Consider the following 454,408-nt stretch of genomic DNA (forward strand, 5'->3'; position numbering starts at 1 on the left):
CCCGGGCGTGAGACGGTATGTGACGCAGGATCCTATTGGGTTGGAGGGTGGCACAAATAAATATTTGTATCCTCTTAACCCCCTTACAAGACTTGATCCGCTTGGACTTGTTGATCTAAATCTCTTCAATACCGGAGAAAATATTAGCGGATATGCAGATAAGGTTCCACTAAGCGATACTGTTTATAAAGTAGGGGCACATGGCAATCCTACCATGATTGTCGATCAAGCAGGCAAGAAAATCACAGTCGATGAACTTGCCAAGAAAATCAGAAAAGATCCAAAATACAAGAAAGGAATGCCAATTGAATTACTTTCTTGCAATACAGGAAAGACCAAAGATGGATATGCGCAAAAATTGTCAGACAAAATGAAAGCAGAGGTTAGAGCTCCGGACCAATACTTGTGGTACGACTCACAAGGAAAAACAACTCCAATGGGGTTGAAGGTTGTTGACGGGAAATATGTCATGGATACTTCACAACCTGGAAAAATAAATATATTTACACCCAGAAAATGAATTTACCAAAATTCTATAAAATAATAGTTATGATTATTTTTGCAATCAATAACTTCGGAGTAGTCAAAGCTATGGAAAATTCTAACGCAATCACCGGTGCGTCTTCATTTATTTTAAACGAAGCACAACTAAAATCTCTCACAAGAAAAGTTGCGTCGGGCGACTACGACGCTGCACTAAAAATATCAAGACATTATTCACTAGGCCTCAACAACACGGAAAAAGCACAACATTGGCTGACAGTTGCTGCGACATTGGGCAATGTCGATTCTCAATATGAATTGTCATCGAATTTTTTTGAAGAAAATAATCTATTGGAAGCCGAATATTGGGCACAATTGGCAGCAGCAAAAAACAATTTGAAAGCAAAAAATTTAATTAAAAAAATAAAGCAGGCCAACCTAAAATCTCAGAAACAGCAAGGCGGCGATTAACTTCACCAATAATTTGACAATGTTTTAATTTACCACCAAGATTTCTAGGCAATTCTAAGCATTAGGTATCCAGCAAAAGACTATTTTCTCTATCATCAAAACCTGCGCAGCGATCCTCTCGGAAGCGGACCTTCTGATTGAAGACCAATCTATAGTTGCAACAACCAAAATTCAATTTCTTTAAAATATTGAGAGTACTATTGAGTCCGCCCTGAACAACCCGTAAGCTGCTGATGTGTCTCGAAGTTCTTCGGCTTGCAGGGAGCAGGATTTGCAAGGTATGGTTTAGCAGCCCCTGTTTTCTTGCAAATTCCTCGGGAGAGTTTGATGGGGCCGAAGCCTTCGCAGCCGCAGTCCGGTGAGTTGTTCGTCCAAGGCTGGACGAGCAGATCAACATGCAGCACCCGCTGGTCAAGCTGGCCGCGCTGATCGACTGAACCGAGATCGAGCGCACGTTCGCGGTGCCCTTCACCTCTGGGCGTGGCCGACCCGCCTTGCCTCAGCGCCTGATCGCCGGCTTGCTGTACCTCCAGCACACCTTCGATGCCTCTGATGAAGCCGCAGTGAACACCTGGGTGGAGAACCCGTACTGGCAGTTCTTCTGCGGCGAGACCTACCTGCAGACCGAAGCGCCCATCGACCCGTCCAGCCTGACGCGCTGGAGAAAGCGCGTCGGCGAAGAAGGCGTGCAGACGCTGCTGGTGGCCAGCATCGACGCTGCCCGGAGGGGCGGCGTGATCCAAAAGGCCAGCGTGCAGCAGGTCATCGTGGACACCACCGTCATGCTCAAAGCCATCGCCCATCCCACGGACAGCCGCTTGCTGAACAAGAGCCGCTAGCATCTGGTCAAGGTGGCCGAGGACAACGGACTGCGGCTGCGCCAGAACTAGAACCGCGTGGCTCCACGATTGGCCGCGCAGATCGGGCGTTACGCGCACGCCAAGCAGTTCAGGCGCATGAAGAAGGCCGTGCGCACCCGCGTCGGGCGGGTCCATCGTGAAATCTCCCGCCAGTTGCACGTGCTGCCCGAAGCGGCGAAGGCCAAAGCGCAGGATCTTCTGCAGCGCACCGGCCGCATCCTGACTCAACGTACCAAGGACAAGAACAAGCTGTATGCCCTGCACGCGCCCGAAGTGGAGTGCATCTCCAAGGGCAAGGCCCGAACGCCCTACGAATTTTGCGTGAAAGTCAGCATCGCCACTATGCTCAAGCAAGGCCTGGTGGTGGGCATGCGCTCCATGCCAGGCAAGCCCTATACCGGCCACACGTTGGCCGAAACGTTGGAGCAAGTGGGCATCCTCACCGGCACGGACAGACCGCCCGCCACAGACATCGTGGACAAGGGCTACCGGGGCGTGGAGATCGAGGGCGTGCGCATCCTGCGCTCAGATCAGAAGCGAGGTATTACCGAAACCCTCAAGGCCATGATCAAACGGCGCAGTGCCATCGAGCCGGCCATCGGCCACATGAAGATGGACGGGCGCCTCGCCCCCAATCCGCTCAAGGGGGCGCTGGGCGATGCGCTGCACGCGGTGATGTGTGGCGCGGGGCACAACCTGCGCATGATCGTGGCCGCGCTGCGGCTTGTATGCGCTCGACTCGGGCTGTCGATGAGGGCGGTCATCGCCGCGCTGATCGCTCTTCCGATCCAACACCGACTTGCCCACGACTGAAAACCGAATTGTTCAGGGCGGACCAGCTATTTCGGAATAGTTGCGGATAAGCCGCGTTTGCCAAGGTTCGCACAGTGTCCAACATGCACAGGCCACTTCAGCGTGGTGTCGTCATCGAGTGCTCGCTGCGACAATCACGCGATGCACATCCCGACATCATCGTCCGATCACGCTGCCTCCTCGCCTTCCAGCTGGCTTCACTCCGCCATTGCCCGCATCGAAGCCGACTACCAGCGCAGCGCCGACACCCACCTGATCCCCTTGCGGCTGCCCGCCTTTACGGCACACGGCATTGACCTGTACCTCAAGGACGAATCCACGCACCCGACGGGCAGCCTCAAGCACCGGCTGGCGCGGTCGCTGTTCTTGTACGCGCTGTGCAATGGCTGGATCCACGAAGGTTCGACGGTGGTGGAGTCGTCCAGCGGATCCACCGCCGTCAGCGAGGCTTACTTTGCACGTCTGCTGGGCCTGCCGTTCGTGGCGGTGATGCCGCGCAGTACCTCGCCAGAGAAGATTGCGCAGATCGAATTCCATGGCGGTCGCTGCCATTTCGTGGACCGTGCGGGCGAGGTGTACGAGGCGGCCCGCGCCATTGCCGCCGAGACGGGCGGGCACTACATGGACCAGTTCACCTATGCCGAGCGGGCCACGGACTGGCGCGGCAACAACAATATTGCCGAGAGCATGTTCACGCAGATGGCGCGTGAGCCCCATCCCGTGCCGCGCTGGATCGTGGTGGGTGCAGGCACTGGCGGGACCAGCGCCACCATTGGCCGCTATGTGCGCTACCAGCGCCACGCCACCGAGGTCTGCGTGGCCGACCCGGCGGGCTCGGTCTTCAGTGCTTACCACCGCACGGGCGACGCAACGCTGACGGCGCCGGGCTCGCGCATCGAAGGCATTGGCCGCCCGCGCGTGGAGCCCAGCTTCATCCGCACTTTGGTGGACCGCATGATCGACGTGGCGGACTGCGAGTCCGTCGCGGCCATGCGCGCGCTGTCGCAACTGCTGGGCCGCCGCGTGGGCCCGTCCACCGGCACCAATTTCGTGGCCATGCTCACGCTGGCGGGCGAGATGCGCGAGCGGGGCGAGCAGGGCTCCATCCTGTCGCTGCTGTGCGATGCGGGCGAGCGCTACCTGCCCACGTATTTCGACACGGACTGGGTGGACGAACGTTTTGGCGATTGCTCGGCCGCTCAGCAGCGCATCCATGCGCTGATCGGCTGACGCCCGGCGCGAGCACCCCATTGACCATGCCAGACGGCGTGCCACCCCACGGAGCCCCCAGCGTGCCGCACGTGCCCGGCGCACTGACGCGCAGGCGTTGGCTGGCGCTTGGCAGCAGCCTGCCGCTGGGTGTGGCGGCATGGGGTGGCGGCGCCTTGCCGGCCCATGCCCTGCCGGCGCGCACGCTGGAGTTTCCACGCGACCATGGCAGCCACCCGGATCTGCGCACCGAGTGGTGGTACATCACCGGCCACGCGCAGGCCGAGGGGCGGTTGTGGGGGTTCCAGGTCACGTTCTTCCGCTCGCGGGTGGATGGCACGCAGAGGCTGCAGTCGCGGTTTGCGGCCAGGCAGCTGGTGTTTGCGCATGCGGCGGTGACAGATGTGCAGGGCCGGCGCCTGTACCACGACCAGCGGATTGCGCGCGCGGGCTTTGGCATTGCCGAAGCGGCCGAGGGCGACACGGCCGTGCACCTGCGCGACTGGCACCTGGTGCGCGCTGCCGCGGACGCGCCTGGCGCCAGCCGCTATACCGCGCAGGTGCAAGGCAGTGATTTTGCGCTGGACCTGCGCTTTGACAGCACGCAGCCCGTACTGCTGCAGGGCCGGCAAGGCCTGTCGCGCAAGGGGCCGGAGGCCGCGCAGGCCAGCTACTACTACAGCCAGCCGCAACTGGCCGTAGCAGGCACGCTGACGCTCGGGGGCCGGCGCCGGTTGGTGGAGGCCGGCAGCGGCCGTGCGTGGATGGACCACGAGTGGAGCGAGGCGCTGATGCACCCGGACGCCGTGGGCTGGGACTGGATCGGCATGAACCTGGACGATGGCCGCGCGCTCACGGCCTTTCACCTGCGGCGCCAGGACGGCAGCACGCTGTGGGCCGGCGGCTCGGTGCGCGCGGCGGGTGAGCAGGCGCCCCAGGTCTTTGCGCACGATGCCGTCACCTTCACGGCCACGCGGCACTGGGCCAGCGGGCGCAGCGGTGCGCGCTACCCCGTGCAGTGGCAGGTGCAGACGCCCGCCGGTACCTTCAGCGTACATGCGCTGCTGGACGACCAGGAGCTGGACAGCCAGGGCTCTACCGGCGCGATCTACTGGGAGGGCCTGAGCGAGCTACGCGACGCCGCAGGCCGCGCGGTGGGACGGGGCTACCTGGAGATGACGGGGTATGCGAAGCGGCTACGGCTGGGGTGAAGGCAGCCGCCCGGTGCGTTTTATTATTTTGATAGCAGCTACCGCTGATCGGGCAAGGATATCAAGCCGAAAACTCTTGAAATCCGCGTCCATCCTGCGCTAGCAGCTATCCATTTTGACGAGAGCGGGCGCCCCGCGAATCCTGCCGAGGTGCACCCATCTGCCCCCCCACTGATGGGGGAAGGCTGGCGGCGCTTTTCACCGCAGCGTGTTGCACCGCAGCCTGTTGCACCGCCTGCGCGACGACGACCCAGTCAGCCTGTCAATGCGTACCCGTCGTCGTCGTCTTGCCGCCGCCGCCGCGCCGTCGGTCCATCCACGCGATGATCTCGCCCATGATGCCACGGCGGAAGGCCAGCACGCAGATCACGAAGATCAGGCCTGTGACCATGGTGACGGACTCACCCAGCGTCTTGAACCATTCCACGCTGGTCAGGGCGGCGAGCAGGTTTCCGAATTCGCCGATCTTGTTTTCCAGCAGCACCACCACGGCCGAGCCGATCAGCGGGCCCGACAGCGTGCCCAGGCCGCCCACCAGCGTCATCAGGATGACCTGGCCCGAGGCCGTCCAGTGCACGTCGGACAGCGTGGCAAAGCCCAGCACCAGGGTCTTGAGCGAGCCCGCCAGGCCGGCCAGTGCGGCCGACAGCACGAAGGCCAGCAGCTTGAAGCGGTGCGTGTCGTAGCCCAACGAGATGGCGCGGGGCTCGTTCTCCTTGATGCCCTTGAGCACCTGGCCGAACGGCGAGTGGATGGTGCGCACGATGACGAGGAACGCCAGCACCACGATCACCAAGGCCACGTAGTACATGACCAGGTCGCTCTGCAGGCTGATCAGGCCGAACAGCTTGCCGCGCGGCACGCCCTGCAGGCCGTCTTCGCCGCCGGTGAAGGGCGCTTGCAGGCAGGCAAAAAACAGCATCTGCGCCAGCGCCAGCGTGATCATCGAAAAGTAGATGCCCTGGCGGCGGATGGCCAGCCAGCCGAACAGCAGGCCCAGCAGCGCGCCCCCCGCGGTGCCCAGCAGCAGGCCCACCTCAGGGGTGAGGCCCCAGACCTTGATGGCGTGCCCGGCCACATAGGCCGCGCCGCCCAGGAAGGCCGCGTGGCCGAAGGACAGCAGGCCGGTGAAGCCCAGCAGCAGGTTGAAGGCCGAAGCAAACAGTGCAAAGCACATGAGCTTCATCACGAAGACGGGATAGGCGCCCAGGAAGGGCGCGGCAACCAGGCCCAGCAGCAGCAGGCCGTAACCGATGGGGGCGATGTTCTTGAGGTTCATGCGAGCGGCCCCTGCTTACTTTTCTTTGCCGAACAGGCCGGCGGGGCGGATGAGGAGAACGATGACCATGATGACGAACACCACGGTTGAAGACGCTTCGGGGTAGAACACCTTGGTGAAGCCTTCGATGACGCCCAGGCCCAGCCCCGTGAGGATGGAGCCCATGATGGAGCCCATGCCGCCGATCACCACCACCGCGAACACCACGATGATGAGGTTCTGCCCCATGAGCGGCGTGACCTGGTAGACCGGCGCGGCCAGCACGCCGGCAAAGGCCGCCAGCGCGGCGCCGAAGGCGTACGTCAGCGTCACCATCACCGGCACGTTGATGCCGAAAGCCTCCACCAGGCGGGGGTTCTCGGTGCCGGCGCGCAGGTAGGCGCCGAGCTTGGTCTTTTCGATCACGTACCAGGTGGCCAGGCACACGACCACCGATGCCACGACAACCCAGGCACGGTAGTTGGGCATGATCATGAAGCCGAGGTTGGTGGCGCCTTCCAGCAACTCTGGCGTGTCGTAGCCCAGGCCCGAGACGCCGTAGATGGAGCGGAACACCCCTTCGATCAGCAGCGTGAGCCCCAGGGTCAACAGCAGGCCGTACAGGTGGTCGAGCTTGTAGATCCAGCGCAGCAGCAGCCGCTCGATCAGCACCCCGAACAGGCCCACTACCAACGGCGCCAGCACCAGCATCCACCAGTAGTTGATGCCGAAGTAGTTCATCGCCATCCAGGTGATCAGGGCGCCGGTCATGAACAGCGCACCATGCGCGAAGTTGATGACGTTGAGCATGCCGAAGATGACGGCCAGCCCCAGGCTAAGAATTGCGTAGAACGAACCGTTGACCAGCCCCAGGAGAAGCTGGCTCAACAGGCCGGGCAATGAGACACCAAAGAATTCCATGGGAGGCAACGGCAGGTTCAGAGAGGTTCAGAGCAGACAGCGGAGTGGTCTGGCAGCCCCGCAAGGCCGCCGCAGCAAGCCGAGCGCCGCAATGGCACCCGGGCTTGCTGACGCCGTGTCAGGCGTTTACTTCCAGAGCGCGCACTTCGTTTCCGCTTTGGTCGTGAAGACTTGATCGCCCGGCAGCTTCTTGACGAGCTTGTAGTAGTCCCAGGGCTTGGTGGACTCGGCGGGCTTCTTGACTTGCATCAGGTACATGTCGTGCACATAACGGCCGTCGGCTCGAATCTGTCCCTTGGCGAAGAAGTCGTCGATCTTCATCTTCTTGAGCTCGGCCATCACCTTGTCGGCGTCGGTGGACTTCGCAGCGGCCACGGCCTTCAGGTACGTCGTCGTGGCAGAGTAGTCCGCGGCCTGGACTTCACCGGGCATGCGCTTGGTCTTTTCAAAGTACTTGGCGGCAAACTTGCGGGTGTCATCGTTCAGGTCCCAGTACCAGCTGGTCGTGAACTGCAGGCCCTCGGTATTGCGCAGGCCCATGCTGTGGATGTCGCTGATGAAAATCAGCAGCCCCGCCAGTTTCATGTTCTTGCCGATGCCAAACTCCTTGGCGGCCTTGATGGCGTTGATGGTGTCACCGCCGGCGTTTGCCAAACCGAGAATCTGGGCCTTGGAGTTCTGTGCCTGCAGTAGGAACGACGAGAAGTCCGACGCATTGAGCGGGTGGCGCACGGCGCCCACCACGTTGCCGCCCTTTGCCTTGACCACGGTGGTCGTGTCCGCCTCCAGCGCATGGCCGAAGGCGTAGTCGGCGGTCAGGAAGTACCAGCTCTTGCCCCCTGCATCCACAATGGCAGAGCCCGTGCCCTTGGCCAGCGCGACCGTGTCATAGGCGTAGTGCACGGTGTAGGGGCTGCACTGCTCGTTGGTCAATGCGGAGCTGCCGGCGCCGTTGTTGAAGTACACGCGCTTCTTCTCTTCTGCCACCTTGGCAATCGCCAGGGCCGTGCCGGAGTTGGTGCCGCCGAACAGCATGGTGACGCCTTGGGTGTCCACCCATTCGCGCGCTTTCGACGCGGCAATGTCCGCCTTGTTCTGGTGGTCGGCAGAGATGAGTTCGATCGGCAGGCCCAACACCTTGCCGCCGAAATCGTCGATGGCCATCTGGATGGCCAATGCACCGTTCTTGCCTTCCACGTCGGAATACAGGCTGGACATGTCGGTGATGAAGCCGATCTTGACCTTGTCCTGCGCGTGCGCGGCCGAGGTGGCCAGGCCCGCTGCGGCCAGCACCAATGCCAGCGCGGTGAGTTGGTTCTTCTTCATGGATTGTCTCCTGTGGGTGTGGTTGGTTGAAGAAAAGAAAATGGGGATCGCTGGCGGACCTGTGGTCAGACACCCAGCAGTTCGGTGAGCACGGGCATCTTCTCCGCCAATTCGGACGCGCCGAACTTCTCGACGATGCGGCCGTGCTCCATCACATAGAAACGGTCGGCCAGCGGCGCCGCAAAGCGGAAGTTCTGCTCCACCATGACCACGGTGTAGCCCTTCTCGCGCAGCATGGTGATCATGCGGGCCAGCGCCTGCACGATGACCGGGGCCAGGCCCTCGGAGATCTCGTCGAGCAGCAACAGGTTGGCCCCGGTGCGCAGGATGCGCGCCACGGCCAGCATCTGCTGCTCGCCACCCGACAGGCGCGTGCCCTGGCTGTTCTTGCGCTCGGCCAGGTTGGGGAACATGGCGTAGATCTCTTGCACCGACATGCCGGGCGTGCCGGTCTTGAGCGCTGGCGGCAGCAGCAGGTTTTCTTCGCACGACAGGCTGGAGAAGATGCCGCGCTCTTCCGGGCAGTAGCCCACGCCCAGGTGGGCGATGCGGTGCGTGGGCATGTTCACGGTCTCCACGCCGTTGATCTTGACCGAGCCCTTGCGTGCACCGGTCAAGCCCATGATGGCGCGCATGGTGGTCGTGCGGCCGGCGCCGTTGCGGCCCAGCAGCGTGACGACTTCACCGGGCTGCACGACGATGTCCACGCCATGCAGCACGTGCGACTCGCCGTACCAGGCTTCGAGGCCCTTGATTTCCAGCGCAGGCACGCCGTTCTTGATTGGGGTATTTGCCATTTCAGTTATCCATTGCGCCGCACGCTGTCCGCCGCAACCGTCGCGATCGAAGCCAGCGCCCCCGCGCAAGGGCCGCCCCGCCGCGCTGGGGGCGTCCCCCTCCCGACTCGCGCAGCGAGACGAGAGAGGGGCTGAGGGCCGAGGCTCCAATCCTGCCTGCGCAGGATTGGACGTGCCCGAAGAGACACCGCCTCTGGCGGTGGCACCGAGGCGCGAAGCGACTCAGGGGGAGCTTCATCTAATGCGCTCCCTGAAGTTGGCCGTCGGTGGTGCCCATGTAGGCTTCCATCACCTGCGGGTTGCTCGACACTTCGGCATACGGCCCCTCGGCCAGCACCGCGCCACGCTGCAGCACGGTGATGCGGTCGGCGATGGTGGAGACGACTTTCATGTTGTGTTCGACCATGAGGATGGTGCGCCCCACAGACACCTTCTTGATGAGCTGGGTGACGCGGTCCACGTCCTCGTGGCCCATGCCCTGCGTGGGCTCGTCCAGCAGCATGAGTTCGGGCTCCATGGCCAGCGTGGTGGCGATCTCGAGCGCGCGCTTGCGGCCGTAGGGCAGGTTCACGGTGACTTCGTCGGCCATGTCGGCCAGGCCCACTTCGGCCAGCAGCTGCATCGCGCGGCCATCGAGCTGGTGCAGGCTGCGCTCGCTGCGCCAGAAGTGGAACGACGTGCCCAGCTTGCGCTGCAACCCCAGGCGCACGTTTTCCATCAGCGTGAGGTGCGGGAACACCGCGGAGATCTGGAAAGAGCGGATCACGCCACGGCGCGCGATCTGCGCGGGCTGCTCGCGGGTGATGTCGTGCCCGTTGAACCGGATGGTGCCGGATGTGGGTGTGAGGAACTTCGTCAGCAGGTTGAAGCAGGTGGTCTTGCCTGCGCCATTGGGGCCGATGAGTGCATGGATGGACCCCCGGCGCACGGCCAGGTTCACGTCGCTGACTGCGGTGAATCCCTTGAACTCTTTGGTCAGGCTGTGGGTTTCAAGAATGACGTCGCTCATTGCGCCAGGGTCGCTCCGTAAGGGGGCTGAGGAAGAAAGCCTTGGCCAGCAAGGCTCCCATGCATGCGTTGTGTCGCCGTGCATCGTATGCCTGCCTACCCCGCGGTAGATACTGGGACTAATGCCTATGTATAAACGCCTACGGGTCAGGCTCGCCGGCGGTGCACGGGTTGACGGTCTTCAACGCGCGCGCCGTGCGGGGCCGGCCTGTGCCTTGCCCGGTGCGGGTTGCGGGCACTTGCCGACGCGCGAAAAAGCCCCGCTCGGCCATGCGGTGCGAACCTGGGAGCATGCAGCGCTTGCTTACAACTGCATGACGGCAAGACAAGGGGTGCGCGGGTGGGCAGACTCCGCGGCGCTGAAGATTTCAGGGCCCTGCCCCTTTCCTGCATCAGCGCAGCGCCCGCGGCGGCAGAGCCTGCCCGGTAGCCCGCAGGTGTGCAGGGCCGCCCTGTGGCAGGCCCGTCCGGACAGGCACGTCCGCCTACACTTCGCGCATGGCCACCCTCCCCTCCACGCCCGCGCGCGGCGCACCCCGGTCCCTCAGCGGGCTCTTCCCCTTTCTGCGCCCGTACCGCTCACGCATCGCCCTGTCGGTGGTGTTCCTGGTGCTGGCGGCCCTGGCCACGCTGGCGTTTCCGCTGGCGCTGCGCAACCTGGTGGACTCGGGCCTCGTCAGCGCCGACAAGGGCGCGCAGACCATGGCGCTGCGCAATCACTTCGAAGCGTTGTTCGCGGTGGCCGTGGCGCTGGGGGTGTTCTCGGCGGCGCGCTTTTACATGGTGAGCTGGCTGGGCGAGCGGGTGACGGCCGACCTGCGCAACGCGGTGTACGGCCACGTGCTGCAGCAAAGCCCGCAGTTCTTCGAGACCACGCAGACCGGCGAGGTGCTGTCGCGGCTGACGGCCGACACCACGCTGGTGCAGACGGTGGTGGGCTCATCGTTGTCGATGGGGCTGCGCAACGCCGTGATGGGCATCGGCGCGCTGGCGATGCTGGTCTGGACCAACCCGTACGTCATGTCGATCGTGCTGGTGGCCGTGGTGTTGGTGGTGCTGCCGACCATGTGGATCGGACGGCGCGTACGCCGCCTCTCGCGCGACAGCCAGGACCGGGTGGCGGACTCCAGCGCCATCGCGGCCGAGGTGTTGAATGCCGTGCCGGTGGTGCAAAGCTATACGGCCGAGCCGCGCGAGACGCGCCGCTTCACACAGGCCACCGAAAACGCCTTCCAGGTGGCCGTGACGCGCAGCCGTGCACGCGCCCTGCTGGTGGCCTTCATCATCATCGCCAACGCAGCGCTGCTGCTGTGGGGCCTGTACCGCGGCACCGAGGCTGTGCTGGCGGGCCAGATGACCGCCGGGCACCTGGGGCAGACGGTGGTGTACGTGATGCTGCTGGCAGGCGCCGTGGCCGTGCTGGGCGAGGTGTATGGCGACCTGCTGCGCGCCGCGGGCGCCACCGAACGCCTGATGGAGCTGCTGGCCAGCCGGTCCCCGGTGGCAGACCCTGCCGCCCCCAGGGACTTGCCGCTGTCGGGCCAGGGCCTGGCCGTGGAGTTCGACAACGTGCTGTACCACTACCCCTCGCGGCCCGACCAGCCCGCGTTGCATGACTTCACGCTGCGCCTGTCGCCTGGCGAGACCGTGGCGCTGGTCGGCTCCAGCGGTGCGGGCAAGACCACGGTGTTCCAGCTGCTGCAGCGCTTCTACGACGTGGACACCGGCCCGGATGGGCGGCCGGCGGGCCGGATTCGCCTGAACGGCGTGGACATCCGCGACCTGCCGCTTGCCACGCTGCGCGCCAGCACGGGCACCGTGCCGCAGGACGCCGTGATCTTCTCCGCATCGGCCATGGAGAACATCCGCTACGGCCGCCCGGACGCCACCGACGAGGAAGTGATGGCCGCCACGCGCGCCGCATTCGCGCACGACTTCCTGATGGCGCTGCCGGAGGGCTATGGCACGTTTCTCGGCGAGCGCGGGGTGCGCCTGTCGGGCGGGCAGCGCCAGCGCATCGCGATTGCACGGGCCATGCTCAAGGACCCGCCCTTGCTGCTGCTGGACGAGGCCACCAGCGCCCTGGACGCCGAAAGCGAACGCATGGTGCAGGCCGCGCTGGACACGGCCATGCAGCGCCACACCGGGCGCCGCACCACCCTGGTCATCGCCCACCGGCTGGCCACCGTGCAGAATGCCGACCGCATCGTGGTGCTGGAGCATGGGCGCATCGTGGAGCAAGGCACGCACACGGCGCTGCTCGCGCAAGGCGGGGTCTATGCCCGGCTGGCGGCGCTGCAGTTCACGTCGTGAAGGCGGGCGGGCAGCGACTGCCGGGCGCCTTCCGGTTGCCGCTGCGGGAGCAGTAAAGAGGAAGTGGAGTGCTCAGCGCCGATGCCGTGCAGCAGTTGCTATTAAAAGCATAGCTGCTAGCGCGCTCTGGTAGCGCGGTAGAGCCTTAAAACACTCAAAAACCGCATTCACCGGACTTCGCGGAGGCTTGCCAAGCCCTCCCGCGCCCTGGCCCACGCCCCTCTACTGCAGGGTTTCCTTGGCAGAAGCGGGCAGAGGCAACGGCATCACCGCGATGCCCTCTTCGATCAGTTGCACGGCTTCGTCGGGCGTGGCCTGGCCGCGGATGGCGCGCTCCTCGACTTCGCCATGGTGCATGCGGCGCGCTTCCTGGGCGAAGCGCGATCCCACGTCCTCGGTGTTGGCGACAATCTTGCGCGCCAGGTGCAGCCAGGCGGCTTGCAGGGCGGGTGGCAACACCCCTGCGTCGAGAGCTGCAGTCGTACCAGCAGGGCTGCTCGGCACCACCTGCCCTGCCGAAGGCGACGCCTGCGTTGCAGAGTTTCCCGAAGGCTCCCGCGCACCCAGGTTCAGGCGGGGTGCGCTCAGGCGCTTTTCAATGTGGTCGTCCGCGCACATGGGGCATTGCACCAGGCCGCGCTCGCGCTGGCCCTGGAAATCGTCCTCCGACGCGAACCAGCCTTCAAAGACATGGCCATGGCGGCATTGGAGATCAAGCACCTTCATGGCAACGCTGCAACGGTCGAGAAGGACAAGGCGGCAACCGGTGGCACTGCGGGCGGCGCGTCAGCCGTGGCGGCGCAGCAGGTACCGGTAGACGAAACCCGGAAAGGCCAGGGTCAGGAACAAGGTGCCGGTGATGGCGTAGAACTCCCAGCCCTGGGGAGCGATCTGCCCGGCGCGGCGCTCCAGCAGCAGCGCGAGACCTCCGACCAGAAAGTACAGCACGATCAGCTCCGCCAGCCGCCCCGCCAAAGGCTTGCGGGGCGCAGCGGCCGGGCCCACGGCCAGCCAGCGGTGGTTCACGAACGGCAGGTTCGCGGCGATGAGCGCCGCGATGATGACCAGCCAGACAGATCCGGTGAGAGACACAGTGCGACAGCCGGCGAGGTCAGGTCGCCAGTGCGCGCACCACGGCGTCGGCGCACAGCGCCATCAGCCCGCCGGGCAGCAGGCCCAGCACCAGCAGCAGCGCGCCGTTCAAGGTCAGCACCACACGCACGTCTGCGGGTGCCGACACGCTGGAGGCGGTCAGCGGTGCATCGAAGTACATGACCTTGACCACGCGCAGGTAGTAGAAGGCGCCGATCAGCGACATGATCACCGCGAACACGGCCATGGCGATGTACAGGGTCTGGCCCGAAGCCACCAGGGCCTGCAGCACGGCCAGCTTGGCGTAGAAGCCCACCAGCGGAGGAATGCCGGCCATGGAGAACAGGCACACGGCCATGATGCCGGCATACAGCGGGCTGCGCTGGTTGAGGCCGGCAAAGTCCGAAATCTCTTCGCTCTCGAAACCCTCGCGCGCCAGCAGCAGCATCACGCCGAATGCGGCCAGGGTCGTCAGCACATAGGTCACTACGTAGAACATGGACGCGCTGTAGGCGTTCTCGACCGCGGTGGCATCGACGTTGCCGTTCACCACGCCCGACATCAGGCCCAGCAGCACGAAGCCCATTTGCGAGATCGTGGAGTACGCCAGCATGCGCTTGAGGTTGGTCTGCGCGATGGCAGCCAGGTTACCCACCAGCAGCGAGCCGATGGCCAGCACCGCCAGCATCTGCTGCCAGTCGATGGCCAGCGGCAGCAGGCCGTCCACCAGCAGGCGGATGGTGATGGCAAACGCCGCCAGCTTGGGCGCGCCGCCGATCATCAGCGTGACGGCGGTCGGAGCACCCTGGTACACGTCGGGAATCCACATGTGGAAAGGCACCACACCCAGCTTGAAGGCCAGGCCCGAGACCACGAACACCAGGCCGAACACCAGCACCTGGTGGCGGATCTGGCCGGAATTGACGGCCTTGAACACCTGGCCGATATCGAGCGAGCCGGTGGCGCCGTAGATCATGGACAGGCCATACAGCAGGAAACCGCTGGCCATTGCGCCCAGCACGAAGTACTTCATGGCTGCTTCGGTGGCCGTGGCGTTGTCGCGGCGCAGGGCCACGAGCGCATAGCTCGACAGGGTCAGCAGCTCCAGGCCCAGGTAGATCACGAGGAAGTTGTTGCCCGAGATCATGATGAACATGCCCAGGAGCGCGAACATCGAGAGGGTGAACATCTCGCCGCCGCGCAGCATGCCGCGGTCTGCCGCATAGGGGCGCGCATACACCAGCGTGACCATCATCGCCACCGTGGCAAAGCACTTGAGCCAGTTGCCCATGGCATCGCTCACCACCATATTGCCAAAGCCGTAGAAGGTGTTGCCGCTGCTGGCGTACATCGCCTGCAGGGCCGCCACGACGGCCAGGGTCAGCATGGTCAGCACGTAGGTAGCGGTGCGGCGGGTGCTGTGCACCCCCAGGTCGACCAGCGCTATGACGCAGGCCATGGCCAACAGCACGATTTCAGGGTAGATCGCTAGCCAGCTGATGTTGTCAATCATCTCGTATCTCTCAGTTCAGTCTGGTCAGGTCAGTTCAGCTTGGGCTGCGCGACATGCTTGAGCAGTTCGGCGACCGACGTGTCCATCACGTCCGTGAACGGACGGGGATACAGGCCCATGGCCAGCACCGCGATGCCGAGCACCGCCAGCACCAGGAATTCGCGGCTGTCGATGTCGGTCAGGCCCTTGACGTTGTCATTGCCCACGGGACCCAGGTACACGCGCTTGAACATCCACAGGGTGTAGGCCGCACCGAAGATCAGCGCCGTGGCCGAGGCCAGGCCGATCCAGAAGTTGGCCTTGGTCGCGCCCAGGATCACCATCCACTCGCCCACGAACCCTGCAGTGCCCGGCAGGCCGCAGTTGGCCATGGCGAACAGCAGCGCGAAGGCCGTGAAGTTGGGCATGGTGTTGACCACGCCGCCGTAGGCTGCGATTTCACGCGAGTGCACGCGGTCGTACAGCACGCCGATGGACAGGAACATCGCACCCGACACGAAGCCGTGCGCAATCATCTGCACCAGGCCGCCGGACACGCCCAGGTCGTTGAAGATGAAGAAGCCCAGCGTGACGAAGCCCATGTGAGCGACGGACGAATACGCCACCAGCTTCTTCATGTCCTTCTGGACCATGGCCACCAGGCCCACGTAGATCACGGCGATCAGCGACAGCGCGATCATCAGCCAGGCCCACTCGCGCGATGCGTCGGGGGCGATGGGCATGGAGAAACGCAGGAAGCCGTAGGCACCGAGCTTCAGCATGATCGCGGCCAGCACAGCGGAGCCGCCGGTGGGCGCTTCCACGTGCACGTCGGGCAGCCAGGTGTGGAACGGGAACATCGGCACCTTGACCGCAAAGGCGGCAAAGAATGCGAAGAACAGCATCGTCTGCGCGCGGGCGCTCAGGGGCAGCTGGTGCCACGTGGCGATGTCGAAGCTGCCGCCGGACTGGTTGTACAGGTAGATCAGCGCGATCAGCATGAGCAGCGAGCCGAGCAGCGTGTACAGGAAGAACTTGAACGCCGCGTAGATCTTGTTCGGACCGCCCCAGATACCGATGATGAGGTACATCGGGATCAGCGTGGCTTCGAAGAACACGTAGAACAGCATGCCGTCCAGGGCCGTGAACACGCCGATCATGAGGCCCGAGAGGATCAGGAACGCGCCCATGTACTGGTTCACGCGCTCGGTGATGGACTCCCACGACGCGACCACCACGATCACCGTGATGAAGGCGGTCAACGGCACGAACCAGAACGAGATGCCGTCGACACCCAGGTGGTAATGCACGTTGAAGCGCTCGATCCACGCGGCCTTCTCGACGAACTGCATCGCTGCGGTACCGAGCTGGAAGCCTTCGTACAGCGGCAGCGTCACCAGGAAGCCGATGACGGCGCCCACGAGTGCGAGCCAGCGAACGGCGCGGGCATGTTCATCCCGCCCAATGGCCAGCAGCAGCACACCGAATGCGATCGGTGACCAGATTGCAAGACTCAACAGACCCATTTTGTTGTTTTCCTTATTTGATGAGCTGCAGGAACACGTCGCCCCAGACAAACCAGGTCATCAGCGCGAAGACCCCCAGGATCATCACCAGCGCGTAGTGGAAGATGAAGCCGGACTGCATCCAGCGCACGACGCCGGACACGCTGCGCACGACCTTCCAGGAGCCATTGACGAGCGTGCCGTCGATGATGGCCTGATCGCCACCCTTCCACAGGCCCGTACCCAGGGCACGCGCGCCGCGGGCCAGGATGTTCTCGTTGATCCAGTCGAGGTAGTACTTGTTTTCGAACAGCGTGTAGATCGGCATGCAGGTGCGCTTGATCGCTGCAGGCAAAGCCGGGTTCACCATGTACATGTAGTACGACAGCGCCACGCCCGCCACCGCCAGCCAGAAAGGCGCGGTCTGCAGCCCGTGCAGGGCCATCGCCACCGGGCCGTGGAAGATCTCGGCCAGCTTGGACATCGCAGGGTGCTTGGCTGCGTCGACAAAGATCACGTCCTTGAAGAAGTCGCCGAACAGCATGGGCTGGATGAACATGAAGCCCACCACCACCGAAGGAATGGCCAGCAGCACCAGCGGCACCGTCACGACCCAGGGGGATTCGTGCGGATCATGGCTGTGATGGTCATCATGGCCGTGGCCGTGGCCATGGTCGTCGTGGTGCGCATCATGGTGGGCATCGGGGTTCTGGTCGTAGCGCTCCTTGCCGTGGAAGACCAGGAAGTACATGCGGAACGAATAGAACGCCGTGATGAACACGCCGGCCAGCACCGCGAAGTGCGCGAAGTGCGCCGCTGGCAGGTGGCTGAAGTGCACGGCCTCGATGATGCTGTCCTTGGAGTAGAACCCCGAGAACAGGGGCGTGCCGATCAGTGCGAGCGAACCCAGCAGCGAGGTGATCCAGGTGATGGGCATGTACTTGCGCACGCCGCCCATCCAGCGGATGTCCTGGTTGTGGTGCATGCCCATGATGACCGAGCCTGCGCCGAGGAACAGCAGCGCCTTGAAGAACGCGTGGGTCATCAGGTGGAACACGGCCACCGAGTAGGCGGAGGCACCCAGGGCCACGGTCATGTAGCCGAGCTGCGACAGCGTGGAGTACGCCACCACGCGCTTGATATCGTTCTGGATGATGCCCAGGAAGCCCATGAACAGCGCCGTGATGGAGCCAATGATCAGAATGAAGTTGAGCGCGGTGTCCGACAGCTCGAACAGCGGCGACATGCGCGACACCATGAAGATGCCGGCGGTCACCATGGTGGCCGCGTGGATCAGCGCCGAGATGGGGGTCGGGCCTTCCATCGAATCGGGCAGCCACACGTGCAGCGGGAACTGCGCGGACTTGCCCATCGCGCCGATGAACAGACAGATGCAGATCACGGTGATCAGCATCCAGTCGGTACCGGGGAACGCCAGGCCACCGAGCTCACCCGATTTGGCGAAGATTTCGCTGTAGTTGAGCGTGCCCGTATAGGCAGCAATCAGGCCGATGCCCAGGATGAAGCCGAAGTCACCCACGCGGTTGACCAGGAACGCCTTCATGTTGGCGAAGATCGCCGTGGGCTTGTTGAACCAGAAACCGATGAGCAGGTAGGACACCAGGCCCACGGCTTCCCAGCCGAAGAACAGCTGCAGCAGGTTGTTGCTCATGACCAGCATGAGCATGGAGAACGTGAACAGCGAGATGTAGGCAAAGAACCGGTTGTAGCCGTCGTCCTCTTCCATGTAGCCGATGGTGTAGATGTGCACCATCAGCGACACGAAGGTCACGACCACCATCATCATGGCGGTCAGGCTGTCGATCAGGAAACCGACCTCCATCTTGAGGCCGCCCACCACCATCCAGGTGTAGAGCGTCTCGTTGAAGCGGGCACCGTCCAGCGCCACGCTCTTGAGCGTCATCGCCGACAGCACGAACGCGACCAGCACGCCCAGGATGGTGAGGGTGTGCGAGAGCCGGCGACCGATCCAGTTACCACCGAAGGTCGTGCCGAAAATGCCGGCCAGCAAGGCGCCCGCCAGCGGTGCCAGCGGCACGGCCAGGAGCGTTGAAGCAGAGAGGGTTTGACTCATTCTTGAGAACCTTGGGAATGCTGGTGACCCATCAACCCTTGAGGGTGTTGAGGTCTTCCGCGTTGATGCTGGACTTGTTGCGGAACAGGAGCACCAGGATGGCCAGACCGATGGCCGACTCGGCAGCTGCCACTGTCAGGATGAAGAACACGAACACCTGGCCATGCATGTCGCCCAGGTAGTGCGAGAACGCCACGAAGTTCATGTTGACCGCCAGCAGCATCAGCTCGATCGCCATCAGCAGCACGATCAGGTTCTTGCGGTTCAGGAAGATGCCGATCACGGCCAGCGCGAACAGCATCGCGCCCAGCGAGAGAAAGTGGCCCAATGTCAGCGTCATGCTTTTTTCTCCTCGGTGGCAGCAGCAGGCTCGGCAGGCACTTCAGGCGCTGCCTTCTGGGTGGCGGCCACCTTCACGACTTCGAGGCGATCACCAGCGCGCACGCGGATCTGCTGCGACGGGTTGATGGCCTTGCTGTCCTTGCGCTGGCGCAGGGTCAGCGCAATGGCTGCAATCATGGCGACCAGCAGGATCACGGCCGCGATCTCGACGGGGTACAGGTACTCGGTGTACAGCAGCTTGCCCAATGCCTTGGTGTTGGAGTACTGCACCACATGGCCCGCAGCATCGAGCGCCGTGGCGACGGCCTTGGGTTCGTCCATGCCGCGGAAACCGCCCATCAGCACGGCGGCCATTTCCAGGGCGATCAGCGCACCCACCGTGGCGGCCAGGGGGAAGTGTTTCCAGAACCCCTTGCGCACGGTGTCGATGTGGATGTCCAGCATCATCACCACGAAGAGGAACAGCACCATGACGGCGCCCAGGTACACCAGCACCAGCGCGATGGCCAGGAACTCGGCCTTGAGCAGCAGCCACACGGCAGCGGCCTGCGAGAACGCAAGGATGAGGTACAGCACTGCATGCACGGGGTTGCGGGCAGTGATCACCCGGAAGGCTGCAAACAGCAGCACCACCGAGAAGAGATAGAAGAAACCAGTCTTGGCGTCCATGAATCGGGTCTTTATAGAAAGTCTGGCAAAGAGGCCGCGCTCTGCACCGCTCAGCGGTACTTCGCGTCCGCAGCCTTGGCTGCCGCGATTTCGCCTTCGTACCGGTCACCCACGGCCAGGAGCATGTCTTTCGTGAAGTACAGGTCGCCACGCTTTTCGCCGTGGTATTCCAGGATGTGCGTCTCGACGATGGAGTCCACCGGGCAGCTTTCTTCGCAGAAGCCGCAGAAGATGCACTTGGTCAGGTCGATGTCATAGCGCGTCGTACGGCGCGAGCCATCGGCACGCACATCCGATTCGATGGTGATGGCCATGGCGGGGCATACGGCCTCGCACAGCTTGCAGGCGATGCAGCGCTCTTCGCCGTTTTCATAACGGCGCAGCGCGTGCAGGCCGCGGAAACGCGGCGACAGAGGGGTCTTTTCTTCAGGGAACTGCACTGTCACCTTGCGGCGAAACGCATAGCGACCGGTCAGGGCCATGCCCTTGAGCAGTTCCACGAGCATGAAGCTCTTGAAGAAGTCTTTGAACGAGAAAGGTGCAGCAGCAACAACGGCAGTCATTTTTGTGTCCCGCTTATTTCCAGATGTTCCAGGGCGACAGCAGCCATCCACCCACGAAGAGCAGATACACCAGCGTCACCGGGATGAAGATCTTCCAGCCCAGACGCATGATCTGGTCATAGCGGAAGCGCGGGAAGGTGGCACGGATCCAGATGAACATGGACACCACCAGGAAAGTCTTGATACCCAGCCAGATCCAGCCCGGAATGAACGAGAGGAACTCAACCGGAGGCAGCCAGCCACCCAGGAACATGAGCGCGGCCAGGATGGACACGAGCCACATGCTGGCGTATTCCGCCAGGAAGAAGATGGCAAAGCCCATGCCCGAGTACTCGACCATGTGGCCGGCCACGATTTCGGCTTCGCCTTCGACCACGTCGAAGGGGTGGCGGTTGGTCTCGGCCACGCCGGAGATCAGGTACACCAGGAAGATGGGCAGCAGCGGGAGCCAGTTCCACGACAGGAAGGTCAGGCCCATGTTGGCGGCCATGCCGCGGCTTTGGGACATGACGATCTCGGTCAGGTTCATGCTGCCCGACACCATGATCACCACCAGGAAACAAAAGCCCATGGCGATTTCATAGCTCACCATCTGCGCAGACGCACGCAGCGCCCCCAGGAAGGCGTACTTGGAGTTCGATGCCCAGCCGGCAATGATCACGCCATACACCTCGATGGAGGTGATGGCCATCACCAGCAACAGGCCGGCATTGACATTGGCCAGGGCCACATCGGGGCCGAAGGGGATCGCCACCCATGCGGCCAAGGCCGGCATGATGGCCATGACGGGCCCGAGCACGAACAAACCCTTGCTCGCAGCGGTGGGCTGGATGATTTCCTTGGTCAGCAGCTTGAGCGCATCGGCGATGGGCTGCAGCAGACCCATGGGGCCCACCCGGTTGGGACCGTGGCGGACCTGCATGAAGCCCAGCAGCTTGCGCTCCCACAGCGTGAGGTAGGCCACGGCACCCATCAGCGGCGCCAGAATGCAGACGATCTTGATCAGCACCCAGAGCACAGGCCAGACGGCGCCCGTCCACCAGCCGAAGGCCAGCAGGTTCAGGCCCGCGTTGTAGATCGCGTCGATCATGCGGCGACTCCTTCACGTGCCGTGCGCGCATCGGCGGTGAGCTGCAGCGACGTGGAACGGCGCACGAGGCCGTCGAGTTGATAGATGGAAGCGACCACAGGCTCGCCCGCGGTTGCCGTGGCTGCTGCGGCGGCAGCAGGCACCGCAGTCACCAGGTTCGACAGCTGTTCGGCAGGCACGTGCGTGACGGTGCCGGCCGCGGCATTGGTGGCGCGTGCCAGCACGTCCTGCGAGGTCTCGAAGTCGAAACCGGACACACCCAGCAGGTTGGCCAGCACGCGCAGGACCTTCCACGCGGGGCGGGTATCGCCCAGGGGGCGCACCACCGCATGGAAGCTCTGCAGGCGGCCTTCGGCGTTGATGAAGCTGCCGGAGGTTTCGGTGAAGGGAGCAATTGGCAACAGAACGTCACTGAACTCCAGGTTGGCCTTGAAGGGGCTCAAGGTCACCACCATCTCTGCACCAGACAGCGCAGCAGCAGCGTTGGCACCGGGCGCCGAGTCATGGACCGGCTCGGTGTTGAGCAGCACAGCCGCCTTCAGTCCACCCGAGAGCATCTGGCCCGCATTCAATCCACCGTTCACAGGATGAGCACCCGCAAACTGGGCACCCACCGTATTGGCAGCTTCCGTGAGGTATCCCACCGAGGCACCCGTGTGCTCGCCGATCCAGTTGGCCAGTGCCAGCAGTTGCGTGGCCTGCGCGTGGTGCGCGGCGGCGTTGCCCAGCAGCACGGCTTTGCGCTCACCGCCGAGCAGCGCGCGCGCGATGGCCTGGGTGGCGTCGTTGTGGGCTGCAGCGCCCTGGGGAGCGGTCACGCCCTTTTCCTGTGCGACTGCAGAGGCGATGCCGCCGAGTGTCTGCACCCATTCGCTGGCGCTTTGCGCAACGAACGACGACACCGGCATGGCCCAGTCGTGGGCCACAGCGCCCACAGCCGTGACCTGGCAGCCATCGCGGGCAGCCTGGCGGATGCGCTGCGCGAACAGCGGATGGTCCTTGCGCAGGTTGGAGCCCACCACCAGCACGCGTTGCAGCGTGGACAGCGAAGCGATGGACGTACCGAGCCAGCGAATGCCTTCGGGCGCAGCGAACTCGGCGTTGCGCAGGCGGTAGTCGATGTTGTCGCTGCCCAGGCCACGCACCAGTGCGCCGGCCAGGTACAGCTCTTCGACCGTGCTGTGCGGGCTCACCAGAGCGCCGATGCTTTGGGCACCGTGGTCGTTCTTGATGTTCTTGAGGCCGTTGGCCACGTATTCGAGCGCGGTCTGCCAGTCGACTTCCTTCCACACCCCGCCCTGCTTGAGCATGGGCTGGGTCAAACGGTCGTCGCTGTTGAGCGATTCGTACGAGAAGCGATCGCGGTCGGCGATCCAGCATTCGTTGACGGCTTCGTTCTCGAGCGGCACCACGCGCATCACCTTGTGGTTCTTGACCTGAACGATCAGGTTGGAGCCGGTGGAGTCGTGTGGGCTGACAGAGCGGCGGCGCGAGAGTTCCCAGGTGCGGGCGCTGTAGCGGAACGGCTTGCTCGTGAGCGCGCCCACGGGGCAGATATCGATCATGTTGCCCGACAACTCGGAGTCCACGGTATCGCCCACCACGGTGGTGATCTCGGAGTGCTCGCCGCGGTGGATCATCCCGAGCTCCATCACGCCGGCCACTTCCTGGCCGAAGCGCACGCAGCGGGTGCAGTGGATGCAGCGGCTCATCTCTTCCATGGAGATCAGCGGGCCGACGTCCTTGTGGAAGACCACGCGCTTTTCTTCCTCGTAGCGCGAGGACGAACCGCCGTAGCCGACGGCCAGGTCCTGCAGCTGGCACTCACCGCCCTGGTCGCAGATGGGGCAGTCCAGCGGGTGGTTGATCAGCAGGAACTCCATGACCGACGCCTGGGCCTTGATGGCCTTGTCGCTCTTGGTGCGTACGATCATGCCCTGCGTCACCGGCGTGGCGCAGGCAGGCATGGGCTTGGGAGCCTTCTCGACGTCCACCAGGCACATGCGGCAGTTGGCGGCGATCGAGAGCTTCTTGTGGTAGCAGAAATGCGGAATGTACGTGCCCGCCTTCTCGGCCGCATGCATCACCATGCAGCCTTCGGCGACTTCCACTTTCTGACCGTCCAGTTCAATTTCAACCATATGTCTTCTCGCGATCAGGCGGAGGTCGCGGCCTGGGAGGCGTTGTTCCGGATCAGTGCTTCAAACTCGGGACGGAAATGCTTGATCATGGCGCGCACCGGCATCGCGGCAGCGTCGCCCAGTGCGCAGATCGTGCGGCCCTGGATGTTGTCTGCCACCGAATTGAGCAGGTCCAGGTCGCCCGAGCGGCCCTGGTTGTGCTGGATGCGGTCGATCACGCGCCACATCCAGCCGGTGCCTTCGCGGCAGGGCGTGCACTGGCCGCAGGATTCGTGCGAATAGAAGTACGACAGGCGCAGCAGGCTTTCGACCATGCTGCGGGAGTCGTCCATCACGATCACGGCGCCCGAGCCCAGCATGGAGCCGGCCTTGGCGATGGAGTCGTAGTCCAGCGTGCATTCCATGATGATGGAAGCCGGCAGCACCGGGGAGGACGAGCCGCCCGGGATTACTGCCTTGAGCTGGCGGCCCTTGCGCACGCCACCGGCGAGCTCGAGCAGCTTGGCGAACGGCGTGCCCATGGGCACTTCGTAGTTGCCTGGTTTTTCCACATCGCCCGAGACCGAGAAGATCTTGGTGCCGCCGTTGTTGGGCTTGCCGCACTCGAGGTACGCAGCTCCGCCGTTGCGGATGATCCACGGCACGGCCGCGAATGTCTCGGTGTTGTTGATGGTGGTCGGCTTGCCGTACAGGCCGAAGCTGGCCGGGAACGGCGGCTTGAAGCGCGGCTGGCCCTTCTTGCCTTCCAGCGATTCGAGCAGCGCGGTCTCTTCGCCGCAGATGTAGGCGCCGAAACCGTGCGCTGCGTGCAGCTGGAAGCTGAAGTTGCTGCCCAGGATCTTGTCGCCCAGGTAGCCCGCTGCGCGTGCTTCTTCGAGCGCTTCTTCGAAGCGGTCGTAGGTCTGGAAGATTTCGCCGTGGATGTAGTTGTAGCCCACGGAGATGCCCATCGCGTAGGCCGCGATGATCATGCCTTCGATGACGATGTGCGGGTTGAACTGCAGGATGTCGCGGTCCTTGCAGGTGCCAGGCTCGCCTTCATCGGAGTTGCACACCAGGTACTTCTGGCCGGGGAACGAGCGGGGCATGAAGCTCCACTTGAGGCCGGTGGGAAAGCCCGCGCCGCCGCGACCGCGCAGGCCCGATTCCTTGACGGTGGCGATGACCTGGTCCTGCGTCAGCGGCTCGCCGCCGTCGATGCCCAGGATCTTTCGCAGCGCAGCGTAGCCGCCGCGCGCTTCGTAGTCCTTGATGCTCCAGTTCGTGCCGTCCAGGCCCGCATAGATCTGCGGGTTGATGTGGCGGTCGTGGAAGCAGGTCTGGACGCCGGTGGCCTGGAACTGCGAGAGGATGTGTGCGGCAGTGGTCATGCTTGCCCCTCTGCGGCCTTGAGCCCGTCGACCAGCTGGTCGAGCTTGTCGTTGTCCATGAAGCTGCACATGGTGCGGTCGTTGACCAGCATCACGGGCGCGTCGGCGCAGGCGCCCAGGCACTCGCACTGCTGCAGGGTGAACAGGCCGTCCGGCGTGGTCTCGCCCATGGTCACGCCGAGCTTCTTCTCGAGGTGGTGCAGCGCCTTCTGGCCGTCGCGCAGCTGGCAAGGCAGGTTGGTACAGACGTTGAGCTTGTACTTGCCCGTGGGCTGCTGGTTGTACATGTTGTAGAACGTGGTGACTTCATGCACCGCGATCTGGGCCATGCCCAGGTATTCGGCGATCACGGCCTCGCTCTCGACGCTGACCCAGCCCTGCTCCTGCTGCACGATGGACAGGCAGGCCATCACGGCGGACTGCGCCTGCTCGGGCGGGTACTTGGCCACTTCGCGCGCAAAACGGGCGCGCGTCGCCTCGGTGATGGCGGTGGTGCCCGCCGTGGGGTTCTTCGATTCGGTCGTACTACTCATCGGTCAATCTCCCCGAACACGATATCCATGGTGCCGATGATGGCCACGGCGTCGGCGATCATGTGGCCGCGGGCCATTTCGTCGAGCGTGGCCAGGTGGGCAAAACCCGGCGCGCGGATCTTCAGGCGGTAGGGCTTGTTGGCGCCATCGCTCACGAGATAGATGCCGAACTCGCCCTTGGGATGCTCGACGGCGGCGTAAGCCTCGCCCTCGGGCACATGGAAACCTTCGGTGAACAGCTTGAAGTGGTGGATCAGCTCTTCCATGTTGGACTTCATGGACTCGCGCGACGGTGCAGCCACCTTGTGGTTGTCGGTGATCACCGGGCCGGGATTGGCACGCAGCCAGTCCACGCACTGCTTGATGATGCGGTTGGACTCGCGCATCTCCTGCACGCGCACGAGGTAGCGGTCGTAACAATCGCCCGTCTTGCCCACCGGCACGTCGAAGTCCATGCGGTCGTAGACGTCGTAGGGTTGCGTCTTGCGCAGGTCCCAGGCAATGCCTGAGCCCCGCAGCATGGGGCCGGTCATGCCCAGGTTCAGCGCGCGCTCCGGGGGCACCACGCCGATGCCGACGGTGCGCTGCTTCCAGATGCGGTTGTCGGTCAGCAGGGTTTCGTACTCATCCACACAGGCGGGGAAGCGCTGCGTGAAGTCGTCGATGAAGTCGAGCATGGAACCTTGGCGGTTCTTGTTCATGGCCTCCAGGGCCTTGGCGTTCTTGATCTTGCTGACCTTGTACTGCGGCATGGAATCCGGCAGGTCGCGGTACACGCCGCCCGGACGGAAGTACGCCGCGTGCATGCGCGCGCCGGAGACGGCTTCGTACATGTCGAACAGGTCTTCACGCTCGCGGAAGGTGTAGATCAGGATGGTGGAGCTGCCGCAATCGTTGCCGTGCGAGCCGAGCCACATCAGGTGGTTCAGCAGGCGGGTGATTTCGGAGAACATCACACGGATGTACTGCGCGCGGATGGGCACTTCCAGGCCCATCAGCTTCTCGATGGCCAGGCAGTAGGCGTGCTCGTTGCACATCATCGAGACGTAGTCCAGCCGGTCCATGTAGGGCAGCGACTGGATGTAGGTCTTGTGCTCGGCGAGCTTTTCGGTCGCGCGGTGCAGCAGGCCGATGTGGGGGTCGGCGCGCTGCACGACTTCGCCGTCGAGCTCGAGCACCAGCCGCAGCACGCCGTGTGCTGCCGGGTGCTGCGGACCAAAGTTCAGGGAGTAGTTCTTGATTTCAGCCATGGTGGGTCACGTGGGGCGCAGGGCGCCTTAGTGCAGGCCTCCGTACTTGTCTTCGCGGATGATGCGCGGCGTGATTTCACGCGGCTCGATCGACACGGGCTCGTACACCACGCGGCGCTGCTCGGTGTCATAGCGCATCTCGACGTGGCCCGACAGCGGGAAGTCCTTGCGGAAAGGATGGCCGATGAAGCCGTAGTCCGTCAGGATGCGGCGCAGATCGTTGTGGCCGTCGAACACGATGCCGAACAGATCGAACGCTTCGCGCTCGTACCAGTTGGCAGAGCTCCAGAGGTCGGACACGGACGCCACCACCGGAAAATCGTCGTCCGCGCAGAACACCTTCACGCGCACGCGCTGGTTCAGGCTGACGGACAGCAGGTGCGACACCACGCAATAGCGCGCGCCTTCATGCAACTGGTCGGCGTAGGAGGAGTAGTCCACCCCGCACAGATCCACCAGTTGTTCGAAACGGCAACCTTCGGCATCGCGCAGGACGCGCATTGCTTCGAGGTAGTCGGCCGCAGCGACCACCACGGTCACTTCGTCCAGGGCGATCGAGATCTGGCGCACCTTGGAGCCCAGGGCCGCGGCGATGTGGTCCTTGAGTTTTTCAGGCCGAATGGCAACAGAAGTCATCATCAACCCTTCAGACACGAGCAATGGTGTTGGTGCGGCGGATCTTCTGCTGCAGCTGGATGATGCCGTAGATCAGCGCTTCCGCCGTGGGCGGGCAACCCGGCACGTAGACATCCACAGGCACGATGCGGTCGCAGCCACGCACCACGGAATAGCTGTAGTGGTAGTAGCCGCCGCCGTTGGCGCAAGACCCCATGGAGAGCACCCAGCGGGGCTCGGACATCTGGTCGTACACCTTGCGCAGAGCCGGTGCCATCTTGTTGCACAGCGTACCCGCCACGATCATCAGGTCGGACTGGCGCGGGCTGGCACGGAACACCTCGGCGCCGAAGCGGCCGATGTCGTAGCGCGCTGCCGCCGCATGCATCATCTCCACCGCACAGCAGGCCAGGCCAAATGTCATGGGCCACAGGGAGCCCGTCTTGGCCCAATTCACCACGGAGTCATAGCTCGTGGTGATGAAGCCTTCCTTCATCACGCCTTCAATCATTGCATCATCCTTGCTTGCAGCCGAAGCCACTCATTCCCAATCCAGGGCGCCCTTTTTCCATTCGTAGGCAAAACCCACGACAAGGATGGCCAGGAATATCACGACCGCCACGAAACCAGCGATGCCCACCTCGTGCAAGGTGACGGCCCACGGGAAGAGAAAGGCGATTTCGAGATCGAACAGAATGAACAAGATGGCCACGAGGTAGTAGCGCACATCGAACTTCATGCGCGCGTCCTCGAAGGCCTCAAAGCCGCATTCGTAGGGGGAGTTTTTTGCGGCATCCGGGCGATTGGGGCCCAGTATGTAGCCTAGTACCAAGGGGACAACGCCAACGGCGATGCCAACCAAGATGAACAAAAGGACGGGGAGGTACTGATCGAGGTTCATCTTGAGGATGTGCTCACCGCTGTGGCCTGGCCCGACATGTCCCTTGCCAGGACATGTCGGGGAGGCCTTTGTTTTGGTGCCGTCGGCGAGACTCGAACTCGCACAGCTTTCGCCACTACCCCCTCAAGATAGCGTGTCTACCAATTTCACCACGACGGCTGATGTGTGCATCTGGATGGCATGAGGAACCTTGCGGTTTTGGCTTTCCAGACAATCTGGGATTCTACTCCGGAAAAACCCTGCTTCGGCTTCGCCGAACCAATTTAGCGCAGATTATTTGGTCGGAATCTGGGCAGCGCCCGATGCCGGAACAGCAGGCGCCACGGCAGCACCCGGCGCCGACGCGGCGGGCGTGGAGCCGGCAGGAACTGCTGCAGCCGGGGTCTCCAGCACGCTGCCCGCACCGGCAGGACGTGCATTGCCGAAGTAGGCCAGCGCCAGCGTTGCCACGAAGAACACCGCCGCCAGCACCGCCGTGCTGCGCGACAGGAAGTTGGCACTGCCGCTGGCCCCGAACAGGCTGCCCGACGTACCGCTGCCGAAGGCAGCACCCATGTCGGCACCCTTGCCGTGCTGGACCAGCACCAGTCCGATCATCCCCAGCGCCGACAGCATCTGCACCGCCAAAACCACATTCACGATCACGTTCATTCTCTGTTCACTCCTGATTGAATAGCTCTTGGGACCACCACCTCAACGGGCGGCGGCAATGATTTGTAGAAAGTCGGGGGCCTTCAGGGATGCGCCACCGACCAGCCCGCCATCGATGTCGGGCTGAGACAGCAGCTGCGCCGCGTTGGCGGCATTCATGCTGCCGCCGTACAGCAGGCGGATGCGGTCGGCGTGCTCGCTGGCCGCGGCCAACTGGCCCCGCAGCACTGCATGCACCGCCTGCGCCTGCTCGGGCGAGGCCGTGCGGCCCGTACCGATGGCCCACACCGGCTCGTAGGCCACCACCACTTCACTGATGCAGTGGCCATTGAGATGGATCACGGCAGCGAGCTGGCGCTTGACCACCGACTCGGTCTGGCCCGCTTCGCGCTCCTGCAGGGTTTCACCCACGCAGATGATGGGGGTCACACCCGCCGCCAGTGCACGCTGGGCTTTTTCTGCCACCACCACGTCGGTTTCCCCGTGGTATTGGCGGCGTTCGGAGTGCCCCACCAGGGCATACCGCACGCCAAACTCCTTGAGCATGGCCACCGACACCTCACCAGTGAAAGCACCCGCCTCATGCTGCGACACGTCCTGCGACGCCACAGCCACCCCAGACCCGAAAGTGAGCGACTGCACCTGCGCCAGATAAGGCGCAGGCACTGCCACCGCCACATCGCACGCCGCACCACCGCCATCACCCAGGCCCGCCATGATGGCCTTGAGCAGAGCTTCGTTGGCTGCCAGGCCGCCGTTCATCTTCCAGTTGCCGGCGATGAGTTTCTTCTTGCTGTTCATGATCACCACGTCAAAACGATCTTGCCAATGTGCTGGTTCGACTCCATCAGCGCATGCGCATCGGCCGCACGGGCCGCTTCGAACGTGCTGTGGATGACCGGCCGCACCTTGCCTTGCGCCAGCAAAGGCCACACGCGCTCGCGCAGCGCTTGCGCAATGGCGCCCTTGAAAGCCACGGACCGCGGGCGCAGCGTGGAGCCGGTGATGGTCAGGCGGCGGCGCAGGACCAAACCCGCGTTGAAACCACTCTTCACCCCACCCTGCACAGCGATGATGACGATGCGGCCATCCTCTGCCAGGCACTCCACTTCGCGCGCCACGTAGTCGCCAGCCACCATGTCGAGCACTACGTCGACACCTTTGCCATCGGTGATGCGCTGAGCCTCCGCCACGAAGTCCTGGGACTTGTAGTTGATGGCATGGTGCGCACCCAACTCCAGGCAGGCTGCGCACTTGCTGTCGCTGCCCGCCGTCGCGATCACAGTCGCACCGAACGCACGGCCCAGTTGCACCGCGGTCACGCCGATGCCGCTGGTGCCGCCCTGCACGAGCAGACTCTCGCCCGCCTGCAGCCGCCCCCGGTCGAAGACATTGCTCCAGACAGTGAAGAAGGTTTCAGGCAGCGAGGCCGCCTCGACATCGCTGAACCCTTCGGGCACCGGCAAACACTGCACTACGGGCGCCACGCACCATTGCGCATAACCGCCACCGGCGACCAGCGCACACACGCGGTCACCGACACGGATGCCGGCCGCCGCCATGGCGGCGGCATCACCCGACTCCACCACACCAGCCACTTCCAGACCGGGCAGGTCTGACGTGCCCGGCGGCGGGGCATAGTGCCCCATGCGCTGCAGCACATCCGGGCGGTTGATGCCGCTGGCGGCCACCCGGATCAGCAGTTCACCCGGCCCGGGCTGCGGCACAGGCCGCTCGCCCAGACGCAGCACCTCCGGCCCACCAAAAGCGGAGATCTCCACAGCGTGCATAGTGCGGCTCATCGGACAATGAAGGTATGAGTGATTTTGGCCGCTACCGCTTGATCAACAAGCGGCAGCAGCTACAAAATCAATAGCAAATAGACCCGTCAGCCGGATCAGCCCACCACCTGCTCGGACGCACCGTCCGAAGCCAGGGATTGCTGTTGCTGCTGTTGCTGCTGCTGTTGGTCAGCCGATGGGCGGCCACCGTCGCCACGACCATGGTCGCGGCGGGGTTCGCGGTCACCACGCTCTGCAGGTGCAGGACGATCACTGCCACCGGCAGGACGGTCCGACAACACCTTCATCGACAGCTTGATGCGGCCCTTTTCATCGGTTTCCATGACCTTGACCTTCACGATCTGGCCTTCGGTCAGATAGTCGGACACCTTCTCGACGCGCTCGTGCGCGATCTGGCTGATGTGCAGCAGGCCATCCTTGCCAGGCAGCAGGTTGATCAGCGCGCCGAAGTCCAGGATCTTCGTCACGGGGCCTTCGTAGATCTTGCCGATCTCGACTTCGGCCGTGATCTGCTCGATGCGCTTCTTGGCAACGTCGGCCTTCGCGGCGTCGGTCGCGGCGATGGTGATCGTGCCGTCTTCCTCGATGTTGATCTGGCAGCCGGTTTCCTCGGTCAGCGCACGGATCACCGCACCGCCCTTGCCGATCACGTCACGGATCTTCTCGGGGTTGATCTTCATCGTGTAGAGCTTGGGCGCGAAGTTGGACACCTCGGTCTTGGCTTCACCCATGGCTTCCTGCATCTTGCCCAGGATGTGCATGCGCGCTTCCTTGGCCTGTGCCAATGCGACCTGCATGATTTCCTTGGTGATGCCCTGGATCTTGATGTCCATCTGCAGCGCGGTGATGCCGCTGGTGGTGCCGGCCACCTTGAAGTCCATGTCGCCCAGGTGATCTTCGTCACCCAGGATGTCGGTCAGCACGGCGAAACGGTTGTCTTCCTTGATCAGGCCCATGGCGATACCGGCCACATGGGCCTTCATCGGAACGCCGGCGTCCATCATCGACAGGCAGCCGCCGCAGACCGACGCCATGGACGAAGAACCGTTGGACTCGGTGATTTCCGACACCACGCGGATCGTGTAGGGAAACTCTTCCTTGGTCGGCAGCACGGCGACCAGCGCGCGCTTGGCCAGACGGCCGTGGCCCACTTCGCGGCGCTTGGTGGAGCCCATGCGGCCCACTTCGCCCGTGGCAAAGGGAGGCATGTTGTAGTGGAACATGAAGCGGTCTTCGAACTCGCCAGCCAGCGCGTCGATGCGCTGCGCGTCACGTTCGGTGCCCAGCGTGGAAATCACCAGCGCCTGGGTTTCGCCACGCGTGAACAGTGCCGAACCGTGGGTGCGGGGCAGCACGGAATTGCGGATTTCGATGGGGCGCACGGTGCGCGTATCGCGGCCGTCGATGCGGGGCTCGCCGGCCAGGATCTGGCTGCGCACGATCTTGGCTTCGATGTCGAACAGCAGGCCTTCGACCTTCACGGCGTCGAATTCAGCGCCTTCGGCCTTCAGCGACGACAGCACGGAAGCGGTGGCTTCACGCAGGGCGTGCGTGCGGGCTTGCTTGCTGCGGATCTGGTAGGCAGCGCGCAGCTTTTCTTCGGCCAGTTGCGAGACCTTGGCGATGAAGGGCTCGTCCTTGGCGGGCGGTTGCCAGTCCCACACGGGCTTGCCGGCTTCGCGCACCAGTTCATGGATGGCGTTGATGGCAGCTTTGCCTTGCTCGTGGCCGAACACCACGGCGCCCAGCATCACGTCTTCGGGCAGTTGCTGCGCTTCGGACTCGACCATCAGCACGGCCGCTTCGGTACCGGCGACGACCAGGTCCATCTGCGAGTTCTTGCGGGCGGTCTGGCCGGGGTTCAGCACGTATTCGCCGTTGATGTAGCCCACGCGCGCGGCGCCGATGGGGCCATTGAACGGCAGGCCGGAGATCGACAGAGCGGCGCTCACGGCGATCATGGCGGCGATGTCCGCGTCCACTTCAGGGTTCAGCGAAATGGTGTGGATGACCACATGCACGTCGTTGTGGAAGCCTTCGGGGAACAGCGGGCGGATCGGGCGGTCGATGAGGCGGCTGGTCAGCGTTTCGAGTTCGCTGGGCTTTGCTTCACGCTTGAAGAAGCTGCCGGGGATCTTGCCTGCGGCGTATGTCTTCTCGATGTAGTCGACGGTCAGCGGGAAGAAATCCTGGCCGGCCTTGGCGATCTTGGAGCCCACCACGGTGGCCAGCACCACGGTGTCGTCGATGTTGACCAGCACGGCACCGGAGGCCTGGCGTGCGATTTCACCCGTTTCCATGACGACGGTCTTGTCGCCCCACTGGAAGGACTTGGTCACTTTGTTGAAGATGGTCATGATGACTCCTTTTGCTTCGGTTTATGTAGCTGGCTACGCAGAGCCAGCAAGGGCCGGAGGCAATTCAGAACACGATGCCATTCCAGGGAGCCTGTCACCCGCAACCGGTGCGTCAGGATCCGTGGAATGACACAGCTTCGCTCTGTTTTGCGTCTCCGAAGTAAAAAACGCCTGAGCTAGCGTGCTAACCCAGGCGTTTTGACATGCGAATGCGCTTACTTGCGCAGACCCAGCTTGGCGATCAAAGCCGTGTAACGGTCAGCGTCCTTGGCCTTCAGGTAGTCCAGCAGCTTGCGGCGGCGGCTCACCATGCGCAGCAGGCCGCGGCGACCGTGGTGGTCCTTGGCGTGCGTCTTGAAGTGAGGGGTCAGTTCGTTGATGCGAGCGGTCAGCAGGGCCACTTGCACTTCTGGGCTACCGGTGTCGTTGGCAGCGCGGGCGTTGGCCTTGACGACTTCGGCCTTGATGGAGGATGCGATCATTGGATTTCCTTGGATTGGACCTGCAGGGGACTGCGGGCCGTGGTTTTTACTTGCGCCGACGGCTGGAACGGCCAGCGGCGTGCGTCTTGCACCGTGCAAAACTTGACGAGTATAACGCATGCTCAACGCACTCACAATGGCCATTCCAGAAGACACCAACGATCCAAATCTTCACCGCAGAAAAAACACGTAACAAGATCACAACAAGCACAAAGCATTTTTTGAACGCAACTGAAAAATACAAAAAAAGCCGATTTCTCCGCAGAATCCGGTGACGCCGCCACCCTTCAAGCACATGTCTTCAAAAAAATATCGTTTTCTTATTGTGCTAGCACTGACAGCATCATCATTGAGCGCAACGGCACCCCAGGCCAAGAGCAAATCCAAGGCCTCAACCCCGGCCCACGCCATCGAAAAGCACGCAAAAGCATCAAGACAAACATCTTCGTCAGAGGAAAGTGCCGCGGAACGTGATCGCAGGCTACATAGAGAATGCAAGGGGATGCCCAACGCTGGCGCGTGCCTCGGATATGGCAGGCCGTAAAGCGCAAAAAGAGACGCCTTCAATGCCACCCAGCAGTTCCAACCCTGCCAATCGGGTCTCCAGCACGATCTATTCAACAAAGAATAGGGCGCACCCTGCAAGCAATCTAACGCCCTGATCTCAAGAGCCCACAGCCCTCTCGGCAGCCCACACCCTCGACCACAACGCCGAGCTTAACCGGCCGTCATCCAAGCGATACCATTCATCCCCGCATCATCGCATGCAGCTTTCAGTAGCAATACGATACTTAGATGCGCGCCATTTCCCAATCAAAACCCACTCGCCTTCGAGGCTTCACTGCCATCGAACTGCTGGTCACCATGGCCATCATTGCCGTGCTTGCAGCGCTGGCGGCTCCTAGCTTCACACCAATCATCGAACGCTGGCGAATTCGCAACGCCTCCGAAAATATAGTAACCGCATTATATTTCGCACGCTCTGAAGCGATCAGACTCGGAGGTAACGTCGTGATCATTAAGAATGCAAATGATGGTAATTGCACCTCCACAGGCAATACCGATTGGAGCTGCGGCTGGAAGGTATTCTATGATGTCAACAACAATGGCATTCAAGATACCTGCAACACGGCAAGCACCCCCAATGAATGCGATATAAAAACCGGAACTATTCCAGCGCAAACCAGCATTACACTAAGCGGCAGCACGGGAATAATCTCAATAAACCGCTGGGGCATGCTGGCCAATTCCATCAACTCAACGACTCCTGCAGCCATGGATTTCCTAGCAACTCCTGCCGGCAAAAACTCTACAGCACCCAGCGCAGTTCGCATATGCGCGGGAATCGGAGGAAAAATCGCGCAAAAGGCGGGCAACAGCGCATGTTAAGGCTGTCGCGGCATTTATGCAAAGGAGTCACGTATATCGAGACGGTCGGCGTGGTCGTTGTCATTAGTTTACTGGCATCACTGGCGATACCGAAATTCACAGCCATCAATGACCGATGGCGAGTTCGCGATACAACCGAAGCAATGATTTCTACTCTTTATTTCGCACGCTCCGAAGCATTGAAACGCGGCACAAAAATAGTCATCCAGAAATCGCCCAACAATCCAGGGAGATGCCGTTTGGCCAGCAATAATCAGGAGTGGGGATGCGGCTGGTTTGTCTTTATCGACAGCGATAAAAATGGAAAATACAAAATTGGCGAAGAAATTTTGCGTACAGTGAGCACTCCTATCAACACGGATGTAATTCACAACTCAGGAGGCGCAGCCATTAGCGTAGATCACAACGGAAAGATGGATGGGCTAAATGCAAAAGGCTTCACTATCTCGCCAGCATCCACAGGCATATCGTCACCAGCTACTCGAGGCATATGCATGGCGGCGGGTGGCAGAATCAAAGTAATCGAGGATATTCCATGCACCCCTTAAAAATCAAACGCCATCACTACAATCAGGATGGGTTTAGCCTGATAGAAGCCTTGGTTGCAATAGTTGTGATGACTCTGGGTATTCTGGGCATTCTAGGCGTACAAATGCGTACCCTAGCAGATACGCAGGCCGGGGTCCGACGAGCTCAAGCCATTCGCTTCATAGAAGATTTGAGCGAACGGTTGGAAAACAGCCCCGATGCACTTAACAATCTGAGCAACTACGAAATCGCATTTACCGATGCATTACCCACAGATACAAGCGAGTGCTGCACCAGTGCGGCTTGCATCCCAGCAGATCTAGCTGCATGCGATATTAGACATTGGCGTCTTCGAATAGATCGAGCACTACCAGGGGCACAAGTAGCAGTATTTGCACCACAAGGTGGATCCCGACAGCTTGGTGTGGTCGTCGGCTGGAATGAAAATCGTTACAATCAAAATGGGCAAAGCTTTAGTACGAGCGACCTATCTGCATTGAATGCACCGCTTGCGATTTCAGGCACAGACACAACCGGTGCAACCGTAAGCTGCCCCAACAATTTCACCTGTCATATTCAATATATTCAGCCGACGCAACGCTGCACTCCAGATATTACTTCTGGCAGCCTGCTCTGCCCTAATTGAGTAGCGATTTATGAAACACCTTCCCGTTCGTCGCATAGTCACTGCATCAATTGGTCGCCAAAATGGCGTAACTCTGGTGGAACTCATGGTCGGCATTGCTGTCGGCCTGTTGGTTGTCGCAGTAGCCCTTGGTGCACTTATGGCATCGCGTGGCGTTTCAGGCACTGTGTCGGAGTCCACCGCGTTAGCACAGCAAGCGTCCTATGCATTTCGCGTCATTGGGCAGCAAGTCCGTCAGGCGGGCAGTTTGGAACTAAGCCTTACCCCTTCCATTGCTCCAATTGCATCCGACGCACTCCGATCAATGACGCCGGTTGCTTTTGACCCACCAGACCCCACCGGATTGCGCCCCCCTTTTTCGCGCGCTTCACGCACCGTGGTGGGAGACAGTGATCCGAGCTTTACATTGGGATATCAAAATTACACCGAACAGATAACCCCTCCAGCACCAGCATCCACTCCTGTCTCATCGTCTCTCTTAAGAGATTGCTTAGGACAAAATCCTGCGACGGCAGCTAGCGGAAGCGTTGTGGCCACCCCGGTTTTGAGCAGTAAGTTCCAGAGAAATAACAGCACAAATGAACTTGTCTGCATTGGCGCAAGCGGCGTAGGCCAGCCCATTATAGGAAATGTCACCGACATGCAAATCAGATATCTTCAGCAGGCACCTCTCACCACGAATTTACAGTATATGGGAGCATCTGCGGTGACGGCAAATGCCGCCAGCGATACAGGCGGATGGACTAATATTTACGCCGTTGAAGTATGCCTTGAACTCACAGGAACAGAATCATCCCCAACAGCGGGGGCAAATTACATAAACTGCAGCGGGACTTCTACGCCATACGGCGATCGAATCAGAATGATTTTTCGCAACGTTTATCAAATACGCAGCCAGAGCCAGATTTGATGCAGCTCAGCGACTGAGAAAGCACTTAACATGCTCACGAAATCCAACATGAAATCTTCGCAGGAAGCAAGCTCGCAACGAGGAATGGCATTGTATGTTGTCATTATTTTCGTTCTGCTATCGACGCTTTTAGCTCTTTGGGCTGCGCGTAGCGCATTGTTCAACGAAATTCTTGTCGGCAACGATGCAGACTACAGACGCACCTTCGAAGCTGCACAAGCCATGTTACAAGACGCGGAATTCGATATTCGAGGTGTTCAGCCCACAGGAGCGGCTTGCGCTCGGACAGGAGGAAATAGCGATATGTGCCGGCCTCCTCCAGCTCCTGCGATCCCAGCAAGCGGTGCAACACCAGCGGTACCTGCAACCCTCGGTGCAGACGTATATTTTGATTTCGAAACAAAAGATCTCGCCAATATGCTATCCGTGGTGCAAGGCTTGAGTACAGGAGGAACAAATTGCCATAAAGGAATATGCGCCAAGCGAGACGATCCACAAGATTTTTGGAATGACTCAACAAAGATGACTGCCATGATCGCGTCCAATACTGGCGCTCGATACGGCCAGTATACCGGCGCTAACGCCGCAGCAACTGCGAACCCTATTTTATCGGAGACGGGTGCTGGCAGAGGAGCGTGGTATTGGGTTGAAATACTTCCATATTTAGATCCTAACGTATCACTGCTATCAGGCATGCCTCCTGGCGCCAATGTGGAGCGTTTCGCGCCAATGCGCACAAAGCTATTCATCTACCGTATTACAGCGATAGCACGGGGCAACAAGCCCGGCAGCGAAGTTGTTCTTCAGTCGACATTGACACTGCAAGACTCCAACAACGCTAAGTAATACATTGACCTCCTCAATTTATACCTGGAGTTTGACCATGCGCAATATCCCTCAACCTCAACGCACAGTCATTGCGATCCTTATTGCATCAATTTGGGCGCCCGTAGCAGGTTGGGCTGCCCAAATTCCTTTGGTGCAGTACCCCGCAGGCACTGCTTACAAGGCCCCGGTGCCTAACGTTATCCTTACGGTAGACACATCAGGAAGTATGGCCACCGTTGACGCTGGACAAACGCAGAGTAGGCTTGCGAATGTTATAGATGGCCTCAATGGCACACTGATCAATACCACAAAGTATGATGGTCAGTTTAGGTTGGCATGGCAATCCTTTACATGCAACAACATTCCATCGAATGGTGGAAACTGTGGTGGCAAAAATGCAATGGGAAAGTTTGACACCACCCACAAAACAGACTTTCAAACTTGGGTTTCAAAACTTACCACAGGAACATCTTCCGGCACCACTAACACCCCGTCTCATATGGTGGTGTGGAACGCTGGCGAGTACCTCAAAACCACAGGCACAAGCAGCCCTTGGAATGCGACCCCTGGAACAAGCGATTCGAATCCGCTTGCCTGCCGTCGTGCTTATCACATTTTCTTGACAGATGGCGGCTGGAATTACAACGTGCCTAGAACTTACTACCCAGCCAACCCTCCTAGCAAAGTGGGCGCGGCTGACGGGTTTGCATTCAATACAAAGATACGAGCCACTGACCCCTTAGCGCAGAGCATACAAAATGCTGACGGAAAAGCAGTCACCTTCCCGGATGGGACTGCTTACTCTGCAACAGCAAATCAAACAAAAATTTACAGAGACGGTTTTGGAGCAAATACCATAATTAAGAATAATAGCGATAATATTAATTATGCATATCCCACATTAGCAGACATAGCATTTTATCACTGGGCGACCGATTTACAACCCACCATCAACAATAGCGTCAACTCAAAAATCAAAAAAACAGGACCAGAAACATATAATAATGGCAGTGGAGCCAGTGCCAAGACAGTGACCTTTGATGAATATTGGAACCCGAAGAACGACCCTGCAAACTGGCAGCACTTGGTTCAATATACGATCGGATACGGAACCACTGCAGCCACCTTGGCCAAGGTCAACGCAACCTCACCTCAATGGGCGGGAGGAGTTTTTTCAATGTATAACACTACCGGAACAGGAGTGGGATATGCAAGCTTGGCTACTGGTAATACAACTTGGGATGATGTCACCTCAGCTGCCGCGGACAACGACTATGACAGATACCGCCCTCAAGAAATGTGGCACATGGCAATCAATAGCCGAGGCAAATACTATCCTGTTACCGGTGATTTGACGGCAGTTTTTGCGGATATTTTCGACGACATTATTGTTGATACCACCGCACCAATTTCAGGCTTTACTTCTGCGTCCGGCTCCGTCAGCCGTGTAGGCACTCAATCTTTTCAGACCAACTATATTGCAGCAGATGATGGAAACTCAAATGACAACCGGTGGTATGGCTATGTGACATCGAGCTCTATTGATACTGCTGGCAATTTCACGCCCAATCCAGACTGGGGCCTTGTGACTGGAAGCACGACCAAGGGCCTATCCACTGCGGATAAGCTGGACACAGCCAATATCAACACCCGCCTAGTCCTTTCATACAAAATTGCATCCCCCGCTTCCACCGGCATTTCTTTTAAGTGGGCCAATCTGAGCACATCGGCTACGGCGGCATCTCAGCAAATGTGGCTAAATAATGGAACAGTTGGATCTGCTGCTTCAATTGCAGGTGACGGGAGAGGGCAAGATCGAGTTAATTTTATTCGTGGCGATCGCACTAAAGAAGCCAGCAACGTTAGCGCAACTAATGCCACCGCCAATTTCCGCAATCGAAAAAATCGCCAGGGTGATATTGTCAATTCCGCCATCTGGTATGTCGGCCCGCCAGCTAATGGGAATCCCAGCCTTTCCTATAACGCCTTTGCGTCAGCCAATCGAGGCCGTATGCCCATGTTGTATGTGGGTGGAAATGATGGGATGCTTCACGGATTTTCTGCCAAGGATGGCCAGGAGAAAATTGCATATGTGCCTCATGGCGTGGTGCAGAATATTTCATCCCTCACCAACACTACATATGATCACAGATACTACGTTGATGGATCCCCGGCATCAGGTGATGTTAATGTTGGAACAACCGCCGTTCCAGACTGGCGCACATATCTTGTTGGAACCTTGGGCGCCGGTGGCAGAGGTTTCTTTGTCTTAGATGTAACAAAGCCCGGACCTCTAGATCCATCGTCGTCTATACCCGCCCCGGCTACCAATTTCGCCGAAGCGAATGCAGCCGACTTGGTAGTCATGGATAAGACGGCGGCTCCTGTTACAGATGCGGTTCCACCAGCAAAGCCAGCAGACGCCAATGCTGAGGCCGATATCGGCCATATATTTGGATCACCGACAGTTGCAGAGAGTAATCAGCAATTGGCTCTGCAAATCGCTCGCACCAACGATGGCAGGTGGGCCTATATATCTGGCAATGGCTATAACAGCTCAAATGAACGCCCTGTATTAATAATCCAGTACCTCGATGGAGACAAAGCGCTCAGAAAGATCCCTGCCGCAGCTGTTGGCTCAGCGGAAGCAGTAGGGAATGGGCTGTCCGCACCTCAATTTCTGGATGTAAATGGCGATGGTTCACCTGACTTTGTTTATGCAGGTGATTTGCGTGGGAACATGTGGAAATTTGACATTTCCAACATTGATGCAACACAATGGGGTGTTGCATTTAACGGAAACCCACTCTTTACAGCAACGTATACATCCGGCGGCTCAACCAGTCGACAGCCAATTACGACAGCCCCCGTTCTTAGACCCAATCGCACGGTTGGCGGATTAATGATTGCATTTGGCACGGGTCAAAGCCTGACCGAATCGGATCGTAGCGATACTTCAGTACAAACCGTATATTCAATTTTGGATAATACTAGTTATTTGATTGAATCTACCGGAACGAACATTGGAAAGGTAAAGATCAAGACATCCAACCCAACTCCAGCCACAGTAAGTGATCGTAGTGTCTTGCAATCACAATCCGTGAACAATGGGACAGATAACATTTTGGCGAACACAGGGCTAGGAACAGCGGGTACAGGGGTCAGTACAGGTCGATCTTTTTGGACACTTAATACGCAAGAGGTCGCCTATGCATGCAAACCAACCAATACAGGGTGCACCGTGAAGATGGGATGGTACATGGATTTACCAGTCGCCGGCGAGCGTGTCACTTCCAGCTTCGCCTTCTACAATGGAGGCAATAATTTAGAAATTATTAGTGAAAAACCTGCTTCTGGGAGCGCCACAGCGAGCGGGCAAGAAGTTTGCGCACCACAACCCAGCGCAGCAAAAACATATCGTACAATCGTCAATATCGCGGCTGGTACACCAGCCCCACTTCCAATAATGGATGTAAATGGTGATGGGCTTTATGATAATGCAGACAAAAGCGGCAGCTTAAATTATGCCAGAATGTCGTCTTCCAGCAAAGAACTGCGTTTTACAACTGGCGCAAAACAGGTTCGCAAAGGCAATGACGGCCGAACGGATGCGCTGAAAATTTATCCACAGTTGCTTCTGCGTCCAGGCTGGCGTCAACTGAAGTAAAAACAAGTGAAAATTATTATGAAGAACAAATTATCACCATATAATTCACGAGGCTTTACGCTAATTGAATTGATGGTTACTGTAGCCATAGTTGGCGTGCTCTCGGCAATTGCCTATCCAAGCTACCAAGAATATGTTCGCCGTGGTCACCGTGCAGAAGCGCGTGCTGGCCTCCTTCAGGCGCAGCAGTGGCTTGAGCGAGCGGCAACAGCGACGGGCAGTTATCCCACCGCATCTTTGCCAACTGCGCTGACTTGGGCTTCTGACAGCAACAAGCGCTATGCTATTGCTATAGCAGCTAGTAACACGGCCACTGCCTATACGTTGACTGCAACGCCCAAAAATGGTCCTCAGGCTAGCGACAAGTGTGGCACCTATACTCTGAGCAGTACGGGGCTAAGGGGCGCCGCAAGTAAGACATCAGGCGACGCGGGCTATAATGTTGATTGCTGGGGCAAATAATACACTCTTAATAGGCAATTTATATCTCAAAGCAATTTGGGCGATTTTCCAAAAAATAGCAATAGGTCAATAGAAATCTATTTATCCTATGTAAAATCCCAAGTCTCGCTGCATCAAACATGCTTCAGAAAGAATTTACATTTCCGTGCGCAACGAATTTTCCGATCAAATGGTTCGCAATATTCCTTGGGTACGAATTAAGGTAGCGGCTTCGCTGGACGGAACGACCGCATTGGAAAATGGTGTCAGTCAGTGGATAACTTCGCCCGCCGCTCGCGCAGATGGACATGCTTGGCGTTCACGAGCTTGCGCTGTGTTAACGGGCATTGGCACTGTTCTAGATGACAACCCACGCCTCGACGTGCGGGAGATTGACACAGTGCGACAGCCACATGTGGTCGTTGTGGATAGCAGGCTGCTTACTCCTCTTGACGCAAATCTCTTCATTGAAGGCCGAAACTGCTACATCTACGCGGCAATTGAGAACACCGCCAAGCAGTTCGCCCTGGAAGCCAAAGGCATCCATGTCACCTATCTGCCCAACGCCGAAGGCAAGGTGGACTTGTCTGCCATGCTACAAGACCTGGCGCAAAAAGGCATCAATGAACTCCACATTGAGGCAGGCCACAAACTGAACGGATCCTTCATCCGTGAAGGTCTGGTTGATGAATTGCTGATCTATCTCGCACCTCGGTGGCTAGGTCTCGGTGCTCCCATGGCTGATTTCGGTCCGTTGGCTGCACTTGCTGATGGGCTTTACCTGGAATTCAGATCCGTAGATATGGTGGGCGCCGACCTGCGCATAGTTGCGTCGATAAAAGGACGTAATCACTTTTAGCACCTGGTAAGGTTAGCTGGACCAAAAGAACTCCGCTGCCCCAGCCATGCACAAATCGCTGCCGTAGCTTTAGACCATAGCTAAGCACTTCGCTAGCTAATATTGCAGTTGCACACACAGAGCCCCATGCGGATCGCGCCTCCACTCCTTGTACCGCGTAAGCAACATTAGGCGCGCTTTCCTAACTTCTCCGACCGAAATGGTGCAAATAATACACCATTTAGGCCTGCTTCTTGCTTTGATTTGGTGCGTTTCTGGTCGGCAGACTTGGAGACGCACCAAAGAAGATCAATTCAACGCAAGAGGAAGTTATGGAAGCACTCAAACAGGGCACGGACGCCTTGTTCATTCTCCTGGGCGCCATCATGGTGCTGGCCATGCATGCCGGATTTGCCTTTCTCGAACTGGGCACGGTCCGCAAGAAGAACCAGGTCAATGCGCTGGTCAAGATCCTGGTGGATTTCTCGGTGTCCACCGTGGTGTACTTCGTGGTGGGCTACAGCGTGGCTTACGGAACGCACTTCTTTGTGGGTGCGGAATCGCTGGTCCAGCAAAGCGGCTATTCACTGGTCAAATTCTTCTTCCTGCTGACTTTTGCCGCGGCCATTCCGGCCATCGTGTCGGGTGGCATTGCAGAACGCGCAAAATTCTGGCCTCAACTGATGGCAACGGCGGTGATCGTCGGCTTTGTGTACCCCTTTTTCGAAGGCATCGCCTGGAACCAGCACTTCGGGGTGCAGGCCTGGATCAAGGGCCTGACCGGTGAGGAATTCCATGACTTTGCAGGCTCCATCGTGGTGCATGCCATGGGCGGCTGGATCGCGCTGCCCGCGGTGATCCTGCTGGGCTCGCGCGCCAACCGGTACCGCAAGGACGGGGCGATCTCGGCGCACCCGCCGTCCAACATTCCGTTCCTGGCACTGGGGGCCTGGGTGCTGGTGGTGGGCTGGTTCGGGTTCAACGTGATGAGCGCGCAGACGGTGGACAAGCTTTCGGGCCTGGTCGCTGTGAACTCCCTGATGGCGATGGTGGGAGGTACGCTGGCCGCGTTGGTGTTGGGCAAGAACGACCCCGGCTTCGTGCACAACGGCCCGCTCGCCGGCCTGGTGGCCGTGTGCGCTGGCTCCGACCTGATGCACCCGCTGGGCGCTCTGGTGGTGGGCGCTGTGGCGGGTGCGATCTTTGTGCTGATGTTCACCCTCACGCAGAACAAGTGGAAGATCGACGATGTGCTGGGCGTGTGGCCTTTGCACGGCTTGTGCGGCACCTGGGGCGGGCTGGCCGCGGGCATCTTCGGCACCAAGGCGCTGGGGGGCCTGGGCGGCGTGAGCTTCTCGGCGCAGCTGATCGGCAGCACCCTGGGCGTGGTGTGGGCGCTGGTGGGCGGGTTCGTGGTGTACGGCATCCTGAAGAACACCGTGGGCCTGCGGCTCACCCAGGAAGAGGAGTTCGATGGTGCCGACCTGTCGGTCCACAAGATCAGTTCCACGCCCGATCGGGAAGTGAGCTGGTAATAGTACGGAGGGCGGTGACCGGCCTGGACGGCGGTCGGGCCGCTGAAGCCAGCAACGGCTGAACGCTTGTGTCTGCCGTCCGATGGCGATGGGTGGGTAGGCGCGGCGTCCGACAGGCACGGCACGCGGTGCGCGGTCACAATCGCGCCATGCCGCGCACGCACACAGCCCCCGCCTTTCTGACCGCCACCGCCCGCTATGGATGGCTGGCCCTCCTGGCCGTGCTGCTTGCCGGGGCCATCACGGGTTGCGCCGGTCTGCCCAAGGATGTGGACAGACCGGTCTCGAGCGCGCTGCCCTCTCCTGCGGGTACGGCACTGGGCCAGTTGGTGGACGAGCGGCGTGCCGCCTTGGGCGGCCGCCATCCTTCCGGGTTCCTGCTGCTCAGCGGCCCGCAGGCCGCCTACGGCAGCCGCCTGGCGCTGGTGGATGCCGCGCAGAAGACCCTGGATCTGCAGTACTACGCGATCCATGCCGATGCGAGCAGCGAACGGCTGTTGCTCAGCGTGGTGTCCGCGGCCCAGCGCGGCGTGCGCGTGCGCGTGCTGCTCGACGATTTTCACAGCACTGGCCGCGATGCGCAGGTGATGCGCCTGGCATTCGTGCCGAACATCGAGATGCGCATGTTCAACCCGCTCACCGGCGCGCGGGGCTCACCCATCGGGCGCATGTTCAGCGTGATCGGCGATTTCTCGCGCGTGCAGCAGCGCATGCACAACAAGCTCTTCATTGCTGACAACGCCATGGGTGTGACCGGCGGGCGCAACCTGGGCGATGCGTATTTTGGCAATGCCGATTCGGGCAACTTCGTCGACCTGGACGTGCTGGCCGCGGGGCCCATCGTGCAGGACCTCTCGCGCAGCTTCGACAGCTACTGGAACAACGAGCGTGCCTACCCGGTGCAGTCCCTCATCACCCGCGAAGAGCTGGATGCACTGCGCGAACGCATGCGCACCACCGACGCGGCGCAGCAAGAGCGCATCAAGGGCCAGGGGGGCACGCTGGCGCCGGACAACCAGCCGGCCGCCGACGGACGCCGCGCCACCGCCACCCAGCGCGCGCGCATCTGGGACCAGCAGCCCATGGACCTCGCCCAGGCACAGTTCACCTGGGCGCCCGCGGCGGTGCTGGTGGACAAACCCGCCAAGATCCCGCCAGATGGCGCATCGACCCCCACGCTGCCAGAAAAGGCACCGGCAAAAGCCACGCCCCTATCCATCGCGACTGGGGGAGCGCCAGCGGTCACGGCACGGGCAGGCGCCTCGTCCGCAGCGCCTGCGCCGCCCTCGGCTTCGGCCACCGCACCGGCCAGCACGGCCTTCACAGCCCCCGCGCGCGATGCACCGCCGGCCGACCGCCCCGCGAGCGAGGGCGAGGGTGAACTGCGCGAGGCCCAGACCGACACCGTGGTGGACGGCCTGCTGCAGCTCATGGGGCAGACGAAGCGCGATCTGCTCATCATCTCGCCGTACTTCGTGCCAGGGCCCGACATGAAGCAGGCGTTTGCCGCAGCGCGTGCGCGCGGCGTGCGGGTGCGCGTGCTCACCAATTCGCTGGCCTCCAACGATGCGCCGATTGCCCACGCAGGCTACGCACGCCATCGCACCGAGCTGCTGGCCATGGGCGTGGAGCTGTACGAGATGCGCAGCGAGCTGCCCGGCGTGCTCAGCGGCTCTCTGGGCTCCACCGGCAGCAGCGGTGGCAAGGGCGGCAGCGCGGGCGGCTCGATGGGCAGCTCGCGCGCCATGCTGCATTCCAAGCTGCTCATCATGGACGGGCGCCTGCTGGCCATCGGCTCGATGAACCTTGACATCCGCTCGCAACGGCAGAACACCGAGATCGCACTGCTGATCCGCAGCGGCGATCTCTCGCGCCGGGCCACCGCGCAAATCGACAGCGCGCTGCGGGACGCTGCCTGGCATGTCGAACTGAACGACGGCCGCCTGGTGTGGCGCGCCCCCGAAGGCAGCGGGCTGCCCGACGCGACGTCGGAGCCGGACGCCAGTGCCCCGCTGCGCCTGATGCTGCAGTTGCTGGGACCGCTCGCCCCCGATCACCTGCTCTGACGCGCTCTGACGCGCTCTGACGCACCCGGCCGCACCCGGCCGCAACCAAAGCGGCGGTGCTTGCGCCTACGGCTGCTGGGCCGCCACCCAGGCCGTGATCGCGCGCTGGTCGGTCATCGTGCGCACGTGCTGGTAGGCCACCTCGGCCTCGGGAAAGCGCCGGCGCAGAAGGTTCAGCCATTGCTTGAGGCGCCCTGCCCGCTGGCGGGGCTCGAGGTCATCGCACACCAGCCGCCAGAACGCCGCTATGTGCGGCAACAGTTCCGCCCACGTGACGATGTCCGTGCCTGGCCGGCCTCCGTCGGCCGCACGAATGGCCCGGGCGAGCCCCGGGTCGGCCACGATGCCGCGGCCCAGCATGAGTGCACCGCAGCCCGACACCTCGCGGCAGCGCTGCGCGTCGGCCACCGTCCAGATCTCGCCATTGGCCACCACCGACACGCGCACCGAGGCGCGCAGCGCGGGGATGTGCTCCCAGTAGGCGGGCGGGCGGTAGCCGTCGGCCTTGGTGCGCGCGTGCACCACGATTTCACAGGCGCCACCGGCCTCCATGGCCTGGGCGCATTCGCGCATCAGGCCGGTGTCGTTGAAGCCCAGGCGCATCTTGGCCGACACCGGCAGCTGCGCCGGCACTGCGCGGCGCACGGCAGCGACCACGGCGACGATTCTTTCCGGGTCTTGCAGCAAGGCCGCACCACCGCCATGGCGGTTGACGACCTTGGCGGGGCAGCCGAAGTTCAGGTCGATCCCCTCCGGGCCCAGCGCCGCCAGGCGGGCGGCGTTCTCGGCCATGCTGACCGGGTCGGAGCCCAGCAACTGCGCGCGCACCGGCACCCCCGCCAGGGTGCGGCTGCCGTTGCGCAGCTCGGGCACGTAGCGCAGAAACACTTTGTCTGGCAGCAGCGTGCCCGTGATGCGGATGAATTCCGAGACGCAGCGGTCCACGCCGCCCACGCGGGTCAGCACGTCACGCAGCACAAAGTCGAGAAGCCCCTCCATCGGGGCCAGCAGCAAGGTCATCGCGGTTCGGTTCAGGGGGCCTCGCCGGCCGCCGCCCGTGGCATGCACGGAATGCGAACGGCAAGGCGTTCAGCCAGACTATGAAATAAAAAGGGCTCTACCGCTTATTAGACGGTCGCTAGCATCTATAAAAAATATAGCAATCGCACATCCAGCGGTTTCTGCGGCCATTAAGGCAATCACGGCAGCCCGCCATTGTGCGGCACGGGGTCATCACAGCGTCATCGCCGGGTGATGCAATCGCGGCCATCACCCGTGACAAGGACGCGCCATGCTGCTGCAAAAAACCGACAAAGCCCGCCTGGAGCTGTCCCCCGGCGTGCGCACCCTGAGCCTGCGCGAACGCTCGCTGCTGCTGCTGGCCGATGGCAAGCCGCTGTCGGACCTGCAGGCCATGTACAACGGCATTGGTGCGCAGATCGTGGACAACCTGATGCGGCAGGGCTACCTCACCGGCCCGGCCGACCTGCCGCCGGCGCCAGACACCGCCGCTGGCAAAACCCCGGCCAGCCCGGCCAGCCCGCCCGCATCACCCGCCCCCACCCCTGCAGCCCAGCGCCAGGAGCCCGCGGAAGCCCTGCGTTCGCTGGCGGGCGCGCGGATGTATTTGTTCGACACCTGCGAGCGCCTGTTCGCCCGCCGCGACCCGGTGATGGCGCAGCAGTTTCGCGAAGCCCTGCGCGCAGCCAAGGACCAGGACAGCATGCTCGATGTGGGCGAAGCCATGTTCGACGAAGTGGCCCTGGCCGCAGGCGCGGAGCGCGCCGCCAGCCTGCGCGAGCGGTTCGAACAATTGCTGCCCGCGGCCGCCACGGTGGCTCTCAAGCCTTTCGACAACACCCAGCCCGCGGTACTGACCTGAGCAGCCCCCCCACGACCAACGAAAGTCGATGATGGGGCCAGCCCGCAAGCCCTGCGCTTCAGGCCATCAGCGCATCGACCGGCAGAGGGCCGCCGGTCGATCCGTCAGGCAGCAGAAGCAGAAGCTGAAGCAGAAGTGGAAGCGGACGCAGCAGCGCCCAGCCGCCATAACGACGTGACCTCTGCCGCACGTGCCGCATGCAGTGCATCGCCTGCATCCGCCGCCTTGGCATGGCGCGGCTTCACATCGTGCCGCCCGCGCACCACCAGGCCCGCCTCGGCGATCCAGCCCAGCAGTTGGTCGCGCGGGCGCAGGCCCAGGTGCTCTGCCAAGTCCGACAGGATCAGCCAGCCTTCGCCGCCGGGCTCCAGGTGGTCGGCCAGCCCGGCCAGAAAGCCCCGCAACATGCGGCTGCCTTCGTCGTACACCGCATGCTCGATGGGCGAATTGGCGCGGGCAGGCAGCCAGGGCGGGTTGCACACCACCAGCGGCGCACGGCCGGGTGGGAACAGGTCCGCCTGCAACAGCTCCACGCGGGGCAGCACGCCCAGGCGCTGCAGGTTGTCGCGAGCGCAAGCCAGCGCACGCGGGTCCTGGTCGGTCGCCACCATGCGCTGCACGCCACGGCGGGCCAGCACCGCCGACAGCACGCCGGTCCCGACACCGATGTCGAAAGCCAGCTCTTTGGACGGCAGGGGTGTGTTGGCGATCAGGTCCACATACTCGCCCCGCACGGGCGAGAACACACCGTAGTGCGGGTGGATGCGGTTGAGCGGCGCCGCACCCAGTGCAGGCACTTCCACGCCCTTCTTGCGCCATTCATGCGCGCCCAGCAGGCCCAGCAGCTCGCGCAGCGTGGCCACCGACCGCTCGCCCGTGGCAGGGCCCCAGGCCTCCGTGCAGGCCTGTCGCCAGTCGGGCGCGCGGCGCAGCGCGATGCTGTAGTCACCCTCGAGCGGGATCAGGATGGCCGCGAGCACGCGGGCACGCTGGGCCTGCGCCTGGCGGTGCAGGTGGAAGGCCTCTGCGGGTGTCGCCACCGCCAGCTTCTGCGCCGAACGTGCGGCCGCCTTGCGCGGCTTGCGGTCGGCCCGGCGCATCAGTGCCTGCAGCAGGTGGCGCGCGTTCTGAAAGTCGCCCTCCCACAGCAGGCCCGTGCCCTCGGCCGCCATGCGAAAGGCGGTGTCCGCGGCCAGGGTGTCATCGGCGGTCACGACACGGCGCGGCACGGGAGCGCCGCTTTCGGAGCGCCACTGGGCTTGCCGGGGCTCGCCTTGATGGGTCCACGCGATCAGGGGAAGAGAGGTCGACATGGAATCCTTCACGGCGCTGCGTGTACCACTGACAGGTTGCACCAGCACGGCGTGGGCCATGGGTGCCGGGCCAGAACCGCTGGCTGGCGACAGCGTTCCCGTGCCCGCACCGCGCTGCACAGCGCAAGCGGAGGGAACGCGCCCAGCGGCTCGGGGAGGGGTTTCAAATCATCAGGCGTTGATCGGGCGCTTCAGGCGCACTTCTTCGATCTTGACGCCGCCGATCACGGCGGTCTTGGCGGTGGACAGCTCACGCTTGAAGCCGGCCATCTCGTGAAAACGCAGGGCGCGCTCGTTGCGCAGCGGCACCCACGACGTCACGTTGGTGCAGCCTTCTTCCTGAAGGCCGTCACGGGCGGCGTCCCACAGGGCCAGGCCCACGCCCTGGTTCCAGTGCGTGGGGGCGGCGTAGATGGCCCAGATCTCACCAGTGGTGGGGCGGGACTTTTCATCGCGGGAACGGTCGTAGCCCACGAAACCGACGATCTTTTCGCCGTCGATGGCGACCTGGACCTGCGGTTCGCAATATTCAATGGCCTCGCGCCAGTAGGCCTGGCGCTTTTCGACCGACGACATGGACTTCAACTGCTCGTCTGGCACCAACCCTTTGTAGGCCTCTTGGGCAGAGACGGTATGGATCTGGGCGATGGCTTTTGCATCGCGAAGCGTAGCGGGACGAACCTGGATACTGGACATGGAAAAACCGAACGAAAACGGGGAATGAAAATACGAAAGGACCGGCATTGTCGCCGCAAACGGTTTTTCACCCCGTAGAGGGCCCTGCTTTGCCCTCGTCAAACGTTCAGATTCGCCCCCAGGGGGCCTACTTTGTGGCAGGCAGCGCAGACCCTCCGCGGGGCTGTGGGCGTGTGCAAAGCCGAGTCTCAGGCCATCGCCATCGAGCCGGTGAGCGCCGAGGATGACGATGCCGTAGCGGCTGCGGCAGCCCGCTGCACCAGCGCGCGCTTGTTGCGCGGGCGGGGCACGTGGACAGCGGGCGGTGTGCCGTTGATGGCCGCCAGGCCCAGCACCAGGGTCACGGTGCGCGAGCCGTCTTCACGGTCGTCGCTGGCGTACGCGCGGTAGCTGCCGTTGCCCTGCCCGTGGCTGCGCTGCACGGTGTGGAAGGCCACCCGCACACCACTGACCCGGTGGCCACCAAAAGGCAGCACGCGCAGCCGCGCGTCACGGTCCAGCGCCAGGCCCAGGTTGCCGGGGCGGTTGACGAGATCGGTGCGCACCGGGCGCCAGGTCTGCCCATCGTCGATGGAAAACTGCCAGGTGCCCGCCTGGGCGTCGAGGTGCTCGATCACCACACCTGCCGACGCGAGCATGCCCGGGCAGTTTTCTTCGACGATGAGGTCCACCGAATTACCGCCCAGGCCGTTGGCGCAGGACGCGGCGCCGGGTGCGGGACGCCGATCGGTGCGGGGCTGGCGGCTGGCAGCGGTGGCAGAACCTTGGATGGATGCATTCACAGACATTGGAGTCCCTCTCAAGTGCAGGATGTGAAAAAACAAAGGTGCGCATTGGTTTTCACCCCATCGATGCCTTCCAACAAGATGCTTTTCAATGCTTGACGGAAAGTCTAAAAATTGACCTATCCGGCGTCCATCGCACAAATGGACTAGTCAACAACAGCTTTTTGTGCGTAATACTTGCCGGATGACTGCCCGTCTCTTGCTCGTGGACGACCACAACCTCTTTCGCACCGGGTTGCGCCTGATCGTCCAGGACCATGCCGGCGTGGGAGAGATCGCCGAGGCGGGCTCGATCGCCGAAGCCTGCGCCCTGCAGGCCGTGGACACCGACCTGGTGCTGCTGGACATCCAGCTGCCCGGCATGAATGGCCTCGATGGCCTGCGCCCGCTGCGCCAGGCCTGCCCCCGCGCGCGCATCGTGCTGGTGTCGGCCAGCGTGGCGCCCGATGCGATCCACGAGGCACGCGCGCGGGGTGCGGACGGTTTTCTCTTCAAGTCGGCCAGTGCGCAGGACATCCTCGACGCCATCACCTGTGCGCTGGCAGGCCAGCCCTGCTTTCCGATCCACAACAGGCACGGCGCTGCGGCACGCGCGCCGGACGCGCCGTCGCTCACTGCGCGGCAACTGGAGGTGCTGGCCCTGTTGTGCACCGGCAAGCCCAACAAGGTCATCGCCCGCGACCTGGGCCTGAGCGAGAACACCGTGCGCGTGCACGTGGCCGCCATCTTTGCGCAGCTGGGCGTCAACAGCCGCAGCGCCGCGCTGCTGGCCGCGCAGCGCATGGGGCTGTCCACCCCGCAGCTCCATGACACCCTCTGACGCCGTGCCGGGCCAGCAGGCCGCCACGCCAGCCCCACGCTGGAGCGACTGGGCGGCGCGGGCCGGCTGGCCGGTGTGGGAGCGCGACGAGGTGCTGCGCGAGCAGGCCGCCCTGCTGCGGCAGAACTTCCCGATGACGCTGCTGGCATCGCTGGCCACGGCGCTCGGTACGCTGTGGGTCATGGCCCCCGTGGCCGACACGCAGGCCACCACCATCTGGCTCGTTTTGCACGCCATGGTGGTGCTCGGGGTGTACATCACGCTGCGCAGCATCGCCCCCTTCACCGACCCTGCGCCCCAGGCGGCGCGCAAGCTGATTGCCTGCATGGCAGCGATGGGGCTCAGCTGGGGCAGCCTGGGCTATGTGGTGCTGTACTGGGGCACGCAGGAGAGCGTGATCTATGCCATCGGCATCATCAGCACCGTGTCGTCGGGTGCGCTCGGACTGGGCGCACCGCTGTACCGGGCCTATGTGACCTACCTCACCTGCGCCATGGGCGGCGTGATGATCGCGGTGGCGGCGGAAGGCGGCACGGTGATGTGGCCCGCGCTCTTCCTGACCAGCGTCTACTTCGCATTGACCTGCATGCAGGCGCGCACGGCCGACCGCGCCACGCGGCGCAGCATCGCGCTCAAGCTCGAGAACGACCGGCTGGTGACCGAGCTGCGCGCCGAGTCCCAGCGCGCGCTGGCAGCGCAAGAGGCCGCCGAGCGCGCCGACCGCGACAAGTCCCGCTTTCTGGCGGCTGCCAGCCACGACCTGCGCCAGCCGCTGCACGCCATGGGGCTGTTCCTTGAATCGCTGCAGCGCAGCCCGCTGAGCGACCACCAGCGGACCGTGCTGGGCCATGCGCACGCAGCATCGGGCGCCGCGGCCGAGATGCTCACCACGCTGCTCGACTACTCGCGCCTGGAGGCCGGGGTGGTCAAGGTGCACCCTGCGCCGTTTGCGGTGCAGCCGCTGCTGAGCGCGCTGGAGCAGGAGTTCGGCGTACAGGCCGACACGGCCGGGCTGGTGTACCGCACCCGCGAGACATCGGCCGCCGCGCATGCAGACCGGGCCCTGGTGGGTCTGGTCATGCACAACTTCATCTCCAACGCCCTGCGCTACACCGCGCGCGGCGGCGTGCTGATTGCGTGCCGCACGCGGGGCAAGCGCCTGGCGCTCGAGGTGTGGGACACCGGCGCCGGCATACCGCAGCACCAATGGGAAGACATCTTTCGGGAATTCCACCAGCTGGGCAATCCCGAGCGCGACCGGCGCAAGGGCCTGGGCCTGGGCCTCGCCATCGTGCAGCGGCTCGCGCGCGAGATGGGCACTTCGGTGGAGGTCCTGTCACACCCCGGCCGCGGCTCCGTGTTCCGTCTGTGGCTCGACCGCTGGCAGGGCGCGCTGGAGGACGACAGCGCCGCCACATCCCCGTCTGCGGATGCGCGCAGCCTGAGCGGCCTCAAGGTGCTGGCCATCGACGACGATGAGGCCGTGCGCACCGGCATGCAGTCGCTGCTGCAAAGCTGGGGGTGCCTGTGCATCACGGCCGAGTCGAGCAAGGATGCGCTGGAGTGCCTGGAAGACCCAGCGCTCGACATCGTGCCCGACCTGATCATCACGGACTTCCGCCTGCGCCACGAGGAGACCGGCAAGCAGGTGCTGCAGGCCCTGCGCGCCTACCTGGGCACGCCCGTGCCGGCGATCATCCTCACGGGCGACACATCGCCCCAGCGCCTGCGGGACGCGCAATCCACCTCGGCCCTGCTGCTGCACAAGCCCGTATCCACCACCCAGCTGCGCGACGCCATGGTGCAGCTCATCACGCAGCCGCACCTGCCCACTCCAGCCGCCGCTGCGGCAGACCCCGATGACGACGGCGAAGGCGGCGATGACGTCGCGCGCGCGGCCACCAGCGCTACAGCCAGCGCCGCAGCAGCCCCATGACCTGGTCGAACTTCGCGCCGTAGGGCGGGTAGAACATCGAGCCCATCGACCAGCGCGACTGCACCAGCACCGACTTCTGGTGGCAAAAACGCAAGAAGCCCTGCTCGCCATGGTAGGCACCCCAGCCGCTGTCGCCCACGCCGCCAAACGGCAGGTTGTCGTGGGCGATGTGCATCAGCGTGTCGTTCACCGTCACGCCACCGCTCACCGTGTGGCGCAGCACGTCGTCGCGCACGGCTTCGTTCTGGCCGAACCAGTACAGCGCCAGCGGGCGCGGGCCGGCGTTGATGTGCGCGATGGCGTCGTCCAGCCGCTCGTACGACACCACGGGCAGGATGGGCCCGAAGATCTCTTCCTGCATGAGCTGCATGGCCGACGTGGCGCCGAACACCAGCGTGGGCAGCATCTGGCGGCTCGCGCCGTCGCCCAGCGTGCCCACGGTGGGCACCGCGGGCTTGCCGGCGGCGGGGTCGATGGTCTGCACCTCGGCGCCCTGCGTCTGGGCCTGCTGCAGCATCGTGCGCAGCCGGGCATGGTGGCGCGGCGTGATGATGGAGGCGTAGTCGCCGTTGCCCTCGATGGTGGGGAACAGCCGCGCCACGGCCGTGCGGTAGGCCTGGGCGAACTCGCCCTCGCGCCCGCGCGGCAGCAGCACGTAGTCGGGCGCGATGCAGGTCTGCCCGGCGTTGAGCAGCTTGCCGTGCGCGATCTTGAGCGCCGCGTCCTGCATGTCGCAGTGCCCGTCGATGATGCAGGGCGACTTGCCGCCCAGCTCCAGCGTGGTGGGCGTGAGGTGCTGGGCCGCGGCCTGCGCCACCTTGCGGCCCACGGCGGTGGAGCCGGTGAACACCAGGTGGTCGAACGGCAGCGACGCGAACAGCGCCGACAAATTGGCATCGCCCTGCACCACGCAGAACTCGTCCGGCGTGAAGAACTGCGCCACCAGCGCGGCCAGTTGGGCGGATGTGTGCGGCGTGAGCTCGCTGGGCTTGAGCATCACGCGGTTGCCCGCCGCCAGCGCGGTGATGGCCGGCGCCAGCGCCAGTTGCACGGGGTAGTTCCACGGAGCAATCACACCCACCACGCCCAGCGGCTGGCGCTGGATGTGGGCACTGGCGGGCTGCAGGAAGATGGGCGTGCGCACCTTGCGCGGCTTCATCCACTTGGCCAGATGGCTCAGCGTGTGCGACAGCAGGGTGCGCAGCACGAAGAAATCCGCCACCTCGGTCAGGCGCGGCGACCGCATGCCGAAGTCGGCCTGCACCGCCGCCGCCAGCACCGGTCCGTTCTCGTCCAGCATCTTGGACAGGCGCAGCAGGCGCTCGCGGCGTACCAGCAGGGGCACATCGACGTGCTCGCGGCTCGCCTGGCGTTGAAGATCGAAGTGGGCGTGGATATCGGCTGGTGTCATGGCTGAATGATAAGGAGGTGCCACCGGCCCACCGGGCCCTGCGCTGACGAGCACGCATGCATGCAGGGCCGGCGCCTGCGCGGTGCGGGCGGGAGCATGTCGCAGTATCGGGCCGCAGGGCCCGCGTGCGGTGTCAAAAAGCTCTGTCTAGAGAGCTGCGTCGATGCGGACAGGTGAGGACGGATGGGGAAGGATGCAGGTCCATCCTGCGCCGCGGTCGCCACGACCGCTGCCAGCCCAAGTTGCCAGCGCGCCAGTGCCCCAAAGCACCGATCAGCGCAACTCCCGCGCCTCCACATCGGTCACCTGGGCCGCACCGGGCAGGATGCCGCCCCGACGCGATGCTGCTGGGTCGTCCACACCATCGCCGTGCTCCGACGCATGCTGCGGGCCGGCCGGCGCCCCCGACGACCAGCGCTGGGTGGAGCGGAACGCGGTGCTGAAGCCGGTGCGCGGGTCCATGCGCATGACCCAGGGGGTGACGGGCCTGCCGGTGAGCCGGGCCCAGCCTGCGCGCAATGCCCAGACCAGCGCCAGCACCATGACACCCGCGAGCAGGCTCAAGAACAGCACCAGGCCCAGCGCCACCAACACCAGGCGCACCACAAAACGCAAAACCCCTGCAACAAATTCGTTCAAACGACACCTCTCCTTCACAACTGCGCCAACGCCGCCCGGGCCTCGTGAGAGCCCCGGGCGGCGTGCGCGTTCAACACATCAGCGTGTCAGCCCTGCGCTGCGGCGCCGAACTGAAAGACACCGGGCTCCAGCACCGGGTTCACCGTGACCGGGATCACGCTCTTGGGCGGGAAGCGACCTTCCAGCAGCAGCTTGGACAGCGGGTTCTCCAGCCGCTGCTGGATCGCCCGCTTGAGCGGCCGCGCACCGAACACCGGGTCGAACCCCACCTTGGCCAATTCTGCCAAGGCTGCGTCCGACACCTGCAAGTCCAAATCCATCTTGGCCAGCCGGGATTGCAGCTGCTGCAGCTGGATCTTGGCGATGGCGGCGATGTGCTGCGCGTCCAGGCCATGGAACACCACGGTCTCGTCGATGCGGTTCAGGAACTCGGGGCGGAAGTGGTTCTTGAGCTCGCCCCACACCGCTTCCTTGATGTCCTCGGCGTCCTGCCCCACCATGGCCTGGATCAGGTGCGAGCCGATGTTGCTCGTCATCACGATCACCGTGTTCTTGAAGTCCACGGTACGGCCCTGCCCATCCGTCAGGCGGCCATCGTCCAGTACCTGCAGCAGCACGTTGAACACATCGGGGTGGGCCTTTTCCACCTCGTCGAGCAGCAGCACGCTGTAGGGCTTGCGGCGCACGGCTTCGGTCAGGTAGCCGCCCTCCTCGTAGCCCACGTAGCCGGGCGGCGCGCCGATCAGGCGGGCCACCGAATGCTTCTCCATGAACTCGCTCATGTCGATGCGAATCAGGTGGTCTTCGCTGTCGAACAAGAAGCCCGCCAGCGCCTTGCACAGCTCGGTCTTGCCCACGCCTGTGGGGCCCAGGAACAGGAACGAGCCCGTGGGCCGGTTCGGGTCCGACAAGCCCGAGCGCGAGCGGCGGATGGCGTTGGCCACGGCGGCAATCGCCTCTTCCTGGCCGACCACGCGCTCGTGCAGCTTGTCTTCCATCTGCAGGAGCTTGTCCTTTTCGCCCTGCAGCATCTTGGACACGGGAATGCCCGTGGCGCGGCTCACCACTTCGGCGATCTCTTCGGCGCCCACCTGCGTGCGCAGCAGGCGGCGCGGGGCAGGAGCACCGTCCTTGCCATCCTCTTGCGCCTGCGCTTCTTTCAGCTGGCGCTCCAGGTCCGGCAGCTTGCCGTACTGCAGCTCGGCCACCTTGTTGAAGTCGCCCTTGCGGGTGAACTCCTCGATCTGGAACTTGAGCTTGTCGATGGCTTCGCGCACGTGCGCGCTGCCCTGGGCCTGGGCCTTTTCGGCCTGCCAGATCTCGTCGTAGTCGGCGATCTCCTTTTGCAACTTGGCGATCTCTTCCTCGATCAGCCCAAAGCGCTTGAGCGACGACTCGTCCTTCTCGCGGCGCACGGCCTCGCGCTCGATCTGCAGCTGGATCAGGCGGCGGTCCAGGCGGTCCATGACCTCGGGCTTGGAGTCCATCTCGATCTTGATCTTGGAGGCAGCCTCGTCGATCAGGTCGATGGCCTTGTCGGGCAAAAAGCGGTCGGTGATGTAGCGGTGGCTCAGCTCGGCCGCGGCCACGATGGCCGGGTCGGTGATGTCCACGCCATGGTGCACCTCGTATTTTTCCTGCAGGCCGCGCAGGATGGCGATGGTGGCCTCCACCGTCGGCTCGCCCACCAGGATCTTCTGGAACCGGCGCTCCAGCGCAGCGTCCTTCTCGATGTACTTGCGGTATTCGTCGAGCGTGGTGGCACCCACGCAGTGCAGCTCGCCGCGCGCCAGCGCCGGCTTGAGCATGTTGCCCGCGTCCATCGCTCCCTCGCCCTTGCCGGCGCCCACCATGGTGTGCAGTTCGTCGATGAAGACGATGGTCTGGCCCTCGTCCTTGGCCAGCTCGTTGAGCACGGCCTTGAGGCGCTCTTCGAACTCGCCGCGGTACTTGGCACCGGCCAAGAGGGCGGCCATGTCCAGGCTGAGCACGCGCTTGCCCTTGAGCGATTCGGGCACCTCGCCGGCCACGATGCGCTGGGCCAGGCCTTCGACGATGGCGGTCTTGCCCACGCCGGGCTCGCCGATGAGCACGGGGTTGTTCTTGGTGCGGCGCTGCAGCACCTGGATGGCGCGGCGGATCTCGTCGTCACGGCCGATCACGGGGTCCAGCTTGCCGATGCGGGCGCGCTCGGTCAGGTCCATGCAGTACTTGGCCAGGGCGCCGCGCTGGCCCTCGGCCTCGGCGCTGTCCATCTTCTGGCCGCCGCGCACCGCGTCGATGGCGGTCTCCAGGCTCTTGCGGGTCAGGCCGTTTTCCTTGGCGATGCGCGCCGCCTCGCCCTTGCTGTCGATCACGGCCAGCAGGAACAGCTCGCTCGCGATGAACTGGTCGCCGCGCTTGATGGCTTCCTTCTCGGTGGCCTGCAGCACGCGGCCGAGCTCCGGGCCGCCCTGCACCTGGTCGTTGCCCTGCACCTGGGGCAGGCGCTGCACAGCGGACTCTGCCGCGGCCAGCAAACCTTGCACATTGACGCCAGCGCGCTGCAGCAGCGCCCGCGGGCCGTCGTCCTGGCGCAGCATGGCCACGATGACGTGGACGGGCTCGATGTAGGCGTGGTCACTGCCCAGGGCCAGGGTCTGGGCGTCGCTCAGGGCTTCTTGAAACTTGGTGGTGAATTTGTCGAGACGCATGGGTGAATGTCCTCCGAATTGCAGACCAATTGGGGCGGGAAATGCCCGATTTCAAGACAGTCACCTCGCCCGGGGATGACGTGGATCAGCAAAATCTCCTGAGTGCACCGCATCCCGTTGCTATATTTTTAATAGCTTCCAGCGCTTATCACAAGCGCGGCAGAGGCATTTTTGACCTGAAATACCCTGCTTGCACCCATGCGCCACGTGCACTGCGGCCGGAAGGCGGCCGGAAGGCGGCCTGGGGTAGCGCCGGGCAGCCCTATGCGTTGGGCGCCGTGATGCCCCAGCGTGCCAGCGCCGCGTCGTCGCTCACCCGCGCATCCACCCAGCGGGCGCCCTGCGGGGTTTCTTCCTTCTTCCAGAACGGCGCCTGGGTCTTGAGGTAGTCCATCAGGAATTCGCAGGCCTGAAAGCTCTGGCCGCGGTGCGCGCTGGTCACGGCCACCAGCACGATCTGGTCGAGCGGCTGCAGCAGCCCCACGCGGTGGATGATGCGGGCGCCGAAGATGTCGAAGCGGCGAAGCGCCTCGTCCACCATGGCCTCGATGGATTTTTCGGTCATGCCGGGGTAGTGCTCCAGCTCCATGGACGACACGGCATCGCCTTCATTGCGATCGCGCACCGTGCCGATGAAACTGCAGACGGCCCCCACGCCCTTGTTGTGGCTGCGCAGCGCGGCGATTTCGGTGGACAGGTCGAAGTCCTGCGTCTGGATGGAAACGCGGGGCGACGCCATGGTGACGGCACCCGGGGGCAAGTCGCGCGGCGTGGTCATGGCGAGCGGTGCAGCCGGGGCGCGGCCAGCAGGGCGAGCTCTTCTTCGACCACTTTGTTCAACTGCGCGAGCGCCGGCTTTGGCGGCAGCTGGGCCAGCAGCGCCTGCAGGCGCGTCACGTCGCCCACGGTCGGGGCCACCTTGATCTGGGCGATGGCGGCGTCGATGTTGCCGCCCTGCACCAGCGCCAGGACTTTGCCGGGCCATTCACTTTTGGGTTTTGCCATGGAGGATGTGTGATTGTCTGTACGATGGGCCCGCACTTTACCCCCAGTGCCCGCTCGCAGGGCGCTTCCCCACCTCCATGGCCACGCAAACCATCACCACCGACCTCTACAAGCTCTACCCTTCGCCGCGCAATGCGCACAAGGACGTGTTCGAACACCAGGTCTTCGTGCCCTACCCTTACGCCATCATCGACCTCGATGTGATGGACCTGGCGGGCAAGACCACGCTGTTCGCGGCGTGCCGGCTGTCGGACATGAAGATGGGCCAGGTGGTGAGCTTCGAGCTGCCTGCCGACCAGGCCCGGTTCGAGCGCCTGTTCACGCCCGATTGAGCGAGACGCCCATGGATGACGACAACCAGATCCACGTCCCGCCCTCCTTCATGGCCGTGTACAGCGACACCCGCAACCGGCTGACGGAGAAGCCCGCCGTGGTGCGCACCCGCTACGAGCTGTGCGAGGACCTGGCGGGCCACCTGGTGGAGCATGCGCAGACGCTGTACCACGTGCAGGCGCCGTCGGAGGCCGAGATCTTGCGGCGCATCCACGCCGGGCTGTGCAGCGCCGAATCGGGCGTGTCGGTGGCCGAGGCGACGTGGATCGTCACGCGCCTGGCCGAGATGCTGAACTGGCCCTGCCCGGAGCTGCTGCCACCGCCGCCTGCCGAGGATCCATCGAACCCAGCCGAGGCACCCGCAGCAAGCGGGGGGCCCTGAGGCCTGCTGCGCTCGCTACAGCAAGCCGCGACGAACACCCCAAGGCGCCGCGCTGGCCTTCATCAGCCCGCTGCCTGCCGTGGCGTCCATCAGACAGCTTTTTGCAGGCGCGTCGCTATACTGCGCCCCATGCCCACGCACCGCACTTGTGCCCTGATCACCGCTCCCGCGGTGGCCTTGCAGTGCGTGGTCAAAGCCAAAAAACCAGAGCTCATCTGACCGGAGCTGTGGTTCCGTCCGGATGAGCGACGGAACCACCTGGTAGAGAAATCCCGCTTTCTTTTTCTTCCCTCCCCGGCATTCCGCGCGTTCTTTTTCGGACGGTTCTTCCCTTGGTCGAACCCTGAAAGAACCCTGCGCATGCCCACACTGACGACACCTTCTTCCGCTGCCCTCACCACTACACCCGAGGTCACACTCCCTGCGCCCACCCGCACCATCTTCAGCGGGCTGTGGATCGCCCTGGTCACGCCGTTCAAGGACGGTGCCGTGGACCATCCGGCCCTGGCCGCCCTCACCACCCGACTATGTGCCGACGGTGTTGCGGGCTTCGTGGCCTGCGGCTCGACCGGCGAGGCGGCGGCCCTCGACAAGGCCGAGCAATTGCAGGTGCTGGAGACCGTGCTGGGCGCCGCCCAGGGGTTGCCCGTGGTGATGGGCCTGTCGGGCTACCACCAGGGCCAGATGCTGGAGCAGGTGCGTGCGCTGGCGCACTACCCGGTGGCGGGCCTGCTGGTGTCCGCCCCCCACTACATCCGCCCCTCGCAGGAAGGCCTGCTGCACTGGTTCCGCACGCTGGCCGACGCCAGCGCGGTGCCCGTGCTGATCTATGACATTCCCTACCGCACGGGTGCCACGATCAGCACCGAGACGCTGCTGGCGCTGGCGGCGCATCCGCGCATCCAGGGCATCAAGGACTGCGGTGGCAGCCCCGCCAAGACGCAGGCCCTGATCGCCGATGGCCGGCTGCAGTTGCTGACGGGCGAAGACGCGCAGATCTTCCATACGCTGGCCCTGGGCGGCGCCGGCGCCATCTCGGCCAGCGCGCACTGGCAGACACCCCAGTTTGTGGAGTTGACGGCTTTGCTGCGCTCAGGCGACCTGCCCGCAGCCCGCCCGATGTGGCAAGCCTTGCAACCCTGGGTGGAGGCATGTTTTGCCGAGCCCAACCCGGCCCCGCTCAAGGCGATGCTGGCGCATGCGGGGTGGATGCGCAGCGAACTGCGCGCGCCGATGATGCCGGCCTCGAAGGCGCTGCAAGATCGTTTGCAGGCGCTTTGAGGTGACTGGCCGCGCGCGAGAAAGTGCGCCCGGCTAACCGCCCGTCACCGGCGGAAAGAACGCCACCTCGGCGCCATCGGCCAGGATGGCGGATTCATCGCTCAAGGTCTGATCGAGCGCCATGCGCACGGCCCGGCCGCGCGCCAGGCTGCTGGCGTGGGCCCCGCCGCGTGCAATCAGTTCGTCGCGCAGGGCACCCAGCGTGGCGGCAGAGGTCTCGACCGCCTCGCTGCCGTGCCCAATGGCCTCGCGGATGGAGGCGAAGTAACGCACAGAGATCTTCTTCATCCCAGAAGCTCCGAGAAAGCGATGAACCGCACCGTATCGCCAGCGGCAATCGTCTGGCCCGCCGGGTTGTCCACCACGCCATGGCCCCAAGCGGCCGAGGTGAGCACGCCCGAGCTCTGGTTGGCGAACAGGTCGAGCCCGCCGGCTGCGTTGTGCCGCACGCGCAGGAATTCGCGGCGTTTGTCGGCTTTGGGCCAGTTGAAATCGGCGCGGGCAGCGATGGACCTGGGGGCAACGTCCTGCACGCCCTGCAGGCGCAGCACGAACGGCCGCACCAGCAGTGCAAAGGTCAGAAAGCTCGATACGGGGTTGCCGGGCAGGCCCATGAAGTGCGCAGCGCCCTCTGCCCGCGGGATCTGGCCGTAGGCGAACGGCTTGCCGGGCTTCATGGCGATCTGCCACAGGTCAAGGCGGCCCAGCGACTCGACAGCGGGCTTGATGTGGTCTTCTTCGCCCACCGACACCCCGCCGCTGGTGAGGATGAGGTCGTGGTCTGCGCTGGCGCTGCGCAGCGCCTGTACCGTCGCGTCGCGCCGGTCCGGGACGATGCCCAGGTCGGTCACCTCGCAGCCCAGGCGCTGCAGCATGGCGCGCAGAAAGAACCGGTTGCTGTTGTAGATGGCGCCGGGGCGCATCTGCTCGGGCGGCACCTCGCCGGGCATCACCAGTTCGTCGCCGGTGGAAAACAGCGCCACGCGCGGCCGGCGTGCGACCTGCAGCACGTGCAGGCCGATGCTCGCCGCCAGGCCCAGCTCGGCGGGCGACAGGCGCGTACCCCGCGCCAGCACCACGGCACCGCGGGTGATGTCTTCGCCGGCGCGCCGGATCCACAGGCCGGGCTGGGGCACGGCGTTGATGCGCACGCTGCCCTGGTCCGGCAGGGCTTCGCAGTCTTCCTGCATCAGGATGGCGTCGGCGCCCTCGGGCACCGGCGCGCCGGTGAAGATGCGCGCTGCCGTGCCGCTTTGCAGCGGCTCGCCCGCGCTGCCCGCGGCAATGCGCTGCGAGACCGGCAGCACCGTGCCCGCCGCGGGCACGTCGGCCCGGCGCACCGCGTAGCCGTCCATGGAGCTGTTGTCCTGCGGGGGCACGTGCAGCGCCGAGACGCAGTCCTGCGCCAGCACGCGGCCGTCGGCGTCGAAGGTGGAGACCGCCTGCGTGGCTGTCGGCGGCACGGCGTGCGCCAGCAGCTCGGCCAGCGCGTCGTCCAGGGATTTGAGGGGGCGGTTCATGGTGGTGGTGATTCCCGTCGCTTGAATGGGACTACATCCCCGCCCCGTAGAGCTCTTCGTTGTACTCGAACCGCTGTTCGTTCTGCACCAGCCAGTCCACCACCGCGGACGGGGCGTTGAGGTCGAGCAGGGGCAGTTGCGTGGGCACCGTGAGCGCACCGGGCGCGTCGGTGGCGACAGCCACCACGAAGTCGTCCTCGGGGTAGCGCACGGGCTTGGCCGTCTGGCCGGCTTCGGGCGCGCGCCAGACTTCGATCTTGAGCAGGTCGCTGTCCTTGAAGCCTTCCACCAGCACCCAGTCCACGCCCGCGTACAGCTCGGCGATCAGGTGGTGCACCGAGAGCGTGGCAGGGCGCTCGAACTCGCGCACCAGCATCAGGCGCTTGTCGGACGCCGCCACCACTTCGAACGCACCGGCCTCGCGGTGGCGGTAGGTGTCCTTGCCGGGGTGGTCCACGTCGAAGCTGTGGTGCGCGTGCTTGACCACCGACACCCGCAGCCCGCGCAAGCGCAGCTCGGGGATGAGTTGCTCGACCAGCGTGGTCTTGCCACTGCCGGAGAAGCCTGCAAAACCGATCACCTTCATCCATCGCTCCTTGCGGTCGCTACATTTTCAATAGCTGCTTACGCATGCCTATCAAGCGGTAGCGGCCATTTTTATGCTCAATAACGCTCTGCAGCGCTGCTCTCGGGGCCGTCAAGCCGCGCGGTGGCGGCCAGGCAGCGGTGCCGCGAGGGCCGCGACGGCTGCTTGGCGGCGCCAGCGCGGCGCCGGGCCCTGCCGATCCGCTGAATCCGCCTGCGGTGCCACGGCCAATGCACGCCAGCACCGGGACCCTGCCCCGCTGCGCTGGACTGCTCACTCAGGCGTCATCGCACACCCGCTGGATGTACGCCTTGACCTGGTCCACATCGGCGGGCATCACCTGCACGCGCTTGGGCAGGTCTTCGATGCCCGCGAACTTCTCGGGCCGCTCGGGCGCGTGTCCCAGGGCTTCTTCGATGGTCTCGGCGAACTTGATGGGGAGCGCGGTCTCCAGCACGATCATCGGCACCGACGCGTCGCCACGGTGCTCACGCGCCACCTTCACGCCGTCGGCGGTGTGGGTGTCGATGGTCACGCCATGGCGCTGGTGGGTGTCGCGGATGGTGGCCAGGCGGTCGGCGTGGGTGCTCTTGCCGCTTTCAAAGCCGTACTTGCCCGCCGCATCGGCGAACAGCGGATCGGCGCTCAAATCGAACCGGCCATAGGTCTGCAGCGCAGCGCTGAATAGGGCCTTGGTGCGCTGGCCGTTGCGGCCCAGCAGGTCGAAGATGAACCGCTCGAAGTTGCTGGCCTTGCTGATGTCCATCGAGGGGCTCGACGTCTCGTGTGTGTCGGCCGCCGCGCGCACGCGGTACGAGCCCGTGCGAAAGAACTCGTCGAGCACGTCGTTCTCGTTGGTGGCCACCACCAGCTTGGCGATCGGCAGGCCCATCTGGCGCGCCACATGGCCCGCGCAGACGTTGCCGAAGTTGCCCGACGGCACGGTGAAGCTGACCTTCTGGTCGTTGGTCTCGGTGGCCTGGATGTAGCCCGCGAAGTAGTACACCACCTGCGCCAAGAGGCGCGCCCAGTTGATGGAGTTGACGGTGCCGATCTTGTACTTGCGCTTGAAGTCGAGGTCATTGCTCACGGCCTTGACGATGTCCTGGCAGTCGTCGAACACGCCTTCGATGGCGATGTTGTGGATGTTCTCGTCCTGCAGGCTGAACATCTGTGCCTGCTGGAAGGCGCTCATGCGGCCATGGGGCGAGGTCATGAAGACGCGCACGCCCTCTTTGCCGCGCATGGCGTATTCGGCCGCGCTGCCGGTGTCGCCGCTGGTGGCGCCCAGAATGTTCAGCTCTTCGCCGCGACGCTTGAGTTCATACTCGAACAGGTTGCCCAGCAGCTGCATGGCCATGTCCTTGAAGGCCAGCGTGGGGCCGTTGGACAGGGCTTCGAGCCACAGGCCGTCTTCCAGGTGGCGCAGGGGCACGATCTCGCCGGTGCCGAACACTTCGGCCGTGTACGTCTTGGCGCAGATGGCCTTCAGGTCGGCGGCAGGGATGTCGTCGATGTACAGCGACAGGATCTGGAACGCCAGTTCGGCGTAGCCCTGCTCGTGGTACGCCGTGCGCAGCTTGGTCAGCGTGGCCCCACTGATCTTGGGGTACTGCTCGGGCAGGTACAGGCCGCCGTCGGGCGCCAGGCCTTCGAGCAGGATGTCGCAGAAATGCTTGCGGTCGGCATGGCCGCGGGTGGAGATGTACAGCATCAGTTCAGTTCCTCCTTGCGGATGCGCGTGATGGGCGCCAGCACCGTGGGCAGCGCCTGCATCTGGGCGATGACGGCGTCCATGGTGCCTTCGCGGGTGTCGTGCGTCAGGATGATCAGGTCGGTCTGGGTGGAGCCTTCGCCCCCCACTTCGTCGGCTTCGCGCTGCAGCACCGCGTCGATGCTCACGCCGGCTTCGGCCAGCAGGCCGGTGACCTTGGCCAGCACGCCGGCCTGGTCGGCCACGCGAAGGCGCAGGTAGTAGCTGGTGACCACTTCGCTCATCGGCAGCACCGGCAGCGTGCCCATGGCGTCGGTCAGCGTGTGGGCCTGGAAGGCCAGGTGCGGCACGCGGTGCTCGGGGTCGGCCGTGTGCAGGCGGGCGATGTCCACCAGGTCGGCGATCACGGCGCTGGCAGTGGGCTCGCTGCCCGCGCCCTTGCCGTAGTACAGCGTGGTGCCCACGGCATCGCCCTGCACCACCACGGCGTTCATCGCGCCTTCAACGTTGGCGATCAGCCGCTTGGAGGGCACCAGGCTCGGGTGCACGCGCAGCTCCACGCCCTTGTCGACGCGCTTGGTGATGCCCAAGAGCTTGATGCGGTAGCCCAGCTGCTCGGCGTACTTGATGTCGGCAGCACCCAGCTTGGTGATGCCTTCGACGTAGGCCTTGTCGAACTGCACCGGGATGCCGAAGGCGATCGCGCTCATCAGCGTGACCTTGTGCGCGGCGTCCACGCCTTCGATGTCGAAGGTAGGGTCGGCCTCGGCGTAGCCCAGGCGCTGCGCTTCTTTCAGCACCACGTCGAAGTCCAGGCCCTTGCTGCGCATCTCCGACAGAATGAAGTTGGTGGTGCCGTTGATGATGCCGGCGATCCACTGGATGCGGTTGGCGGTCAGGCCTTCGCGCAGCGCCTTGATGATGGGGATGCCACCGGCCACGGCGGCCTCGAAGGCCACCATCACGCCCTTGGCCGATGCGGCCGCGAAGATCTCGGTCCCGTGCACGGCCAGCAGCGCCTTGTTGGCGGTGACCACGTGCTTGCCGGCGGCGATGGCCTCGAGCACCAGCGCACGGGCGATGCCGTAGCCGCCGATGAGCTCGATGACGATGTCGATGTCGGGGTTGGCGATGATGGCGCGGGCGTCGTTGACCACCTCGATGCCGTCACCCACCGCGGCCCGGGCACGGTCCACGTCGAGGTCGGCCACCATGGTGATCTCGATGCCGCGGCCGGCGCGGCGGCGGATTTCTTCCTGGTTGCGCTGGAGCACGTTGAACACGCCGCTGCCGACGGTGCCGATGCCCAGAAGGCCTACTTGGATGGGTTTCATGGTCATAAATCAGGGTTTCTTGGAAACGGGTGTGGGGGGCAGGACCACCTTGGTGACGTAGGCGGGCAGTTGCCAGGCGCCGCCGGCAAAGCCGCGGCACATGCTGTCGCTGGACTCCTCGGTCAGCACGAAGCCTTTGCCGTCGAAGTGCCATACCTGCAGGGACCAGCAGTCACCGATGCCGCGTCCTTTCATGGAGGCGCGGATCGAGCCGTCTGCCGCATCGAATTCGCCTTCGGCGTCGAGTTGCTGCGGCTGGTAGGGCGGGCGGTCGTTGGCCAGCCAGTTCAGTGCACCGAAATTGTAGGCGCCCATGGCGCAGGGGATGGACAGCAGGACCTTGCGGTCTGTGAGGCGATACACCTGCACGTCGGCGGGCTTGGGCGCATCGCCATTGCAGCGCTCGGACACTTCCTTCGCGTCGATGGCGGACAGCAGTGGCCTGGCCAGCGCAGCGTCGCCCTTGCGTTCGGGCAATGGGCGCACGGCCGTAACCACCGGCACGGGCACGGCGGGCAGCACCGACGACTCGGCCTGGGTGCCGCGCCGCGCCAGCGCACCCGGCGTTCCCACACGGCCCTGGGCCTCGTCCATCTTGAGCAGCACCGCGCTGGCACCGGCCAGCGACAGCGTCCACTGGTCTTTGCCAGACGTGACCGTGGCTTGATCGTTCTTCAGCAGCTCTTGCAGCAGACGCGGCACCTGGCCCGCCGGCACGCGGGCATTGTCATGACCTTCCAGGTCGCGCAGCGAGAGTTTGCCCACCCGCAGCTCCAGCGCTGCCAGCCCGATCTTTTCGCTATAGACCTGCAGGTCCATCTGCACCGGAGTGTTGGGACCCGCCTTTCGCGTCAGGAGGATGGAGACGGGTTCGGAGTCACCGGCTTCCGACTGGTAGCCCGATGCACGGCAGGTGCGGGTGTTGTCGCATTGCAGCGCCCAGTCCTTGTGCTGGAAGCTGACACCGTCTGTCGGGGGTTCTGCGGCGTGTGCGGGCAGCCAGGGTGCGGACAGGGCCAGCGCACACGCCAGCACGCCTCCTGCCCGAACACCGGCAAAGCGTATGCGCATCAAAGCCTCTTCACCCGGCGGCGCGCCACTCAGGCCGCGGCTGAGGCTACCGCAGCAGCAGCAGCCTGCTTGCGCTTGCGGTACTGCTCCAGGAAGCGCGCCACCCGGCCGATGGCGTCGCGCAGGTCGTCCTCGTGGGGCAGGAACACGATGCGGAAGTGGTCGGGAGCCGCCCAGTTGAAGCCGGTGCCCTGCACCAGCATGACCTTGGTTTCCTGCAGCAACTCCAGAAAGAACTGCTGGTCGTCCTCGATGGGGTACACAGCCGGGTCCAGGCGCGGGAACATGTACAGCGCCGCCTGGGGCTTGACGCAGGTCACGCCAGGGATGGCGGTGATGAGCTCGTACGCCAAGTCGCGCTGCTTGCGCAGGCGGCCGCCCTCGCCCACCAGCTCGTTGATGCTCTGGTAGCCGCCCAGCGCCGTCTGCACGGCCCACTGGCCGGGCACGTTGGCGCACAGGCGCATGTTCGAGAGCATGTTCAGGCCCTCGATGTAGTCCTTAGCAGGCTTCTTGTCGCCCGACACCACCAGCCAGCCAGCGCGGTAGCCGCAAGAGCGGTAGCTCTTGGACAGCGAGTTGAACGTGAGCGTGAGCACGTCCTGGCTCAGCGAGCCGATGGCCGTGTGCTTCGTGCCGTCGTACAGCACCTTGTCGTACACCTCGTCCGCAAAGATCACGAGGCCGTGTTCGCGGGCGATGGCGACGATGCCCTTGAGCAGGTCGTCCGAATACAGCGCGCCGGTGGGGTTGTTGGGGTTGATGACCACGATGCCCTTCGTGCGGGGCGTGATCTTGGCGCGGATGTCGGCCAGGTCGGGCATCCAGCCGTTGGCCTCGTCGCACAGGTAGTGCACCGGTGTGCCGCCCGACAGGCTGGCCGCAGCCGTCCACAGCGGGTAGTCGGGCGAGGGCAGCAGCAGTTCGTCGCCGTTGTCCAGCAGCGCGTTGGTGGCCATGACGATGAGTTCGCTGGCGCCGTTGCCCAGGTAGATGTCGTCAAGCGCCACGCCCTTGATGCCCTGCTTTTGCGTCTCGTGCATCACGGCCTTGCGCGCGGCAAAGATGCCCTTGCTGTCCGAATACCCTGCCGAGTTGGGCAGGTTGCGGATCATGTCCAGCTGGATCTCTTCCGGCGCATCGAAACCGAACACCGCCAGGTTGCCGATGTTGAGCTTGATGATCTTGTGCCCGTCTTCCTCCATCTGCTTGGCCGCGTCCATGATGGGCCCCCGGATGTCGTAGCAGACGTTGGCGAGCTTGGCGGATTTCTGGACGGTTTTCATGCGCTGACAGTGGAGGAGTAAGGTCAGGTGGCGGGCCAGAGCGGCGGGCACCTTGGCGAACCTATAATTTGACCACAGATCAGATGCACCACCGGCCCCTTCGCCGGAAGGCCCGCTGCCACACCGCCGCTCGCCACGGCCCCACCCGACACCCATGAAATTCCAGCCCGACCGCTCGAACGCCCAAACCATCAGCGGATACGGCCCCGGCTGGATCGGCGTGGACGCCGAGAAGATCACCCACAGCGTCATCCTGGGCTCCAACGGCCTGCGGCAAGCCTGGCCCTGCACGCGTTTCGAAGACCTTACGGCGGAGCACTTCGCCCAGCTGGCCGGTCTGGACGCAGAACTCGTCATCTTTGGCAGCGGCACGCGCAACCGCTTTCCGCCCCCCGCGTGGCTCGCGCCGCTGATCGCCCGCCGGCTGGGCCTGGAAACCATGGACACCGCGGCCGCCTGCCGCACCTACAACATCCTGGCAAGCGAAGGCCGCAACGTGGTCGCCGCCCTGCTGCTGGAAAGTTGACACTGGCCCCGCCAGATCGGCGCGCGACACGCCGGCCTTTCAGGGCGCCCGGCGGCCCCACCCCTTGCGGGAAAGGGTTGGACACACAGTCTTACATTTGGTTAGCAATCGATTTCGGAGTAAAATCACGGGTTGCGGTCGGGGGCACTCACAAGAGCAATAACACACCCGCTTCCCCCGGCTTATCAACGACTACATCCTGAGAGATTGAAGTGATATGGCGATCGTTGTCAACAAACCCCTCCCCGAATTTGAAGCCAACGCGACCGGTGGACTCAAGGTTTCCAATACCACCCACCTTGGCCAGATCATGGTGCTCTACTTCTATCCCAAGGACAACACGCCGGGCTGCACCACGGAAGCCATGCAGTTCCGCGACAAGTACAAGGACTTCGTGAAGGCCGGCGCCGCCGTGTTCGGCGTGTCGCGCGACAACATGAAGTCGCACGACGACTTCAAGGAAAAGCTGGAGCTGCCCTTCGAGCTCATCGCAGACACCGAAGAGAAGATGTGCCACATGTTCGGCGTGGTCAAGAACAAGATCATGTACGGCAAGAAGGTCAAGGGCATCGAGCGCAGCACCTTCCTCGTCGGCCCGGATGGCATCCTGGTCCAGGAATGGCGCGGCCTGAAGGTCCCCGGCCACGTGGACGAAGTCCTCAAGGCCGTGAAGTCCATCAAGGCCCTGAAAAAAGCCGCCTGACAGCAGATTGCACGGGAACACAGCGCGTCCAAGCCACAGCTCTGCGGTTTTGCCCAAGCCCGACATCCGGAATAGGCATAATGGTTTGATGCTCCTGGTTCCCGCAACGCCTATCACCCCCTCACGCAAAGCCGCCTTGGTCTCCAGGCGGCTTTTTGCTTTCTGAGTTTCCGATATTCCCACCGTCACTGACCGAGGCCCTGTCACCATGCCCCTGCCCCCAGCCCCCAGCCGGCGCGCCGCCCTCCTCGCCCCCGAAGCCTACGATGTGACCGCCCGCCCCGGCAAAGCGGCCTCCACGGCCACCGCCGCAGACGCAGCCGATGCAGTCGGCTCGGCGCCCGAGGTGGCGACACCGGCAGCACGCACCACAACCCGCAAGACAGCTGCCGAACGCACAGCCTCCTTGCAGGTCGTGTCCAGCGCCACACCCGCAACGCCTGCCACCACGGCAGAGCGCACCGGCACGCGCAGCAGTAGCACCAGCCGCACCGAGCCCACCGCCGCGGTGGAGGCCCGCAGCCCCGCCCGCAAGACGCCTGCACGCACCACGGCTGCTTCTGCCGGCGCAGCAGCCCCCGCCGTGGCCGCCCCGGCGGCTGCAGCAGCACCATCGGCCAGCCGCAGCAAGCGCAGCAAGCCCCAGGGCCCGACCAAGCTGTTCGTGCTGGACACCAATGTGCTGCTGCACGACCCCACCAGTCTGTTCCGCTTCGAAGAGCACGACATCTTCCTGCCGATGATCGTGCTGGAAGAGCTCGACGGCCACAAGAAGGGCATGACCGAAGTCGCCCGCAACGGCCGCCAGACCAGCCGCTCGCTGGACGCACTGGCCGGCGTGCAGGGCGCCGACATCGGGCGTGGGCTGAAGCTCGACTCCACCGGGCAGCGCGCTGCCGGCGGCTGCCTGTACTTCCAGACCGCACCACTGGACTACAGCCTGCCCACCAGCCTGCCGCAAGGCAAGGCAGACAACCAGATCCTGGGCGTGGTCGAGGCCCTGCGCAAGGAGCACGCACCGCGCGAAGTGGTGCTGGTGTCCAAGGACATCAACATGCGCGTCAAGGCGCGCGCGCTGGGCCTGAACGCCGAGGACTACCAGAACGACAAGACGCTGGAAGACGGTGACCTGCTGTACGCCGGCGTGCTGGCGCTGCCGCCCGACTTCTGGGCCAAGAGCGGCAAGAACGTCGAGAGCTGGCAGAGCGGCGCGCACACCTACTACCGCATCGGCGGGCCCATCGTGCCCCAGCTGATGATCAACCAGTTCGTGTACTTCGAAGCCCCCGGCGAGCCCAGCCTGTTCGCCCGCGTGAGCGAGATCCGCGAAAAGACGGCCGTGCTGCAGACCCTCAAGGACTACGGCTCGGCCAAGCACGCGGTGTGGGGCGTGACCACGCGCAACCGCGAGCAGAACTACGCCATGAACTTGCTCATGGACCCCGACATCGACTTCGTGACCCTGACCGGCACGGCCGGTACCGGCAAGACCCTGCTGGCCCTGGCCGCGGGCCTGACGCAGGTGCTGGACGACCGCCGCTACACCGAGATCATCATGACCCGCGCCACGGTGAGCGTGGGCGAGGACATCGGCTTCCTGCCCGGCACCGAAGAAGAAAAGATGGGCCCCTGGATGGGTGCGCTGGACGACAACCTGGAGTTTTTGGCCAAGGGCGACGGCGGCAATGCCGGCGAGTGGGGACGCGCCGCCACCAACGAGCTCATCCGCAGCCGCATCAAGATCAAGAGCATGAACTTCATGCGCGGGCGCACCTTCCTGAACAAGTACGTGATCATCGACGAGGCGCAGAACCTGACGCCCAAGCAGATGAAGACCCTGATCACCCGCGCTGGCCCCGGCACCAAGATCATCTGCATGGGCAACCTGGCGCAGATCGACACGCCGTACCTGACCGAAGGCTCCTCGGGCCTGACCTATGCGGTGGACCGCTTCAAGGGCTGGCCGCACAGCGGGCACATCACGCTGGCGCGCGGTGAGCGCTCACGCCTCGCAGACTTCGCCAGCGAGGTACTCTGACGAACTGCACTGCTCCACAATGAAAAGGCCCCTGCCGATGGCAGGGGCCTTTTCATTTCCGACCTGTGAAGTGGGCGCGGCCCCGCCAGCGCTCCCGTGCAAGGGCCGCCCCGCCGCACTGGGAGCGTCCCCCTGGGGGGATGGCGCGAAGCGCCTCAGGGGGTTCAATAATCATCACCGCCGCTGCCCATGGCCAGGTTCTCGAAGCGGGTCTGGTTCTTCTGGAAGAACAGCTTCACGGTGCCGGTGGGGCCGTTACGCTGCTTGCCGATGATGACCTCGGCCACGTTGGGCTCCTTGCTGTCCTTGTTGTAGTAGTCGTCGCGGTAGATGAACATGATGATGTCGGCATCCTGCTCGATGGCGCCGGATTCGCGCAGGTCGGACATCATGGGGCGCTTGTCGGTGCGCTGCTCGACCGAGCGGTTGAGCTGCGACAGCGCGATCACCGGGCACTGCAGCTCCTTGGCCAGCATCTTGAGACCCCGGGAGATTTCGCCCAGCTCGGTGGCGCGGTTGTCGGAGCTGCCGGCACCCGATCCGCTCATGAGTTGCAGGTAGTCGACCACGATGAGCCCGAGCTTGCCGCACTGGCGCGCCAGGCGCCGGGCGTTGGCCCGCAGCTCGCCGGGCGTGAGGCCCGGCGTCTCGTCGATGTGCAGCGACACGGTGCGCAGCTTCTCGATCGCCTCGGTCAGGCGCGGCCATTCGTCGTCGGTGAGCTGGCCGGTGCGCAGATGCCCCTGGTTCACCCGGCCGATGGAACCCACGATACGCACCGCGAGTTGCGCGGCGCCCATTTCCATCGAGAAGATGGCCACGGGCAGGCCTTCGTTGAGCGCCACGTGTTCGGCGATGTTCACCGCGAACGAGGTCTTGCCCATCGAGGGGCGGGCTGCCAGCACGATCATGTCGCCCGCCTGCAGGCCGGACGTCATGCGGTCCAGGTCGGCAAAGCCGGTGGGAATGCCGGTCACATCCACCGGGTTGTCCGCCATCTCCTGCACCTTGTCGAGCAGGTCGATCACCAGGGTGTCGAGCGATTGGAAGCCCTGCTTGGTGCGTGAGCCTTCTTCGCCGATGGCGAAGATCTTGGCCTCGGCCTCGTCCAGGATGCGCTCCACCGTCTTGCCCTGCGGGTTGAAGGCGTTGGTCGATATCTCATCGCTGGCCGTGACCAGCTTGCGCAAAATGGCGCGCTCGCGAACGATCTCTGCGTAGCGGCGGATGTTGCTGGCACTCGGAACGTACTGGGCCAGGTTGTTCAGATAGGCCAGGCCGCCCATGTCCTGCGCCTTGCCCTGGTTCTTCAGGTGCTCGAAGACGGTGATGACGTCGGCTGGCTTGCTGGCATTGATCAGCGCACCGATGGCCGCGTACACCATCTGGTGCTCGTGGCGGTAGAAGTGGCTCTCCACCAGCAGGTCGCCCACGCGGTCCCAGGCGTTGTTGTCCAGCAGCAGGCCGCCCAGCACGCTGGACTCGGCCTCGATGGAATGCGGCGGCACACGCAGCTGCGCCACCTCGCGGTCTGGCTGCGGCACGGGTGGCTCGAAGCCACTCTCCTCGAGCGGGGGGAAGACTGCTGACATGACGGTTCTCCGGGCAAAGGCTGCATGCAGCTCCCGCACTGGCGGGGCATATGCGGGGATAAGCCTGTGGGTAACTCGTGGACTACCCGTGGGCAACCATGTACAAAAAGTGGTGACCCAAAGACAAAAGCCGCCCGGAGGCGGCCTTTGCAACGGTCACTGGGTGACGATCAGGCGGTTTCGCCGTAGACCGACACGGTGACGTCCACCACCACATCGGTGTGCAGAGCCACGCTGACAGTGCTTTCGCTCACGACCTTGATCGGGCCGTTGGGCAGGCGGATTTGCGACTTGGCCACCTTGTAGCCTTGCTTGTTCAGCTCTTCGGCGATGTCGTGGTTGGTCACGGAACCAAACAGACGGCCGTCCACGCCAGCCTTTTGCGTCAGCTTGACGGTGGTGCCGGCCAGCTTCTCGCCTTGGGCCTGGGCTTCTGCCAGCTTGGCAGCTGCGGCCTTTTCGAGTTCGGCGCGCTTGGCTTCGAACTCTGCCTTGGCGGCTTCGGTGGCGCGGCGGGCGCGGCCAGCGGGGATCAGGAAGTTGCGGGCGTAGCCGTCCTTGACCTTGACGATTTCGCCCAGGTTGCCGAGGTTCACAACCTTGTCGAGCAGGATGATTTGCATGGGTTGTGCTCCTTAGATCTTGTGCTGGTCGCTGTAAGGCACCAGGGCCAGGAAGCGCGCGCGCTTGATGGCGGTGTTCAGCTGACGCTGGTAGATGGCGCGCGTGCCGGTCAGGCGTGCGGGGATGATCTTGCCGTTTTCGGCGATGAAATCGCGCAGCGTGTCGACATCCTTGTAGTCGATTTCTTCAACACCGGTCACCGTGAAGCGGCAAAAGCGCTTGCGCTTGAACAGCAGGGACTGGGTGTTGCGCTTTGGGCGCTTGTCTTTGTTGAACTTCTTGAACGTGGCCATTGCGGACCCCTTGAAAATTAATTTTGTTGAATATCCTGGATGTGCAGCACTGCGGTCTTGCCATTGCGCGGGGTTGCCAGAAATCCACTGAAAGTCCAGAGACTTCCGATGTTCTGCCTTGCCAGACGCTCGGCCATCGCACCAAAGGCGACGGCTTTCATGGCAGCCTTGACTTCGCGGGGGTGGCCTGCCTCGGTTTGCCGGGACTCGTGTTCGAGCCGCAGCGTGAGGGCAGGCAATCCGGCGGGTGTGTAGCGCAGGGCTTCAGCCTCTGCGATACATGCAGTCAAGACTACGCGGTTCTCCACTCCAACGGGCTGGATCAGCGCTCGGCGCGTTCAGTGCGCTCGGCGCGCTCTGGACGGTCACCACGCTCGCCACCGGCGGCTGCGTATTCAGCCTGGCTGGCCTTGCGGGCTTCTTCGCGCTCGACGGTCTTCATCATCGAAGATGGGCCCGTGTCGGCCTTCTTCTTCTGAACCGTCAGGTGGCGCAGCACGGCGTCGTTGAACTTGAAGGCGTGCTCCAGTTCAGCCATCACAGCCTGGTCGGCCTCGATGTTCACGCACAGGTAGTGGGCCTTGGCCAGCTTGTTGATCAGGTACGCCAGTTGACGGCGGCCCCAGTCTTCCACGCGGTGCACCTTGCCACCGCCAGCGGTGATCATGCCCTTGTAGCGCTCCAGCATGGCTGGAACTTGTTCGCTTTGATCCGGATGGATCAACAAAATGATTTCGTAATGACGCATGCAGACTCCTTTTGGATGACACCACCCGCTGCGTCTAGAAGCGGTGTGGCAAGGCAAAGCCGGCAATTATAGACCGACCTTCGCCGCTTGTACACTCACGCCTGCTCGAACGCCTGCGAAATCCCGAAATGTGGCCCCGACCGCCACCCAGGGGCTTGCAAATTGGCCGAGCGGGACGACATGCCTTACAACAAAACGCGCCGGGCCTGGGCACGCAGCCACAAGCCCCTGCGCCGGACCTTGAAATGCCCGGACACGGCCCCACATCCCGCGCGTACCGCTGTTTATCCACCTTCAGATCCCAACATGTCAGACACCAGCCAACCCACTGCACAGACTGCCCCCGCCCCCGAAGAAGTTGAAGCCGCCATGGCTGCCCACGCCTCCGACGAGCTGGCGCGGCTGCAGGGCGAGCTGGCCGAACTCAAGGCCAAGAGCGCCGAGCTGGCCGACCAGTTCCTGCGCGCCAAGGCCGAGGCTGAAAACGCCCGCCGCCGCGCCGAGGACGAAGTCTCCAAGGCCCGCAAGTTCGGCATCGAAAGCTTTGCCGAGAGCCTGCTGCCCGTGGCCGACAGCCTGGACGCCGCGCTGGGCATCAAGGAAGCCACGCCCCAGCAGTTGCGCGAAGGCGCAGACGCCACCTTGCGCCAGCTGACCTCGGCGCTGGAGCGCAACAAGGTGCTGGCCATCAACCCGGAAGCGGGCGCCAAGTTCGACCCGCACCAGCACCAGGCCATCAGCGTGGTACCCCTGCCTGCCGACTCCACCCAGGAGCCCAACACGGTGGTCGCCGTGCTGCAAAAGGGCTATGTGATCGCCGAGCGCGTGCTGCGCCCTGCCCTGGTCACCGTCGCCGCCCCGAAATAAATGGGGGATAACGGCTTGAAGCCAGCCGAGTTATCCACAAGTTACTAGCCATCCAAACCATTCCAGCATCACGGAGAAAAATCATGGGAAAAATCATCGGCATTGACCTGGGCACCACCAACAGCTGCGTGTCCATCATGGAAGGCAACACCACCCGCGTGATCGAAAACAGCGAAGGTGCCCGCACCACGCCGTCGATCGTGGCCTACCAGGAAGACGGCGAGATCCTCGTCGGTGCCTCGGCCAAGCGCCAGGCCGTGACGAACCCCAAGAACACGCTGTACGCCGTCAAGCGCCTGATCGGCCGCAAGTTCACCGAAAAAGAAGTGCAAAAGGACATCGACCTGATGCCCTACAAGATCGTGGCCGCCGACAACGGTGACGCCTGGATCGAAGTGCGCGGCAACAAGCTGTCGGCCCAGCAGGTGTCTGCCGACATCCTGCGCAAGATGAAGAAGACCGCCGAGGACTACCTGGGCGAGCCTGTGACGGAAGCCGTCATCACCGTGCCCGCCTACTTCAACGACGCACAGCGCCAGGCCACCAAGGACGCCGGCCGCATCGCGGGCCTGGATGTCAAGCGCATCATCAACGAACCCACCGCTGCTGCCCTGGCCTTTGGCCTCGACAAGCAGGAAAAGGGCGATCGCAAGATCGCCGTGTATGACCTGGGTGGCGGCACGTTCGACGTGTCCATCATCGAAATCGCGGACGTGGACGGTGAAAAGCAGTTCGAAGTGCTGTCGACCAACGGCGACACCTTCCTGGGCGGCGAAGACTTCGACCAGCGCATCATCGATTTCATCATCGACGAGTTCAAGAAGGAATCGGGCGTCAACCTCAAGAACGACGTCCTGGCCCTGCAGCGCCTGAAGGAAGCGGCCGAAAAGGCCAAGATCGAGCTGTCGAACTCGGCCTCGACCGACATCAACCTGCCGTACGTGACCGCCGATGCGTCGGGCCCGAAGCACTTGAACATCAAGCTGACCCGCGCCAAGCTGGAAGCGCTGGTGGACGAGCTGATCGAGCGCACCATCGCCCCGTGCCGCATGGCCATCAAGGACGCCGGCGTGTCGGTGTCGGACATCCATGACGTGATCCTGGTCGGCGGCATGACCCGTATGCCCAAGGTGCAGGAGAAGGTCAAGGAATTCTTCGGCAAGGAACCCCGCAAGGACGTGAACCCTGACGAAGCCGTGGCCGTGGGCGCCGCCATTCAAGGCCAGGTGCTGTCGGGCGACCGCAAGGACGTGCTGCTGCTGGACGTGACCCCCCTGTCCCTGGGTATTGAAACCCTGGGCGGCGTCATGACCAAGATGATCCAGAAGAACACCACCATTCCGACCAAGTTCGCGCAGACCTACTCCACCGCGGACGACAACCAGCCTGCAGTGACCATCAAGGTCTACCAGGGCGAGCGTGAAATGGCGGCGGGCAACAAGCTCTTGGGTGAGTTCAACCTGGAAGGCATCCCGCCGGCAGCGCGCGGTGTTCCGCAGATCGAAGTGTCGTTCGACATCGACGCCAACGGCATCCTGCACGTCGGCGCCAAGGACAAGGGCACGGGCAAGGAAAACAAGATCACCATCAAGGCCAACTCCGGCCTGTCGGAAGAAGAAATCCAGCAGATGGTGAAGGACGCCGAGCTCAACGCCGCCGACGACAAGAAGAAGCTCGAGCTGGTGCAGGCCCGCAACCAGGGCGAAGCGGCCGTGCACAGCGTGAACAAGAGCCTGACCGAGCATGGCGACAAGCTCGACGCGGGTGAGAAGGACGCGATCACGGCCGCCGTGAAGGCCCTGGAAGACGTCCTCAAGGGCGAGGACAAGGCCGCCATCGACGAGAAGACCACCGCGCTGATGGCCGCCAGCCAGAAGCTGGGCGAGAAGATGTACGCCGAATCGCAGGCTGCGCAAGCGGCACAGGGCGCAGCAGGCGGTGCAGACGCTGCCAGTGGCGGCGCCTCGGCCTCGTCTTCCAAGCCTGCGGACGACGACAACGTGGTCGATGCCGAGGTGAAGGAAGTCAAGAAGGGCTGAGCACGCCCCCGTTGACCCGAGCCGCCGCGCAATGCTCCCAGGGAGCTGCGCGGCGTTCCTGTTCCAACCGGGCTCAGAAAGACCATGTCCAAAAGAGACTTTTACGAAATCCTGGGCGTTCCCAAGAACGCTTCGGATGAAGAGATCAAGAAGGCTTATCGCAAGCTGGCGATGAAGCACCACCCTGACCGCAACCAGGGAGATGCCGCCAAGCCTGCCGAAGAGAAGTTCAAGGAGGCCAAGGAGGCCTACGAGATGCTCTCCGACCCGCAAAAGCGGGCCGCCTACGACCAGTACGGCCATGCGGGTGTGGACCCGAACATGCGCGGCCCCGGCGGCGCGGGTGCCGAGGGCTTCGGCGGCTTTGCCGAGGCGTTTGGCGACATCTTCGGCGACATGTTCGGCCAGCAGGGCGGCCGCGGGCGCGGCGCGGGTGGCCGCCAGGTGTACCGGGGCAACGACCTCAGCTACGCCATGGAAGTCGCGCTGGAAGAGGCCGCCCGCGGCAAGGACGCGCAGATCCGCATCCCCTCGTGGGACAGCTGCGACACCTGCCACGGCAGCGGCGCCAAGCCCGGCACCAGCGCCAAGACCTGCGGCACCTGCCAGGGCTCCGGCACGGTGCAGATGCGCCAGGGCTTCTTCAGCGTTCAGCAGACCTGCCCGCACTGCCGCGGCACGGGCAAGATCATTCCCGAGCCGTGCACCACGTGCCATGGCCAGGGCAAGATCAAGAAGCAAAAGACGCTGGAAGTGAAGATCCCCGCGGGCATCGACGACGGCATGCGCATCCGCAGCACCGGCAACGGCGAGCCCGGCACCAACGGTGGGCCTCCGGGCGACCTGTACATCGAGATCCGCCTGAAGAAGCACGACATCTTCGAGCGTGACGGCGACGACCTGCATTGCCAGGTGCCGGTGAGCTTCATCACCGCCGCCCTGGGCGGCGAGATCGAGGTGCCCACGCTGCAAGGCAAGGCGGCCATCGACATCCCCGAAGGCACCCAGGCCGGCAAGCAGTTCCGCCTGCGCGGCAAGGGCATCAAGGGCGTGCGCGCCAGCTACCCGGGCGACCTGTACTGCCACATCGCGGTCGAGACGCCCGTCAAGCTCACCGAGCACCAGCGCAAGCTGCTGCGCGAGCTGGAAGACTCGCTCAAAAAGGGTGGCGCGCGCCACTCGCCCAGCGGCGAGAGCTGGACGGACCGGTTGAAGAACTTCTTCAGCTGATCCCGCCAGGCATCGAGCCCCTGACAAACAGCCGCACGGCGCCCTCGGGCCCGTGCGGCTTTTTTTCTGCCTGCACGGATAAGCGCACAGGCGATGGACGACATCGCGGTACGCGATGGCCAAGACCCTCCATTTATAGGAAAATAGCGCAACGCCTTCTCCAAACGAGAAGCACAAGATACCCACCGATGAAAAGCTCCGAGCGCAGTTTTGCGCGCCGCATTGATCTGACTTCGCTTCAGCTGTTCGTGGCCGTGTGCGAACTCGGCAGCATCGGCCGGGCGGCGGAGCGAGAGTTCATCGCCGCGTCGGCGGTGAGCAAGCGGCTGTCGGACCTGGAAACCGCCGTGGACACCGCGCTGCTGTACCGCCACAGCCGCGGCGTCACGCTGACACCTGCGGGCGAGAGCCTGCTGCACCACGCGCGCACCGTGCTCTTCGGGCTGGAGCGCATGCAGGGCGAGCTCAGCGAATACGCCGACGGCGTGCGCGGCCATGTGCGCATGCACGCCAACATCTCGGCCATCTTCCAGTTCCTGCCCGAAGACCTGGGCGCGTTCGCGCGCGAGCACAGCCAGATCAAGATCGACCTGCAGGAGCACCTCTCCAGCGACGTGCTGCACGCCGTGCAGGAGGGCGCGGCCGACCTGGGCATCTGCAACGTGAACATGGCAGGCAGCAACGGCGCCACGCAATTGCAAAGCCGCCCCTACCGCGCAGACCGCCTGGTGCTCGTCATGCCCGCAGGGCACGTCCTGTCTGCGCAAGCAGCTATTAATTTTGAAGAAGTCCTGGACTGGGACATCGTGGGCCTGCATGCCAACAGCAGCATCAGCCTGGCCATGCGGGCAGCCGCCGCCGCTGCCAGCCGCCCGCTGCGCCAGCGCATCCAGGTCACGGGGCTCGACGCCATGTGCCGCATGATCGACAACGGCCTGGGCGTGGGCCTGTTGCCCGACCGCGCCTTCGAGCTGATGCGCGGTGTGGGCCGCCTGGTAGCCGTTCCGCTGTCCGACGCCTGGGCCCATCGCGAACTGCGTGTGGTGGCCCGCGATTTCGACGCCCTGCCCGTCACCGCCCGCCTGCTGGCAGAACACCTGGCCCCGCGCGCCTTGTCCACCGAGGCGCCAGAGCCTCGCCACGAAAATCAAACCCCCACCGAAAGAAAAGAGCCACCCATGGGACGCACGCTGTACGACAAGATCTGGGACGAGCACGTCGTCCACACGGAGGAGGACGGCACCTCCATCCTCTACATCGACCGCCACCTGGTGCACGAAGTCACCAGCCCCCAGGCCTTCGAAGGCCTGCGCGAGGCGGGGCGCAAGGTGTGGCGGATGAGCTCCATCGTGGGCACGGCCGACCACAACACGCCCACCACGGGCTGGGAGGCCGGCTACGACGGCATCACCGACCCGATCAGCAAGGAACAGATCACCACGCTGAACGACAACATGGCGCAGATCACGCCGGCGGCGTTCTTCCCCTTCATGCACAAGCGCCAGGGCATCGTGCACGTGATCGGCCCTGAAAACGGCGCCACCCTGCCGGGCATGACGGTGGTGTGCGGCGACAGCCACACCAGCACCCACGGCGCGTTCGGCGCACTGGCCCACGGCATCGGCACCAGCGAGGTCGAGCACGTGATGGCCACGCAGACCCTGCTGGCCAAGAAGGCCAAGAACATGCTGGTGCAGGTCGACGGCACCCTGCCGAAGGGCGTGACCGCCAAGGACATCGTGCTGGCCATCATCGGCAAGATCGGCACGGCGGGCGGCACGGGCTACACCATCGAGTTTGCAGGCTCCGCCATCCGCAGCCTGAGCATGGAAGGCCGCATGACCGTGTGCAACATGGCCATCGAAGGCGGCGCGCGCGCGGGCCTGGTTGCCGTGGACGACAAGACCATCGAGTACGTGAAGGGCCGCCCCCTGTCGCCCACCGGAGTCGAATGGGACCAGGCCGTGGCCTACTGGAAGACGCTGCACTCCGATGCGGATGCGCAGTTCGACACCGTGGTCAAGCTCAACGCCGCCGAGATCCAGCCGCAGGTCACCTGGGGCACATCGCCCGAAATGGTGCTGGGCATCGACGCCCGCGTGCCCGACCCCGACAAGGAAAAGGACGCCAACAAGCGCGGCGCCATCGAGCGTGCGCTCACCTACATGGGCCTGCAACCGGGCAAGCCGATCAACGACATCACCATCGACAAGGTGTTCATCGGCTCGTGCACCAACAGCCGCATCGAAGACATGCGTGAAGCCGCCGCCGTGGTGAAGAACCTGGGCCGCAAGGTCGCCAGCAACGTGAAGCTGGCCATGGTGGTGCCCGGCTCCGGCCTGGTCAAGGAACAGGCCGAGCGCGAAGGCCTCGATGCGATCTTCAAGGCCGCGGGCTTCGAGTGGCGCGAACCCGGCTGCTCGATGTGCCTGGCCATGAACGCCGACCGGCTGGAGCCCGGCGAGCGTTGCGCCTCCACCAGCAACCGCAACTTCGAAGGGCGCCAGGGCGCCGGCGGCCGCACGCACCTGGTGAGCCCCGCGATGGCCGCCGCCGCTGCCGTGCACGGCCACTTCGTGGATGTGCGCCAGTTCTCCTGAGCGCTGGCTGCCGCCCTATTCGCCTTTCATCCACCTTTTGTTCCACACCGTCCGTTGACCTCTCCATTGCCTGAAGGAGCCTTGCCATGACAAAGATCGCCGCATTCATCGCCCTCTCGCTGGCCTTCCTGCTGGCGGGCTGCAACACCGTCAAGGGCGTGGGCCAGGACGTCCAACGGGCTGGTGGCGCGCTTGAGCGCGCTGCCAAATAAGCCAGTAAAGCGCACCACACCATGCAGAAATTCACCGTGCACAAGGGCCTCGTGGCCCCCATGGACCGCGAGAACGTCGACACCGACGCGATCATCCCCAAGCAGTTCCTCAAGTCGATCAAGAAGACGGGCTTCGGCCCCAATCTGTTCGACGAGTGGCGCTACCTGGACAAGGGCGAGCCCGGCATCCCCGAGTCCGCCCGCAAGCCCAACCCCGACTTCGTGCTGAACCTGCCGCGCTACAAGGGCGCCAGCGTGCTCATCGCCCGCAAGAACTTCGGCTGCGGCTCCAGCCGCGAACATGCGCCCTGGGCGCTGGACCAATTCGGCTTCCGTGCGGTCATTGCACCGAGCTTTGCCGACATCTTCTTCAACAACTGCTTCAAGAACGGCCTCTTGCCCATCGTGCTGCCCGAGGCCACCGTGGCCCAGCTGTTCGACGAAGTGGCCGCCTTCCCCGGCTACCAGCTCACCATCGACCTGGAACGCCAGGTCGTGGTGCGCCCCCAGGGCGAAGAGATCCCGTTCGACGTCGTCGCCTTTCGCAAATACTGCCTGCTCAACGGCTTTGACGACATCGGCCTCACCTTGCGCAAGTCCGACAAGATCAAGGCCTTCGAGGCCGAGCGGCTGGCGGCCAAGCCCTGGCTGGCGCATTCGATGGTGTCGTGAACACCCGGTTTTTGGCAAAAACAACGGCTACCGCTTGATGGGCAAGCGCTAGCCGCTATCAAAAGAGAAGCAAACAATGAAAATCGCAGTGTTGCCGGGTGACGGCATTGGTACCGAGATCGTCGCCGAGGCCGTCAAGGTCCTGGAAGTGCTGGACCTCCATTTCGAGATGGAATCCGCCCTGGTCGGCGGCGCGGCGTACGAGGCCCACGGCCACCCGCTGCCTGAAGCCACCTTGAAGCTGGCCAAGGAATCCGACGCGATCCTGTTCGGCGCCGTGGGCGACTGGAAGTACGACAAGCTCGACCGCCCCCTGCGCCCCGAGCAGGCCATCCTGGGCCTGCGCAAGAACCTGGGCCTGTTCGCCAACTTCCGCCCGGCCATCTGCTACGAGCAACTGGTGGGTGCATCGAGCCTCAAGCCCGAGCTGATCGCGGGCCTGGACATCCTCATCATCCGCGAGCTGACGGGCGACATCTACTTCGGCCAGCCCCGCGGCCGCCGCACGGCGGTGGACGGCCACTTCCCCGGTGCCGAAGAAGCCTTCGACACCATGCGCTACTCGCGCCCCGAGATCGAACGCATCGCCCGTGTGGCCTTCGAGGCCGCCCGCAAGCGCAGCAAGAAGGTCACAAGCGTGGACAAGGCCAACGTGCTGGAAACCTTCCAGTTCTGGAAGGACGTGGTCATCGACGTGCACAAGGACTATCAAGACGTGGAACTGGAGCACATGTACGTCGACAACGCCGCCATGCAACTGGTGAAGAAGCCCAAGGCCTTCGACGTGATCGTGACCGGCAACATGTTCGGCGACATCCTGTCCGACGAAGCCTCGATGCTGACGGGCTCCATCGGCATGCTGCCATCGGCCAGCCTGAACAGCAGCAACCAGGGCCTGTACGAGCCCAGCCACGGCAGCGCCCCCGACATCGCAGGCAAGGGCGTGGCCAACCCACTGGCCACCATTTTGTCGGCCGCGATGATGCTGCGCTTCTCGCTGAACCAGGACGAAGCCGCCAAGCGCATCGAAGCTGCCGTGCAAAACGTGCTGGAGCAAGGCCTGCGCACGCCGGACATCTACAGCGAAGGAACGACCAAGGTCGGCACGTCGCAAATGGGCGACGCGGTGGTGAAGGCACTGTCGGCGCAATAAGCCGACGGGCACGGCTTGCCGCCCCCCGCCCCCCCCCGAGAAAGCGCCGCACCGCGGCGCTTTTTTGTGGCCGCCGCGTCTTGCGAGCCGTCGGACCTGTCTCCAGAAAGCATCGCCCGCCACGGAAATGCGGCGTTTTCGGGCCAAAAATGCGGCATTCCAGGGCGATCCGCTACAATCTCGCCCATGTTTGCCGCCCGCCCGTTCGACCTGAACACCGCTACTGCCGCCCTGGCAGGCGTGGCTGTGCGCGCAATCACCACCAAAACCACGACCATTAAGGGCTGACCCAGCTCCGGTATCGTCGTGCGCCCTCCCTGGCCCAGACGAGCCGGGGCAAAGGTCAGTCCCGGTCGGGCACTGTTTCTTACACTGAAAAGGGGCGTTGAAATGAGCAAGTTGGTAGGGTTGGTCGGCTGGCGTGGCATGGTCGGCTCGGTCCTGATGGACCGCATGGAACAAGAGAAGGACTTCGATCTGATCGAGCCCATGTTCTTCTCTACCTCGAACGCAGGCGGCAAGGCCCCTGCCCACGCCAAGAACGAGACGGCCCTGCAGGACGCGTTCAACATCGAGGCCCTGAAGCGCTGCGAGATCATCATCACCGCCCAGGGCGGCGACTACACCAACGAGGTCTACCCCAAGCTGCGCGCGGCCGGCTGGAACGGCCACTGGATCGACGCCGCATCCTCCTTGCGCATGGAGAAGAACGCGGTCATCGTGCTCGACCCGGTCAACATGCCGGTCATCAAGAATGCCCTGGCCCACGGCGGCAAGGACTGGATCGGCGGCAACTGCACCGTGAGCTGCATGCTGATGGGCGTGGGCGCGCTGTACAAGGCCGGCCTGGTCGAGTGGATGAGCACCCAGACCTACCAGGCCGCGTCGGGTGGCGGTGCCCAGCACATGCGCGAGTTGCTCACGCAGTACGGCACGCTGAACGCCGAAGTGCGTTCGCTGCTGGACGACCCCAAGAGCGCCATCCTGGAGATCGACCGCAAGGTCATCGCCAAGCAACGCGCCCTGACCGGCGCTGAAACCGCCAACTTCGGCGTGCCCCTGGGCGGCAGCCTGATCCCCTGGATCGACAAGGACCTGGGCCTGGGCAAGAGCCAGGACGATCCCGCCTGGGGCATGTCCAAGGAAGAATGGAAGGGCATGGCCGAGACCAACAAGATCCTGGGCCAGGGCGAAGGCTTCCAATCCGCTGCGGTGCCGGTCGATGGGTTCTGCGTGCGCGTGGGCGCGATGCGCTGCCACAGCCAGGCACTGACCTTCAAGCTCAAGAAGGACGTGCCCCTGGCCGACATCGAAGCCATGATCGCTGCGGACAACGCGTGGGCCAAGGTGGTGCCCAACACCCGTGAAGCCACCATCAAGGACCTGACCCCCGTGGCGGTGACCGGCACCATGACCATCCCCGTGGGCCGCATCCGCAAGCTGGCCATGGGCCCTGAATACGTAGGCGCCTTCACCATCGGCGACCAGTTGCTGTGGGGTGCCGCCGAGCCGCTGCGCCGCATGCTGCGCATCCTGCTCGACGCCTGATTGACCTCCCGCCAAAGCGCGCACAGCCCCCGGTTGTGCGCGCTTTTTCGTGGCTGACAGGTCGAAACACTCAGTTACGCCACGTTGGCAATTGGCAACATTTAGACGCCCCAAGTTGGTGCGCAAACAGCGCTGCCAAAGCTTCGGCGCCACCTCAGCTTGTCAGTGCAAAACATTGATGCTATGGTGCTTTTTACATATTTTCACGCGCCGGGGCGGGACCTGACCATGACAAAAAAAGCACCGCTCGTCCGAGCCGCAAAAAATCCTCATCAGTTGTTGGCAAACATGCATCGTTGGAAATTCTCAGTCCTGGCGGCCGCGGCCGTGGCGTCGGCCGGCTTTTATGCCACTGATGCATCCGCTTTGGCGCTAGGGCGCATCACCGTGCAGTCTGCCCTGGGCGAGCCTCTGCGCGCCGAAATCGATCTGCCCCAGATCACCCCGGCAGAAGCCGAAACGCTGCGCGCCGCCACGGCGTCTCCCGATGTGTTCCGCGCCCAGGGCATGGAATACACGCAGGCCATGAACAACCTGCAGATCCAGCTGCAGCGCCGCCCCGACGGCACCGCCGTCCTGCGCCTGTCCAGCGACCGCCCGGTGAACGAGCCTTTCCTGGACCTGGTGCTGGACGCCAACTGGGGCTCGGGCCGCATCGTGCGCAGCTACACCATGCTGTTCGACCCGCCAGCACTGCGCCGCCCCGCGCCCACCGTGACGGCATCGCCCCAGATTTCGGCCCCGGCAGCCCAGCCTGCACCCGCCGTGCGTGCGCCCGTGACGCCCCGTGCGAGCGAGCCTGCCACGGCAGCGGCTCCGCCCGCCCCGCGCCCAGCGCCCGCACCCCGCGCCACCCCGGCGGACGGTGTCACCGTGCAGTCCGGCGACACCGCCGGCCGCCTTGCCAACGCATACCGCCCCCAAGGCGTGTCGCTCGACCAGATGCTGGTTGCGATGATGCGCGCCAATCCGGATGCCTTCATCCAGGGCAACGTCAATCGGCTCAAGGCCGGCGCCGTTCTGCAGATGCCGAGCGAAAGTGCCGCACAGGCCACGCCCGCCCCCGAGGCGCGCCAGATCCTGGCCGCACAGGCCCGCGACTTCAACGACTTCCGCCGCAAGCTGGCGGGCGCTGCGCCCTCCACCGCCGTTGCCGCCGCCGAACGCTCGGCATCGGGCTCCGTGCAGACGCGGGTCGAAGACAGGAAGCCTGCCACGGCCGCTCCCGACAAGCTCACGCTGTCCAAGGGCTCCGTCAAGGGCCAGAAGGCTGCAGAAGACCAGGTCGCCAAGGACAAGCAGGCCAGCGAAGCCGCCACGCGGATGGCCGAGCTGTCCAAGAACATCACGGACCTGAACAAACTGGGCGCCGCCTCGGCCCCGGCTGGCAGCTCCGCCACGCCCGCAGCGGCGGCACCGGCTGCCACGGCAGCCAGCGCGCCCGCGGCCGTGGCAGTGCAGACCCCGGCCATACCCGCCACGCCGACGGCACCCGCCGCGCCAGAAGCGCCTGCGTCGGCCCCCGTCGATCCCGCCGCCACGGCCAGCGATGCCGCCACGCCTGCAGAGGCCGCGTCCGAGCCCGCATCGGCACCGGCGTCGGCCCCCGCCCCGGTTCGCACCCCGCTTCCCGTCCCCGCCCCAGCGCCCGCTGAAGAGGCCAGCTTCCTCTCCGGCATCATGGACGATCCGATCCTGCCTTGGGCCTTCGGGGGTCTGCTGGCAGTGCTGCTGGGCTACGGCGCCTACCGCGTGGTGCAGCGCCGCCGCCAGAACAACGGCGTGGACAGCTCCTTCCTCGAAAGCCGCATCCAGCCCGATTCGTTCTTCGGCGCCAGCGGTGGTCAGCGTGTCGATACGGCCAACAGCGAGATGACCACGGGCTCGTCCATGGCCTACTCGCCCAGCCAGCTCGATGCCGGCGGCGATGTGGACCCTGTGGCCGAAGCCGATGTGTACCTGGCCTATGGCCGCGACCTGCAGGCCGAGGAAATCCTCAAGGAAGCCATCCGCCACAACCCGGCCCGCGTGTCGGTGCACGTGAAGCTGGGCGAGATCTACGCCAAGCGCCAGGACCGCAAGGCCCTGGAAGCCGTGGCCGGCGACGTGTTCAAGCTCACGCAGGGCGAGGGTCCTGACTGGGCCCGCATTGCCGAACTGGGCCGGGACCTGGACCCTGACAACCGCCTGTACCAGCCCGGTGGCCGCCCAGGCCTCGCCGAAGACGAGTCGCCTTCGCTGCCGCCTGGCGGCTTCCCCAGCACGTTCACGGGCGGCACCGCCGCGGCAGCCACTGCCGCGCTGCCTCCGGACCTGGACTTGGACCTTGACCTGGACCTGCCCGACGATGCGTTGACCGATGCACCGTCGGCAGCACCTGCAGCGCCCGGCGGCTTCGCCGCAGCGGCTGCGGCAGCATCTGCTGGCCGTGCGGCCCCTGCCGCCGAAGAGCCTTCGACGCTGCGCTCGGGTCTGGACATGCCAGACCTGCCGTCCGCCACTGCGCCGGCATGGAACTCCCCCGACACGGCACCCAGCCCCATGACGGCAGCGCCTCCCAGCGCCAACCTGGACTTCCCGAGCGTGGACGACCTGTCGATGGCGCCTTCCGGCCCCATCCCGCTGTCGGCCCAGGCACAGGACTCGGGCCCCATGGAGTTTGACCTTGGCGATCTGTCGCTGGACCTGAACGCGCCCTCCACACCCATGGCCGCTCCGGCGCCCAAGGCCGTTGTGCCCGCTCCAGCCTCGCTGGACGATTTCGCCAGCGCCCAGGACGACCCGCTGGCCACCAAGCTGGCGTTGGCCGAAGAGTTCAACGCCATCGGCGACACCGACGGCGCCCGCACGCTGATCGAAGAAGTGGTGGCCGAATCCAGCGGCGCCCTCAAGACCCGCGCCCAGCGCATGCTGGCTGAACTGGGCTGATGCGGCCGGGTTCCCTCACGGCGCGCTTCCCCCACACCCAGGCCGCCCCATGACGCGGGTGGCGCTGGGCGTCAGCTACAACGGCCAGGCTTACAGCGGCTGGCAAAGCCAGCTGTCTGGCAACACGATCCAGGACAAACTCGAAGCGGCCCTGGGCCGCTTTGCCACGCACCCGGTGAGCACGTTGTGCGCAGGCCGCACCGACGCCGGCGTGCACGGGCTGATGCAGGTCGTGCACTTCGACACCGAGCTCGACCGCACAGCATCGTCGTGGGTGCGCGGCACCAATACCTTTCTTCCGCCCGACATTGCGGTGCAGTGGGCGCAGCCGGTGCCCGACCGGTTTCACGCCCGCGGCAGCGCCGTGGCCCGGCGGTACGCCTACGTGCTGCTGCAGTCGCCGGTGCGCCCCAGCGTGGACGCGGGGCGCGTGGGCTGGGTGTACCACCCGCTCGACCACGACGCCATGCGGCAGGCGGCAGACCGGTTGCTGGGCGAGCACGACTTCACTTCGTTCCGCGCCTCGGCCTGCCAGGCCAAGTCGCCCGTCAAGACGCTGCAGCGCATCGACATCTCGCGCCGCGGGTTGGGCGAGCCCCACCCGGAACTGGGCTGGAGCTCCTGCTACTGGCGCTTCGAGTTCGAAGCCAACGCGTTTTTGCACCACATGATCCGCAACATCATGGGCTGCCTGGTCGCCATTGGCCAAGGCAACCAGCCTGCGGACTGGATCGGACAGGTGCTGGCAGCGCGCTCGCGCGACGCCGCCGCCCCGACGTTTTCGCCGGATGGGCTGTACTTCCAGGGCCCGCGCTACGACGCCGAGTGGGGCCTGCCCCAGCGCACGGCTGCGTATGATTGGCTGCCATGACGACACCGCCCTCGCCCCTCTCGCCGCAAGCCCACCCAGAGCCGGCGCAGCCCGCCGCCCGCACCCGCATCAAGATCTGCGGCCTGACGCGCGAGCAGGATGTGGATGCCGCGGTGGCTGCCGGGGCTGACGCGATCGGTTTCGTGCTGTATGCCCCCAGTCCGCGCGCGGTCACTCCGGAGCGTGCGGCCCAGTTGGCGCGGCGCCTGCCGCCCTTTGTGACGCCGGTGCTGCTGTTCGTCAACGAGACTGCTACCAATGTGATAGCTGCCAGCGCCCTGATAGCGGGCGCTACCATCCAGTTTCATGGCGACGAGACACCTGAGGACTGCCTGGCGGCCACCGGCCAGGGCGCGCGCCCCTACCTGCGGGCAGCGCGGATTCCCCTGGGTGACGGAGCGGCACGCTTCGACCTCGTAAAATACGCCCACGATTACTCTCACGCCCAAGCCATCCTGCTCGACGCCCATGTCGACGGGTACGGCGGCAGCGGCAAGGCATTCAATTGGTCACTCCTTCCACCAAGCGTCAGCTCTCACCTCGTTTTGTCTGGTGGACTCACGCCTGCAAACGTGACCGATGGCATTTTGCAAGTACGCCCGCGTTGCCACACGCTGGCGGTTGATGTCAGCTCCGGCGTCGAGGCCACGGACCCTAACAGCCCCGATGGCAAGCCCCTGAGGGGCATCAAGGACGCCGGAAAGATCCAACGGTTCATCGCCGCCGTGCGCGCGGCCGATGCCCAACTTGCAAAGAACCCTCATGAATTCCTATCAGCAACCTGATGCTTCAGGCCATTTCGGCTCCTACGGCGGCAGCTTCGTCAGCGAAACACTGACCCACGCCATCAAGGAACTGCGCGAGGCCTACGCCCGCTACCAGAACGACCCCGAGTTCCTTGCCGAATTCGCGTACGAGCTCAAGCACTTCGTGGGCCGCCCCTCGCCGGTGTACCACGCCGCCCGCACCAGCCGCGAGCTGGGCGGCGCGCAGATCTACCTCAAGCGCGAAGACCTCAACCACACCGGCGCCCACAAGATCAACAACGTGATCGGGCAGGCCATGCTCGCGCGCCGCATGGGCAAGCCCCGCGTGATCGCGGAGACCGGCGCGGGCCAGCACGGCGTGGCCACGGCCACCATCTGCGCGCGCTACGGCCTTGAATGCGTGGTCTACATGGGCAGCGAAGACGTCAAGCGCCAAAGCCCCAACGTCTTTCGCATGAAGCTGCTGGGCGCCACCGTGGTGCCGGTCGAGTCCGGCAGCAAGACGCTCAAGGACGCACTGAACGAAGCCATGCGCGACTGGGTGGCCAACGTGGACAACACGTTCTACATCATCGGCACCGTGGCAGGCCCGCACCCTTACCCGATGATGGTGCGCGACTTCCAGAGCGTGATCGGCAAGGAATCCATCGAGCAGATGCCCGCCATGCTGGCCGAGCAGAAGATCGCCGCCGAGCAGCCCGACGCCGTGATCGCCTGCGTGGGCGGCGGCAGCAACGCCATGGGCATCTTCCACCCCTACATCCCGTTCGACAAGACACGCCTGATCGGCGTGGAGGCGGCGGGCGAGGGCCTGGACAGCGGCAAGCACTCGGCATCGCTGCAGCGCGGCAGCTCGGGCGTGCTGCACGGCAACCGCACCTTCATCCTGCAGGATGCCAACGGCCAGATCACCGAGACCCACAGCATCAGCGCAGGCCTGGACTACCCCGGTGTGGGCCCGGAGCACGCCTGGTTGCAGGAGATCGGGCGCGCCGAATACGTGGGCATCACCGACCAGGAAGCGCTGTCCGCCTTCCACCACCTGTGCCGCACCGAAGGCATCATCCCGGCGCTGGAATCGAGCCATGCCTTCGCCTACGCCCTCAAGCTCGCGCCCACCATGCGGCCCGACCAGGCCATCCTGGTCAACCTCTCGGGCCGGGGCGACAAGGACATCGGCACCGTGGCCGACCTGTCGGGTGAAGATTTCTACGACCGCCCCTCCATGCGCGGCCTGACCGTCAAGGGCGGCCCCGGAGACTCCAAGCCATGAGCCGCATAGACACCACTTTCGAACAGCTGAAAGCCCAGGGCCGCAAGGCGCTGATCCCGTACGTCACCGCAGGCTTCCCGTTTGCCGACATCACGCCCGCCCTCATGCACGGCATGGTGGAGGCTGGTGCCGATGTGATCGAGCTGGGCGTGCCCTTCTCCGACCCCATGGCCGACGGCCCCGTGATCCAGAAGGCCGGCGAAAAGGCGCTGGGCCTGGGTGTGGGCATGGTGCAGGTGCTCGACCACGTGCGGGAGTTTCGCAAGCGCAACACCACCACGCCCGTGGTGCTGATGGGCTACGCCAACCCGGTGGAACGCTACGACCAGGTGCACAGCCAGGCGGGCGGAGAGAGCGCCTTCGTGCGCGATGCCGCCGAAGCCGGCGTGGACGGCGTGCTCATCGTCGACTACCCGCCCGAGGAATGCGAAGCCTTCGCGGCCGACCTGCGTGCCCACGGCATGGACCTGATCTTCCTGCTGGCCCCCACCAGCACGGACGAGCGCATGGCCCAGGTGGCGCGCGTGGCGAGCGGCTATGTGTACTACGTGTCGCTCAAAGGCGTCACGGGCTCCGGTGCGCTTGATACCGCGGCCGTGGAGCAGATGCTGCCCCGCATCCGCGAGCATGTGCACATCCCTGTCGGCGTGGGTTTCGGCATCCGCGACGCGGCCACGGCCCAGGCCATCGGCAAGGTGGCGGACGCGGTGGTCATCGGCAGCCGCATCATCCAGCTGATCGAAGACCAGGAGCACGCCAAGGTGGTGCCGCTGACCATCGACTTCCTGCGCGGCATCCGCAAGGCGCTAGACGCGTAAAATAAAGAGCATCCCCCTGAGCGGCTTTGCCGCTTCCCCCTTCTCTCGCGCTTTGCGCGGGAAGGGGGACGCTCCCAGCGCGGCGGGGCGGCCCTTGCGCGGGAGCCCTGGCCTTTAGGCCGCGCCAGTTTCAAGGCCGTGCCGCCACTGGCCCATTCACACAGAGGAAAACCATGTCCTGGCTCGAAAAACTTCTGCCCTCCAAGATCCAGCAAACCGACCCCACCGAGCGCCGCCAGGTGCCCGAGGGCCTCTGGATCAAGTGCCCGAGCTGCGAGACGGTGCTCTACAAGTCCGACCTGGAACAAAACCAGAACGTCTGCCCCCACTGCAGCCACCACCACCGCATCGGCGCCCGCCCGCGGCTGAACTCATTCCTGGACGCCGAAGGCCGCTACGAGATCGGCCAGGAAGTGCTGCCCGTGGACGCCCTCAAGTTCAAGGACAGCCGCAAGTACCCCGAGCGCCTGAAAGAAGCCCTGGAGAACACCGGCGAGACCGATGCCCTCATCGTCATCGGTGGCGCGGTCAAGAGCATCAACGTGGTGGTCGCCTGCTTCGAGTTCGACTTCATGGGCGGCTCCATGGGCTCCGTGGTCGGCGAGCGCTTCGTGCGCGGCGTGGAAACTGCCATCGAGCAGAAGGTGCCCTTCATCTGCTTTACCGCCACCGGCGGTGCCCGCATGCAGGAAGGCCTGCTGTCGCTGATGCAGATGGCCAAGACCAATGCAGCCCTCACCCGCTTGGCCAAGAAGGGCCTGCCCTACATCAGCGTGCTGACCGACCCGACCATGGGCGGCGTGAGCGCCGGCTTCGCCTTCGTGGGCGACATCGTGATCGCCGAGCCCAAGGCGCTGATCGGCTTTGCCGGCCCCCGCGTGATCGAATCCACCGTGCGCGTGACCCTGCCCGAGGGCTTCCAGCGCGCCGAATTCCTGCAGACCAAGGGCGCCGTCGATTTCATCTGCGACCGCCGCGAACTGCGCAACACGGTGGCGAGCAGCCTGGCCATGCTGCAGCGACTGCCGGCCGACGCTGTCATGTGATGCTGATGTGATGATGCCGGCGACGGCGTGATGCACGGCTGCGCCGTCGATTCGCAGCACCAGCAAGATCACTATATTTTTAATAGCAAAAAGGCCTCACCGGACAAGCGGTAGAGGCCTTTTTTATGGGTATTTTGTTGTCCAGCGAATGGTCACCGCATGACGCTGGCCTGCAGATGGCCCAGTACGATCATCACCACCTGCAGCAGCACCAGCACGGCCAGCGGCGACAGATCGATGCCGCCCACCAGGGGGATGATGCGGCGAAACGGCCGCAGCACCGGCTCGCACAGCTGGGCGATGACATCCGACAGCGGCGAGCGCGCCTGCACCCACGACATCACCGCGTAGACGATCAACAGGCCGATCAGCCCCGACACCGCCACACGGGCCAGCCCGAACAGCGCGAGCCACGGCAGCCAGGCCCACGCAGACGCAGCCCCGACGGCGCCCAGCAGCAGTGCGAGCAGGAAATATTGCGTGAGCTGCAGCAGCACCGCGGCCACCAGGCTCGACACATCCAGGCGCCCCACCGGCGGGATCACCTTGCGCAGCGGCAGGATGAGCCAGTCCGTGAGGGCAAAGATCAGCCCTCCCACCGGGTTGGCAAACGGAATGCGCTGCCATTGCATGTACAGCCGCAAGAGGCACGCCCCCGTGAGCAGGCCACCGACGACGTCGAGCAGAAAAGAGGCGATCTGGTAGAGCATGGATGAGACAAAAACGGGTGGGCGGCGCCGAAAGAACGCCGTGTCATGGGATGATAGCGACGTAGGGTGTTCCCCCATCAGTTTCAAGGATCGTCCGGCGCTGCGTCCCGGTCAGCCAGGGCTGCCCCCGTACCGGCCCAGGCGGCACGAACGGCCCGGACTTGGCACCAGGGGCCGGGCACCCAGGCGACGCGCAATGCGAAGGTATCCAGGCCTGTTCCCGGGCGCAAGCCAGTGCCTGCCCTTGCCAGGGTGCCAGCGCTTACGCTGCCAGGCATCCGCGAAGGCCCGCGGGCCCCAGGGCCCGGAACGGTCTGCGCCGACCTCGGGCGTTTTTGAAACCGACATGAACATGCTGCACTTCGTCATCTCCGATTCATGACCCAGCCTCTCACACTGTCCTCCCTGCCCCTTTTTCCGCTCGGCTCCGTGCTCTTTCCGGGCGGTGTGCTGGCCTTGCGCGTGTTCGAGGTGCGCTACCTCGACATGGTCCGCAAATGCCAACAGGCGGGCGCACCCTTCGGCGTGGTGGCGCTCACCCAGGGACGGGAGGTGCGGCAGGCCGGCGCACCCGACGAGCAGTTCAGCGACGTCGGCACGCTGGCCGTCATCGAGCAGATCGACACCCCGCAGCCGGGGCTGATCACGCTGGTGTGCCGCGGCAGCCAGCGGTTTCGCATCACGCAGCGCAGCCTGTTGCCGCACGGCCTGTGGATCGCCGATGTCGACCACCTCGACCAGGACATGGCTGTGTCCATTCCGCCCGATTTGCACAAAGCCTCGACCGCCCTGGCCCAGGTGCTGCACACCCTGCAGCAGCGCGACCCCGACGCGCCCACGTCCATCGTCCCCACGGCAGCGCAACTCGACGATTGCGGCTGGGTGGCCAACCGCTGGTGCGAACTGCTGCCGGTGCCCCTGGAGCTCAAGCAGCGATTGATGGAGCTGGACAACCCGCTGGTCCGGCTGGAGCTGGTCGGCGATGTGCTGGCGAAGACAGGGATTGCACAGTAGGCATAGAAATCACTGCACGTTAGGGAACCTCTGCACGAATCTCTTTCGCCCGTGCCACTACGGTGTCTGAGCTAAAAACTGGCCCCCTTTTATCGAATGGTGCGCTTGGCGTCTCCTTCTCGCACTATGCGGGGGGGCCATTTGTCCCCGGTCTTGGGGCATTACGCGCCCAGCACGCGCACCTGTCCCATGCAGGCGAGCAGCTTGTGCCTTGCCATCTACAGGTTAGAGAGCGCAAACAGCGTGACGATCTGTGTGGTGTTCTTCTTGAGCCCCCGGTAGCGCACTTTCACATACCCAAACCGTTGCTTGAGCACGCGGAACGGGTGCTCCACCTTGGCCGGGATGCTGGCCTTGGTGCGCTCCAGTTGGTCGAGCAGCACGTCAAAGGGCGTGTCTTTGTCCAACTCCCGCCGCAATCCTGGATGCATGGCTACGTGCCAGCGCACTGTTGGCTTGGCATCAGGCTGTTTGTGCACGCCTTGGTAGCCCGCATCTCCAAATGCGTCTGTCTCATGCCCTTGCAATAGGCTGTTGGCTTCGATCACGTCACCCAAGTTGCCGCTGGTGCCTCGCACCGTGTGCACCAGGCCCGAGTCCGCATCCACGCCAATGTGGGCTTTCATACCTGTCACATCCCGGATGATTGCATCGATCCAAAACGCTATCCACTCTTCATGGCCCGAGCTGTTTTGAAGGAGTTGATAGAGTCCTTGCAATCCACCCGGGGAGTGAAGCCATGTTGATTGCCCTGCACAAGAACGCTCGCACCACGCCTGCCGTGCGTGCCGAGATTGCGGCCAGCAACGAGACTGCCAGCGTCCTGGCCCAGCGCTTTGGGATCACTGAGCAGACGGTCTACAAGTGGAAGAAGCGCCATGTCTTTGCAGACCGCTCGCACACGGCCCATCGCCTGCAGACGGTGCTCACGCCTGCGCAAGAGACCGTGGTGGTGCACCTTCGGCGTACCCTGCTGCTGCCCCTGGATGACCTGCTGGCGGTCACGCGAGAGTTCTTGAGCCCCGATGTCTCACGCTCAGGTTTGGACAGGTGCCTGCGCCGCCATGGAGTGGGCAACCTCAACGCCCTCAAGCCCCACCAGCCTGCGGTAGCCACAAGGCCTTCAAGAGCTACGAGCCAGGCTACGTGCACATGGACGTGAAGTACCTGCCCCAGATGCAGGACGAGAGCAGCAGGCGCTATCTGTTCGTGGCCATCGACCGGGCCACGCGATGGGTGTTCGTGCAACTCAAGGCCAACAAGACAGCGGCGAGTGCACAGGCCTTCCTCAAGGCATTGCACAAGGCCTGCCCGATCAGGATCAACAAGCTGCTGACCGACAACGGCAAGGAGTTCACGGACCGCCTGTTTGCCAGCAAGGAGCGCGAACCCAGCGGCAACCATGAGTTCGACCAACTGTGCCAGGAGCTGGGCATAGAGCACCGGCTGACCAGGCCCAGGACCCCGAGAACCAACGGCATGGTGGAGCGGTTCAATGGCCGCATAGCGGACGTCCTGAAGACCCACCGATTCAACAGCCGTGAGGACATGGAGCAGACCTTGCAGCGCTATGTGGCCTTGTACAACCACCAGTTGCCACAGCCAGCGCTCAAGAGTAGTACGCCAATGCAGGCCATGAAAGAGTGGTACCAAGAGCACCCGGATCTGTTTCACAAGCGGCCATATGATCGTCCGGGATGTGACACATACCGAAGTACCACTGGTTGCCCTTCTTGCTTTGGTGCATCTCGGGGTCGCGCTCTCCGCTTTGGTTCTTGGTGGAAGTGGGCGCAGCAATCAGCGTGGCATCTACCACCATGCCAACTTTGAGCTGCAACCCTTTAGCTTGCAGCAGGGCATTGGCGGTGGCCAGGATCTGATCGGCCAGCTTGTGGCGTTCCAGAAGGTGTCTAAACCGCAGGATGCTCGACTCGCTGGGGATGTGCTCGTCCCAGTGCGACAGGCCCGCAAAGTCCCGAAAGGCTGGCACGTCGTGAAGCGCTTCTTCCATCGCCGGGTGGCTCAGCTTGAACCATTTCTGCATGAAGTGGATGCGCAGCAGGGTCTGCACTGCAAAGGGCTGCGGACCCCGCCGTCCAGCTTCGGGCGCGTACGGCTCTATGAGCGAGACCAGTTCAGTCCAGGGCACCACCAGTTCCATGGCGTCCAGGAACTCGCCCTTGCGGGTGCGCTTGACTATGTTGCTCAGGCCCAGGCTGCTTTGCTTCATGCTCGTATTGTCTGGGCTTCAGCACTCCACGCAATCGCATCGCTTGGGCATTCGTGCAGAGATTCCTTAGCGTGGCATGTATTCCGGAACGTGGGCCTGTAACCATGTCCGAAGCGCAGACGCTGACGGTTCGACCCCAAGTGCAGCGATGCTCTGACGCAGTGCCTCTGGGTCAATGCTGCCTGAGACATCGATCTTGGCTACATGCAGCTTGGCGTGCGACGTAGGTTCAGTCGTCTCACCATTGGCGAGGAGTTCCTCGTATAACTTCTCACCAGGTCGCAAGCCGGTGAAAACGATAGGTATTTCATGCTCGGTCTTACCAGACAAACGGATCATGATCTTTGCCAATTCCAAAATTTTGACGGGTTCTCCCATTTCCAATACAAATATTTGCTCTGACTGCCCCATCAGACCAGCCTGCAGAACCAGTTGCGCAGCCTCAGGAATCGTCATGAAATAGCGAACGATGTCCGGATGAGTCACTGTGAGCGGGCCGCCGCTTGCAATTTGCTCAGTAAACAGAGGAACCACCGAACCACTAGAGCCCAAAACATTCCCGAATCGCACCGCAACAAAGCGCGTACCACGGTATTCCAAAGCCAACGCCTGCATCACCTGCTCGGCGAGCCTCTTGCTTGCACCCATGACATTTGTAGGATTGACTGCCTTGTCAGTAGATATCAGCACAAAACGCGAGGCTCCAACCAAGCCCGCGACTCGAGCAGCGTTCAGCGTTCCCAAGACGTTGGTATGCAACGCTTCGATCTCGTTGCCTGACTCCATGAGAGGAACATGCTTATAAGCAGCCGCATGAAACACCACCGTTGGCCGATGAAGCCGCGCGATGGCGTGCAGACGGTCAATCTCTCGCACGTTGGCTGTGTAGTAAACGCCCTGCATCTGCGGGTGCGCGTCGCGCAACTCTTGTTCCAAGCGGTACACAGAGAACTCTGAAATATCAACACAAATGAGACGTGCGACGCCGAACCTGGCAATTTGGCGGCACAATTCTGAACCGATGGAGCCACCAGCTCCGGTAACTAGCACGGTTCGACCAGACAACAGATTTGCCAAGCCCTCCACATCAAGCGCTACGGCATCCCGACCAAGCAGGTCCTCCAGGTCTATGCGACGCGGCCCAGCTGACGGGCGCATCCACTCGTCAGGACGGGGCAGTGCCAGCAGGGTAAGGCCGACGCCATTAGAGTGAAGCAACGCATCCCGCCTAGACTGCGAACCAGGAGGGCATGCCATGAGCGCCGTGCTTACCCCAGCAGCACTAGCTACACGGGCAATGTTCTCAGGCGCCCCAAGCACTGTCACGTTCTGTATTGAACGCCCCATTTCAGCCGCCACCGGCGACAGTATGCCAACCGGAACCCAATGACCAAGAACACCCAGGGTACGCAATGCGTTTGAAGACTCTTGCAATGAACCCACGATGAGGAGTGGAGTGCCCTGTAACGCCAAAGTGCGCTGACGCTCAGCCAGTGTGCGCCATCCTGCGCGCAGGGCTCCGAGCAATGTCAATGCAAATACAGGGTGCATAACAAGCACTGAACGAGGCACTGCAGAGTAGCGTAGCATCACAATTGCGGCAACCATGAAAAGAGCACCTAACAGCACACCTGCACCAAGCTGACGCAGTTCTGGCAATCCGGTGAACCGCCATACCTGCCGGTATACACGGCGCAACGCTAAACCACAAAAAAAACACACTGCAGCAATTGCCGATGTACGCCAGACAAGAGGAAGCACTTCCGACGGAATGTCGAAGTTGTAGCGCAGCAGAAATGCGATCCAACAAGCAGCCATCACGACAGCGGCGTCAGCGCCTATCTGCACTGAGCTCTGACTGCCGAGAAACCGGGTAAAACGTGATTGCTTCGACTGCACAGGGGATATCAAGAAATGAGAAATCTAGAGGCGGGCGTCAAGCTCTATCGACCGAATGACGTAAGCTATTGTCTGGCAAACTGCGTCCAGTTCCAGACGAATTCGAAATAGGCCTTTTTCAAAGTATGTTTAGCGGAAAATCTATCCTGATCACAGGAGGTACCGGATCCTTCGGTAAGCAATATGTCAAGACTTTGTTGCAGACCAGCAAGCCAGCGCGCATCGTTGTGTTTTCTCGCGACGAATTGAAGCAGTACGAGATGGCACAGCACTTTACTGATGAGTGCATGCGCTATTTTATTGGCGACGTACGTGACTATGATCGCCTTGCGCAGGCAATGAAGGGTATCGACTACGTGATCCATGCAGCGGCTCTCAAGCAGGTACCTGCCGCCGAGTACAACCCGATGGAGTGCATCAAGACAAACATTCATGGCGCTGAGAACGTCATTCGTGCGGCCATCTCGAACAACGTCGAGAAGGTCATCGCCCTATCCACCGACAAGGCAGCAAATCCAATCAACCTGTACGGAGCCACTAAGCTCGTTTCGGACAAGCTCTTCGTAGCGGCTAACAATCTGGTGGGCAGCGGGCGCTCAAGCTTCGCGGTGGTTCGCTACGGGAACGTAGTCGGCTCACGAGGCTCCGTCGTACCATTTTTTCAGAAACTTCTGGCTGAAGGTGCGGACAGCCTACCCATCACTGACCGCCGAATGACCCGTTTTTGGATCAGCCTACAGCAGGGCGTCGATTTTGTGCTTGACAAATTCGTCCGAATGCAGGGCGGTGAGATTTTTGTACCCAAAATTCCTTCAATCCGCATGGTTGATCTCGCGGATGCCATGGCTCCCGGTATCGTGCAGCGCGAAATCGGCATTCGCCCTGGCGAGAAGCTCCACGAGATCATGTGCCCTGCCGATGATTCGCATCTAACATTGGAGTTCGCAAGCCACTACGTCATACGCCCCACAATTAAGTTCTATGGCGAGACGCTCGACTACGTCACTGACGCCGACGGAGCAACGGGAGTGCCGGTCGCACAGGGTTTCGAGTACCACTCCGGCAACAACACGCATTTTCTATCCATCCCCGAAATCCGCGCCTTCAACGCGCAGGCGATGGAAAGCTGCGTAGGGCTGTGAGCATGATCCCCTATGGCCGCCAGGACATCAGCTGCGAGGACATTGAAGCGGTGGTGCGCGTGCTCCGTTCGGACTACCTGACACAGGGCCCCGAAATCGAAGGTTTCGAGCGTGAAATCGCCGCGTTCTGCAGCGCTCCCCACGCCATCGCTGTCAACAGCGCCACCTCCGCACTGCACATGGCTTGCGCATCGCTCGGCGTCGGGCCAGGCGACGTAGTCTGGACCAGCCCGAACAGCTTTACCGCCTCGGCGAACTGTGCCCGCTACTGCGGGGCCAATGTAGACTTCGTTGACATCGGAGTTGATCTCAATATGGACCCCGCTGCCCTCGCGGCGCGACTCGCGGGCGCTCAAATGGCGGGAAGGCTCCCGAAAGTCGTTATTCCCGTCGACTTCGCTGGCCGGTCTTGTCGCATGCGCGAGATTCGGAAGCTAGCCGACGAGTATGGCTTCGCAATCGTCGAGGACGCTTCGCACGCTATCGGCGGCATGCTCGAGGGCAAGCCGGTGGGTGGGCATGGGCTGGCCGACATTACAGTCTTCAGCTTCCACCCGGTCAAGATCATCACCAGCGGCGAAGGAGGCATAGCGGTGACGCACAACGCAGAACTGGCGCGGCGTATGCACATCTTCCGCACGCATGGCATCACACGCGATCCTGCGGAGATGACGCATCCACCTGACGGTCCTTGGTACTACCAGCAGATCGGCCTAGGCTTCAACTATCGCATCACCGACCTGCAAGCCGCATTGGGCCGCAGCCAGTTGCGCCGCATCGCCAGCTTCGTAGACCGCCGCCATGAAGTCCGCCACGCCTACGATACAGCCCTCGCAGCAAGCGGGCTCGGCCTGCCTCCACCGGACGTAGAGTGCCGCTCGGCATTGCATCTTTACCCCGTCCGCGTTCCGGTCTCTCTCGCCGGAGGACGTGATGCCGTGTTCGCGCGCTTGCGCGCGGCGGGCGTTGGCGTCAATGTTCACTACATCCCCATCCACACACAGCCTTATTACCAAGCGCTCGGCTTCCGTTGGGGCGACTTCCCTCGCGCCGAGGCTTACTACCGTGAGGCTATCTCGCTGCCGATGTACGCAGCGATAACACAGGAGCAATTGGACACAGTAATCGAGACCGTCCTGGCGGCGGTAGCGCAGCAATGACCTCCACCAAGGCCCAGCGCGTGGCGCTGGGAACAGCACAAATCGGGCTTGATTACGGGATCACCAACGCTGGCGGCCGGCTGCGCGATGCCGCCGCGTACGAGGTACTAAGGGAAGCAGCCGCGCATGGCTGGACGATTGTGGACACTGCCGGCGGCTATGGCGACAGCGAGGAACGCCTCGGCGCCCTGCTGCGTGATCAGGCGGGAATGCCTTGGGAAATCATCACCAAGACTCCTGCCGCCCGCAAGGAAATTTTCGGCGAAGCCGACCTTGCACCTTTTCAAACCGCGTGGGCACTTTCGCGGTCGCGGCTTGGCATATCGTCTAGTCAGCCCCATGCGCTTCTCGTCCACCATGCCGACGACCTGCTTGTGCCTGGTGGGGAACGCCTTCACGACTGGCTGCTTTCGCTGCGTGAAGAAGGCGCGGTCACGCGCGTTGGAGTTTCAGTTTACGACGAAGCGCAGGTTGATTCGCTCTTCTCGCGCTATGGTGGACGGGAGCGCCCTTTCGACATAGTACAGTTGCCCGCTAGCATCGCAGACCAGCGACTTGTTCGCGGCCCCGCGGCGGAAGCAATGCGCCACATGGGCGTCGAAGTGCATGCGCGGTCCCTCTTCCTTCAAGGCCTACTCCTCGCAGCGCCGGAATTCGCAGAAGACCGCTTCCCCGGTCGCGGCAAATGGGTTCGCCGGATGCATGCCTGGGCCGCCAGCTACGGCTTGACCCCCGTGCAGGCGTGCATCAGTTTCTTCCGTTCCAACCCCTCGCTGGGCGTGGCCGTCATCGGCGTAACCAGCGCGTTGGAGTTGCGGCAGATCGCACAGGCGTTAGTCGTAGCACCCGTTCTTGACTGGAGCGAATGGGCCGACCAAAATCCTTGCTGGTTGGACCCGCGCCGCTGGGGCAAGCCATGAGCAACACACATGTCCTCGCAATCCTGCAGGCACGTATGAGCTCCAGTCGATTACCTGGAAAGGTGCTCCTGCGCACATGCGGCAAGCCGCTGCTCGCACACCAGATTGAGCGCGTTGGGCGCTGTAAAGCTGTTTCCCGCCTCGTGGTGGCCACAAGCACAGACAGCAGTGACGACGCTATCGAAGAACTCTGCCGGACACTCGGCGTGGCGGTGCACCGCGGCAGCCTGGACGACGTGCTAAACCGCTTCTCTGGTGCTGCGCGGTCGTTCTCGCCCGAATGGATCGTCCGGCTAACCGGCGACTGTCCTTTAACAGACCCCGCACTGATCGATCGCGTAGTTCGCACAGCAGTCGAGGGCGGGTTCGATTACGTCTCGAGTGCGCTGAACCCGACTTTCCCGGATGGCTTGGATGCGGAGTGTTTACGCTACTCTGTGCTGGCCGTCGCAGAGGCCGAGGCCCGCCTGCCGAGCGAACGCGAGCATGTTACCGCTTTCGTCTACAGCCGGCCGAAGCGCTTCCACTTGGGCGAGGTACGCAACGCTGTCGACCTGTCGGCCCTGCGCTGGACAGTCGATGAGCCTCGTGATTTTGTTTTCGTTTCTCAGGTGTTCGAGCGCCTCTATCCATTCAATCCGTGTTTTTCGATGGATGATGTCCTGCAATTGCTGGACAATGAGCCGAGGCTAGCCACGCTCAACGGTGGGATCCTGCGCAACGAGGGCTATCACAAATCCCTGCGAGGTGACTGCGCGGCGGACCTATAGGACACTAAATGAAGCTCTTCAATAAATCGCAGGAAATGCTCGCTCGCGCGGAAAAGGTTATCCCACTCGGCGCGCAGACCTTCAGTAAAAGCCGAACGCAGTACCCATACGGCGTATCGCCCTATTTCATCAGCCACGGCAAGGGAAGCCGCATATGGGATGTAGACGGCAATGAGTACACCGACTACATCAACGCACTAGCCTCCGTCACCTTGGGTTACTGCGACCCTGATGTCACCGCGGCCGTCGAGGTCCAGTTGCGCAAGGGCACGATCTTCACGCTCAGCACGGAAATCGAGATCGAGGTCGCCGAGCGCATCGTGCACATGGTTCCCTGCGCCGAGAAGGTGCGTTTCGGCAAGAATGGCTCCGATGCTACTGCCGGCGCGGTGCGAGTTGCCCGCGCCTTCACGGGTCGCGAGCACATCGCGGTGTGCGGCTATCACGGCTGGCAAGACTGGTACATCGGCTCTACCACGCGCAATCTTGGTGTGCCGCAGGCCGTGCGAGGACTCACTCACAGTTGGACATACAACGATGCATCTTCCCTAGAAGCCGTCTTCATGGCCCATCCGGGAGCAATTGCCGCCGTGGTGATGGAACCGATGAATATCAGCGAGCCGAAGTTTGGTTTTCTGGAGGAGGTGCAAGCGCTGTGCCGCAAGCACGGCGCGCTGCTGGTGTTTGACGAGACGATCACCGGTTTCCGCTACGCCCCCGGAGGCGCGCAAGAAATGCTAGGCATCACGCCCGACCTCGCCTGCTTCGGCAAGGGCCTCGCCAACGGCTACCCCCTCGCCGCTGTTGCCGGCCGTGCCGACGTGATGAAATTGATGGAAGAGGTATTCTTCTCGTTCACCTTCGGCGGCGAGACCCTCTCGCTTGCAGCTTCGGGGGCTACGCTCGACAAAGTCGCGAGCCAAGACGTGACAGGGCACCTCGCAAAGCTAGGCACCGAGCTGATGATTGGAGTACAGGGTCTAATTGACAAGCACGACATGCAAGAGCTAATGACTTCGACGGGGCACCCCAGTTGGTCTTTCCTTGTCCTCAAAGACGTTCCCGGCTGTTCTTCCTTCCACAGCAAGACACTGTTCATGCAGGAAATGTTCCAGCGGGGCATCCTCGCCTATGGGACGCACAACCTTACGTTCGCCCACACTCAAGAGGACATAGCGCGCCTTTTGGTAGTTTACGACGAGGTCTTTCCCATCATGCGTGCTGGCGCGCTTGAAGGGCGCATGGCCGGTTTGCTTCGCTGCAACCCGCTCGAGCCACTTTTCAAGATCCGATGATGCGACGGATCGCGTTTCGCGTCGACGCGTCCCCGGTTGCCGGGCAAGGGCACCTCAGCCGTTGCCTAGCCTTGGCATCGCGTCTTCACGCGCGCGACACGCAATGCCATTTCGTCGGCACGCACGCGTTAGCCCCCTGGGTAGCAGACATAGAGACGGCCGGTCACCGAGTCAGCCTTATCCGTGAAGACCTGGCGGCCAGCGAAGACGCCGTCGAAACAATAAGGGTGCTCGAAGGCCCGGCTGACTGGCTCGTCGTTGACCACTACGGCCTGGACGCATGCTGGCATAAAGCAGTCCGCCCCTCGGCCCCGCGCCTTCTTGTCATCGACGACCTTGCTAACAGACCGCTCGCTGCTGATGCGGTGCTAGACCCATCCCCTTGTGCAGACATGCAGGCATATCGCAAGCTCGCGCCAGCCGCAAAACTACTCCTCGGCCCAAGCTGGTGCCTACTGCGAAAGGAATTCGCCGAAGCGAGGCGACGCGCTCCGCACAAAGAGACACCGGACTTTAGCCCACGCATCCATCTCGCACTGGGTGGAACGGACTATGCCAATGCCACCGTTCCCTTAGCCCGAGGCCTGTTGGAATGGTTCGAAGGAGTGCGCATCATGGCGGTTCTTGGCCATGAGGGCCCGCAAGCGGCTGCGCTCCGGGAACTCGCCACCACTTCCAACGGACGCCTGAAACTGGTTGTGGCTACGCGAGAAGTGGCAGCCACCATGGCAGTTTGCAACTGCGCCGTGGGAGCCCCCGGTGGCACACTTTGGGAACGCTTTTGTATGGGCTTACCGACGGCATGCGTGAGTACGGCGCCTACCCAGCGCCCGGTGATTGAACGCCTGGCGCACGCGGGTTGGCTACTGGATCTAGGAGAAGCTAGTGATTTCGGCAAAGGTACGCGCGAAGCACTCGCGCGCTGGCTGAGTAGCCCCGCCGCGCTGTACGCCCAGCGAGAACGACTGGTGGAGGCGGTGGATGGCCTAGGCGCGGACCGACTGGTTGACTGGCTGGTGGAGCGTGCGCGATGAGTGGCATAGTCACCGGCGTTTGTTTCGTTCCATGGTCTGACGCAAACGATGGCGCAACCGTGCGCTGGCTAAACGATCCGGCTATCCGTGCGAGCTTCGGCATCACTGGCAGTGTCACGTTGGAAAGTCATCGTCAATGGCGTCGCCAGCACACAAGCCTAGCCGCCTGGGCTATAGAGGCGGACTCGATCCACTGTGGCAATTTTCTGCTCGACATTAATCCGCGCCACGCGAGCGCTTACTTGCAGATATACATCGGCGAGACCTACTTGCAGGGTCGTGGCATTGGACGACAGGCCGTGGCGCTGGGTTTGGTGAAAGCATTCGGAACTCTTGCGATGAACCGCGTCTGGCTTCACACGCGACAGGACAACCCGCGCGCACGCCACCTCTACGAAAGCTTGGGTTTCCGCTACGAGGGAACTGAGCGTGAATCCATCCGAGATGGCGACCGCTTCCTCAACCAGGATCGATGGGCACTCCTGCGCGCGGACTGGCGGAGTCCATGAACGTTGCGATCATGCAGCCCACCTACATGCCGTGGGCGGGCTACCTGCGGCTCATCGCGCGCGCCGGCCGCTTCGTGTACCTAGACGACGCGCAGTACGAGCGCGGCACCTGGCACCAGCGCAACCGCGTCCTGCTGGACGGGCAACAGCAATGGCTCACCGTGCCCGTGCGCCGCCAGCGGCTGGGCGAGTCGTTGCTGGCGGTGCAGGTGGACGACGCCGCGCACTGGCGACGCAAGCATCTCGCCCTCGTCACAAATGCATACCGCAGGCACCCGCACGCGGGAGAGGCGCTTGAGCTCATGCGCCGGGCCGCGGACAGCACCGGCATCACCTCGCTCGCCCTTCTGAACATCGCGCTCATCGAGCATTGCTGCAAGGCGCTGGGCCTGGCCACCGAGCGCCTGCGCGCCAGCGAACTGGGCGTAGGTGGAGCGCGCACCCGGCGCGTGCTGGACCTCTGCGCACATCTGGGCGCCACCACCTACATTTCCCCGCCCGGTGCACGCGGCTACCTGGAAGCCGACGGTTTCCGAGACCAGGACGCGATCAAACTAGAATTCGACGAGTTCCACGCCCCCGCTTATCCGCAGGAGGGCGTCTCCGGCTTCGTGAGCCACCTTTCCGTACTCGACGTCGTCGCCAACATCGGCTGGCAGGGCCTTGCGCGGTACATTGCCGAGCCGGACAACGCGAGCCTTGACCCATGAACCACCCGCTGAAAAAAAATCCCCGCTACGGTTTTCTGCAGATCGACCCGACGCCTTCGCCCGAGGAAATCTCGCGCTATTACGCACAGGAGTTCTACGCGGCTAGCTACCAGGGCCTGAACGACTCCGGCCTGCAGGCGATCGACCGCGACCGCGACTTCTACGAAGGCCACTATGACGACCTACTTGAGACCATCGTGGAGCTCTCCGGCCAGCCTTCCGTAGGCCTGAAGCTGCTGGACGTGGGCTGCGGCTGGTGCCAGGCGCTCGCGCGCTGGCAGTCGCGCGGCGTCGTGGGCCACGGCTTCGACCCCGCGCCGGAAGCCATCGCGCACGGCGCGAAGGCCGGCCTCATGGTGAAGCAGGCCGGCATGGACCGCATGGATGTCTTCGGCGAGCGCTTCGATGCCGTCACCCTGCTCAACGTGCTGGAACACCTAGCCGATCCCGAAGCCGTCGTGTGCGAGATCCGCGAGAAGGTCATCCGCCCGGGAGGCGTGCTCGTCATCGACGTGCCCAACGAATTCAACACATTCCAGACCGCCGGCCAGGTGGTGCACGGCCTGCCCGAATGGTGGGTCGCGCCGCCCGCCCACCTCAACTACTTTAGCGGCACCACGCTCACCGCGCTGCTGGAAGGCAACGGCTTCTCCGTGCGCGTGCTTGAGGCTTCCTTCCCGCTGGAGATGTTCCTCCTAATGGGCGACCGCTACGTGGGCGACGCCGAGCTGGGCCGAGCCTGCCACCTCAAGCGTGTGGCGTTCGAAGCGATCCTGCGGGCCCAGGGCAAGACGAAGGAAATGCGCGACTACTACCGCGCGCTGGCGGGGCTGAACCTTGGCCGCCAGGTGGTCGCCTTCGCGGTGGCGCAGTAATCCGGAACAACCAGGGGACGCGGCGCGCATGGAACTCTTCAACTTCGGCGGCGCGACGGCCATCCTTGAGCACCGCGGCGTGCGGCTGCTGATGGACCCGTGGCTGGACGACGGCATCTTCCACGGCTCATGGGTGCATTTCCCGCCGCTCGGCGCGCACGTCGAGGATGTCGGCCGGCTCGATTACATCTACATCTCGCACATCCACGAGGACCACTGCTCGCTCGGCACGCTGGAAAAATTGGACCGCAACGCGACCGTGCTGGTGATGGGCCGCAAGCCCAACTTCGTCGTCGATTTCCTCGTCCGCAACAAACTGGGCTTCAAGGACATCCGTATCATCCCGCCGCGCTCGCCAGTGTTGCTGCGGCCCGGTCTCGTAGCCGATATGGTCGAGCCCGACCCTTCCGACGCGATGGCCAGCGCGATCGACTCCGCACTCGTGCTGCGCTGGGACGGCCACGTGATCTTCAACGCCAACGACTGCCAACCCCACCCGGCGATGATCGAGTACGTGCGTTCCACCTACGGCCGGCCCGACCTCGCCATGCTCCCATACTCCGGCGGCTCGGGCTACCCATCGTGCTACATCAACCTCACCGATGAAGAAAAGTGCGCCGAGCGCGACCGCATCCGCGAGATGCGCAGCGGTGCCTTCATCGACACGGTGAAGGCCCTTGACCCGAAACGCGTGATACCTTTTGCCGACCAGTACGCGATAGCCGGCTCGCGTGCCGCTCTCAATGAATACGTGGCTCACCCGGCGACACCAGCGGCCATGCGCGCGCCCATGGCCCGCGCCGGGCTTGCCGACCGTCTGCTGCTTGTCAACTCCGGCCAGCGCTTCGACCTGGAGACCGGCCGCCACAGCCCCGAAGCGCCCTACCGCGACTACAGCGACGAGGAGCGCCAGGCTTGGCTGGACGGCATTAACGCGAACCACCGCTACGACCACGAGAAGTTCGAGTTCGCCTCGGGCGTGCCGCTTGAGCGCCTCGTGCGCCAGGCGCGCGGCCGCCTCTGGGGCTATCAGGAAGCCAATCACGTTCATCCTGAGTGGATGCTCGTGCTCGACTCCCCGGAGATGGCACAGGTCTTTCTGCTCCCGCTCGGAAGTGCCGAAGTGGCTGCCATGCCGCGTGAGAATGCCGTCGAGGGCCCGTTCCTGCGCATCCGCGCGCCCCGCACGCTGATGATCATGATGCTGCTCGGCCACGTTTCGTGGAACATCGCCGACGCCGCTCTTTTTCTGGACTACGAGCGCGTGCCGAACCGCTACGATCCCGTCGTCTACTTCCTGCTGAACCTCCTACGGGTGTAACCGCATGACTTCCGCCGTACCGCAGACCAGCGTCTTCCTCGACAAGGAAGGCGACGCCTGGTTCGAGCGCAACCGTGGCGCCTACGAGGCGCGCGAGAATCATTTCGAATGCGACCTCCTCGTCTCCGAGCTGGCGCCCTTTCGCGAATCGATCAACGATATTCTCGAGATCGGCTGCGGCGACGGCCACAAGACCGACTGGCTCGCCCGCTTCTTCGACGCGCGGGCCGCGGGCCTCGATCCCTCTGGCAAGGCCATCGCGCACGGCCGCGAGCGCTTTGGCGCCTCGGGCCGAGTCGACCTGCGCACCGGCACCGCCGACAAGCTCCCCTGGGCAAACGCGAGCTTCGATGTCGTGTACTTCGGCTTCTGCCTCTACTTGGTCGGCCGTACCGAGCTGCTGTCCGCCGTCGCCGAAGCCGACCGCGTCCTGAGGCTGGGCGGCTTCCTTGTGATCCTCGATTTCGACCCGCATCTGCCCCACCGGCGGGAATACCACCACCGGCCAGGCCTGTTCTCCTACAAGCAGGACTACTCCACCCTCTTCACAGGCTCGGCGGGCTACCACCTGTTCGCCAAGCGAAGCTTCTCGCACGCGGGCCAGCATTTTGCGACCGACCCGTCCGAGCGCGTCGCGATGTCCTTCCTCTATAAGGAAAAGGACACATACCCGCTCGCCGCGACACCGAAGGAGGCCCCATGAGCATGCAAGCTTTCGAGATCGCCGGGCGCAAGGTCGGCGCCGGCCACGCGCCCTTCATGATTGCAGAGATGTCTGGCAACCACAATCATTCGCTGGACCGCGCGCTTGCCATCGTCGATGCCGCTGCAGCGAGCGGCGCGCATGGCCTGAAGATCCAGACCTACACCGCCGACACGATGACGCTGCCGCTGTCCACCGGCGAGTTCTTCGTTTCCGATCCCGCGAACCTCTGGACGGGCCGCACGCTCTATGAACTGTACCAAGAAGCCCACACGCCCTGGGAATGGCACGAGGCCATCTTCGAGCGCTGCCGATACCACGGCATGGCCGGTTTCTCCACACCGTTCGACGCCACCGCGGTCGACTTCCTCGAGAGCCTAGACGTCCCCTGCTACAAGATCTCGTCCTTCGAAAACACGGACCTGCCGCTGGTGCGAAAGGTTGCAGCCACCTGCAAGCCGCTCATCATCTCCACTGGCATGGCCACGGCCGCCGAGCTCGATGAAACCGTGCGGGCCGCGCGCGGCGCCGGCGCGAAGCACATCGTGCTGCTCAAGTGTACGAGCACCTATCCCGCCACGCCGGACAACACTCATGTGCGCACCATCCCGCACATGCGCGAGCTCTTCGGCTGCGAGGTCGGCCTGTCGGACCACACGATGGGCGTGGGCGCCGCCGTGGCCAGTGTCGCGCTCGGCGCCACCGTGGTCGAGAAGCACTTCACGCTCGCACGCGCCGACGGCGGCGTGGATTCCACGTTCTCGCTGGAGCCGCACGAGTTCCGCTCGCTCGTCGACGAAACGGAACGCGCGTGGCGCAGTCTGGGCGGCGTGCAGTACGGTCCCACGGAAGCGGAACTGAAGTCGCTGCGCTACCGACGCTCGCTCTACGTCGTGGAAGACATCGCAGCCGGCGAGGCCTTCACCGAACGTAATGTGCGCGCCATCCGGCCGGGCCTTGGCCTACCCTCGAAGTACTTGGGCGTGGTCCTGCAGCACAAGGCGCGCGGATATCTGAAGAAAGGCACCGCCGTCTCCTGGGACATCCTCGCCTGAAGTGCGCGGCCGCCCGAAGGGACGCCGCGCTCAGCACCCGGCGAGCGCGATGATTTCCTGTGCAATCCGCGGGCTGGCGGGCCCCGGCTGCATCCGCGCGGAAGGGGCGCCCGGCGCCGAATCGGCCGCCTCGTCAAGGCAGGCCTCGAGCGTCGCGAGGTTCGGCACGCCGCGGCTGATGCCCAGCTTCTCGTAGCTCATCACGCCGTTGGAGCCGGACGATTCCAGCGAGAGCACCGCGGCGCCCGCGCTGGCCGCCTCAACGCCCACCGTGGAGCCGGTGACGAGCACCGTGTGCGCGGCGAGGATCTGCGGATGCAGCGGGTCGCTCAGCGGGCGGGAAAGGTACACGCGTTTCTGGGGCGGCTGCGCCGCGAAATGGTGCGCCTCGTTAGGGTGGTAGCGCACGATGGCAGCGACGTCCTCGCGACGCGCGACCCAGCGGCGCAACACGGCTTCTGTCGCCTCTCCGAACGCGGTGCCCGGGGCGACCGCACCGCCCTCGCTCGGCAGGCGTTCGATGATGCCGGCCCAAAGGAAAATTTTGAGACCTTCCCACCCCAGCGAGCGCCGCAGTTCCTGCGCGGCGCGGCGCTGCGCCGGGTCGAAAAGGCTGTCGAACCCCGGGTTGCCCGTCACCACGATGCGCGAGGCGTCCATGCCGGCCGCGACGAGGTTGTCGCGCACCTGTGGCAACATGGCTGTGACCCGGTCCGCGTGGCGCGGGCGCAGGAGGTACGCGTCGCCCGCCATCGCGAAGAGGTCGATCATCGACACCGTCGGAATACCCGCTTCCATCGCGGCATCGAGCGCCGCCTGCTCACTGCGCGGCGAGTTCGTCGCAACTACAACGTCGGGGGTGAGCTCGCGGATGATGCGCCGGAAGAAATGGATCGGGTAGAAACTGTAGCGGCCCTCGCGCGCGTAGAGCGCGCGGGCACCGTCGGCCCCGTGCTGCTGCGTGAGATCCCAGTAGTTGACACCGATGTACGCCGCAGTCTCGAAGGGGTCCACCGCCGGATGTACATTGCCTTGGGCGAGCCGACCGCCCCACTCCTGCGCGAAACCCGTGTCGGCTAGGTGCACTAGGTCCAAGAACCCGAGCGGCTTCTCGCCGACGGCCTCGGCGGCCGAACGCGCTGTCGTCAGCGCGAGCAGGTCGATGTGGATGCCGGGCTTCGCGGCGCGTAGCGCGCGGATGACGGGCAGCATCATGGCGATGTGCCCGCCACCGTAGGTGACGCAGAGAACCCTCACGCGCCCCGGCTCCACAGCGCCATCGCGGCCAGCGCGCGCAGCTCGCGCGTGAAGTTCGCGCTGCCGTCACGGTGCCTCTCCAGCATGGAGGCGACCACCGCGGGCTCGAACCACTCGCGCAGCAGTTCGCTCTCCTGCAGCGCGTCCTTGATCCACGGGTAACTTTCGCCGCGGAACCAGTCGCCGATGGGCACAGTGAACATCTGCTTCTTGCGGTAAGCGAGGTCCTGCCCGATGAGCGGCGCGGCCGCCTTCTTATACCAGTGTTTCTTGTCGCCGGTGGCAGGGTCAAGCTTGGTGGCGCCGCGCGAGCGGAACGCGAACTCCATCATGCGCCAGTCGAGGAACGGCGTGCGCGCCTCGATCGACACTGCCATGCCCATGCGGTCGGGCTTCACGAGGTTGTTGCCCGAGAGGAGCAGCTGCATGTCGAGGTACAGCGCCTGGTTCACGCGGTCGAAGTGAGCCGCCTCGTCGAACCAGGGCTTCGCGGCCGCGGTGAAGCTGTCGATGCCGCCCAGCCGCTCGCGCAGCGCGGGGCGGTAGAGCGCGTTCTTCGCCGCCGGAGTGAAGAGCGAGATCGAGTCGAAGTAACTCCTCTGAAACGCTTCACTGGACAGTGAGGCCACTTCCGGCCGCGCGAAAAACTGGGCGTACTTGTCGTAGCCGGCGAAGAGCTCGTCGCCGCCGTCGCCGGTGAGCACGACCTTCACGTGTTTCGCCGCGAGCTCGCTCACGCTCAGCGTGGGCATGAACGAGGCGTCGCCGTGAGGCTGGTCGAGGTGGTGCAGCACCTTCGGCCAGCGGTCCAGCATGTTGAGCTCGGCGATCTCGTTCATATGGTCGCAGCCGAAGCGGCGCGCCGCTTCGGCTGCGAACGCCGATTCGTCGTAACGCGGGTCGGCGAAGCCGATGCAGAACGTCTTCACCGGCCGATCCACGTGCCGGGCCATGAGGCCAACGATGGTGCTGGAATCGACGCCGCCGGAGAGGAAGGCGCCCCACGGCACGTCGGCGCGCAAGCGGATGCGCGTCGCGTCTTCCAGAATGGACACGAACTCCTCGGACCAATCACCAAATTCATGATCCTCCTCGCACTGTTCTGCAAGACTCCACCAACGGTGCACCTGCGCCCCTAATGAGCGGGTGAACTTCATCCACGTGCCGGGCATCACGTGCTTCACGCCAGCGTAGACTGTCCAAGGCGCGGGGATGTAGTTGAAGGTGAGGTAGTGATGGATCGCCTCGGGGTCAATGGGAAAGGAGGCGCGCGCCTTCACTGGCCAGAACGCCTTGATCTCCGATCCGAAGAGCACGCGACTGCCGTCGTCGGCCACATACAGCGGTTTGACACCGATGCGGTCGCGCACGAGGTAGAGGGCATCCTGACGGGCATCATCGATAGCAATGGCGAACATGCCATTCAGTTTGCGTAGCCCTTCGATACCTTCGCGCTCATACAGCCGCAGGATGACTTCTGTGTCGGAGTGTGTGCGCAGTTCCACGCCTTCGCGCTGCAGGTCCGCAGCGAGTTCAATGTAGTTGAAAATTTCACCGTTCTGGACAACGGCGATCTTGCCGTCATGGCTAACGAAGGGCTGGCGCCCGCCCCCAATGTCAATGATGGAAAGGCGCGTGTTGCCAATGCCTACGCCACGCTCCGGCTGGTGCCATAAGCCGTTGTCGTCAGGCCCTCGATGGGCGAGACATGCCGACATCGCCGTTAGCTTGTCATCGCCGATCGCTCGCTGCGCCCGATCCCAATAACCGAAAATTCCACACATCTTTGCTAAGCCCTCAGTTCCCGCCCCGGCCCGTAAGTCGCCCGATCGTCCACCACATGATGCGCAGGTCCAGCCGAAGGCTCTGCTCGCGGACGTAGCGCAGATCGGTCGCCTGACGCAGTTCTTCAGTCGCTTCTGATCGCATCAGCGCTTGTGAAAGCCCCGTGATACCAGGACGAACGCTGCAGCGCTCGTTCCAGGCGGCTTCCGTATAGTTCGAGCGCTGCTGCGGAACGTCCGGGCGCGGACCAACGAGGCTCATCTCGCCCTTCAGGACGTTGATGATCTGCGGCAACTCGTCGATGCTCGTGCGGCGGATGAAACGGCCCACTCGGGTAATACGAGGATCACCCACAGCCGTGAAATATGGACCTATAGAGGCTGCATCTTTCACCATACTGCGGAACTTGTACATACCAAATGCTCGCCCCCGCAGGCCAACGCGCGTCTGACGAAGAAGGACTGGCGTGCCACCTTCCAGCACTATGGCTAACGCAGTCACGAAAAGCACCGGCCAAAGCAACGCAAGCGCCACCAACGAAAGCACTATATCGATCAACCGCTTCATGCGGCCCGCGCCTGTCTGGCTGCAATCGCATCAATAGCGGCAGCGACACGAAGGGCGTCTTGCTCCATTTGAGCGGGCGCACGGCGTTCGAGTAGCTCTTCAACTGCGCGCATGGTTGCAATTTCGTCCTCAAACTCAGCCACGCCTTCAGCATTACGGAAAGTTCTCGAGAGAATTACGGAAGAAGAACCCAGACGCAAATGCTCACCGAGGACGTCGCGACCTGGCAATAGCCCCTCATCCAGCCGAGCAATCCCCCCGAACCCAAAACGCAGCCCCTGGGCATGCACCCTGGCGGCGATCCTGTCAAGCACCCCTTGCCCCAAAGGCTCAAACATGAACCGGCAGCCCAGCGAGAGATGCAGATCATTGAGCCCCACGAACACCTCGCACAACTCCGGCGTACCCACCCAATCGTCCAAGGACTGCAGCGCTCCCGCAGTCTCCAACAGCGCCACAATGGGTGCCCGCCCGGCCACGATGCGGCTGAAGGCTTGCAGTTCCTCGGGGGTTTGAAACATAGGCAGCATGACCCAGTCGGCGCCCTGGGCCAGTACAGCGTCCAGTTCGTCCGGGGTGCCTGCATGCAAGGGATTCACGCGAACCATCAACAGCGACCGCTTCAGCTGCGACTTGATGCGACCGACGTCCTCCAGCCGGTGGGTGCTGATAAAGGTGTTGCGTCCGGCCTGACGCTCCGCCTTGCCATTGACTTCCAGATCGACAAACAGGCGCATACCCGGCAAAGCGTCGCAACGGCGTGCGAGCGCAGGGTCATTGGTGATCTGGAGAAGGTCAATCATGGTGTGGCGTGGATTATGACCGCAGGGCTTGGCGCAGTCCGGGGCCGGAGAACCAGCCAGCCGCTACTACAAAGATAGCGGAGAAGGCAATACCAACAAGCGAAAAGCCCTGTTTTAATCCTAAATCACGGACCAGGACAGCCGCAGCACCGGCGCCCCCCCACCAGTGCGCAATCCAAGCAACGACGGCCAGCGCCAACGATGGCGCCAGGAGTGCGCGCAATGGCAGCCAATGCCGCAGGGCTGGGGCACCCAGCGCACTCCCCGCAATCAGGGCGGCCAACACAAACCCAGCATTCAAACCCCACATGAGTGACTCACCGGCCGTCCAGCCCACTGCCCCCACTACCAACAGCAGGGCCAGCGCCAGCAAATAGGCCAGCACGGCGAAACGCATGCGCCCCACCGACGCCAGGACCGTCAGGGCCACCGACAGGAGCGCCTGCGGCAGCAAACCCCACGCCCCCACACGGCTCCAGGCAGCGATCTGCTCCAGAGCTGGGACCTCCATGCGCCCCCAGCCGAATAACAGAGACGCAATCACAGGAGCCCCCACCAGCAGCGCCGCAGCGGCTGCGCAGGCCAGTGTCCAGGCCAGGACCAGCGCGTTGCGCACTGCCGTCGCCATAGCGTCAGCGCTGGTGGGCCCAATGCCAGAAGCCGACGCCGCATGCGTGCGCGCAATCGCAGGGAAGGCCAGCGAGGCCACGAGCTGGATGGCCAGGACCAGCGGCAACTCCACAAGCTTCCAAGCGTAGTTGAAGGTGGCCAAAGCCCCCTCACCCGCCCCGGACGCAAAGGTGCGGGCCACAAAAGGCAGCGTCAAGGGCAGTCCCGCCCCCAAGGCGGCCCACATCCAGATACGCCAGCCGGGCAGCGGCGGCTCCACGCTCGATGATGTCACCGGCAACACGTTCCGGCGCAAGTGCCGCATACGCCACCCCTGCCAGAGCAGGCGCAAAACAACAGCCATCAACAAAAAAACGCCCAGCGTCCGCCCCGCCCCCGGCTCAGCGCCACGAAAACCGAGAAGCAGCAGAGCGGCGATCAGCACGCCATTCACTACAAGATTGGCGCTGTACAAGCCGACAAAATCACGTTCATGCTGCAACCGCGTGGCCCACAGGCCGGCCAGCATGGCCGCGGGCAGGGCAAGGGCGCTCCAGACCACAGCGTCGCGGGCAGTCCCTTGCAACGCAGCGGAGGCTTCAGGCACAAGCAACGCCGCCAAGGAGCCTTGGGCCATACACATCAGGCCCGCCAGCATAAGGCTTCCCCACAACAAACGCCGTGCGACGCGGTTCTGGGTGGCGTTCTGCTGCGCGGCAGACTCTTTGGCCCACTGCGGCAACAGCACATAGGCCAAGGCTCCACTGACGAGCACGCCAGCGAGCCAGTCGGGCAGGGTCAGCATGACTATGGCCACATCGGCCATGCCAGAGCTGCCAAATGCTGCAGCTAATGCCGTTTCGCGCAGTACCCCGAACACACGGCTGGCGAGCAGCAGCAACAGCGAAAGCAGGCCAGCTTTAAGAAACATGCGGCAAATTATCCGGGCTCAGACAGGCGCAAACCCCACACGGCACGGCCAAAAAACTAAAATCACGGGTTTTGATCCGAAACAACGTCTCTGAACGCCTCCATCTGCGGGCGGCCATCCATGTCTGACAACAACATAACCCTACCCCCCCAGGACGACAACCAGCTCATCGCCGAGCGCCGCGAAAAGCTTCGCGCCTTGCGCGAGGTCCAAGCCAACGGCGGCGGCGTAGCCTTCCCCAACAACTTCAAGCCGGCCCACAAGGCAGCGCAGTTGCACCTTGCACACAGCGAGGCCACGAACGAGGCGCTGGAGACGTCGCCCGTGAGCGTCTCGGTGGCCGGCCGCATGATGCTCAAGCGCGTGATGGGCAAGGCCAGCTTTGCCACGGTGCAAGACGGATCGCTGGGCGACGTGGGCGGGCGCATCCAGCTGTACGTGACCCGCGATGCCGTGGGCGAGGAGCTGTACGCCGCCTTCAAGCACTGGGACCTGGGGGACATCGTGGGCGCCGAAGGCACGCTCATGAAGACCAAGACCGGCGAGCTGTCGATCAAGGTCACGGGCCTGCGCCTGCTCACCAAGAGCCTGCGCCCGCTGCCCGACAAGTTCCACGGCATGGCCGACCAGGAGCAGAAGTACCGCCAGCGCTATGTCGACCTGATCACCGACGAGCAGGCCCGCAAGCGCTTCATGGCGCGCAGCAAGGCGGTGAGCGGGCTGCGCGAATTCATGGTGAGCCACGGCTTCCTGGAAGTCGAAACGCCCATGCTGCACCCCATCCCGGGTGGTGCCAACGCCAAGCCGTTCGTCACGCACCACAACGCGCTCGAGCAGGAGATGTACCTGCGCATCGCGCCCGAGCTGTACCTGAAGCGCCTGATCGTGGGCGGCTTCGAGCGGGTGTTCGAGATCAACCGCAGCTACCGCAACGAAGGTATCTCGGTGCGCCACAACCCCGAGTTCACCATGATGGAGTTCTACGCGGCGTACTGGAACTACCTGGACCTGATGGACTTCACCGAGACGCTGATCCGCGAAGTGGCGCTCAAGGCCACGGGCAGCCTGCAGCTGACCTACCAGGGCCGCGCGGTCGACCTGTCGCAGCCGTTCGCGCGCCTGACGATCCGCGAAGCGATCTTCCAGTACACCGAGGCCGGCGCCCATGTGGACGACGCCGCCTGGCTCATCAGCGCCCTCAAGAAGCTGGGCCTGAACGAAGAAAAGAACAAGCTGTCCACGCGCTCGCTGGCCAGCCTGCAGGTGCTGTATTTCGAAGAGACGGTGGAAGACAAGCTGTGGCTGCCCACCTTCATCATGGAGCACCCCACTGAAATCTCGCCGCTGGCCCGTGCCAACGACACCCGCCCCGAGGTGACCGAGCGCTTCGAGCTGTACATCACCGGGCGCGAGTTCGGCAATGGTTTCAGCGAGCTCAATGACGCCGAGGACCAGGCTGCGCGCTTCCATGCCCAGGTGGCCGCCAAGGACGGCGGCGACGACGAAGCCATGTTCTACGACCACGACTTCGTGCGGGCGCTGGAATACGGCATGCCGCCCACGGGGGGTTGCGGGATCGGTATCGATCGCCTCATGATGCTGCTGACCGACAGCCCCAGCATCCGCGACGTGATCCTGTTCCCTGCGTTGCGCCGCGAATCCTGAAAGAGCCCTGGCATCCGGGGCTTCCCGGGTGATTGCGCCCTTGCCGCGTTCAACAGGCCTGAGGAGTCACCGTGCCATTCACATCCAGCAGCACGCCCTATCCCCCCACGCAGCCCCCGCCATCGGGCGGCGGTGGGTTCTCGGTCCTGGTGGTGGAAGACCAGGGTTCCGTGCGCGCTGCGTTGGTGGCTGAGTTGCGGCATGCGGGAGTCACCGACATCTTCGAAGCGCCCGAGGGCGACGCCGCGTTGCAACTGTTCAAGGCCCACCGGCCCGACCTGGTGCTGCTGGACATCCGGCTGCCCGGCAAGGATGGCTACTGGGTGGCGCAGCAGATGCGCGAGAGCGAGGCCGGCGACTGGACGCCGATCATCTTCCTGTCCGGACTGGACAACGAGCTGGACGTATGGCGCGGCATCGAAGTGGGCGGCGACGACTACCTCGTCAAGCCGGTCAAGCCCATCGTGCTCATGGCCAAGCTGCGGGCCATGCGGCGCCTGCTGGACATGCGGCGCCGGCTGGTGTCGATGTCGGCCGAACTGCACCTGGCCAACCAGCGGTTGAACGAAATGGTGGAGGTCGACGCCCTCACCGCGCTGGTCAACCGCCGCGGCTTCGACCGCATCCTGCACAACGAGATTTTGGCGGCGCGCCGTGACGGAACGCCGCTCACGCTGATGCTGTGCGATTTGGACCACTTCAAGCTCTTCAACGACGCCAGCGGCCATGTGCAGGGCGATGCGTGCCTGAAGGAGGTGGGCCGGCTGCTGCGTGAAGTGTGCGTGCGGCCGCGGGACGTGGCCTCGCGCTATGGCGGCGAGGAGTTCGCGCTCATCCTGCCCAACACGCCGCGCTCGGGCGCCATGACCTTTGCGCGCGCGCTGGGCCAGTTGCTCAAGGTGCGCGCCCTGCCCCACCCGGGCTCGCCCCTGGGCAGTACGCTCACCCTGTCTGGCGGCATCACCACCTGCGTGCCCGACGACAGCACCAACGCCGAGAGCATGATCATGCGGGCCGACCAGGCCCTGTACGCCGCCAAGGCACAGGGCCGCAACCGGTTCTTCAGTTTTGAAATGCAGATGGACACCCTGGAGCAATTGCGCAATTGAGTCTCTTTTCCGCCTTCTCGTTTGACGCCACCGAACGCAATGCACGCTCTGCGGTCTCGCGCATGCAGGTTCTGAAGACACGGTTGCCCGACTGGATCCAGGACTGGCTGGAAGTCATCATTCCCGGCGTTCAGATTCTGCTGATCCTGTTGGTCGCCTGGTTGCTGCAGCGCATGCTGCGCCGCATCGTGCGCCGCGCCAGCACCCATTACCAGGTGCCCGACGAACTGGTGGTGCCCATGAACGGGCTGATCCGCTGGGTGGTCGTGGCCAGCGCGGCGCTGCTGGTGCTCGAACGCATGGGCGTGTCGGCCACGGTGCTCTGGACGGCTTTCACCGGCTTTGCCACCGTGGGCGCGGTGGCGTTCTTTGCCGCGTGGAGCGTGCTGTCCAACCTGTTTTGCGCGCTCTTGATTTTCACGGTGCGGCCGTTTCGGATCGGCGACTACATCGAGGTGCTGGACACGGCCGAGAAGCCCGGCGCCAAGGGCCGCGTAGTGGACATCAACCTGCTGTACACCACGCTGGAAGACCATGGCGCCACGTCAGAACACGTGGCGTGGCTGCAGATTCCGAATGCGCTGGTGTTCCAGCGCGTGGTGCGGCGGTTTCAGGGGGTGCCACCTGCGGTGGCGCCGCACCCGTCGGCTGCTCCGGCTGCATCACCGGCATCGGCATCGGGCTCGACGTCCGCGTCAACATCGCCAGCGGAAGCCAGCGGGACGCCTGCCGTGGCAGTCAGCGGCCCTGGACCACAGGTTTAGACAGGCGTCCGCAGCTCTGCGCGGGGTGCGCGCCGTGCCTGTCCATCTGTTCTATCGCCTGATCCCCGCGCATCCGGTGTGCGCCCGCACCGCGTGTGCAGCGGGACTGCAGCGCCACAGAGGTGACAGTCAGCCTCTCGTGCGGCCTCCTGTGCGTCCTCTTCAGGGCAGCAGGTCGAGCGCCTGCATGTACGCTGGCTGGTACATCAGCTCATCCCACGGCTGGGGCAGTGTTTCAGGCAGCAGCGCCAGGCGGCGCGACTCGCTGTCCACGCTCGGCTGCCACAGGCCCTGGGCCTGGGCTTTTTCCAGGCCTTCGATGAGTTCATCCACCGCTTGGCCGTCGCCCACGCTCTGGTTGCACAGCAGCACCAGGTCGCAGCCGGCCTCCAGGGCCGCCACCGCCGCATCGGTGTAGCTGACCACCTGGCCGTCCAGCCGCCGCGCACCTTCCATGCTGAGGTCGTCGCTGAAGATGGCGCCGTCAAAACGCATCTGGCGGCGCAGGATGTCCTGCAGCCAGCGCTGGGAGAAGCCCGCGGGACGGCTGTCCACCTTGGGGTAGATCACGTGCGCCGGCATCACGCTGGTGAGCGTGGTGCTGAGCCAGGGGTACGGCGCGGCGTCGTCGGCCAGGATGGCCTTGAGGCTGCGCTTGTCCACCGGCACTTCGGTGTGCGAGTCGGCTTTGACGAAGCCATGCCCCGGAAAGTGCTTGCCGCAGTTGGCCATGCCGGCCTGCAGCAGGCCGTGCATGAGGCTCTTGGCCAGCAGCGCCACCACGCGAGGGTCGCGGTGAAAGGCCCGGTCGCCGATGACGCCGCTTTCGCCCCAGTCCAGGTCCAGCACCGGCGTGAAGCTGAAATCCACGCCGCAGGCGCGCAGTTCGCTGCCGAGCACATAGCCTGCGGCCGTGGCGGCATTGGTGGCCCGCAGGGCGCCGCTGCCGGCCACGGCCTTGGCGCCCTGTCCATCGTCCATCCATAGCTCTCCCAGGGCGCGCATCGGCGGCACATGCGTGAAGCCATCGGTGCGAAAGCGCTGAACGCGGCCGCCTTCGTGGTCCACGCAGATCAGCAGGTCATCGCGCACGGCCTTGATGGCGCTGGTGAGCTGCAGCAACTGCGTGCGGTCGGTCCAGTTGCGGGCAAACAGGATGACGCCGCCGGTCAGCGGGTGGGCCAGGCGGCGGCGGTCTGCGGCGGTGAGCTCTGTGCCAGCCACGTCGAGGATCAGGGGTGCGTGTTCGGTCATGGGTTCCAGAATGATTTGCTATACAAACAATAGCTGCCAGCGCTTGCCAATCAAGCGGTAGGGGCCGATTTATCTTGCAGTCTCTCGACGACGCAGAAGCTGGCGGCGTAGTCGGTTTCGTCGGTCACGCTCAGGTGCGCCGTCAGGCCCCGTGCTTCGAACCAGTCCTTGAGCGCGCCGTGCAGCACGATCACGGGCTGGCCGGTCGACAGCTTGGCCACTTCGCAGTGGCGCCAGGTCATGGGCATGCGCATCCCGAGGCCAATGGCCTTGCTGAAGGCCTCCTTGGCCGAAAAGCGGGTGGCCAGGTAGCGCAGGCCCCGGTCGGGCCAGCGGCTGCTCCGCTCGCGCCAGGTCGCCAGTTCGCCATCGGCCAGCACCTTCTGGGCGAAGCGCTCGCCGTGGCGCTCCAGGCTGGCGGCGATGCGCCGCACGTCGCAGATGTCGGTACCAATGCCGTAGATCATGGTTGTGAGTCAAAAAGGTGGCTACCGCTTGCCTGGCAATCGCCACCAGCTATCAAATAAGGAGCATCAACGGCTCGCGGCCGCACCCGTGTGGATGCACGCCAGGTAGGCCTGCACCGTGGCCGCGTAGCCCAGCTCCAGCGCGTCGGCGACCAGCGCGTGGCCTATGGAGACTTCCAGCACGCCGGGCACGTCGCGCACGAAGGCGGCCAGGTTGTCGCGGTTCAGATCGTGGCCCGCGTTGACACCCAGGCCCGCATCCAGCGCCGCCTGGGCGGCATCGCGGTAGCGTGCCAGTTGCTCGTCCTGCTGGGGCGTGCCCCAGGCGGCAGCATAGGGCTCGGTGTAGAGCTCGACGCGGTCGGCGCCTGCCGCCTTGGCTGCGGCCATCTGCTCGGGCACCGGGTCCATGAACAGGCTCACGCGCACGCCCAGGGCCTTGCATTCGGCGATCAGGGGTTGCAGGCGCTCGGCATCTTGCGGAAAGCTCCAGCCGTGGTCGCTGGTGAACTGGTCTTCGCTGTCCGGGACGAACGTCGCCTGGTGCGGGCGCACCTGGCGGATGAAGTCCATCAGGTTCTGCGACGGATTGCCCTCGATGTTGTATTCGCGGTCCGGCCAGGCCTTCATCAGCGTGGCCAGCTCGAACACGTCATGGCCGCGGATGTGCCGCTCGTCGGGCCGGGGGTGCACCGTGATGCCCTGCGCGCCCGCCTGGAGGCACAGCTCGGCCGCGCGGGTGACGCTGGGAATGCCCAGATGGCGCGTGTTGCGCAACAGGGCGACCTTGTTGACGTTGACCGACAAGGCGGTGGTCGGGTGCGAAGGACGGCTGGGGCTGGTGTGGAATGGCTGGTTCATAGGGCCTGCAGGTCGATCATGAGCTGGCGGGTGCGCAGCGTCGGGCTGCCGCAATGGTATTGCAGCACGGCGCGCAGCTGGGGTTTGAGTTCGGCCGCCACCGGCGCGCAGGCCCGCAGCGTGGCGGTGTAGCTGGCGGTGCCGTCGTCCAGTGCCCGCTGCAGCGCCTGCCACTGGTGGCCCTGCAAGCTGGCCCGGTCGGCCGACGAGGCTGCGCGCAAGCCGCCCTCGGCCACCAGCGTGTAGCGGGTGGCGGGCTCCAGGGGCGCGAGGGTCATGGTCTGGGCGTCCAGGCTGGGCAGCAGGCCGATCTCGCGCAGCAGCAGCAGCTCGAAGCTGCGCAGCACGGGCTCCAGGGCATCGCCATGCTCACTGGCCAGCACGCGCACCACGCCTGCATAGGCGTCGAACAGGGCTGTGTGCGGGTCGACCCGGGCCAGCAGGCGCAGCAGCAATTCGTTGAGGTACAGCCCCGAGAGCAGCGCGTCGCCCGTGGGCATCACATGGCCGCCCACCCATTCCGCGCCCTTGAGCGTGTGGATATCGGCACTGCCATCACCCGACAAGGTGTACGTGAGCAGCAGGGGCTGCAGCGGCAGCAGCACCGGGCGGAAGTTGGAGGTGGGCTTCTTGGCCCCCTTGGCCACCAGCGCCACGCGGCCCTGCCGGCGGCAGAACACCTCCAGGATCAGGCTGGACTCGCTCCAGTCGTAGCTGTGCAGCACGAAGGCGGGTTCATCGGCGATGCGCTTGGCGGCAGCCACGGTGGTGGGTCTTCGGGTGCAGGTCAGGGACCGTCAAAGGGACGCTGCCGCCCCGGGCAGAGAGCAGCGGGCAGGGCGTTGTGGTTCCACAGGCATCAGAACAGAGCAGGCTGCTACCGAATGTGCCGGCTGTGGCGGCGGCTCATTCGTAGCCGAACGAGCGCACACGCGCCTCGTCGTCGGCCCAGCCCGAGCGCACCTTGACCCAGAGTTCGAGGAACACCTTGGCGTCCATGAGTTTTTCGAGCTCCTGCCGCGCCTCGGTGCCAATGCGCTTCAGGCGCTCGCCCTTGTCGCCGATGACCATCATCTTGTGGTTGTCGCGCTCCACCACGATGGTGGCGGCGATCTTGACCAGGCGCTTGTGCTGCTTGCTCTTTTCCTCTTCGAACTTGTCGATGACGACGGTCGAGGTGTAGGGCAACTCGTCGCCGGTGAAGCGGAACAGCTTTTCGCGCACGGTCTCGGAAGCCAGGAACTTCTCGCTGCGGTCGGTCAGCTCGTCCTCGGCGTACCACCAGCCCTGCTCGGGCAGGTACTTGGCGCAGATGCCGAAGAGGCGCTCGATATCGCCCTTGTTCTTGGCCGACATGGGCACGAACTCGGCAAACGGATGGCGCTCCTGCATGCTCTTGAGCCAGGGCGCGATCTCGGCGCGGCGGTGGATCATGTCGAGCTTGTTGGCCAGCAGCAGCGTGGGGATGCCGGGCTTGAACAGCGACAGCACCTTGGCATCGGCCAGCGTGAAGTTGCCCGCTTCGACCACGAAGAGAATCAGGTCCACATCGCCGATCGCGCCCATCACCGTCTTGTTGAGCGACTTGTTGAGCGCGGTGGCGTGGCGCGTCTGGAAACCGGGCGTATCGACGAAGATGAACTGCGTGAGCTCGCGCGTGCGGATGCCGGTGATGCGGTGGCGCGTGGTCTGGGCCTTGCGCGACGTGATGCTGATCTTCTGGCCCACCAGCGCGTTGAGCAGCGTGGACTTGCCAACGTTGGGCTTGCCCACGATGGCGATCACCCCACAGCGCTGGCCTTGCACCGCTGCGGGAGGACGCGATGCTGCGAGCATGGCCTCCAGATCATTCTGGACACCGGCGCTCGGCACGCTGTCTTCCTCACCGGCCACATCGTGGGTTGCGTCGTTGTTCATAGATTCTTTGCTTTCAATGTGGCCAGCATGGCCGCCGCAGCCGCCTGCTCGCCCGCGCGGCGCGAGCCGCCGATGCCGCGTTCGGTGAGGGACAGTTCGGGGATATCGCACTCGACGTCAAAGGTCTGGCGGTGGGCGGCACCCACCGTCGCCACCACCTTGTACTGCGGCAGCTTCATTTTGCGGCCCTGCAGCCACTCCTGCAACGCGGTTTTGGCGTCCTTGGAGGCCGCCTGCATCTGGGGATTGATCTCCACGCCCTGGAACAGCCGGTGCACCAGTGCCTCGGCCGCGGAATACCCCGCATCGAGGTACACCGCACCAATGAGCGCCTCCAGCGCATCCGCCAGGATGGAGGGCCGCTGCTGGCCGCCGGATTTGGATTCGCCCTCGCCCAGGCGCAGCACCTCGGACACCCTCAGGTGCAGCGCGAGCTGGTGCAGCGTGTCCTGCTTGACGAGATTGGCGCGGACGCGGGAGAGATCACCTTCGGGCAGGTCGGCCAGCCGCTGGTACAGCAGGCTGGCGACGGCCAGGTTCAGGACGGAATCACCGAGAAACTCCAGGCGCTCGTTGTGGTCGGCCGAGAAGCTGCGGTGCGTCGTGGCGCGCTGGAGCAGCGCAGGATTGGAGAAAACATGCTGCAGGCGGGCCTGCAGCGATTGGAGGCCTGGATGCACTAGTTGGTCTGCCCTTCGAAGCGGTAGACAAGATATCCAGGGCCGGCTAGAGGTATTTCTCTCGAGTACTTGAACGACACCACCACTTTGTCACCGCGCTTTGTAACTTGCAGGTCAGAGCCTTTGATTGAACGAATGTCATCAATTGCAGCAGCACGATCAAAAGCTGCTTGTACCCCGGCAACTGTAGTTTCAACCTTGGCTTTTTCAATTGCCTTTTTTGCTGCAAAGTACTCTAAAAAAATTGGAACTGACTGTCCTCCTACGGCAAACACCGCTACGGCGATTACCCCAATAAAAATCAATCCCAGAAAAGACAGACCACGTTGATGCAATCGGCTTGCGGATCTTTGCTTTGCCATAACTCCCCCTATCGTTCGAATCTGCTAGTCAATGAAAGGAACCGATGCGCTTGAGATTACCGAAATTCATCCACACAAAGAAGGCCCGGCCCACGATGTTGCCCTCGGGCACGAATCCCCAGTAGCGTGAATCCAGGGAGTTGTCGCGGTTGTCACCCATCATGAAGTAATGGCCCTCGGGGACCTTGCAGACCACCCCTTCGACACTGTAGCGGCAGTTCTGGCGGTTCGCAAAGTTGGAAGCGCCCTGCACGAACGCAGGCACATCCGGGTTGTTCAACAGGCGGTGCGGCTGCGCGCCAAGCTGCTCCTCGAACTGCTTGAAGTAGCGCATCGAGTCTTCTTCAAAAAAGTCGGGCAGCGCCTTCGTGTCCACGGCCTTTCCATTGATCGTGAGACGCTTGTTCAGATAGGCCACCTCGTCGCCCGGCACGCCCACCACGCGCTTGATGTAGTCGAGCGTCGGCTGGGGCGGGTACCGGAACACAAGCACGTCGCCGCGCTGGGGCTTGCTGCCTTCGATGATCTTGGTGTGGATCACCGGCAGGCGCACGCCGTAGGTGAACTTGTTCACCAGGATCAGGTCGCCCACCAGCAGCGTGGGAATCATCGACCCCGACGGGATCTTGAAGGGCTCGAACAGGAAGGAGCGCAGCAGGAACACCACTACGATGACCGGAAACAGGCCCGCCGTCCAGTCGAGCCACCAGGGCTGCATGAGCAGGCGGCCCTTGGCCTCCTGGACGTCCACGTCGACCTTCTCGATGCCCATGCGGTCCAGCTCGGCCCGGCGCTGGACGGCCGCATCCTCCACCGCCTGCGCGGCGCGGCGCCGCTGGGGCAGGAAGTAAAAGCGCTCCGCGAGCCAATAGGCGCCCGTGACCACGGTCGCCAGGAACAGCAGCAGCGCGAAATTGCCCTCTATGGCACCGAAGTACCAGGCGCCGATATAGCCCGCAAAAATGGCCAGCACGGCCGACGTCAGGATCTGCATGAACTGGAGCATCAATCTTCCACCTGCAAAATGGCCAGGAAAGCCTCTTGAGGCACCTCGACCGAGCCAATCTGTTTCATGCGTTTCTTGCCTGCCTTTTGCTTTTCAAGGAGCTTGCGCTTGCGGCTGACGTCACCGCCATAGCATTTTGCCAGCACGTTCTTGCGCAGCGCCTTGATGGTTTCGCGCGCGATGATGTTCGCGCCGATGGCAGCCTGGATCGCCACGTCGTACATCTGGCGGCTGATGATTTCGCGCATCTTGCCCACCACGGCGCGGCCACGGTACTGCGACTGCGAGCGGTGCACGATGATGGACAAGGCGTCTACCTTCTCGCCATTGAGCAGGATGTCCACCTTGACCACGTCGGAAGCGCGGTACTCCTTGAACTCGTAGTCCATGGAGGCATAGCCGCGCGACACCGACTTGAGCTTGTCGAAGAAGTCGAGAACGATCTCGCCCAGCGGCATGTCGTAGGTGAGCATCACCTGGCGGCCGTGATACGCCATGTTGATCTGCACGCCGCGCTTTTGGTTGGCCAGCGTCATCACCGGGCCGACGTAGTCCTGGGGCATGTACAGATGCACCGTGACGATGGGCTCGCGCACTTCTTCCAGGCGTCCCTGGTCGGGCATCTTGGACGGGTTTTCGACCATGACGATCTCGCCGTCGGCCTTGACCACCTGGTACACCACGCTGGGCGCCGTGGTGATGAGGTCCTGATCGAACTCCCGCTCCAGGCGCTCCTGCACGATCTCCATGTGCAAGAGACCCAAGAAGCCGCAGCGAAAGCCAAAGCCCAACGCTTGGCTCACTTCGGGTTCGTAGTGCAGCGAGGCGTCGTTAAGCTTGAGTTTTTCCAGCGCATCGCGCAGCGAGTCGTACTCGCTCGCTTCGGTGGGGTAGAGCCCCGCGAACACCTGCGGCTGGATTTCCTTGAAGCCGGGCAGCGCCTCGGCAGCGGGGCCAGCGTTGTTGGGCAGCTTCTTTTCCAGCGTGATGGTGTCGCCTACCTTGGCAGCCTGCAGCTCCTTGATGCCGGCAATGATGTAGCCCACCTGGCCGGCATCCAGCGAATTGCGCGGCTCGTTGGCGGGTGTGAAAACGCCCAGGTTGTCCGCGTTGTACACAGCCTCGCTGGCCATCATCTTGATGCGCTCGCCCTTGAGCAGGCGACCGTCGACCACGCGCACCAGCATCACCACACCCACGTAGCTGTCGAACCAGCTGTCGATGATCATCGCGCGCAGCGGGCCGTCCGCGTTGCCGCGCGGTGCGGGCACCTTGGCAACAATGGCTTCCAGAATCTCGTCGATGCCCATGCCGGTCTTGGCCGAGCAGGGAATGGCATCGGTCGCATCGATGCCGATCACGTCTTCGATCTCGGCCTTGGCGTTCTCGGGATCTGCGTTGGGCAGATCCATCTTGTTGAGCACCGGCACCACCTCCACACCGAGGTCGAGCGCGGTGTAGCAGTTGGCCACGGTCTGCGCCTCCACGCCTTGCGATGCATCGACGACGAGCAACGCGCCTTCACATGCGGACAGCGAGCGGCTCACCTCGTACGAGAAGTCGACGTGGCCCGGCGTGTCGATCAGATTGAGGTTGTAGACCTGTCCGTCCTGGGCCTTGTACTGCAGCGCAGCGGTCTGCGCCTTGATGGTTATCCCACGCTCTTTTTCGATGTCCATCGAGTCGAGCACCTGGGCTTCCATGTCGCGCTCGGCAAGACCTCCACAGCGTTGGATCAAGCGATCGGCCAGTGTCGACTTGCCATGGTCGATGTGCGCGATGATGGAAAAATTTCTGATGTGGTTCATCAACGAAAAACGTCAAGTGATTGAATTAAAACGGCGCACACAAGAAAAAAGGGCGCGTCGAATGGCGACGCGCCCTGAACCAACAATCATTGGCAACTGCGATAGTTGGAACTTCATTGTAGGCAAAAAGCCCGCCGAAAAAAGCCCGCCCGACTGCATCTGAGGGGAGTTGTCACGGTGCAACAGGAATTTTATACACAGCTTATTCACAATTGGCCCAACAACAACGCTGGACAACTTGTGGGTGAGCTGTGGATCAGCTGTGCATCGCACACTGGCATCCCGCATCGTGAACCCGACGCCATTCAATATACAGTTAAGGTTTGAACAGGTGCCCGTATTCTATCGAAAACGATTGATAGGCTGGCACGTATGTAAGCGAGAGCTAACTTCAAGCGAGTGCAAAGACTTTTTTCCGCGGCCCAAAAAATAGTGCACCTACCCGCAAAAGGCTTGGCGGCGAAGGGGTCATGACGCTGTCACGGCCCCTTCGAGCGCGCCAGGCCCCAGGTCAGCGGGCGGGGCGGATCAGCGCGTACTGCGCCCATTCGCCGCGGCGGTACAGCACGTTGATCGCCTTGGTCTTGTCGGCCTTCGACAGCACCGCCTCGAACTCCTTCACGCCCGCCACTTCGGTGTTGGCAATCGACAGGATCACATCACCCTCGCGCAGGCCCGCTCGCGCGGCCCCATCGGTGGCAGCGGCCACCACCACGCCGCCCTTGATCTTGAGCTCTTTCTTCTGCGCGTCGGTCAACTCCGTGACCGCCAGGCCCACCTGCTGGGCGGCTGCAGAAGCCTTGGGTTTTTCTTCGCGCTCCGGCGCCTTGGCCACCGGCTTGTCCGGCTCGATCTCGGCGATGGTGATGCCCAGGTCCCGCGAGGCGCCCCGGCGGAACACCGTCACCGTGCTCTTACTGCCGGGCTTGGTGTTGCCCACCAGGCGCGGCAGGTCGGCGACCTTTTCAATCGGCTTGCCGTCAAAGCGCGTGATGATGTCGCCCGCCTCCACGCCGGCCTTGTCGGCAGGGGAGCCCGACTCGACGCCGGTGACCAGTGCGCCCTGCGCTTTGCCCAGGCCGATGGACTCCGCGACATCGCGGGTCACCTGGCCGATCTGCACGCCGATGCGGCCCCGGGTCACACGGCCCGACGCGCGCAACTGCTCGCTCACGCGGATCGCCTCGTCCATCGGAATGGCAAACGAGATGCCCATGAACCCACCCGAGCGCGAATAGATCTGGCTGTTGATGCCGACCACCTCGCCGCGCATGTTGATCAGCGGCCCGCCGGAATTGCCGGGGTTGATCGCCACATCCGTCTGGATGAAGGGCAGGTAGTCGCCCGTATCGCGCTGCTTGGCACTCACGATGCCCGCCGTGACGGTGTTCTCCAGGCCGAAGGGGGAGCCGATGGCCATCACCCATTCGCCCACGCGAAGGCGGCTCAGATCGCCCACCTTGACGGCCGGCAGGCCCGTGGCTTCTATCTTGACCACCGCGACGTCGGTGCGCTTGTCGGCACCGATGATCTTGGCCTTGAATTCACGCTTGTCGGTCAGCGTCACGATGACCTCGTCGGCCCCCTCGACCACGTGGGCATTCGTCATCACGAAGCCGTCGGCCGTCAGGATGAAGCCCGAACCCACGCCGCGCGGCTGCGCCTCTTCGTCCTGCTGCGGCCGCTGAGGGCGCTGCTGCCGCGGCGCATTCGGGATGGGCACGCCGAAACGCTTGAAGAACTCCAGCATTTCCTCGTCCATGCCATTGGCACCAGAACGGCTGGACGCCTTCTCCACGGTACGGATGTTGACCACGGAAGGCCCCACCTGATCCACCAGGTCGGTGAAATCGGGCAGGCCACGCACAGCCGCCGCGGGCTGCGCCAGGGCCGCCAGCGGCAGCAAACCTGCCGTACCAGCCACACCCACCAACACCGAAGCGAGCGCCCACGAGCGCAGCACGGTTCCATCAAACTTCGACATCTTTGACCTTTCGTGAAATGTGACGAATGCCGTCATACAACTGTGTGTAACTGTGAAGAAAGTGCGTGCAAATGGTTCCCCGGCAAAAGAACGATCGCGTGCCGCGCAACGCGGCAGCGGACAGCGGAGCCGCGGCGGGCCCGACGCGCTCAGCGCGTGCGTTCAAGCTGGCCCGCAAAGAGGCGCAGGGTGTGCATGGGGACCTCGCCCACCGCCGTGAGCCACACCTCGGGCGTGATCTTCTGCGCGAGCAATTGCGTGGCGCCCATGCTGGAGACCTGCGGCTGGGCGGGGTGGCGTTGTGCGTCGAACGCCTCCATGAACAGCGACACGGATGCCAGTCCATCGGAATACAGGCACTGCAGCACACCCTGGGCATCGTCGGTCGCAGACACCGCCCGCTTGTGGCAGCTCACGGGCACGAAGCCGGCCACGGGCTGCCGCAGCGACCAGCCCTCGTCCTTGGCGGTCGTCTTGACCACCGCTGGCGCCACCACCTTGTAGCCAGCGGTAGCGTCCATCAGCCGCGACAGCTGATCGGCACGCACCGATGCATTGAGGTCCAGCTCCGAGAAGGCCGACTGCTCGAGCACGCGCCCGTCGGGCGCCAGGGTCTGGAGCTTGACCACCAGGCCCGTCTCTTTTTCGCTCCAGAGCCGGTAGCCAAACCGCAAGCCGTCCAGCGGCTTGAACCAGACCACGTCGGCCACCAGCCCGGCAACCCGCTCCTGGCCCAGAGGCTTGGAGACATAGAACTGGGAAATGGACGCTCCATCGACGGCAGGAACGCGCGGGAAAAGACCCGCCGCCTCCCGCCGGTCCATCCGCACCACCCGCGTCTGCGGCCAGAACGTGCGCACTTCGTCGTTGCGCCTGAAGATGACGCGGGGAGTGCCGCTCAGCACCTCAACCTGCTCCATCTGCTGCTGAGCATCGCATGCCTGCCAGATCCGCGAACTGGCCATGGCACCGGTGGCAGACAGGACCACGAAAGTCCCGACATAAGGCTTGGCACAGGGCGCGCGGTGCATGCGCTCGATCCACTGCACCACAGTGCGCTCGGCTGGGGCCGGTGCAGCGTCGACGGTCGATGAAGGCGCCGAAGCCCCCGCCTGCGGTGCGCCGACTGCGCAAGACGCGCCCAGCATGCACAGCGCCGCCAAGGCAGGCGCCTTGATCCATCGATACAAAGACATGGTGGGGCTGGCTGTGGCTCCTGACGGGTTCATCGCACGACCTCGATGCCGATGGGAACCCGGCGGTCAGCGGCTGGGAGTCTCGAAGGTGGCATTGCGCAAGAAACCTGCGGGCATCTGCAGGGCCGAGGTGCTTCCAAACTGCTTGTGTGCGGCCAACAGCTCGTCCAGGCGCGGGTCGCGGATCATGACCTGCTGACCATCCGCGTCGGCCACAGCCACCACGGGCGCGGCCGCAGCGCCTGCTGCCGGGCGCTCGACCGATTGCTGGGCCAGTTGCGCGCCGGCCGGCGCCTGACCAGGAGTTCCTTGCAGCGTGGACAGCGAGGACCAGCCGATGGCCGCGACTGCCGCCATCGACGCAAATCCAGCAGCCATCTTCCAGCGGAACACCGAAGCGTTCGCAGCGGCCGTCGCGTTGGGGGCCACCACGGCCACCTGCACAGGCTCCTGCGCACGCACCGGCAGTGGCTCCTTGGCCAGCTCCGTGCGCAGACGGGCTATGAAACCCGTGTCCATGGGCTGCGCCAACTCGGGTGAACGCAGCACGTCGCCCACCAGGTGGTACAGCTGCCAGGTCGCCATGGCCTCTTCGTCCTGGCCGGCGTAAGCGAGCGCATCCGCCAGCTCAGCGCCCTGCAACTGCCCGTCCGCCAGCGCAGAAAGTTGTTCTCGTTTGTCCGTACTGTCCGCCATGGAGCGATCCGCCAATTCGATGTTTGCTACAGCCTTGTTCATTTCATCACCTCACCACCGTTTGCCCGTCTGGTTTTCGAGCAAGGGACGCACCCGGGCCGAAATGGCCTCCCGCGCCCTGAAAATCCGCGACCGCACGGTGCCGATGGGGCAACCCATCGCCAGGGCGATCTCGTCGTAACTCAACCCTTCGATCTCGCGCAGCGTCACCGCCTGCCGCAGATCCTCGGGCAACGCCTCCATCGCCGCATTGACGGCTTGCGCGATTTCTCGGGCAGCGAGTACGGTTTCGGGGGTTTCTTCGCTGGTTAGTTCATGTCCGAGGCGGGAAGTTTCATCCTCATCGTCATTCCCTCTCAGTGCATTCTCCGAGATGACCGGGTTGCGCTTCATGTCCATGAGCGCTTTTTTGGCCGTGTTCACCGCAATCCGGTAGAGCCAGGTGTAGAACTGGGCCTCGCCGCGAAACTGGTGCAGGGCACGGTAGGCCCGGATGAAGGTTTCCTGCGCGATGTCCGGGATGATGTCCGTATCTCGAACCATCCGGCCGATCAGCCGCTCGATGCGGCGCTGGTACTTGATGACCAGCAACTCGTAGGCACGCTGATCGCCCGCAACCGTGCGCTCCACCAGTTGGAGATCACTGTCCTCGGAAGGGGAAGGCGTATTTACAGTCATTGATACTCGAAAATCACGCCCCTGGGCTACCAGCCGGGGCGATTGCGTCAGGGTCAACGCCCGGCTTGGCGCGCGAATATACCGCACGGCGCATATCCATCCAACGCTCGTGCTGGCTTGAACGCCCCAGCCACAGCCAGAGATCGCGACGCCCTGCGGGCGAGACATGCACCCACAAGTGCGATTGCATGTCGAGAAAGACTCCCGGCGGGCCGGAAAGTGCCTGGACCTGTGCATCGGCGTGCCCGGCCGCCAAAACGACAGACCAGGACTGACCGTCCCAGCGAAGCATGCCCACTGGATGATGGCGCCAGAAATGAACCGCACAGATGGCGGCAACGAGCCACACACCCACCGCCATCCACACGGACCACGGCACGCCCGCACGGGTGCCCTGCAATGCCCATGCCGCCAATCCACCAGCGCCCCAGGCCACCACGGCGAGCAGAAAACCCGCAAGGACGCTGCTGCGTCCGAAGGGATAGTTCACTGCGGGGGCGTGTCGCGCCAGCGGGGTCATGGGAACGGATGCCTCATCCCGAAGGCTGGCGACTCAGAGAACCGCATGCCAGGCATTGGCGTCAAGCCTCACCCCACAGCGTCTACCGCGAAGCAATGGACACCAGGTTCAGGCGCGCTTGAACACCAGCGTGCCGTTGGTGCCCCCGAAGCCGAAGTTGTTCTTCACGGCCACGTCGATCTTCATGTCACGGGCCGTGTTGGCGCAGTAATCGAGATCGCACTCGGGGTCTTGGTTGAACAGGTTGATCGTGGGCGGCACCTTCTGGTGGTACAGCGCCAGCACGGTGAAAATACTTTCAATGCCGCCCGCTCCACCCAGCAGATGGCCGGTCATGGATTTGGTCGAGCTCACGACGGTCTTGTAGGCATGGTCGCCCAAGGCCGCCTTGATGGCATTCGTTTCGTTCAGGTCGCCCAGCGGCGTGGACGTGCCGTGCGCGTTCAGGTAGTCCACCTGATCGGCATTCATGCCCGCATTGCGCAAGGCGTTGAGCATCGCGCGGCGGGGGCCATCCATGTTGGGTGCCGTCATGTGGCCGGCGTCGGCACTCATGCCGAAGCCGCTCAGTTCGGCGTAGATCTTGGCGCCGCGGGCCTTGGCATGCTCGTACTCCTCGAGCACCATGACCCCGGCGCCCTCGCCCAGCACAAAACCGTCGCGGTCCTTGTCCCAGGGGCGGGATGCTGTCTTGGGATCATCGTTGCGCGTCGACAGCGCACGCATGGCGGCAAAGCCGCCGATGCCCAGCGGGGAGACGGTGGATTCGGTCCCACCGGCCACCACCACGTCGGCATCCCCGTATTCGATCATGCGGCCTGCCTCGCCGATGCAGTGCAGGCCCGTTGTGCAGGCAGTCACCACGGCGAGGTTTGGCCCCTTGAAGCCAAACCGCATGGACACATGCCCCGCCACCATGTTGATGATGGAGGCCGGCACGAAGAACGGCGTGACGCGCCGCGGCCCCCGGCTGGTGAGTTCGGCATGGGTGTTCTCGATCAGCGGCAAGCCACCGATCCCGGAGCCAATCACGCAGGCGATGCGCGTGGCCAATTCTTCACTGAGCGCCTCACCCGTCGGCAGGCCCGCGTCCTGCACGGCTTGTGCAGCAGCGGCAATGCCGAAGTGGATGAAACTGTCCATCGCGCGCGCATCCTTGGCGCTGATGTACGAATCCAGGTCGAAACCTTTGACCTCCCCTGCAATCTTGCAGGCGAAGTTCGACGCATCGAACTTGGTGATGAGGTCAATGCCGGACTGGCCGGCAAGGAGATTGGCCCAGGACTCGGCCACCGTGTTGCCCACGGGGCTGACGCATCCCAGGCCGGTCACGACAACGCGACGACGGCTCATGCGTGAAAAACCTTCTAGCTGATCGCTTGAGTCAGGCGCAGTGCGCCGCTCAGGCCTTCTGGTGGGTGTTGGCGTAGTCGATGGCGTTTTGCACCGTCGTGATCTTCTCCGCGTCTTCGTCGGGGATCTCGATGCCGAATTCGTCTTCCAGGGCCATCACCAGTTCTACCGTGTCCAGCGAATCAGCGCCGAGGTCAGCGACGAACGCCTTTTCGTTCGTGACTTGGGACTCTTCCACTCCGAGTTGCTCGGCAATGATTTTTTTGACGCGTGCTTCGATATCGCTCATGGTTTCCCTCTGGGGGTTGTGAATGAATCCGCGATTCTAGCTGCTTAAGGAGAAGCCCTAAACAGCCCGCCGTCCGGATGAAGCGGCGTTATCTTTCATTAATTACATGTACATGCCGCCATTGACGTGCAACTCCTGCCCCGTCACATAGCCAGCCTCGCGCGAGGCGAGATAAGCGACCGCATGCGCGATGTCCTCGGGCTTGCCCATGTGGCCCAGCGGGATCTGCGCATTGAGCGCTTTTTGCTGCTCTTCGGCCAACACGGACGTCATGTCCGTCTCGATGAAACCGGGTGCCACGCAGTTCACGGTGATGCTGCGGCTGCCCAGCTCACGGGCCAGTGCGCGCGTCATGCCGGCCACGCCCGCCTTCGCCGCGGCGTAGTTGGCCTGTCCCGGATTGCCGGACGCGCCCACCACACTGGTGATGCTGATGATGCGCCCGAAACGCTGCTTCATCATCGGACGAATGGCGGCGCGGCTCATGCGGAAAACGGCCTTGAGATTGGTGTCGAGCACCGCATCCCAGTCATCGTCCTTCATGCGCATGGCCAGGGTGTCGCGGGTGATGCCTGCGTTGTTCACCAGCACGTGCAGGCCGCCCTGCTGCTTGACGATGGTGTCCAGCAGCGCGTCGATGGCTGCCATGTCGTTGACGTTCAGATTCGCGCCGCGGCAGCCCGGGTAGGCCGACAGGGCCTGGCTGATACGCTGTGCGCCTTCGTCCGTAGTGGCAGTGCCCACCACCTGATAGCCGCGCACGGCCAGCTCCAGCGCGATGGCCGCGCCGATGCCGCGCGATGCGCCCGTGACCAGCGCCACCTGCGCTGCCGATGAGGTTTCCGTCATGCCAGCAACTCCCGGGTTTCGGCCAGCGAGGCCGGATCAAAGATGGCACCACCGACCAGCTCAGGGTCGATGCGCTTGGTCAGGCCTGCCAGCACCTTGCCAGGGCCGCTTTCGATGATGTGGGTGATGCCACGCGCCTTCAGGGCGTGCACGCATTCGACCCAGCGCACGGGGCCAAAAGCCTGGCGGTACAGCGCATCGCGGATCGCGTCGGCATCTTGCTGCACGGCCACGTCCACATTGTTGAGCACAGGAATCTGCGGCGCTGCGAGCGCCACATCCGCCAACGCTGCACGCAGCTTCTCGGCCGCGGGCTTCATCAGGCTGGAATGGAAAGGGGCCGACACCGGCAGGGGCAGCGTGCGCTTGGCGCCTGCAGCCTTGAGCACTTCGCAGGCTTTGTCCACACCCGCCTTGGTGCCCGCAATCACGGTCTGGATGGGGTCGTTGAAATTGACCGCCTCGACCACTTCCGAAGTGCCGGGGCCGAACGAAGCCAGTGCTTCGGCACACCCGGCGATGACCTTGGCGGAATCCATGCCCAGGATGGCCGCCATGGCACCTGTACCCACTGGCACGGCTTCCTGCATGGCGGCAGCGCGCAGGCGCACCAGCGGCGCGGCTTGCGCCAGGGTGAGCACGCCTGCAGCCACCAATGCCGAGTACTCGCCCAGCGAATGACCCGCCACCGCAGCCGGCAGCGCACCACCTTCGGCACGCCACACGCGCCAAGCCGCGACACCCGCCACCAGCATCACAGGCTGCGTGTTCGTCGTCAGCGCCAGCACTTCCTTGGGGCCATCCTTGATCAACTGGCCGACGTTCTCGCCCAGCGCATCCGAGGCCTCCTGCAGCGCCTGTACGACCACGGGGTGGTCACCCCAGCCGTCCAGCATGCCCACAGACTGAGAGCCTTGTCCCGGAAAGACAAATGCAAAAGTCTTCATGAAAAATCCAGAAATATGATTGAAATCTTGCCCTACCGCTCGCTCAGCAAGCGCTAGCAGCTATAACTTCAGGAGCACGGCGCCCCAGGTGAAACCGCCGCCCACACCTTCGAGGAGCAGGGTCTGCCCCTTCTGGACCTGGCCGGTGCGCACACCGTGGTCGAGCGCCAGCGGAATGGACGCTGCCGACGTGTTGCCATGCTGGTCCACGGTGACCACCACCTTGTCCATGGGCAGCTTGAGCTTCCTGGCGGTGCTTTGCATGATGCGGATATTGGCCTGGTGAGGAATCAGCCAGTCGATATCTGCTTCGACCAAGCCCGCCTTGGCCAGCACTGCGTGGGCTGCCTTTTCAAGCACCCCGACCGCCAGCTTGAACACGGCCTGTCCGTCCATCTTGAGCAGTGGGTCGCCCAGCACCTGTCCACCCGAAACACCGCCCGGGACGCACAAGATGCCGACATGCTTGCCGTCGGCATGCAGATCACTCGACAAGATGCCGGGCGTGTCCGAAGCCTCAAGCACCACAGCGCCGGCTCCGTCGCCAAACAGCACACAGGTCGTGCGGTCGTTGAAATCCAGGATACGGCTGAACACCTCGGAGCCGACCACGAGTGCGCGGCTGGCTCCGCCGGACTGGATCATGGCGTCGGCCACCGCCAGCGCATACACAAAGCCGCTGCACACGGCCTGCACATCGAAGGCGGGGCAGCCATTGGCACCCAGCTTGTTCTGCAGGATGCAGGCGGTGGAGGGGAACACCATGTCCGGTGTGGACGTGGCCACGATGATGAGATCGATGTCCGTGGGCTGCAGGCCCGCCGCCTGCAAGGCGTTGCGTGCAGCTTCCAGCCCCAGGTCGCTGCTGCCGACATCGGGCGCGGCAAAGTGGCGCGCCCGGATACCGGTGCGTTCCACGATCCATTCGTCCGAAGTTTCGATACCGCGCTGGCCCAATTCAGCTACCAGATCGGCGTTGGTCAACCGGCGCGGGGGCAGATAGCTGCCGGTACCGGTAATGCGGGAGTAGCGTCTCATCAATGTCTCATCGTCGCCGCTACGCCAGGTTGGGTCTGGGCATCTGCGGGCGCGAGGAGCGGGGCCGCATGCGCAATCCGGGTCCGGACGCGGTCGAGCAGGTTGTTGCGGGCTGCATCATACGCCCGGTTCAAAGCCTGCTCGAAAGCCATTGTGTCCGCCGATCCGTGGCTCTTGAAGACCAGTCCGCGCAGCCCCAAAAGCGCCGCGCCGTTGTAGCGGCGGTAGTCCATACGCTTCATCAGCGCTTTTAAGACCGGATAGGCCACGATAGCAGCCATTTTGGTGAAAATGTTGTGCGAAAACTCGGTCTTCAGGGCGCCGATGATCATGGACGCCACACCTTCGCTCGCCTTAAGCGCCACGTTCCCCACAAAACCGTCACATACCACGATGTCGACAGTCCCCTTGAAGATGTCGTTACCCTCGACATTGCCAAAAAAGTTCAGATCACCGGCGTTGCCAGCAGATCGCAGCAGTTCACCGGCTCTTTTGATGACTTCGCTGCCCTTGATGACTTCTTCACCGATGTTCAGCAAGCCGACGGTGGGCTCGCCACCCTCTTGAAGGGCCGACACCAGCGCGGAGCCCATCACCGCGAACTGCAGCAGATGCTCGGCCGAGCAGTCCACATTCGCACCCAGGTCCAGCACCGTGGTGGCACCGCCCAAGGCATTAGGCAGCTGGGTGGCGATCGCAGGGCGGTCGATGCCGTCCAGGGTTTTGAGGAGATAGCGGGCAATCGCCATCAGTGCGCCGGTATTGCCGGCTGACACGGCAGCCGCGGCAGCCCCGTCCTTGACCTGCTGGATGGCCACGCGCATGGAAGAGTCTTTCTTCTTGCGCAGGGCCACTTCCACCGGGTCGTCCATCGCCACCACCTCGGTAGCGACAACGACCGTGGCCCGATCGTGCGAAAACGACTGCAGGCTGTCCGCCAGGCCGACGAGCAGCAGGCGAGCATCCGGATGATTGTCAAGAAACTGACGGCACGCCGCGAGCGTGACGCGGGGGCCATGGTCGCCCCCCATGCAGTCAACAGCCAGTGTGATCATGGGCGACTAGTCTGACTGGCCGTGGGCCAGCGATGAAATGCAATAACCAAAACAAAGGCCCGCGCTACGCTTTCTGTAGCAACGGGCCTATGGATGGTGCGAAGGTCAGGCTTCGGACTTGTTCTTCAGCACTTGGCGGCCACGGTAGAAACCGTTGGGGCTGATGTGGTGACGCAGGTGGGTTTCACCGGTGGTGGGTTCCACTGCAATGCCTGGCACATTCAGGGCATTGTGCGAACGGTGCATACCGCGCTTGGAAGGGGACTTTTTGTTTTGCTGAACGGCCATGATGGCTCCTGGTCTGAATAGGTTGGTAAATACGCGATCAGCCCATTAAGACACGAGGGGATTCGCGTGAAGCCCTCGATTATAACCCAAATGATTTTGGGGGCTGTCTATACCCTTTCGGGCGACTCATCCTGCACGTGTCGGCACAGGGCGACAGCCTGGCCGGCAAGCCCCTTCGCGCGGCTCACTACCCCTTGGTGTCCTTGCGCAAACCCGCCAAGGCCGCGAAGGGATTGGGCTTGTCGGCACTGGCTTCCTCGAAGTCGTCGTCGGTCGATGCCATGGGCACCGAGGTCGGGCATTCGTCGTGCTTGGGCACCACGGGCAGCGCCATCAGGAGCTCGTCTTCGATCAACTCGCGCAGGTCGAACTCGCGGGTCATGGCGAGCAGGTCTTCCTCGCTCTCGTCGTCCAGCGCCTCGGCGGTGGCCTCGTCGGCCACGAAGCGGAACTCGCGGTCGACCTCCAGGGGCACGTCCACCGGCGTCAGGCAGCGCTGGCATTCCATGGGGAAGCTGGCGGTGACCTTGATGCGCAGCCATACCTGCCCCATACCGCCCAGCGCGGTGCGCACCTCGCCCACGGCTTCCCAGTCCACCATCAGGTCCGGGTGCAGGCCTTTGGCCTCCTGGGCCAGGCGCTCGTACTTCAAAAGTGATTCGTGGCCCGACAGCCGCCCGCCCGCCTGTGCAAAGGCTTTCACGTCGAGGCGCTGGGGGGAGAATTCCTTGGTCATGGCGGCAGTGTAAGAGAATCGGCGCATGCTTCAATCCCCTCCCCTGCAACGCCCTCTGGTATTGGGCTCGACCTCGCGCTACCGGCGTGAATTGCTGGAACGGCTGCGCCTGCCGTTCGACGTGGCGGCCCCCCATGTGGACGAAACCCCCGAGCCCGGCGAAGCCCCCCGCACCCTGGCGCTGCGGCTGGCCCTGGCCAAGGCCCGCGCCGTGGCGCAGCAGTACCCACAAGCCGTGGTCATCGGCTCCGACCAGGTGGCCGACCTGGCCGGCACGCCGCTGGGCAAGCCCGGCGAGCACGAGCGCGCCGTGCAGCAACTGCGCCAGATGCGCGGGCAGACCGTGATTTTCCAGACCGCCGTGGCGGTGGTGTGCGCGGCCACGGGGTTCGAGCAGGTCGACTTGGCGCCCGTGGAAGTGACATTCCGCGACCTCTCCGATGCGGAGATCGAGCGCTACCTGCGCGCCGAGCAACCCTATGACTGCGCCGGCAGCGCCAAGAGCGAAGGCCTGGGCATTGCGCTGCTCGACGCCATCCACAGCGACGACCCCACGGCCCTCATCGGCCTGCCGCTGATCCGCACCTGCCGCATGCTGCGCGCCGCGGGCCTGGTGTTGCCGTGATCAAGCACCCCCTGAGGCGCTTCGCGCCTTCCCCCTCTCCGTCGGGAGGGGGACGCACCCGGTGGCCTGGCAAAGCCAGTTCCACGGGTGCACTGGCATGGACCGCGTCCAATTCGGAGTCCTCGGACCCTGAACAACGCACTGAATACTCCCAATGACAACAAAAACCGGAACCCTGTTCCTGGTACCCGCCCCGCTCGACTTCGGCTGCGACACCACCGCCCCGCTGCAGGACGCCCTGCCCGACAGCACCCTGCAGACCGCCGCGCGCCTGACGCACTGGGTGTGCGAGAACGCCAAGAGCACCCGCGCCTACCTCAAGCGCATCGATGCACTGCACCCGCTGGCAGCTCCCCTGCAGCAGCAGCAGATCACCGAACTACCGCGCGAGGTGCACAAGAAGGGCGACCACGGCGACAAGGGCTCCGCGCCGTTCGACGCGCGCCCCCTGCTGGCTGCCGCGCTGGCGGGGCACGACATCGGCCTGGTCAGCGAGGCTGGAATGCCTGCCGTGGCCGACCCTGGGTCATCCGTGGTGCGCGCGGCGCACGACCTCTCCATCCGCGTGGTGCCGCTGGTCGGACCGGTGTCTCTGCTGCTGGCACTGGCGGCCAGCGGGCTCAATGGGCAGAACTTCGCCTTCGTGGGCTACCTGCCGCAGGACGCGCACGAGCGCACGCAGCGTATCAAGGAGCTGGAGGGTCTGGCCCTGAAAACCGGCCAGACCCAGTTGTTCATCGAGACGCCCTACCGCAACGCGGCGCTGTGGCAGGCCCTGGTGCAGGCGCTGCAGCCCCACACCCGCCTGGCCCTGGCCAGCGGTCTGACGCTGCCGGAAGCCCGCATCCAGAGCCAACTGGTCCGCCAATGGCGCCAGCAGCCCGCCGCACCGGACAACCGCACACCCGTCGTGTTCGCGCTGGGCCGGTAAAAAAAGCAGCGTGCAACAGCGCACGACGGCGCACAGCACCATGGAGCCACACCCATGAAATACATCGTCACTACTATTTTTATAGCTGCCAGCGCTTATGGAGCAAGCGCCAGCGCCATTATTCGCTGTGAAATGGATGGCAAGCCCCTCAACGTCTCCAACGGCGCGGAGCTGGCGGGCAAGTCGGGGCTGGTGCGATGCCGGGAAGAAGACACCGGCCACCTGCAGCGCGAGCAAGAGCTGCGCAACGGCAAGTTCATTGGCCAGGAGCGCATGTTCGACCGCGAGGGCCGCCTGCTGCGCGAGCGCACGGTGAACGAACGCGGCAACAGCCACGGCCGGGTGGCGGAGTTCTGGCCCAACGGCCAGGTGCGCCGCGAGGAAACCGCCGACAACGGCCGCACCCAGGGCGCCGTGCGCCGCTTCGACGCCACAGGCCGGGGGGAGCGCGTGTCGTTTCACGGCGAGGGGCAAGAGCTTTTCCATGTCGAATACAACAGCAAGGGCCAGCCCACGCGATTGCTCTGCCCGCGCAGCAGCGTGCTGCCCGAAGACCGCAAGCTCTGCGGCTTCAACGGCGCCACCGACACCGAGCTGTACGCCGAGAGCGGTGCGCGGTCTGCGCAACTGCGCTACGACCAGGGCCGCCTGCTGAGCGCCACCGAGTGGTCCAGCGACGGCGTCGTGTCGGCTCAGCAGCTTGTGGTGGACGGCCGGCGCGTGCACAAGAGCTTCTATACAGAGGGCGGCAAGAGCGTGCTGCGCGAGGAACGTGTCTTCACCCCCGACGACCGCACGCTGCGCGACACGCGCGGCCAGCTTTTCAGCGCCAGACGCTATGGCGCATCAGGCCAGCCCATCGAGCAACGCGGCTTTGCAGACGGCCGCGAGGTACAGGTGGAACGCTGGTACCTGAACGGGTCCTTGCGCGAGCGCAGCACCGTCAGCGGCAGCGGCAAGGACGCCCGCCAGCTGCGCGAGATGTACCGCGACGACGGCAAGCTGGCACGGCGCGAGCAGCTCAACGCGGACCAGTGGCGCGTGGGCACGCAGCAGGCCTTCCACGAGAACGGCCGGCTGGCGACGGAGGAGCAATACTCCACCCCCGACGCGCGGGGCCGCACACGCCTTACGGCCCGCAAGCAGTGGGATGAATCCGGCAAGCTGATCGCCGACGACACCATCCTGGAAGACGGCTCCCGCCAGCGCAAAGCTGCCGGAACCGACAGCTGATACGGGCCTGCCCCAAAAAAATAACCCCGCGCAACAATGACGTTGCACGGGGCTGGAAGGCTTGATGGTTGCCCGGTTGCGCGTCTGGATGCGCGTCAGGTGACCGACTCACCGGCCACTGCGACGCTACAAAGCGCGGGCGCCGTGGCGCTCAACCGCTCAACGCAGCTGAGGGCCGGCCCAGGCAAGCGACTTCACCGCGCCCACACCGATGGCCGCGCCAAAGCGCTTGACCAGGCGCTCCGCCACGTTGTCGCGGCGGGTGTAGTCGATGATTTCCTCGGCCTTGACCACTTCACGGGCCACGTAATCCAGATTGCCCAGCTTGTCGGCCAGGCCCATTTCCACAGCCTGCTGGCCGGTCCAGAACAGGCCGCTGAAGGTATCGGGCGTGGTCTTGAGGCGGTCGCCACGGCCTTCCTTCACCACAGCGATGAACTGCTGGTGGATCTGGTCGAGCATGGTCTGCGCATAGGCACGCTGCTTTTCGGTCTGCGGGCTGAACGGGTCGAGGAAGCCCTTGTTCTCGCCGGCCGTCAGCAGGCGGCGCTCCACGCCCAGCTTTTCCATGGTGCCGGTGAAGCCGAATCCGTCCATCAGCACACCGATGCTGCCCACGATGCTGGCCTTGTCCACGTAGATGTCGTCCGCGGCCGCCGCGATGTAGTACGCGGCCGAGGCGCAGGTTTCTTCCACCACCGCATAGATCGGCTTGCCGTGCTTGGCCTTGAGGCGAACGATCTCGTCGTTGATGATGCCGGCCTGCACCGGGCTGCCACCGGGCGAGTTGATGAGCAGCACCAGTGCCTGGGAGCCCTCGTCTTCCAGCGCGCTGCGCATGGCGGCCACCACGAACTCGGCGCTGGCTTCGGCCCCGGCGGCGATTTCGCCCTTGATGTCCACCACCGCGGTGTGGGGCGAGGTCTTGCTGGCGCTGGGCGATGCCTGGCGCAGCGCCATGAAGGCGATGGCGGCGATCAGCACCAGCCAGGTCAGGCGAAAGAAGATCTTCCAGCGGCGCGCACTGCGCTGCTCATTGAGGGTGGCAAAGGCCAGCTTTTCCAGCGTGGCGCGCTCCCAGCCGGGTTCACGCGATGAGTCGCTCACAGATGCTCCTGAGTTTGTAGCTGATTGCGCCCACAGATCGGGCGCGGGGTTGCTCTTGGGGTCGAAGCCCGACGAACCGGGCTGTTGGGAATCGGTGGTCATGTCATGGGTCCTGGCACGGTGCAGCGGGCGCGGCCGGCGGCGGCATCGGGCCTGTGGGGAGGGTTTTCAGAACGCGATGGGCTGCAGATGGTGGTCAGTATGCCAGTGCACTGCACCATCGCTTTCCGTCAGTGGGATTTTGACCAGCCCGCCACGGCACGGCCCGCCTGCGCATTCGCCCGTGCTGGGTAGGTAGGCGGCTCCGTGCGTGGCGCACAGCAGCCACTGGCCGGTGTCGTCGAAAAAGCGGTTGGCCTGGTAGTCCATCTCCATCGGCACGTGGGTGCAACGGTTGAGATAGGCATGGGGCTCGCCCCGGTAGCGGATGGCAAACGCCCGGCAGGTCTGGCCTGCGTACACCACGTCGAAAGGCACCGCCAAGCCGCCGTCGACCAGGTCGCCGCTGCCGCACAAGGGAATCATGCTGTCGGTGGCCATGGCGGTCAGGCGTTCTGCAGCAGCCAGTCGTGCAGCTCGCGCACCGAGTGCGCCACGTGCAGGGGTTCCAGCGCACCGAACACCTCGGGCTCGTGCGCGCCGTAGCTCACGCCCACGCTCGCGCACCCGGCGTTCACCGCCATCTGCAGGTCATGGGTGGTGTCGCCGATCATGAGCAGGCGCCCCGGCGCCACGTCGAACTCGGCCATCAGCTCCTGCAGCATCAGCGGATGCGGCTTGCCGGCGGTCTGGTCTGCGGTGCGCGACCCGTCGAACATGCCGCGCAGTTGCACGGTGTGCAGAACCTCGTCCAGCCCGCGGCGGCTCTTGCCCGTGGCCACGGCCAGCAGGTGGCCGCGCTCGCGCAGGTCGTTCAGCAGGGGCAGCACGCCCTCGAACAGGCTCAGGTCGTCCTGGTGCTGCACGTAGTGAAACCGGTAGCGGTTGGCCAGGTCGGTGTAGCGCTCGGGCGGCACATCGGGCGCGGCGTGGGCCAGGGCCTGCATCAGTCCCATGCCGATGACGTACGCGGCATCCTTGTCGGACGGCACGGTGCCGCCCACATCGCGCACCGCCTCTTGAATGCAGCGCACGATGATGGCGGTAGAGTCGAACAGGGTGCCGTCCCAGTCGAAGGCGATGAGGTCGTAGCGGCGGGGGCGAAAGCTGGAGGCGGGCATGGGCGGTGTCACGCCTGGTCGGGCGCTGGGGTCACGAAGTCAGCCAGTTCGGGCGGCAGTTCGGCATTCAGCGCCACGCGCTCGCCCGAGGCGGGGTGGTTGAACTGTAACCGCCACGCATGCAGGAACATGCGCTTCATCCCCAGCTTCAGCAGGCGTTTGTTCAGGTCGAAGTCACCGTACTTGTCGTCCCCCACGATGGCATGCCCCTGGCTGGCCAGGTGCACCCGGATCTGGTGCGTGCGGCCGGTCTTGATGGTCACTTCCAGCAGGGACATCACCGGCAGGCCCTGGGCCTGGCGCGCAGGGATCGTGCTGCGCACCTTCACCAGCGTGATGGAGCGCATGCCGTCCGGGTCATCCTCCGTGGTCACGCGCACACGGCGCTCGCCGTCGGCCTGCAGGTATTTGTGCAGCGGCAGGTCGATGACCTTCTTGTTGGCCGGCCAGGCGCCGGTGACGAGCGCCAGGTACGTCTTGCCGGTCTCGCGCTCGCGGAACTGGTCCTGCAGGTGGGTGAGCGCCGAGCGCTTCTTGGCCACCAGCAGGATGCCCGAGGTGTCGCGGTCCAGCCGGTGCACCAGCTCCAGGAACTTCGCCTGCGGGCGTGCCTGGCGCAATTGCTCGATCACCCCGAAGCTCACGCCGCTGCCGCCATGCACCGCCACGCCGCCGGGTTTGTCGATGGCGATGACATGCTCGTCTTCGAGCAGGATCGGGAATTCGCGCGCGGGCGCGGGGCGCTCGGCCTTGTCGGCCACCTTGTCGGAGATGCGCACCGGCGGCAGGCGCACCACGTCGCCCGCCTCCACCCGGGTGTCGGCGCTCGCACGGCCCTTGTTGATGCGCACCTCGCCGCTGCGGATGATGCGATAGACGTGCGTCTTGGGCACGCCCTTCAAATGGCGTATCAAAAAGTTATCGAGCCGCTGGCCCGCGGAGTCTTCGTCGACCTCCACCATGCGGACTGCGGGAAGCCCCGCAGCCGCTGCGGGCGGTTTGGCCCCTATAATGTGTTTCACCTGCGCGTTGTCATGTAAGTGGTTGATTTGTCTGGAGTTTAGTCCACACAGCCCTTGCCCCACGTTCAGGCACGTCGATGCCAACGGGTGTCGTGCACGCAGATTGCAGGCCAGATGCCTGTGGTGGCCTGCACAGCGCGCGGCGGGCTGACAGATTGAAACACTGATACGGAATCCCAGAAGCTGGCAGATGCACCCCACCCGGGCGCCACCTGCCAGCGGATCGAAGCGAGCATGTGGTTGTTGATGGCATGGATGGTGACCTTGTGGCGGAGGCTGCGGCCTTTGGCTGCACGCTCAAAATCGCCCTCAGCGCCCAGCCAGCAAGCGCAACCAGCTACTCTTTTGCTAGCAAAACTGCGCTCCTACCACTCGCCCCCATCCACGCGCCCCTGCCTCACGATGCTGCGCTAGAGCGCTGCAGATCATTGGCATCCCCGGCAATTCCCTTCGTTTCGATGCGTCAGTCCAGGCATTCACAGCTCCTGTAGAGCTTGTTGTATTGGTTTGGAAACTGTGGGCGGCAGCCCGCGCAGCCCTCCCTGTCGGAAGGTGAGCTGCACCGCTGCCGTCCGCGAAACACGGAAGGAATCGCATCATGAAGCGGATGCTCATCAACGCCACGCAGCCCGAAGAACGGCGCCTGGCCATCGTCGACGGACAAAAGCTCCTCGACTACGAAATCGAGATCGAAGGGCGCGAACAGCGCAAGGGCAACATCTACAAGGCCGTCGTCACCCGCGTCGAGCCCTCGCTGGAAGCCTGCTTCGTCGACTACGGCGAAGACCGCCACGGCTTCCTGCCGTTCAAGGAAATCTCGCGCAGCTACTTCGCCCCCGGCGTCTCGCCCAGCCAGGCACGCATCAATGAAGTGATCCGTGAAGGCCAGGAGCTGCTGGTCCAGGTCGAGAAGGAAGAGCGCGGCAACAAGGGCGCGGCGCTCACCACCTTCGTCTCGCTGGCCGGCCGCTACGTCGTGCTGATGCCCAACAACCCCCGCGGCGGTGGCGTATCGCGCCGCATCGAGGGCGAGGACCGCGCCGAGCTCAAGGAGGCGATGGACCAGCTCGAATACCCGAACGGCATGTCCATCATCGCGCGCACCGCAGGCATCGGCCGCACCGCGCCCGAGCTGCAGTGGGACCTGAACTACCTGCTCAAGCTGTGGACCGCCATCGACGGCGCGGCCAAGGGCGGCAAGGGCGCCTTCCTGATCTACCAGGAATCGAGCCTCGTCATCCGCGCGATCCGCGACTACTTCAACAACGACATCGGTGACATCCTCATCGATACCGACGACATCTACGAGCAGGCGCACCAGTTCATGGCGCACGTCATGCCCGAGCATGCCGCCCGCGTCAAGCGCTACCGCGACGACGCCGCGCTGTTCAGCCGCTTCCAGATCGAGCACCAGATCGAGTCGGCCTACGCCCGCACCGTGCAACTGCCCTCGGGCGGCGCCATCGTGATCGACCACACCGAAGCGCTGGTGTCCGTGGACGTGAACTCGGCCCGCGCCATCAAGGGCGGCGACATCGAGGAAACCGCCACCCGCACCAACCTGGAAGCCGCCGACGAAGTGGCCCGCCAGATGCGCCTGCGCGACCTGGGCGGCCTGATCGTCATCGACTTCATCGACATGGAAGAGTCGAAGAACCGCCGCGAAGTGGAAAACCGCCTGCGCGACGCGCTGCGCCAGGACCGCGCCCGCGTGCAGTTCGGCACCATCAGCAAGTTCGGCCTCATGGAAATGAGCCGCCAGCGCCTGAAGCCCGCCCTGTCCGAAGGCTCGTCCATCCCCTGCCCGCGCTGCGGCGGCTCGGGCCACATCCGCGACACGGAAAGCTCGGCCCTGCAGATCCTGCGGATCATCCAGGAAGAGTCCATGAAGGACAACACGGCCGCCGTGCACTGCCAGGTGCCGGTGGAAGTGGCCTCGTTCCTGCTGAACGAAAAGCGCACCGAGATCGCCAAGATCGAACTCAAGCAGCGCGTGGCCGTGCTGATGGTGCCCAACAAGACGCTGGAAACCCCCAACTACCGCCTGGAGCGCCTGAAGCACGACGACCCGCGCCTGGACCACATCGAAGCCAGCTACAAGCTCGCCGAAGAAGTGGAAGACCCCACCGCCGTGACGCGCCGCTCGCAAGAGCCCACCAACAAGCAGACCCCCGTCATCAAGGGCGTGCTGCCCGATGCTCCCGCCCCCGTGGCCGAGCCCCGCCCCGAAGGCGCGGCCCGCCCACCGCGCGCCGGCCAGCCGCCGCGCCATGGCGCAGGCACCGCCGCACCCGCACCCGCCCCGGCACAAGCCCCTGCGGCAGCACCTGCCCCCGCAGCACCGCAGGAGCAAGGCTTCTTCGCCTGGCTCAAGAGCCTGTTCGGCTTTGGCACCCCGCCCGCCGCAGCCCCGGCACCCGTGGCAGCACCGGCGCCCGCGCCGGCCGCTGACACCACCGCCCGTGGCGAACCCCGCCGCGACGGCCGCAACGGCGAAGGCCGCGGCCGAGGCCGTGGCGGCCGCGATGGCGGCGGCAACCGCGACGCGCAGCGTGAAGGCGGCGGCCGTGACGGCCACCGCGAAGGCAACGGTGAAAACCGCCGCCCCCGTGGCGAGCGCCCGGCCGAAGGCCGTGGCCCCCGCGACGCCGAGGGTCGCCCACAGCGTGACGCAGAACGCCGCCCCGAAGGCGAAGGCCGCGACCCCCGCGAGGGCGGCCGCGAGCCCCGTGAAGGCCGCAATGGCCGCGACGGTGGCCGCAGCCGCCGCGATGCCGAGAGCCGCAACCAGGCCGCCGGCGTGAACGGTGACGCCACCGCAGCGCAAGCCCAGGTGGAAGGCCCGAACGGCCAGGTTGCCGCAGCAGACGCCGCAGCCGGCCAGCCACCCCGTGGCGAGCGCGGCCCGCGCCGTGAACGTGGCGAGCGTGGCAACCGCGGTGAACGCGGCGAACGCGCCCCACGCAACGCCGAAGGCCAGGAAGCCGGCGCAGCAGCCGCTGCTGCCGCACCGGTGGCTGGCGACTTCGTCGACACCTCGCCCCTGGGCTCGCTGCCCGACCTGGACCTGACCGGCAACGAAACCGCAGGTAACGCCAATGGCAGTGGCAATGGCAACGGCGGCCCCGCCAGCGAAGAGCAGCGCCGCGAACGCCGCTCGCGCGACCGCTACGGCCGTGACCGCCGCGAACGTGGCGACCGTGGCCCGCGCGACAACGCCGACGCCGCTGCCGCCGCCCCGGCCATGCTGGACTTCGACCCCACCGTGGCCGCGCCGCAGGATGCCGCCGCAGCGGCTCCAGCCGCCGAGCAGGACGGCCAACCCCGCCGCAGCTACTTCAGCGCAGCCCCGGCCGCGCCAGCAGACGCCGCACCCGTGGTGGCCGCCGACGCTGTGGCAGTGCCCACCGCGTCTGCAGTGCCGGCCCCGGTGGCAGCCCCCGCTCCGGTGGCACCTGCCGCGGTGCCTGCTGCTGCAGCTGCCCCTGCGCCGGCCCCGGCCGCCGCAGCACCCCGTGCAGCCGCGCCCTCGGCAGCCGCTCCCGCTGCCGCCGCGGCAGAGTCCATGCCCCGCGTGGCAGCCTTCACGCTGCCCGTGAGCGAGCTGCAGCAGGTGGCCGCATCGTCGGGCCTGCAGTGGGTGAACTCGGACGCCGACAAGATCGCCGCCGTGCAGGCCGCCATCGCTGCCGAGCCGCGCCCCATCCACGTGCCCCGCGAGCGCCCGCCCGTGGTGGTGCTGGACGAAGGCCCGCTGGTGTTGGTGGAAACCCGCCGCGACCTGTCGGACCTGACCCTGCCGTTCGAGAAGCCGCCCGCGGCCTGAGAGCGGCTTCGGCCCCCTGGTGACGCTTTCACGGCGTGACTCCGAAAAAGGCGGCTCTCTGGGCCGCCTTTTTCATGGGCGGGCGCCCCCAGGCCAATCACCGTGGGCGGCCCCAAGGCCTGCTGCAGCAGTTACCATTTTGTCCGTCGCCCGCTGCTGCAACCCCGCCGCAGGGCGACCGCCTCCCCGGCCCCGGGGTTGCCGCATCGCCGCGATGCAGGCAGCCTGCCCCCCTCTTTCCACCGACCACCGCTCCGGCCCTGCCCATGCTGTTCCTGCTCTCGCCCGCCAAGTCGCTCGACTACGACACGCCCCTGCCCGAGGGCCTGCCGCACACCACGCCGCAGTTCGTGCCGCAGTCGAGCGCCCTCATCGACGTGCTGCGCACCCATTCACCGCAGAGCATTGCCTCGCTCATGGACCTGAGCGACAAGCTGGCCGCGCTCAACGTGGCCCGCTACCAGGCGTGGCGGCCGCGCTTCACGGCGACCAACTCGCGCCAGGCGGCACTGGCCTTCAACGGCGACGTGTACGACGGCCTGCAGGCCCGGTCGCTGTCTGCCGACGACCTGGCCTGGGCCCAGGGCCATGTGGCCATCCTGAGCGGCCTGTACGGCGTGCTGCGCCCGCTGGACCGCATGCAGCCCTACCGGCTGGAGATGGGCACGCGCCTGGCCACCGAGGCTGGCAGCAACCTGTATGACTACTGGGGCAGCCAGATCGCCGAGCACCTGAACACCCGCCTGCGCGCCGACAAGACGCCCGTGGTCATCAACCTCGCCTCGCAGGAATACTTCAAGGCCGTGGACCGCAAGGCGCTCAAGGCGCGCGTCATCGACTGCGTGTTCGAAGACTTCAAGGACACCGGCTACAAGATCATCAGCTTCCATGCCAAGCGCGCACGCGGGCTGATGGCGCGCTACGCCGTCACCCACCGCGTGGCGACACCGCACAAACTGGAAGGTTTTGACCTGGACGGCTATGCTTTCGCCCCCGGGGCCTCCTCGCCGGAGCGCCTCGTCTTTCGCAGAGGATGAGGGCATGGCCCTGAGCGGCTCCGCCGCGTTTGCGTCGCCCCTTGCGCCGACCGTTGCGCCGCACGGCGCGCGTGCAGGGGGACGACGGCGTCCCTGGCCCGGCACAGCGCGCCCACGCGCGGCTGCCGGCCTCTGGTTGTGCCTGTTGTATGGAGAGCTGATATGACGACCGCCCAAACGATCACCCCTGAACTGCGCCGCTGGATCATCGAGCAGGCCCAGGCCGGCTATGCCGCGCCGGTGGTGCTGCAGTCGATGCGCGATGCCGGCTGGGACGAGGACGTGGCCGCCGATGCCATGGAAGTGACGCTGCAGGACCACCTCAACGAGTTGGCCGTGCAGCAAGGCCAGCCCAGTGCCGTGCCGGTGCCCGAGCCGCAGCTGGGCGACTCGCCCGCGCAGGTGGACTGCGGCGACCGCGTGGTGCACGTGCTGCTGGCCATGGCCCAGCCGCGCATCGTGGTGTTCGGCAACCTGCTCTCGCCCGAAGAATGCGACGCCCTGATCGCCGCGGCCGAGCCGCGCATGGCACGCTCGCTCACCGTGGCCACCAAGACCGGCGGCGAAGAGATCAACGACGACCGCACCAGCGACGGCATGTTCTTTCAGCGCGGCGAAGGCGAACTGCTGCAGCGCATCGAAACGCGCATCGCCCGCCTGCTGAACTGGCCCATCGAAAACGGCGAAGGCCTGCAGGTGCTGCACTACCGCCCCGGCGCCGAGTACAAGCCGCACTACGACTACTTCGACCCCGCCGAGCCCGGCACGCCCACCATCGTCAAGCGCGGCGGGCAGCGCGTGGGCACGCTGGTGATGTACCTGAACACGCCCGAAAAAGGCGGCGGCACCACCTTCCCGGATGTGCATGTCGAGGTCGGGCCGCAGCGCGGCAACGCCGTGTTCTTCAGCTACGAGCGGCCCCACCCCTCCACCCGCACCCTGCACGGCGGCGCCCCGGTGATCGCCGGCGAGAAGTGGATCGCCACCAAGTGGCTGCGCGAGCGCGAATTCAAGTAAGAATTTGAATAAAAACAGCCCCTACCGCTTGCCCCATGAGCGCTAGCAGCTATTAAAAACATAGCAAACCACCCGCCACCGTCCACGGGCACCGCATGAACACCCCAGAACAATCCCAACTCGGCAAATCCTCTGCCTACATCGACCAGTACGACGCATCGCTGCTGTTCCCCATCCCTCGTGCAGGCAAACGGGCCGAGATCGGCGTCACCGGCGCAGCCCCCTTCTTCGGAGCCGACCTGTGGACGGCGTTCGAGCTGTCGTGGCTCAACCAGCGCGGCAAGCCGCAGGTGGCGCTGGCGCACATCACCGTGCCGTGCGAGACGCCCAACATCGTGGAGAGCAAGTCCTTCAAGCTGTACCTGAACAGCTTCAACAACACGCGCTTTGCCGATGCGGCCGAGGTGCAGGCGCGCATCCGCGCCGACATCAGCGAAGCCGCCTGGCGCGGCAGCGAGCACCCGGCCACCGTGGGTGTGCGGCTCATCGGCCCCGAGCTGTTCGACCAGGAGCCCGTGCACGAGCTCGACGGCCTGAGCCTGGACCGCCTGGACGTGGAATGCACGCAGTACCAGCCCGCCCCCGAGCTGCTGACCGCCGAAGTGGGCCAGCCGCCCGTGACCGAGGTGCTGACCAGCAACCTGCTCAAGAGCAACTGCCTGGTGACCGGCCAGCCCGACTGGGGCAGCGTGCAGATCAGCTACAGCGGCCCGCAGATCGACCAGGAAGGCCTGCTGCAGTACCTGGTGAGCTTTCGCAACCACAACGAGTTCCACGAGCAGTGCGTGGAGCGCATCTTCATGGACGTGTGGACCCGCTGCAAACCCATCAAGCTCACGGTGTATGCGCGCTACACGCGCCGCGGCGGGCTGGACATCAACCCGCTGCGCACCAGCCACCCGCAAGGCCTGCCGCGCAACGTGCGCACGGCGCGGCAGTAGCCCTGCTGGGGACCCCCGATGGGTCGGCATAAAAGCACCTGAAACCGTTCACGCTGAGCTTGTCGAAGCGCCGCGCAAGGCTTCGACAAGCCTCTCCTGAGCCTGTCCTGAGCCTGTCCTGAGCCTCTCCTGAGCCTGTCCTGAGCCTCTCCTGAGCCTGTCCTGAGCCTGTCGAAGGGCTCAGCCCGAACGGATTGTTCGAGTGCAACGGGACCGGCCCCCTAAAAAAGCGGTCGGGTGTGGGGGTCCGCTTCGCGCACCCGGCTCGCGCGCGGCTCCGGGGGGCCGTCCGGCACCTCGCCCACCCGCTCCAGCGTGCCCACACGCACGCCCAGCAAGCGCAGCTTCCGGTCGAGCGGCACGCGCTTGAGGCACAGGCCCGCCGTGCGGCGGATGGTGGCGGCGTCCTGGGTGTAGCGGTCCAGCGTCTGGTCGCGCGTGGCGATCTTGAAGTCGTCGTAGCGCAGCTTGATGCCGATGGTCTTGCCCACATAGCCCTTGCGCTGCAGGTCGCCCGCCACGCGCTCGCACAGGTCGGTGAAGATGGCCGACAGCTCCGCCCGGTCGCGCACGGCGTGCAGGTCGCGGTCGAACGTCGTCTCGCGGCTCATGCTCACCGGCTCGCTCTCGGTCACCACCGGGCTGTCGTCGCGGCCCCAGGCCACGCGGTGCATCCAGGCGCCGCTCGACTTGCCAAAGCGCGCGATCAGCCACTGCGGGTCCTGCGCGGCCAGCTCGCCGATGGTGTGGATGCCCAGCCCCGCCAGCTTCTCGCCCGCCTTGGGGCCGATGCCGTTGATCTTGCGCACGTTCAAGGGCCAGATCTTCGTCTGCAGGTCGTCCTCGTAGACGATGGAGATGCCGTTGGGCTTGTTGAACTCGCTCGCCATCTTGGCCAGCAGCCGGTTGGGCGCCACGCCGATCGAGCAGGTGAGCCCCGTCACGTCGAAGATGCTTTTCTGGATGAGCCGCGCCAGCACTCGGCCCCCTTCGCGCTGGCCGCCGGGCACGTCGGTGAAGTCGATGTACACCTCGTCCACGCCCCGGTCCTGCATCACCGGCGCGATGTCGGTGATGGTGCTCTTGAACAGGCGCGAAAAGCGCCGCACCTCGTCAAAGTCCACCGGCAGCACGATGGCCTGCGGGCACAGCCGGGCCGCCTTCATCATGCCCATGGCCGAACCCACGCCGAACTGGCGCGCCGGGTAGGTGGCCGTGGTGATCACGCCGCGGCCCACGTAGTCCTTGAGCAGCGGGAAATCCTCCACCGGGATGAAGCGCCGCTCGCGCTCCTCGGAGCCGTCCGGGCCGCGCAGCAGCAACTCGTCCACCTTGCGCCGCCCGCCGCCGATGACCACGGGCAGCCCCTTGAGCTGCGGGTAGCGCAGCAGCTCGACCGACGCGAAGAACGCGTCCATGTCCAGGTGTGCGATGCGGCGCAGGCGGCCAGTGGATGCCGTGGCGGCAGATGGCGCGTCAGCAGATGAAGGCGCAGAGGCGTCGGGCGAAGGATCGGTCACACCCGCTATTTTGCGCGGTGTCTGCGCGGCAGGCGGGGTGCAGGCCTATCCTGCGGCCCCTGCCATTCCAGCCTATCGCTTGAACAGGCCGGCGGCCGAGTTCTTCCACTTGTCCACCGCCTGGGCCCCAGCGGCCAGCAAAGGCGCAGCGGCGTCCGCAGCACCGGCACCGGCACCGGCACCGGCACCAGCATTGGCCGTGGCGCCAGCCTGCGGCAGCGCAGCCGCATCGCCGCCCGCAGCCTCGTTGCCGGGCGCGGCCAGTGCTGCAGGCGCAGCGGCCAGCTGCGGCACGTCGCGGCGGTAGTTGCCCGCCAGAATCTCGCGGTACTGCTCGCCGCCCGCGTACTCCTTCAGGGCCTTCAGGCGCACCGGGATGAAGGGGTGCGTGGTGCTGGAGTTCTCCATGATGGACACCAGCTGCACCAGCTTGTTGACCTCCTTGTGGGCCTCGGTCTGCGCAATGGTCTCTTCGATGTTGCGTTCGTCCTCGTAGCCCGTGACCTTGCCCGACAGCTTGGCCAGCGCGCTCAGGCCGGGGCCCAGGTTCTGCAGACACAGCAGGCCCGCGCGGTCGCAGGTGAATTCAGCGCGGCGGTACCACTCCCAGTACGCCAGCAGCAGCGGAATGCGCAGCATGCCCACGCCAGGGATCGGCACGACCGACGCGAAGATGTCCCAGTAGCGGATCAGCATGTCGCCCAGCTGCCGGTACAGCCCGTGGGCGGCCTTGATGTGGCCCACCTCGTGGCCGATGACGAAGCACAGCTCGTCGGGCGTGAGCGCTTCCACCAGGCCGCTGTGCAGCACGATGCAGGTGCGCCGCTGGCCCGACGTATAGGCGTTGAGCTCGGGGTTGGTGGTGATGTACACATCCGGCACCTTGCACGACAGGATGGCGCAGCAGCGCTCCACCAGCGCATACAGCGAGCCATAGTTGTTGGCATTGATTCGCACCATCTGCTCGTTGTTGTTCAGGTGCGTGATCTGCTCGGAAAAATTGGCGTCCAGCCACGACAGCAGCTGCCCCGCGCCCGGAATGCCCTTGAGCGTCGCCAGGGCCTCCTGGTCGCCCGGATAGGTGAACGATGTGTACGAGATGTCGGTCAGGATCACCTGGTTGCTGGCATACACCAGGGCGTCGGCATGTTTGTGGGCGGGCATGGGAACGTGTGAAATGGATGGGGACGTGGATCATTCCACGCCCCAAGGCCCCACCCAGGCCCCGCGCCCCACCATCGTGTAACAAATGGCACGGCCTGGCCGCGCGCGCCCACCAGCTCGGGGCCGCCGCCTACTGCTTGGCCAGCGCCGCCTTGCGGATGCCCTGCAGCGTGCCGGTGGGCGTGATCGCCTCGGGGTCGATCAGGCAGTGCAGCACGCTGGGCAGGCCGCTCGCGCGTGCGCGGGCCAGTGCGGGGGCGAAGTCTTCGGTGCGCTCCACACGCTCGCCATGGCCGCCGAAGGCCTGGGCGTAGGCCTTGAAGTCGGGGTTCTTGAGCGCCGTGGCGCTCACGCGGCCCGGGTACTCGCGCTCCTGGTGCATGCGGATGGTGCCGTACATGGCGTTGTCCAGCAGCACCACGATGATCGGCAGGCCGTACTGCACGGCGGTCGCGAACTCCTGGCCGTGCATCAGGAAGTCGCCGTCACCCGCAAAGATCACCACCTCGCGCTGCGGCCACAGCCGCTTGCCGCCCACACCGGCGGGCAGCCCGTAGCCCATCGACCCGCTGGTGGGCGCCAGCTGGCTGGCAAACGTGGTGAAGGGCCAGAAGCGGTGGATCCAGGTGGCGAAGTTGCCCGCACCGTTGCAGAAAATGGTGTCGGCGGGCAGCACATCCTTGAGGTGCTGCATCACCTGCCCCATCTGCAGGTCGCCAGGGATGCGGATGGGCGTCGGGTCGCTCCAGGCCAGGTAGTCGGCATGGGCGGCTTCGGTGTGGGCCTTCCACGGCACCGGCGCCGTAGGGCGCACCGCGTTCAAGGCCGCGGCAAAGGCCTGCGGCGTGGCGTGGATGGCCTGCGTGGGGCGGTAGAGCTTGCCCAGCTCATCGGCGTCGGCATGCACATGCACGAAGGGCTGCGCGGGCGTGGGAATGTCGAACAGCTCATAGCCCTGCGACGGCACTTCGGACAGGCGCCCGCCCACCACCAGCACCAGGTCGGATGCGCGGATGCGCGCCAGCAGCTTGGGGTTCACGCCCAGGCCCAGGTCGCCGCCATAGCAGGCGTGCGTGGCCGCAAACAGCATCTGCCGGCGGAACGAGCAGTACACGGGCAGCGACCAATCTGCAGCAAACGCCGTGAACTCACGCACCGCCTGCTCAGACCAGCGGCTGCCACCCAGGATGGCCACGGGCTGCTTCGCCTTGCCCAGGCGCTCGGCCAGCTCGGCCATCTGCGCGGCGCCGGGGTAGGTTTCGGTGACCTGGTAGGGCAGCGCGTCGGCCACGGTGGCCGCCTCTGTCAGCATGTCTTCGGGCAGGGCCACCACCACCGGGCCGGGGCGGCCCGAGGTGGCGACGTGAAAGGCGCGCGAGATGAGTTCGGGCACGCGGGCCGGGTCGTCGATCTGCACCACCCACTTGGCCATGGTGCCGAAGACCGCGCTGTAGTCGAGCTCCTGAAACGCCTCGCGCCCCATGGCACCGCGCGCCACCTGGCCCACGAACAGGATCATGGGCGTCGAGTCCTGGTGCGCGATGTGCACGCCGGCCGACGCATTGGTCGCGCCCGGCCCGCGCGTCACGAAGCAGATGCCCGGCTGCCCCGTGAGCTTGCCCTGCGCCTCGGCCATCATGGCCGCGCCGCCTTCCTGGCGGCACACCGTCACGCCGATGTCCGCATCGTGCAGCGCATCGAGCACGGCCAGGTAGCTCTCGCCCGGCACGCAGAACAGCTGCTGCACACCGTGGGTGATGAGCTGCTGGACCAGGATCTGGCCGCCGGTGCGGCTCTGGGCGGGGCTGGAGGTGGAAAGCGTGGTCATATCAAAAGGTCCGGAACGAGAAATCAAACAAGAAAAACAGGCGGGTCAGCGCAGCGCCTCGCACGCACGGCGAATGCGTGCGCAGGCTTCCTGCAGATCAGCCATGCTGGCAGCGTACGAGATACGGAAATACGGCGCCAGCCCCAGCACGCTGCCCGGCACCACGGCCACGTGGAACTCGCGCAGCAGGTAGTCGCAAAAATCGGCGTCCGTGCGCAGCAGCGCGCCACCCGGTGTAGTGCGGCCCAGCACGCCTTCGCAGCTGGCAAAGGTGTAGAACGCACCCTCGGGCACGCGGCAGCGCAGGCCCGGCGATGCGTTGAGCGATGCCACCACCAGGTCGCGCCGCGCCTGGAACTCGCGGCAGCGCTCGGCCACGATGTCCTGCGGGCCGGTGAGCGCCGCCACCGCCGCCGCCTGGCTGATGGACGACGCGCACGACGTCGCCTGGCTCTGCACCACCGCCATGGCCGCGATCAGCGCGCGCGGACCCGCGCCGTAGCCGATGCGCCAGCCCGTCATGGCGTACGACTTGGACACGCCGTTCACCGTGAGCGTGCGGTCGCGCAGCGCCGGCAGCACCGCCACCGGCGTGGCAAACGCATGACCGTCGTACAGGATGTGCTCGTAGATGTCGTCCGCCAGCACCCATACCTGCGGGTGGCGCAGCACCACCTCCAGCAAGGGCCGCAGTTGCTCGGCACTGTAGGCCGTGCCGCTGGGGTTGGATGGCGAGTTGATGAACACCCAGCGCGTGCGCGGCGTGATGGCCGCATCGAGCTCTTGCGCCGTGATGCGAAAGCCGTTGTCTTCGCTGCACGGCACCACCACCGGCACGCCGCCCGCAATCAGCACCATGTCGGCGTACGAGGTCCAGTACGGCGCGGGCAGGATCACCTCGTCGCCGGGGTTCAGGCTGGCCATCAGCGCGTTGTAGATGACCTGCTTGGCGCCGGCGCCCACCGTGATCTCATTGGTGGCGAACGTGAGGCCGTTGTCGCGGCGGAACTTGAGCTGGATGGCGGCCTTGAGCTCGGGCGTGCCATCGAGCACGGTGTAATGCGTGTCGCCCCGCGCCATGGCGCGCTGCGCAGCCTCCTGGATGTGCACGGGCGTGTCGAAGTCCGGCTCGCCCAGGCCCAGCACGATGATGGGCTGGCCCTGGCGCTTCAATTCACTGGCGGCCTGCGTGATGCGCACGATGTCCGACACACCGATGGCGCTGATGCGGTCAGCCGCGCGGAAGGCGGTGGCAGGGAGGGCCGTGGCGGGGATGGCGGCGTTCATTGCTGGTAGGACTCCAGGGGCTTGTCGTTGGGCGTGGCGAACAGCTGGCGCAGCGTGGTGCCCAGCGGCAGGTTCAGGCTCATGTTCTTGGGCGGAATGGGGTTCACGAACCACTTGGTGTAGATTTTTTCCATCTCGCCGCTTTGCATCAGGCGCGTGAGCACGCCGTCCACCGCAGCCTTGAAGGTGGGGTCGTCCTTGCGGAACAGCAGCGCGATCGGCTCGGCGCCCAGCGGCTCACCCACGATGCGGTAGGCCGACGGGTCCTTGGAGTTGGAGATCAGGCCCGCCAGCAGGTTGTCGTCCAGCACGAAGGCGTCGGCGCGGCCGGATTCGAGCAGCATGAAGCTCTCGTGGTGGTCCTTGCCCAGCACCGTCTTGACGGGTGCGCCCAGTGTGCGCTCCTGCTTGCGCAGCAGCTGCACGGCTGTGGTGCCGGTGGACGCCGCGATCGTGCGGTTGCCCAGCTGGCTGATGGACTTCAGGTCCGAATCCTTGCGCACCGCCATGCGCACCTCGCTCACATAGGTCGTCACCGCAAAGGCCACCTGCTGCTGGCGCGCGGTATTGTTGGTGGTGGGGCCGCAGCCGATGTCGAGCGTGCCGTTCTGCACCAGGGGCAGCGTGTTCTGCGCGGTGACGGCCATGTATTCGAGCTTGGCGTCGGGCACGATTTCTTTCAGCACCCGCTCGCACAGCTCCACGTGGTAGCCCACGTACTTTTCATTCGCGCCCAGCGCGTAAGCCATGGGTGGCGAGGTCTCGCGCACGCCCAGCACGGCCTTGCCCGATGCCTTGATCTTCTCCAGCGTGGGGGTGGTGGGTGTCTGCGCGTGTGCGGGCGCCAAGGTGGCGAAAGCCAGGGTCAGGCCTGCGGCGAGCGCGGTGAAAGGGGTGCGGGAAGTTGCCATGGTCGTTGTCTCCGGTGGTGTTGTGGTTGGCAAAGGGAAAAAGGGAAAAGGAAAAAAGGTATTGCGGTCCCGCTTGGGGAGGCGCCCGGCTTCAGGTCTCACCCCGACCGTTCGGGCTGAGCTTGTCGAAGCCTTGTGCCGGCGCGGGGCATATCCAGGACCAAGGGTTGCGGGTTGCGGCGTGCATTCAGATCACGTTCTTTTCCAGCAGCGGCTCGTTGCGCGCAATGCGCTCGATGGACAGCGGCGACAGGTCCAGACTCTGGTAGCGCCCCGTCAGCATCAGCTCGGCCAGGCCGCGCCCCACGGCAGGGCATTGCTGCAGGCCGTGGCCCGAGAACCCGTTGGCCAGCACGAAGTTGTCGCACGCCGGATGCAGGCCCACGATGGCGTTGTGATCGAAGGTGTTCATCTCGTAGTAGCCCGCCCAGGCGCCCTGCATGCGCAGTGCCTCGAAGCCCGGAATGCGCTCGGCCAAGGTCGGCCACACGTGGTCTTCAAAAGCGTGATGCTCAGGCTCCAGCGGCGCAAAGTCGGCATCGTCGCCAGCCTGCGGCGCAAAGCCGCAGATGAAGCCCTTGCCCTCCGGGCGCAGCCAGATGCCGCTGGTGTCGATGATCAGCGGACAGCCCGGCAGCGCCGCAGGGCTGGCCAGGTGGAACACCGTGCGGCGCTTGCCCACCACGGGCAGGTCGATGCCTGCCCAGCCTGCAATGGCCGCCGCCCAGGGGCCGCCGGCATTCACCGCATAGCTGCACGGGAGGGCATCGCCGCTTTTCAGTTGCACGCTGGTGACGTGCTGCACGCCGTCGCTGCGGGCCATCTGCAGTCCCACGGCTTCACCGGCCACGTAGCGCACGCCCTGGCTCTGCGCCTTCCTGCGCAGCGCGGTCAGCAGCAGGTAGCCGTCGAACCAGCCCTCGCCCGACAGCCCGAGCGACCCCAGCACCACGTCCTGCAGTGCCAGCCACGGAAAGCGCTCGGCCAGCTGCTGCGGGCTGAGCAGCGCCACATCAGCGCCGTGCCGCTTTTGCAGCGCATGGTTCTCGCGCAGCGTGGCCTCGCCGGCCGCGGTGGCCAGGTACAGATAGCCGCCCTCGTGCAGGCCCACATCCGGCGCATCGCCGTTGCAGGCGAGCAGCGTGTTCACATGGCGCAGAAAGCCGATGCCGTAGGCCGAGATCTGAACATTGATGTCGGTAGAAAATTGCTGGCGGATGGAGCTTGCCGACAGCGCGGACGATGCGCGCGCATAGGTCGGGTCCCGCTCGACCACCACCACCGCGCAGCCCGGCTGCTGCAGCGTGAGGAAGTACGCGATGGCACTGCCGATGACGCCGCCGCCGATGATGACGAAGTGAGAGGAATCAGAGGCCATGGGTACCGTTCACACGCTACAACAGTGAGTTTGCCGATGGGGCTTCACGACTGGCGCGGCGTGGGCCAGCGGCCGCCGCGCAAGGGCCGCCCCGCCGCGCTGGCGGCGTCCCCCTTCGGGGAAGGCGCCGCAGGCGACTCAGGGAGAACGCAAGGTCACACATCGAACGTCACACCTTGCGCCAGCGGCAGCGCCGTGGAGTAGTTGATGGTGTTGGTCGCGCGGCGCATGTAGGCCTTCCAGCTGTCCGACCCGGCCTCGCGCCCGCCACCGGTTTCCTTCTCGCCGCCGAACGCGCCACCGATCTCGGCACCGCTGGGCCCGATGTTCACATTGGCAATGCCGCAGTCCGAGCCGGCGGCCGACATGAACTGCTCGGCCTCGCGCACATTGAGCGTGAAGATCGACGACGACAGGCCCGCGCCCACCGCGTTGTTCATCGCGATGGCTTCATCGAGCGTGCTGTAGCGCACCACGTACAGGATGGGCGCAAAGGTCTCGTGCAGGGCCGGGCCTTCGTGCGCCTTCAGCTCCACCAGCGCGGGGCGCACGTAGTGCGCGTCGGCACCGCCAATGCCTTCCACGCGGCCACCGCCGTGCACCGTGGCGCCCAGTGCGCGGCTTTGCTCCAGGGCTTTTTGCATGCCGTCGAACGCCTGGCGGTCGATCAGCGGGCCCACCAGGGTGCCGGCCGCGCGGGGGTCGCCCACCTGCACGTTGGCGTATACCTTGACCAGCTGGGGCACCAGCTGGTCGTAGATGCTCTCGTGCACGAACAGGCGGCGCAGCGTGGTGCAGCGCTGGCCCGCCGTGCCCATGGCAGCGAACGCAATGCCGCGCAGCGCCAGGTCCAGGTCGGCCGAGGGGGCCACGATGGCGGCGTTGTTGCCGCCCAGCTCCAGAATGCCGCGTGCAAAGCGCGCCGCCAGGCGCGGCCCGACCGCGCGGCCCATGGCGGTGGAGCCCGTGGCCGACAGCACCGGCACGCGGGCATCGTCCACCAGCTCTTCGCCGATGTCGCGCTGGCCGATGAGCAGCTCCAGCAGGCCTTCGGGTGCGCCGCCACCGGCTGCGTTGAAGCGGGCCACCGCGCGCTGCGCGATGGCGTGCGTGGCCAGGGCCGTGAGGGGGGTCTTCTCCGACGGCTTCCACACCACCGAATCGCCACACACCAGCGCCAGCGCGGCATTCCAGGACCACACGGCCACGGGGAAGTTGAAGGCCGATATCACGCCGCACACGCCCAGCGGGTGCCAGGTTTCCATCATGCGGTGGCCGGGCCGCTCGGTGGCAATCGTGAGGCCGTACAGCTGGCGCGACAGGCCCACCGCAAAGTCGCAGATGTCGATCATCTCCTGCACCTCGCCCAGCCCTTCGGACGGGATCTTGCCCGCCTCGATGGTCACGAGCAGGCCCAGGTCCGCCTTGGCGGCGCGCAGCTCTTCGCCCAGCAGGCGCACCAGCTCGCCGCGGCGGGGCGCAGGCACATCGCGCCACAACTGGAACGCGGCGTGCGCGCGGCCGATGGCGGCCGTGGCGTGGGCCGGAGAGGCCTCCGGCACCGCACCGATTGCCTCACCCGTGATGGGCGAGCGCACCGGCAGACTGCCGCCGCTGTAGGCCGCACGCGAAACGCCCAGGCGTTGCAGCAGTTGATCGACTTCGGACACAAGGGAGGTGGCAGCAGGTGTGGCGGACATGGCGGCTCGCAAAGATCGGAACGACAAGGACAAAAAAGATGAACAGGCGCAGCCCGCAAGATGCCGCAGGTGCGCCGATGCCCGCCAATATCCGCCAATACCGCAGTGCTGGATAGCAAAAAAACGGAACTACTTGATCACATTCGAGAATGAAGTACCTGAAAATACCAGCGCCACCGCCCCACCACCAGCCAGCGCCAGCAGTGCGGCCAGCCCACGCCCTGCCGGCGCTCATCATTCCCCCTACGCATGACCATGCTGCGCCGCTCCTTCCTGCCCTCCACCGCCGATCTGCTGGCCTTCGAAGCCGCGGCCCGCCACCAGAGCGTGTCGCGCGCTGCCGAGGAACTGCACCTCACCCAAAGCGCCGTGTCGCGCCAGATCCGCCAACTGGAGGAGCAGTTGGGCACCGCCCTCTTTCACCGCGTGCGCCAGCGCGTGGTGCTGACCGACGCCGGCCGCGTCTACGCCGCCGACGTGCAGGCCGTGCTGCAGCAGCTGTCGGCCAGCACGCAAAAAGCCATGGCCTTTGCCAGCACCGACGGTCTGCTCAATCTGGCGGTGCTGCCCACCCTGGCCACCCGCTGGCTCATCCCGCGGCTGGCGGGCTTCATGGCGCTGCACCCCGAGGCCATGGTCAACTTCTCGGCCCGCACCGAGCCTTTCGACTTTGCGGGCACGCCGTTTGACGCGGCCATCCATTTCGGTGCCCCGCACTGGGCCGGCGCCGTGTGCGAATACCTGATGCACGAAGAAACCGTGCCCGTGTGCAGCCCCGCCTACCGCGACCGCCATGCCATCCGCACCCCGCACGACCTGACCCGCGTGGTGCTGCTGCAGCAAAGCACCCGCCCCACCCAGTGGGCCGAATGGTTCGACCTGGTGGGCGCCCCGGCCGCGCTGGCGCTGCGCGGGCCGCAGTCCGAGCATTTCTCCATGATCGCCCAGGCCGCCGTCTCCCACCTGGGCGCGGCGCTGCTGCCGCGGTTTCTGATCGCGCAGGAGCTGGCAGCCGGCAGCCTGGTGGAACTGTCGGACCAGGTGCTGACCAGCACCGATGCGTACTACCTGGTCTACCCGGAGGCGCGGGCGCAGACACCGCTGGTGAAGGCATTCAGGGACTGGGTGGTGGGGGAATGCGCGGGGCGGGCGCAATAGACGGGTGTTCACCCCGGCTGCTGTGATATTCGATGGATTGGCTTGCCATCTATCTCAATGATGACACCAGACATCCCAGGAAATTGACTGGCTCGCGCCGGTCCTCCATAAATGACGTCGAGCCGAAAGTCAGAGGGGGCCACTCGCCTGATGACCAGTTTTTTTATGGCCTGGCCTTCCTCGATATCTGTCAAATTGATTCGACGACCAGTGCTTGAGTAATCGCACATTATTTCAGGAACAACGTCATTTGAAATTGCCACTCCCCTCGACTTATCCTGAAACCCTGAGACCATCGAATAAAGATAGTGCTTGCGGCCATCGATATTTAACTGAGCAATTTCGACATAAGAATCCGCAAACATGAAGCATTCATGCCCAGACCTTAACTTCCAAGCAAAGAAACTTACCGACAAGATCGCCAACAAAGGTAAAAAAAATAATAATTTCAACATTAAACGCATTACCCCACCCTCCAATGCTCATGCCACTCAACACGGTACCAAAATTTCTTTGCAATCCCTATCTTTTCCATATGGTTAGACAACCCATCTGGCAATCGCAATTTCCGACCATTCAGAGGTATTTCGGTGATATTTTTATCATCCTGCTCATCGGCATAATCAACAAAATCATATAGACTGCTGACACTCCAACGAGTGAAGAATAAATTCCTTTGATACGAAGTCGTCGCCATCAAGTAAAAACGGTTGTCAGTATATTTCAAGCGAACATTGATTTCTTCAGCCTTCAAAGTACCATCATTTGTGACAATGTTTCCTTGAGTGGGTTTATGCCGATTTTGCGAGCGGAGAGGATCCGCAAATTTGGAACGTTGAAATTCCACGTCAGACGTTTTAGCAATCGCAAAAAATTTATTGGTATTTTGTCTATTTGAAATATATTTCTTCAAAGCAACAATTGCATCTTGAACAATAACAGAATACGGATAGACAAATGGATTCAGTATAACCTCATGCCCGCCGCCATGAACATAATGATTGGCGAGCAGCGCCGCCTCAGAAAAACCCAGATACTTACCACCCCACCAAAAAGCCTCATAAATATTGACTAAGAATTCTTTTTCATCCTCTGTAAAACTGGAGTTTATTTTGGCTTTACAGGCAAGATAGTCAATTGTACTTTGCACCAAATCAAAACTCTCTGTTACACCGAAGACTTGAGCTTTCCCCAGATGCCAAAGCGGAGCGGTCGGTACATTCTCTCTATTTTTTATACAGATACTTGCTTTCTGCGCGACCTGCTCAACAGTCTTTTTCTGAACTACCAACTTGAATTCCTCACGAATTTTAATACCGCCATTGGCTCGTGCTGAGCCTGGGGGCGTGGATCTGCCCGCCAAATCCACGCACTGTGCATTAAATTATCATGGGAGCTCGTGCTCGCATAGCCTTTAAATCGGATATGCCTTTATCGAACAGAAAATGAAATTTTGTTATTTATCGAATCGCCAATCATCGCGGTAATGTCGAGCCAACCGTCGCGGGCGCGAGGCACGGTGTTGTGCGTTGCCGCTGGACGCTTACCAATACTGAAAGCGGAATTGACCAAAAGGAATATGAATGATGCTCCGCTGCTAACTCAGCATTGAAAGCGAAGGGTCTCAACAATAGCCCCCCAACACCGCGATGCAATAGTGGTGCTGACGACCTTAGAGCCCGTGTAGCGCGCCACCTTTTTTGACCAACACGCGCAACTTTAAGTGGCCCTGAGTTCAATCTTGCGCTCGATGACCCTCGAAACCAGTCCGTACTCGACCGCCTCCTCGGCCGACAACCAGCGGTCGCGCTCGATGTCCTCCAGCACCACGGCCAGCGGCTTGCCGGTTTCGCGCGCGATGGTGCGTGCGATGCGCTCCCGGGCCTTGACGATCTCGCGGGCCTGGATGGCGATGTCGCTGGCCGGCCCGCCCGCACCGCCACTGGGCTGGTGGATCAGAAAGCGCGTGTTGGGCAGGCAGTAGCGCCGCTGCCGGGGCACGGACAGGTACAGGTGCGTGGCGGCACTGCCCACCCAGCCGGTGCCGATCATGTTCACCGGCGCACCGATGAAGCGCACGATGTCGTGGATGGCATCGCCCGACTCCAGGTGCCCGCCTGGCGAGCTGACCAGCACGTCGATGGGGTCGGCGCTCTCGGCGTCCAGCGCGATCAGGCGGCGCGTCACATCGGCCGCGATCACATCGGTCACGGTGCCGAAGATCAGCAGGGTGCGGGCCTTGAAGGCTTTCTCCTCCAGGTAGGAGGTGCGGGGCTCGGTGGCGCTGGACGGTGCGGGGGTGTCTGGGCTGTTCACGGTGAATCCTCGTAGTGGAACTGCCTTGACGAACGGCGCGCCGGTTTCGTGACATCCGCGCGCCCAGCAGGCCTGTGGCAAGATTTGCCGATGCACGACGAATACCGGATGGCCCTGATCGACACCGACCGCAGCCGCCTGGTGCGGGCCGCCACGCGGCTGCTGGGCCCGGCAGAGGCGGAGGATGCGGTGCAGGACGCCTACATCCGCGCACTGGAGGCCGACACGCGCGCGCTCAATACCGCCCAGGCGTGGCTGCTGACCGTGGTGCGCCACCTGGCCATCGACCGGCTGCGCAGACGCGATTGGATGCAGCAGTGGCTGGCCGAGGCAGCCACGCCACAGGCGCCCGCCGCTGCGCCGTCGGCCGAGAGCGATGCGGCGCTGGCCGAAGAAGTGGCCCACGCCTTGCGCCAGCTGGCGGCGTGCCTGAGCCCCACCGAGGGCGCTGCCGTGCTGCTGTACGAGGTGTTCGAGGCCAGCCATGCGGAGATCGCATCGGCGAGCGGCCGCACCGAAGCCGCCAGCCGGCAGCACATCCGCCGGGCACTGCACAAGCTGCGGCAGGCAGCAGGCCGTGGCGAGCACACCCCGGCGCAGGGCGACAGCGATGGCCACGACCCTGCCGTCCTGCGGGCGTACCTGCAGTCCCTGCAATGGCGCGACCCGCAAACCCTGTGGGCCATGCTGCGCCAGCCCCCCATCAGCGCGTCTTCGGCCATCACCCGTCCAGCCACCACCCGCATGCCAACCACGTCCTGCGGGGTGGTGCAGGTGGGCGGCCAGCTGGGCCTGGTGCTCACGCTCGACGGCGTGGCCCTGTGCGTGCTGCCGCTGGGCGTGCGCAATATCGAGTGCGATCTGCACGCCGCGCTGCAGTAGTACCAGACACAAAAAGGCCGCTGCGCCATCCTGCAAGGCAGGCCAGGCGCAGCGGCCATCTTCAAGCATCCCTCAGCGGACGGGCACAGCGGTAGCGCGCGGCCCGGCGCTGCGGCGCTTCCACAGCGCGATCAGCACGTGGGCACCGATGGCCAGCGCCAGCAGTACGGCGGCCCCCAGGCCCCACAGGGCCCACGCCAGAACCGACACCGTGCCGGACAGCGCTGGAACGGCTTCCAGGGCGCCCTGGACCACCGGGCCTGCCGAGGCGATCACGGACTCCAGCTCCCGTGCCAGCTGCGGCGGCATCCACGCCCGGACCCACTCAGGCAGCAACACGGCGTTCATCGCCGACGTTCCCGCCGACAGCACCCCTGCGCTGGACACTGCCCACAGCGTCACCGCATGCACGCCCCAGCAGACCATGGACCACAGGGCCAGCAGCATGAACGACAGAAACCAGCTGATTGCGTAAAACATCGAATGCGTCCTTTCAAAATGGCAAGTGCCGAGTATGGGGATTGCAAGCGGCAAGACACACCAGCTTGAACCGAACTGGGTATTCGGTTTTACCGAACCAGCCGATTGCCGATCGCCTTTCGCCTTTCGCTTTTGAACTGCACCATCGTTGTGACCTGCGGGTGTCGCCCAAGGACACCTGCTCCGCCCGTGGCCGCTACGGGCAGGTCAATCCGCAGCCCGGTTGCGCCCCGCCGTCTTGGCACGGTACAGGCCGCCGTCTGCCGTTTCGATGAGTTGACGCTCGCAGCCCTCCGCATAGGGCCCCGCCATCGTCGCGGCCCCGACACTCACCGTGACGCAGCCGAACGCGCTGCCGGTATGTGGCACCGCCAGCGCCTCGACCTGCCTGCGCACCACCTCGGCCACCACCAGCGCCCCGTCCAGGTCGGTGTTGGGCAGGATGATCGCCAGCTCCTCCCCGCCATAACGCGCCACCAGGTCCCCCGGGCGCTGGGCATGCTGCACCAGGCACCGGGCCACGGCCTGCAGGCAGGCATCACCCTCCACATGGCCGTAGGTGTCGTTGAATCCCTTGAAGTGGTCCACGTCGATGAGCAGCAGCGACAGCGGCTTGCCTTCGCGGCTCGCTCGCCGGCATTCGGTGTGCAGGGTGTCGTCGAAACACCGGCGGTTGGCCAGGCCCGTCAACTGGTCTTGCGCAGCCAGGGCTTCGAGCTTCTGGTTCACCTGCAGCAGGTCTTCCCGGGCGGCGACCAGCGATGCCTCGGCGCGGGTGCGGCGGCGGATGTCGATCAGCAGGTGCCACCCGATGACCGTGATGCCCACCAGCAACGCACCCACCACGCCCGCCGTCAGCAGCGCCTGGCGCCACCAGCCCTCCAGGGCTTCGTCCTTGCCCACGGCCACCGTGGTGGTCAGGGGATAGCGGTCGCTCTTGCGATAAGCGTACAGCCGGTGTATGCCGTCGATGCCGGATTTGAACGACGCAGTGCCGGCGGTTGCACCCGAATAGAAGCGCTGGAAGTTGGCAGACTTGGAGAAGTCACGGCCCATGTCCTGCTCACGGTAGGGGTAGCGCACCAGCATCTGGCCGCCGGTGGTGGTGAGGCCGATGGCGCCCTCCGTGCCGACATCGACCTTGCCGAACTGCTCCAGAAAACTCTTGATGCCCAGGCTGATCACCACCACGCCCGCAAAGCGCCCGTTTGGGCCGTCGAACCGGCGGCTCACGGTGATGACCCAGTCCCCGGTGGAGCGGCTCTGGATGGGCGGGCCGATGAACGGCTCGGGCGACGGGTTGCCACGGTGGTGCGCAAAGAACGCCCTGTCCAGGCCGCTGACCTGCGCGGGCACCTTGCCGGTGGACGTCATCAGCCAGCGGCCGGAGTCGTCATAGATGACCAGGCTGTTGAGCTGGTTGAGCAGGGGCTCCTGCCGGTCGATCAGCCGCTGCAGACGCTGCAGGTGGCCCGGCCCGGTGCCCTCGGCCTCCAGCCGCTCGCTGAAGTCCAGCAGCAGCATGGCGCTCTGGGTGATGACGCCTTCGGTGTAGGTGTTGAGCGTCTGGGCCAGGTTCAGGTTCTGGGTGTCGGTTTCTGCCAGCGAGTGATCCCGCGCGGACCAGATCTGCCACGCCGTGGTGGAGGCGACCGACAGGTACACGGCGATCAACAACAGCGCCGCCAGGCGCACATCACGCTTCATCTTTTTGCTTCCCTCTCACATGCCGGACTTCGTCCGCGCGCTCCCTGCCAGACCGGCAGGACCTCGCACGAGGCTACTCCTGCTGCATGACTTGTTCTCTTGTAGGCCCACCATACTATGGACAAACCGCGGCATCAATCACGGAATGAACGGGCGGATCACCCCATTGCCAGGGTCGATTCAGGCGGGTACAGGCTATTGCGGGGGGCAGGTGCGCAGAGGGTGGGAAGACGTGGCACCACGCTGCGGCGTATCACGGCGCCCACCCCCGTGCCATCAGGCGCGCGGCGGCCTGGCCTCGCGCACCATGAGCCAGTAGGCACGGCCCGAGACAGGCTCCACACAGGGCACCTCGCGCACGAAGCCCAGGCGTCGATAGAACGCCAGGCTGAGCGGGTTGAAGGTCTCCAGATAACAGGTGGCGCCTGCCACATCTGCGCGGGCCAAGGTTTGCGCAACCAAGCGCTGCGCCACGCCGCGGCCCCGCGCTGCGGGGCGCACCCCCAGGATCGACAGGTACCACGCAGCGTGCAGCGGGTCAGGCACCTGCGCCTCCATCGCGGCACCGATGCGCTGGTAGTTGTCAAAACCCATGGGGCCGAGGCACCGGGCCAGGCCCTCGGTGCGCCGCGCACTGTGCACCGCCTTCTCGCTGGCGGTGGCCCGGCTGGTGGCCCACAGCGCTGCGCCGTCATCACCCGACACCATCACCTCGCCCACCGCATTGGCCTCGTCCATGGCCAGCGCAAAGTACTGCGCCAGCACGCGGTGGCGCAGTGCGGGGTCGTGTGCGCTGTCGACGGTGACGGCCTGGTAGAACGGGTCGTCCATCAGCGCGGTGGCCAGCGCGTCGCACACCGGCGATGGCTCGGGCAGCGGTGGCAGCGATGAGGATGTAGGGTGTGTGTGCATCTGCGTTGTGGTGTGTGGCAGGCCAGGGCGCGCATCGCACAGCGGCAGGCCAGGATGCGCGCGGTTGCTCGTCAGTCGGGACGCCCCGGCAGCAAGGCCGGGTCTGCGCCAGGCATAAACCGCTGCTCGGGCGGCGAGCCCGCCAGGCTCTGCGCAGGCCTTCTCAGCGTCGCATCGAACGGGTTGATCTTCGGCCCGATCGCGGCCGCCTCGCGCTTGAGCAGTTCCACCACGGTGGGCATGCGGTCGGCGTTCAGGCGGTCGGCGATGGTGCCCACGCTCAGCGCCGCCACGGCGCGGCCTTCGCGGTCGCAGATGGGCACGGCCACACCGGCCATGCCTTCGAGCAGGCCGGTGTTGCGGCCTGCGTAGCCCTGCTGGCGCACGCGCTCGATCTCGGTACGCAAATACACCTCGTCGTACACGCCGTACTCGCGCACGCGGGACAGGTTGAATCGGATGACCTCTTCGCGCTCGGCCTCGGGCAGGAACGCGAGGATGGCCAGCGCGCCCTGCCCCACCCCCAGCGCCACGCGGCCACCGATGTCGCCGGTGAACGAGCGGATCGGGAAAGGCCCCTCGCTGCGGTCCAGGCAGATGGCGTCGAAGCCGCTGCGCGCCAGCAAAAAGATGCTGTCGCCCAGGCTGCCGCACAGCCGCAGCAATGCCGGGCGGCACAGGCTGCGCAGGTCGCCCGGGTTGCCGGCGCGCGCAGCCAGGGCGAAGAAGTCCATGCTCAGCCGGTAGAGCTTGCTGCGCTCGTCCTGCTCGACCATGCCTTCGGCCACTAGCGACTGCAGCAAACGGTGCGTGGTGCCCTGCGTGAGGCCGATGGCACGCGCCAATTGGGTGACCCGGCCGCCCTCGGCCTGCACGGCCACCAGGGCGCGGATGAGGGCAAAGACCCGGGGGACACCGCCCGTGCCTGCGGTTGCTGCTTCCATGCGTCGTTCCTGCGGAATAGATGGCCTGCATTTTACGCAGCACATTTCAATGAACGGAATAATTTGAAGAAAAATTCTGATTAGTGGAATACCCGGTGCGATCTGGTTCGGTTGTTGCAATAGAGTGAACTGAAAACGCCGGGCAACCCCATCCTGAACGATCCCATGCACCGCCGCGGTGCAGCGGTGCCAAGGCACCTTGTTTGGCAGAGGCCGCCCGGCACAAAGACATCCATGCGCCGCGCCGTCAGAGCACGCGCCTGGCAAGAAACCGGAACCCGAAGAAAGGCCCCCATGTCCTTCCTCCAACTTACCGACGTGACCAAGTTCTACGGCAGCACCTGCGCGGTGCAGTCCATGAACCTCACGGTGGAAAAAGGCGAATTCGTCTCCCTGCTCGGCCCATCGGGCTGCGGCAAGACCACCACCTTGCAGATGGTCGCGGGCTTCGAGGCGGTGAGCAGCGGGCGCATCGAGCTGGACGGGCGCGACATCACCCACGCCAAGGCCAACACGCGCGGGCTGGGCATCGTGTTCCAGAGCTATGCGCTTTTTCCGCACATGACGGTGGCCGACAACGTGAGCTTTGGCCTGGAGATGCGCAAGGTGCCCAAGGCCGAGCGCAAGGACCGGGTGGCACAGGCCCTGGGCCTCGTGCACCTGGAGCCGCACGCCACGCGCTACCCCCGCGAACTGTCGGGCGGCCAGCGCCAGCGCGTGGCCCTGGCGCGCGCACTGGTCATCGAGCCGCCCGTGCTGCTGCTCGACGAGCCCTTGTCCAACCTGGACGCCAAGCTGCGCGAGGAAATGCAGTTCGAGCTGCGCCAGATCCAGCGCAAGGTGGGCACCACCACGGTGATGGTCACGCACGACCAGAGCGAGGCCATGTCCATCAGCGACCGCGTGGTGGTGATGGAGGCCGGCCGCGCCACGCAGATCGACCACCCGCACCGCGTGTACGAGCACCCGCGCACCCGCTTCATCTCCACCTTCGTGGGCAAGGCCAACCTCGTGCCCGGCAAGGTGACGTCGGCGACCAGCACCCACACCCACGTGGGCGCCGGGCCCATCGAGGTGCGGGTGGACGGCGCACAGTTTCGCCCCGGCGCGGCCGTGCTGCTGAGCGTGCGGCCCGAAAAGCTGCAGTTGGTGCCCGCAGTGCAGGGCCGCATCGACGGCGAAGTGCGCGAACGCTTCTTTCTGGGCAGCCAGTGGCTGTACCGCGTGGGCACCCCCCTGGGCGACCTGATGGTGCTGGTGCCCAACGACGGCCGCAACGCGCTGGACGAAGGCGACCGCACCGGCCTGGACTGGCCCGACCACTGCATGCGCCTGCTGCCCGCCGATGAATCCGCGGTGGCAGGTGCCGAGGCCGAGGCCATGGCATGACAGCTACATCATCGACCCTGTCCGCAGCGCCCCACCCGCTGCTGGGCAAGAAGGCCATGCCCTGGTGGCTGTCCGGCCCGGCGCTGCTGCTGTTCACCGTGCTGTTGCTGGTGCCGCTGGCGCTCACGGCGGTGCTGTCGTTCAACGCGTTCGACCCGGCCACGGGGGTGAAGGCGGGCGAGTTCACGCTGGAGCACTACCGCCATGTGTTTGCCGATTCGTACTACCACGCGATCTTCTGGCGCACGTTCTGGATCGCCGGGCTGGTCACGCTGATCTGCGTAGCGATTGGCGCACCCGAGGCGTACGTGCTCAGCCGCATGCGCAACCCGTGGCGCTCCATCCTGCTGCTGGTGGTGCTGGCGCCGTTGCTGGTGTCGGTGGTGGTGCGGGCCTTTGGCTGGAGCATGCTGCTCGGCCCCGAGGGGCTGGTGAACGCGGCCTTCGGCCTGGTGGGCATCGGCCCGGTGAAGATGCTCTACACCGAGATCGCCGTGGTGGTGGCGCTGGTGCACGTGATGCTGCCGTTCATGGTGATCCCCGTGTGGACATCGCTGCAGAAGCTGGACCCGGGCGTGGAGAACGCCGCGCTGTCGCTGCAGGCGTCGCCCTTCACCACCTTGCGGCGCATCGTGCTGCCGCAGGTGCTGCCGGGCATCTTGTCGGGCAGCCTGATCGTGTTCGGCCTGGCGGCCAGCTCGTTCGCCATTCCCGGCCTGCTGGGCGGGCGGCGGCTGAAGATGGTGGCCACGGTGGTGTACGACGAGTACCTGCACGAGCTGAACTGGCCGCTGGGCGCCGCCATTGCGCTGACCTTGCTGGTGGCGAATCTGGTGGTGATGCTGAGCTACAACCGACTGGTTGAAGGCCGTTACAAGAAGTCTTTGGGATGAACATGACGACCCCCACGCTCCACCACTTCGTGTATTCGCTGCCCCCCGAGGGGGCGCAGGCCTCCCTTGGGGCGGCCCGGCGGGAGTCAATCCGCAAAGCCCCCACGCTCCATCACTTCGTGTATTCGCTGCCCCCCGAGGGGCCGCAGGCCTCCCTTGGGACGGCCCGGCGGGAGTCAATCCGCAAAGCCCCCACGCTCCATCACTTCGTGTATTCGCTGCCCCCCGAGGGGCCGCAGGCCTCCCTTGGGGCGGCCCGGCGGGAGTCAATCCGCAAAGCCCCCACGCTCCATCACTTCGTGTATTCGCTGCCCCCCCAGGGGGCGCAGGCCTCCCTTGGGGCGGCCCGGCGGGAGTCAATCCGCAAAGCCCCCACGCTCCATCACTTCGTGTATTCGCTGCCCCCCCAGGGGGCGCAGGCCTCCCTTGGGGCGGCCCGGCGGGAGTCCTGATCCATGCACAAGAACGGCCCCATCGCCCTCGCGTTCAACGCGCTCGTCATCGCCTTCATGCTGGCCCCGCTGCTGGTGGTGTGCATCGTCGCCTTCACGCCGCACAACACGCTGACGCTGCCCACCACCGAGTTCTCGCTGCGCTGGTTCAAGGCGGTGTTCGACCACCCGGACTTCATGCAGTCGTTCTGGAACAGCCTGTGGCTGGCGCTGGCGTCGGCCACGCTGGCGACAGTGCTGGCAGTGCCCGCGGGCATTGCGATCACACGCTACGACTTCCCTGGGCGCGGCCTTCTCAATGGGCTGTTTTTGTCGCCGCTGATCATCCCGCACCTGGTGCTGGGCGTGGCCCTGCTGCGCCTGTTCGCGCTGATCGGCGGCACGGGCAGCTTTGGCTGGCTGGTGGTGGCGCACGCGCTCATCGTGACGCCGTACACGCTGCGCCTGGTGGTGGCGGCACTCGTGGGGTTCGACCGCAGCGCAGAGCACGCAGCCCTGTCGCTGGGCGCCAGCCAGGCCACGGTGTTCACGCGCATCACGCTGCCCATGATTCTGCCGGGAGTGACGGGCGGGTGGATGCTGGCCTTCATCAACAGCTTCGACGAAGTGACCATGTCGATCTTCGTCACCTCGCCCAGCACGGTGACGCTGCCGGTGCGCATGTACATGTATGCCACCGAGTCCATCGACCCGCTGATGGCGGCCGTGTCCGCACTGATGGTGGCGGTGACCGCCTTTGCCATGGTGCTGCTGGACCGCGTGTATGGCCTGGACCGCGTGCTGGTAGGACGGAAGTAGATGAGCGCGACTGCAATGACTGTGAATACCGCCTTGCTGCACCGCGTGGCAGAAACCTCGCGCCGCGCCGTGCCCTTCACGCTGGACGGGCGCCCCACCACGGCGCTGGAAGGCGACACCGTGCTGACGGCCATCCTCACCCAGCGCGCACAGTTGCGCCGCAATGAGTTCAGCCACGAGCCGCGTGCAGGCTTTTGCCTCATGGGCGCCTGCCAGGACTGCTGGGTGACGACCGACAGCGGCGAGCGCCTGCGCGCCTGCAGCACCTTCATCACCCCCGGCATGGCGCTGCGCACAGAAGCTGCCGACGCGGCCACCTTTGCCAGCGGGGGCCAGCCATGACGACGGCGCCTGCCTTGCAACCCGTGATCGTGGGCGCAGGCCCGGCCGGCATCCGCGCCGCGCAGACGCTGGCGGCCCACGGCGTGCGGCCGGTGCTGATCGACGAAGCCGCGCGCGGCGGCGGGCAGATCTACCGCCGCCCGCCTGCGCACTTCCAGCGCACCCCCGCCACGCTGTACGGCACCGAGGCCGCGCGTGCCACCGCACTGCACGGCACGCTGGACGGCCTGCACGCACAGATCGACTACCAGCCCGACAGCCTGGTGTGGAACGCGCAGGGCGGCCTGCTGGACGTGTTGCACGGCCCCACGCAGACCACGCGCACCGTGCCCTACGGCCAGCTCATCGTGGCCAGCGGCGCCACCGACCGCGTGCTGCCCCTGCCGGGCTGGACGCTGCCGGGGGTCTACACGCTGGGCGGCGCGCAGGTGGCGCTCAAGTTCCAGGGCTGTGCCATCGGCAGCCGGGTGGTGCTGATGGGCACGGGCCCGCTGCTGTACCTGGTGGCCTACCAGTACGCCAAGGCTGGCGCCATGGTGGCTGCGGTGCTCGACACCGCGCGCTTGGCCGACCAGCTGGCCGCCGTGCCCGCCATGCTCACGCAGCCTGCGGTGTTTGCCAAAGGCGTGTACTACGTGGGCTGGCTGCGCGCGCACGGCGTGCCCATCCACAGCGGCATCCGCCCGGTGCGCGTGCTGGGCGACGGCCGCGTGGCGGGCGTGGTGTGGGCCGATGGCGCCGGGCGCGAACACACGCTGGACTGCGATGCCGTGGGCTTTGGCTACGCGCTGCGCTCCGAAACACAACTGGCCGACCTGCTGGGCTGCCGCTTTGCCTGGGCACCGATGCACCGCGCCCACCTGCCCGAGCGCGATGCCGCAGGCCGCAGCAGCGTGCAGGGCGTGTACCTGGCGGGCGACGGCGCGGGCATCCTGGGTGCCGACGCGGCCGAGTGGGCCGGCGAGCTGGCCGCGCTGGCACTGCTGCAGGACCACGGGACGGCCGTGGATGCGGCGCGCATGCAGGCGCTGCAGGGGCAGCTCCACCGCCTGGTGCGGTTTCGCCACGGGCTGGAGCGTGCGTTTCCCTTCCCCACCGACTGGGCCGCGCACGCGCCCGACGCGCTGGTGGTGTGCCGCTGCGAGAACATCACGGCCGGCGATCTGCGCGCCTGCGTGCGCGAGACCGGTGCCGATGAAATGAACCGCCTGAAGGCGCTCACCCGCGTGGGCATGGGCCGCTGCCAGGGCCGCAGCTGTGGCGTGGCAGCGGCCGAGATCCTGGCGCAGGCCACCGGCCAGCCCGTGGAGCGGGTGGGCCGGCTGCGCGGGCAGGCGCCGATCAAACCGGTACCGATCCACCTGCAGGCACGGCAGGCCACGGACGCGGGAGCCAGCGCATGAGCAGCAGCACGCCTCGAACCATCAAGACCGACGTCGCCATCGTGGGCGGCGGCATCGTGGGTGCATCGGCCGCGCTGGCCCTGCGCCGCCAGGGCGTGGACGTGGTGCTGCTGGAGCGCGACCTGTGCGGCTCGCGCTCAAGCGGCGTGAACTACGGCGGCGTGCGCCGCCAGGGGCGGCCGTTGAGCCAGCTGCCGCTGGCGCAGCGCGCGCACGAGATCTGGGCACGCTTGCCCGCGCTCATCGGCACCGATGGCGAGTACGCGCGCACCGGGCACTTCAAGATCGCGCGCAGCGACGTCGACATGGCCGCGCTGGAGCACTACGCCGACCTGAGCCGGGACTTCGATCTGGGCATCGAGCTGATCAGCGGCGAGCGCCTGCGCAGCGAATGTCCGTGGCTGGGCGGCAAGGCGGTGGGCGGGTCGCTGTGCGTGGACGACGGGCAGGCCAACCCGCGCCTGGTGTCGCCCGCGTTCGCGCTGGCCGCACAGCGGGCGGGTGCGCAGATCTTCGAGCGGTCGCCGCTCACGCACATCGAACATGACGGCCGGCAGTTGTTCACGCTGCATTCGGGTCCAGCGTTGCAGGTACAGGCGCCGGTGGTGCTCAACTGCGCGGGCGCCTGGGCCGGTGCCATGGCAGAGCAATTCGGCGAAGCAGTGCCGCTGCGCTCCGGCCACCCCGCGATGATGGTGACCGAGCCCCTGCCCTACTTCATGCAATGGAGCCTGGGCGTGGAAGGCGGCGGCATCTACTGCCGCCAGGTGGCGCGCGGCAACCTGGTGCTGGGCGGCGGGTCGGGCTTCTGGCTCGACGGCGACCGCGCGCGCTCGGAGCGCAGCGCCATTGCGTCGCTCACCGTGCAGGCGGTCGAACTGCTGCCTGCGCTGAAGCACGCGCACTTCATCCGCACCTGGAGCGGCACCGAAGGCTACCTGCCCGACCGCCAGCCCGTGCTGTGCAAGAGCCGCACCACGCCCGGCCTGATCCACGGCTTTGGCTTTGCGGGCGCGGGCTTTCAGATCGGCCCTGCCGTGGGCGAAGTGCTGGCCGAACTGGCGCGCGACGGGCACACCAGCACACCGATCGACGCGTTTTCTCTGGCGCGATTCGACGAACCACCGACGCCTGTCGGTAACGCCACCCCGATAACCACAGTGCCGGCCCATTGAGCCGCCGATCCTTCACCCCCTTACCCACCGAAAGGCAATCACCATGAACTTCGCTTTCCGCACGAACGTCTCCCCGCGCCGTGGCCTGCTGGCTGCGGCGGCTGCCATCGCCCTGGCGGCCGCCGGTCCAGCCGCCGCACAAACCAAGACGCTGTACATCGGCATGAACGGCGGAACGATGGAGAAGGCGTACACCCAGTACGTGTTCCCGGCGTTCGAGAAGCTCCATGGGGTGAAGGTCGTGGTGGTGCCCGGCACGTCGTCGGACATCCTGGCCAAGGCGCAGGCCAACAAGGACCGGCCACAGATGCACGTGATGTTCCTCGATGACGGCATCATGGTGCGCGCCATGGGCATGGGCCTGTGCGAGAAGCAGCGCCCCAACCCGCACCTGAACGACATCTACCCGGCCGCCCGCTTCAAGGACGACCTGGCCAGCGGCGTGAGCCTGGGCATGACCGGCATCGCCTACAACACCAAGATGTTCACCGAAAAGGGCTGGGCTGCGCCGACCTCGTGGATGGACTTTGCGGACCCCAAGTACAAGGGCAAGGTGGTGTTCCAGTCCATGCCGTCGTCGTCGTTCGGGCTGCACGGCTTTTTGATGTTCAACCGCATCCAGGGCGGCAACGACAAGAACGTGGAGCCAGGCTTCAACAACTGGGCCAAGACCATCGGCCCCAACGTGCTCGAGTACATCCCGAGCTCCGCCAAGATATCCGAGATGGTGCAGACAGGTGAAGCCGCGATGTTCCCGCTCACGCCCACGGCGGTCGCTGCGCTCAAGGCCAAGGGCATCCCGGTGGAGTACGCGCAGCCCAAGGAAGGCTCGGTGGTGCTCATGACCGGCCAGTGCGTGATCGCCAAGAACAGCGAGCCCGAGCTGGCGCAAAAGCTGGCCGAGTTTCTGCTGAGCCCCCTGGCGCAGGCCAACGTGCTGCAGTTCGGCGCGCAGATCCCCACCAACCCCAAGGCACCGGCCGTGGGCGAGGGCGCGGCGCAGGTGGCACAGATCAGCCAGTGGATGAAGAACGCCGTGACGCTGGACTGGGACAGCGTGAACGCGAACCGCCCCGCCTGGAACACGCGCTGGAACAAGACCATCGAGCGTTGAGCGATGCACGCTGGACCGGCTGGGGCGCCGCTCCACGCGGCCGGGCTGTTTGTGACAAATGTCACCGGCCCTGCCACACCCTGCGAAAGCAGGGTGCCCCAAACCGCTTCTTCGACTTCAGAATCCGCCGCCTGAACACGGAATTCATTCGAAGTCGAAGTCAAAGGAGAGGGGCCCCACCATGAAACGCTGGATCCAATGGACCGCAGGCAGCGCACTGCTGCTGGGCGTGATTGTTGCCGCCACCGCAGCCACCGGCCTGTACCTGGCAGAGCAGCGGCGCAACCGCTACATCGACATCAAGCCCCGCCCCGCGGCCTACACCACCGATGCGCAGACCATCGAACGCGGCCGCTACCTGTATGCATCGCGCGGCTGCACCGACTGCCATGGCGCGCAAGGAGCGGGCCGCGAGTTCGTGAACGACGGCAAGGGCACGCGCATCGTCGGACCCAACATCACGGCGGCAGGCGTGGTGGGCCGCTACCAGCCCGAGGACTGGAACAGCGTGATCCGCCACGGCGTCAAGCCCAACGGCCGGCCCGTGATGGTGATGCCCAGCGAAGACTACAACCGCTTCACCAACGACGACCTGAACGCGCTGGTTTCGTACGTGCGCCAGTTGCCGTCCCAGGAAGGCACGGCTGAGGCCGTGGTAGACCTGCCCAGCCCCGCCTGGGTGCTGTACGGCCTGGGCGTGATCCCCGACGCGGCTGCGCGCATCGACCACCAACTGGCGCCGTCACGCCCCGTGCCGGCCGGCGTGACGCTGGCCAACGGCCAGTACGTGGCCAACATGTGCATCGGCTGCCACGGTGCCACGCTGGAAGGCGGCAAGATCCCGGGCGGCCCGCCCGACTGGCCTGCGGCCGCGGACATCCGCCCCAACGCCCAGCACGCCGACAGCGCCATGGCGCGCTACCCCAATGCCGCCAGCTTCGTGGCGATGCTGCGCACCGGCAAGCGGCCTGACGGCACGCCCATCCGGGTGATGCCGTTCGAATCGCTGGGGCAGCTGAGCGACACGGATGCGCAGGCCCTGTATCTGTACCTCAACGCACCGGCCGGCAGTGTGCAACAGGGCCGCGTGAGTGTCCCGGCGCTGGGCGGTGACACGAGCAGCGCCCACACCGTGCCGTCGACACCGATGGGGCTCAGGCTGCCGGGATGAAGCGCGCAAGGAGTCAGTGGCGCAGACTGAACTGCCCGCCCCGCCCGGCGCTCCGAAAACGATGCGTTCACACGACCGGCCTCTCGGGCAACGACCCTTTCCGATAAACACCCGCTCGGGTAATCAACCTTTCGGGCAACCATTCGCTCGGACCACAAGCCGTTCGGGCTGAGCTGTCGAAGCCCTGCGATGCGCTTCGACAGGCTCAGCGTGAACGGTGTGGGTGGTGCAATGAAGTGCAGGCCGGGCCCAAGGGCGAGAGCGAGGGCGAAGGCGCGCTTGAACGCCCTGCCCTGCGACGACCGGTCAGCTCCCGGAATGCGCATGCCCACCATGCGCAGGCGCCAGGCTGTACGACCCCGCCGGGCCACCCGGCGTGTTGGAAGGCGTGGCTGGCGTGGCGGCCGGTGCGCGGCGCACGCGGGGCACCACGCTCAGTTGCACGGTGTCCAGCACCGGGCCGGGCACCACGTTCAGCGCTTTGCGCGGCAGGTCCACCAGTTGTTCGGCATGCCACACGCGCACCTGGGCGCCGCCGTCCGGCACGGCCGGGAAGCGTGCGATGCCGTCGTTGTCGGTCTTGAGTGTCCAGGCCGAATCGGTCACGAACACATGGCCGCGCATGGAGCCGTGCAGGTGGCAGCCCAGCAGCACTACGCCGGGCGCGTCCAGTTTCACGTCGGCAAAGTTGGCGGGCTTGCCGTCGGCCTTGCCGGCCAGGCGCAGTTCGAAGTTGCTGCTGGCGGATGCAGCAGCAGCACCCGCCGCTGCCGCGCCCGTGGGGTTGCCCCGCACGTGGTGGTCCCACCGGTCCTGGTTGGTAAAGCGCACCGTGGCACCCGCGGGCACCACCGTCACGGCGGGCACGAAGCGCATCTTTTCCTGCTCGATGGTGGGGCTGGCCTGCAGCAGGCTGGGCTGCGCGCCTGTAGCGGCCCCGGGGTAGACCACCACCACGGCGTCGGGCACGGGCTTGCCGTCGCGGTCCAGCACCTGGATCTGGACATTTCCGGCGCTGACGCTCGTCCACACAGCGCAAGCAGCTATCAAAACAATAGTGTTTTTCATGGCGATTCAGCGGATGGTGATCACGTCGCGGTGCATGGGCGCGAGCAGGGCCAGCAGGCGGTTTTGCTGGACGAAGGGTATGCCCTGGGCATCCATGGCGCTTTGCAGCACCTCCACCAGGGCGTTGAAGTGGCCCTTGTTGATGTCCATGTCGGCATGGGCCGATTTCATGTCGGCGCCTTCATATTTGCAAGGCCCGCCGCTGAGCTGGCAGATCTGGTCGGTCAGGCTGTCCTTGAGCGCCTGGGGCTTCACATCCTTGAAGTGCCCGCCGATGCGCGGGTCCTTCACGACCCGGTTCACGAAGTCGTCCATCAGGCGGGTGATGCCGGGCTTTTCGCCCAGCGCCTGGTACAGGCCTGCGGGTGCTGCCGTTGCGGCCATGGTGGCGTTGGGCGCAGGTGCGGCCTGCGCCAGCGCGGCAGGGGCGCCCATGCAGGCCATCGCGGCCAGGCCCAAGGCGAGGAGGGGGTGTTTGTTCATCATGGGGGACTCCGGTGCGTCACTCAGTACGTCAGAACGCGACTTGGGCCGACAGGTAATAGCCTGTCTGGCGGCGGTTGTTGGTGATGCCCGGCACGATGCGCCCCAGGTCCACGTAGGCAAGCGTGAGCGACACGTTCTTGGTCGGCGCCCAGGCGATGAAGATGTCCTTCCAGTCGTCCTCGCGCAGCGCGGCGCCCAGGCCGGCGGCGGCGCCCAGCGCCTGCAGGTTGTTGGGCTTGAAGCGGTACTCGGCGCCCACGGCCAGGTTTTTGCTCAACAAATAGGCGATGGAGAACTCGGGCTGCAGACTGCGGCTGTTCTTGCCCGGTGCGGCCGAGCCGAAGCCCAGCAGGCCGTTCTGGTTCGCGTTGGTGTAGCGCAGCGTGCCGTTGACGAGCAGGCTTTGCGCGAGCAGCAGTTTGGTGGCGCTCACATACACATCGGTGCCACTGGTCCTGGTGCCCAGAAAGTCCAGCACCGACCCGATGGAGCCCGGGTGCGTGCGCTTGTGCTCCAGGCCCACCGCGATTTGCGGCATGAGGCTGTCGGCATCCAGAATGGCGTCGCCCGCCACCTTCACCTTGATGCCGACCACGTCCATCTTGATGTGCTGGCCGGGCGTGACGCCGAAGGGCGCGATGCCGTTGAGCGCCAGCGCGGGCGAGGCATCGAAATCCTGCCGGGCCAGCGACAGCTCCACCCGGTCATGCAGGCCGACGGCCACGCCGTAGCCGTTGAGGCTGTAGTCCTGCGTGGCCGCCCGCGTGACGTAGCCGCTGTAGCCGACCTCGCCCGCCGTGGCGTTGGTGCCGATCACGGCCCAGGGCGTGAGCCCGCCGCCGGCCGACCCGCCTATGGTGCTGACACCGCCTGTCAGCAAGAGCTTGCCGGTGTCCGCCTGCGCGAGGCCGGCGCCCAGGGCCAGCGCGGCCAGCAGGATGCAGTGGAGCCTGTGTTTCATCGTGATCTCCCAACGGTTGGAATGCTTGTAAGTGGATGTTGCACCCAACTTACGGACCGCGGAACACGCTGGATTCAAAAACGACAGAAATTTTTGCGGGCCACTGAGGAAAGTCGAAACGCTGAGTGGCCTGGTCCGCAGGCGCCATGGCGCCCGCGCATCCCACCCTCGTGGAACGCGAAGGGCGCGATTAACGCGACGAACGCTACAGCGTGCGCTGGATCAGCTCGCCCTTGAACAGCACCGGCCCGGTGGGCCCCGTGGCGCTGGGTACGCCACCCTTGGGCTCCAGGCTGATGGCCAGCGCCGGCACCTGTCGGACGTCGGATTCGCCCGCCACCAGCTTGAGCAGCTTTTCCTGCCCCAGCACTCCGAGCGACCGCGGCCCGCCCGAGGGCGGCAGCGCCCACAGCTGCAGCGACTTGTCGGCGCCTTCCTGGAAGCCGCCCACGCGCTGCAGCACCAGCTGGTTGTTCTTGGGGTCGAAGGTGACCAGCATCGATGCAGCCGCCTTGTCGTCCGCCAGCACGGCCACGTACTGGATCTGCGGGGTGGCCTGCAGTTGCTGCTGCAGCGTGGCGATCTGCTGGCCCGACGTGGCCTTGAGCGCGCCGTGCACCTGCACGCCGACGGCCACCGCCGCCACCGTGGCCAGCGCACCTGCGGCGGCCGCGCCGCGCCACACCAGCAGGCTGTGCCACCAACTGCTGGCGGACGCTGGCGCCGGGGCTGCATGGGCGGCCTGCATGGCCTGCGCGGCCTTGTCCGCCTCGACCAGGTTGTGGATGCGGGTCCAGACGTGCGAAGACGGCTGGGCCAGCTCCTGCAGCTCGGTCAGGCCGGACCACCGGCTTTGCCACACCAGCGCAGCGGCCCGCACGGGGGCCTGGTCACGGGCCAGGGTTTCGAACCGGCGGCGCGCGCCGCCGCGCAGCGTGCCCAGTGCGTAGCTGGCCGCCAGCCGGTCGAGCAGTTCAGGGTGTCGGGAGATATTCATGGCGAGTCCTCCTGGCTCAGGCATACCGCGCCATGCAGGCGCGCAACTGCTCCAGCCCGCGCCGGATCCAGGTCTTGACGGTGCCCAAAGGCAGTTTGAGCTGATCGGCGAGGTCGCCGTGGCTCAGGTCGCGCAGGTAGGCCAGGCTGACCACCTCACGCTGCTTGTTGTCGAGCTTGCCCAGGCACTGGTGCAGCGCAAAGGCCTGCTCGCTGGCGTCGGTCGCGTCCATGGGGTTGGTGCTGTCGCCCTCCAGCGTGTCGGCCAGGGCGTCGTCCAGCTCGTTCATCAGGTCGGCTCGGTCGCTGCTGCGCTTGCGCAGGGCGTCGAGCGCCCGGCTGCGCACGATGAGCCCCATCCACGCCATCGGCGGGCTGAGCGACGCGCGGTAGTTGCCGGCAGACCGCCAGATGGTCAGGAAGGACTCCTGCAGTACGTCCTCGGCCGCATCGCGGTTGCGCACCACGCGCATCGCCAGGCCAAAAAGCCGGGACGAGGTGCTCTCGTACAGGCTTTTGAGCGCGGTGTCGTCCTGCGCGGCGATGCGGTCTAGGAGGTTCATCAGGTCACTGTCGGTGTACAGGGTGCTCATGCGCCCATTCTCTGGGATTGGTCGATCTTCTCGATGCAAAGGCATCCTCTGTAGGTGAATACGCCACAGCCAGCGCTCTGGATTCAGCAATCCGACACCCTGCGCGAGATAAAACCCGCCAGTCCTGCGGGGTCGGTGAATCCAGACCGCCACACCGCGCGTACTGAAGGGGAAGCCACCCACCACACCCGATGATCTCTACATTTCCAGGCCGCACGCCTGTCAGTGCGCACACACTCTGGGCCCCCTGGCTGCTGGCCGTCCTGTTTGCCGCCGGTGGCAGCCCGGCGCTGGCCCAGTCGGTAGAACGCGGTCGCGCCGTGTATGCCGCGCACTGCGCCACCTGCCACAGCATCGACACCCACCAGGACGGCCCCGCACACCGCGGCGTGGTGGGGCGACGCGCCGGTGCGCTCAAGGACTTCGACTATTCGCCGGCACTGCGCAACAGCCGGATCCTGTGGACGCGCGCCACGCTGAAAGCCTGGCTCACGGACCCGGAGGCGCTGATCCCCGGCCAGGGCATGGACTACAGCCTGGACAGCGAGCGCGACCGGGAAGACGTGGTGGCGTACCTGGCCACCCTGAAGCGCCTGCCTTGACGCTGACGGTGAAGCCCGCCTACCACTGCGCGCAGATGCCCACCAGCCCGGCCAGCACCAGCGCCAGCCCGGCGCCTTCGGTGGGGGTGAGGCTTTCCCGGAACACGCGGCGCGACACCAGGTAGCTGAACAGCACCTCCACCAGCCCCAGCGTGCGCACGTCCGACGCGGGCCGCATGGCATAGGCCGTGAACCAGGCAATGGAAGCCACAGCACCCATCGACCCCGCCACCACCGACATGCGCCAGGCCCGCGCAATGGCGCCGGCCACCCCGGGCTGCCGCGCCAGCAGCCAGCCGCCCAGCACCACCGACTGCAGCAGTTGCGCCCAGAACACGCCCCAGGCGCCCGCCACCCACGGCGCCACGCCGGCGTTGGCGTCGGCCAGCGCCAGCGATGCACCGCGAAACCCCACGCTCGCCAGCGCAAAGCACGCGCCCGATGCCAGCCCGTACACCACCAGTCGGCCGCTGCCCTGCCCTGCCGTGGCCGAAGACCCGGCGCGCAGCGCCCGCCAACCGCCCGGCGGAAGCGACAGCAGCACCACGCCGACAGTGGCCGCAGCCATGGCGCCCAGCGCGAGCGGCCCGGGCAGCTCGTGCAGCAGCACGGCCGAGAACAGCGCCACCTGCAGTACCTCGGTCTTGGAATACGCCACGGCGAGCACGAAGTTGCGCTCCTTCATGGCCAAGAGCAGGAACGCCGTGGCCCCCACCTGGGTGAGCGCGCCCATGGCGAGCCACGCGGCATACACCCCGTTGAACTGTGGAATGCCGCCCGCGCCCCAGAAGGTCAGCCCCGCCACCCAGGCCGTGGCCAGCGGCAGGCCGTACAGAAAGCGCACCAGCGTGGCAGCCAGCGTGCCCAGCTCGGCCGTGAGCGAGCGCTGGGCCGCGTTGCGTGCGGTCTGTGCCAATGCGGCCCACAGCGTGAGCGGTATCCACGCCCAGGCAATCCAGGAAAGAGTCATGCAAGGGTTATAGCGGGCCCCTGGCGCGCCGCCCGACGCCAATGGGCAGTGCGGCCATGCAGGGGCGCGAGGGCTCGGCGCGCCACGCCGCCAGCGAGCCGGTCCGTCAAAGCGTGAGCAGCTCAGTCGGCCGTGATGTGGCTGGTCTCGGCCACCTTCTTCCACTTCACGATGTCGTCGGCAATGATCTTGGTGAAGGCTGCGGGCGTGTCCTCGACCGTGATCGCACCGGCCGCGGCGAACTTGTCCTGGACGGCCTGCGTGCGCAGCGCACGCACGATGCCGCCATGCAGCTTCTCCAGCACATCGGCCGGCAAGCCGGCAGGGGCCAGCACGCCGTTCCAGAAGCCTTCGTTGGCGCTCTTGAGGCCCAGCTCGGCGAACGTGGGCACGTCGGGCAGCTCCTTCAGGCGCTGGGGCGTGGCCAGGGCCATGGGCACCAGGTTGCCCGACTTGATGTGCGGCATCGAAGACGCCAGGGTGTCGTAGATCATCTCGACCTGGCCGCCGATCACGTCGTTCAGCGCCGGGCCCGTGCCGCGGTACGGCACATGCACCACGCGCAGGCCGCTGAGCGACTTGTAATATTCCATGGCCATGTGGGTGGCGCCGCCATTGCCCGACGATGCATACGAGAACTTGCCCGGCGACTGCCCCACCAGCTTGGCGAACTCCGCATAGTTCTTGGCCGGAAAGCTCTTGTTGATGGCCAGCACCCCCGGCACCGACAGGATGCGCGTAATGGGCGTGAAGCTCTTGAGCGCATCGAAGCTCAGGTTTTTGTACACCGCCGAATTCGTGCCGTTGGTGCTGGTGGTGCCCAGCAGCAGCGTGTACCCGTCGGCCTTCGCCTCGGCCACAAAGCGCGCACCCACCGAGCCGCCCGCACCGGCCTTGTTCTCCACGATCACCGGCTGGCCCAGCTCCTTGGACAGCGCATCGGCCAGCACCCGGCCGCTGATGTCCGACGTGCCGCCCGGTGGGAAGGGCACCACCAGCTTGATCGGCTTGTCTGGGAAGGCGCCCTGCGCGGCGGCGGGCAGCACGGCTGCGGCCCCCAGCAGTGCCAGTGCGACGCCAGCGGCGGTGCGGCGGTTCATTCGTTGCGTGTTCATGGGTGTTGTCTCCTGCGATTGTTGGAATGAAAGGATCGATGAATCCTGGAACCTGAAACTGAAACCTGGGCGGCCTTTACTTGCCCGTGCAGGCCTTGCCGCCATCCACCGGAATGCACACGCCCGTCACGTAGCGCGCCTCGTCGCTCGCCAGAAACAGCGCCGTGTAGGCCACGTCCCAGGCCTGGCCCATGCGACCCATGGGGCTGGCGGCATTGCGGGTGCGCAGCATGTCTTCGGTGCTGGCGAACTGGCCGGCGATCTGCTGGTGGATGAGCGGCGTGTCGATGACGCCCGGCAGCACCGCATTGGCGCGGATGCCCTGCGCCGCGTACTGCACGGCCAGCGCACGCGTCAGGTGGTTGAGCCCCGCCTTGGCCGCGTAGTACGGTGTGTACGGGTAGCTGTTGATCTGCTGCGAGGCCAGCGACGAGATGTTGACGATGGCGCCACGCCCCCGGGCCAGCATCACCGGCACCACGTGCTTGCAGGTGAGGAACACGCCCGTGAGGTTGGTGTCGATCACCTGCTGCCACGTAGCTTCGTCCATGTCGACCACGCTGCCCATGCGCGTGATGCCCACGTTGTTGTGCAGGATGTCGATGGCGCCGTAGCGTGCATGCACGCGCCGCACCACGTCGGCCACGGCGGCGGAGTCCGTCACGTCGGCCGCATAGGCCTCGGTGTCGAAGCCTTCGGCGTACAGCTGCGCACGGGTTTCCTCGGCCGCCTCGCGGCGGATGTCCACCACCGCCACGCGCGCGCCCTCACGGGCATAGACCATGGCCGCGGCCTTGCCGTTGCCCCAGCCGGGGCCGGACGAGCCGCCACCGAACACCAGCGCCACCTTGCCCGCCACACGGCCCCGGCCCGGCAGCGCATCGAGCGGCGGAAAGTACGCGGCCGACGTTGCCGGGCTGCTTGCATGTGCTGTGGTCGCCATGGATGAATGTCTCTTTCTTTGTGGGTGGGTGCCGGGTCTTCAGGCTCAGTGCACGGCCGCCATGAGTTCGGCCCAGTCGCGTGCGCCCTGCCCTTCGCGCGCCCCCAGGGCGTAGGCCGCCTGGTTCACGCGGCTGATCACGCCGGTCTCCCATGCGGACCGCGCGTCGCCAATGCGGGCACTGCTGGCAGCCACCGTGGCAGCGGGTATGGACCGGGCATCGAGCGCCGGCAGGCGCGAGACGCCGGCCCCATCGCAGCCGATGCCCGCGTCGTTGTAGAGCGCAGCGAACACCGGCAGCTTGATGGCGGTCTCGAACCGCCCGCCCAGCAGGCCGCCGTGCGATGCGGTGATCACCACCGACTCCGCGTCTTCTTCGGCCACGAGCGAGGCCGAGTCGATGAGCACCACGGTGCGGTGCCCGTGTGTTCCCGGCAGCACCCTGCGCGACTCACCGGGCGATGGACCGGGGTCGACGGCGCCGAGCTGTGCCGCCGCCATGCAACGCGCGGCCTCCATGGCGGGCATGCCCACGCGCACGCCCAGCGCCACCGCCCGTGTATTGGCGAACGAGATCAACCCGCGCGCCGCGCAGTCGGCCCCGTCGCCGATGCGTGCGGACCGGTGGTGGATGGCCGCGCAGGGCACGCCCAGGCTGTCCGCGTAGTGCAGCCCCGCGATGCCTGCGCGCTCCAGGCCCACACCCGCGTCGCACACCACCAGGCCTGCCACCCCCTCGGTCAGGGCCAGGTGCACCGCAAACACGCCGCCGTGCGATGCGGCCACCGCCACGTGGCCGCGCACGCCGGGCCCCATGCGGGTGACCGAGTCGCAGACCAGTACGTCGTGGGCCAGGGTGCCGCCGCTCATTCGCCGCTCCGGTCCTTGTTGTGGCCTTCGCCCGTGCCGCGGTACGGCACCTCGTGGTCCACCAGGTCCCACACGAAGCGGGCGGACGGCACGCGCTGCTCTTCAGCGATGTGCGCCACCAGCCCCGCCGCACGCGAGATGACGGCAAAGCCGCGCATCAGCGCCGGGGGCACACCGAGCTCGCCCAGCAGTGTACCTACCGCGCCCGTGGCGTTGATGGTGATGTGCTTGCCAAACGCGGCATCCACCTCGCACGAGAGCACCTCGATGGCGCGCAGGTAGTGCCCCTCGAAGCGCGGGTGCTCGCGGCCGATGGCCAGCAGCCTGGCGGCACGTGGGTCGTCGGGCTTGTGCATGTGCTGGCCGAAGCCGGGGATGGGCTTGCGCTCCGTGCGGTAGCGCTGCACCGCGGCGCGCGCCGCGGCCTCCACACCTTCGGGCGCATCGAGTATCTGGCGCAGCAAGATGGCCGAATTTTCCACCGTGCCCACGAACTGGCTGCCCACGGCCAGGAGGCCTGCGGCCACGCCGCTCTGGATGTTCTCGGGCGAGCTCATGTAGACCATGCGCGTGGCGATGGCGCTGGGCGTGAGGCCGTGCTCCATGATGGCGATGAGCGCTGCGTCGAGCACACGCAGGTCGTCGGCGTCAGCCCGCCGGTTCAAGATCTGCGAGAACAGCACATCGGTGAAGCCGCGCTGCCCCAGCACATCGTCGGCCAGGTTGTCGCCCCGGTAATGGATCGACGTCTGCGAATGCGTGCACAGCTCGGTGTACGGGCGGTCGGTGGGTTTGTTGCTGCTTTGGCTCATGCGGCCCTTTCCTGGCTGGCCTGGCGCACCAGGCGCGTGATGTCGGCCTTGAGCGTCACCTTGTGCACCTTGCCCGCCACGCTGCGCGGCAGGTCGGCGTAGAAGTGCACGGCCTTCGGTGTCTTGACGGACCCCAGGTGCTCCTTGGCAAACGCGATGATCTCCTGCGCGCTGACCTGTGCGCCGGGCTTGAGCTGCACCGCCGCATGCACGGCCTCGCCCCACTTGTCGTCCTCGATGCCGAACACGGCGGACTCGTGCACCGCCGGGTGCTGGTCCAGCACGCTTTCCACATCGATGGGGTAGACGTTGAATCCGCCGGTGATGACCACCTCGCGCAGCCGGTCCTTGAGGAACAGGTAGCCGCGCTCGTCCACATAGCCCCGGTCGCCGGTGTGCAGCCAGCCGTCGATGATGGTCTCGGCCGTCTTGTCGGGCGCCTTCCAGTAGCCGTTCATGATGAGGTCGCCGCGCACCACGATCTCGCCCGCCTCGCCCGTGGGCAGCAGCGCGCCCCCGGGGCTCATGATGGCCATGTCGGTCAGCAGGCCCTGGCGGCCCACGGAGCGCCAGTTGGCCTCGTCCGCGAAGTCTTCCGCCCGCATCACGCTGACCACCTGGGGCGCCTCGGTCTGGCCGTAGGTGGTCTCCAGCACAGGGCCGAAACAGTCGCGCACCACACGGATCTTTTCAGGCGGCATGGGCGCGCCGCCGTAGATCAGGTGCTTGAGGCGCGGCAGCTGCAGGCGCTCGCCATGCGCTTCTGCCACCAGCATGTACAGCAACGTGGGCGGCATGAAGGTGGTGGTGATGCCGTCTTCGCGAAAGCTGCGCAGCAGCTCGGCCGGCTTGTTGCTGCCCGGCAGCACCAGGCAGCCGCCCTGCGCCAGGATGGGCAGCAGGTAGGTGGAGGTACCGTGCGTGACCGGGGCCGAGATGAGGTAGCGGTCATCCGCATCGAAGCCGAACGCATAAATCTGGTTCACCAGCGTGGTTTCCCACGCGCGGTAAGGCTGCATCACGCCCTTGGGCACGCCCGTGGAGCCGCCGGTGAACTTGATGGCCTGCGCTTCGTCGCGCGAGCGGCCATGGGGCTGCGGCTGCTGACCGGTGTGCGCGGCAGCGGCCACGTCCAGCGTCGCATAGATGTCGCCGCGCTCGCCGACTTCACCGCCTTCGCCGCCTTGCCCCAGCGCGAGCACGGCCTTCACGCCCGCCAGGTCCAGCGTGCCCAGGTGGGCGGGTTCTGCCAGCACGATGCTCGGGTCGGTAAAGGCAATGATGCGGTTGAGCTCCGCCGCAGGGTTGCGCCAGTTGAGCGGCACCCACACCTTGCCCGCCGCCAGCACGGCCAGCAACGCCACGATGTGCTCCACCGTGTTGCCGGCGCAGATGCCCACGCGCGAGCCGGGCGTTGCATCCAGCTGCTGCAGTGCGCACGCTGCCGCATTCACACGTGCCGCCAGCTCGGTGTAATTCAGCGCTTGGCCGCCGCCGGTCAGCGCCGTGCGCTGGGGATACATCCGGGCGGCCCGGTGGAAGAAGTCGATGGGGTACATGCAGATATTCCGGGATACGGACTTATTTAAGCTTGCCACCAGCACAATCGGTAGCAAAATCAATGGAAATTATTGCCACCAATGCGGTGCAAGCAAAGGCCAAAAGTCCGCTATATGGATTAACCGTGAATTTGATGCTCCCATGACCACCGTACAAAGCCTGGACCGCGCCATCGAGCTGCTGCGCCTGATTTCTGCCGAACACAAGTCCGGCGCGCGCCTGTCCGCGCTGGTGGCCGCCAGCGGCCTGGCGCAACCCACCGTGCACCGCCTGCTCAAGCAACTGGTCGAAGGCGGCCTGGTGATGCAGGACGCCCAGCGCCGCTACCGCCTGGGCCACTTCGCGTACGAGCTGGGGCTGGTCGCCTCGACCCACTTCCACCTGCGCGACCAGTGCGCGCCGTACCTCGCGCGCATCAGCGCCGAGACGGGGGACACGGTGTTTCTGGTGGTGCGCAGCGGGGCCGATTCGTTTTGCCTGGACCGGCAGTCGGGCAGCTTTCCCATCCAGGTGCTGACCGTGGAAGTCGGCAAGCGCCGCCCGCTGGGCATTGGCGGCGGCGGGCTGGCGCTGCTGAGCTTCATGCCGCCGGACGAGTTGCCCGACGTGCTGGACCGCATAGAGCCGCACCTGCATGCCTACGGCGGCCTGACGCGGGAGACCCTGCTAGGGCTGATACAGACCGCGCGCGCGCAGGGCTACGCCAGCATCACCAACTACGCGGTGGCGGGCGTGACGAGCATTGGGGTGCCGATCCGCGACCGTGGAGGTGTCGTGATCGGTGCGATCAGCGTGAGTGCGATGACAGCCCGGATGCAGCCCCGGGAGGGGTTGGTGGTGCAGACGCTGCAGCGGGAGATTGCGGGGTTGCAGAAGGGGTTGTAGGGGAGGCGCTGTCGACGGCTTTGCAGCGGTTGTCGTCGTACACGGAGCCTTGCCGAAGCCAGGCCGAAGGCGCCGAGTGCTTTGTCGCCTTACCTGCGCAAGGTCCTTGAGACCACGGCTTGAAAGCTATCCATCACTTCATCCATCGGATGACCCATCTGGACATGGACGATAGCGCCGTCGATCACTAGCGATAGAGGCCGTCCCGCAGCCACAGCATCGCGCGCAAACAAGTCATCGAGCACGGACGCCATCTCTTGCTTGTGGCGACGGACAGTTTCAAGGATGGCGGGATCGGACGAGCCCAGTTCGGCCGCTGCATTGAGAAATGCACAACCCCGAAAGTCCGGCTGGCTGAACCAAGTTTCGAGGGTCGCTGCAAGCGCCTTCGCCGCTGGCACACCAGTGGCGGTGGCTTGCGCCAAGCTGGCTCGGAACCAGGAGATCCACTTTTCATGGCGATAGTCGAGGTAGGCGCGGATGAGGTCGTCCTTGCTTGGGTACTGCCGGTAAAAGGTGACTTTGCTGACCGAAGACCGCTCGATGATCTTGTCCACACCTGTCGCCCTGATGCCCTCACCGTAGAAGAGAGCATGGGCAGCGATCAGGATGCGCTCCCGCGGGGGCAATGGCTCCAGCGATTTTTCGGAAGTTGTCATGCCCACATTGTAGACAGATCGTTCTACATGCACTACATTGTGTATGTAGAACGATCTGTCTACATCACTTCAAGAGGTCAAACCATGGAAACTCGCCCTCCCCTTCCCCCGTTCTCGCTCGCAACCGCTGTCGAAAAAGTCCGCTTGGCCGAAGATGGGTGGAACACACGCGATGCGGCCAAGGTCGCTATGGCTTACACCCCCGACACGAAGTGGCGCAATCGGGCGGAGTTCGCCCACAGCCGAGCCGAGGCCCAGGCTTTCCTTGAGAGAAAGTGGAAAAAGGAGCTTGACTACAGGCTCATCAAAGAGCTGTGGCTGTATGGAGAAAACCGCATCGCAGTTCGGTATGCGTACGAGTGGCATGACGACGCTGGGAACTGGTTCCGTTCGTATGGGAACGAGAACTGGGAATTCGAGGCCAACGGCCTCATGCATCGACGTTTCGCGTGCATCAACGACATGCCTATCCAGGAATCGGAGCGCAAGTTCCATTGGCCTTTGGGTCGTCGGCCAGACGACCACCCTGGATTGTCTGACCTGGGTCTGTGAGGAAAGCCTGGGGCGGTGCCGACCGCAGCATGATCATGCCGTGGCACGAACAAGTGCTGGCGGTGCCCCTTGGAACAGCGATGCACAGAGCGCTGCAGGTGCTCAAGCCGGGCGCTGGCGGGCCACCCACCCAGCAAGCCCCAGGCCTACCACCGAAGCCACCCCGGTGACCACCCAGGTGAAATGCCAGCCGCCCGCCAGGCCCGCCACCCAGGCCACGAGCGGTGGCCCCACGAACTGGCCACAGGCCGAGCACTGCTGCACCCAACCCATCGTGGTGGACACGGTCCGCTCGCTGGGTGCCAGCCGTACCGCCAGGGCAAACAAGGTGGCGGGAATCATCCCGCCCACCGCCGAAAACGCCACCACCGCAGCGAACCGAAGGACCGCGCCGTCGCCCGCCAAGGGGCTGAAGGCCACCACCGTCGCCAATGCCGAGCCGCCGAAACCGATGGCCAACAGTTGGTGCGTGCGCCAACCCGCCCGCATCAAGCCGCCGGCCCCCAGGTTCCCCACGACATTGGCTGCGCAGGCCAGTGCGGTCAGCGCACCGGCAACCACGCCGCTGACGCCCGCCTGCATGTAGATGGAGGGCAGAAACCCGATGACAGCCAGCCACTGGCAGGAGTACATGCCAAACGCCACCGCCACCACCCAGGGGCCGGGACTGGCCAGCGTGAGCCGCAGCCGCCGCGCCAGGAGCACCACCGCGGGAGACGGCGGTTCGGTGCCCGGCTGCGCCACCGTGGCGCGCCGTGCATCCGAATCAACGGCCAGGGCCAGCCAGAGCCCGGCGCAGCCCGCCAGCACCCCCAGCAGACCCCACCAGGCCTGCCAACTCCACAGCCCCATGACCACCGGCCCCGCCAGAAGCGCCAGGGCAACGCCGGCAGGCATGTAGGCACCCCACAGCCCCATGAAGGCGGGCAGCCTGGCAGCGGGTACCAACTGCCGCATCAAGCTGGGCGCTGGAAGCACCACACACAGGAAACCCAAGCCCTCCAGCGCCCGCAACGCGAGCAGCTCAGCCGGATGGCGGGCCCACGCGCCCGCGAAGCTGGCGACACACAATACGGCCAGCCCCCACAGCATGCTGCGCCGCAGGCCAAGGCCATCAGCCAGCGCCCCGACCAGAACGCCCAGCAGCATGCCCGCCAGCTGTATAGCCGACAGCAGGAAGCCCGCCTCGACCAGCGAGACCCCCAACGCATCCCTCAACACGGCGATGGCCGGTGGGATCTTGCCGATGTGCACGGCGGCAGCGAGCCCGGCCAGAAAGACGGCGATGGGCGCGCGCAGGGGAAAGGACATCAACGATCGCATTTCTTCAAGGCCTGGATACGGAACGGGGCGGCGGACATGCAATCCGCCGCACGATAGCAGGCGGCCCCGCCGCCACGACCACCGCCGTCACCAGTGGGGCGCCTCATGGACCAGGCAGGCGCGGCCCTGCATGGCGCTTGCAGCCATCGCTGGCATGGGCGCGTCCCCTACGGACCGTGCCGCGCGATCGACCTGCCGGTCTTGCGGGGCGCCCAGGCTCCTGCCGCTTTGCCCGCCGGAGGGCTTCACGCCCTTTCTGATGATGGGTAGCCCAGAAGCGCATCCCACACACGCATCTGGGCGATCTTCGGCACCGTGCCGAACGCGATGGATGATGACGCCCCGGGTCCAATCAGCGCAGAGCTTGTGTTGCCGCTGCCGTAGCTTTGCCAGACGGTGCCATCCGCAAAAGTTGCCGTCCCGCTTTGGGCGAAGGTGGTCATCGCGCTCATCAGATGCCGGCTGAGCTGCTGTTCTGCAGCGCCCGATCCGACTTTTTGGCGGTAGTAGTCCAGCCCGTATGTGCCAAACAAGAACGGCAGCTCTGCGCAATGGGGAACACCCCGCCCCGGGGCCGGCAATTCATGCATGAAGGTTCCGTATCGCACATTGGCGCCCTGCTTCACGAGACTGTCGGCATAACGAACGCAGAAGTTGCGCAGGTTCCGGTCACCATTGATTTCAACCCACAGGTTGCCCGGCGCTGGTGAACGGCGATCAGCCAGGGCCTCAGACTGATAGCTGCCGATCACCTGAGAAGCACGACTGGCAGAGCCAGACAGTGGAGCAACGAGTGCCGTGAGCTCCTCCATCGAGGAAGGCAGTGGAGCGGTGAGCGAAGCCTGCGTCGCTGGATCGACCAGGTCCACAAAAAAGGACCCCTCGGTCAGCGTGTTCGTGATCAGCACCGGCACGCGCTGGGGCCATGCCACACGGGTCCAGTCGGCGAACACCGTCTTCCCATCCATCACGGGCGATGCCTTGACACCAAAGCCGGACCGAAAAGTAGAGGGCAGTGGTTGGGCGTTCAGTGCCAACTCGGCCGCATGCAACGTGGCCGCAGGGATGCCCAACAACCCCTTGGGTGTGGTCTTGAGGCTCGTGGCCAGCAGCTCTGTGTAGCTGGCCGCGTCCTGCAGGGTGAACCCCGCAGGCGCGGCGATGCCGGCAGAACTTAGCAAAACAGCTTTGTGCAGCCACTGGTTCCAGACCGGGTGCTGCGCGATCAATGCCGTGTTGACAGCGCCCGCTGATTGCCCCGCAAGGCACACATTGCCTGGGTCTCCGCCGAAGCGGGCAATGTTCTCGTGTACCCACCGCAACGCGGCTGCCTGATCCTGCAGGCCCCAGTTTGCAGCAAGTCCGGTTTCAGGATCCGTGAAATCTGGGTGGGCCAGGCTGGACATTGCACCCAAGCGGTAGTTGACGGTGACGACGACCAACCCCTGTTCGGCCAGTCTCTGCCCGTCCATCAGGGGCATGCTGGTCGCGCCCGTGCGCCACGCGCCGCCATGGAGCCAGACGACCACTGGCGCCTTGCCCATGCCGCGAGGCGCCCAAATATTGAGAGTGAGACAGTCTTCGCTTTGTGCTGTGGGCTGGGTGTAGATCCACGTCACATTGGCTGGCAAGGTCTGCAAGCTGGCAGGACCAAACGCGGTAGCCGGGGTCACCTGGGCCGTGACAGGCACATAGGGTCTGGGCGATTGAAATCGCAGCGCTCCAACCGGCGGCTGCGCGTAAGGGATACCCTTGTATATCGCAGTGCCGCCCGACACTGTTCCGCTGAACTTGCCTGACGTGGTGTCCACCACGGGGTTGTCGTCACCTCCGCCGCCACACCCTATCAATGAACCGGCAAGCGCCCCGGAGGAAACCTGCAGAAAGATCCTTCGCGTTGTCATCATGTCTCCTGGAATAGTTGGTCTGGATATCAGCTGCTGACAAACTTATGCTAGATAACCAATCTTGTGGTGGCGAGACCCAGCGGTAGAACGCCCTGTTGCGAAAACAGGCCCGCTGAAGAGGCGGTGCGCCACAGCAAACTATGGCAAGCTGAGACGTACACAGCGGGGGAGCTTGAATCTCGGGCTCACGCCCCATTTGCACAACGACGATGACGGACGGGCCGAATGGACAACGTGTTGCTGGCTGTGGAAGACCTCCTGAGTTTTGTAGAGGTCGCCGATGCAGGAGGCTTCACTGCCGCCAGCAGGCGCACGGGCATACCGAAGTCGCGATTGAGTCGTCGCGTGGCGGCTCTTGAATCTTTCCTTGGGGTTGCCCTACTGCACCGCAATGCACGGCGGTTTGAACTGACCGACGTAGGACAACGCATTTTTCAACATGGCCAGACGGTGCGAGCAGAAACGCAAACTGCCGTCGCCGTCGCACGCGAGAGCCTGGAGAGCCCCTGGGGGCAACTGCGGGTGGCTTGCCCAGCAGCCATTGCGGCATCGCTTGTGGGCCGCATCGCATTGCAATTCAGTGCTCGCTATCCCCGCGTCACCCTGTCGCTTCAAACCACCGACGGGCGTTTGCGCCCTCTGGATGACACGGTGGACCTCGTGATTCAGCCGACCGCCCAGCCTCTGACGGACTCCAGCCTCGTCGCCAGACGGCTGGCAACGGTCCCTTATGCCTTGTATGCCAGTCCTGCGCTCGTTGCAGCCCTCGACACCCCGCAGACGCCGTCGGCACTGTCCCGCTGCGCTGCGGTCGGCTGGAGCATCACTGCGTCACTGGCTCGCTGGACGCTGATCGGCCCCCAGAACGAAAGTGCGGACGTTGAACTGGACGTGCGCTTCGTGAGCGACAACCTGCTGTTGAACCGCGAAGCGGCGCTCCAGGGCCTGGGGGTTGTGCAGCTTCCGAGGATCATGGCGGCCAGCTTTGTCGCGAGCGGGCAACTGCTTCAGGTAGCGCCCGACTGGGTGCCCCCCGCGATGCACATCTACGCCCTGTACCCGTCGCGCCGCCACCTTACGCTCGCGGGTCGCTGCTTTCTGGACATGCTGGAAGAGGGCATGAAAGATGCAGCCATTCCTGCGGCCTGAAGCGCGCCTGCGGCGATTCGATGGTGTTGTATGACCGGCGCTTGCGATCCGGCCTGACCGCCACAGAAAAGGCCGCGGTACTTGAAAAAACACCCAGCCGCATCCGCCAAGCCCGCTGTCGATTCGGCAATTTGAAGAGCGCCAACTTCAACCCCCGGATTTCCATTTGCAATCCCCCGCGAATCGCCCAGGTGTCTCTGGGCTGCACAGTGCTTTTTGACCAGCAATCGTGCCCTTGTTGCTGGGGTCGCGATGTGCCGCGCAACGGGCGGATTCCACCGAACCGGGTTATTGGGGATTCTTGTCGCCACAGGCCCTCGAGGCCATGACAACAAGTTGATCCAATGCACCAAATGGCCCTGACATTCCGTCGGCGTAAAGCGCCGCAATGCGTATCCGTTCCCCAAACTGCAGGAATCCCGTGTACGGTGCACCTTCGGCAATGACCTCCACCATGCGGCGTTCGGCAATGCAGGACGAACCAGCGTTGACATCCGTGTTGGACACGGTGCCCGAGCCGATGATGGTGCCGGCCGACAACTTGCGCGTGCGCGCCGCATGAGCAATCAACTGGCCGAAGTGAAAATGCATTTCACGGCCGTGTGGGTGGCCAAACCATTCGCCGTTGCGCTGGCTCTGCAGCCGCAGGTGTACGCGGCCGCCTTGCCATGCGGGGCCCAACTCGTCGGGTGTCACTGCAATGGGGGCGAATGCCGTGGAGGGTTTGGCCTGCAAAAAGCCGAAACCGCTTTTTGCCTCACGCGGCCCGAAGGCGCGCAGGCTCCAGTCGTTGATGAGCACGATCAAGCGCACATACTCCAGCGCGGCCTCAGCGGTGACACCCATGGGGGTTTCGCTCAGCACGACGCCGAACTCACCCTCAAAGTCGATCTGGTCGGCTTCGCACGGTAGAAGCACGCTGTCGTGCGGGCCCAGAAAATCGTCGGCGGCGCCCTGGTACATCAGCGGGATGGTCTCGAAGTCGGCCACCGGCGGCACCTTGAACGCGCGCTCCATGAGGCGGCCATGGTTCAGAAAGGCGGAGCCATCGAGCCATTGCCAGGTGCGTGGCAGCGGAGCCATGCACTGGTGCGTATCGAAGGGCATGGCCCCAAGGGCCGCAGGGGCGTTGACTGTCCGGGACAACTCTTGCAATCCAGGCTCCACCGCGCTCCAGCGCTCCAATGCATCAAGCAGCGTCGGTGCCACGGGGCATGCGTCGATGCAGCGGCGGGCGTCGTCGCAGACCACTACGAGGCGGCCATCGCGCTGGCCATTGCGCAGGGTTGCGAGTTTCATGAAGACACTCCCTGCAACGGCAGCACCGGATCAAAAATCGCCACAGCCCGCGTCCAGCCCGCCGACGCACCGCGCACTTTGACTGGAAAGCACGAGATGTAAAAACCGTTGGCGGGAAGCGCCTCCAGGTTGTGCAGCTTTTCCAGGTGGCAGTAGCCAATGTCGCGCCCGGCCTTGTGGCCTTCCCAGATCAGGGATGCGTCGCCGCTTTCGGCGTAACGCTGTGCGGTGTAGGCAAAAGGGGCGTCCCAGCTCCAGGCGTCGGTGCCGGTCAGCCGCACACCACGCTCCAGCAGGTACATGGTGGCCTCGTAGCCCATGCCGCAGCCCGCGCGGGTATAGCCAGGCGTGCCGTAGGCGCTGCCAGCGCGCGTGTTGACCACCACGATCTCCAGCGGCTGCAGCGTGTGGCCGATGCGCGCCAGTTCGTCCTCCACGTCGCCAGCCCGCACCACATAGCCGTCTGGCAGGTGGCGAAAGTCCAGCTTCACGCCAGGCTGAAAGCACCAGTTCAAGTCCACTTCGTCGATGGACAGCGCCCGCTGCCCGCCGTCCATGGTGGAGGCGAAGTGATACGGCGCGTCCAGGTGCGTGCCGTTGTGGGTGTTGAGATGCACGTCCTCGACCGCCCACGACTCACCATCGGGAAGATCTTCTTTCCTCAACCCAGGGAAGAACTGCGCCAGATCCGCAAAGCTCATCTGGTGGTCGATGTAGTTGATGCGCGGACCCAGGCCTGGCGGGTCGGAGACGACATCGTTTTCAAGGTGCATCGAGATATCGACGATGCGGCGGGAAGGCGTGGCAGTCATGGGCAGTCTCGGATGAATGGGCACAAACAAAACGATCAGGATTCGGCCGTGAAACCGGTCTGCTTGATGAGGCCGCGCCACTGGTCGGCATCGGCCTTGAGCATCTGCGCCAGTTGCGCAGGGCTGGAGGACTTGACCTCCAGGCCGTACTGCTTGCCGTAGTCCACCACGTCGGGGTGGACCAGCGCTGCCTGCAGCGCCTGCGAAGCGCGCTTGATGGTGTCTGGCGATGCCTTGCCGGGCAGGAAGAAGCCGTACCACTCACTGACCTTGAGGGGGTGCCCCAACTCCGTCAGGGTGGGCACCTGCGGCAGGAAGGGTGAGCGCTTGGCCCCAGCAATGGCCAGCACGCGCAACTTGCCGCCTTTGCTGTGCTGCAGGTAGTCTCCAATCGGCCCCCAGAACGCGGGGATCTGGCCGCCCAGCAGGTCCTGCATGCCCGGCACCGTGCCACGGTAAGCAATGTGGCGCATGTCGATCTTGGTGAACTGCCCCAGCAGCACGCCCACCATGTGCGGCATGGACCCCGCACCCGGGCTGCCGTAGTTGGCGCTGTTGGGGTTGGCCTGCAGCCATGCCAGAAAGTCGGGCAACGTGCGGACGCTTTCGGGCACACCAGGGCCGACAGCCAACCCATGGTCGAACATCGCTCCCAACGCGACGGGTGCCACGTCGTCCAGCGTGTAGCGCAGCTTGGGGTAAGTGTAGGGATAGATGGACAACATGGACGACGGGGTGATGAGCAGGCTGGTGCCATCGGCGGGGCTGTCACGCAGGTTGAGGATGCCGATCTGCCCGCCCGCGCCCGGTTTGTTGTCCACCACCACGGCCCCGGCGTAGTGGCCGCGCATGCGGTCGCCCACACGGCGCGCCAGTGCATCGGCTGTGCCTCCGGCAGGAAAGCCCGAGATGATGCGCGCCATGTCAGGAATCGCCTCCTTGGCGGCCTGCGCCCAGGCGGCGGGAGCGCTGCCAAGGGTAGGCAGCAAGGCGGCAGAGAGCTGGGTGAAGCAGCGGCGGGTGATCATGGTGTCTGTCTCCTGTTGACTGGATGGGATCTGCAGTACAGCCCCGCAAGCCTCGTGTGACGCGGTTTGCAGCGGGTGCATGAAAAAATTATACGAACGTACAAATTCAAGATGACTGGGGTTTGTACGAGTGTTCAATAAATTTATACAGTCGTATAAACCAGTCCATGTCCAAATCCCGACCCACCGCCAAGACGGCAGCCGCCACACCCGCAACGCGAGCTGCAAAAGCACCGACCCCGGCGCACAAGCGTGCGGCTGCCCGCAGCGCCGCCAGCGAAGCAGACCTGGCACCCAACCGCCAAGCCAACATCCTGCAGGCGGCCGAGCGGCTGTTTGCCTCGCGCGGCTTTCATGGCGTGTCGATACGCGACATTGCCGACGAGGCGGGTGTGCCGCTGGCGCTGGTGGGCTACTACTACGGACCCAAGCTGTCGCTCTACCACGCCATCTTCCGAGCGCATGCGGGCTACATCGACGTGCGGCTGCAGTCGCTGGCCCAGGCGCAGCAGAAGGCGCCACCCGGCCAGCTGCTGGAAGAGATCGTGAAAGCCTTTGTGCTGCCCGTGCTGGAGGTGGCCAGCCAGCCCGCGGGCCACCACTTTCTGCGGTTGCTGTCACGCGGCATGAGCGACCACCTGGAAGAAGACGAGCCCATCATCCGCGAGCTGTTCGACCCGCTAGCGCACGCCTTCATCGACGCCATGGCGGGCGCTCTGCCCCAGGCCACGCGCAGTCAGGCAGCCTGGTGCTATCAGTTTGCACTGGGCGCACTGCTGCACCACGTGAACGACCAGCGCATCGAGCGCCTGTCGCACGGACAGAACCTTGCCGGCGACGACGCCGTAGCCGGTCCGCTGCTGGTGCGCTTCATCGCACAGGGCATGCGTGGCGCATGCGCAGGCGCGGTGCACTGACGCACCAACGCTGAGCCCAACGGACTTCACACAAGCACTGCCGCGCGAGCGCCGCATGCAAAGCACAGTCACGCCCATTTTTCTGGCCCCAGCCCACCACCACCCGAGGTGGCTGGGGCCCTGCGCCGCCGCCCCACCCACAGCATCGGCCCGGTAGACCGGTACACCCTCGCGGTCTCCATCCCAGCGCACGGTGCGCTGATGTCCTGCCCCGTTTGAACTGACCCTTCGGTCCAGCATTGGCTGCGCCGTGGGCTCGTTCGCCCCTCACCTGCTCCTCATTCATCGAAAGACACCATGAAACCCCGCACCTCCTTCACGACCTGCCCCTCTCTCACGCAGGCCCGTCGGCCCTGGACACGGACCGTGGGCGCCGCGGCAGTCCTGTCAACTGCGTCGTTCGCTATCCACGCTCAGCCAGCAGCTGGGCCCGGCCTGCAGCTGTACGGCCTGGTCGACGCCGCTTTAGGCCGCTTTGCCAGCCCTGCCGGGGGCGTGAACGCGCAGGACCGCGCCGTGACCAAACTGGACGGGGGTGGCATGTCCACCAGCCATTGGGGCGTGCGCGGCGCGGAAGACCTCGGCGATGGGCTGTCGGCCCAGTTCGAGCTGTCGTCCTTTGTACGCAACGACTCGGGCGCGGCCGGCCGCAGCGACGCACTGCCCGCCCCTGTGAATGTGGCGGCCGACCCCGTGTTCTCGCGCGCGGCCTGGGTGGGCGTCTCGCACCGCGACTGGGGCCGCGTTCGGCTGGGCAACGTCACGTCGTTGCTGTTCTTGAACTCCATCACGTCCAATGCGTTCGGTGACTCGACCGTGCTCGGGCCGCTGAACCTGGTCACGTTCATCGGCAGCCCGCTCACAGGAGGCACGGCGTGGGCCAACTCGGTGGTGTACGACAGTCCCGGCTTCGCGGGGTTCAATGCCTCGGTGGCTCATTCCATCTCGGAGGGCCAGGGCGGTGGCAACAGTGCAGCGCGATGGGCCTACGCCCACGGCCCCTGGGCCGCATCGCTGGTATGGCAGAGCGTGAAGAAGAACCCCGGTACCTTTGCCGACGGCACATCACCCAACGACACCCGCGCCTGGCAGTTGGCGGCGTCTTACGACTTCGAGGTGATCAAGCTGTTTGCCCACCTGGGCCGTATCGACAATCTGGGCACTGCTGTTGCGCCGCTCAACGTGTCGTACCGCGTATGGGATCTGAGCGCGGCCGTGCCCGTGGGCGCAGGCCGCGTGCTGGCAGGCTACGCCGCGCGCCGCACCAGTGACACCGTAGGCCCGGTGCCCGCCACAGTGGCAGGCGGCAATGTCGAGCGCAAGGTGTTCACCCTGGGGTACGACTACTTTTTGTCCAAGCGGACGGACCTGTACGCGACGGTCATGCGCGACAGCACCCTGACCCGTACGCTGCCCGCGTCGCCTGCGCTGGTGAGCGCTCGGGGAACCAGCTTTGCGGTGGGGGTTCGCCATCGGTTCTGAAGGTTCCTTGCAACGGTTGCCTCCAAGTTTCAGGGCGCCTTCGGGCGCCCTTTTTTCAGCGGCAAGCGTGTACACACGCATCCAACTTGAAGCATCTGCCCACATAGAAAGATCTTGACAACACGTTCCGGCCCGAGCCCGCTGATGCTGGGGGAGGACGAACGCAAACGGCGGCTTGCAGCGATTGCAGCCGCTCGCACCTCGGTCACCAATGGGTACTGCAGGCCAAGGTCAGCGGTGGCAGCCAAAGAAAGCGGACCTTCAACCAGTCGACGATCGAGGTTGAAGTGGCTGCGTCTTCGAGGCGTCCAACGACATTCTCCAGTTCCAAGTGGGCTGTGTTTCGACGCATCACACTTTCTTCTTTTCCAGACGCGCCAGCGCCGCCTCATACGCTTGCAGCACATCCGGTCGATCTTCGGCGGCGGCATCGAACCGGCTGGCCAGCACGGCGGCGTCGGCCTTGCTGCCCAGTTGGCCGATGGCCTTGAAGATCCTTTTCATGAAGACGGCGTCGCCACCGACGATGTGCCGCTCCAGGCGCAGCAGGTCCATGATGGGCTCCACCAGCTGCGGCGCCTTGGTCTTGCCCACCACCTCGAGCAGGCATTTGTAGTTGCCCAGATGCGCGTTCGAGAACTGGTTACGGTCGTTGAAGAAGGCGAGGAAGAGGTCGGTGTACGCCGGGCTGGCCACCTGGAGCAGCACGTTCATGATTGTGGCGTGGTCGCTCTTGAGCTTGCCGGCCAGGAACTCTTGCCGGTAGGGGTGAAATGCCAGCGCCTTGTGAAAGCACTCGGTCATCGGCGCGATGGTGCGCTCGCCAAAGCTGCTGAGCACCTCTATCAGCACCGCCCATTCCTCGGTGTAGTGCGGGCGCAGGCCATTGGCCACCAGGGTGTGGAAAGCGCCCTCGGCCGGGTGGGCCAGCACCCCGCGCAGGGCCTCCTCGTCGTAGTGCCCACCTACAAAGCTGGAGAAGCCGCGGGCCAGCAGATCCAGGTCGGTGACGGCATAGACCGCAGGCCAGTTCTTGGCCTGCATCAGGGCAGCCAGGCGCCACGCCTCCAAATTCTCGGGCTGGTGCTCCTGGGGCGGCGGGCGCAAGTCCAGCTTCAGGGCAAGCCGCTCCTCGAGTTGCGGCGCGCTGGCATGAAAGTCCACAAACTTGCGGCCGGCCAGCGGCGCAAGGCTGCTGATGGGGTTGTAAGCTACGTTCAGCTTCACGATCTGAGGGCATGCCGCCAACGGTGACAGGTCGCTGATCTCATTGAAGCTCAGGTTCAGTTCCGTCACCTGGGTGCACGCCACCAGATGGGACAGGTCGCTGAGTTGGTTGCCCGAAAGGTCCAGCTTGACCATGCCGGGGTAGCTGCGCGCATACCCATCGACAAAGGCCAGGTCCGTGATACCGCTGCGCGACAGGTGCAGGGACTTGAGCTGCGGCAGGTCCAGCCCCGCAGGAAACATCGCCTTCTTGTTGTTGCGCAGAGTCAGGTCGGTCAGCGTCTGAAAGCCGTTGAGTGCCTGGAAGTCGGAGAACCGGCAGTTGTCGATGTACAGCGTCCGCAGGCGGGGCAGCGCGCGCAGCGCGGCGAGGTTGGTGAACTTCACCCTATCCAGCTGCAGCGTGGTCAGGCTGCTGATGTGGGCGATGCGGGCCAGGTCCACGGGCTCGGCCGTCTTGCTGCTGCGCAGGCACAGCGCTTGCACATCATCGCAGCCGGCAATGGGGTCCAGGTCTTCGCTGGTGAAGCGCTCCAGGTTCAGCTCCGTGGTGTGGTTGAGCACCTGGACGGGGGAAAACGAGCTGTTCGTCCATTTGGATTTTTGGGTTGCCATGGTGCTGGACTGAGAGGTTTGTTCCAGGTTGGGCGCTGTGGCTTGGCATGATCGCCCTCAGCGCACCGCGCGTGAATCATAGAGGGCACTCGTGCCAGTTTGGCTGGCTACCGGAGCGGCGAGAGCATCCCTTTCCTCCACTCACCGGTCTTTCGCCTTCAACAACTCCCACCAAAAATCGTCCCCATACTTCGTCGCCCCGTACACACACGCCAGCACAGCCACCACGATCACAGCAGCTAGTGCCCAAGGCTCCCGCAGCCGCCCTTTCCAGCAGACAAGCAACCCGACGACCACGCCTGCGAGCGCACCGCAAACGGCTCGTACCGCCAACTCCACAGTGTCTGAGCCGCGCTCGTTGGGTTCTTCGTTGTGCATGTGCAAAGCCCACGTCGAATGGTCTGCCCCACAGCAATGGGGGCCGTGATCAGCGGGCCGCGTCCTCGACCGGATACGTGCCCGGCAACAAGATCGACCGGTCCACCGTGTTGATGTTCGTGTGTCCACAAAACGCCATCGTGATGTCCAGCTCCCGCTGAATGATCTGCAGCGCACGCGTCACCCCCGCTTCGCCATAGGCCCCCAGCCCATACAGAAAACTCCGCCCGATCAGCGTGCCCTGTGCGCCCAGCGCGCGGGCCTTCAGCACGTCCTGCCCGCTGCGGATGCCGCCGTCCATCCAGACCTCGATGCCGCCGCCCGCTTGTCGCACCGCTTCGGCAATGCCGGGCAGCGCGGCGATGGACGATGGCGCGCCGTCGAGCTGGCGGCCGCCGTGGTTGCTGACGATGAGCGCATCAGCGCCGCTGTTGACGGCCAAGCGGGCGTCTTCTGCGTCCATGATGCCTTTGAGGATCAGCTTGCCGCCCCAGCGCTTCTTGATCCACTCCACATCGCCCCAGTTGAGCTGCGGGTCGAACTGCTCGGCCGTCCAGGACGACAGCGATGACAAATCGCCCACGCCCTTGGCGTGGCCCACGATGTTGCCGAAAGTGCGGCGCTTCGTGCCCAGCATGCCCAGGCACCAGTGCGGCTTGGTGGCCAGGTTGATCAGGTTGGCGATGGTGGGCTTGGGCGGCGTGGACAGGCCGTTCTTGATGTCCTTGTGGCGCTGGCCCAGGATCTGCAGGTCCAGCGTGAGCTGCAGCGCAGAGCAGTTGGCGGCCTTGGCGCGGTCGATCAGGCGTTCGATGAAGTCGCGGTCGCGCATCACGTACAGCTGAAACCAGAAAGGATGGCGGCCCGTGTGCTCGGCCACGTCTTCGATGGAGCAGATGCTCATGGTCGACAGCGTGAACGGAATGCCGAAAGCCTTGGCCGCGCGGGCGCCCAGGATCTCGCCGTCGGCGTGCTGCATGCCGGTCAGGCCGGTGGGCGCTATCGCCACGGGCATGGCCACGTCCTGGCCGATCATGGTGGTGCGGGTGCTGCGGCCTTGCATGTTCACGGCCACGCGCTGGCGCAGCTGGATGGACTGGAAGTCCTGCGTGTTGGCGCGGTACGTGCCCTCGGTGTACGAGCCTGAATCGGCGTAGTCATAGAACATGCGCGGTACGCGGCGCTTGGCGACGACGCGCAGGTCTTCGATGCAGGTGATTTTGGACAGGTCAGGCACGCGGCACTCCAAAGCAAAAAGACATTGAACGGTTTCTAAAGCCTGGCCGGATGGTAGGCAGTTGCGCGCCGCACGGCCATCAAAATTATTTGCGCGGGTCTGCAACAAATTTCCATGGCAAGTTCGCGTACTGTGCGACCGGGCCGTCCGTGGCTCTCATTGTGTAGTGGCTGCAGCGGCCCTGCGCTACCCAGGCCGTAGTTCTGCAGACCCTTTCAAACCCATGGCAACGCAGCATCCGGCGCACTGCGCACATCAATGGCGGGCATCTTTCAGCCCTGACAGCCACCACGCCGAAAAGTCGCCCAGGTGGCGATGCGTGGATGCAACGGCGGACAAGGCTGGCCCGACATTGGGGCTGCCGTGGGGCTGGCGGGTTATCAGTGCCGTGTGCACGTCGGCTCCGAGACCTGCGAGGTTGGGCAGATAGTCGTCTACGAGCGCAATCGCCCCGAGGGCAGCCACTGCCTGCGCCTTGGGATTGGCGCCGGAGGTGGAGGGGCCCGTCGCCACGACCCGCTCGATGGGGAAGCCGAGGTCGCGAAGATTGCGCAGACGCGCACCTTCGAATTGCGGCTGCAGGGCCGAGACGCACACCAGCGTGTGGCCATTGCCGACCAATTGACAACAGGCGTCCAACGCAGATTCGATGGCGGGAATGGTCGACCAGAAATCGTCGTCGAATGCCGCCTTCCACCGATCCCAAAGAGGCCCCTCCAGTCGCTCCACCGACCACCGGTCCATGGCCCAGTATGCATGGGGGTCGCGCTCTTGCGGGTGGACTCCAAAGGCTTTATGCCAGGCCTTGGCGTAGGCAGCGTTGTAGTCGAGCAATACGCCATCTGCGTCCAGAGCGATCACAGCCTTTTTCATTCATCCCCCGTGCTGTTGCGTATAGACGGTCTCGACGGGTATTTCCAGTTGAGGGTCGTCATCATGGGCATGGTGGCGCTGCGCTGCAACGAAGGCGGTCATATCGATCACTTCCAGGATTTCCGTGGTTGCAAAGGCGTGAAGCGTTTCGCCGCGTAGACCCAGTTGAATGGCTCGGCGGCTGAGCTTGCTGCCGGATGGCGAATGGTCTGGGTCCCACTGGCACCGAACGTCGGATTCCTCGACAGCGCATTGCCAGCTCGCAGGACTGGCGAAACGGTCGGGATCGAACGTGGATGGGACGGCGTCGGTCATCAGCGCGTCGAAGAAGGCCCTTCGCAGTCGAAAACCCAGAACATGCTCCTGACCTTCTTTGGTGGCCCAACCAGAGCGGTACATCATCCACAGGAAATTGGGCTTGATCCAGCTCATGCGACGGAAGCTGAAATCCGGACCTCCCAACTGACCGTGCCTCAAGGCGTGCGCGGCAGTGGACGGCCTGTAGGCCTGGTACACGATGACGGTGTTCGCATCGTGGTGGGCCAGTACGTGCCTGCCATCCTGCGGCCACAACGCGCGCTGCTCCACATGGGACCGGGTAGACAGGTTCATCGAGCACTTTCAGGCTGGACCACGGAAAGATACTGCGGCGCAACTTGGTCCGTCAGCCAGACATTGTTCTGGGCTTGGAAAAATGTGCACCCGTCCCGGAACATGGCGCCAGCGTTGACTTCCAGCAACACCGGCGCGCCGTATCGGGCGCCCACGGCCATCGCCGTGGAGGTGCTTTCGCTCAGGTGCACGTGATGGCGCTGACGCTTGTCCAACCCGCTGGCCAGGATGGAGTCGAGGAACCGCAAGGCGGTACCGTGGTAGAGCCTGGCAGGAGGCTCCATCGCGCCAAGGCCCAGATCCACGTCGATGGAGTGCCCCTGGTTCGCCCGGATTCGTGATTCATCGTCACTCAGGGCGAAACGCTTCTTGTCGTTGGTCCGCACCACCTCCTCGATGAGAGGACGTGTCAGGGGCCGCCTGGCCAGCGCCGACTGCGCAATGAGCTCATCGACGGCGGCCCATCCCGATGCGTCCAGGGTCAGGCCGATAGTTTGTGGCTGGTGTCGCAACACCAGGCTCAGGAATTTGCTGGTCGCTGCGAGATGCTGTGGAGGGTAGGTCATATTTTCCTTCTTGTATTAACCTCAGACAAAGTTGCCCTGTGCAACTTTTAAAGTTGTATAGTACAACTTAATTTACACGAAGGTCAACAGTGATGAAGCCATCCAGCAAAACTGCCCCTTTGGAGTTTCCCCGCCCGCTGACAACAGTGGACATGGTGATCTTCACCATCCTCGATGACTCGCTGAAAGTTGTGCTGGTGCGCCGCCCAGACGACAGCAATGAGTCGTTTCCCGGACGATGGGCGCTGCCGGGTGGCTTCATCGACGTTGACAAGGACGCCAGCTTGATGGACTGCGCACTGCGCAAGCTGCGTGAGAAGACGGGTGTGACCGCCCCTTATCTGGAACAACTGGGCAGCTGGGGCAGCGCACACCGCGACCCGCGCGGCTGGTCTGCCACGCACGCATTCTTCGCGCTGATGCCAGGTCGCGAGCTGACGCTGCAAAAAGGCGCCAACGCGGCCCAGGTGGAATGGTTCGACGCCGAAGCGGCCATGCGCAAGAGACTCGCCTTCGACCACGGCGAGATCTTGTCGGTGGCCGTCGACCGTCTTCGCAGCAAGGTGGAGTACACATCGCTGCCTGCATTCCTGCTCGACGAGCCTTTCACGCTGCCCCAGTTGCAGGCAACGTACGAGGTGGTCCTGGGACGGCCGGTCGACAAAAGCGCTTTCCGCAAGCGAATGCTGGACGGCGGCTTCATGGAAGAAGCAGGCGTGGTGAGCAGCGCGTTGGGCCGCCCGGCAATGGGCTATCGGCTGGTTGACCGGTCACGGGCCGCCATGTTCCCCCGCACCTTCAGTCCGCGCGACAGTGCCTGAAGGCGGTTGACTCCAACCCCATAAGTTGTACTATGCAAACCCATAAAGTTGCACAGGGCAACTATATCCATCACGATGGCGTGTTGGCCGACAGAATGGTTTTTCCATGCCGTCCATCGCCTTTCTGCAAGACCCCTGAAGGGAAATGAAATGCCGCACGTTGCATCGCTTGAATACGACGCGTACTTCCCCCCACCTGCGGCCTGGAACAAGGCTGTCTGACCATGAACCATTCTGATCGTTACAGGGGTTGCCTCTTGGGTCTGGCCTGCGGAGATGCCGTGGGTACCACGGTGGAGTTCATGCCCCGAAACACGTTCCCGCCCGTCACCGACATGGTCGGGGGCGGCCCGTTCGGCCTGGCGCCCGGAGAGTGGACGGATGACACGTCGATGGCGCTGTGCCTGGCCACAAGCCTGGTCCACCGGTCCGGCTTCGACGCTGTGGATCAGATGAACCGTTACTGCAACTGGCGCAGCGTCGGCTATCTCAGCAGCAATGGGCGGTGCTTCGATATCGGAATCACGGTGGCCACGGCCTTGGACCGGTACCTTCGAACGGCCAATCCCTTTGCCGGCGACCCCGACCCGAAGACTGCAGGCAACGGTGCACTGATGCGATTGGCGCCGATCCCGATGTACTACCGCCGCGACGCAAGCCGCGTTGTGCAGTTCGCGGCAGAGAGCACACGCACCACACACGGTGCCCAGGAAGCCATCGACAGCTCCAAGCTGTTCGCGCTTTATGTGCGGGCAGCGCTGCTGGGTGCTGACAAGCAGGCGATCTGGTCCATGGACGCCCCCGCACACCTGTCTCCAAAGCTCCAAGCCATCGCCCACGGTCGCTTTCTGGCCGCGCCACGCGACGTGATCAAGGGTTCAGGGTATTGCGTCGACGCCTTGCAAGCAGCGCTCTGGTGTTTCAACAGCACGGACTCGTTCGAATCCGCAATTCTCGCTGCGGCGAACCTGGGGGACGATGCGGATACGACGGCGGCCATATGCGGCCAACTGGCGGGTGCGTACTACGGAGCGTCGTCCATCCCTGCACACTGGCTGGAGCGGCTGGCGATGCGCAGTGAGATCGAGGCGCTGGCCGATCAGTTGCTCGACGCCAGCGAGAGCGACACACGGCAAGACGCCTGAGCCGCGGATTCGCGCTTCATGAAGGACGCGGGGTCATCGCCGGGTCCACCTGCACCACTTCAGGATCGGTGTCCGGCCCGCGGTACAGCATGAAGCGCATGCGCCCGCCGCGCTTGGCGGCGTACATGGCGCTGTCGGCGTGGCGCGAGAGCGCGTCGAACGTGTCGCCGTGCTGCGGGTACAGCGCGATGCCGCCGCTCAGCCCCATGTGCAACACGCGGCCGGCCAGCTCGAACGGGGCGTCGCAGGACCCGAGGATCTTGCGGGCCACGCCGCAGGCGGGCTCCACGCCCTCCAGGCCGGGCAGCAGCACCACGAACTCGTCGCCGCCCTGGCGGCACACGGTGTCGGACGCGCGCACGGCGGCCTTGAGGCGCTGGGCGAACTGCACCAGCAGCAGGTCGCCCACGTCGTGGCCCAGGCTGTCGTTCACGGCCTTGAAGCCGTCCAGGTCCAGGTACATGACGGCCAGGCATTTGCCGTCGCGCCGCGCCTGGGTGATGGCCATCTGGGCGCGGTCCTGCAGCAGCACGCGGTTGGGCAGGTCGGTCAGCGCGTCGTACTGGGCCAGGTGGGCCATGCGTTCGGCCATGACCACGGCGTCGGTCACATCGCGCAGCACGGCCACGGCGCCGGTGACCTGGCCGTGGCGGTCGGTGATGGGGCTAGCGGTTTTCTCGACCTGGAAGCGCTGGCCGCTGGTACGGTGCACGATCACGCCACGCACCGAATCGGCGCCCTCGCCGCTCTGGATGGCGGCCAGCAGCGAGCTGGCCAGCACGGCATCGTTGTGCGGGCTGCGCAGCACCACCACCTCGTCGATGCGGCGGCCCGCGGCGTCGAAGGCCTGCCAGCCTGTCAGGCGCTCGGCCACCGGGTTCAGGTAGGTGACGGCGCCCTGCGCGTCGGCGCACACGACCGCGTCACCGATGGACTGCAAGCTCAGGCGCACACGCTCCTTCTCGGCAAAGAGCTCTTCCTCCATGCGCTTGCGCTCGGTGATGTCGGTGGCCTGCACGAAGAAGCCGCGCACCTGGCCGTCGACCTCGTCGGGCAGGTAGGACACCAGGGCATGAAGCACCTGGCCGCGGGTGTCCACCAGCGCCCGCTCGAACAACTGGGGCTGGCCGGCGAGCGCGTGCTGCATGAACGGCAGGTTCTGCGCATACACATCCGGGCCCAGCAACTGGCTGATGTGCTGGCCGCGCAGCTGGCCGGGCATGACCCCGAACCACTGGAAGTACACCTGGTTGGCAAAGAGGTTGTTCAGGTCCCGGTCCCAGTAGCTGATGGCGGACGGCAGGTTGTCGAGGATGGTGCGCAAATGGTGCTCGGCCTCGTGCAACTGGGCCGACACCCGCTGGCGCAGCGTGAGCTCGCGCACGAACATGGCCGCCAGGGCCACGCAGGCGACCATGAGCAGCAGCGCAAAGCCGCCCAGCACGGCCGCGCTGCGGTACCACTTGGCCAGCACCGTGTCGGCGGCCTGGGCCACGTTGATGATGAGCGGGTAGGAGCCCACCTGCCGGAACGCATACAGCCGCTCCACACCGTCCAGCGCCGCCGTGCCGACGAAGACACCGTTGCCCTCGCGCTGAAAGCGCTCCATGTTGGGCGAGCCCGCGATCGTCTTGCCCACGTCCGATTCGCCGTATGGAAAGCGCGAGATCACCACGCCGTCCTGGCGGAACAGGTTGACGCCGCTGTTGGCGCCCAGGTCGAGCGAGCCGAAGAGTTCGTTGAAGTAGCTCAGGCGCACGGCCCCGACCACCACGCCCGCGAAGCTGCCGTCCGGGTGGCGGTAGGCCCGGGCCATGGGCAGCACGTTCAGCCCGGTCACGCGCGAAGGCACCGGTTTGCCGATGAAAAGCCCCTGGTGCCCGTCCTTGGCGAAGGCCACGAAGTAGTCCCGGTCTGCCAGGTTGGCGCGGCGCAGCGTGCTCGCGCCCGAGTCGAGCACGATGGCGCCCGACGCATCCAGCACGAACACGTCGCCCGCGCCGCGCGCGCGCAGCGAGTTGTCAAAGATAACGCGGTTGCGCAGGTCGGGCGGCAGGGCCCATACGTCGCTGCGGGCCACTTCGCGGGCTACGCCTTCCAGCGACTTGTCGATGGAGTCGAGCGACCAGCTCAGCCCCTGCTCCAGCGTGTGCACCAGGTTGCTGTTGGTCTGGCTGGCGTAGTTCCACTCGTCGGTGCGGATCGTCCAGATCGTGCGGGCGAACAACGCCCCGATCCCCAGCGACAACAGCAGCGCCAACCAGATGAGGCGGTGGGAGAAGAACTGGCGCAGGAACGGCATAGAAATATTTGGTAACCATTCTAGTGGGGGCCGTTGTCCGGAAGCTGACATCCCGACAGGCCGTGCATGGCATTGCCGCCCTGCCCATGGACCAACCCGACAGACCCCGCGCCACCGGCGCGGTCGCCCTGTGAATCCCGCCGAAGCGGCCGCATGCTCTTCTGACACCACCCCCTGCCCCGCCAAGCCGCCGCCAATATGCAGCGGCCTTGCGCGGGTCCGTCACACCGTAGCTGCCGCGCCGGGTGCCGTCAATTCGCAGCGCCCCGGGGCGGCTTGGATGCCACACCCGCGCCGCGCACTTCGATGCGGATTTCGTCGAGCACCTCGCCCTTGGCGTCGGTGATCTGCACCACATGCCGGCCGGGCCAGGGCAGCCAGGCCACGCGCGGGCCCTGGCCCAGGGGCTTGCCGTCCATGCGCCACAGCAGGCCCTCGCCGGTGGCGGTGAACTGAAGGCGCTGGCGGGCGGGCGGGATGTCCGGGTCCAGCGCGATGATGGTGCCGCCGGCCGGCGCGGTGATGCGCGCCGGGGCGCCGGACGGGGCATCCGGCACCTTGCGCGCCGCATTTTTGGCATCCTTGACGGCCTTGGCGCTGACCCCATCAGCGCCAGCAGCTATCGAATCAATAGCAAACAGGGGTTGCTGGGTGCCTTGCAGAAACCATTCGTCGCGGGCGGCCTCGAGCGGCTGGCGGCCGTCTGCCAGCGCGGCGGCGGGCCCCGGGCCGAACCGCACCGCGCTCTTGTGCAGGCCCGCGGGCGCCTTGGGCGCACGGCTGGGCTCGCGCGCATGCAGAAAGCCCATCACGGCGCCCCAGATGGGCGCCGCGCCGCTGGTGCCGCTCACGTCGTGCATGGCCGCGCCGCTGGCGTTGCCCACCCACACGCCGACGGTGTAGCGCTCGGACCAGCCCACGGCCCAGTTGTCGCGCATGTCCTTGCTGGTGCCGGTCTTCACTGCCGTCCAGAAGCGCGTGGCCAGCACGCTGTCGGTACCGAAAGTGCGCGCGCGGGCGTTGCCGTCGGACAGGATGTCGCCCACGATGAAGGCGGCGCGCGGGTCCAGCGCCGCGGTGAACACGGGCGACCGGATGCGGGCCGGCACGGCCACATCGACGGCGCTGGCACGCCCGCCGTTGGCCAGCGTGCGAAACGCGTTGGTCAGGTGCACCAGGGGCACCTCGGGGCTGCCCAGCGCCAGGCTGTAGCCAAAATAGTCGCCGCTCTCGCGCAGCGGCATGCCCACGGCGCGCAGCTGCCGGTGGAATGCATCGGGCGTGACCATGACCAGCGTGCGCACCGCAGGCACGTTGAGCGACGCGGCCAGCGCGGTGCGCACCGACACCCAGCCCTTGAACTGCCGGTCGTAGTTCTGCGGGATGTACAACCCGCCCGCCGTGGCGATGTGGGCGGGCGAGTCGTCCACCAGCGACGCGGCCGTGAGCCGCCGCTCCGCGATGGCCTGCCCGTACAAAAAGGGTTTGAGCGTGGAGCCCGGCTGGCGCAGCGCCAGCACGCCATCGACCTCGCTCGCCTGGCTCAGCTGTCCCGACGAGCCCACCCATGCCAGCACCGCACCCGTGGCGTTGTCGAGCACCAGCACCGCGCCGTCTTCCACGTTGCGCCCCCGCAGTTCGCGCAGGCGCTGCTGCAGGGTGCTGACGGCAAAGCGTTGGAGCGGCGCGCGCACCGTGCTCTGCACACGCTCGGGCAGTGCGGCACCGTCCTTGTCGCGCTGGCGCAGCAGGTAGCGCGCAAAGTGCGGCGCCACGCCCTCGCTGGCATCGAATGCGCGGCGCTGCAGCGCGGCGGTGGTGAAGAGGTCGAGCGCATCGCAATCCACACGCGGTGGCTGGGCTGGCGAGGCGGGGGCGCCCGCGGTGGTGGCCGGCTTTCTTGGCGGCGGCTGGGCCTGCATGTCCCGCAGCACGCCACAGGCCCGCTGGGCCACCAGCGCGGGGCGCGCGTTGGGCGCCCGCACCAGAGCGGCCGCCACTGCGGCCTCGCGGTCGTCCAGGCCATGGGCGGCCTTGCCGAACAGCGTGCGGCTGAGGGCGTCGATGCCCACCAGCTCGCTGCGAAACGGCACGAGGTTGAGGTACGCCTCCAGCACCTGGTCCTTGCGCCAGCGCCGGTCCAGCACCTGCGCCGCCACCGTCTGGCCGAGCTTTTGCACCACGGTGCGCCCGCCAGGGCCCTGGCGCCAGTCGCCGTCGAGCAGGCCCGCCAGCTGCATGGTGATGGTGCTGGCACCGCGCGTGCGCTGGTTCCACAGGTTGCCCCAGGCGGCGGCCGACGCAGCGCGCCAGTCCACGCCGCTGTGCTCGAAGAAGCGCTTGTCTTCGCTCAGCACCAGCGCCGTGCGCAGCGCGGGCGACACATCGGCCAGGGCCACCCACTGGCCGCGCCGCACGGTCGGGTCGGTGCGCAGCCGCTGCAGCACCTCGCCCTCGCGCGAGAGGATCAGGGTGTCGGACGGCTTGAAGTCGGCCCGCACGTCGTCGTAGGACGGCAGGGCGTGGGCCCGCGGCGCACCGACCAGCAAAAGACAGGCCACAGCCACCGCAGGCAGCGCCGCCGCGGGCCGCGTGCCGGACCAGACCCTAGGCCAGGGCATGGGTACGCCTCGGCGGCTCGACGGCTGGCCGCGGGCAGGCGAACGTCTGCGCCATGCGCATCAACCACCCGGCTCCACGAACTTCTTGTAGTTGCCCAAAATGGCCTGCCAACCCGCACGTTGCTGTTCGTGCGGGAAGGTCGCATCCGGGGTGAAGGACTGCTGCACCTCGGTGCGGCCCTGGGGCAGGTCGACAAACTCGACGACCACCTCGCGGCTGTCGCCCAGGGCATAGCGCAGGCGGCGGTGCGGCACGATCTCGGTGAACGTGCCGGCAAAGTCGAAGCCCATGGAACCGTCCTTGGCCTCCATGCGGTAGCTGAAGGCGCCGCCCACGCGCAGGTCGTTCTCGGCCCGGGGGCAGCACCATTCGGGGCTGGCGAAGTTCCAGGCCGTGATGGCGGTGGGGCTGACAAAAGCCTGCCACGCACGCTGCGCGTCGCAACCGACCTCGACGGAGACGGTGAGCACAGAGGGTGTCGGCGCGGGGCTGGAAGCATCGGTCATGGTCATGGCTCCTTGGGGTCGGGGTGGTGGCCGGCTGTGCCGGCGTCGCCAAAGCTGCGGGCCGGCGCGGAAGGTGCCGCCCGGCCGCCGCGGCGCTGCGGCTGGGCGGACACCTTGCCAGCCGGGGCAGGCACGCGGCCTGCCCCCAGCAGCAGCAGCAGCAGCAATTACAGCTTACTTGCCGGGCTCCACCTTCACCCGGGCGTTGGGCGACTCGCCGAACATCTCGGGCGCGTACATCGCCTCGACCCGGCTCGGGGGCAGCGCGAAGTCGCCCACGTTGTTCAGGCGCACGGTGTACTCCATCTTGACGGTGCCCTTGGGCAGGTACTCGTAGTAGCTGCGGAAGGACTCGAAGCTGCGCTCCTCGAATGCGGGCCAGCCGGGGCCGGTGCGCGCCTTCTCGCCCTGCGTGGCGATGGCCGAGTCGCGGCCCAGCCCGCTGCCCAGGATGGTGGCGCCGCCCGGGATCGGGTCGGTGATGGCCACCCAGGTCATGTCGGCGCTGGCATTCACCTCCAGCGTCACGCGCAGCACGTCGCCGCGCGTGTACTGGCCGGGCGGCAGCGCCTTGTTGGCCTGCTCCACGGGGGTCACCGTCTTGGTGATGCTGTACCCCGCAGCGAAGGGTGCCTTCAGCTGGATGGCGGCCACGGACTGCAGCGTGAGCCATGGCTTGCCGGGGCCCTGGTGCGTGACGGCCAGTTGCTCCTTGCCACCCGCCTTGCCAGCAGCTGAGGTCCAGGGCAGGAACATGCCGTTGTTCTTCAGGTTGCCCGGCGATGCAGGCGCGCCGAACCAGGTGGTCTGGTGCGCGGCACCTGTGAGGTCGGTGGTCTTCACGCGCTCGACCTTGCTCCAGTCCACGGCGGCGTTGTTGGCGCCCATGGCGGCCTTGGTCGTGCCGGACACCGGTGTGGCCTCGAACTTGGCGCTGAATTTTTCCAGCGCCAGCCCGCCCCACAGGTTGGCCGTGGTGGTGTGCCACGCGCCCGCCTGCTGTCGGCTGATGAAGCCGTTGGCCAGGCGGCCCATGTCGTCCTTCCAGGTCGGGTCGTCCATCACGGCCAGCATCAGGCGGGCGGTGTTCACGTCGCCGTTTTGCATCAGCCACCACCAGTAGTCGTCCTGCTCGGTGCTGAAGATGAGCTTGGTGCCCTGGAACGACAGGCGCGCCCGCAGGATCTGCATGGCCTCGGCCAGGCGCTTGTCGCGCTCGGGCACATCGGCCACGCGTTTCAAGATGTTCACCCAGTCGATCACGGAGTGCGTGGGCCACTGGTTGGGCGCGACGGTGATGCTGCTGACCATGCGGCCCTGCGCCTTGCCGTAGCGGGACAGCGCCTCGATGGCGGCGAGCTTGCGCATGTCCAGGTCCTTGCGCGGGCTCCAGAAGCTGCGTTCGATGCGGCCTTCGATGAAGGCGATCAGGCCGCGCTCCATGGGTGCGCGCACGTCGTCGGGCAGCGCGAAGGCCGGGTTGACGGCCGCGGCCTCGTGCGTGGCGGCCAGCACGTAGGCGGTCAGGGTGTCGCTGCCGCGGTTGGCGTCACCGTCGCGCGGCGGGAAGTAGTTGGCCAGGCCGTCGCTGTCCAGGTAGGTGGGCAGCTGCGCCATCACCGTCTGCCACATCGCGCCGTCGCGCAGGCCCACGGCCTTGCTGGTTTTTTGCTCCAGGCAGGCGAACGGGTAGCGGGCCCACCAGTCGCGCACGCCCGGCAGGCCTTCGGCCAGCTTGGGCTGCAGCGACATCTTGAGGCCGCCGCGGCCGGGCAACGCATCGGCGGGCGGGTTCACGTCCAGGTTGAAGCTGCCGTCCACCTGCACCAGCGTGGCCTGCTGCACCGTGAGCGGCACAGCCGGGATGAGCTTCTGGCTGGCCTTGAGCGCGTCGTGCGCGCCGCTGACCGTGTCCTTGGCCTCGATCTCCCACAGGATGGCCTGCGAGCGGGTCTGCGCCAGTTGCGCGGGCGCGGTGACGGTCCACGCCACCTCGCGCGCCTCGCCGGCGGGGATGTCCACCGTCTGGGGCTTCAAGTCCAGCAGCGTGGCGCGCGGGGCCACCTCGACCTTCATCGCCGCCTTGGTCGTGTTGCGCAGCGTGAGCTGGGCGCGAAACTGGTCGTCCTCGCGCACCAGCGGCGGCAGGCCGCTGATGATCTGCAGGTCCTGCGTGGCGCGGATGCTGGTGCTGCCGGTGCCGAACAGTCCGGTGGACGCATCGGCCACCGCGACGATCTTGAAGGTGGTGAGCGCATCGTTGAGCGGCACCGTCACCTTGGCCTGGCCGTTGGCGTCCAGCACGATGGCGGGCTGCCACAGGAGCAGCGTGTCCAGCAGCTCGCGCGTCTGCGCCTTGCCGCCGCCGCCGCCCGCGGGCACGGCCTTCTTGCCGTAATGGCGCCGCCCGATGATCTCCATCTGCGCGGTGGAGGTCTCCACGCCCCAGCTGCGGCGCTGCAGCATGGCTTCGAGCAGGTTCCAGCTGTTGTTGGGCATGAGCTCCAGCAGGGCCTGGTCCACCGCGGCCACGGCCACTTCGGCGTTGGCCGCGGGCTTGCCGCCGGGCAGCGTGGCGGTGATGGTGACCTGCGCCTTGCCGCGCACGGCATAGCTTTCCTTGTCGGCCGTGACCTTCACGTCGATCTGGTGGGCCTGGGTGCCCACGCGGATCTCGGCCAGGCCCAGGCGGAACGCGGGCTTGGACAGGTCCACCAGCGCGGTGGGCGCCTGGTATTCCTTGCCCTCGTACCAGAACGAGGTCCACCACTCGCGCGGCGACTTGAAGCCCCAGGTGAAGAAGCTGTACCACGGCACCTCGCGCAGCCGCCCGCGCAGGGCCAGCACGCTCACGTACACGTTGGGGCCCCACTCGGGCTGGATCTTGAGGCTGACCGTGGGGTCCTGGCCGTTGAGCTGCACCACCTGCGTGTCGATGATGCCTTCGCGCTCCACCGCCACCAGCGCCGTGGCGTAGCGGAACGGCATGCGCACCTGGAACTTGGCGGTCTCGCCGGGCTGGTAGCTCTTCTTTTCGGGCAGCAGGTCGATGCGGTCGTGGTCTTCGCCGCCGAACCAGAGCTCGCCCTGGCGCGTGACCCACACCGAAGACGCCGCCACGCTGGCATTGCCGTCCTTGTCGGTGGCCGTGACCACCAGTTCGACCTCGCCGGCTTCATCGAGCTTGGACTCGCACAGCAGCAGGCCGCGGGCATCGCTCTTGCCGCTGCACAGCGTGCCCAGGTCCTTGGTCTCGGTCTGATTGTCGTAGCTGTAGAAGCCGCCCACCATGCGCTTGCGCGTGGTGGTGGTGATGCGCGCCACGGCCTGCACCTGCAGCGACGTGTCGGCGGCCGGCTTGCCGTTGTGCTGCAGCGCCAGCGCCTGGAAGCGGATCTTCTGGCGGGCAGAGACCCAGCCTTCGGTCTTGATGCCGGCCACCACGCCGGCGGGCCACAGGGCCTGCGTGCTGCGGATGGTCTGCACTTCGCCGTTGGGGTCGGCGTAGGTGGCTTCCATCACCAGCTCCTGCGGCTGGCGCGCCTGCGGCACGTTGTCGATGGTGACCTTGCCCGCGCCGTCCTTGTTGAGGGTGAGCGGCAGCTTGTCGGCGATCACGCGCGCATCCTGGCTGGCCGTGGCTTCCTCGTCGTCGCTGTTGGCATTCGACTGCTCGCGCTTGCGCGGGGGGGTGAAGCTGAAGGCGTCGTAGTCGCTGTAGTTCAGCGTCTTGCCGCGCACCATGGCGGACACGCGCACCGGCAGGTTGGCGGCGCCGCCGCCGGCCACGTAGTTGATCTGCACGTCCGTGGGCACGGACCGCACACGCACCAGCGCGTTCTTGTCGGCGGGCGCGATGCGGCCTTCCAGCACCGGCAGACGGAATTCCTCGACCCGGAACTCGCCCGAGCTGAAGCTGCGGCCGTTGTTGGACTGATTGCGCAGCTCGACCTGGTACAGGCCCAGCTTGGCGGCGGGTGGCACGGCAAAGGTGTTCTGCGCGCTCAGGCCGCCGCTGGGCGTCGTGCGCCATGCCAGGGGCTGGGTGAACTGCTGGCCGCTGCCCACGTGGGTGATCACCAGGGTGTCCGGGCCTGCGGGCGGCACGCCGAAGCCCTTGCGGGTCTCGGTGCGCAGCAGGTGCTTCATCGACACCGTCTCGCCGGCCCGGAACAGGGTGCGGTCGAAGATGGTGTGGGCGCGTTCGTCCGGCTCGTTCGAGGTGCTGGTGGGCACGTTGAAGCGCCAGGGCTCGATGCCGCGCTGCCAGTCGCTCCAGGTGAAGGCCATGTCCTCGACCGCGTCGGCGCCCTTGTGGCGCGCGCTCACGAAGTAGCCGCGGCTGCGGTCGCCTTCGCCGTATCCGCCGGATTCACCGCAGGTGGGGGAGTCGGTCGACACGCCTTCGAGCCGGGCCAGGCCCTGCGCGTCGGTGACGCCCGTGGCCACTTCGTTGCCGCGGCAGTCGGACACGCGCACCTTGGCGCCCTCCACCGGCTGGCCCTTGTCGAGCGTGGTCACCCAGGCCATGGCGTTCTCGCGGCCCAGCTTGAAGTGCACGCCCAGATTGGTCACCAGTGCGGAGGTGCGCACGTACATCGTGCGGGCATCGCCGTGGCGGTCGTCCAGCAGCGATGCGCCGAGCTTTTGCGATGCGATCTCCACCACGTGGAATCCGGGCGACAGCGGAATGCCCACCACCTCGAACGGACGGGCATCGGTGCTGGCCGGCTTGGGCAGGTCCAGCGTCTTCACGCCGCCCTTGCCCGCCAGCAGCGAGACCATGCGGGTCTGCACGTACTCGCGGTCGTTGTCCAGCACCTTGGGCAGCGGGCCGGTCACGTCCTGGCGCGCCTGCTTGCGCTCCACCGTGTAGTTGTCGTACCGCCGGACCTTGCGGAACCACGCGATGATGTCGGCGTCGGTGCCGGGCTTGAAGGTGCTCACCTTGCCGGCGGGCGCTGCCGCACCCGGGGTGCCGGGCTGCAGGCCCTGCACCCGCAAGGCGGCTTCCACGTTGCGCAGCGTCACCGGCAGCAGGGCGGGCGGGTTGTCGGATGCGGGGCCTTCGGCAAAACGCTCCACCACGCCGAACGACGCGGCGGCAAACTTGGCCAGCGGCGGCATGCCGCCCGTGGCGACCTTGAGCGGGAAGCTGTCGGCATTGGTCAGCGCGCGGCCCGAGGCGTCCTTGAAGTCCTTGGGCAACTCGATGGTGAAGGCCGTGTTCTCGGCCAGCGGGGCGTCGAACTGCACGCTGGTCACCAGCGCGTCGGCCTGCTGCTCTTCCTTGTCGGTCGCGGCCTGCGGCTTGAGCGTTTCCTTCGCCGACTTCAGGCGGATGGCCGACGCCAGCTTGCGCGGCACGGGCGCGTTGAACGACAGCATCATGGGGCGGATCGGCAGGCAGGCGGCCTGGGCGTTCTCGCGCTCGCAGCTGAATTCGGCAGAGAACGGCTCGCGAACCTTGTAGTCGAAGCGTTTTTCCACGGTGTTGGCCACACCGCTGGGCGTGGCGACGCCCTTGCCGAACACGATCTGCATGCGCGAGCCCGAGGTGAGCCGGCGGTTGCAGGTCAGCGTGGCGTACTGCAGCGGCTCCTGGGCGGCGTTTTTGTCCAGGCTCAGCGCCTTGAGGATTTCCGCGCGCTGGGCACCGTCGATCATGCGAACGGGGATGCGCTCGCCCATGCCCTCGGCCGTGCACCACACATTGGCCTGGACGCTGGCGGTGGTGGCGGGCCCATTGAACTGCAGCACGAAGAACTGCTCTTCGTCGATGTCCTGGTAGGTGCCGGGGCGGATGTTCTGCACGAACGGCCCGCCGCTATTGAATTGATAGCTCTTGGCGCCCGCCAGTTCAACGCCAGCGGCCGATTTGAAGCCCGGCTTGACGGTGGCAGTGCAGCGCACGCCGGGCGGCAGGTCGCGCTCGAAGTCGAACACCCATTCGCGCTCGCCCGTCCAGCGGCCGGTGCCCTTGGTGGCGGCAGCGTCGCTGCAGCTCAGGCCGATGGGTGCGGGGGCCTTGGGATCGCCGAAGTTGACCGCTGCCGCATCGAACTTGGCCACTACTTGGCGCACCTTGGCCACCTCGCCCTGGGGCGAAAAGCTGGTGATCTGCAGGGCCTGTGCACCCCATGCGGCCAGTGTCAAACCGGCAGCCAACATCCATTTGTGAGCGTTCACGCTGTCCCCTCTCCGAAGAACCGGCAAGCGTAACAAAACAACACTACCGCCGGTGTCGCGTTGCAAGCGCTTACGTATTCGCCCGAACAGCCATTTCGCTGCCGGCGACGACGGGGCCATAGGGCCGCGTCCTACCTCCGCCACCGCCATCACGCCCAATGATCGAAGTTTGTCCCGTCTTTCAACATCCACCAGGAGCGCACCCATGGCACGAGCCCCCACGTCGCGCAACGCGACCAAGAGATCGCCGTCCAACCACCCGTCGTCCACACAGTCCGACACCTACCGCGGCAACGCAGGTGAACTGCAACAGCAAGCCGGGGGCAAGCACCCGGTGCTGACCACGCAGCAGGGCATTCCGGTGGCAGACAACCAGAACTCCCTGCGCCCCTCTCCCCGCGGCCCCACGCTGCTGGAAGACTTCATACTGCGCGAGAAGATCACGCACTTCGACCACGAACGCATCCCCGAGCGCATCGTGCACGCCCGCGGCTCTGGCGCCCATGGGTTTTTCGAGCTGACCCATTCACTGCGCGACGTCACCACGGCCCGCGTGCTGACGGAAGTGGGCGTGCAGACGCCCGTGTTCACGCGCTTTTCCACCGTGGCAGGCGGCGCAGGCTCGGTGGACACCCCGCGCGACGTGCGCGGCTTTGCCGTCAAGTTCTACACGCCCGAAGGCAACTGGGACCTGGTGGGCAACAACATTCCGGTGTTCTTCATCCAGGACGCGATGAAGTTCCCCGACCTCGTGCACGCCGTGAAGATGGAGCCCGACCGCGGCTTCCCGCAGGCGGGCAGCGCGCACGACACGTTCTGGGACTTCGTCTCGCTGATGCCAGAAACGCTGCACATGGTGATGTGGGCCATGAGCGACCGCACCCTGCCGCGCAGCCTGCGCATGATGGAGGGCTTTGGCGTGCACAGCTTCCGGCTGGTGAATGCGGACGGCGACAGCACCTTCGTGAAGTTCCACTGGCGGCCCAAGCTGGGCATCCAGTCCACCGTGTGGGACGAGGCGCTGAAGCTGCAGGCCGCCGACAACGACTTTCACCGCCGCGACCTGTTCGAGTCCATCGAGGCGGGCGACTTCCCCGAATGGGAGCTGGCCGTGCAGCTGTTCACGGAGGAAGAGGCGGAGAACTTCCCCTTCGACCACCTGGACCCGACCAAGCTCGTGCCCGAAGAACTGGTGCCGCTGCAGGTCATCGGCCGCATGGTGCTCAACCGCTGGCCCGACAACTTCTTCGCCGAAACCGAGCAGGTGGCTTTCTGCCCCGCGAATGTGCCGCCAGGCATCGACTTCAGCAACGACCCGCTGCTGCAGGGCCGGCTGTTCTCGTACCTGGACACGCAGCTGTCGCGCCTGGGCGGGCCCAACTTTGCGCAGATCCCGATCAATGCGCCCAAGTGCCCCTTCCACAACATGCAGCGCGACGGCCAGATGCAGATGCAGGTGCCCAAGGGCCGCGTGAGCTACGAGCCGAGCAGCCTGCAGCCGGACACGCCGCGCGCATCGCAGGCGCAGGGCTTCAGGCACTTCGCGCAGGTGGACGATGGCAAGGGCCAGGGCAAGGGCCGCATCCGCCCCGAGAGCTTTGCCGACCACTACAGCCAGGCGCGCATGTTCTTTCGCAGCCAGAGCCCGCTGGAGCAGTCGCACATCGCGTCGGCCCTGGTGTTCGAGCTGTCCAAAGTCGGCACGCCCCATGTCCGCGAGGCCGTCGTCGGCCACTTGGTGCATGTGGATCCAGCCCTGGCAGAGCGCGTGGCCGCAGGCCTGGGCTTGCCGCAGGTGCCGGCGGCCCCGTCCGCCGCCGAGCCGGTGCGTGACCTGCCGCTGTCCCCGCAGCTGCGCATCATCGACCGCATGAAGCCCACGCTGCAGGGCCGCTGCATCGGCATCCTGGTGGCCGATGGCTCCAACGGCGACACGGTGACCACGCTGCGCAAGGCGCTCGAGAAGGTGGGTGCCACCGTCAAGATCGTGTCGCCCCGCGTGGGCGGCGCCAAGCTGCGCGACGGCACGCAGCTGGCGGCCCATGGGCAGCTGGCGGGCACTCCATCCACGGTGTTCGATGCGGTGGTGTCGGTGTTGACGTCGGAAATGGGCGAGCAGCTGTCGCGCGAAGCAGCGGCGGTGGACTGGTTCCGTGACGCGTTCGGCCACCTCAAAGCCATCGCTGCCGGCAAGGGGTCGCAAGCGCTGCTGAGCGCTGCCGGCATCGAGCCCGATGCCGGTGTGGTGGACCCGGCCAATGTGCAGGGCTTCATCGCCGCGGCACAGACCCGCCAGTGGGCCCGCGAGCCCAAGCTGCGCAACCTGGCCTGAGCCAAGGGCGGGCCAGCCAGCAGAGCGCCAAGCAGCGCTGATGCTGGCCAGCCATCTACCCCGGCCTGGACGATGTTCAGGCCGGTGCAGGCCGTGGCGGTGGGGCCGGCATTCAGGGCCCTGCTGACCCCATCCGTCATCGCCCTGGCCCGGCTCCTCGTTCAATCTCCTCGTTCAATCTCCTCGTTCAAGCTCCTCGTTCAGGCTCTTCGTCAAGCCTATGCGGCGGCCCCGGGCAGGCCCGGCGCATCGGCCAGGCTTGCCAGCCCCTTGCCATTGCGCTTGCTGACGTAGAGCGCACGGTCGGCGCGGTCCATCAGTGCGGGAATGCCTTCGACAGCATCGCCCTGCGGGAACAGCGCCACGCCGACACTGGCGCCAATGAGCACATGCTGGCCGTTGTCCAGCCCCATGGGCGTCAGCAACGCGGCGAGCACCGCATGCGCGGTCGCCATCGCGGCCTCGGGGGATTCCACAGCGTTGAGCACCAGGGCAAACTCGTCCCCGCCCAGCCGCGCGGCCGTGTCGCTGGCGCGGGTGAGGCTGGTGAGGCGCTGCGCCACGCGCGCCAGCACCTGGTCGCCGCTGGCATGGCCCCGCTCATCGTTGACGGCCTTGAACCCGTCCAGGTCCAGCAGCAGCAAGGCGCCCGCGCGGTGGTCGCGGTGTGCGGCCAGCACCGCCTGGGACAGGCGGTCTTCGAACAACCGGCGGTTGGGCAGGCCGGTGAGCCGGTCGTGCGTGGCCAGGGCCAGCACCTGCTGGTGCGCGCGCACCAGCCGGGCGCTGAGCAGGCCCACCACCACCGCGAACACATACGACAGCATCACGATCAGCGCGGGCGCCTGGCCGGCGGCCTTCCAGCCGCCTGCAGGCACGGCGCCCAATATCCAGCTGCCGCCGCCTGGCAGGGGAATGTCGAGCGTGGCCGGAGATTCGTCAAAAAGCTGCGGGCGGCCCACGAACACCGCGCCCTGCGCACCCATGGCGTCCAGCCCGCGGGCGGCCACCTGAAAGCCCATCTGCTCGGAGTTGAGGCCCACGTCCGCGAACAGCGTGTCGGCGTTGACGGTGAGCGACACGATGCCCCAGTAGCGCGGCCCGCCCACCGGCGTCTTGCCGGGCGGGGTGGCCAGGAACACCGGCGTGCGGCTCACGATGCCCAGGCCGCCCTGCACCAGCGGTATGGGGCCGGCCACGACCGTGCGGCGCGTCTGGATGGCCCGCTCCACCGCGTTGCGCTGCTGCGGGTTGTCCAGGTAGTGCAGGCCCAGCGCCCGCTCGTTGCCCAGGCGCGGGTAGATGTCGCTGATGACGTTGTCCGGCGCGAGCGCCAGGTTGCGGATGTTGCGCTGGTGCTCCAGCAGGCGCCCCACCACCGTCGAGAAGATCTCGGGCGACATGCCGCCCTGTGCGGACACGAAGGCGGCCACCGTCTCGGGCACCGACAGCGTGCTTTGCAGCTGTCGGTCCAGCCGGTCGCGGATCTGCAGCAGGTGGCTTTGCGCCTGCGCGGCAATCTCGGTGCGCGCCTTGGTGTGCGCGATGTCGATCACCACCCAGGCGAGCAGCGCGGCCAGCGCGCCGCTGCAGAGCCCGGCAACCAGCGGCAGCCGGCGGTGGTGGATCCAGTTGGCGGGCAGGTGGCGCTGGTGCATGGGAGCGGTGGCGGCAGGGCGCAGTGAAGTGGGCCGGGCCTCGGCCCGGCAGGTGCTGGAAGTCGGGCGTGCAGCGCCGGCTTACTGCGCGACGAAGCCGCTGGTCTTGATGATGCGCGTCCAGGCCTCGGTGTAGGCTTTTTCACGCGCGCCCAGCTGCTGCGGCGTCATGTGGCCCACGGTGAGGCCCATGGCGGTGAGGTGGTCGCGCACGTCGGGCATGGCCACGACCTTGGCCAGCGCGGCCGAGAAGTCGGCGATGAACTTCTGCGGCGTGCCCGCAGGCGCGTAGATGCCGTAGTACGGCAGGTCTTCGAAGCCCTTGAGGCCCATTTCGTCGAACGTGGGCACATCGGGCATGGCGGCCTGGCGCCTGGTGCCCAGCACGCCCACCACGCGCACCTTGCCGGCCTTGTGGTTCTCGATGAAGTCCTGCACCGAGGCCACGCCCGCGCCGATCTGGTTGCCCAGCATGTCGGCCATCATGGGCGCGCTGCCGCGGTAGGGTGCCGAGACCAGGTCGATCTGGTACTTCTGGCCCAGCAGCTTGACCAGGAATTCGGGCGTGGACGCAGGCGCCGGGATGCCCACCGCGCCCTTGCCGCCGCCGCTGGCCTTGACCCACGCCACGTACTCGGTGAACGACTTGGCCGGCGTGCCGCCCGACACCGCGAACGCGTTCACGAAGGTGGCGAAGCCGCCCACGGGCACGAAGTCGCGCGCCGGGTCGAAGCCCGGGTTCTTCACCACCTGGGGCAGGATCGAGATGGTGTGGTCGTGCGTGAGGAACAGCGTGGTGCCGTCCGGTGCCGCAGACTTGAGCGCCTGCGCGGCGATCTGGCCGCCCGCGCCGGGGCGGTTTTCCACCACCACGGGCTGGCCCAGCTCGTCCTTGAGCTTCTCGGCCAGCGTGCGCGCAATGGCGTCGGTGCCGCCGCCGGGCGGAAAGCCCACCAGCAGACGGATCGGCTTGGGTGTCTGGGCACAGGCCAGCCCCATGGTCAGGGCCACGCCGGCCAGCGCGCCGGTGCGCAAAAGGCGGGACAGCAGGCTGCGGCGGGAAGTCGTCGTCATGGCAGAACTCCAGGGTCGAAGGTGTTGGGGTATCACTGAGCCGCAAAAATCAAGCCAGGCGGGCGCGGTGGCGGGCCACCTGAGTCCGGACCTGGGCCGGCGCAGTTCCGCCCAGCGTGTTGCGTGCGTTCAGCGAGCCACGCAGGCTGAGCACCTCGTACACGTCCTTCTCGATCTGCGGGTGGAAACCCTGCAGCACCGTCAATGGCAGCTCGGACAGATCGCAGGCGTGCGACTGGGCCGCCTTCACGGCGTGGGCCACGGTCTCGTGCGCATCGCGGAAAGGCAGGCCCTTCTTGACCAGGTAGTCGGCCAGGTCGGTGGCGGTGGCATAGCCCTTGAGTGCCGCCTGCTCCATGGCCTGCGGGTTGACGGTGATGCCGCCTTCCTTGACGCCCGTGGCGGGGTTCAGCTGGCCGCCGACCATCTCGGCGAAGATGCGCAGTGTGTCCTTGAGCGTATCCACCGTGTCGAACAGCGGCTCCTTGTCTTCCTGGTTGTCCTTGTTGTAGGCCAGGGGCTGGCCCTTCATCAGGGTGATCAGGCCCATGAGGTGGCCGACCACGCGGCCGGTCTTGCCGCGCGCGAGTTCGGGCACGTCGGGGTTCTTCTTCTGCGGCATGATCGATGAGCCGGTGGTGAAGCGGTCGGCGATCTTGATGAAGCCGAAGTTCTGGCTCATCCAGATGATGAGCTCTTCGGACAGGCGGCTCACGTGCACCATGCACAGGCTGGCGGCGGCGGTGAATTCGATGGCGAAGTCGCGGTCGCTCACTGCGTCCAGGCTGTTCTGGCACACCGCGGGGGACCCGTTCACGTCCACCATGCCCAGCGTCTTGGCCACGCGCTCGCGGTCCAGCGGGTAGGTGGTGCCGGCCAGGGCCGCACTGCCCAGCGGCAGCACGTTGGTGCGGCGGCGCACATCGGCCATGCGCTCGGCGTCGCGCGCGAACATTTCCACATAGGCCAGCATGTGGTGGCCGAAGCTCACCGGCTGGGCCACCTGCAGGTGGGTGAAGCCGGGCAGGATCACCTCGACGTTCTGCTCGGCCACATCCACCAGCGACACCTGCAGTTCTTTCAGCAGGTCGCCGATGAGGTCGATCTCGCCACGCAGCCACAGGCGCACGTCGGTGGCCACCTGGTCGTTGCGGCTGCGGCCGGTGTGCAGGCGCTTGCCGGCGTCGCCCACCAGATGCGTCAGGCGCGCTTCGATGTTCAGGTGCACGTCTTCCAGGTCAAGCTTCCACTCGAACGCGCCGGACTCGATCTCGGAGGTGATCTGCGCCATGCCGCGCTGGATGGAGGCGTGGTCTTCAGCGCCGATGATGCCCTGCGCTGCCAGCATCTCGGCGTGCGCCAGGCTGCCTGCGATGTCGGCCTGCCACAGGCGCTTGTCGAAGAACACGCTGGAGGTGTAGCGCTTGACCAGGTCGCTCATAGGCTCGGAAAACAGCGCCGACCAGGCCTGTGCCTTGGTGTCGAGCTGGTTGTGGGACGGCGCAGACGGCGTGGCGCTGGTGGCTTGGGCTTTGGACATAGGAGGGCAATAATCCGGAGGTTCAGACACCCGGACTGCCCGGATGCCGCAATGCAAAACACGCAAATTTTATCGACCCCGCCTCCCCCACCGGATTCCGACCCGCTGAACGGTGCTGCGCGGGGCCTGCGCCCCGCACCCGGACAGGCACGCGGCGGCCTGGCGCCACCGCGGCGCGCGCTGGTGTTTGACGCCTGCCATGTGGGCGTAGTGCTGCGGGCCGTGCTGTTCGTGGAACTGGTGGTGGGCGTGGGCGCGATGTACGGCGCGCGCTCCCCGGCGGAGTGGCTGGCCACGCTGGCGCTGCTGACCGGTGGCGCCTTGCCGGCCACCCTGGTGTGGCTGGTCACGGCCTGCAGCCTGAAGACACTGCTGCAGCGCCTGTCCACCGCGCTGCAGTATGCCGCTGGCGTGCTGCTGGGGGCCCTGGCCGGGGCGTACGCCTGCGCCATGCTCACCCTGGTGTCGCAGACCACGGCGCCCCCCTGGATGGCGAGCGCTGCCACGGGGGCCCTGCTGGCGGCCATTCTGGTGGCGGCACTGGTGCTGCGGGCGCGCGGCCGCACCCCCGCGGCCACCACGGCCCGCCTGACCGAGCTGCAGTCGCGCATTCGCCCGCACTTCCTGTTCAACACCCTCAACAGCGCCATCGCCCTGGTGCGCGAAGAACCCGCCAAGGCGGAGTCGCTGCTGGAAGACCTGTCGGACCTGTTTCGCCACGCGCTCATCGAGCAAGGCGAATCGGTCGCGCTGGCCGAGGAGATCACCCTGGCGCGGCGCTACCTGGCGATCGAGGAAGTGCGCTTTGGCACGCGGCTGCAGGTGCAGTGGAGCCTGGACCCGCGCACCGACGGCGCGCGGCTGCCGCCGCTGCTGCTGCAGCCGCTGGTGGAAAACGCCGTCAAGCACGGCGTGGAGCCCAGCGCGCGCGGCGGCCGGCTGCGCGTGCTGACCGAGCTGCGCGGCAGCCGCGTGGTGGTGCGCATCACCAACACCCTGCCACCCAAGGAAGGCCGGGGCGGCAAGGGCGACGAGCCCATCAGCACCAAGGGGCACGGCATCGCCTTGGCCAACGTGCGCGCCCGGCTGGCCCTGCTGCACGATGTGCAGGGTGAGTTCACCGCAGGGGTTCAGGACGGCCTGTACCAGGTGCGCATCACCCTGCCCGCCCCCGAAGACAACAAGCACCGCGACCCGCGCACCGACGACCGGGGCCGTCAGCGTGACCGGGGCCGCCACCGCAGCGCAGGCCGGGGCACGCCACCAACACCCCGGCGCGGCGCCGTGCCCACCCCTGCCGATGCCCCCTTGCCCACCGACGACCGCCCATGAACATCCTCATCGTTGACGACGAAACCCTGGCCCGCAGCCGGCTGCGCACCTTGCTGTCCGACTGCGCGGAAGGCACGCCCACCCCGCGCATGACCGTGGCCGAGGCTGCCAATGCCGGCGAGGCCATGGCCCAGCTGGGGCCCACGGGCGGGCGGGCCTTCGACGTGGTGCTGCTGGACATCCACATGCCCGGGCAGGACGGCCTGTCGCTCGCGCATGCGCTGCAGGCGCTGCCCCACCCCCCGGCCGTGGTGTTCGTGACCGCCCACATGGACCACGCGGTGAGCGCCTTCGAGCTGGACGCGGTGGACTACCTCACCAAGCCCGTGCGCCGTGAACGCCTGCAGCAGGCGCTGGCCAAGGTGCAGCGCAGCACCCGCTCGTCCGCCGCGGCCGCCGCACCCAGCGCGCCGGACGGTGAAACCCTGCTGATCCAGGACCGCGGCCGCACCGAGCGCCTGCCCCTGGCCGAGGTGCTGTACTTCAAGGCCGAGCAGAAGTACGTGACCGTGCGCACCGCCACGCGCAGCTACATCATGGACGGCGCGCTGAGCGAGCTGGAGACCAAGTTCGCGCCCCGCTTCATGCGCATCCACCGCAACGCCCTGGTGGCCCGCCGCGCCGTGCGCGCGCTGGAAAAGCACTACGACCCGGAGGAAGGCGAAGGCTGGGCGGTGCGGCTGCAGGGGTCGACCGAACTGCTCGCGGTATCGCGCCGGCAGGTGGCGGCGGTGCGGGAAGAGCTGGCGAGGTAAGAAGCCCCCTGGGTCGCTGCGCGACTTCCCCCAACGGGGACGCCACCGGTGGACTGGCAGAGCCAGATCCACGGTGCCACTGGCATGGGAGCACGCCAGTAGCGTGGAACGGGGCCCTGTCGGCACTGCCACGGAGCTGTGTGCCGCCCCCGATGGACGCCTGCCGCGGCTTGTCAGACGTATTCCGCAGGTGTGCAGAAGCCAAATTTTAGATAAATTGGCCCCTACCGCTTGCCTGCATTGCGCCAGAAGCTATAAATATCATAGCAAATCGACAACGGTGGACATGCAGCTGGCTGCGCTGCCCGCATCCGCCTCAGTGCGCGTGCGCCGCGCCGCTCACCAGCGTGACGATGACCATGCCCGCGATCAGCCAGGCGATCTGCGCCACGGTTTCGCGCGCGGTCAGGCGCTTTTGCAGTTGCGGGATCAGGTCGGCCAAGGCCACGTAGACAAAGCTGCTGGAGGCTACGGCCAGAAAGTACGGCAGCAGGTCCTGCAGCTGCCCAACCAGAAAGTAGCCGACCACGCCGCCCAGCGCCGTCACCGCGCCTGCCAGGGACACCTTGACCAGCGCCATGCGCCGGTTGGGGCTGGTCTGGCGCAGCACCACCAGGTCGCCCATGTGGTGCGGCACCTCGTGCGCCAGCACCGACACGGCGGCGATCACGCCCAGGCGGATGTCGGCCAGGAAGGCTGATGCGATGAGGATGCCGTCGCCAAAGCAATGCACGCTGTCGCCCGTCAGCACGGCCCAGCCGCCCGAGCGCGGGCCATGGTGGTGGTGATGGTGGTCGTGGTGCGCGTGGTCGTGCGCGTGCGCAGCTTCGGCGCCGCCATGCTGGTGCGCAGGCACGGCGGCGTGGGCGCCGTGGCTGTGCTCGTGCCCGTGGTGCCAGAGTTCGGCCTTGTCGAGCAGAAAGAAAAACACCACGCCCACCAACAAGGTGGCGAACAGGTCGTGCGCGCCCGCCTGGCTCTCGAACGCCTCGGGCAGCAAATGCATGAAGGCCGTGGCCAGCAGCGCGCCGGCCGCCAGGCTCAGCAGGTGCTGGGGCCCCACGCTGTCCGAACGCCCGCCCAGGCCCAGCCGCATCAACAACGCGGCCAGCCACACGCTGCCAATGCCTGCGGCCAACGTGGCCAGGATGATTGCTACCAAAGTCATAGCTTCTTGTGCTTTATGGATCAGCGCCAGCGCGTATTTTCTTTCAAATGTCCGTGGCCCGCCGCAGGGGTAAAAAAAGCCGCCCCTCGGGGCGGCTTCTGCTGCGGCAGGTGGACCTGGGAGCCTTCGCAGACTCCGGGCGGTCACACCACGCCGTTTTTGCCGAACCAGGCCAGCGCCCGCTTCCAGCCGTCCTCGGCCGCTTCCTTGCGGTAGCTGGGGCGGTAGTCGGCATGGAAGGCGTGGGGCGCGTCAGGGTACACCACGAACTCCGAGGCCTTGGCTTGCGGTGAACCACCGGCCAGGGCAGCTTTCATCTTATCAACCGTGTCAAGTGGGATGCCGGTGTCTTTTTCGCCGTACAGGCCCAGCACCGGGGCCTTGAGGATGGGGGCAATGTCCACCGGGTGTTTGGGGGTGAGTTCGCTCGCCTGGCCCACGAGGCGGCCATACCAGGCCACGCCGGCCTTCACCGGGCCGTGGGCTGCGTACAGCCAGGTGATGCGGCCACCCCAGCAAAAGCCGGTGATGCCCACGCGCGCACCGTCGCCGCCGTTGGCCGTGGCCCACGCCACGGCGCCATCCAGGTCGGCCATCACCTGGGCATCAGGCACCTTGGAGACGACTTCGGCCATGAGCTTGGCCACGTCGGTGTACTGCGATGGGTCGCCCTGGCGCGCATACAGCTGCGGCGCGATGGCCAGGTAGCCCGCCTTGGCAAAGCGGCGGCAGGTGTCGGCGATGTATTCGTGCACGCCGAAGATCTCCTGGATCACCAGGATCACCGGCAGGCCCGTCTTGCCCGCGGGGGCGGCGCGGTAGGCCGGCACCTTGAAGCCGTTGACCGTGAAGCTCACCTCGCCGGCCGTGAGGCCGTCGCTGGGCGTGGCGATGGCCGTCTGCGCCATGATGGGCGCCGCCGCCGCGGCGTAGCCCAGGCCCAGCGCGGCCTGCAGCGCGGTGCGGCGGGTGGCGCCGGACTCGGTGGACCGGCCGGGCAACAGGGCCTTGGCGTCGGAATGGAGGTCTTCAGTGAGCATCGGTTTCTCCAGGAAAGAAGGATGGACGGACAAAAGTAGCCTGTTCTCAGGAACGGCCCCGCAGTCTAGGGGCTTTATGCAACGCCTGCAGCGCACGTCGGAACTCTGGGGGAATTAATGGATGACAGGCCCCGGACTTTCTGCGAACCTGTCCAGGGATTGACCGGTCCGCCCGCCCAGTCGCACCATGCAGGTGCACACCAGCACCCAGACAGCGGCCCCATCGGCACCCGTGCCCCGCCCTGCGTCCGCCAACCTGGGAGCCACCGACCATGACCGCTGCCCCACCGCGCGAAGAACCTGTGGCACCCCTGGTGGCCGCAGTGTGCGGTGTGTGCCTCGCCATGGGGCTGGGCCTGCTGGCCTGGGCGCTGGCCAGCCACACCCTGACAACGCCCGTCCTGGCCGCGTTCGTCGTGGCCGGCCTGCTGCTGCTGGTGATCGCTGGCCTGCACTGGCGCCTGGCGCGGCGCACGCAGCGGCTGCAGGCGGATGCCGATGCTGCGCTGCAGGCAGCCCAGCGGGCCAGCGCGCAGTTGCTGGCCACGCTCGACATCCTGCCCGACGGGCTGGCCATCTACGACGCGGACGACCGCCTGGTGCTGTGCAACGCGCGCTACCGCGAGGTGGCGCCGGGCACCGACATGCCGCTGGCCTATGGCACCCGCTTCGAAGATGCCTTGCGCCGCGCCGCCAGCTCGGGCCAGATCATGGATGCCGTGCCGGACGTCGAGGCGTGGCTGGCCCGCCGCCTGGCGCGCCACCGCGCACCCACCGGGCCCGAAGTGCAGGAGGTGCGCGGCGACCGCTGGATGCAGCTGACCGAGCGCACGCTGGACGGCGGCGGCGTGGTCGTGCTGCGCAGCGACATCACCGACATCGTGCACAAGGAGCGCGCACTCAAGCAAGCGCTGCAGCACGCTGAACGCGCCGAGCGCAGCCTGCGCGAAGCGGTGGATGCGATGCCCGCGGGCCTGGAGATCTACGACGAGAACGACCGGCTGGTGCTGTGCAACGAGCACATGGCCCGCCTGCGCCCGCAGGTGCCGGTGCAGGCCATGCTGGGCCGCACCTACGAAGAGCTGCTGCGCGAAGGCCTGCGCCACGGCATCCCCGAAGAGGCCGCGGGGCAGGAAGAGCTGTGGCTGGCGCACGAGCTGGCGATCCGCGGCCACCGCCCCGGCCCCGAGGTGCGCCATTACCCCGGGGGCGCGTGGATGCACATGCACGAAAGCCGCACGCCATCGGGCATGACGGTGTGCGTGCGCCTCAACATCACCGACCTGATCGAGCAGCGCCAGGTGGCCGAGGCCGCCCGCCAGGAGAGCCTGCGCATCCGGCAACTGCTGGAGCGTGCCGTCGAGGCTCTGCCGGTCAGCATCGAGATCTTCGACGAGCAGGACCGGCTGGTGCTGTACAACCAGCAGCTGTCGCGCATGTACCCGCACATGAACTACGCGCAGCACCTGGGCAGCCACTTTGCCGACATCCTGCGGCACTCGGTGGACCGGGGCTTGATCCCGTCGGCGCACGGCCGCGAAGAGGCCTGGATCGCAGAGCGCCTGTCGGAGCACGGCAGCCGCACCTCCACGCTGGTGCAGCGGCTGGCCGACGGCCGCTGGATCAACATCTACGAGACCCGCACACCCGAGAACTATGTGGTGGCGGTGCGCCTGGATATCACCGACCTGATCGAGCAGCGCCAGGCGCTGGAGGCCGCGCAAGAGGCCGCGCACTCTGCGCGCGAACTGCTGCAGGACGCGGTCGAATCGCTGCCCGAGGGCTTTGCCCTGTTCGACGCGGACGACAAGCTCGTGGTGTGCAACGCCCAGTACCGCAAGCTCTACCCCATCTCCGCCCCGGTGATCGTGCCCGGCACCACCTTTGAGCAGATTGCGCGCTACGGCGCAGAGCGCGGCCAGTACCTGGACGCCGTGGGCAACGAGGAGGCCTGGATCGCACAGCGCGTGGCCGACCACCGCGCCGCCAACCACGCGGTGCTGCAGCGCCTGCCAGAGGGCCGCTGGCTGCAGGCCGATGAGCGGCGCACGCCGCAGGGCGGCATCGCCGGCGTGCGCACCGAGGTGACCCAGCTCGTGCGCAAGGAACAGGAGCTGGCGGCCGCCAACGAAAAGCTGGCCCTGCTGTCCACCACCGACGGCGTCACCGGCATCGGCAACCGGCGCCGCTTCGACGAGCGGCTGGCCACCGAATGGCTGCGGTGCGGCCGCCACCGGTCGCCACTGGCGGTGGTGCTGATCGACATCGACCACTTCAAGCTCTACAACGACCACTACGGCCACATCGCGGGCGACGAGTGCCTGCGCCGCGTGGCGCAGCTGCTGCAGGCCACCATCCGCCGGGCCGACGAGGTGGCCGCGCGCTATGGCGGCGAGGAGTTCGTGCTGCTGTTGCCCGACACGCTGCTGCCCGATGCCACCACCGTGGCCCAGCGCTGCATGGACAGCCTGCGCGCCGCCGCCCTGCCCCATCCGCGCTCGCCCACGGCCGCCATGCTCACGCTGAGCCTCGGCGTGGCCAGCGTGGTGCCCCAGCCCGATGCAGGCTCGGACACCCTGGTGCAGGCCGCCGACGCCGCGCTCTACCGCGCCAAGCGCGCGGGACGCAACCGGTTCGAGGTGTTCGCGCCGCCCCCCGCCGCACTCACTGCGGCACAAAGTCCGACGGGTACTTGAGCGAATCCACCAGCAGGTGCGGCATGCGCATGTGCAGGTTCAGCCCGTGGGGCGGGATGGGCGCGGTGAACCACTTGTCGTACAGGCGGTGCAGCTCGCGCCCCTGGATGAGCCGGCGCAGTTCGGCATCCACCACGGCCTTGAGTTCGGGGTTGCCGCGCTCGAACGCGATGGCGTAGGGCTCGATGGTCATGGGCTTGCCGATGACTTTCAGGTCCTCCGGCCGGCTGTGGCTGGCGCGCAGGCCGAACAGCAGCACGTCGTCCATCGCAAAGCCTTCGACCTTGCCATCGACCACCCAGCCAAAGCCTTCGGCATGGTCCTTGGCGGGCTCGATCTTGACCCGCACCGATTTGGCCGCGGCCTCGCGCGCCAGGGAGTCGATGTTGGTCGTGCCCAGGGTGGACGCCAGCGTCTTGCCATCGAGGTCTTCGATGCGCGAATACGGCTTGCCGCTTTGCACCACGATGCGCGACGAGGCGATGAAGTGCGCGATGGTGAAGGCCACGCGCTGGCGCCGCGCGGCGGTGTTGGTGGTGGAGCCGCACTCCAGGTCCACCTCACCCTTCTCGATGGCGTCAAACCGGTTGCCCGACGTGACCAGGCGGTAGGCCACCCGCGGCGCGGGCAGCTTGAGGTGGCGGCCCAGCGCCTGCGCGACCTGCAGGCACACGTCCACGCTGTACCCCATGGGCGTGCCATGGGCCACGTACGACATGGGCACGGACGACTCGCGGTGCCCGATGACCACCGTGCCGGTGGTGCGGATGCGATCAAGCGCGCGGCCTGGGGCCTGTGGTGCCGTGGAACCCCCTGCCACTACGCCCGCGGCAGGCTGGGCCTGGGCAGCACAGCCGGCCCAGGCCATAGTCAGCGCGGCGCAGAGCGCTGCGGGTCTCAGCGGCTGCCGCAGGCCGGGAACGAAGTGGCGCATGGTGTTCAGTCCCGGCAGGATGCGGGCTGCGCCGCATCGCGGTAGGCATGCCGCGCCAATGCGCCGGCCAGCACCAGCGTAGGGTTGACCAGCGCCACACCCGGCAGGCGCGGGCTTTCGTTCAGCGCCAGCGGGATCTCGGTGCAGCCCATGATGAGCGTGGACACCTTATGGCGCTGCTGCAGGGCGCGCGACACGGATTCGAAGCGCTCGCGCGCCAGGCGGTAGTTGCCGGCCTTCACGCCGTCGTAGATGCCCTGCATCAGCACGTCCTGCTCCGCCGCCGTAGGCACGAAGCACTCGATGCCGCTGCGTGCCAGCTCGCGCTGGTACAGGCCCGCGTCGTAGGCACCGCGGGTGGCCAGCAGGCCCACGCCCTGCACCTGTTGGGCAGCCAAGCCCGCCACCACCTCCTGCATGCCGTGCAGCACCACCATCTGCGGAAACCGCTGCTGCAGCAGGCCATGCCACGCGTGCGCCGTGTTGCAGGCAATGGCCACCACGCGCGCGCCCAGCGCGGCCAGGCGGCCGGTGGCCTGCAGCATGGGCTCGGCCGGCTGGTGCGCGCCCTCGCGCGTGTCGTTCAGCGCGGCCGTGCGGTCCGGAATGGGCACCTGGGCCAGCCAGTGCTCGGGGTAGGCCTGGTCGTGCACGGGGATGCCCAGGGCAGCCATGCGGTCGGTGCAGGCCTGCACGAACAGGCGCACGAAGTCGGCCCCCGCGGCAGGGCCCATGCCGCCGAGGATCCCCACCACCTGGGGCTGCGGGCTGTGGCTTGCAGACACTGGCATACGCGCTCCGGTCCGTGCGTCAGATGGCGGGCTTGTCGCTCTGCGCGGCCAGGTTGTCGCGCAGCTCCTTGCTCATGGGCAAGCTCAGGTTCTGGTTGCGCGGGGGGACGGGCGAGTTGAACCACTTGGTGTAGAGCTTGTCGAAGTCGCCGGACTTCATCATCCCGCCGATCACGCCGTTGACCAGCGCCTGGAATTGCGGGTCGTCCTTGCGCAGCATGCAGGCATAGGGCTCGACCTGCAGCGAATCGCCCACCACCGTCCAGTCCGCCGGGTTGCGCATGTTGCCCATCAGGCCGAACAGCAGGATGTCGTCCATCGCGAAGGCCTCGGCGCGGCCGCTGTCCACCAGCAGCACGGCGTCGTCGTGGTCCTTGCCCAGCACGATGTCCATGTCCAGGTTGTTGTCGCGGTTGTACTTGCGGATCACCTGCGCGTTGGTGGTGCCCGAGGTGCTGGCCACCTTCTTCTTGGCCAGGTCGGCGTAGTTCTTCACGCCCGACGATTTCTTGGTCAGCAGGCGCGTGCCGGTGTAGAAATAGTTGATGGCGAATTGCACGTCCTTGCCGCGCGTGCTGTTGTTGGTGGTGGAGCCGCACTCCAGGTCGATGGTGCCGTTTTGCAGCAAAGGAATGCGGTTTTGCGACGTGACCGCCTGCAGGTCCACCTTCAGGGCCGGGTTGTTCACGCGCTTTTTCACCGCATCGACCACGGCGTTGGTGATGTCCACCGCAAAGCCCACTGGTGCGCCGGGGCCCGCCAGGTAGCTGAAGGGCACCGACGATTCGCGGTAGGCCACGGTGATCTTGCCCGACTCGGCCACCTTCTTGAGGGTGTCGGCCTGGGCCACGGTGCAGGCCAGCAGGCCGGTGGCAACAACGAAGGCGGCGGAGGTGACGGCAGAGAGCTTCATGGAAATCCCTTTGTGCAAAACGATGGGCAGTGAATGGACGTGGCGCGACCGAAAAAAGCCGGGGGGCCGGATCACACTGACACGGAAAAAATCCAGTGACCGCGTGAACCGGCACATGCAAAAAACCGGAACGCAGGTGCACTGTAGGAACTTGCGCCGCCCTTGAACAATTCATTTGCACAGGTAGGCCATGACCAAAAGTTATGCCGCCAGTTTGGTGCAGGCAGCCGCACCATCCAAGTGCCATTTCCTGGCCCCACAGGCCCACCTTGCGCACCCGCGCACCTCGTCGGGCGGCGCACATAACTTCCCGGCATGGCCACCGGCGGCATTGGCATTGTTCAGGCGGGGGCCCGCGCCCTACAGTGGCCTCGAGTCCCGCACCCCATCCTTCCATCCCTTCAACACCCCGTCCCACCCAATGCAGGTATGTGTTCTCGGCGCCGGCATCGTCGGCCTGGCCACCGCGTATGAACTCCACCAGCGCGGCCTGGCCGTGACCGTGGTCGACCAGGCCCAGCCCGGCGCTGGCGCCAGCGGCGGCAACGGCGCGCAACTGAGCTACAGCTACGTGCAGCCCCTGGCGGATGCCGGCATCTGGCGCCAGTTGCCCAAGCTGCTGCTGTCGCCCCAGTCGCCCCTGAAGCTGCGGCCGCAGTGGGATGTGCACCAGTGGCGCTGGGGCGTGGATTTCTTGCGTGCGTGCAACCGGCACACGTCGGAGCAGAGCACGCGGCAACTGCTCGCCCTCGCCGCGCTGAGCCGCCATCACTTCGACGCCATGCTGCAGGCCGAAAAACTGGAGTGCGACTTCTCGACCACCGGCAAACTGGTGCTGTACGACACGCCCGCGGCCTTGGCCGCCGCGCGCCGCCAAATGGACCTGCAGCAGCCCTGGGGCAGCCCGCAGGAAGCCGTATCCGCCACGCGCTGCGTGGAGCTCGAACCCGCCCTCGCGCACTACCAGGGCCGCATCGCCGGTGCGATCCACACGCCCAGCGAATGCGCGGCCGACTGCCTCAAGGTCTGCCTGGGCCTGCAGCAACGGCTGGCAGAGCGCGGCGTGCGCTTCGTGCTGGGAGCCCGGGTGACCGGCTTTGCGCGCGAGGGCGGGCGCATCGTGGCCGCCCGCACCAGCGCCGGTGACGTCGAAGCGCAGCAGTTCGTCCTGGCCCTGGGCAGCGCCAGCCACCAGGCCGCGCAGACCCTGGGGTTCGGCCTGCCCGTCTACCCGCTCAAGGGCTACAGCATCACCCTGGACACCACGGACGCACCCTGCGCCGCCCCCCACGTCAGCGTGACCGATGCGGCGCGCAAGGTGGTGTTCGCGCGCATCGGCCAGCGCCTGCGCGTGGCGGGCATGGCCGAGCTGGTTGGGCACGACGACCACATCCCGCCCGCCCGCATCCAGAGCCTGTGCGAGGCGGCCCGTGCGGTCTTTCCGGGCTGCAGCGACTTCGGGCGACTGGACCCCTGGACCGGCATGCGCCCGGCCACCCCCACCGGGGTGCCGCTGGTGGGGCCGCACACCCGTGCGCCGGACAACCTGCTGCTCAACACCGGGCACGGGGCCCTGGGCTTCACGCTCGCGTTCGGCACGGCAGCGCAGCTGGCGCAGCGGCTCGCACCCGCCTGATGCGCCTGATGCATCGGATGCGCCGGCGTCAGGCCGCGCACTGCAGCGCCGCGTCTGCCTGCCACTGACCGCCAGCGCTGCACCACAGCATCACTCGGCCACCGGCACGCCCACGGACGCCATGGTCTCGGCCACCGCCTGTCGCATGCAGCGCGTCATGGCACTGGCCAGCAGCGAGCTGGGCCGGTTGACGGTGCGCAGCGACTTGATGGGCACGGCGATGTGGGGCGCCAGCGCCAGCACATCGACCTTGCTGCGGTCCGCTGAGGCGGCGGTGCACGCATCCACCACCGCCACCGCGTGCCCGTGGTGCGCCAGCGCCAGTGCGGCGTGGTAGGTCTGCACGGTGATGGCAGTGTTGAGCCCCACCCCCGCTTCACGGCACGCGTGGCTGACCACCGTGCCGATGGGGTCGCGCACATCCAGCCGCACCACGGGCGTCTCCGCCAGGTCGGCCAGGTGCACGGTGCCGGACTGCACCAGCGCCGCCGCGAGCATGCCCTTGGGCGCCACGCACAGCATGCGCCCGTCGGCCAGATGCTCCTGCGTGAGCGACGGGTGCGCCACCGCGCTGAACACAAAGCCCACGTCGGCCTCCTGCAGCACCAGGGCCGAGATGATCTGCGGCGAATGCAGCGCATCGATGGTGATCACCACGTCCGGATGCGCCTGCCGAAAGAACCGCAGCGCGCGCGGCAGCACTTCGTAGCTGAGTGCCAGCACGCTCAGGATGTGCAACTCGCCCTCGCGCCGGCCACCCTTCAGGCTGTTGGCCAGCCGCTGCACGTCGTCGAGCTGGGTGAACAGGCGCTCGATATGCGGGTACAGCGTCTGCGCCTCGGTGGTAGGCACCAGGCGGCCTTTCAAGCGGTTGAAGAGCGGAAAGCCCAGCTGCAGTTCGGCGTGCGCCAGGATGCGGCTCACCGCCGGCTGGGTCACGTTGATGAGGCGGGCCGCCGCGCTCACGCTGCCGGTGAGCATGACGGCGTTGAAGACTTCAATGTGGCGAAGGCGCATGGGGTGACGATGCAAGGAATGGGCCGGTTGCGCAATCCTTGCATGTCCCCATTGCGGAGCCAGGCGGCAACGGCGCGTGGGCCAGAGAGGCTGCGCAGCGATCGTTGTGGCCGATGCGGGCCCCTGGCGCTCACTGTGCGGGCGAGGAGCCCGAAGCAGCGTCCAGCTTGTCCTGCGTCTTCGTATCGAAGTCACTGGCGTCATGCCGTTCACGCAGCTGGCCGGCCGTGTCGCCCGTGACACGATTCACCATGCGCCCACGCTGCACCGCCGGGCGCTGCGCCACCTGCTCGGCCCAGCGCACCACGTGCGTGTATTCGTGCACCTGCAGGAACTCGCCGGACTCGTACGCCTGGCCCCTGACCAGCAACCCGTACCAGGGCCAGATGGCGATGTCGGCCACCGTGTACTCGCTGCCGATCAGGTACTCGTTGACGGCCAGCCGCTGGTTGAGCACATCGAGCTGGCGCTTGACCTCCATCGCGTAGCGGTCGATCGCGTACTCTATCTTGGTGGGCGCATAGGCATAGAAGTGCCCGAACCCGCCGCCTAGAAACGGCGCACTGCCCATCTGCCAGAACAGCCACGACAGGCACTCGGCCCTTGCAGCACCGTTCTTCGGCAAAAAGGCGCTACCGAACTTCTCCGCCAGGTACATCAGGATGGCGCCGGACTCGAACACGCGCACCGGGTGGGCGGCATCGCTGCGGTCCAGCAGCGCGGGGATCTTGGAGTTGGGGTTCACAGCAACGAACCCGCTGCCGAATTGCTCACCCTGGTTGATGCGGATCAGCCACGCGTCGTACTCCGCACCGCTGTGGCCCAGAGCCAGCAGTTCTTCCAGCATGACAGTCACCTTGACGCCATTGGGAGTGCCGAGCGAGTACAGCTGCAGCGGGTGCCGACCCACAGGCAGTTCCTTGTCGTGCGTGGCACCCGCAATGGGCCGGTTGATGCTGGCGAACTGGCCGCCGCTTTCCTTGTTCCATTGCCAGATGGCGGGTGGGGTGTAGGACAAGGAATCAGACATGCGAAGGCTCCAGAACAAAAAGTGGCTAGCGAGTATGTGGTCGACTGCTAGTTAAGTTTAGCGACGTGATCGATTCCATGGCGCTTTTCCTGCTGCTTGTAGGTGGCTTCGAAAACCACTTTACCTCGCCTGATTCTTAGAGAACTAGCCAAGCGAGAGATATCGCTAAACGATCAAGCGCATATGGTTGAATTTTTCGCAGCAGCACGCCCGATGATGCCGAATCAACCCTCCAATTAACTATCTTGAACGTGCACGACATGACTGCCCGGTTGGTCGCCTACAACTTGTGCGAATCAGCGCGGTCTAACCTGCGCTTCTGCCGATAGCAAAGAATAAAAAAAACAATCACCAATGCGATTGAAATGTAGATGAGGCGGTCGTATTGAGCGCTTTGTGTGGCCGTAATGTAGCGATAAATCCCATCGTGATTGGTTACGAGAACAGTGTGCGTTTCATCCGGAACTTCTGTTCCTTCGTGAAGCACATTGTTGAACCAGTGCCTGACGTAAAACAAGGAGCCTGGCCCGCAGCAAGCAACCACAAACTCACCAAGCCGGAAAAACTTATTTACCATAGCCATTTCTGTCGGCGTAGCTCATTCTGCGGGTAAGCACAGCACCAGCGCCAAGCTTCAAACTGGCTCATCATTTCAATGCGCCTTATCCCAGTTCGGCCCCACACCGACTTCGGCCAGCAACGGCACCTTGAGCTCCGCCACTTCCGCCATCAGCCGCGGAATGTGCGTGCGAACCCACTCCACCTCCCCTTCAGGCAGCTCAAACACCAGTTCGTCATGCACCTGCATGATCATCTTGATGCCTGGCTTGTTCGCATCCAGCTCCTGCTGCACGGCCACCATCGCCTTCTTGATCAAATCCGCCGCCGTGCCCTGCATCGGCGCGTTGATCGCAGCCCGCTCCGCGCCGCTGCGGCGCGGGCCGTTCGGGGAGTTGATCTCGGGCAGGTACAGGCGGCGGCCGAAGACGGTCTCCACATAGCCGCGCGCCTTGGCGGACGCCTTGGTTTCGTCCATGTACTGCTTCACGCCAGGGTAGCGCTGAAAGTACCGGTCGATGTAGGCGGCTGCGGCCTTGGTCTCTATGCCCAGGTTCTTGGCCAGGCCGAAGCTGCTCATGCCGTAGATGAGACCGAAGTTGATGACCTTGGCGTAGCGGCGTTGTTCGCTGCTCACCTGGTCGACCTCGACACCGAACACCTCGGCGGCGGTGGCGCGGTGGACGTCCAGGCCGTTACGAAACGCGTGCAGCAGCGATTCGTCGCCGCTGATGTGGGCCATGATGCGCAGCTCGATCTGGCTGTAGTCGGCGCTCGCGATCACGCTGCCCGGCGGCGCCACGAAGGCTTCGCGCACACGGCGGCCTTCCACGGTGCGAATGGGGATGTTCTGCAGGTTGGGGTCGTTGCTGGACAGGCGCCCGGTAATGGCGACGGCCTGTGCGTAGTGGGTGTGCACGCGGCCGGTGCGCGGGTTGGCCAGCTGGGCCAACTTGTCGGTGTAGGTGCCCTTGAGCTTGGACAGGCTGCGGTGCTCCAGCAGCTTGGCGGGCAGGGGGTAGTCCTCGGCCAGCTTTTCCAGCACTTCTTCGTCGGTGCTGCGCGCGCCGGTGGCGGTCTTCTTGACCACGGGCATGCCCAGCTTGTCGAAGAAGATTTCGCCGAGCTGCTTGGGGGACCCCAGGTTGAAGGGCTGCCCCGCGATCTCGTAGGCGTCCTGCTCCAGTTTGAGGATGCGCTGGCCCAGTTCGTGGCTCTGGTTGGCCAGCGTGGCCGCGTCGATCAACACGCCGTTGCGCTCGATGCGGAACAGGGTTTCGCTGCTGGCCATCTCCAGCTCGTAGATGCCGCGCAGTGGGCCTTCGGCTTCGAGCATGGGCCAGAGCACGCGGTGCACGTCCAGCGTCTGGTCGGAGTCTTCGCACGAGTAGGCCGCTGCCTTGTCCACCGCCACCTGGGCGAACGGGATCTGGTGGGCGCCCTTGCCGCACAGGTCTTCATAACTGATGCCGCTGCGGCCGGTGTGGCGCTCGGCCAGGCTGGCCAGGCCGTGGGGCTTGTGCACTTCGAGCACGTAGCTTTGCAGCATGGTGTCGTGCGCATAGCCCTGCACCTCAATGCCGTGGTTGGCGAACACATGGCGGTCGTACTTGATGTGCTGGCCCAGCTTGGGGCGGCTGGCGTCTTCAAGCCAGGGCTTGAGTTTGGCCAGCAACTCGTCGAACGGCAACTGCTCGGGCGCATCAGGCCCGGCGTGGCGCAGCGGAATGTAGGCTGCGGCACCGGGCTCCACGCTGAAGCTGATGCCGACGATCTCGGCGCGCAGTTCGTCGAGCGACGTGGTTTCGGTGTCGATGGCGGCCAGTTCAGCCGTCTGCAGCTTGGCAAGCCAGCGGTCGAAGTCGGCCCAGGTGAGGATGGTCTCGTACGACACCTCGCGGCCCTGCGCGGCCTCGGCCACGAAGGTCGCCTCGGGGGATGCGAAGAGGTCGCCGCTGGCGCCCGGCAGCGTTGCCGTGGTGTTGGCGGGAGCGCTGGGTTCCAGCGCGCGGGCCAGGCCCTTGAAGCCATACTTTTGATAGAAGTCGCGCAGCGGGGCGGCGTCTTCCTGGCGCATGGCGATCGCATCCATGGCCGGCAGGCCGTCGACATGCCCGGCCAGGTCGCAGTCGGTCTTGATGGTGACGAGCTGCCGCCCGGTGGGCAGCCAATGCAGCGCCCCGCGCAGGTTCTCGCCCGCCACGCCCTTGATCTCGCCGGCACGCGCGATGAGGGCATCGAGCGAGCCATATTCGGCGAGCCATTTGGCAGCCGTCTTGGGGCCGACCTTGGGCACGCCGGGCACGTTGTCCACCGTGTCGCCCACCAGGGTCTGGTAGTCCACCATCAGTGATGGCGGCACGCCGAACTCGGCCGTCACGCCCGCCACGTCGCGCTTCTTGCCGTTCATGGTGTCGATGATGGTGATGTGCTCGTTCACCAGTTGCGACAGGTCCTTGTCGCCGCTGGAGACGATCACCTCCACGCCCTGCGCCGCCGCCACCGCAGCCAGCGTGCCGATCACGTCGTCGGCCTCCACGCCGGGGACGCAGACCACGGGCCAGCCCAACAGGCGCACGACCTCATGGATGGGCTCGATCTGCGCGCGCAGGTCGTCGGGCATGGGGGAGCGCTGCGCCTTGTACTCGGGATACAGGTCGTCGCGGAAGGTGGGGCCGCTCGCATCGAACACGCAGGCGGCATAGCCGGACGGGAATTCGCGCCGCAGCACCTGCAGCATGTTGATCATGCCGCGGATGGCACCGGTGGCGGGGCTTTCCGGGTCGCCCGGCACCGCGCGCAGGTCGGGCATGGCATGGAAGGCGCGGTACAGGTAGCTGGAGCCGTCCACCAGCACCAGGGTCTTTTTGTCGCCAGAGGGCTGCGCGGCGGAAGGCGTCGCCCCTTCGGCGGCGGGGCTGGGGGATGCAGAGGATTCTTCGGTCATGGGCGGATTGTGCACGCGCAGCCCGGCCGCGGCCGGCGCTCTACAATCCCGCCCATGCGCGCTGTACACCTCCTTTTGCTGCTGGCCATGGCCTCCAGCCCCGTCCTGGCCCAAACCAATAGTCAAACTGCCCCTCAGGGCGCGGTAGACAAGCGCGAGGCGCTATCAGAACCAGAGCAAATGGGCGGGCGTGGCAATCAACGCACCGAGCGCATCCAGATCGAGGACGCCGGCAGCCGGGTCGACGAGCTGCGCGTGGGCGGCCAGACGCAGACGATTTCTGTGCAGCCCAAGGCTGGCAACCTGCCCAGCTACGAAGTGCAGTCGCCCGACGGAGCCCGCAGCCGCGCTGGCAGCAACAGCGGCGCCGAGACGACCACCGGCCCGCGCGTGTGGAACGTGCTGAAGTTCTGAGCCGCGCCGGCTGCACCGCAGCGCCCCGGGGCCCCCGCACGCCCCGCCCTTTTTCCTTGTCAGTCCTCCACCCTTACGCACCCCTGAGCGATGGCCGTTTTTACCGAAGTCTCCAACACCGAGGCGCAAGACCTGCTGCGCCGTTTGCAACTGGGTGAGCTGGTGGAGCTGCGCGGCATCGAGGGCGGCATCGAGAACACCAATTATTTTCTGACCAGCGACCAGGGCCAGTTCGTGTTGACGCTGTTCGAGCGCCTCACGGCCGAGCAGCTGCCCTTTTACCTGCACTTGATGAAGCACCTGGCGCACGGTGGGGTGCCGGTGCCCGACCCGCGGGCCGACAAGGATGGCGACATCCTGCTGTCGGTGTGCGGCAAGCCCGCCGCGGTGGTCAACAAGCTGCGCGGCAAGAGCCAGCTGGCGCCACAGGGCGTGCACTGCGCGGCCGTGGGCACGATGCTCGCGCGCATGCACCTGGCCGGGCGCGATTTCGAACGGCACCAGCCCAACCTGCGCGGCCTGCCCTGGTGGAACGAGACCGTGCCCGTGGTGCTGCCGCACATCGGCGAATCGCAGGCAGCCTTGTTGCGCTCCGAACTGGCCTACCAGAACCACGTGGCTGCGGGCTCTGCCTACGCGGCGTTGCCCAGCGGCCCCGTGCATGCCGACCTGTTCCGCGACAACGTGATGTTCGAGGGCGAAGAGCTCACGGGCTTCTTCGACTTCTACTTTGCGGGTGTGGACACCTGGCTGTTCGACCTGGCCGTGTGCCTGAACGACTGGTGCATCGACCTGCCGACCGGCCGGCACGATGCCGAACGCGCCGCCCGCATGCTGGACGCCTACCAGGCCGTGCGCCCGTTGACCGCCGCAGAGCGCGAGCTGCTGCCCGCGATGGCGCGCGCAGGGGCCCTCAGGTTCTGGATCTCGCGGCTGTGGGACTTCCATCTGCCGCGCGAGGCCGCCATGCTCACGCCGCACGACCCCACGCACTTCGAACGCGTGCTGCAGGACAGGATTGCACGCCCGCTTCATCTGTAGCCCCATTGCCTGAGCCCCACTGCCCTTCACACCAAGCCGAGTCGCCGCTGCGCAGGGCCTGATGCGCGGCCACGCCACCGCGGCACCCCCCGCATTGGCAGCCCACTGGCCACACACCGGCTAGCCGTCCCCACACCCACAGATCCACCTCGCAGCCCGTACCCTGGACACCCTTCATGGCGCCCGGATTGGGGCACTGGGGTAAATTCAGCCCTGTTCTTCTACCATCACCGCTTTGCCGCGGGCCCCGGCCAGGGCGGTGGGGGATGGCACACGCGGGCGCAGGTCCTCTTTTCTTCCCGATTGCATTCATGAAACTCCACATCGTTCCCGCCCGCACCGGCATGACCTGGGTCAAGCTGGGCGTCCGCGCGTTCTGGCGGCAGCCCATGGCGCTGGCGGCGCTGTTCTTCATGACCATGGCGGCCATGTCGCTGGCCACGTTGATCCCGCTGGTAGGGCCGGCCATCGCGCTGGCACTGCTGCCATCGGCCACGCTGGCGATGATGGTGGCGGCGGCCGAGGCCACGCAGGGGCGGTTTCCCACGCCCGCCGTGCTGCTGGTGGCGTTTCGCACCGGGCAGCAGCGGCTGCGCGACATGCTGGTCCTGGGCGCGCTGTACGCCGTGGGGTTCCTCGCGGTGATGGGGCTGTCGGCCCTGATCGACGGCGGGCAGTTTGCCAAGGTGTACCTGGGCGGCGCGCCCCTGACCAAGGAGATGGCAGAAGACGCGGCCTTCCAGAGCGCCATGTGGACGGCCATGCTGCTGTACCTGCCGCTGTCGCTGCTGTTCTGGCATGCGCCCGGGCTGGTGCACTGGCATGGCGTGCCGCCGGTCAAGGCGCTGTTCTTCAGCATCGTGGCCTGCCTGCGCAACTTCGGCGCCTTCATGGTCTACGGGCTGGGCTGGCTGGGCGTTTTCCTGCTGGGCGGCGTGGTCGTGACGCTGGCGGCAGCGCTCCTGGCGGCGATGGGCTTGAGCGGCGCGGCCTCCGGTGGTGTGATGGTGGGTGCCGCGATGATGCTGGCCGCCATGTTCTTCACCTCGATCGTGTTCACCTTCCGCGATTGTTTCGAGCCGCCCCACCACCCGTCTGACGAGGCCACCCATGACACCCCAACGCCCCCGCCCTCCGACCCAGCTGCTGGGCCGCACTGAAGACGAGCTGGCCTGGCACCGGCGCCGCAGCCTGCTGCAGGCGGCCGCGCTCTGGGTGGCCGGTGGCGGCTGGACGGCCGCCCAGGCCCAGTCGCGCAGCAACATCGTGGAGCTGCGCGGCGACGTGCGGCGCAACGGCGAGGCGCTGACCCCGCAGCACACCATCACCGCGGGAGACCGCATCGAGACCGGCCCGGGCGCCACGGTGGTGTTTGCCGTGGGCGACGGCGCCTTCCTGGTGCGCCAGAACTCCCACGTGGCGCTGGAGGGCGACACGCCCACCGCCGTCAAGGTGCTGCGCCTCGTCAGCGGCGCCGTGGCCAGCGTGTGGGGCAAGGGCGCGGACCGCAAGGTCATCCTGCCCACGGCCACCGCAGGCATCCGCGGCACGGGGGTGTATGCCGAGGTCTTTGCGGACCAGGGCAACCGGGGTTACTTCTGCAATTGCTACGGCATCGTGGACCTGGCCACCGGCGGCGAGAGCGTGGTGAGCGAGGCGTCCTACCACCAGTCGTTCTGGGTCGAGAACGCGCCGCGCAATGGCCGCCTGCTCACGCCCGCGGGCGCCATCAACCACACGGACGAGGAGATGGAGTTCCTGGCCAGCCTGATCCAGCAGCGCACCGCGTGGCAGATTGCGGGTCGCAAGGGTACCAAGGACGGCACCGGGCAGATGGGCTACCCCGCAGCGCCTGGCGGGAGCAACGCATCACCTGCACCGGCGGGGTCCACGCCAGCGTCCTCACCGGCGTCAGCGCCTCCATCGACACCAGCACCCGCGCCAACGTACCGCGCCCGCCCCCCGTCTCCCTACGGCTCCGACTACTGAGACAGCGGCGGCCGGGGCCGTCACTGCTCATCAGGGACATCAGGGACAACAGTGGCATTGGTGGCATTGATGGGCATGAGTGAGCATTGCTATCCGCCACTGCGCCTTGCTGCAAATCACTGCAAGTCACCGCCAATCAAAGCCCTTCAGCGGTGCCAGAACGCAAAAAGGCCGACCCCATGGGGCCGGCCTGAAAGCTCGATGCGAACGCGCGAGAGGTCAGCCCTCCCGCACTCCGATCTCAGGTACCGATGTTGCCGCCGTCGTTCTTCGTGATCACGATGGTGGCCGAACGGGGACGCTTGCCTGCGCCGTAGCCAGCGTTGGCAGGCCACTGGCTCTGGAACTTGGCGGGGTCGGCCAGGTTGGCCATGCCGGTGGATTCGCCCGGGTGCTGGATGTTCACGAAGATCGTCTTGCCGTCCGGCGTTTCGGTCAGGCCGGTGATCTCGCAGCCCTTGGGGCCCACCAGGAAGCGCTTGAGCGTATCGGCCGTGGCCGCCTTGCCCACGGGCGTGACGACGTCGAACTTGCTGCCGTCGGTCTTGGTGTACGTCAGCGTCTTCTTGCTGCCATCGCCCACCTGGCCGGGCACGGCTGCCATCATCATGCAGTTGCTGACGTCGGTGTAGGCACCGTCATCGGTCTGGATCCAGCAGATGCCCGTGGCCTTGCTGAAAGCCAGGCCATCGGGGCTGGAGAAGTCCTGCTCGTCCGTCAGGGCCGAGATGTTGATCAGCGTCTTGTCGGCACTGGCTTCGGCGCCGAACAGGTACACGTCCCAGGTGAAGGCCAGGACGGATGTGCCTTCCTTCAGGCGCACCATGTGGCCGTTGGGGTTGCCCTCCTGCTTGGTGGTGCCCTTCATGTCGGTGTAGGCACGGGGATTGGCCGCGTCAGGCAGGTACTGGCCGCTGCCAGGGTTGGCGCTGCGGGCGCTGTTGTTGGTCAGCGTGAAATACACCTCGCCATTGGCGGGGTTCACGGCGTTCCACTCGGGGCGGTCCATCTTGGTGGCACCCACGGCGTCGGCGGCCAGGCGGGTGTTGATGACGATGTCGGCCGCGTCGGCGAACTTGTACGTGGTGTAGCCGCTGATGGCGGTGTTGGTGAGCGACAGCTCCACCCAGCTGCCGGTGCCGTCGGCGTTGAACTTGGCTGCGTACAGCTTGCCGCTGTCCAGGTACTTGTCGCCAATGGCCAGGCGGTCGTTGGCGTTGGCATCGGCCGCGTTCCACGTAGCGGTGGATACGAACTTGTAGATGTACTCGCCGCGCGAGTCGTCGCCCATGTAGATGGACAGCGGCTGGCCGGCCACCACCTTGCCGAACGCTGCACTCTCGTGCGCGAAGCGGCCCAGACCCGTGCGCTTCTTGGCCATGCGGGTCTTGTCGTAGGCGTCGATCTCGACGATGTAGCCCATGCCGTTCATCTCGTTGCGGTAGTCGTCCGTGCCGTCCACCGACGTGCCGGTCTTGCTGTTGTTCCAGCGCTGGTACTTGTCGTCGGCGCCGCCGCTTTCCCAGCCGTGGCGCGATGCTGCGCCCTGGGTGCGGCCATAGCGCTTGAGGGACGTCACGCTCTTGTCGTTGCCGCGTGCGGCGTCGTCCGCGGCGCCGCGCGTGAAGTAGCCAAACCAGTTTTCTTCACCGGTCAGGAAGGTACCCCAGGGCGTCTTGCCCGTGCCGCAGTTGTTCAGCGTACCGCGGGTGGTGGTGCCGGTGGGCGAGAACTTGGTGAACAGTTGCGCGCTGCCGCGGGCCGGGCCCGAAATCTCGATGGGGCTGAGCGAGGTGAGGCGGAAGTTCAGCGCAGAGTTCTGCGCGTAGGCCCACTTGCCACCGGACTTTGCCACTTCGATCACGGCGATGCCGTGGATGGCCGTTTCCTTGTCGATTTCCGCTGCGGGACGGGGCAAGGTGGTGGTGCCGCCGTTGGCATGCAGGAAGTACGAGGACAGCTTCTCGTCGGTCGTGGCTTCGTGGTTGATGGCCAGCAGGCCGCGTTCGGTGGCGTTGTCGCTGCGCTTGCCGTCAGCGCCCAGGCCGAACCATTCCATGCCGTCATGGTGGTCGCCAGCGCGCTTGTCGAAATCACCGTCGGTGCCGTCGTTCTTGTACGCAGCCACGCCTGCAGCGATGGGGTCGCCCAGTGCGAAGATCACGCTGGCGGTGTAGCCCACAGGCACCGCTACCACGTCTGCCAGGCTCTTGGGCACCGCACCAAAGCCCAGCAGCTTGGAGCCAGTGGGTGGCGGTGTCACCGCTGGGTCGTCGCTGCCGCCGCAGGCGCTCACGCCAAAGCCAGCCAGCATGGCCGTGCCCACCGACCCCACGCTGCCACGCAGCAGGCCACGGCGCGACAGCCGTGCACCCAGCACCGACTCGAACGTAGGGTTGGCGGAGGTGTTGGCGTTCTCGTTGTTGAAGTCAATGGCCTGCTCGGGCGCATCCACACGGTGGGTCATGGTTCTTCCTCGGGGGTTATTGGTTACAAAGCCTGTGGAGCGTAGAAACTGCAGGTGACATCGCCGTGAAGTTTTTGCGTCGGTTTCGTGACAGCCGATCCCGGCCGCGCGCAAGGGGATTGGGTCGAATACGAATCACTACCATTTGTATAATTTCGGCTCCCACCGCCCACCCAGCCACTACCGCGCCCAGCACCGACCGGTGCGCGGGCTCACCCAGCCAAGTGCGGCCTCTCCGTTCCCGCCATTTCCTCGCGGTGCCACGCCCGGCCACAGGCCGCCCGTGCGGCAGCCTGCGCGATTCCTTGGAGACCCTGCATGACGTTCCCCTCCCTGAAGACTTCCCTGCTGGTGGCCGCACTGTCCGCCTGTGCATACAGCACTGGCGTCGGCGCGCAAACCGTTGCCCCTGCAGCAGCACCCTCGCAGGCCCAGGCACAGCAGGCCGTGACGAACCAGGCCGTGGCCGCGCACTACGCACAGCTGGTGCACGCCAACTACGCCGACACGCTCGCCAGCGCCCAGGCGCTGCGCGAAGCCGTGGCGGCCTTCACGGCCAAGCCTTCGGCCGACACGCTGGCCGACGCCCGCAAGAAGTGGCTGGCCGCGCGCGAGTTCTACGGCCAGACCGAGGCGTTCCGCTTCTACGGCGGCCCCATCGACAACGACAACGGGCCCGAGGGCCGCATCAACGCCTGGCCCATGGACGAATCGTTCGTCGACAGCGTGCAGGGCAAGCCCAACGCGGGCCTGGTGAACAACCGCAAGTTCGTGATCAGCAAGAAGAACCTGTCTGCGCAGAACGAGCGCGGCGGCGAAGAGAACATCGCCACCGGCTGGCACGCCATCGAGTTCTTCCTGTGGGGCCAGGACCTGTCCGAGACCGGCCCGGGCGATCGCAACTTCGAGGACTTCGTGGACGGCAAGGCCCCGAACGCCGACCGCCGCCGCCAGTACCTGACCGTGGTGACCGACCTGCTCATCGACGACCTCACCTCGCTGGTGAAGGCCTGGGCACCGGACGCCAAGAACAACCACCGCACCCGCTTCGTCAAGGGCGGCCAGGAGTCCGTTCGCAAGATGCTCGTTGGCCTGGGCTCGCTCTCGCGCGGCGAGCTGGCTGGCGAACGCCTGGAAGTGGCCCTGAACAGCCAGGACCAGGAAGACGAGCACTCGTGCTTTTCGGACAACACCCACCGCGACGCGGTGACCAACGCCAAGGGCATCCAGAACGTGTGGCTGGGCGAGTACCAGCGTGCCGACGGCAGCGTGGTCAAGGGCGCATCGCTGCGCGATCTGGTGGCTGCCAAGGACGCGGCGCTGGCCGACAAGACCACCAAGCAGATCGCGGGCTCGGTGGCTGCTGCCGAAGGCATCCAGGCACCGTTCGACCGCGAGATCATCGGCGGCAAGGACGCGCCGGGCCGCCAGCGCATCCAGAAGACCATCGACAGCCTCACGCAGCAGAGTAAAGACCTGGTGGCCGCAGCCAATGCCATCGGCATCACCAAACTGACCCTGGTCCAGCCTTGAGCATGAAGCCTGCGCAAGCCATTGCCCGCCGGCTCACCGTGCGCCCGGCAGCAGCCAGCATCGGCATCGTCGCGATCGCCGGCTTCGGCGGCCTGGGCCTGCAGTCGTTGACGGCAGCGCCCCAGCCTGACTCGCTGGGCGAAAAAACCGGCGGCGAGACCACGGTGTTCGCCACCGGGCGCAATGCCTTCTCGTTCCCGGCCGCCAACCTGACCGACGAGGAGCGCACGCGCTTCGTCATCGGCAACTCGTTCTTCCGGCGCAACTGGGTGGAGGCGCCCGCGTCCACCAAAGCCCGCGACGGCCTCGGCCCGCACTTCATCGCGCGCTCGTGCGGCGGCTGCCACGTGCAGGACGGCCGGGGCGAACCTCCGGCGATCTTCAACCGCCTGGGCGAAACGAAGGACCCCACCGTGGCCCTGCTCATCCGTCTGTCCATCCCCGGCACCGACGTGCACGGCGGGCCGGTGCACGACCCGGTGTACGGCGACCAGTTCAACAACGCGGCCATCCAGGGCGTCAAGCCCGAAGGCCGCGTGACCCTGCGCTACGACACCATCAAAGGCAAGTTTGCCGACGGCACGCCCTACACGCTGCAAAAGCCTGTCTACGGTTTTGCCGACCTGGGCTACGGCCCCCTGCACAAGGACGTGATGACCAGCCCGCGCATCGCGCCGCAGATCATCGGCGTGGGCCTGCTCGAAGCCATTGCCGAGGCCGACATCCTGGCCAACGCGGCAGACCAGGCCGCCGCCCCCGGCCCCATCAAGGGCGTGCCCAACAAGGTGTGGGACGGCCCTGCCGGCCGCATGATGACGGGGCGCTTCGGCTGGAAGGCCAACGTGGCCACCATCGCGCACCAGACGGGCGGCGCCTTCCTGGGCGACATGGGCATCACCTCGCGCCACTTCGCGCAAGAGGCCTGCACGCCCATGCAGAAGGACTGCCTGGCCGCCCCCAGCGGCAAGAGCGGCGGCGACCAAGGCCAGCCCGGCGTCGAGATCGACGACAAGACCCTCGCCGACGTGATCTTCTACCAAGCCACGCTGGCCCCACCGGCGCGCCGCAACATCAACGATGCACAGGTGCTGCGCGGCCAGGCATTGTTCAGCCAGGCCCAGTGCGCTACCTGCCACCGCCCGAGCTACGTCACCAAAGAGGGGCCGTTTCCGCAGTTGACGAGCAAGGCGCTGAGCGGACAACGCATTTTTCCGTACACAGACCTGCTGCTGCACGACATGGGCGAGCGCCTGGCCGACGGCCGGCCCGACTTCGGTGCCAACGGCCGGCAGTGGAAGACGCCTGCGCTGTGGGGCACGGGCCTGATCAAGGACGTGAACGGCCACACCCGCCTGCTGCACGACGGCCGCGCGCGCGGCGTGCTCGAAGCCGTGCTGTGGCATGGCGGCGAGGCCGAAGAGGCCAAGGACCAGGTGCTGAAGATGAAGAAGGCCGACCGGGATGCGCTCGTGAAATTCGTGGAGTCACTATGAGAATTTACCCCCACGCTCCCCACTCCGTGTGGTCGCCGCCCCCCGACGGGGCCGCGTTTTCATCTTGGAGCGGCCCGGCGATGAAAACATCCCTCCTTGCAGCCGCCCTGCTGCTGGCCACCCTGCCCCCTCTCACAGCGCAGGCACAGTCTGCGGCGCCCACTGCACCCGCCATCCCAGCCTGGCAGCGCAACGCCGTGCCGTTCTACGACACGGTGCATGCCCTGCAAGGCATCTACGGCCACTGGGCCCTGCCACGCGCACAGGACTTTGACCGCGAGGCCCGCGCCCTGGTGCCTTCCGTGGCGGCGCTGTGCCAGGCCCCGGCGGCAAACGGCAAGGCCGCGCTCGAATCTGCACGCACCGCCTGGCAGGCCACGGCCCGCGCGTGGGAGCAGCTCGCCGCCGTGTCCGTCGGCCCGGTCATCGCACGCCGCAGCCAGCGCGCCATCGACTTCACGCCCACGCGCCCTGCATTGATCGAAAAAGCTGTCGCCACCCAGCCCCAGGGCGCCAAGGCCTTCGAGCGCATCGGCACGCCTGCCAAGGGCCTGCCCGCGCTGGAATGGCTGCTGTGGACGCGCCCGGCCCAACCCGGCAGCCCTGCCTGCAGCTACGCGCACGAAGTGGCGCAGGATGTGGCGCGGGAATCCGCCGCACTGGCCAAGGCCTACGCCGACGCGGCGACCACCGACTGGGGCGCCGAGGACGAGCAGGAGGCGTCCACTGCGGCCATCAGCGAATTCGTGAACCAGTGGGTGGGCGGCATCGAGCGCCTGCGCTGGGCACAGATGGACAAACCCCTGCGCGCAGCCCAGGGAACGCGCACGCCGGACTACCCCCGCACCGCCAGCGGCACCACGCTGGCGGCCTGGGCGGCCACCTGGGGCGGCCTGCGCAGCGTGACCACACTGCCCGCCAGCGCCGACATCCCTGCCGCCGGCGAAGCCCTGGTGCCTCTGGAGATGTACCTGCGCGGCAAGGGCTTGAACCCGCTGGCCGACAAGCTGCGCCAAGCCACCGACAAGGTCGACGCGTCGATGGCCCAGGTGCAGAAGTCGGGCCTGCAGAACAAGGCGGCCATCCAGCAGACGGCCAAGGACCTGACGGCGCTGAAATTTCTGGCCGAATCCGAAGTGGCGCCTGCGCTGCAGGTGAGCATCGGGTTTTCGGATGCGGACGGTGACTAGCAAACACAACCCCTGCGCGCAGCCAGCGCCCCCCTTGCTCGGGCAGAACCGGCGGCAGGTGCTGGCCATGCTCGCTGGCCTCAGCGCGTGGACGGTGCTGCCGCGCAGCGCATGGGCCAGCACCGGCGCAGGCGGCCCTGCAGGCATCTCGCTCGCGGCTGCCTGGGAGCGCGAGGGAAGCTTCTACATAGGCTCGCTGTCAGCGCACGAAGGCGCGGGCCAGGCCCTGCAGGTGCGCGCTGCGATGGAGGTGCCGACCCGCGCCCATGGCCTGTGCGTGCTGCCCGGCGGCGCGGTGCTGGCCGTGTCCCGCCGACCGGGCGACTGGATGGTGCACTGGCAGCCAGGCCGGGGCAGCCGCCCACCCCTGTGGCTGTGGCAGGACGGAGAGCGCTCCTTCAATGGCCATGCACTGTGCAGCCCGGACGGCCAACGCGTCTACACCACCGAAACCGATACGGAAACCGGTCAGAGCTTGATCGGCGTGCGGCATGCCGCCACGCTGCAAAAAATCGCCGAGTGGCCCACCCACGGCATCGACGCCCACGAACTGATCTGGGACACCGGCAGTCGTGGCGCGCCCACGTTGATCGTTGCCAACGGCGGCGTGCCCACATCGCCTGAAACGGGCCGCGTCAAGCGCGATCTGGACGCCATGGATTCGTCTCTGGTACGGCTCGACGGCCGCAAGGGCGACCTGCTGGGCCAATGGCGGCTGGAGGACAAACGCCTGAGCCTGCGCCACCTGGCGTGGAGCCCCGATGGCAAGACACTGGGCATTGCGCTGCAGGCCGAGCATGGCGACAGCGCCGCCAAGGCGGCGGCGCCCATCCTGGCGCGGTTCGATGGACAACAGCTGACGACGCATGCGGCGCCGCGGTCGCTGTCTGGCTACGGTGGCAGCATTGCCGCAACCCGCGCTGGCTGGGCGGTGAGCTGCCCCCGGGTCGACGGCGTGGCGCACTTCGCGGCCGACGGCACCTGGCGCGGACTGATTCCGCTGGAAGAAGTATGCGCGCTGGCCGCCGATGCGCAAGACCAGCTCTGGGCGGCAGGGCTCACGCGCACGCTGCAGGACGCGCAGGGGGACCGCCCTGTCGCGCATCCGCATGCCCACGCCCTGGCCGGTGCGCGCATGGACAACCACTGGGTGCGTCTCTGACGACGCGGTTGCGAACCGGCGGCTGCTACGGCCTCTGCTTCAGGCGGAATCACCGCGCCGCGCTGCACCGCGCCCAGCAGTACTCAATTCATCCGCTCACTGGCGGCCGCCCCGAAACAGAAAGTACCCCATCACGCAGGCCCCCACCACGGCCAGCATGCGGGCGATCCATGGAGCGACCAGCCAGGCGCCCACCACGCCGGTCACACGGCCCCACACCTGGGGCGACTGCAGGGCGCTGAGCGGCTTCTGCCCGCCCGGGCTCAACCCGCCATGGGCCGAAGCGATGGGGTAGCCGCACCCCGGACAGGCCACGGCCAACGAGGACACCTGTCGGTTGCAGTCGGGCATGTGATCAACGCCATAAGCTCTCCTTCATGAGGGGACGCCACCCGCCGGTGGCTCGATCAATATCTGCACGCGCCGGTTGCGCTGGCGGCCCGCGGGGTCGTCCTGGCCGTCCGGCGTGGTGTTGGCAGCCACAGGTTCGCGCTTGCCGCGCCCTTGCGCTGCGACACTGCGGCCCGTGCGCTCTTGCAGTGCATGCGCCACGGCTTGAGAGCGGCGCTGCGACAGCGTGTCGTTGTAGCCATCGGAGCCTTTGCTGTCGGTGTGGCCCACGACGCGCAACGGCGCGCGCGGATAGCTCTGGATCAGCTCTGCTGCCTTCTGCAGCGTGGGCAATGCATCGGGCCGCAGGTCGGCCTTGTCGAAGTCGAACAGCACGTCGGCAGGCAAGTCGATGGAGATCGCCTGCTGCGCGGTCTGCCGCGCATGCAGCTCCGCAAGCAAGCTGCGCGTGATGGCCAGCCGCTGCGGCGGCACCTCGGCCTGCCGCAGCAGCAGGGCCGTCTGCGGCTGTGCTGCGGTCCCTAGCGAGGTGGCGGGCGCTGCGCCCTGCAGCGAGGTCTGCCGCGATGAGGCGCCGAGCGTTCCCTGCGCATTCACCGGGCTGAGCCGTGTGGCGGGTGCCGCGGCAGCCGGCCGCAATTGCGTGGGCACGTGTTTCAGCGACCGGCCGCTGCGCACATCAGCACCTGGCACCTGCTGTGCCCAGCCCGCCGACGCGGTCATCAGCAGCGTCGCAGCGACTCCGGTGGCCCTCGCTGCCACCACCGCCAGCACCCGTCCTTTCGGGGCTGGACTGAATGGACCACACGCCACGCGGTCAGCCCTTGGCGGCGGGCAGTGGCACGTCGATGGCCAGGCCAGGTGCCACGATGTTGTCGCCCTGGTTGCCGTCGTTGAACACCAGCTTGAGTTGCCGCGCGCTGGGGGCCACACTGCCCATGAAGACGAGCTGCCCCTCCAGCGTTTGCCCCTCGCGGATGGTGATGTCCCGGTTGCCTTCGGGGCGCTGGATGTGCAGCTTGGCGCCGCTTTCGTCCTGCAGGTAGGTGTCGGCCAGCGCCAGCATCGTCGAGTTGGTGATGCGGTTGGCGAACGAGATGCTCACGTCCAGCACGGTGGCATCGCCACCCACTTCGGCACCTTTGATGCGCACGGTCAGCCCAGCAGGTGCGACCCCCTGTATGGCCAGCGGCAACTTGACGGGTGCGGCCTGCACAGCGGCGGTAGACGGGTGTGCCGGCGAAGCCGGCGCTGCAGCAGCCGCCACAGGATAGGCCGGTGCGGCAGGCACTGCGGGCATAGCAGGGGAGGCCGGCGATGGCGCCGCTGCCGCCCCGGTCGGCGGTGATGCCACGGGCTCGTTGACGCGATCACCGCAGGCGACCAGCCAGCTGGCGAGCAGCACTGCGGCGGCAGTCCGGCTCACAGGCTTGCTCCGAGTCTCGGGTGCGTCTCGCGACGGGATTGATGCCATGGTTTCCTCCCAGAATGGATCGCAGTGCACGCCCGGGAACAGGGGGTGGGCGCCATGCGTTGAACAATTCTTGGAGACCCTGGCCGCGCAGGGGTAAGGAGTTGTAGGCAACCTTGCCGCGCTGCACCAGACCGTTCAACGCGCCACGAGGCTGCGCACGGAGGCCAAGGGCCATAGTGCCGGGCAATCCGTCGTTCCTCCGAGTTATGAAACTCAATGAACACCGTCACAGCGCGTTACAGCATTGCGAAGCACGAAACACTCCCACAGCCATGAAGCTCACCCTTGCATCGTGGCAGCACGCTTGCGATGAAGGCCCGATGGCGCGGGCCCGCCGCCACCCGGAGACGTTGCTGTAGCAGGTTCAATCGCGACCGCGGCCAGCAGCGCGAACCGTCAATGCGCGCAACGCGGCAAGCACCTTGGCCGCGGCCTGTTCTGCAGTGTGGGCAGCCGTGTCGATCACCATTCGAGAGGCATCTGCACTGCTCTTCATCCCCTCCACGCGGTTGTGCCCGCCTTCCGGCCACGGCGCGTAGTCATGCTGGAGCACGGCCTCCCATCGGGGCGGCACGAGCCCCGGCACATCGGTGGGCCGTGTGTCCACCCGCTGTCGATGCGCGTGGATGTCGGAGCAGATGATCTCCACATCCAAGCACGGCGCCTGCGCATCCCGCGCCACGGCGTGCCACGCATGGCGCGTTACCGCCAAGGGGTTCACGCAGTCCACCAGCACCGGCAGGCCCTGCGCCAGCTGAGTGCGCGCCAGGGCATAGGCCACCACGTAGCCGGCAGGCCCCACATCGCCCTGCAGAGCCATGGAATCCCGCAATGCCTGTTCGATGGTGTCGATGCGAAGGTAGACCGCGCGCCACTGCGCCAGCAGCGCGCGCGCCACCGTGCTCTTGCCCACGCCTGGCAGTCCACCCAGCACCACAAGGGCGAGGCCACCGGCAGGAGAAAGAATGGGCGCAACGCTCACGACATGCCTTTCATCGGTGGTGGGTTACGGCGCTCACCGGAATGACAAGCAGGGCTGACGGACGGCATGCCAGGCCTGCCGCACTGCCCCTGAAAAAGCCATACCACGCCACATACGCCGTACAGCCGAGGCAGACAACTTCCAGGGCCTGCAGCACTCGGCCTGATCGGTAAGCGCCACGACAGCATGCTGCTCATCGGCATGGCGGACTGTCTTCAGTCCACCACCGTGAGCTTGGCCACCGACAGCGCCAGCCATTTGGTGCCGTGGCGAGGAAAGCTGACCTGTGCACGTGCGTCGTCGCCCGTGCCTTCGATCGCCAACACCTTGCCTTCGCCGAACTTGGTGTGGAACACCGCGATGCCCGCGCGCAGGCCGTGCGACGGCGCCGCCTTCTGCACCGGCACCGGGGGGCTGGCGAAAGTCTCGGACTTGAAGCCAAAAGGACCTCTACCGCTGGATCCATAAGCGCTACCAGATCCTGAATGAGGAGCATAGGTGCCAAAGCCCTGCTGCTTGGGCGTGATCCACTTGAGCGCGGCCTCGGGCAGTTCTTCGAAGAACCGGCTCTTGATATTGTAGCGCGTCTGGCCGTGCAGCATGCGGGTCTGCGAATGGCTCAGGTACAGGCGCTTGCGTGCGCGGGTGATGGCCACGTACATCAGGCGGCGTTCTTCTTCCAGGCCGTCGCGTTCGTTGGCGGAGTTCTCGTGCGGGAACAGGCCCTCTTCCATGCCGCCGATGAACACGCCATCGAACTCCAGGCCCTTGCTGGCGTGCACCGTCATCAACTGCACGGCGTCCTGCCCGGCCTGGGCCTGGTTGTCGCCGGCTTCCAGGGCCGCGTGCGTGAGGAAGGCGGCCAGTGGCGAGAGCGTCTCGCCCGTGTCGATGTCCACGATGCCGGGCACGGCCTGGGGCAGCGGCTCGTCGAGCACGGGGGCATCCGGATCCAGGCCCTGGCTCACGGCACTTTGCGAGAGCGGGGTCCCATGCTCGTCCAGCGGCAGGGCCACGGCGTCGCGGCCAAAGCCCTCTTGCGTGACGAAGCTCTCGGCCGCGTTCACCAGTTCTTCCAGGTTCTCGATGCGGTCGGCGCCCTCTTTCTCGGTGCGGTAGTGCTCCAGCAGGCCGGATGATTCGAGCATCTGCTCGATGATGCCGCGCAGGTTGAGGCCCTGGGTCTGCTCGCGCAGCACGTCCACCATGGCGACGAAGGCCCCCAGGTTGGCGCCCGCCTTGCCGGGCACGGCGCTCACGGCGTCGTGCAGCGAGCAGCCGGCGGTCTTGGCGGCATCCTGCAGCACCTCGATGCTGCGCGCACCGATGCCGCGCGGCGGAAAGTTGACCACGCGCAGGAAGCTGGTGTCATCGTGCTGGTTCTCCAGCAGGCGCAGGTAGGCCAGCGCGTGCTTGATTTCGGCGCGCTCGAAGAAGCGCAGGCCGCCGTACACGCGGTAGGGCACGCTGGCGTTGAACAGCGCCGATTCGATCACCCGGCTTTGGGCATTGCTGCGGTAGAGCACGGCGATCTCCTTGCGCTCGAAGCCATCGCTGCGCACGAGCTGCCGGATCTCGTCGACCATCCACTGCGCCTCCGCCAGGTCGGTGCTGGCCTCGTACACCCGCACCGGCTCGCCAGGGCCCTGCGTGGTGCGCAGGTTCTTGCCCAGGCGCTTGCTGTTGTGGCTGATGAGCGTGTTGGCCGAGTCGAGGATGTTGCTGTAGCTGCGGTAGTTCTGCTCGAGCTTGATCTGCCGCTGCACGTCGAACTCGCGCACGAAGTCGGCCATGTTGCCCACGCGTGCACCGCGGAAGGCATAGATGCTCTGGTCATCGTCGCCCACCGCGATCACGCTGCCGCGCGCCTCGAAGCGCCCGCTGATCTCGTTGCCGGCCAGTTGCTTGAGCCAGGCGTACTGCAGCTTGTTGGTGTCCTGGAACTCGTCCACCAGGATGTGCGCGAAGCGGCGCTGGTAGTGCTCGCGGATGGGTTCGTTGTCGCGCAGCAGCTCGTAGCTGCGCAGCATCAGCTCGCCGAAGTCGACCACGCCTTCGCGCTGGCATTGCTCTTCGTACAACTGGTAGACCTCGACCTTCTTGCGGCTGTCGCTGTCGTGCGTGGGCACGTCGCCGGGGCGCATGCCCTCTTCCTTGCAGCTGGCGATGAAGTAGGACAGCTGCTTGGGCGGAAACCGCTCTTCATCGACGTTGTACTGCTTGCACAGGCGCTTGATGGCGGAGAGCTGGTCCTGCGTATCGAGGATCTGGAACGACTGCGGCAGCCCCGCGGCCTTGTGGTGCGCGCGCAGCAGGCGGTTGCACAGGCCGTGGAAGGTGCCGATCCACATGCCGCGCACGTTCACCGGCAGCATCGCGGACAGGCGGGCCACCATCTCCTTGGCGGCCTTGTTGGTGAAGGTCACGGCCAGAATGCCGCCGGGCGTGGCGTAGCCGTTTTGCAGCAGCCAGGCGATGCGGGTGGTGAGCACGCGCGTCTTGCCGGACCCCGCGCCCGCCAGGATCAGCGCGTGGCCTGCCGGCAGCGTGACGGCGGCCAGTTGCTCATCGTTGAGGTTTTGCAGCAGGGGCGACGTGGACTGCTGCGCAGCGGACGCAGAAAGGGGCTCGAAGCCAGCTAGCGAATCTTGTGGGGACATCCAGGCATTGTAGGAAAGCCTTCGTCCTATGATGCAGTGACATGCATCCATGGGAGGAACCTGCTGTGAAGGACAACATTCGCCGGCACGTGCTGGCTTGCGCAACAACACTGTCGGTCGTGTTGGCGGGCTGCGGCGGCGGCAACGGAGATACGGCGCAGGAAGGCCCCGGCGCAGGTGATGTGCCGCCGCTTGTGCCCATGCCTGCATTGACGTACTCCCAGGATGCAGCCGTGTGTGCCTGGATGGCTGCGCATGTCCAGCCCTTTGCATGGCCGGTCCAGGCGGTCGGCCCGCGCACGTGGGCACCTGCTACGGTGCAAACGGTGGACACCCCGATGCGCAACGCGCAAGGTCTGGCCCAGTACCGGGTGACCAGCAACCTGTTGGTGCTGCAGAGCCACTACGCACCTCAAATCCAGGCCAAGGGCCTTGCCCAGTCCAGCAGCCAGCTGTGGGCCCAGGAGGCTGCCTGCAAGTACGCCATCAGCGTGGAATCTCAGACCCTCACGAATCTGAGCTACGAATTCACAGCCTATATGCCCGACAGCACCGCTGCACGGATTGCACAAGAGGACTACACAGCAGGAATCCGTCAGGTGCGCAAACCCGATCCATGCCGCCCTGAGGTTGTGTTTCCGGGTACGCCGCTCCCCCCTGAATGCCGGACCGGTACCTGACATGCGGTCTGCCATAGCTGCTGCCACACTCATCAGCGCCTGCCTGCCGCTGCTTGCTTCTGCGCAGGCCACCTGCTCCAGCGACGGCCAACCCCGGCCCGTCGCGGTGTTCGAGCGCTTCATCAGCGCCGATTGCGAAGCCTGCTGGGGCGAATCGAACACGCCTGCGCCGTCGGCGCGGTCCCCTGCCCTGGTGCTCGACTGGATCGTGCCGACCGCCGCAGGCGACGACGCCCCGCTGTCGGCCGCCGCCACCAACGATGCGCTGGCACGTCTGCAGGCGCTGGGGCGCAGCGCGCCGGCGCGATCGGATGTGCACATCGCCGCGACCGAAGCCCCTGCGCCTGGCCGGCTGCGCGTGGCGCATGGCCTGCCCTTCAACGATTACCTGGGCGCGGCGATTTCGCTGAGCCCGGCCCGCGGCGGCTCGCAGCGCGTTGCAACCCCTGGCCCCTGGACTTTCCACCTGCTGCTGGTGGAGTCGATCCCTGCAGGCGCCGAAGGCACCGCGGTAGCAAGGAATGTGGTGCGAAACATGCTGCAGGGCAGCTGGGACGAGCGCAACCAGCTATCAAAAAAAGAGCACTCCGGATGGAAGGAGATTCGTCCCATGCGCATCCCTGAGGGCGCCAAGCCCGAGCGCCTGCGCATGGTGGGCTGGCTGCAGGATGCGCAGGGGCGCATGGTGGCCGCTGCGCAGTCCGCCTGCCGGTAAACGGAAACGGTGGGCGCGAGATCGGGCAGCCCCGGCGCGGAAGGCCCGAAGGCCATACCGGTCATACCCCCATCGTTATAACGTGGACTGAACAGGCGGGTAGAATCAATCACCGGGCCCAAGTTTCTTGACGCCCGGTTTTTTGTGCCCGCGCACTGCGGGGTTCGGAGCGGCCACCACGGCCCCGCCCACAAACCAAGCCGGGGCCAGGCCAAGCGCCCACCGCAGCAGAAATCGTTTTGCTGCGTCCTTTGATGGAGCTTGGAATCTCATGGAAATCTTCGACTACGACAACGTTCTGCTGCTGCCCCGCAAGTGCCTCGTGGAAAGCCGCTCGGAGTGCAACGCCAGCGTTGAGCTGGGCGGGCGCTCTTTCCGGCTGCCGGTGGTGCCGTCCAACATGAAGACGGTGGTGGACGAAAAGATCTGCACCTGGATGGCGAAAAACGGCTACTTCTACGTGATGCACCGGTTCGACCTGGACAACGTCCAGTTCGTGAAGGACATGCATGCGCAGGGCTGCTACGCCTCCATCTCGCTGGGCGTGAAGCAGCCCGACTACGACGCCGTGGACCAACTGGTGGCGCTGGGCCTCACGCCCGAGTACATCACCATCGACATCGCGCACGGCCACGCCGACAGCCTGAAGAACATGATCGGCTACCTCAAGCAGCACCTGCCTGGCGCCTTCGTGATTGCCGGCAACGTGGCCACGCCCGAGGCCGTGATCGACCTGGAAAACTGGGGCGCCGACGCGACCAAGGTGGGCGTGGGCCCGGGCAAGGTGTGCATCACCAAGCTCAAGACCGGCTTTGGTACGGGCGGCTGGCAGCTGTCGGCCTTGAAGTGGTGCGCGCGCGTGGCCACCAAGCCCATCATTGCCGACGGCGGCATCCGCAGCCACGGCGACATCGCCAAGAGCATTCGTTTTGGCGCCAGCATGGTGATGATCGGCTCGCTGTTCGCCGGCCACGAAGAGTCGCCCGGCCAGACCGTCGAGGTGGATGGCGCGCTGTTCAAGGAGTACTACGGCTCGGCCAGCGACTTCAACAAGGGCGAGTACAAGCACGTCGAAGGCAAGCGCATCCTGGAGCCCGTGAAGGGCCAGCTGGCCAACACGCTCATCGAGATGGAGCAGGACGTGCAAAGCTCCATCAGCTATGCCGGTGGCAAGAAGCTGATGGACATCCGCAAGGTCAACTACGTGATCCTGGGCGGCGACAACGCGGGCGAGCACCTGCTGATGTAGCCGCCAGGCCGCGGCCCGCCGGCCCTACCTCCGCAACAGGTTCTGCGCCATGTGGTGCAGGTCCTTGCCGGGTTGGGCCAGCGTGTCGAGGATGCTGAAGTGGTGCAGCCCCGGTAATATCTGGCAGCGGGGCACCGAATGCTCACCCCAGGACTGCAGCACCAGCCCGTTCTGGCGGCGGAACTCTTCGCTCTCGTCGCCGCCGGCCACACAGTACAGAATGCCGTGCTCCGGAGCGAGCAGGCGCGAGGGGCTGTCCTGCAGCACCTGCTGATCGGTCAGGTGCAAGGCATCCTGCAGGAATGGCGTGTGCTTGAGCGGCTCCAGGTCATGCACGCCCGAGATCGACAGCGCACTGCGCACCAGCCCATCGGGCAGGCCGTTGCCGATCAGCGACCACACGCTGGTCAGCATCATGGCGGCCAGGTGCCCACCCGCCGAGTGCCCGGCCACCGTGATGCGCCGCGGGTCGCCCCCATGGCCCGTGATGCTGCGCGCCACCCACGCCACCGCCTTTTCCATCTGCCGCACGATGTGCGGGATGGTCACCGGCGCCTCGGGCGTGCCGGGGCACAGCGCGTAGTTGACCACCACCACGCAAAAACCCGCCTGCGTGAACGGCGGCGCAATGAAGGAATGGTCGGACTTGTCGAGCGCGCGCCAGTACCCGCCATGGATGAACACCAGCACCGGCACACCGCCCGGCGCGGTGCGCGCCGCTGGGAAGATGTCCAGCGTCTCACGCACGCCGGTGCCATAGGCCACATCCAGCACACAGGGCTGGCTGGCACGCACGTCGGCGGACGTCTTCGCCCAGCGCTGCAGGTAGTCCATGTGGTCGGGCACCAGGGCGCGGTTGTTGTACATGCGCTCCAGCCAGGCGGGGTCGTTCAGGGGCAGGCTCATGGATGTGTCTCCTTTTTTGTGCTGAGGAATCATCTGGGCAATCGGGCCAAGCTGCAAGCTCCGTGACAGGCACGCGCAGCAAAAGGGACCATGATGTCCAGAGAGACGACATCAGAGGATGATCAGAGGATGGAGAGCGCCATGACCACCACCCCGCCACTTCCGCAGCTTCCACGGCTTCGCATCGCCGTCCTCGGCATTGGCATGATGGGCCGCCCCATGGCGCGCCGCCTGCGCGAAGCGGGCCACCAGGTCCATGCCTGGAACCGCACCCGCGCCAAGGCCGAGCCCCTGGCCGCGTTCGGCATCACCGTGCATGACACTCCTGCCAGCGCCGTCCAGCATGCCGACATCGTGGTCAGCCTGCTGGAGAATGGCCCCGTGGTCGGGCAGGTGCTTTTCGACACCGGCGCTGCCATCGCCATGCGCAAAGGCGCGCTCTTCATCGACATGGCGTCCATCCAGCCCCGCGAAGCCCGCGACCACGCCGCCCGCCTGGGCGAAATGGGCCTCACGCACCTGGACGCCCCCGTCTCCGGCGGCACCGTGGGTGCCGAGAACGGCACCCTGGCCATCTTGGTCGGCGGGCGGCCCGAAGACTTCGCCCGCGGCCAACCCGTGTTCGAGGCCCTTGGCCGTGCCACCCACGTCGGCCCACACGGTGCGGGCCAATTGACCAAGCTGGCCAACCAGATGATCGTGGGCATCACCATCGGCGCCGTGGCCGAAGCGCTGCTGTTCGCCGCCAAGGGCGGCGCCGACATGGCCAAGGTGCGCGAAGCCATCAGCGGCGGCTTTGCCGACAGCCGCATCCTGCAGCTGCACGGCCAGCGCATGGTCGAGCGCGATTTCGCCCCCCGCGGCCGCATGGCGGTGCAGCTCAAGGACATGCGCAACGCCCTGGCCACCGCCGGCGAGATCGGGTTCGACGCGCCCATCACCGCCCTCTTCGAAAACCTGTACGCCGAAGGCGTGGAGCACGGCCTGGGCGAACTGGACCACAGCGGCTTGTTCATCGAGCTGGCCAGCCGCAACGCGCAGCAATAATTTTTGGCACCACTTGCAAAGTGCTGAGAAACTAGTGCATAATTCGAGGCTCTGCAGCAATGCAGACAGATTTACGAAAAGTTTGGGTTCTTAGCTCAGTTGGTAGAGCAGCGGACTCTTAATCCGTAGGTCGAGTGTTCGAGTCACTCAGGACCCACCAAACTGCAAAAGCCGCTACAGCGATCACGCTGTAGCGGCTTTTGTCATTGTAGCCTCCGCAGAGCCACTCCACAGTACAGCCCCATGCCATCGACAACCATCACCGGGGCAGGCATGGGCGTTCACACGCTTGCGACTGCAGCCGGGTCCCAGCCGTCCTTAATCGGCGGTCGGCTACCATAGCCCGCCGTCCTACAACGCGGAGTCCGCCCGAGGCCGCACACTCTTCGTCCCGGACGCCAGCAGCCCGCGCACCCAATGTGCCGCGTACGGCCCGCAGGCCCCGCACCGGCTCTTTTTGCACACCACCCCCAAGGAGATCCCGCCATGCCATCACCGCTGCACCGACGCAAAGCCTTGCTCATCGGAGCCAGTGCGTTGACGCCGGCGCTTTGGTCTGCTGCACGCGCGCAGCCCGCCGCCAGCGCAGCGCCGGTACCGTCGTTGCCCAAAGGCGGGCACTGGCCGGAATGGGACGTCTTCAAGGCGCAGTTCGTGAGCGGTGAAGGGCGTGTGATCTCCGACGACGGGGAAGGCGGGCGGACGTATTCGGAGGGGCAGTCCTATGGGCTGTTCTTCGCGCTGGTGGCCAACGACCGCAAGGGCTTCGACACGCTGCTGCGGTGGACCGAGAACAACCTGTGCGGCGGTGACCTGGGCGCGCGGCTGCCTGCCTGGCTGTGGGGCAAGCGCCCGGACGGGAGTTGGGGCGTGATCGACAACAACGCAGCGTCGGACGCCGACATCTGGATCGCTTACGTGCTGGGTGAGGCCGCGCGGCTGTGGAAAGAACCCCGCTACCACGCGCTCGGCGCGCGCCTGGCGCAGCGCATCCTGGCCGAGGAGACGGCCGACATTCCGCAGTTGGGCCTGAGCCTCCTGCCCGGCCCGCGCGGCTTCGTCGAGGGCGAGGGCCGCTGGAAGCTCAACCCCAGCTACATGCCGCTGCAGGTGATGCAGCGGCTGGCCACGCTGTACCCGCAGCCCGCATGGAAGCAGCTGGCGCGAAGCTCCGAGAAGATCATCGTGGGGTCGTCCCCCAAGGGCTACACCCCCGACTGGACGCTGTACGACGCGCAACAAGGCTTCCTCGTCGATGAAAAGGGCAAGGAGAAAGGCCAGGGTGGCTACAACGCCATCCGCGTCTACCTGTGGGCGGGCATGCTGGCGCCCGGTACGACGGGCCGCAAGGCGGTGCTGGCAGCGCTGGCACCCATGGCGCGGCAGGTGCGCGAACAAGGCCACCCACCGGAATACGTCGATGTGCTCACCGGGCAAGGCTCCGGCCCGGGCCCGGCCGGGTTCTCTGCGGCCCTGCTGCCGTTCTTGCAAGCGCAAGGGGATGACAGCGCACTGAAGGCGCAGCGCAGCCGGCTGGCGGCCGCGCCCATCCGGCCGACCGCCTACTACGAGCAAACGCTCTCGCTGTTTGGACAAGGCTGGATGGACGGCTGGTACCGCTTCTCTGCGTCGGGGCAGCTCACGCCCCAAAAGCGCAAGGCATCGTGAACGCGAAGTGTTGCGTGGGGCCATGCTGCTGCGTCGCGCCCAGGGCCTCAGCACTCTCGCCGCCGCCATGACGCCTTAAGATTGCGCACCCCGCACGCGCATCCACACACAGTGCCCACAAGGCATGCATCGGCCTTCTAGCCTCCCACCCGCCCTGCCCCATGAATCCCAACGCCCACACGCTCTGGCGCGCCCCGCAATGGGCCTTGGCCGCCCTGCTCGCCGTCCTGGGCATGCTCGGGCCGTTCTCCATCGACACCTACATTCCGGCCTTCACCGGCATCGCGACCGCACTGGGCGCCACGCCAGTGGAGATGCAGCAGACCCTGTCGGCGTACCTCTTCGGCTTTGCGTTCATGAACCTGTTCCATGGCGCGCTGGCGGACAGCTTCGGCCGGCGGCCGGTGGTGCTGTGCGGCATTGCGATGTTCACCATCGCTTCGGCAGGTTGCGCGCTGTCGCAGAGCATCGGGCAGCTGATCGCCTTCCGGGCACTGCAGGGCCTGTCCACGGGCGCAGGCATCGTGGTGTCGCGGGCGGTGATCCGCGACATGTTCCCGCCCGCGCGGGCCCAGCAGGTGATGAGCCAAGTCACGATCTATTTCGGGGTGGCGCCGGCGATTGCGCCCATCGTGGGCGGCTGGCTGTTCGTGCACACGGGCTGGCACAGCATCTTCTGGTTTCTGACCCTGGTGGGCGTGGTGCTGTGGGTCGCCAACTTCAAGCTGCTGCCCGAAACCCTGCACGCCGACCTGCGCCAGCCCTTCAATGTGCCGCACCTGATGCGGGGCTACTGGCAGCTGGGCTCGAGCCCGCGTTTCGTGCTGCTGGCGCTGGCCAGCGGGGTGCCGTTCAACGGCATGTTCCTGTACGTGCTGGCGGCACCGGCGTTCCTGGGCGAGCATCTGGCGCTGGCGCCCACGCAGTTCTTCTGGTTCTTCATCCTCACGATCTCGGGGATCATGGGCGGCGCCTGGCTCAGCGGGCGCCTGGCGGGCAAGATCGCGCCCAAGCGCCAGATCCGGCATGGATTCGTGATCATGTTCACCGTGGCCGTGCTGAACCTGGCCGCCAATCTGCTGGTTCCGGTGCACGTGGCGTGGGCACTGGCACCCATTGCCGTGTTTTCATTTGGCTGGGCGCTGATGGTGCCGGTGGTGACGCTGCTGGTGCTCGACCTGTACCCGGAGCGGCGCGGCATGGCCTCGTCGATGCAGGCTTTCGTGGGCTCCACCGCCAACGGAGTGGTCGCGGGCATCATCGTGCCGCTGGTAATGCACTCCACGGTGCTGCTGGCCGTGGCATCGCTGCTGATGCTGTGCGTGGGCCTGGGGGCGTGGATGTACTTGCACCACCGGTGGCCGGACATCGGGCGCACCGCAGCGGTGGGGTGACGAGACTGCCCCCGATGTGAAGCGCTGCGTCAATCGTCACGCATCGCGCATCGTGCACCACCTGCTGCGCACGTCTCGTGGCGCATCGGGCGATGTCCCTCGCGACTGATCAATCGGCCCCGTCCCTGCCCGGCTGGCGCCGGTCCACGCTCTTGTCCTGGTAATAACGCAGCTTCTCCGCGTACATGGCCTGGTCTGCGCGGTGGATCGCGGCCTCCACCGAATCGCCCGACCGGCAGGACGCCACACCCATCGCCAGACTGAGCGGCTGGCCGGGGTAGAACTGGTTGTTCAGGTCCACCATCGACAGGATGCGGTCCTGCAGCGCGTGGGCACTGCGCTCGTCCATGCCCGGCAGCAGCACGGTGAATTCATCGCCGCCGATGCGGGCCGCGCAGGCGGGCAGGTCGACGGCCTTGGCCAGGACCTCGCCCACGCGGCGCAGCATGGAGTCGCCTGCCGCATGGCCTTGCTCGTCGTTCACGAGCTTGAGGCCGTTGAGGTCGATGGCGATGATCGACAACGGCCACGGCCCCTTGCGGGTGATGCGGTTGAGCTCTTCGGCGTAGAACGCGCGGTTGCGCAGCTGGGTGAGCACGTCGTGCTTGCCCAGGTACTCCAGATACGCCTCGGCCTTCTTGCGGGCGGTGATGTCCACCAGCGACAGCAGCACCAGCCCCCAGTCGGCCAGGTGGTCGGCCAGCACCGAGAACTGCATGTGGATGTGCACCGCGTCGCCCGAGAGCGCGTAGTTGACCACCTCGCGCTGCTGGAAGGTCTTGCCCTCCCACAGGTCGAGCAGCTGCTCGGCGAAGGACTCGTGCATCTCGCCGCGGAAAACGCGGCCGATGTTGTTGAGCAGCATGTCCTTGCTGCTGGCACCGAACATCCGCAGCGTCTGCTGGTTGACATCGATGACGCGGATCTCCTGCATGCAGCGCGACACGAACTCGGGGTGCACGGTGATGAAGGTCTTGAAGTCGTCGATGCCCTGCGCACGCACGCCATCGAGCAGGTGCTTGACCGCGCTGAAATCCTCCACCCACAACGACACGGGCGAGTGCTCGAACAGATCGCGTGCGTACTGCTCGCTGCGGCGCAACTGGCGGGCGCTGCGCACCTCGGGAGTGATGTCTTCCAGCGAGACCAGCACGCGGCTCCAGTTGTCGTCGTAGCCCGGCAGGATGCGGGCGCGGATCTTCACATCGAGGCGGCGGCCGTCCAATGCGTAGTTGACGGTCTGGTTGGAGAATTCCTTATGCCCTGCCCAGAGCTGTGCCAGCTCATGGGAGACCGCGTCGTGCATGTCGTCGCGAAACACCTTGTCCAGGTTCGCCTCGAGCACCTGCTGGCTTTCCGCGGCGAACAGCTCCAGCGTGCGCTGGTTGACCTTCAGGACCTTGAGCGAGGCGCTGCACTGGCGCACCCGCGCGGGGTCTGCCGCCAGATGGGCGCGGATGTCCGTGACGCCATCGGCGCGCCAGCCATCGAAAAGCTGCTTGAGCGCGCTGTAGTCTTCCAGCCAGAGCGACACGGGCGCCAGCTCGAACATGTGCTCAAAGTCCGCACCCGATGATAAAGAAGACGACACGGCAGATTCCTCCGGCGCCAATTATTGACGAGCCATTGCGTGATCGCCGCGGGTCGGGCCAGGAGCGCCATAAAAAAAGGCCGGCACCTTGCGGAACCAGCCTGTTGTGCCTGCATGGCCGGCACTGGCCGAGGCATGCAGAAAGACCCCCCTGTCCGGGGGATCTCGCTCAGCGCGCGGGGCGTGCCGGGCGCTTGCGCGCGTCGTGGGCCACGAAGGGCTTGCCGCCACCAGCACCTGCCGGCTTGGCAAAGTCGGGCCGGCGGGGTGCGAAGTCGCCGCGGGGTGCGCCAGCACCTTCGCCGCGTGGCGCAAAGCCAGCACGGCCGGCGTCGCCAAAGCCTGGCTTGCGGCCATAGCCTTCGCCATCACGGCGAGGAGCGCCGGGGGCAGCGCGGTTGCCACCGTCGCGGCCTGCAAAGCCACCACCGAAACCGCCACGGTCGTTGCCACCGAAACCACCGCGGTCATTGCCGCCAAAGCCGCCACGGTCGTTGCCGCGTGCGGGACCACCAAAGCGGCGATCACGGCCGTGGCCGCCATCACGGCCTTCGAAACCACCACCACCCGAACGGCCACGGCCGCCGAAGTCAGCGCGTGGAGCCTGGGGCGCGCGCTGTGCGGGTTCCATGCCAGGAATCACTTCCGGCTTGAATTGCTGCTTGCTGTACGACTCAATGTCGTAGATCTTGCGGCGATCGCGGAACTCGGCAAACGTGACAGCCAGGCCGTCGCGGCCAGCCCGGCCGGTACGGCCGATGCGGTGGGTGTAATCCTCGGCCTTCATGGGCAGGCCGAAGTTGAACACGTGCGTGATCGTGGGCACGTCGATACCGCGTGCTGCCACGTCGGTGGCCACCAGGATCTGCACCTGGCCGCTGCGCAGCGCCATCAGGCGGCGGTTGCGCAGGCCCTGGCTCAGGGCGCCGTGCAACGCAACGGCGGAGAAACCGTCTTGCTGCAGGTCGTTGGCCAGGCCGTCGCACTCCACCTGGGTGCTGGCAAACACGATGGCCTGGTTGATGGTGGTGTCGCGCAGCCAGTGGTCGAGCAGCTTGCGCTTGTGCTGTGCGTTGTCAGCCCAGTGCAGGATCTGCTTGATGTTGGCGTGCTTGGCCTGTGGCGAGTCGATGGTGACCTTTTGCACCGACGAACCGCCGTCGTGCATCACACGCATCGCCAGCTGCTGGATGCGCGGCGCGAACGTGGCGCTGAACATCATGGTCTGCTTGCGCTGGGCGGTCAGTTGGTTCAGTTCGGCCAGATCGTCCGAGAAGCCCAGGTCGAGCATGCGGTCGGCTTCGTCGACGACCAGGAACTGCACCTTGTCGAGCTTGATCTGCATCGAGCGCTGCAGGTCCAGCAGGCGGCCGGGAGTGGCCACCACCAGGTCGGCGTTCTGCAGCTTGGCGATCTGCAGTTGGTAGGGCATGCCGCCCACCACGTTGGCCACGCGCAGGCCACGGCAATGCTTGACGAGGTCGATGGCGTCATGCGCCACCTGCTGCGCCAGTTCCCGCGTGGGGCACAGGATCAGGGCGCCAGGAGTGGCGGCCTTGAAATTGCGCGAGCTGGTGGGATCCTTGCGCTTGGCGCGCTTGGGAGCGGGTTCGCCACGCTCGGCGGCTTCGGCCACGGAACGCTCGAAAGCGGCGCGCTCTTCGGCTTCGGCAGCAGCTTGCTGGTTGATCAGCGTGTGCAGCACGGGCAGCAGGAAGGCTGCGGTCTTGCCGGAGCCCGTCTGGCTGGAAACCATCAGGTCGATGAAGTGCTTGGCATCGGCGCCGGCACCCATGGCCAGGGGGATGGCCTTGAGCTGCACGCTGGTGGGCTGGGTGTAGCCCAGGTCGGCCACAGCCTGCACGAGTTCAGGCGCCAGGCCCAGCTCGACAAAGCCGTTGGGCTGGGCCGTCACGGCCACTTCTGCCTCGGCGGAAACAATATCCGCCACGGCGTCCAGAGGGGAAGACTGCACGGAAACGTCGGCAGCAAAGGAAGTATCTGCAGGCGCGAATTCGCCCTGCACCAAAGAGGTGTCGGTCATGATTTTTCTCTCACGAAGACGGTCGCGGGCGCTGCCCACGATTGGCTTCGTCAAATGGTTAAAAAACATCAACCATCAAACGAAACCTGCGCTGGCGCTGAAGGCCTGAGCGGGTGGGCGTTATTCGCCAGTCCTGCACTGTCTGGTGACAGTCGGCTGGCAAGCCCGGTGTGTGAGGGGAGATGCACAAACTGCGCGGGATTCCTGCGCAGCCAGCGATTATCGCACGATTAAGGGTTTCCCCGCAATACCTTTTTTTTGCGGTGCGGGGAGTGGCATGCCGAACCCTGCGCGGGCCCCGCCGCCAGCAACGCTGGGCCTGGCCTTGCCAGTCGCCCTCGCAACGGGGCGCTGCGGCAGCTCAGGGCTCAGGGCGCCTTCACCTCCACGGCCAGCAGGTGCTGGCGGTAGTGCGCCAGCTCTTCGATGGATTCATGCACGTCGGCCAGCGCCGTGTGCTTTTGGGCCTTCTTGAAGCTGGTATAGGCCTCGGGCTTCCAGCGCTTGGCCAGTTCCTTGAGCGTGCTCACGTCCACATTGCGGTAGTGGAAGAACCGCTCCAGCTTGGGCATGTAGCGCACCAGAAAGCGCCGGTCCTGCCCGATGCTGTTGCCGCACATCGGGGCCACGCCCTTGGGTACGTACTTCGCCAAAAAGGCGAGGATCTGCTGCTCGGCGGCTTCTTCGGTCACCGTGGAGGCCTTCACCTTGTCGATGAGGCCGCTGCGGCCGTGCGTGCCCTTGTTCCACGCGTCCATGCCGTTGAGCAGTTCGTCGGACTGGTGGATGGCGAACACGGGCCCTTCGATGCGGGGCTCCAGGTGAGGGCCGGTCACGACGACGGCGATCTCCAGCAGGCGGTCGGTGTCGGGCTCGAGGCCGGTCATTTCACAATCGAGCCAGACGAGGTTCTGGTCGGACTTGGCAAGCACAGGTGTGGGGGTGGGTGGGGCTTCGGACATGGCGCGCATTGTCGCCGATGCCCCCGTTGCCGACAGGTACAGCGCCACCCTGGCGCGCCGCCGCCCGGTAAACTCTGAGCCCACATGCCCATCACCGACGACCTTTCTCCTTCCCTGCTGCTGACGCTGGCGTTCGCCGCCGCGCTGTCATTGGGGCTTGTCATCAAGCTGTGGCTCGCCTCCCGGCAGATCCGCCACGTAGCGCGCCACCGGGACGCAGTACCCGCACCCTTCGCGGAACGCATCCCGCTGGCCGCGCACCAGAAGGCGGCCGACTACACCGTGACCAAGGCCCGCCTGGGGCTGCTGGAGATGTCGCTGGGCGCCGCGGTGCTGCTGGGCTGGACGCTCTTGGGCGGCCTGGATGCGCTGAACCAGGCGCTGTTGGGGCTGTTGGGCGGCGGCATGGGGCAGCAACTGGCGCTGCTGGTGGCCTTTGCCGCCATCGGCGGCCTCATCGACCTGCCGCTCTCGCTGTACCAGACCTTCGTGGTGGAAGAGCGCTTCGGCTTCAACAAGATGACCTGGCGGCTGTGGCTGGGCGACGCCGTCAAAGGCCTGCTGGTGGGCGCCGTCATCGGCCTGCCGATCGCGGCCATGATCCTCTGGCTCATGGGCGCTGCGGGCCCGCTGTGGTGGCTGTGGGCCTGGTGCTTCTGGATGGGGTTCAACCTGCTGCTGATGGTGGTCTACCCCACCTTCATCGCCCCGCTGTTCAACAAGTTCCAGCCGCTCGAAGACGAATCGCTCAAGGCCCGCGTGACGGCGCTGATGCAGCGCTGCGGCTTCTCGGCCAAGGGCCTGTTCGTGATGGACGGCAGCCGCCGCAGCGCGCATGCCAATGCGTACTTCACCGGCTTTGGCGCCGCCAAGCGCGTGGTGTTCTACGACACGCTGCTGCGCCAGCTGGCCCCGGGCGAGGTCGAGGCCGTGCTGGCCCATGAACTCGGCCACTTCAAGCACCGCCACATCATCCAGCGCATCGTCACCATGTTCGCCCTGAGCCTGGCGGGGTTCGCGCTGCTGGGCTGGCTGTCCACCCAGGTGTGGTTCTATACGGGCCTGGGCGTGCGTCCCAACATCTCGCTGGACCCGGCCATGGCCGCTGCGCCCAACGACGCCCTGGCCCTGCTGCTGTTTCTGCTGGTGGTGCCGGTGTTCACCTTCTTCATCTCGCCCCTGTTCTCGCAACAGTCGCGCCGCCACGAGTTCCAGGCCGACGCCTATGCCGTGGCCCAGTCCAGCGGCGCCGATCTGTCCTCGGCCCTGCTCAAGCTGTACGAGGACAATGCCTCCACCCTCACGCCCGACCCGGTGTACGTGAAGTTCTACTACTCGCACCCGCCCGCCACCGAGCGGCTGGCACGCATGCAACCTACGGCCCAACCATGACAACCTCCATGCTCAAGAAAAAAGACTGGTCCACCCAGACCCGCCGCGCGCTGACCGCGACCGAAGTGGTCGCCAACCTGGCCAAGGTCGAGGGCTGGAAGCTCACCGGCGACGGCGCCGATGTGGCGATCGAGAAGACCTACCATTTCGCCAACTACTACGAGACCATCTCGTTCGTGAACGCACTGGCCTTCGTCGCCAACGCGCAGGACCACCACCCCGACCTGTCGGTGCACTACAACCGCTGCGTGGTGCGCCTGAACACCCACGACGTGCACGGCATCTCTTCCACCGACTTCGAGTGCGCGACCCAGTTCGATGCGCTCGTGGCCTGACCGCAGCCGCCGCCGCATGACACCTCACCCCCACCACCATGGCTGAGCGCAGCGCCCTCATGGAAGGCACGGTGGTTGCCAGCCACGGGCGCCACTGCATGGTCGAGACCCCCGACGGCGAGCGCCGCATCTGCCACCCCCGGGGCAAGAAAAGCCAGTCCGTGGTGGGCGACCGTGTGCTGTGGCAAGCGCCACCGCCCGGCCAGGGCGACGAGGGCACCATCGAGAAGGTGCAGCCGCGGCGCAACCTGTTCTATCGGCAGGACGAGATCCGCACCAAGTCGTTCGCCGCCAACCTGGACCAAGTCCTCATCCTCATCGCCGCAGAGCCCGTGTTTTCGGAAAGCCAGCTCGCACGCGCGCTGATTGCCGCCGAGGCCGAAGGCATCCAGCCCATCATCGGCCTGAACAAGAGCGACCTGGTGGAGCCCTTCGCCCGTGCCTGGGAGCGTCTGGTGCCCTACCGCCACATGGGTGCGGGCAAGCACTATGGCGTGCTGCCGCTGTCGCTGACCCTGTCGAGCGAAGTGGACCGCGCCCTGCTGATGGAGCACCTTCAAGGCAAGACCACCCTGGTGCTGGGCCCCTCGGGTTCTGGCAAGAGCACGCTGATCAACCTGCTGGTGCCAGGCGCCACGGTGCTGACGGGCGAGATCTCGCAGGCGCTGAACTCCGGCAAGCACACCACCACCAGCACGCACTGGTACTGGATGGACAAGGAGCGCACCACCGCGCTGATTGACTCGCCGGGCTTTCAGGAATTCGGCCTGCACCACATCGCCCCGATGCAACTGGCCGCGTGCATGCCGGACATCGCCGAACACGCCACCCACTGCAAGTTCTACAACTGCACCCACCTGCACGAGCCGGGCTGCGGCGTGCTGGATGCGGTGAAACTGGGCCCTTCCGCTGGCGGGATCAGCCCCACCCGCTACAAAATCTATAGCGACCTGTTTGAAGAGCTGAGCCACACCCGGTATTGACCGGGGTATGGGTAGCTGCACGGTGCGGGAAACAAATAGACGCGGGCCTTGAAGCGCACCGCCCTCCACGTAGGCATGCACCACACCAGCGCACCCGTGGAACTGGCTTCGCCAGGCCGCCGGGTGCGTCCCCCTCGGGGGAAGCCGCGCAGCGGCTCAGGGGGGCTTACTAACCCAGCAGCCGCGCCAGGGTCAGCAACGCCAACAGCAGCATCCACACCACCACGGACCGCCACACCAGGCCCACCACGCTGCGCAGATGGCCCACCTCGGGCTCGCGGCCGGGCGTGGAATCGCTGTCGCCCAGGTCGGCGTCGATCTCCAGGCCCTGGGGCGCATGCAGTTCGGTGCGGGCCTTCAGCGCCTCGCCGCCCAGGCGCACATTGATCGCGCCGGCGGTGGCGGCGAGCACCACACCATCGTTGTCATTGGGAAAGCGCTGCGCATGAAAGCGCCAGCCTTCGATGGCCTCTTCGAAGCTGCCGACTACCGCAAAGCTCAGCGCCGTGAGCCGGGCCGGCAGCCAGTCGACCACCGTCCAGGCCTGTGCCGATGCCTGCTGCAGCGAGGCGCTGGCCGGCTGGGCGCCGGTGCGCTGTTTGTAGTGCCAGTAGCGCGACACGAACTCGGCCAGGCGGTACAGCACGGCGCCGGTAGGGCCCAGGCCCAGCGCGGCCAGGACCGAGAACCAGGCCAGCACGCCGAACACATGGCGGTGCGCCGCCAGCACCGAATATTCGATCACGTGGCGCACGATCTCGCTGCGCGGCAGTACCCCCACGTCCACTTGCTGCCAGTGCGCCAGCCGCTCGCGGGCCGCGTCTTCATTGCCCTCTTCGAGCGCATCGCGGATGCCCGTGAAGTGGTGGCTGAACTGCCGAAACCCGAGCGTGACGTAAAGCACCGCCACGCTCCAGAGCACTGCAAATGGCCACCCCAGACCCCACAGCAGCAGCCAGTGGATCGCCAGCGTGACAAGGGCCGGCACCAGCACCGCCAGGCTCCAGGCCACCCAGCCGTGGTGCGGCTTGCCCGCGTCGAAATTGCGGCTCACGGACAGCGCCCACGCACGCAGGCCGGCATGGATGGGGTTGCTGCGTGCCAGCGGGCGTGCCTGCTCGATCAGCAAAGCGAACAGGATGGCGAAGAAACTCATGGGGAGCAATGATACTGGCGCTGAGGCCGCACCAGCGGTCCGAGGCGCCCGCGCGGGACCCAGGGCGGGGGTGGCTGCTCCGGGCAGGGGACCGATGCCCACAGACGCAGCCCAAGGACCGTGGCCAGGCCCTCGGCAGTCTGCCTGCTCAGAGCCGGGGCCGGCACAGCGGCCAGCGGCACCGCCGCTCTGCCATGGCGGCTACGCCTGCATGAAACGGTAGAAATTGCGCAGCATGCCCGCCGTGGCACCCCAGATGTGGTGGGTCTTGCTGCCGTCATGGAACGGCATGGAGAACCACTCGCGGTGGATGCCATCGCTGTCGAACACGTGGCGCCGGTGGTTGGCGGGGTCGAGCAGAAAAGCCAGCGGCACTTCGAACAGGTCGGCCACTTCATACGGGTTGGGCTGGAGCACGCACTCCGGCCGCACCAGCGCCACCACGGGCGTGATGATGAACGAAGAGCCCGTCACGTAGGTGGGCAGCGCGCCCAGCACTTCGACGAACTCGCGGTCCAGCCCCACCTCTTCCTGCGCCTCGCGCAGCGCGGTGTCGGCGGGCGTAGCATCTTCAGGGTCGGCACGCCCGCCCGGGAACGCCACCTGCCCCGAATGCGTGGACAGGTGGGCGGTGCGCTCGGTCAGCAGCACCATGGGCTGCTCGCGCAGCATGATCGCCAGCAGCACCGAGGCGTGCGCTGGCTCTCGGTTCATGAACTTCTTTTCCAGCACCACCTCCGGCTCCCACTGCGGCGGGTGCGCAAAGCGTGCCCGCAAGGCCTCGGGTGTCTGGTTGTGCAGCGGCACCGCGGGCAGGTGCGTGTCCACGCCCACGACCGGCACCAGGCGCGGATCGAAATCGGGCAGGCTGGACAGCGGCACGATGACCGACGAGACAGCAGGGGGCGGCGAAGAGTTCACGATGGATGGGCAGGGGTGGGGGACGGCCTCAGAAGCAGAAAAGCCGCTACGGCAGGCGCTGTAGCGGCTTTGTCAGGACTGGGCCAGGCCCACCGGGTCCGATCAGGCGGCAGTCGCGGCTGCAGCGGCAGCCTTGTTGACGCGCTGTGGCAGCTTTTCCTTGATACGTGCCGACTTGCCGCTGCGGTCACGCAGGTAGTACAGCTTGGCACGGCGCACGTCACCGCGGCGCTTGACTTCGATGCCGGCGATCAGCGGGCTGTAGGTCTGGAACGTACGCTCCACGCCTTCGCCGCTGGAGATCTTGCGCACGGTGAAGCCGCTGTTCAGGCCGCGATTGCGCTTGGCAATCACCACGCCTTCGTAAGCCTGCACGCGCTTGCGGGTACCTTCCACCACATTCACGCTCACGATGACGGTGTCACCAGGGGCGAATTCGGGGATGGTCTTGTTCAAGCGGGCGATTTCTTCCGCTTCCAGTGTCTGGATCAGGTTCATGTGAATTTCCTTGGGATCTTGTCCGCGCCAAAAATGGCTGCGTCGGGATTGACGTCTCAGTGTTTCAAAGGGAAGTCCCTGTCGAAACGGCCGGCCAGAGGATCGAAAAGCCTTTGATTATAGCAATTCAGGCCAGCTTGGCCAATACCGCCTCGTCCGCAGGCGCCAGGCGCCCTGCTTTTCGGGCCGCATCGATGAGATCGGGCCGGTGGCGGGCGGTGATGGACAGCCGCTGGTCGCGCCGCCAGCGCTCGATCTGCGCATGGTGGCCGGACATCAATGCGGGTGGCACCGGCTGCCCCGCCCACTCGTCCGGGCGCGTGTAATGCGGGCAGTCGAGCAGGCCGTCCAGCGCCGGGTTGAAGCTGTCGAGCTGGTGGCTGCCTTCGTCGTTGAGCACGCCGGGCTGCAGGCGCGCCACCGCATCGAGCAAGGCCATGGCAGCGATCTCGCCGCCGGAGAGCACAAAGTCGCCCAGGCTCATCTGCACGTCGACGTGGGCGTCGATGAAGCGCTGGTCGATCCCCTCGTAGCGCCCGCACAGCAGGATGCCTCCGGTGCTGGCGGACCAGCGCTCCACGGCCGTGTGGTTCAGCGGCTCGCCGATGGGAGAAAAAAGCACCACCGGCGCCTGGTTGTCCGCAGCTTCGCCCCGGTCGGCGCGAATGGCGGCCAGGCACCGGGCCAGCGGCTCGGCCAGCATGACCATGCCCGGGCCGCCACCGAACGGACGGTCGTCCACCCGGCGGTAGTTGCCTTCGGCATGGTCGCGCGGGTTCCACAGGCGCACATCCACCAATCCGCCGGTGTAGGCGCGGCGCGTCACGCCGCTGGCCAGGAACGGCGCGAACAGCTCGGGAAACAGGGTGATGACGTCAAAGCGCATGGTGCGCGGCGCGGCGGTACAGCTGCAGCACCGGGTCAGTAGTCGGGCTGCCAGTCGACGGTGATGCGCTTTTCGGGCAGGTCCACCTTGTCGATGAAGGCCGCGACGAAAGGAATCATGCGTTCGAGCGCCTTGCCGTCCTGCTCGTAGGCCAGCACCAGCACGGTCTGCGGCCCCGTGGCCATGAGCTCGCGCACGGCGCCCAGTGCCACGCCCTCGCGGTTGACCACGGCCAGGCCGATCAGATCGACCCAGTAGTACTCGTCCGTCGTGGTGGACGGAAAGCTCGAGCGCGGCACGAAGATGCGCGCACCGCGCAGCGCTTCGGCCGCATCGCGGTCGTCGATGCCTTCGGCCCAGGCCACCACCGTGTCGGAATGGTCCTTGGCCTGGCGGATGGACAGCAGCACGGTGCCGGCAAACGCCTTGGCGCCGCGTTCGGAAGGCTGCAGATACCACCGCTTGGCGGAAAACAGCGCCTCGGGGCTGCTGCTGTGCGACAGCACCTTGAACCAGCCCTTGACCCCCCAGGCGTCGGCGATGCGCCCCACTTCGACAGCGTCGGTGGGCAGCTCGGTGGGTTCGAGGGTGAGGTTGGCGGCCATGGCGGTGATTCCAGAATAGGAAAAGGGCGGGTTCCGTCGGCGTGCCGAACGGAACCCGCCCTTTTCAGGGAGCTTTAAGCAGCCTTCTTGGCGGCTTGCTTGATCAGGCGGTCCACGGTAGGCGAGGACTGGGCGCCCACGCTCTGCCAGTACGTCAGGCGGTCTTGCACGATGCGCAGGCCTTCTTCGGTTTCCTTGGCGGTGGGGTTGTAGAAGCCGATGCGCTCGATGAAGCGGCCGTCACGGCGCACGCGCTTGTCAGCAACGACGATATTGAAGAAAGGACGGCCTTTGGAGCCGCCGCGGGAGAGTCGAATGACGACCATGATTTATCCTTCGGGTGGTGAACTTCCGGCATTTGCCGCAAGCCACTGTGTTCGCAACCATATTCGCAACGCTTGAGACACGCGACATGGCCACCCGGCCAGCGACACGCTGCAAAGCCCGCGATTATATCCACTTCTTCCCAAATGCCCACCATTCGTCCCAGTGCCGACAGCGACCTGCCCGCGATCACCGCCATTTACCGACACCACGTGCTCCACGGAACCGGCACTTTCGAGATCGACCCCCCCTCCGAAGCCGACATGACAGGCCGCCGAGCAGACGTGCTGGCCAAGGGGTTGCCCTGGCTGGTGGCCGAGCAGGACGGACAGGTGTTGGGCTTTGCCTACGCCAACTGGTTCAAGCCCCGCCCGGCCTACCGGTTCTCGGCAGAAGACTCGATCTACATCGCTGAAGACGCGCGGGGCATGGGCCTGGGCCGCCAGCTGCTGGGAGAGCTGGCAGCGCAGGCAGAAGCCGCCGGCGTGCGCAAGCTGCTGGCCGTGATCGGCGACTCGGCCAACGCTGGCTCCATCGGCGTGCACCGCGCGCTGGGCTTCACCGAGGTGGGCGTCATGCGCTCGGTGGGCTGGAAGTTCGGCGCCTGGCGCGACATCGTGCTGATGGAAAAATCCCTGGGCGCGGGCGACACCACGTCGCCGGAATGACAATGGCCCGCATGAAAAACAAGACTGCGGCGGCCTGGCTCGCCTTTCTCGGCGGGCCCCTGGGCCTGCACCGCTTTTACCTGCATGGGCTGGGCGACCTCATCGGCTGGCTGCTGCCCATTCCCACGGCCCTGGGCATCTACGGCATCCAGCGCGTGCAGCAGATGGGCCAGGACGACCACACGAGCTGGATGCTGATCCCGCTGCTGGGCTTCACCATCGCGGGCTGCGCGCTGCAGGCCATCCTATTCGCGCTCAAGACGCCCGAGGCCTGGAACGCACGCTACAACCCGGCAGCCGCGCCCGATGCGCCAGCGGGCCAGACGCAATGGATCACCATCGGCGCCATCATCGTTGCGCTGATGGTGGGCACTGCGGTGCTGATGGCGAGCCTGGCGTTCAGCTTTCAGCGCTACTTCGAGTACCAGATCGAGGAAGCCCGCAAGATATCGCAGTGACCGGGCCAGAGCGCTGAGCGCATTGAGCGCACTGCGCGCCCCACCAAGCCAAACGCCCCGCGGGACTTGCATCCCGCGGGGCGTTTTCGCTGAATCAGACTTGGTCTCTTGCTACCAATTCAGTAGCGCAGCACCTTAAACCGATCACATAGATCACCGATCAAAAGATCTGCAGGCTGATCCAGTAGGCCACGGCCGCCACGAAGGCACTGGCCGGGATGGTGAGCACCCAGGCCCAGATGATGTTGCCCGCCACGCCCCAGCGCACGGCGCTCGCGCGCTGCGTGGAGCCCACACCCACGATGGCACCGGTGATGGTGTGGGTGGTGGACACCGGAATGCCCAGCGTGGTCGCCAGGAACAGCGTGATCGCCCCGCCCGTCTCCGCGCAGAAGCCGCCCACGGGCTTGAGCTTGGTGATCTTCTGGCCCATGGTCTTGACGATGCGCCAGCCACCGAACATGGTCCCGAGGCCGATGGCCACGTAGCAGCTCACGATGGTCCAGGTGGGCGGCGACGCATCGCTGGCCGACGAATACCCGGTGGCGATCAGCAGCAGCCAGATGATGCCGATGGTCTTTTGCGCATCGTTGCCGCCGTGGCCCAGGCTGTAGGCGCCAGCAGACACCAACTGCAGCCGGCGGAACCACTTGTCCACCTTGCTGGGCCGCGTGCGCCGGAAGATCCAGGCCACGGCCACCATCATGAGCGAGCCCAGCGCAAAGCCCAGCAGGGGCGACACGAAGATGAATGCCACGGTCTTCAGAATGCCGCCGGAGATGAGCGCACTGGCGCCGGCCTTGGCGATCACCGCGCCCACGATGCCGCCGATGAGCGCATGCGAGGAGCTGCTGGGGATGCCGTAGTACCAGGTGATCACGTTCCAGGTGATGGCGCCCACGAGCGCGCCGAACACCACGTGCGTGTCGACCACGCCGGGCTGGACGATGCCCTTGCCCACGGTGGCCGCCACGCTCAGGTGGAAGATGAAGATCGCGACGAAGTTGAAGAACGCCGCGAACAGCACCGCCTGCGCGGGCTTGAGCACACCCGTGGAGACCACGGTGGCGATCGAGTTGGCAGCGTCGTGGAACCCGTTCATGAAGTCGAACAGGATCGCCAGCGCCACGAGCAGAACCACAACCCAGAGGGCCGTCTGTACGGTTTCCATGCTGGTCAGCCCGCCGGGTTCAGGAGTTCTCGAGGACGATGCCCTCGATGCAGTTGGCCACGTCCTCGCACTTGTCGGTGATGGTCTCCAGCAGCTCGTAGATGGCCTTGAGCTTGATCACCTCGCGCACATCGGGCTCCTCGCGGAACAGCTTGCTCATGGCGCTGCGCATCACGCGGTCGGCGTCGGATTCGAGCTTGTCGATCTCTTCGCAGGTCTTGAGCGCGGCCTCGGCCACGGCGGGGTCGGCGATCTTCTCCAGCAGCTTGACCGCGTCGCGCACACGCTCGCAGCACTTGAGGCTCAGGTCGGTCAGGCGCGTGATCTCTTCCGTCATGTGGCGCACGTCGTACAGCGCCATGGTCTCGGCGGAGTCCTGGATCAGGTCGGCCACGTCGTCCATCGTGTTGATGAGTGTGTGGATCTGCTCACGGTCGATGGGGGTGATGAAGGTCTTGTGGATGGACTTGTTCACCTCGTGCGTCACACGGTCGGCGGCGCGCTCGGCGTTGTCCACATCCTGGTTGTACTTGTCGCGCAGGTGCGGGTCGTTGTAATTGGCCACCAGTTGCGAAAATGCCCGCGCCGCCTCGACGATCCGGTCCGCATGCTGGTTGAACATCTCGAAAAAATTGCCTTCGCGTGGCAACAGCTTGGCAAACAGCATGGGAACTCCTGCAGGGGGATCGGTTTTTTGAAAGAGACAAAGCCATGACAGTGGCATGACTTTTTGGTGACTCTGCGAGTTTAACCGCCCGCCCTCGCCCGGCCCCAGCCGCGCAGACCGGGCAGCGGCCACCAGAACCCGCGCACGGGCCACGCGCGCAGCAATATGAATCCATTGACGGCCTGCCGCGCTCTGCACAATCGGCTCCAGCTATCGAATCAATAGCAATCCAGACATGCCCCATGGGCGGCAGCGCATGGATGGTCGGTCCGCTCCTACAAATGTGCGCCACGCGATCCCACAGCCTGCGGCTCGCATGGACTTAGATTGGGTTCTCGCCCAGGCGGCCGGCCACCGGCACTGCTGTGGCGCCCACGAACCGACCCTCGATTTCAGCAAGGACATTCTTCATGAGCACACCTCTCTTTCGCCATGTTCCGCTGGCGCTGGCCCTTGCCGCCTGCACCGCGTTCAGCGCGCAGGCCCAGACCAGCGCACCTTCGTCTTCGTCGTCCAGCGCGGCATCGTCGGGCTGGGGCAACGGCCGCGGCTCGGTGCTGCCCTACACCCAGGATGGCTACATCGGCATCAACGGGGGCCGCTCCAACTACAGCCTGAGCAACGGCCCTGCGGGCCTCGGGCTGAGCCAGGACGATTCTGGCAACGCCTACAAGATCTACGCGGGCGGGTTCTTTCACCGCAATCTCGGCGTGGAACTGGGCTACCTGAACGCCGGCACCGCGCACCGCCTGGGCGGTGACACCAAGGCCCACGGGTTCAACCTGAGCCTGGTGGGCCGCGCTCCGCTGGGCGAGCAGTTCGACGTGTTCGGCAAACTGGGCACCACGTACGGCCGCACACGCACCTCCGGGCAGGCCTCGACGGGCGTGGCGCTGGGCAAGGAAGACGGGTTCGGCCTGTCGTACGGCCTGGGCGCGCGCTGGGCCTTCACACCGCAATGGGCGGCGGTGGTGGAGTGGGAGCGCCACAAGTTCAAGTTCTCGGACGGCGACGATTCGGTCAACCTGACGACCGTGGGCCTGCAGTACCGCTTCTGAAGTCGCTGACGCAGGCAGATGCGCGTGATGCGGGTGATGCGGGTGATGCGGGCGCGTAGCCTGCGGTGGCGCAATGGGGGATGGCGCGGCGATCGCCCGGCCCCCGCCCCCCAGCCCACAGGCTGACCAAAGAAAAAGCGCGGCTCGAAAGCCGCGCTTTTTTGTTGGCGTGTGCATGGACCAGCCCGCGCCGTCTCGCGCCCGGGCCACCCCTTCAGGTCACTCGCCCAGATAGGCAGCGCGCACCTTCGGATCGTTGAGCAGCGCCTGGCCGGGGCCGGTCATGGTGATGAGGCCCGATTCCATCACGTAGCCGCGGTCGGCGATCGCCAGCGCGCGGCTGGCGTTCTGCTCCACCAGCACGATGGTCACGCCCAGCGCGTACACGTCACGCACCACTTCGAAGATCTTGTCCACCATGATGGGCGACAACCCCATGGAGGGCTCATCCAGCAGCAGCACCTTGGGCTGGCTCATCAGCGCGCGGCCCATGGCCAGCATCTGCTGCTCGCCGCCGGACATGGTGCCGGCCAACTGGTCCTTGCGCTCGCGCAGGCGTGGGAAGATGGTGAACATCTTCTCGATGTCGGCCAGGATGCCCGCCTTGTCCTTGCGGATGTAGGCGCCCATCTGCAGGTTCTCGGTGATGGTCATGCGTGCGAACACGCCGCGGCCTTCCGGCACCATCACGAGGCCTTCCTTGACGAGGTCCCAGGCGCCCTTGCCCTTGATGCTCTTGCCCAGGTACTCGATGTCGCCATCGTTCATGCCCAGGGTGCCGGTGATGGACTTCATGGTGGTGGTCTTGCCGGCGCCGTTGGAGCCGATGAGCGACACCAGTTCGCCCTCACGCACTTCGAAGTCCACGCCCTTGACGGCCTGGATACCGCCGTAGGCCACCTTCAGGCCCTTGACCTGCAATAAAACTTTGTTGGATTTGTCGGCCATTTGTTGTGTCCTGTCCTTCAGTGCCCGCCGGTGCCCAGATAGGCCTCGATCACTTTTTCGTTCTTCTGCACTTCGGCAGGGTTGCCTTCGGCAATCTGCTTGCCGTAGTCGAGCACCGTCACGCGGTCGCACAAGCCCATGACCAGCTTCACGTCGTGCTCGATGAGCAAGATGGTGCGGTTGTCATTGCGGATGCGGTCGATGAGTTCGCGCAGCTGCACCTTCTCGGTGGCGTTCATGCCGGCGGCGGGCTCGTCCAGCGCGATGAGCTGGGGGTCGGTGGCCAGGGCGCGGGCGATCTCCAGGCGGCGCTGGTCGCCGTAGCTCAGGGTGCGCGCCTTGTAGTCGGCGAACTTGCCGATGCCCACGTAGTCCAGCAATTCCTGCGCGCGACGGCGGATGGCGGCTTCTTCTTCCTTGAAGCCCTTGGTGCGGAACACCGCGCCCACCAGGCCGGACTTGGTGCGGATGTGGCGGCCCACCATCACGTTCTCCAGCGCGGTCATTTCAGCGAACAGGCGGATGTTCTGGAACGTGCGGGCGATGCCCGCCTTGGCCACTTCATGCACCGCCGTGGGCTCGTAGGGCTTGCCGGCCAGCTCGAACGTGCCCGCGTCGGGGGTGTACAGGCCGGTGATCACGTTGAAGAACGTGGTCTTGCCGGCGCCGTTGGGGCCGATCAGGCCATAGACCTGGCCGCGCTGGATGGTGATGCCCACATCGGACAGGGCCTGCAGGCCGCCGAACCGCTTGGAGATACCGGCGACCTTCAGCACCACTTCGTTGGATTTCTCTGTCATTGCTAACTTTCGGTGGTGTTCGGCTTCAGGTCTTCTGCGTCAGGCTCTTGCCGTGCTCGGGCGAAGGCCACAGGCCGCGGGGGCGCAGCAGCATGATGATGATCATGGCCAGGGCGATCAGCAGCTGGCGCAGGATGGCCGAGTCCAGACGGCCGTCCGTCATGGCCTGCAGCGGGCCGGCGACGTAGCGCAGCACCTCGGGCAGCGCCGACAGCAGCACCGCACCCAGGATCACGCCGGGGATGTGGCCGATACCGCCCAGCACCACCATGGCGACGATCATGACCGACTCCATCAGGCTGAACGACTCGGGCGAGACGAAGCCCTGGAAGGCACCGAACATCGCTCCCGACACGCCGCCGAACGATGCGCCCATGGCAAACGCCAGCAGCTTCATGTTGCGGGTGTTGATGCCCATGGCCTTGGCGGCGATTTCGTCTTCGCGGATGGCCATCCAGGCGCGGCCGACGCGCGAGTCCTGCAGGCGGTAGCAGATGATCACCGAGATCACCACCAGCACCAGGAACAGGTAGTAGTACAGGGTGACGGAGTTGATGTCGAAGCCGAACACCTCCAGCCGCTTGCCCAGGTCCAGGCCGAAGATCTTGACCGAATCGATCTGGCCCAGGCCCTTGGGGCCGTTGGTCAGGTTGACGGGGTGGTCCAGGTTGTTCAGGAAGATGCGGATGATTTCGCCGAAGCCCAGCGTCACGATGGCCAGGTAGTCACCGCGCAGCTTCAGCGTGGGCGCCCCTAAAAGCGCCCCGAAGAACGCCGCCAGCAATGCCGCCACCGGTATGACCAGCCACAGCGAGGTGTGCAGCCCGTTCGGGAACATCGCAGCGAAGGCGGCGAAGGTATCGGCCAGGTGCGGCGACGCCATCAGCGCGAACAGATAGGCGCCCACGGCGTAGAAGGCGACGTAGCCCAGGTCGAGCAGGCCGGCGTAGCCGACGACGATGTTCAGGCCCAGGGCCAGCATCACGTACAGCAGTGCCAGGTCGGCAATGCGCACCCAGGCGTTGCCGAAGAATTGCAGGATCAGCGGCAGCACCAGCAGCGCGATCGCGCCGAGGATCCAGTGGGTCTTGGTGTTCTTCATGGTGTGGTGCTCCTCAGGCTCGGTCCGCCACACGCTCACCCAGCAGGCCCGAAGGGCGCAGCGTCAGGATGATGATGAGCACGATGAACGCAAAGATGTCGGTGTAATGGCTGCCCAGCAGGCCGCCCGTGAGCGTGCCGATGTAGCCCGAGCCGATGGCTTCGATGAGGCCCAGCAAGATGCCGCCCACCACTGCGCCGGCCAGGTTGCCGATGCCGCCGAACACGGCCGCCGTGAAGGCCTTGAGCCCTGGCAGGAAGCCCATGGTGTGCTGCGCCGTGCCGTAGTTGGACGCATACATGATGCCGGCGATGGCCGCCAGGATGGCGCCGATGATGAAGGTGGCAGAAATCACCATGTCGGGCTTGACGCCCATAAGGGAAGCCACGCGGGGGTTCTCAGCGGTGGCGCGCATCGCGCGGCCCAGGTTGGTGTGGTTCACCAGGTAGACCAGAGACGCCAGGGACACTGCCGTCACGCCCAGGATGAGGATCTGCGTGGGGGTGATGAACGCGCCACCGATCTGGAACGGCGAGCTGGGCAGCAGCGTGGGGTAGGGCTTGTAGTTGGGCTTCCAGATGATCATCGCCAGCGTCTGCAGCAGGATCGACATGCCGATGGCGGTGATCAGGGGGGCCAGGCGCGGGCTGCTGCGCAGCGGGCGGTAGGCAACCTTTTCGATCGTGAAGTTCAGCGTGGCAGCCACCACGCACGCAATGACCGTGGCCAGCAGCAGGATGACCCAGCCAGGGGCGCCGGGCATGGCGCCCTGCATCATCCCTATACAGCTCCAGCTGGTGAGTGCACCGATCATCAGCACTTCGCCGTGGGCGAAATTGATCAGTTGAATAATGCCGTACACCATGGTGTAGCCCAAGGCTATCAAGGCGTACATGCTGCCGAGAACCAGACCGTTGATGATCTGTTGCAGCAAAATGTCCATAAGAGAAGTCCTTCGTTTGTGACGTACCCACCGCTTTGGCACCGGAATCGGTACAGCCTTGTGGGCCCGACTGCCATCTAGCAAAAAACCCGCCAGAAATGCAGCTGTGCGGGTTTGTGGACGGGATTGTAGCGAGTAGTCACAAGCGGCCCCCACCAAGCCGGGCGGGGTTTTCCCTCGGGTTTAGGCCCCATCAGCGCGGAACGCGATTCATAAGCCTAGATGATGCAAGCAGGAATATTGATGTGCAAACTTATTACCGGCGCAATGCAAAATCAGCATAACCCGGCATAAAGTGCCGTGCTGCACTGCATCAGGCGTCGTCGTCCATCCCGCCTGACGCATCGGCCGAGGCATTGCGGTCGCGCAGCGCACGCAGTTTCTGTGCAATCTTGATTTCGAGCCCGCGCTCCACCGGCTGGTAGAAACCGGGCTCGGGCATGCCCTCGGGCAGGTAGTTTTCGCCCGCGGCGAAGCCGCCCTCCTCGTCGTGCGCGTAGCGGTAGCCCTTGCCGTAATCGAGCTCTTTCATGAGCTTGGTCGGTGCATTGCGCAGGTGCATGGGCACCGGGCGGGTGCCGTCCTTCTTCACCCAGGCGCGGGCGGCGTTGTAGGCCTTGTAGACCGCGTTGGACTTGGGCGCCACGGCCAGGTACACCACGCATTCGGCCAGCGCCAGCTCGCCCTCGGGCGTGCCCAGGCGTTCATACACTTCGGCAGCATCGAGCGCCAGTCGCAGCGCACGCGGGTCCGCCAGGCCGATGTCCTCGCTGGCCATGCGCACCAGGCGGCGGGCCATGTAGCGCGGGTCGGCGCCGCCATCGAGCATGCGCACCAGCCAGTACAGCGCCGCGTCGGGGTCCGAGCCCCGCACGGACTTGTGCAGCGCGCTGATGGTGTCGTAGAACTGCTCGCCGCCCTTGTCGTAGCGGCGCATGCGCTCGCCCAACACCTTGAGCAGCCAGGCGTCGGTGATCTCGGTGAGCTTCTCTTGCGTGGCCGCCATGGCCAGCGTCTCCAGGGTGTTGAGCAGCCGGCGCGCGTCGCCGTCGGCGTAGGCCACCAGGCGATCGATTGCTACATTTTCGATAGCTGGTAGCGCTTGCTCCGCCTGCGCCAGGGCCACGATTTTCTTCAGATCGTCTTCCGACAAGGGCTGCAGCACGTACACGGCGGCTCGCGACAGCAGTGCGGAGTTGACTTCAAAAGACGGGTTCTCGGTAGTGGCGCCGATGAAGGTGAAGAGGCCGGACTCGACGTGCGGCAGAAAGGCATCCTGCTGGCTTTTGTTGAAGCGGTGCACTTCGTCGACGAACACGATGGTGCGCTGCTGCATCAGTCCGTCGCGCGCCAGTTCGGCCCGTTCCACCGCTTCGCGGATGTCCTTGACCCCGCCCAGCACCGCACTGATGCTGATGAACTGCGCATCGAAGGCATCGGCCATGAGACGCGCGATGGTGGTCTTGCCCACGCCCGGCGGCCCCCAAAGGATGCAGCTGTGCGGCCGGCCCGACTCGAACGCCAGCCGCAGCGGCATGCCGGAGCCCAGCACATGCTGCTGGCCGATGACATCGCCCAGGGTGCGCGGGCGCAGGCGTTCGGCCAGGGGCTGGTGCATGGGGGACGAAGAGGTCGCGACGGTCATACACCAATTCCAACACATCCCACCCTGCCCAATCGTCAGAGCGGGCATGCGCGGCACGTCGGCTTCAGCCTGACCGGCCGGCCGCCACAACAGCACCTGGCAAGCGGCTGTGTCAGGGGTGCGCGCAGCTCGACGACCCAAGGTGACAGACACCGCGCGGCGGCAGCGTCTAGTATCTGGGCCTCGGTCCACACCCCCTATCCGGAGCCTGTCCACCATGTCCCTTGCCGCCAATATCGTCGTCGGTCTGATCGGCGTCCTGCACGTCTACATCCTCGTGCTCGAGATGTTCCTGTGGGACAAACCCGCTGGCCGCAAGGCCTTCGGCCAATCGCGTGAACAGGCCGCAGCCACCAAGGTGCTCGCGGCCAACCAGGGCCTGTACAACGGCTTTCTGGCGGCGGGGTTGTTCTGGGGCCTGTACCTGGGCGATGCCGCCGGGCTGGGCGTGAAGGTGTTCTTCCTGCTGTGCGTGCTGATCGCCGGGCTGTACGGCGCCGCCACCGCCAGCCGCAAGATTCTGTTCATCCAGTCGGTGCCTGCGGCCATCGGCCTGGCTCTGCTGCTGTTGGCCTGACCTGTCTGCCGGGCCCGCGGGTTCGGCACCGGCAAGCACCAACTCACTCAAATCCTGCCAAAAAAAGGCGCTACCGCTTTGCCAATGCGCCCCAGCAGCTACTATTTCGATAGCACCCAGGGCGCAAAGAGTTACTGCTTCACCACATCCGCCCCAGCGGGTGGCTTGAACTGGAATGTGCCCGCTGGCAGGGCCGCATTGGCCTGCATGCCGTTGAAGCGGATCAGCGAGCGCTGACCGAAGCTGTCCAGGATGTCCAGGGCCGCCAGTTGCTCGCTGGCAAAGCCCACGCGCACACTCTTGAGCTGGCCGTCCTTGGACTTGGGCGTGGCCAGCACCCACTGCAGGCCGTCCTGGTCCGGGGCGTTTTCCAGCGTGAACTCGGCCTTGAGCGCCGACAAATCCGGCGCCGACGCCAGCAGCGCCGCGGGCGTGGTGCCCAGCGCCTGCGCCTGGGCACGCTGCGTGACCTGGTTCAGGTCCACGTCATAGAGCCACAGTGTCTGCCCGTCGGCCACGATGGTCTGCTCGAAAGGCTTCTTGTAGACGAACTTGAAGCGGTTCGGGCGCTGGAACTCGAAGCTGCCGCTCGACTGCTTGGTGCGGGCGGCCTGGCCATCCTTGGGCGGCGACGTCACGGTCTGCGTGAAATCGGCCTTGCCCGTCTGGCTGCCCTTCATGAACGACTCCAGGTTCTTCAGGCCGTCGGCGCTCGCTGCGCTTGCGGCAGCAGCTATCAAAATTGCAGTAGCGATCTTTTTCAACAATAACTCCTGGGAGGTGCAGGCCCGCTTTGCGCCGGGCCTGCCATTCATTCGCTGCGGTTGGGCACCAGCACTTCGCGCTGGCCGCTGGCGGTGAGCCCACTGACGAGACCGGCTTTTTCCATGTCTTCCAGCAGCCGCGCCGAGCGGTTGTAGCCGATGCGCAGCTTGCGCTGCACGTACGAGATGCTCGCCTTGCGGTCCTTGAGCACCACTTCGACGGCCTGGTCGTACATGGGGTCCTTCTCGCCCCCATCGCCACTGCCGCCCTCTCCTGACAGATCACCGTCACCGTCCACAGTTCCGCCTTCCAGCACGCCTTCTATGTAGTCCGGCTCCCCTTGCTGCTTGAGGTAGCTGACGACACGGTGTACTTCCTCGTCCGACACGAAGGCGCCGTGCACCCGGATCGGCAGGCCCGTGCCGCTGGCCATGTAGAGCATGTCGCCCATGCCCAGCAGGGCTTCGGCGCCCATCTGGTCGAGGATGGTGCGGCTGTCGATCTTGGAACCGACCGAGAACGCGATACGGGTCGGAATGTTGGCCTTGATCAGGCCCGTGATCACATCCACGCTGGGGCGCTGGGTGGCCAGGATCAGGTGGATGCCGGCCGCCCGCGCCTTTTGCGCCAGCCGGGCGATCAGCTCTTCGATCTTCTTGCCTACCACCATCATCAGGTCGGCCAGCTCGTCGATGATGACCACGATGTGCGGCAGGCGCTGCAGCGGCTCGGGCTCCTCGGGCGTCAGGCTGAAGGGGTTGTAGATGAACTCCTCGCGCGCCTTGGCCTCGTCGATCTTGACGTTGTAGCCCGCCAGGTTGCGCACGCCCAGCTTCGACATGAGCTTGTAGCGCCGCTCCATCTCTGCCACGCACCAGTTCAGGCCGTGCGCCGCCTGCTTCATGTCGGTCACCACGGGCGCCAGCAGGTGCGGGATGCCTTCGTAGACCGACATTTCCAGCATCTTGGGGTCGATCATCAGCAGGCGCACGTCGCGCGCCTCGGCCTTGTACAAGAGCGACAGGATCATCGCGTTGATACCCACCGACTTGCCCGAACCGGTCGTCCCTGCCACCAGCACGTGCGGCATCTTGGCGAGGTCTGCCACCACCGGGTTGCCCACGATATCCTTGCCCAGGCCCATGGTGAGCATGCTCTTGGCCTCGTGGTAGACCTGCGAGCCGAGAATCTCGGACAGGCGGATCGACTGGCGTTTGGCGTTGGGCAGCTCCAGCGCCATGAAGTTCTTGCCCGGGATGGTCTCCACCACGCGGATGGACACCAGGCTCAGCGAGCGCGCCAGGTCCTTGGCCAGGCCCACGATCTGCGAGCCCTTCACACCCGTGGCGGGCTCGATCTCGTAGCGCGTGATCACCGGGCCGGGCATGGCCGCCACCACGCGCACCTCCACGCCAAAGTCCTTGAGCTTTTTCTCGATGAGGCGGCTGGTCATCTCCAGCGTCTCGGGCGCCACGGTTTCCTGGCGCTGCTGGGGGCCGTCGAGCAGGTCCACCAGCGGCAGCTTGCTGTCGGGCATCTCGGTGAACAGGGGCTTCTGGCGCTCTTTCACCACCCGGGTGCTTTGCGGCACCTCCACCAGAACGGGCTCGATGATCTGGATGGGCTCAGGGTGGTGCACCTCGCTCTCGGTGCGCTCTTCCAGCACTACCACGGCGCGCTCGCGGGCCGCCTTGCGCCCCACCGCCACGTCCTTGGCGACCTCGCGCTTGGCCAGGCGCGACTGCACCAACGAATCGATGCGCGAACCCAGCACCTCGGCCACATGCCCCCAAGAAAAGCGAAACACCAGCGCCGCACCCAGCACCGCCAGCACGATCGACAGCAGGGCCGAGCCGGTGTAGCCCAGCCACTTCACGCTGGCAGGACCGGTCACATAGCCCAGCACCCCACCGGCATGCCCACCCGGCAGCAGGGATTCAAAACGGTACAGGCGCGACCACTCCAGCGCAGTGCTGGCGCACATCAGCAGCACCAGGCCGCCCCAGAACAGCACACGGCGCTGCATGGGGCTGGCGGCACCCGGCACCTGCTCGCCGCCGCGCATCCAGCGCGCCAGCGACGACAGCCAGGCGCGCACGCCCGCCGCCACGCACCACCATACGGAGAAGCCGAGCGCGAAGTAGCTGCCATCGGCCAGCCAGGCGCCAAACCGGCCCGCCCAGTTGGCCACCATGCGGACGTCCCGCGCGCCGGAATTGGAAAAAGCCGCGTCCTGCGCGGAGTAGCTCACCAGCGCCAGCAGCCAGAAAACCAGGGCCAGCAGGCCCACCATCAGGCCGATCTCATGGCCGAAACGGGCGGCGCCCGTGCGTGGCGGCGACTTGGCCGCGGACGATGCGTTCAGGGTATTGAGGGAATAGGTCATATGCTTGCGGGGCACAGCTTAACGCAAGCATCGGGCTAGCTTGTTTTGCGGGGCTGTGCCGCAATGCGTGCTGTTGACAACAATTTTCGCGACGCCACAGGCGTTGCCGGACAAGGGCACAGCAATGCCAACCCGGTCAGATAATGTCAGGCTGTACCATTCGCGCCCTCGGCCGCTCATACCCCTGAGCCAGCACTTGGTGGGCGCACCCAAGTCACCCGTATTCCGCAATGGCCATCAATCTCTTCGCACGCGCCGCTGCCGCGCCCACCCCCATCGAGATCCAGACGTTGCTGCACGCTTATCAAGAGGGCGACTTGCAGGCCGCGTTCTTGAAAGCAGAGGCCGTGACCACGAAGTTTCCCAGGCACGCGCTGGGGTGGGGGATTTTGGGGGCCATCCATCGCGCCCGCCGCGAGGATGCCAAAGCCCTGCCCTGCCTGAAAAAAGTAGCCGACATCCACCCCGCGGATCCGACGGCGCACTTCAATCTGGCCAACGCTCTGCGGGACCTGGGCCAGTCTGAAGAAGCAGCCCGCCACTACCACCGTGCGCTGAAGCTCAAGCCTGATCTCCCCCATGGCTTCTTCCATCTGGGCAACATGCAGCACGAGACCGGCAAGCTGGACTTGGCCGAACGCAGCTTCCGCAGGGCTCTGGACCTGACGCCCGATCACATCGAAACGCTGAGCAACCTCGCCTACGTCCTGCAGGATGGACGTCGCCACCAAGAGGCACTGGCTCTCTACGACCGTGCCCTGGCCATTGATCCTGACAATGCAGCGCTGCACTACAACCGTGGCGATGTGCTGCTGGAGTTGGAGTTGCTGGATGACGCGGAAAACGCAGCCCGCAAAGCCATAGGCCTTGCACCCGACATGGCACAAGCCCATGCCCTATGGGCCCAAGTACTCAAGGCCCGTGGTGATCTGGACGCAGCGGTGCGCGCATACCAGGAGGCGCTGCGCATCGAGCCTGACAACACCGACATCCATAGCAACCTGCTTTTCACGCTGAGCTACCTGCCCTTGCAGCGTCAGTCAGAGAACCTTGAGCACGCCAAGGCCTTTGGGCACACCGCTTGGCGTAAGGCCCGGGCGGTGGCACTGGCACAGGACTGGACGGGAGACCCTTCCCCGAAGGTCCTGCGTGTCGGGCTGGTATCAGCCGATCTGCGCAATCACCCGGTAGGCCATTTTCTGGAAGGCATTCTTGCCAACCTCGGCTCCCCCCGGATTGAACTGGTTGCGCTGAGCACTCAGAGCTTTGAAGACGACCTCACGCGGCGTATCCGCCCAGCATTTTTGGAGTGGCATTCGCTGGCCGGCATGCCTGATGCAGAAGCGGCGGCAAAGGTCCGCAGCCTCGGCCTGCATCTGGTGCTCGACCTATCGGGCCACACGGCAGGAAACCGGCTGCCTTTGTTCGCCCATCGCCTCGCCCCCGTGCAAACCACATGGCTGGGATATTTCGCGACCACCGGCGTGCGGGAGATGGACTATCTGATCGCAGATGCCATCAGCCTGCCGCGCGAGTACGAAAGCCATTTCACCGAAACCATATGGCGCCTGCCCGACACGCGCCTGTGCTTTACACCGCCGAGAGAAACGGTCCAGGTCAATCCCCTGCCCGCGCTGACGCAGGGCTTCGTGACATTCGGCAGCACCAGCAATCTGCTCAAGCTCAATGACAGCGTCATCGCATCGTGGAGCCGAATTCTGGGCAATGTCCCGCAAAGCCGATTGCTCCTGCAAGCCAAGCAGTTGGGTTCGGTCGATATGAGGCAAGCGCTGACCCGCCGGTTCGCCACCCATGGTGTACAAGCGGACCGATTGATTCTGAAAGAGCCTGCCGACCGGAGTGCATACCTTCACACCTATCACCTGGTGGATTTCTGCCTGGACCCGTTTCCATTCCCTGGCGGTACTACCACGGCAGAGAGCCTATGGATGGGCGTGCCCGTTATGACCCTGGGTGGAGACCACTTTCTCGCCAGGCAAGGCGCAGGATTGCTGACGAACGCAGGACTTGCGGATTGGATTGCCACCGATCAGGAAGACTATGTCGCCCGCGCCATACGGCTCGCCCAGGATGTGCCCTCTTTGGCGACTTTGCGGCAGGAATTGCGCAGCAAGGCCCTGGCATCACCCATCTTCGATGCGCCCCGTTTTGCTCGGAACCTTGAAGACGCTTTCTGGGGCATGTGGGACCACAAGAAGAACGGCGGCCTTGAGGCCTGACTCACCCCAGCGCGTTCAACCGGTCCTTGAGCAGCGTCGCGCCGCCGGGCTGCGCCTCGATGAAGCCGCGCTCTTCCAGGTCTTTCATCACGCGGCTGACCATCTCGCGGGAGGCGCCCACCATCTTGGCCAGGTCCTGGCGAGAGATCTTGTCCTTGATGATCAGCTGGCCCTGGGCATCGGGCGTGGCGAAATCGAGGAGCGCGTGGGCCACGCGGCCGTACACGTCCAGCAGGGCCAGCGACTCGATCTTGCGGTCGGCGTGGCGCAGGCGCTTGACCAGGCCACGCATGACCACCAGCGACATCGAGGCGTTCTCGGTGAGGCAGCGGGCAAACTCGGTGCGGCCGAGCATCAGCACGTCGGTCTGCACCTCGGCGCGCACGGTGGCCGAGTGGGGCTCGTTGTCGATGATGCTCATCTCGCCCAGGTAGTCGCCCTGCGACAGGGTGGCCAGGATCACCTCGCGGCCGCGGCTGTCGGAGGTCATGACCCGGGCGCGCCCGGTGAGCAGGATGAACAGCGCGTCGGACTTGTGCCCCTGCTCGACCAGGGTCTCACCGCGCTTGAAGCGGCGCTTGATGACCGCACCGCTGATCACCTCGGCCTGCGTCACGGTGAGCAGCGAGAACAGGGGCACCCGGCGCAGGAGGTCCAGGTTGGACAGCATCGTCGACATAAAAAGCTTCTCCTCTCGATGTGGCATGCACTTTCACGGACCCGTGAAGACCTGGCGCACAGGGTGCGCTTGCACCGGCTCCGCAACGGGACATCCATCGGTTCTTACAATCGCCGTGATTGAATTTGGAGCGGCGTGCGGAGACCCCGAGCGGTTGATACTTGGCGCCCCATCCCCCAGCTTTCCCCAACAGCGCCCCGTGTAGCGGGCGCAAAACACAGGCTTTTACCATGTCCACCACCCAACACGCGAAAGTTCTGATTCTCGGCTCCGGGCCTGCAGGCTACACGGCAGCCGTCTATGCGGCGCGCGCCAACCTGAATCCGGTGCTGATCACCGGCATGGCCCAGGGCGGCCAGCTGATGACCACGACCGAGGTGGACAACTGGCCTGCCGACGTGCACGGTGTGCAGGGCCCCGAGCTGATGCAGCGCTTTCTGGAGCACGCAGAGCGCTTCAAGACCCAGGTGATCTTCGACCACATCAACAAGGTCGATTTCAGCCAGCGCCCCTTCACCCTCACGGGCGACAGCGGCACCTACACCTGCGACGCGCTGATCCTGGCCACGGGTGCATCGGCCAAGTACCTGGGCCTGCCGTCGGAAGAAGCCTTCATGGGCAAGGGCGTGTCCGGCTGCGCCACCTGCGACGGCTTCTTCTACCGCGAGCAGGACGTCTGCGTGGTCGGCGGCGGCAATACCGCTGTCGAAGAGGCGCTGTACCTCTCGAACATTGCCCGCAAGGTCACCCTGGTGCACCGCCGCGACAAGTTCAAGGCTGAGCCCATCCTGGTGGACAAGCTCAACGAGAAGGTCGCCGCCGGCAAGATCGAGCTCAAGCTCTTCAACACCCTGGACGAAGTGCTCGGCGACCAGACCGGCGTGACCGGCATCCGCATCAAGAGCACCAAGGACGGCAGCACCGAGGACATCCAGCTGCAGGGCTGCTTCATCGCCATCGGCCACGCGCCCAACACCGAGATCTTCCAGGGCCAGCTGCAGATGGAAAACGGCTACATCATCACCCAGGGCGGCCTCAAGGGGTTTGCCACGCAGACCAGCGTGCCGGGGGTGTTTGCCGCGGGCGACGTGCAGGACCATGTGTACCGCCAGGCCATCACCAGCGCCGGCACGGGCTGCATGGCCGCCCTCGACGCCCAGCGCTTCCTCGAACAGGAAGGCTGATCGGGCCCCCGCCTCCCGGCGGGGCTTTTTTGCCTGGATTGCGCGCCAGGCGACAGAAACCGGGCTTCAGGCTATAATCCGTGGCTTTGCTGAATTCAGCTACGCCTTCGCGCGGCAGTTCGGGCAGCAAAATCGGGTTACCGCCACCCTTTCTGGCGAGGTGAGGCCGCCAGCGAGCCCTCGGCAAGGATTGCCCAGGGCGCCCGCAAACGGCCGTTAAAAAGTATCGGAGTGTCCTCATGGCACGCGTCTGCGACGTAACGGGCAAGAAGCCCATGACGGGGAACAATGTTTCCCACGCCAACAACAAAACCAAGCGCCGGTTCCTGCCGAACCTGCAATACCGCCGTTTCTGGGTCGAGACCGAAAACCGCTGGGTTCGCCTGCGCGTTTCGAGCGCTGCCCTGCGTTTGATCGACAAGAACGGTATCGACTCGGTGCTCGCAGACCTGCGCGCACGTGGTCAAGCCTAAGGAGAAGCACCATGGCAAGCAAAGGCGGACGCGACAAGATCAAGCTGGAATCCACTGCGGGTACCGGTCACTTCTACACCACGACCAAGAACAAGAAGACGATGCCCGAGAAGATGCTGATCATGAAATTTGATCCCAAGGCTCGCAAGCACGTCGAGTACAAGGAAATCAAGCTGAAGTAATTCGGCTGGATCCCTAAAAAAAACCGCCCTTTTCAGGGCGGTTTTTTTATGGCCGCTTCGCCGCCTGCAACATGCGGTCTGGTGGTGGGCCCTGCCCCCTCGCCTCGCCTTGCTGCTGGCCGCTTATGCCGCCCTGCGCGCAGCAGGCTGCTCGGCCAGCTGCGCAGCCATCAAGGCGCCCAGCGTGCGGTAGCCCGCTTCCACCTGCGCCGTGAAGGGCATGCCGCAGCTTAGCCGCAAAAAATGTTCGTACCGCCCGGTGTTGGAGAACATGGGCCCCGGCGCAACGCGGATGCCGTTGTGCAGTGCGTCGTCATACAGCCGCGTGGACGATATGCCCTGCGGCAGCTCCAGCCACAGGCTCAGCCCGCCCGGAGGCAAACTCAGGCGGGTGCCCCCCGGAAAGTAGCGGGCCACGGCCCGGGCGGCCTGCTCGCGCTGGATGCGCAGTTGCGCACGCATGCGGCGCATGTGGCGCTCGTAGGCGGGCGAATCCACGCTGCGCGCAGCCAGCAGCTGCGACCAGGTCTGCATGTTGCGCGTGCGGGCGAACTTGATCATCTGCACACGGGCCTGCCAGCGCCCCGCGCTCATCCAGCCCTGGCGCAGGCCGGGCGCAAAGCTCTTGCTGAGCGATGCGCAATAGATCACCTGCCCTGCATCGCCCTGCCGGTCCCAGGCCTTGGCGGGCCGCAGCACGTGCGGCGACTCGACGAACTCCCGGTAGATATCGTCCTCGATGAGGGCCATGCCGTATTCCACGCACAGCGCCACCAGGCGCTCCTTGTGCGCATCGGGCATCACGCTGCCCTGCGGCATCTGCAGGTGGGGCACCACCACCACGCCCTTGAGCCGGGGCTCGTTGCGCGCGGCCAGCTCCAGGGCTTCGAGCGACATGCCGGTGTGCGGGCTGCAGGGGATCTCCAGCGCGCGCAGCCCCCGCACCTCGATGGCCTGCAGGATGCCGAAGAAGGTGGGCGATTCGACCGCGATCACGTCGCCCGGCTCGGCCACGGCATCCAGCGCCAGGTTCACCGCCTCGGAATTGCCCAGCGTTGCGCCGATGTCGCCCGGCGCAATGCACACACCGAAGGTCAGCGCATGCCGCGCCATGGCCTGCTGAAAGTCCGGGTGGGTGGTGGGCGCCGACGGGCCGTACACCAGGATGTCCGGTTGCTCGCGCAGCAGACCATGGGCCAGGCGGTTGAGCGCAGCGGAATCGAACAGGCTCGGCGCGGGCATGGCGCTGCCCAGGTCCAGCGGCAGCGGGCCTGCCCGGCGGGCTTTTTCGAGAAAGCCGGAAATGCGCTCGTTGATGCCTGCGAACACCCGCGGGTCGTGGGCCAAGGGCTCGTGCAGTTCGGGCTCGCGCGCACGGGGCAATGCCAGGTCCCCCGGCTCCCGCACGAAGTAGCCCACCCGCTCGCGTGCCTCGACGCAGCCGAGCGACTCGAGGTGGCGCAGCACCTGCAGCGCCGTGGTCAGGCTGACCTGGTGCCGCTGACACAACTCCCGCACCGACGGCATGCGCATGCCGGGCGTCAGGCTGCCGGCGGCGATGGCCTGTTCGTACAACGCCGCCAGTTGGCGGTAGAGCGGGGCATCCCGCGAATCGGTGGAAGGTGGCATGGCGGGTAAGGGGTGCTGCTGCCGAGCCGTGGCGCGGGCCATGCAGCCGTTCAGTGCATCGTGCCCGAGCCCTCTCTGCGAGAACAGATACAGGAAGGCGCGAACAGGACCATAACAGCATGTCGGCAATCGCTGCTGTTCTACCTGCTACGGCACAGCCGTGTACCTGTTCCGGTGGGGCTGATTTTTCTACGCTACAGCCTCACTGCCGCCACTTTCTTCAGGAGCACGCACCATGCCACAGCACCCCACTCCACTCGCCACACCATGCACCAGCCCAGCGGCCGCAGTCACCCTGGGCCTCACCCCCGGCCAGAGCCTGTGGCTGTGCCTGCCGCCCGGCAGCGTGCTGCACGCCACCCAGGGCGAGGTGTCGCTTCGGTTCGCGCCACGAGACTGCGGGCACGCGTTGCACACCCCGCCGCAGACGCGCCTGGGGGCGGGCGAACATCTGGCAGCCGGCGGGGCCACCCAGGCCGCCTGGGTGCAGGTGGCCAACGCCCTGCACTGCCGCGCAGAGATCCAGGTGATCGAACGCACGCCCGCACCCGGGCTTTGGCGCCAGGCGCGGCACCTGCTGCGCACAGCCCTGGCAGGCCGCGATGAAACGGCGCAGGACCACACCTTCGGCAACGTGCCCGCGCTGCGATAGCCGCCGGTCATCCCTCCCTCACGCATCGCTCAGCGCTTGTGGTGCGCGGCCAAAGAAAAAGGCCTTGCCGAATGGCAAGGCCTTGAGCACGGGGCACGGGCTGGGTCAGGCCTGTGCAGCACGCAGCCGCAGCGAGAACTCGCGCAGCGCGGCGATGCCGCTTTCTTCCGCGCGGCGGCACCAGGCCTGCAGGTCGGCCGTCAGTTGCTCGCGCGACTGCGACGTGTTGAGCCACAGCTGGCGCAGCTCTTCGCGCATGGTGACCATCTTGTCGAGCGCCGGGTGGGCAGCGCGCGCCTGGGCCAGCTGCGGCAGCGCCACGGCCGGCACCTTCTCGGCGTCGCGGTGCAGCCAGCGCTTGGCGGCGGTCAGTACGGAGACATCCGCCTGGCGGGCCTTGAGCGCCGCGATCTCTTCCTTGCAGGCCTGGCGCACGCCGCGGGCGTAGCCGGCCATCACCTCGTAGCGGTTGGCGATCAGGGCCTCCAGCGTCTTTTCATCGGCTACGGGCTTCACGTCGCCCAACTGCAGCTTGGGCGGCATCTTCTTCACGGTCGCCCAGCCCACTTTCTGCATCAGGCTGATGTAGACCCAGCCGATGTCGAATTCGTACGGCTTGACCGAGAACTTGGCCGACGTGGGATAGGTGTGGTGGTTGTTGTGCAGCTCTTCGCCGCCGATGATCACGCCCCAGGGCGAGAGGTTGGTGCTCGCGTCCTGCGCCTCGAAGTTGCGGTAGCCCCAGTAGTGGCCCACACCGTTGACCACACCGGCCGCCCAGAACGGGATCCACAGCATCTGCACGGCCCAGACGGCGGCGCCCACCGCGCCGAACAGCGCGAGGTTGAGCACCAGCATCAGGCCCACGCCCTGCCAGCCAAAGCGGGTGTAGACGTTGCGCTCCATCCAGTCATCGGGCGTGCCGTGGCCGAACTTCTTCATGGTCTCCAGGTTCTTCGACTCCGCACGGTACAGCTCGGCGCCGCGCCACATCACGGTATCGAGGCCGCGCGTCTGCGGGCTGTGCGGGTCGTCCACGGTTTCGCACTTGGCGTGGTGCTTGCGGTGGATGGCGACCCACTCCTTAGTCACCATGCCGGTGCCAAGCCACAGCCAGAAGCGAAAGAAGTGCGACGGGATCGCATGCAGGTCCACCGAGCGGTGTGCCTGCGAGCGGTGCAGGAAGATCGTCACGGCCGCGATGGTGATGTGCGTCGTCGCCAGCGTGTAGAGCACGATCTCCCACCAGGCCAGATCCCACAGCCCGTGGCCCAGCCAATCGATGGCCGCGTTCAGCACAGCCCAGTCGGGTAACAGCATATTCAAAAAAACCTTGTACAAAACACCCGGGCACCAGCGGCGGCGGGACTGTCAATTTTAAAGCGCGGACCCCATTCGGGACTGCAGGTTATCCACAGTAGCCAGAGTGACTTGGCCCCTGCGTCGCCTTCACGACAACGCCATGCAAGCCCTGTGCCAGAAAGGCTGCGCGACACGGCAAAACCGCAGCTCCCACGCCCGTTTCGTCACTTGCGCCGCACCGGCACGGCCTGCGTCGGCCCCTCGGTGGCACCGGCGCGGCCTGTGCCAGCGCCAGTGCCACCCTGGAACCGGCTTTACCGGTCCACCGCTGACGTCCCCATTGGGGAAAGACGCCCAGCGGCCCAGGGGGCTTACTTCCTCGTCCAGACCGCGGCGAAGAATCCGTCCGTCTGGTGCACATGGGGCCACAGGCGCAGATATCCAGTGCCGGACTCGCCGCCGCTGCACAGCTGCGCAGCGCCCTCGACCTTGAGCTGGGCCAGCAGCTCGCCCGCGTCCACCAGCACGAAGTCGGGGTGCGCGGCGCTGAAGGCCTCGGCGATGGCCTCGTTCTCCTGCGGCAGGATGCTGCAGGTGGCATACACCAACCGGCCGCCGGACTTGAGCAGCCGCGCGGCGCTGGCCAGGATGGCGGTCTGCTTGGCCACCAGTTCTTCCACGGCCTTGGGCGTCTGGCGCCACTTGAGGTCGGGGTTGCGGCGCAGCGTGCCCAGGCCCGAGCACGGCGCGTCGACCAGCACGCGGTCGATCTTGCCCGCCAGGCGCTTGACGCGGTCGTCGCGCTCGTGGGCAATGGCTGCGGGGTGGACGTTGGACAGTCCGCTGCGGGCCAGGCGGGGCTTCAAGGCATCGAGCCGGTGGCCCGACACGTCGAACGCATACAGGCGGCCGGTGCTGCGCATGCTGGCACCGATGGCCAGCGTCTTGCCGCCGGCACCGGCGCAAAAGTCCACCACCATCTCGCCGCGCTTGGCGTCGAGCAGCAGGGCCAGCAGCTGGGAGCCTTCGTCCTGCACCTCCACGGCGCCGCGGGTGAAGACATCCAGCTTGGTCAACGCCGGCTTGCCGTCGATGCGCAGGCCCCATGGCGAGTACGGCGTGGGCACGGCCTTGATGCCGGCCTTGGACAACTCCTTTTGCACATCGGCACGCTTGTCCTGCAGCGCGTTGACGCGCAGGTCCAGCGGCGCGGCGTTCGACAAACTCTCCACCAGCGGCCAGAAGCCCGTGCCCAGCTGGTCCTTCAGGGGCTGCACCAGCCATTCGGGCAGGTTGTGGCGGTGGCGCTCCATCAGCTCGTCCACCGTGACGGCGTCGCACTGGTCGAGCCAGTTCTTTTCCTGGTCGGTCAGTGCGCCGTTCAAAAAGTCGCGCGGGCCGTGAAAGCCCAGGATGGCCAGGCGCCGCTCCTTGGGGCCGGAGCCCGAGGGGGCCATGTGGTCGAACAGCAGCTTCTTGCGCAGCACGGTGTAGACCGTTTCGGCCAGGGTGGCCCGCTCGCGGGGCCCCAGGCCCCGGTTGTCACGGAAAAAGCGCGACACCACCGCGTCGGCGGGGTGTTCGAAGGTGAGGGTGAGTCGGACGAGTTCGGCGCAGGCGTCGAGAAGAACTTTGGGGTGCATCCCTCTATTGTCCCACCCTGGAACCCCCCCTGTATCGCGGCGGGGCGGCCCTTGCGCGGGGACCGCTGGCATTTGGCAGCGCCGGGTTCAAGCGCAAAGACGGTGCGCAGAGGCTGAAACAGGCACGCGCCAGGCCAGTGCCACCGTGGAACTGGCTTTGCCAGGCCACCGGTGGCGTCCCCCTGGGGGGAAGACGCGAAGCGTCTCAGGGGGGCTTATGCATCTACCTGGTGAAGATTGGATCGAACGCGTAGCGCTGAATCTCCTTGAGCGTGGGCGACTCGCCCGCCCACAGCGCCAGGGTGGGCCCGGGGATGCTCAGGTTGCGCTCCAGCGCGCGGCACAGGTGGTAGCGGCTGTCGTCGTCCAGGCCCGGCAACTCCACGAACAGCAGGTAAGCCCGGCGCTGGGCGTACTCGCGCAGGTTCTTGCGCACCAGCCAGCAGCGGGCCAGGGGGGCGCAGCGCGCCAGCTCGGCCTTGAGCTCGGCCAGCTCGAACTCGCTCAGGTCGTGGCGCGAGATCTGGCTGAAGAACGAGGTGCCCGACAGCTCCTCCCACGCCCGGTCCTCGGACTCCTGCGCGCGCTCCAGGCGCTTGCGCCACTGCTTGAAGGCGGCGGCGTCGTGCTCCTTGCCCAGGCGGGGGGTTTCCAGCTCGGCCAGCGCCGTGCGGGCGGCCCAGAAGCGGTCGCCGCTGGCGGTGTCCCACAGCCGGTGCAGCAGCGCCAGCTTGCCGTCGCGGTCGTCGTCGGCCAGGCAGGTGACCAGCCCGCGCAAGGCGGCCGGATGCTCGGGGCTGCGTTCCAGCGCGGTCTCGTACAGTGGGCGCACATTCGCACGCGGGTCCAGGTGGCGCTTGAGGCGCGCCAGTTCCACCAGCTCGGCCGCGCTGTTCTGGGCGGTGGACGCGCCCAGCGCCTCCGCGCGGGCGCGCACGCGCTCCAGCCAGGCGTGGTGCTGCTTCCATTCGGTGGCGTTGTCGCGGCACCACTCCTTGTCGAAATGCGCCACCCAGCGCTTGGCCTCGGGGCCCAGCAGGCCCAGCGCGTTGCCGCGCGACCAGTCGGGCACGGTGGGCGCGGCGTCCAGTGCCTCGATGCGGTCGCGCAGGCCCGGGTGGGTGTCGTCCACGCTGCTGATGCGCTTGAGCGCCTGGCGCATCGCGTCGTTGGCAAAGGCAGCGTCCGGCGGCTCGGCCAGGCGGCGTCGCATGCCGCGGTAGGGCCCCACGGGCAGCGGGTTGCCTGCGGCGCCGCACCAGTGTTGGCCCCAGAACTCTTCGTGCAGCCAGGCGCCGCGGATCTCGATCTCGGCCAGAGCCGCTGCCGTCACCTCGCGGCCCAGCAGGCGGCCGGCGATGCGGTCGGCCTCGTACTCGTCCTGGCGCGCCAGCGCGAAGGTCTTGGCCGAGAACCGCGGAAAATACCAGCGCATGAAGGCCTGCGTGGCCGCTGCGGCCGGGCCGCCGTCATCGGACAGGCTGTGGTTCAGGCGCATCCACGACAGGCGGGTGCGGTAGATCCAGGCGGCAAAGCGGCCATGGTCGCCGCGCAGGTGCCCGTATTCATGGGCCAGCACCGCCAGAAAACGCGGCCGGTCCAGCGCCATCAAGAGCGGCAGCCCGATAGTCAGGTGGTTGACGGCGCCGCCCAGCAGGCCAAAGCGGGGCACCTGCTGGATGCTGGCGTTGAACTCGCTGTCCAGCCGCACCGTGTGGATGGGCGGGCCCTTGATCTTGCGGCGGATGCGCTCGAGCGCCTCGAACAATTCCGGCGCCTCCAGCGCCGTGATCTCCACGCCGCCCGGGGGCTCGAGCCGCACCCACAGCGCCCGCAGACTCACCCACAGCAGGCCCACCGCCCCCAGCAGCAGCCACACCATGGCCAGCCGAAAGCGCCCGTGCAGGACCTGGGGCACCACCCACAGCACGATGCCGATGGCCAGCGCCAGGCAGCCCAGCACCCACGCATAGCCCAGCGCCGCAAAAGCGGCCACGCTGCGGCGGTAGGCGCGGCTGTTGTCGGCACTGGCATGCTCGCTCATGCGCACCAGGTGCACAAAATCTGCCTGATCCACGGGTGTCCCTCTCCCTCTGTATGGTTGCTTATTTTTCTGTGCCGGGCAGCCCGCTGGCAAACCCCGTGCCGGACGGGGGCCACCCCGCCGCCGCACAAAATGCTGAAGCTGGCACAACCCCGCATCCTAACGAACCACCCACCAATCACCAAGACACCAAGACGCACCCATGAACGACGACGACCTGCCCGAACTGATCAGCACCCCGCCCGGCCTGTACCGCCACTACAAGGGCATGCTCTACGAAGTGATCGACACCGTGCGCCACAGCGAGACCCTGGAGCCGATGACGCTGTACCGCGCGCTGTATGGCCGGCACGGCCTGTGGGTGCGGCCGGCCGCCATGTTCGAAGAGCCGGTGCTGGTGGACGGCGTGCTGCGACCCCGCTTTGTGAAGTGCGAAGAGGGATCGGTGCCGCCTGCATCCCATGGCTGATACGGCCCTGTGCACCGCCATGGCAGTGCATGGCCGTGTTTTCAGCGCAAAAATGGCCTCTACCGCTTGATAGACAAGCGATATCAGCTATTAAATCAATAGCAAACTGTCGGACGCGGCACCTACAGCCGCTGCACCAGCGCCCGCACGGCGCGGGGGTAGATCACGTGCTCCTGGGTGAGCACGCGGGCCGCCAGCGCGTCGGCCGTGTCGCCGGGCAGCACCGGCACCACGGCCTGGTCCAGGATGGGGCCGACGTCGAGCTCTGCAGTCACCTGGTGCACCGTGACACCCGCCACCTTGCAGCCTGCATCGATGGCGCGCTGGTGCGTATGCAGGCCGGTGAAGGCCGGCAGCAAGGACGGGTGGATGTTGATCAGCCGCCCCGCATACCGCTCCACGAAGCCGGGGGTCAGAATGCGCATGAAGCCTGCCAGCACCACCAATGCGGGCTCGTGCCGGTCGATCAGCGTGGCCAGCTCGGCATCGAAGGCCTCGCGGCTGGCAAAACCCTTGTGGTCCAGCGCCTCGGCGGCAATGCCCTGCTCGCGCGCAAAGGCCAGGCCGGCGGCCTCGGGTTTGTTGCTGACGACGGCCACCACGCGGGCGCCGTAGCGCTGCTGCCAGTTCTCTTGCTGCGCGGTGCGCACGATGGCCGCCATGTTGGAGCCGCCGCCTGAGATCAAAATGACGATGTTCTTGACGCTGTTCTTCATAAATTGCACCGGATTATCCCAGCCATGCCCTTCGACCCGACCACCCGCCCCCTGACCGCCGCCGAAGCCCGCGTGCTGGCCACCCTGATGGAGAAAGCCCGCACCGTGCCCGACAGCTACCCCATGTCGCTCAACGGCCTGGTCACCGGCTGCAACCAGAAGACCAGCCGCGACCCGGTGATGAACCTGAGCGACGCCGAGGCGCAGGAAGCGCTGGACTCGCTCAAGCTCCTGACGCTGGCGTTCGAGAGCAGCGGCAACCGCACCACGCGCTGGGAGCACAACTTTCAGCGCGGCGTGGGCGTGCCCGAGCAGTCGGCCGTGCTGCTGGGCCTGTTGGTGCTGCGCGGCCCCCAGACGGCGGGCGAGCTGCGCATCAATTCCGAGCGCTGGTACCGCTTTGCCGATATCTCGTCGGTCGAGGCCTTTCTGGACGAGCTGCAGGAGCGCAGTGCCGAAAAGGGCGGCCCGCTGGTCGTGCTGCTGCCGCGTGCCCCCGGTGCGCGCGAGCAGCGCTGGGCGCACCTGCTGTGCGGCCCGGTGGACAGCAGCGCCGCCGCGCCTGCCGCCAGCGGCAGCGGTGGTGGCAGTAGCGGTAGCCAGGCACCCGCCGCGCTGCAGGCCCGCGTGGACGCCCTCGAAGGCCAAGTGGCCGCCCTGCAGGCCACGGTGCAGCGGCTGTGCGCCGAGCTGGGCATGGCCGACGGAATGTCACCACCCGGACAGGACTAAAACGAACGACCGTGCTACAAATGCGGGATCACTTGGAGACAAACCGCATGGATCTCGCATTCACCCCTGAAGAACAGGCCTTCCGCGAAGACATTCGCGCCTGGGTACACGCCAATCTACCGAAAGAAATTTCGCACAAGGTGCACAACGCCCTGCGCCTGACCCGCGACGATCTGCAGGGCTGGGCCAAGATTTTGGGCAAGAAGGGCTGGCTGGGCTTCGGCTGGCCCAAGGAATTCGGCGGACCCGGCTGGACGGCGGTGCAAAAGCATTTGTTCGAAGAAGAGTGCGCGCTGGCCGGCGCACCGCGCATCATCCCCTTCGGCCCGGTGATGGTGGCCCCGGTGATCATGGCGTTTGGCAATGCCGAGCAGCAAAAGCGCTTTCTGCCGGGCATCGCCAGCGGCGAAGTGTGGTGGAGCCAGGGCTACAGCGAACCGGGCTCGGGCTCGGACCTGGCCTCGGTCAAGACCCGCGCCGAGCGCGTGGGCGACAAGTACATCGTCAACGGCCAGAAGACCTGGACGACGCTCGGCCAGTTCGGCGACTGGATGTTCAACCTGGTGCGCACCAGCACCGAAGGCAAGCCGCAGACCGGCATCTCCTTCCTGCTGCTGGACATGAAGTCCAAGGGCGTGACCGTGCGCCCCATCAAGCTGCTCGACGGCGAGTGCGAGGTCAACGAAGTGTTCTTCGACAACGTCGAAGTGCCCGCCGAGAACCTGATCGGCGAAGAGAACAAGGGCTGGACCTACGCCAAGCACCTGCTGTCCCACGAGCGCACCAACATCGCCGATGTGAACCGCAGCAAGCGCGAGCTGGAGCGCTTGAAGCGCATCGCCAAGGCCGAAGGCATGTGGGACGACCAGCGTTTCCGTGACCAGATCGCGCAGCTCGAAGTGGACATCGTGGCGCTGGAAATGCTGGTGCTGCGCGTGCTGTCGGCCGAAAAGTCGGGCAAGAACTCGCTCGACATCGCAGGCCTCTTGAAGATCCGCGGCAGCGAGATACAGCAGCGCTACGCCGAGCTGATGATGCTGGCCGCCGGCCCGTTCAGCCTGCCCTTCATCGAAGAAGCGATGGAAGCCGGCTGGCAAGGAAACTTCCCCGGCGGCGTCACCGCCAACGCGCCGCTAGCGTCCACCTACTTCAACCTGCGCAAGACCACGATCTACGGTGGTTCCAACGAAGTGCAGCGCAATATCGTGGCTCAGACCGTCCTCGGCTGAACCCAAGTTCCAGGAGACAAGAACATGGATTTCGATTTTTCTGACGACCAGGAACAACTGCGCGATGCCGTGCGCAAGTGGGTGGACAAGGGCTATACCTTCGAGCGCCGCCGCGCTGCCGTGGCCGCTGGCGGCTTCGACCGCGCCGCCTGGGGCGAGCTGGCCGAGCTGGGCCTGACGGCACTCACCGTGCCCGAGGCCCACGACGGCCTGGGCCAGAGCGCCATCGACGCCATGGTGGTGGCCGAGGAACTGGGCCGCGGCATGGTGCTCGAGCCCATCGCTCAGGCCTTCATCGCCAGCAGCGTGCTGTCGCAGTACGGCACGGCCGACGTGCAAGCCGCCTGGCTGCCCCGCGTGGCCAGTGGCGAGGCGCTGGTGGTGCTGGCCTACCAAGAGCGCAAGGCGCGCTACCGCCTGGATGTGTGCGAAGCCAAAGCGGCCCCAGCGCAATCGGGACATGCGCTGACAGCTACCAAAAGCATAGTGGCCGCCGGTGACCAGGCCGATGCCTTCATCGTGCCCGCGCAGCTGGACGGCAAGATCGCCCTCTTCCTGGTCGAGCGCTCCGCCGCTGGCGTGACCACGCGGGGCTACGTCACGCAGGACGGCAGCCGCGCAGCAGAATTGCAGCTGGCCAACGCACCCGCCACGCTCATCACCACCGACGGCCTGGCCGCGCTGGAGCTGGCGGTGGACACCGGCATCGCCGCCACCTGCGCCGAGGCCGTGGGCGTGATGGACAAGACGGTGGCGCTCACCGTCGAGTACATGAACCAGCGCAAGCAGTTCGGCGTGTTCATCGCCAGCTTCCAGGCGCTGCGCCACCGCGTGGCCGACATGAAGATGCAGCTCGAGCTCGCCCGCTCGATGAGCTACTACGCCAGCCTGAAACTCGGCGCGCCCGCCGCCGAGCGCCGCGCCGCCATGGCGCGCGCCAAGGTACAGCTGGGCCAGTCGATGCGTTTCGTCGGCCAGCAGTCGGTGCAGCTGCACGGCGGCATCGGCGTGACGGACGAATACATCGGCAGCCACTACTTCAAGAAGCTCACGCAGCTGGAGATGACGTTCGGCGACACCCTGCACCACCTGGGCGAAGTGTCGGCCCGCATGCAGGACACGGCGGGCGTGTTTGCCTGACGCAGGCGCGTAACACCCGCATGCCATGCTCGTGGATTCCCCGGTCCACGGGCATTTTCTATTTCTGGAGACCCTCCGATGAACACGCTTTTCCTGCCCCGCCGGTCCCTGCTGCTCGCCACGGCCGTGGCCGCCGGCCTGGCCCTGGCCGGCTGCGCCACCCGCAGCCCCAGCCTGGCCGAGGCCCCGCCCATCGTCTTCGTGCACGGCAACGGCGACACCGCCGCGCTGTGGCAGACCACCGCCTGGCGCTTCGAGTCCAACGGCTGGCCGCGCGAGCGCCTGCACGCCATCGACGTGCCCTACCCGCTCTCGCGCGATGACGACGCCAAGCCCCAGCCGGGTCGCACCTCCGCAGCCGAGCACATGGCCTACCTGAAGGCCGAGGTGGACAAGGTGATCAAGGCCACCGGCGCGCGCCAGGTCGTGCTGATGGGCAACTCGCGCGGCGGCAACGCGATCCGCAACTACATCTACAACGGCGGCGGCGATAAGACCGTGAGCCACGCCATCCTGGGCGGCACGCCCAACCACGGCGTGTGGGCGATCGCGGGCTTTCGCGAAGGCAACGAATTCTCGGGCACCGGCCCGTTCCTCAAGGCCCTGAACGCCCCCAAGAACGCCGCGGGCGACGAGGTGAGCGGCCCCGTGAAGTGGATGACCATCCGCTCGGACAACAACGACAAGTTCGCGCAGCCCGACGGCCTGTGGATCGGCCAGAAAGGCACGCCCACCAACGTCACCGCCGCAGGGCCCGAGCTCAAGGGCGCGACCAACGTGGTGATCCCGCGCATCGACCACCGCGAGACCTCATACTCGCCCGCCGCGTTCGAAGCCACCTACCGCTTCATCACCGGCAAGGCCCCGGCGCGCACCGACATCGCGGCCGAAAAATCCGTGGTGCTGAACGGCAAGATCACCGGCCTGGGCGTGGACTCGGCCGATGCGAAGACCGGCAACTTCAGCAACAACCTGCCCCTGCCCGGCGCGCAGCTCGAGGTGTACGCCACCGACTCGGCCACGGGCGCCCGCACCGGTGGCGCTCTGCTGAAGAAGACCGTGGGCACGGACGGCCGGTGGGGCCCGCTGACCACCCAGCCCGGCATGCCCCTGGAGTTCGTGATCTCCGCGCCCGGCTACGCCACGACCCACATCTACCGCAGCGGCTTTCCCCGCAGCAGCGAGCTGATCCACCTGCGCCCCGAACGCATCGCCGACGCGGACAAAACCGCCGATGCCATCGTCACCCTGACCCGCCCCCGCGGCTACCTGGACCCTGCACGCGACAAGATGCTGTTGGACGGCGCCCCGCCCGCCGGCGTGCCGGCCGGTGCCGGCGCCGCGTCGGCCAAGATCAAGCCCGCGGGCGGGCAGCGCCCCATCGCCGCCGAGTTCAACGGCGAGCGTGTAGTGGGCCAGACCTGGCCTGCAGCCCAGGGGCATGTGGTGATGCTGGAGATCAGCCAGTAACGCCCGGCCTTCGTCGGCAGCGCAAGGCAAGCGCGCAATAAAAAACCCCACAGGGTGCACCTGTGGGGTTTTTTGCATTCGGTCGGCCCAGGGGCCGGGCCAAGGCTCAGTGCCGATGCCCCTCGTGGCTTGCGCTCTGCTTGAGGCTCTCGACGATGTTCACCGTGATGCCATTGGGCAGCACCATGTCCGATGGCTTCATGCCCGCCTTGCAGTCCCCCACGCGGCGCCCGCTGAACTGGGTCACTCCCGGCGCGTTGTTGGCGACGGGCTTTGAATAGGCCACTTCAAAGTCGCCCTGGTAGGACTGCTGAAAGTCACCGCTGAGCCGAATGCGCGCGGTGACCCGGTTGTCGTGCACGAAACACACGGTCTGCACAGTGAACTGGCCGCCCTCCTTCTTGACCGCAGTCTCGTGGCAATGCTCCTGGCCAGGCACCACGGCGAGCATGGTCACGGCATCCACGTCGTTCGTCGTGCACTGCAGAACCTTCTGCTGGCGCATGACGGACTGGCCGGCCCCGATGATCGACACCTCCCACAAACCGGGCTTGCGCACCGGCAGGGCATCGGCATGGGCGAGCGGCACCACGACGACGCCGAACGACAGTGACACAGCCGCAACGGCCAACGCGATTTTTTTCATGGATCGAGACAAGTGGAGTGCCAAAGCCCCACGCAGGGACCCTGGCACGGTTCGGAAGTGCACCAGTGCACTTCGGATCGAGGGCTTCGGCTGCGTCAGCCGCCGAATCTGCGCCGGTGCACCCAGGCCATCAGTGCCAGCAGAGCCGACAGGATGATCATGCCCCACTCGGACAAGGTGGGGATGGACGCAGGGCCTGCCGCCATGGCCGGTGCGAACCGGAACACTGCGGTGCAGTCCGCCGCCACGGCGGGCACGGTGTAGGTGGTGAAACCCGCGTTGAAGCTGCCGCCCGTGCAGGTGCTGGAGGCGTCCAGCGCCGCACGCATGCCGGCACCGGGAGCGAGCGTGAACACGGCGCTGGCGCCGGGCATCACGGACTGGGACGCCGGCGACACCGTGCCGGTGCCCGACAGCACCGATCCGGTCACCACCGGGTTGGGCACGAACGCGAAAGCTGCGGAGCAAGCGCCTGCCACGGCGGGGATGGTGTAGACCGTGGTGTCGGCATTGAAGCTGCCGCCCGTGCAGGTGCTGCCGGCCGCCAGGGTGGCGCGCTGCCCGGCCCCTGGCGTGAGGGTGATCACCGCCGTGCCGCCCACGGCCACCGACTGCGACGCAGGGCTGACCACGCCGCTGCCCGAGGCCACCGATGCCGTGACCGCCACCGGACCGATGAACACGAAGTTCACCGAGCAGTTGGCCGCCACCGGAGCGATGGTGTAAGTCGTGCCGGACCAGGTACCTGCAGGGCAGGTGCCGGTGGGCGTGCCGCGGCTGTAGCCGGTGGTGGGCGTGACCACGTAGGCGGCAGAGCCGCCGATCACCACCGTCTTGGGCGCGTTGGGCGTGATGGAGCCTCCGGTGCCGACGGTGGGCGTGACCGTGGCCACGCCGGCATTCACAAAGCTGAAGTTGACCGTGCAGTTTTGCGCGATGGCGTTGGTGGTGTAGGTGCTGCCCACCAGAGCGCCACCGGTCTGCGTGCCGCCGGCTGCGCAGTTGTCGGTGATGACGGGGGCGTAGCCCGCGTTGGGCGTCACGGTGAACGACGTGGTGCCGCCCGGTGCCACGGGCTGCGTGACGGCAGGGCTGACCGAGCCGTTGGCGCCCACCACGGGCGTCACGTCCAGGGGCACCGTGAAGTTGGCCGTCACGGTCTTGGAAGCATCCATGGACACGGTGCAGCTGGTGGCTGTGCCGGAGCAGCCACCGCCGCTCCAGCCCGAGAAGATCGATCCGGAGGGCGCGGTGGCGTACAGGATGACCTGCGAGCCGCCCGGCGCGTCGGTGGTGCAGGTGGCGCCGCAGGTGATGCCCGAAGGCACCGACGTCACCGTGCCCGTGCCGATCTTGTTGACCGCGAGATTGAACAAGCCCAGGCCCACGGGGTCGGAGTCGGTGGCGGTGTTGTTGGAGCTCTCGCGGTCCTTCACGCTCACCGGCGCGGTCACGGCCGCGGTGTGCAGGATGGTGCCGGCGCCGCTGCCTGCCGGGTCGGCCTGCGCGGAAATCGTGTACGTGAGGGTGCCACCCACCGGCACCGGGTCCGGCAGGATCTGGCTCACCGCGCCGGTGCCCGAAGGCACCGGGCAGACCGCGCCCCCGCTGGCTGCGCAGGTCCAGGTGATGTTGGTCAACGACGAGGGAGCGGACTCCTGGATGGTCGTGCCCGCCGGCACCGCCGTGGGGCCCAGGTTGGTCACGGACATGGTGTACGTGAGGGCCTGGCCCCAGATCACTGCACTTTGCCCATCAGACAGGCTCACGCTCAGGTCGACCAGGGGGTCCGTCGTGATCTGGCTTTGCACCAGCGGCCCCAGCAAGGGCGAGATGGCATCGCCCACGATGGAGTAGTTGCCGTGGTTGATGGGGCCCGTGGTGGTACCTGGTGTGATGAACGATAGAGGGATCGTTCCGCTGCTGCCTGGGTTGAGCGTTCCGACCGGGCACGACACGGTGTCGATCTGGTTGCCTGCCGCCCCGGAGGTATTGACCGTGCAGGAGCCCGGCACGCTGGCCGGGTCCACACGCAGGTTCTTGGGAGTTCCGGCCGTGTTGTCTTGCGGAGACACGATGGTCACCACCGTGCTCGTCAGCGGCACGTCACCCTGGTTCGAATAGGAGTACGTGTACGCCACGCTGCTGCCGGCGGCTGCGTATTCAGGCGCATCGGCCTTGATGCCAGGACCGGGCAGATTGGTGAGCCCTGCACCGGAATCCACATAGATGTGGCCGGAGTGCCCGCTCTGGCTACAGCCCGCGGCGATCACCGTGACCTTGATCTGGTCACCCACATCGAGCACACCCGCACCTGGCGCGATGTCGATGGTCTGCCAGTTGGTGTACTGAAAGCCGCCCACCGTCTGCCACGGCACGCCCGACTGGCCGGAGAAGTTGAAGGTGTAGAACAGCTGCTTGTTCTTGGTGATGTTGTACACCTCGACAAAGAAGTACGGTTGCTCCTGCCCCGAATGCCCGGGGTTCTGCAGCACGGGCGCAATCGCAAAACGCACATGCGCCTTGCCGTCGGACGGGTCCACGTCGCCCAGCGTCATCACGGCCGTCTGGTCGATGGACGCAGCGCGGTTCTGGGCACCCAGGTAGTTGACGCGCGCGCTCTTGGCGCCGTACAGCGGAAAGCGCACCTGCCCATTGACGTTGGTGTCGGAGCCATTGCCCACCGCATCGGTGGGAGCGGGCGTGGAAGTCGTGTTGGTCGTGAGCCCGAGATCACTTTCGGTGTCCGGCGGAAAGTTGGCCAGGGGAATGCCGGTACTGGGCACACGCAGGTGCCGGACGTTCCAGTTGGCCAGGTCGTTCTCGAAGCCGCCGTTCACGAAGGCCGCACGCGCGGAACCTGCCGTGGCCGCCAGCACCAGCAAACCCAGCAGCAACACGCCCAAGTGGCGCAGGAACCTGGCAGGCCCTTCGCGCGTCCCCGCAGGAAAATTTTCGGTGATCAATTTGCCATCTCCTCTGTGAACCAGTCTCTGTTGTCAAAACCTGCGGGCCGAGTCCGGCCCAGGCTGCGCCCTGCCTTGCGGCATGCACAACCAAAAAATGGGGGGGGGGAAAGGCGGTCGTTCGGAGCGTTCAGCGCCTCGTCAACCGGCCTGCGTGTGGTGGGTCAATTCATGTGGCGAACACGAGCCCTTTTCCAAAGACTGCGCGCACCGGCAATGCCAGGCCGGTGTCGTCCATCGTTTTGCGCCGCAGGCGCGTCAGGGCCGACTCGATGCGATGAAAGTCGTCGTCCAGATTGCGCCCGCCCACGGCCTGCACCAGCAGCTGCTTGCTCACCAGCACGCCAGGGCTCTCCAGCAGGCACGACAGCAGTTCCAGCTCTCTCGTGGTCAGGGCCACCACCTGCTGGTTGGGTGCGCGCAGCGTGGCTGCCGAGGCATCGAGCTGCCACGGCACGGCGGCTGAGGCGTCTCCCATGCCCTGTCCCTGCAGCCGCCTGTTACGCAGCTGCGAGCGGATACCGGCCACCAACTCCTGCATGTCGACGGGCTTGACGAAATACTGCAGGGCACCGGCCTCGAGCCCCGCGATGCGGCTGTCGAGATCAGCGCGGGCTGTCATGAGCACCGTGGACACGCCTTGGGCGGCCAGCCGCGCGAGCAGGCTCAGACCGTCTTCACCGGGCAGGCCGATGTCCACCACCACCAGGTCAGCGTGCTGGCGCAGCAGCTGTACGTAGAAGTCTTCGGCCGACTCGGCGCCCCACGCGCGAAAACCCGAGCGCGCAAGATAGCTGCACACATTGCTGCGGATGTCCTCGTCGTCTTCGACGACTGCGATCGTGGCTTCGGCAGACATGGAAAAAATGGGGGCTTCGCGGGTTGGAAACAGTTGGATACGTACTATTGTCGCAGTGCGTTTTGCACCGAGCCATGCACAAGAACTCACGAATACTCACGATGAACGCGTCCCTCAGAACATGGCCACGCGCTGCCCATTGGCTGGGCCCACGGTTGCTGGTAGGGCTGCTTGTTTTCATGGCGTTGTTTTCACACGCCAACGCACTGCAGCCTGCTGCTCGCTGGCAGTTGGGGTGGGACGTTCCGATGGACCGGCTGGATGATCCGGACCGCCGGCTGGGCCCCGACGATGTGGCGACGGCCGGCGCGGCCGAGGGTGTCTCGCGCTTGCGCCATTCGCTCAGCGCTGGCTACCTGAACCACCCCGTGTGGTTGCGCTTTGACGTACCGGCGCTGCCGCCGGACGCTGCCTACGGGGCCTTGTGGCTGCTGGCGCAGCCCACCTACCTGGACTCCATCACGCTGTACCAGCGCAGCGCCACCGGGGACTGGTCCGCGCAGATCAGCGGCGACCATGTGCCCTCCCTGCAGAAATCGGGCGTGCGCCAACACCTGTTCCGCCTGACGCCCGGTGCCACCGCGATCATCCGCATCGAAACCACGAGCGCCATGCAATGGCAGGGCATCGTATTGGGCACGCAGGCCCTGGCGACCGCCGTGGCAGGCTCGGAACGTGCCATGGGGCTCTTCTTCGGCGCCATGGCCGCGCTGCTGCTGGGCATATGGGCTGGTGCGGCCGTCTTTCGGACCCACACGCTGTGGGCCCTCGCCGTACTCGGCACCGTGAGCTTCGTCCACATCCTGAATGTGCGCGGGTACGCCAGCCTCTGGGCACCGCCGTCCCTCACGCAGTTGGCGAGCCACGCCGTCGGGATCGGTGCCTTCCTGCTCGCCGCCACGCTGGCTTGGCAGATCCGGCAGCAGCTGTCGCGCACCAGCCGCTACCGCCGCACGGACCAGGTGCTCATCGGACTGGTCGCGCTCAATCTGGCAGGAACGCTCAGTGTTCCTCTGGGGTTCTATGGGTCCGTGGCCTGGCTCAATCTGCTGTCGCTGATCACCAGCGATGTGATAGCGATCGCCCTGTGCCTGCTCGCGCTGCAAAGGCGCGAGCGGCGGGCGCTGCACACCCTGCTCCTTGCAGCCTACGGCCTTCATGCGGTGGCGGGTGTGCCCATCACCATCATCCAGACCGGCGCCTTGCACTGGAACATCGACGCCACCGCCCTGTGGCAGCTGGAGGTCATCATCTTCACCGCATTGATCGCCTGCGCGGTGTTCGTGGGGCTGGTGGTGCGCTACCGCGATATCCAGCGCGTCAAGGACCTGGCGATCGCGCGGCTCGCGCAGTCCGAGCAGTCGCTGGAAGAGCGCATCGAACAGCGGACCTCGGAGCTGTCGCAGGCCCAGATCGCACTGGGGCAGGCGCTGCGCAACGAGCGGGAGCTGCGGCTCGAACAGCGGCAGTTCTTCCACATGATCAGCCACGAGTTCAGGACGCCTTTGGCCGTGGTGGACAGCGCTGCGGCCGAGCAGCAGGCCTTCCCCTCGCCCGATCTGACCGCTCAGAAGGACCGCGCGGCCCAGATCCGCCGTGCGTGCAGGCGCCTGGTCTCTCTGGTGGACAGCTGCCTCATCAGCGAGCGCCTGGACACGGCGGGATTCTCGCTGCAGGCCGCCCCCGTGCGCATCGCCGATCTGCTGGAACACGCGGCCCAACTGGTGCACTGGTCTCCACGCCACCACCTGCGCCTCTTCACCGACGCGGCGCCGCAGGAGTGGGTGTGTGATGAAACGCTGGTGCGGATTGCGCTGTCGAACCTGGTGGACAACGCGGTCAAGTACGCCGCCGCCGGAGAGATCTTCATCGCAGCCCGCAAGGCCGATTCTGGCCTGCTGGAGATTTCGGTGGCCGACGAAGGCTCGGGCATGTCGCTGGAGGTGATGAACCGCATCTTCGAGCGGTTCGAGCGCGGTGACCGCACCGACCAGAGCAAGGGCTTTGGCCTGGGCCTGTGGGTGACCCGCCGCATCGCGCGGTTGCATGGTGGCGACATCACGGTGGAGTCACGCCCGGGAGAGGGGGCGTGCTTCACGCTGACGCTGGGCGCGCAGCGCGTGGGGCGAACGCCTCCCAGTGACGGGTGACGTAACGACGGCGCCGCGCCTGCAAGGCACACCAAGTCAGGAGTAGTGCCAAGCAACCGAGCACGGCGCAAGCCAGCGGTTTTGGATGCGCCAGTGCCTGGTTGCGAATCCTGGATAATCCCTTCTTTGCCCTCCTACTTACCCGGGCTTCCAGAGCCCTCCAGACTGCGCGGCGGTCTGGCGCAACCTTTATGCACTTATGAGCGCTACAGCGAACGACCCCAACCTCAAGCACCTGACCAAAGCCCGCGAGCAGATCGCCAAGGGCGATCTGAAGAACGCTGCACTGACGCTCAACAAGGCCAACGCAGCGTGGCCTCAGGATGCGCGCGTGTACATGCTCGGTGGGCTGCTTGCAGAAAAAGCGGGCAATGTGCCAGGCGCTTTCGATGCGCTGCGCAAGGCTGTGGCGATGGCACCCGCCTGGGGGCCCGGACTGCTGGAACTTGCATTGTTGTTGGCGCGCCAGAATCAGTTTCAGGAAGCTGTGGAAACGGCTGAAAAAGTGGCCGCTATCGAGCCCCACAACCTGCAGGTGCTAGCGGGTGTGGTGGACATTGCCCACCGTTCGGGCAACCTGGATATGGCAGTGCGCCACCTTCGCCGTGGTCTGGATTTGGTGCCTGGAGATATCGCTTTGCACCGTCTGCTGGCGCGCGACCTGAGCGAACTGGGTCAGCACGAAGAGTCCACTTCGCTGTGGACCGTCCTTGTGGAACACAACCCCGAAGACCGGCAAGCTTTGGTGGGTCGCGTGCAAGCACGCATCGCCGCAGGTCAGCATGCCGAAGCGCAGAAAGACACGAAGGCGCTGTTGACGCTGGCTCCCGAAAATCAGGTATACCAATACTACGATCAGATTGCACGGGGCGAGACGCCTGCCGAATACCCCGCCGATCTCACCCGTCCACTGTTCGACGGCATGGCCGAGTTCTATGACATGCACATGGTCCGCGGTCTGAACTACCAGTTGCCCAAGCAGGTGTCGGACCAGATTCTGGCGCGCCATCCTGACAAAAAGATCAACGTGCTGGATCTGGGATGCGGCACCGGTTTGCTGGGCGTTTGCCTTGGTCGCCTGGATGGCGCGCTCGTGGGGGTGGATCTGTCGCTCAAGATGATCGAGCAGGCGGGGCGACACAACGTCTATGACCGCTTTCATACGGTCAACCTGCATGACGCACTGCGCCAGACGCCCGACAGCCTGTACCAGGTGATCGCTGCGCTGGATGTTTTCATCTATGCGGGGGACATCAGCCAAGCTGTTCCCAACGCATTCCGGGTGCTCGCTGACGAGGGAGAACTGATCTTTTCGTGCGAACTGGCTGACGAAGCTGGCCCTGACCTGGCCCTGCTGCCCAGCGGGCGTTATGCGCACAAACGCAGCCACGTGGAAGCCCTGTGCAAGTCAGCAGGTTTTACCAGGATTGAGATCGAAGAAACCGTGCTACGCCATGAAAACCAGCAGCCTGTGGCGGGTTTCATCGTCACTGCTTACAAATCGACATAGCGCGAGGCGGCCCGCCATCCGGACGGGCCGTCCGGTGGTCTCGCCTACCCCAGCAGCCGAGACGACTTCGGCACATGCGCCATCAGAAACTCCATCTGGTCGGCCAGGATGCGCCGGTTGCGCAGGATGAAGTCTTCCCACAGGCTGGGGATGTAGGGCGCGTACAGCAGCGGCATGTGGGCCTGCTCGGGGGTGCGCGGGCCCTTGCGGTGGTTGCAGGGGCGGCAGGCCGTGACCACGTTCATCCAGTGGTCCTGCCCGTTGCGGGCAAAGGGCACGATGTGTTCGCGCGTGAGGTCTTCTTCGTGGAAATGGCCGCCGCAGTAGGCGCAGACATTGCGGTCGCGGGCGAAGAGCTTGCTGTTGGTGAGGCTCGGTTTCAGGTCGAACGGGTTGATGCCCGGCACTCCCTTGGTCCCGATGATGCTGTTCACCGCGATCACCGACTGCTCGCCGGTGACAGCGTTGTACCCACCGCGGAACCGGGCGATGTGGGCGCCTGATTCCCAGCGCACCTCATCGGCGGCGTAGTGGATGACCGCCTGTTCGAGCGAAATCCATGATTGGGGCAGCCCTTGGGCCGACAGCTTCAAGACCTTCAAAACACGCCTCCTGGAACAAGAATGATCACAAGGAATGGGAACGCGGATGTCTCGCGGGCCACCCTGCTCTGGAAGGCCCCTCGGTCACAATATACTCCGTTTTGATGACAAATTGGCGTCCTGCGCTTGATGGATATGCGCGTGCTGCTATCAAAAAGATAACAAACCAATGAAGATCTTTCGCGGATTCCACCACCGGGGCATCGCCAGCGCCTGTGCGCTGACCATCGGCAACTTCGACGGAGTGCACCGGGGCCACCAGGCCATGCTGGCCCTGCTGAACAGCGAGGCTGCGCACCGCGGGGTCGAAAGCTGCGTGCTGACCTTCGAACCCCACCCGCGCGACTACTTCGCCGGGGCACACAACAAGCCCGAACTGGCGCCAGCCCGCATCGGCACGCTGCGCGACAAGCTCACCGAGCTGGCGCGCTGCGGCGTGCAGCAGACCGTGGTGCTGCCGTTCGACGCGCGGCTGGCCGCCCAGTCGCCGGCCGAGTTCATCGACGAGGTGCTGATGCGCGGCCTGAACGCGCGCTATGTGCTGGTGGGCGACGACTTCCGTTTCGGCCGCCAGCGCGCGGGCGACTATGCCATGCTGGACGCCGCCGGCCAAGCCCGGGGCTTCGACGTGGCACGCATGAACAGCTACGAGGTGCATGGCCTTCGGGTGTCGAGCTCGGCCGTGCGCGATGCGCTGGGCCGGGGCGACATGGAAGCCGCGGCGCGCCTGCTGGGGCGGCCCTACACCATCTCGGGCCACGTGGTGCATGGCCGCAAGCTCGGGCGCGAGCTGGGCGCCACCGGCGCGGGGGCCGGCGACGGCTTTCGCACGCTGAACCTGCGCTTTGCCCACTGGAAGCCGGCTGCCAGCGGCATCTTCGCGGTGCTGGTGCATGGCCTGGGCGATGTGCCTCTGCCCGGCGTGGCCAACCTGGGCGTGCGCCCCTCGCTGGACCCGAACGACGTCAACGGCGGGCGCGTGCTGCTCGAAACCCACTGCCTGCAATGGCCCGCCGATCTGGGCCCCGAGGGGGCGTACGGTAAAATCGTGCGGGTGGAACTACTGGACAAACTGCACGACGAGCTCAAGTACGACAGCCTGGACGCCCTGACAACGGGCATCGCCAAGGACTGCGACGATGCGCGCGCCTACTTTGCGACGGCCGCCATCGCGTCGCACACCGAGACCCGGCGCCAAACCACGCGCGACCGAATTTGAGGGGGCTGCTTACCGCAGCGCCCGCCTGAGCGGGCACACACATCCCTTTCGCGCACCCCCTCTCCCCTTCCGGGCACGCCCCGGAATGCTCAGTTTTTAAGGTCCCCTCATGTCCGACGACAACGTCACCTCCGCACCTGCTTCGGCATCCGCGTCCGCCGCCCCCGCCACGGACTACCGCAGCACCCTGAACCTGCCCGACACCCCCTTCCCCATGCGTGGCGACCTGCCCAAGCGCGAGCCGGGCTGGGTCAAGGAGTGGGACGACAAAGGCATCTACAAGCGCCTGCGCGATGCCCGCCGGGGCGCGCCCAAGTTCATCCTGCACGACGGCCCGCCCTACGCCAACGGCCAGATCCATATGGGCCACGCGGTCAACAAGATCCTGAAGGACATGATCACCAAGGCGCGCCAGCTCGAAGGCTTCGACGCGCTGTACGTGCCCGGCTGGGACTGCCACGGCCTGCCGATCGAGAACGCCATCGAGAAGAAGCACGGCCGCAATCTCAGCCGCGACGACATGCAGGCCAAGAGCCGCGCGTTCGCCACCGAGCAGATCGCGCAGCAGATGGGCGACTTCCAGCGCCTGGGCGTGCTCGGCGAATGGGACAACCCCTACAAGACCATGAACTTCGCCAATGAGGCGGGCGAGATCCGTGCGTTCAAGCGCGTGATGGAGCGCGGCTTCGTGTACCGGGGCCTCAAGCCCGTGTACTGGTGCTTCGACTGCGGCAGCTCGCTGGCCGAGTTCGAGATCGAATACGCCGACAAGAAGAGCACCACGCTGGATGTGGCCTTCAAGGCGCACGAGCCTGCGAAGCTGGCCGCCGCCTTCGGCGTGCCCGCGCTCGCCAAGGACGCCTTCGTGGTGATCTGGACCACCACCGCGTGGACCATCCCCGCCAACCAGGCGCTGAACCTGAACCCCGAGATCAGCTACGCGCTGGTCGATGCCGGCGAGCGCCTGCTGCTGGTGGCCGAACCGCTGGTGGCCTCGTGCCTGGAGCGCTACGGCCTCACCGGCCAGGTGCTGGCCACCACCCTGGGCAAGAACCTGGGCGGCCTCGAATTCGAACACCCGCTGTACGACGTGGCCAGCGAGGACGGCAGCTACGGCTACCGCCGCCTGTCGCCCGTGTACCTGGCCGACTACGCCACGGCCGACGACGGTACGGGTATCGTGCACTCCTCGCCCGCCTACGGGCTGGAGGATTTCAACTCCTGCGTGTCCCACGGTCTGGCGCTGGACGACATCCTTAACCCGGTGCAGGGCAACGGCACCTATGCGCCGGACTTCCCGCTGTTCGGCGGCCAGCACATCTGGAAGGCCGTGCCCGTGGTCATCGAGGCGCTGCGCAATGCCGGCCGCCTGATGGCCACCAAGGAGATCACCCACAGCTACCCGCACTGCTGGCGCCACAAGACGCCGGTGATCTACCGCGCCGCGGCGCAGTGGTTCATCCGCATGGACGAAGGCGAAGGCGTGTTCACCAAGGCCGGCGAAAAGCCCGCCAAGACGCTGCGCCAGATCGCGCTGGACGCCATCGAGCACACCAGCTTCTACCCCGAGAACGGCAAGACCCGCCTGCACGACATGATCGCCAACCGGCCCGACTGGTGCATCTCGCGCCAGCGCAGCTGGGGCGTGCCCATCCCGTTCTTTTTGCACAAGGACTCGGGCGAGCTGCACCCACGCACCATGGAAATCATGGACCAGGCCGCCGCCATCGTGGAAAAGGGCGGCATCGAGGCCTGGAGCCGCGTGACGCCCGAGGAGATCCTGGGCGCCGAGGACGCGGTCTGCTACACCAAGAGCACCGACATCCTGGAGGTGTGGTTCGACTCCGGCTCCACGTTCTTCCACGTGCTGCGCGGCACCCACCCCAACGTGCACCACGACACCGGCCCCGAGGCCGACCTGTACCTGGAAGGCCACGACCAGCACCGCGGCTGGTTCCACAGCTCGCTGCTGCTGGCATCGGCGCTCGAAGGCCGCGCGCCCTACCGCGGCCTGCTGACCCACGGCTTCACCGTGGACAGCCAGGGCCGCAAGATGAGCAAGTCGCTGGGCAACGGCATCGATCCGCAGGAAATCAACAAGAAGCTGGGCGCAGAAATCATCCGCCTGTGGGTGGCCGCCAGCGACTACTCGGGCGACATCGCGGGCGACGAGAAGATCCTGGCGCGCGTGGTGGACGCCTACCGCCGCATCCGCAACACGCTGCGCTTTTTGCTGGCCAATGTGAGCGACTTCGACCCCGCAACAGACGCTGTGCCGTTCGACCAGATGCTGGAGATCGACCGCTACGCGCTGACGCGCGCGGCCGAGTTCCAGGCCACGGTGCTCGCGCACTACAAGGTCTACGAGTTCCACCCCGTGGTGGCCAAGCTGCAGTTGTACTGCTCGGAAGACCTGGGCGGCTTCTACCTGGATGTGCTGAAAGACCGGCTGTACACCACCGCACCCAAGAGCCTGGCGCGCCGCAGCGCCCAGACCGCGCTGTACCACATCACCCACGGCATGCTGCGCTGGATGGCGCCGTTCCTGTCGTTCACCGCCGAAGAGGCGTGGAAGGTGTTCGGCTCGTCCGACTCCATCTTCCTCGAAACCTACGGCTCGATCGCAGGGGCCGACGAAGGCCTGCTGGCCAAGTGGAGCCGCCTGCGCGAGATCCGCGACGTGGTGAACAAGGAGATCGAGGCACTGCGCGCCGGCGGCCAGGTGGGCTCGTCCCTGCAGGCCAAAGTGGTGCTGACCGCAGCGCCCGAAGACCATGCGCTGCTGGCCAGCCTGGGCGATGACCTCAAGTTCGTGTTCATCACATCTGCTATCGAATTGGTAGCTGGTAGCGCATTGCAGATCAGCGTGAGCGCCAGTTCTGATACGAAATGCGAGCGCTGCTGGCACTACCGCAGCGACGTGGGCCAGGATGCCGCGCACCCCACCATCTGCGGGCGTTGCACCAGCAACCTGTACGGTGCTGGCGAAAGCCGGGGGCACGCGTGATGGCGCGCGGCAACAGCTCACTCTCCGGCCGCTCCGGCGCCAGCATGTGGCCCTGGCTCGTCTGGGCCGTGGTCCTGCTGGTGGCCGACCAGTTGACCAAGACCTTCATCCTGGACAACTACCGGCTCGGCGACTCCACCTTCGTCACCGGCTTCTTCAACATCGTGCGGGCCCACAACACCGGGGCGGCGTTCTCGTTCCTCGCGAATGCGGGCGGCTGGCAGCGCTGGTTGTTCACCGCCATCGGCGTGGTGGCCACGATCTTCATCGTGTGGCAGCTGCGCGCGCACCCGGGGCAAAAGCTGTTTTGCTTCTCGCTGGCCAGCATCCTCGGCGGCGCCGTGGGCAACGTGGTGGACCGGTTGATGCACGGCTACGTGGTGGACTTCCTGGACTTCCACTGGGACTTCCTCTCGGGCATCTTCCCGGGCGGGCACTTTCCGGCGTTCAACCTGGCCGATACGGCCATCAGCATCGGGGCGGCTTGCCTGATCCTCGATGAACTGCTGCGGGTCAAGCGGTCCAAATAGCCGCTGGGCGGCTGCCCTGCACTGCATTCCCTGAACGGCCCCATCGAGGGCCGTTTTTCATGCCGGCCCCGAGCCCGGTCATACCGCCGTCACACGGCCTCGTTCCAATGTAAACGTTTACATAGCAACGAGGTTCCATGAGCATCCAGGACGTGGCCCGCCAGGCGGGCGTGTCGGTCGCCACCGTGTCGCGGGTCTTCAACCTGCCCGACAAGGTGACGCCGGCCACGCGCGAGCATGTGGAGCAGGTGGCCCAGGCCCTGGGCTACCTGCCCAATGCCAGCGCGCGCACCCTGCGCACCCAGCGCAGCCGCGTGATCGGCGTGGTGCTGCCCACCCTGCTCAACCCCGTGTTCGCCGAATGCCTGCAGGGCCTGGCGCAGGCCGCCGTCGCTGCCGGCTACGCCATCCTGCCGTTTGCCACCGACTACCAGATCGCTCAGGAAGACCGCGCCGTGCACCTGCTCCTGGCCGGCAATGTGGACGGCATGGTCCTCGTGGTCTCCAACCCGGCCACGTCGAGCGCACTGCAGCGCCTGGCCGAAGCGGGCCTGCCCTACGTGCTGGCCTACAACCGGCACCCGGACCACCCCTGCGTGTCGGTGGACGGCGAGCAGGCCGTGGCCGAGCGGGTGGCGCACCTGGTCTCGCTCGGGCACCGGCGCATCACCATGGTCAGCGGCCAGCTCGCCGCGTCCGACCGGGCGCAGCAGCGCAGCCGCGGCTTTCACAGCGGCATGGCAGCCGCCGGCCTTCCCGTTGGGCGGGTGCTCGAAGTGTCCTTCATCGAAACCGCGGTGCAAGACGTCACCGCCCTGCTGCAAGGCCTTGATCGCCCCACGGCTCTGGTCTGCTCCAACGACCTGCTGGCCATCCGCAGCATCCGCGCCGCGCACCTGGCCGGGCTGGCCGTGCCGCGCGACCTGAGCGTGGTGGGCTTCGACGGCATCGCCCTGGGCGAGGACCTCACCCCCATGTTGAGCACCGTCGCACAGCCCAATGCCGATATCGGCCGCTGCAGCGTGCAGTTGCTGGTGCAGGCCATGGCCAGCGGCACGCCATTGGCACCCGATGCAGGGCTGACCCTGCCCCACCACTTTCGCACCGGTGAGTCGTGCGCGCCCGCATGACTTCCCGTTATCACCCCGTCCCCCGCCACCTCGTCCCACAGGAGTCTTCGATGAAATACACGCTCACCCATTTCATGCGCGCCGCCGCACTGGCCTTCGGCCTGGCCGCCGCCGGCACCGCCATGGCGCAGACGGCCATCTGCTACAACTGCCCGCCCGAATGGGCCGACTGGGGCAGCCAGATCAAGGCCATCAAGGCCAAGACCGGCGTCACCGTGCCGCCGGACAACAAGAACTCCGGCCAGTCGCTGGCGCAGATGACGGCCGAGAAGGCCCGCCCCGTGGCCGACGTGACATATCTCGGCGTGACCTTCGCCATCCAGGCCCAGAAGGACGGCCTGGTCGCGCCCTACCAGCCCGCCGCGTGGAAGGACATCCCCGACGGCCTCAAGGACCCGGCCGGCCATTGGTTCACCATCCACTCGGGCACGCTCGGCTTCATGGTCAACGTGGACGCGCTCAAGGGCAAGCCCGTGCCGCAGTCCTGGGCCGACCTGCTCAAGCCCGAGTACAAGGGCCTCATCGGCTACCTGGAACCGGCCTCTGCCTTCGTGGGCTACGTGGGCGCGGTGGCCGCCAACCAGGCGCGCGGCGGCACGCTGGAGAACTTCGGCCCCGGCATCGACTACTTCAAGGCGCTGCAGAAGAACGAGCCCATCGTGCCCAAGCAGACCTCGTATGCGCGCGTGCTCTCGGGCGAGATCGCGATCCTGCTCGACTACGACTTCAACGCCTACCGCGCCAAGTACAAGGACCAGGCCAACGTTCAGTTCGTGATCCCTGCGGAAGGCACGCTGGTGGTGCCCTACGTGATGAGCCTGGTGGCCGGTGCGCCTCACGCCGCAGACGGCAAGAAGGTGCTGGACTTCGTGCTGTCCGACGAAGGCCAGGCGCTGTGGGCCAATGCCTACCTGCGCCCGGTGCGCGCCAGTGCCATGCCCAAGGACGTGCAGGCGCGCTTCCTGCCCGCCAGCGACTACGCCCGCGCCAAGACGGTGGACTACGGCCGCATGGCCGCGGTGCAGAAGGCGTTCTCGGACCGCTACCTGGCCGAAGTCAAGTAAGCAGGCACCTGAAATGCGCCACGGCTTCGCACCCTCCCGCAAGCTGCTGCTCGCCTGCGCCGCGCCGGCCGTGGCCTTCTTCGCGGCCTTCTGGCTGCTGCCCGTGGCCCTGCTGCTGGCGCTGCCGGCGGCCAAGGGCTGGTCCACCTACTTTGCGGTGCTGACCCACGCCCGCTACCTCCAGAGCCTGCTGCAGACGCTGGGCCTCTCGCTCGCCGTCACGCTGGCCACGCTGGTGCTCGGGGCGCTGGTGGGCATCACGCTGGCGCGCCAGCGCTTTCGCGGGCGGCAATTGCTGCTGTCGCTGCTCACGCTGCCGCTGTCGTTCCCGGGCGTCATCGTGGGCTTCTTCATGATCCTGCTGGGCGGCCGGCAGGGGCTGGTGGCCGACCTCTCGGACCAGCTGGGCCTGGGCCGCACCACCTTCGCCTACGGGCTCACCGGCCTGTTCCTGGCCTACCTGTACTTCTCGCTGCCGCGCGCGATTGCCACCTACACCGCTGCGGCGGGCGCCATGGACGCGGCGCTGGAAGAAGCCGCCCGGTCGCTGGGTGCCTCGCGCTGGCGCGTGGCGCGCGACGTCTGGCTGCCCGAGCTGGCCGCCACCACGCTGGCCTGCGGGGCCATCGTCTTCGCCACCGCCATGGGCGCCTTCGGCACGGCCTTCACGCTGGCCAGCAAGTTCGAGGTGCTGCCCATCACCATCTACAACGAGTTCACCAACTACGCCAACTTCGCGCTGGCGGCCAGCCTGTCGATCACGCTGGGGCTGATCACCTGGCTGGTGCTCTGGGCGGCGCGCCGCGCATCCGGCACCGCGGCCTTCTGAAGCATCCACCATGAGAAACGCACGACAAGCCCCCTGGTCCCTGGTGGCGCTCACCGCGCTGGTGGCCCTGTTCATGCTGGCGCCCATTGCGCTGTCGGTCATGGCCGGGCTGGTGAACAACTACAGCGTGGGCCTCAAAAGCGGCCTCACGCTGCGCTGGCTCGGTGAGGTGTGGGAGAACTACGGCGGCACCGTGGGCGCATCGCTGCTGATGGCGCTGCTGTGCGTGGCAGGCAACCTCGTCATCGGTGTGCCCTGCGCCTATGCGCTGGCGCGCAGCCGATCGCGCTGGGCGCGCCTCTTCGAGGAGCTGCTCACCCTGCCCGTGGCGGTGCCCGGGCTGGCCAGCGCGCTGGCGCTGATCCTGGCCTACGGCACGCTCTCGGGCTTTCGCCAGAGCTTCGCCTTCATCCTCGTCGGGCACATGGTGTTCACGCTGCCCTTCATGGTGCGCACCGTGGGTTCGGCCTTCCAGAAGGACGAACTGCGCTCGCTGGAGGAAGCCGCGCGTTCGCTGGGCGCCAGCTTCGCGCAGCGCTTCCTGGGCGTGCTGGTGCCGGCCGTGCTGCCGGCCATCGTGGCGGGCAGCCTGATGGTGTTCACGCTGTCGGTGGGCGAATTCAACCTCACCTGGATGCTGCACACCCCGCTCACGCGCACCCTGCCCGTGGGCCTGGCCGACAGCTATGCCTCCATGCGCATCGAGATCGGCTCCGCCTACACCCTGGTCTTTTTGATCGTCATCCTGCCCGTGCTGTGGGGCCTGCAGGCCGTCGGCACCTTCATCGAGAAACACCATGGAACTTGAACGCACGCGCGTGGACGTGGTCCAGTGCGCCAAAACATACGCCGACGGCACGCGCGGCCTGCAGCCCACCGACCTCACGGTGGAGCCCGGAGAAGTGCTGGCCCTGCTGGGCCCCTCGGGCTGCGGCAAGACCACGCTGCTGCGCCTGATCGCGGGGCTGGAGTCGCCCGACGCGGGCAGCCGCATCGCCTTTGGCGGGCAGGACGTGACGCAGTTGCCCATCGAGCAACGCGGCATCGGCATGGTGTTCCAGCACTACGCGCTGTTTCCGCAGATGACGGTGGCCGCCAACATCGGCTACGGCCTGCGCATCCGCGGTGTCGATGTGGCCGAGCAGCGCCGCGTGGTCGGCGAGCTGGTGGACCTGGTGCGCCTGAACGGGCTGGAGGGCAAGCGCCCCGCCGAACTCTCGGGCGGCCAGCGCCAGCGCGTGGCCCTGGCGCGCGCCGTGGCCGTGCGGCCGCGCGTGCTGCTGCTGGACGAGCCGCTCACCGCGCTGGACGCCAAGCTCAAGGAATCCCTGCGCGACGAGCTGGCCGAGCTGCTGCGCCGCCTGCACATCACGGCCATCCACGTCACGCACGACCAGCAGGAGGCCCTGGCCATCGCCGACCGCCTGGCGGTGATGCAGGCCGGTCGCATCGTGCAGGTGGGCGATGGCGAGACGCTGTACCGCACACCGGCGCACCCGTTCGTGGCCGCCTTCCTGGGCCGGGTGAACCGGCTGCAGCGCGACGCGGCGGCCCGCCAGCGCAACGTGTTGCCCCTGGGCGGCATCGAGCTGCCCTGCCCTGCGGCCTGCGCCGCCGACACCGCGCTGCTGGTGCGGCCCGAAGACATCGAGGTGCAGGTGGACCCTGCGCACGGTGAAGGCTGGGGCCGTGCCGAGGTCGCGCGCCGCAGCTTTCTGGGCGAGCGCGTGCAGCTCACCCTGGCGCTGCCCGGCCAGCCTGCGCTGCAGGCCGACGTGGCCCGCGACCACCCGGCCCGCCAGGGCCAGCCCGTGGCCATCCGCATCCGCCCCGAGCACCTCATGCCCAGCCACGAGGCGTCCTGACTCTTGCCACACATGCCCATGACCACCTTGCTGCTGCAACTGTCCGACCCGCACATCCGCGAACCCGGGCGCCTGGCCTACGGCCGCATCAACACCGCGCCCTACCTGGCCCAAGCGGTGCAGACCATGCTGCGCCTGCCGCAGCGGGCCGACGCGCTGGTCATCACCGGCGACCTGACGGACTTTGGCCGTGCCGCCGAGTACGAGCACCTGCGCGCACTGCTGGCGCCGCTCGGGCCCCTGCCCACCTACCTGCTGCCGGGCAACCACGACGAGCGCTCCCAGCTGCGCCAGAGCTTTCCGGAGCACACCTACCTGGGCACGGAGGGCTTCGTGCAGTACTGCGTGCCGGTGGGCGGCATGACCCTGATCGCGCTCGATACCGTGGTGCCCGGCGCCAGCGAAGGCAGCCTGTGCCGCGAACGCCTGGCCTGGCTGGCCGATGCGCTCGACGCGCACCGCCACCGCCCCGTGGTGATCGCGATGCACCACCCGCCGTTCCAGACGCTGATCGGCCACATGGACGCCATCGGGCTGCTGAACGGCGCGGCGCAACTGGAGGCCCTGGTGGCCCGCCACCCGAACGTGGAGCGCGTCATCTGCGGCCACCTGCACCGCAGCATCCAGGTGCGCTTTGGCGGCGCCATCGCGATGACCGCGCCCTCGCCCGCCCACCAGGTCTGCCTGGACCTGGCGCCCGACGCGGCGTCGGCCTGGACGCTGGAGCCGCCCGGGTTCGCGGTGCATGCTCTGCCTGAAGGCGGCCGGCTGGTGAGCCACACCGCAGCCAGCGGCGTGTACGAAGGGCCCTACCCCTTCCACGAAGGCGGCCAACTGATCGACTGAGGCAGCCGCCGCAGGGAGCGCACAAGCCTCTCGTGCGGCCCCGCCCGGCGCAACATACCTTGCCCTGTCATGGGCATGGTTCCTGCGTGATGGATTCACGGGTATGCTAGGGCGTCCGTAATGTGACAGTTTTGTGACTAAAACGGGCGCTTTCATGGTTTGCGTTCTGCCGTTGTTCCCGCGGCACAGCCTTTCTGGCTCGCAAAGCTTTTCCGCGCCCGCTCCGGGCCACTCCACAAGCCTGCCCCAGGGTGCCATCGCTGCCCTGCCCGCCCTGCCCCCAGGCAGCGGCAGCGCATATGGCACGCGGCGCAGTGCAGGCACAAAAAGAAGAAAAGTTAGCGTTTACTCATGAAGCATCTCTTGAATTTGTTGGCAGCCGTGTCGCTGCTGATCTGGGGCACCCACCTGGTGCGCACCGGCATCCTGCGCGTGTTCGGCGCCAACCTGCGGCAGTTGCTGGCCCACAGCGTCAGCAGCCGGTTCACCGCAGTGCTCTCGGGCATCGGGGTGACGGCGGTGGTGCAGTCCAGCACGGCCACGGCGCTCATCGTGTCCTCGTTCGTCGGCCAGGGCCTGGTGGGCCTGCCAGCCGCGCTGGCGGTGATGCTGGGTGCCGACGTGGGCACGAGCGTGATGGCGGTGGTGTTCTCGATGGACCTGTCGTGGCTGTCGCCGCTGTTCATCTTCGTGGGCGTGGTGCTGTTCATCTCGCGCAAGGACACCGCCACGGGCCGCGTGGGGCGCGTGCTGATCGGCCTGGGGCTGATGCTGCTGGCGCTGCGCCTCATCACCGAATCGACCACCGTGCTCACCCAGTCGCCCACCGTGCGCACCCTGCTCGGCGCGCTGACCAGCGACCTGCTGCTGGAGATCTTCACCGGCGCGGTGCTGGCCATCGTGGCTTATTCCAGCCTGGCCACCGTGCTGCTCACCGCGGCGCTGGCGGGTTCGGGCGGCATACCGCCCGACGTGGCGCTGGGCCTGGTGCTGGGCGCCAACCTGGGCAGCGGCGTGCTGGCGGTGCTGACGACCATGAAGGCCAACGTCCAGACGCGCCAGGTGCCGCTCGGCAACCTGTTCTTCAAGATCATCGGCGTGGTCATCATGACGCCGCTCACCGGCCTGTGGCTGGAGCACGTGCGGCCCTACGTGCCCGAGATCGCCGCGCTGGTGGTGCTGTTCCACCTGGCGTTCAACGTCGTGGTGGGCATCGTCTGCATCGGCCTCACGGGCACCGTGGCGCGGGTGGTGCAGCGCCTGCTGCCGCAGGAAAAGACGCAGGCCGCGGCCGGCGCACGCCCGCAGCACCTGGACCCTTCGGCCCTGGCCACGCCGTCGCTGGCCATCTCGTGCGCCGCGCGCGAGGCGCTGCACCAGGCCGACGTGGTCGAGTCGATGCTGCTGGGCCTGCACAAGGTGATCCGCACCGACGACATCAAGCTGGCCGAAGACCTGCGCAAGCTCGACGACGAGGTGGACGGGCTGTATTCGGCCATCAAGTACTACATGACCAAGATCTCGCGCGAGGCGCTGGACGAGCGCGAGGGCCGGCGCTGGGCGGACATCATCAGCTTCACGATCAACATGGAGCAGATCGGCGACATCATCGAGCGCGTGCTCATCGACATCGAAGACAAGAAGATCAAGAAGGGCCGCCAGTTCTCCGAAGCCGGCATGGAAGAGATCACCGAGCTGCACGCGCGCCTGATCGACAACCTGCGGCTGGCGATGAGCGTGTTCCTCAACGGCAGCGTGCGCGACGCGCAAAAGCTGCTGGAAGAAAAAGCCCGTTTCCGCGACCTGGAGCACGCCTACTCGGCCACCCACCTGGCGCGCCTGTCGGACAACACGGTGCAGAGCATCGAGACCAGCTCGCTGCACATCGACCTGATCAGCGAGCTCAAGCGCATCAACTCGCTGCTGTGCTCCGTGGCCTACCCCATCCTGGAATCGGCCGGAGCGCTGGCGCCCAGCCGGCTGCGCACGATGAACGAACAGGCTTGAGCCTTTTGAGCCCCCAGCGCTTGTCCATCAAGCGCTGGCAGCTACACTTTTAATAGCAACCTCATTCGGCGAGGTGCGCCGCGCGTAGCGCTGGGCCAGCACCGCGCACACCATCAGCTGCATCTGGTGAAACACCATGAGCGGCAGCACGATGGCCCCCACCGCGTGGGAGGCGAACAGCACCTTGGCCATGGGCACGCCGCTGGCCAGGCTCTTCTTGGAGCCGCAGAACACCAGCGTGATCTCGTCCTCGGTCGAAAGCCCCATGCGCCGCGCGGCCCAGGTGGTCAGGCCGAGGGCCAGCGCCAGCAGCACCGCGCACACCACCACCAGGCCCAGCAGCGCGGGCCACGGCAGTTGCCGCCACAGCCCCTGCACCACCGCCGCGCTGAAGGCCGTGTAGACCACCAGCAGGATCGAGCCCTGGTCCACGACCTTGAGCACCGCCGCCCGGCGCTGCACGAACCCACCGATCCAGGGCCGCAGCAGGTGCCCCGCCACAAAGGGCACGAGCAGCTGCAGCATGATGCGGCCGATGTTGGCCAGCGTGCCGTCCTGCGCCGCGGCGCCATGGGCCTGCGCCTCGGGCAGCAGCAGTCCCACCAGCATCGGCGTGATCACGATGCCCAGCAGCGTGGACGCCGACGCGCTGCAGATCGCTGCCGGCATGTTGCCCCGCGCCACGGCAGTGAACGCAATGGCCGACTGCACCGTGGCCGGCAGCACGCACAGGTAGAGCACCCCGGTGTACAGCTGCGGCGTGACGAGCGGCAGCAGCACCGGCCGCAGCGCCCAGCCCAGCAGCGGGAACAGCACGAACGTGGTGCCCACCACCACCAGGTGCAGCCGCCAGTGCGACAGCCCCGCCACGATGGCATCGCGCGAGAGCTTGGCGCCATGCAGGAAGAACAGCAGCGCCACGGCCGCCACGGTGGTGGCCTCCAGCGCCTGCGCGGCAGCGCCCGATGCGGGCAGCACGCTGGCCAGGGCCACAGTGCAAAGCAGGGCCAGGGTGAAGTTGTCGGGGAGGAATCGGGAACGGGCCATGGAAACACCATCGAAAAAAACACGCGGGTCCCGCCGAAAGCAGGCCCATGCGGGGCGCAACGACGGGCGATGGCGCTATTGGACAAGCTGCGCATTCCAAAGAGAAATGGATTTCTCTGATGGATTTATGATTCGGTCGCATGAATGTCACCCTGCGCCAACTGCACGTCTTCCAGTCCGTGGCCGCGACGCGCAACTTCAGCCGCACCGGCGACGCCGTGGGCCTGACGCAACCCGCCGTGAGCCGCTGCATCACCGAGTTGGAGGCGCAGATGGGCCTGCAATTGCTCAACCGCACCACCCGCGAGGTCACGCTGACCGACGCCGGCCAGCGCCTGGCCGCCCGCCTGCCGCGGGTGCTGGAAGAGCTGGAAAGCACCCTGCAGGACGTGCAGGAGATGGCCACCGAGCGGCGCGGCCGGGTGCGGGTGGCCAGCAGCCCGACGCTGTCGGCCAACCTGCTGCCCGACTGCATCGCGCAGGCCCAGACCCGTCTGCCCGGGCTGGAGCTGGTGCTGCTGGACCGCATGCAGAGCGCGGTGCTGGCCAGCGTGCTGTCGGGCGAGGTGGACTTCGGCGTGGTGATCGACCCCGGCGAGCAGGATGCGCTGCACTGCGAGACCATCCTGACCGAGCCGTTTTGCCTGGCCTGCCCGCCCGGCCACCGACTGGCGCGCAAGCGCACCGTGCGCTGGACCGACCTGCAGGGCGAGCCGCTGGTGCTGCTGGACCACGACTCCGGCAGCCGCCGCCTGATCGACCGCGCCCTGGCCGAACACGGCGTGGCCTACACCGTCGCGCAGGAGGTGGGCCACCCCACCACCATCTTTCGCATGCTCGACACCGGCCTGGGCATCTCCGTCATCCCGACCCTGGCCCTGCCGCCTGAAGGCCTGGCCCGCCTGGCCGTGCGCCCGCTGGCGCCGCGCGTGGACCGCGAGGTCATGCTGGTGCACCGCCGCAACCGCGCCCTGTCGCCGATCGCGCAGGCCGCGTGGGACCTGGTGAAGGCCGTGGCGGCGCAGGGGCCTGAGGCGTCGTAGGCCCGGCGACGTGGCGGCCCGTCAGGGCAAAAACACTGCGGCCTCTGAGATGTAGCGCTGCAGCCCCTGCGCCAGCGCGTCGAACGCGTGCTGGCAGCGCGGGCTGCCGCGCAGGTCTTCGTGCATCACCACCCAGGTATCGAGCCCCACCGAGAACTGCGCACCCAGCACACGCACAAGCTCGGGCGCGCGCCCTGCCAGCCCCACCTGGCATACCCCGATGCCACATCCGGCCCGAACCAGCGCCAACTGCGCCAGGTCGCTGTCGCTGCGCAGGGCAAACGCTTCGCGGCGCCAGGCAGGGACCACCTTGCGGGCGTTGCGCAGGAACGGCGTTTCTTCATCAAAACCGATGAGCCGGTGCTGCTGCAGGTCCGCCAGCGACTTTGGCATGCCGTGCGCCTGCAGGTAGCGCGCATGCGCGTAGAGCCCCACCTGCACCACGCCGACGCGCCGGGCGATCAGCGCCTCTTGCCGGGGCTCGGTCATGCGGATGGCGATGTCGGCCTCGCGAAGGAGCAGGTCCTGCACCTTGTTGCTCAACGCCAGTTCAATGCGCAGCGCCGGATGGTCGGCCTGCAGTTGCGCCAGGATGGGGGGCAGCACCTCCACGCCGATCACCTCGCTGGCGGTCACTCGCACGGTGCCTCTCACGCCGTCGCCGCCGCCATGGCCGCTGGCGGCCCGCACCAGGGCGGCTGCGGAATGGCCCATGGCCTCGGCATGCGGCTGCAGCGCAAGGGCCGCCTCGGTGGGCAGCAGGCCCTGTTGCGACCGGGTGAAGAGCGTGAGCCCCAGGGCCTGCTCCAGGGCTGCGATGTGGCGGCCCACGGTGGGCTGGGTCACGCCCAGAGCCCGGGCCGCGCCGGAGAGCGAGCCTTCGCGCAGCACGCCGACGTACGAGCGGTACAGCTCCCAGCCCACGGGGCCAGCCGATTTGCCCGATTCATCCGATGCTTGAGTCATACATAAATGTATAGCCTCACCTTCATTTTCAGCAATTTTCTTTTACTCTAGCCCCGCGCACACTGCCTTCATCGCAACAAGTTTTGGAGTGCAGACATGGCACACGGCAACAAGGTTCTGGTCCTGGGCGCCACGGGCGGGATTGGCGGCGAGGTGGCGCGTCAGCTGCGCGATGCGGGCTGGCACGTGGTGGCGCTGCACCGCAGTGCGCCGCCGTCGGGCGAGCAGCGTGACGGCATGGCCTGGCTGCGCGGCGACGCCATGCGCCGCGAGGACGTGCTGGCCGCCGCCGCGGGCTGCGACGTGATCGTGCACGCCGTCAATCCGCCGGGCTACCGCCGCTGGGGCGAGCTGGTGCTGCCGATGATCGACAACACCATCGCCGCCGCCACCGCCGTGGGCGCCACGGTGGTGCTGCCCGGCACAGTCTACAACTACGGGCCCGATGCGTTTCCGGTACTGCGTGAAGACGACCCGCAGCGCCCGTTGACCCGCAAGGGCGCCGTGCGTGTGGAGCTGGAGCGGCGGCTGCAGCAGGCCACCGCGGCGCACCCGCTGACGCCTGCCACCTGCCGCGTGATCATCGTGCGGGCGGGCGACTACTTCGGCCCGCAGGTGGGCAACAGCTGGTTTGCGCAGGGCCTCGTCAAGCCGGGCCAGCCGGTGGCGGCGGTGTCGCTGCCCGGCAGCGCGGGTGTGGGCCACCAGTGGTCCTACCTGCCCGACGTGGCGCGCACCATGGTGCAGTTGATCGCGCGCCGCGCCGACCTGCCGGCGTTCGCCCCGTTCCACATGGCCGGGCACTGGGACGCGGACGGCCAGCAGATGGCGGGCGCCATCGGCCGGGCAGTGGCGGCACGCGGCGGCGCGACGCCCAAGGTGCGTGCGTTTCCGTGGTGGCTGATCACGCTGGCGTCGCCCTTCGTGGCCACCTTGCGCGAACTGCGCGAGATGCGCTACCTGTGGCGCGAGCCGGTGCGCATGGCCAACGACAAGCTGCGGGCCGTGCTGGGTACCGAGCCCCACACGCCGCTCGATGCGGCCGTGCAGGCCACGCTGGAAGGCCTGGGCTGCCTGCCCCCTGCCGCAGAGCCCGCAGGGCAGCCCGCCAAGCAGCCCACATCGGGCCTCACAGCCCCAGAAACCCCGCAATCACCAGCCCGGCTTCCAGCGTGAACTGGCCTTGCGCCACCTGATCGCGCACGGTGCCCGGCGGCAGCAGGTCGAACCGCTCCACCTCGCCGTCCTGGTTGCAAGGCTCCATGCCCGCAGGCACCTCGGCGCGGAACCAGTCGATGCGTTCGAGCATGTAGCCCGCGCCGCCGCCCTCGCGGCTGGGGCGGCTGAAGTCGACATGGCCGCCGTGCTGCAGCGCGTTCAGCGCACCGACCTGCAAGCCCGCCTCTTCCCAGGTCTCGCGCGCGAGGGCCTGCGGCAGCGTGTCGGCGGCGGACACCATGCCGCCCATCAGCGTGTCCCACAGGCCCGGGTTGTTGGGCTTGGTCATGGAGCGCTTTTGCACCCACATGCGGCCGTCCGGCGCCAGGCCCACCAGGTGGACCGCGCGGGTGGTGATGCCCAGCACGCGCACGGCGCCGCGCTCCACCGTGCCCACGACCTCGCCCGCCGGGTTGCACACGGCCAGTTGCTCGTCGCGCCAGGGGCCGCACAGCGCGGCGTCGCGCAAGGCTGCGGCCAGCGTGTTGAGCGCATCGGTGGTGGCATCGGCCGGCCCATCGATGCACCATGCCATGGCACCCGAATGCTCCTGATTTGATAGCTTGTAGCGCTTTCCCAGCAAGCGGCAGGGGCTGATTTGATTCAAGAAACCCTCCGCCACCGACCCCACCACCTGCCCCGCCACCACCAGAGCCTGGCGCGGCTGCGCAGGCGGGCGCCGGGCGGACTGCCGCGCACCCGCCACCCAGGCTTCGAACGACGGGTTCTGCACAGCGGCGTTCACAGCGTGAGGATGGTGCAGCCGGTGGTCTTGCGGGCTTCGAGGTCGCGGTGCGCCTGCTGCACGTCGGCCAGCGGGTAGCGCTGGTCGATGTGGATCTTGACCTGGCCGCTGGCCACCACCGCGAACAAATCGTCGGCCATGGCCTGCGTGCTCTCGCGCGTGGCGATGTGGGTGAACAGCGTCTGGCGCGTGACGTAGAGCGAGCCCTTGGCGCCGAGCGAGCCGGGCGCGAACGCCGGTGCAGGGCCCGAGGCATTGCCGAAGCTGGCCATGAGGCCGAAGGGCCGCAGGCAGTCGAGCGATCGGTCCCAGGTGTCCTTGCCCACCGAGTCGTAGACCACCTTCACGCCCTTGCCGCCGGTGATCTCCTTCACGCGGGCTGCGAAGTCTTCCCGTTGATAGTTGATGGCGTGCGCCGCGCCGTTGGCCAAGGCCAGCTGGCATTTTGCGTCGGAGCCCGCCGTGCCGATGAGCTGCAGGCCCAGGGCCTTGGCCCACTGGCTGGCGATCAGGCCCACACCGCCCGCCGCCGCATGGAACAGCACGTGGTCTCCGGCCTGCAGGCCTTCCACCGGCAGCGTTTTCTTCAGCAGGTATTGCGCCGTCAGGCCCTTGAGCATCATGGCCGCACCGGTCTCGAAGCTGATGGCGTCGGGCAGCTTGCACACCGTCTTGGCGGGCATCACGCGCACTTCGCAGTAGCTGCCGGGCGGCTGGCTGGCATAGGCTGCGCGGTCGCCCGCCTTCAGGTGCGTGACGCCCTCGCCCACCGCCTCGACCACGCCGGCGCCCTCCATGCCGATGCCTGCGGGCATCTGCAGCGGGTACAGGCCCGTGCGGTGGTACACGTCGATGAAGTTCAGGCCGATGGCGTGGTGGCGGATGCGGATCTCGCCGGGGCCGGGTTCGCCCACGGTGACATCGGCCAGGTGAAGTTCTTCGGGACCGCCGTGCTGGCGGATCTGGACGGCAAGGCTCATGGACTGGGTCTCCTGGAATGGGGGATGCACAACAACGGCGGCCATCCTGCCACGAAACACGCCGCCTTGCCGCCCGCGGGCAACCGCCATCTGCCAAGGACATTGGCGCACCGGGCAGCACCGCCGGCAGCGCACCGTTACAGTGCAGCCCCATGACACAAAAACTGACGCCCGGCACGGCGGCGATGCTGGTGATTCCGCCGATGCTGTGGGCCGGCAATGCCGTGGTGGGACGGCTGGTGCACGAGCTGATTTCTCCCATCGCCCTGAACTTCATCCGCTGGGTGCTGGCCTTCGGCGTGCTGCTGCCGCTGGCCCATGGCGTGCTGCGCAAGGACAGCCCGCTGTGGCCCCACTGGCGCCGCTACGCGCTGCTGGGCCTGCTGGGCATCGGCCTGTACAACGCGTTCCAGTACATGGCGCTGCAGACCTCCACCCCCATCAACGTGACGCTGGTGGGATCGAGCATGCCGGTGTGGATGCTGGCGGTGGGCAGCCTGTTCTTCGGCATGCGCGTGACGCAGCGCCAGCTGCTGGGCGCGCTGCTGTCGATCTGCGGCGTGCTGATCGTGCTCAGCCGGGGCGAGTGGGCGCAGCTGCTGGCCTTCCGCCTGGTGCCGGGCGACCTCTTCATGATGCTGGCCACAATCTCGTGGGCCTTCTACAGCTGGATGCTGTCGCGCACCACCGAGCCCACCTCCATCCGCGGCGACTGGGCCGCCTTCCTGATGGCGCAGATGGTGTTCGGCCTGGCCTGGTCCGGCAGCTTTGCGGGCGTGGAATGGGCCGCGGGCCACACGCATGCGACCTGGGGCTGGCCGCTGGTGGCCGCGCTGGTGTTCATCGCGGTGGGGCCTGCGGTGCTGGCCTACCGCTTCTGGGGCGTGGGCGTGCAGCGCGCGGGGCCGGCGGTGGCGGGTTTCTTCGTCAACCTCACGCCGCTGTTCGCCGGCATGCTGTCGGCTGCGTTCCTGGGCGAGACGCCGCAGGTCTTTCACGGCGTGGCATTCGCGCTCATCGTGGGCGGGATCATCGTGTCTTCGCGGAAGGGTTAGCGCACTGCGCCCGCTCTTGCCCTGCCGCTGTCTGTCGCTGTCTGTCGCTGTTGCAGCAGCAAGGCGCCCGCTGAACCGTCCTAGGGGCGCCCTTCAGGCGATGCAACGCTCTCATCCGCGGGGCCAGGCAACGCGCCCTGGCCTGGCCCCGCAGGGACATCGCCCGCCGCACTGCGCAGCAGCGCCTCCAGATCGCCCACCGGGCCGGGCATGCCCAGCAGGTAGCCCTGGAACAGCTGGCAGCCATAGTCCGCCAGCAAGGCTTTCTGCTCCGGGGTTTCCACGCCTTCGGCGATCACATCCAGCTCCAGGTTGCGAGCCATGCCGATGATGGTCTGCACGATCACGTCGTCGGTGTGCCGCACCCCGAGGTTGCGCACGAACGACTGGTCGATCTTGAGCTGGTCGAGCGGCAGCCGCGTGAGGTAGGCCAGCGACGAGTAGCCCGTGCCGAAGTCGTCCACCGAAAAGCGCACGCCCTTGGTCTTGAGCAGGCCCATCTTGGCGATGGTGTCGTCCACGTTGTCGAGCACCAGCGACTCGGTCAGCTCGAGCTTGAGCAGGTGCGGCCGCGCACCGGTCTCGCGCAGCACCTCGACCACGCGGGCCACGAAGTCGCGCTGGCGGAACTGCCGCGCACTCACGTTGACCGACAGCTGCACATGCCGCAAGCGCGGGTCGTTCTGCCACTGTGCCAGTTGCTCGCACGCGGTGCGCAGCACCCAGTGGCCCATGGGCACGATGAGTTCGCTCTCCTCGGCCACGCTGATGAAGGCCCCCGGCGCGACCAGACCGCGCTCGGGGTGCTGCCAGCGGATCAGCGCCTCGGCGCCGACGATGCGGCCGTCCAGGTGGAACTGGGGCTGGTAATGCAAGACGAACTGGCGCCCCGTCAGCGCCAGCTGCAGGTCGCTTTCGAGCTGCGCGCGCACGCTGATCGCGATCTGCATCTGGGGGTCGAAGAAACACAGCGCATTGCGGCCCTGCGACTTGACCTGGTACATCGCGATGTCGGCCTGCTTGAGCAGGTCGACCGAGGGCTGCAGCGTGCCACCCATCAGCGTGGCGCCAATGCTGGGGGTGCTGTGGTGGGTGTGCCCGTTGAGCGAATACGGCACGTTGAGCTTGCGCAGGATCTTCTGGCCCACGCGGCGGGCATAGGCCGCCGCCTCTTCGCTGTGCAGCGACAGCTCGTGCAGCATGACCACGAACTCGTCGCCGCCCAGCCGGGCCACGGTGTCCTCGCGGCGCACGCAGGTCTTCAGGCGCTCGGCGACCTGGCGCAGCAGCATGTCGCCCACTTCGTGGCCCAGCGTGTCGTTCAGCGTCTTGAAGTGGTCCAGGTCCAGGAACAGCAGCGCACCGTACTGGCCGCTGCGCACGCTGGCGGCAATCACCTGCTGCATGCGGTCCATCAGCAGGCGGCGGTTGGGCAGGTTGGTCAGCGGGTCGTAGAACGCTAGGCTCTCGATCTCTGCACTCGCGCGGCGCAGGGCCGTCACGTCGTGGTAGGTGATCACCAGGCCGCCTTCGGGCGTGGGGCGCTCGGTGATCTGGATGGTGCGCCCGTTGGGCAGCACCTGCTCGTGCGGCTCCAGGTGCTGGTTCTGCTTGAGCAGGCGCAGCTCCACCCAGCGCATGCGCTCTTCGTCGCTGGCCCGCGGCATGTGGTGCTTGGAGGTCTCCTCCATCACGCGCCGAAACGGCACCGTGGGCGCCATCACGTTGCGCATCCACGGAAAGATCTCTTCGAAGCGGCTGTTCCACTGCACCACGCGGTGCTGCGCGTCGAGCAGCAGGAAGCCGCTCACCATGGATTCGAGCGCCTGGTCCAGCGTGGCCTTGGACTGCGCAATCGCCATGCGCGCCTGCGACAGGCGGTCCAGGTAGCGCAGCGCCAGCCAGCCGGCGGTCAGGATCATGGCGGCGAACAGCAGGCCCGTGAGGCCGATGGCATTGCGCTGCTGGCGCCAGCCTGCCAGCGCGTCGCTGCGCGGCACGCTGGCTGAAATGCGCAGGTCCTGGTACAGGATGGGGCGGTAGACGACGAACGCGGGCTCGCCGCTCAGGCGGGCCGGGGCGCTCCACGATGGGCCTTCGGCCGCCAGCATCTGCAGCGGCGGGCTCAGCGTGGGCGGCAGGTTCTCTTCGCGGTGGGGCACGCTCAGCAGCAGTTGCCCGGTGGCACGCTCCAGCGTGACCTGCAGGCCGCTGATGTCCACGCCCTGGACCAGCACCGAGCTGAGCGCGCTCACCGGCAGCTCGGCAATGGCGATCACGCGGGCGCTGTCGGCCATGCGCAGGTGGCGCGCGAAGTACAGCACGCGCTCGGCCGTGGCAAAGCTCACCACCGGCGGGCTGATCACGAGCGTGGAGACGGGCTGCTTGAGCACCGACTCCAGAAAGCCCACGGGCAGCTGCACCGCCAGCGCACTGCCCGCCGCGTCGGACGACGCGATGATCTTGCCCTGGGCATCCATCAGCGCCACGTAGCGCACCATCAGGTTCTGCCGGGCCGAGCTGCGCAGCCGCTGGCTGGCCGCGTCCGGGTCGATCCAGTCGCTCATCGCGCCCGACAGGCCCAGCAGTTCGTCCAGGCTCGCCAGCAGCACATCGACGGAGAGCAGTGACCGGTTGAGCGCCGCCTCGGCCCCGGCGACGAAACGGGTGGCCTGCGCCGCGTTGTCGTCCAGCGCCACCTGGCGTGCGTTCCACACCAGGGCGGCCGACACCAGCGCCACGGCGCCCATGAACACCGCCACTGCGGCCCATACGAAGGCTCTGATGCGAAGCGGGGTGGTGGACTCGCTCATTCAGTACGTGCGCCGACGCAGATGCCTGCACATCCCTGTCGCACCCATGGCAGGGGTGTCTGGCCGGTTGCTGCGTGGGGGCGCCAGCGGGTCATGGCTTTGCAGGCGCCGCCGTCATGCCCCGCACGGGGCCGATGGTCTGGTTCCACACCTGGGCGCAACGCGCGCCGCAGCGCTGCACCCACCGCGGCAGCACGGTGGAGGCCAGGATCTCCTGCCGGCTGCGCTCGTCCTGCGGCGACACGGGTACCACCACCATGCTGCCCTTGCGGCCACCCACGCACGCGGGCGCACCGCGGTTGCAGGCCATGCCGTTCAAGGTCTCGCGCTCGGACTCGTCCCAGATCGCGGCTTCGAGCCGCGGCAGCTCGCGCCGCAGCAGCGCCCGCAGGTCGGGCGGCAGGGCCTCCCACGCGGCCTGGTTGGCGCCGAAGATTGCCAGGCCCCAGGTGACGGGCAGCGCATGCACATGCGAGGTGACCGTGGGCAGGCCCAGCGTGTTGCCGGACATGGTGCCGGTGATCGCGCACTCGGTGTTGCCCGCCGTCAGGCTGGGCATGATCTGCGCAAAGCCGGTGAGCACCGGCACCCCGCCCAGCGCGCCGACAAAGTCGGCCTGCGTGGACGACGACACGCGTGTGCGACGGCCGGCCAGGTCGGCCAGTGTGCGCAGCGGCTTCTTGCAGAACACCACCTGCGCAGGGTAGACGTACACGGCCAGCGCCTCCACGCCATGCTGGTCGCGCAGGGCCTTTTCAAGGTAGGGGCGAAAGGCGTTGAGCGTGGACTTGAGCGTGGCGATGTCGGGGTTGAGCCCCGCCAGGTCGGGCGCGGTGTACTCGGGGTACTGGGCGGTGAAGGAGCTCATCAGCGTGGTGCCGAACGGCACGACGCCCAGCTGCAGCAGCCGCAGCATTTCGGCCCCGGGCACGCCCGCGCGGTCGAACGGCACGATCTCGGCCTCGAACCTGCCGCCGCTCAGGCGCGACAGCTCCTTGCTCCAGAAAGGCTCTTCCTGCCGCGTGTACTGGTTGATGCCTGCCAGCCCGCCCACGATGCGCAGCCGGTAGGGTGTGGCGGCGCTCTCCGCCGCAGGCGCGGCGCTTTGCGCGCCGGCCTGGGGCAGGCAGCACAGCGCGGCCAGTGCAAGACTGGTGAGCGCAGTGCGAAGGCGAGGACGATGGGTCAGGAGAGGCCTTGATTGCATGGCAAGTGACAGGCCGCCATTCTTCACCAAGTTTTTCCACCTGACGAAAAGTTTGTCGGCAAAAAGCCACGGGGACAATACGTACCGCCCCACGAACCCGCCGGGGCGGCAGCCACCCTGTTTATATCAATCCTTGGCGGCGCCTGGCCTCGGCAGAAGCCCCACTGCCGGCACAGGGGCCTGCAGTGCGCTGTGTAAAGTTTGCGCTCAGAAGGTGCCGGGGTAGGCACCGCCATCGGCCAGCACGTTCTGGCCGGTCATGTAGCCTGCCTGCTGGCTGCACAGGAAGGCGCAGATGGCGCCGAACTCCTGCGCCGTGCCGTAGCGCCCGGCAGGGATCTGCGCCTGCTGCGCGGTGCGCAATTCGTCCACGCTCTTGCCGGCCTTGGTGGCGGCAGCATTCACGGTAGCCGCGAGCCGGTCGGTGTCGAACTTGCCCGGCAGCAGGTTGTTGATGGTCACGCCGCGCGCGGCGATCTTGCTGCGCGAGACCCCCGCCACGAAGCCTGTGAGCCCGCTGCGCGCGCCGTTGGACAGCCCGAGGATGTCGATGGGCGCCTTCACCGCGCTCGAGGTGATGTTGACGATGCGGCCGAAGCCGCGGGCGGCCATGCCGTCCACCGTGGCCTGGATGAGTTCGATGGGCGTGAGCATGTTGGCATCCACCGCCTTGATCCACGCGTCGCGGTTCCAGTCGCGGAAGTCGCCGGTGGGGGGTCCACCGGCATTCGTCACCACGATGTCGAAGTCCCGGCCGGGGCCGCCTGCCGCCGCGAACACGGCCTGGCGCCCCTCGGGGGTGGTGATGTCCGTCGCCACGGCGATCACTTGCGGGGCTTTCTTGCCGCTCGCGCTTGCTGCACTGGCGCCTTCAGCTATCAATTGAGTAGCAGCCTGCGCCAGGGCGTCCGCGTTGCGCGCGTTGATGACCACGTTCACGCCCTCCTGCACCAATGCCAGCGCGCTGCCGTAGCCCAAGCCCTTGCTGGCGCCGCACACCAGCGCCCATTTGCCTGCAATACCCAAATCCATAACAATCTCCCAGTTGCATACTGATACACATAAAACGCTCGGCAAATCATAAATGGAAGGCCCCACCATGAAATGGCTGTACCGCGGAGCCCTTGCCCTGTGGCTGGCATCGGCAGCATGGAGCTTGACAGGCGTTGCGCATGCGCAAGAAACCGCCGTGGTCAAGCGTGCCACACAGTTGCGCGACACCCCGGCGGACACCGGCGCCAGCGTGGCGCCGCTGGACGCCAACACGGTGGTGACGCGCGGCACCGAGCGCAAGGGCGCGTGGACCAAGGTCAGCACCCCGCAGGGCGCGACCGGCTGGGTGCACATGTTCGATCTCGGCCCGCAATCGGGCTCCGCCGCGGCCAGCAACAATGCCGCCACCAGCGGCCTGCGCAGCGTGGGCACCCTGTTCGGCGGCAACAGCGGCTCCAGCACCACGGCCACCTCCACCGTCGGCATCCGCGGCCTGGGCGCTGAAGACATCGCCAACGCGCAGCCCAACCCCGCCGCCGTCACCCAGGCCGAGGCCCTGCGGGTGAATGCAGACCAGGCGCGTCAATTCGCCTCCAGCGCATCGCTGCAGCCGCGCACGGTGCCCGTGCTGGCTGCGCCTGCACGTCCCACGTCGTCGGGCACGGGGGCCACGGGCTCATCGTCCAACCCGTCGGACCCCAACTTCAGCCCCAACTGAGGAGTGCCGCCATGCCATCGAACCTTCGACTGACCCACCGGCGGCTGGCTGCGGCGTGTGCCGCGGCCGCGCTCGCCCTGGTGCCCGCCACCGGGCAGAGCCAGAACGTGATGAACATGCTGCTGGGCGCCGTGACCGGCAGTGGCAATGCGGGCAAAGGCGATGACCTCGTCAGCCTGTTGACCCGCTCGGTCGAGAGCATCGACGAGCCCCGCGAGATCGAGATCGGCCGGCAACTGGCCGCCGTGCTGCTGGGCAGCAAGCCGCTGCATCCGGACATGGCGCTGCAGCGCTACGTGAACCAGCTCGGCCGCTGGATCAGCCTGCAGTCCGAGCGCCCCAACCTGCCCTGGACCTTCGTGGTGCTGGACGATGCTGGCTACAACGCCTTCGCAGCGCCCGGCGGCTATGTCTTCGTGACCAAGGGGCTCATCGACCGGTGCGCCGATGAAGCCGAGCTGGCCGGCATCCTGGCGCATGAAATCACCCACGTGACGGCCAAGCACCATCTGCATGCGATGCGCAAGACCGCGCAGTCGGGCATGTTCACGCAGTTGGTGGCATCGCAGATCAAGACGAACGCCGTGGGCAACATGGTGGCCTCGCAGTTCCTGGCGCTGGGCCGCAACCTGTACGCGCGCGGCCTGGACCAGGCCGACGAATACGATGCCGACCGCACCGGCGTGGCGCTGGCCACCCGCGCGGGCTTCGACCCGTACGGGCTGGTGGCGGTGCTGCAGCAGCTGCGGACGGCCGCGCCCGACAACCCCATGTTCACGCTGGCCCTGGCGACCCACCCGCCAGCACAGGCCCGCCTGGAGCAGCTGGAGCTGGCCATGGGCAAGAACCTGGAAAGCTTCTCGGGCGCCGCCCCCATGACCGTGGCCCAGCGCGTGCACCCCAAGCCCGCAGCCGCTGCCGCGCCCAGCGCAGCACCTGCCGCCACGCCGGCACGGAAACCCGCGCCACCGCCCAAGAAAAAAGCGTCGTGATGCAGGGCAGACGGGCCTCGGGTCGGCCGAGGTCGCCCGCGGCCGCAGCGATGCCGCAACCAAACAGGGGCCGCGTGCGGCCCCTTGTGCACGAAGCACCTGCCGTGAAACGATTGCCCGCGCGGCTCACCGGCCAGCCGCAGGCTGCCGCGCCGCACGGCTGAACAGGAAGATCCCCACCACCACCAGCGCCGTCCCCGCGGCGATCCACAGGGTGAAAGGCTCCCCCAGGATCCAGATGCCCATGAAGATGGTGGACAAGGGTCCGACCAGGCCCGCCTGGGCTGCCGTGCCAGCGCCGATGCGCTCGATGGCCATCATCACCATCAGCACGGGGGCTGCGGTGCACAGCGTGGCGTTGAGCACCGACAGCCAGATCACCTCGGGCGCCACCAGCGCGGCGCTCAGCGGCCGCAGCGCAGCGAACTGCACCAGGCACAACAGGCACGCCACCGTGGTGGCCAGGCCCACCAGCCGCAGCGAGCCCAGGCGCTGCACCATCTCGCCGCTGTAGACCAGGTAGATGGCGTAGCTTGCAGCGCTCAGGAACACCAGCAGCGCGCCCCAGGCCACGTTCGTGCCCTGCAGGTTGGCCTCCAGCCCGAACACCAGCACCACGCCGCAGTAGCTGATGAGCATGGCCACCGCCTGCGCCCACCGGATGCGGCGGCCGTACAGCGCCCAGCCCAGCATCATCACCAGCGTGGGGTTGAGGTACAGGATGAGCCGCTCCAGGCTGGCGCTGATGTACGCCAGGCCGGCAAAGTCGAGAAAACTCGCCAGGTAATAGCCGGTGAAGCCCAGGCCCAGCACACCCAGCCAATCTTTGCGGGTCAGCGGCGCCTTGTCGCGGCTGGCCCACCAGGCCATCACGGCGAAGATGGGCAGCGCGAACAGCATGCGGTACATGATGAGCGTGACCGCATCGACCCCGTAGCGGTAGGCCAGCTTGACGATGATGGCCTTGCCGCTGAAGGCGATCGAGCCGAGCAGCGCCAATGCGAAGCCCGCTGCTACATTTTTAGTAGCTATCGGCGTGTGTGGAGAGCGCGGTAGGGCCACTTTTTATGCATATCCTTGAGCAAAGGGGTCTGGGGGCACAGCGGGCGCCACCGGCCTAGTACCCGGCCGCCTGGCCATCGCGCCGCGGGTCGCTGGCGGCCACGTAGCCGTGCACCTTGGGGTCGCCCATGCGCCAGATGAACTGGCCGGCGCCGAAGTCCTGGTAGGACCCCTGCATCGCCTCCAGGCGGTGCCCCAGGCCTTCGAGCCCCTGTACCGTGGCAGCAGGCATGTCCTGCTCCACATTGATGCCCAGGCCCGCATTGAAGCGCCAGCGCGGCGCATCGCACGCGGTCTGCGGGTTCTGTCCGTAGTCGAGCATGCGCACCAGCGTCTGCAGGTGGCCCTGGGGCTGCATGTTGGCGCCCATCACGCCATAGCTCATCACGGGCTGGCCGTCTTTGGTAAGAAAGGCCGGGATGATGGTGTGGAACGGCCGCTTGCCCGGCGCCACCAGGTTGGCCGGGTTGCGGGCGGAGCGGTCGGTGCTGAAGGCCTGGCCGCGGTTTTGCAGGCTGATGCCGAACGTGGGCTCGACGCAGCCCGACCCGAAGCCCATGTAGTTGCTCTGGATGAAGCTGACCATCATGCCGTTCTCGTCCGCTGCCGTGAGGTAGATGGTGCCGCCCTTGACCGGGTTGCCCGCACCGAAATCCTGCGCCTTGTTCATGTCGATGAGTCTGGCACGGGACGCGAGGTAGGCGTCATCGAGCATCTGCGCAGGCGTCACCTCCATCGACGATGGCTCGGCCACGTAGCGGTACACGTCGGCGAACGCGAGCTTCATCGCCTCGATCTGCAGGTGCTGGGATGCGGCGCTGTCCACCGGCAGGCTGGCCACGTCGAACTGGTCGAGGATGCCCAGCGCGATCAGGGCCGCGATGCCCTGCCCGTTGGGCGGAATCTCGTGCAGCGTGTAGCCGCGGTAGTTGCGTGCGATGGGCGTGACCCACTCCGGCTGGTGCGCGGCGAAGTCCGCCAGCGTGTGGCTGCCGCCGTGCGCCTGCGAGAACGCGACCAGGGCCTGTGCGATCTCGCCGGTGTAGAACGCCTGGCCGCGTGTCGCTCCAATAGCGCGCAGCGCGCGGGCCGCGGCCTGGAACTGGAACAGCTCTCCCACCTGCGGCGCGCGGCCCCAGGGCATGAAGCTCTGCGCAAAGCCTGGCTGGGCCTGCAGCTCATCGACCGCCGCCGCCCATTTCTGCTGCACGACCACCGGCACCAGGTAGCCGCGCTCGGCGATCTCGGCGGCCGGCTCCATCAGGTCGGCAAAAGGCAGCTTGCCAAAACGCGCGGACAAGGCCGCCCAGGCACTGACCGCACCGGGCACGGTGACGGTATCCATGCCGCGTGTGGGTGGCGTTGCCTGGCCCTGACCGTAGCGCTGGTGAAAGTACTCCGGCGTCCACGCCGCCGGCGCACGCCCCGACGCGTTGAGCCCGTGCAATGCCTGGCCGTCCCACAGAATGCAGAACGCATCGCTGCCGATCCCGTTGCTCACCGGCTCGCAGACCGTCATGGCGGCGGCAGCCGCCACGGCAGCATCGACCGCGTTGCCGCCCTGCTGCAGAACCCGCAACCCGGCCTGCGCCGCCAACGGGTGCGAGGTGGAAACGACATTGCGCGCAAACACCGGCAAGCGGGTGCTGGCATAGGAGGGGGTGTAGCTGAAGGTCATCGGAACATTATGGGCCGATGGGACCGGCGGGGCTGAACGGCGCCCGCCATGGCACGCGCGCTGCGCGCAGGCACGAAGCCCGCAGCTTTCACATCCTTGCCACCGTTCGGGCTGAGCTTGTCGAAGCCGGCATCCGCGCGTCGACAAGCAGCCTGAACGGTAGCGAATGCATGAACCGGTTGGCAAAAGCGTGACCGCCTTGAAACCACACCATTGCCGGCTGCGGGCTGAGGGCGCCCGTTCACCAGCGGGCCATCAAGCCCCCGACTCCCCGTGCTTCTTGAAGATCCGGTGGTGCAGCCTGCGCAGCGACCACCACACCGCCAGCGCTACCAGGGGTATCGCAATCGCCGCGGTGGTCTCCGCAGACAACGGCCATCCCAGCTTCTGCGCGCCCTTGGCCAGGTAGCTCACCAGCCCGACGATGTAGTACGTGATGGCGGCCACCGAGAGGCCTTCCACCGTGGACTGCATCTTGAGCTGCAGGTCCTGCCGGTGGTTCATGGTGGTCAGCAGCGCCTGGCTGCTTTGCTGCTGCTCGATCTCCACGCGGGTGCGCAGCAGGTTGCTCATGCGCGAGACGCGTTGCGACAGTGCGTCCTGCCGGCGGGCGGCCCATTCGCAGGTGCTGCGTGCGGGCGTGAGGCGCCGGTCCATGAATTCGCGGATGGTCTGCATGCCCGCCAGGCGAGACTCGGCGATGTCCTGGATGCGGCGGTCCAGCAGTTCGAAGTACGCGCTGCTCGCCGAAAACCGCGAGTGCGTGGCGGCGTACTGGCTCTCTACCTGCCCGGCCAGGCGGGTCAGGCGGTCGAGCAGCACAGGTTCCGCATCGCGGTTGGCGGTGCGGATGGCGTCGGCCAGTTCGGCCAACTCGCGCTCGGCAAAGGCCAGCACGCTGGCGGCCTCGCGGGCTGCGGGCAGGCCCAGCAGCGCGGCCATGCGGTAGGTCTCGATCTCCAGCAGGCGCTGCACCAGGCGCCCCAGGCGGCGGGGTGTCATGCCGCCCGCCAGCAGCACCATGCGCGAGAAGCCGTCGGCATGGATGGCGAAGTCGGTATACACCTCGCCATGGCCATCGGCCACGGTCGACGCCACCAGGGTGTCTTCATGCAGCACATGCTTGACGAGCGAGCCCGAGCCGAAGGCGTGCGTGGGCAGCACCCACAGGTTCAGGCTGCACAGGCATTGCCCAGGCAGTGCCGCCAGCCAGTCCTGCGGGACGGCAGCAGCGGCGCTGGCGGGCTCCCGCTCGCCAAAGGCGTCGATGGGGGTGGGTACGGTGAAGGTCCAGGAGACGAATTCGGTGTGCATCTCCCAGCGCAGGCGGTAGGCGCCCAGGTCGATCCGCAGGTGGGTGGTGTGCTCCCCCGGCGGCGCCAGATGGTGGTCGCGCAGCAGGGCTGCCACATGGGCACGGCTGGCCTCGCGGCCGGCGGCGTTGGCCAGCATCACGACGTGCGCGATGGCCAGCGGCGCCGTCATCGACTCGGGCGGGCGGGCGTGAATCTCGTTGTGCAGCAAGGCCCGGTGGGGATGCTGTGTGACGTGCAGTGGTGTGGACATGCGTGCGGACCTCTGCCCCGATTGTGCTGGTCCGCAGCGCCCGCCTCGTTGGCGGCTCGCCAAAAAACAACGGCACCCGAAGGTGCCGTTGTCGTGGAGTCGATGAGAAGAAAGGCGGTGGTCAGTCTTCCACGAACGCTTCTTCGCGCTTGTTCTTCACGGCGGGCAGCAGCACGATGATGAGCAGCAGGGCCGCAGCCGCCAGCAGGCCGGCAGACAGCGGTCGCGTGACGAACACGCTCCAGTCGCCACGCGACAGCAGCAGCGCACGGCGCAGGTTTTCTTCCATCATCGGGCCCAGGATGAAGCCCAGCAGCAGGGGTGCTGGCTCCGTGCCCAGCTTGTGGAAGATGTAGCCGATCAGACCGAAGATACCGACCATCCAGATGTCGAAGGTGTTGTTGTTGGTCGAGTACACACCCACCGCGCAGAACAGCACGATGGAGGGGTACAGCCAGCGGTAAGGCACCGTGAGCAGCTTGATCCAGATGCCGATCAGCGGCAGGTTCAGGATTACCAGCATGGCGTTGCCGATCCACATCGAAGCGATCAGACCCCAGAAGAGTTCCGGGTTGCTGGTCATCACCTGGGGACCAGGCTGGATGTTGTGGATCGTCATCGCACCCACCATCAGCGCCATCACGGCGTTGGGTGGAATGCCCAGCGTCAGCAGCGGGATGAACGAGGTTTGCGAACCTGCGTTGTTGGCCGACTCGGGAGCCGCCACGCCGCGGATGTTGCCTTGGCCGAACGGCACTTCGCCGGGCTTGAGCTTGGTCTTCTTCTCGACCGTGTAGGCAGCGAACGCCGCCAGCAGTGCGCCACCGCCGGGCAAGATACCCAGGGCAGCACCCAGGGCCGTACCACGCAGCACCGCGGGGATCATGCGCTTGAAGTCTTCCTTCGTCGGGAACAGGCCATGCACCTTGGCTGTGAAGACTTCGCGGTCGTCGTCAGGACGGGCCAGGTTGGCGATGATTTCACCGTAGCCGAACACGCCCATGGCGATGGTCACGAAGCCGATACCGTCGGTCAGTTCAGGGATGTCGAAGCTGAAACGGGCCACGCCCGAGTTCACGTCGGTACCCACCAGGCCCATCAGCAGGCCCAGCACGATCATGGCCACCGCCTTGAGCAGCGAACCCGAGGCCAGCACCACGGCGCCGATCAGGCCCAGCACCATCAGCGAGAAGTACTCGGCAGGGCCGAACTTGAAGGCCACTTCGGTCAGCGGAGGCGCAAAGGCCGCCAGGATCAGCGTGCCCACGCAACCAGCGAAGAACGAGCCCAGGCCCGCCGCCGCCAGCGCCGGCCCCGCTCGGCCTTTTCGGGCCATCTGGTAGCCGTCGATCACGGTCACCACCGAGGACGATTCACCTGGCAGGTTGACCAGAATGGCGGTGGTGGAGCCACCGTATTGCGCGCCGTAATAGATACCGGCCAGCATGATCAGCGCGGCCACGGGGGGCAGCGCGTAGGTGGCAGGCAGCAGCATGGCGATGGTGGCCACGGGGCCGATGCCAGGCAGCACGCCGATCAGCGTGCCCAGCAGGCAGCCGACAAAGCAGTAGATGAGGTTCTGGAACGTGAAAGCCACGCCAAAACCCAGCGAGAGGTTGTTGATCAAATCCATGGTCGGTGCTCCTGCTCAACCCGTGATGAAACTCGGCCACACAGGGAACTGCAGCTTGAGCGCCCAGACGAATGCCACGTAGCTGCCGACGGCAAGCACGGTGGCCAGCACGAACACAGCCTTGGCGTTGAACTCATTGCCAGCCAGGCTGGAGATGAAGGTCAGCGCATAGATGCCCACGATGAGGCCCATCGCCGGGATGCCCAGGCTGGGCAGGCCGCCGAGCAGGATGCCGAAGGCGAAGTTGGCAGCGAGGATGAAGAACAGCGGCTTCCAGGCCCACTTGCCGATCTTGTCGCCATCCTGCGTCTCCACCGTGGTGGCTTTGAAGGTGATGGCAGACCCGATGAGGGCCAGCAGGATCCCCAGCAGCAGCGGGAAGTAGCCCGGGCCCATGCGTGCGCCGTTGCCGACGTTGTACGTGGTGGCTCCCCACGCAAACGCCACACCGATACCCATGAACATGAGGCCGGCAAAGAAGTCTTTTTGACTCTTGATTTTCACATTTGTCTCCTAGGCGGAAATCTTGACTGCGCGATTGTGAGTGCAAGCGCGGCCCGTGCGGATGTGGATTCCACCTACATCCGGTAACGCACTGCATGCCGCCACGGCAGCGGCAGCCCGGCAGTCGCCCGGGAGACAGGCTGCCCGCTACTCCGCTATTCCAGGGGAGGCGTGGCGGTGAGCACCTCTTCGAGCGTGGTGAGTCCCTCGGCCACCCGCAGCGCACCGGCCAGGCGCAGCGGGCGCATGCCGTCCTGCACGGCCTGGCGGCGCAGCATGTCGATGGAGGGCGCCTGGTTGATTTTTTCCTTCAATGCCTCGCTCACCGTGAGCAGTTCGTACAGCCCCATGCGCCCGCGGAAACCGCTCATCCGGCAGTCCACGCAGCCCACGGGCTTGTAGGGCTGGTAGCCGCCGCTGAGCTTCCAGGGCTTGACGGCACCCATCAGCACTTCGCGGTCCGACGTATCGTCTTTTTGCTTGCACTGCTTGCACAGCGTGCGCACCAGGCGCTGGGCGAGCACCCCCAGGATGGTGGCGTTGAGCAGGTACGGCGGCACGCCCAGCTCCATCAGCCGCGTGATGGCCGATGGCGCGTCGTTGGTGTGCAAGGTCGAGAACACCAGGTGGCCGGTGAGGGCCGCCTGCACCGCCATTTCGGCCGTTTCAAGGTCGCGGATTTCACCCACCATGATGATGTCCGGGTCCTGGCGCATCAGCGCGCGCAGGCCTTCGGCGAAGTTGAAGTCGAGCTGCGGCTGCACCTGCGTCTGGTTGAAGCTGGGCTCGATCATTTCGATCGGGTCTTCCACCGTGCTCACGTTGACTTCCTCGGTGGCCACGCGCTTGAGCGTGGAGTACAGCGTGGTGGTCTTGCCCGAGCCGGTGGGCCCGGTCACCAGGATGATGCCGTGCGGGCGCTTGACCAGGTCCTCCCACCGCTGGGCGTCGTGCGGCGCAAAGCCCAGTGCGTCCAGGTCCTTGACCGCGTTGTCGGGGTCGAAGATCCGCATCACCATCTTCTCGCCGAACGCGGTGGGCAGCGTCGACAGGCGCATTTCCACCTCGTCGCCGCGCTGGTTGCGCGTCTTGATGCGGCCGTCCTGCGGGCGGCGCTTTTCCACCACGTCGATGCGGCCCAGCAGCTTGATGCGCGAGATCATGGCGTTGTGCACGCCCATGGGCATCTGGTAGACGGGGTGCAGCACGCCATCGATGCGAAAGCGGATCACGCCCTGCTCGCGGCGGGGCTCCAGGTGGATGTCGCTGGCGCGCTGGTCGAACGCGTACTGCCAGAGCCAGTCCACCACCTTGACCACGCCCTGGTCGTTGGCATCGAGCTGCTTGTTGCTCTTGCCCAGCTCGACCAGTTGCTCGAAGCTGCTGCCGCCCCCTGCCCCTCCGGCCTTCTGGGCTGCACGCACGGACTTGGCCAGCGCAAAGAACTCGGCCGTGAACCGGTGGATGTCGGCCGGATTGGCGACCACCCGGCGCACCGACCGCCGCGACTGGCGCTCCACCTCGGCGACCCAGTCGTCGATGAAGGGCTCGGCGGTGGCCACCACGACTTCCTTGGAGGTCACCTGAACCGGCAGCACCTTGTGGCGCTCGGCATAGGTGGCGCTCATGGTGTCGGCCACGCGGCCCACATCCACCTTGAGCGGGTCGATCCGCAGGTAGGGCAGCCCGGCCCGCCGGGCCAGGTATTCGGACAGCGCCTCGATGTCCAGCGGCTTGCCGTCCGACGCGCGCTCCATCGCCACATTGGCCAGGCGCACCAGCGCATGCTGGGAGCTCTCGGCCTGCGAGCAGCGCGCGATGGTGCGCTGGGCCTCCTCGCGGGTGATGACCTTGTCTTCGCTCAACCACTGCACCATGCGCCGCCAGTCCACCGGGCCGGCGTAAGGCGCCGCTGCTGCGCGCTCGGTGGAAACTTCTGCAACCTTCGTCATCGGAGACCTTTCAGTGTGCGTACACGTTCTCTGCGCCATCTGCGGCCATCTGCGCTGTCTGCGCTTGCCACGCCCTGCATGAATGCAGCGCCTTTCAGCCCGCCACGGGCTTGAAAGCCCGCAGCCATTTCGCCGTGGGCAGGTCCCAGCGCGCCTGGATCGCCTCGGCCCGCGCCGCCAGTTCGGTGCGCTTGGGGCGCGTCGGGGTGCGCTGGGCCAGCACCACGGTATTGCCCTCCCGCGTGGGCTTGAAGGACCACAGCGCGTCTTCGCCGAAGGCCTGCGCCATGCTCTGCAGGCTGCGGTCGTAGCTGGAGGCACGGCCAAACAGGTTGACGGTCATGCTGCCAGTATCCGTCAGCAGCGCGCGGCAGTCGGCATAGAAGTCCGCACTGTCGAGCACCGGCGCTGCCGCATCGTGGTCATACAGGTCCACCGCCAGCGCATCCACGGTGCCCAGCCACATCGGGTTGCGGATTTCCTGGGCCGCATCGGCCAGCACCACGCGCAGCTTGGGGCCGTCGTGCGGCAGCTTGAACCACTGCCGGCACACCGCCACCACCTGCGGGTTGAGCTCGATGGCGGTGCTGCAGATGCGCAGCTTCTTGTGGCAGAACTTGGTGATGGCGCCCGCCCCCAGGCCCAGTTGCATGGCGTGCCCCTTGGAGACCTGCGCGGGGTCGGCAAACAACAGCCAGGCCATCATGCGCTGCACGTACTCCAGCTCCAGCACGAACGGCTCGGCCACACGCATGGAGCCCTGGATCCAGGGCGTGCCCAGGTGAAGGTGCCGCACCTCGCCGTCGTCGGAGACGCTGACTTCGGGCAGTTCTAGGGGAGTGTTCTTTTTTCGGGTCATTCAGGTCAGTCAAGCAGCACGTGGGCGGACATCAGTTCGCCCCAGGCCGCCAATTTACGGTCAAAGCTCCAGGAGGCGTTGGCGGGGCTGGTCGACGGCAGCCGCACCGCGTCTATCCGCGTCGGGTGCGCCGATTCCAGGCTGGCCAGCGCCGCGGGCGCGTGCCGAAAGCTCTCCGCGCCGTTGTGGGCCAGCGCAGCCAGGCGGGGGCACTGGCCGTGCAGGCGCGCGAAGTCGTTGACGCGGGCGTTGCGGATGGCGGTGTCCAGGCTGCCCTCGCGCTCGCAGCTTTCGTACACGTCCCACAGCCCCAGCCGCCGCGCCAGCAGCCAGTCGCAGCGCTGCGCATAGTGGTCCGCCCCTGCAGGCGGCAGCGGGTGCTGGGGCCACAGCGCCTGCAGGATCTTCCAGAAGTGGTTTTGCGGGTGGGCGTAGTACTGGCGCAGCCGCAGCGAGGCCGCGCCTGGAAAGCTGCCCAGTACCAGCACCACGGTTTCTGCAGACGCCACGGGCGGCAGGCCCTGCCACCGGGGGGTGGCAGAGGTGGGCGCGGGGTGCGGCGCTTGGACGTCAGGCATGGGCCGATTCTGGACCTAAACCGCGCAGGGGCCCGGGCAGGCCTGTAAAAAAAGATAGCTGTAAACCGTGCACCACACTGCGCAAAACTCCCAAATGGCTCCTCATTTCAGGCCCTGCACCGGGCGCCCACGCAGGCGCTAGGGAACCTCTGCACGAATCGAGCTGCCAAGTATGCGCTGCAGATAGGGATGGAGTGCAAGGCGCAAAACGCAGCCATATCCGTAGCTATTGCGAGTACTTGCAACGCCGCAGACCGCCCGAGACCGCAGATGCCCACGGCGCGGTGATTCGTGCAGAGGTTCCCTAGGGCACCAGCGCCGCCAGCCGGGGCAGCGCCGCGCGGGCATTGCGCGTGGTGGCCGCTGCCAGCGCCTGCGCCGGCTGGCCCCGCAGTTGCGCCAGCACCTCGGCAATGCGCGGCAGCTCGTCCGGGGCATTGCGGCCCTGGGGCTGGCCTTGCGCGCGCTGCGCCGAGGTGGTGTAGAGCCAGTGCGGCTGGATGTCCGGTGCATCGGTCTCCAGCACCAGCACGTCCTCGGGCAACTCGGTAGCCAGGCGGCGCAGTTGCAGGGCGCGGTCGTAGGTCATGGCGCCCCCGAAGCCCAGCTTGAACCCCATGGCAATGAACGCCTCGGCCTGCTGCTGGCTGCCATTGAACGCATGCGCGATGCCGCCGCGCACTGGCAGCTCGCGCAGGCCCTTGAGGAGCTTGTCGGCCGAGCGGCGCACGTGCAAGATCACCGGCAGGTCGAATCGGCGCGCCAGTTGCAGTTGCGCGCGGCAAAAGCGCTCCTGCCGTACGGGGTCCAGCCCGCTCACGAAGTAATCCAGGCCGATCTCGCCGATGGCCACCAGGCGCGGGTCTGCGTGGTGCTCCTCCAGTTCAGCGGCCAGCCGGTCCAGGTCGCCGTCGTCCGCGCGGCCGGTGTACAGCGGGTGGATGCCCAGCGCGTAGCTGTCCCCATGCTGGTGCGCAAGCTGCCGCACGGTGGCCCAGTTGCTGCGCTCCACCGCCGGGATCACGCAGTGCCCCACGCCCTGTGCACGGGCAGCCTGGCGGACCGCGTCGCGATCGGGGTCGAATTCCGGGGCGTCGAGGTGGCAATGGGTGTCGATCCAGACAGTCATCCGGCCATGATGCCCCAAAGAGCCGGCCCCCCGGCTGGGTGGCCAGCCGGCGGCGCACGAAACCTTGGATGTGCATATGGCGGCGATACGTGCTAACGTGAAACCATGCGCCTTTTTGCGGCGCAGTAGAAAAGGTGACAGGATGCCTCGGCCCGCCCTCTACAGCAGCTCCCGCCCGGCCCGCCGCCCTTTGGACGGGGCCGCGGCGGCGCCCTCCGACAGATCCGCTGCACCAGCGGATTTCGCAGCGCCTGCCGCGCAGTCGCAGGGGGGCGATGGCGCACCTGCCGCCAGCCCGCACTCCCCCACCGCAGCCACCCCGTCAGCGGGTGTGGCGCTGTCGCGGCGCCATCTGCGCAGCCTGTGGGCCATGATCATGCTGCTGTCCGCCCTGCTCGTGGCCAGCCTGTGGCTGCACCAGCGCCCGGCCCCCCGCAAGGTCACGCAGGAAGACATCGACGCTGCCGTGCTGCGCACCCTGGAGACCACCACGCCCCCCTCCGCTGACGCGCGGGCGGTGGAGGCCATTGCACCGTCGGTGGTGCGTGTGGCGGGCTACAGCCGCAGCAAGAACGGCAAGGAAGAGATCGAGCGCGGTGTGGGCACAGGGGTCGTCATCGTGGACAAGGGCGTCATCCTGACCAACCTGCACGTGGTGGCAGGCGCCGACCGCATTGCCATCACCTTCCACGACGGCCTCGAGACCACGGCCAGCATCACCGGCACGCAGCCCGAGAACGACCTGGCCGTGCTGCAGGCGCACAAGGTGCCGGACGACCTCGAAGCGGCGCCCCTGCGCTCCACCCAGGACCTGCGCCCGGGCGACCACGTGGTGGCCGTGGGCTTCCCGTTCGGCATCGGGCCGTCGGCCTCGGCGGGCGTGGTGTCGGGCCTCCGGCGCGAGTTCACCTCGCCCGAAGGCAAGCGCCAGCTGAGCAACCTGATCCAGTTCGACGCCGCCGCCAATCCGGGCAACTCCGGCGGGCCGCTCGTCACACTCGACGGCGAGGTCGTGGGCATCGTGACCGCCATCCTGAACCCCACCTCCGCGCGCACCTTCATCGGCATCGGCTTTGCCGTACCCATCGAAAACGCTGCTGCCGCCGTGGGCATGCCGCCGTTCTAGCCTGCGGGCTGGGCGACTCTCCGCACCATCGATCACCGACAAAGGAAGGACACCCATGGAATCCACAGCGAACACCGCCACCCTGATGGAGCAGGTGCTCTACGAAGTCAAGCGCGTGGTAGTCGGGCAGGACCGCTTTCTCGAACGCGTGATGGTGGCCATGCTCGCCCAGGGCCATCTGCTGGTCGAAGGCGTTCCGGGACTGGCCAAGACGCTCACGGTGAAGACGCTGGCCAGCACCATCCAGGGCAGCTTCAAGCGCATCCAGTTCACGCCCGACCTGGTGCCCGCCGACCTGGTGGGCACGCGCATGTACAACCAGAAGACCGGCGAATTCAGCACCGCACTGGGGCCCGTGTTCACCCACCTGCTGCTGGCCGATGAAATCAACCGCGCGCCCGCCAAGGTGCAGAGCGCGCTGCTGGAGGTGATGCAGGAGCGCCAGGTCACCATTGCCGGCGAGACGCACAAGGTGCCGGAGCCCTTCCTGGTGATGGCCACGCAGAACCCCATCGAGACCGAAGGCACCTACGCCCTGCCCGAGGCGCAGGTGGACCGCTTCATGATGAAGGTGCTGCTCGACTACCCGACGGAGGAGGAAGAGTTCGTCATCGCCCAGCGCGCGCTGGACCTGCCCGTGCAGGTGCTGCCCGTGGCCACCACCGCCCAGCTGGCGGCGCTGCAGGCCGAATGCCGCACCGTGTATGTGGACCCGTCCATGCTGCAGTACGCGGTGAAGCTGGTGGCCGCCACCCGCGTGCCTGCCCGCCACGGCCTGAAAGACCTGGCCGGCTACATCAGCTGCGGCGCCAGCCCCCGCGCCACCATCGCCCTGGCCGAGGGCGCCCAGGCCCTGGCCATGCTGCGCGGCCGCAACTACGTGCTGCCCGAAGACATGACCGACCTGGCCGCAGACGTGCTGCGCCACCGCGTGGCGCTGTCGTATGAGGCGCTGTCCGAAGGGCTCGACGCCGACGCGCTGATCCAGCGCATCATGGCCAAGATCCCGGCGCCTGCGCGCCCGCTGCACCACGAGCAAAAAGCAGCCTGAGCGCCGCCATGGCCAAAACGCCGCCCGACACCTCTTCCGCAACGGTGCATGCGCTGCCGACCTTGCCGGGCCAGGCCGACCGCCTGCTGCGCGAGCTGGAGTGGAAGGTCATCCGCCGGCTCGACGGCCTGCTGCAAGGCGACTACCGCACCCTGATGCGCGGCAGCGGCCTGGACCTGGCCGACCTGCGCGAATACCAGCCGCATGACGACGTGCGCCACATCGACTGGAACGTCACAGCCCGCCTGAACCTGCCCCATGTGCGCGTGTTCACCGAAGACCGCGAGATGACCGCCTGGTTTCTGCTGGACCTGAGCCCCTCCATCAGCTTCGGCCCCGAAGGCCACTCCAAGCGCGACATCCTTACCGGCTTCGTGGCCGTGCTGTCGCGCCTGCTCACTCGCCACGGCAACCGTGTGGGCGCCATGCTGTACGGCGGCGCCAGCGGCCAGGCCGAACGCGCTGTCGACACGGTGCTGCCACCACGCAGCAGCCGCGCACATGTGCTGCACCTGGTGCACCGGCTGCTCGCGCCCGACGCCAAGGCACGGACCACGTCCAAGGCTGGCGGGGCCGCCACCGAGTTGCACCGGCTGCTGCGCACCGGCCTGGCCAACCTGCGCCGCCGCTCCACCGTGTTCGTGGTCTCCGACTTCATCAGCGCGCCGGGCTGGGAAAAGCCGCTGGCCCAGCTCGCGCAGCGGCACGACGTGGTGGCCGTGCGCCTGCTGGACCCGCTGGAGCTGGAACTGCCCGATGTGGGCCTGATCACCTTGCGCGACGCCGAAAGCGGCGAACAGCTGCAGGTGGACACGCACGATGCGGCCTTCCGCCGCCGCTTTGCACGCCTGGCGGCCGAACGCGAAGCAGTGCTGCGCGAAGGCCTGGCGCGCGCCGGTGCAGACACGCTGGAGCTCTCCACCGACGACGATCTGGTCGATGCGCTGCTGCGCTTCATGGACATGCGCCAGCGGCGCGTGCGGGCGCCGCGCGGTGCATCATCGACGCTGTCGCCAGCGGGGGCCGCTGCACTGCCCACTGCCGCCTGATTCAACCCCGACGCCACCAAGGACCCTCACCATGGTTTTTCTCTGGCCCACCCTGCTCTGGCTGCTGCTGGTTGCGCCGCTCCTGGTGCTGCTGTACTGGTGGCTGCTGCACCGGCGCAAGAAGACGGCGCTGAGCTACTCCAGCCTGTCGCTGGTGCGCGAAGCCATGGGCCCCGGCCAGCGGCTGCGGCGCCACATCCCGCCCGCCCTCTTCCTGCTGGCGCTGATCGCCCTGCTGCTGGCGACCGCACGGCCGCTGGCCGTCATCACGCTGCCCTCCCAGGACCAGACCATCATGCTAGCCATGGACGTGTCGGGCAGCATGCGCGCCTCCGACGTGGAGCCCGACCGCATCACCGCCGCCCAGAACGCCGCCAAGGCCTTCATTGCCGAGCTGCCCCGCCACGTTCGCGTGGGCATCGTCGCGTTTGCGGGCAGCGCCCAGCTGGCCCAGCTGCCCACGCAAAGCCGCGAAGACCTGGTCAAGGCCATCGACAGCTTTCAGTTGCAGCGCGGCACGGCCACGGGCAACGGCATCATGCTGTCGCTGGCCACGCTGTTCCCCGATGCAGGCATCGACATCTCCGCCCTGGGCGGCCGCCAGGCCATGCGCCCCAAGCCCATCGATGAGATCGGCAAGCAGGACCCGGCCAAGCCCTTCACGCCCGTGGCGCCAGGTTCGTACAACTCGGCCGCCATCATCATGCTGACCGACGGCCAGCGCACCACCGGCGTGGACCCCCTGGAAGCCGCCAAGTGGGCCGCCGACCGTGGCGTGCGGGTGTACACGGTGGGCGTGGGTACGGTGCAGGGCGAGACCATCGGCTTCGAAGGCTGGTCCATGCGCGTGCGGCTCGACGAAGAAACCCTGAAGGCCGTGGCCACGCGCACCAATGCGGAGTACTTCCATGCGGCCACCGCGGCAGACCTGAAAAAGGTCTATGAAACACTGAGTTCACGCCTGACGGTGGAGAAAAAAGAGACGGAGGTGTCGTCCCTTTTCGCCCTGCTGGGCGCCGTGCTGGCTTTGCTGGCGGCGGGGTTGTCGGTATGGTGGTACGGGCGGATTTTGTGACCTTCGCCGGACTTTGATCCGCTCTTGGCCTGCAATCGACAGCGCAGGCCTTGCAGGGCCCGCGTCGAGAGAATTGCCATTCGAAGCCGATCGGCACCACACCCCATGCATCGAAAGCGCACCTGCTGGCACGCCGGTGTGCACTGGCTGAAGCCATCTCACGCGGGCCGCGGTCTACGGCAACGCCAGCATCGAAAAGTCAGGCAGACCCCAGCGCCATCCTCGACGACGCCGTCGCCTGGTTCGCATGCCGGGTCTCCACCCGGTTGCGCCCTGCGCGCTTGGCGTCGTAGCAGGCCATGTCGGCAGCGTACAGCACCGATGGCACGTCCTGCAGGCTGGCATCGAGTACCACCAGCCCGATGCTCACCCCGAGCGTGAAGCTGCGGCCCTGGTAGGCGGGCTCCCAGGCCTGCACCGACGCGCGCAACTGCTCTGCCACGGCCTGCCCGCGGGCCAGGGCGCAGCCGGGCAGCACCACGGCGAACTCGTCGCCACCCAGGCGCGCAGCCCAGCCCACCTGGCGCACTTGCGACTCCAGCAGGCGGGCCACGTGGCGCAGCACGTCGTCCCCTGCGTCGTGGCCGGCGATGTCGTTCACCACGGTGAAATGGTCCAGATCAAGGAACAGCACCACGCCGTCGCCCGGCGCCTCGCCGCTGGCCTGCGGCTCGCGGGGGCGTGCGGAGCGTTCGGCCAGCAGCAGGCCCAGGCGGTCGTCGAAGGCGGTGCGGTTGTACAGCTGCGTCAGCCCGTCGTGGGTGCGCTCCCACGCGTGCTGGGCCTGGGCTTCGCGTGCGGCGGTGATGTCTTCGAGGATCCACACGGTGCCGCCCGCCATTTCGTCCGGCTGCACGCCGCGGCCCTGCACTCGTGCCCACACTGGGCTGCCGTCCTTGCGCATGAAGCACACGTCGCCGTCAAAGGCACCGTGCGCGGCGAACTCGGCCTGCACGCGTTCGCCGATGTGGTGGTAGTCGGCATCGCTCGCGTACAGCGCGCGCGCCGGGCGGCCCTGCAGCTCGCCGGGGGTGTAGCCCAGCATCACGCAAGCCTGGCGCCCCACCACCTCGAGGATGCCGTGGCGCGAGATGACAATGCCCACCGACGCGTTGTCCAGCACCGCCTGGAACTGACCATCGAGCGTGGCCTTGTGGATCTGCTCCCGGCTGCCCTGCTGGGCCAGGCCCTGGAACACCTGCACCAGTTCGCCCACCTCGCCGCCCGCGCGGGGCCAGTCGATGTCGGGCGCCTGGGGCAGCGGCTGCCGCACGTCGCGGCGCAGCATCTGCAGTGCGCTGTGCCGCAGGTGCGCCAACGGCTGGGCCATCCAGGCCATGGCGACGGCCACCAGCAACATGCACAGGGCCATGCTGGCAGCCGCCAGCCACCAGGCTTCGCGCTGGGCGCCCTGCAGCGGGCCCAGCAGCGCCTGCGACGGGCTCACCCGCGCCACGATCCATTGCGGCAACGGCATGCCCGCCATGCTGACGATGTGCCCGGGCTCCTGGTGGGTGGCCCCGCGCCCTGCCACGGGCTGTGCCTGGTCCAGCCAGCGCATGTACACGGGCGCCAGCCCGGTCTCGTCCTGCACCTTGCCCAGGATGCGCGCGGGATCGGTGTGCGACAGGATGGTGCCGTCGCGTGTGAAGACGATGAGCCGCGAGCCGTCGCGCGCCGGCAGCGTCATCGATGGCGGCAGCAGGCCTTGCGACTGCAGTCGCAGCGCCCCCGCCACCACGCCCAGCACCGAGCCGTCCTCACGGTGCAGCGGCATGGTGAACATCACCCGGGCGTCGCTGGTGCGCGCCGCGATGAGTTCGGAGACCAGGGGCTTGCCGTCGACCAGCGTGCGGCGCAGGGCATCGCGCTCGGCCGGGTCCAGGTCGGCGGCCTTCTCCATCCGGCCGCCGCGCAGGTTCATGCGCAGTTCGCCATTGGCGCGGGCAACCTGCATGGCGTCGAAGAACTGCACCGCGGGCAGGCCCTGCTGCAGCAGCCATTCCAGGGTGGATGGCGATTCGAGCATGGCTGGCGTGATGCCTGCCGACACGGTGCGCAGCACCTTCTGGCTTTGCTCGATCTTGCTGGCCAGCAAGCGCGCCACGACTTCGACCTCGTCGGTCTGCTGGGCCACGACGCGGCGCATGGCCTCTTGCCCCGAGGCACGGGTGACCAGCCAGGCCGCCACCGTCCCCGACAGCGCTACCGCCAGCACCGCCACCAGCATCAGCCGCAGCACCAGCGAACCGGGCACGAACCAGCCCGGCGCATCTGGTGGCAGCGCGGGGTGGTCCGGGGGCGTCATGGGCACTCCGTGGAGGGAATGCGACGCGGATGGGAGGCGTTGGGCATGGGCTGGTCGGGTGAAACCGGACTTTTGCCAACGAATATACGCAGCCCCTGCCCCCCGGGGCTTGGGTGGAACCCTCAGTCCAGGGCGGGGAAAAACCCTGACTTTGAAGCCCCCCTGAGCCGCTGCGCGGCTTCCCCCGGAGGGGGACGCACCCGGTGGACTGGCGGAGCCAGATCCACGGATGCGCTGGCCTGGGGGCGTGCGTGTGCGACGGGCCTGGGCTTACACACGCTGATTGCGCTTGCTACTGCAAACCGCCCGCGGCGAATTCAGGTCAGCACCCGGCCATCGTTTGAAGAGCCCGCGGATGCGGCAGGTTGAGCACGTTGCCGGTGCCGTGCACCAGGCCCAGCTCGCGCAGGTGGCGCAGCACGCGCGAGAAGGTTTCGGGGGCAATGCCCAGTTGCGCGGCGATCAGGCGCTTGCGCAGGTGCAGCGTGACCTGCATCGCGCCGCTGTGGTCCGGCTGCGCGTGGTTCAGCAGCCACTGCGCGCAGCGCGATTCGGCGTCCTGCGCCAGGCGGCTCACGGCCAGCTCGGACTGCTGGCGGTAGCCCTGCGCCATGTCCAGCAGCAGGCCGCGGGCACCGGCGGGCATGTCGGACAGGCTGCGCCGGAACTCCTCGATGGGAAGCCGCCGCACCTGCAGCCGGGTGTCCGCCACCATGTCCACAGGGAAAGGCATCCCCAGCAGGGCCGAGGCGGCATCGAGCCAGAACGGCCCCTCCACCGCCCCCAGCTGGTGGCGCAGGCAGCCGTCGTCGAGCACACCGCGCAGCACACGGCCGGTTTCCAGGTGCAGCACCGACGTCAGCACCTCGTTGCGCCTGCGCAGTACCTCACCGGCGGCAATCACCTCGGTGGCGGCGGGCAGTGAGAAATGGGTAGAGGGCAGCATGGGTCCGACTGTGCCGCGCGGGCTGCCCGCCGGCATTGAGACAGATCAAAGCCACACCACGCCGCGGCCCGCGCCGGGCCGTGATGGCTGCAAAACCCACACACCGCAACACACACCGCAGCGCCGCGCAGACACGCACCCGCCCCCGCAGACAGCTTGCAGCAGATTCGTGACAACTTGTAACCAACCTGTCACGCGCCGCCGGTATCTTGTGTCCCTAGCTCAAGGTGAACACGCGATGCAGAACATGTTGGAGAGCCGGCTGGCGGCAATGAAGGGGCTGCTCTCGTGCACTCTGCGCGACGGCACCGGGCCCCTGGCCGCGCTCCTGCAGCAAGGCGGCCACCTGCACTGCGTCTTCCAGCCGCTGGCCGACCTGCGCGAAGGCGCCGTGTACGCCCACGAGGCACTGATCCGCGGCCCCGAGGGCACGGTGCTGCACACCCCTGACGCGCTGCTGGCACAGGCCCAGCGCGAAGGCATCCTGCGCGACTTCGAGCTGCTGTGCGTCTTCACGGCGCTCGAACAATGGGGCGCCCTGGGTGCACCCGGGCGTTTGTTCGTCAACATCAGCGCCGATGCACTCGTGCATGGCGTGACCTTGCTGGGCGCCGAGCGGCTGGGCGAGGTAGTGCGCAGCTTCGGCGTGAGCGCCCGCATGCTGGTACTGGAAATCACCGAGCACGAACGCGTGAGCGACATGCCGCAGCTGCGCCAGGCCATCAAGGCCGTGCACGCCTGCGGCGCCCGCATGGCGCTGGACGACTTCGGCGACGGCCGCTCCAGCCTGCGCCTGTGGTCCGAGGTCAAACCCGACTTCGTGAAGATCGACAAATACTTCATCCACGACATCAGCGACCACCCCGAGAACCTGCAGATGCTGCAGGCCATCAAGGGCATTGCGGACGTGTTCGGCACCACGTTGATCGCCGAAGGCATCGAGACCCGCGACGACCTGCGCGCGCTGCGCGACCTGGACATCCCCTACGGCCAGGGCTGGCTGCTGGGACGTCCGGCCCCCGCCCCGCGCGTTGCCGTGGAAGGCCCCGCGCTGGAGGTGATGCAGGACCGGCGCGTGGCCGTGCTGCCGCACCTGGGGCAGACCGCACGCCCTGGCGTTCTGCGCAGCCTGCTGGTGGTGCAGGCGCCCACGGCATCGCCCGCGACCAGCAACGCCGCGGTGGCGGCCCTGTTCCACGAACGCACCGAACTGCATGCGCTGGCGGTGGTGGACGGGACACGGCCGGTGGCACTCATCAACCGCCAGCAGTTCATGAACCACTACGCCACGCTGTACTTCCGCGAGGTGCACGGGCGCAAGCCGTGCCTGGCCTTCGCCAACCCATCGCCCCGCGTGGTGGAGCTGGACTGCGACGTGGACCAGCTGGTGGGCATCCTCACATCGCAGGACCAGCGTTACCTGAGCGACGGCTACATCGTGACCGACAACGGCCGGTATCTGGGCCTGGGCACCGGCGACCAACTGGTGCGCGCCGTGACCGAGACCCGCATCGAAGCCGCACGCCACGCCAACCCGCTGACCTTTCTGCCCGGCAACATCCCCATCAGCCTGCACATGCAGCGCTTGCTGGACGCAGGCACCGAGTTCGTCGCCTGCTATGCGGACCTGAACAACTTCAAGCCCTTCAACGACCACTACGGCTACTGGCGCGGCGACCAGATGATCCGCCTGGTGGCCCGCCTGGCCACGGCCCACTGCGACGCCCGCCGAGACTTCGTGGGGCATGTGGGCGGGGACGATTTCATGCTGGTGTTCCAGAGCAGCAACTGGCTGCAGCGCTGCAAGAACATCGTGGATGAATTTGCGCGCGAGGCGCTCACCCTGTTCGACGACGCGGCGCGCAAGGCGGGCGGTATCGAGGCCGAGGACCGGCATGGGGTGCAGCGGTTCTTTCCGTGCACCACGCTGTCGATCGGCGCGGTGCGGATCATGCCGGGGCGGTTTCGGCATGCGGAAGAGGTGGCTAACTTGGCGGCGGTTGCGAAGCACGAGGCCAAGCAGGCGGGAACCGGCGTGGTGTTGCACGGCGCAACGGCAGAGTCGGCGCCAGACGGTTTGGCGCTCGCCCGTGCGCTTCAAGAGGTGTTGGCAGCGTAGCGCAATGACGTGGAGCGGATAGCGTCGTGAGCGAGCTTCGCGCTTCCGCAAGCTATAGTTTGGTGGTCAAGCCTGCGGGATTTGTGGAATTTGCGCGTGGGTGACACAACAGTCCTGCATCGCCACCCGGACACACCATTGTCAGTAGGGATGAGTGTCAAAAAGCTTTCCGACTTGGCAGGGCTATGGTGCAGATTTCGCGGTCTAAGTTGCAGCAATTCCTATGGTCATGCTCCGTCGCACCTTGTTGGCCGCAGTTGCCCTCTCCTCATTACCAGGCTATTCGAAGACGCAAAAGCTCACGCTGCGCGCCAAGCCGGGGCAATTCGATGCAACCTCTACGGGCCCTGCAAGTACTGCCGCATCGATCCGCGGCGAATTTCGGATTGTCGAATTCGATACATCAGCCAAATGGCCTCCCGCAGCGTATATGGGCCTGCATCAAGGTACGAACCGCAATGACAGCGTGCATGTACTGGCCGTCCGAAACCGCCCGTCCGATGACTATTTGGTAGTCGGCTTCCGACACATCGCAGACGGTAAGGAAGTTGAAGTTCGGTCCATCCAGAACGTACCTCTTGGCTCAGCCGTCCGCGTGCACATGGAGATTAGCGAGGGAATCGCCACGATTCGTGTCAACCTCACACCCGCTATAAAGGTAGTCACAGCGCTCAAGGCGGTGGCTCCGTATGTATCCGTGTCCTCCGGAGCCGCTGAGTTTGAGGTGGAGGGATAACGTTAGCCAGCAGACGCGCAAGGTAGGGTCGTGGTCTTTGGTGAGTTATCAAGCATCCGACCTCTCTAACCGCCACCTGCTGGGGCTGGTTGTATGCTGCCAGTGGACGAGCCGAGCCGTCTCAAGGCCCCGTCACCGCCCCCGCCTCGAACCACCGCTTGACCAGCGCCCGCTCCGCATCCGTCATGCCGGTCGCATTGTTCATTGGCATCAACTTCTGCACCACCACTTGCTGGTAGATAGCCTGTGCATGCTGCTTGACGCTGGCGGGCGCGTCCAGCCGCAGGTTCTTCATCTGCACCTGCTCGCCGTGGCACATGTAGCAGCGCTGGGCCAGCACGGGTTGCAGCGTTGCATAGTCATTTTGGCCGATACCGCTTGCTGTGCTTGCGCCAGCAGCTACTGAAACAGGAGCAGATCCCGCTGCAGTAGCAGCCCCGGCAGCAGGCGCTGTCGACGCTGCAGGCGCCGCAGTCGCCACCACCGGCGCAGGCCGCATCCACGCGATCACGCCCAGGATGACCACCACGCCCACCAGCGCGTACGGCAGCGGGTTGCCGTTGCGGCCCAGCTTGTAGCCGTGGCGCGCCACGAAGAACTGGCGGATGGCGGCGCCGGCGAACATCATGAGGATCAGCACCAGCCAGTTCTGCGGGTGGCTCCAGGTAAAGCTGTAGTGGTTGCTCAGCATCGCAAACAGCACCGGCAGCGTGAAGTAGGTGTTGTGCACGCTGCGCTGCTTGCCGCGCTTGCCGTGGATGGGGTCCACGTCCTGGCCGGTGCGGATCTGGCGGATCACGGTGCGCTGGCCGGGGATGATCCAGAAGAACACGTTGGCGCTCATCGCGGTGGCGATCATCGCGCCCACCAGCAGGAAGGCGGCGCGCCCTGCAAACCAGTGGCAGGCCAGCCACGATGCGATGCACACCAGCCCGAACACCAGCGCGCCCACGATGGCGTCGCCGTTCTTCTTCTGGCCGAAGATGCGGCAGATCGCGTCGTACAGCAGCCAGAACACGACGAAGAACGCCAGCGCCACCACGATGGCCGTGGCGGGGGCCCAGTCCATGCGCGACTTGTCGATGAGGTAGGTGCTGGCGCTGTACAGGTATGACACCGTGAACAGCGCAAAACCGCTGATCCAGGTGCTGTAGCTTTCCCAGAAGAACCAGTGCAGGTGGCCGGGCAGCTTGGGCGGCGAGACGGCGAACTTGACCGGGTGGTAGAAACCGCCGCCGTGCACGGCCCAGAGTTCGCCGGAGACGCCCTGCTTCTTCAGGTCTTCATCCTCGGGCGGCGTGAGGCTGCTGTCCAGAAAGACGAAGTAGAACGACGAGCCGATCCAGGCGATGGCGGTGATGACATGGACCCAGCGCAGCAGCAGGTTGGCCCAGTCGAGAAAGTAGCTTTCCATGGAAATCTCTCAATCAACTTTGGCGGCGCAGGGCGCGCCGCCTGTGTGCAACCTGCTCACCACTGCGGGCGCTCTGAGCAAGACAGAACGGGCTGGTGATCTTCCACAACGGGTAGATCGCCAACACGTTCCAGGAGGTCGCGCACCTTGGCATGCAATTGGCATGCCGGGGCACCGCTGCGACCACTGTTTGTGGACACGAAGTGTATGCACTTTCCGCCTTGGAAGCCAGCAGGCAAACCCCCGGGTTGTCCCGAGGATAGAGGCAGGCGGCCGGTCAGCGGTCTACCGCAATGTAGTCCGGGTACTGTGCGCAGATGGCATCGACCGCACTCAGCGTGCCAGACAGGTGGTCCCGCGCGGCTTGCTGGGCGCGCGCAGCGTCGCCCTGGCCCAAGGCCGCCACGATGGCACGGTGGTCCGCCAAAATGGCCTCGGTCTTGCCCGCCGTGGGTAGGTGCAGGCGGCGGAGCCGGTCAACATGGCCGGACGATCTCTCCACCAGCACCCAGAGCCCCGGCACCGCCGCGGCGTCGTACATGAGCTGGTGAAAGCGCCGGTCGGCATCGACAAAGTCGCCGTAGCGCTGCGCCGCAGCCAGCGATGCCTGCAGCGCGATCTGCGCCTCCAGCTGTGCCAGCAGGCCCGGCGGCGCCTCGGCCGCGAGCTGGTGCAGGATTTCGAGTTCAATGGAGCGCCGCAGAAAATGCGCCTCGCGCGCCGCCGCCACGTCGATGCGCGAGACCAACGTGGCGTGCTGGGGGAACACATCCACCAGCCCTTCTTCCTCCAACCGCAACAGCGCTTCGCGCACCGGCGTCTGGCTCACGCCGAACTGCTGGGCCAGCTCGCTGCGCACCAGCACCGCGCCCGGCGCCAGCTCCAGCGACAGGATGGCGTGGCGCAGCGTTTCCAGCACCTGGGGAGCGGCCAGGCGCGAGCGGTCCAGCTTGATTTTGCGGGTCAAAGACATCAAAAGATTCTCGCATTGCGCGAGTGATATATTAGTGTTTTAATGCACCACGATGACCCGACGTACCCCAGATTCCTTGCGCAGCGCCCGCTGGTTCGCTGCTGACGACTTCCGCTCCTTCGGCCACCGCTCGCGCGTCTTGCAGATGGGCTACGGCTACGACGACTGGATGGGCAAGCCCGTCATCGCCATCATCAACACCTGGAGCGACGCCAACCAGTGCCACTCGCACTTCAAGCAGCGGGTGGACGACGTCAAGCGCGGCATCCTGCAGGCGGGTGGCTTTCCGCTGGAGCTGCCGGCCATCTCGCTGAGCGAGAGCATGGTCAAGCCCACCACCATGCTGTACCGCAACTTCCTCGCGATGGAAACCGAAGAGCTGCTGCGCAGCCACCCGGTGGACGGCGCGGTGCTGATGGGCGGCTGCGACAAGACCACGCCGGGCCTGACCATGGGCGCGCTCAGCATGGGTCTGCCCTTCATCTACCTGCCCGCCGGGCCCATGCTGCGCGGCAACTGGCGCGGCAAGGTGCTGGGCTCGGGCTCGGACGCCTTCAAGTACTGGGACGAGCGCCGCGCAGGCCGCCTGTCCGATCAGGCCTGGAGCGAGATGGAAGCCGGCATCGCGCGCAGCCACGGCACCTGCATGACCATGGGCACGGCCGCCACCATGATGGGCATCGCCGAGGCCGTGGGTCTGGCGCTGCCCGGCGCGTCCAGCATTCCGGCCGCCGACGCCAACCATGTGCGCATGAGCGCCGAGTGCGGGCGCCGCATCGTCGAGATGGTGTGGGACGACCTCACGCCCGCGAAGATGCTCACCCGCGCCCACTTCGAGAACGGCATCGCCTGCGCAATGGCCATGGGCTGCTCGACCAACGCCATCATCCACCTCATCGCCATGTCGCGCCGCGCGGGGCACCCGGTGGACCTGTCCGACTTCGACGCGGCCAGCCGGCGCGTGCCGGTGATCGCCAACATACGCCCGAGCGGCGACGCCTACCTGATGGAAGACTTCTTCTACGCAGGCGGCCTGCGCGCCCTGCTGGAGCGCATCCGCGGCCACCTGCACACCGATGCGCTCACCGTCAACGGCAAGACCCTGGGCGAGAACATCGCGGGCGCCGAGGTCTACCACGACGACGTGATCCGCCCCATCGACAACCCCATCTACGCCGAAGGCGCGCTGGCCGTGCTGCGCGGCAACCTGGCGCCCGACGGCGTGGTCATCAAGCCCAGCGCCTGCGCGCCGCACCTGCTGCGCCACACGGGCCGGGCGCTGGTGTTCGACGACTACCCCTCGCTCAAGAAGGCGGTGGACGACCCGGACCTCGACGTCACGGGCGACGACATCCTGGTGCTGCGCAACGCCGGCCCGCGCGGCGCCGGCATGCCCGAATGGGGCATGCTGCCCATCCCCACCAAGCTGCTCAAGCAAGGCGTGACAGACATGCTGCGCCTGTCCGACGCCCGCATGAGCGGCACCAGCTATGGCGGCTGCCTGCTGCACTGCTCGCCCGAGGCGGCCGTGGGCGGCCCGCTGGCGCTGGTGCGCACTGGGGACCGCATCACGGTGGACGTGCCCGCCCGCACCATCCACCTGGAGATCACCGACGACGAACTCGCCACACGCCGCGGCGCCTGGACGCCGCCGCCCCCGCGCTACGAGCGCGGCTACGGCTGGATGTTCGGCCGGCACATCCTGCAGGCCGACGAGGGCTGCGACTTCGACTTCCTGGAAACCACCTTCGGCAAGGCGGTTCCCGAACCCGATATTTTCTGAACGGAGCTGATGCCCATGACCCCCGCCACCCGCGCGCTGCTGATGAAGGTCAGCACCGCCACGCTGTGCACCGCACTCTTCAAGCGCGGCCTGCGCAACCAGTTCATCCAGGGCGTGCTGCCCCTGAACCCGGACCTGCCCAACATGGTGGGCGAGGCCTTCACGCTGCGCTACATGCCGGCGCGGGAGGACCGCAACCCCATCGGTGTCTTCCAGAACCGCGACCACCCCCAGCGCGTGGCCGTGGAGCAGTGCCCCGTGGGCGCGGTGCTGGTCATCGACAGCCGCAAGGACGCGCGGGCGGCATCGGCCGGCGGCATCCTGGTGGCGCGACTCATGCAGCGCGGTGTGGCCGGCGTGGTCACCGACGGCGGCTTTCGCGACAGTCCGGACATCGCCCAATACAGCATGCCCGCCTACCACGCCCGGCCCAGCGCCCCCACCAACCTCACGCTGCACGAGGCCATCGAGATCAACGGTCCCATCGGCTGCGGCGATGCGCCGGTGTTCCCCGGTGACGTGGTCGTGGGCGACGCCGAAGGCGTGATCGTGATCCCCGCGCACTTGGCCGACGAAGTCGCCGCCGAGGCCACCGAGATGACCGTGTTCGAGGACTTCGTGCAGGAACAGGTGCTGGGTGGCCGCTCCATCATCGGCCTGTACCCGCCCAGCGACGAGCAGGCGCGCACCGACTTCGCCACCTGGCGCGCCGCACAAGGGCGCTGAAAAACTCGCTCACCTTCTGAGCCACCCGGGCAGCCCACCCAGAGCGAAAAACGCCAGGGCGCCCGACCTTCACCACCACCCGGAGACAAAACCATGCCGTCCATCCACCGCGCCGCAGCCCCGCTGCTGGCCTTGTTCGCCCTGCTGGGCACACCCTACGCCCAGGCCCAGGACTGGCCCGCCGCCAAGCCCATCACCTACGTGGTGCCGTTCACTGCCGGCGGCTCCACCGACATCGTGGGCCGCACCGTGGCCCACAAACTGCAGGAGAGCCTGAAGCAATCCGTCGTGGTGGAGAACAAGCCCGGCCAGGCCGGCGGCATCGGCGCGGCCTACGTGGCCAAGGCCGCGCCCGACGGCTACACGCTGTTCGGCGGCACCATCAGCACGCATGCCATCAACGCCAGCCTGTACAAGAAGCTGCCCTACGACCCCATGAAGGACTTCGAGCCGGTGACGCTGGTCGCGCGCCTGCCCAATGTGCTCATCGTCAACGCCCAGCTGGGCGTGAACTCGGTGGCCGACCTCATCGCGCTGCTCAAGAAAGACCCCAGCAAGCGGATGTTCGCATCGTCCGGCGCGGGCACGTCGACCCACCTGGCGGGCGAGATGCTGGCCGACCTGATCGGCGTGCCGCTCACCCACGTGCCGTACAAGGGCACGCCGCCCGCCATGACGGATGTCGCTGCGGGCGAGGTGCCCTTCATGTTCGACCAGCTCACCGCCGCGCTGCCGCTGGTCAAGGCCGGCAAGCTCAAGCTGCTGGCCGTGACCACGGGCCAGCGCATCACCCTGGCGCCCGAGCTGCCGACCATGATCGAGTCGGGCATCGCAGGCTTTGAGATGTCGTCGTGGCAGGCGATCTACGTCCCCAAGGGAACACCGCGGCCCATCATCCAGCGGCTGCATGCCGAGATCGTCAAGGCCCTGAAGCAGCCCGACGTGAAAGCCAAGCTGACCGACCAGTTGGCCATGGAGATTGTGGGCAGCACGCCCGAAGAACTGCGCGAGCACATGGCCAAGGAGATCCCGCGCTGGGCGGCGCTGGTGAAGAAGTCGGGGGCGACGGCCGATTGATGGCGAAGGGGTGACAGTGCAATCTCCTGGGGGCGACGTGTTCATTCATGCAGCGCCCTGAACTCGACAAGCTCAGTCTGAACGGGGGAGTGCAGATGCGCGAACCCCTGTTCTCAGCGCTCCCTCGACCGTTCACCCTGAGCCTGTCGAAGGGTTGCACGCAGACCGTGCCCGACTTCGACAAGCTCAGTCCGAACGGAGTTTGGAACATAGACCAGGGGAATGCGGGGAGTGGAGTGCTGAGCATGAAATACGGAGCCTCATCACCCCCCCCAAACCGTTCACCCTGAGCTTGTCGAAGGGCCGCACACAGGCCGTAACCTGACTTCGACAAGCTCAGTCCGAACGGGAGGTGGTGACTCGCGAGTCCCTTGCCAACGCCCCCCGCCCGCTCACCCTGAGCCTGTCGAAGGGCCGCACTAACGCCTCGCCGTCTTCCGGAAAATTTAACCCAGCGTCTGCAGCAACTGCGCAGCCACCGCCACTGCAATCACCTCGGGCTCCTTGCCCCCAATGCCCGGGACGCCGATCGGGCAGGTGATCTGCGCCAGCTCCTCCTGCGCGAATCCGCGTCCGTGCAGTCGGTTCGAAAAAGTCGCCCACTTGGTCTTGCTGCCGATGAGGCCGATGAACGGCAGATCCTGCCGCTCCCGCTGGCGGCGCAGGCAGGCGGCCACCACGTCCAGGTCTTCGGCATGGCTGAAGCTCATGATCAGCACCCGCGTGCCCGGCGCCAGCCCCGGCACCGCCATCTGCACCGGGTCCGAATGCTCGCAGGCCACGCCATCCGGCGCAGGCTGCAGAAAGATCCCGTCGCGGCTGTCGATCCAGGTCAGCGCAAACGGCAACGGCGCCAGTACCCGCGCCAGCGCATGGCCCACGTGCCCGCCGCCGAACAGCGCCACGGGGTGCAGCCGGGGCGCGAGGCTATCGGCCAGCGTGGGCGCGTCGCCTGCGGTCAGCAGCTCGAACGTCAGGTGCACCACCCCGCCGCAGCACTGGCCCAGCGCCGGGCCGAGCGCAAAGCGCATCGGGCCATTGCCCGGCGACGACGGTACGCCCGCCAGACGTCGGCGCGCCTCCGCCATGGCCTGGTGCTCCAGGTGCCCGCCGCCGATGGTGCCAACGAACCCATCGGCAAACACGGCCATCCAGGCCCCGGGTTCACGCGGCACGGACCCTTGGGTAGACTCCACCCTGACCAGGCAGGCAGGCGCGGCCGCAAGGCCTTCCAGCAACAAACGCAAGTGTTCCACCGCCATCGTCCTTTTCGTACTTACATCAGGCCCGGCGGCGCCGCCTGAACGGCGAGCGCCTTCGGCCACCCACCACGAGCCACCCCACCATGTCCAACACCCCGCCCCCAGGCCCCAACGGCAAGCGCAGCCACTGGCTGCTGGCAGGCATCATGGCCGCAGGTGCGGCCCTGGTCGCAGCCTGCAGGTCCGGCCCTGAACCCACCCCGACGCCCGAGCCGGAAAGCCGTTCGCCCTCGGCCCCGGACACCCCGGCCGTGAAAGGCCCCGTGCCCGCCGCCGCAGGCTCGGCCCGCGCATCGGCCGCCGCCACGCCCAAAGCCTACCGCCAGGACGGCGCCACCCACCTGTACGGACTCAACAGCGAACGCATCTTCAAGGGCAAGCTGCCGCCGCAGCTGTATGCCATCGGCGTGCTGGAAGTGGACATCGACCGCACCGGCAAGGTCAACCGCCTGAACTGGCTGCGCGCCCCGCGCCACGCGCCCGAGGTGATCAAGGAAATCGAGCGCACCGTGCGCGCCGCAGCGCCCTTCCCGGCGCCCACCCGCCTGGGCAAGGTCACCTACACCGAGACCTGGCTGTGGGACAAGAGCGGCAAGTTCCAGCTGGACACCCTGACCGAAGGACAGCTTTAAAAAGATAGCGTCTCGCGCTTGACTGTATTGGGCTTCAAGTTCTTTTGGCCTGAAGCCCGCATCTGGCAAGCGCCACTCGCTATCTATCTCATAGCACTCAAGATCCTCGGTACGTCGAATAGCTCCACGGGCTTACCAGCAGCGGCACGTGGTAGTGCTGGTCGGTGTGCGCAATGCCGAAGTCCAGGCTCACCTGGTTCAGAAAATTGGGCTCGGGCAGTTGCACGCCCCGCGCCCTGAAGTACCCCGCCACATTGAAACGCAGCCGGTAGGTGCCGGTGCGCAGGCTGGCGTTGTCGAACAGCGGCGCATCGGTGCGGCCGTCGTGGTTCAGCACCAGGCGCTTGATCAGCGTGGCGTTGTCGTCGCCGTCCGTGGAGTACAGCGCCACTTCCATGCCGGCGGCGGGGCAGCCGTGCATCGTGTCCAGAACGTGTGTGCTCAAGCCCATTGGGGATTCTCCTGAAGAAAGCAGGCCGGAACAGCGCGACCTGTAGACCAAAAGTGTATACACTTTTATCCAATCCACCTATCATGCAGCCATGGAATCCTCATCCACCAGTGCGATTGTCGAGGCGCTGACCCGCGCCATCGTGGAGCACCGCCTGCAGCCGGGCACCAAGCTGGCCGAGCAGAAACTGGCCGACCACTTCGGCGTGTCGCGCACGCTGGTCCGCCAGGCGCTGTTCCAGCTGGCACAGAACCGGCTCGTGACGCTGGAGCCCGCGCGCGGCGCGTTCGTGTCCACCCCGTCGGTGGAAGAAGCCCGCCAGGTGTTCGCCGTGCGCCGCATGCTCGAGACCGAGATGACGCGCGCCTTCGTGCAGAGCGTGACCCCCGCCAAGATCAAGGCGCTGCGCGCCCACGTGGCCAGCGAGAAGGCTGTCATGGCCACGGCCGATGCGAGCAGCCGCACCGAGCTGCTGGGCGACTTCCACGTGCGCATGGCCGAGCTCATGGGCAACGAGGTGCTGGCGCAGATGCTGGGCGACCTGATCTCGCGCTGCGCGCTCATCACGCTGATGTACCAGTCGGCCAGCGCCGCCGAGCATTCCCACGAGGAGCATGGCGACATCGTGGCGGCCCTGGCCGCGCGAGACGAAGCCCTGGCCGTCTCCCTCATGCAGGCCCACCTGGAACATGTGGAGGCCAGCCTGACCTTCGACCGCAAGCGCCCGGCCAGCGACCTGGCCGCCGCGCTCAGCGCGTGACATTCCCGTCCGTGACATGACCCCTTGAATCCCCGACGCCCATGATCTACGACTCCACCCAGCCCTACCCCCGCGACCTCATCGGCTACGGCAAGACCCCGCCCCACGCACAGTGGCCGGGCGGTGCGCGCATTGCCGTGCAGTTCGTGCTCAACTACGAAGAAGGCGGCGAGAACGCCGTGCTGCACGGCGATGCAGGCAGCGAGCAGTTCCTGTCCGAAATGTTCAACCCCGCGAGCTACCCCGAGCGGCACATGAGCATGGAAGGCATCTACGAATACGGCTCGCGGGCCGGCGTGTGGCGCATCCTGCGCGAGTTCGAAAAGCGCGAGCTGCCGCTCACCGTGTTCGGCGTCTCCAGCGCGCTGCAGCGCCACCCCGAGCTGACCCAGGCCTTCGTGCAACTGGGCCACGAGATCGCCTGCCACGGCCTCAAGTGGATCCACTACCAGCACATCCCCGAAGAAGTCGAGCGTGCCCACATGGCCGAAGCCATGGAGATCATCCAGCGCATGACCGGGCACAGGGCCCTGGGCTGGTACACCGGCCGCGACAGCCCCAACACCCGCCGCCTCGTGGCCGACTTCGGCGGCTTCGAGTACGACAGCGACTACTACGGCGACGACCTGCCGTTCTGGATGGACGTGAAAAAGAGCAATGGAGCCACCGTGCCCCAGCTCATCGTGCCGTACACACTGGACTGCAACGACATGCGCTTTGCACTGCCGCAGGGCTACTCGCACGCGGACCCTTTCTACCAGTACATGAAGGACACGTTCGACGCGCTGTACGCCGAAGGCGACCCCGCCGGCGACAACGCGCCCAAGATGATGAGCATCGGCATGCACTGCCGCCTGCTCGGCCGCCCCGGCCGCATCACGGCGCTGCAGCGATTCCTGGACCACATCCAGCAGCACAGCGACGTGTGGGTGTGCCGCCGCATCGACATCGCGCGCCACTGGAAACAGGCGCACCCCTACCCTTCTCAGAAAGCAGGCTGACACCATGGCCCTGACCCTGGAACAACTCAACACGGCCAGTGCGGCCGAGGCCCTGCAGCTGCTGGACGGCCTGTACGAGCACTCACCCTGGATCGCCGAGCAGGCGCTGGCGCAGCGGCCGTTCCGATCGCTGGCCCACCTGCAGCACGCCATGGCCCAAGCCGTGCGCACCGCTGGCACCGAGGCGCAGTTGGCCCTCATCCGCGCCCACCCCGAACTGGCGGGCAAGGCCATGGTGGCGCAGAACCTCACGGCCGAGTCCACCAACGAGCAGAGCAAGGCGGGCCTCACGCAGTGCACGCCCGAAGAGTTTGACCGCATCCAGGCGCTCAACACCGCGTACAACCAGCGCTTCGGCTTTCCGTTCATCCTGGCGGTGCGCGGGCCGCGCGGCACCGGCCTGCCCAAGCGGGAGATCATCGACACGTTTGCGCGCCGCCTGGACAACCACCCCGAGTTCGAACTGGCCGAGGCCCTGCGCAACATCCACCGCATCGCCGAGATTCGCCTGAACGACAAGTTCGCTGCCGAGCCCCTGCTGGGCAACGACGTGTGGGACTGGCAGGAAAAGCTGGCCGAACACTCCGACCCCGGCTTCGCAGAAAAGGGCCAGCTCACCGTCACGTATCTGACCGACGCGCACCGCGCCTGCGCCCAGCGCATCAGCCACTGGATGCGCGACTGCGGCTTCGACGAAGTGGAGATTGACGCCGTGGGCAACGTGGTGGGGCGCTACCACCCGGCCACCGAGGGTGCGCGCTACCTCATCACGGGATCGCACTACGACACCGTGCGCAACGGCGGCAAGTACGACGGCCGCCTGGGCATCTTCGTGCCCATGGCCTGCGTGCGCGAGCTGCACCGCGCCGGCCGGCGGCTGCCCTTCGGCATCGAGGTGGTGGGCTTTGCCGAAGAAGAAGGCCAGCGCTACAAGGCCACCTTCCTCGGCTCGGGCGCGCTCATCGGCGACTTCAACCCCGCCTGGCTGGACCAGAAGGATGTGGACGGCGTGACCATGCGCGCGGCCATGCAGCACGCGGGCTTGTGCATCGACGACATTCCCAAGCTCCAGCGCGACCCCGCGCAGTACCTGGGCTTCATCGAAGTGCACATCGAGCAGGGCCCCGTGCTCAACGAGTTGGACCTGCCCCTGGGCGTGGTCACTTCCATCAACGGCAGCGTGCGCTTCCTGTGCGAGATGATCGGCACCGCCAGCCACGCCGGCACCACCCCCATGGACCGCCGCCGCGACGCGGCCGTGGCCGTGGCGGAACTGGCGCTGTACGTGGAGCAGCGCGCTGCACAGGACGGCGACTCGGTGGGCACCATCGGCCAGCTGCAGGTGCCTGCAGGCTCCATCAACGTGGTGCCCGGCCGCTGCCAATTCAGCCTGGACCTGCGCGCGCCCACCGACGCCCAGCGCGACGCGCTGGTGAGCGACGTGAAGGAGCAGCTTGCCAAGATCGCCGCCCGCCGCGGCCTGCGCTACACACTGGAAGAATCCATGCGCGCCGCCGCCGCGCCCAGCGCACCCGCCTGGCAGCACCACTGGGAGCGCGCCGTGGACACGCTGGGCGTGCCCGTGTTCCGCATGCCCAGCGGGGCGGGACACGACGCGATGAAGCTGCACGAAATCATGCCCCAGGCCATGCTCTTCGTGCGCGGACTGAACTCCGGCATCAGCCACAACCCGCTCGAATCCACCACCAACAACGACATCCAGCTGGCCGTGGACGCCTTCACCCAGGTCCTGCGCCAACTTGCCGAGGAACAACAACCATGACGACGAACACCCCACAGAACTACGCCGCGCTGGACGCCTGGATCGACCAGCACTTCGACGAGGAAGTGCGCTTCCTGCAGGCGCTGGTGCGCGTGCCCACCGACACCCCGCCCGGCAACAACGCTCCGCACGCCGAACGCACTGCGGAGTTGTTGACCGAGTTCGGCTACACCGCTGAAAAGCACGCCGTTCCGGCCGCCGACGTGTTGGCCTATGGCATGGAGTCCATCACCAACCTCATCGTGCGCAGACCGTACGGCGACGGCGGCAAGACCATCGCCCTGAACGCCCACGGCGACGTCGTGCCCCCTGGCGAAGGCTGGACGCACGACCCCTACGGCGCCGAGATCGTTCATGGTGCCATGTACGGCCGCGCCACCGCTGTGAGCAAGAGCGACTTTGCAAGCTTCACCTTCGCGGTGCGCGCGCTGGAAGCCGTCGCCAAGCCCACCCGGGGCGCGGTGGAACTGCACTTCACCTACGACGAGGAATTCGGCGGCGAACTCGGTCCCGGCTGGCTGCTGCAGAAGGGCTTGACGAAGCCCGACCTGATGATCGCGGCCGGTTTCAGCTACGAAGTGGTCACCGCCCACAACGGCTGCCTGCAGATGGAAGTGACCGTGCACGGCAAGATGGCCCACGCCGCCGTACCCCACACCGGCGTGGACGCGCTGCAGGGCGCAGTGCACATCCTGAACGCGCTGTATGCGCAGAACGACGAGTACAAGAAGGTCACGTCCAAGGTCGAAGGCATCAAGCACCCGTACCTGAACGTCGGCCGCATCGAGGGCGGCACCAACACCAACGTCGTGCCCGGCAAGGTCATGTTCAAGCTCGACCGCCGCATGATCCCCGAAGAGAACCCGGTGGAAGTGGAAGCCGCCATCCGCCGCATCATCGAACAGGCGGCGGGCGAGCGTGCCGGCATCAGCGTGGACATCAAGCGCCTGCTGCTGGCCAACGCGATGACGCCGCTGGCCGGCAACCAGCCGCTGGTAGAAGCCATCCAGAAGCACGCGCAGGTCGTGATCGGCGAGCCCGTGCCTGCCGTGGGCACGCCGCTGTACACCGATGTGCGCCTGTATGTGGAGCGCGGCATCCCCGGCGTGATCTACGGCGCCGGCCCGCGCACCGTGCTCGAGTCGCACGCCAAGCGCGCCGACGAGCGCCTGCAACTCGAAGACCTGCGCCGCGCCACCAAGGTCATCGCGCGCTCGTTGAGCGACCTGTTGGCCTGACCCTGGAACGCTTGGGCGATCGATCCCACGCTCATTCGCCGTCCATCACTCAGTACCGCACACCGTTCAGGCTGAGCCTGTCGAAGCCTCGCGCGGCGCTTCGACGAGCTCAGCGTGAACGGTTTTTCTTCTTTCCGAGCTTGGAGCGCTTTGGCGATTTCACACGGGTTCGCGCTCCGTCGTTCAACACCCCATACCGTTCGGGCTGAGCTTGTCGAAGCCTTGCGCAGCGCTTCGACAGGCTCAGCGTGAACGGTTTTTCTTCTTTCCGAGTTTGGAACGCTTTGGCGGTTTGACACGAATGTGCGTCCAACCTTTCATCCGCCCCACGCCATTCGGGCTGAGCCTTTCGAAGCCTTTCGCAGCGCTTCGACAAGCTCAGCGTGAACGGTTCTCGCTTATTTGAAGTGAAGGGAAGCGATCCATAAGCCCCGGTCATGCCGCACGCGCATCATTGCCGCGCTGCAAAGTCATGGCGCAATCGCTTCTGGCGGCGCGTTGACCGGCCTACACTGTCGCGGGCGCTTCCACACGATGGAGGCGCCCGTTTTGTTTTGAACCGGTTTGCGTTTTTCGTCGCGCCCCCCATCAACAACACAAGGAGATCTGCAATGAACATTCGCCAAACGCTGCTGGCCGGCAGCGTCGCGCTGGCCCTGGCCAGCCTCACCGCCTGCGGCAGCACGCCGCCCGCTGCCACCGCAGCACCCGCCCCCGCCGTACAGCAAACGGCCTCGGCCCAGGCCGCCAGCGCCGCGTACGACTTCGACATGGACGTGTTCCACCCCGTGGTGGCACGCAACGGCATGGTCGCCACCGAGCAGGAGCTGGCCTCGCAGATCGGCCTCGACATCCTGAAAGCCGGCGGCAACGCGGTGGATGCCGCTGTCGGCATCGGCTTTGCGCTGGCCGTGGCCCTGCCCAATGCGGGCAACCTGGGCGGCGGCGGGTTCATGGTGGTGCACGACGCCAAGACCGGCAAGAGCGTGGCCCTGGACTTCCGCGAAGTGGCGCCCATCAAGGCCACGCGCGACATGTACCTCGATGCCAAGGGCAACGTGGTGGACGGCAAGTCGCTGTACACCCACTACGCCGTGGGCGTGCCCGGCACCGTGGCCGGCATGGAGCATGCGCTCAAGACCTGGGGCACCCTGCCGCTGTCGCGCGTGATCGCCCCCGCCATCGAGCTGGCCGACAAAGGTTTCCCGGTGAGCGAGACGCTCGTCAAGATCCTGCAGCAGGAAAAGAAGAACATGGGCAACTGGCCCGCCACCCAAGCCATCTTCTGGAAGAACGGCGAACCGCTGAAGGTGGGCGAGCCGCTGGTGCAGAAAGACCTGGCCCAGTCCATGCGCCTGATCGGCCAGCAAGGCGCCAAGGCTTTCTATGAAGGCGAGATCGCCCAGAAGATCGCCGCCGAAATGGCACCGCACGCCGGGGCCCTGACGCTGCAGGACCTGCGCGAATACAAGGTGGCCGAGCGCGTGCCCACGCGCGGTACCTACCGCGGCTATGAGATCGTGACCATGCCGCCACCCTCCTCCGGCGGCCCGCACCTGGTGCAGATCCTGAACATGCTGGAGCCCCTGCCCCTGGCCCAGTGGGGCCCCAACAGCGCGCAGACCATCCACTACATGGCCGAGAGCATGAAGCTCGCGTACGCCGACCGCGCCGAGTACCTGGGCGACCCGGACTTCGTGAAGATCCCTTTGAAGGGCCTGACCTCCAAGCGCTACGCCGAGTCCCTGGCCAAGGGCATCGAAGCCAACACCGCACGCAGCGGCAAGAGCATCAAGCCCGGCCAGCCCCAGCCGTATGAGAGCGACCAGACCACCCACTACTCCGTGGTGGACAAGGCCGGCAACGCCGTGGCCGTGACGTACACGCTGAACACCAACTTCGGCAGCGGCATCGTCGCCAAGGGCACGGGCATTTTGCTCAACAACGAGATGGACGACTTCTCGGCCAAGCCCGGCGTGGCCAACGCCTACGGCCTGGTCGGCGGCGACGCCAACGCGGTGGCCGCCAAGAAGCGCCCCCTGTCGTCGATGACGCCCACCCTGGTCCTGAAGGACGGCAAGCCCACCCTGGTGACCGGCAGCCCCGGCGGCGCGCGCATCATCACCACGGTACTGCAGACGGTGGTCAACACCATCGACTTCGGCATGAACCCTGCCGAAGCCGCTGCCGCACCCCGCGTGCACCACCAGTGGACGCCCGACGAACTGCGCGTGGAAAAGGGCCTCTCGCCCGACACCATTGCCCTGCTCAAGCAACGTGGCCACAACATCGCAGTCAAGCCGTCGATGGGCCGCACGCAGACCATCCAGATTCGCGGCGGCGCGCTGTATGGCTACTCGGATCCGCGCAATCCGGATGGGAAGACGCTGGGGTACTGATTGCTATTTATTTGATAGCTGCTAGCGCTTGATAGACAAGCGGTAGCAGTCCATCAAACCTAAAATCCCGCTCGCCGAAAGGCCAGCGGGATTTTTCATGCCCGCCAGCTTCAGGCTGGCGATGCCTGCCCGATCTCGAAATTCGCCATCTTCTCCAGCGCCCGCACCATCGCCGAGTGGTCCCAGCCCTGGCCGCCATGCGCGACGCAGGCGTTGAACAGCTCCTGCGCCATGGCCGTATTGGGCAGCGGCACCCCCAGCGTGCGAGCGCTCGACAACGCAAGGTTCAGGTCCTTCTGGTGCAGCCCGATTCGAAAGCCCGGCTCGAACCTGCGCTGGATCATGCGCTCGGCATGCACCTCCAAAATCTTGGACGAGGCAAAGCCGCCCAGCAGCGCCTGGCGCACGCGGGCCGGGTCGGCGCCCGCGCGGGCGGCGAAGAGCAGTGCTTCGGCCACGGCCTCGATGTTCAGGGCGACGATGATCTGGTTGGCCACTTTGGCAGTCTGGCCGTCGCCGTTGCCGCCCACCAGGGTGATGTTCTTGCCCAGGCGCTCGAACAGCGGCCGGATGCGCTCGAACACAGCCTCGGGGCCGCCGACCATGATGGACAGCGTGGCGTTCTTCGCGCCCAGCTCGCCGCCCGACACGGGGGCGTCCAGGTACTGCGCGCCCACGGCCTCGATGCGCGCCGCGAAGTCCTTGGTGGCCACGGGCGAGATGGAACTCATGTCCACCACCACCTTGCCCACACTGCCCTTCAAGCCTTGGGCCACGCCGTCGGCGCCGAACAGCACCTTCTCCACATCGGGCGTGTCGGGCAGCATCAGGAAGATGATGTCGGCCCGCTCGGCCACGCCGCGCGCCGTGGTGCACTGCGTGGCACTGCTCTCTGCGATCTGCGGCGCCACCCGGCCACGCGTGTGCACGTACAGCTGGTGGCCGGCGGCGATGAGGTGGCCGCATAGGGGCGCGCCCATGATGCCCAGGCCGATGAAACCGAGTTTGCGGGGGGTGTCGGTCATGTTCTTGTTCTCCTTGTGTTGTGTTGATTCGTACATCCGTGGGTGGTGGCTCATGCGGTAAGCGCCGTGCGCCACCCCAGGCCGATGTCCGTGGTACGTGCAGGCCGGTATTCGCAGCCCACCCAGCCTTCGTATCCGACGCGGTCCAGGTGCGCGAACAGGTAGCGGTAGTTGATCTCGCCCGTGCCCGGCTCATGGCGGCCGGGGTTGTCGGCCACCTGCACGTGGCCGATGCGCGGCAGATGCTTTTGCAGCGTGGCGGCCAGCTCGCCCTCGGTGCGCTGGGCGTGGTAGACGTCGTACTGCACGAAGGCGTTGCTGGCGCCCACCTCGTCCAGGATGTCCAGCGCCTGGTCCGTGCGGGTGAGGTAGAAGCCCGGGATGTCGAACGGGTTGATGGGCTCGACCAGCAGGCGCAGGCCGGCCGCCTTGAGCTCGGTGGCCGCGAAGCGCAGGTTCTCCACCAGGGTGTGGTGCAGCACGGTGGCGTCCACACCCGCAGGCGCCTTGCCGGCCAGGCAGTTGAGTTGCGGCACGCCCAGCGCCTTCGCATAGGTGATGGCGCGGGCCACGCCGGCGCGGAACTCGGCAATGCGATCCGGGTGGCATGCGATGCCGCGCTCGCCCGCGTCCCAGTCGCCGGCGGGCAGGTTGTGCAGCACGATCTGCAGGTGGTGTGCGTCAATCTGTGCGCGCAGTTCCTCGGGGGTGTGGGCGTAGGGGAAGAGGAATTCCACGGCTTGGAATCCGGCGCGGGCAGCGCGCTCGAAGCGGTCGAGGAAAGGCACCTCGGTGAACAGCATGCTGAGGTTGGCAGCAAAGCGGGGCATGGGAAGGTCTCCGTGACGATGGGTAAAACAATGTGGATTGCGTTGAGCTGGGCCCCCACCCCATACCGTTCGGGCTGCGCCTGTCGAGGCCAGGGCTTGGGGTGGCCTTCGACAAGCTCAGGCTGAACGGTTTGGATTTGAGGTTGTCTTTGCAGGGCGCAGGTTGACGCCCGTCCCATCCACCGTTCGGGCTGAGCCTGTCGAAGCCGGGGCACTGAGGCGGCCTTCGACAGGCTCAGGCTGAACGGTGGGGGTCGCGTCAGTCCAGCACCGCCAGCGCACTCGGCACGTCGGCCGCCTGCGTGGCCAGTTCCTCGAACTCGACGACGTTGTCGATCTCCGTGCCCATGGCGATGTTGGTCACGCGCTCCAGGATCACCTCGATGACCACGGGCGTGGCGTGCTCGGCCATCCAGGCCTCGGCCTGGGCAAGAGCGGGTGCGAACTCCTCGGGGCGGTGCACACGGATGGCCTTGCAGCCCAGGCCTTCGACGACCTTCACGTGGTCCACGCCGTAGCCGCGCGCCACTTCGCCCTCGGCCATGTTCACGTTGTCGAACGCGAGCTGCACGCAGTAGTCGATGCTGAAGCTGCGCTGCGCCTGGCGGATCAGGCCCAGGTAGCTGTTGTTGACCAGCACGTGGATGTAGGGCAGCTTGAACTGCGCGCCCACGGCCAGCTCCTCGATCATGAACTGGAAGTCGTAGTCGCCCGACAGCGCCACGATCTTGCGCGCCGGGTCGGCCACGCGCACGCCCAGGGCGGCGGGCACCGTCCAGCCCAGCGGGCCGGCCTGGCCGCAGTTGATCCAGTGGCGCGGCTGGTACACGTGTAAAAACTGCGCGCCCGCGATCTGCGACAGACCGATGGTGGAGACGTAGCACACGTCCTTGCCCAGCGCGCGGTTCATGCACTGGTACACACGCTGCGGCTTCATGGGCACGCTGTCGAAGTGGGTCTTGCGCAGGTAGTCCACGCTGTGCTTGCGGCCCAGGCATTCGGCGGCCCAGCCTCTGCGGTCCTTCAGGCGCCCCGCGGCTTTCCATTCACGCGCCACCTCCACAAAGAGCCGGAGCGCTGCGCCCGCATCGGAGACGATGCCGAAGTCCGGCGCGAACACGCGGCCGATCTGCGTGGGCTCGATGTCCACGTGCACGAACTTCCGACCCCGGGTGTACACATCGACGGACCCCGTGTGCCGGTTGGCCCAGCGGTTGCCGATGCCCAGCACGAAATCGCTGGCGAGCATGCTGGCATTGCCGTAGCGCTGGCTGGTCTGCAGGCCGCACATGCCGGCCATGAGCGGGTGGTCGTCGGGGATGCTGCCCCAGCCCATGAGGGTGGGGATCACCGGCACGCCCAGCAGCTCGGCCAGCTGCACCAGCAGGTCCGATGCATCGGCGTTGATGATGCCGCCGCCTGCCACGATCAACGGGCGCTCCGCGTCGTTCAGCATGCCCAGCGCCTTCTCGATCTGCGCACGGGTGGCGGCGGGCCTGTAGGGCACCAGGGGTTCGTAGGTGTCGGGGTCGAACTCGATCTCGGCCAGTTGCACGTCGATGGGCAAATCGATCAGCACCGGCCCCGGCCGGCCCGAGCGCATGAGGTGGAACGCCTGCTGGAACACCTGCGGCACCTGCGCGGGCTCCAGCACGGTGGTGGCCCACTTGGTCACGCTCTTGGCGATGGTGGCGATGTCCACAGCCTGGAAATCTTCCTTGTGCAGGCGGGCGCGTGGCGCCTGGCCGGTGATGCACAGGATGGGGATGGAATCCGCGCTGGCCGAGTACAGGCCGGTGACCATGTCGGTGCCTGCGGGGCCGCTGGTGCCGATGCACACGCCGATGTTGCCGGCGACGGCGCGGGTGTAGCCCTCGGCCATGTGGCTGGCGCCCTCCACATGGCGCGCCAGGATGTGGCCGATGCCGCCATGCGCCTTCATCGCCGCGTACAGCGGGTTGATGGCGGCGCCGGGCACGCCGAACGCGACGCTCACGCCTTCCTTCTCGAGCACCTTCACGGCCGCTTCGATTGCCTTCATTCTTGCCATTGCTTGACCTCCTTGTGGATGGTCAAACTTTAGGCAAGCCCCTCGTCGGGCGGAAGGTGGCGATGGACCATAAAATTTATTCCAGCCAGGAATAAATCTGGACCGCAACAGGAGACAGACCATGGACCGCCTCGATGCCATGCAGATGTTCGTGCGCGTGGTGGAGACCGGCAGCTTCACCAAGGTGGCCCGCGAATTCGCCACCACGCAGCCCACGGTGACCAAGCAGGTGGCCGCCATGGAGGCACACCTGAAGGTGCGGCTGCTCAACCGCAACACGCGCGGCGTGAGCCTGACCGAGCCCGGTGCGCTGTACTACGAGAAGTGCAAGGCCATCGTGACCGACGTGGCCGACGCCGAGAGCGTGGTGCGCGTGCGCCAGACCCAGGTGCACGGCCAGCTGCGCGTGGGCAGCTCGGTGGCGTTTGGGCGGCGCGTGGTGGTGCCGCTGGCGCTGGAGTTCATGGCGCAGAACCCGCAGGTGCAGCTGGACCTGAGCTTCGAGGACCGGTACACCGACCTGGTGGCCCACGGCATCGATGTGGCGATCCGCCTGGGCAAGCTCGCCGACTCGGCCCTGGGTGCGCGCACGCTGGGCATGAACCCCTGGGTGCTGGTGGCCTCGCCCACCTACCTGCGCCGCCACGGCACGCCGCGCCGGCCGTCGGACCTGAAGGACCACGCCACGCTGATCTACAGCAGCGTGCAGGGCAACGACCTGTGGCGGCTGCGCAATGCGAGCGGCGAGGCGGTCTCGGTGCCCGTCACGGGGCGGCTGCGGTCCAACAACCTCTCTGCGCTGCTGGCGGCGGCGCGCGCGCACATGGGCATCGCGGCGCTGCCGCACTACGTGGCGGTGGAGTCGCTGGCGGCAGGGCGCGTGGTGGAGGTGCTCAAGACCTGCCGCCTGCCCGAACAGGATATCCATGCGGTGTACCCGTCACCGCGGCTGGTGCCGCAGAAGGTGCAGGCGTTCGTCGCGTTTTTGCAGGGGCGGTTTGGCAAGGACTGGGTGGCTGCGTTGCCGCGGGAGGGGGCGGCCAGGAAGTAAAGGATGGCTGGGAGATGGCGAGGGTTCGCCCTGGGGAGAGGGGTTAAGGATCAGGCACAACGCCAGCCCAAAACCCAGCACCTTATCGCCCTGCAGCCCAGGCCCAGCCAGCGCCAGCCGCTACAAAATCAGGATCGCCCGGAAGTCATTGACGTTCGTGTGCGTGGGCCCGGTGACGACCAGGTCGCCCAGCGCATCGAAGTAGCCGTACGCATCGTTGCGGTCCAGGCCGTCCGCAATGCGCAGGCCCTGAGCCGTGGCGCGCGCCAGGGTGTCGGGCGCCACGCGGGCTCCGGCGTTGTCTTCCACGCCGTCGATGCCGTCGGTATCTGCCGCCAGGGCCCACACGCCCGCCTGGCCCTGCAACGCCTGCGCGAGCCCCAGGCAGAACTCGCCCGCGCGGCCGCCCCGGCCCTTGGGAGCGCCCGGTGCGCGCGGGCGGACCGTGACGGTGGTCTCGCCCCCCGAGAGGATCACGCAGGGCCGCGCAAAGGGCTGGCCATGGCGCGCCACGGCCCGTGCCAGCGCCGCGTGCACCTTGCCCACCTCGCGCGATTCGCCCTCGATCTCGTCGGACAGGATGTACGCCGGCACACCCGCCGCCCGCGCGGCCTCGGCCGCTGCCTCCAGCGACTGCTGGGGCGTGGCCGTCATGTGCACGGCGTGGCCTGCGAAGACGGCGTCGCCGGGCTTGGGGGTTTCGAGGTCACCGGCCTGCAGCGCAGCGCGCACGCTTGCGGGGATGTCGATGTGATAGCGCGCCAGGATGGCCAGCGCGTCGGCGCAGGTGGTGGCGTCGGGCACAGTGGGGCCGCTGGCGATGACCGAGGGGTCGTCGCCCGGCACGTCGCTGATGGTGAGCGTGACCACGCGCGCGGGTGCGCAGGCCGCCGCCAGGCGCCCGCCCTTGATGCGCGAGAGGTGCTTGCGCACGCAGTTCATCTCGTCGATGGCGGCGCCGCTCTCGAGCAGCGCCTTGTTGATGCGCTGCTTGTCTTCGAGCGTGAGTCCGTCGGCCGGCAGCGTGAGCAGGGCCGAGCCGCCGCCCGAGATCAGGCACAGGACCAGGTCGTTTTCCGTCAAACCCTGAGTGAGCGCCAGGATGCGCTGCGCGGCGTCGAGCCCGTCCGCATCGGGCACAGGGTGCGCGGCCTCGACCACCTCGATGCGCTGGGGCAGGCCTTCCGGCCGGGGCGGCGTGTGGTGGTAGCGCGTCACCACCAGGCCCGACAGCGGCGCATCGGCCGGCCACAGGGCCTCCACCGCCTGGGCCATGGCGCCTCCGGCCTTGCCAGCGCCCAGCACCAGGGTGCGCCCGCCGCTCTCCGGGCTGGGCGGTGTGGGCAGGAAGGCCGCGGTGTTGTGCAGCGGCAGCGCGCGGCGCACGGCCACGCGGTACAGGTATTCGAGGAATTCGCCGCTTTGGCGAACGGGGTCGGGCACGTTGTGGTCAGCGGTCATGGTGGTCTCCGCGGGCGATTGTGCGGCACCCGGCCGGCCCATACCCTGCGCGCAAGTCAAAAGAACTTCAACCGTCCACCCCGTGGGCGCAGGACCGTTGCGGCGCCGCCATCGGGGGATAACCCTATGTTCTGGTGCGCAACACTTGCCTACATTTTTTGTATGCAAGATTGATCGCAGTGCCACTTCCTCCTTTTTTCCGCAAAGGGTTCCCATGCTCCGCTTCCTCAACTCCTTATTCGGCCGGGTGATCCTGGCCTTGATTGCCGGCGTGGCCGTCGGGCTGTTCTGGCCCGACACGGCCGTGCAGCTCAAGCCACTGGGCGACGGCTTCATCAAGCTCATCAAGATGCTGATTCCGCTCATCGTCTTCTGCGTGGTGGTGCATGGCATTGCCGGCACGGGTGACTTGAAGCGGGTGGGCCGGGTGGGCATCAAGTCGCTCATCTACTTCGAGGTGGTCACCTCCATCGCGCTGGTGCTGGGCCTGGCGCTTGCGTTCTGGTTCGAGCCCGGCGTCGGCATGAATGTGGACCCGAGCGCGCTGGACCCCAAGGCCATGGGCGCCTATGCGGAAAACGCCAGCAAGCTCACGGGCGGCGGCTTCAGCGACTTTCTGCTCAAGCTCATCCCCACCACCGCCGTGAGCGCGTTCGCCACCGGCGACGTGCTGCAGGTGCTCCTGTTCTCCATCATCTTCGGCTGCGCACTGGCGCTGCTGGGCGAGCGCGGCGCGCGCATCACCAGCCTCATCGAAGACCTGTCGCACGTGCTGTTCAAGACCATGGGCCTGATCATCAAGCTGGCGCCGCTGGGCGTGCTGGGTGCCATCGCGTTCACTGTGGGCAAGTACGGCATCGGCTCGCTCAAGCAGCTGGGCATGCTGGTGGTGCTGTTCTATGCGGCGGTGTTCCTGTTCGTGGTGGTGGTGCTGGGCCTCATCATGCGGGTGTCGGGCTTCAGCCTGTTCAAGCTGCTGCGCTACCTGCGCGAGGAGCTGGCCGTGGTGTTCGCCACCACGTCGTCCGACAGCGTGCTGCCCCAGATCATGGCCAAGCTCAAGCACATGGGCATCCGCGATTCGACCGTGGGCCTGGTGATCCCCACGGGCTACTCGTTCAACCTGGACGCGTTCTCGATCTACATCACGCTGGCCGCCGTGTTCATCGCCCAGGCCACGAACACGCCGATCTCCATGGCCGACCTGCTGACCATCCTGGCGATCTCGCTGGTCACGTCCAAGGGCGCGCATGGCGTGCCGGGCTCGGCCATCGTGGTGCTGGCGGCCACGCTGCATGCGATCCCGGCCATTCCGGCCATCGGGCTGGTGCTGGTGCTGTCGGTGGACTGGTTCATGGGCATTGCCCGTGCCCTGGGCAACCTGATCGGCAACTGCGTGGCCACGGTGGCCATCGCCGCATGGGAGGGCGACATCGACCGCGAACGCGCCCATGCCGTGCTGGACGGCCGCGAGCCCCAATCCACACGCAAATGATGGTGGCACGATGACCACGTGCCCACTCCACAGGAAAATCACATGGCTGCCCCGCACTCCCCGACGCGTCGCCTGCTGATCGCAGGCGCCACTGGCCTCTCCACCTTGAGCTGGACGGGGGCCAGTGCCCAGGGCACCGGCAAATCAGACCAGCTGGAAAAAATCCTGCAGAACAAAACACTTCGTGTCGCCGTTCCTCAAGAATTTCCTCCTTTCGGGTTTACCAACAAAGATGTTCTGGATGGTTTCGACATCACCATCGCGCGCATGCTGGCGGCCGACCTGAAGGTGGCGCTCAAGCCCCTGCCGGTGGCCAGTGCGGACCGGATACCGGCCCTGCTCGAAGACCGTGTCGATGTGATCATCTCCAGCCTGGGCAAGACGGCAGAGCGCGAAAAGCAGATCGATTTTTCGTCGTCCTATGCGCCCACCTACATGGGCATTTTCAGCGACGCGAATTCCGGCATCGCCGACGCCGCGGCACTCAAAGGCCGCAAGGTGGGCGTCGTGCGCGGCAGCCTGGAAGAAGCCGAGCTGAAGGCCCAGGCCCCCCAGGCCACCGCCATGGCGTTCGACAGTTCGGCCCCCCTGCTGGAGGCTTACGCGCGCCGCAGCATCGATGCCTTCGCCGCAGGCAATGTGGTGGCCGAGTCCATTCCCGATGTCGCCATGCGTGAGCGCGTGCGGCGGCTGGCCGTGCTGCGCCAGAGCCATTGCTACATCGGCGTGCGCAAGCAAGAGCCCCGGCTCCTGGCCCGGATCGAAGCGTTTCTGTCCCAGGCCCGGTCGTCCCAGGCCCTCATGGTCAATGCCATCCACTGGTTCAGGCACAGCCTGTCACCAGACATGTTTCGCGATGGCAAGAGTTGACTGACGCCCGTATACCGCCACTAGATCGGGCGCAGGATGCGGGCACTGCGAGCCGACGCATACTGCGCCTCACCGCCCCACAGGCCCAGGAACAGTTCCATGATCACCTCGCTTCGCACCCGCATCCTGCTCATCACCACCGCAGCCGTCACCGTGGCCCTGGCGCTCACGGGCGCGGCCACCTACACCATCGTGCGGTCCGCCACGCTGCAGACCATCGAGGAGAACCTCGCCGCCATCGCCTCGGGCAACACGCTGGCCATCGAGAAATGGGTGGCCGCCAAGGCCACGGCCGTGACGGCCACAGCCGCCGTGGTCGAGCCCGGCGACCCCAAGGGCCTGGTGCTGCACATGAACAAGTCCGGCGGCTTTCCGGTGACCACGGGCGGCTGGCAGGACAAGACCTGGGTGTCGAGCAGCAGCACCACGCCGCCCACCTACGACCCCACCGCCCGCCCCTGGTACAAGAGCGCGCTGCAGGCCGGCAAGCTGGTGGTGACCAAGCCATATGGCGATGCCTCCACCGGCGAGCCCTTCGTGTCGTTCGCCGCACCCATCCTGCGCGATGGCACGGCGCAGGGCGCGATCAGCGGCGCCGTGCCGCTCAAGGGCGTGCAGGAGGTCGTGGCCGCCGTGCACCCCACGCCCAGCAGCCTGGGCTTCGTGATCGACAAGGACGGGCTGGTGCTGGCCCACCCCGATGCACAGCGCATGCTCAAGCCGGTGGCAGAGCTGTCCGCCGCGCTCACGCCCGCCGTGGTGTCCACGCTGCAGGGCGCGAGCCACTCGCTCGAAGCCGAACTCAACGGCGCGCCCAAGCTGCTGCGCGCACTGCCCGTGCAGGGCACGGACTGGCTGCTGGTGGTGGCGCTGGACAAGGCCGAGGCCACGGCGGGCCTTGCCAGCGTGGTGCGTACCTCGGCCGTCGCCATCGTGCTGCTGGTGCTGGCCGCGGCCGGCGTCACCGCGCTGCTCACCGCGCAGTCGTTCCGCCGCCTGTCGCAGGTGCGCGATGCGATGGATGAAGTGGGCTCGGGCAGCGGCGACCTCACGCACCGCCTGCCCGTGCAGGGGCGCGACGAGGTGGCGCAGATCGCCATGTCGTTCAACAGCTTCGTGGACAAGATCGGCACCGTCCTGCAGGACGTGCGCCAGGGCGTGGAGTCGATGAAGACCGCCACCGACGAGATCAAGGCCGGCAACCAGGATTTGTCCAACCGCACCGAAGGCTCGGCCAGCGCGCTGCAGGAAACCTCGGCCTCGCTTTCGCAACTGACGGTCACCCTCAAGCAGTCGGCCGAGGCGGCCGCCCAGGCCACACGCCTGGCCGACTCGGCCAGCGCCACGGCCATGCGGGGTGGTGATGTGGTGGCCGGCGCGGTGAGCACGATGGACGAGATCTCGGCCGCCTCGGCCAAGATCGGCGAGATCATCGGCGTGATCGACTCCATCGCATTCCAGACCAACATCCTGGCGCTGAACGCGGCGGTGGAGGCAGCCCGCGCGGGTGAGAATGGTCGTGGCTTTGCCGTGGTGGCCAGCGAGGTGCGCAGCCTGGCCCACCGCAGCGCGACGGCCGCCAAGGAGATCAAGACGCTGATCGACGCCTCGGGCGCGAGCGTGGCCACCGGCACGCATCGCGTGCAGGCCGCAGGCAAGACCATGGGCGAGATCGTGCAGGACATCCAGCGGGTGGCGCAGATCATCGGCGAGATCAACGGCTCGATGAACGAACAAAGCGCGGGCATCGGCCAGATCAACCAGGCCGTGGCCGAGATGGACCGCTCGACACAGCAAAATGCCGCATTGGTGGAACAATCCACCGCAGCGTCGTCCGTGCTGAACGAGCAGGCCCACCACCTGGCGCGCACCGTGGCAGGCTTCAAGCTCGACGGCGACCGCGCCGCATCTTCTGCGACGTCCCGCCTGGCGCTCCCGCGCTGACGCTGCCTTTACCCTGCCCTACCCCTAGACTGGCGCTGCCCGCCACATATCACCACCACCACTATCCATGAGCATCAGCCCGAACCAGATCGCACAGCAGGTGGTCGAGTCCATACTGGCCCAGAAGCTGTCCCCCGGCGAGCGTCTGGGCGAACAGGAGCTGGCCGATCTGTTCGGCGTGAGCCGCACCCTGGTGCGCGAAGCGCTGATGCAACTGCAGGCGCGCGGCTTCGTCGAGGTGCGCCCGCGCCGCGGCTGGTATGTGGTGGAGCCGTCGGTGGACGATGCGCGCGATGCGTTCTCGGCCCGGCGCATCATCGAATCGGGCATCCTGGCCGACGCCGGGCGGCCCCTGCAGTCGGTCACGCCGCGGCTGCGCGCGCACATCGCCGAAGAGCAGCAGGCCATTGACGGTGCGGACGCGGCCACGCGCGCCTTCCTGCTGGCGGACTTCCATGTGTGCCTGGCCGAGAGCATGGGCCACCGCAGCCTGAGCGACATCCTGCGCGACCTGACGGCACGCACCACGCTGGCAGCGTCGCTCTATCAATCCCGGCACGAGGCCAGCCAGTCGTGCGCCGAGCACGAAGCCATCGTCGAGGCGCTGGAAGCCGGCGACACCGCACTGGCGCGCGAACGCCTGCTGGCCCACATCGGCCATGTGGAAGATGCGCTGAACCACGACCAGCCCATGGTGCGCGACCGGCTGCGCGACTCGCTCACGCCGCTGCCCGGTGCGCGGGCCAGCACCGACGGCTGACCTGCCTCTCTCTGCGTCTCCTTCTCCCTCCCATTCCATTCCCACCCAGCAACCGCCCCGGCCTCCACGGCTCGGGCGGTTTTTGTTTATTGCACGCGTTCGTGCGCATGCGGGTAAACCCCTGTCAATTCGTGCTCCAACGGCGTTTTATTGCACCCATTTTTTGTATACAAATATAGGGTACAAAATAATCCAGGCCGCAGATGCCCGGAACCCGTCCTTTTCCACACGAGGAGACACCCGTGAACACAGCCGTCAGCAGCACACCCTTGACGGCGGGCACCGAGCCCGCCGGCCCGCACCATGGCAACGCCCTGATCAAGCCGGGCTACGACCCGCGCCTGACCAACGAGGACCTGGCGCCGCTCAAACGCCAGACCTGGGGCCAGTACAACATCTTCGCGTTCTGGATGTCCGACGTGCACAGCGTGGGCGGCTACATCACGGCGGGCAGCCTGTTCGCACTGGGCCTGTCGAGCTGGCAGGTGCTGGTGGCGCTGCTGGTGGGCATCGTCATCGTGCAGTTCTTCTGCAACCTGGTGGCCAAGCCCAGCCAGGTCACCGGCACGCCCTACCCCGTGATCTGCCGTGCGTCCTTCGGGGTGCTGGGCGCCAACATCCCGGCCATCATCCGCGGGCTGATCGCAGTGGCGTGGTACGGCATCCAGACCTACCTGGCGTCCGGCGCGTTTTTGCTGCTGACGCTGCATTTCTTTCCGGGCCTTGCGCCGTATGCGGACGTCACGCAGCACGGCTTTGCAGGCCTGTCCAGCCTGGGCTGGCTGGCGTTCATGGTGATGTGGGTGCTGCAGGCGCTGGTGTTCTGGCACGGCATGGAGGCGATCCGCAAGTTCATCGACTGGGCGGGCCCCGCGGTGTACGTGGTGATGGCGGTGCTGTGCGGCTGGCTGGTGTGGAAGGCGGGCTGGAAGAACATCGACCTGAACCTGGGCGGCATCAAGTTCCAGGGTTGGGACGCGGTGCCCGTGATGCTGTCGGCCATTGCGCTGGTGGTGAGCTACTTCAGCGGACCGATGCTGAACTTCGGCGACTTCTCGCGCTACGGCAAGAGTTTTGACGCGGTGAAGAAAGGCAACTTCTGGGGCCTGCCGGTCAACTTCGTGTTCTTCTCGCTGCTCACGGTGGTGACCACGGCGGCCACGCTGCCGGTGTTCGGCGAGCTGATCACCGACCCGGTGCACACCGTGGGCAAGATCGACAGCACTACCGCGGTGGTGCTGGGCGCGCTGACCTTCATGATCGCCACCGTGGGCATCAACATCGTGGCCAACTTCGTGTCGCCCGCGTTCGACTTCTCCAACGTGGCGCCGCAGCACATCAGCTGGCGCACGGGCGGCATGATCGCCGCCGTGTGCTCGATCTTCATCACCCCCTGGAACCTGTACAACAACCCCGAGGTGATCCACTACACCCTGGACGTGCTGGGCTCCTTCATCGGCCCGCTGTTCGGCATCCTGATCGCCGACTACTACTACGTGCGCCGCCAACAGGTGCTGGTGGACGACCTCTACACCATGAACAGCCGCGGCGCCTACTGGTACAGCAAGGGCTACAACCCGCGCGCCATCTGGACGCTGATCCCCGCGGCCCTGGTGCCCATCCTGTGCGTGTTCGTGCCCGTGCTGCGGCCGGCCGCCAACTACGCCTGGTTCATCGGCATGGGCCTGGGCTTCGTCATCTACCTGGCGTTGAACCGCAAGAACTAAAAAAAAGAAAGAGCGAATCCGTGCGCATCAAGATCATCAACCCCAACACCACCTGGAGCATGACCGAGAAGATCGGTGCCTGCGCACGCGCCGTGGCGCGGCCCGGCACCGAGGTGCTGGCGGTGAGCCCTGCCATGGGCCCGGCCTCCATCGAGAGCCACTACGACGAGGCACTGGCCGTGCCCGGCCTGCTGCAAGAGATCGCGGCCGGCGAGCGCGACGGAATGGACGGCTATGTGATCGCCTGCTTCGGCGACCCGGGCCTCAAACCCGCACGCGAGCTGGCGCGCGGCCCGGTGGTGGGCATCGCCGAGGCGGCCATGCACATGGCCAGCATGGTGGGCTCGAAGTTCTCGGTGGTGACCACACTCTCCCGCACCATGGGCCAGGCATGGCACCTGGCCGAGATCTACGGCATGCAGCGCTTTTGCGCCAACGTGCGGGCCTGCGAGCTGCCGGTGCTGGAGCTTGAAGTGCCCGGCTCGAACGCGCGCGAGCGCATCACCGACGAATGCCGCCGCGCGCTGGCCGAAGACGGCTGCGACACGCTGGTGCTGGGCTGCGCGGGCATGGCCGACCTGTGCGAGCACATTTCGCAAGCGCTGGGCGTGCCGGTGATCGACGGCGTGGCAGCCGCCACTTCGATGGTCGAATCGCTGGTGCTGCTGGGCCTTCGCACCAGCAAGCACGGCGAGCTGGCGCGGCCGCTGCCCAAGGCCATGGCGGGCACGCTGACGGGTTTTGCGCTGCAGCCTGCCACGGCGGTGCGCCTACCGCGCGCGGCTTAAACCAGGGTCTGCGAGGATGGCTTCGCCCCGGCCATCCCAGCCACAATCGGGCATGCCCCGCGCCCGATCCAGCACCCGTACTGCCGCCCCTCCGGACACCGCGCCTGAGCCCGTGGAGGGCATGCTGGCCCCGGCGGACGATCGACTGGCATCCACCGAAAGCATTGCACAAGACCTGGCCACCGCCATCGTCGAGAAGCGCCTGCCGCCCGGCACCTGGCTGCGCGAGGAAGCGCTGGGCCGCGTCTACTCCGTGAGCCGCACCAAGATCCGCGCGGCGCTGGTGATGCTGTCCAAGGACAAGTTGATCGAGATCATCCCCGACAAGGGCGCCTTCGTGAGCCGCCCGAGCGTGCAGGACGCGCGCGAGGTGTTCGCCGTGCGGCGTGTGCTGGAGAGCGAGGTCGTGCGCCTGTTCGTGGCCACGGCCGGCGACGCCGATTACCAGCTGCTGGAGCAGCACATCCGCTTCGAGCGCGCGGCGCTGCGGGGCAGCACCACCACCGGCCGCGTGCGCGAGAAGCTGCTGGGCGACTTCCACGTGGTGCTGGCCGAGGCCACAGGCAACCGCACGCTGACCGAGCTGGTGCGCGAGCTGGTGGCGCGCAGTTCCTTGATCGCCATGCTGTACCACTCGTCGAACGACCCGCACTGCTCGTCGGAAGAACACGCAGAGTTCTTGCAACTGTGCCGCGCAGGCAATGCCGATGCCGCCGTGGCCAGCATGATGGAGCACCTGCGGCGCATTGAAGCCAACCTGGAGCTCGACACCGGGCGGCCCGACCGCCAGACGGATTTGGTCAAGGCCTTGCTGGCCTGAGCGGGACCAAGCTGCACCAGTCTGCGCCAGGCAGCATCAGGCGCCACCGAGCATTCACAGCTTTCCAGAGCGTCAGGAGCGCGCAGCGTCCTGCGCCTCCACGCAGCCCTTTTGTAGCACCCGCAGCAGCAACTGCATGCCGCTGGCCTGCACCCAGGTCTGCGCCTCCAGAACCGACACCGCAGCCTCCCGCCGGGTGGGGCCCAGGGCCACGTTCACGTCGAACGTGGCATCGGCCCGGTCGTTGGCCAAGGTGACGGCGGCGCCTAGCAGGGGTAGGTCGAAGGAGGGACGCGGGCCTGCCGGGCCATCGACGTCGATGCGCAGCACGCAGCCGGGCAACAGCTCGTAGCTCCAGCGGCGCTCGGCATGCGCTTCACCACCCAACACGTTCATTTGCGCCAGCCGCTGGCCCTGCGTCATCGTGAACGGATCGAGCGCGGGGGCGTCTTGTTGGGGATAGCCATCCATGCAGGCCGCACCCACCACCACCATGCCCACGGCCAGCGCCAGGCGCCAGCGGGCCAGCACGCCTGCGGGTGGGCGGGCATCAGCGGCATTGGCGGCATCAGCGGCAAGGGAGGTTCGGAGCGGGGACAGGTTCATGGAGCGGGCGTCTGGGGAGGAGCAGCCGCTGCAGCGGCAGACGCAGCAGCGGGTGCGACTCCACAGCGGTGGCGCAGTCACGACGCAGCGGCGAGCCGCGATTGTAAAAAAGCGCCTGCCGCCACCGCCCGAAACCCCTGCCCGCCCGCGGCCTTTTGCCTGCGCACCGGCCTCAGCCGGGCGCCCGCACCTAGGGTTTACCGTAGTAAACCGGCCCAACCAATGTGTATACACTTTTTGTATGGATCGCTGTGCACCAAAGCTGAGTGCCACGCACATGCACGCAGATCCCCACACCGCGCCCCACCTCAAGGAGATTTCCCATGCAACCGTCTGTGCACCCCGTGGACGAACACCTGCCCCTGGGGCGCCTGACCGCGCTGGGGTTGCAGCATGTGCTGGTGATGTATGCGGGCGCGGTAGCGGTGCCGCTCATCGTGGGCCGCGCGCTCAACCTCACGCCCGACCAGGTGGCCAAGCTGATCTCGGCTGACCTGTTCGTGTGCGGGCTGGTCACGCTGATCCAGGCGCTGGGCGCCACGCAGTGGTTCGGCATCCGCCTGCCGGTGATGATGGGCGTGACCTTCGCGTCGGTGGCGCCGATGGTGTCGATGGCGCAGAGCACCAGCGGCACGGCGGGCGCAGGGCTGATCTTCGGCTCGGTGATCGGCGCGGGGGTGGTGTCCATCCTGATCGCGCCACTGGTCAGCCGCATGCTGCGGTTCTTTCCGCCGGTGGTCACCGGCACCATCATCGCGGTCATCGGCATCAGCCTGATGCGCGTGGGCATCAACTGGATCTTCGGCAACCCCGTGGGACCCACCGCGCCCAGCGTGGTGAACCCCGAGCACCTCAAGTGGCTGACCGAGATGCAGTCGGCCGCCGGTGCGCCGGGCTCGTCGCTGCCGCCCGTGCCCAAGGGCTTTGCCGTGGTGCCCACGGTGCCCAACCCCCGCTACGCGGACCTCACGGGCGTGGGCATCTCGGCGGTGGTGCTGGTGTCCATTTTGCTCATCGCCAAGTTCGCACGCGGCTTCATCGCCAACATCTCGGTGCTGCTGGGCATCGTGATCGGCGCCGTGATCGCGGTGGCCATGGGCCTGATGTCGTTCGAGAAGGTGGCCAAGGCGCAGTGGTTCGACTTCGTGCTGGCGTTCGAGATCGCGGGGCCGGTGTTCGACCCCATATTGATCCTGACCATGACGCTCGTGATGATCGTGGTGATGATCGAGTCGACCGGCATGTTCCTCGCGCTGGGCGAGATGACGGACCGCAAGATCGAGCAGGCCGACCTCACGCGCGGCCTGCGCACCGACGGCCTGGGCACGCTGCTGGGCGGCATCTTCAACACCTTTCCGTACACCAGCTTCTCGCAGAACGTGGGCCTGGTGGCCGTCACCGGCGTCAAGAGCCGCTTCGTCTGCGTTGCGGGCGGCGTGATCCTGATCGTGCTGGGCGTGCTGCCCAAGATGGCGGCGCTGGTCGAATCGCTGCCCACCATGGTGCTGGGCGGCGCGGGCCTGGTGATGTTCGGCATGGTGGCCGCCACGGGCATCCGCATCCTGGGCGGGGTGGACTTCAAGCACAACCGCTTCAACGCGATGATCGTGGCCGTGTCCATCGGCGTGGGCATGATCCCGCTGATCGCGCCGAGCTTTCGCCAGTGGATGCCGCACGCGATCCACCCGCTGATCGAATCCGGTATCCTGCTGGCCTCGATCACGGCCGTGGCCCTGAACGTTTTCTTCAATGGCGCCAGCCGCGACACCTCCGCCGCTGTGAACGCCGCACGCCAGGCCGACGCCCACTAGCGTCCCGCCGCCCGCTGCCAGAAAGCGCTGCCGCCCGCACCGTGATGACCCCCTTGCAGCCGGGCTGCCAGGGGGTTTTGGCTTCATGCTGCATACGCATAAACCGCCATGCCAGCCACCCGTGCCATCGGGTACCCTTGTTTTGCATTCCGCCGAAGACTTCCAGGATTTCCGTATGACCCAGAAACTTTCCGCCGCCGAAGAGGCGCTGCGCGACGCCGCGCGTGAATACCACCGCAACCCCACCCGGGGCAAGATTGCGGTGACCCCCACCAAGCCCCTGTCCAACCAGCGCGACCTGTCGCTGGCGTATTCGCCCGGCGTGGCCTACCCGTGCCTGGATATCCAGGCCGACCCGTCCAAGGCGTTCGACTACACCTCGCGCGGCAACCTGGTGGGCGTGATCACCAACGGCACGGCCGTGCTGGGCCTGGGCGACATCGGCCCGCTGGCCGGCAAGCCGGTGATGGAAGGCAAGGGTTGCCTGTTCAAGAAGTTCGCTGGCGTGGACGTGTTCGACATCGAACTGGCCGAGCGCGACCCGGACAAGCTGGTGGACATCATCGCGGCCATGGAGCCCACGCTGGGCGGCGTGAACCTGGAAGACATCAAGGCGCCAGAGTGCTTCTACATCGAGCAGCAGCTCAGTGCGCGCATGAACATCCCGGTGTTCCATGACGACCAGCACGGCACGGCCATCATCTCCAGCGCTGCGCTGCTCAACGGCCTGGAGCTGGTGGGCAAGGAGATCGGCGCGGTGAAGATCGCCGTCTCGGGCGCGGGTGCCGCAGCCATTGCCTGCGTGGACGTGATGGTGGGCCTGGGCGTCAAGCGCGAGCACATCTTCATGGTGGACTCCAAGGGCGTGATCTGGGACGGTCGCCCCGGCGGGCTCGACGCCTCCAAGCAGCGCTATGCGCAAAAGACCGAGGCCCGCACGCTGGCCGACGTGGTCGATGGCGCCGACGTGTTCCTGGGCTGCTCGGCACCCGGCGTGCTCACGGCCGAGATGGTCAAGACCATGGCGCCCAAGCCCATCATCCTGGCGCTGGCCAACCCCGAGCCCGAGATCCGCCCCGAACTGGCCAAGGCCATCCGCCCGGACTGCATCATCGCCACGGGCCGCTCGGACTACCCGAACCAGGTCAACAACGTCCTGTGCTTTCCGTACATCTTCCGCGGCGCGCTGGACTGCGGCGCGACCAAGATCACCGAAGCGATGAAGCTCGCCTGTGTGCGCCAGATCGCCGACCTGGCCAAGGCCGACATCAGCGAGGAAGTGGCCAGCGCCTATGCAGGCAAGGAACTCACCTTCGGCCCCGATTACCTGATCCCCACGCCGTTCGACTCGCGCCTGATCCTGAAGATCGCGCCAGCCGTGGCCAAGGCCGCTGCAGAGTCCGGCGTGGCCACGCGCCCCATCGAAGACATGGAAGCGTACAAGGAAGCCCTGTCGCGCTTCGTGTATCAAACCGGCATGCTGATGCGCCCCGTGATCACGGCGGCCAAGGCGCTGCCCGAGGGCCAAAAGCGCGTGGCCTACGCCGACGGTGAAGACGAGCGCGCGCTGCGCGCCGCGCAGATGGCCATCGACGACAAGATCGCCCACCCCATCCTTATCGGCCGCCCTGCCGTCATTGCGGCGCGCATCGAGAAAGCCGGCCTGCGCATGCGGCTGGGCAAGGACGTCGAGGTCTGCAACCCCGAGGACGACCCGCGTTTCCGGCAATACTGGGAGCACTACCACCAGCTCAACCAGCGCAACGGCGCGACGCCCGAGGTGGCCAAGGCCGCGGTGCGCCGCTCCAACACCATCATCGCCTCGCTGATGGTGTCGCTGGGCGACGCCGACGCGATGATCTGCGGCCTGGTGGGCACGTACGAGACGCACCTGGAGCGCATCCACAGCATCCTGGGCCGTCAGGCAGGCGTGAACGACTACGCGGCGCTGAACGCGCTGATGACCGACCGCGGCACGCTGTTCATCGCCGATACCTATGTGAACGAGAACCCCACGGCCCAGCAGCTGGCGGACATTGCCTGGATGTCGGTGCAGGAGGTGCAGCACTTCGGCCTGCCCGCCAAGGTGGCGTTCCTGTCGCATTCGAGCTACGGCTCGTCCAAGCGCCCCTCGGCCCGCAAGATGCGCGAAGCCCGTGACCTGTTCGTGGCCGCCCACCCCGAGATCGAGTGCGACGGCGAACTGCACGGCGACGCCGCGCTGGACCCGAACATCCGCAATGTGTACATGGCGGAATCCACGCTCAGCGACTCGGCCAACCTGCTGATCTGCCCCAACCTGGATGCCGCCAACATCCTGTACAACGTGCTCAAGACCACGACCAGCGGCGGCGTGACGGTGGGCCCCATCCTGATGGGCGGCGCCGCCACCGCCTACATCCTGACCCCCGCGGCCACGGTGCGCCGGGTGTTCAACATGACGGCCCTGGCGGTGGCCAGCGCGGCATCGCGCAAGAGCTGACTGCCAGCAGCGCACCAACGACAAAGGGGGCTTCGGCCCCCTTTGTCGTTTCAGTCATTCATAGCACTGCGCGCCACCCACATCGCACAAAACTGGCGCGGCCCCAGCCAGGGCCCCCGTGCAAGGGCCGCCTAAGCGCGGAGGCGGCGCTTCGCTTGCGTGCACCGGGGGCGTGCCCCTCCCGACGCGCGCAGCGAGTCGAGAGAGGGGCTGAGGGCCGCGGCTCCAAGCCTGCCTGCGCAGGCTTGGACGTGCCCGAAGAGCCACCGCCTCTGACGGTGGCACCGAGGCGCGAAGCGACTCGGGGGGTGCTTTATGTCTTCAGCGCACTGATACGTCCACATAGTCCGCCACCGGTGGCAGGTGCTCTGCCAGCCAGGCCGAATCCAGCTGCAGCGCCTGCTTGATCTCGGCAGGCAGGCTGGCGATGGTGTCGGCCGGCGACATGGGCTCTTCCAGCCCGATCTCGGCCAGCAGCGTGGCCACGTGCAGGATGCCGCCCAGCCGGCAGAACGGGGTGGTGGCGACGGGGTCCTCGGCCGTCTCCAGCGCCTGCACGATGGTGTCCGGAAAACGCCAGCGCCGGGCCAGCTCGGCCGTGACCTGCGCCTCGGTAAACCCGAGCAGCGTGCGCTCGCGCTCCCAGCGGCCGCCGGCATGGTGGGGCAGCTGCTCGATGGCAGGGATCTGCTCGGGTGCCTTCTGCGCAATGATCAGTTCGCCCAGCCGCACCAGAAAGCCCGCCAGCCACGACTCCTGCACGTTGGAGCCCAGCGTGCGCGCCAGCCACTGCGAATAGCCCGCAATCGCCATGCTCTCCTTCCAGAAGGCCTCGGCGTCCACGCCGGGCGCGTCCTTGAACACGCCGGACATGCACGACGCCAGCGCCAGCGTGCGCACCTGGTTCAGGCCGACCATGGTGATGGCGTCGTCCAGCGACGCCACCTGGCGCGGCAGGCCGAAGCGGGCACTGTTGGCCAGGCGGATCAGCTTGGCGGTGAGCGCCGGGTCCTTGGAGATGGCGCCGCGCACTTTTTCAAAGGGGATGTCATCGTCCTTCATGGTGGCGATGAGCTCGCGCGCCACATCGGGGATGGTGGGTAGTTGCACGTTTTCGAAGAATGCCTGGATGTCCGCCATGAAAAGCCCTCCCAAGGACTGTGCTGGTGATGAGGACTTTTGTTGTACCACCGGCACGCACCGGCTGCCTGCGCGTTTGCCCCAATGTGCCGTGCCGCACACGGTGCCGTGCCCCGACGCGGTGCAACCACAGGCCATGCACCATTTCGGGAAAGCATCTAGAGCCGCATGCACCAAACTGGCGAACAATAGCCCGCACCCCCTCCCCGCTCCGGTGAAACCGGGCATCGTTTTTGCTGACTGAAACAGCATGGCATGCTGCGAGCCCTCGGCCCCGCCCGCGGAGCATGTCCGGCATGCCTTCCCTTCGACGACTTCTGACAGGAACCTTTTCCATGAACAAACGCACCCTCCTGCAAGCCGCCCTGCTGCTGGCCACGGCCAGTACCTTCTCCACCGCCCACGCACAGGCCACCACGCCGATCAAGTTCCAGCTCGACTGGCGCTTCGAGGGGCCTTCCGCCCTGTTCCTGCAGCCGGTGGCCAAGGGCTACTTCAAGGCCGCGGGCCTGGATGTGATGGTGGACGCGGGCAACGGCTCGGGCGGCGCCGTGCAGCGCGTGGCCTCGGGCACCTATGACATGGGCTTTGCCGACTTGGCCGCCGTGATGGAGTTCCACGCCAACAACCCCGACGCGCAGAACAAGCCCGTGGCGGTGATGATGGTCTACAACAACACGCCCGCCTCGGTCATGGCGCTCAAGAAGAGCGGCATCACCAAGCCGGCCGACCTGGCCGGCAAGAAGCTCGGCGCCCCGGTGTTCGACGCCGGCCGCCGCGCGTTCCCGATCTTCCAGAAGGCCAACGGCGTGGGCAGCGTGCAGTGGACCGCCATGGACCCGCCGCTGCGCGAGACCATGCTGGTGCGCGGCGACGTGGACGCCATCACCGGCTTCACCTTCACCTCGCTGCTCAACCTGGAAGCCCGCGGCGCCAAGGCCGCCGACGTGGTGGTGCTCCCCTATGCCGACTTCGGCGTGAAGCTGTACGGCAACGTGATCATCGCGTCGCCGAAGCTCATCAAGGAGAACCCGGCCGCGATCAAGGCCTTCCTGGCCGCCTTCACCAAGGGCGCCAAGGAAGTCATCGCCAACCCGGCCGCTTCCATCGAGCACGTGAAGGCACGTGACGGCATCGTGAACGTGCCGCTCGAAACCCGCCGTCTGCAACTGGCCATCGACACCGTCATCAACAGCCCCGACGCACGCGCCGAAGGCTTCGGCAAGGCCGTGCCCGGCCGCCTGTCGCTGATGGCGTCGCAAGTGTCCGATGCGTTCAACACCAAGACCCGGGTGAACGCCGACGACGTGTGGAACGCGAGCTTCCTCCCTAGCACCGCCGACCTGAACATCCTGCCGAAGAAGTAAGGCGGTGCGCCACGGAAGCCTGTGCGGGCACCACGCACAGGCTTACTATCAAAACAATAGCTGCTAGCGCTTACCCATCAAGCGGTAGCGACCATTTTTACTCAGATTCTTCACATGCAGGCTGCTGACTCCTACTTCGTGGACTTCCGCGATGTCTGGCTCGCGTACAACGACGAGCTGCTCGCGCAGAACCACTTCGCCGTCGAGGCCATCGACCTGCAGATCCGGCAGGGCGAGTTCATCGCCATCGTCGGCCCGTCGGGCTGCGGCAAGTCCACCTTCATGAAGTTGGCCACGGGCCTGAAGATGCCGTCGATGGGCAAGATCCTCATCGACGGCCAGCCTGTGACCGGGCCGCTCAAGATATCGGGCATGGCCTTCCAGGCGCCGTCGCTGCTGCCCTGGCGCACCACGGTCGACAACGTGCTGCTGCCGCTCGAGATCGTGGAGCCCCACCGCAGCCAGTTCAAGGCCAAGCGCAAGGAGTACGAGGCCCGCGCCCGCGCCCTGCTGCAGAAGGTGGGCCTGGGGGGCTACGAGGACAAGTTTCCGTGGCAGCTGTCGGGCGGCATGCAGCAGCGCGCCAGCATTTGCCGCGCGCTGATCCACGAGCCCAAGATGCTGCTGCTGGACGAGCCCTTCGGCGCGCTCGATGCCTTCACCCGCGAGGAGCTCTGGTGCATCCTGCGCGACCTGCAGGCCGAGCAGAAATTCAACGTGATCCTGGTGACGCACGACCTGCGCGAGTCGGTCTTCCTGGCCGACACCGTGTATGTGATGAGCAAAAGCCCCGGCCGCTTCGTCGTGCAGCGCGACATCAAGCTGCCCCGCCCGCGCGACCTGGAGATCACCTACACCAAGGAGTTCACCGACATCGTGCACGAGCTGCGCGGCCACATCGGTGCCCTGCGAAAAGCGGGCGCCCCCCTCCAGCAGTAAGAAACCCACAAGGCCCCCACCACCATGCACAAGAAAACTGCGGAGCGCTGGTCCCCCTGGATCCTGCTCGTCGCCATCGTCCTGCTGTGGCAGATCATCTGCTCGGCCTTCAACGTCTCGGAATTCATCTTCCCCAGCCCCTGGGCCATCGGCACGCAGCTGGTCGAGTTCGGAGGCGTGATCGCCGCCCATGCCTGGCGCACCTACTGGGTCACCATGGCGGGCTTCGGCATTGCCATCGTGGTGGGCGTGCTGCTCGGCTTCCTCATCGGCAGCTCGCGCCTGGCGTATGCCGCCGTCTACCCGCTGATGACCGCGTTCAACGCGCTGCCCAAGGCGGCCTTCGTGCCCATCCTGGTGGTGTGGTTCGGCATTGGCGTGGGGCCGGCCATCCTCACCGCGTTTCTGATCAGCTTCTTTCCGATCATGGTGAACATCGCCACCGGCCTGGCCACGCTGGAGCCCGAGCTGGAAGACGTGCTGCGCGTGCTGGGCGCCAAGCGCTGGGACGTGCTGGTCAAGGTGGGCCTGCCGCGGTCCATGCCGTACTTCTACGGCTCGCTCAAGGTCGCCATCACGCTGGCCTTCGTGGGCACCACCGTGTCGGAAATGACGGCCGCCAACGAGGGCATCGGCTACCTGCTGATCTCGGCAGGCTCGTCCATGCAGATGGGCCTGGCGTTTGCCGGCCTGATGGTGGTGGGCGCCATGGCCATGGTGATGTACGAGCTGTTCAGCTGGGTCGAAAAGCGCACCACGGGCTGGGCACACCGGGGGTCGCAGGGTGAGTGAGCCTCGGGGGCGCGGTCAACGCGCCCCATCCTGCCGTGACCGCCCGCCGGTCACGGCCCGCCCCGCCCGCTCAGGGGAACGAGCGGCGCGCAGGGAACTCGCCGTCCGACTCCCACAGGCCAGGCTGTGACCGGACCCGCACCGTCCAGCCCTGCTTGCCGTGGACATAACGGCGGTAGCTGGTCGTGAAATCCCCATCGCGCGGCTCGCTGCGGACCGCGAGCAACTGGTCTGCAGCCCCCACCCGCACCTTCTTCCACGCTGCCTTGCCCGTCTGGGCCAGCACGATGGGCTGCACCGTGCCGTCCGCGGCGCGGGCCTGCGCGTAGGCCAGGCGGTTGCCGTCCACCTGCACCGGCTTGGTCAGTGGCCCGCTGTAGCTGCCCGCCGGCGCCGTCAGGTCCACCGTCACGAGCACGGTGGGGGTGCGCACGCCGCGCAAAGCGGTACGGTCCAGCTTGGCCAGGGGTGCTTCCAGCGTCAGGCTGTCGAGCAATTCGCCTTGGCAACCTCGCAACTGCAACACAGCCGGCGCGCCGCTGGCTTCCTCGCCGCTGGCCCACAGACGGTCGCGTTCGCTCGGGGTGAACCGCTCGTCGAGCACCAGCCGGACGCGCTGGCAACCCACGGCGACCTGGTCTGCCGCGTGCGCCAGTGCGGGGACGGCGACAAGACAGGCGACAAGTGCCAGGCGCTTCATGAGCGTGGCACCTCGATACCCGCGATAACGCCTTCACTCGCTGCCACAGCCGGCATCAGCACGTCGATCTGCGAGTTGACGTCCTTGTCCAGGTCCACGCCCGCCTTCTCCAGCTCCCGCAGATACCGCTCGGTGTCGTTCTCGTTCGGCGGCGTGAGCTTGGCGATGGCATCGCGCACCTTCATGGTCCCGTACTTCTTGACATAGAGCGCGCGCTGCGCGGCATGGCCGTCGTCCATATTGGCAAACACCGCAAAAACGCCCACGGCACCAGAGACGTTGCCGATCTTGAGCGGCGAATCACGCAAATTGCCCGGATTGTTGGCGCGCCAGGCCAGCGAGCCGCCGACCTTGACCAAGGAGGCGTATGCCACGAACCGACGCCATTGCGCAGGCGTTTTTTCGGCCGCTTTGTTGACGGCAAGGATGGTGGATTGGCTCAGTGGCCCGCCGGCGATGATGGTGCCGGGGATGACAGCTACGACAGGTTTGACCATGTTGGATGGGTTATGAGGGCAGCCCGAAAAAGGACGTGGCAGTGTAGGTAACGGCGATGCACAGGCCTGTGACAATTTGTTCTGGTTGATAGGAAGGGCCGATGGCGTTCCCCTGCCGCTACACTCGCCGCCTCCGTTGAGAACAGGATCCTGCATATGCGGTTGGACAACGTCTTCTTGCGCCCGTTGGCGCTCCTGGTTTGCGCAAGCCTTGCCGCATGCGGCGGCACCGCGCCGACCCAGCCCGCAGCCACTGCGCAGGCCACATCCACCACCACCACGGCAGGCGCCCCCGCAGGAGGCCCCATCAAGGTCGGCATCGCGCTGGGCGGCGGCGCTGCCAAGGGCTTTGCGCATATCGGCGTGATCAAGATGCTGGAGGCCAACGGCTATGCGCCCGCCGTCGTCTCGGGCACCAGCGCAGGCGCCGTGGTGGGCGCGCTGTACGCCAGCGGCATGAATGCCTTTGACATGCAGGAAAAGGCCGTGGCGCTGGACGAGGCCAAGATCCGCGACCTGCAGTTGTCTTCCGGCGGGCTGGTGCTGGGTCAGAAGCTGGAGGACTATGTGAACGAACAGGTGGGCCGCAAGCCGCTCGAGCAGATGGCCAAGCCCTTCGTGGTGGTCTCCACCCGCCTGGAAGACGGCGAGCGCACGGTGTTCGCGCGCGGCAACACCGGGCAGGCCGTCCGTGCATCGAGCAGCGTGCCGGGCGTGTTCCAGCCCGTCACCATCGGCAAGTACCACTTCGTGGACGGCGGCATCGTGAGCCCCGTGCCGGTCGACGCCGCGCGCCAGCTGGGCGCCGACATCGTGATTGCGGTGGACATCTCCAACAAGGCCCGGGGCCAGACGCCGGGCAACATGCTCGGCGCACTGAACCAGTCGATTGCAATCATGGGCCAGAAGCTGGGCGAGGCCGAGCTGGCCCGCGCCGATGTCATCGTCCGCCCCAAGGTGCTGGACATCGGCCCCGCCGACTTCAGCCAGCGCGCCAGCGCCATCGTCGAAGGCGAGAAAGCCGCCCTGGCGGTGATGCCGCAGATCCGTGAGCGCATTGCCCAGCTGCAGGCAGAACGGGCGCGGGCTGCGCAGTTGGCGCAGCAGAAGGTACAAGACGCGGAGTACAAGGCCTGCCTGGACAACCGCTCGCGCCTGCAGCGGCTGGCAGGGATGGCGGGCATGGGCGAAGGGTGCCCGCTACCAACAGCCAGGTAAGCAGCGAAACCCTGCCAAGTGGGTGCTGCACGACACCCGTGATCGCGCCTTTGGCTGACACGCCTGCACCAGCAGCCCCATACGATGGTCTTTTCACAAAGGGGCCACCATGGCAAAAGCAATGCGGCGCGCAGCGCCTGGGCGGGTGCAGCTGAATCTGGCGCTGCAAGGTGGCGGCGCACAGGGTGCATTCACCTGGGGCGTGCTGGACCGCCTGCTGGAAGAAGAGGACATCGACATCGGTGCCATCAGCGGCAGCAGTGCCGGTGCGCTCAACGGTGCGGCGCTGGCCACCGGCATGGCGCGCGGCGGCCGGGCCGGTGCGCGGGAACATCTGGCCCTGCTGTGGGAGCAGGTGGCGCAGGCGGGCTCGCTGATGACCTTGCTCATGTGGCCCCTGCGCAAGCCCGGCATGGGCGTGTGGGATGACGCGCTGCCCATCCTCTCGCCCTGCCAGACCAACCCCATGGGCATGGCGCCGCTGCGCTTCATCCTGAACACCGTGGTGGACGAAGCCCTGCTGCGCGAGGCAGGCGCAGCGCCCAGGCTCTTTGTGAATGCACTGCACGTGCAAAGCGGTGCTGGCCGGGTGTTCGGCCCAGCGGACATGAGCATCGATGCCGTGCTGGCGTCTGCCTGCGCGCCGCTGTCTTACCAGCCGGTGGTGATCGACGGCGAGGCGTACTGGGACGGCAGCTACGCAGCCAACCCCTCGCTGTGGCCGCTGTACGAGGCCCGGCTGGACACCGACATCCTGCTGGTGGAGCTGACCCCGCTGCACCGCGCAGAGACCCCGCTGTCCGCCAAGAACATTCTGAACCGCATCAACGAAGTGGCGTCCGTCAGCGGGCTGGTGTCCGAGCTGCGGGCGCTGGAGGTCATCAACCGCAATGTGCCGGACGCCGACATCCGCATGCACGTGTTGAGCCTGCCCGACCAGCCCGCCGGGCTGCTGGGCACCGAGCCGTCCATCAAGCGCACCGTGGGGCGCGTGCTGTTCGAGATGCTGCGCCAGGACGGCCGGCGTGCCTGCGATGCGTGGCTGGCAGAGCACGGCGGGCAGCTGGGCGAACACTCCACGGTGGACGTGGCACAGCGCTATCTGCGGCCCCACACCCAGGACTGGCAGCAGCGCCAGCCACGGCAGCGGGACCTGGCCCTGTCCTGATCCCGCTTCGCGCGCAGGCCCACCCGCCGACTGGCTGTGTCGCCGGACCACCCCCCCTACCCCACAACGCCAGACGGCAGGTACTTCGTCGTGCGGGGCCGGCTGTGGCGCAAGGCCAATCCCGCGCTGCCTGAGGAGGTGCGGGCAGCACTCGTTGCGCAGCTGATGGATGCCCGACGCGCCCTGCGTGGCAAGCCCTCCGCGGCCCGGCGAGCCCAGGCGCGCGAGCAGATTGACGAAACAAAAAAAGCGCTCGGCGAACGCGGACCGGTGTGGTGGACAGACGGTGAGTCGGACTTCAATCGCAAGATGGTGAAGAACACGCCGTACCGGGAATGGTTCGACCTGCTCACCGGCTAAGACCGGGCCTACCGCCGGCTTGATTTCCAATGCAACCAATTCGAGCGCGATCAGGCGCGGCAACCCGGCGTGCCGCGCCCATCGGCGCGGAAAGTGTCTACCCCCCGATCCAGGGGCTGCGTCGCGCATGGTAGAAAGCCCGGTCGCAACCGCTGAACAGGACCTGCCATGCGCCATGCCGGCACCTCTCTCCCGCCCCATGTACTGGCCGCACTCGATGAAGGCCAGACCATCGAAGCCATCAAGCGCCTGCGCGCAGCCACGGGCCTGGGCCTCAAGGAGGCCAAGGACCTGATCGATGCGCACCAGCGCGGCGAAGAGCTTGCCACCACCGCGCGGGCCGCATCCCCAGCCCACGTGCCCGACGCGGTGCGCCAGGCCCTGGCCGAGGGCCACAAGATCGAGGCCATCCGCCTGCTGCGGGACCACGAAGGCCTGGGCCTGAAGGAGGCCAAGGAGCGAGTCGACGCGATCGAGCAGTCCATGGACGAGCCCGCGTCCATCGGCCTGGGTGCTGTGGCGCCCGGGCTGTCGCCGGGCCAGCAGCCCGCCGGCGGGGCGGGCAACTGGATCGTGGTGGCAGTGGTGCTGGTCATCACGGTGATGGCCTACTTCTGGATGCGCGGCGGGGGCTGAACCCGACCGGCTCTTGTTCGACCAGTTGTCCATGGCGCTGGACGCCACCAGCGACGCTCGAAACTGGCGCGGCCCAAGCCATTGCTCCCGCGCAAGGGCCGCTCCGCCGCGCTGGGGGCGACTCAGGGGGTGCTTCAGTACTTGTTGGAGAAATTGGCGCTGATCCGCTGGCGCAGGTACTCCGCGCCGGTGATGGACGGGTACTTCTTGGCGGGGCCTTCGATGACCGCGTCTTCGTTGGCCTGGCAGAAGAAGGCCAGGCTGTAGCGCGCGCCCTGGAATTCGTGCGGCAGGGGGTTGCGCACGCGGTGGAAGTTGCTGGGCAACTGGTCGTCGCTCCAGCGCATGAGCATGTCGCCGATGTTGCAGGTGATCACGCCCTCGGCCGGCTCCACGCTGGTCCACTGGCGGCCCTCGGCCTCCTTGCCGGGCAGCACCTGCAGGCCGCCCTGGCCGGGGCGCTGGAACAGCAGGGTGAGGCAGTCGAAATCGGTGTGGGCGCCGGCGCGCCACAGGCCCAGCTCGTCCTTGAGCGCCGGGTCCACCGCAAAGTAATGCAGCATGCGCAGCGTGCTCTGGTAGGTGGGCAGGTCGGGCTGGTGGGCGCGGGTGAAGAAGTCTGCATCGAAGCCCAGCTTGTAGGCAAAACACGAGAGCAGGCGCATGCCCACCTCCCAGCATTGGCGCTCGAATGCGAGCGTGGCGGCCTCAAAGCCAGGCAGCTCGGCTTCGGTGGGCCACAGGCCCGCCATGCGCGGGCGCGTGACCTGGTAGGACTCCTTCTGGTCCGGCGTGCGCGTGGAGGGACGGATCTGCGCCTTGTGCTCCCAGCCGGCGTTGCGCGACAGGGGCCACTGGGCCTTTGTGTCCTGCGGCTGGCCGAAGAAGGCTTCGGCGCGCGCGAAGGCGGCGCGGATGTCTTCGATGGGGATGCCGTGGTTCGTGACCTGGAAGAAGCCGATGTCGACCGATGCGGCCCACAGCTGCTCGGCGATCTCTTCCTTGCGCGCGTCGAAGTTCGATATGTCGATGCGGCGCACTTCGCGCGTGGAGGTCTCGCCGTCCATCGCGCCGCCCATGCGCGATTCTTTTTCGAGCTCGCCCAGCACGTCGGGCGCGACGGTGGGTTCATAGACGGACGGTGCCGCAGGGGTGGCAGTGCTGCTGCTGTGCATGGCGTGGTTTCCTCGTTGTATCAATGGCAAACAAGGCACACGGCACGCCGCAAAAATTGCTGAAGAAGCGGCGCGGCGCCATGTGGCTCTTGAAGGGAACAATGGCAACGGCCCGCAGCCTGCGCAGACCCTCAAAGGGCACGCGCACCGCGCACAAGCCGCCACCGGCTTCAAGAGCAATGACCCGCCAGCCGGCCCACGCAATGCGGATCTGCTGGTCTGAACGCTTCTACTCTCGGCGCTGAAGCAAGCAAGCTGCGGGCCAGCGGTAAAGCCCTGCACCTGCCCCGCGGCGCCCCTGCCCAGAACGCAGCCCGTCACCAAACCGGGGCGGGGCCGCACCAGGGCAGCGCGGTCCTGCTGCACCAGCGCATTGCGCCAGTTGCCCGAATCGCGCTGTGCGCCTCGCACCCACGGCAGATGGGGCCGCTCCAGCGCCTGCTCGGGGCAAAGCCTGCGCAGGCCATGCATCCGCACTGCGCGCTGCCGCGTGCCCACCACACCGGGCACGCATCCTGCATCAGCATTCCTTGAGTAGAAGCGTTCAGCGCTGCCACCCCTGTGCGATGGTGGCGCCCGGAAATTGCTCAGTTCGATCCGGTCCTGCGGCGGCATGCGCCTGCGGTCCGGGCACTCCACCGAACCTGGGCCACCACCATGATGCAACGCCGCCGCTTTCTCTCGACCACCCTCGCCTCTTCCATCGCCGCCACCCTGGGCACTCCTGCCGTGCACGCGCAGGGCTCGGTGACTCCGCTCAAGTTCACGCTGGACTTTCGCGTTACCAGCCAGACCTCGCCCTTCTTCCTGGCGCAAGCCAAGGGCTATTACAAGCAGGAAGGCCTGGACGTAATCATCGACGTGGGCGCGGGCTCGGTCGCCTCGATCACGCGCGTGGCCAGCGGCGCCTACGACATCGGCCTGGGCGACATCAGCTCGCTGGCCGAGTTCCACGCCCAGAACGCCGACACGCCGGTGCAGGCCATCTACCAGTACTACAACCGCGCGCCCTTCGTCATCATCGGCCGCAAGGACCGGGGCATCACCACCGACTTCCAGTCGCTCAAGGGCAAGAAGGTGGCGGCTGCCGCCGTGGAATCCACGCGCCGCAGCTGGCCCATGGTGGCCCGCGCGCTCAAGACACAGCCCGAGCTGTTCGACTGGGTCACCACGGACTTCAGTGCCCGCGACAACGTGGTGGTGCGCGGCGATGTGGATGCCGCCACCTATTTTCATGACTCGGCCGTGTCGCTGTTCGCGCGCCTGCCAGCCAAGGATCTGTCGGTGCTCGAATACAACAAGGCAGGCCTGAACCTGTATGGCAACGCCATCCTGGCCGGCAAGCTGCTGCAGGAAAAACCCGAGGCGGCCAAGGCGTTCCTGCGCGCCAGCAACCGCGCGCTGCGCGAGACGCTGGCCAACCCCGAGTCCGCGTTCGCCGCCATCAAGGCGCGCGAAGCCATCCTGAACATGGATGTGGAACGCGAGCGCTGGGCCATCACGCGCCAGTACCTGCAGACGGCGGAATCGCAGGCCGTGGGCCTGGGCGGCGTGCAGGGCGCCGTGCTGGCGCACCAGATCGAGGAGGTGGCGGCCGTGTTCAACCTGGCACGCAAGCCCGCGCCCGAGCGCGTGTTCAACCCCGCCTTCCTGCCCGCCCTGGCCGACCGCAAGGTGGTGGCATGAGCGCAGCCACCGAAGCCCTGCTGCAGCAGGAGGCCGCGCTGGACGAACGCGACGGCAAGTACCTGCGCCAGGCCATCGCGCTGGCCGACACCGCCCGTGCGCGCGGCAACCGGCCCTTCGGCGCCCTGATCGTGGGGGCTGACGGCCAGGTGCTGGCCGAGGCCTGGAACTCCACCGGCGAGAACGGCGACTGCACCGCGCATGCCGAGACCTCGGCCGTGCGCCTGGCCAGCCCCGTGCACGGCCGCGAGACCCTGGCCGGCGCCACGCTGTACTCGTCGGCCGAGCCCTGCGTGATGTGCGCGGGCGCCATCTACTGGGCCAACATCGGGCGCGTGGTCTACGGCATCGACGCGGTGCGCCTGCGCGTGTTCCGCGGCGAGCGGCTGGACCAGCGTGATGCCGAGCTGTTCTGCCGCGATGTATTCAACAGCTCGCCCCACCCCATCGCCTGCGTGGGGCCGGCGCTGATCGAGGAGTCGTCCACATCACACCGGGGCGCCTGGAAGGCGTGAGTGGCCCGATGGCACGCAGACATGTCACACATTGTTCATGGCATGCCAAATGCATAGCGAGGGCAACAGCAGCCACCCCCACAGACGGAGACACCCCATGCTTGCCCTGATGTCCGCAGCGCCCCGCCAGTTCGACGATCCTGCCGACATCGGCGCCACCGACGGAACCTACCTGCGCCAGGCCATCGCCTGGTCCTGCACGGCGCGGGCGCGCGGCAACCGGCCCTTTGGTGCGGTGGTGATCAGCGGCGAAGGCGACTTGCTGGCCGAGGCCTACTGCAACACCACCGAAACCGGCGACTGCACCGGCCACGCGGAGACCAATGCCGTGCGCCAGTTGAGCCCGCGCTTCGCGCGCGAGATGCTGGCCCGGGCCACGCTGTATTCGTCGGCCGAACCCTGCGTGATGTGCGCCGGCGCCATCTACTGGGCGGGCATCGGCCGCGTGGTGTTTGGCATCGACGCGGAGCGTCTGCGGGAGTTCCGCGGCGAGCGGCCCGATCAGCGCGATGCCGAGCTCTCGTGCCGCGACGTGTTCGCCGCATCGCCCCATGCCATCGAATGCATCGGCCCCGCGCTCATCGAAGAGGCCAGTGCGCCGCATGTGGGCTTCTGGAAATCGTGAGCAGCGAGAATCGGCACCCATGCCGTCCAAAGCCGCCACCATGACCGAACCCGAAGCCGAGAGCAGCAATGTCTCCAGCGCCCTGCTCAGCCGCTCCAAGCAGGGGCGCGAGCGCATCCTGGGCGCGATCCGCGAGGCGGCCATTGCCGAGTTCAGCCGCCATGGCTTCAAGGGCGCTTCCACCAAGGCCATTGCCGAGCGCGCAGGCCTGACCAAGCCGCAGCTGCACTACTACATCGCCAGCAAGGAAGAGCTGTACGAGGAGCTGCTGTACTCGGTGCTCAACGGCTGGTCTGGCGCCTTCCAGTTCGACAGCCAGAGCGACGACCCCAAGAAGGTGCTGAGCACCTACGTGCGCAAGAAGCTCGACTACGCGCTGGACAACCCGGGCCTGTCGCGCATCTTCACCACCGAGGTGCTGGGCGGTGGGCGCAACCTGGGCCGGTACTGGCCCGTGGCCGTGAAGTCCACCCAGCAGAAGGTGGACCTGATCGACCGCTGGATCGCCGAGGGCCGCATGCGCCCGCTGGACGCGCGCCTCTTGCTCATGCAGATCTGGGGCATGACCCAGCACTACGCCGACTACGGCGTGCAGGTGCACATCATGCTGGGCCTGGCGCCCGAAGAGACGATCGACCGCGAGCCCATCGTGCGCGAGCTCACCAACTTTGTGCTGCTGGGCTGTGGCCTGGCACCGGATTGCGCACCAGAGTGAACAGGTCTGCACGCTGGCGGGCGTAGCGGCCGCGCCAGCGCGGCGCGTTGACCCGGGGCCCACACGCAACGGCCCGAAAGCCTGTTGGCACAGCACTTGCAATAGTTTGACCAATCGATCAAATCAAGTGGTCAAACATGCAAACCCCAGCCATGGCAGCGCCGCTGCCCGCCACGGAACCGGCTTCCTTTGAACTCGTGCTTGCGCGCAGCCAGATGCGGCTGCCCGTGGAGCCCGGCGAAAGCATGGCCGATGTGCTGCAGCTCGCCGGCATCGCCATCGACACGCTGTGCGAGCAGGGTGTGTGCGGCACCTGCGCCACGCGCTGGCTGGCCGGGGCACCCGACCACCGCGACAGCTGCCTGACCCCTGAAGAGCAGGCCACCCATGTGGCCGTGTGCTGCGCACGCAGCCACGGGCCCACGCTCACGCTCGATCTTTGAAGAAGGAGCCCGCCATGCGCATCCTCGTGATCTATTGCCACCCGGTGGAGACCAGCTACAACGCGGCCCTGCATGCCGAGGTGGTGCAACAGCTGCGCGGCGCGGGCCACGAGGTGGACGACTGCGACCTGTATGCCGAGGGCTTCAACCCCGTGCTCAGCCGCGAGGAGCGGCTGGGCTACCACGAGGTGCCGAGCAACCGCCTGCCCGTGCAGGGCTATGTGGACAGGCTGCTCTGGGCCCAGGCGGTGGTGTTCTGCTTTCCCACCTGGTGCTTCGGCATGCCGGCCATGCTCAAGGGCTTTTTCGACCGGGTGCTGATGCCCGGGGTGGCCTTCGACATCAGCGATCCGCAGAACGTCAAGCCCTCGCTCACGCACATCCAGCGCATCTCGGCCGTGGTGACCTACGGCCGCCCGCGCTGGACGGCGCTGCTCATGGGCGACCCGCCGCGCAAGTCCGTCACGCGCTACATGCGCCTGCTGACCGGTGGCAAGGCGCGCGTGGACTACCACGCCTACTACCACATGAACGTGGCCACGCCGCCGCGGCTCGAGGCCTTCAAGGCCCGCGTAGGCCAGGCCATGGCGCGCTTCGCATAAGGGCCCCGTCGCATGCATGCATCCAACACCCCCGACCACCTGCTGCGCGCCCGGCTGCCGCGCTGGCTGCTGCCACGCCAGTGGCCCACCCAGGGCAGCCAGCCCGCGCTGGCCGATGTGCACCTGGTGCAGGGCCGCGTCGCATCCATAGCGCCGCACAGCCCTGCGCAGCCTGCCCCCGCAGGCGCCACCTGGGATCTGGCCGGCGCCCTGGTGCTGCCCGGCCTGGTGGATGCGCACACCCACCTGGACAAGGCCTTCACCCTGCCGCGCATGGGCACCGTCAAGCCCGGCCTGCTGGGCGCCATCGAGGCCATGATGGTCGACCGCCAGGGCTGGACCGAGGCCGACATCCGCGCCCGCGCCAGCCGCGCCCTGCAATGGGCGTACGAGGCGGGCACGGTGCACCTGCGCACCCACTGCGATTGGTGGGAGCCCGATGCACCACCGCTCGCCTGGAACGTGCTGCGCGCGCTGGCGCAGGAATGGGCCGGCCGCATCACGCTCGAACGCGTAGCCCTGATCCCCCTGCACCTGTACACCGAGCGCGCCACCGCCCTGCGGCTGGCCGCCACCGTGGCCGACAGCGGCCCGGGCGCGCTGCTGGGCGGCTTCGTGCATTCCACCAACTGGGATGCACAGGCCCTGCGCCACCTGTTCGAGGCTGCGCAGCACCATGGCCTGAACGTGGACCTGCATGTGGACGAGGAACTGCACCCCGGCGCGCTGGGCCTGGCCACCACCGCCGCGCTGCTCCAGGAATTGCGCTTCGAAGGCCACGTGGTCTGCGGCCACACCTGCGCCCTGGCCGCCCAGGACGAGGCCACCGCCCTGGCCACGCTGGACGCGGTGGCGCAAAGCCCGATCACCCTGGTCACGCTGCCCATCACCAACCTGCTGCTGCAGGACGCGGTGACCGGCCGCACACCGCGCCAGCGCGGCATCACCCTCGTCAAGGAGGCGCGTGCGCGCGGCATCCCGGTGCTGGTCGCCAGCGACAACGTGCAGGACCCGTTCTGCCCCGTGGGCAGCTTCGACCCGCTGGAGGCCCTGGCCACCGGCGTGCTGGCCGCGCAGCTCGATGCGCCGTTCGACCGCTGGTCCGAGGCGCTGTGCCGCAGCGACTGGCTGCGCCGCGGGCCCGAGGCCCTGCCCCTGCAGCCCGGCATGCCCGCCGACTTGATCGTTTTTCAGCAGGCCGATGGCTGGGGCTTTCCGTCGCGCACGCAGCAGCGCGTGGTGCTGCGCCAGGGCTGCGTCGCCGGTGGCCATGCCAGCGCGGCGTGGCATGTGGCGGGTACAACGCCGTCCCCTTCCCCCATCCCTGCACGGAGCCTTGCATGACCGCACCCACCACCCCGGGCATCGCCCAGCCCCTGGCCCGCTACGCCGCCTGGCGCCGCGCGGGCGACCTGGTGTTCCTGTCCGGAATCATTGCCGTGGACCCTGCGGCCAGCCGCATCGTGCGCGGCTATGCCGACATCCCCGACGAGGCGGCCACGCTGATCGGCCGCACTGGCGAGTTCAGCAGCGACATCAAGGAGGGGCCCATCCTGGCGCAGAGCTGGTACGTGCTCGACCGCATCCGCCAGACCGTCGAGGCAGCGGGCGGCCAGATGTCCGACGTGTTCAAGCTGGTGCAGTACTTCAAGCACCTGGACCACTTTCCCCAGTACAGCCGCGTGCGCAAGCTGTTCTTCCCGGGCGAGTCGCCGGCCTCCACCGTGGTGGAGGTCACCGGCATGCTGCCCACGGCCGACATCCTGGTCGAGGTCGAAGCGACTGCCTACCTCCCCTTGCGCTGACCTCCACATCCTCCTTCACGAAAGACCCGCCCCATGCTGCACGGCTACACCCCGCCCCACCGCTACCTGCCCTACCTGAGCTGGACCGAGATCGCCGACCTGCCGGACAAGGAGAACACCGTGATCGTGCTGCCCACGGGCGCCACCGAACAGCACGGCCCGCACCTGCCCTGTGCGGTGGACACGGTCATCAGTGCGGGCGTGGTCGGCCATGCCATGGCCCGCCTGCCGGCCGAGGTGCCGGCCTTTGCCATGGCACCCATCACCTACGGAAAGTCCGAGGAGCACCTGCACTTTCCCGGCACGGTCACCTTGAGCGGCGAGACCCTGCTGGCCACGATGAACGAGGTGGGCGAGTCGGTCTACCGCGCGGGGTTTCGCAAGCTGCTGTTCGTCAACGGCCACGGCGGCCAGCCGCAGGTGATGGAGATGTGTGCGCGCGAACTGCGCCTGCGCCATGGCGACTTCATCGTGGTCCCGAGCTTCACCTGGCGCGTGCCGCATGTGGCGGGCAAGTACCTGTCCGAACAGGAGAAGAAGCTGGCCATGCACGCCGGCCATGCCGAGACGGCGCTGATGCTGGCCCTGGCGCCCGACACCGTGCACATGGAGCGCGCGGTGGTGAACTACCCGCCTGCCTTCCCGTCGCCCCTGCTCTCGCCCGATGGCCGCCCGGCCTGCGCCTGGACCGCGCGCGACTTCGGTCCCAGCGGCATCATCGGCGACCCGCTGCCGGCCACGGCCGAGCAGGGCCACGCCATCCTCGATTCGCTGGCCGTGAGCTGGGCCGCCGCCATCACCGAGCTGCACCAGTTGCGCTGGGCCCCGCGCGCCGAAGCCACCTGGGGCCGCGCCCACCACACGGGGCATGTGGAGCACGCATCCGCCCTGGCTTGAAACCTGCGAACCCAGCCGCATCCCGCCTCCCTTTTCGTCCCTTTTCATCCCTTTTCGTCCCTGTTCCCCCTCCACCCCCCTACCGGAGCACTGCCATGATGAAGAACACCGCCTCCCGCCTTTCCCGACTTGGTGCAGCCGCGCTGCTCGCTGCGGGTGCCGCCGGCACCCTGCCGGCCCACGCGCAGGAAAAGTTCACCTACATGACCAACTGGTACGCGCAGGCCGAGCACGGCGGCTTCTACCAGGCGGTGGCCACGGGCCTGTACAAGAAGCACGGCCTGGATGTGACCATCAAGATGGGTGGCCCGCAGGTCAACATCGTGCAGATGATGGCGGCCGGACAGGCCGAGTGCGTGATGGGGTCGAGCGACCTGCAGATGATCCAGATGCGCGAGGGCGGCGTGCCCGTGACCACCGTGGCGGCCGTCTTCCAAAAGGACCCGCAGGTGCTGATCGCGCACGACGACGTGAAGAAGTTCGAGGACCTCAAGGGCAAGACCATCCTGATCGGCTCGTCCGCCCAGCGCGGCTACTGGCCCTGGCTCAAGGCCAAGTACGGCTTCAGCGACTCGCAGACGCGGCCCTACACCTTCAACATCCAGCCTTTCGTGGCCGACAAGAACACCGCCCAGCAGGGCTACCTGACGTCGGAACCGTTCGCCATCGCCAAGGCTGGCGTGAAGGCCAACACGCTGATGTTCAGCGACCAGGGCTACCCCGCCTACGCCACCACGGTGAGCTGCATGGACAAGACCGTGAAGGAGCGCGGCACCGCCGTCGCCTCGTTCGTGAAGGCCACCATGGAAGGCTGGAAAAGCTACCTGGCCGACCCCGCCCCGGCCAATGCGCTGATCAAGAAGGACAACCCGAACATGACCGACGAACAGCTGGCCTACAGCGTGGCCAAGCTCAAGGAGATGGGCATGGTCACGGGCGGCGACGCAGCCACCATGGGCATCGGCGTGATGACCGATGCGCGCGCCAAGGCGAGCTACGACTTCCTGGTGGAAGCCAAGCTCATCGACCCGTCCAAGGTGAAGCTGGCCGATACCTACAGCACTGCCTTCGTCAAGGACCTCAAGGTATTGCCTTGATCCCCCCTGAGTCGCTTCGCGCCTTCCCCCAAGGGGGACAACGCCCTCGCTGCGGGGCGGCCCTTGCTCGGCGTTCGCCGGCTCGGGCCGCGCCAGTTTCCAGCAGTTGGGGCCAGGCGCAACGCCCGCTCTCGCCGTCGCCCACATCCTCGCCCTGACACAGCGGCCAGCCTTCACCGCCGCATCCATCTAAAGGCCACTCCATGCAGTCCGCTGAGCCCACACCCGCCGACCCGGCTACGACCCACCGCGCCACGCCTGCCGTGCAGGTGCTGTCGGCCGAGAAGACCTATCCCAACGGCACGCAGGCCCTGCTGCCGGTGGACCTGACCATCGAGGAGGGAGAGTTCGTCACCCTGCTCGGCCCCTCGGGCTGCGGCAAGAGCACGCTGCTGAAGATGGTGGCCGGACTGCTGGAGCCCACCGACGGCCGGCTGCAACTGTGGCACAAGCCGGTGGCGCAGCTCGACGAGAGCGGCAAGAAGATGGCCTTCGTCTTCCAGTCGCCCACGCTCATGCCCTGGGCCAGCGTGCAGACCAATGTGCGCCTGCCGCTGGACCTGGCCGGCGTGCCGCGCCCCGAGGCCGATGGCCGCGTGGCCGAGGCCCTGGCCCTGGTGGGTTTGTCGAAGTTTGCCAATGCGCTGCCGCGCGCCCTGTCGGGCGGCATGCAGATGCGCGTGTCGATTGCGCGCGGCCTGGTGACCCAGCCTGACCTGTTGCTGATGGACGAGCCCTTCGGCGCGCTCGACGAGATCACTCGCCACAAGCTGGACGCCGACCTGCTGGACCTGTGGCGCAAGAAGAAGCTCACGGTGATCTTCGTGACGCACTCGATCCACGAGGCGGTGTTCCTGTCGAGCCGCGTGGTGATGATGGCTGCGCGCCCCGGCCGCGTGGTGGAGGAGTTCCGCATCGACGCGCCCTACCCCCGAACGGCGGACTTCATGGTCTCGCCCGAATTCAGCCGCTACGCCAAGCAGTTGCAGGACAGCCTGCTGCGCGCCAGCGCTGACACCGAGGAGACCGCAGCATGAGCACCCCTTACCCTACTGCACCTGCAGCGCCCGCACCTGCAGAGCGCAGCGCGCAACCCGCCCGAGCCAAGGCGCCCAGGCCCGTCGCAGCGCGCGTTCCCCTCATGGCCCAACCGCGCGTGCAGCGCGTGGTCTACCCGCTGCTCGTGGGCCTGGTGCTCATCGCACTGTGGCAGGGCCTGGTCACGGCCATGGAGCTGCCGCCTTACCTGGTGCCCTCGCCCCTGCTCATGCTCAAGACGCTGTTGACCGACTGGGCGGCCCTGGGCGGCTCGCTCTGGGTCACCGTCAAGATCACCGTGCTGGCGTTTGCCGTGGCCACGGTGGCGGGGGTGCTGATCTCGTTCCTGTTCGTGCAGAGCAAGCGCATCGAGACGGCCCTCTTCCCGTACGCCGTGCTGCTGCAGGTCACGCCCATCGTGGCGGTGGCGCCGCTCATCATCATCTGGGTGAAGGACCCGACGGCATCGATGGTGATCTGCGCCGCGCTGGTGGCGCTGTTCCCCATCATCAGCAACACCACGCTGGGCCTGCGCAGCGTGGAGCCGGACCTGCAAAGCTACTTCCAGCTCAACCGCGCCACGCGCATGCAGACCCTGCTGCGCCTGCGCATACCGAGCGCGCTGCCCTATTTCTTTGGCGGCCTGCGCATCTCCAGCGGGCTGGCCCTGATCGGCGCCGTGGTGGCAGAGTTCGTGGCAGGCACCGGTGGCCAGGGCGCCGGGCTGGCGTACCAGATCCTGCAAGCGGGCTTTCAGCTCAACATACCGCGCATGTTCGCCGCGCTGCTGCTGATCTCGCTGACCGGCGTGGCGCTGTTCGCGCTGATGGCCTGGGGCACCAGGGTCGCGCTGGGCAGTTGGCACGCCAGCGAAAACTCCCACGACTGATCCCACTACCCACCCGGATCTCACCCTTTTTTTGACACCGCGCGTGCGTGGTGGGGGCCGCGCTTTGCCCACCACACACGACACACCGCCCGCCGCACCGACAGGAGAGACAGACATGACCAACATCACTACCGCCCACCAACTGCCCGAACAACTGCCCGGCCTGGACTGGATTGCCGATCCGCTGCGCGTGGGCCGCCTGTCGCAGGACTTCGCCTGGTTCAGCCCGGTGCTCAAGCGCGAGCTGGCCGGCAAGCGCGGCGACGTGGCCGTGCGCCCGCGCACCGAGGACGAGATCCGCCAGGTGGTGGCCGCCTGCGCACGCGCGCACATCCCCATCACCGTGCGCGGCAGCGGCACCGGCAACTACGGGCAGAGCACGCCGCTGCATGGCGGTGTGATCCTGGACCTGTCGGGCTACAACGGCTTTGGCTGGGTGCGCGGCGGCGTGGGCCGGGCGCAGGCGGGCATCCGCCTGTCGGACTTCGACGCGCAGGCCAAGCCCCTGGGACAGGAGCTGCGCTGGCTGCCGTCCACCTACCGCAGCGCCACGCTGGGCGGGCTGTTCGGCGGCGGCTTCGGGGGGGCCGGCTCCATCAACCACGGCCCGCTGGCCGCGCCCGGCAACGTGCTGGCGGTGCGCGCGATGACGGTGGAGCCCGAGCCCCAGGTCATCGAGCTGCGCGGCCCCGAGGCCATGCTGCTGCACCACACCTACGGCACCAACGGCATCGTGCTGGAGCTCGAAGTGGCGCTGACACCCGCCGTGGCGTGGACGGAATGCATCGTCACCTTCACCGACTTCGATGCCGCACTCGACTTTGCGGACCGCTTCGGCGCCGCGCCGGGGCTGGAGAAGAAGGAGGTGTGCTTTCTGGCAGCGCCCATCCCCGCCTACTTCACCAGCCTGGCCGAGCACCTGCCTGCGGGCTGCCATGCGGTGATGCTGCTGGTGGCCCCGCACTCCGAAGACGGCATGCGCGACATGGCCGCCCGATACGGCGGCACCGTGAGCTACCGTAAGACGGCCGACGAGGTGGAAAAGAGCCACAAGACCCTGCTGGAATACACCTGGAACCACACCACCCTGCACGCGCTGAAGGTGGACAAGACACTCACCTATATCCAGAGCGGCTTTACCCCCGCCACCCGGCTGGAGCAGGTGAAGGCGCTGGACAAGGCCCTGGGCGGCGAGGTGATGATGCACCTGGAGTTCCTGCGCACCAAGGAAGGCGCCTTCAACTGCAGCGGGCTGCAGCTCATCCGCTACAGCACCGAAGAGCGCCTGAACCAGATCATGCAGATCTACCGCGACCACGGCGTGCAGATCAACAACCCGCACGTCTACATCGTGGAGGACGGCAAGCAGAACAACCTGGACCCGGCGGTGGTGGGCACCAAACAGCGCTTCGACCCGCAGGGCCTGCTCAACCCCGGCAAGCTGCGCAGCTGGGTGCCGCCTGTCGCAAAAGCTGCGTGATGGATGCCTGGCGCGGCGGGTGCATAGGCATAATCAGCTATTCATTTCGTAGCAGATCACACCGATGTCCTGGCACGCGCGCCTGCAGCTCGACTACACCGTTGAAGAACCCAACGCCCGCACTGTGGCACGGTACGAGCACAACGGCCCGCTGCGCATTCTGCAAAGCCTGTACCCCGAGGGCGACGCCATCTGCCACAACGTGCTGGTGCACCCGCCCGGCGGCCTGGTGGGCGGCGACACGCTGGACATCACCGCCACCGTGGGCCCTGGCGCCCACGGCCTGGTCACCACGCCGGGCGCCACGCGCTTTTACCGATCTGCCGGGCCGCTGGCACTGCAGCGCACGCAGCTGTCCGTCGCCACAGCGGCGCGCCTGGAATGGCTGCCGCTGGAGGCGCTGTGCTACAGCGCTTGCCACGCAGAAAACCACCTCACGCTGAAACTCGCCCCCGGCGCCGAATGCATGGGCTGGGACGTGACCGCGCTGGGCCTGCCGCACGCCGGCCAGCCCTTCGAGCAAGGCCGCTTTGTGCAGCACCTGGAGGTGCCCGGCCTGTGGCTGGAGCGCGGCGTGATCGATGCGGCCGACGAGCGCCTGCTGCAAAGCCCCCTGGGCCTGGCCGGCCAGCGCTGCATGGCCAGCCTGTTCTTTGCCGCCGGCACTGCACTGGACCGCCCCCGGCGCGATGCTGCCCTGGAGGCCGCACGCGCCCTGATCGACACGCACCCGCAGGTGCGGGCCACCGCAGGCGCCACCAGCCCCAACCCCCAGATGGTGGTGGTGCGCGTGCTGGCGCCGCAGGTCGAGCCGGCGATGAAGCTGCTCAAGGCCGTGCGGGTGGCCTGGCGGACGCAGTTGTGGGACCTGGCGGGGGATGCGCCGCGGATCTGGGCGATGTAGGCAGGGGCGGGGCCGCGCCGGTTCGCCAGCCGATGACCGGCAGAGCCGGCCAGCAGTGGACGCACACACTCTGGGCGCCTCACCTGCCGGGTTGGCAGCGCGTCGGAGCCGGTTAGCACCCGCCAGCGCCTGACCTGCGCGCGCAGGAATCCGGCGCAATTTTTTTCGTTGTGTCGATTTCGGACCGTCAGCTTCGTCGTCAGTGCATCAACCCTCTGAAAGCACCTCCATGAAATACCTCGGCCTCGCCTACTTCACCCCCGAAAAATTCGCGGCCATGGCACCGGAGGACGTCAAGGCACTGGTCACCCAATGCCCACCCCTGGACGAGAAGATGCGCGCCACCGGCAAGGTCCTGGTGTCCGCGTCGCTGGGTGATCTGGACCAGTGGGTGACACTGCGCCCGCACAGCGGCAAGACGCGCATCAGCGATGGGCCCTACACCGAGTCGAAGGAAGTGGTCGGCGGCCTGTTCATCATCGAGGCGGACAGCCGCGAAGAGGCGCAGCGCATCGCGTCGATGCACCCGGCGGCCATGCTGGGTGAACAAGGGGGATGGGCTGTGGAACTCATCCCGATGGACTTCTATCTGGCCCGGTGACGTCGCGGCCGGTGCAGCGCTTTGCACCGGCCGGTGGAACCTCAAGCGGCTCCGCGCCCTCAGCGGGGGCGGCCAGGCTCGTCCCGGTAGCTGAGCCAGCCTGCAATGATCGGCCCGCCGCCCGGTCGATCGTTGGGATGATCGCGCCCTTCCATCACACGCACTTCGTCGAAGTCGAACGGGCTAAGGCCCTCGATGCACGCCGCGTTCACCCCATACTGCGTGGGGACCGAGCGCCGGCTGTGGAAGGTGTAGATCCCGCATTCCGAGCAGAAGTAGTGCCTGGCCTGCCCGGTGTTGAACTGGTACAGCGTGAGTTTGTCCTCGCCCGCCTGCACGTGCACGTCGTCCAGGTGGGCGGACACTGCCACCGCACCGCGCATGCGGCAGTACGAGCAGTTGCACCGCCGGGCGCTGCGCAGGCCGTCGGTCAGCACCACCGTGAACCTCACGGCACCGCAGTGGCAAGCGGCCTGAAGTTCTTTGCGGCCCTCAAAATCTGCTGGGGTCAAGATGGCCTCCACTCTCGTATCGTCAATGAGACAGACCAGCCCACCGGGGTGCGCATGCCGAAACGTTCAAGGACAGATCACGGCGCCAGGCCAGTACGTTCGCAAGCACCTGATGCCCCTCAGCCCCGCCCGCCTGCGGATGGCTCCAGCGGGGACTCCACACCCGGCGCCAACTTGGCCGCCAGCAAATTGGCGGTGTACCGCAGGCGCTCGATATCGGCATCCGGCTGCACGCCGCGGCTGAAGCAGCACAGGGTGCCGTAGACCTCGCCGCCGGGCATGCGCACCGGAGTACTGAGGTGGGTGCCGATGGGAAAGCCCGGGTCCGGCACCTTGCCCTCTGCGATCAGGGGCTTGGCGTTCTCGATCTTCTCGGGCAGCCGGCCTTCGACCACATACTGGCACCAGCTTTCCTCCACCGGGTCGGACATGCCGGCATGGATGGGCGAAAAACCGGGCGCGCTGTCCACCACCTCGATGGTGCGGCGACCGTTGGCGATCTGGGACACAAACGCGACGTCCATGCCCAGTCGCGTGCGCAGCAGTTTCAACACATTGGCGACCACGGCGGGCAGGTCGGGGTCGGCGGAGTCGCTGGTAGCGACCAGCAGTTCCGAGATGGTGACGTCCAGGTCGTCGGGGTTGTAGTCGAGAAAATGCATACCCACCAGTCTAATCCGCGACCGGTGAGGATGGCAGTAAGCAGACGTGTAGATTCGGTACCGAATCGAACACACCTGCCCACCCCACCCCATCTGCTGACCGGCTGACCTGTTGACCTGTTGACCTGCTGATTCACAGGCACACAGCGGGCATCCACCAGCTGTTCAAGCCACTGCGGTGGCCGGCGCAGGCGCCGCAGGCACCTTCAGCAAGCCATCGGCCTTGAACATGGCACGGATGCCGCGCACGGCCTGGCGGATGCGGGCCTCGTTCTCGATGAGGGCGAAGCGCACGTATTCGTCGCCCTGGTCGCCAAAGCCGATGCCGGGCGACACGCACACCTTGGCCTTGTCGAGCAGCTGGCGCGCGAACTCGAGCGAGCCCAGGGCCCGATACGGCTCGGGGATGCGGGCCCAGATGTACATGCTGGCCCGGGGGCAGTCCACCGCCCAGCCGGATTCCGACAGCCCCTTGTACAGCACGTCGCGACGGCGCTGGTACTGGGCGGCGATGTCTTTCACGCACTGCTGGTCGCCCTCCAGCGCGGCGATGGCTGCGACCTGAAGCGGAGTGAAGGTGCCGTAGTCGTGGTAGCTCTTGATGCGGGCCAGCGCAGCCACGAGGTCAGGGTTGCCCACCATGAAACCCACGCGCCAGCCGGCCATGTTGTAGCTCTTGGAGAGGGTGAAGAACTCCACCGCCACGTCCTTGGCGCCAGGCACTTCCATGATGCTGGGGGCGCGGTAGCCGTCGTACACGATGTCGGCGTAGGCCAGGTCGTGCACCACCAGGATGTCGTGCTTCTTGGCCAGGGCGATCACGCGCTCGAAGAAGCTCAGCTCCACGCACTGTGCGGTCGGGTTGCTCGGAAAGCCGAAGATCATCATCTTGGGCTTGGGGTAGCTGCCGCGGATGGCTTTTTCCAGCTCGGCAAAGAAGTCGACGTCGGGCGCCACGGGCACGCTGCGGATGTCGGCCCCGGCAATCACCGCGCCGTAGATGTGGATGGGGTAGCTCGGGTCGGGCACGAGCACGGTGTCGCCGCGGTCCAGCGTGGCCAGCATCAGGTGGGCCAGGCCCTCCTTGGAGCCGATGGTGACGATGGCCTCGGTGTCGGGGTCGATGTCCACCGCGTACCGGTCCTTGTACCAGTGGCTGATGGCGCGGCGCAGGCGGGGGATGCCTTTGCTGGCGCTGTAGCCGTGGGTGTCGGGCCGCTGGGCCACTTCGGTGAGCTTGGCCACGATGTGCGGCGGGGTCGCGCCATCGGGGTTGCCCATGCTCATGTCGATGATGTCCTCGCCACGGCGGCGCGCTGCGAGCTTGAGCTCGGCCGTGATGTTGAAGACGTAGGGGGGAAGGCGATCGATGCGCGCAAAGCGGCGCTTGCCCTGAGAAGCAGACATGCTGGTGAACTTTCACGTGAGCGCCCGGAACCGTCCGAGCGACGTGGCCAACAATGGGGTTGGCCCGCGTTCACTGTACTGCAGAAAGCGGCATTCGCTGCGCCCGGCGCGGCGGTGTCGCACCGCCGCTACGCTCAGGCGCTGAGGCCTTCCGTGGCGCGCTGCGTTTTCCGTTCGGACGACAGCGCCAGGGCAAAGATGCCCACGCCGCACAGCCCCAGCACCACGCCCACCCAGCCGGTGGACGTCCAGCCCAGGCCGGCCGCGATGGACACACCGCCCAGCCACGCGCCCAGCGCATTGGCGGCGTTGAAGGCCGAGTGGTTGAGCGCCGCGGCCAGGGTCTGCGCATCGCCGGCCACATCCATGAGCCGGATCTGCAAGGCCGGGCCGATGGCGACCACCGTGCCGAGCAGAAAGGTCGCCACCGCCGCGCTGACGGGGTGGTGCGCAGCAGGCACGAACAGCGCCATGACCGCGATGGACCACAGCAGCACCTTGCCGATGGCGGGCATGAGCGCCTTGTCGGCCATGCGCGAGCCGACAATGTTGCCTGCCACCATGCCCAGACCGAACAGCGACAGCACGAAGGGCATGAGCGCAGGGGGCATGCCGGCCACCTCCAGCAGCGTGGGCTTGATGTAGCTGAACACCGCGAACATGCCGCCGAAACCGATGGCGCCGATGCCCAGCGTGAACCACACCTGCTTGCGCGCCAGCGCGCCCAGCTCGCGCAGCGGACTGGCGCCGTGCGATGCGGGCATGTCGGGCACCCACAGGCGCACCATGGCCACGGCGGCCAGGGCGATGATGCCCACGAAGACGAACGCCGCGCGCCACCCGAAATACTCGCCCAGCGCCGCCGCAATGGGCACGCCCACCAGCGTGGCGGTGGTCAGCCCCAGCATGACCCAGCCCACCGCGCGCGCACGGCGCCCAGGTGGTGCCAGCGCCGCAGCCACCAGCGCGGCCACGCCGAAGTAGGTGCCGTGCGGCAGGCCGGTGAACAAACGCATGGCGCTGAGCGACAGGTAGCCCGGCGCCAGGGCCGATGCGAAGTTGCCCAGCGCATACACCACCATCAGCGCCATCAGCAGCGTGCGGCGCCCCCAGTGGGCGCACAGCACGGCCAGCACCGGCGCACCCACCACCACGCCCAGCGCATAGGCGCTGATGACGTGGCCGGCCTGCGGAATGGTGACGTTGATGTCGCGCGCCACCTCGGGCAGCAGGCCCATGATGACGAATTCGCCCGTGCCGATGGAAAAGCCGCCCACCCCCAGGGCCAGCACGGCACGCACCAGGGTGCGGTCGTCGGTGGGGGTGTGGGCGATGGGCGGCTCGGAAGACGCGGGGGATGGGGGAGACAAAGGCGCGGTCATGGCTGGCGGCAGCAAGCGAACGCCCCGCCTTCACCCGATGGGCCGGCGCGGGACGTACAACGAATACAGGGGATGGAGGGAGAAACCGAGTTACAGGGGTAAACCCGATTTCCGTAACCATAGCATTCTCTGCGCGAACATGCAGGTCTGGGGACATGTGTAACCTGTGCGAACACGCCGAACAGCAGGCACTGCTAGGCTGGCGGTGCGCCTGCAGACCCTGGGCTTTGCGCCCATCGCAGGCATCGCAGGCATCGCAGGCATCGCAGGCATCGCAAGCACCGCTGGCGACGCCTGCGCTGCCGGCAAGTTCATCACGACGCCCCACCCTGAACGAAAGACCTTCCATGACATCGACTGCAGGAACCGCCGACAGCATTGCCTCCACCGTCAAGGTACTGGCCTTCGACATCTTCGGCACGGTGGTGGACTGGCACGGCAGCATCGAGCGCGAGATGCAGGCGCTGTACCCCGCGGTGGACGGCGATGCGTTCGCTCTGGCCTGGCGCGCGGGCTACCAGCCGGCCATGGCCCGGGTGATGCGGGGCGAGCAGGGCTGGACACTGATCGACGACCTGCACCGCAGCATCCTCGACGAGATCCTGCCGCGGTTTGGCCTTGCGCATCTGTCCGAAGTGGAGCGCCGCCACCTCAACCGGGTGTGGCACCGGCTGGATGCCTGGCCCGACAGCGTGGAGGGCCTCAAGCGGCTCAAGACGCGCTTCATCATCACCACGCTGTCCAACGGCAACATCGGCCTGTTGACCCACATGGCCAAGCGCGCCGGCCTGCCCTGGGACTGCGTGCTGAGTGCCGAGGTGTTCCGCGCCTACAAGCCCGACCCGGCCACCTACCTGGGTGTGGCGCGGGTGTTCGACGCCGCGCCGTCGCAGGTGGCGCTGGTGGCCACGCACCACGACGACCTGGCCGCCGCGCGCGGCTGCGGCCTGCGCACGGCCTACATCGAGCGTCCGCACGAACTGGGCGCGGCCCGCCCCAAAGACGGCGCGCCGCAGCCCGGCAACGACCTGCACGCCACCGACCTTATCGACCTGGCGCGGATGCTGGGCTGCTGAGCCGGCGAGAGCGCGGCCGCGGCCCGGTCACGGGTCAGTGCACCACCAGCAGCTGCACGAACATCTGCACCTTGGCATGGCATTCGTCGCTGATGGAGGTGAACTCGAGCCCCGCCACCCACTCGTCGCCCTCCTGCTTGACGGTGATGACCCGGGCGTACACGTCGGCCACGCGGTAGTCCACCAGCGGCAGTTCGAACTCGAGCTTGATCTCGCTGTGCGCCTCCAGCGGCTCGATCAACTCCACCAGCAGGCCGTGGTAGCCGATGTCGCGGATGGCGCCGTGCACGATGTGGGGCACGACGATCTTGTCCTGCATGCGCTGGCACAGGCACGGCAGGCGCGCATCCACCCGGTGGCTGCGGCGAAACTCCTGGCGTGGCACCTTGAGCTTGTGCGACGGGATCGCGATCAGCTCGCGCAGGCTGACCGGCTGCGTGCGGCCCTTGACGTGCACCTGCATCGGCGCCGACGCCGACACCAGGCCCCAGCAGCGCTGGTAGGTGGTGTCGCTGATGAGCACCTGGCCGCGCAGGCTCAGCGCCTCGATGCGCGATGCCAGGTTGACCGCCTCGCCGATCACGGTGTACTCGGAATACACGTCGGAGCCGAAGCGGCCGGCCATCACCGTGCCGGTGTTCACGCCGATGCCGAGGAAGACCTCCGGCAGACGCTCGCGCAGGTGGGCGAGGTTCAGCTCGCGCATGGCGATCTGCATCTCCACCGCGCACAGCAGCGCGCGGTCCACATCGTCATCGTTGGCCACCGGCGCGCCGAAGAGCACCATGATGGAGTCGCCCATGAACTTGTCGATGCTGCCCCGGTACTTGAACACCACCTCGCTCAGGCGCGACAGGCAGCGATTGAGCGCCGCGATGACCACCGCCGCTGGCTGCGACCCCGACAGCGCGGTGAAGCCGCGCAGGTCGGCCAACAAGATGGTGACCTCGCGCGGCGCGGCCTCCACGCCCTCGGTGGCGGCGCCCTGGGGCGACTCGACGCCGCGCAAAATAGCCGCGACCTCGGCCTGCGCCGTGTCGCTCAGTGGCGCGCCTGTTTCGCGCTCGATCAATGTCTGCAGGCGGCGCAGCGCGTCGTGGTTGAATTCTTTGTGCATGGAAAAAGGCCGTGGAGCTTCGAGTGTTTGGGGTGGCCCGCGACCCTCCGTCGCGCGGCTGGTTCACCCTGCCAGCCAGAATAGGCGCGGCCCCGGGGGCGGTCAACCCGGTCAAACCTGCCGGGGCGTATCCGCCACAGAATCCTGCAGGCCATTTCAGGGAAAATTAGGCCTCTACCGCTTGATGGACAAGCGCTAGCAGCTACCAATTTAGTAGCAGACAACATATGCCGCAGCTGCGGCAGGCTCAGGTCGCGGTGACCCGCAGCACGCGCTCGAACTCTCCCGACTCGGCGCTGTAATCCCACCGTGACGCATACCGCGCCAAGCCGCCCTCCACTTCGCCAGAGGCCTCCACCGTCAACAGCACCAAACTGTTCGGACAGCCATGGCGCAGGCGATAAGACACCGCTGTGCCCGCATGGCTGGCCCAGAGGCCGGGAATGGGGTTGAGCAATGCCGGCTGGTGCGCATGGCCCGACAGCAGCATCTGCGCGCCCGCAGAGCGCCAGCGCTCCAGCGCCTCGTCCGCGCGCGACGGGCGGTGGGCGCGGTCGGCAGCGTCGCGCGCCACCAGCGGGTGGTGGCTGGCCACGATGCGCCAGGCGTCCGGCGGCGCGCGGGCCAGCAGGTCGGCCACATGTTGGATCTGCGCCGACGACAGGCTGCCGCGCTCGTGCCGCCAGGCGCGCGTGGTGTTCACCCCCACCACGTAAAAGGCGCCGGACTGACGCACCGGCTCGTAGTCCATGCCGAACTGGGTGGAAAACCGCTCGTACGACCGGCCCCAGCGCATCCACCACGCAAACAGCGGCAGGTCATGGTTACCCGCCAGTACCAGCGTGCTGCGCGCGTGCAGGCCTTGCACAAAGCGCGCAGCCTGCTCGAACTGGGTGGCCGTGGCGCGCTGCGTAAGATCACCCGACACTACCGCCATCGACACGCCCAGCCGCTGCGCCAGTCGCAACGCCGCATCGCACACCGCCGGGTCGTGCGCACCAAAATGCAGGTCCGACAGGTGCATCAGGACGGTCATCGTCGCATCCTGCACGGGGTGGAGGCAGCGCGGCGCGCCGGGTTGTTCGTCATCCTCATGCGGGCAGCAGGCCTTGGCCTTCAGGGTCGGAGGCGGGTGCGGGTGCTTCGTCGCTGTCACCCAGGCCCGGCACAATCGCCGCGGCCACGGCGGCAAGGCTGGTCACCGCAGTGGCTGCGGTCAGCGGCGGCTCGTCGCGCACCAGGGGCGACGGCGCCACCAGCCACAGCGGCCGGGCACCAATGCTGAACTGCAGCGGCGGCGCCATCCATTCGCGCTCGCCGTCGAACGCCACCTTGACCTGGGGTGGGCGCCAGCTGGCGGGTGACACCGCCAGCTCGGAGCACGCCAGGCTGACCACCGCACTGTCCTTGCCCAACTGTCCGGTGGCCGCGTTCCATACCGTGCGCGCCACGGCCCAGCGGCCCTGGGGCTGCAGCATCACCACGCCCAGCATGCCGCCGTCGGCCACCAGCTTGGCTTCGGCCAGGCCCATGCGGTCGAGCTGCAGGGGGTTGTTGCCCACAAACAGGGTGGTGACCAGATGCTCTTCCTGGCTGGACTGCGCCCCCTGGTGGGTTTTCATCACCACGCGCCAGCGGCGGCCGGCCGAGGGGCGGAACATGCTCCACACGGCGGACGCCACCGCCACCATGCGCGACCGGCCGAAGCGGCGCGACGCCTTTTCGCGCTCTGCCAGCAGCTTGGGGTACAGGCCCACGCTGGCGTTGACCAGGAACAGGCGCTGGTTCACAAAGCCCACCTGCACCGGGCGCATGTCGCCAAAGTCCAGCGCCTTGAGGAGATCCTGCACCGCCACTTCCGGGTCCAGCGCCAGACCGTGCTCGCGGGCAAAGTAGTTGAAGGTGCCCATGGGCAGCACACCCATCGGCACGCCAGCGCGCAAGGCGGCTGCGGCCACGGCGTTGATCGTGCCGTCGCCGCCGGCGGCCACCACCAGCCCACCATCCTGGCGGGCCGCCTCGGCCGCGTCGTGCGCCAGTTGGACGATATCGGCCCGCTCACGCGGCACATGCCACACCACATCGTGGCTCTGCAGTGCGCTCACCCCTTCGAGCTTGGCCCGCAGCAGGTCGAAGTCCGCCCCCGGGCGCTTGGGCACCACCAGGTGGATGGGGCCGCGCGGCATGGTGGGTATGGAGCTGTCGGAGGGTGTCATGGGCCAATGTGCAAATCAAAAGGTGGCGGCAGAACATCAAGACGCCGGTGCGTCGGCACCGGGCGCTTTTCTGCCATGGAGCGATGGTGCCCAGCCTGCCTCAGGCACGCAGCCGGTAGCAATGCCTTCGCCATGTCAGTGCTCGCCGACAGCAACGCGGAGCAGCCGCACAGGCAGTATGGGCGCGCTGCCATACACCCACGCCCACATGGGCTGCTACAAAGTCCTGTACAAATGCCCGCTTTGCGCCGCCGCGGCCGCCTTGGCAAACACGGAAAGGAAGACCACTTTCATGACAGAACTGCATGCAGCCAACCTGGGCGCCCTGCTGGCGCAACACCCGCTCGGCTGGTGGGCCGCAGGCATGGCTTTGGCGTCGTTGGCGGGCTGGGGCTGCCTGTGCGGCCTGCGCACCCTGCGGCGGGCCAGCCCGCCGCTGCGCCAGTGGGTACCCGCACAGGCGCGCTGGGTGTTGGTGGCGGCCATGGCGGCGAGTGCGGGCGTGCTGGTGGCAGCCGGTGCGGTGATGGCAGAACTGGCCGAAAGCGGCCACCCGGGCGGCACGTGGGGCGCGCTGGACGACGCACTGGCCGCAGGCCTGCAGGCGCATGCCGATGTGGCGGTGCTTCAGTGGTTTGCCACCGTGACCCACCTGGGCGACAGCTGGGCGCTGGCCGCGCTCACGGTGCTGGTCACCGCGCTGCTGTGGTGGCGCGGGCACCGACTGCTGGCCACCGGCTGGCTGGTCGCCATGGCCGGCAACGGCGCATTGACGCGCATCCTCAAAAGCCTGTTCGAGCGCGTGCGGCCCGAGCATGTGCACGGCATCGCACAGGCCGACGGCTACAGCTTTCCCAGCGGGCACAGCAGCGCGTCGATGATGGCGTACGCCATGCTCGCCTACCTGGCCACGCGCCTGCTCCCGCGCCCCTGGCACCTGCCCGCCGCCCTGCTGGCCGGCGCTGCGGTCTTCACCACCGGCTGGAGCCGCGTGGTGCTGCAGGTGCACTACGCCAGCGACGTGCTCGCAGGCTGGCTGCTGGCCGGCACGTGGATGGTGTGCACCGTGCTCGTCATGGAGAGCGTGTCGCGCTGGCGCGGCGCAGCGACCCCGGCCACCGAGCAGGCCTGACGGACGCTTCAGGGCCAGCTCGGCACCTGTCCCGCTCCACGCAGGCCGGGCATGGTGCGCGTTTTCAGATCGCGACGAGGGTGCGGATGCCCTTGGCTTCCATCTCGCTGCCAGGCCCGCGGGCGATGACTTCGCCGCGCTCCATCACGAGGTATTCGTCGGCCAGCTCCTGCGCGAAGTCGTAGTACTGCTCGCACAGCAGGATGGCCATCTCCCCCTTGTCGGCCAGCATGCGAATCACACGGCCGATGTCCTTGATGATGCTCGGCTGGATGCCTTCGGTGGGCTCGTCCAGGATGAGCAGGCGCGGGCCGGGTGCGAGGGCCCGGGCGATGGCGAGCTGCTGCTGTTGCCCGCCCGAGAGGTCGCCGCCGCGGCGGTGGAGCATCTGCTTGAGCACGGGGAACAGGTCGTACAGGTGCGGGGGGATGGGGGTGGAGCCGCTCTTGTAGGCCAGGCCCATGCGCAGGTTTTCTTCGACCGTGAGGCGGCCGAAGATTTCGCGGCCCTGGGGCACGAAGCCGATGCCGGCGCGGGCGCGGTCGTAGGGGGTGGTTTTGTCGATGGGTTTGCCGTCGAAGGTGATGGCGCCGCTTTTGATGGGGACCAGGCCCATGAGGCTTTTGAGCAGCGTGGTCTTGCCGACGCCGTTGCGGCCGAGGAGCACGGTGACTTTGCCGGGGGCAGCGGTGAGGCTCACGTCGCGCAGGATGTGGGAGCCGCCGTAGTACTGGTTGATGTTTTGGACGGTGAGCATTTTTGGTGAGCCTGGTTGGTGTCTAGCGCGCGTTCATCGGGCGCGATAAGCTATGTTTTTGATAGCGTTTGGGTGCAGGATTTTTGGGTGGCTGCGTTGGATGGCAGGGATTGAGCTTGTTGAAGTCTCGGTGCCATCAGAACCGTTCGGGTTGAGCTTGCCGAAACCTTGCCCTTCCGTAACCCCATCCGTTCGAGTTGAGCTTGTCGAAACTGGGGCACAAAACCCTGACCGTTCGGGTTGAGCTTGTCGAAACCGGGGCGCTGCTCGCGAGCTCGCTGATGGGGCGGCATGCCTGTGCTGAAGGGCGGGAGCCGGGGTGCGCGCCCGGCGGCGCGGTAACTTTCTCTTGGTTCGCCAAGAGAAAGTCACCAAAGAGAAGGCGACCCCAAGTCTGCGACCCCTTCGCTGCGCTACGGGGCAAACCTGCGTCGGGGCGGTTGCGGGGTGCGCCGCAGAACTCACTGCGCGCTGCGCGCTCCGTTCAGACAACTGCGGCGAGTCAGTGCACGAAGCATGCGCGCTCCGACGCGCATGCCACCCCGCAACCGCCCCGCCGCAGGCGCAGCCACAGGGGGTGGGCAGCCGAACAGCCAAACAGCCGCACGGGCCATTGCTTCGCTCGGCCTGGCGGTCGCGGCGCGAAGCGCCCGCGCGTTCGGGGCCGAGCGCAGCGATGGCCCGTGTGGATGTCCTCTCCCCCATCCCTTCAGGATGCGCCGAGGAGCGCAGGGCGTGGGGTGAGCGTGTGCCGAAGGACACACGCATCGTGAACTGACTCGCTGCGGTTGTCTGAGCGGAGCGCGCAGCGCGCAGCGAGTTCCGCAGCGCACCCCGCGACCGAGCACCGCAGGTTGCCCGCAGCGAAGCGAAGGGACGCAGGCTGTAGGGTCGCCTTTTCTTTGGTGACTTTCTTTTGGCGAAGCAAAAGAAAGTTACTCGCACGCCGGGCGACTCCCGGCCTCCGCCCTCAACAAAGGCATGCGGTCCACCAGCGAGCCTGCGAGCGCACCCAGGTTTCGACAAGCTCAACCCGAACGGACAGGGAAAGCTGTGCCCAGGCTTCGACAAGCTCAGCCCGAACGGTCGGTGACGCATAACGCCCCCACCCATACGCACCGCAGCCAAAGAGCAAGAGCCCGAACACACCATCACCGCCCCAGATAAACCTCGATCACCCGCTCATCCGCCTGCACCTGGTCCAGCGTCCCCTGCGCCAACACAGCCCCATCGCACAACACCGTCACGATCTCAGAAATCGTGCGGATGAACGACATGTCGTGCTCCACCACCATCAGCGAGTGCTTGCCCTTCAAGGTCAAAAACAGCTCCGCAGTCCGCGCCGTCTCGTCGTCCGTCATGCCCGCTACCGGCTCGTCGAGCAGCAACAGCTTCGGGTCCTGCATCAGCAGCATCCCGATCTCAAGCCACTGCTTTTGTCCATGGCTCAGGTTCCCGGCCAACCGCGTCACGCTGCCCGCCAGGTGAATGGTGTGCAACACCTCGGCCAGGCGGTCCGACTGCGCGGAGTCCAGCCGAAAGAACATGCTCGATGCCACACCCTTGTGGGTCTTCAAGGCCAGCTCCAGGTTCTCGAACACCGTGAGCTGCTCGAACACCGTGGGCTTCTGGAACTTGCGGCCAATGCCCAGGCTCGCGATCTCCGGCTCGTTGTGGCGCAACAGGTCGATGGTCGAGCCGAAGTACACCGTGCCGCTGTCGGGCCGGGTCTTGCCGGTGATGATGTCCATCATCGTCGTCTTGCCCGCACCGTTGGGGCCGATGATGCAGCGCAGCTCGCCGGGCGCGATATCCAGGCTCAGGTTGTTGATGGCCTTGAAGCCGTCGAAGCTCACGTTCACGTCTTCCAGGTACAGGATGCGGCCGTGGGCCACATCCACCTCGCCGGGCGTGGCCACGCGCGAGAAGCCCGCGGCGCGGCCACCAGATTCGGTCTGGCCTGGCACGACCGGCGCCTGCCGAGCGGCGATGCGCTGCGCGCCCTCTTCCATCAGATCGGGCGTCATGGCGCGGCTCCTTCGCGGGTCTTTTTGTCGTGGCGCTTGTTCTTCAGTTTCTTGACCAGGCCCACCACACCATCGGGCAAAAACAGCGTGACCGCAATGAACAACGCGCCCAGGAAGTACAGCCAGAATTCCGGCGCAGTGACGGTGAGCCAGCTCTTGGCGCCGTTGACGATGAAGGCGCCGACGATGGGGCCGATCAGCGTCGCGCGGCCACCCACCGCGGCCCAGACCGCGATCTCGATGGAGTTGGCGGCGCTCATCTCGCCGGGGTTGATGATGCCGACCTGGGGCACATACAGCGCACCGGCCACGCCGCACATCATGGCGCTGATGGTCCAGATGGTGAGCTTGTAGGGCAGCGGCGAGTAGCCCGAGAACATGACGCGCGTCTCCGCATCGCGCACGGCCTGCAGCACGCGACCGAACTTGCTGCGCACCAGCCAGCGTGCCAGCAGGAAGAACACCAAGAGCGTGATGCCCGTCATCACGAACAGCAGCATGCGCATGTTCTGCGTGGCGATGGGCTGGCCCAGGATGCGCTTGAAGTCGGTAAACCCGTTGTTGCCGCCAAAGCCCGTCTCGTTGCGAAAGAACAGCAGCATGGCCGCATACGTCATGGCCTGCGTGATGATCGAGAAGTAAACGCCCTTGATGCGCGAGCGGAAGGCGAAGTAGCCGAACACGAAGGCGATGGCACCGGGCACCGCGACGACAAGGATCAGCGTGGCGACGAAGCTGTCGGACAGCATCCAGTGCCAGGGCAACTCCTTCCAGTCGAGGAACACCATGAAGTCAGGCAGGTCGCTTTGGTAGTTGCCGTCGCGGCCGATCTGGCGCATGAGGTACATGCCCATCACGTAGCCGCCCAAGGCGAAGAACAGGCCATGGCCCAGGCTCAGGATGCCGGTGTAGCCCCAGATCAGGTCCATGGCCAGCGCGCAGATGGCGTAGCACATGATCTTGCCGAGCAGCGCCACGGCGTAGTCGGACAGGTGCAGCGGGCTGCCGGCAGGCACCCACAGGTTGAGCACGGGGGCCACGGCGCACACCACGATGAGCGCCACGATGAAAGCCGACCAGCCGCTGCGCGTGAGCAGTGGTGCGGGTGCGGGGAGTTGGATAGCAGGGGTATTCATAACAGTCTCAATCCGCCGTACGGCCCTTCACCGCGAAGATGCCCTGCGGCCGCTTCTGGATGAAGATGATGATGAACACCAGCACGGCGATCTTGGCCAGCACGGCGCCCGTCCAGCCTTCCAGGAACTTGTTGAGCACACCCAGGCCCAGCGCTGCGTAAACGGTGCCGGCCAGCTGGCCCACGCCGCCGAGCACCACCACCATGAACGAGTCGACGATGTAGCCCTGGCCCAGGTCCGGTCCCACGTTGCCCACCTGGCTGAGCGCGCAGCCCGCCAGACCCGCAATGCCCGAGCCCAGCGCGAAGGCGTAGGTATCGACACGCGCCGTGTTCACGCCCATGCACGAAGCGATGGGCCGGTTTTGCGTGACGCCGCGCACGAACAACCCCAGGCGCGTCTTGCTGATCAGAAAGGCCACGCCGCCCAGCACCGCCAGCGCAAAGGCCACGATGATCACGCGGTTCCAGGGCAGTTGCAGGTTCTCCATGAGCTGCACGCCGCCGCTCATCCACGAGGGGTTTTCCACGCCCACGTTCTGCGCGCCGAACACGGTGCGCACCAGTTGCTGCAGCATCAAGCTGATGCCCCAGGTGGCCAGCAAGGTCTCGAGCGGCCGGCCGTACAGAAAGCGGATCACCCCGCGCTCCAGCACCGCGCCCATCAGGGCCGACGCCATGAAGGCAGCGGGCACGGCGGCGACCAGGTACCAGTCGAACGCGCCCGGAAAATACTTCTGGAAGATGCCCTGCATCACATACGTGGCGTACGCGCCGATCATCATCAGCTCGCCATGGGCCATGTTGATCACGCCCATCAGGCCGTAGGTGATGGCCAGGCCCAGCGCCACCAGCAGCAGGATGGAGCCCAGGCTGATGCCTGTGAACATCGCTGCCAGTCGCTCGCCCCATTGCAGGCTGTCCTCCACCGTCTTGAGTGCGGCCTGCAAGGCGGCCTTGACCTTGGGGTCTTCTTCGCTGCGCAGCTGCTCGAGCAGCACGGTGCGGGTGGCAGGGTTGCCGCTGGCGGCCAGGTGCTGTGCGGCCTCGAGGCGCTTGGCGGCGTCGCTGCTGCCCAGCAGCATGCGCGCGCGGATGTTGGTGAGAAGCGCTTTGAGGCCGGCGTCCTGCTCGGCGGCCAGGGCTTTTTCGATCAGCGGCAGGCGGGCCTCGTCGGTTTCTTCGCGCAGCGCGTCGATGGCCTTGCGGCGCTGGGCCACATCCGTGGACATGAGCTGCAGCGAGGCGAGTGCCGTGTCGAACTCGCCGCGCATGCGGTTGTTGTTGACGATGTCTTCGGCATCGTCGGGCACGGGCACCTCGGCGCCCGTCACGGGGTCCAGCCCCTTGCCATCCTTGACGACGATGGCCTTGTCGCCCGCGATCTTGACCGCATCGTCGCCCATGGCACGGATGAAGGCCACGGTGGCGTCGTCCGGGGTGGCGATGGCGGCCTGCAGCGCGGCGATCCGCTCATCGGTATCGCCCGCCGCCATGGCCCGCGCAGCCTCGGCCGTGAGCGCGTGCGCCTGCACCGCTGTGCACAACAGCAGGCAGGCGATCAGGCGAGAAAAGAGGGAAGAGAGCATGACGGAAGCTGTGTGAAAAAGCAGTGGGCCGCAGAACCCGCGCGAGCTGAATGCGAGGGCCGGCGCAAGGGCCGCCCCGCCGCGCTGGCGGCGTCCCCCTCCCACGCGCAGCGTGAGAGAGGGGGAAGCGGCGTAGCCGCTCAGGGGGAGATCACATCTTCGTTTTGCCGTCCGGCTCGTCCCTCTTCTTGTCGTTGCCTTCGATGTAAGGAGACCATGGCTTGGCCTTGACCGGGCCGGGCGTCTTCCACACCACGTTGAACTGGCCGTCGGCCTTGATCTCGCCGATGAACACGCTCTTGTGCAGGTGGTGGTTCTTCTCATCCATCTTGCTGACGATGCCCGACGGTGCCTTGAAGGTCTGGCCGGCCATCGCGGCGATCACCTTGTCCACATCGGTGCTCTTGGCCTTCTCGACAGCCTGCTTCCACATGTTGATGCCGATGTAGGTGGCTTCCATCGGGTCGTTGGTCAGTGGCTTGTCCTTGTGGCCAGCGATGTTCTTGGCCTTGGCGTAGTCCGCCCACTTTTTCATGAAGGCCGTGTTTTCAGGGCTCTTGATGGACTGGAAGTAGTTCCAGGCAGCCAGGTGGCCCACCAGCGGCTTGGTGTCCACGCCGCGCAGTTCTTCCTCGCCCACGGAGAAGGCGACGACGGGTACGTCCTTGGCCTTCAGGCCTGCGTTGCCCAGTTCCTTGTAGAAGGGCACGTTGGAGTCGCCGTTGATGGTGGAGACCACGGCCGTCTTGCCGCCCTGGCTGAACTTCTTGATGTCGGCGACGATGGTCTGGTAGTCGCTGTGGCCGAACGGGGTGTACTTTTCGTCGATGTCGGAATCCTTCACGCCCTTGGACTTGAGGTAGGCGCGCAGGATCTTGTTGGTGGTGCGGGGGTACACATAGTCGGTGCCCAGCAGCACCCAGCGCTTGGCGCTACCGCCGTCCTTGCTCATCAGGTAGTCGACCGCAGGAATGGCCTGCTGGTTGGGCGCGGCGCCGGTGTAGAACACGTTCTTGGAGAGTTCCTCACCCTCGTACTGCACGGGGTAGAACAGCAGGCCGTTCATTTCCTCGACCACGGGCAGCACCGACTTGCGGCTCACGCTGGTCCAGCAACCGAAGATCACCGAGACCTTGTCCTGACCCAGCAGCTGCTTGGTCTTTTCGGCGAACAGGGGCCAGTTGGAGGCCGGGTCCACCACCACGGGTTCGAGCTTCTTGCCCAGCACGCCGCCCTTGGCGTTGATTTCGTCGATGGCCATCAGCACGGTGTCCTTGAGCACCGTTTCCGAGATGGCCATGGTGCCAGACAGGCTGTGCAGGATGCCGACCTTGATGGTCTCCTGCGCATGGGCTGGCAGTGCAGACAGGCCAGCGAGCGTAGCGACGGCCGCAAGGGCCTTGAGGGAATAACGACGTTGCATGTGTGCTTCTCCAGTAGAGGGGTTCAAACCGCTTCGCCCGATGGCGCCTGGCTGGGCGCATGGATCGGTCGATGGAATGGATTCTGGAGACAGCCCCCCGGATCGGAAATACGCCGGGTGGCGTATGCGGCCACGTGCTCTCCGAACCTTCCACACCGCTCGGGCTGAGCTTGTAAAAGCCGTGCGCCGCGCTTCGACCAGCTCAGCGTGAACGTATGGGGTGAGGCTAAGGATTGGGCGGGCGCGAAGGCGTAGCAGGGGCCAAGAGCCAACGTGTCATCCGGAGTGCGCGCGGAGTGTGCGCGGCACCGCCAACTGCCATGAAGCCGCCAGCGCCCCACCCATCTCAAAGTCAGCTACGAATTTCATAGCTATTGCGCCAGGCAATGTCGTGCGAACCGGCAGGCAGTTAGAGTATCGACCTCGCGCGCCGCCGGGCGGGTGTCCGCGCCGTGCGCGACCCGCCTGCGCTGCTGCCCCGCCCTGCCCCCTCTTCTTCCTTGCGCTGTCCACCCATGTCCAACCTCGTCGTCCACGGCGGCACCCCCCTCCAGGGCCGCATCCACCCATCGGCCAACAAGAACGCCGTGCTGCCGGTGCTATGCGCCACGCTGCTCACCAACGAGCCGCTGCGGCTGCTGCGCGTGCCCGACATCACCGACGTGCGCAAGATCCTGGACATCTTCCGCACGCTGGGCAGCGATGTGCGCATGGACCACGACACCGGCACGCTGGACCTGCACCACCATGCCACCGTGTTCGACGCGGCCCAGCACCGGCTGCCCGAGGAGATGCGCTCGTCCATCATGCTGGTGCCGCCGCTGCTGGCGCGCTTTGGTGTCGCGCGGCTGGAGGACAACGTGAAGGGCTGCACGCTGGGCGTGCGCGAGATCGACCCCCACGTGGAGGTGTTCCGCCGCTTCGGCGGCACGGTGGAGCGTGCCGAGGGCTCGCTGCTGGTGCGCAATGCCCACGGGCGGCTGCAGGCCACGCAGCACTGGCTGGACTACGCCTCCGTCACCACCACCGAGAACTTCGTGCTGTGCGCAGCCACGGCCGACGGCACCTCGGTGCTGACCAATGCCGCGTCGGAGCCGCATGTGCAGGAGTTCTGCCGCTTCATGACCATGATCGGCGTGCGCATCGAGGGCATGGGCACCTCGCGCCTCACGGTGCACGGCGGCACGCAGCTGCGCGGCGGGGAGTTCCGCTTCGACGAGGACTTCCACGAGATCACAACGTTCCTGGCGCTGGGCGCCATCACCGGCGGCGACGTGATCGTGCGCAACAGCGCGCCCGAGAACTTTCCGCTCATCGACCGCACCTTCGCCAAGTTCGGCGTCACCATCACGCACGAAGACGGCTGGTCGCGCGCCCATTGCGACGGCCCGCTCAAAGTGCAGACGCCGTTCACGAGCAATGTGCTGACCAAGGTGGAGGCCGCGCCCTGGCCGTACTTTCCGGTGGACCTGCTGCCCATCTTCATCGCGCTGGGTGTGCGCGCCGAAGGCAATGCGCTGTTCTGGAACAAGGTCTACGACGGGGCCCTGGGCTGGGCGGGCGAGCTGTCCAAGTTCGGCGCGCACGTGTTCCAGTCCGACCCGCACCGGCTGGTGACCTTCGGCGGCAACCCGCTGACGCCCGCGGTGGTGGAGAGCCCCTACATCATCCGCGTGGCGATTGCGCTCTTCATGGTGGCGGCCAGCACGCCGGGCCGCTCGGAGATTCGCAACGCCACGCCGATCCGCCGCGCGCACCCGCGCTTCGTGGAGAACCTGCGCAGCCTGGGCGTGCAGGTGGAGTGGACCAGCGAGGAATAGGCAGACGGACCCTGGCGGGCAGGTTCCACGGGGGGCGACAGGTTCTGCAGGTGCCCGCAGGGGCCGCCGGGCGCCCCGGGTCAGGTCGCCAGCACGTCGCCGGTGGCATCGCCCGGGTCGGCCAGCACATGCAGGGTGGCGGTGCCGTGCTGCACGTCGGCGCTGTAGACGGCGTTGCGCCCAGCCTCTTTAGCGCGGTACAGCGCCTTGTCGGCGCGGTTCACCAGGTCCTCGAAGTCGAGGATGGAGCCCTTGTGCAGCGTGGCCACACCGATGCTGACGGTGACCGACACGCACACGCCCTCGTCGTTCACCGGCACGCTCAGCGCAGCGACCTCGCGGCGCAGCGACTCGGCCATGCGCAGGGCGCTGGGGCCATCGGTCTCGGGCAGCACGATGACGAACTCTTCGCCGCCGAAGCGCGCCACGATGTCCACCCCGCGCCGCTGGCGCAACGCGCAGGCCTGCGCCACGGCGCAGATCACGCGGTCGCCCGCCAGGTGGCCCCAGGCGTCGTTCACGGGCTTGAACAGGTCGATGTCCACCACCAGCAATGACAGCGGGTGGTCGAAGCGCTCGGTGCGCTTGCATTCATTGGCGCCCAGCTCCATCAGCGTGCGCCGGTTGGCCAGGCCGGTGAGCGAGTCGTTGGAGGCCAGTTGCTCAAGCGTGGCGTTGAGCTGCTGCAGCAGCCGGTTCTGTTCGGTGAGCTGGCGGTTGATCTGCGCGATCTCGTCTTCGCGGCGCTTGCGGTCGTCGATGTTGAAGGTCACGCCGATCAGCCGCTTGCCCGGCGTGTCGCTGCCGCCGTCCATGATGCGGCCGTAGTTGGCGTACCAGACCCAGTCGCCGCGCTTGGAGCGCAGCCGGAACTCGCAGCGGTACTGCGGCGTGAGGCCCGCCAGGTGGTCCGCCACCGACTGGCGCACCATGTCCAGGTCGTCCGGGTGGAACAGGCCGTAGATGTCCTGCACGCCCGGGACGATCTCGTCCTCGGTGAAGCCCAGCTCCAGGAAGGTTTTGGTGGCCTTGCGGGTGACGTGGCCGGTGACGAGGTCGTTCTCCCACAAGTCGAGCCCCGCCGCCTCCAGCGCCAGCTCCAGCCGCTCCTTGTTCAGGTCTGCTTCACCCATGGCGGCTCACTGGCTTTTCGAATGCACGCACGCGCTCAGGCCGGCGGCATGCCACCGGCATAGCCGAGCTTGCGCAAGAGACCGGCGAACGATGCCACCACGCCCGGGGTGTTGTACAGCTGCGGCGCGGTCTGCACCGAGATCACGCTCACCATCTGGCCCGTGCTGCGGCCCGTGGCGGTGTTGAAGTACAGCGCCAGGTCGTCGTTAGCATTGGAGAACCCGCGCCCCGTGCTCTCGGAGTAGTAGCAGATCGAGTCCGGCGCGATGATGTCGGGGGAGGTGCTCGACGCCGAGTACATGATCAGGTTCTCGTTGAGGTTGTAGAGGTAGTGCGTCTGCGTGCTCTGGGTCGGGTCCTGCGCATTGTCCAGCCGGATGATCCCGGAGTCCAGCGACGTCGCGCTCGAAGTGGACTGCGTGACCTCGGTGATGTAGAAGTTGGTGACCACGGCGCTCGCAGTGCGCCCGGTCAGGCTCTGGATGGCCGCGGCGACTGCCGCCGTGGACAGCGGCGTGACCGCCTGCAGCATCTGCTGGCCCAGCGCGCGCGCCTGCTCCAGCGTGCCGGGGATATAGCTGCCGGACAACGCGAACTGGTTGGAGGCATTCGACGGCCACATGGCGATGCCCGAGTACCCGCCGAACCCGCCGACCACGCCGCCGGCCAGCGACTCGATGCCCGACGCCGTGCCGGAGCCCAGCACCGCGTATTCCGCCGCGACCAGCGTGGCCGCGTCGCTGGCCAGCACCGCAGGGCTGGGCGCGGGCCCGGACGGGGTGGTGAAGGTGGTCTGGGGCAGCTCCGGCACCGCGCGGCCTGCGCCGTCGCCGTTGACCACCCAGACCGAGCCGCTCGACATGGCGGCGCCGATGAGCGGCACCAGGGAATTGATCGGCCCGATCTCCACGGGGATCAGCGCGCCCACCTGCATGCCGGTCAGGCCCTGCTGCACCGCCAAGGTGTTGCTGACGGAGTTCTGGATCGCTGCCAGGTCGAGGCTGGAGGCCGCGTCGGGCGAGCCCATGATGGCCAGCACGCAGGCCGGCGTGGCGCCGTCGTAGTCCTGCACGGTGACCGTGCCGCTGTAACCCTGTTGGGCCAGTTCCTTGACGATGGAGCAGGCGTCGGAGTAGCTGCCGCCGCCGCCGCTGGCCAGCACTGCCGCACCGGTGGCGATGGCCTGGAAGTCGTTGAGCCCGAAGGAATAGACATTGCCCATGTGTGCACACCCCTCTCTTTTGTTGGGCCACCCGGCTCGGCGGGAGGCTGGCTGATTTATTGGCTGTCGGAAGGCTGGCACGATACGCGAGCCCGATGGATTGTCAATCGGCGCCATCCCGCGACGCGTCCCCGAGCGGACGGCGCGCCACACCCGTGCCATGCCCCGGGCCCGCACACTGGCTTAGCGCCCCGCCATCGCCTATGCTCTGCCCTGCACATCCCGTATTTCCGGCCGCAGCCCCCACACACCATGAGTCTCCCTGAAAAATCCCCCGTCTACAGCACCGAAGACCTGCTGATCAGCCTGTGCAACTCCGTCACCCGGGTGCTGGGCGTGGCCACGCACAGCCAGATCCACTACTCCGGCATGGTGCAGCGCATCAGCAAGACCTGCCTGAAGCCCGACATCGGCTGCTTCGTGCTGTTCGACGGCGGCTTCTCGGGGCTGGTGATCATCAACTTCTCGGCCCAGGCGGCGATGGAGCTGTACGCCAACTACCTGCTGAACATGGGCATGTCCAAGGACGACCTGGTCACCTCGTTCACGTCGGACGAAGTGAGCAACGTGATGGGCGAGCTGATGAACCAGGTGGTGGGAGACTTCACCGGCAAGGTGCGGCGCGAGCTGCAAACCCACATCACCCAGAACCAGCCCAAGATGCTGGTGCTGAACAAGCAGGTGCACCTGTCGGTGGACGCCAACCTGGACAAGCCCGAAGCGCGGCGCGTGACCTTCTACACCAGCAACAACAACATCTTCTACCTGGAACTGGCCATCGACCGCACCGAGTTCATCAAGCTCTACGACTTCGAGGCGCAGGAAGCACCGGACCCCGACGCCCTGATGGCCGAATCGCAGGCCGCTCCCCCCGTGCCCGTGCCGCCACCCGCGGGGCAGGACGATACGGACGCACTGCTCAAGTCGCTGGGGATGTGATCGCTGCGCGCCAGCGCTGGACAGGACGCGGCAGCGTTTTGATATAAAAATGATAGCTACTAGCGCTCATCCAACGAGCGGTAGCGGCACATTTCATTCAGATTTCGGTCAGATTTATCAGATTTATTTCAGATGCTTTGACAGCCACCAGCCCCATCGACACCCCTGCGGCAGGCGCCACGGCGAGTGCCCTGCTGGAAGCCCAAGGCTTTGTGCTGGTGCCCGGGGTGCTGCAGCCGGCCGAATGCAGCGCCCTGACCCACGACCTGAACGCAGACATGCAGGCGCCGGATGGCGGCGGTCACCGTGCGCCCTCGGCGTCCGGCGGCCAGCGCGATCTGCTGAACCGCCCCTGGTGCCAGGCGCTCGCCCGGCGCCTGCAGCAGTGCCCAGCCCTGGCGGACCTCCTCCCCGCATCGGCCGTGGCCGTGCAATGCACCTACTTTGAGAAGACCCCGGCCCGCAACTGGCTCGTGCCCCTGCACCAGGACCTGAGCATTCCCGTGACCGAAAGGGTCGATGCGCCGGACCTGAACGGCTGGTCCGACAAGGACGGCGCCCTCTTCGTGCAGCCCCCTGCGCCACTGCTGCAAACGCTGCTGGCCGTGCGTGTGCACCTCGACCCCTGCCATGCCGACGACGGCCCGCTGCGCGTGGTGCCTGCCAGCCACACCCAGGGCGTGCTGGCGGCCGACGCAGCCCGTGCGCTGCGCGACCGCGCAGGCGATGTGCCCTGCCTTGCCGATGCAGGCACCGCCCTGGTCATGCGGCCGCTGCTGCTGCACGCATCGTCCAAAGCCAGCGGGACCAGCCAGCGGCGCGTGCTGCACTTCGTCTTCGGCCCCGCCCAGCTGCCCTCGGGCCTGCGTTGGCGGGGTGTGGTCGACGACTGAAAGAAGCGATACACGCCATGCCCTTCACCCCGTTCCACATGGGCGTCGGCCTGGCTGCCAAGGCAGTGGCCGGACGGCACTTCAGCGTCCTCACCTTCAGCATCGCCCAGGTGGCGATGGACATCGAACCGCTGATCGGGATGCTGCGCCAGTCAGCCGTCCTGCATGGCCCCACGCACACGTACCTGGGCGCAGTGCCCATTGCGCTGGTGGCTGCCGCTGCGACACCTTGGCTGTGCGGGCCGCTGCTGCGGCGCTGGAACGACGAAGCGGCGCACTACGGCATGCCGTGGCTGCAGGAGGAAGCGTCGTGGAAGCCGCACATCGTTGTGCTCAGCGCACTGGCCGGGACCTTCACGCACGTGCTGCTCGATAGCGTCATGCACATGGACATCCGGCCGTGGGCGCCTTGGTCGGATGCGACTGGGCTGTATCGCAGTATTTCCTTGTCTGCACTGCACGGTTTGTGCGCTGCGGGAATCGTGGCGGGAGCCGTCGGGTGGTTGCTACGGCGCTGGTTAGGCAGGCGCGGCTCTGCGCAGTAACTAGATCTTCAGCGAAAAGCTCAACTGAGTCGGGCGAATCAGCTTGCGGGTTCGACTCACTGAAGAGCAGACGATGACGTAACTCTTGACTACTCGCTTGGATTACACCGGACAAAATTGTGCTTCACTCATTGCACTTTCTCATCAGATTTCTCAAATCTGCGCGTTAGACAAGAACCATACGCAAAACGACAGAAACTGCGTTTTCAGAAGAGAATTCCATCCTTTAACCACACCAAAATCATTCTGCAGTCATGACAATACAGGAGGCACTTAAAAAAATTTAGTACACAAAAACTTATACCATGCTACCCGTTAAACCCCCGTCAGAACCAATCACCAACGGCAAGATTTTATATGGCCCAGGAAAAAATCTGAAGAAGATAGTTTTCGAAGGGCTTGACCGGACGCAAAAATTAGTCAAAAAAATCGCCACCATTGACGATCTCAAAAAGAAAATAATTTTAATTCAGCCGTATGAGGAAGAACTTTATCTGTCTGGCCTGAGAGAAAGTGGAGTGGCAGGATATCTATATCTATGCGCTCATGCGGCGCCGGATCGAATTCAAGGGATGTTGAGTGGCGCACAGGTTGCAAAAGTCATTCGCGACAGCGGTATCTGGAACAACGAACCTATACTACTCGAAGCTTGCAGATCAGGAGGAACATCAGACGGAATAGCGAGCTCATTGGCATTTAGCTTACAAACTTATGTAACGGCGCCCATCACTCCCGTCTGGAACTATCCCCTCGGCGGCCCAGCAATTGATCAAGGGGCGTTCGAAAGCCTCCCGGGCAAACTTGCCAAATTGCCCTTTCCAAATTTAACCAAGCCAGGTCAGTGGCGAACGTGGGGGCCCGATGGCAGCCCCATATCCACAACTCGAACTTCACCCAGAGATCAACTAAGCCTACCGAAGCATATTCAACCCAACAATAAATAGCAATGTCCGAAAACGCAAAAAAGAACAAAATCTTCTTGATTTGTTTATTATCTTTTATTGCAGTCTGCGTTTTGTGGTGGTGGATGGAGAGCTACGTCAGCTGCGATACGCAAGACGAATATTCTTTGCGCGGTGCGTGCTTGGCACAAGTAAAAAATGGAGCCATGAACGGCCAAGTGGGTGCCCAATGGGCTTACGGCGACTATTTGTCAAACAACGGCGACAAAGGGGAAGCTGCAAGATGGTACCGAACGGCGCTGCAGAACTCGACCAAAGCACTGGATTTGATGGGCAGGGTGGGGCATTGCGATAAAAATCCCGGACTGGATCATCATGCTTTGGAATCGAAAATTCAAAGCATTTCTCAACGGAATCCAGATGCCCATTTGCTTCTGCTAGAGCTCTATCTAAGTCACAACTGCCGCTCCTTCAACCTTGATAATGCTAGTGCGACGATTCCTCGCTTAACACAGTGTGCCTATTTAGCGCTAGGCGAATACATCAGACTCAGCGAGCGAATGCATCATCCCATCAAAAATACCGATATTTCCAATATAAAAGACAATCTCAAGCTCTGCCACGCCGATCTCAGAAAAGGCCAGCAAGACGATTCAATACTGCGCGAATTTATCCCATTGCAGAAAGAATCATTAGATGAGCTCGAACGCGCCGTAGAAAAATTAAATCCTGAATGAGAAATTGAAACACCCTTCCATCTTGAATCTTCAAGAGAATGCCGATCCATAGGCGTGCAATAAAACGCAGCCTCAATGCAACCCATTATTGAATACACAGACAGAGGCAATCCTTCTGTCCGAATAAGTGACTACAGACCACTACGCCGTCATTGACCATCCACCGCACAACCTCCCAAACTGGGCGAGAAAAATGATGGCTACTCTTGCGGTACCGCCCAGGTCCGCACCCGTGAGCCGACAGCAGCCGACTGACGGTCGCCAGTACAAACCTGTCGTCCTACAACAGCACCCCAGCAGTACTGACGGCCGCACCCAACTGGCTTGGTAGATTGCAAGAAGCACCGGCATCGTCTCTGCCAGCGCACACACCCATTCAAGGAGCTCCCCCATGCCCCAAGACCAGTGGACCGCAAAGCGTGAACGCCAGTACGAACACATCAAGAAAAGCCTTAAAGAGCGCGGCAAGAGCACGGGAACGGCTGAAGAGATAGCGGCCCGCACGGTCAATAAAGAGCGCGCCCAGCACGGCGAGAGCAAGACCGCCAATGCCAAGACTCTGCACGACACCCCCGCACCGGTGCGCGGTGGCAAGCGGTCGCACCAGGGCGCGCAGGGACGTACGCGGGATCAGCTTTATGAAGAAGCCAAGCGCAAGGGCATCAAAGGCCGCTCGACCATGAACAAGGCAGCGCTGGAAAAGGCTGTCGGCCGCTGACCGCACGCGCGCATTGACGCGTGCCCTTCAGGATCAGCGCACGTTTTACTATCAATTTAACAGCTATCAGCGCACAACCAGTGGGCGGTAGCGGCCTAAATCCTCCGAGATCTACCCCTCGAACTGCGGATGCAGCTGCCGGATGCGGTTCATCGCCATCCCTGCCGCTGCCGTGCGTGTCTCCACCCCCAGCTTGGCGAACACGCGCTCCAGGTGTTTCTTCACGGTGGCGGGGCTGGCACCCAGGATGTCACCGATGTCGCGGTTGATCTTGCCCTTGACCACCCAGTACAGCACCTCGGCCTCGCGGGCGGTGAGCTTGAAGGACAGGCTCATGGATTCGATGATCTTCGCGTCCGACACCTCGCGCATCACGATGAGCCAGTCGCCGCCGCCCGCGCTGTCGCCAGCCTGCTGGTGCAGGCGGAAGGTGAGCCTGCGGGCCCCCTGCTCCACCGCCAGGCGCGGGGGCTCGGCGAGCGATGCGGCCAGCAGTTCTGCGGCGTTGTCGGCCAGCACGTGGCGGCGCAGCCAGGCCTGCACCGGCTCGGGTGCCCACTGGCCGAAGGCGGTGGGCGTGCCGTCCGGGCCCACTTCGCCGAAGTAGCTTTGCAGCAGTTCGCGCGCGAGCGGGGTCTGCCACACGATGCGGCCGTCCACCGCGCGCACGGTGATGCTGGCGTAGCCGAAGGCATCGAGCGCGTTGCGCGCCTCGCGGGCCTGGCGCGCGTCCTGGCGGGCCTTGCGGGCCGCGCCCAGGTGCACGCCCATGCGGGCCATCACCTCGCGCGGCTTGATGGGCTTGGTGACGTAGTCCACGCCACCGGCCTCCAACGCGGCGACCAGGTGCTCGGTCTCGGTCAGGCCGGTCATGAAGATGATGGGGATGTGCGCCGTGGCGGGCGACGCCTTGAGGCGCCGCGCCACCTCGAAGCCGTCCATGCCGGGCATCATCGCGTCCAGCAGCACGATGTCGGGCAAGGCCTGCGCCGCGCGCTGCAGCGCGGCCTCGCCGTGCATGGCCACCAGCACCGTGTAGCCCGACTCGTCGAGCGCATCGTGCAGCACGGCCAGATTGTCGGGCACGTCGTCCACGATCAGCACCACGTCGCTGTCGCTGCGGTCCAGCGCGGCGGCACCGGTGGCTGGCAGGCCGGGTGGGTAGGAAGGGGCGGTGGTCGTC

The 454,408-nt window shown here is 66.1% G+C and carries 401 protein-coding genes, 2 tRNA genes and 7 pseudogenes (1 of these 410 cut by a window edge); 194 read left to right on the forward strand and 216 right to left on the reverse strand.

Annotation, left to right across the window (positions count from 1 at the left end; genetic code table 11):
* The 5 genes and pseudogenes from ACSQ3D_RS00005 to ACSQ3D_RS00025 form a co-directional block, all read left to right on the forward strand.
* A pseudogene (locus ACSQ3D_RS00005) lies at nt 1-520 on the forward strand (RHS repeat-associated core domain-containing protein); the annotation flags it as partial.
* Complete coding sequence (locus tag ACSQ3D_RS00010; RefSeq protein ID WP_436125516.1) at nt 517-954, forward strand: hypothetical protein; 438 nt, start codon at nt 517-519, stop codon at nt 952-954. The pseudogene ACSQ3D_RS00005 and the gene ACSQ3D_RS00010, both read left to right, overlap by 4 nt.
* Before the next feature lie 327 nt (nt 955-1,281).
* Nucleotides 1,282-2,627, forward strand: a pseudogene (locus tag ACSQ3D_RS00015) (IS5 family transposase).
* Between the two features lie 141 nt (nt 2,628-2,768).
* Entirely contained in the window at nt 2,769-3,857 is a 1,089-nt protein-coding gene (locus ACSQ3D_RS00020) for a PLP-dependent cysteine synthase family protein (RefSeq protein ID WP_436125517.1), read from the forward strand.
* 26 nt (nt 3,858-3,883) lie between these two features.
* The gene (locus tag ACSQ3D_RS00025; protein ID WP_436125518.1) at nt 3,884-5,047 is read left to right on the forward strand and encodes a lipocalin-like domain-containing protein; all 1,164 of its coding nucleotides are present in this window, start codon (nt 3,884-3,886) and stop codon (nt 5,045-5,047) included.
* Between the two features lie 262 nt (nt 5,048-5,309).
* Here the strand turns inward: ACSQ3D_RS00025 and ACSQ3D_RS00030 are convergent, their stop codons facing one another.
* From ACSQ3D_RS00030 to ACSQ3D_RS00050, 5 genes are all read right to left on the reverse strand, one after another.
* The gene (locus tag ACSQ3D_RS00030; RefSeq protein ID WP_436125519.1) at nt 5,310-6,326 is read right to left on the reverse strand and encodes a branched-chain amino acid ABC transporter permease; all 1,017 of its coding nucleotides are present in this window, start codon (nt 6,324-6,326) and stop codon (nt 5,310-5,312) included.
* A gap of 15 nt (nt 6,327-6,341) precedes the next feature.
* On the reverse strand, nt 6,342-7,226 hold the full coding sequence (locus tag ACSQ3D_RS00035) for a branched-chain amino acid ABC transporter permease (RefSeq protein ID WP_436125520.1): 885 nt from the start codon (nt 7,224-7,226) through the stop codon (nt 6,342-6,344).
* A gap of 126 nt (nt 7,227-7,352) precedes the next feature.
* A complete protein-coding gene (locus tag ACSQ3D_RS00040; RefSeq protein WP_056162395.1) occupies nt 7,353-8,552 on the reverse strand; it encodes an ABC transporter substrate-binding protein in 1,200 nt (399 codons plus the stop codon).
* Nucleotides 8,553-8,617: 65 nt separating this feature from the next.
* Entirely contained in the window at nt 8,618-9,349 is a 732-nt protein-coding gene (locus tag ACSQ3D_RS00045) for an ABC transporter ATP-binding protein (RefSeq protein ID WP_056421058.1), read from the reverse strand.
* Nucleotides 9,350-9,587: 238 nt separating this feature from the next.
* Complete coding sequence (locus tag ACSQ3D_RS00050) at nt 9,588-10,358, reverse strand: ABC transporter ATP-binding protein (RefSeq protein ID WP_056421055.1); 771 nt, start codon at nt 10,356-10,358, stop codon at nt 9,588-9,590.
* Nucleotides 10,359-10,855: 497 nt separating this feature from the next.
* Here ACSQ3D_RS00050 and ACSQ3D_RS00055 point away from each other — a divergent pair, with 497 nt between their 5' ends.
* Nucleotides 10,856-12,670: an ABC transporter transmembrane domain-containing protein gene (locus ACSQ3D_RS00055; RefSeq protein ID WP_436125521.1), complete on the forward strand. Its 1,815-nt coding sequence runs from the start codon at nt 10,856-10,858 to the stop codon at nt 12,668-12,670.
* Between the two features lie 222 nt (nt 12,671-12,892).
* On the opposite strand, the gene ACSQ3D_RS00060 is transcribed toward ACSQ3D_RS00055, so the two are convergent.
* The 22 genes from ACSQ3D_RS00060 to rpsO all read right to left on the reverse strand — a co-directional run bounded on the left by ACSQ3D_RS00060 (nt 12,893) and on the right by rpsO (nt 33,620).
* Nucleotides 12,893-13,396: a DUF1178 family protein gene (locus ACSQ3D_RS00060; RefSeq protein WP_436125522.1), complete on the reverse strand. Its 504-nt coding sequence runs from the start codon at nt 13,394-13,396 to the stop codon at nt 12,893-12,895.
* 60 nt (nt 13,397-13,456) lie between these two features.
* Nucleotides 13,457-13,762 carry a DUF2818 family protein gene (locus ACSQ3D_RS00065; protein WP_056162380.1) on the reverse strand — a complete coding sequence of 102 codons (306 nt, stop codon included), beginning with the start codon at nt 13,760-13,762 and terminating at the stop codon, nt 13,457-13,459.
* Nucleotides 13,763-13,781: 19 nt separating this feature from the next.
* On the reverse strand, nt 13,782-15,275 hold the full coding sequence (gene nuoN / locus ACSQ3D_RS00070; protein ID WP_056421046.1) for an NADH-quinone oxidoreductase subunit NuoN: 1,494 nt from the start codon (nt 15,273-15,275) through the stop codon (nt 13,782-13,784).
* A gap of 29 nt (nt 15,276-15,304) precedes the next feature.
* Entirely contained in the window at nt 15,305-16,780 is a 1,476-nt protein-coding gene (locus ACSQ3D_RS00075) for an NADH-quinone oxidoreductase subunit M (protein WP_396502800.1), read from the reverse strand.
* Between the two features lie 13 nt (nt 16,781-16,793).
* Nucleotides 16,794-18,854, reverse strand: a complete 2,061-nt coding sequence (gene nuoL / locus ACSQ3D_RS00080) for an NADH-quinone oxidoreductase subunit L (protein ID WP_436125523.1) — start codon at nt 18,852-18,854, stop codon at nt 16,794-16,796.
* A 31-nt stretch (nt 18,855-18,885) separates the two neighbouring features.
* Nucleotides 18,886-19,194, reverse strand: a complete 309-nt coding sequence (gene nuoK / locus ACSQ3D_RS00085; protein WP_005793248.1) for an NADH-quinone oxidoreductase subunit NuoK — start codon at nt 19,192-19,194, stop codon at nt 18,886-18,888.
* Nucleotides 19,191-19,865, reverse strand: coding sequence for an NADH-quinone oxidoreductase subunit J (locus ACSQ3D_RS00090; RefSeq protein ID WP_056421037.1), 675 nt, complete (start codon nt 19,863-19,865; stop codon nt 19,191-19,193). The genes nuoK and ACSQ3D_RS00090 overlap by 4 nt, the downstream gene beginning before the upstream one ends.
* Nucleotides 19,866-19,915: 50 nt before the next feature.
* Entirely contained in the window at nt 19,916-20,428 is a 513-nt protein-coding gene (nuoI, locus tag ACSQ3D_RS00095) for an NADH-quinone oxidoreductase subunit NuoI (protein WP_056421034.1), read from the reverse strand.
* A gap of 13 nt (nt 20,429-20,441) precedes the next feature.
* Nucleotides 20,442-21,518: an NADH-quinone oxidoreductase subunit NuoH gene (gene nuoH / locus ACSQ3D_RS00100; protein WP_056421031.1), complete on the reverse strand. Its 1,077-nt coding sequence runs from the start codon at nt 21,516-21,518 to the stop codon at nt 20,442-20,444.
* The gene (gene nuoG, locus ACSQ3D_RS00105; RefSeq protein ID WP_436125524.1) at nt 21,515-23,659 is read right to left on the reverse strand and encodes an NADH-quinone oxidoreductase subunit NuoG; all 2,145 of its coding nucleotides are present in this window, start codon (nt 23,657-23,659) and stop codon (nt 21,515-21,517) included. Before nuoG ends, nuoH begins: the two co-directional genes overlap by 4 nt.
* Before the next feature lie 14 nt (nt 23,660-23,673).
* Nucleotides 23,674-25,029 carry an NADH-quinone oxidoreductase subunit NuoF gene (gene nuoF / locus ACSQ3D_RS00110; protein WP_436125525.1) on the reverse strand — a complete coding sequence of 452 codons (1,356 nt, stop codon included), beginning with the start codon at nt 25,027-25,029 and terminating at the stop codon, nt 23,674-23,676.
* Nucleotides 25,026-25,562, reverse strand: coding sequence for an NADH-quinone oxidoreductase subunit NuoE (nuoE, locus tag ACSQ3D_RS00115; RefSeq protein WP_056421021.1), 537 nt, complete (start codon nt 25,560-25,562; stop codon nt 25,026-25,028). Before nuoE ends, nuoF begins: the two co-directional genes overlap by 4 nt.
* Nucleotides 25,559-26,812: an NADH-quinone oxidoreductase subunit D gene (locus tag ACSQ3D_RS00120; protein WP_056421019.1), complete on the reverse strand. Its 1,254-nt coding sequence runs from the start codon at nt 26,810-26,812 to the stop codon at nt 25,559-25,561. Before ACSQ3D_RS00120 ends, nuoE begins: the two co-directional genes overlap by 4 nt.
* A 27-nt stretch (nt 26,813-26,839) precedes the next feature.
* Nucleotides 26,840-27,448, reverse strand: coding sequence for an NADH-quinone oxidoreductase subunit C (locus ACSQ3D_RS00125; RefSeq protein ID WP_436126153.1), 609 nt, complete (start codon nt 27,446-27,448; stop codon nt 26,840-26,842).
* A 10-nt stretch (nt 27,449-27,458) separates the two neighbouring features.
* A complete protein-coding gene (locus tag ACSQ3D_RS00130) occupies nt 27,459-27,938 on the reverse strand; it encodes a NuoB/complex I 20 kDa subunit family protein (RefSeq protein WP_007849129.1) in 480 nt (159 codons plus the stop codon).
* A 30-nt stretch (nt 27,939-27,968) separates the two neighbouring features.
* The gene (locus tag ACSQ3D_RS00135) at nt 27,969-28,328 is read right to left on the reverse strand and encodes an NADH-quinone oxidoreductase subunit A (RefSeq protein WP_055393226.1); all 360 of its coding nucleotides are present in this window, start codon (nt 28,326-28,328) and stop codon (nt 27,969-27,971) included.
* A gap of 74 nt (nt 28,329-28,402) precedes the next feature.
* Nucleotides 28,403-28,487: transfer RNA gene (locus ACSQ3D_RS00140), tRNA-Leu, on the reverse strand.
* A 114-nt stretch (nt 28,488-28,601) separates the two neighbouring features.
* Nucleotides 28,602-28,979: a preprotein translocase subunit SecG gene (gene secG / locus ACSQ3D_RS00145; protein ID WP_436125526.1), complete on the reverse strand. Its 378-nt coding sequence runs from the start codon at nt 28,977-28,979 to the stop codon at nt 28,602-28,604.
* A gap of 42 nt (nt 28,980-29,021) precedes the next feature.
* Nucleotides 29,022-29,780 carry a triose-phosphate isomerase gene (tpiA, locus tag ACSQ3D_RS00150; RefSeq protein WP_436125527.1) on the reverse strand — a complete coding sequence of 253 codons (759 nt, stop codon included), beginning with the start codon at nt 29,778-29,780 and terminating at the stop codon, nt 29,022-29,024.
* 2 nt (nt 29,781-29,782) lie between these two features.
* Nucleotides 29,783-30,769: an NAD(P)H-quinone oxidoreductase gene (locus ACSQ3D_RS00155; protein ID WP_436126154.1), complete on the reverse strand. Its 987-nt coding sequence runs from the start codon at nt 30,767-30,769 to the stop codon at nt 29,783-29,785.
* 107 nt (nt 30,770-30,876) lie between these two features.
* Nucleotides 30,877-33,138: a polyribonucleotide nucleotidyltransferase gene (gene pnp, locus ACSQ3D_RS00160; RefSeq protein WP_436125528.1), complete on the reverse strand. Its 2,262-nt coding sequence runs from the start codon at nt 33,136-33,138 to the stop codon at nt 30,877-30,879.
* 215 nt (nt 33,139-33,353) lie between these two features.
* Nucleotides 33,354-33,620 (reverse strand): 30S ribosomal protein S15, encoded by a 267-nt coding sequence (rpsO, locus tag ACSQ3D_RS00165; RefSeq protein WP_005793232.1) that lies wholly within the window; start codon nt 33,618-33,620, stop codon nt 33,354-33,356.
* Nucleotides 33,621-34,415: 795 nt separating this feature from the next.
* On the opposite strand from rpsO, the gene ACSQ3D_RS00170 reads away from it, so the two are divergent.
* From ACSQ3D_RS00170 to ACSQ3D_RS00215, 10 genes and pseudogenes are all read left to right on the forward strand, one after another.
* Complete coding sequence (locus ACSQ3D_RS00170; RefSeq protein ID WP_436125529.1) at nt 34,416-35,009, forward strand: GspH/FimT family pseudopilin; 594 nt, start codon at nt 34,416-34,418, stop codon at nt 35,007-35,009.
* A 50-nt stretch (nt 35,010-35,059) separates the two neighbouring features.
* Nucleotides 35,060-35,557, forward strand: coding sequence for a Tfp pilus assembly protein FimT/FimU (locus ACSQ3D_RS00175; protein WP_396502805.1), 498 nt, complete (start codon nt 35,060-35,062; stop codon nt 35,555-35,557).
* Nucleotides 35,545-36,183 carry a type IV pilus modification protein PilV gene (gene pilV, locus ACSQ3D_RS00180; RefSeq protein ID WP_436125530.1) on the forward strand — a complete coding sequence of 213 codons (639 nt, stop codon included), beginning with the start codon at nt 35,545-35,547 and terminating at the stop codon, nt 36,181-36,183. The genes ACSQ3D_RS00175 and pilV overlap by 13 nt, the downstream gene beginning before the upstream one ends.
* A 10-nt stretch (nt 36,184-36,193) precedes the next feature.
* A complete protein-coding gene (locus tag ACSQ3D_RS00185) occupies nt 36,194-37,093 on the forward strand; it encodes a PilW family protein (protein ID WP_396502807.1) in 900 nt (299 codons plus the stop codon).
* A 30-nt stretch (nt 37,094-37,123) separates the two neighbouring features.
* Nucleotides 37,124-37,939, forward strand: coding sequence for a pilus assembly PilX family protein (locus ACSQ3D_RS00190; RefSeq protein ID WP_396502808.1), 816 nt, complete (start codon nt 37,124-37,126; stop codon nt 37,937-37,939).
* Nucleotides 37,940-38,147: 208 nt separating this feature from the next.
* Nucleotides 38,148-41,588 (forward strand): pilus assembly protein, encoded by a 3,441-nt coding sequence (locus ACSQ3D_RS00195; RefSeq protein WP_436125531.1) that lies wholly within the window; start codon nt 38,148-38,150, stop codon nt 41,586-41,588.
* A gap of 18 nt (nt 41,589-41,606) precedes the next feature.
* Entirely contained in the window at nt 41,607-42,050 is a 444-nt protein-coding gene (locus ACSQ3D_RS00200; protein ID WP_436126155.1) for a type IV pilin protein, read from the forward strand.
* Between the two features lie 157 nt (nt 42,051-42,207).
* Nucleotides 42,208-42,888, forward strand: a pseudogene (locus ACSQ3D_RS00205) (RibD family protein); the annotation flags it as partial.
* Nucleotides 42,889-43,199: 311 nt separating this feature from the next.
* Complete coding sequence (locus ACSQ3D_RS00210; protein WP_056420999.1) at nt 43,200-44,402, forward strand: ammonium transporter; 1,203 nt, start codon at nt 43,200-43,202, stop codon at nt 44,400-44,402.
* A 149-nt stretch (nt 44,403-44,551) separates the two neighbouring features.
* Nucleotides 44,552-46,468 carry a phospholipase D family protein gene (locus ACSQ3D_RS00215; protein ID WP_436125532.1) on the forward strand — a complete coding sequence of 639 codons (1,917 nt, stop codon included), beginning with the start codon at nt 44,552-44,554 and terminating at the stop codon, nt 46,466-46,468.
* Nucleotides 46,469-46,534: 66 nt separating this feature from the next.
* On the opposite strand, the gene ACSQ3D_RS00220 is transcribed toward ACSQ3D_RS00215, so the two are convergent.
* A complete protein-coding gene (locus tag ACSQ3D_RS00220) occupies nt 46,535-47,488 on the reverse strand; it encodes a tRNA dihydrouridine synthase (RefSeq protein WP_436125533.1) in 954 nt (317 codons plus the stop codon).
* A gap of 271 nt (nt 47,489-47,759) precedes the next feature.
* Between ACSQ3D_RS00220 and ACSQ3D_RS00225 the strand changes: the two genes are divergently transcribed.
* Nucleotides 47,760-48,350 carry a hypothetical protein gene (locus ACSQ3D_RS00225; protein WP_436125534.1) on the forward strand — a complete coding sequence of 197 codons (591 nt, stop codon included), beginning with the start codon at nt 47,760-47,762 and terminating at the stop codon, nt 48,348-48,350.
* A 104-nt stretch (nt 48,351-48,454) separates the two neighbouring features.
* On the opposite strand, the gene ACSQ3D_RS00230 is transcribed toward ACSQ3D_RS00225, so the two are convergent.
* The 3 genes from ACSQ3D_RS00230 to ACSQ3D_RS00240 all read right to left on the reverse strand — a co-directional run bounded on the left by ACSQ3D_RS00230 (nt 48,455) and on the right by ACSQ3D_RS00240 (nt 51,147).
* Complete coding sequence (locus ACSQ3D_RS00230; protein WP_436125535.1) at nt 48,455-49,663, reverse strand: methyltransferase; 1,209 nt, start codon at nt 49,661-49,663, stop codon at nt 48,455-48,457.
* 171 nt (nt 49,664-49,834) lie between these two features.
* Nucleotides 49,835-50,359 carry a GNAT family N-acetyltransferase gene (locus ACSQ3D_RS00235; protein WP_056162314.1) on the reverse strand — a complete coding sequence of 175 codons (525 nt, stop codon included), beginning with the start codon at nt 50,357-50,359 and terminating at the stop codon, nt 49,835-49,837.
* 188 nt (nt 50,360-50,547) lie between these two features.
* Nucleotides 50,548-51,147, reverse strand: coding sequence for a hypothetical protein (locus ACSQ3D_RS00240; protein WP_436125536.1), 600 nt, complete (start codon nt 51,145-51,147; stop codon nt 50,548-50,550).
* A 181-nt stretch (nt 51,148-51,328) separates the two neighbouring features.
* Here ACSQ3D_RS00240 and ACSQ3D_RS00245 point away from each other — a divergent pair, with 181 nt between their 5' ends.
* Both ACSQ3D_RS00245 and ACSQ3D_RS00250 read left to right on the forward strand, forming a co-directional pair.
* Nucleotides 51,329-51,964 (forward strand): response regulator, encoded by a 636-nt coding sequence (locus tag ACSQ3D_RS00245; RefSeq protein WP_436125537.1) that lies wholly within the window; start codon nt 51,329-51,331, stop codon nt 51,962-51,964.
* Nucleotides 51,951-53,900 carry a hybrid sensor histidine kinase/response regulator gene (locus ACSQ3D_RS00250; protein WP_436125538.1) on the forward strand — a complete coding sequence of 650 codons (1,950 nt, stop codon included), beginning with the start codon at nt 51,951-51,953 and terminating at the stop codon, nt 53,898-53,900. The genes ACSQ3D_RS00245 and ACSQ3D_RS00250 overlap by 14 nt, the downstream gene beginning before the upstream one ends.
* Here ACSQ3D_RS00250 and ACSQ3D_RS00255 read toward each other — a convergent pair.
* The 5 genes from ACSQ3D_RS00255 to ACSQ3D_RS00275 form a co-directional block, all read right to left on the reverse strand.
* Complete coding sequence (locus tag ACSQ3D_RS00255; RefSeq protein WP_436125539.1) at nt 53,872-55,311, reverse strand: coniferyl aldehyde dehydrogenase; 1,440 nt, start codon at nt 55,309-55,311, stop codon at nt 53,872-53,874. The two genes, ACSQ3D_RS00250 and ACSQ3D_RS00255, sit on opposite strands and share 29 nt — an antisense overlap.
* Nucleotides 55,312-55,584: 273 nt before the next feature.
* Complete coding sequence (locus tag ACSQ3D_RS00260; RefSeq protein WP_436125540.1) at nt 55,585-55,950, reverse strand: hypothetical protein; 366 nt, start codon at nt 55,948-55,950, stop codon at nt 55,585-55,587.
* 86 nt (nt 55,951-56,036) lie between these two features.
* A complete protein-coding gene (gene clpB, locus ACSQ3D_RS00265; RefSeq protein WP_056420967.1) occupies nt 56,037-58,643 on the reverse strand; it encodes an ATP-dependent chaperone ClpB in 2,607 nt (868 codons plus the stop codon).
* Nucleotides 58,644-58,905: 262 nt separating this feature from the next.
* On the reverse strand, nt 58,906-59,382 hold the full coding sequence (locus tag ACSQ3D_RS00270) for a molybdenum cofactor biosynthesis protein MoaE (RefSeq protein WP_436126156.1): 477 nt from the start codon (nt 59,380-59,382) through the stop codon (nt 58,906-58,908).
* A gap of 35 nt (nt 59,383-59,417) precedes the next feature.
* Nucleotides 59,418-59,648 carry a hypothetical protein gene (locus tag ACSQ3D_RS00275; RefSeq protein WP_056420965.1) on the reverse strand — a complete coding sequence of 77 codons (231 nt, stop codon included), beginning with the start codon at nt 59,646-59,648 and terminating at the stop codon, nt 59,418-59,420.
* Between the two features lie 77 nt (nt 59,649-59,725).
* Between ACSQ3D_RS00275 and ACSQ3D_RS00280 the strand changes: the two genes are divergently transcribed.
* The 3 genes from ACSQ3D_RS00280 to dapA all read left to right on the forward strand — a co-directional run bounded on the left by ACSQ3D_RS00280 (nt 59,726) and on the right by dapA (nt 61,644).
* Entirely contained in the window at nt 59,726-59,980 is a 255-nt protein-coding gene (locus ACSQ3D_RS00280) for a hypothetical protein (protein ID WP_056162292.1), read from the forward strand.
* 11 nt (nt 59,981-59,991) lie between these two features.
* Complete coding sequence (locus ACSQ3D_RS00285; protein ID WP_436125541.1) at nt 59,992-60,363, forward strand: hypothetical protein; 372 nt, start codon at nt 59,992-59,994, stop codon at nt 60,361-60,363.
* Between the two features lie 360 nt (nt 60,364-60,723).
* A complete protein-coding gene (gene dapA / locus ACSQ3D_RS00290; RefSeq protein WP_436125542.1) occupies nt 60,724-61,644 on the forward strand; it encodes a 4-hydroxy-tetrahydrodipicolinate synthase in 921 nt (306 codons plus the stop codon).
* A gap of 33 nt (nt 61,645-61,677) precedes the next feature.
* On the opposite strand, the gene moaD is transcribed toward dapA, so the two are convergent.
* The 7 genes from moaD to ACSQ3D_RS00325 form a co-directional block, all read right to left on the reverse strand.
* Nucleotides 61,678-61,932: a molybdopterin converting factor subunit 1 gene (moaD, locus tag ACSQ3D_RS00295; RefSeq protein ID WP_056420962.1), complete on the reverse strand. Its 255-nt coding sequence runs from the start codon at nt 61,930-61,932 to the stop codon at nt 61,678-61,680.
* Nucleotides 61,929-63,164 (reverse strand): molybdopterin molybdotransferase MoeA, encoded by a 1,236-nt coding sequence (locus ACSQ3D_RS00300; RefSeq protein WP_436125543.1) that lies wholly within the window; start codon nt 63,162-63,164, stop codon nt 61,929-61,931. The genes moaD and ACSQ3D_RS00300 overlap by 4 nt, the downstream gene beginning before the upstream one ends.
* A 31-nt stretch (nt 63,165-63,195) precedes the next feature.
* Complete coding sequence (gene mobB, locus ACSQ3D_RS00305; protein ID WP_056420958.1) at nt 63,196-63,750, reverse strand: molybdopterin-guanine dinucleotide biosynthesis protein B; 555 nt, start codon at nt 63,748-63,750, stop codon at nt 63,196-63,198.
* A 277-nt stretch (nt 63,751-64,027) separates the two neighbouring features.
* Nucleotides 64,028-65,464 (reverse strand): threonine synthase, encoded by a 1,437-nt coding sequence (gene thrC / locus ACSQ3D_RS00310; RefSeq protein WP_436125544.1) that lies wholly within the window; start codon nt 65,462-65,464, stop codon nt 64,028-64,030.
* Nucleotides 65,464-66,798 carry a homoserine dehydrogenase gene (locus ACSQ3D_RS00315; protein ID WP_436126157.1) on the reverse strand — a complete coding sequence of 445 codons (1,335 nt, stop codon included), beginning with the start codon at nt 66,796-66,798 and terminating at the stop codon, nt 65,464-65,466. Before ACSQ3D_RS00315 ends, thrC begins: the two co-directional genes overlap by 1 nt.
* Before the next feature lie 9 nt (nt 66,799-66,807).
* Nucleotides 66,808-67,869, reverse strand: coding sequence for a DUF1176 domain-containing protein (locus ACSQ3D_RS00320; RefSeq protein WP_436125545.1), 1,062 nt, complete (start codon nt 67,867-67,869; stop codon nt 66,808-66,810).
* Between the two features lie 29 nt (nt 67,870-67,898).
* Entirely contained in the window at nt 67,899-69,155 is a 1,257-nt protein-coding gene (locus tag ACSQ3D_RS00325; protein ID WP_436125546.1) for a pyridoxal phosphate-dependent aminotransferase, read from the reverse strand.
* 154 nt (nt 69,156-69,309) lie between these two features.
* Between ACSQ3D_RS00325 and ACSQ3D_RS00330 the strand changes: the two genes are divergently transcribed.
* The 3 genes from ACSQ3D_RS00330 (at nt 69,310) to ACSQ3D_RS00340 (ending at nt 72,422) form a co-directional block, all read left to right on the forward strand.
* On the forward strand, nt 69,310-69,681 hold the full coding sequence (locus ACSQ3D_RS00330; protein ID WP_056420944.1) for an Mth938-like domain-containing protein: 372 nt from the start codon (nt 69,310-69,312) through the stop codon (nt 69,679-69,681).
* 217 nt (nt 69,682-69,898) lie between these two features.
* Nucleotides 69,899-70,384, forward strand: a complete 486-nt coding sequence (locus tag ACSQ3D_RS00335; protein ID WP_056162260.1) for a peroxiredoxin — start codon at nt 69,899-69,901, stop codon at nt 70,382-70,384.
* A 208-nt stretch (nt 70,385-70,592) separates the two neighbouring features.
* A complete protein-coding gene (locus ACSQ3D_RS00340; RefSeq protein ID WP_436125547.1) occupies nt 70,593-72,422 on the forward strand; it encodes a PhoH family protein in 1,830 nt (609 codons plus the stop codon).
* A gap of 164 nt (nt 72,423-72,586) precedes the next feature.
* Here ACSQ3D_RS00340 and dnaB read toward each other — a convergent pair whose 3' ends face one another.
* The 5 genes from dnaB to rpsF all read right to left on the reverse strand — a co-directional run bounded on the left by dnaB (nt 72,587) and on the right by rpsF (nt 75,679).
* The gene (dnaB, locus tag ACSQ3D_RS00345) at nt 72,587-74,014 is read right to left on the reverse strand and encodes a replicative DNA helicase (protein WP_056420940.1); all 1,428 of its coding nucleotides are present in this window, start codon (nt 74,012-74,014) and stop codon (nt 72,587-72,589) included.
* Nucleotides 74,015-74,184: 170 nt separating this feature from the next.
* Nucleotides 74,185-74,637 (reverse strand): 50S ribosomal protein L9, encoded by a 453-nt coding sequence (gene rplI, locus ACSQ3D_RS00350; protein ID WP_056420937.1) that lies wholly within the window; start codon nt 74,635-74,637, stop codon nt 74,185-74,187.
* A gap of 12 nt (nt 74,638-74,649) precedes the next feature.
* The gene (gene rpsR / locus ACSQ3D_RS00355; RefSeq protein WP_044397946.1) at nt 74,650-74,931 is read right to left on the reverse strand and encodes a 30S ribosomal protein S18; all 282 of its coding nucleotides are present in this window, start codon (nt 74,929-74,931) and stop codon (nt 74,650-74,652) included.
* Between the two features lie 17 nt (nt 74,932-74,948).
* Nucleotides 74,949-75,239: a primosomal replication protein N gene (priB, locus tag ACSQ3D_RS00360; RefSeq protein ID WP_082486070.1), complete on the reverse strand. Its 291-nt coding sequence runs from the start codon at nt 75,237-75,239 to the stop codon at nt 74,949-74,951.
* A 14-nt stretch (nt 75,240-75,253) separates the two neighbouring features.
* Nucleotides 75,254-75,679 carry a 30S ribosomal protein S6 gene (rpsF, locus tag ACSQ3D_RS00365; RefSeq protein ID WP_436125548.1) on the reverse strand — a complete coding sequence of 142 codons (426 nt, stop codon included), beginning with the start codon at nt 75,677-75,679 and terminating at the stop codon, nt 75,254-75,256.
* Nucleotides 75,680-75,985: 306 nt separating this feature from the next.
* Between rpsF and grpE the strand changes: the two genes are divergently transcribed.
* The 15 genes and pseudogenes from grpE (at nt 75,986) to accD (ending at nt 93,703) form a co-directional block, all read left to right on the forward strand.
* Nucleotides 75,986-76,546 (forward strand): nucleotide exchange factor GrpE, encoded by a 561-nt coding sequence (grpE, locus tag ACSQ3D_RS00370; RefSeq protein ID WP_056420926.1) that lies wholly within the window; start codon nt 75,986-75,988, stop codon nt 76,544-76,546.
* An 83-nt stretch (nt 76,547-76,629) separates the two neighbouring features.
* A complete protein-coding gene (gene dnaK / locus ACSQ3D_RS00375; protein ID WP_056420923.1) occupies nt 76,630-78,585 on the forward strand; it encodes a molecular chaperone DnaK in 1,956 nt (651 codons plus the stop codon).
* Between the two features lie 84 nt (nt 78,586-78,669).
* Nucleotides 78,670-79,815 carry a molecular chaperone DnaJ gene (dnaJ, locus tag ACSQ3D_RS00380; protein WP_436125549.1) on the forward strand — a complete coding sequence of 382 codons (1,146 nt, stop codon included), beginning with the start codon at nt 78,670-78,672 and terminating at the stop codon, nt 79,813-79,815.
* A 188-nt stretch (nt 79,816-80,003) separates the two neighbouring features.
* A pseudogene (locus ACSQ3D_RS00385) lies at nt 80,004-80,906 on the forward strand (LysR substrate-binding domain-containing protein); the annotation flags it as partial.
* Nucleotides 80,907-80,993: 87 nt separating this feature from the next.
* Nucleotides 80,994-82,415: a 3-isopropylmalate dehydratase large subunit gene (gene leuC, locus ACSQ3D_RS00390; protein WP_436126158.1), complete on the forward strand. Its 1,422-nt coding sequence runs from the start codon at nt 80,994-80,996 to the stop codon at nt 82,413-82,415.
* Between the two features lie 86 nt (nt 82,416-82,501).
* The gene (locus ACSQ3D_RS00395; protein WP_436125550.1) at nt 82,502-82,627 is read left to right on the forward strand and encodes an entericidin A/B family lipoprotein; all 126 of its coding nucleotides are present in this window, start codon (nt 82,502-82,504) and stop codon (nt 82,625-82,627) included.
* Nucleotides 82,628-82,648: 21 nt separating this feature from the next.
* Complete coding sequence (gene leuD, locus ACSQ3D_RS00400; RefSeq protein WP_056162217.1) at nt 82,649-83,299, forward strand: 3-isopropylmalate dehydratase small subunit; 651 nt, start codon at nt 82,649-82,651, stop codon at nt 83,297-83,299.
* A 76-nt stretch (nt 83,300-83,375) separates the two neighbouring features.
* A complete protein-coding gene (gene leuB, locus ACSQ3D_RS00405) occupies nt 83,376-84,452 on the forward strand; it encodes a 3-isopropylmalate dehydrogenase (RefSeq protein ID WP_436125551.1) in 1,077 nt (358 codons plus the stop codon).
* Between the two features lie 390 nt (nt 84,453-84,842).
* Nucleotides 84,843-86,000 carry an aspartate-semialdehyde dehydrogenase gene (gene asd, locus ACSQ3D_RS00410; protein WP_396502829.1) on the forward strand — a complete coding sequence of 386 codons (1,158 nt, stop codon included), beginning with the start codon at nt 84,843-84,845 and terminating at the stop codon, nt 85,998-86,000.
* A gap of 288 nt (nt 86,001-86,288) precedes the next feature.
* A complete protein-coding gene (locus ACSQ3D_RS00415) occupies nt 86,289-88,928 on the forward strand; it encodes a FimV/HubP family polar landmark protein (protein ID WP_436125552.1) in 2,640 nt (879 codons plus the stop codon).
* Nucleotides 88,929-88,977: 49 nt separating this feature from the next.
* Entirely contained in the window at nt 88,978-89,799 is an 822-nt protein-coding gene (gene truA / locus ACSQ3D_RS00420) for a tRNA pseudouridine(38-40) synthase TruA (protein WP_436125553.1), read from the forward strand.
* Nucleotides 89,796-90,584, forward strand: a complete 789-nt coding sequence (locus tag ACSQ3D_RS00425; RefSeq protein WP_396502832.1) for a phosphoribosylanthranilate isomerase — start codon at nt 89,796-89,798, stop codon at nt 90,582-90,584. The genes truA and ACSQ3D_RS00425 overlap by 4 nt, the downstream gene beginning before the upstream one ends.
* A complete protein-coding gene (trpB, locus tag ACSQ3D_RS00430) occupies nt 90,562-91,839 on the forward strand; it encodes a tryptophan synthase subunit beta (protein ID WP_056420906.1) in 1,278 nt (425 codons plus the stop codon). The genes ACSQ3D_RS00425 and trpB overlap by 23 nt, the downstream gene beginning before the upstream one ends.
* Nucleotides 91,836-92,657 carry a tryptophan synthase subunit alpha gene (gene trpA, locus ACSQ3D_RS00435; protein ID WP_056420905.1) on the forward strand — a complete coding sequence of 274 codons (822 nt, stop codon included), beginning with the start codon at nt 91,836-91,838 and terminating at the stop codon, nt 92,655-92,657. Before trpB ends, trpA begins: the two co-directional genes overlap by 4 nt.
* Nucleotides 92,658-92,830: 173 nt before the next feature.
* A complete protein-coding gene (gene accD / locus ACSQ3D_RS00440; protein WP_056162197.1) occupies nt 92,831-93,703 on the forward strand; it encodes an acetyl-CoA carboxylase, carboxyltransferase subunit beta in 873 nt (290 codons plus the stop codon).
* 152 nt (nt 93,704-93,855) lie between these two features.
* On the opposite strand, the gene ACSQ3D_RS00445 is transcribed toward accD, so the two are convergent.
* Entirely contained in the window at nt 93,856-94,413 is a 558-nt protein-coding gene (locus ACSQ3D_RS00445; RefSeq protein WP_436125554.1) for a YggT family protein, read from the reverse strand.
* A 378-nt stretch (nt 94,414-94,791) separates the two neighbouring features.
* Here ACSQ3D_RS00445 and ACSQ3D_RS00450 point away from each other — a divergent pair, with 378 nt between their 5' ends.
* Entirely contained in the window at nt 94,792-95,427 is a 636-nt protein-coding gene (locus tag ACSQ3D_RS00450) for an LON peptidase substrate-binding domain-containing protein (RefSeq protein WP_436125555.1), read from the forward strand.
* A gap of 218 nt (nt 95,428-95,645) precedes the next feature.
* Here the strand turns inward: ACSQ3D_RS00450 and ACSQ3D_RS00455 are convergent.
* Nucleotides 95,646-96,056: pseudogene (locus ACSQ3D_RS00455) on the reverse strand (transposase); the annotation flags it as partial.
* Between the two features lie 110 nt (nt 96,057-96,166).
* On the opposite strand from ACSQ3D_RS00455, the pseudogene ACSQ3D_RS00460 reads away from it, so the two are divergent.
* Nucleotides 96,167-97,131 (forward strand): annotated as a pseudogene (locus ACSQ3D_RS00460) (IS481 family transposase); the annotation flags it as partial.
* On the opposite strand, the pseudogene ACSQ3D_RS00465 reads toward ACSQ3D_RS00460, so the two are convergent.
* Nucleotides 97,115-97,657: pseudogene (locus ACSQ3D_RS00465) on the reverse strand (IS5 family transposase); the annotation flags it as partial. The pseudogenes ACSQ3D_RS00460 and ACSQ3D_RS00465 sit on opposite strands and share 17 nt — an antisense overlap.
* A 66-nt stretch (nt 97,658-97,723) precedes the next feature.
* Nucleotides 97,724-99,556, reverse strand: a complete 1,833-nt coding sequence (locus tag ACSQ3D_RS00470) for a polysaccharide biosynthesis protein (RefSeq protein ID WP_436125556.1) — start codon at nt 99,554-99,556, stop codon at nt 97,724-97,726.
* A 125-nt stretch (nt 99,557-99,681) separates the two neighbouring features.
* On the opposite strand from ACSQ3D_RS00470, the gene pseB reads away from it, so the two are divergent.
* Genes pseB through pseI form a run of 12 tightly spaced genes read left to right on the forward strand, consistent with a single transcriptional unit; the run spans nt 99,682 to nt 111,050 of the window.
* Nucleotides 99,682-100,698: a UDP-N-acetylglucosamine 4,6-dehydratase (inverting) gene (gene pseB, locus ACSQ3D_RS00475; protein ID WP_396503072.1), complete on the forward strand. Its 1,017-nt coding sequence runs from the start codon at nt 99,682-99,684 to the stop codon at nt 100,696-100,698.
* Between the two features lie 2 nt (nt 100,699-100,700).
* Nucleotides 100,701-101,858 (forward strand): UDP-4-amino-4,6-dideoxy-N-acetyl-beta-L-altrosamine transaminase, encoded by a 1,158-nt coding sequence (pseC, locus tag ACSQ3D_RS00480; RefSeq protein ID WP_396503073.1) that lies wholly within the window; start codon nt 100,701-100,703, stop codon nt 101,856-101,858.
* Entirely contained in the window at nt 101,855-102,778 is a 924-nt protein-coding gene (locus tag ACSQ3D_RS00485; protein ID WP_436125557.1) for an aldo/keto reductase, read from the forward strand. The genes pseC and ACSQ3D_RS00485 overlap by 4 nt, the downstream gene beginning before the upstream one ends.
* Nucleotides 102,775-103,548 (forward strand): cytidylyltransferase domain-containing protein, encoded by a 774-nt coding sequence (locus tag ACSQ3D_RS00490; RefSeq protein ID WP_436125558.1) that lies wholly within the window; start codon nt 102,775-102,777, stop codon nt 103,546-103,548. The genes ACSQ3D_RS00485 and ACSQ3D_RS00490 overlap by 4 nt, the downstream gene beginning before the upstream one ends.
* An 8-nt stretch (nt 103,549-103,556) precedes the next feature.
* Complete coding sequence (locus ACSQ3D_RS00495) at nt 103,557-104,843, forward strand: aminotransferase class III-fold pyridoxal phosphate-dependent enzyme (RefSeq protein ID WP_436125559.1); 1,287 nt, start codon at nt 103,557-103,559, stop codon at nt 104,841-104,843.
* Nucleotides 104,843-105,877 carry a UDP-2,4-diacetamido-2,4,6-trideoxy-beta-L-altropyranose hydrolase gene (gene pseG / locus ACSQ3D_RS00500; protein ID WP_436125560.1) on the forward strand — a complete coding sequence of 345 codons (1,035 nt, stop codon included), beginning with the start codon at nt 104,843-104,845 and terminating at the stop codon, nt 105,875-105,877. Before ACSQ3D_RS00495 ends, pseG begins: the two co-directional genes overlap by 1 nt.
* On the forward strand, nt 105,874-106,386 hold the full coding sequence (locus ACSQ3D_RS00505; RefSeq protein WP_396502841.1) for a GNAT family N-acetyltransferase: 513 nt from the start codon (nt 105,874-105,876) through the stop codon (nt 106,384-106,386). The genes pseG and ACSQ3D_RS00505 overlap by 4 nt, the downstream gene beginning before the upstream one ends.
* Nucleotides 106,383-107,096 (forward strand): WbqC family protein, encoded by a 714-nt coding sequence (locus ACSQ3D_RS00510; RefSeq protein ID WP_436125561.1) that lies wholly within the window; start codon nt 106,383-106,385, stop codon nt 107,094-107,096. The genes ACSQ3D_RS00505 and ACSQ3D_RS00510 overlap by 4 nt, the downstream gene beginning before the upstream one ends.
* Nucleotides 107,093-107,971 (forward strand): class I SAM-dependent methyltransferase, encoded by an 879-nt coding sequence (locus ACSQ3D_RS00515; RefSeq protein ID WP_436125562.1) that lies wholly within the window; start codon nt 107,093-107,095, stop codon nt 107,969-107,971. Before ACSQ3D_RS00510 ends, ACSQ3D_RS00515 begins: the two co-directional genes overlap by 4 nt.
* Nucleotides 107,972-107,999: 28 nt before the next feature.
* The gene (locus ACSQ3D_RS00520; protein WP_436125563.1) at nt 108,000-109,292 is read left to right on the forward strand and encodes an MBL fold metallo-hydrolase; all 1,293 of its coding nucleotides are present in this window, start codon (nt 108,000-108,002) and stop codon (nt 109,290-109,292) included.
* Between the two features lie 4 nt (nt 109,293-109,296).
* Nucleotides 109,297-109,995, forward strand: coding sequence for a class I SAM-dependent methyltransferase (locus ACSQ3D_RS00525; protein WP_436125564.1), 699 nt, complete (start codon nt 109,297-109,299; stop codon nt 109,993-109,995).
* A gap of 2 nt (nt 109,996-109,997) precedes the next feature.
* Nucleotides 109,998-111,050, forward strand: a complete 1,053-nt coding sequence (pseI, locus tag ACSQ3D_RS00530) for a pseudaminic acid synthase (RefSeq protein WP_436126159.1) — start codon at nt 109,998-110,000, stop codon at nt 111,048-111,050.
* A gap of 30 nt (nt 111,051-111,080) precedes the next feature.
* On the opposite strand, the gene ACSQ3D_RS00535 is transcribed toward pseI, so the two are convergent.
* The 5 genes from ACSQ3D_RS00535 to ACSQ3D_RS00555 are packed head-to-tail and all read right to left on the reverse strand — an operon-like array spanning nt 111,081 to nt 117,002.
* Nucleotides 111,081-112,265: a UDP-glycosyltransferase gene (locus ACSQ3D_RS00535; RefSeq protein ID WP_436125565.1), complete on the reverse strand. Its 1,185-nt coding sequence runs from the start codon at nt 112,263-112,265 to the stop codon at nt 111,081-111,083.
* A 38-nt stretch (nt 112,266-112,303) separates the two neighbouring features.
* The gene (gene asnB, locus ACSQ3D_RS00540) at nt 112,304-114,091 is read right to left on the reverse strand and encodes an asparagine synthase (glutamine-hydrolyzing) (protein ID WP_436125566.1); all 1,788 of its coding nucleotides are present in this window, start codon (nt 114,089-114,091) and stop codon (nt 112,304-112,306) included.
* A 13-nt stretch (nt 114,092-114,104) separates the two neighbouring features.
* Entirely contained in the window at nt 114,105-114,659 is a 555-nt protein-coding gene (locus ACSQ3D_RS00545; RefSeq protein WP_396502848.1) for a sugar transferase, read from the reverse strand.
* On the reverse strand, nt 114,656-115,462 hold the full coding sequence (locus ACSQ3D_RS00550; RefSeq protein WP_396502849.1) for an aldolase/citrate lyase family protein: 807 nt from the start codon (nt 115,460-115,462) through the stop codon (nt 114,656-114,658). Before ACSQ3D_RS00550 ends, ACSQ3D_RS00545 begins: the two co-directional genes overlap by 4 nt.
* 13 nt (nt 115,463-115,475) lie before the next feature.
* Nucleotides 115,476-117,002 carry a lipid II flippase MurJ gene (locus ACSQ3D_RS00555; RefSeq protein WP_436125567.1) on the reverse strand — a complete coding sequence of 509 codons (1,527 nt, stop codon included), beginning with the start codon at nt 117,000-117,002 and terminating at the stop codon, nt 115,476-115,478.
* Between the two features lie 120 nt (nt 117,003-117,122).
* Here ACSQ3D_RS00555 and lysS point away from each other — a divergent pair, with 120 nt between their 5' ends.
* The 3 genes from lysS to ACSQ3D_RS00570 all read left to right on the forward strand — a co-directional run bounded on the left by lysS (nt 117,123) and on the right by ACSQ3D_RS00570 (nt 120,540).
* Nucleotides 117,123-118,667, forward strand: coding sequence for a lysine--tRNA ligase (gene lysS, locus ACSQ3D_RS00560; RefSeq protein WP_396502851.1), 1,545 nt, complete (start codon nt 117,123-117,125; stop codon nt 118,665-118,667).
* A gap of 71 nt (nt 118,668-118,738) precedes the next feature.
* The gene (locus tag ACSQ3D_RS00565) at nt 118,739-119,776 is read left to right on the forward strand and encodes a GGDEF domain-containing response regulator (RefSeq protein ID WP_056420875.1); all 1,038 of its coding nucleotides are present in this window, start codon (nt 118,739-118,741) and stop codon (nt 119,774-119,776) included.
* Between the two features lie 62 nt (nt 119,777-119,838).
* Nucleotides 119,839-120,540, forward strand: a complete 702-nt coding sequence (locus ACSQ3D_RS00570; protein WP_436126160.1) for a mechanosensitive ion channel domain-containing protein — start codon at nt 119,839-119,841, stop codon at nt 120,538-120,540.
* A 162-nt stretch (nt 120,541-120,702) separates the two neighbouring features.
* Here the strand turns inward: ACSQ3D_RS00570 and nagZ are convergent, their stop codons facing one another.
* The 9 genes from nagZ to lepA form a co-directional block, all read right to left on the reverse strand.
* A complete protein-coding gene (nagZ, locus tag ACSQ3D_RS00575) occupies nt 120,703-121,794 on the reverse strand; it encodes a beta-N-acetylhexosaminidase (RefSeq protein ID WP_436125568.1) in 1,092 nt (363 codons plus the stop codon).
* A 50-nt stretch (nt 121,795-121,844) separates the two neighbouring features.
* Complete coding sequence (acpS, locus tag ACSQ3D_RS00580; RefSeq protein ID WP_436125569.1) at nt 121,845-122,261, reverse strand: holo-ACP synthase; 417 nt, start codon at nt 122,259-122,261, stop codon at nt 121,845-121,847.
* A 66-nt stretch (nt 122,262-122,327) separates the two neighbouring features.
* The gene (locus ACSQ3D_RS00585) at nt 122,328-123,122 is read right to left on the reverse strand and encodes a pyridoxine 5'-phosphate synthase (protein ID WP_436125570.1); all 795 of its coding nucleotides are present in this window, start codon (nt 123,120-123,122) and stop codon (nt 122,328-122,330) included.
* Nucleotides 123,119-123,886: a DNA repair protein RecO gene (recO, locus tag ACSQ3D_RS00590; RefSeq protein WP_056420863.1), complete on the reverse strand. Its 768-nt coding sequence runs from the start codon at nt 123,884-123,886 to the stop codon at nt 123,119-123,121. The genes ACSQ3D_RS00585 and recO overlap by 4 nt, the downstream gene beginning before the upstream one ends.
* 142 nt (nt 123,887-124,028) lie before the next feature.
* The gene (era, locus tag ACSQ3D_RS00595; protein ID WP_396502855.1) at nt 124,029-125,039 is read right to left on the reverse strand and encodes a GTPase Era; all 1,011 of its coding nucleotides are present in this window, start codon (nt 125,037-125,039) and stop codon (nt 124,029-124,031) included.
* Nucleotides 125,036-125,719: a ribonuclease III gene (rnc, locus tag ACSQ3D_RS00600; RefSeq protein ID WP_396502856.1), complete on the reverse strand. Its 684-nt coding sequence runs from the start codon at nt 125,717-125,719 to the stop codon at nt 125,036-125,038. The genes era and rnc overlap by 4 nt, the downstream gene beginning before the upstream one ends.
* A complete protein-coding gene (locus ACSQ3D_RS00605) occupies nt 125,719-126,081 on the reverse strand; it encodes a DUF4845 domain-containing protein (RefSeq protein WP_396502857.1) in 363 nt (120 codons plus the stop codon). The genes rnc and ACSQ3D_RS00605 overlap by 1 nt, the downstream gene beginning before the upstream one ends.
* A gap of 28 nt (nt 126,082-126,109) precedes the next feature.
* Nucleotides 126,110-127,087 carry a signal peptidase I gene (gene lepB, locus ACSQ3D_RS00610; protein ID WP_436125571.1) on the reverse strand — a complete coding sequence of 326 codons (978 nt, stop codon included), beginning with the start codon at nt 127,085-127,087 and terminating at the stop codon, nt 126,110-126,112.
* A complete protein-coding gene (gene lepA, locus ACSQ3D_RS00615) occupies nt 127,087-128,895 on the reverse strand; it encodes a translation elongation factor 4 (protein ID WP_056420852.1) in 1,809 nt (602 codons plus the stop codon). Before lepA ends, lepB begins: the two co-directional genes overlap by 1 nt.
* Here lepA and ACSQ3D_RS00620 point away from each other — a divergent pair.
* Nucleotides 128,885-129,058, forward strand: coding sequence for a hypothetical protein (locus ACSQ3D_RS00620; RefSeq protein ID WP_156370863.1), 174 nt, complete (start codon nt 128,885-128,887; stop codon nt 129,056-129,058). The two genes, lepA and ACSQ3D_RS00620, sit on opposite strands and share 11 nt — an antisense overlap.
* A gap of 348 nt (nt 129,059-129,406) precedes the next feature.
* Here the strand turns inward: ACSQ3D_RS00620 and ACSQ3D_RS00625 are convergent, their stop codons facing one another.
* From ACSQ3D_RS00625 to ACSQ3D_RS00685, 13 genes are all read right to left on the reverse strand, one after another.
* On the reverse strand, nt 129,407-130,879 hold the full coding sequence (locus ACSQ3D_RS00625; RefSeq protein WP_396502860.1) for a Do family serine endopeptidase: 1,473 nt from the start codon (nt 130,877-130,879) through the stop codon (nt 129,407-129,409).
* 149 nt (nt 130,880-131,028) lie between these two features.
* The gene (locus tag ACSQ3D_RS00630; protein ID WP_396502861.1) at nt 131,029-132,075 is read right to left on the reverse strand and encodes a MucB/RseB C-terminal domain-containing protein; all 1,047 of its coding nucleotides are present in this window, start codon (nt 132,073-132,075) and stop codon (nt 131,029-131,031) included.
* A gap of 66 nt (nt 132,076-132,141) precedes the next feature.
* Nucleotides 132,142-132,771, reverse strand: a complete 630-nt coding sequence (locus ACSQ3D_RS00635; RefSeq protein WP_436125572.1) for a sigma-E factor negative regulatory protein — start codon at nt 132,769-132,771, stop codon at nt 132,142-132,144.
* A gap of 51 nt (nt 132,772-132,822) precedes the next feature.
* Nucleotides 132,823-133,449, reverse strand: a complete 627-nt coding sequence (gene rpoE / locus ACSQ3D_RS00640) for an RNA polymerase sigma factor RpoE (protein ID WP_056420843.1) — start codon at nt 133,447-133,449, stop codon at nt 132,823-132,825.
* 13 nt (nt 133,450-133,462) lie between these two features.
* Nucleotides 133,463-133,939, reverse strand: coding sequence for a hypothetical protein (locus ACSQ3D_RS00645; protein ID WP_436125573.1), 477 nt, complete (start codon nt 133,937-133,939; stop codon nt 133,463-133,465).
* 138 nt (nt 133,940-134,077) lie between these two features.
* Nucleotides 134,078-135,322 carry a beta-ketoacyl-ACP synthase II gene (fabF, locus tag ACSQ3D_RS00650; RefSeq protein WP_056420842.1) on the reverse strand — a complete coding sequence of 415 codons (1,245 nt, stop codon included), beginning with the start codon at nt 135,320-135,322 and terminating at the stop codon, nt 134,078-134,080.
* 49 nt (nt 135,323-135,371) lie between these two features.
* Nucleotides 135,372-135,611 carry an acyl carrier protein gene (acpP, locus tag ACSQ3D_RS00655; protein WP_003058049.1) on the reverse strand — a complete coding sequence of 80 codons (240 nt, stop codon included), beginning with the start codon at nt 135,609-135,611 and terminating at the stop codon, nt 135,372-135,374.
* A 102-nt stretch (nt 135,612-135,713) separates the two neighbouring features.
* Nucleotides 135,714-136,460 (reverse strand): 3-oxoacyl-ACP reductase FabG, encoded by a 747-nt coding sequence (fabG, locus tag ACSQ3D_RS00660; protein ID WP_436125574.1) that lies wholly within the window; start codon nt 136,458-136,460, stop codon nt 135,714-135,716.
* Nucleotides 136,457-137,407, reverse strand: a complete 951-nt coding sequence (fabD, locus tag ACSQ3D_RS00665) for an ACP S-malonyltransferase (protein ID WP_436125575.1) — start codon at nt 137,405-137,407, stop codon at nt 136,457-136,459. The genes fabG and fabD overlap by 4 nt, the downstream gene beginning before the upstream one ends.
* Before the next feature lie 60 nt (nt 137,408-137,467).
* The gene (locus tag ACSQ3D_RS00670) at nt 137,468-138,445 is read right to left on the reverse strand and encodes a beta-ketoacyl-ACP synthase III (protein ID WP_436125576.1); all 978 of its coding nucleotides are present in this window, start codon (nt 138,443-138,445) and stop codon (nt 137,468-137,470) included.
* Nucleotides 138,445-139,500, reverse strand: coding sequence for a phosphate acyltransferase PlsX (gene plsX / locus ACSQ3D_RS00675; protein WP_436125577.1), 1,056 nt, complete (start codon nt 139,498-139,500; stop codon nt 138,445-138,447). The genes ACSQ3D_RS00670 and plsX overlap by 1 nt, the downstream gene beginning before the upstream one ends.
* 105 nt (nt 139,501-139,605) lie before the next feature.
* Nucleotides 139,606-139,788 carry a 50S ribosomal protein L32 gene (gene rpmF / locus ACSQ3D_RS00680; protein WP_005794249.1) on the reverse strand — a complete coding sequence of 61 codons (183 nt, stop codon included), beginning with the start codon at nt 139,786-139,788 and terminating at the stop codon, nt 139,606-139,608.
* Nucleotides 139,789-139,975: 187 nt separating this feature from the next.
* Entirely contained in the window at nt 139,976-140,524 is a 549-nt protein-coding gene (locus ACSQ3D_RS00685) for a YceD family protein (RefSeq protein ID WP_436125578.1), read from the reverse strand.
* 25 nt (nt 140,525-140,549) lie between these two features.
* Between ACSQ3D_RS00685 and ACSQ3D_RS00690 the strand changes: the two genes are divergently transcribed.
* The 3 genes from ACSQ3D_RS00690 (at nt 140,550) to ACSQ3D_RS00700 (ending at nt 143,313) form a co-directional block, all read left to right on the forward strand.
* On the forward strand, nt 140,550-141,149 hold the full coding sequence (locus ACSQ3D_RS00690) for a Maf family nucleotide pyrophosphatase (RefSeq protein WP_436125579.1): 600 nt from the start codon (nt 140,550-140,552) through the stop codon (nt 141,147-141,149).
* 154 nt (nt 141,150-141,303) lie between these two features.
* Entirely contained in the window at nt 141,304-142,080 is a 777-nt protein-coding gene (locus ACSQ3D_RS00695; RefSeq protein ID WP_436125580.1) for an SAM-dependent methyltransferase, read from the forward strand.
* 132 nt (nt 142,081-142,212) lie between these two features.
* A complete protein-coding gene (locus ACSQ3D_RS00700; protein ID WP_436125581.1) occupies nt 142,213-143,313 on the forward strand; it encodes a hypothetical protein in 1,101 nt (366 codons plus the stop codon).
* 159 nt (nt 143,314-143,472) lie between these two features.
* On the opposite strand, the gene ACSQ3D_RS00705 is transcribed toward ACSQ3D_RS00700, so the two are convergent.
* From ACSQ3D_RS00705 to ACSQ3D_RS00720, 4 genes are all read right to left on the reverse strand, one after another.
* A complete protein-coding gene (locus ACSQ3D_RS00705; protein WP_056162080.1) occupies nt 143,473-144,522 on the reverse strand; it encodes a S49 family peptidase in 1,050 nt (349 codons plus the stop codon).
* A gap of 66 nt (nt 144,523-144,588) precedes the next feature.
* Nucleotides 144,589-144,960, reverse strand: coding sequence for a Rieske (2Fe-2S) protein (locus ACSQ3D_RS00710; RefSeq protein ID WP_056162078.1), 372 nt, complete (start codon nt 144,958-144,960; stop codon nt 144,589-144,591).
* A gap of 5 nt (nt 144,961-144,965) precedes the next feature.
* Entirely contained in the window at nt 144,966-145,640 is a 675-nt protein-coding gene (locus ACSQ3D_RS00715) for an HAD family hydrolase (protein ID WP_436125582.1), read from the reverse strand.
* An 8-nt stretch (nt 145,641-145,648) separates the two neighbouring features.
* Complete coding sequence (locus ACSQ3D_RS00720; RefSeq protein ID WP_436125583.1) at nt 145,649-146,662, reverse strand: RluA family pseudouridine synthase; 1,014 nt, start codon at nt 146,660-146,662, stop codon at nt 145,649-145,651.
* 598 nt (nt 146,663-147,260) lie between these two features.
* Between ACSQ3D_RS00720 and ACSQ3D_RS00725 the strand changes: the two genes are divergently transcribed.
* The 4 genes from ACSQ3D_RS00725 to queF all read left to right on the forward strand — a co-directional run bounded on the left by ACSQ3D_RS00725 (nt 147,261) and on the right by queF (nt 153,483).
* Nucleotides 147,261-150,488, forward strand: a complete 3,228-nt coding sequence (locus ACSQ3D_RS00725) for an Rne/Rng family ribonuclease (RefSeq protein ID WP_436125584.1) — start codon at nt 147,261-147,263, stop codon at nt 150,486-150,488.
* A 266-nt stretch (nt 150,489-150,754) separates the two neighbouring features.
* Nucleotides 150,755-151,525 (forward strand): peroxide stress protein YaaA, encoded by a 771-nt coding sequence (gene yaaA / locus ACSQ3D_RS00730; protein WP_396502872.1) that lies wholly within the window; start codon nt 150,755-150,757, stop codon nt 151,523-151,525.
* A 162-nt stretch (nt 151,526-151,687) separates the two neighbouring features.
* Nucleotides 151,688-152,542 carry a 2OG-Fe(II) oxygenase gene (locus ACSQ3D_RS00735; RefSeq protein ID WP_056420806.1) on the forward strand — a complete coding sequence of 285 codons (855 nt, stop codon included), beginning with the start codon at nt 151,688-151,690 and terminating at the stop codon, nt 152,540-152,542.
* A gap of 95 nt (nt 152,543-152,637) precedes the next feature.
* Nucleotides 152,638-153,483: an NADPH-dependent 7-cyano-7-deazaguanine reductase QueF gene (gene queF / locus ACSQ3D_RS00740; protein ID WP_056420803.1), complete on the forward strand. Its 846-nt coding sequence runs from the start codon at nt 152,638-152,640 to the stop codon at nt 153,481-153,483.
* Between the two features lie 221 nt (nt 153,484-153,704).
* Here the strand turns inward: queF and ACSQ3D_RS00745 are convergent, their stop codons facing one another.
* The 7 genes from ACSQ3D_RS00745 to amaB all read right to left on the reverse strand — a co-directional run bounded on the left by ACSQ3D_RS00745 (nt 153,705) and on the right by amaB (nt 163,271).
* Entirely contained in the window at nt 153,705-154,901 is a 1,197-nt protein-coding gene (locus tag ACSQ3D_RS00745; RefSeq protein ID WP_436126161.1) for a Y-family DNA polymerase, read from the reverse strand.
* A gap of 174 nt (nt 154,902-155,075) precedes the next feature.
* On the reverse strand, nt 155,076-156,167 hold the full coding sequence (locus ACSQ3D_RS00750) for a M48 family metallopeptidase (protein ID WP_436125585.1): 1,092 nt from the start codon (nt 156,165-156,167) through the stop codon (nt 155,076-155,078).
* A gap of 130 nt (nt 156,168-156,297) precedes the next feature.
* The gene (locus tag ACSQ3D_RS00755; RefSeq protein ID WP_436125586.1) at nt 156,298-157,995 is read right to left on the reverse strand and encodes a thiamine pyrophosphate-binding protein; all 1,698 of its coding nucleotides are present in this window, start codon (nt 157,993-157,995) and stop codon (nt 156,298-156,300) included.
* Nucleotides 157,996-158,040: 45 nt separating this feature from the next.
* On the reverse strand, nt 158,041-159,282 hold the full coding sequence (locus tag ACSQ3D_RS00760; protein WP_436125587.1) for a pyridoxal phosphate-dependent aminotransferase: 1,242 nt from the start codon (nt 159,280-159,282) through the stop codon (nt 158,041-158,043).
* Complete coding sequence (locus tag ACSQ3D_RS00765) at nt 159,279-160,193, reverse strand: amino acid ABC transporter substrate-binding protein (RefSeq protein ID WP_436125588.1); 915 nt, start codon at nt 160,191-160,193, stop codon at nt 159,279-159,281. The genes ACSQ3D_RS00760 and ACSQ3D_RS00765 overlap by 4 nt, the downstream gene beginning before the upstream one ends.
* Before the next feature lie 187 nt (nt 160,194-160,380).
* Nucleotides 160,381-161,571 carry an NAD(P)/FAD-dependent oxidoreductase gene (locus ACSQ3D_RS00770; RefSeq protein WP_436125589.1) on the reverse strand — a complete coding sequence of 397 codons (1,191 nt, stop codon included), beginning with the start codon at nt 161,569-161,571 and terminating at the stop codon, nt 160,381-160,383.
* Nucleotides 161,572-161,726: 155 nt separating this feature from the next.
* A complete protein-coding gene (gene amaB, locus ACSQ3D_RS00775; RefSeq protein WP_436125590.1) occupies nt 161,727-163,271 on the reverse strand; it encodes an L-piperidine-6-carboxylate dehydrogenase in 1,545 nt (514 codons plus the stop codon).
* Nucleotides 163,272-163,526: 255 nt separating this feature from the next.
* On the opposite strand from amaB, the gene ACSQ3D_RS00780 reads away from it, so the two are divergent.
* Nucleotides 163,527-164,429 carry a LysR family transcriptional regulator gene (locus ACSQ3D_RS00780; protein WP_396502879.1) on the forward strand — a complete coding sequence of 301 codons (903 nt, stop codon included), beginning with the start codon at nt 163,527-163,529 and terminating at the stop codon, nt 164,427-164,429.
* A gap of 8 nt (nt 164,430-164,437) precedes the next feature.
* On the opposite strand, the gene ACSQ3D_RS00785 is transcribed toward ACSQ3D_RS00780, so the two are convergent.
* The 3 genes from ACSQ3D_RS00785 to ACSQ3D_RS00795 form a co-directional block, all read right to left on the reverse strand.
* Nucleotides 164,438-164,794: a hypothetical protein gene (locus ACSQ3D_RS00785; RefSeq protein ID WP_436125591.1), complete on the reverse strand. Its 357-nt coding sequence runs from the start codon at nt 164,792-164,794 to the stop codon at nt 164,438-164,440.
* A 98-nt stretch (nt 164,795-164,892) separates the two neighbouring features.
* Nucleotides 164,893-165,798: a hypothetical protein gene (locus tag ACSQ3D_RS00790; RefSeq protein WP_436125592.1), complete on the reverse strand. Its 906-nt coding sequence runs from the start codon at nt 165,796-165,798 to the stop codon at nt 164,893-164,895.
* Nucleotides 165,799-166,148: 350 nt separating this feature from the next.
* Nucleotides 166,149-166,745: an ATP-dependent Clp protease proteolytic subunit gene (locus ACSQ3D_RS00795; protein WP_436125593.1), complete on the reverse strand. Its 597-nt coding sequence runs from the start codon at nt 166,743-166,745 to the stop codon at nt 166,149-166,151.
* Between the two features lie 90 nt (nt 166,746-166,835).
* Between ACSQ3D_RS00795 and ACSQ3D_RS00800 the strand changes: the two genes are divergently transcribed.
* Nucleotides 166,836-167,627, forward strand: a complete 792-nt coding sequence (locus ACSQ3D_RS00800; RefSeq protein ID WP_436125594.1) for a sigma-70 family RNA polymerase sigma factor — start codon at nt 166,836-166,838, stop codon at nt 167,625-167,627.
* Nucleotides 167,628-167,699: 72 nt separating this feature from the next.
* Here the strand turns inward: ACSQ3D_RS00800 and ACSQ3D_RS00805 are convergent, their stop codons facing one another.
* From ACSQ3D_RS00805 to ACSQ3D_RS00820, 4 genes are all read right to left on the reverse strand, one after another.
* A complete protein-coding gene (locus ACSQ3D_RS00805; RefSeq protein WP_436125595.1) occupies nt 167,700-168,107 on the reverse strand; it encodes a hypothetical protein in 408 nt (135 codons plus the stop codon).
* Between the two features lie 207 nt (nt 168,108-168,314).
* Entirely contained in the window at nt 168,315-169,814 is a 1,500-nt protein-coding gene (locus ACSQ3D_RS00810) for a sensor domain-containing diguanylate cyclase (protein WP_436125596.1), read from the reverse strand.
* A gap of 276 nt (nt 169,815-170,090) precedes the next feature.
* Nucleotides 170,091-170,726 (reverse strand): GNAT family N-acetyltransferase, encoded by a 636-nt coding sequence (locus ACSQ3D_RS00815; RefSeq protein WP_082486066.1) that lies wholly within the window; start codon nt 170,724-170,726, stop codon nt 170,091-170,093.
* A gap of 71 nt (nt 170,727-170,797) precedes the next feature.
* The gene (locus tag ACSQ3D_RS00820) at nt 170,798-171,670 is read right to left on the reverse strand and encodes an IclR family transcriptional regulator (RefSeq protein ID WP_056162046.1); all 873 of its coding nucleotides are present in this window, start codon (nt 171,668-171,670) and stop codon (nt 170,798-170,800) included.
* A gap of 294 nt (nt 171,671-171,964) precedes the next feature.
* Here ACSQ3D_RS00820 and ACSQ3D_RS00825 point away from each other — a divergent pair, with 294 nt between their 5' ends.
* The 8 genes from ACSQ3D_RS00825 (at nt 171,965) to ACSQ3D_RS00860 (ending at nt 180,407) form a co-directional block, all read left to right on the forward strand.
* The gene (locus tag ACSQ3D_RS00825; RefSeq protein WP_436125597.1) at nt 171,965-173,059 is read left to right on the forward strand and encodes an ABC transporter ATP-binding protein; all 1,095 of its coding nucleotides are present in this window, start codon (nt 171,965-171,967) and stop codon (nt 173,057-173,059) included.
* A complete protein-coding gene (locus ACSQ3D_RS00830) occupies nt 173,056-173,952 on the forward strand; it encodes an ABC transporter permease (protein WP_436125598.1) in 897 nt (298 codons plus the stop codon). Before ACSQ3D_RS00825 ends, ACSQ3D_RS00830 begins: the two co-directional genes overlap by 4 nt.
* A gap of 455 nt (nt 173,953-174,407) precedes the next feature.
* On the forward strand, nt 174,408-175,202 hold the full coding sequence (locus ACSQ3D_RS00835; protein ID WP_436125599.1) for an ABC transporter permease: 795 nt from the start codon (nt 174,408-174,410) through the stop codon (nt 175,200-175,202).
* 15 nt (nt 175,203-175,217) lie between these two features.
* Nucleotides 175,218-175,544 carry a (2Fe-2S)-binding protein gene (locus tag ACSQ3D_RS00840; protein WP_436125600.1) on the forward strand — a complete coding sequence of 109 codons (327 nt, stop codon included), beginning with the start codon at nt 175,218-175,220 and terminating at the stop codon, nt 175,542-175,544.
* Nucleotides 175,541-176,947, forward strand: coding sequence for an FAD-dependent oxidoreductase (locus ACSQ3D_RS00845; protein WP_436125601.1), 1,407 nt, complete (start codon nt 175,541-175,543; stop codon nt 176,945-176,947). The genes ACSQ3D_RS00840 and ACSQ3D_RS00845 overlap by 4 nt, the downstream gene beginning before the upstream one ends.
* Nucleotides 176,944-178,122, forward strand: coding sequence for an NAD(P)/FAD-dependent oxidoreductase (locus ACSQ3D_RS00850; protein WP_436125602.1), 1,179 nt, complete (start codon nt 176,944-176,946; stop codon nt 178,120-178,122). The genes ACSQ3D_RS00845 and ACSQ3D_RS00850 overlap by 4 nt, the downstream gene beginning before the upstream one ends.
* Nucleotides 178,123-178,165: 43 nt before the next feature.
* Nucleotides 178,166-179,236, forward strand: coding sequence for an ABC transporter substrate-binding protein (locus ACSQ3D_RS00855; RefSeq protein ID WP_436125603.1), 1,071 nt, complete (start codon nt 178,166-178,168; stop codon nt 179,234-179,236).
* Between the two features lie 181 nt (nt 179,237-179,417).
* A complete protein-coding gene (locus ACSQ3D_RS00860) occupies nt 179,418-180,407 on the forward strand; it encodes a c-type cytochrome (protein WP_436125604.1) in 990 nt (329 codons plus the stop codon).
* Nucleotides 180,408-180,713: 306 nt separating this feature from the next.
* Here the strand turns inward: ACSQ3D_RS00860 and ACSQ3D_RS00865 are convergent, their stop codons facing one another.
* The 5 genes from ACSQ3D_RS00865 to ACSQ3D_RS00885 form a co-directional block, all read right to left on the reverse strand.
* The gene (locus ACSQ3D_RS00865; RefSeq protein WP_436125605.1) at nt 180,714-181,475 is read right to left on the reverse strand and encodes a cupredoxin domain-containing protein; all 762 of its coding nucleotides are present in this window, start codon (nt 181,473-181,475) and stop codon (nt 180,714-180,716) included.
* A 6-nt stretch (nt 181,476-181,481) separates the two neighbouring features.
* Complete coding sequence (locus tag ACSQ3D_RS00870; RefSeq protein WP_056421095.1) at nt 181,482-181,958, reverse strand: group I truncated hemoglobin; 477 nt, start codon at nt 181,956-181,958, stop codon at nt 181,482-181,484.
* Nucleotides 181,959-181,989: 31 nt separating this feature from the next.
* Nucleotides 181,990-182,922, reverse strand: a complete 933-nt coding sequence (locus tag ACSQ3D_RS00875; protein WP_056420755.1) for a DUF3034 family protein — start codon at nt 182,920-182,922, stop codon at nt 181,990-181,992.
* A gap of 205 nt (nt 182,923-183,127) precedes the next feature.
* Nucleotides 183,128-183,919, reverse strand: coding sequence for an anti-sigma factor (locus ACSQ3D_RS00880; RefSeq protein WP_436125606.1), 792 nt, complete (start codon nt 183,917-183,919; stop codon nt 183,128-183,130).
* A gap of 16 nt (nt 183,920-183,935) precedes the next feature.
* Nucleotides 183,936-184,511 (reverse strand): RNA polymerase sigma factor, encoded by a 576-nt coding sequence (locus tag ACSQ3D_RS00885; protein ID WP_396502893.1) that lies wholly within the window; start codon nt 184,509-184,511, stop codon nt 183,936-183,938.
* A 191-nt stretch (nt 184,512-184,702) separates the two neighbouring features.
* Between ACSQ3D_RS00885 and ACSQ3D_RS00890 the strand changes: the two genes are divergently transcribed.
* The gene (locus ACSQ3D_RS00890) at nt 184,703-185,113 is read left to right on the forward strand and encodes a c-type cytochrome (protein ID WP_436125607.1); all 411 of its coding nucleotides are present in this window, start codon (nt 184,703-184,705) and stop codon (nt 185,111-185,113) included.
* Between the two features lie 19 nt (nt 185,114-185,132).
* On the opposite strand, the gene ACSQ3D_RS00895 is transcribed toward ACSQ3D_RS00890, so the two are convergent.
* The 6 genes from ACSQ3D_RS00895 to ACSQ3D_RS00920 all read right to left on the reverse strand — a co-directional run bounded on the left by ACSQ3D_RS00895 (nt 185,133) and on the right by ACSQ3D_RS00920 (nt 191,382).
* A complete protein-coding gene (locus ACSQ3D_RS00895; RefSeq protein WP_436125608.1) occupies nt 185,133-186,083 on the reverse strand; it encodes an EamA/RhaT family transporter in 951 nt (316 codons plus the stop codon).
* Nucleotides 186,084-186,205: 122 nt separating this feature from the next.
* Nucleotides 186,206-187,198, reverse strand: a complete 993-nt coding sequence (locus ACSQ3D_RS00900) for a Bug family tripartite tricarboxylate transporter substrate binding protein (protein ID WP_396502896.1) — start codon at nt 187,196-187,198, stop codon at nt 186,206-186,208.
* A gap of 76 nt (nt 187,199-187,274) precedes the next feature.
* Entirely contained in the window at nt 187,275-188,141 is an 867-nt protein-coding gene (locus ACSQ3D_RS00905) for an SDR family NAD(P)-dependent oxidoreductase (RefSeq protein ID WP_436125609.1), read from the reverse strand.
* Between the two features lie 45 nt (nt 188,142-188,186).
* A complete protein-coding gene (locus ACSQ3D_RS00910; RefSeq protein WP_436125610.1) occupies nt 188,187-189,011 on the reverse strand; it encodes a hypothetical protein in 825 nt (274 codons plus the stop codon).
* A complete protein-coding gene (locus ACSQ3D_RS00915; RefSeq protein ID WP_436125611.1) occupies nt 189,008-189,823 on the reverse strand; it encodes a citryl-CoA lyase in 816 nt (271 codons plus the stop codon). Before ACSQ3D_RS00915 ends, ACSQ3D_RS00910 begins: the two co-directional genes overlap by 4 nt.
* Nucleotides 189,820-191,382 (reverse strand): class I adenylate-forming enzyme family protein, encoded by a 1,563-nt coding sequence (locus ACSQ3D_RS00920; RefSeq protein WP_436125612.1) that lies wholly within the window; start codon nt 191,380-191,382, stop codon nt 189,820-189,822. The genes ACSQ3D_RS00915 and ACSQ3D_RS00920 overlap by 4 nt, the downstream gene beginning before the upstream one ends.
* 142 nt (nt 191,383-191,524) lie before the next feature.
* Between ACSQ3D_RS00920 and ACSQ3D_RS00925 the strand changes: the two genes are divergently transcribed.
* Entirely contained in the window at nt 191,525-192,268 is a 744-nt protein-coding gene (locus ACSQ3D_RS00925) for an IclR family transcriptional regulator (RefSeq protein WP_056420737.1), read from the forward strand.
* An 89-nt stretch (nt 192,269-192,357) separates the two neighbouring features.
* Here ACSQ3D_RS00925 and ACSQ3D_RS00930 read toward each other — a convergent pair whose 3' ends face one another.
* Complete coding sequence (locus tag ACSQ3D_RS00930; protein ID WP_436125613.1) at nt 192,358-192,927, reverse strand: TetR/AcrR family transcriptional regulator; 570 nt, start codon at nt 192,925-192,927, stop codon at nt 192,358-192,360.
* Between the two features lie 84 nt (nt 192,928-193,011).
* On the opposite strand from ACSQ3D_RS00930, the gene ACSQ3D_RS00935 reads away from it, so the two are divergent.
* The gene (locus tag ACSQ3D_RS00935; protein WP_436125614.1) at nt 193,012-193,479 is read left to right on the forward strand and encodes a DUF1348 family protein; all 468 of its coding nucleotides are present in this window, start codon (nt 193,012-193,014) and stop codon (nt 193,477-193,479) included.
* Nucleotides 193,480-193,581: 102 nt separating this feature from the next.
* On the opposite strand, the gene ACSQ3D_RS00940 is transcribed toward ACSQ3D_RS00935, so the two are convergent.
* Both ACSQ3D_RS00940 and ACSQ3D_RS00945 read right to left on the reverse strand, forming a co-directional pair.
* Complete coding sequence (locus tag ACSQ3D_RS00940) at nt 193,582-194,790, reverse strand: MFS transporter (RefSeq protein ID WP_436125615.1); 1,209 nt, start codon at nt 194,788-194,790, stop codon at nt 193,582-193,584.
* A gap of 257 nt (nt 194,791-195,047) precedes the next feature.
* Nucleotides 195,048-196,709 carry a carboxylesterase/lipase family protein gene (locus tag ACSQ3D_RS00945; protein ID WP_235504109.1) on the reverse strand — a complete coding sequence of 554 codons (1,662 nt, stop codon included), beginning with the start codon at nt 196,707-196,709 and terminating at the stop codon, nt 195,048-195,050.
* Nucleotides 196,710-196,934: 225 nt separating this feature from the next.
* Between ACSQ3D_RS00945 and ACSQ3D_RS00950 the strand changes: the two genes are divergently transcribed.
* Complete coding sequence (locus ACSQ3D_RS00950) at nt 196,935-197,858, forward strand: LysR substrate-binding domain-containing protein (RefSeq protein ID WP_436125616.1); 924 nt, start codon at nt 196,935-196,937, stop codon at nt 197,856-197,858.
* Between the two features lie 288 nt (nt 197,859-198,146).
* On the opposite strand, the gene ACSQ3D_RS00955 is transcribed toward ACSQ3D_RS00950, so the two are convergent.
* From ACSQ3D_RS00955 to ACSQ3D_RS00965, 3 genes are read right to left on the reverse strand one after another with little or no spacing between them, the layout of a single operon-like run.
* Nucleotides 198,147-199,157, reverse strand: a complete 1,011-nt coding sequence (locus tag ACSQ3D_RS00955; protein WP_436125617.1) for a fumarylacetoacetate hydrolase family protein — start codon at nt 199,155-199,157, stop codon at nt 198,147-198,149.
* Entirely contained in the window at nt 199,154-199,969 is an 816-nt protein-coding gene (locus ACSQ3D_RS00960) for a cyclase family protein (protein WP_436125618.1), read from the reverse strand. The genes ACSQ3D_RS00955 and ACSQ3D_RS00960 overlap by 4 nt, the downstream gene beginning before the upstream one ends.
* Before the next feature lie 35 nt (nt 199,970-200,004).
* Nucleotides 200,005-200,997, reverse strand: a complete 993-nt coding sequence (locus ACSQ3D_RS00965) for a Bug family tripartite tricarboxylate transporter substrate binding protein (RefSeq protein WP_056420723.1) — start codon at nt 200,995-200,997, stop codon at nt 200,005-200,007.
* Nucleotides 200,998-201,164: 167 nt separating this feature from the next.
* Here ACSQ3D_RS00965 and ACSQ3D_RS00970 point away from each other — a divergent pair, with 167 nt between their 5' ends.
* Both ACSQ3D_RS00970 and ACSQ3D_RS00975 read left to right on the forward strand, forming a co-directional pair.
* Entirely contained in the window at nt 201,165-201,914 is a 750-nt protein-coding gene (locus tag ACSQ3D_RS00970) for a TetR/AcrR family transcriptional regulator (RefSeq protein ID WP_436125619.1), read from the forward strand.
* Between the two features lie 297 nt (nt 201,915-202,211).
* The gene (locus ACSQ3D_RS00975) at nt 202,212-203,396 is read left to right on the forward strand and encodes a porin (RefSeq protein ID WP_436125620.1); all 1,185 of its coding nucleotides are present in this window, start codon (nt 202,212-202,214) and stop codon (nt 203,394-203,396) included.
* Between the two features lie 351 nt (nt 203,397-203,747).
* Here ACSQ3D_RS00975 and ACSQ3D_RS00980 read toward each other — a convergent pair whose 3' ends face one another.
* The 5 genes from ACSQ3D_RS00980 to ACSQ3D_RS01000 form a co-directional block, all read right to left on the reverse strand.
* On the reverse strand, nt 203,748-205,238 hold the full coding sequence (locus ACSQ3D_RS00980; RefSeq protein WP_436125621.1) for a leucine-rich repeat domain-containing protein: 1,491 nt from the start codon (nt 205,236-205,238) through the stop codon (nt 203,748-203,750).
* Between the two features lie 427 nt (nt 205,239-205,665).
* Nucleotides 205,666-206,853: an alpha-hydroxy acid oxidase gene (locus tag ACSQ3D_RS00985; RefSeq protein WP_436125622.1), complete on the reverse strand. Its 1,188-nt coding sequence runs from the start codon at nt 206,851-206,853 to the stop codon at nt 205,666-205,668.
* Nucleotides 206,854-207,108: 255 nt separating this feature from the next.
* A complete protein-coding gene (locus ACSQ3D_RS00990) occupies nt 207,109-207,726 on the reverse strand; it encodes an HAD family hydrolase (protein ID WP_436125623.1) in 618 nt (205 codons plus the stop codon).
* Complete coding sequence (locus tag ACSQ3D_RS00995) at nt 207,727-208,338, reverse strand: DUF4291 domain-containing protein (RefSeq protein WP_436125624.1); 612 nt, start codon at nt 208,336-208,338, stop codon at nt 207,727-207,729.
* A complete protein-coding gene (locus ACSQ3D_RS01000; RefSeq protein WP_436125625.1) occupies nt 208,335-208,904 on the reverse strand; it encodes an RNA 2'-phosphotransferase in 570 nt (189 codons plus the stop codon). Before ACSQ3D_RS01000 ends, ACSQ3D_RS00995 begins: the two co-directional genes overlap by 4 nt.
* A gap of 92 nt (nt 208,905-208,996) precedes the next feature.
* On the opposite strand from ACSQ3D_RS01000, the gene ACSQ3D_RS01005 reads away from it, so the two are divergent.
* Nucleotides 208,997-209,725, forward strand: a complete 729-nt coding sequence (locus tag ACSQ3D_RS01005; RefSeq protein ID WP_396502916.1) for an NUDIX hydrolase — start codon at nt 208,997-208,999, stop codon at nt 209,723-209,725.
* 224 nt (nt 209,726-209,949) lie between these two features.
* Nucleotides 209,950-210,870, forward strand: a complete 921-nt coding sequence (locus ACSQ3D_RS01010; protein ID WP_436125626.1) for an ADP-ribosylglycohydrolase family protein — start codon at nt 209,950-209,952, stop codon at nt 210,868-210,870.
* Nucleotides 210,871-210,886: 16 nt separating this feature from the next.
* Here ACSQ3D_RS01010 and ACSQ3D_RS01015 read toward each other — a convergent pair whose 3' ends face one another.
* The 5 genes from ACSQ3D_RS01015 to ACSQ3D_RS01035 all read right to left on the reverse strand — a co-directional run bounded on the left by ACSQ3D_RS01015 (nt 210,887) and on the right by ACSQ3D_RS01035 (nt 222,471).
* The gene (locus tag ACSQ3D_RS01015; protein WP_436125627.1) at nt 210,887-213,172 is read right to left on the reverse strand and encodes a diguanylate cyclase domain-containing protein; all 2,286 of its coding nucleotides are present in this window, start codon (nt 213,170-213,172) and stop codon (nt 210,887-210,889) included.
* A gap of 251 nt (nt 213,173-213,423) precedes the next feature.
* Nucleotides 213,424-215,793, reverse strand: coding sequence for a penicillin-binding protein 1C (pbpC, locus tag ACSQ3D_RS01020; RefSeq protein ID WP_436125628.1), 2,370 nt, complete (start codon nt 215,791-215,793; stop codon nt 213,424-213,426).
* A 60-nt stretch (nt 215,794-215,853) separates the two neighbouring features.
* Nucleotides 215,854-216,300 (reverse strand): SRPBCC domain-containing protein, encoded by a 447-nt coding sequence (locus tag ACSQ3D_RS01025; RefSeq protein ID WP_436125629.1) that lies wholly within the window; start codon nt 216,298-216,300, stop codon nt 215,854-215,856.
* Between the two features lie 2 nt (nt 216,301-216,302).
* Entirely contained in the window at nt 216,303-216,467 is a 165-nt protein-coding gene (locus ACSQ3D_RS01030) for a hypothetical protein (RefSeq protein WP_436125630.1), read from the reverse strand.
* Nucleotides 216,468-216,474: 7 nt separating this feature from the next.
* A complete protein-coding gene (locus tag ACSQ3D_RS01035) occupies nt 216,475-222,471 on the reverse strand; it encodes an MG2 domain-containing protein (RefSeq protein ID WP_436126162.1) in 5,997 nt (1,998 codons plus the stop codon).
* 223 nt (nt 222,472-222,694) lie between these two features.
* On the opposite strand from ACSQ3D_RS01035, the gene ACSQ3D_RS01040 reads away from it, so the two are divergent.
* Nucleotides 222,695-224,821 carry a catalase gene (locus ACSQ3D_RS01040; protein WP_396502921.1) on the forward strand — a complete coding sequence of 709 codons (2,127 nt, stop codon included), beginning with the start codon at nt 222,695-222,697 and terminating at the stop codon, nt 224,819-224,821.
* 218 nt (nt 224,822-225,039) lie between these two features.
* Here the strand turns inward: ACSQ3D_RS01040 and ACSQ3D_RS01045 are convergent, their stop codons facing one another.
* From ACSQ3D_RS01045 to argH, 3 genes are all read right to left on the reverse strand, one after another.
* Complete coding sequence (locus tag ACSQ3D_RS01045; protein ID WP_396502922.1) at nt 225,040-226,479, reverse strand: diguanylate cyclase domain-containing protein; 1,440 nt, start codon at nt 226,477-226,479, stop codon at nt 225,040-225,042.
* An 81-nt stretch (nt 226,480-226,560) separates the two neighbouring features.
* Nucleotides 226,561-227,553: a Bug family tripartite tricarboxylate transporter substrate binding protein gene (locus tag ACSQ3D_RS01050; protein WP_436125631.1), complete on the reverse strand. Its 993-nt coding sequence runs from the start codon at nt 227,551-227,553 to the stop codon at nt 226,561-226,563.
* A gap of 49 nt (nt 227,554-227,602) precedes the next feature.
* Complete coding sequence (gene argH, locus ACSQ3D_RS01055; protein ID WP_436125632.1) at nt 227,603-229,093, reverse strand: argininosuccinate lyase; 1,491 nt, start codon at nt 229,091-229,093, stop codon at nt 227,603-227,605.
* A gap of 51 nt (nt 229,094-229,144) precedes the next feature.
* Here argH and ACSQ3D_RS01060 point away from each other — a divergent pair, with 51 nt between their 5' ends.
* Both ACSQ3D_RS01060 and ACSQ3D_RS01065 read left to right on the forward strand, forming a co-directional pair.
* A complete protein-coding gene (locus tag ACSQ3D_RS01060) occupies nt 229,145-230,425 on the forward strand; it encodes a sensor histidine kinase (RefSeq protein ID WP_436125633.1) in 1,281 nt (426 codons plus the stop codon).
* On the forward strand, nt 230,422-231,180 hold the full coding sequence (locus tag ACSQ3D_RS01065; RefSeq protein WP_396502926.1) for a LytR/AlgR family response regulator transcription factor: 759 nt from the start codon (nt 230,422-230,424) through the stop codon (nt 231,178-231,180). The genes ACSQ3D_RS01060 and ACSQ3D_RS01065 overlap by 4 nt, the downstream gene beginning before the upstream one ends.
* Before the next feature lie 316 nt (nt 231,181-231,496).
* On the opposite strand, the gene ACSQ3D_RS01070 is transcribed toward ACSQ3D_RS01065, so the two are convergent.
* Nucleotides 231,497-232,348, reverse strand: a complete 852-nt coding sequence (locus ACSQ3D_RS01070) for a ZIP family metal transporter (RefSeq protein ID WP_396502927.1) — start codon at nt 232,346-232,348, stop codon at nt 231,497-231,499.
* A 143-nt stretch (nt 232,349-232,491) separates the two neighbouring features.
* Complete coding sequence (locus tag ACSQ3D_RS01075; RefSeq protein ID WP_056420683.1) at nt 232,492-233,388, reverse strand: dienelactone hydrolase family protein; 897 nt, start codon at nt 233,386-233,388, stop codon at nt 232,492-232,494.
* Nucleotides 233,389-233,660: 272 nt separating this feature from the next.
* Here ACSQ3D_RS01075 and ACSQ3D_RS01080 point away from each other — a divergent pair, with 272 nt between their 5' ends.
* Entirely contained in the window at nt 233,661-236,084 is a 2,424-nt protein-coding gene (locus ACSQ3D_RS01080; protein WP_436125634.1) for a PAS-domain containing protein, read from the forward strand.
* On the opposite strand, the gene ACSQ3D_RS01085 is transcribed toward ACSQ3D_RS01080, so the two are convergent.
* The 3 genes from ACSQ3D_RS01085 to ACSQ3D_RS01095 are packed head-to-tail and all read right to left on the reverse strand — an operon-like array spanning nt 236,053 to nt 238,722.
* Entirely contained in the window at nt 236,053-237,018 is a 966-nt protein-coding gene (locus ACSQ3D_RS01085; RefSeq protein WP_436125635.1) for an amino acid ABC transporter substrate-binding protein, read from the reverse strand. The genes ACSQ3D_RS01080 and ACSQ3D_RS01085 overlap by 32 nt on opposite strands.
* Nucleotides 237,019-237,023: 5 nt before the next feature.
* Nucleotides 237,024-237,809, reverse strand: coding sequence for an aspartate/glutamate racemase family protein (locus ACSQ3D_RS01090; RefSeq protein WP_436125636.1), 786 nt, complete (start codon nt 237,807-237,809; stop codon nt 237,024-237,026).
* Between the two features lie 19 nt (nt 237,810-237,828).
* Nucleotides 237,829-238,722, reverse strand: a complete 894-nt coding sequence (locus ACSQ3D_RS01095; RefSeq protein WP_056420675.1) for an amino acid ABC transporter substrate-binding protein — start codon at nt 238,720-238,722, stop codon at nt 237,829-237,831.
* A gap of 421 nt (nt 238,723-239,143) precedes the next feature.
* Between ACSQ3D_RS01095 and ACSQ3D_RS01100 the strand changes: the two genes are divergently transcribed.
* Nucleotides 239,144-240,358 (forward strand): D-amino acid dehydrogenase, encoded by a 1,215-nt coding sequence (locus ACSQ3D_RS01100; protein WP_436125637.1) that lies wholly within the window; start codon nt 239,144-239,146, stop codon nt 240,356-240,358.
* 90 nt (nt 240,359-240,448) lie between these two features.
* Here the strand turns inward: ACSQ3D_RS01100 and ACSQ3D_RS01105 are convergent, their stop codons facing one another.
* The 3 genes from ACSQ3D_RS01105 to polA all read right to left on the reverse strand — a co-directional run bounded on the left by ACSQ3D_RS01105 (nt 240,449) and on the right by polA (nt 245,910).
* Nucleotides 240,449-241,375, reverse strand: a complete 927-nt coding sequence (locus ACSQ3D_RS01105; protein ID WP_056420667.1) for a LysR family transcriptional regulator — start codon at nt 241,373-241,375, stop codon at nt 240,449-240,451.
* A gap of 130 nt (nt 241,376-241,505) precedes the next feature.
* A complete protein-coding gene (yghU, locus tag ACSQ3D_RS01110; RefSeq protein ID WP_436125638.1) occupies nt 241,506-242,405 on the reverse strand; it encodes a glutathione-dependent disulfide-bond oxidoreductase in 900 nt (299 codons plus the stop codon).
* Between the two features lie 652 nt (nt 242,406-243,057).
* On the reverse strand, nt 243,058-245,910 hold the full coding sequence (gene polA, locus ACSQ3D_RS01115; protein WP_436125639.1) for a DNA polymerase I: 2,853 nt from the start codon (nt 245,908-245,910) through the stop codon (nt 243,058-243,060).
* 54 nt (nt 245,911-245,964) lie between these two features.
* Here polA and ACSQ3D_RS01120 point away from each other — a divergent pair, with 54 nt between their 5' ends.
* The 4 genes from ACSQ3D_RS01120 (at nt 245,965) to ACSQ3D_RS01135 (ending at nt 249,354) form a co-directional block, all read left to right on the forward strand.
* On the forward strand, nt 245,965-246,324 hold the full coding sequence (locus ACSQ3D_RS01120) for a hypothetical protein (RefSeq protein ID WP_056416142.1): 360 nt from the start codon (nt 245,965-245,967) through the stop codon (nt 246,322-246,324).
* 90 nt (nt 246,325-246,414) lie between these two features.
* Nucleotides 246,415-247,365: a homoserine kinase gene (locus ACSQ3D_RS01125; protein WP_056161961.1), complete on the forward strand. Its 951-nt coding sequence runs from the start codon at nt 246,415-246,417 to the stop codon at nt 247,363-247,365.
* A 311-nt stretch (nt 247,366-247,676) separates the two neighbouring features.
* A complete protein-coding gene (locus ACSQ3D_RS01130) occupies nt 247,677-248,525 on the forward strand; it encodes a BPSS1780 family membrane protein (RefSeq protein ID WP_056416140.1) in 849 nt (282 codons plus the stop codon).
* Nucleotides 248,476-249,354 carry an iron dicitrate transport regulator FecR gene (locus ACSQ3D_RS01135; protein WP_436125640.1) on the forward strand — a complete coding sequence of 293 codons (879 nt, stop codon included), beginning with the start codon at nt 248,476-248,478 and terminating at the stop codon, nt 249,352-249,354. The genes ACSQ3D_RS01130 and ACSQ3D_RS01135 overlap by 50 nt, the downstream gene beginning before the upstream one ends.
* 241 nt (nt 249,355-249,595) lie before the next feature.
* Here the strand turns inward: ACSQ3D_RS01135 and ACSQ3D_RS01140 are convergent, their stop codons facing one another.
* Nucleotides 249,596-251,821 (reverse strand): PhoX family protein, encoded by a 2,226-nt coding sequence (locus tag ACSQ3D_RS01140; RefSeq protein WP_436125641.1) that lies wholly within the window; start codon nt 251,819-251,821, stop codon nt 249,596-249,598.
* Nucleotides 251,822-252,139: 318 nt separating this feature from the next.
* Here ACSQ3D_RS01140 and ACSQ3D_RS01145 point away from each other — a divergent pair, with 318 nt between their 5' ends.
* The 4 genes from ACSQ3D_RS01145 (at nt 252,140) to ACSQ3D_RS01160 (ending at nt 257,199) form a co-directional block, all read left to right on the forward strand.
* Nucleotides 252,140-253,354: an imelysin family protein gene (locus tag ACSQ3D_RS01145; protein ID WP_436125642.1), complete on the forward strand. Its 1,215-nt coding sequence runs from the start codon at nt 252,140-252,142 to the stop codon at nt 253,352-253,354.
* A gap of 2 nt (nt 253,355-253,356) precedes the next feature.
* On the forward strand, nt 253,357-254,847 hold the full coding sequence (locus ACSQ3D_RS01150) for a di-heme oxidoredictase family protein (RefSeq protein ID WP_436126163.1): 1,491 nt from the start codon (nt 253,357-253,359) through the stop codon (nt 254,845-254,847).
* Between the two features lie 80 nt (nt 254,848-254,927).
* Nucleotides 254,928-256,037, forward strand: coding sequence for an imelysin family protein (locus ACSQ3D_RS01155; protein ID WP_436125643.1), 1,110 nt, complete (start codon nt 254,928-254,930; stop codon nt 256,035-256,037).
* 67 nt (nt 256,038-256,104) lie between these two features.
* Nucleotides 256,105-257,199, forward strand: coding sequence for a DUF1513 domain-containing protein (locus ACSQ3D_RS01160; protein WP_436125644.1), 1,095 nt, complete (start codon nt 256,105-256,107; stop codon nt 257,197-257,199).
* Nucleotides 257,200-257,295: 96 nt separating this feature from the next.
* On the opposite strand, the gene ACSQ3D_RS01165 is transcribed toward ACSQ3D_RS01160, so the two are convergent.
* The 5 genes from ACSQ3D_RS01165 to ACSQ3D_RS01185 all read right to left on the reverse strand — a co-directional run bounded on the left by ACSQ3D_RS01165 (nt 257,296) and on the right by ACSQ3D_RS01185 (nt 262,666).
* Nucleotides 257,296-257,550, reverse strand: a complete 255-nt coding sequence (locus ACSQ3D_RS01165; RefSeq protein WP_436125645.1) for a zinc ribbon domain-containing protein — start codon at nt 257,548-257,550, stop codon at nt 257,296-257,298.
* A gap of 24 nt (nt 257,551-257,574) precedes the next feature.
* The gene (locus tag ACSQ3D_RS01170; protein ID WP_436125646.1) at nt 257,575-258,147 is read right to left on the reverse strand and encodes an OmpA family protein; all 573 of its coding nucleotides are present in this window, start codon (nt 258,145-258,147) and stop codon (nt 257,575-257,577) included.
* A 220-nt stretch (nt 258,148-258,367) separates the two neighbouring features.
* The gene (locus ACSQ3D_RS01175; protein ID WP_436125647.1) at nt 258,368-258,976 is read right to left on the reverse strand and encodes a hypothetical protein; all 609 of its coding nucleotides are present in this window, start codon (nt 258,974-258,976) and stop codon (nt 258,368-258,370) included.
* A gap of 412 nt (nt 258,977-259,388) precedes the next feature.
* Nucleotides 259,389-260,006, reverse strand: coding sequence for an AAA family ATPase (locus ACSQ3D_RS01180; RefSeq protein ID WP_235503993.1), 618 nt, complete (start codon nt 260,004-260,006; stop codon nt 259,389-259,391).
* 215 nt (nt 260,007-260,221) lie between these two features.
* Nucleotides 260,222-262,666, reverse strand: a complete 2,445-nt coding sequence (locus ACSQ3D_RS01185; RefSeq protein ID WP_436125648.1) for a UvrD-helicase domain-containing protein — start codon at nt 262,664-262,666, stop codon at nt 260,222-260,224.
* Between the two features lie 65 nt (nt 262,667-262,731).
* On the opposite strand from ACSQ3D_RS01185, the gene ACSQ3D_RS01190 reads away from it, so the two are divergent.
* The 3 genes from ACSQ3D_RS01190 (at nt 262,732) to ACSQ3D_RS01200 (ending at nt 265,310) form a co-directional block, all read left to right on the forward strand.
* On the forward strand, nt 262,732-263,346 hold the full coding sequence (locus ACSQ3D_RS01190) for a hypothetical protein (protein ID WP_436125649.1): 615 nt from the start codon (nt 262,732-262,734) through the stop codon (nt 263,344-263,346).
* Between the two features lies 1 nt (nt 263,347).
* On the forward strand, nt 263,348-264,061 hold the full coding sequence (locus ACSQ3D_RS01195; protein ID WP_436125650.1) for a hypothetical protein: 714 nt from the start codon (nt 263,348-263,350) through the stop codon (nt 264,059-264,061).
* Nucleotides 264,062-264,332: 271 nt separating this feature from the next.
* On the forward strand, nt 264,333-265,310 hold the full coding sequence (locus tag ACSQ3D_RS01200) for a GMP reductase (protein WP_436125651.1): 978 nt from the start codon (nt 264,333-264,335) through the stop codon (nt 265,308-265,310).
* 24 nt (nt 265,311-265,334) lie between these two features.
* Here the strand turns inward: ACSQ3D_RS01200 and ACSQ3D_RS01205 are convergent, their stop codons facing one another.
* A complete protein-coding gene (locus tag ACSQ3D_RS01205) occupies nt 265,335-266,216 on the reverse strand; it encodes an alpha/beta hydrolase (RefSeq protein ID WP_436125652.1) in 882 nt (293 codons plus the stop codon).
* A gap of 93 nt (nt 266,217-266,309) precedes the next feature.
* On the opposite strand from ACSQ3D_RS01205, the gene ACSQ3D_RS01210 reads away from it, so the two are divergent.
* The 4 genes from ACSQ3D_RS01210 (at nt 266,310) to ACSQ3D_RS01225 (ending at nt 270,325) form a co-directional block, all read left to right on the forward strand.
* Nucleotides 266,310-267,263, forward strand: a complete 954-nt coding sequence (locus tag ACSQ3D_RS01210) for an NAD(P)-dependent oxidoreductase (protein WP_436125653.1) — start codon at nt 266,310-266,312, stop codon at nt 267,261-267,263.
* A gap of 84 nt (nt 267,264-267,347) precedes the next feature.
* Nucleotides 267,348-267,423, forward strand: a tRNA-Lys gene (locus ACSQ3D_RS01215).
* Between the two features lie 326 nt (nt 267,424-267,749).
* Entirely contained in the window at nt 267,750-268,931 is a 1,182-nt protein-coding gene (gene bcsZ / locus ACSQ3D_RS01220; RefSeq protein WP_436125654.1) for a cellulose synthase complex periplasmic endoglucanase BcsZ, read from the forward strand.
* Nucleotides 268,932-269,092: 161 nt separating this feature from the next.
* Complete coding sequence (locus ACSQ3D_RS01225) at nt 269,093-270,325, forward strand: multidrug effflux MFS transporter (RefSeq protein ID WP_056416098.1); 1,233 nt, start codon at nt 269,093-269,095, stop codon at nt 270,323-270,325.
* A 109-nt stretch (nt 270,326-270,434) separates the two neighbouring features.
* On the opposite strand, the gene ACSQ3D_RS01230 is transcribed toward ACSQ3D_RS01225, so the two are convergent.
* From ACSQ3D_RS01230 to orn, 3 genes are all read right to left on the reverse strand, one after another.
* Entirely contained in the window at nt 270,435-271,916 is a 1,482-nt protein-coding gene (locus tag ACSQ3D_RS01230; protein ID WP_235503992.1) for a sensor domain-containing diguanylate cyclase, read from the reverse strand.
* 169 nt (nt 271,917-272,085) lie between these two features.
* A complete protein-coding gene (locus ACSQ3D_RS01235) occupies nt 272,086-273,960 on the reverse strand; it encodes a DEAD/DEAH box helicase (RefSeq protein WP_056416091.1) in 1,875 nt (624 codons plus the stop codon).
* 368 nt (nt 273,961-274,328) lie between these two features.
* Nucleotides 274,329-274,922, reverse strand: a complete 594-nt coding sequence (orn, locus tag ACSQ3D_RS01240) for an oligoribonuclease (protein ID WP_056416401.1) — start codon at nt 274,920-274,922, stop codon at nt 274,329-274,331.
* 84 nt (nt 274,923-275,006) lie between these two features.
* On the opposite strand from orn, the gene ACSQ3D_RS01245 reads away from it, so the two are divergent.
* Genes ACSQ3D_RS01245 through rsgA form a run of 3 tightly spaced genes read left to right on the forward strand, consistent with a single transcriptional unit; the run spans nt 275,007 to nt 277,632 of the window.
* A complete protein-coding gene (locus ACSQ3D_RS01245) occupies nt 275,007-276,314 on the forward strand; it encodes a M48 family metallopeptidase (RefSeq protein WP_436125655.1) in 1,308 nt (435 codons plus the stop codon).
* Nucleotides 276,311-276,649 carry a 4a-hydroxytetrahydrobiopterin dehydratase gene (locus ACSQ3D_RS01250; RefSeq protein WP_056416087.1) on the forward strand — a complete coding sequence of 113 codons (339 nt, stop codon included), beginning with the start codon at nt 276,311-276,313 and terminating at the stop codon, nt 276,647-276,649. The genes ACSQ3D_RS01245 and ACSQ3D_RS01250 overlap by 4 nt, the downstream gene beginning before the upstream one ends.
* A gap of 38 nt (nt 276,650-276,687) precedes the next feature.
* Nucleotides 276,688-277,632, forward strand: coding sequence for a ribosome small subunit-dependent GTPase A (gene rsgA, locus ACSQ3D_RS01255; protein WP_056416084.1), 945 nt, complete (start codon nt 276,688-276,690; stop codon nt 277,630-277,632).
* A 169-nt stretch (nt 277,633-277,801) separates the two neighbouring features.
* Here rsgA and ACSQ3D_RS01260 read toward each other — a convergent pair whose 3' ends face one another.
* From ACSQ3D_RS01260 to rpsP, 6 genes are all read right to left on the reverse strand, one after another.
* Nucleotides 277,802-278,788, reverse strand: coding sequence for a CobD/CbiB family protein (locus ACSQ3D_RS01260; protein WP_396502952.1), 987 nt, complete (start codon nt 278,786-278,788; stop codon nt 277,802-277,804).
* Between the two features lie 201 nt (nt 278,789-278,989).
* On the reverse strand, nt 278,990-279,709 hold the full coding sequence (locus ACSQ3D_RS01265) for a CoA pyrophosphatase (protein WP_396502953.1): 720 nt from the start codon (nt 279,707-279,709) through the stop codon (nt 278,990-278,992).
* A gap of 102 nt (nt 279,710-279,811) precedes the next feature.
* A complete protein-coding gene (gene rplS / locus ACSQ3D_RS01270; protein WP_056416077.1) occupies nt 279,812-280,207 on the reverse strand; it encodes a 50S ribosomal protein L19 in 396 nt (131 codons plus the stop codon).
* A 127-nt stretch (nt 280,208-280,334) separates the two neighbouring features.
* Nucleotides 280,335-281,093, reverse strand: a complete 759-nt coding sequence (gene trmD, locus ACSQ3D_RS01275; RefSeq protein ID WP_056416075.1) for a tRNA (guanosine(37)-N1)-methyltransferase TrmD — start codon at nt 281,091-281,093, stop codon at nt 280,335-280,337.
* A gap of 35 nt (nt 281,094-281,128) precedes the next feature.
* Nucleotides 281,129-281,698, reverse strand: a complete 570-nt coding sequence (gene rimM, locus ACSQ3D_RS01280; RefSeq protein ID WP_056416072.1) for a ribosome maturation factor RimM — start codon at nt 281,696-281,698, stop codon at nt 281,129-281,131.
* A 74-nt stretch (nt 281,699-281,772) separates the two neighbouring features.
* Nucleotides 281,773-282,024: a 30S ribosomal protein S16 gene (rpsP, locus tag ACSQ3D_RS01285; protein WP_010463504.1), complete on the reverse strand. Its 252-nt coding sequence runs from the start codon at nt 282,022-282,024 to the stop codon at nt 281,773-281,775.
* 144 nt (nt 282,025-282,168) lie between these two features.
* Here rpsP and ACSQ3D_RS01290 point away from each other — a divergent pair, with 144 nt between their 5' ends.
* Together ACSQ3D_RS01290 and ACSQ3D_RS01295 are read left to right on the forward strand one after the other, a co-directional pair.
* Nucleotides 282,169-282,690 (forward strand): GNAT family N-acetyltransferase, encoded by a 522-nt coding sequence (locus tag ACSQ3D_RS01290; RefSeq protein ID WP_056416069.1) that lies wholly within the window; start codon nt 282,169-282,171, stop codon nt 282,688-282,690.
* A gap of 11 nt (nt 282,691-282,701) precedes the next feature.
* Nucleotides 282,702-283,148 (forward strand): TM2 domain-containing protein, encoded by a 447-nt coding sequence (locus tag ACSQ3D_RS01295; RefSeq protein ID WP_056416396.1) that lies wholly within the window; start codon nt 282,702-282,704, stop codon nt 283,146-283,148.
* A 160-nt stretch (nt 283,149-283,308) separates the two neighbouring features.
* On the opposite strand, the gene ACSQ3D_RS01300 is transcribed toward ACSQ3D_RS01295, so the two are convergent.
* Together ACSQ3D_RS01300 and ACSQ3D_RS01305 are read right to left on the reverse strand one after the other, a co-directional pair.
* Nucleotides 283,309-284,319 (reverse strand): inorganic phosphate transporter, encoded by a 1,011-nt coding sequence (locus tag ACSQ3D_RS01300; RefSeq protein WP_056416066.1) that lies wholly within the window; start codon nt 284,317-284,319, stop codon nt 283,309-283,311.
* 19 nt (nt 284,320-284,338) lie between these two features.
* On the reverse strand, nt 284,339-284,986 hold the full coding sequence (locus tag ACSQ3D_RS01305) for a DUF47 domain-containing protein (protein WP_056161892.1): 648 nt from the start codon (nt 284,984-284,986) through the stop codon (nt 284,339-284,341).
* Nucleotides 284,987-285,396: 410 nt separating this feature from the next.
* Here ACSQ3D_RS01305 and ACSQ3D_RS01310 point away from each other — a divergent pair, with 410 nt between their 5' ends.
* The gene (locus tag ACSQ3D_RS01310) at nt 285,397-286,044 is read left to right on the forward strand and encodes a porin family protein (protein ID WP_436125656.1); all 648 of its coding nucleotides are present in this window, start codon (nt 285,397-285,399) and stop codon (nt 286,042-286,044) included.
* Nucleotides 286,045-286,263: 219 nt separating this feature from the next.
* On the opposite strand, the gene ACSQ3D_RS01315 is transcribed toward ACSQ3D_RS01310, so the two are convergent.
* The 5 genes from ACSQ3D_RS01315 to ACSQ3D_RS01335 all read right to left on the reverse strand — a co-directional run bounded on the left by ACSQ3D_RS01315 (nt 286,264) and on the right by ACSQ3D_RS01335 (nt 291,482).
* Nucleotides 286,264-286,992 (reverse strand): ABC transporter ATP-binding protein, encoded by a 729-nt coding sequence (locus ACSQ3D_RS01315; RefSeq protein ID WP_056416060.1) that lies wholly within the window; start codon nt 286,990-286,992, stop codon nt 286,264-286,266.
* 17 nt (nt 286,993-287,009) lie between these two features.
* On the reverse strand, nt 287,010-287,792 hold the full coding sequence (locus ACSQ3D_RS01320; RefSeq protein WP_056416057.1) for an ABC transporter ATP-binding protein: 783 nt from the start codon (nt 287,790-287,792) through the stop codon (nt 287,010-287,012).
* 25 nt (nt 287,793-287,817) lie between these two features.
* Complete coding sequence (locus tag ACSQ3D_RS01325; RefSeq protein WP_056416393.1) at nt 287,818-288,894, reverse strand: ABC transporter permease subunit; 1,077 nt, start codon at nt 288,892-288,894, stop codon at nt 287,818-287,820.
* A gap of 13 nt (nt 288,895-288,907) precedes the next feature.
* Entirely contained in the window at nt 288,908-289,837 is a 930-nt protein-coding gene (locus ACSQ3D_RS01330) for a branched-chain amino acid ABC transporter permease (protein ID WP_056416055.1), read from the reverse strand.
* A gap of 313 nt (nt 289,838-290,150) precedes the next feature.
* Entirely contained in the window at nt 290,151-291,482 is a 1,332-nt protein-coding gene (locus ACSQ3D_RS01335; protein ID WP_436125657.1) for a replication-associated recombination protein A, read from the reverse strand.
* Nucleotides 291,483-291,699: 217 nt separating this feature from the next.
* Here ACSQ3D_RS01335 and ACSQ3D_RS01340 point away from each other — a divergent pair, with 217 nt between their 5' ends.
* Entirely contained in the window at nt 291,700-292,059 is a 360-nt protein-coding gene (locus ACSQ3D_RS01340) for a DUF1304 domain-containing protein (RefSeq protein WP_436125658.1), read from the forward strand.
* Between the two features lie 131 nt (nt 292,060-292,190).
* Here ACSQ3D_RS01340 and lolA read toward each other — a convergent pair whose 3' ends face one another.
* Together lolA and ACSQ3D_RS01350 are read right to left on the reverse strand one after the other, a co-directional pair.
* Entirely contained in the window at nt 292,191-292,823 is a 633-nt protein-coding gene (gene lolA, locus ACSQ3D_RS01345; protein ID WP_056416049.1) for an outer membrane lipoprotein chaperone LolA, read from the reverse strand.
* Between the two features lie 47 nt (nt 292,824-292,870).
* Nucleotides 292,871-295,210, reverse strand: a complete 2,340-nt coding sequence (locus tag ACSQ3D_RS01350; protein ID WP_436125659.1) for a DNA translocase FtsK — start codon at nt 295,208-295,210, stop codon at nt 292,871-292,873.
* Nucleotides 295,211-295,440: 230 nt separating this feature from the next.
* Here ACSQ3D_RS01350 and ACSQ3D_RS01355 point away from each other — a divergent pair, with 230 nt between their 5' ends.
* Nucleotides 295,441-297,450 (forward strand): O-linked N-acetylglucosamine transferase family protein, encoded by a 2,010-nt coding sequence (locus ACSQ3D_RS01355; RefSeq protein ID WP_436125660.1) that lies wholly within the window; start codon nt 295,441-295,443, stop codon nt 297,448-297,450.
* 1 nt (nt 297,451) lies between these two features.
* Here ACSQ3D_RS01355 and ACSQ3D_RS01360 read toward each other — a convergent pair whose 3' ends face one another.
* Nucleotides 297,452-298,129 carry a Crp/Fnr family transcriptional regulator gene (locus ACSQ3D_RS01360; protein ID WP_436125661.1) on the reverse strand — a complete coding sequence of 226 codons (678 nt, stop codon included), beginning with the start codon at nt 298,127-298,129 and terminating at the stop codon, nt 297,452-297,454.
* Between the two features lie 230 nt (nt 298,130-298,359).
* Here ACSQ3D_RS01360 and trxB point away from each other — a divergent pair, with 230 nt between their 5' ends.
* The 3 genes from trxB to rpmG all read left to right on the forward strand — a co-directional run bounded on the left by trxB (nt 298,360) and on the right by rpmG (nt 299,968).
* Entirely contained in the window at nt 298,360-299,313 is a 954-nt protein-coding gene (trxB, locus tag ACSQ3D_RS01365) for a thioredoxin-disulfide reductase (protein ID WP_056416041.1), read from the forward strand.
* A 239-nt stretch (nt 299,314-299,552) separates the two neighbouring features.
* Nucleotides 299,553-299,786 (forward strand): 50S ribosomal protein L28, encoded by a 234-nt coding sequence (gene rpmB, locus ACSQ3D_RS01370; protein ID WP_010463481.1) that lies wholly within the window; start codon nt 299,553-299,555, stop codon nt 299,784-299,786.
* A gap of 11 nt (nt 299,787-299,797) precedes the next feature.
* The gene (rpmG, locus tag ACSQ3D_RS01375; RefSeq protein ID WP_007859760.1) at nt 299,798-299,968 is read left to right on the forward strand and encodes a 50S ribosomal protein L33; all 171 of its coding nucleotides are present in this window, start codon (nt 299,798-299,800) and stop codon (nt 299,966-299,968) included.
* 123 nt (nt 299,969-300,091) lie between these two features.
* Here rpmG and ACSQ3D_RS01380 read toward each other — a convergent pair whose 3' ends face one another.
* Nucleotides 300,092-301,597 (reverse strand): PLP-dependent aminotransferase family protein, encoded by a 1,506-nt coding sequence (locus ACSQ3D_RS01380; RefSeq protein ID WP_436125662.1) that lies wholly within the window; start codon nt 301,595-301,597, stop codon nt 300,092-300,094.
* A 235-nt stretch (nt 301,598-301,832) separates the two neighbouring features.
* On the opposite strand from ACSQ3D_RS01380, the gene ACSQ3D_RS01385 reads away from it, so the two are divergent.
* Nucleotides 301,833-302,249, forward strand: a complete 417-nt coding sequence (locus ACSQ3D_RS01385; RefSeq protein WP_436125663.1) for a hypothetical protein — start codon at nt 301,833-301,835, stop codon at nt 302,247-302,249.
* A gap of 105 nt (nt 302,250-302,354) precedes the next feature.
* Here the strand turns inward: ACSQ3D_RS01385 and ACSQ3D_RS01390 are convergent, their stop codons facing one another.
* The 3 genes from ACSQ3D_RS01390 to ACSQ3D_RS01400 all read right to left on the reverse strand — a co-directional run bounded on the left by ACSQ3D_RS01390 (nt 302,355) and on the right by ACSQ3D_RS01400 (nt 307,271).
* Complete coding sequence (locus ACSQ3D_RS01390; RefSeq protein ID WP_436125664.1) at nt 302,355-303,569, reverse strand: DesA family fatty acid desaturase; 1,215 nt, start codon at nt 303,567-303,569, stop codon at nt 302,355-302,357.
* Nucleotides 303,570-303,922: 353 nt separating this feature from the next.
* On the reverse strand, nt 303,923-305,194 hold the full coding sequence (locus tag ACSQ3D_RS01395; RefSeq protein WP_436125665.1) for an RsmB/NOP family class I SAM-dependent RNA methyltransferase: 1,272 nt from the start codon (nt 305,192-305,194) through the stop codon (nt 303,923-303,925).
* A 223-nt stretch (nt 305,195-305,417) separates the two neighbouring features.
* Entirely contained in the window at nt 305,418-307,271 is a 1,854-nt protein-coding gene (locus ACSQ3D_RS01400) for a M48 family metalloprotease (protein ID WP_436125666.1), read from the reverse strand.
* Between the two features lie 169 nt (nt 307,272-307,440).
* Between ACSQ3D_RS01400 and ACSQ3D_RS01405 the strand changes: the two genes are divergently transcribed.
* On the forward strand, nt 307,441-307,707 hold the full coding sequence (locus ACSQ3D_RS01405; protein WP_056161860.1) for a DUF1653 domain-containing protein: 267 nt from the start codon (nt 307,441-307,443) through the stop codon (nt 307,705-307,707).
* Nucleotides 307,708-307,829: 122 nt separating this feature from the next.
* On the opposite strand, the gene purN is transcribed toward ACSQ3D_RS01405, so the two are convergent.
* Nucleotides 307,830-308,423, reverse strand: coding sequence for a phosphoribosylglycinamide formyltransferase (gene purN / locus ACSQ3D_RS01410; protein WP_436125667.1), 594 nt, complete (start codon nt 308,421-308,423; stop codon nt 307,830-307,832).
* 24 nt (nt 308,424-308,447) lie between these two features.
* Between purN and ACSQ3D_RS01415 the strand changes: the two genes are divergently transcribed.
* The 4 genes from ACSQ3D_RS01415 to ACSQ3D_RS01430 all read left to right on the forward strand — a co-directional run bounded on the left by ACSQ3D_RS01415 (nt 308,448) and on the right by ACSQ3D_RS01430 (nt 312,994).
* On the forward strand, nt 308,448-309,155 hold the full coding sequence (locus ACSQ3D_RS01415) for a YceH family protein (protein WP_436125668.1): 708 nt from the start codon (nt 308,448-308,450) through the stop codon (nt 309,153-309,155).
* Between the two features lie 47 nt (nt 309,156-309,202).
* The gene (locus ACSQ3D_RS01420; RefSeq protein WP_436125669.1) at nt 309,203-310,384 is read left to right on the forward strand and encodes an acyl-CoA dehydrogenase family protein; all 1,182 of its coding nucleotides are present in this window, start codon (nt 309,203-309,205) and stop codon (nt 310,382-310,384) included.
* 24 nt (nt 310,385-310,408) lie between these two features.
* Nucleotides 310,409-311,524 (forward strand): acyl-CoA dehydrogenase family protein, encoded by a 1,116-nt coding sequence (locus tag ACSQ3D_RS01425; protein ID WP_436125670.1) that lies wholly within the window; start codon nt 310,409-310,411, stop codon nt 311,522-311,524.
* 78 nt (nt 311,525-311,602) lie between these two features.
* A complete protein-coding gene (locus ACSQ3D_RS01430) occupies nt 311,603-312,994 on the forward strand; it encodes an alpha/beta fold hydrolase (RefSeq protein WP_436125671.1) in 1,392 nt (463 codons plus the stop codon).
* Between the two features lie 106 nt (nt 312,995-313,100).
* Here ACSQ3D_RS01430 and ACSQ3D_RS01435 read toward each other — a convergent pair whose 3' ends face one another.
* The 3 genes from ACSQ3D_RS01435 to ACSQ3D_RS01445 form a co-directional block, all read right to left on the reverse strand.
* Complete coding sequence (locus ACSQ3D_RS01435) at nt 313,101-313,640, reverse strand: DUF3617 domain-containing protein (protein ID WP_056161846.1); 540 nt, start codon at nt 313,638-313,640, stop codon at nt 313,101-313,103.
* Nucleotides 313,641-313,735: 95 nt separating this feature from the next.
* Entirely contained in the window at nt 313,736-316,606 is a 2,871-nt protein-coding gene (locus tag ACSQ3D_RS01440; RefSeq protein WP_436125672.1) for an IPTL-CTERM sorting domain-containing protein, read from the reverse strand.
* Nucleotides 316,607-316,775: 169 nt separating this feature from the next.
* Nucleotides 316,776-317,465 carry a response regulator transcription factor gene (locus ACSQ3D_RS01445; protein ID WP_396502969.1) on the reverse strand — a complete coding sequence of 230 codons (690 nt, stop codon included), beginning with the start codon at nt 317,463-317,465 and terminating at the stop codon, nt 316,776-316,778.
* Between the two features lie 179 nt (nt 317,466-317,644).
* On the opposite strand from ACSQ3D_RS01445, the gene ACSQ3D_RS01450 reads away from it, so the two are divergent.
* Nucleotides 317,645-319,615: a sensor histidine kinase gene (locus tag ACSQ3D_RS01450; protein ID WP_436125673.1), complete on the forward strand. Its 1,971-nt coding sequence runs from the start codon at nt 317,645-317,647 to the stop codon at nt 319,613-319,615.
* Nucleotides 319,616-319,814: 199 nt separating this feature from the next.
* Nucleotides 319,815-321,125, forward strand: a complete 1,311-nt coding sequence (locus ACSQ3D_RS01455; protein WP_436125674.1) for a tetratricopeptide repeat protein — start codon at nt 319,815-319,817, stop codon at nt 321,123-321,125.
* Between the two features lie 44 nt (nt 321,126-321,169).
* On the opposite strand, the gene ACSQ3D_RS01460 is transcribed toward ACSQ3D_RS01455, so the two are convergent.
* Nucleotides 321,170-321,727 (reverse strand): HNH endonuclease, encoded by a 558-nt coding sequence (locus ACSQ3D_RS01460; RefSeq protein WP_056415989.1) that lies wholly within the window; start codon nt 321,725-321,727, stop codon nt 321,170-321,172.
* A 169-nt stretch (nt 321,728-321,896) separates the two neighbouring features.
* Here ACSQ3D_RS01460 and ACSQ3D_RS01465 point away from each other — a divergent pair, with 169 nt between their 5' ends.
* The 10 genes from ACSQ3D_RS01465 (at nt 321,897) to ACSQ3D_RS01510 (ending at nt 334,224) form a co-directional block, all read left to right on the forward strand.
* Nucleotides 321,897-322,946 carry a bifunctional riboflavin kinase/FAD synthetase gene (locus tag ACSQ3D_RS01465; protein ID WP_436125675.1) on the forward strand — a complete coding sequence of 350 codons (1,050 nt, stop codon included), beginning with the start codon at nt 321,897-321,899 and terminating at the stop codon, nt 322,944-322,946.
* A 109-nt stretch (nt 322,947-323,055) separates the two neighbouring features.
* Nucleotides 323,056-325,953, forward strand: coding sequence for an isoleucine--tRNA ligase (ileS, locus tag ACSQ3D_RS01470; RefSeq protein WP_436125676.1), 2,898 nt, complete (start codon nt 323,056-323,058; stop codon nt 325,951-325,953).
* Entirely contained in the window at nt 325,953-326,483 is a 531-nt protein-coding gene (gene lspA, locus ACSQ3D_RS01475) for a signal peptidase II (protein WP_436125677.1), read from the forward strand. Before ileS ends, lspA begins: the two co-directional genes overlap by 1 nt.
* Before the next feature lie 137 nt (nt 326,484-326,620).
* Nucleotides 326,621-327,613 carry a LacI family DNA-binding transcriptional regulator gene (locus ACSQ3D_RS01480; RefSeq protein ID WP_436125678.1) on the forward strand — a complete coding sequence of 331 codons (993 nt, stop codon included), beginning with the start codon at nt 326,621-326,623 and terminating at the stop codon, nt 327,611-327,613.
* A 50-nt stretch (nt 327,614-327,663) separates the two neighbouring features.
* Nucleotides 327,664-328,677, forward strand: a complete 1,014-nt coding sequence (locus ACSQ3D_RS01485) for an ABC transporter substrate-binding protein (RefSeq protein WP_436125679.1) — start codon at nt 327,664-327,666, stop codon at nt 328,675-328,677.
* Nucleotides 328,678-328,690: 13 nt separating this feature from the next.
* Nucleotides 328,691-329,506, forward strand: a complete 816-nt coding sequence (locus tag ACSQ3D_RS01490; RefSeq protein ID WP_436125680.1) for an ABC transporter permease — start codon at nt 328,691-328,693, stop codon at nt 329,504-329,506.
* 10 nt (nt 329,507-329,516) lie between these two features.
* Entirely contained in the window at nt 329,517-330,314 is a 798-nt protein-coding gene (locus tag ACSQ3D_RS01495; RefSeq protein WP_436125681.1) for an ABC transporter permease, read from the forward strand.
* Nucleotides 330,304-331,371, forward strand: coding sequence for an ABC transporter ATP-binding protein (locus ACSQ3D_RS01500; protein ID WP_436125682.1), 1,068 nt, complete (start codon nt 330,304-330,306; stop codon nt 331,369-331,371). The genes ACSQ3D_RS01495 and ACSQ3D_RS01500 overlap by 11 nt, the downstream gene beginning before the upstream one ends.
* A gap of 18 nt (nt 331,372-331,389) precedes the next feature.
* Entirely contained in the window at nt 331,390-332,217 is an 828-nt protein-coding gene (locus ACSQ3D_RS01505; protein WP_436125683.1) for a phosphodiesterase, read from the forward strand.
* A gap of 351 nt (nt 332,218-332,568) precedes the next feature.
* Nucleotides 332,569-334,224: a Na/Pi cotransporter family protein gene (locus ACSQ3D_RS01510; RefSeq protein WP_436125684.1), complete on the forward strand. Its 1,656-nt coding sequence runs from the start codon at nt 332,569-332,571 to the stop codon at nt 334,222-334,224.
* Nucleotides 334,225-334,251: 27 nt separating this feature from the next.
* Here the strand turns inward: ACSQ3D_RS01510 and ACSQ3D_RS01515 are convergent, their stop codons facing one another.
* Entirely contained in the window at nt 334,252-335,271 is a 1,020-nt protein-coding gene (locus ACSQ3D_RS01515) for a bile acid:sodium symporter family protein (protein ID WP_436125685.1), read from the reverse strand.
* A gap of 140 nt (nt 335,272-335,411) precedes the next feature.
* On the opposite strand from ACSQ3D_RS01515, the gene ACSQ3D_RS01520 reads away from it, so the two are divergent.
* On the forward strand, nt 335,412-336,314 hold the full coding sequence (locus ACSQ3D_RS01520) for a LysR substrate-binding domain-containing protein (protein ID WP_436125686.1): 903 nt from the start codon (nt 335,412-335,414) through the stop codon (nt 336,312-336,314).
* A 21-nt stretch (nt 336,315-336,335) separates the two neighbouring features.
* Here ACSQ3D_RS01520 and ACSQ3D_RS01525 read toward each other — a convergent pair whose 3' ends face one another.
* On the reverse strand, nt 336,336-337,280 hold the full coding sequence (locus tag ACSQ3D_RS01525; RefSeq protein ID WP_436125687.1) for a LysR family transcriptional regulator: 945 nt from the start codon (nt 337,278-337,280) through the stop codon (nt 336,336-336,338).
* Between the two features lie 96 nt (nt 337,281-337,376).
* On the opposite strand from ACSQ3D_RS01525, the gene ACSQ3D_RS01530 reads away from it, so the two are divergent.
* Nucleotides 337,377-338,456 (forward strand): NAD-dependent epimerase/dehydratase family protein, encoded by a 1,080-nt coding sequence (locus tag ACSQ3D_RS01530; RefSeq protein WP_436125688.1) that lies wholly within the window; start codon nt 337,377-337,379, stop codon nt 338,454-338,456.
* On the opposite strand, the gene ACSQ3D_RS01535 is transcribed toward ACSQ3D_RS01530, so the two are convergent.
* Together ACSQ3D_RS01535 and ACSQ3D_RS01540 are read right to left on the reverse strand one after the other, a co-directional pair.
* The gene (locus ACSQ3D_RS01535) at nt 338,410-339,243 is read right to left on the reverse strand and encodes an NUDIX hydrolase (RefSeq protein ID WP_436125689.1); all 834 of its coding nucleotides are present in this window, start codon (nt 339,241-339,243) and stop codon (nt 338,410-338,412) included. The two genes, ACSQ3D_RS01530 and ACSQ3D_RS01535, sit on opposite strands and share 47 nt — an antisense overlap.
* Nucleotides 339,240-340,223, reverse strand: a complete 984-nt coding sequence (locus ACSQ3D_RS01540) for a quinone oxidoreductase family protein (RefSeq protein ID WP_436125690.1) — start codon at nt 340,221-340,223, stop codon at nt 339,240-339,242. Before ACSQ3D_RS01540 ends, ACSQ3D_RS01535 begins: the two co-directional genes overlap by 4 nt.
* Before the next feature lie 152 nt (nt 340,224-340,375).
* Between ACSQ3D_RS01540 and ACSQ3D_RS01545 the strand changes: the two genes are divergently transcribed.
* Nucleotides 340,376-341,278 carry a DMT family transporter gene (locus tag ACSQ3D_RS01545; RefSeq protein WP_396502987.1) on the forward strand — a complete coding sequence of 301 codons (903 nt, stop codon included), beginning with the start codon at nt 340,376-340,378 and terminating at the stop codon, nt 341,276-341,278.
* An 80-nt stretch (nt 341,279-341,358) separates the two neighbouring features.
* On the opposite strand, the gene ACSQ3D_RS01550 is transcribed toward ACSQ3D_RS01545, so the two are convergent.
* From ACSQ3D_RS01550 to ACSQ3D_RS01560, 3 genes are all read right to left on the reverse strand, one after another.
* Nucleotides 341,359-344,091 carry a bifunctional diguanylate cyclase/phosphodiesterase gene (locus ACSQ3D_RS01550; RefSeq protein WP_436125691.1) on the reverse strand — a complete coding sequence of 911 codons (2,733 nt, stop codon included), beginning with the start codon at nt 344,089-344,091 and terminating at the stop codon, nt 341,359-341,361.
* Nucleotides 344,092-344,182: 91 nt separating this feature from the next.
* Nucleotides 344,183-345,298, reverse strand: a complete 1,116-nt coding sequence (locus tag ACSQ3D_RS01555; protein WP_235503991.1) for a TRAP transporter substrate-binding protein — start codon at nt 345,296-345,298, stop codon at nt 344,183-344,185.
* 207 nt (nt 345,299-345,505) lie between these two features.
* Nucleotides 345,506-346,330, reverse strand: a complete 825-nt coding sequence (locus ACSQ3D_RS01560; protein ID WP_436125692.1) for an SDR family oxidoreductase — start codon at nt 346,328-346,330, stop codon at nt 345,506-345,508.
* 67 nt (nt 346,331-346,397) lie between these two features.
* On the opposite strand from ACSQ3D_RS01560, the gene ACSQ3D_RS01565 reads away from it, so the two are divergent.
* The gene (locus ACSQ3D_RS01565) at nt 346,398-347,009 is read left to right on the forward strand and encodes an SH3 domain-containing protein (protein ID WP_056416386.1); all 612 of its coding nucleotides are present in this window, start codon (nt 346,398-346,400) and stop codon (nt 347,007-347,009) included.
* A gap of 11 nt (nt 347,010-347,020) precedes the next feature.
* On the forward strand, nt 347,021-348,001 hold the full coding sequence (locus ACSQ3D_RS01570; RefSeq protein WP_436125693.1) for a M48 family metalloprotease: 981 nt from the start codon (nt 347,021-347,023) through the stop codon (nt 347,999-348,001).
* A gap of 126 nt (nt 348,002-348,127) precedes the next feature.
* Here ACSQ3D_RS01570 and ACSQ3D_RS01575 read toward each other — a convergent pair whose 3' ends face one another.
* The 9 genes from ACSQ3D_RS01575 to ACSQ3D_RS01615 form a co-directional block, all read right to left on the reverse strand.
* Nucleotides 348,128-349,063, reverse strand: coding sequence for a DMT family transporter (locus ACSQ3D_RS01575; protein ID WP_436125694.1), 936 nt, complete (start codon nt 349,061-349,063; stop codon nt 348,128-348,130).
* Nucleotides 349,064-349,118: 55 nt separating this feature from the next.
* Entirely contained in the window at nt 349,119-350,741 is a 1,623-nt protein-coding gene (locus ACSQ3D_RS01580; protein ID WP_436125695.1) for a gamma-glutamyltransferase family protein, read from the reverse strand.
* Nucleotides 350,742-350,996: 255 nt separating this feature from the next.
* A complete protein-coding gene (locus ACSQ3D_RS01585) occupies nt 350,997-352,307 on the reverse strand; it encodes a DUF3422 family protein (protein WP_056415935.1) in 1,311 nt (436 codons plus the stop codon).
* A 121-nt stretch (nt 352,308-352,428) separates the two neighbouring features.
* Entirely contained in the window at nt 352,429-353,940 is a 1,512-nt protein-coding gene (locus tag ACSQ3D_RS01590; protein ID WP_056415933.1) for a tripartite tricarboxylate transporter permease, read from the reverse strand.
* Between the two features lie 15 nt (nt 353,941-353,955).
* Nucleotides 353,956-354,444, reverse strand: coding sequence for a tripartite tricarboxylate transporter TctB family protein (locus ACSQ3D_RS01595; protein WP_056161792.1), 489 nt, complete (start codon nt 354,442-354,444; stop codon nt 353,956-353,958).
* A 155-nt stretch (nt 354,445-354,599) separates the two neighbouring features.
* Complete coding sequence (locus tag ACSQ3D_RS01600) at nt 354,600-356,396, reverse strand: GspE/PulE family protein (RefSeq protein WP_396502993.1); 1,797 nt, start codon at nt 356,394-356,396, stop codon at nt 354,600-354,602.
* Between the two features lie 94 nt (nt 356,397-356,490).
* On the reverse strand, nt 356,491-357,255 hold the full coding sequence (locus ACSQ3D_RS01605; RefSeq protein ID WP_436125696.1) for a spermidine synthase: 765 nt from the start codon (nt 357,253-357,255) through the stop codon (nt 356,491-356,493).
* Nucleotides 357,256-357,260: 5 nt separating this feature from the next.
* On the reverse strand, nt 357,261-357,833 hold the full coding sequence (locus ACSQ3D_RS01610) for a DNA-deoxyinosine glycosylase (protein ID WP_436125697.1): 573 nt from the start codon (nt 357,831-357,833) through the stop codon (nt 357,261-357,263).
* Between the two features lie 304 nt (nt 357,834-358,137).
* Nucleotides 358,138-358,962, reverse strand: coding sequence for a TatD family hydrolase (locus tag ACSQ3D_RS01615; protein ID WP_436125698.1), 825 nt, complete (start codon nt 358,960-358,962; stop codon nt 358,138-358,140).
* 142 nt (nt 358,963-359,104) lie between these two features.
* Here ACSQ3D_RS01615 and ACSQ3D_RS01620 point away from each other — a divergent pair, with 142 nt between their 5' ends.
* Genes ACSQ3D_RS01620 through ACSQ3D_RS01635 form a run of 4 tightly spaced genes read left to right on the forward strand, consistent with a single transcriptional unit; the run spans nt 359,105 to nt 363,263 of the window.
* Nucleotides 359,105-360,088 (forward strand): S1C family serine protease, encoded by a 984-nt coding sequence (locus ACSQ3D_RS01620; protein WP_436125699.1) that lies wholly within the window; start codon nt 359,105-359,107, stop codon nt 360,086-360,088.
* Nucleotides 360,089-360,143: 55 nt separating this feature from the next.
* A complete protein-coding gene (locus tag ACSQ3D_RS01625) occupies nt 360,144-361,139 on the forward strand; it encodes an AAA family ATPase (RefSeq protein WP_056415915.1) in 996 nt (331 codons plus the stop codon).
* Between the two features lie 8 nt (nt 361,140-361,147).
* Nucleotides 361,148-362,188, forward strand: a complete 1,041-nt coding sequence (locus tag ACSQ3D_RS01630; RefSeq protein ID WP_436125700.1) for a DUF58 domain-containing protein — start codon at nt 361,148-361,150, stop codon at nt 362,186-362,188.
* A gap of 31 nt (nt 362,189-362,219) precedes the next feature.
* On the forward strand, nt 362,220-363,263 hold the full coding sequence (locus ACSQ3D_RS01635; RefSeq protein WP_056415909.1) for a VWA domain-containing protein: 1,044 nt from the start codon (nt 362,220-362,222) through the stop codon (nt 363,261-363,263).
* 199 nt (nt 363,264-363,462) lie between these two features.
* Here ACSQ3D_RS01635 and ACSQ3D_RS01640 read toward each other — a convergent pair whose 3' ends face one another.
* Complete coding sequence (locus tag ACSQ3D_RS01640; RefSeq protein ID WP_396502999.1) at nt 363,463-365,571, reverse strand: diguanylate cyclase; 2,109 nt, start codon at nt 365,569-365,571, stop codon at nt 363,463-363,465.
* 322 nt (nt 365,572-365,893) lie between these two features.
* Complete coding sequence (locus ACSQ3D_RS01645) at nt 365,894-366,517, reverse strand: Crp/Fnr family transcriptional regulator (protein WP_056416381.1); 624 nt, start codon at nt 366,515-366,517, stop codon at nt 365,894-365,896.
* A gap of 238 nt (nt 366,518-366,755) precedes the next feature.
* Here ACSQ3D_RS01645 and ACSQ3D_RS01650 point away from each other — a divergent pair, with 238 nt between their 5' ends.
* A complete protein-coding gene (locus tag ACSQ3D_RS01650; protein WP_436125701.1) occupies nt 366,756-368,636 on the forward strand; it encodes an EAL domain-containing protein in 1,881 nt (626 codons plus the stop codon).
* Between the two features lie 229 nt (nt 368,637-368,865).
* Entirely contained in the window at nt 368,866-369,372 is a 507-nt protein-coding gene (locus ACSQ3D_RS01655) for a hypothetical protein (protein ID WP_436125702.1), read from the forward strand.
* A 121-nt stretch (nt 369,373-369,493) separates the two neighbouring features.
* Here the strand turns inward: ACSQ3D_RS01655 and ACSQ3D_RS01660 are convergent, their stop codons facing one another.
* Entirely contained in the window at nt 369,494-370,786 is a 1,293-nt protein-coding gene (locus ACSQ3D_RS01660) for a urate hydroxylase PuuD (RefSeq protein WP_436125703.1), read from the reverse strand.
* Nucleotides 370,787-371,063: 277 nt separating this feature from the next.
* Complete coding sequence (locus tag ACSQ3D_RS01665) at nt 371,064-371,759, reverse strand: GntR family transcriptional regulator (RefSeq protein ID WP_436125704.1); 696 nt, start codon at nt 371,757-371,759, stop codon at nt 371,064-371,066.
* 52 nt (nt 371,760-371,811) lie between these two features.
* Between ACSQ3D_RS01665 and araD the strand changes: the two genes are divergently transcribed.
* From araD to ACSQ3D_RS01680, 3 genes are all read left to right on the forward strand, one after another.
* On the forward strand, nt 371,812-373,542 hold the full coding sequence (gene araD / locus ACSQ3D_RS01670; protein ID WP_436125705.1) for an L-arabinonate dehydratase: 1,731 nt from the start codon (nt 371,812-371,814) through the stop codon (nt 373,540-373,542).
* A 15-nt stretch (nt 373,543-373,557) separates the two neighbouring features.
* Complete coding sequence (locus ACSQ3D_RS01675) at nt 373,558-374,268, forward strand: ribonuclease activity regulator RraA (RefSeq protein WP_436125706.1); 711 nt, start codon at nt 373,558-373,560, stop codon at nt 374,266-374,268.
* 93 nt (nt 374,269-374,361) lie between these two features.
* Nucleotides 374,362-375,345: a Bug family tripartite tricarboxylate transporter substrate binding protein gene (locus ACSQ3D_RS01680; protein ID WP_436125707.1), complete on the forward strand. Its 984-nt coding sequence runs from the start codon at nt 374,362-374,364 to the stop codon at nt 375,343-375,345.
* A 446-nt stretch (nt 375,346-375,791) separates the two neighbouring features.
* Here the strand turns inward: ACSQ3D_RS01680 and xdhC are convergent, their stop codons facing one another.
* Nucleotides 375,792-376,607, reverse strand: coding sequence for a xanthine dehydrogenase accessory protein XdhC (gene xdhC / locus ACSQ3D_RS01685; RefSeq protein ID WP_436125708.1), 816 nt, complete (start codon nt 376,605-376,607; stop codon nt 375,792-375,794).
* A 146-nt stretch (nt 376,608-376,753) separates the two neighbouring features.
* Here xdhC and ACSQ3D_RS01690 point away from each other — a divergent pair, with 146 nt between their 5' ends.
* Nucleotides 376,754-377,239, forward strand: a complete 486-nt coding sequence (locus ACSQ3D_RS01690) for a hypothetical protein (protein ID WP_436126164.1) — start codon at nt 376,754-376,756, stop codon at nt 377,237-377,239.
* Nucleotides 377,240-377,336: 97 nt separating this feature from the next.
* On the opposite strand, the gene uraH is transcribed toward ACSQ3D_RS01690, so the two are convergent.
* A complete protein-coding gene (gene uraH / locus ACSQ3D_RS01695) occupies nt 377,337-377,690 on the reverse strand; it encodes a hydroxyisourate hydrolase (protein WP_436125709.1) in 354 nt (117 codons plus the stop codon).
* A 91-nt stretch (nt 377,691-377,781) separates the two neighbouring features.
* On the opposite strand from uraH, the gene ACSQ3D_RS01700 reads away from it, so the two are divergent.
* The 5 genes from ACSQ3D_RS01700 to ggt all read left to right on the forward strand — a co-directional run bounded on the left by ACSQ3D_RS01700 (nt 377,782) and on the right by ggt (nt 384,871).
* Nucleotides 377,782-378,450: a GntR family transcriptional regulator gene (locus ACSQ3D_RS01700; RefSeq protein ID WP_436125710.1), complete on the forward strand. Its 669-nt coding sequence runs from the start codon at nt 377,782-377,784 to the stop codon at nt 378,448-378,450.
* Nucleotides 378,451-378,491: 41 nt separating this feature from the next.
* Nucleotides 378,492-379,451, forward strand: coding sequence for an allantoinase PuuE (puuE, locus tag ACSQ3D_RS01705; protein WP_436125711.1), 960 nt, complete (start codon nt 378,492-378,494; stop codon nt 379,449-379,451).
* A gap of 4 nt (nt 379,452-379,455) precedes the next feature.
* Complete coding sequence (uraD, locus tag ACSQ3D_RS01710) at nt 379,456-381,234, forward strand: 2-oxo-4-hydroxy-4-carboxy-5-ureidoimidazoline decarboxylase (protein WP_436125712.1); 1,779 nt, start codon at nt 379,456-379,458, stop codon at nt 381,232-381,234.
* Nucleotides 381,231-382,472, forward strand: a complete 1,242-nt coding sequence (locus tag ACSQ3D_RS01715; protein WP_436125713.1) for a M20 family metallopeptidase — start codon at nt 381,231-381,233, stop codon at nt 382,470-382,472. The genes uraD and ACSQ3D_RS01715 overlap by 4 nt, the downstream gene beginning before the upstream one ends.
* Nucleotides 382,473-383,083: 611 nt before the next feature.
* Complete coding sequence (gene ggt / locus ACSQ3D_RS01720; protein WP_436125714.1) at nt 383,084-384,871, forward strand: gamma-glutamyltransferase; 1,788 nt, start codon at nt 383,084-383,086, stop codon at nt 384,869-384,871.
* A gap of 110 nt (nt 384,872-384,981) precedes the next feature.
* On the opposite strand, the gene glxR is transcribed toward ggt, so the two are convergent.
* The 3 genes from glxR to gcl all read right to left on the reverse strand — a co-directional run bounded on the left by glxR (nt 384,982) and on the right by gcl (nt 388,776).
* Nucleotides 384,982-385,896: a 2-hydroxy-3-oxopropionate reductase gene (glxR, locus tag ACSQ3D_RS01725; RefSeq protein WP_436125715.1), complete on the reverse strand. Its 915-nt coding sequence runs from the start codon at nt 385,894-385,896 to the stop codon at nt 384,982-384,984.
* Nucleotides 385,897-385,946: 50 nt separating this feature from the next.
* Nucleotides 385,947-386,726, reverse strand: coding sequence for a hydroxypyruvate isomerase (gene hyi / locus ACSQ3D_RS01730; protein ID WP_436125716.1), 780 nt, complete (start codon nt 386,724-386,726; stop codon nt 385,947-385,949).
* 259 nt (nt 386,727-386,985) lie between these two features.
* Entirely contained in the window at nt 386,986-388,776 is a 1,791-nt protein-coding gene (gene gcl, locus ACSQ3D_RS01735) for a glyoxylate carboligase (RefSeq protein WP_436125717.1), read from the reverse strand.
* Nucleotides 388,777-388,897: 121 nt separating this feature from the next.
* On the opposite strand from gcl, the gene ACSQ3D_RS01740 reads away from it, so the two are divergent.
* Nucleotides 388,898-389,827: a LysR substrate-binding domain-containing protein gene (locus ACSQ3D_RS01740; RefSeq protein WP_436125718.1), complete on the forward strand. Its 930-nt coding sequence runs from the start codon at nt 388,898-388,900 to the stop codon at nt 389,825-389,827.
* Between the two features lie 120 nt (nt 389,828-389,947).
* Here ACSQ3D_RS01740 and ACSQ3D_RS01745 read toward each other — a convergent pair whose 3' ends face one another.
* Complete coding sequence (locus tag ACSQ3D_RS01745; RefSeq protein WP_436125719.1) at nt 389,948-391,288, reverse strand: glycerate kinase type-2 family protein; 1,341 nt, start codon at nt 391,286-391,288, stop codon at nt 389,948-389,950.
* 214 nt (nt 391,289-391,502) lie between these two features.
* Here ACSQ3D_RS01745 and ACSQ3D_RS01750 point away from each other — a divergent pair, with 214 nt between their 5' ends.
* From ACSQ3D_RS01750 to ACSQ3D_RS01780, 7 genes are all read left to right on the forward strand, one after another.
* Nucleotides 391,503-392,783 (forward strand): C4-dicarboxylate transporter DctA, encoded by a 1,281-nt coding sequence (locus tag ACSQ3D_RS01750; RefSeq protein WP_436125720.1) that lies wholly within the window; start codon nt 391,503-391,505, stop codon nt 392,781-392,783.
* A gap of 42 nt (nt 392,784-392,825) precedes the next feature.
* Complete coding sequence (locus ACSQ3D_RS01755) at nt 392,826-393,653, forward strand: transporter substrate-binding domain-containing protein (RefSeq protein ID WP_436125721.1); 828 nt, start codon at nt 392,826-392,828, stop codon at nt 393,651-393,653.
* A gap of 99 nt (nt 393,654-393,752) precedes the next feature.
* Nucleotides 393,753-395,597 carry a methyl-accepting chemotaxis protein gene (locus ACSQ3D_RS01760; RefSeq protein WP_436125722.1) on the forward strand — a complete coding sequence of 615 codons (1,845 nt, stop codon included), beginning with the start codon at nt 393,753-393,755 and terminating at the stop codon, nt 395,595-395,597.
* Between the two features lie 67 nt (nt 395,598-395,664).
* Entirely contained in the window at nt 395,665-396,357 is a 693-nt protein-coding gene (locus ACSQ3D_RS01765; protein WP_436125723.1) for a GntR family transcriptional regulator, read from the forward strand.
* Between the two features lie 242 nt (nt 396,358-396,599).
* Nucleotides 396,600-398,084, forward strand: coding sequence for an NCS1 family nucleobase:cation symporter-1 (locus ACSQ3D_RS01770; protein ID WP_436125724.1), 1,485 nt, complete (start codon nt 396,600-396,602; stop codon nt 398,082-398,084).
* Between the two features lie 20 nt (nt 398,085-398,104).
* A complete protein-coding gene (locus ACSQ3D_RS01775) occupies nt 398,105-398,872 on the forward strand; it encodes an aspartate/glutamate racemase family protein (RefSeq protein ID WP_436125725.1) in 768 nt (255 codons plus the stop codon).
* A gap of 52 nt (nt 398,873-398,924) precedes the next feature.
* A complete protein-coding gene (locus ACSQ3D_RS01780) occupies nt 398,925-399,692 on the forward strand; it encodes a GntR family transcriptional regulator (protein WP_436125726.1) in 768 nt (255 codons plus the stop codon).
* Nucleotides 399,693-399,764: 72 nt separating this feature from the next.
* Here ACSQ3D_RS01780 and ACSQ3D_RS01785 read toward each other — a convergent pair whose 3' ends face one another.
* Nucleotides 399,765-400,298 carry a hypothetical protein gene (locus tag ACSQ3D_RS01785; protein WP_436125727.1) on the reverse strand — a complete coding sequence of 178 codons (534 nt, stop codon included), beginning with the start codon at nt 400,296-400,298 and terminating at the stop codon, nt 399,765-399,767.
* A gap of 323 nt (nt 400,299-400,621) precedes the next feature.
* On the opposite strand from ACSQ3D_RS01785, the gene ACSQ3D_RS01790 reads away from it, so the two are divergent.
* Both ACSQ3D_RS01790 and ACSQ3D_RS01795 read left to right on the forward strand, forming a co-directional pair.
* The gene (locus ACSQ3D_RS01790; RefSeq protein WP_436125728.1) at nt 400,622-402,109 is read left to right on the forward strand and encodes a nucleobase:cation symporter-2 family protein; all 1,488 of its coding nucleotides are present in this window, start codon (nt 400,622-400,624) and stop codon (nt 402,107-402,109) included.
* 175 nt (nt 402,110-402,284) lie between these two features.
* Nucleotides 402,285-404,591, forward strand: coding sequence for an NADP-dependent malic enzyme (locus tag ACSQ3D_RS01795; protein WP_056415839.1), 2,307 nt, complete (start codon nt 402,285-402,287; stop codon nt 404,589-404,591).
* Nucleotides 404,592-404,912: 321 nt separating this feature from the next.
* Here ACSQ3D_RS01795 and ACSQ3D_RS01800 read toward each other — a convergent pair whose 3' ends face one another.
* The gene (locus ACSQ3D_RS01800) at nt 404,913-405,731 is read right to left on the reverse strand and encodes an HDOD domain-containing protein (protein ID WP_056415836.1); all 819 of its coding nucleotides are present in this window, start codon (nt 405,729-405,731) and stop codon (nt 404,913-404,915) included.
* A 335-nt stretch (nt 405,732-406,066) separates the two neighbouring features.
* On the opposite strand from ACSQ3D_RS01800, the gene ACSQ3D_RS01805 reads away from it, so the two are divergent.
* The 3 genes from ACSQ3D_RS01805 (at nt 406,067) to ACSQ3D_RS01815 (ending at nt 408,829) form a co-directional block, all read left to right on the forward strand.
* Nucleotides 406,067-407,098, forward strand: coding sequence for an ABC transporter substrate-binding protein (locus tag ACSQ3D_RS01805; RefSeq protein ID WP_436125729.1), 1,032 nt, complete (start codon nt 406,067-406,069; stop codon nt 407,096-407,098).
* Nucleotides 407,099-407,212: 114 nt separating this feature from the next.
* The gene (locus ACSQ3D_RS01810) at nt 407,213-408,037 is read left to right on the forward strand and encodes an ABC transporter ATP-binding protein (RefSeq protein WP_436125730.1); all 825 of its coding nucleotides are present in this window, start codon (nt 407,213-407,215) and stop codon (nt 408,035-408,037) included.
* A gap of 24 nt (nt 408,038-408,061) precedes the next feature.
* Entirely contained in the window at nt 408,062-408,829 is a 768-nt protein-coding gene (locus ACSQ3D_RS01815) for an ABC transporter permease (protein WP_056161518.1), read from the forward strand.
* Nucleotides 408,830-408,899: 70 nt separating this feature from the next.
* Here ACSQ3D_RS01815 and ACSQ3D_RS01820 read toward each other — a convergent pair whose 3' ends face one another.
* Both ACSQ3D_RS01820 and ACSQ3D_RS01825 read right to left on the reverse strand, forming a co-directional pair.
* Nucleotides 408,900-409,529, reverse strand: coding sequence for a hypothetical protein (locus tag ACSQ3D_RS01820; RefSeq protein ID WP_436125731.1), 630 nt, complete (start codon nt 409,527-409,529; stop codon nt 408,900-408,902).
* The gene (locus tag ACSQ3D_RS01825; RefSeq protein WP_056161514.1) at nt 409,526-410,026 is read right to left on the reverse strand and encodes a hypothetical protein; all 501 of its coding nucleotides are present in this window, start codon (nt 410,024-410,026) and stop codon (nt 409,526-409,528) included. Before ACSQ3D_RS01825 ends, ACSQ3D_RS01820 begins: the two co-directional genes overlap by 4 nt.
* Before the next feature lie 156 nt (nt 410,027-410,182).
* Here ACSQ3D_RS01825 and ACSQ3D_RS01830 point away from each other — a divergent pair, with 156 nt between their 5' ends.
* The 4 genes from ACSQ3D_RS01830 (at nt 410,183) to ACSQ3D_RS01845 (ending at nt 413,408) form a co-directional block, all read left to right on the forward strand.
* Nucleotides 410,183-411,244 carry a patatin-like phospholipase family protein gene (locus tag ACSQ3D_RS01830; RefSeq protein WP_436125732.1) on the forward strand — a complete coding sequence of 354 codons (1,062 nt, stop codon included), beginning with the start codon at nt 410,183-410,185 and terminating at the stop codon, nt 411,242-411,244.
* A gap of 109 nt (nt 411,245-411,353) precedes the next feature.
* Nucleotides 411,354-412,412: a patatin-like phospholipase family protein gene (locus ACSQ3D_RS01835; protein ID WP_082485911.1), complete on the forward strand. Its 1,059-nt coding sequence runs from the start codon at nt 411,354-411,356 to the stop codon at nt 412,410-412,412.
* 90 nt (nt 412,413-412,502) lie between these two features.
* Nucleotides 412,503-412,772 carry a hypothetical protein gene (locus tag ACSQ3D_RS01840; RefSeq protein WP_436125733.1) on the forward strand — a complete coding sequence of 90 codons (270 nt, stop codon included), beginning with the start codon at nt 412,503-412,505 and terminating at the stop codon, nt 412,770-412,772.
* A 168-nt stretch (nt 412,773-412,940) separates the two neighbouring features.
* Nucleotides 412,941-413,408 (forward strand): ribosomal protein L7/L12, encoded by a 468-nt coding sequence (locus tag ACSQ3D_RS01845; protein WP_056161507.1) that lies wholly within the window; start codon nt 412,941-412,943, stop codon nt 413,406-413,408.
* A gap of 134 nt (nt 413,409-413,542) precedes the next feature.
* Here the strand turns inward: ACSQ3D_RS01845 and ACSQ3D_RS01850 are convergent, their stop codons facing one another.
* Nucleotides 413,543-414,487 (reverse strand): isopenicillin N synthase family dioxygenase, encoded by a 945-nt coding sequence (locus ACSQ3D_RS01850; RefSeq protein ID WP_436126165.1) that lies wholly within the window; start codon nt 414,485-414,487, stop codon nt 413,543-413,545.
* Nucleotides 414,488-414,581: 94 nt separating this feature from the next.
* On the opposite strand from ACSQ3D_RS01850, the gene ACSQ3D_RS01855 reads away from it, so the two are divergent.
* The 16 genes from ACSQ3D_RS01855 (at nt 414,582) to ACSQ3D_RS01930 (ending at nt 427,880) form a co-directional block, all read left to right on the forward strand.
* Entirely contained in the window at nt 414,582-414,806 is a 225-nt protein-coding gene (locus ACSQ3D_RS01855) for a hypothetical protein (protein ID WP_436125734.1), read from the forward strand.
* A 437-nt stretch (nt 414,807-415,243) separates the two neighbouring features.
* Nucleotides 415,244-416,269, forward strand: coding sequence for an ABC transporter substrate-binding protein (locus ACSQ3D_RS01860; RefSeq protein ID WP_436126166.1), 1,026 nt, complete (start codon nt 415,244-415,246; stop codon nt 416,267-416,269).
* Complete coding sequence (locus ACSQ3D_RS01865; protein ID WP_436125735.1) at nt 416,266-416,784, forward strand: nucleoside deaminase; 519 nt, start codon at nt 416,266-416,268, stop codon at nt 416,782-416,784. Before ACSQ3D_RS01860 ends, ACSQ3D_RS01865 begins: the two co-directional genes overlap by 4 nt.
* Before the next feature lie 109 nt (nt 416,785-416,893).
* The gene (locus ACSQ3D_RS01870; RefSeq protein WP_056416361.1) at nt 416,894-417,409 is read left to right on the forward strand and encodes a nucleoside deaminase; all 516 of its coding nucleotides are present in this window, start codon (nt 416,894-416,896) and stop codon (nt 417,407-417,409) included.
* A 40-nt stretch (nt 417,410-417,449) separates the two neighbouring features.
* Entirely contained in the window at nt 417,450-418,124 is a 675-nt protein-coding gene (locus tag ACSQ3D_RS01875; protein WP_056416358.1) for a TetR family transcriptional regulator C-terminal domain-containing protein, read from the forward strand.
* A gap of 137 nt (nt 418,125-418,261) precedes the next feature.
* The gene (locus tag ACSQ3D_RS01880; RefSeq protein ID WP_082485910.1) at nt 418,262-418,567 is read left to right on the forward strand and encodes a 2Fe-2S iron-sulfur cluster-binding protein; all 306 of its coding nucleotides are present in this window, start codon (nt 418,262-418,264) and stop codon (nt 418,565-418,567) included.
* Between the two features lie 14 nt (nt 418,568-418,581).
* A complete protein-coding gene (locus ACSQ3D_RS01885; protein ID WP_056416356.1) occupies nt 418,582-419,169 on the forward strand; it encodes an NAD(P)H-dependent oxidoreductase in 588 nt (195 codons plus the stop codon).
* A 12-nt stretch (nt 419,170-419,181) separates the two neighbouring features.
* Nucleotides 419,182-420,513, forward strand: coding sequence for an amidohydrolase family protein (locus ACSQ3D_RS01890; RefSeq protein ID WP_436125736.1), 1,332 nt, complete (start codon nt 419,182-419,184; stop codon nt 420,511-420,513).
* Nucleotides 420,510-420,974: a RidA family protein gene (locus tag ACSQ3D_RS01895; RefSeq protein WP_436125737.1), complete on the forward strand. Its 465-nt coding sequence runs from the start codon at nt 420,510-420,512 to the stop codon at nt 420,972-420,974. Before ACSQ3D_RS01890 ends, ACSQ3D_RS01895 begins: the two co-directional genes overlap by 4 nt.
* Before the next feature lie 33 nt (nt 420,975-421,007).
* A complete protein-coding gene (locus ACSQ3D_RS01900; RefSeq protein WP_056415800.1) occupies nt 421,008-421,871 on the forward strand; it encodes a creatininase family protein in 864 nt (287 codons plus the stop codon).
* Nucleotides 421,872-421,969: 98 nt separating this feature from the next.
* Nucleotides 421,970-422,968 carry an ABC transporter substrate-binding protein gene (locus tag ACSQ3D_RS01905; RefSeq protein ID WP_436126167.1) on the forward strand — a complete coding sequence of 333 codons (999 nt, stop codon included), beginning with the start codon at nt 421,970-421,972 and terminating at the stop codon, nt 422,966-422,968.
* 203 nt (nt 422,969-423,171) lie between these two features.
* A complete protein-coding gene (locus ACSQ3D_RS01910) occupies nt 423,172-424,005 on the forward strand; it encodes an ABC transporter ATP-binding protein (protein ID WP_056415798.1) in 834 nt (277 codons plus the stop codon).
* A complete protein-coding gene (locus tag ACSQ3D_RS01915) occupies nt 424,002-424,895 on the forward strand; it encodes an ABC transporter permease (protein WP_436125738.1) in 894 nt (297 codons plus the stop codon). The genes ACSQ3D_RS01910 and ACSQ3D_RS01915 overlap by 4 nt, the downstream gene beginning before the upstream one ends.
* 115 nt (nt 424,896-425,010) lie before the next feature.
* Complete coding sequence (locus ACSQ3D_RS01920) at nt 425,011-426,375, forward strand: FAD-binding oxidoreductase (protein WP_436125739.1); 1,365 nt, start codon at nt 425,011-425,013, stop codon at nt 426,373-426,375.
* A gap of 64 nt (nt 426,376-426,439) precedes the next feature.
* Entirely contained in the window at nt 426,440-427,279 is an 840-nt protein-coding gene (locus ACSQ3D_RS01925; RefSeq protein WP_436125740.1) for an urease accessory protein UreD, read from the forward strand.
* Between the two features lie 229 nt (nt 427,280-427,508).
* Nucleotides 427,509-427,880, forward strand: coding sequence for a YciI family protein (locus tag ACSQ3D_RS01930; RefSeq protein ID WP_436125741.1), 372 nt, complete (start codon nt 427,509-427,511; stop codon nt 427,878-427,880).
* Nucleotides 427,881-427,939: 59 nt separating this feature from the next.
* Here ACSQ3D_RS01930 and ACSQ3D_RS01935 read toward each other — a convergent pair whose 3' ends face one another.
* From ACSQ3D_RS01935 to ACSQ3D_RS01950, 4 genes are all read right to left on the reverse strand, one after another.
* On the reverse strand, nt 427,940-428,404 hold the full coding sequence (locus ACSQ3D_RS01935; RefSeq protein WP_436125742.1) for a GFA family protein: 465 nt from the start codon (nt 428,402-428,404) through the stop codon (nt 427,940-427,942).
* A gap of 107 nt (nt 428,405-428,511) precedes the next feature.
* Entirely contained in the window at nt 428,512-429,054 is a 543-nt protein-coding gene (locus ACSQ3D_RS01940) for a GAF domain-containing protein (RefSeq protein WP_436125743.1), read from the reverse strand.
* A 165-nt stretch (nt 429,055-429,219) separates the two neighbouring features.
* The gene (alaC, locus tag ACSQ3D_RS01945) at nt 429,220-430,461 is read right to left on the reverse strand and encodes an alanine transaminase (protein WP_056415779.1); all 1,242 of its coding nucleotides are present in this window, start codon (nt 430,459-430,461) and stop codon (nt 429,220-429,222) included.
* Between the two features lie 134 nt (nt 430,462-430,595).
* On the reverse strand, nt 430,596-431,843 hold the full coding sequence (locus ACSQ3D_RS01950) for an MFS transporter (RefSeq protein ID WP_436125744.1): 1,248 nt from the start codon (nt 431,841-431,843) through the stop codon (nt 430,596-430,598).
* 347 nt (nt 431,844-432,190) lie between these two features.
* Here ACSQ3D_RS01950 and ACSQ3D_RS01955 point away from each other — a divergent pair, with 347 nt between their 5' ends.
* Complete coding sequence (locus ACSQ3D_RS01955; RefSeq protein WP_436125745.1) at nt 432,191-432,919, forward strand: haloacid dehalogenase type II; 729 nt, start codon at nt 432,191-432,193, stop codon at nt 432,917-432,919.
* Nucleotides 432,920-432,953: 34 nt separating this feature from the next.
* On the opposite strand, the gene ACSQ3D_RS01960 is transcribed toward ACSQ3D_RS01955, so the two are convergent.
* From ACSQ3D_RS01960 to ACSQ3D_RS01970, 3 genes are all read right to left on the reverse strand, one after another.
* On the reverse strand, nt 432,954-434,036 hold the full coding sequence (locus tag ACSQ3D_RS01960) for an adenylate/guanylate cyclase domain-containing protein (protein WP_436125746.1): 1,083 nt from the start codon (nt 434,034-434,036) through the stop codon (nt 432,954-432,956).
* A gap of 247 nt (nt 434,037-434,283) precedes the next feature.
* Nucleotides 434,284-435,072, reverse strand: coding sequence for a metallophosphoesterase family protein (locus ACSQ3D_RS01965; protein WP_436125747.1), 789 nt, complete (start codon nt 435,070-435,072; stop codon nt 434,284-434,286).
* Between the two features lie 55 nt (nt 435,073-435,127).
* Nucleotides 435,128-436,252 carry a diacylglycerol/lipid kinase family protein gene (locus ACSQ3D_RS01970; protein ID WP_436125748.1) on the reverse strand — a complete coding sequence of 375 codons (1,125 nt, stop codon included), beginning with the start codon at nt 436,250-436,252 and terminating at the stop codon, nt 435,128-435,130.
* Between the two features lie 292 nt (nt 436,253-436,544).
* Between ACSQ3D_RS01970 and ACSQ3D_RS01975 the strand changes: the two genes are divergently transcribed.
* Nucleotides 436,545-437,384, forward strand: a complete 840-nt coding sequence (locus ACSQ3D_RS01975; protein WP_436125749.1) for a phosphatase PAP2 family protein — start codon at nt 436,545-436,547, stop codon at nt 437,382-437,384.
* A gap of 64 nt (nt 437,385-437,448) precedes the next feature.
* Here ACSQ3D_RS01975 and urtE read toward each other — a convergent pair whose 3' ends face one another.
* The 5 genes from urtE to urtA all read right to left on the reverse strand — a co-directional run bounded on the left by urtE (nt 437,449) and on the right by urtA (nt 444,315).
* Nucleotides 437,449-438,141 (reverse strand): urea ABC transporter ATP-binding subunit UrtE, encoded by a 693-nt coding sequence (gene urtE / locus ACSQ3D_RS01980; RefSeq protein ID WP_436125750.1) that lies wholly within the window; start codon nt 438,139-438,141, stop codon nt 437,449-437,451.
* A 1,151-nt stretch (nt 438,142-439,292) separates the two neighbouring features.
* The gene (urtD, locus tag ACSQ3D_RS01985; RefSeq protein WP_056161466.1) at nt 439,293-440,168 is read right to left on the reverse strand and encodes an urea ABC transporter ATP-binding protein UrtD; all 876 of its coding nucleotides are present in this window, start codon (nt 440,166-440,168) and stop codon (nt 439,293-439,295) included.
* The gene (gene urtC / locus ACSQ3D_RS01990) at nt 440,165-441,304 is read right to left on the reverse strand and encodes an urea ABC transporter permease subunit UrtC (RefSeq protein WP_436125751.1); all 1,140 of its coding nucleotides are present in this window, start codon (nt 441,302-441,304) and stop codon (nt 440,165-440,167) included. Before urtC ends, urtD begins: the two co-directional genes overlap by 4 nt.
* A gap of 7 nt (nt 441,305-441,311) precedes the next feature.
* The gene (gene urtB / locus ACSQ3D_RS01995; protein WP_396503053.1) at nt 441,312-442,892 is read right to left on the reverse strand and encodes an urea ABC transporter permease subunit UrtB; all 1,581 of its coding nucleotides are present in this window, start codon (nt 442,890-442,892) and stop codon (nt 441,312-441,314) included.
* A 151-nt stretch (nt 442,893-443,043) separates the two neighbouring features.
* A complete protein-coding gene (gene urtA / locus ACSQ3D_RS02000) occupies nt 443,044-444,315 on the reverse strand; it encodes an urea ABC transporter substrate-binding protein (protein WP_436125752.1) in 1,272 nt (423 codons plus the stop codon).
* A gap of 515 nt (nt 444,316-444,830) precedes the next feature.
* On the opposite strand from urtA, the gene ACSQ3D_RS02005 reads away from it, so the two are divergent.
* The gene (locus ACSQ3D_RS02005) at nt 444,831-446,135 is read left to right on the forward strand and encodes a UDP-N-acetylglucosamine 1-carboxyvinyltransferase (RefSeq protein WP_056415747.1); all 1,305 of its coding nucleotides are present in this window, start codon (nt 444,831-444,833) and stop codon (nt 446,133-446,135) included.
* An 80-nt stretch (nt 446,136-446,215) separates the two neighbouring features.
* Here the strand turns inward: ACSQ3D_RS02005 and ACSQ3D_RS02010 are convergent, their stop codons facing one another.
* The gene (locus ACSQ3D_RS02010) at nt 446,216-447,268 is read right to left on the reverse strand and encodes a GGDEF domain-containing protein (RefSeq protein WP_436125753.1); all 1,053 of its coding nucleotides are present in this window, start codon (nt 447,266-447,268) and stop codon (nt 446,216-446,218) included.
* A 35-nt stretch (nt 447,269-447,303) separates the two neighbouring features.
* Entirely contained in the window at nt 447,304-448,491 is a 1,188-nt protein-coding gene (locus tag ACSQ3D_RS02015) for an S-methyl thiohydantoin desulfurase domain-containing protein (RefSeq protein WP_436125754.1), read from the reverse strand.
* Nucleotides 448,492-448,743: 252 nt separating this feature from the next.
* Here ACSQ3D_RS02015 and ACSQ3D_RS02020 point away from each other — a divergent pair, with 252 nt between their 5' ends.
* The 6 genes from ACSQ3D_RS02020 (at nt 448,744) to ACSQ3D_RS02045 (ending at nt 453,225) form a co-directional block, all read left to right on the forward strand.
* Nucleotides 448,744-449,430 carry a DUF3334 family protein gene (locus tag ACSQ3D_RS02020; protein ID WP_056415738.1) on the forward strand — a complete coding sequence of 229 codons (687 nt, stop codon included), beginning with the start codon at nt 448,744-448,746 and terminating at the stop codon, nt 449,428-449,430.
* 137 nt (nt 449,431-449,567) lie between these two features.
* Nucleotides 449,568-450,323, forward strand: coding sequence for a phytanoyl-CoA dioxygenase family protein (locus ACSQ3D_RS02025; protein WP_436125755.1), 756 nt, complete (start codon nt 449,568-449,570; stop codon nt 450,321-450,323).
* Between the two features lie 17 nt (nt 450,324-450,340).
* Nucleotides 450,341-450,868, forward strand: a complete 528-nt coding sequence (locus tag ACSQ3D_RS02030) for a DUF4184 family protein (protein ID WP_436125756.1) — start codon at nt 450,341-450,343, stop codon at nt 450,866-450,868.
* 305 nt (nt 450,869-451,173) lie between these two features.
* Entirely contained in the window at nt 451,174-451,812 is a 639-nt protein-coding gene (locus ACSQ3D_RS02035) for a hypothetical protein (protein ID WP_436125757.1), read from the forward strand.
* A 2-nt stretch (nt 451,813-451,814) separates the two neighbouring features.
* Nucleotides 451,815-452,507 (forward strand): hypothetical protein, encoded by a 693-nt coding sequence (locus tag ACSQ3D_RS02040; RefSeq protein ID WP_396503059.1) that lies wholly within the window; start codon nt 451,815-451,817, stop codon nt 452,505-452,507.
* Between the two features lie 391 nt (nt 452,508-452,898).
* Nucleotides 452,899-453,225, forward strand: a complete 327-nt coding sequence (locus ACSQ3D_RS02045) for a plasmid stabilization protein (RefSeq protein ID WP_396503060.1) — start codon at nt 452,899-452,901, stop codon at nt 453,223-453,225.
* 111 nt (nt 453,226-453,336) lie between these two features.
* Here ACSQ3D_RS02045 and ACSQ3D_RS02050 read toward each other — a convergent pair whose 3' ends face one another.
* Nucleotides 453,337-454,408 carry the 3' portion of a response regulator gene (locus ACSQ3D_RS02050; protein ID WP_396503061.1) on the reverse strand. Its footprint extends 5 nt past the window's final position, so the window shows 1,072 of its 1,077 coding nt (coding positions 6-1,077); its start codon lies off the right edge, out of view; its stop codon occupies nt 453,337-453,339.

The organism is Acidovorax sp. LjRoot117, assembly GCF_964252695.1.
Lineage (GTDB): Bacteria > Pseudomonadota > Gammaproteobacteria > Burkholderiales > Burkholderiaceae_C > Acidovorax.

Bases quoted from the DNA above. Each gene is read 5' to 3' on its own strand.
- ACSQ3D_RS00120 (WP_056421019.1), bottom strand. From the start codon at position 26,812: ATGGCTGAAATCAAGAACTACTCCCTGAACTTTGGTCCGCAGCACCCG.
- ACSQ3D_RS00760 (WP_436125587.1), bottom strand. From the start codon at position 159,282: ATGAACGCCGCCATCCCCGCCACGGCCCTCCCTGCCACCGCCTTCCGC.
- hyi (WP_436125716.1), bottom strand. From the start codon at position 386,726: ATGCCCCGCTTTGCTGCCAACCTCAGCATGCTGTTCACCGAGGTGCCT.
- ACSQ3D_RS01305 (WP_056161892.1), bottom strand. From the start codon at position 284,986: ATGCTGTTTGCCAAGCTGTTGCCACGCGAAGGCAATTTTTTCGAGATG.
- acpS (WP_436125569.1), bottom strand. From the start codon at position 122,261: ATGATCTACGGCATTGGTACCGACATCTGCGACGTGCGGCGCATCGCC.
- ACSQ3D_RS01785 (WP_436125727.1), bottom strand. From the start codon at position 400,298: ATGAACCTGTCCCCGCTCCGAACCTCCCTTGCCGCTGATGCCGCCAAT.
- fabG (WP_436125574.1), bottom strand. From the start codon at position 136,460: ATGACGGAAACCTCATCGGCAGCGCAGGTGGCGCTGGTCACGGGCGCA.
- ACSQ3D_RS00835 (WP_436125599.1), top strand. From the start codon at position 174,408: ATGCACAAGAACGGCCCCATCGCCCTCGCGTTCAACGCGCTCGTCATC.
- trpB (WP_056420906.1), top strand. From the start codon at position 90,562: ATGAATTCCTATCAGCAACCTGATGCTTCAGGCCATTTCGGCTCCTAC.
- ACSQ3D_RS01655 (WP_436125702.1), top strand. From the start codon at position 368,866: ATGCTCCGTCGCACCTTGTTGGCCGCAGTTGCCCTCTCCTCATTACCA.
- ACSQ3D_RS01155 (WP_436125643.1), top strand. From the start codon at position 254,928: ATGAAAACATCCCTCCTTGCAGCCGCCCTGCTGCTGGCCACCCTGCCC.
- ACSQ3D_RS00490 (WP_436125558.1), top strand. From the start codon at position 102,775: ATGAGCAACACACATGTCCTCGCAATCCTGCAGGCACGTATGAGCTCC.
- ACSQ3D_RS01325 (WP_056416393.1), bottom strand. From the start codon at position 288,894: ATGAAGAACACCAAGACCCACTGGATCCTCGGCGCGATCGCGCTGCTG.
- rpsO (WP_005793232.1), bottom strand. From the start codon at position 33,620: ATGATCGCATCCTCCATCAAGGCCGAAGTCGTCAAGGCCAACGCCCGC.
- ACSQ3D_RS00230 (WP_436125535.1), bottom strand. From the start codon at position 49,663: ATGTCGACCTCTCTTCCCCTGATCGCGTGGACCCATCAAGGCGAGCCC.
- ACSQ3D_RS01295 (WP_056416396.1), top strand. From the start codon at position 282,702: ATGAAAAACAAGACTGCGGCGGCCTGGCTCGCCTTTCTCGGCGGGCCC.
- ACSQ3D_RS00620 (WP_156370863.1), top strand. From the start codon at position 128,885: ATGTGGTTCATCAACGAAAAACGTCAAGTGATTGAATTAAAACGGCGC.
- ACSQ3D_RS01920 (WP_436125739.1), top strand. From the start codon at position 425,011: ATGACCAACATCACTACCGCCCACCAACTGCCCGAACAACTGCCCGGC.
- ACSQ3D_RS00800 (WP_436125594.1), top strand. From the start codon at position 166,836: ATGCACGACGAATACCGGATGGCCCTGATCGACACCGACCGCAGCCGC.
- ACSQ3D_RS00770 (WP_436125589.1), bottom strand. From the start codon at position 161,571: ATGGCCTCTGATTCCTCTCACTTCGTCATCATCGGCGGCGGCGTCATC.
- ACSQ3D_RS00210 (WP_056420999.1), top strand. From the start codon at position 43,200: ATGGAAGCACTCAAACAGGGCACGGACGCCTTGTTCATTCTCCTGGGC.
- ACSQ3D_RS01870 (WP_056416361.1), top strand. From the start codon at position 416,894: ATGTCCGCAGCGCCCCGCCAGTTCGACGATCCTGCCGACATCGGCGCC.
- fabF (WP_056420842.1), bottom strand. From the start codon at position 135,322: ATGAGCCGTCGTCGCGTTGTCGTGACCGGCCTGGGATGCGTCAGCCCC.
- ACSQ3D_RS01355 (WP_436125660.1), top strand. From the start codon at position 295,441: ATGGCCATCAATCTCTTCGCACGCGCCGCTGCCGCGCCCACCCCCATC.
- ACSQ3D_RS01810 (WP_436125730.1), top strand. From the start codon at position 407,213: ATGCAGGCTGCTGACTCCTACTTCGTGGACTTCCGCGATGTCTGGCTC.
- ACSQ3D_RS00930 (WP_436125613.1), bottom strand. From the start codon at position 192,927: ATGACAACTTCCGAAAAATCGCTGGAGCCATTGCCCCCGCGGGAGCGC.
- ACSQ3D_RS00855 (WP_436125603.1), top strand. From the start codon at position 178,166: ATGAACTTCGCTTTCCGCACGAACGTCTCCCCGCGCCGTGGCCTGCTG.
- amaB (WP_436125590.1), bottom strand. From the start codon at position 163,271: ATGTCCGCCACACCTGCTGCCACCTCCCTTGTGTCCGAAGTCGATCAA.
- ACSQ3D_RS00805 (WP_436125595.1), bottom strand. From the start codon at position 168,107: ATGTTTTACGCAATCAGCTGGTTTCTGTCGTTCATGCTGCTGGCCCTG.
- ACSQ3D_RS01120 (WP_056416142.1), top strand. From the start codon at position 245,965: ATGCGCGCTGTACACCTCCTTTTGCTGCTGGCCATGGCCTCCAGCCCC.
- ACSQ3D_RS01715 (WP_436125713.1), top strand. From the start codon at position 381,231: ATGACGACGAACACCCCACAGAACTACGCCGCGCTGGACGCCTGGATC.
- ACSQ3D_RS00235 (WP_056162314.1), bottom strand. From the start codon at position 50,359: ATGTCCAGTATCCAGGTTCGTCCCGCTACGCTTCGCGATGCAAAAGCC.
- ACSQ3D_RS00865 (WP_436125605.1), bottom strand. From the start codon at position 181,475: ATGAAAAACACTATTGTTTTGATAGCTGCTTGCGCTGTGTGGACGAGC.
- ACSQ3D_RS00515 (WP_436125562.1), top strand. From the start codon at position 107,093: ATGAACCACCCGCTGAAAAAAAATCCCCGCTACGGTTTTCTGCAGATC.
- ACSQ3D_RS00090 (WP_056421037.1), bottom strand. From the start codon at position 19,865: ATGGACGCCAAGACTGGTTTCTTCTATCTCTTCTCGGTGGTGCTGCTG.
- ACSQ3D_RS01865 (WP_436125735.1), top strand. From the start codon at position 416,266: ATGAGCGCAGCCACCGAAGCCCTGCTGCAGCAGGAGGCCGCGCTGGAC.
- ACSQ3D_RS01480 (WP_436125678.1), top strand. From the start codon at position 326,621: ATGAGCATCCAGGACGTGGCCCGCCAGGCGGGCGTGTCGGTCGCCACC.
- urtC (WP_436125751.1), bottom strand. From the start codon at position 441,304: ATGAATACCCCTGCTATCCAACTCCCCGCACCCGCACCACTGCTCACG.
- ACSQ3D_RS01820 (WP_436125731.1), bottom strand. From the start codon at position 409,529: ATGAAGCGCCTGGCACTTGTCGCCTGTCTTGTCGCCGTCCCCGCACTG.
- ACSQ3D_RS01940 (WP_436125743.1), bottom strand. From the start codon at position 429,054: ATGCATTTTCTCGACTACAACCCCGACGACCTGGACGTCACCATCTCG.
- ACSQ3D_RS01445 (WP_396502969.1), bottom strand. From the start codon at position 317,465: ATGTCTGCCGAAGCCACGATCGCAGTCGTCGAAGACGACGAGGACATC.
- tpiA (WP_436125527.1), bottom strand. From the start codon at position 29,780: ATGAACAGCAAGAAGAAACTCATCGCCGGCAACTGGAAGATGAACGGC.
- ACSQ3D_RS01140 (WP_436125641.1), bottom strand. From the start codon at position 251,821: ATGACCCACCGTGTGGATGCGCCCGAGCAGGCCATTGACTTCAACAAC.
- ACSQ3D_RS00890 (WP_436125607.1), top strand. From the start codon at position 184,703: ATGATCTCTACATTTCCAGGCCGCACGCCTGTCAGTGCGCACACACTC.
- ACSQ3D_RS00055 (WP_436125521.1), top strand. From the start codon at position 10,856: ATGGCCACCCTCCCCTCCACGCCCGCGCGCGGCGCACCCCGGTCCCTC.
- grpE (WP_056420926.1), top strand. From the start codon at position 75,986: ATGTCAGACACCAGCCAACCCACTGCACAGACTGCCCCCGCCCCCGAA.
- ACSQ3D_RS00750 (WP_436125585.1), bottom strand. From the start codon at position 156,167: ATGCCCGCCCACAAACATGCCGACGCCCTGGTGTATGCCAGCAACCAG.
- ACSQ3D_RS01545 (WP_396502987.1), top strand. From the start codon at position 340,376: ATGACACAAAAACTGACGCCCGGCACGGCGGCGATGCTGGTGATTCCG.
- ACSQ3D_RS01560 (WP_436125692.1), bottom strand. From the start codon at position 346,330: ATGGATTTGGGTATTGCAGGCAAATGGGCGCTGGTGTGCGGCGCCAGC.
- ACSQ3D_RS01835 (WP_082485911.1), top strand. From the start codon at position 411,354: ATGGCAAAAGCAATGCGGCGCGCAGCGCCTGGGCGGGTGCAGCTGAAT.
- ACSQ3D_RS01185 (WP_436125648.1), bottom strand. From the start codon at position 262,666: ATGTCCCCACAAGATTCGCTAGCTGGCTTCGAGCCCCTTTCTGCGTCC.
- ACSQ3D_RS00825 (WP_436125597.1), top strand. From the start codon at position 171,965: ATGTCCTTCCTCCAACTTACCGACGTGACCAAGTTCTACGGCAGCACC.
- ACSQ3D_RS00505 (WP_396502841.1), top strand. From the start codon at position 105,874: ATGAGTGGCATAGTCACCGGCGTTTGTTTCGTTCCATGGTCTGACGCA.
- ACSQ3D_RS01645 (WP_056416381.1), bottom strand. From the start codon at position 366,517: ATGCTGCCCTCTACCCATTTCTCACTGCCCGCCGCCACCGAGGTGATT.
- ACSQ3D_RS01540 (WP_436125690.1), bottom strand. From the start codon at position 340,223: ATGAGCCTTGCCGTCCAGATCCGCCAGCACGGCGGTCCCGAAGAACTT.
- ACSQ3D_RS01165 (WP_436125645.1), bottom strand. From the start codon at position 257,550: ATGCCCGACTGCAACCGACAGGTGTCCTCGTTGGCCGTGGCCTGTCCG.
- pseB (WP_396503072.1), top strand. From the start codon at position 99,682: ATGTTTAGCGGAAAATCTATCCTGATCACAGGAGGTACCGGATCCTTC.
- ACSQ3D_RS01570 (WP_436125693.1), top strand. From the start codon at position 347,021: ATGCCATCGAACCTTCGACTGACCCACCGGCGGCTGGCTGCGGCGTGT.
- urtD (WP_056161466.1), bottom strand. From the start codon at position 440,168: ATGACGCCCGATCTGATGGAAGAGGGCGCGCAGCGCATCGCCGCTCGG.
- uraD (WP_436125712.1), top strand. From the start codon at position 379,456: ATGGCCCTGACCCTGGAACAACTCAACACGGCCAGTGCGGCCGAGGCC.
- ACSQ3D_RS00820 (WP_056162046.1), bottom strand. From the start codon at position 171,670: ATGGAAGCAGCAACCGCAGGCACGGGCGGTGTCCCCCGGGTCTTTGCC.
- ACSQ3D_RS01585 (WP_056415935.1), bottom strand. From the start codon at position 352,307: ATGTCCACACCACTGCACGTCACACAGCATCCCCACCGGGCCTTGCTG.
- ACSQ3D_RS00690 (WP_436125579.1), top strand. From the start codon at position 140,550: ATGCTTCAATCCCCTCCCCTGCAACGCCCTCTGGTATTGGGCTCGACC.
- ACSQ3D_RS00635 (WP_436125572.1), bottom strand. From the start codon at position 132,771: ATGGCGGACAGTACGGACAAACGAGAACAACTTTCTGCGCTGGCGGAC.
- ACSQ3D_RS01385 (WP_436125663.1), top strand. From the start codon at position 301,833: ATGCCACAGCACCCCACTCCACTCGCCACACCATGCACCAGCCCAGCG.
- ACSQ3D_RS01210 (WP_436125653.1), top strand. From the start codon at position 266,310: ATGTCCAGAGAGACGACATCAGAGGATGATCAGAGGATGGAGAGCGCC.
- acpP (WP_003058049.1), bottom strand. From the start codon at position 135,611: ATGAGCGATATCGAAGCACGCGTCAAAAAAATCATTGCCGAGCAACTC.
- ACSQ3D_RS01755 (WP_436125721.1), top strand. From the start codon at position 392,826: ATGGCTGCCCCGCACTCCCCGACGCGTCGCCTGCTGATCGCAGGCGCC.
- asd (WP_396502829.1), top strand. From the start codon at position 84,843: ATGAGCAAGTTGGTAGGGTTGGTCGGCTGGCGTGGCATGGTCGGCTCG.
- pseI (WP_436126159.1), top strand. From the start codon at position 109,998: ATGCAAGCTTTCGAGATCGCCGGGCGCAAGGTCGGCGCCGGCCACGCG.
- ACSQ3D_RS01620 (WP_436125699.1), top strand. From the start codon at position 359,105: ATGCCTCGGCCCGCCCTCTACAGCAGCTCCCGCCCGGCCCGCCGCCCT.
- ACSQ3D_RS01510 (WP_436125684.1), top strand. From the start codon at position 332,569: ATGAAGCATCTCTTGAATTTGTTGGCAGCCGTGTCGCTGCTGATCTGG.
- ACSQ3D_RS01320 (WP_056416057.1), bottom strand. From the start codon at position 287,792: ATGACAGAGAAATCCAACGAAGTGGTGCTGAAGGTCGCCGGTATCTCC.
- ACSQ3D_RS01315 (WP_056416060.1), bottom strand. From the start codon at position 286,992: ATGGCCGACAAATCCAACAAAGTTTTATTGCAGGTCAAGGGCCTGAAG.
- rpsR (WP_044397946.1), bottom strand. From the start codon at position 74,931: ATGGCCACGTTCAAGAAGTTCAACAAAGACAAGCGCCCAAAGCGCAAC.
- ACSQ3D_RS01630 (WP_436125700.1), top strand. From the start codon at position 361,148: ATGGCCAAAACGCCGCCCGACACCTCTTCCGCAACGGTGCATGCGCTG.
- ACSQ3D_RS01845 (WP_056161507.1), top strand. From the start codon at position 412,941: ATGCGCCATGCCGGCACCTCTCTCCCGCCCCATGTACTGGCCGCACTC.
- ACSQ3D_RS01610 (WP_436125697.1), bottom strand. From the start codon at position 357,833: ATGCCTGACGTCCAAGCGCCGCACCCCGCGCCCACCTCTGCCACCCCC.
- ACSQ3D_RS01390 (WP_436125664.1), bottom strand. From the start codon at position 303,569: ATGCTGTTACCCGACTGGGCTGTGCTGAACGCGGCCATCGATTGGCTG.
- ACSQ3D_RS00955 (WP_436125617.1), bottom strand. From the start codon at position 199,157: ATGAAACTCGCAACCCTGCGCAATGGCCAGCGCGATGGCCGCCTCGTA.
- ACSQ3D_RS01555 (WP_235503991.1), bottom strand. From the start codon at position 345,298: ATGCAATCAAGGCCTCTCCTGACCCATCGTCCTCGCCTTCGCACTGCG.
- ACSQ3D_RS00485 (WP_436125557.1), top strand. From the start codon at position 101,855: ATGACCTCCACCAAGGCCCAGCGCGTGGCGCTGGGAACAGCACAAATC.
- ACSQ3D_RS01600 (WP_396502993.1), bottom strand. From the start codon at position 356,396: ATGACGAAGGTTGCAGAAGTTTCCACCGAGCGCGCAGCAGCGGCGCCT.
- rplS (WP_056416077.1), bottom strand. From the start codon at position 280,207: ATGAACCTGATCCAGACACTGGAAGCGGAAGAAATCGCCCGCTTGAAC.
- ACSQ3D_RS01415 (WP_436125668.1), top strand. From the start codon at position 308,448: ATGCCCTTCGACCCGACCACCCGCCCCCTGACCGCCGCCGAAGCCCGC.
- ACSQ3D_RS00870 (WP_056421095.1), bottom strand. From the start codon at position 181,958: ATGAACAAACACCCCCTCCTCGCCTTGGGCCTGGCCGCGATGGCCTGC.
- ACSQ3D_RS01520 (WP_436125686.1), top strand. From the start codon at position 335,412: ATGAATGTCACCCTGCGCCAACTGCACGTCTTCCAGTCCGTGGCCGCG.
- ACSQ3D_RS01750 (WP_436125720.1), top strand. From the start codon at position 391,503: ATGCTCCGCTTCCTCAACTCCTTATTCGGCCGGGTGATCCTGGCCTTG.
- ACSQ3D_RS01085 (WP_436125635.1), bottom strand. From the start codon at position 237,018: ATGCGCCACTTCGTTCCCGGCCTGCGGCAGCCGCTGAGACCCGCAGCG.
- ACSQ3D_RS01905 (WP_436126167.1), top strand. From the start codon at position 421,970: ATGAAGAACACCGCCTCCCGCCTTTCCCGACTTGGTGCAGCCGCGCTG.
- polA (WP_436125639.1), bottom strand. From the start codon at position 245,910: ATGACCGAAGAATCCTCTGCATCCCCCAGCCCCGCCGCCGAAGGGGCG.
- trmD (WP_056416075.1), bottom strand. From the start codon at position 281,093: ATGCGCTTTGACGTCATCACCCTGTTTCCCGAGCTGTTCGCGCCGTTC.
- ACSQ3D_RS01895 (WP_436125737.1), top strand. From the start codon at position 420,510: ATGACCGCACCCACCACCCCGGGCATCGCCCAGCCCCTGGCCCGCTAC.
- ACSQ3D_RS00995 (WP_436125624.1), bottom strand. From the start codon at position 208,338: ATGAACCTGTCTACCCGGTCCCATGTGGAGCAGCGCGCGTTGTGGCCG.
- ACSQ3D_RS00450 (WP_436125555.1), top strand. From the start codon at position 94,792: ATGACCCAGCCTCTCACACTGTCCTCCCTGCCCCTTTTTCCGCTCGGC.
- ACSQ3D_RS00320 (WP_436125545.1), bottom strand. From the start codon at position 67,869: ATGCGCATACGCTTTGCCGGTGTTCGGGCAGGAGGCGTGCTGGCGTGT.
- ACSQ3D_RS02035 (WP_436125757.1), top strand. From the start codon at position 451,174: ATGCTACCCGTTAAACCCCCGTCAGAACCAATCACCAACGGCAAGATT.
- nuoK (WP_005793248.1), bottom strand. From the start codon at position 19,194: ATGACGCTGACATTGGGCCACTTTCTCTCGCTGGGCGCGATGCTGTTC.
- ACSQ3D_RS01910 (WP_056415798.1), top strand. From the start codon at position 423,172: ATGCAGTCCGCTGAGCCCACACCCGCCGACCCGGCTACGACCCACCGC.
- dnaJ (WP_436125549.1), top strand. From the start codon at position 78,670: ATGTCCAAAAGAGACTTTTACGAAATCCTGGGCGTTCCCAAGAACGCT.
- mobB (WP_056420958.1), bottom strand. From the start codon at position 63,750: ATGAAGGTGATCGGTTTTGCAGGCTTCTCCGGCAGTGGCAAGACCACG.
- nuoN (WP_056421046.1), bottom strand. From the start codon at position 15,275: ATGATTGACAACATCAGCTGGCTAGCGATCTACCCTGAAATCGTGCTG.
- trpA (WP_056420905.1), top strand. From the start codon at position 91,836: ATGAGCCGCATAGACACCACTTTCGAACAGCTGAAAGCCCAGGGCCGC.
- accD (WP_056162197.1), top strand. From the start codon at position 92,831: ATGTCCTGGCTCGAAAAACTTCTGCCCTCCAAGATCCAGCAAACCGAC.
- ACSQ3D_RS01455 (WP_436125674.1), top strand. From the start codon at position 319,815: ATGAGCGCTACAGCGAACGACCCCAACCTCAAGCACCTGACCAAAGCC.
- ACSQ3D_RS00990 (WP_436125623.1), bottom strand. From the start codon at position 207,726: ATGAAAAAGGCTGTGATCGCTCTGGACGCAGATGGCGTATTGCTCGAC.
- ACSQ3D_RS00395 (WP_436125550.1), top strand. From the start codon at position 82,502: ATGACAAAGATCGCCGCATTCATCGCCCTCTCGCTGGCCTTCCTGCTG.
- ACSQ3D_RS01250 (WP_056416087.1), top strand. From the start codon at position 276,311: ATGACAACCTCCATGCTCAAGAAAAAAGACTGGTCCACCCAGACCCGC.
- ACSQ3D_RS00705 (WP_056162080.1), bottom strand. From the start codon at position 144,522: ATGACCACCGATTCCCAACAGCCCGGTTCGTCGGGCTTCGACCCCAAG.
- ACSQ3D_RS01235 (WP_056416091.1), bottom strand. From the start codon at position 273,960: ATGACCGACACCTCTTTGGTGCAGGGCGAATTCGCGCCTGCAGATACT.
- pseC (WP_396503073.1), top strand. From the start codon at position 100,701: ATGATCCCCTATGGCCGCCAGGACATCAGCTGCGAGGACATTGAAGCG.
- asnB (WP_436125566.1), bottom strand. From the start codon at position 114,091: ATGTGTGGAATTTTCGGTTATTGGGATCGGGCGCAGCGAGCGATCGGC.
- ACSQ3D_RS00850 (WP_436125602.1), top strand. From the start codon at position 176,944: ATGAGCAGCAGCACGCCTCGAACCATCAAGACCGACGTCGCCATCGTG.
- ACSQ3D_RS01790 (WP_436125728.1), top strand. From the start codon at position 400,622: ATGCAACCGTCTGTGCACCCCGTGGACGAACACCTGCCCCTGGGGCGC.
- ACSQ3D_RS01080 (WP_436125634.1), top strand. From the start codon at position 233,661: ATGACCGCTGCCCCACCGCGCGAAGAACCTGTGGCACCCCTGGTGGCC.
- fabD (WP_436125575.1), bottom strand. From the start codon at position 137,407: ATGAAGACTTTTGCATTTGTCTTTCCGGGACAAGGCTCTCAGTCTGTG.
- ACSQ3D_RS01135 (WP_436125640.1), top strand. From the start codon at position 248,476: ATGACACCCCAACGCCCCCGCCCTCCGACCCAGCTGCTGGGCCGCACT.
- ACSQ3D_RS00570 (WP_436126160.1), top strand. From the start codon at position 119,839: ATGCAGGTTCTGAAGACACGGTTGCCCGACTGGATCCAGGACTGGCTG.
- ACSQ3D_RS00415 (WP_436125552.1), top strand. From the start codon at position 86,289: ATGCATCGTTGGAAATTCTCAGTCCTGGCGGCCGCGGCCGTGGCGTCG.
- ACSQ3D_RS00695 (WP_436125580.1), top strand. From the start codon at position 141,304: ATGACAACAAAAACCGGAACCCTGTTCCTGGTACCCGCCCCGCTCGAC.
- ACSQ3D_RS00275 (WP_056420965.1), bottom strand. From the start codon at position 59,648: ATGGCAAAACCCAAAAGTGAATGGCCCGGCAAAGTCCTGGCGCTGGTG.
- ACSQ3D_RS00315 (WP_436126157.1), bottom strand. From the start codon at position 66,798: ATGAAACCCATCCAAGTAGGCCTTCTGGGCATCGGCACCGTCGGCAGC.
- ACSQ3D_RS00510 (WP_436125561.1), top strand. From the start codon at position 106,383: ATGAACGTTGCGATCATGCAGCCCACCTACATGCCGTGGGCGGGCTAC.
- ACSQ3D_RS01550 (WP_436125691.1), bottom strand. From the start codon at position 344,091: ATGAGCGAGTCCACCACCCCGCTTCGCATCAGAGCCTTCGTATGGGCC.
- ACSQ3D_RS01515 (WP_436125685.1), bottom strand. From the start codon at position 335,271: ATGGCCCGTTCCCGATTCCTCCCCGACAACTTCACCCTGGCCCTGCTT.
- ACSQ3D_RS01160 (WP_436125644.1), top strand. From the start codon at position 256,105: ATGCTCGCTGGCCTCAGCGCGTGGACGGTGCTGCCGCGCAGCGCATGG.
- ACSQ3D_RS01040 (WP_396502921.1), top strand. From the start codon at position 222,695: ATGGCACGAGCCCCCACGTCGCGCAACGCGACCAAGAGATCGCCGTCC.
- ACSQ3D_RS01205 (WP_436125652.1), bottom strand. From the start codon at position 266,216: ATGAGCCTGCCCCTGAACGACCCCGCCTGGCTGGAGCGCATGTACAAC.
- ACSQ3D_RS00225 (WP_436125534.1), top strand. From the start codon at position 47,760: ATGCTGCTGCAAAAAACCGACAAAGCCCGCCTGGAGCTGTCCCCCGGC.
- ACSQ3D_RS00785 (WP_436125591.1), bottom strand. From the start codon at position 164,794: ATGTTTGCGGATTCTTATGTCGAAATTGCTCAGTTAAATATCGATGGC.
- ACSQ3D_RS01450 (WP_436125673.1), top strand. From the start codon at position 317,645: ATGGCGTTGTTTTCACACGCCAACGCACTGCAGCCTGCTGCTCGCTGG.
- ACSQ3D_RS01930 (WP_436125741.1), top strand. From the start codon at position 427,509: ATGAAATACCTCGGCCTCGCCTACTTCACCCCCGAAAAATTCGCGGCC.
- ACSQ3D_RS01880 (WP_082485910.1), top strand. From the start codon at position 418,262: ATGCAAACCCCAGCCATGGCAGCGCCGCTGCCCGCCACGGAACCGGCT.
- ileS (WP_436125676.1), top strand. From the start codon at position 323,056: ATGTCCGACGACAACGTCACCTCCGCACCTGCTTCGGCATCCGCGTCC.
- ACSQ3D_RS01260 (WP_396502952.1), bottom strand. From the start codon at position 278,788: ATGAGTTTCTTCGCCATCCTGTTCGCTTTGCTGATCGAGCAGGCACGC.
- ACSQ3D_RS00700 (WP_436125581.1), top strand. From the start codon at position 142,213: ATGGATGGCAAGCCCCTCAACGTCTCCAACGGCGCGGAGCTGGCGGGC.
- ACSQ3D_RS00200 (WP_436126155.1), top strand. From the start codon at position 41,607: ATGAAGAACAAATTATCACCATATAATTCACGAGGCTTTACGCTAATT.
- queF (WP_056420803.1), top strand. From the start codon at position 152,638: ATGAACACCCCAGAACAATCCCAACTCGGCAAATCCTCTGCCTACATC.
- ACSQ3D_RS00215 (WP_436125532.1), top strand. From the start codon at position 44,552: ATGCCGCGCACGCACACAGCCCCCGCCTTTCTGACCGCCACCGCCCGC.
- ACSQ3D_RS00445 (WP_436125554.1), bottom strand. From the start codon at position 94,413: ATGCTCTACCAGATCGCCTCTTTTCTGCTCGACGTCGTCGGTGGCCTG.
- ACSQ3D_RS01925 (WP_436125740.1), top strand. From the start codon at position 426,440: ATGTCCTGGCACGCGCGCCTGCAGCTCGACTACACCGTTGAAGAACCC.
- ACSQ3D_RS00745 (WP_436126161.1), bottom strand. From the start codon at position 154,901: ATGGACGCGTTCTTCGCGTCGGTCGAGCTGCTGCGCTACCCGCAGCTC.
- ACSQ3D_RS02045 (WP_396503060.1), top strand. From the start codon at position 452,899: ATGCCCCAAGACCAGTGGACCGCAAAGCGTGAACGCCAGTACGAACAC.
- ACSQ3D_RS01660 (WP_436125703.1), bottom strand. From the start codon at position 370,786: ATGGAAAGCTACTTTCTCGACTGGGCCAACCTGCTGCTGCGCTGGGTC.
- ACSQ3D_RS01760 (WP_436125722.1), top strand. From the start codon at position 393,753: ATGATCACCTCGCTTCGCACCCGCATCCTGCTCATCACCACCGCAGCC.
- ACSQ3D_RS00605 (WP_396502857.1), bottom strand. From the start codon at position 126,081: ATGGCAAAGCAAAGATCCGCAAGCCGATTGCATCAACGTGGTCTGTCT.
- rpmF (WP_005794249.1), bottom strand. From the start codon at position 139,788: ATGGCCGTTCAGCAAAACAAAAAGTCCCCTTCCAAGCGCGGTATGCAC.
- ACSQ3D_RS01200 (WP_436125651.1), top strand. From the start codon at position 264,333: ATGGAAATCTTCGACTACGACAACGTTCTGCTGCTGCCCCGCAAGTGC.
- puuE (WP_436125711.1), top strand. From the start codon at position 378,492: ATGATCTACGACTCCACCCAGCCCTACCCCCGCGACCTCATCGGCTAC.
- ACSQ3D_RS01125 (WP_056161961.1), top strand. From the start codon at position 246,415: ATGGCCGTTTTTACCGAAGTCTCCAACACCGAGGCGCAAGACCTGCTG.
- clpB (WP_056420967.1), bottom strand. From the start codon at position 58,643: ATGCGTCTCGACAAATTCACCACCAAGTTTCAAGAAGCCCTGAGCGAC.
- ACSQ3D_RS00535 (WP_436125565.1), bottom strand. From the start codon at position 112,265: ATGATGCTGCCCGTCATCCGCGCGCTACGCGCCGCGAAGCCCGGCATC.
- ACSQ3D_RS00425 (WP_396502832.1), top strand. From the start codon at position 89,796: ATGACGACACCGCCCTCGCCCCTCTCGCCGCAAGCCCACCCAGAGCCG.
- ACSQ3D_RS01915 (WP_436125738.1), top strand. From the start codon at position 424,002: ATGAGCACCCCTTACCCTACTGCACCTGCAGCGCCCGCACCTGCAGAG.
- ACSQ3D_RS00945 (WP_235504109.1), bottom strand. From the start codon at position 196,709: ATGATGACAACGCGAAGGATCTTTCTGCAGGTTTCCTCCGGGGCGCTT.
- ACSQ3D_RS01805 (WP_436125729.1), top strand. From the start codon at position 406,067: ATGAACAAACGCACCCTCCTGCAAGCCGCCCTGCTGCTGGCCACGGCC.
- lysS (WP_396502851.1), top strand. From the start codon at position 117,123: ATGTCTGACAACAACATAACCCTACCCCCCCAGGACGACAACCAGCTC.
- ACSQ3D_RS01860 (WP_436126166.1), top strand. From the start codon at position 415,244: ATGCAACGCCGCCGCTTTCTCTCGACCACCCTCGCCTCTTCCATCGCC.
- ACSQ3D_RS01005 (WP_396502916.1), top strand. From the start codon at position 208,997: ATGAAGCCATCCAGCAAAACTGCCCCTTTGGAGTTTCCCCGCCCGCTG.
- ACSQ3D_RS00190 (WP_396502808.1), top strand. From the start codon at position 37,124: ATGCTCACGAAATCCAACATGAAATCTTCGCAGGAAGCAAGCTCGCAA.
- ACSQ3D_RS01680 (WP_436125707.1), top strand. From the start codon at position 374,362: ATGCCGTCCATCCACCGCGCCGCAGCCCCGCTGCTGGCCTTGTTCGCC.
- ACSQ3D_RS01330 (WP_056416055.1), bottom strand. From the start codon at position 289,837: ATGGACATTTTGCTGCAACAGATCATCAACGGTCTGGTTCTCGGCAGC.
- ACSQ3D_RS01490 (WP_436125680.1), top strand. From the start codon at position 328,691: ATGCGCCACGGCTTCGCACCCTCCCGCAAGCTGCTGCTCGCCTGCGCC.
- ACSQ3D_RS01830 (WP_436125732.1), top strand. From the start codon at position 410,183: ATGCGGTTGGACAACGTCTTCTTGCGCCCGTTGGCGCTCCTGGTTTGC.
- nuoL (WP_436125523.1), bottom strand. From the start codon at position 18,854: ATGAGTCAAACCCTCTCTGCTTCAACGCTCCTGGCCGTGCCGCTGGCA.
- ACSQ3D_RS00185 (WP_396502807.1), top strand. From the start codon at position 36,194: ATGAAACACCTTCCCGTTCGTCGCATAGTCACTGCATCAATTGGTCGC.
- leuC (WP_436126158.1), top strand. From the start codon at position 80,994: ATGGGACGCACGCTGTACGACAAGATCTGGGACGAGCACGTCGTCCAC.
- nuoE (WP_056421021.1), bottom strand. From the start codon at position 25,562: ATGAGTAGTACGACCGAATCGAAGAACCCCACGGCGGGCACCACCGCC.
- ACSQ3D_RS00885 (WP_396502893.1), bottom strand. From the start codon at position 184,511: ATGAGCACCCTGTACACCGACAGTGACCTGATGAACCTCCTAGACCGC.
- ACSQ3D_RS01690 (WP_436126164.1), top strand. From the start codon at position 376,754: ATGGCCGCAGGTGCGGCCCTGGTCGCAGCCTGCAGGTCCGGCCCTGAA.
- ACSQ3D_RS00780 (WP_396502879.1), top strand. From the start codon at position 163,527: ATGCTGCGCCGCTCCTTCCTGCCCTCCACCGCCGATCTGCTGGCCTTC.
- ACSQ3D_RS01420 (WP_436125669.1), top strand. From the start codon at position 309,203: ATGGATCTCGCATTCACCCCTGAAGAACAGGCCTTCCGCGAAGACATT.
- ACSQ3D_RS00135 (WP_055393226.1), bottom strand. From the start codon at position 28,328: ATGAACCTCGATCAGTACCTCCCCGTCCTTTTGTTCATCTTGGTTGGC.
- ACSQ3D_RS01430 (WP_436125671.1), top strand. From the start codon at position 311,603: ATGAACACGCTTTTCCTGCCCCGCCGGTCCCTGCTGCTCGCCACGGCC.
- yaaA (WP_396502872.1), top strand. From the start codon at position 150,755: ATGCTGTTCCTGCTCTCGCCCGCCAAGTCGCTCGACTACGACACGCCC.
- ACSQ3D_RS00685 (WP_436125578.1), bottom strand. From the start codon at position 140,524: ATGACCAAGGAATTCTCCCCCCAGCGCCTCGACGTGAAAGCCTTTGCA.
- ACSQ3D_RS00960 (WP_436125618.1), bottom strand. From the start codon at position 199,969: ATGACTGCCACGCCTTCCCGCCGCATCGTCGATATCTCGATGCACCTT.
- ACSQ3D_RS00020 (WP_436125517.1), top strand. From the start codon at position 2,769: ATGCACATCCCGACATCATCGTCCGATCACGCTGCCTCCTCGCCTTCC.
- ACSQ3D_RS00220 (WP_436125533.1), bottom strand. From the start codon at position 47,488: ATGACCTTGCTGCTGGCCCCGATGGAGGGGCTTCTCGACTTTGTGCTG.
- ACSQ3D_RS00245 (WP_436125537.1), top strand. From the start codon at position 51,329: ATGACTGCCCGTCTCTTGCTCGTGGACGACCACAACCTCTTTCGCACC.
- ACSQ3D_RS00970 (WP_436125619.1), top strand. From the start codon at position 201,165: ATGTCCAAATCCCGACCCACCGCCAAGACGGCAGCCGCCACACCCGCA.
- ACSQ3D_RS00895 (WP_436125608.1), bottom strand. From the start codon at position 186,083: ATGACTCTTTCCTGGATTGCCTGGGCGTGGATACCGCTCACGCTGTGG.
- ACSQ3D_RS00935 (WP_436125614.1), top strand. From the start codon at position 193,012: ATGGAAACTCGCCCTCCCCTTCCCCCGTTCTCGCTCGCAACCGCTGTC.
- xdhC (WP_436125708.1), bottom strand. From the start codon at position 376,607: ATGGCGGTGGAACACTTGCGTTTGTTGCTGGAAGGCCTTGCGGCCGCG.
- ACSQ3D_RS00045 (WP_056421058.1), bottom strand. From the start codon at position 9,349: ATGGCAAATACCCCAATCAAGAACGGCGTGCCTGCGCTGGAAATCAAG.
- ACSQ3D_RS02020 (WP_056415738.1), top strand. From the start codon at position 448,744: ATGAGTCTCCCTGAAAAATCCCCCGTCTACAGCACCGAAGACCTGCTG.
- ACSQ3D_RS00130 (WP_007849129.1), bottom strand. From the start codon at position 27,938: ATGATTGAAGGCGTGATGAAGGAAGGCTTCATCACCACGAGCTATGAC.
- ACSQ3D_RS01070 (WP_396502927.1), bottom strand. From the start codon at position 232,348: ATGACTTTGGTAGCAATCATCCTGGCCACGTTGGCCGCAGGCATTGGC.
- leuB (WP_436125551.1), top strand. From the start codon at position 83,376: ATGAAAATCGCAGTGTTGCCGGGTGACGGCATTGGTACCGAGATCGTC.
- ACSQ3D_RS01850 (WP_436126165.1), bottom strand. From the start codon at position 414,487: ATGGGCGGCGCGATGGACGGCGAGACCTCCACGCGCGAAGTGCGCCGC.
- trxB (WP_056416041.1), top strand. From the start codon at position 298,360: ATGTCCACCACCCAACACGCGAAAGTTCTGATTCTCGGCTCCGGGCCT.
- ACSQ3D_RS01380 (WP_436125662.1), bottom strand. From the start codon at position 301,597: ATGCCACCTTCCACCGATTCGCGGGATGCCCCGCTCTACCGCCAACTG.
- ACSQ3D_RS01700 (WP_436125710.1), top strand. From the start codon at position 377,782: ATGGAATCCTCATCCACCAGTGCGATTGTCGAGGCGCTGACCCGCGCC.
- ACSQ3D_RS01145 (WP_436125642.1), top strand. From the start codon at position 252,140: ATGACGTTCCCCTCCCTGAAGACTTCCCTGCTGGTGGCCGCACTGTCC.
- ACSQ3D_RS00630 (WP_396502861.1), bottom strand. From the start codon at position 132,075: ATGTCTTTGTATCGATGGATCAAGGCGCCTGCCTTGGCGGCGCTGTGC.
- ACSQ3D_RS02040 (WP_396503059.1), top strand. From the start codon at position 451,815: ATGTCCGAAAACGCAAAAAAGAACAAAATCTTCTTGATTTGTTTATTA.
- ACSQ3D_RS00585 (WP_436125570.1), bottom strand. From the start codon at position 123,122: ATGAACCAGCCATTCCACACCAGCCCCAGCCGTCCTTCGCACCCGACC.
- ACSQ3D_RS01105 (WP_056420667.1), bottom strand. From the start codon at position 241,375: ATGCGCCTTCGCCACATTGAAGTCTTCAACGCCGTCATGCTCACCGGC.
- ACSQ3D_RS00155 (WP_436126154.1), bottom strand. From the start codon at position 30,769: ATGCACGCTGTGGAGATCTCCGCTTTTGGTGGGCCGGAGGTGCTGCGT.
- ACSQ3D_RS00335 (WP_056162260.1), top strand. From the start codon at position 69,899: ATGGCGATCGTTGTCAACAAACCCCTCCCCGAATTTGAAGCCAACGCG.
- ACSQ3D_RS01745 (WP_436125719.1), bottom strand. From the start codon at position 391,288: ATGACCGCTGACCACAACGTGCCCGACCCCGTTCGCCAAAGCGGCGAA.
- era (WP_396502855.1), bottom strand. From the start codon at position 125,039: ATGAACAACGACGCAACCCACGATGTGGCCGGTGAGGAAGACAGCGTG.
- dnaK (WP_056420923.1), top strand. From the start codon at position 76,630: ATGGGAAAAATCATCGGCATTGACCTGGGCACCACCAACAGCTGCGTG.
- ACSQ3D_RS00875 (WP_056420755.1), bottom strand. From the start codon at position 182,922: ATGAAACACAGGCTCCACTGCATCCTGCTGGCCGCGCTGGCCCTGGGC.
- rsgA (WP_056416084.1), top strand. From the start codon at position 276,688: ATGGCTGAGCGCAGCGCCCTCATGGAAGGCACGGTGGTTGCCAGCCAC.
- ACSQ3D_RS01465 (WP_436125675.1), top strand. From the start codon at position 321,897: ATGAAGATCTTTCGCGGATTCCACCACCGGGGCATCGCCAGCGCCTGT.
- ACSQ3D_RS01000 (WP_436125625.1), bottom strand. From the start codon at position 208,904: ATGACCTACCCTCCACAGCATCTCGCAGCGACCAGCAAATTCCTGAGC.
- ACSQ3D_RS00520 (WP_436125563.1), top strand. From the start codon at position 108,000: ATGGAACTCTTCAACTTCGGCGGCGCGACGGCCATCCTTGAGCACCGC.
- bcsZ (WP_436125654.1), top strand. From the start codon at position 267,750: ATGCCATCACCGCTGCACCGACGCAAAGCCTTGCTCATCGGAGCCAGT.
- ACSQ3D_RS00330 (WP_056420944.1), top strand. From the start codon at position 69,310: ATGAAATTCCAGCCCGACCGCTCGAACGCCCAAACCATCAGCGGATAC.
- ACSQ3D_RS00940 (WP_436125615.1), bottom strand. From the start codon at position 194,790: ATGTCCTTTCCCCTGCGCGCGCCCATCGCCGTCTTTCTGGCCGGGCTC.
- ACSQ3D_RS00250 (WP_436125538.1), top strand. From the start codon at position 51,951: ATGACACCCTCTGACGCCGTGCCGGGCCAGCAGGCCGCCACGCCAGCC.
- ACSQ3D_RS01225 (WP_056416098.1), top strand. From the start codon at position 269,093: ATGAATCCCAACGCCCACACGCTCTGGCGCGCCCCGCAATGGGCCTTG.
- uraH (WP_436125709.1), bottom strand. From the start codon at position 377,690: ATGGGCTTGAGCACACACGTTCTGGACACGATGCACGGCTGCCCCGCC.
- ACSQ3D_RS01955 (WP_436125745.1), top strand. From the start codon at position 432,191: ATGACATCGACTGCAGGAACCGCCGACAGCATTGCCTCCACCGTCAAG.
- ACSQ3D_RS01065 (WP_396502926.1), top strand. From the start codon at position 230,422: ATGAACATCCTCATCGTTGACGACGAAACCCTGGCCCGCAGCCGGCTG.
- moaD (WP_056420962.1), bottom strand. From the start codon at position 61,932: ATGAAGAAGATCTCTGTGCGTTACTTCGCCTCCATCCGCGAGGCCATT.
- ACSQ3D_RS01615 (WP_436125698.1), bottom strand. From the start codon at position 358,962: ATGACTGTCTGGATCGACACCCATTGCCACCTCGACGCCCCGGAATTC.
- ACSQ3D_RS01100 (WP_436125637.1), top strand. From the start codon at position 239,144: ATGCAGGTATGTGTTCTCGGCGCCGGCATCGTCGGCCTGGCCACCGCG.
- ACSQ3D_RS00920 (WP_436125612.1), bottom strand. From the start codon at position 191,382: ATGTACCCCATCGACTTCTTCCACCGGGCCGCCCGGATGTATCCCCAG.
- urtE (WP_436125750.1), bottom strand. From the start codon at position 438,141: ATGCTCACCGTCCAAAACATCAACCAGTACTACGGCGGCTCCCACATC.
- ACSQ3D_RS01960 (WP_436125746.1), bottom strand. From the start codon at position 434,036: ATGCACAAAGAATTCAACCACGACGCGCTGCGCCGCCTGCAGACATTG.
- ACSQ3D_RS00910 (WP_436125610.1), bottom strand. From the start codon at position 189,011: ATGAGCGGCGGCACCCTGGCCCACGACGTACTGGTCTGCGACTCGGTC.
- argH (WP_436125632.1), bottom strand. From the start codon at position 229,093: ATGTCCAAAGCCCAAGCCACCAGCGCCACGCCGTCTGCGCCGTCCCAC.
- rimM (WP_056416072.1), bottom strand. From the start codon at position 281,698: ATGGCCGCCAACCTCACCCTCGAACCCACCGAGCTGCCCACCGACGCT.
- ACSQ3D_RS01675 (WP_436125706.1), top strand. From the start codon at position 373,558: ATGACCCCCGCCACCCGCGCGCTGCTGATGAAGGTCAGCACCGCCACG.
- ACSQ3D_RS00550 (WP_396502849.1), bottom strand. From the start codon at position 115,462: ATGATTGACCTTCTCCAGATCACCAATGACCCTGCGCTCGCACGCCGT.
- ACSQ3D_RS01050 (WP_436125631.1), bottom strand. From the start codon at position 227,553: ATGACGACGACTTCCCGCCGCAGCCTGCTGTCCCGCCTTTTGCGCACC.
- purN (WP_436125667.1), bottom strand. From the start codon at position 308,423: ATGAAGAACAGCGTCAAGAACATCGTCATTTTGATCTCAGGCGGCGGC.
- ACSQ3D_RS00715 (WP_436125582.1), bottom strand. From the start codon at position 145,640: ATGCCCGCCTCCAGCTTTCGCCCCCGCCGCTACGACCTCATCGCCTTC.
- ACSQ3D_RS00845 (WP_436125601.1), top strand. From the start codon at position 175,541: ATGACGACGGCGCCTGCCTTGCAACCCGTGATCGTGGGCGCAGGCCCG.
- nuoH (WP_056421031.1), bottom strand. From the start codon at position 21,518: ATGATCGACGCGATCTACAACGCGGGCCTGAACCTGCTGGCCTTCGGC.
- ACSQ3D_RS01300 (WP_056416066.1), bottom strand. From the start codon at position 284,319: ATGGAAACCGTACAGACGGCCCTCTGGGTTGTGGTTCTGCTCGTGGCG.
- rpoE (WP_056420843.1), bottom strand. From the start codon at position 133,449: ATGACTGTAAATACGCCTTCCCCTTCCGAGGACAGTGATCTCCAACTG.
- rpsP (WP_010463504.1), bottom strand. From the start codon at position 282,024: ATGGTCGTCATTCGACTCTCCCGCGGCGGCTCCAAAGGCCGTCCTTTC.
- ACSQ3D_RS01500 (WP_436125682.1), top strand. From the start codon at position 330,304: ATGGAACTTGAACGCACGCGCGTGGACGTGGTCCAGTGCGCCAAAACA.
- ACSQ3D_RS00710 (WP_056162078.1), bottom strand. From the start codon at position 144,960: ATGGCCACCGACAGCATGATTCCCTTGTGCGGCAGCGGCGACCTGGTC.
- ACSQ3D_RS01900 (WP_056415800.1), top strand. From the start codon at position 421,008: ATGCTGCACGGCTACACCCCGCCCCACCGCTACCTGCCCTACCTGAGC.
- ACSQ3D_RS00545 (WP_396502848.1), bottom strand. From the start codon at position 114,659: ATGAAGCGGTTGATCGATATAGTGCTTTCGTTGGTGGCGCTTGCGTTG.
- ACSQ3D_RS01150 (WP_436126163.1), top strand. From the start codon at position 253,357: ATGAAGCCTGCGCAAGCCATTGCCCGCCGGCTCACCGTGCGCCCGGCA.
- ACSQ3D_RS00975 (WP_436125620.1), top strand. From the start codon at position 202,212: ATGAAACCCCGCACCTCCTTCACGACCTGCCCCTCTCTCACGCAGGCC.
- lepB (WP_436125571.1), bottom strand. From the start codon at position 127,087: ATGCTCCAGTTCATGCAGATCCTGACGTCGGCCGTGCTGGCCATTTTT.
- ACSQ3D_RS01045 (WP_396502922.1), bottom strand. From the start codon at position 226,479: ATGCACCAGCGCCACCTGCCCGCCAACTGGATCCACCACCGCCGGCTG.
- ACSQ3D_RS00670 (WP_436125576.1), bottom strand. From the start codon at position 138,445: ATGAGACGCTACTCCCGCATTACCGGTACCGGCAGCTATCTGCCCCCG.
- ACSQ3D_RS00035 (WP_436125520.1), bottom strand. From the start codon at position 7,226: ATGGAATTCTTTGGTGTCTCATTGCCCGGCCTGTTGAGCCAGCTTCTC.
- ACSQ3D_RS01590 (WP_056415933.1), bottom strand. From the start codon at position 353,940: ATGGATTTGATCAACAACCTCTCGCTGGGTTTTGGCGTGGCTTTCACG.
- ACSQ3D_RS00815 (WP_082486066.1), bottom strand. From the start codon at position 170,726: ATGCACACACACCCTACATCCTCATCGCTGCCACCGCTGCCCGAGCCA.
- ACSQ3D_RS00170 (WP_436125529.1), top strand. From the start codon at position 34,416: ATGCGCGCCATTTCCCAATCAAAACCCACTCGCCTTCGAGGCTTCACT.
- leuD (WP_056162217.1), top strand. From the start codon at position 82,649: ATGCAGAAATTCACCGTGCACAAGGGCCTCGTGGCCCCCATGGACCGC.
- ACSQ3D_RS01890 (WP_436125736.1), top strand. From the start codon at position 419,182: ATGCATGCATCCAACACCCCCGACCACCTGCTGCGCGCCCGGCTGCCG.
- ACSQ3D_RS00965 (WP_056420723.1), bottom strand. From the start codon at position 200,997: ATGATCACCCGCCGCTGCTTCACCCAGCTCTCTGCCGCCTTGCTGCCT.
- ACSQ3D_RS00925 (WP_056420737.1), top strand. From the start codon at position 191,525: ATGACCACCGTACAAAGCCTGGACCGCGCCATCGAGCTGCTGCGCCTG.
- ACSQ3D_RS00915 (WP_436125611.1), bottom strand. From the start codon at position 189,823: ATGAGCCAAAGCAGCAACAAACCCACCGACCGCCCGTACACCGAGCTG.
- ACSQ3D_RS00075 (WP_396502800.1), bottom strand. From the start codon at position 16,780: ATGGGTCTGTTGAGTCTTGCAATCTGGTCACCGATCGCATTCGGTGTG.
- ACSQ3D_RS01825 (WP_056161514.1), bottom strand. From the start codon at position 410,026: ATGGTCAAACCTGTCGTAGCTGTCATCCCCGGCACCATCATCGCCGGC.
- nuoF (WP_436125525.1), bottom strand. From the start codon at position 25,029: ATGACCACTGCCGCACACATCCTCTCGCAGTTCCAGGCCACCGGCGTC.
- ACSQ3D_RS00050 (WP_056421055.1), bottom strand. From the start codon at position 10,358: ATGAGCGACGTCATTCTTGAAACCCACAGCCTGACCAAAGAGTTCAAG.
- nagZ (WP_436125568.1), bottom strand. From the start codon at position 121,794: ATGACCGAACACGCACCCCTGATCCTCGACGTGGCTGGCACAGAGCTC.
- ACSQ3D_RS01970 (WP_436125748.1), bottom strand. From the start codon at position 436,252: ATGACACCCTCCGACAGCTCCATACCCACCATGCCGCGCGGCCCCATC.
- ACSQ3D_RS01435 (WP_056161846.1), bottom strand. From the start codon at position 313,640: ATGAAAAAAATCGCGTTGGCCGTTGCGGCTGTGTCACTGTCGTTCGGC.
- ACSQ3D_RS00325 (WP_436125546.1), bottom strand. From the start codon at position 69,155: ATGAAAACCGTCCAGAAATCCGCCAAGCTCGCCAACGTCTGCTACGAC.
- nuoI (WP_056421034.1), bottom strand. From the start codon at position 20,428: ATGACTGCCGTTGTTGCTGCTGCACCTTTCTCGTTCAAAGACTTCTTC.
- ACSQ3D_RS02030 (WP_436125756.1), top strand. From the start codon at position 450,341: ATGCCCTTCACCCCGTTCCACATGGGCGTCGGCCTGGCTGCCAAGGCA.
- pnp (WP_436125528.1), bottom strand. From the start codon at position 33,138: ATGACCATCTTCAACAAAGTGACCAAGTCCTTCCAGTGGGGCGACAAG.
- plsX (WP_436125577.1), bottom strand. From the start codon at position 139,500: ATGATCACACTGGCTGTTGACTGCATGGGGGGCGACCATGGCCCCCGC.
- ACSQ3D_RS00735 (WP_056420806.1), top strand. From the start codon at position 151,688: ATGACGACCGCCCAAACGATCACCCCTGAACTGCGCCGCTGGATCATC.
- ACSQ3D_RS00240 (WP_436125536.1), bottom strand. From the start codon at position 51,147: ATGTCTGTGAATGCATCCATCCAAGGTTCTGCCACCGCTGCCAGCCGC.
- ACSQ3D_RS00525 (WP_436125564.1), top strand. From the start codon at position 109,297: ATGACTTCCGCCGTACCGCAGACCAGCGTCTTCCTCGACAAGGAAGGC.
- secG (WP_436125526.1), bottom strand. From the start codon at position 28,979: ATGAACGTGATCGTGAATGTGGTTTTGGCGGTGCAGATGCTGTCGGCG.
- ACSQ3D_RS00255 (WP_436125539.1), bottom strand. From the start codon at position 55,311: ATGACACCAGCCGATATCCACGCCCACTTCGATCTTCAACGCCAGGCG.
- ACSQ3D_RS00300 (WP_436125543.1), bottom strand. From the start codon at position 63,164: ATGAACCGCCCCCTCAAATCCCTGGACGACGCGCTGGCCGAGCTGCTG.
- ACSQ3D_RS00755 (WP_436125586.1), bottom strand. From the start codon at position 157,995: ATGACCACGCTTTCCACCTCCAGCCCCGCCCAGAGCCGCACCGGCGGC.
- ACSQ3D_RS01505 (WP_436125683.1), top strand. From the start codon at position 331,390: ATGACCACCTTGCTGCTGCAACTGTCCGACCCGCACATCCGCGAACCC.
- ACSQ3D_RS01360 (WP_436125661.1), bottom strand. From the start codon at position 298,129: ATGTCGACGATGCTGTCCAACCTGGACCTCCTGCGCCGGGTGCCCCTG.
- thrC (WP_436125544.1), bottom strand. From the start codon at position 65,464: ATGCTGTACATCTCCACCCGCGGCCATGCCGACCGCAAGCATTTCTGC.
- ACSQ3D_RS01090 (WP_436125636.1), bottom strand. From the start codon at position 237,809: ATGCCAGTGTCTGCAAGCCACAGCCCGCAGCCCCAGGTGGTGGGGATC.
- ACSQ3D_RS01885 (WP_056416356.1), top strand. From the start codon at position 418,582: ATGCGCATCCTCGTGATCTATTGCCACCCGGTGGAGACCAGCTACAAC.
- ACSQ3D_RS00195 (WP_436125531.1), top strand. From the start codon at position 38,148: ATGGCCACCGTTGACGCTGGACAAACGCAGAGTAGGCTTGCGAATGTT.
- rplI (WP_056420937.1), bottom strand. From the start codon at position 74,637: ATGCAAATCATCCTGCTCGACAAGGTTGTGAACCTCGGCAACCTGGGC.
- ACSQ3D_RS01740 (WP_436125718.1), top strand. From the start codon at position 388,898: ATGGACCGCCTCGATGCCATGCAGATGTTCGTGCGCGTGGTGGAGACC.
- nuoG (WP_436125524.1), bottom strand. From the start codon at position 23,659: ATGGTTGAAATTGAACTGGACGGTCAGAAAGTGGAAGTCGCCGAAGGC.
- ACSQ3D_RS01800 (WP_056415836.1), bottom strand. From the start codon at position 405,731: ATGGCGGACATCCAGGCATTCTTCGAAAACGTGCAACTACCCACCATC.
- ACSQ3D_RS01310 (WP_436125656.1), top strand. From the start codon at position 285,397: ATGAGCACACCTCTCTTTCGCCATGTTCCGCTGGCGCTGGCCCTTGCC.
- ACSQ3D_RS01875 (WP_056416358.1), top strand. From the start codon at position 417,450: ATGACCGAACCCGAAGCCGAGAGCAGCAATGTCTCCAGCGCCCTGCTC.
- ACSQ3D_RS02005 (WP_056415747.1), top strand. From the start codon at position 444,831: ATGTCCAACCTCGTCGTCCACGGCGGCACCCCCCTCCAGGGCCGCATC.
- ACSQ3D_RS01650 (WP_436125701.1), top strand. From the start codon at position 366,756: ATGCAGAACATGTTGGAGAGCCGGCTGGCGGCAATGAAGGGGCTGCTC.
- ACSQ3D_RS00495 (WP_436125559.1), top strand. From the start codon at position 103,557: ATGAAGCTCTTCAATAAATCGCAGGAAATGCTCGCTCGCGCGGAAAAG.
- pbpC (WP_436125628.1), bottom strand. From the start codon at position 215,793: ATGCCCTGGCCTAGGGTCTGGTCCGGCACGCGGCCCGCGGCGGCGCTG.
- ACSQ3D_RS01350 (WP_436125659.1), bottom strand. From the start codon at position 295,210: ATGACCTATTCCCTCAATACCCTGAACGCATCGTCCGCGGCCAAGTCG.
- ACSQ3D_RS00725 (WP_436125584.1), top strand. From the start codon at position 147,261: ATGAAGCGGATGCTCATCAACGCCACGCAGCCCGAAGAACGGCGCCTG.
- ACSQ3D_RS01950 (WP_436125744.1), bottom strand. From the start codon at position 431,843: ATGACCGCGCCTTTGTCTCCCCCATCCCCCGCGTCTTCCGAGCCGCCC.
- ACSQ3D_RS01245 (WP_436125655.1), top strand. From the start codon at position 275,007: ATGCCCATCACCGACGACCTTTCTCCTTCCCTGCTGCTGACGCTGGCG.
- ACSQ3D_RS01765 (WP_436125723.1), top strand. From the start codon at position 395,665: ATGAGCATCAGCCCGAACCAGATCGCACAGCAGGTGGTCGAGTCCATA.
- ACSQ3D_RS01010 (WP_436125626.1), top strand. From the start codon at position 209,950: ATGAACCATTCTGATCGTTACAGGGGTTGCCTCTTGGGTCTGGCCTGC.
- ggt (WP_436125714.1), top strand. From the start codon at position 383,084: ATGAACATTCGCCAAACGCTGCTGGCCGGCAGCGTCGCGCTGGCCCTG.
- ACSQ3D_RS00030 (WP_436125519.1), bottom strand. From the start codon at position 6,326: ATGAACCTCAAGAACATCGCCCCCATCGGTTACGGCCTGCTGCTGCTG.
- ACSQ3D_RS01530 (WP_436125688.1), top strand. From the start codon at position 337,377: ATGGCACACGGCAACAAGGTTCTGGTCCTGGGCGCCACGGGCGGGATT.
- rpsF (WP_436125548.1), bottom strand. From the start codon at position 75,679: ATGCGTCATTACGAAATCATTTTGTTGATCCATCCGGATCAAAGCGAA.
- pilV (WP_436125530.1), top strand. From the start codon at position 35,545: ATGCACCCCTTAAAAATCAAACGCCATCACTACAATCAGGATGGGTTT.
- ACSQ3D_RS01340 (WP_436125658.1), top strand. From the start codon at position 291,700: ATGTCCCTTGCCGCCAATATCGTCGTCGGTCTGATCGGCGTCCTGCAC.
- lepA (WP_056420852.1), bottom strand. From the start codon at position 128,895: ATGAACCACATCAGAAATTTTTCCATCATCGCGCACATCGACCATGGC.
- ACSQ3D_RS00765 (WP_436125588.1), bottom strand. From the start codon at position 160,193: ATGGCAACTTCCCGCACCCCTTTCACCGCGCTCGCCGCAGGCCTGACC.
- ACSQ3D_RS00340 (WP_436125547.1), top strand. From the start codon at position 70,593: ATGCCCCTGCCCCCAGCCCCCAGCCGGCGCGCCGCCCTCCTCGCCCCC.
- ACSQ3D_RS01525 (WP_436125687.1), bottom strand. From the start codon at position 337,280: ATGACTCAAGCATCGGATGAATCGGGCAAATCGGCTGGCCCCGTGGGC.
- ACSQ3D_RS01015 (WP_436125627.1), bottom strand. From the start codon at position 213,172: ATGCCGTTCCTGCGCCAGTTCTTCTCCCACCGCCTCATCTGGTTGGCG.
- ACSQ3D_RS00280 (WP_056162292.1), top strand. From the start codon at position 59,726: ATGGCCACGCAAACCATCACCACCGACCTCTACAAGCTCTACCCTTCG.
- glxR (WP_436125715.1), bottom strand. From the start codon at position 385,896: ATGACCGACACCCCCCGCAAACTCGGTTTCATCGGCCTGGGCATCATG.
- ACSQ3D_RS01495 (WP_436125681.1), top strand. From the start codon at position 329,517: ATGAGAAACGCACGACAAGCCCCCTGGTCCCTGGTGGCGCTCACCGCG.
- ACSQ3D_RS01855 (WP_436125734.1), top strand. From the start codon at position 414,582: ATGGCGTGGTTTCCTCGTTGTATCAATGGCAAACAAGGCACACGGCAC.
- ACSQ3D_RS01780 (WP_436125726.1), top strand. From the start codon at position 398,925: ATGCCCCGCGCCCGATCCAGCACCCGTACTGCCGCCCCTCCGGACACC.
- ACSQ3D_RS01130 (WP_056416140.1), top strand. From the start codon at position 247,677: ATGAAACTCCACATCGTTCCCGCCCGCACCGGCATGACCTGGGTCAAG.
- ACSQ3D_RS01565 (WP_056416386.1), top strand. From the start codon at position 346,398: ATGAAATGGCTGTACCGCGGAGCCCTTGCCCTGTGGCTGGCATCGGCA.
- ACSQ3D_RS01640 (WP_396502999.1), bottom strand. From the start codon at position 365,571: ATGACGCCCCCGGACCACCCCGCGCTGCCACCAGATGCGCCGGGCTGG.
- ACSQ3D_RS00980 (WP_436125621.1), bottom strand. From the start codon at position 205,238: ATGGCAACCCAAAAATCCAAATGGACGAACAGCTCGTTTTCCCCCGTC.
- ACSQ3D_RS00270 (WP_436126156.1), bottom strand. From the start codon at position 59,382: ATGGCGTCGCCCCGCGTTTCCATCCAGACGCAGGACTTCGACCTGTCC.
- ACSQ3D_RS01425 (WP_436125670.1), top strand. From the start codon at position 310,409: ATGGATTTCGATTTTTCTGACGACCAGGAACAACTGCGCGATGCCGTG.
- ACSQ3D_RS00880 (WP_436125606.1), bottom strand. From the start codon at position 183,919: ATGAATATCTCCCGACACCCTGAACTGCTCGACCGGCTGGCGGCCAGC.
- urtB (WP_396503053.1), bottom strand. From the start codon at position 442,892: ATGCTCTCTTCCCTCTTTTCTCGCCTGATCGCCTGCCTGCTGTTGTGC.
- ACSQ3D_RS00860 (WP_436125604.1), top strand. From the start codon at position 179,418: ATGAAACGCTGGATCCAATGGACCGCAGGCAGCGCACTGCTGCTGGGC.
- ACSQ3D_RS00900 (WP_396502896.1), bottom strand. From the start codon at position 187,198: ATGAACACGCAACGAATGAACCGCCGCACCGCCGCTGGCGTCGCACTG.
- ACSQ3D_RS01335 (WP_436125657.1), bottom strand. From the start codon at position 291,482: ATGACCGTCGCGACCTCTTCGTCCCCCATGCACCAGCCCCTGGCCGAA.
- ACSQ3D_RS01405 (WP_056161860.1), top strand. From the start codon at position 307,441: ATGAACGACGACGACCTGCCCGAACTGATCAGCACCCCGCCCGGCCTG.
- ACSQ3D_RS02015 (WP_436125754.1), bottom strand. From the start codon at position 448,491: ATGGGCAATGTCTATTCCTTCGGGCTCAACGACTTCCAGGCCATCGCC.
- araD (WP_436125705.1), top strand. From the start codon at position 371,812: ATGACCCGACGTACCCCAGATTCCTTGCGCAGCGCCCGCTGGTTCGCT.
- ACSQ3D_RS00810 (WP_436125596.1), bottom strand. From the start codon at position 169,814: ATGAAGCGTGATGTGCGCCTGGCGGCGCTGTTGTTGATCGCCGTGTAC.
- ACSQ3D_RS01625 (WP_056415915.1), top strand. From the start codon at position 360,144: ATGGAATCCACAGCGAACACCGCCACCCTGATGGAGCAGGTGCTCTAC.
- ACSQ3D_RS02010 (WP_436125753.1), bottom strand. From the start codon at position 447,268: ATGGGTGAAGCAGACCTGAACAAGGAGCGGCTGGAGCTGGCGCTGGAG.
- ACSQ3D_RS00125 (WP_436126153.1), bottom strand. From the start codon at position 27,448: ATGACTTCTGTTGCCATTCGGCCTGAAAAACTCAAGGACCACATCGCC.
- ACSQ3D_RS01815 (WP_056161518.1), top strand. From the start codon at position 408,062: ATGCACAAGAAAACTGCGGAGCGCTGGTCCCCCTGGATCCTGCTCGTC.
- ACSQ3D_RS01035 (WP_436126162.1), bottom strand. From the start codon at position 222,471: ATGTTGGCTGCCGGTTTGACACTGGCCGCATGGGGTGCACAGGCCCTG.
- ACSQ3D_RS01580 (WP_436125695.1), bottom strand. From the start codon at position 350,741: ATGACCTTCAGCTACACCCCCTCCTATGCCAGCACCCGCTTGCCGGTG.
- ACSQ3D_RS00025 (WP_436125518.1), top strand. From the start codon at position 3,884: ATGCCAGACGGCGTGCCACCCCACGGAGCCCCCAGCGTGCCGCACGTG.
- urtA (WP_436125752.1), bottom strand. From the start codon at position 444,315: ATGCAACGTCGTTATTCCCTCAAGGCCCTTGCGGCCGTCGCTACGCTC.
- ACSQ3D_RS00040 (WP_056162395.1), bottom strand. From the start codon at position 8,552: ATGAAGAAGAACCAACTCACCGCGCTGGCATTGGTGCTGGCCGCAGCG.
- yghU (WP_436125638.1), bottom strand. From the start codon at position 242,405: ATGTCTGATTCCTTGTCCTACACCCCACCCGCCATCTGGCAATGGAAC.
- ACSQ3D_RS01605 (WP_436125696.1), bottom strand. From the start codon at position 357,255: ATGACCCGAAAAAAGAACACTCCCCTAGAACTGCCCGAAGTCAGCGTC.
- ACSQ3D_RS01290 (WP_056416069.1), top strand. From the start codon at position 282,169: ATGCCCACCATTCGTCCCAGTGCCGACAGCGACCTGCCCGCGATCACC.
- ACSQ3D_RS01665 (WP_436125704.1), bottom strand. From the start codon at position 371,759: ATGTCTTTGACCCGCAAAATCAAGCTGGACCGCTCGCGCCTGGCCGCT.
- ACSQ3D_RS00905 (WP_436125609.1), bottom strand. From the start codon at position 188,141: ATGGCGACCACAGCACATGCAAGCAGCCCGGCAACGTCGGCCGCGTAC.
- ACSQ3D_RS00830 (WP_436125598.1), top strand. From the start codon at position 173,056: ATGACAGCTACATCATCGACCCTGTCCGCAGCGCCCCACCCGCTGCTG.
- ACSQ3D_RS01635 (WP_056415909.1), top strand. From the start codon at position 362,220: ATGGTTTTTCTCTGGCCCACCCTGCTCTGGCTGCTGCTGGTTGCGCCG.
- truA (WP_436125553.1), top strand. From the start codon at position 88,978: ATGACGCGGGTGGCGCTGGGCGTCAGCTACAACGGCCAGGCTTACAGC.
- ACSQ3D_RS00060 (WP_436125522.1), bottom strand. From the start codon at position 13,396: ATGAAGGTGCTTGATCTCCAATGCCGCCATGGCCATGTCTTTGAAGGC.
- ACSQ3D_RS01060 (WP_436125633.1), top strand. From the start codon at position 229,145: ATGCAAAACACGCAAATTTTATCGACCCCGCCTCCCCCACCGGATTCC.
- orn (WP_056416401.1), bottom strand. From the start codon at position 274,922: ATGTCCGAAGCCCCACCCACCCCCACACCTGTGCTTGCCAAGTCCGAC.
- gcl (WP_436125717.1), bottom strand. From the start codon at position 388,776: ATGGCAAGAATGAAGGCAATCGAAGCGGCCGTGAAGGTGCTCGAGAAG.
- ACSQ3D_RS00625 (WP_396502860.1), bottom strand. From the start codon at position 130,879: ATGTCGAAGTTTGATGGAACCGTGCTGCGCTCGTGGGCGCTCGCTTCG.
- ACSQ3D_RS01395 (WP_436125665.1), bottom strand. From the start codon at position 305,194: ATGCACCCCAAAGTTCTTCTCGACGCCTGCGCCGAACTCGTCCGACTC.
- ACSQ3D_RS00010 (WP_436125516.1), top strand. From the start codon at position 517: ATGAATTTACCAAAATTCTATAAAATAATAGTTATGATTATTTTTGCA.
- ACSQ3D_RS01095 (WP_056420675.1), bottom strand. From the start codon at position 238,722: ATGAAGCTCTCTGCCGTCACCTCCGCCGCCTTCGTTGTTGCCACCGGC.
- lspA (WP_436125677.1), top strand. From the start codon at position 325,953: ATGGCGCGCGGCAACAGCTCACTCTCCGGCCGCTCCGGCGCCAGCATG.
- ACSQ3D_RS01965 (WP_436125747.1), bottom strand. From the start codon at position 435,072: ATGACCGTCCTGATGCACCTGTCGGACCTGCATTTTGGTGCGCACGAC.
- pseG (WP_436125560.1), top strand. From the start codon at position 104,843: ATGCGACGGATCGCGTTTCGCGTCGACGCGTCCCCGGTTGCCGGGCAA.
- ACSQ3D_RS01075 (WP_056420683.1), bottom strand. From the start codon at position 233,388: ATGCTCACTGAAGACCTCCATTCCGACGCCAAGGCCCTGTTGCCCGGC.
- ACSQ3D_RS01485 (WP_436125679.1), top strand. From the start codon at position 327,664: ATGAAATACACGCTCACCCATTTCATGCGCGCCGCCGCACTGGCCTTC.
- rpmG (WP_007859760.1), top strand. From the start codon at position 299,798: ATGGCAAGCAAAGGCGGACGCGACAAGATCAAGCTGGAATCCACTGCG.
- dapA (WP_436125542.1), top strand. From the start codon at position 60,724: ATGCCCACACTGACGACACCTTCTTCCGCTGCCCTCACCACTACACCC.
- ACSQ3D_RS00285 (WP_436125541.1), top strand. From the start codon at position 59,992: ATGGATGACGACAACCAGATCCACGTCCCGCCCTCCTTCATGGCCGTG.
- ACSQ3D_RS01795 (WP_056415839.1), top strand. From the start codon at position 402,285: ATGACCCAGAAACTTTCCGCCGCCGAAGAGGCGCTGCGCGACGCCGCG.
- ACSQ3D_RS00950 (WP_436125616.1), top strand. From the start codon at position 196,935: ATGGACAACGTGTTGCTGGCTGTGGAAGACCTCCTGAGTTTTGTAGAG.
- ACSQ3D_RS00840 (WP_436125600.1), top strand. From the start codon at position 175,218: ATGACTGTGAATACCGCCTTGCTGCACCGCGTGGCAGAAACCTCGCGC.
- ACSQ3D_RS00555 (WP_436125567.1), bottom strand. From the start codon at position 117,002: ATGTTTCTTAAAGCTGGCCTGCTTTCGCTGTTGCTGCTGCTCGCCAGC.
- ACSQ3D_RS01025 (WP_436125629.1), bottom strand. From the start codon at position 216,300: ATGACCGATGCTTCCAGCCCCGCGCCGACACCCTCTGTGCTCACCGTC.
- ACSQ3D_RS01195 (WP_436125650.1), top strand. From the start codon at position 263,348: ATGCGGTCTGCCATAGCTGCTGCCACACTCATCAGCGCCTGCCTGCCG.
- ACSQ3D_RS01975 (WP_436125749.1), top strand. From the start codon at position 436,545: ATGACAGAACTGCATGCAGCCAACCTGGGCGCCCTGCTGGCGCAACAC.
- rpmB (WP_010463481.1), top strand. From the start codon at position 299,553: ATGGCACGCGTCTGCGACGTAACGGGCAAGAAGCCCATGACGGGGAAC.
- dnaB (WP_056420940.1), bottom strand. From the start codon at position 74,014: ATGTCAGCAGTCTTCCCCCCGCTCGAGGAGAGTGGCTTCGAGCCACCC.
- alaC (WP_056415779.1), bottom strand. From the start codon at position 430,461: ATGTCTGCTTCTCAGGGCAAGCGCCGCTTTGCGCGCATCGATCGCCTT.